The sequence below is a fragment of the Pseudomonas sp. P4795 genome (assembly GCF_048822895.1).
In the GTDB taxonomy this organism is placed as follows: Bacteria; Pseudomonadota; Gammaproteobacteria; order Pseudomonadales; family Pseudomonadaceae; genus Aquipseudomonas.
The window spans coordinates 57,672-516,198 of record NZ_JBMFBT010000003.1; the positions used below are offsets into that span (position 1 = coordinate 57,672).

411 protein-coding genes, 3 tRNA genes, 1 other RNA gene and 4 pseudogenes (2 of these 419 only partly in view) are annotated in these 458,527 nt (G+C 59.0%); 252 read left to right on the forward strand and 167 right to left on the reverse strand.

Annotated elements, in window-relative coordinates; translation table 11 throughout:
• Both ACOI8A_RS08860 and ACOI8A_RS08865 read right to left on the reverse strand, forming a co-directional pair.
• Positions 1 to 811: the 5' portion of an ATP-binding protein gene (locus ACOI8A_RS08860; protein WP_420651557.1), read on the reverse strand. It extends 875 nt beyond the left edge of the window; only the first 811 of its 1,686 coding nucleotides appear in the window; its start codon is at positions 809 to 811; its stop codon lies beyond the left edge, outside the window.
• An 8-nt stretch (positions 812 to 819) separates the two neighbouring features.
• A complete protein-coding gene (locus tag ACOI8A_RS08865; RefSeq protein ID WP_420651558.1) occupies positions 820 to 1,959 on the reverse strand; it encodes a DNA cytosine methyltransferase in 1,140 nt (379 codons plus the stop codon).
• A gap of 397 nt (positions 1,960 to 2,356) precedes the next feature.
• Here ACOI8A_RS08865 and ACOI8A_RS08870 point away from each other — a divergent pair, with 397 nt between their 5' ends.
• Positions 2,357 to 3,703, forward strand: coding sequence for an ATP-binding protein (locus tag ACOI8A_RS08870; protein ID WP_420651559.1), 1,347 nt, complete (start codon positions 2,357 to 2,359; stop codon positions 3,701 to 3,703).
• Positions 3,703 to 4,668 carry an O-methyltransferase gene (locus ACOI8A_RS08875; RefSeq protein ID WP_348748928.1) on the forward strand — a complete coding sequence of 322 codons (966 nt, stop codon included), beginning with the start codon at positions 3,703 to 3,705 and terminating at the stop codon, positions 4,666 to 4,668. The genes ACOI8A_RS08870 and ACOI8A_RS08875 overlap by 1 nt, the downstream gene beginning before the upstream one ends.
• Before the next feature lie 91 nt (positions 4,669 to 4,759).
• Here ACOI8A_RS08875 and ACOI8A_RS08880 read toward each other — a convergent pair whose 3' ends face one another.
• Complete coding sequence (locus tag ACOI8A_RS08880; RefSeq protein ID WP_420651560.1) at positions 4,760 to 5,092, reverse strand: hypothetical protein; 333 nt, start codon at positions 5,090 to 5,092, stop codon at positions 4,760 to 4,762.
• Between the two features lie 528 nt (positions 5,093 to 5,620).
• Here ACOI8A_RS08880 and ACOI8A_RS08885 point away from each other — a divergent pair.
• The 5 genes from ACOI8A_RS08885 to ACOI8A_RS08905 all read left to right on the forward strand — a co-directional run bounded on the left by ACOI8A_RS08885 (position 5,621) and on the right by ACOI8A_RS08905 (position 10,203).
• Positions 5,621 to 6,139 carry a LasR-specific antiactivator QslA gene (locus ACOI8A_RS08885; RefSeq protein ID WP_420651561.1) on the forward strand — a complete coding sequence of 173 codons (519 nt, stop codon included), beginning with the start codon at positions 5,621 to 5,623 and terminating at the stop codon, positions 6,137 to 6,139.
• Between the two features lie 1,084 nt (positions 6,140 to 7,223).
• Positions 7,224 to 8,630 (forward strand): YfjI family protein, encoded by a 1,407-nt coding sequence (locus tag ACOI8A_RS08890; RefSeq protein WP_420651504.1) that lies wholly within the window; start codon positions 7,224 to 7,226, stop codon positions 8,628 to 8,630.
• On the forward strand, positions 8,617 to 8,970 hold the full coding sequence (locus ACOI8A_RS08895) for a hypothetical protein (RefSeq protein ID WP_420651503.1): 354 nt from the start codon (positions 8,617 to 8,619) through the stop codon (positions 8,968 to 8,970). Before ACOI8A_RS08890 ends, ACOI8A_RS08895 begins: the two co-directional genes overlap by 14 nt.
• A complete protein-coding gene (locus ACOI8A_RS08900; RefSeq protein WP_420651502.1) occupies positions 8,954 to 9,934 on the forward strand; it encodes an integrase domain-containing protein in 981 nt (326 codons plus the stop codon). Before ACOI8A_RS08895 ends, ACOI8A_RS08900 begins: the two co-directional genes overlap by 17 nt.
• Complete coding sequence (locus tag ACOI8A_RS08905) at positions 9,931 to 10,203, forward strand: hypothetical protein (protein WP_420651501.1); 273 nt, start codon at positions 9,931 to 9,933, stop codon at positions 10,201 to 10,203. Before ACOI8A_RS08900 ends, ACOI8A_RS08905 begins: the two co-directional genes overlap by 4 nt.
• A 155-nt stretch (positions 10,204 to 10,358) precedes the next feature.
• Here ACOI8A_RS08905 and ACOI8A_RS08910 read toward each other — a convergent pair whose 3' ends face one another.
• From ACOI8A_RS08910 to ACOI8A_RS08955, 10 genes are all read right to left on the reverse strand, one after another.
• The gene (locus ACOI8A_RS08910) at positions 10,359 to 10,676 is read right to left on the reverse strand and encodes a hypothetical protein (RefSeq protein ID WP_420651500.1); all 318 of its coding nucleotides are present in this window, start codon (positions 10,674 to 10,676) and stop codon (positions 10,359 to 10,361) included.
• 104 nt (positions 10,677 to 10,780) lie between these two features.
• On the reverse strand, positions 10,781 to 12,037 hold the full coding sequence (locus tag ACOI8A_RS08915; RefSeq protein ID WP_420651499.1) for an integrase domain-containing protein: 1,257 nt from the start codon (positions 12,035 to 12,037) through the stop codon (positions 10,781 to 10,783).
• Positions 12,038 to 12,223: 186 nt separating this feature from the next.
• Positions 12,224 to 12,620: a transfer-messenger RNA gene (gene ssrA, locus ACOI8A_RS08920) on the reverse strand.
• 97 nt (positions 12,621 to 12,717) lie between these two features.
• Positions 12,718 to 12,993, reverse strand: coding sequence for a hypothetical protein (locus ACOI8A_RS08925; RefSeq protein WP_420647533.1), 276 nt, complete (start codon positions 12,991 to 12,993; stop codon positions 12,718 to 12,720).
• A 204-nt stretch (positions 12,994 to 13,197) separates the two neighbouring features.
• The gene (locus tag ACOI8A_RS08930) at positions 13,198 to 13,479 is read right to left on the reverse strand and encodes a hypothetical protein (RefSeq protein ID WP_420647534.1); all 282 of its coding nucleotides are present in this window, start codon (positions 13,477 to 13,479) and stop codon (positions 13,198 to 13,200) included.
• 129 nt (positions 13,480 to 13,608) lie between these two features.
• The gene (locus ACOI8A_RS08935) at positions 13,609 to 16,419 is read right to left on the reverse strand and encodes an FAD-binding and (Fe-S)-binding domain-containing protein (protein WP_420647535.1); all 2,811 of its coding nucleotides are present in this window, start codon (positions 16,417 to 16,419) and stop codon (positions 13,609 to 13,611) included.
• Positions 16,416 to 17,087 (reverse strand): LutC/YkgG family protein, encoded by a 672-nt coding sequence (locus ACOI8A_RS08940; RefSeq protein ID WP_420647536.1) that lies wholly within the window; start codon positions 17,085 to 17,087, stop codon positions 16,416 to 16,418. The genes ACOI8A_RS08935 and ACOI8A_RS08940 overlap by 4 nt, the downstream gene beginning before the upstream one ends.
• Positions 17,087 to 18,541, reverse strand: a complete 1,455-nt coding sequence (locus ACOI8A_RS08945; RefSeq protein WP_420647537.1) for a LutB/LldF family L-lactate oxidation iron-sulfur protein — start codon at positions 18,539 to 18,541, stop codon at positions 17,087 to 17,089. The genes ACOI8A_RS08940 and ACOI8A_RS08945 overlap by 1 nt, the downstream gene beginning before the upstream one ends.
• On the reverse strand, positions 18,538 to 19,362 hold the full coding sequence (locus ACOI8A_RS08950) for a (Fe-S)-binding protein (RefSeq protein ID WP_420647538.1): 825 nt from the start codon (positions 19,360 to 19,362) through the stop codon (positions 18,538 to 18,540). Before ACOI8A_RS08950 ends, ACOI8A_RS08945 begins: the two co-directional genes overlap by 4 nt.
• A 162-nt stretch (positions 19,363 to 19,524) precedes the next feature.
• The gene (locus tag ACOI8A_RS08955) at positions 19,525 to 21,219 is read right to left on the reverse strand and encodes a lactate permease LctP family transporter (protein WP_420647539.1); all 1,695 of its coding nucleotides are present in this window, start codon (positions 21,217 to 21,219) and stop codon (positions 19,525 to 19,527) included.
• A gap of 261 nt (positions 21,220 to 21,480) precedes the next feature.
• On the opposite strand from ACOI8A_RS08955, the gene ACOI8A_RS08960 reads away from it, so the two are divergent.
• On the forward strand, positions 21,481 to 22,248 hold the full coding sequence (locus ACOI8A_RS08960) for an FCD domain-containing protein (protein ID WP_420647540.1): 768 nt from the start codon (positions 21,481 to 21,483) through the stop codon (positions 22,246 to 22,248).
• Between the two features lie 132 nt (positions 22,249 to 22,380).
• Here the strand turns inward: ACOI8A_RS08960 and smpB are convergent, their stop codons facing one another.
• A complete protein-coding gene (gene smpB, locus ACOI8A_RS08965; protein WP_008088297.1) occupies positions 22,381 to 22,863 on the reverse strand; it encodes an SsrA-binding protein SmpB in 483 nt (160 codons plus the stop codon).
• 119 nt (positions 22,864 to 22,982) lie between these two features.
• Here smpB and ACOI8A_RS08970 point away from each other — a divergent pair, with 119 nt between their 5' ends.
• The 3 genes from ACOI8A_RS08970 to ACOI8A_RS08980 are packed head-to-tail and all read left to right on the forward strand — an operon-like array spanning position 22,983 to position 25,135.
• The gene (locus tag ACOI8A_RS08970; protein ID WP_420647541.1) at positions 22,983 to 24,386 is read left to right on the forward strand and encodes a sodium-dependent transporter; all 1,404 of its coding nucleotides are present in this window, start codon (positions 22,983 to 22,985) and stop codon (positions 24,384 to 24,386) included.
• A 7-nt stretch (positions 24,387 to 24,393) separates the two neighbouring features.
• Positions 24,394 to 24,828 (forward strand): type II toxin-antitoxin system RatA family toxin, encoded by a 435-nt coding sequence (locus ACOI8A_RS08975; protein ID WP_420647542.1) that lies wholly within the window; start codon positions 24,394 to 24,396, stop codon positions 24,826 to 24,828.
• A complete protein-coding gene (locus tag ACOI8A_RS08980) occupies positions 24,821 to 25,135 on the forward strand; it encodes an RnfH family protein (RefSeq protein WP_420647543.1) in 315 nt (104 codons plus the stop codon). Before ACOI8A_RS08975 ends, ACOI8A_RS08980 begins: the two co-directional genes overlap by 8 nt.
• A 60-nt stretch (positions 25,136 to 25,195) precedes the next feature.
• Here the strand turns inward: ACOI8A_RS08980 and ACOI8A_RS08985 are convergent, their stop codons facing one another.
• Entirely contained in the window at positions 25,196 to 25,723 is a 528-nt protein-coding gene (locus tag ACOI8A_RS08985) for an outer membrane protein assembly factor BamE (protein ID WP_420647544.1), read from the reverse strand.
• A 97-nt stretch (positions 25,724 to 25,820) separates the two neighbouring features.
• Here ACOI8A_RS08985 and fur point away from each other — a divergent pair, with 97 nt between their 5' ends.
• Positions 25,821 to 26,225, forward strand: coding sequence for a ferric iron uptake transcriptional regulator (gene fur / locus ACOI8A_RS08990; RefSeq protein ID WP_016771770.1), 405 nt, complete (start codon positions 25,821 to 25,823; stop codon positions 26,223 to 26,225).
• A gap of 75 nt (positions 26,226 to 26,300) precedes the next feature.
• Here fur and recN read toward each other — a convergent pair whose 3' ends face one another.
• Entirely contained in the window at positions 26,301 to 27,974 is a 1,674-nt protein-coding gene (recN, locus tag ACOI8A_RS08995; protein ID WP_420647545.1) for a DNA repair protein RecN, read from the reverse strand.
• 240 nt (positions 27,975 to 28,214) lie between these two features.
• Here recN and grpE point away from each other — a divergent pair, with 240 nt between their 5' ends.
• From grpE to greA, 7 genes are all read left to right on the forward strand, one after another.
• The gene (gene grpE, locus ACOI8A_RS09000) at positions 28,215 to 28,781 is read left to right on the forward strand and encodes a nucleotide exchange factor GrpE (protein ID WP_420647546.1); all 567 of its coding nucleotides are present in this window, start codon (positions 28,215 to 28,217) and stop codon (positions 28,779 to 28,781) included.
• Positions 28,782 to 28,883: 102 nt separating this feature from the next.
• A complete protein-coding gene (gene dnaK / locus ACOI8A_RS09005) occupies positions 28,884 to 30,800 on the forward strand; it encodes a molecular chaperone DnaK (RefSeq protein WP_420647547.1) in 1,917 nt (638 codons plus the stop codon).
• Positions 30,801 to 31,095: 295 nt separating this feature from the next.
• Positions 31,096 to 32,220, forward strand: coding sequence for a molecular chaperone DnaJ (dnaJ, locus tag ACOI8A_RS09010; RefSeq protein ID WP_420647548.1), 1,125 nt, complete (start codon positions 31,096 to 31,098; stop codon positions 32,218 to 32,220).
• A 9-nt stretch (positions 32,221 to 32,229) separates the two neighbouring features.
• On the forward strand, positions 32,230 to 33,036 hold the full coding sequence (gene dapB, locus ACOI8A_RS09015) for a 4-hydroxy-tetrahydrodipicolinate reductase (RefSeq protein ID WP_420647549.1): 807 nt from the start codon (positions 32,230 to 32,232) through the stop codon (positions 33,034 to 33,036).
• Positions 33,037 to 33,294: 258 nt separating this feature from the next.
• Positions 33,295 to 34,431: a glutamine-hydrolyzing carbamoyl-phosphate synthase small subunit gene (gene carA, locus ACOI8A_RS09020; RefSeq protein WP_420647550.1), complete on the forward strand. Its 1,137-nt coding sequence runs from the start codon at positions 33,295 to 33,297 to the stop codon at positions 34,429 to 34,431.
• 123 nt (positions 34,432 to 34,554) lie between these two features.
• Positions 34,555 to 37,776 carry a carbamoyl-phosphate synthase large subunit gene (gene carB, locus ACOI8A_RS09025; protein ID WP_420647551.1) on the forward strand — a complete coding sequence of 1,074 codons (3,222 nt, stop codon included), beginning with the start codon at positions 34,555 to 34,557 and terminating at the stop codon, positions 37,774 to 37,776.
• Positions 37,773 to 38,249, forward strand: a complete 477-nt coding sequence (gene greA / locus ACOI8A_RS09030; RefSeq protein WP_420647552.1) for a transcription elongation factor GreA — start codon at positions 37,773 to 37,775, stop codon at positions 38,247 to 38,249. Before carB ends, greA begins: the two co-directional genes overlap by 4 nt.
• 205 nt (positions 38,250 to 38,454) lie before the next feature.
• Here the strand turns inward: greA and ACOI8A_RS09035 are convergent, their stop codons facing one another.
• Positions 38,455 to 38,763 carry a YhbY family RNA-binding protein gene (locus tag ACOI8A_RS09035; RefSeq protein ID WP_420647553.1) on the reverse strand — a complete coding sequence of 103 codons (309 nt, stop codon included), beginning with the start codon at positions 38,761 to 38,763 and terminating at the stop codon, positions 38,455 to 38,457.
• A gap of 101 nt (positions 38,764 to 38,864) precedes the next feature.
• On the opposite strand from ACOI8A_RS09035, the gene rlmE reads away from it, so the two are divergent.
• The 16 genes from rlmE (at position 38,865) to ACOI8A_RS09115 (ending at position 54,396) form a co-directional block, all read left to right on the forward strand.
• Entirely contained in the window at positions 38,865 to 39,494 is a 630-nt protein-coding gene (gene rlmE / locus ACOI8A_RS09040; protein WP_420647554.1) for a 23S rRNA (uridine(2552)-2'-O)-methyltransferase RlmE, read from the forward strand.
• Between the two features lie 202 nt (positions 39,495 to 39,696).
• The gene (ftsH, locus tag ACOI8A_RS09045; RefSeq protein WP_420647812.1) at positions 39,697 to 41,604 is read left to right on the forward strand and encodes an ATP-dependent zinc metalloprotease FtsH; all 1,908 of its coding nucleotides are present in this window, start codon (positions 39,697 to 39,699) and stop codon (positions 41,602 to 41,604) included.
• An 8-nt stretch (positions 41,605 to 41,612) separates the two neighbouring features.
• The gene (gene folP, locus ACOI8A_RS09050; RefSeq protein WP_420647555.1) at positions 41,613 to 42,464 is read left to right on the forward strand and encodes a dihydropteroate synthase; all 852 of its coding nucleotides are present in this window, start codon (positions 41,613 to 41,615) and stop codon (positions 42,462 to 42,464) included.
• Between the two features lie 16 nt (positions 42,465 to 42,480).
• Positions 42,481 to 43,818 (forward strand): phosphoglucosamine mutase, encoded by a 1,338-nt coding sequence (glmM, locus tag ACOI8A_RS09055; protein ID WP_420647556.1) that lies wholly within the window; start codon positions 42,481 to 42,483, stop codon positions 43,816 to 43,818.
• A gap of 65 nt (positions 43,819 to 43,883) precedes the next feature.
• A complete protein-coding gene (gene tpiA / locus ACOI8A_RS09060; protein ID WP_420647557.1) occupies positions 43,884 to 44,639 on the forward strand; it encodes a triose-phosphate isomerase in 756 nt (251 codons plus the stop codon).
• Between the two features lie 4 nt (positions 44,640 to 44,643).
• Positions 44,644 to 45,027, forward strand: a complete 384-nt coding sequence (gene secG, locus ACOI8A_RS09065) for a preprotein translocase subunit SecG (protein ID WP_420647558.1) — start codon at positions 44,644 to 44,646, stop codon at positions 45,025 to 45,027.
• Positions 45,028 to 45,049: 22 nt separating this feature from the next.
• Positions 45,050 to 45,135: transfer RNA gene (locus ACOI8A_RS09070), tRNA-Leu, on the forward strand.
• A gap of 97 nt (positions 45,136 to 45,232) precedes the next feature.
• A tRNA-Met gene (locus tag ACOI8A_RS09075) sits at positions 45,233 to 45,309 on the forward strand.
• A 139-nt stretch (positions 45,310 to 45,448) separates the two neighbouring features.
• Positions 45,449 to 45,907 carry a ribosome maturation factor RimP gene (gene rimP / locus ACOI8A_RS09080; RefSeq protein ID WP_420647559.1) on the forward strand — a complete coding sequence of 153 codons (459 nt, stop codon included), beginning with the start codon at positions 45,449 to 45,451 and terminating at the stop codon, positions 45,905 to 45,907.
• A gap of 59 nt (positions 45,908 to 45,966) precedes the next feature.
• A complete protein-coding gene (gene nusA / locus ACOI8A_RS09085; RefSeq protein WP_042557594.1) occupies positions 45,967 to 47,448 on the forward strand; it encodes a transcription termination factor NusA in 1,482 nt (493 codons plus the stop codon).
• A 27-nt stretch (positions 47,449 to 47,475) separates the two neighbouring features.
• Complete coding sequence (gene infB / locus ACOI8A_RS09090) at positions 47,476 to 50,001, forward strand: translation initiation factor IF-2 (protein WP_420647560.1); 2,526 nt, start codon at positions 47,476 to 47,478, stop codon at positions 49,999 to 50,001.
• A 160-nt stretch (positions 50,002 to 50,161) separates the two neighbouring features.
• On the forward strand, positions 50,162 to 50,563 hold the full coding sequence (gene rbfA, locus ACOI8A_RS09095) for a 30S ribosome-binding factor RbfA (protein ID WP_008088344.1): 402 nt from the start codon (positions 50,162 to 50,164) through the stop codon (positions 50,561 to 50,563).
• Between the two features lie 4 nt (positions 50,564 to 50,567).
• Positions 50,568 to 51,485 (forward strand): tRNA pseudouridine(55) synthase TruB, encoded by a 918-nt coding sequence (truB, locus tag ACOI8A_RS09100; RefSeq protein WP_420647561.1) that lies wholly within the window; start codon positions 50,568 to 50,570, stop codon positions 51,483 to 51,485.
• Positions 51,486 to 51,628: 143 nt separating this feature from the next.
• Positions 51,629 to 51,898, forward strand: a complete 270-nt coding sequence (gene rpsO / locus ACOI8A_RS09105; protein ID WP_003177875.1) for a 30S ribosomal protein S15 — start codon at positions 51,629 to 51,631, stop codon at positions 51,896 to 51,898.
• Positions 51,899 to 52,091: 193 nt separating this feature from the next.
• On the forward strand, positions 52,092 to 54,197 hold the full coding sequence (gene pnp, locus ACOI8A_RS09110) for a polyribonucleotide nucleotidyltransferase (protein WP_420647562.1): 2,106 nt from the start codon (positions 52,092 to 52,094) through the stop codon (positions 54,195 to 54,197).
• 126 nt (positions 54,198 to 54,323) lie between these two features.
• Positions 54,324 to 54,396: transfer RNA gene (locus ACOI8A_RS09115), tRNA-Thr, on the forward strand.
• A gap of 4 nt (positions 54,397 to 54,400) precedes the next feature.
• Here the strand turns inward: ACOI8A_RS09115 and ACOI8A_RS09120 are convergent.
• Positions 54,401 to 54,895 (reverse strand): hypothetical protein, encoded by a 495-nt coding sequence (locus ACOI8A_RS09120; RefSeq protein WP_420647563.1) that lies wholly within the window; start codon positions 54,893 to 54,895, stop codon positions 54,401 to 54,403.
• Between the two features lie 276 nt (positions 54,896 to 55,171).
• Here ACOI8A_RS09120 and ACOI8A_RS09125 point away from each other — a divergent pair, with 276 nt between their 5' ends.
• Complete coding sequence (locus tag ACOI8A_RS09125; RefSeq protein WP_420647564.1) at positions 55,172 to 55,471, forward strand: DUF6388 family protein; 300 nt, start codon at positions 55,172 to 55,174, stop codon at positions 55,469 to 55,471.
• 51 nt (positions 55,472 to 55,522) lie between these two features.
• Here the strand turns inward: ACOI8A_RS09125 and nadC are convergent, their stop codons facing one another.
• On the reverse strand, positions 55,523 to 56,371 hold the full coding sequence (gene nadC / locus ACOI8A_RS09130; protein ID WP_420647565.1) for a carboxylating nicotinate-nucleotide diphosphorylase: 849 nt from the start codon (positions 56,369 to 56,371) through the stop codon (positions 55,523 to 55,525).
• A gap of 295 nt (positions 56,372 to 56,666) precedes the next feature.
• Here nadC and ACOI8A_RS09135 point away from each other — a divergent pair, with 295 nt between their 5' ends.
• From ACOI8A_RS09135 to ACOI8A_RS09150, 4 genes are all read left to right on the forward strand, one after another.
• Positions 56,667 to 58,856, forward strand: a complete 2,190-nt coding sequence (locus tag ACOI8A_RS09135; protein ID WP_420647566.1) for a DUF1631 domain-containing protein — start codon at positions 56,667 to 56,669, stop codon at positions 58,854 to 58,856.
• 65 nt (positions 58,857 to 58,921) lie between these two features.
• A complete protein-coding gene (gene ampD, locus ACOI8A_RS09140) occupies positions 58,922 to 59,482 on the forward strand; it encodes a 1,6-anhydro-N-acetylmuramyl-L-alanine amidase AmpD (protein ID WP_420647567.1) in 561 nt (186 codons plus the stop codon).
• Positions 59,479 to 60,312, forward strand: a complete 834-nt coding sequence (gene ampE / locus ACOI8A_RS09145; protein ID WP_420651498.1) for a regulatory signaling modulator protein AmpE — start codon at positions 59,479 to 59,481, stop codon at positions 60,310 to 60,312. Before ampD ends, ampE begins: the two co-directional genes overlap by 4 nt.
• Before the next feature lie 156 nt (positions 60,313 to 60,468).
• Entirely contained in the window at positions 60,469 to 62,499 is a 2,031-nt protein-coding gene (locus ACOI8A_RS09150) for a methyl-accepting chemotaxis protein (protein ID WP_420647569.1), read from the forward strand.
• 8 nt (positions 62,500 to 62,507) lie between these two features.
• Here the strand turns inward: ACOI8A_RS09150 and ACOI8A_RS09155 are convergent, their stop codons facing one another.
• Positions 62,508 to 63,284: a TatD family hydrolase gene (locus ACOI8A_RS09155; protein ID WP_420647570.1), complete on the reverse strand. Its 777-nt coding sequence runs from the start codon at positions 63,282 to 63,284 to the stop codon at positions 62,508 to 62,510.
• 3 nt (positions 63,285 to 63,287) lie between these two features.
• Positions 63,288 to 64,402: pseudogene (gene cra / locus ACOI8A_RS09160) on the reverse strand (catabolite repressor/activator).
• Positions 64,403 to 64,582: 180 nt separating this feature from the next.
• Here cra and ptsP (ACOI8A_RS09165) point away from each other — a divergent pair.
• The 4 genes from ptsP (ACOI8A_RS09165) to ACOI8A_RS09180 are packed head-to-tail and all read left to right on the forward strand — an operon-like array spanning position 64,583 to position 71,731.
• The gene (ptsP, locus tag ACOI8A_RS09165; RefSeq protein ID WP_420647572.1) at positions 64,583 to 67,444 is read left to right on the forward strand and encodes a phosphoenolpyruvate--protein phosphotransferase; all 2,862 of its coding nucleotides are present in this window, start codon (positions 64,583 to 64,585) and stop codon (positions 67,442 to 67,444) included.
• A complete protein-coding gene (gene pfkB, locus ACOI8A_RS09170) occupies positions 67,444 to 68,385 on the forward strand; it encodes a 1-phosphofructokinase (protein WP_420647573.1) in 942 nt (313 codons plus the stop codon). Before ptsP (ACOI8A_RS09165) ends, pfkB begins: the two co-directional genes overlap by 1 nt.
• A gap of 11 nt (positions 68,386 to 68,396) precedes the next feature.
• Positions 68,397 to 70,130, forward strand: a complete 1,734-nt coding sequence (locus ACOI8A_RS09175) for a PTS fructose-like transporter subunit IIB (RefSeq protein ID WP_420647574.1) — start codon at positions 68,397 to 68,399, stop codon at positions 70,128 to 70,130.
• 59 nt (positions 70,131 to 70,189) lie between these two features.
• Positions 70,190 to 71,731, forward strand: a complete 1,542-nt coding sequence (locus ACOI8A_RS09180; RefSeq protein ID WP_420647575.1) for an alkaline phosphatase D family protein — start codon at positions 70,190 to 70,192, stop codon at positions 71,729 to 71,731.
• A gap of 229 nt (positions 71,732 to 71,960) precedes the next feature.
• Here ACOI8A_RS09180 and ACOI8A_RS09185 read toward each other — a convergent pair whose 3' ends face one another.
• The 3 genes from ACOI8A_RS09185 to ACOI8A_RS09195 form a co-directional block, all read right to left on the reverse strand.
• Positions 71,961 to 72,326 carry an endonuclease domain-containing protein gene (locus ACOI8A_RS09185; protein WP_420647576.1) on the reverse strand — a complete coding sequence of 122 codons (366 nt, stop codon included), beginning with the start codon at positions 72,324 to 72,326 and terminating at the stop codon, positions 71,961 to 71,963.
• A 309-nt stretch (positions 72,327 to 72,635) separates the two neighbouring features.
• Positions 72,636 to 75,164: a PepSY domain-containing protein gene (locus tag ACOI8A_RS09190; protein ID WP_420647577.1), complete on the reverse strand. Its 2,529-nt coding sequence runs from the start codon at positions 75,162 to 75,164 to the stop codon at positions 72,636 to 72,638.
• 216 nt (positions 75,165 to 75,380) lie between these two features.
• The gene (locus ACOI8A_RS09195; RefSeq protein ID WP_420647578.1) at positions 75,381 to 77,702 is read right to left on the reverse strand and encodes a TonB-dependent receptor; all 2,322 of its coding nucleotides are present in this window, start codon (positions 77,700 to 77,702) and stop codon (positions 75,381 to 75,383) included.
• Positions 77,703 to 77,909: 207 nt separating this feature from the next.
• On the opposite strand from ACOI8A_RS09195, the gene ACOI8A_RS09200 reads away from it, so the two are divergent.
• The 4 genes from ACOI8A_RS09200 (at position 77,910) to ACOI8A_RS09215 (ending at position 82,850) form a co-directional block, all read left to right on the forward strand.
• Positions 77,910 to 78,590 (forward strand): Fe2+-dependent dioxygenase, encoded by a 681-nt coding sequence (locus ACOI8A_RS09200; RefSeq protein ID WP_420647579.1) that lies wholly within the window; start codon positions 77,910 to 77,912, stop codon positions 78,588 to 78,590.
• Entirely contained in the window at positions 78,587 to 79,360 is a 774-nt protein-coding gene (locus tag ACOI8A_RS09205) for a tetratricopeptide repeat protein (protein ID WP_420647580.1), read from the forward strand. Before ACOI8A_RS09200 ends, ACOI8A_RS09205 begins: the two co-directional genes overlap by 4 nt.
• A 211-nt stretch (positions 79,361 to 79,571) precedes the next feature.
• Positions 79,572 to 81,830, forward strand: a complete 2,259-nt coding sequence (locus tag ACOI8A_RS09210) for an alpha-xenorhabdolysin family binary toxin subunit A (protein WP_420647581.1) — start codon at positions 79,572 to 79,574, stop codon at positions 81,828 to 81,830.
• A gap of 123 nt (positions 81,831 to 81,953) precedes the next feature.
• Positions 81,954 to 82,850, forward strand: coding sequence for a hypothetical protein (locus tag ACOI8A_RS09215; protein ID WP_420647582.1), 897 nt, complete (start codon positions 81,954 to 81,956; stop codon positions 82,848 to 82,850).
• 49 nt (positions 82,851 to 82,899) lie between these two features.
• Here the strand turns inward: ACOI8A_RS09215 and ACOI8A_RS09220 are convergent, their stop codons facing one another.
• The 5 genes from ACOI8A_RS09220 to ACOI8A_RS09240 all read right to left on the reverse strand — a co-directional run bounded on the left by ACOI8A_RS09220 (position 82,900) and on the right by ACOI8A_RS09240 (position 87,905).
• Positions 82,900 to 84,063, reverse strand: a complete 1,164-nt coding sequence (locus ACOI8A_RS09220) for a type III PLP-dependent enzyme (RefSeq protein ID WP_420647583.1) — start codon at positions 84,061 to 84,063, stop codon at positions 82,900 to 82,902.
• 390 nt (positions 84,064 to 84,453) lie between these two features.
• The gene (locus tag ACOI8A_RS09225) at positions 84,454 to 85,611 is read right to left on the reverse strand and encodes a betaine/proline/choline family ABC transporter ATP-binding protein (protein ID WP_420647584.1); all 1,158 of its coding nucleotides are present in this window, start codon (positions 85,609 to 85,611) and stop codon (positions 84,454 to 84,456) included.
• Positions 85,608 to 86,261, reverse strand: a complete 654-nt coding sequence (locus ACOI8A_RS09230) for an ABC transporter permease (protein ID WP_420647585.1) — start codon at positions 86,259 to 86,261, stop codon at positions 85,608 to 85,610. Before ACOI8A_RS09230 ends, ACOI8A_RS09225 begins: the two co-directional genes overlap by 4 nt.
• A 13-nt stretch (positions 86,262 to 86,274) precedes the next feature.
• A complete protein-coding gene (locus ACOI8A_RS09235; RefSeq protein WP_420647586.1) occupies positions 86,275 to 87,168 on the reverse strand; it encodes a glycine betaine ABC transporter substrate-binding protein in 894 nt (297 codons plus the stop codon).
• Positions 87,169 to 87,188: 20 nt separating this feature from the next.
• Complete coding sequence (locus ACOI8A_RS09240; RefSeq protein WP_420647587.1) at positions 87,189 to 87,905, reverse strand: ABC transporter permease; 717 nt, start codon at positions 87,903 to 87,905, stop codon at positions 87,189 to 87,191.
• Positions 87,906 to 88,236: 331 nt separating this feature from the next.
• Here ACOI8A_RS09240 and ACOI8A_RS09245 point away from each other — a divergent pair, with 331 nt between their 5' ends.
• From ACOI8A_RS09245 to ACOI8A_RS09255, 3 genes are all read left to right on the forward strand, one after another.
• Positions 88,237 to 89,820, forward strand: a complete 1,584-nt coding sequence (locus ACOI8A_RS09245) for a peptide chain release factor 3 (RefSeq protein ID WP_420647588.1) — start codon at positions 88,237 to 88,239, stop codon at positions 89,818 to 89,820.
• A gap of 226 nt (positions 89,821 to 90,046) precedes the next feature.
• Complete coding sequence (locus tag ACOI8A_RS09250) at positions 90,047 to 91,240, forward strand: MFS transporter (protein ID WP_420647589.1); 1,194 nt, start codon at positions 90,047 to 90,049, stop codon at positions 91,238 to 91,240.
• 156 nt (positions 91,241 to 91,396) lie between these two features.
• On the forward strand, positions 91,397 to 91,642 hold the full coding sequence (locus ACOI8A_RS09255) for a hypothetical protein (RefSeq protein ID WP_420647590.1): 246 nt from the start codon (positions 91,397 to 91,399) through the stop codon (positions 91,640 to 91,642).
• Positions 91,643 to 91,855: 213 nt separating this feature from the next.
• Here the strand turns inward: ACOI8A_RS09255 and ACOI8A_RS09260 are convergent, their stop codons facing one another.
• The 8 genes from ACOI8A_RS09260 to ACOI8A_RS09295 form a co-directional block, all read right to left on the reverse strand.
• On the reverse strand, positions 91,856 to 92,836 hold the full coding sequence (locus ACOI8A_RS09260) for a peptide ABC transporter ATP-binding protein (RefSeq protein ID WP_420647591.1): 981 nt from the start codon (positions 92,834 to 92,836) through the stop codon (positions 91,856 to 91,858).
• On the reverse strand, positions 92,836 to 93,804 hold the full coding sequence (locus ACOI8A_RS09265; RefSeq protein ID WP_420647592.1) for an ABC transporter ATP-binding protein: 969 nt from the start codon (positions 93,802 to 93,804) through the stop codon (positions 92,836 to 92,838). The genes ACOI8A_RS09260 and ACOI8A_RS09265 overlap by 1 nt, the downstream gene beginning before the upstream one ends.
• A gap of 10 nt (positions 93,805 to 93,814) precedes the next feature.
• On the reverse strand, positions 93,815 to 94,726 hold the full coding sequence (locus ACOI8A_RS09270) for an ABC transporter permease subunit (RefSeq protein WP_420647593.1): 912 nt from the start codon (positions 94,724 to 94,726) through the stop codon (positions 93,815 to 93,817).
• Positions 94,727 to 94,736: 10 nt separating this feature from the next.
• Positions 94,737 to 95,747 (reverse strand): ABC transporter permease subunit, encoded by a 1,011-nt coding sequence (locus ACOI8A_RS09275; RefSeq protein WP_042557626.1) that lies wholly within the window; start codon positions 95,745 to 95,747, stop codon positions 94,737 to 94,739.
• A gap of 73 nt (positions 95,748 to 95,820) precedes the next feature.
• Positions 95,821 to 97,416: an ABC transporter substrate-binding protein gene (locus ACOI8A_RS09280; RefSeq protein ID WP_420647594.1), complete on the reverse strand. Its 1,596-nt coding sequence runs from the start codon at positions 97,414 to 97,416 to the stop codon at positions 95,821 to 95,823.
• Positions 97,417 to 97,493: 77 nt separating this feature from the next.
• Positions 97,494 to 98,870 (reverse strand): OprD family porin, encoded by a 1,377-nt coding sequence (locus ACOI8A_RS09285; RefSeq protein WP_420651497.1) that lies wholly within the window; start codon positions 98,868 to 98,870, stop codon positions 97,494 to 97,496.
• 178 nt (positions 98,871 to 99,048) lie between these two features.
• The gene (locus ACOI8A_RS09290) at positions 99,049 to 100,647 is read right to left on the reverse strand and encodes an ABC transporter substrate-binding protein (protein ID WP_420647596.1); all 1,599 of its coding nucleotides are present in this window, start codon (positions 100,645 to 100,647) and stop codon (positions 99,049 to 99,051) included.
• A 297-nt stretch (positions 100,648 to 100,944) separates the two neighbouring features.
• On the reverse strand, positions 100,945 to 102,570 hold the full coding sequence (locus ACOI8A_RS09295) for an ABC transporter substrate-binding protein (protein WP_420647597.1): 1,626 nt from the start codon (positions 102,568 to 102,570) through the stop codon (positions 100,945 to 100,947).
• Between the two features lie 1,095 nt (positions 102,571 to 103,665).
• On the opposite strand from ACOI8A_RS09295, the gene ACOI8A_RS09300 reads away from it, so the two are divergent.
• Positions 103,666 to 104,022 (forward strand): DUF6124 family protein, encoded by a 357-nt coding sequence (locus ACOI8A_RS09300; RefSeq protein WP_420647598.1) that lies wholly within the window; start codon positions 103,666 to 103,668, stop codon positions 104,020 to 104,022.
• Positions 104,023 to 104,222: 200 nt separating this feature from the next.
• On the opposite strand, the gene ACOI8A_RS09305 is transcribed toward ACOI8A_RS09300, so the two are convergent.
• Positions 104,223 to 104,939: an SIMPL domain-containing protein gene (locus ACOI8A_RS09305; RefSeq protein WP_420647599.1), complete on the reverse strand. Its 717-nt coding sequence runs from the start codon at positions 104,937 to 104,939 to the stop codon at positions 104,223 to 104,225.
• Positions 104,940 to 105,382: 443 nt separating this feature from the next.
• Between ACOI8A_RS09305 and ACOI8A_RS09310 the strand changes: the two genes are divergently transcribed.
• The 4 genes from ACOI8A_RS09310 (at position 105,383) to ACOI8A_RS09325 (ending at position 109,980) form a co-directional block, all read left to right on the forward strand.
• Entirely contained in the window at positions 105,383 to 106,651 is a 1,269-nt protein-coding gene (locus ACOI8A_RS09310) for an ATP-binding protein (RefSeq protein WP_420647600.1), read from the forward strand.
• Entirely contained in the window at positions 106,644 to 107,204 is a 561-nt protein-coding gene (locus tag ACOI8A_RS09315) for a response regulator transcription factor (RefSeq protein WP_007901386.1), read from the forward strand. The genes ACOI8A_RS09310 and ACOI8A_RS09315 overlap by 8 nt, the downstream gene beginning before the upstream one ends.
• Positions 107,205 to 107,300: 96 nt before the next feature.
• Entirely contained in the window at positions 107,301 to 109,028 is a 1,728-nt protein-coding gene (locus ACOI8A_RS09320) for an ABC transporter ATP-binding protein/permease (protein ID WP_420647601.1), read from the forward strand.
• A 205-nt stretch (positions 109,029 to 109,233) separates the two neighbouring features.
• Positions 109,234 to 109,980, forward strand: coding sequence for a FadR/GntR family transcriptional regulator (locus tag ACOI8A_RS09325; protein WP_420647602.1), 747 nt, complete (start codon positions 109,234 to 109,236; stop codon positions 109,978 to 109,980).
• Positions 109,981 to 110,036: 56 nt separating this feature from the next.
• Here ACOI8A_RS09325 and ACOI8A_RS09330 read toward each other — a convergent pair whose 3' ends face one another.
• Both ACOI8A_RS09330 and ACOI8A_RS09335 read right to left on the reverse strand, forming a co-directional pair.
• Positions 110,037 to 110,375 (reverse strand): hypothetical protein, encoded by a 339-nt coding sequence (locus ACOI8A_RS09330; protein WP_420647603.1) that lies wholly within the window; start codon positions 110,373 to 110,375, stop codon positions 110,037 to 110,039.
• Between the two features lie 218 nt (positions 110,376 to 110,593).
• Positions 110,594 to 110,968 carry a hypothetical protein gene (locus ACOI8A_RS09335; protein WP_420647604.1) on the reverse strand — a complete coding sequence of 125 codons (375 nt, stop codon included), beginning with the start codon at positions 110,966 to 110,968 and terminating at the stop codon, positions 110,594 to 110,596.
• 248 nt (positions 110,969 to 111,216) lie between these two features.
• Between ACOI8A_RS09335 and kdgD the strand changes: the two genes are divergently transcribed.
• From kdgD to ACOI8A_RS09360, 5 genes are all read left to right on the forward strand, one after another.
• Positions 111,217 to 112,128 carry a 5-dehydro-4-deoxyglucarate dehydratase gene (gene kdgD / locus ACOI8A_RS09340; protein ID WP_420647605.1) on the forward strand — a complete coding sequence of 304 codons (912 nt, stop codon included), beginning with the start codon at positions 111,217 to 111,219 and terminating at the stop codon, positions 112,126 to 112,128.
• Between the two features lie 59 nt (positions 112,129 to 112,187).
• The gene (locus tag ACOI8A_RS09345; protein ID WP_420647606.1) at positions 112,188 to 113,633 is read left to right on the forward strand and encodes an aldehyde dehydrogenase family protein; all 1,446 of its coding nucleotides are present in this window, start codon (positions 112,188 to 112,190) and stop codon (positions 113,631 to 113,633) included.
• 100 nt (positions 113,634 to 113,733) lie between these two features.
• Positions 113,734 to 115,098 carry an MFS transporter gene (locus ACOI8A_RS09350; RefSeq protein WP_420647607.1) on the forward strand — a complete coding sequence of 455 codons (1,365 nt, stop codon included), beginning with the start codon at positions 113,734 to 113,736 and terminating at the stop codon, positions 115,096 to 115,098.
• An 11-nt stretch (positions 115,099 to 115,109) separates the two neighbouring features.
• Complete coding sequence (garD, locus tag ACOI8A_RS09355) at positions 115,110 to 116,663, forward strand: galactarate dehydratase (protein ID WP_420651496.1); 1,554 nt, start codon at positions 115,110 to 115,112, stop codon at positions 116,661 to 116,663.
• Positions 116,664 to 116,925: 262 nt separating this feature from the next.
• Positions 116,926 to 117,867 carry an AEC family transporter gene (locus ACOI8A_RS09360; protein WP_420647609.1) on the forward strand — a complete coding sequence of 314 codons (942 nt, stop codon included), beginning with the start codon at positions 116,926 to 116,928 and terminating at the stop codon, positions 117,865 to 117,867.
• A gap of 131 nt (positions 117,868 to 117,998) precedes the next feature.
• Here the strand turns inward: ACOI8A_RS09360 and ACOI8A_RS09365 are convergent, their stop codons facing one another.
• The 6 genes from ACOI8A_RS09365 to gatC form a co-directional block, all read right to left on the reverse strand.
• Complete coding sequence (locus tag ACOI8A_RS09365) at positions 117,999 to 118,379, reverse strand: carboxymuconolactone decarboxylase family protein (RefSeq protein WP_420647610.1); 381 nt, start codon at positions 118,377 to 118,379, stop codon at positions 117,999 to 118,001.
• The gene (locus tag ACOI8A_RS09370) at positions 118,376 to 119,437 is read right to left on the reverse strand and encodes a calcium/sodium antiporter (protein WP_420647611.1); all 1,062 of its coding nucleotides are present in this window, start codon (positions 119,435 to 119,437) and stop codon (positions 118,376 to 118,378) included. The genes ACOI8A_RS09365 and ACOI8A_RS09370 overlap by 4 nt, the downstream gene beginning before the upstream one ends.
• Positions 119,438 to 119,483: 46 nt before the next feature.
• Positions 119,484 to 119,855: a septal ring lytic transglycosylase RlpA family protein gene (locus ACOI8A_RS09375; protein WP_420647612.1), complete on the reverse strand. Its 372-nt coding sequence runs from the start codon at positions 119,853 to 119,855 to the stop codon at positions 119,484 to 119,486.
• Between the two features lie 227 nt (positions 119,856 to 120,082).
• Complete coding sequence (gatB, locus tag ACOI8A_RS09380; protein WP_420647613.1) at positions 120,083 to 121,528, reverse strand: Asp-tRNA(Asn)/Glu-tRNA(Gln) amidotransferase subunit GatB; 1,446 nt, start codon at positions 121,526 to 121,528, stop codon at positions 120,083 to 120,085.
• A gap of 10 nt (positions 121,529 to 121,538) precedes the next feature.
• Complete coding sequence (gatA, locus tag ACOI8A_RS09385; protein WP_420647614.1) at positions 121,539 to 122,990, reverse strand: Asp-tRNA(Asn)/Glu-tRNA(Gln) amidotransferase subunit GatA; 1,452 nt, start codon at positions 122,988 to 122,990, stop codon at positions 121,539 to 121,541.
• A gap of 16 nt (positions 122,991 to 123,006) precedes the next feature.
• Positions 123,007 to 123,294 (reverse strand): Asp-tRNA(Asn)/Glu-tRNA(Gln) amidotransferase subunit GatC, encoded by a 288-nt coding sequence (gene gatC / locus ACOI8A_RS09390; RefSeq protein ID WP_007976465.1) that lies wholly within the window; start codon positions 123,292 to 123,294, stop codon positions 123,007 to 123,009.
• A 211-nt stretch (positions 123,295 to 123,505) separates the two neighbouring features.
• Here gatC and mreB point away from each other — a divergent pair, with 211 nt between their 5' ends.
• The 8 genes from mreB (at position 123,506) to tldD (ending at position 134,684) form a co-directional block, all read left to right on the forward strand.
• Positions 123,506 to 124,543 carry a rod shape-determining protein MreB gene (gene mreB, locus ACOI8A_RS09395; RefSeq protein ID WP_002555108.1) on the forward strand — a complete coding sequence of 346 codons (1,038 nt, stop codon included), beginning with the start codon at positions 123,506 to 123,508 and terminating at the stop codon, positions 124,541 to 124,543.
• 141 nt (positions 124,544 to 124,684) lie between these two features.
• The gene (gene mreC, locus ACOI8A_RS09400) at positions 124,685 to 125,791 is read left to right on the forward strand and encodes a rod shape-determining protein MreC (protein WP_420647813.1); all 1,107 of its coding nucleotides are present in this window, start codon (positions 124,685 to 124,687) and stop codon (positions 125,789 to 125,791) included.
• Positions 125,791 to 126,282: a rod shape-determining protein MreD gene (gene mreD, locus ACOI8A_RS09405; RefSeq protein WP_420647615.1), complete on the forward strand. Its 492-nt coding sequence runs from the start codon at positions 125,791 to 125,793 to the stop codon at positions 126,280 to 126,282. The genes mreC and mreD overlap by 1 nt, the downstream gene beginning before the upstream one ends.
• Positions 126,283 to 126,325: 43 nt before the next feature.
• Entirely contained in the window at positions 126,326 to 126,922 is a 597-nt protein-coding gene (locus tag ACOI8A_RS09410; RefSeq protein ID WP_420647616.1) for a Maf family protein, read from the forward strand.
• Between the two features lie 58 nt (positions 126,923 to 126,980).
• Positions 126,981 to 128,438 (forward strand): ribonuclease G, encoded by a 1,458-nt coding sequence (gene rng / locus ACOI8A_RS09415; protein WP_420647617.1) that lies wholly within the window; start codon positions 126,981 to 126,983, stop codon positions 128,436 to 128,438.
• A gap of 75 nt (positions 128,439 to 128,513) precedes the next feature.
• Positions 128,514 to 132,317, forward strand: coding sequence for a YhdP family protein (locus tag ACOI8A_RS09420; RefSeq protein WP_420647618.1), 3,804 nt, complete (start codon positions 128,514 to 128,516; stop codon positions 132,315 to 132,317).
• 58 nt (positions 132,318 to 132,375) lie between these two features.
• Positions 132,376 to 133,236, forward strand: a complete 861-nt coding sequence (locus ACOI8A_RS09425) for a carbon-nitrogen hydrolase family protein (protein WP_420647619.1) — start codon at positions 132,376 to 132,378, stop codon at positions 133,234 to 133,236.
• 5 nt (positions 133,237 to 133,241) lie between these two features.
• Entirely contained in the window at positions 133,242 to 134,684 is a 1,443-nt protein-coding gene (tldD, locus tag ACOI8A_RS09430) for a metalloprotease TldD (protein ID WP_420647620.1), read from the forward strand.
• A 95-nt stretch (positions 134,685 to 134,779) separates the two neighbouring features.
• On the opposite strand, the gene yjgA is transcribed toward tldD, so the two are convergent.
• Positions 134,780 to 135,304 carry a ribosome biogenesis factor YjgA gene (yjgA, locus tag ACOI8A_RS09435; RefSeq protein WP_420647621.1) on the reverse strand — a complete coding sequence of 175 codons (525 nt, stop codon included), beginning with the start codon at positions 135,302 to 135,304 and terminating at the stop codon, positions 134,780 to 134,782.
• A 108-nt stretch (positions 135,305 to 135,412) separates the two neighbouring features.
• Between yjgA and pmbA the strand changes: the two genes are divergently transcribed.
• The 4 genes from pmbA to ACOI8A_RS09455 all read left to right on the forward strand — a co-directional run bounded on the left by pmbA (position 135,413) and on the right by ACOI8A_RS09455 (position 138,921).
• Positions 135,413 to 136,759, forward strand: coding sequence for a metalloprotease PmbA (gene pmbA, locus ACOI8A_RS09440; protein WP_420647622.1), 1,347 nt, complete (start codon positions 135,413 to 135,415; stop codon positions 136,757 to 136,759).
• 184 nt (positions 136,760 to 136,943) lie between these two features.
• Positions 136,944 to 137,384 carry a hypothetical protein gene (locus tag ACOI8A_RS09445; RefSeq protein WP_420647623.1) on the forward strand — a complete coding sequence of 147 codons (441 nt, stop codon included), beginning with the start codon at positions 136,944 to 136,946 and terminating at the stop codon, positions 137,382 to 137,384.
• Position 137,385: 1 nt separating this feature from the next.
• On the forward strand, positions 137,386 to 137,997 hold the full coding sequence (locus ACOI8A_RS09450) for a superoxide dismutase (RefSeq protein ID WP_420647624.1): 612 nt from the start codon (positions 137,386 to 137,388) through the stop codon (positions 137,995 to 137,997).
• A gap of 30 nt (positions 137,998 to 138,027) precedes the next feature.
• On the forward strand, positions 138,028 to 138,921 hold the full coding sequence (locus ACOI8A_RS09455) for a ZIP family metal transporter (protein ID WP_420647625.1): 894 nt from the start codon (positions 138,028 to 138,030) through the stop codon (positions 138,919 to 138,921).
• Positions 138,922 to 138,925: 4 nt separating this feature from the next.
• Here ACOI8A_RS09455 and ACOI8A_RS09460 read toward each other — a convergent pair whose 3' ends face one another.
• The 10 genes from ACOI8A_RS09460 to ACOI8A_RS09505 form a co-directional block, all read right to left on the reverse strand.
• Positions 138,926 to 139,201 carry an HPr family phosphocarrier protein gene (locus ACOI8A_RS09460; RefSeq protein WP_420647626.1) on the reverse strand — a complete coding sequence of 92 codons (276 nt, stop codon included), beginning with the start codon at positions 139,199 to 139,201 and terminating at the stop codon, positions 138,926 to 138,928.
• 15 nt (positions 139,202 to 139,216) lie between these two features.
• Positions 139,217 to 140,074, reverse strand: a complete 858-nt coding sequence (gene rapZ / locus ACOI8A_RS09465) for an RNase adapter RapZ (protein WP_420647627.1) — start codon at positions 140,072 to 140,074, stop codon at positions 139,217 to 139,219.
• Positions 140,075 to 140,076: 2 nt separating this feature from the next.
• A complete protein-coding gene (gene ptsN, locus ACOI8A_RS09470; RefSeq protein ID WP_420651495.1) occupies positions 140,077 to 140,541 on the reverse strand; it encodes a PTS IIA-like nitrogen regulatory protein PtsN in 465 nt (154 codons plus the stop codon).
• 11 nt (positions 140,542 to 140,552) lie between these two features.
• Positions 140,553 to 140,861, reverse strand: coding sequence for a ribosome hibernation-promoting factor, HPF/YfiA family (hpf, locus tag ACOI8A_RS09475; protein ID WP_047299778.1), 309 nt, complete (start codon positions 140,859 to 140,861; stop codon positions 140,553 to 140,555).
• 73 nt (positions 140,862 to 140,934) lie between these two features.
• Positions 140,935 to 142,428, reverse strand: a complete 1,494-nt coding sequence (locus tag ACOI8A_RS09480; RefSeq protein WP_420647629.1) for an RNA polymerase factor sigma-54 — start codon at positions 142,426 to 142,428, stop codon at positions 140,935 to 140,937.
• 175 nt (positions 142,429 to 142,603) lie between these two features.
• Positions 142,604 to 143,329 carry an LPS export ABC transporter ATP-binding protein gene (gene lptB, locus ACOI8A_RS09485; RefSeq protein ID WP_007953572.1) on the reverse strand — a complete coding sequence of 242 codons (726 nt, stop codon included), beginning with the start codon at positions 143,327 to 143,329 and terminating at the stop codon, positions 142,604 to 142,606.
• Positions 143,329 to 143,874, reverse strand: coding sequence for a lipopolysaccharide transport periplasmic protein LptA (gene lptA / locus ACOI8A_RS09490; protein ID WP_420651494.1), 546 nt, complete (start codon positions 143,872 to 143,874; stop codon positions 143,329 to 143,331). The genes lptB and lptA overlap by 1 nt, the downstream gene beginning before the upstream one ends.
• Complete coding sequence (gene lptC / locus ACOI8A_RS09495) at positions 143,861 to 144,433, reverse strand: LPS export ABC transporter periplasmic protein LptC (protein ID WP_420647631.1); 573 nt, start codon at positions 144,431 to 144,433, stop codon at positions 143,861 to 143,863. The genes lptA and lptC overlap by 14 nt, the downstream gene beginning before the upstream one ends.
• An 8-nt stretch (positions 144,434 to 144,441) precedes the next feature.
• Positions 144,442 to 144,966, reverse strand: coding sequence for a KdsC family phosphatase (locus ACOI8A_RS09500; protein WP_420647632.1), 525 nt, complete (start codon positions 144,964 to 144,966; stop codon positions 144,442 to 144,444).
• Complete coding sequence (locus tag ACOI8A_RS09505) at positions 144,967 to 145,941, reverse strand: KpsF/GutQ family sugar-phosphate isomerase (protein WP_420647633.1); 975 nt, start codon at positions 145,939 to 145,941, stop codon at positions 144,967 to 144,969.
• Positions 145,942 to 146,216: 275 nt separating this feature from the next.
• Here ACOI8A_RS09505 and ACOI8A_RS09510 point away from each other — a divergent pair, with 275 nt between their 5' ends.
• The 10 genes from ACOI8A_RS09510 to hisC all read left to right on the forward strand — a co-directional run bounded on the left by ACOI8A_RS09510 (position 146,217) and on the right by hisC (position 154,179).
• Positions 146,217 to 147,029, forward strand: a complete 813-nt coding sequence (locus ACOI8A_RS09510) for an ATP-binding cassette domain-containing protein (protein ID WP_420647634.1) — start codon at positions 146,217 to 146,219, stop codon at positions 147,027 to 147,029.
• Complete coding sequence (mlaE, locus tag ACOI8A_RS09515; protein WP_420651493.1) at positions 147,029 to 147,826, forward strand: lipid asymmetry maintenance ABC transporter permease subunit MlaE; 798 nt, start codon at positions 147,029 to 147,031, stop codon at positions 147,824 to 147,826. The genes ACOI8A_RS09510 and mlaE overlap by 1 nt, the downstream gene beginning before the upstream one ends.
• A complete protein-coding gene (mlaD, locus tag ACOI8A_RS09520) occupies positions 147,826 to 148,293 on the forward strand; it encodes an outer membrane lipid asymmetry maintenance protein MlaD (RefSeq protein WP_420647636.1) in 468 nt (155 codons plus the stop codon). Before mlaE ends, mlaD begins: the two co-directional genes overlap by 1 nt.
• Positions 148,294 to 148,304: 11 nt before the next feature.
• Positions 148,305 to 148,958, forward strand: coding sequence for an MlaC/ttg2D family ABC transporter substrate-binding protein (locus ACOI8A_RS09525; protein ID WP_420647637.1), 654 nt, complete (start codon positions 148,305 to 148,307; stop codon positions 148,956 to 148,958).
• Entirely contained in the window at positions 148,955 to 149,260 is a 306-nt protein-coding gene (locus tag ACOI8A_RS09530; protein ID WP_420647638.1) for an STAS domain-containing protein, read from the forward strand. Before ACOI8A_RS09525 ends, ACOI8A_RS09530 begins: the two co-directional genes overlap by 4 nt.
• Before the next feature lie 115 nt (positions 149,261 to 149,375).
• Entirely contained in the window at positions 149,376 to 149,615 is a 240-nt protein-coding gene (locus ACOI8A_RS09535; protein ID WP_420647639.1) for a BolA family protein, read from the forward strand.
• A 22-nt stretch (positions 149,616 to 149,637) separates the two neighbouring features.
• Positions 149,638 to 150,903: a UDP-N-acetylglucosamine 1-carboxyvinyltransferase gene (murA, locus tag ACOI8A_RS09540; protein WP_150595035.1), complete on the forward strand. Its 1,266-nt coding sequence runs from the start codon at positions 149,638 to 149,640 to the stop codon at positions 150,901 to 150,903.
• Between the two features lie 134 nt (positions 150,904 to 151,037).
• Complete coding sequence (gene hisG / locus ACOI8A_RS09545; RefSeq protein ID WP_420647640.1) at positions 151,038 to 151,673, forward strand: ATP phosphoribosyltransferase; 636 nt, start codon at positions 151,038 to 151,040, stop codon at positions 151,671 to 151,673.
• Between the two features lie 125 nt (positions 151,674 to 151,798).
• The gene (gene hisD / locus ACOI8A_RS09550) at positions 151,799 to 153,124 is read left to right on the forward strand and encodes a histidinol dehydrogenase (RefSeq protein WP_420647641.1); all 1,326 of its coding nucleotides are present in this window, start codon (positions 151,799 to 151,801) and stop codon (positions 153,122 to 153,124) included.
• 2 nt (positions 153,125 to 153,126) lie between these two features.
• Positions 153,127 to 154,179: a histidinol-phosphate transaminase gene (hisC, locus tag ACOI8A_RS09555; protein ID WP_420647642.1), complete on the forward strand. Its 1,053-nt coding sequence runs from the start codon at positions 153,127 to 153,129 to the stop codon at positions 154,177 to 154,179.
• Positions 154,180 to 154,389: 210 nt separating this feature from the next.
• On the opposite strand, the gene ACOI8A_RS09560 is transcribed toward hisC, so the two are convergent.
• The 3 genes from ACOI8A_RS09560 to algW form a co-directional block, all read right to left on the reverse strand.
• Positions 154,390 to 155,109, reverse strand: a complete 720-nt coding sequence (locus ACOI8A_RS09560) for a DUF4198 domain-containing protein (protein ID WP_420647643.1) — start codon at positions 155,107 to 155,109, stop codon at positions 154,390 to 154,392.
• Positions 155,110 to 155,119: 10 nt separating this feature from the next.
• A complete protein-coding gene (locus tag ACOI8A_RS09565) occupies positions 155,120 to 157,225 on the reverse strand; it encodes a TonB-dependent siderophore receptor (protein WP_420647644.1) in 2,106 nt (701 codons plus the stop codon).
• A gap of 87 nt (positions 157,226 to 157,312) precedes the next feature.
• The gene (algW, locus tag ACOI8A_RS09570) at positions 157,313 to 158,473 is read right to left on the reverse strand and encodes a Do family serine endopeptidase AlgW (RefSeq protein WP_420647645.1); all 1,161 of its coding nucleotides are present in this window, start codon (positions 158,471 to 158,473) and stop codon (positions 157,313 to 157,315) included.
• Between the two features lie 103 nt (positions 158,474 to 158,576).
• Between algW and ACOI8A_RS09575 the strand changes: the two genes are divergently transcribed.
• The 3 genes from ACOI8A_RS09575 to cysN all read left to right on the forward strand — a co-directional run bounded on the left by ACOI8A_RS09575 (position 158,577) and on the right by cysN (position 162,297).
• Complete coding sequence (locus ACOI8A_RS09575; protein WP_420647646.1) at positions 158,577 to 159,335, forward strand: Nif3-like dinuclear metal center hexameric protein; 759 nt, start codon at positions 158,577 to 158,579, stop codon at positions 159,333 to 159,335.
• A 136-nt stretch (positions 159,336 to 159,471) separates the two neighbouring features.
• Positions 159,472 to 160,389 (forward strand): sulfate adenylyltransferase subunit CysD, encoded by a 918-nt coding sequence (gene cysD / locus ACOI8A_RS09580; RefSeq protein ID WP_007912374.1) that lies wholly within the window; start codon positions 159,472 to 159,474, stop codon positions 160,387 to 160,389.
• A 9-nt stretch (positions 160,390 to 160,398) separates the two neighbouring features.
• Positions 160,399 to 162,297, forward strand: a complete 1,899-nt coding sequence (gene cysN / locus ACOI8A_RS09585; RefSeq protein WP_420647647.1) for a sulfate adenylyltransferase subunit CysN — start codon at positions 160,399 to 160,401, stop codon at positions 162,295 to 162,297.
• A 195-nt stretch (positions 162,298 to 162,492) separates the two neighbouring features.
• Here the strand turns inward: cysN and ACOI8A_RS09590 are convergent, their stop codons facing one another.
• The 3 genes from ACOI8A_RS09590 to ACOI8A_RS09600 form a co-directional block, all read right to left on the reverse strand.
• Entirely contained in the window at positions 162,493 to 163,398 is a 906-nt protein-coding gene (locus tag ACOI8A_RS09590; RefSeq protein ID WP_420647648.1) for an acyltransferase, read from the reverse strand.
• On the reverse strand, positions 163,399 to 165,498 hold the full coding sequence (gene pta, locus ACOI8A_RS09595; RefSeq protein WP_420647649.1) for a phosphate acetyltransferase: 2,100 nt from the start codon (positions 165,496 to 165,498) through the stop codon (positions 163,399 to 163,401).
• A gap of 64 nt (positions 165,499 to 165,562) precedes the next feature.
• Positions 165,563 to 165,901: a DUF3565 domain-containing protein gene (locus tag ACOI8A_RS09600; RefSeq protein ID WP_420647650.1), complete on the reverse strand. Its 339-nt coding sequence runs from the start codon at positions 165,899 to 165,901 to the stop codon at positions 165,563 to 165,565.
• Here ACOI8A_RS09600 and ACOI8A_RS09605 point away from each other — a divergent pair.
• The 3 genes from ACOI8A_RS09605 (at position 165,870) to ACOI8A_RS09615 (ending at position 168,268) form a co-directional block, all read left to right on the forward strand.
• A complete protein-coding gene (locus ACOI8A_RS09605) occupies positions 165,870 to 166,355 on the forward strand; it encodes an FKBP-type peptidyl-prolyl cis-trans isomerase (protein WP_420647651.1) in 486 nt (161 codons plus the stop codon). The genes ACOI8A_RS09600 and ACOI8A_RS09605 overlap by 32 nt on opposite strands.
• A gap of 122 nt (positions 166,356 to 166,477) precedes the next feature.
• Entirely contained in the window at positions 166,478 to 166,960 is a 483-nt protein-coding gene (locus ACOI8A_RS09610) for a glutathione peroxidase (RefSeq protein ID WP_420647652.1), read from the forward strand.
• A 204-nt stretch (positions 166,961 to 167,164) separates the two neighbouring features.
• Entirely contained in the window at positions 167,165 to 168,268 is a 1,104-nt protein-coding gene (locus ACOI8A_RS09615) for an NADH:flavin oxidoreductase (protein WP_420647653.1), read from the forward strand.
• A 64-nt stretch (positions 168,269 to 168,332) separates the two neighbouring features.
• Here the strand turns inward: ACOI8A_RS09615 and ACOI8A_RS09620 are convergent, their stop codons facing one another.
• Entirely contained in the window at positions 168,333 to 169,532 is a 1,200-nt protein-coding gene (locus ACOI8A_RS09620; protein WP_420651460.1) for a glycosyltransferase family 4 protein, read from the reverse strand.
• 40 nt (positions 169,533 to 169,572) lie between these two features.
• Positions 169,573 to 170,325 (reverse strand): sulfate transporter CysZ, encoded by a 753-nt coding sequence (gene cysZ, locus ACOI8A_RS09625; RefSeq protein ID WP_420647655.1) that lies wholly within the window; start codon positions 170,323 to 170,325, stop codon positions 169,573 to 169,575.
• A 311-nt stretch (positions 170,326 to 170,636) separates the two neighbouring features.
• Here cysZ and trxB point away from each other — a divergent pair, with 311 nt between their 5' ends.
• A complete protein-coding gene (trxB, locus tag ACOI8A_RS09630; protein ID WP_420647656.1) occupies positions 170,637 to 171,599 on the forward strand; it encodes a thioredoxin-disulfide reductase in 963 nt (320 codons plus the stop codon).
• 127 nt (positions 171,600 to 171,726) lie between these two features.
• Here the strand turns inward: trxB and ACOI8A_RS09635 are convergent, their stop codons facing one another.
• From ACOI8A_RS09635 to ACOI8A_RS09660, 6 genes are all read right to left on the reverse strand, one after another.
• Positions 171,727 to 172,065 carry a HopJ type III effector protein gene (locus ACOI8A_RS09635; RefSeq protein WP_420647657.1) on the reverse strand — a complete coding sequence of 113 codons (339 nt, stop codon included), beginning with the start codon at positions 172,063 to 172,065 and terminating at the stop codon, positions 171,727 to 171,729.
• Entirely contained in the window at positions 172,062 to 172,355 is a 294-nt protein-coding gene (locus ACOI8A_RS09640; RefSeq protein ID WP_420647658.1) for a DUF1244 domain-containing protein, read from the reverse strand. Before ACOI8A_RS09640 ends, ACOI8A_RS09635 begins: the two co-directional genes overlap by 4 nt.
• Positions 172,356 to 172,423: 68 nt before the next feature.
• Complete coding sequence (gene folX / locus ACOI8A_RS09645) at positions 172,424 to 172,795, reverse strand: dihydroneopterin triphosphate 2'-epimerase (protein WP_016771653.1); 372 nt, start codon at positions 172,793 to 172,795, stop codon at positions 172,424 to 172,426.
• On the reverse strand, positions 172,796 to 173,356 hold the full coding sequence (folE, locus tag ACOI8A_RS09650; RefSeq protein WP_420647659.1) for a GTP cyclohydrolase I FolE: 561 nt from the start codon (positions 173,354 to 173,356) through the stop codon (positions 172,796 to 172,798).
• Between the two features lie 22 nt (positions 173,357 to 173,378).
• Positions 173,379 to 174,089, reverse strand: coding sequence for a dihydromonapterin reductase (gene folM / locus ACOI8A_RS09655; RefSeq protein ID WP_420647660.1), 711 nt, complete (start codon positions 174,087 to 174,089; stop codon positions 173,379 to 173,381).
• A gap of 72 nt (positions 174,090 to 174,161) precedes the next feature.
• Positions 174,162 to 174,731, reverse strand: coding sequence for an antibiotic biosynthesis monooxygenase (locus ACOI8A_RS09660; protein ID WP_420647661.1), 570 nt, complete (start codon positions 174,729 to 174,731; stop codon positions 174,162 to 174,164).
• A 212-nt stretch (positions 174,732 to 174,943) separates the two neighbouring features.
• Between ACOI8A_RS09660 and ACOI8A_RS09665 the strand changes: the two genes are divergently transcribed.
• Positions 174,944 to 175,903, forward strand: coding sequence for a MerR family transcriptional regulator (locus ACOI8A_RS09665; RefSeq protein WP_420651461.1), 960 nt, complete (start codon positions 174,944 to 174,946; stop codon positions 175,901 to 175,903).
• 3 nt (positions 175,904 to 175,906) lie between these two features.
• On the opposite strand, the gene ACOI8A_RS09670 is transcribed toward ACOI8A_RS09665, so the two are convergent.
• Both ACOI8A_RS09670 and ACOI8A_RS09675 read right to left on the reverse strand, forming a co-directional pair.
• Positions 175,907 to 176,512, reverse strand: coding sequence for a hypothetical protein (locus ACOI8A_RS09670; protein ID WP_420647662.1), 606 nt, complete (start codon positions 176,510 to 176,512; stop codon positions 175,907 to 175,909).
• Positions 176,513 to 176,566: 54 nt separating this feature from the next.
• A complete protein-coding gene (locus ACOI8A_RS09675) occupies positions 176,567 to 177,043 on the reverse strand; it encodes a PAS domain-containing protein (protein WP_420647814.1) in 477 nt (158 codons plus the stop codon).
• A 153-nt stretch (positions 177,044 to 177,196) separates the two neighbouring features.
• Here ACOI8A_RS09675 and ACOI8A_RS09680 point away from each other — a divergent pair, with 153 nt between their 5' ends.
• The 4 genes from ACOI8A_RS09680 (at position 177,197) to ACOI8A_RS09695 (ending at position 180,533) form a co-directional block, all read left to right on the forward strand.
• Positions 177,197 to 177,652 (forward strand): flavodoxin, encoded by a 456-nt coding sequence (locus ACOI8A_RS09680; protein ID WP_420647663.1) that lies wholly within the window; start codon positions 177,197 to 177,199, stop codon positions 177,650 to 177,652.
• Positions 177,653 to 177,816: 164 nt separating this feature from the next.
• Complete coding sequence (locus ACOI8A_RS09685; protein ID WP_420647664.1) at positions 177,817 to 178,599, forward strand: class II aldolase/adducin family protein; 783 nt, start codon at positions 177,817 to 177,819, stop codon at positions 178,597 to 178,599.
• Positions 178,599 to 179,501, forward strand: a complete 903-nt coding sequence (locus ACOI8A_RS09690; protein WP_420647665.1) for an alpha/beta fold hydrolase — start codon at positions 178,599 to 178,601, stop codon at positions 179,499 to 179,501. The genes ACOI8A_RS09685 and ACOI8A_RS09690 overlap by 1 nt, the downstream gene beginning before the upstream one ends.
• A 120-nt stretch (positions 179,502 to 179,621) precedes the next feature.
• On the forward strand, positions 179,622 to 180,533 hold the full coding sequence (locus ACOI8A_RS09695; protein ID WP_420647666.1) for an SDR family oxidoreductase: 912 nt from the start codon (positions 179,622 to 179,624) through the stop codon (positions 180,531 to 180,533).
• 44 nt (positions 180,534 to 180,577) lie between these two features.
• Here the strand turns inward: ACOI8A_RS09695 and ACOI8A_RS09700 are convergent, their stop codons facing one another.
• The 3 genes from ACOI8A_RS09700 to ACOI8A_RS09710 are packed head-to-tail and all read right to left on the reverse strand — an operon-like array spanning position 180,578 to position 182,894.
• Entirely contained in the window at positions 180,578 to 180,838 is a 261-nt protein-coding gene (locus ACOI8A_RS09700; protein ID WP_420647667.1) for a hypothetical protein, read from the reverse strand.
• Positions 180,835 to 181,794: an S-type pyocin domain-containing protein gene (locus ACOI8A_RS09705; RefSeq protein WP_420647668.1), complete on the reverse strand. Its 960-nt coding sequence runs from the start codon at positions 181,792 to 181,794 to the stop codon at positions 180,835 to 180,837. The genes ACOI8A_RS09700 and ACOI8A_RS09705 overlap by 4 nt, the downstream gene beginning before the upstream one ends.
• Positions 181,794 to 182,894 (reverse strand): hypothetical protein, encoded by a 1,101-nt coding sequence (locus ACOI8A_RS09710; RefSeq protein WP_420647669.1) that lies wholly within the window; start codon positions 182,892 to 182,894, stop codon positions 181,794 to 181,796. The genes ACOI8A_RS09705 and ACOI8A_RS09710 overlap by 1 nt, the downstream gene beginning before the upstream one ends.
• A gap of 613 nt (positions 182,895 to 183,507) precedes the next feature.
• On the opposite strand from ACOI8A_RS09710, the gene ACOI8A_RS09715 reads away from it, so the two are divergent.
• The 3 genes from ACOI8A_RS09715 (at position 183,508) to ACOI8A_RS09725 (ending at position 189,387) form a co-directional block, all read left to right on the forward strand.
• Positions 183,508 to 185,301 (forward strand): DUF1302 domain-containing protein, encoded by a 1,794-nt coding sequence (locus ACOI8A_RS09715; RefSeq protein ID WP_420647670.1) that lies wholly within the window; start codon positions 183,508 to 183,510, stop codon positions 185,299 to 185,301.
• Between the two features lie 23 nt (positions 185,302 to 185,324).
• Positions 185,325 to 186,692, forward strand: coding sequence for a DUF1329 domain-containing protein (locus ACOI8A_RS09720; protein WP_420647671.1), 1,368 nt, complete (start codon positions 185,325 to 185,327; stop codon positions 186,690 to 186,692).
• 139 nt (positions 186,693 to 186,831) lie between these two features.
• Positions 186,832 to 189,387 carry a LuxR C-terminal-related transcriptional regulator gene (locus ACOI8A_RS09725; protein ID WP_420647672.1) on the forward strand — a complete coding sequence of 852 codons (2,556 nt, stop codon included), beginning with the start codon at positions 186,832 to 186,834 and terminating at the stop codon, positions 189,385 to 189,387.
• Between the two features lie 14 nt (positions 189,388 to 189,401).
• Here the strand turns inward: ACOI8A_RS09725 and ACOI8A_RS09730 are convergent, their stop codons facing one another.
• Positions 189,402 to 190,199: an IclR family transcriptional regulator gene (locus tag ACOI8A_RS09730; protein WP_420647673.1), complete on the reverse strand. Its 798-nt coding sequence runs from the start codon at positions 190,197 to 190,199 to the stop codon at positions 189,402 to 189,404.
• Positions 190,200 to 190,362: 163 nt separating this feature from the next.
• On the opposite strand from ACOI8A_RS09730, the gene hmgA reads away from it, so the two are divergent.
• From hmgA to ACOI8A_RS09750, 4 genes are all read left to right on the forward strand, one after another.
• Positions 190,363 to 191,655, forward strand: coding sequence for a homogentisate 1,2-dioxygenase (gene hmgA / locus ACOI8A_RS09735; protein WP_420647674.1), 1,293 nt, complete (start codon positions 190,363 to 190,365; stop codon positions 191,653 to 191,655).
• 3 nt (positions 191,656 to 191,658) lie between these two features.
• A complete protein-coding gene (gene fahA / locus ACOI8A_RS09740; RefSeq protein WP_420647675.1) occupies positions 191,659 to 192,963 on the forward strand; it encodes a fumarylacetoacetase in 1,305 nt (434 codons plus the stop codon).
• Between the two features lie 12 nt (positions 192,964 to 192,975).
• Entirely contained in the window at positions 192,976 to 193,611 is a 636-nt protein-coding gene (maiA, locus tag ACOI8A_RS09745; RefSeq protein WP_420647676.1) for a maleylacetoacetate isomerase, read from the forward strand.
• Positions 193,612 to 193,700: 89 nt separating this feature from the next.
• Positions 193,701 to 195,098: an MFS transporter gene (locus ACOI8A_RS09750; RefSeq protein WP_420647677.1), complete on the forward strand. Its 1,398-nt coding sequence runs from the start codon at positions 193,701 to 193,703 to the stop codon at positions 195,096 to 195,098.
• Here ACOI8A_RS09750 and ACOI8A_RS09755 read toward each other — a convergent pair.
• Positions 195,022 to 195,825, reverse strand: coding sequence for a SirB1 family protein (locus ACOI8A_RS09755; RefSeq protein ID WP_420647678.1), 804 nt, complete (start codon positions 195,823 to 195,825; stop codon positions 195,022 to 195,024). The genes ACOI8A_RS09750 and ACOI8A_RS09755 overlap by 77 nt on opposite strands.
• A 185-nt stretch (positions 195,826 to 196,010) precedes the next feature.
• On the opposite strand from ACOI8A_RS09755, the gene ACOI8A_RS09760 reads away from it, so the two are divergent.
• Complete coding sequence (locus tag ACOI8A_RS09760; RefSeq protein WP_420647679.1) at positions 196,011 to 197,030, forward strand: Glu/Leu/Phe/Val dehydrogenase dimerization domain-containing protein; 1,020 nt, start codon at positions 196,011 to 196,013, stop codon at positions 197,028 to 197,030.
• 241 nt (positions 197,031 to 197,271) lie between these two features.
• On the opposite strand, the pseudogene ACOI8A_RS09765 reads toward ACOI8A_RS09760, so the two are convergent.
• Positions 197,272 to 197,511, reverse strand: a pseudogene (locus ACOI8A_RS09765) (YebG family protein); the annotation flags it as partial.
• Positions 197,512 to 197,800: 289 nt separating this feature from the next.
• Between ACOI8A_RS09765 and ACOI8A_RS09770 the strand changes: the two are divergent.
• Entirely contained in the window at positions 197,801 to 198,301 is a 501-nt protein-coding gene (locus ACOI8A_RS09770; RefSeq protein ID WP_420647680.1) for a phosphate-starvation-inducible protein PsiE, read from the forward strand.
• Here ACOI8A_RS09770 and ACOI8A_RS09775 read toward each other — a convergent pair.
• A complete protein-coding gene (locus ACOI8A_RS09775) occupies positions 198,298 to 198,615 on the reverse strand; it encodes a DUF3509 domain-containing protein (protein WP_420647681.1) in 318 nt (105 codons plus the stop codon). The two genes, ACOI8A_RS09770 and ACOI8A_RS09775, sit on opposite strands and share 4 nt — an antisense overlap.
• Here ACOI8A_RS09775 and ACOI8A_RS09780 point away from each other — a divergent pair.
• Positions 198,614 to 198,838 carry a hypothetical protein gene (locus ACOI8A_RS09780; RefSeq protein ID WP_420651462.1) on the forward strand — a complete coding sequence of 75 codons (225 nt, stop codon included), beginning with the start codon at positions 198,614 to 198,616 and terminating at the stop codon, positions 198,836 to 198,838. The genes ACOI8A_RS09775 and ACOI8A_RS09780 overlap by 2 nt on opposite strands.
• Here the strand turns inward: ACOI8A_RS09780 and ACOI8A_RS09785 are convergent.
• Positions 198,824 to 200,125, reverse strand: coding sequence for an HAAAP family serine/threonine permease (locus ACOI8A_RS09785; RefSeq protein ID WP_420651463.1), 1,302 nt, complete (start codon positions 200,123 to 200,125; stop codon positions 198,824 to 198,826). The two genes, ACOI8A_RS09780 and ACOI8A_RS09785, sit on opposite strands and share 15 nt — an antisense overlap.
• A 63-nt stretch (positions 200,126 to 200,188) precedes the next feature.
• Positions 200,189 to 201,565 carry an L-serine ammonia-lyase gene (locus ACOI8A_RS09790; RefSeq protein WP_420647683.1) on the reverse strand — a complete coding sequence of 459 codons (1,377 nt, stop codon included), beginning with the start codon at positions 201,563 to 201,565 and terminating at the stop codon, positions 200,189 to 200,191.
• Between the two features lie 135 nt (positions 201,566 to 201,700).
• On the opposite strand from ACOI8A_RS09790, the gene ACOI8A_RS09795 reads away from it, so the two are divergent.
• Positions 201,701 to 202,648: a LysR substrate-binding domain-containing protein gene (locus tag ACOI8A_RS09795; RefSeq protein WP_420647684.1), complete on the forward strand. Its 948-nt coding sequence runs from the start codon at positions 201,701 to 201,703 to the stop codon at positions 202,646 to 202,648.
• 201 nt (positions 202,649 to 202,849) lie between these two features.
• Complete coding sequence (locus ACOI8A_RS09800) at positions 202,850 to 203,257, forward strand: HPF/RaiA family ribosome-associated protein (protein ID WP_420647685.1); 408 nt, start codon at positions 202,850 to 202,852, stop codon at positions 203,255 to 203,257.
• Positions 203,258 to 203,545: 288 nt separating this feature from the next.
• On the opposite strand, the gene fecA is transcribed toward ACOI8A_RS09800, so the two are convergent.
• The 3 genes from fecA to ACOI8A_RS09815 all read right to left on the reverse strand — a co-directional run bounded on the left by fecA (position 203,546) and on the right by ACOI8A_RS09815 (position 207,506).
• Complete coding sequence (gene fecA, locus ACOI8A_RS09805; protein WP_420651464.1) at positions 203,546 to 205,879, reverse strand: TonB-dependent Fe(3+) dicitrate receptor FecA; 2,334 nt, start codon at positions 205,877 to 205,879, stop codon at positions 203,546 to 203,548.
• A 206-nt stretch (positions 205,880 to 206,085) separates the two neighbouring features.
• A complete protein-coding gene (locus ACOI8A_RS09810; RefSeq protein ID WP_420647687.1) occupies positions 206,086 to 207,015 on the reverse strand; it encodes a DUF4880 domain-containing protein in 930 nt (309 codons plus the stop codon).
• Positions 207,012 to 207,506 (reverse strand): sigma-70 family RNA polymerase sigma factor, encoded by a 495-nt coding sequence (locus ACOI8A_RS09815; protein ID WP_420647688.1) that lies wholly within the window; start codon positions 207,504 to 207,506, stop codon positions 207,012 to 207,014. The genes ACOI8A_RS09810 and ACOI8A_RS09815 overlap by 4 nt, the downstream gene beginning before the upstream one ends.
• 171 nt (positions 207,507 to 207,677) lie before the next feature.
• On the opposite strand from ACOI8A_RS09815, the gene ACOI8A_RS09820 reads away from it, so the two are divergent.
• The 6 genes from ACOI8A_RS09820 to ACOI8A_RS09845 all read left to right on the forward strand — a co-directional run bounded on the left by ACOI8A_RS09820 (position 207,678) and on the right by ACOI8A_RS09845 (position 213,980).
• Positions 207,678 to 207,983: a DUF3649 domain-containing protein gene (locus ACOI8A_RS09820; protein ID WP_420647689.1), complete on the forward strand. Its 306-nt coding sequence runs from the start codon at positions 207,678 to 207,680 to the stop codon at positions 207,981 to 207,983.
• Positions 207,980 to 209,566 carry a PepSY-associated TM helix domain-containing protein gene (locus ACOI8A_RS09825; protein ID WP_420647690.1) on the forward strand — a complete coding sequence of 529 codons (1,587 nt, stop codon included), beginning with the start codon at positions 207,980 to 207,982 and terminating at the stop codon, positions 209,564 to 209,566. Before ACOI8A_RS09820 ends, ACOI8A_RS09825 begins: the two co-directional genes overlap by 4 nt.
• Entirely contained in the window at positions 209,566 to 209,892 is a 327-nt protein-coding gene (locus ACOI8A_RS09830; RefSeq protein ID WP_420647691.1) for a DUF3325 domain-containing protein, read from the forward strand. The genes ACOI8A_RS09825 and ACOI8A_RS09830 overlap by 1 nt, the downstream gene beginning before the upstream one ends.
• 1 nt (position 209,893) lies before the next feature.
• A complete protein-coding gene (locus ACOI8A_RS09835; protein ID WP_420647692.1) occupies positions 209,894 to 210,460 on the forward strand; it encodes an RNA polymerase sigma factor in 567 nt (188 codons plus the stop codon).
• Positions 210,457 to 211,446, forward strand: coding sequence for a FecR family protein (locus ACOI8A_RS09840; RefSeq protein WP_420647693.1), 990 nt, complete (start codon positions 210,457 to 210,459; stop codon positions 211,444 to 211,446). Before ACOI8A_RS09835 ends, ACOI8A_RS09840 begins: the two co-directional genes overlap by 4 nt.
• A 104-nt stretch (positions 211,447 to 211,550) precedes the next feature.
• Complete coding sequence (locus ACOI8A_RS09845; protein ID WP_420647694.1) at positions 211,551 to 213,980, forward strand: TonB-dependent siderophore receptor; 2,430 nt, start codon at positions 211,551 to 211,553, stop codon at positions 213,978 to 213,980.
• Positions 213,981 to 214,132: 152 nt separating this feature from the next.
• On the opposite strand, the pseudogene ACOI8A_RS09850 reads toward ACOI8A_RS09845, so the two are convergent.
• Positions 214,133 to 214,999, reverse strand: a pseudogene (locus ACOI8A_RS09850) (helix-turn-helix domain-containing protein); the annotation flags it as partial.
• 138 nt (positions 215,000 to 215,137) lie between these two features.
• On the opposite strand from ACOI8A_RS09850, the gene ACOI8A_RS09855 reads away from it, so the two are divergent.
• Positions 215,138 to 216,040, forward strand: a complete 903-nt coding sequence (locus tag ACOI8A_RS09855) for a DMT family transporter (protein ID WP_420647695.1) — start codon at positions 215,138 to 215,140, stop codon at positions 216,038 to 216,040.
• 28 nt (positions 216,041 to 216,068) lie between these two features.
• Here ACOI8A_RS09855 and ACOI8A_RS09860 read toward each other — a convergent pair whose 3' ends face one another.
• The 4 genes from ACOI8A_RS09860 to ACOI8A_RS09875 form a co-directional block, all read right to left on the reverse strand.
• Entirely contained in the window at positions 216,069 to 216,578 is a 510-nt protein-coding gene (locus ACOI8A_RS09860; protein WP_420647696.1) for a DUF2165 family protein, read from the reverse strand.
• A 150-nt stretch (positions 216,579 to 216,728) separates the two neighbouring features.
• Complete coding sequence (locus tag ACOI8A_RS09865) at positions 216,729 to 217,703, reverse strand: 2-hydroxyacid dehydrogenase (RefSeq protein WP_420647697.1); 975 nt, start codon at positions 217,701 to 217,703, stop codon at positions 216,729 to 216,731.
• A 589-nt stretch (positions 217,704 to 218,292) separates the two neighbouring features.
• Positions 218,293 to 218,742 (reverse strand): hypothetical protein, encoded by a 450-nt coding sequence (locus ACOI8A_RS09870; RefSeq protein ID WP_420647698.1) that lies wholly within the window; start codon positions 218,740 to 218,742, stop codon positions 218,293 to 218,295.
• A 151-nt stretch (positions 218,743 to 218,893) separates the two neighbouring features.
• The gene (locus ACOI8A_RS09875; protein ID WP_420647699.1) at positions 218,894 to 219,862 is read right to left on the reverse strand and encodes a LysR family transcriptional regulator; all 969 of its coding nucleotides are present in this window, start codon (positions 219,860 to 219,862) and stop codon (positions 218,894 to 218,896) included.
• Between the two features lie 181 nt (positions 219,863 to 220,043).
• Here ACOI8A_RS09875 and ACOI8A_RS09880 point away from each other — a divergent pair, with 181 nt between their 5' ends.
• The 4 genes from ACOI8A_RS09880 to ACOI8A_RS09895 all read left to right on the forward strand — a co-directional run bounded on the left by ACOI8A_RS09880 (position 220,044) and on the right by ACOI8A_RS09895 (position 225,014).
• Positions 220,044 to 221,543, forward strand: a complete 1,500-nt coding sequence (locus ACOI8A_RS09880; RefSeq protein WP_420647700.1) for an efflux transporter outer membrane subunit — start codon at positions 220,044 to 220,046, stop codon at positions 221,541 to 221,543.
• 214 nt (positions 221,544 to 221,757) lie between these two features.
• Complete coding sequence (locus ACOI8A_RS09885) at positions 221,758 to 223,950, forward strand: FUSC family protein (RefSeq protein WP_420647701.1); 2,193 nt, start codon at positions 221,758 to 221,760, stop codon at positions 223,948 to 223,950.
• Positions 223,940 to 224,140 (forward strand): DUF1656 domain-containing protein, encoded by a 201-nt coding sequence (locus tag ACOI8A_RS09890; protein ID WP_420647702.1) that lies wholly within the window; start codon positions 223,940 to 223,942, stop codon positions 224,138 to 224,140. Before ACOI8A_RS09885 ends, ACOI8A_RS09890 begins: the two co-directional genes overlap by 11 nt.
• Positions 224,141 to 224,150: 10 nt before the next feature.
• Positions 224,151 to 225,014 carry an efflux RND transporter periplasmic adaptor subunit gene (locus ACOI8A_RS09895; RefSeq protein ID WP_420647703.1) on the forward strand — a complete coding sequence of 288 codons (864 nt, stop codon included), beginning with the start codon at positions 224,151 to 224,153 and terminating at the stop codon, positions 225,012 to 225,014.
• A gap of 148 nt (positions 225,015 to 225,162) precedes the next feature.
• Here ACOI8A_RS09895 and ACOI8A_RS09900 read toward each other — a convergent pair whose 3' ends face one another.
• Together ACOI8A_RS09900 and ACOI8A_RS09905 are read right to left on the reverse strand one after the other, a co-directional pair.
• Positions 225,163 to 225,561, reverse strand: a complete 399-nt coding sequence (locus ACOI8A_RS09900; protein WP_420647704.1) for a DUF4440 domain-containing protein — start codon at positions 225,559 to 225,561, stop codon at positions 225,163 to 225,165.
• On the reverse strand, positions 225,558 to 226,928 hold the full coding sequence (locus ACOI8A_RS09905) for an MFS transporter (RefSeq protein ID WP_420647705.1): 1,371 nt from the start codon (positions 226,926 to 226,928) through the stop codon (positions 225,558 to 225,560). Before ACOI8A_RS09905 ends, ACOI8A_RS09900 begins: the two co-directional genes overlap by 4 nt.
• 109 nt (positions 226,929 to 227,037) lie before the next feature.
• Here ACOI8A_RS09905 and ACOI8A_RS09910 point away from each other — a divergent pair, with 109 nt between their 5' ends.
• Both ACOI8A_RS09910 and ACOI8A_RS09915 read left to right on the forward strand, forming a co-directional pair.
• Positions 227,038 to 227,919 carry a LysR family transcriptional regulator gene (locus ACOI8A_RS09910; RefSeq protein WP_420647706.1) on the forward strand — a complete coding sequence of 294 codons (882 nt, stop codon included), beginning with the start codon at positions 227,038 to 227,040 and terminating at the stop codon, positions 227,917 to 227,919.
• 184 nt (positions 227,920 to 228,103) lie between these two features.
• On the forward strand, positions 228,104 to 229,669 hold the full coding sequence (locus ACOI8A_RS09915) for a hypothetical protein (RefSeq protein WP_420651465.1): 1,566 nt from the start codon (positions 228,104 to 228,106) through the stop codon (positions 229,667 to 229,669).
• An 82-nt stretch (positions 229,670 to 229,751) separates the two neighbouring features.
• Here the strand turns inward: ACOI8A_RS09915 and ACOI8A_RS09920 are convergent, their stop codons facing one another.
• Positions 229,752 to 230,576 carry an SDR family oxidoreductase gene (locus tag ACOI8A_RS09920; RefSeq protein WP_420647708.1) on the reverse strand — a complete coding sequence of 275 codons (825 nt, stop codon included), beginning with the start codon at positions 230,574 to 230,576 and terminating at the stop codon, positions 229,752 to 229,754.
• Positions 230,577 to 230,611: 35 nt separating this feature from the next.
• Entirely contained in the window at positions 230,612 to 231,076 is a 465-nt protein-coding gene (locus ACOI8A_RS09925) for a multidrug transporter (RefSeq protein WP_420647709.1), read from the reverse strand.
• Between the two features lie 169 nt (positions 231,077 to 231,245).
• On the opposite strand from ACOI8A_RS09925, the gene ACOI8A_RS09930 reads away from it, so the two are divergent.
• Positions 231,246 to 233,936: an RHS repeat domain-containing protein gene (locus tag ACOI8A_RS09930; protein ID WP_420647710.1), complete on the forward strand. Its 2,691-nt coding sequence runs from the start codon at positions 231,246 to 231,248 to the stop codon at positions 233,934 to 233,936.
• Between the two features lie 73 nt (positions 233,937 to 234,009).
• On the opposite strand, the gene ACOI8A_RS09935 is transcribed toward ACOI8A_RS09930, so the two are convergent.
• The 13 genes from ACOI8A_RS09935 to yaaA all read right to left on the reverse strand — a co-directional run bounded on the left by ACOI8A_RS09935 (position 234,010) and on the right by yaaA (position 252,194).
• Positions 234,010 to 235,461, reverse strand: a complete 1,452-nt coding sequence (locus ACOI8A_RS09935; RefSeq protein ID WP_420647711.1) for a mannose-1-phosphate guanylyltransferase/mannose-6-phosphate isomerase — start codon at positions 235,459 to 235,461, stop codon at positions 234,010 to 234,012.
• A gap of 211 nt (positions 235,462 to 235,672) precedes the next feature.
• Positions 235,673 to 236,329, reverse strand: a complete 657-nt coding sequence (locus tag ACOI8A_RS09940; RefSeq protein WP_402808027.1) for an alginate O-acetyltransferase AlgF — start codon at positions 236,327 to 236,329, stop codon at positions 235,673 to 235,675.
• Between the two features lie 14 nt (positions 236,330 to 236,343).
• Positions 236,344 to 237,519 carry an alginate O-acetyltransferase gene (locus tag ACOI8A_RS09945; protein ID WP_420647712.1) on the reverse strand — a complete coding sequence of 392 codons (1,176 nt, stop codon included), beginning with the start codon at positions 237,517 to 237,519 and terminating at the stop codon, positions 236,344 to 236,346.
• A gap of 10 nt (positions 237,520 to 237,529) precedes the next feature.
• Positions 237,530 to 239,095, reverse strand: coding sequence for an MBOAT family O-acyltransferase (locus ACOI8A_RS09950; RefSeq protein ID WP_420647713.1), 1,566 nt, complete (start codon positions 239,093 to 239,095; stop codon positions 237,530 to 237,532).
• A gap of 338 nt (positions 239,096 to 239,433) precedes the next feature.
• Positions 239,434 to 240,558 (reverse strand): mannuronate-specific alginate lyase, encoded by a 1,125-nt coding sequence (locus ACOI8A_RS09955; protein ID WP_420647714.1) that lies wholly within the window; start codon positions 240,556 to 240,558, stop codon positions 239,434 to 239,436.
• 8 nt (positions 240,559 to 240,566) lie between these two features.
• Positions 240,567 to 242,018, reverse strand: coding sequence for an alginate O-acetyltransferase (locus ACOI8A_RS09960; RefSeq protein ID WP_420647715.1), 1,452 nt, complete (start codon positions 242,016 to 242,018; stop codon positions 240,567 to 240,569).
• A gap of 10 nt (positions 242,019 to 242,028) precedes the next feature.
• The gene (algG, locus tag ACOI8A_RS09965) at positions 242,029 to 243,600 is read right to left on the reverse strand and encodes a mannuronan 5-epimerase AlgG (protein ID WP_420647716.1); all 1,572 of its coding nucleotides are present in this window, start codon (positions 243,598 to 243,600) and stop codon (positions 242,029 to 242,031) included.
• Positions 243,601 to 243,626: 26 nt separating this feature from the next.
• On the reverse strand, positions 243,627 to 245,114 hold the full coding sequence (locus tag ACOI8A_RS09970; RefSeq protein ID WP_420647717.1) for an alginate export family protein: 1,488 nt from the start codon (positions 245,112 to 245,114) through the stop codon (positions 243,627 to 243,629).
• Positions 245,111 to 246,517 (reverse strand): alginate biosynthesis TPR repeat lipoprotein AlgK, encoded by a 1,407-nt coding sequence (gene algK, locus ACOI8A_RS09975; protein WP_420647718.1) that lies wholly within the window; start codon positions 246,515 to 246,517, stop codon positions 245,111 to 245,113. Before algK ends, ACOI8A_RS09970 begins: the two co-directional genes overlap by 4 nt.
• Positions 246,518 to 246,526: 9 nt before the next feature.
• Complete coding sequence (locus ACOI8A_RS09980) at positions 246,527 to 247,696, reverse strand: PilZ domain-containing protein (protein WP_420647719.1); 1,170 nt, start codon at positions 247,694 to 247,696, stop codon at positions 246,527 to 246,529.
• Between the two features lie 35 nt (positions 247,697 to 247,731).
• Positions 247,732 to 249,216, reverse strand: coding sequence for a mannuronan synthase (gene alg8, locus ACOI8A_RS09985; protein WP_420647720.1), 1,485 nt, complete (start codon positions 249,214 to 249,216; stop codon positions 247,732 to 247,734).
• Positions 249,217 to 249,289: 73 nt separating this feature from the next.
• Positions 249,290 to 250,606 carry a nucleotide sugar dehydrogenase gene (locus ACOI8A_RS09990; RefSeq protein ID WP_420647721.1) on the reverse strand — a complete coding sequence of 439 codons (1,317 nt, stop codon included), beginning with the start codon at positions 250,604 to 250,606 and terminating at the stop codon, positions 249,290 to 249,292.
• 808 nt (positions 250,607 to 251,414) lie between these two features.
• On the reverse strand, positions 251,415 to 252,194 hold the full coding sequence (gene yaaA, locus ACOI8A_RS09995; protein ID WP_420647722.1) for a peroxide stress protein YaaA: 780 nt from the start codon (positions 252,192 to 252,194) through the stop codon (positions 251,415 to 251,417).
• A gap of 327 nt (positions 252,195 to 252,521) precedes the next feature.
• Here yaaA and ACOI8A_RS10000 point away from each other — a divergent pair, with 327 nt between their 5' ends.
• The 6 genes from ACOI8A_RS10000 (at position 252,522) to ACOI8A_RS10025 (ending at position 257,632) form a co-directional block, all read left to right on the forward strand.
• Positions 252,522 to 253,646 carry a polysaccharide deacetylase family protein gene (locus tag ACOI8A_RS10000; RefSeq protein WP_420647723.1) on the forward strand — a complete coding sequence of 375 codons (1,125 nt, stop codon included), beginning with the start codon at positions 252,522 to 252,524 and terminating at the stop codon, positions 253,644 to 253,646.
• Between the two features lie 349 nt (positions 253,647 to 253,995).
• Complete coding sequence (locus ACOI8A_RS10005) at positions 253,996 to 255,387, forward strand: PhoH family protein (RefSeq protein WP_420647724.1); 1,392 nt, start codon at positions 253,996 to 253,998, stop codon at positions 255,385 to 255,387.
• Positions 255,388 to 255,490: 103 nt separating this feature from the next.
• The gene (gene moaC, locus ACOI8A_RS10010; RefSeq protein ID WP_420647725.1) at positions 255,491 to 255,964 is read left to right on the forward strand and encodes a cyclic pyranopterin monophosphate synthase MoaC; all 474 of its coding nucleotides are present in this window, start codon (positions 255,491 to 255,493) and stop codon (positions 255,962 to 255,964) included.
• Entirely contained in the window at positions 255,961 to 256,203 is a 243-nt protein-coding gene (locus tag ACOI8A_RS10015) for a MoaD/ThiS family protein (RefSeq protein WP_420647726.1), read from the forward strand. The genes moaC and ACOI8A_RS10015 overlap by 4 nt, the downstream gene beginning before the upstream one ends.
• 3 nt (positions 256,204 to 256,206) lie before the next feature.
• A complete protein-coding gene (gene moaE / locus ACOI8A_RS10020) occupies positions 256,207 to 256,659 on the forward strand; it encodes a molybdopterin synthase catalytic subunit MoaE (protein WP_420647727.1) in 453 nt (150 codons plus the stop codon).
• 196 nt (positions 256,660 to 256,855) lie between these two features.
• On the forward strand, positions 256,856 to 257,632 hold the full coding sequence (locus tag ACOI8A_RS10025) for an ABC transporter substrate-binding protein (protein WP_420647728.1): 777 nt from the start codon (positions 256,856 to 256,858) through the stop codon (positions 257,630 to 257,632).
• A 108-nt stretch (positions 257,633 to 257,740) separates the two neighbouring features.
• Here ACOI8A_RS10025 and ACOI8A_RS10030 read toward each other — a convergent pair whose 3' ends face one another.
• The 5 genes from ACOI8A_RS10030 to ACOI8A_RS10050 form a co-directional block, all read right to left on the reverse strand.
• Positions 257,741 to 258,382 carry a helix-turn-helix transcriptional regulator gene (locus ACOI8A_RS10030; RefSeq protein ID WP_420647729.1) on the reverse strand — a complete coding sequence of 214 codons (642 nt, stop codon included), beginning with the start codon at positions 258,380 to 258,382 and terminating at the stop codon, positions 257,741 to 257,743.
• Between the two features lie 75 nt (positions 258,383 to 258,457).
• Complete coding sequence (locus ACOI8A_RS10035) at positions 258,458 to 259,588, reverse strand: NAD(P)/FAD-dependent oxidoreductase (protein WP_420647730.1); 1,131 nt, start codon at positions 259,586 to 259,588, stop codon at positions 258,458 to 258,460.
• 14 nt (positions 259,589 to 259,602) lie between these two features.
• Positions 259,603 to 260,547 (reverse strand): ornithine cyclodeaminase family protein, encoded by a 945-nt coding sequence (locus ACOI8A_RS10040; RefSeq protein WP_420647731.1) that lies wholly within the window; start codon positions 260,545 to 260,547, stop codon positions 259,603 to 259,605.
• A 122-nt stretch (positions 260,548 to 260,669) separates the two neighbouring features.
• Entirely contained in the window at positions 260,670 to 262,160 is a 1,491-nt protein-coding gene (rhlB, locus tag ACOI8A_RS10045) for an ATP-dependent RNA helicase RhlB (protein ID WP_420647732.1), read from the reverse strand.
• A gap of 96 nt (positions 262,161 to 262,256) precedes the next feature.
• Positions 262,257 to 262,913, reverse strand: coding sequence for an alpha/beta hydrolase (locus ACOI8A_RS10050; RefSeq protein WP_420647733.1), 657 nt, complete (start codon positions 262,911 to 262,913; stop codon positions 262,257 to 262,259).
• A 466-nt stretch (positions 262,914 to 263,379) separates the two neighbouring features.
• Between ACOI8A_RS10050 and ACOI8A_RS10055 the strand changes: the two genes are divergently transcribed.
• The 4 genes from ACOI8A_RS10055 (at position 263,380) to ACOI8A_RS10070 (ending at position 267,559) form a co-directional block, all read left to right on the forward strand.
• Positions 263,380 to 264,411: an amino acid ABC transporter substrate-binding protein gene (locus ACOI8A_RS10055; RefSeq protein WP_420647734.1), complete on the forward strand. Its 1,032-nt coding sequence runs from the start codon at positions 263,380 to 263,382 to the stop codon at positions 264,409 to 264,411.
• Positions 264,412 to 264,476: 65 nt separating this feature from the next.
• Entirely contained in the window at positions 264,477 to 265,658 is a 1,182-nt protein-coding gene (locus ACOI8A_RS10060; RefSeq protein WP_420647735.1) for an amino acid ABC transporter permease, read from the forward strand.
• Positions 265,659 to 265,668: 10 nt separating this feature from the next.
• Positions 265,669 to 266,766: an amino acid ABC transporter permease gene (locus tag ACOI8A_RS10065; protein WP_420647736.1), complete on the forward strand. Its 1,098-nt coding sequence runs from the start codon at positions 265,669 to 265,671 to the stop codon at positions 266,764 to 266,766.
• A gap of 28 nt (positions 266,767 to 266,794) precedes the next feature.
• Entirely contained in the window at positions 266,795 to 267,559 is a 765-nt protein-coding gene (locus ACOI8A_RS10070; RefSeq protein WP_123358172.1) for an amino acid ABC transporter ATP-binding protein, read from the forward strand.
• 59 nt (positions 267,560 to 267,618) lie between these two features.
• Here the strand turns inward: ACOI8A_RS10070 and ACOI8A_RS10075 are convergent, their stop codons facing one another.
• On the reverse strand, positions 267,619 to 268,107 hold the full coding sequence (locus tag ACOI8A_RS10075) for a type II toxin-antitoxin system MqsA family antitoxin (protein WP_420647737.1): 489 nt from the start codon (positions 268,105 to 268,107) through the stop codon (positions 267,619 to 267,621).
• Positions 268,104 to 268,414: pseudogene (locus ACOI8A_RS10080) on the reverse strand (type II toxin-antitoxin system MqsR family toxin). Before ACOI8A_RS10080 ends, ACOI8A_RS10075 begins: the two are co-directional and overlap by 4 nt.
• 166 nt (positions 268,415 to 268,580) lie before the next feature.
• Here ACOI8A_RS10080 and ACOI8A_RS10085 point away from each other — a divergent pair.
• The 5 genes from ACOI8A_RS10085 (at position 268,581) to ACOI8A_RS10105 (ending at position 272,480) form a co-directional block, all read left to right on the forward strand.
• Positions 268,581 to 269,240 carry a FadR/GntR family transcriptional regulator gene (locus ACOI8A_RS10085; RefSeq protein WP_420647738.1) on the forward strand — a complete coding sequence of 220 codons (660 nt, stop codon included), beginning with the start codon at positions 268,581 to 268,583 and terminating at the stop codon, positions 269,238 to 269,240.
• Positions 269,230 to 270,534 (forward strand): CynX/NimT family MFS transporter, encoded by a 1,305-nt coding sequence (locus ACOI8A_RS10090; RefSeq protein WP_420647739.1) that lies wholly within the window; start codon positions 269,230 to 269,232, stop codon positions 270,532 to 270,534. Before ACOI8A_RS10085 ends, ACOI8A_RS10090 begins: the two co-directional genes overlap by 11 nt.
• Before the next feature lie 113 nt (positions 270,535 to 270,647).
• Entirely contained in the window at positions 270,648 to 271,118 is a 471-nt protein-coding gene (locus tag ACOI8A_RS10095; RefSeq protein WP_420647740.1) for a nuclear transport factor 2 family protein, read from the forward strand.
• Positions 271,119 to 271,157: 39 nt separating this feature from the next.
• Positions 271,158 to 271,460, forward strand: coding sequence for a GIY-YIG nuclease family protein (locus ACOI8A_RS10100; RefSeq protein WP_420647741.1), 303 nt, complete (start codon positions 271,158 to 271,160; stop codon positions 271,458 to 271,460).
• An 84-nt stretch (positions 271,461 to 271,544) separates the two neighbouring features.
• Entirely contained in the window at positions 271,545 to 272,480 is a 936-nt protein-coding gene (locus ACOI8A_RS10105; RefSeq protein WP_420647742.1) for a glutathione S-transferase family protein, read from the forward strand.
• 35 nt (positions 272,481 to 272,515) lie between these two features.
• Here ACOI8A_RS10105 and ACOI8A_RS10110 read toward each other — a convergent pair whose 3' ends face one another.
• Both ACOI8A_RS10110 and yejK read right to left on the reverse strand, forming a co-directional pair.
• A complete protein-coding gene (locus ACOI8A_RS10110) occupies positions 272,516 to 272,866 on the reverse strand; it encodes a glutaredoxin family protein (protein WP_420647743.1) in 351 nt (116 codons plus the stop codon).
• A complete protein-coding gene (gene yejK, locus ACOI8A_RS10115; protein ID WP_420647744.1) occupies positions 272,866 to 273,870 on the reverse strand; it encodes a nucleoid-associated protein YejK in 1,005 nt (334 codons plus the stop codon). Before yejK ends, ACOI8A_RS10110 begins: the two co-directional genes overlap by 1 nt.
• A gap of 395 nt (positions 273,871 to 274,265) precedes the next feature.
• On the opposite strand from yejK, the gene ACOI8A_RS10120 reads away from it, so the two are divergent.
• Positions 274,266 to 274,547: an HU family DNA-binding protein gene (locus ACOI8A_RS10120; protein ID WP_420647745.1), complete on the forward strand. Its 282-nt coding sequence runs from the start codon at positions 274,266 to 274,268 to the stop codon at positions 274,545 to 274,547.
• 189 nt (positions 274,548 to 274,736) lie between these two features.
• On the opposite strand, the gene rlmF is transcribed toward ACOI8A_RS10120, so the two are convergent.
• On the reverse strand, positions 274,737 to 275,762 hold the full coding sequence (rlmF, locus tag ACOI8A_RS10125) for a 23S rRNA (adenine(1618)-N(6))-methyltransferase RlmF (RefSeq protein WP_420647746.1): 1,026 nt from the start codon (positions 275,760 to 275,762) through the stop codon (positions 274,737 to 274,739).
• 217 nt (positions 275,763 to 275,979) lie between these two features.
• Here rlmF and ACOI8A_RS10130 point away from each other — a divergent pair, with 217 nt between their 5' ends.
• Positions 275,980 to 276,387, forward strand: a complete 408-nt coding sequence (locus ACOI8A_RS10130) for a hypothetical protein (RefSeq protein WP_420647747.1) — start codon at positions 275,980 to 275,982, stop codon at positions 276,385 to 276,387.
• A gap of 60 nt (positions 276,388 to 276,447) precedes the next feature.
• Here ACOI8A_RS10130 and ACOI8A_RS10135 read toward each other — a convergent pair whose 3' ends face one another.
• The 4 genes from ACOI8A_RS10135 to ACOI8A_RS10150 form a co-directional block, all read right to left on the reverse strand.
• The gene (locus ACOI8A_RS10135) at positions 276,448 to 279,294 is read right to left on the reverse strand and encodes a valine--tRNA ligase (RefSeq protein ID WP_420647748.1); all 2,847 of its coding nucleotides are present in this window, start codon (positions 279,292 to 279,294) and stop codon (positions 276,448 to 276,450) included.
• A 216-nt stretch (positions 279,295 to 279,510) separates the two neighbouring features.
• On the reverse strand, positions 279,511 to 279,888 hold the full coding sequence (locus tag ACOI8A_RS10140; protein WP_420647749.1) for a DNA polymerase III subunit chi: 378 nt from the start codon (positions 279,886 to 279,888) through the stop codon (positions 279,511 to 279,513).
• An 8-nt stretch (positions 279,889 to 279,896) separates the two neighbouring features.
• Positions 279,897 to 280,325 carry a DNA polymerase III subunit chi gene (locus ACOI8A_RS10145; RefSeq protein ID WP_420647750.1) on the reverse strand — a complete coding sequence of 143 codons (429 nt, stop codon included), beginning with the start codon at positions 280,323 to 280,325 and terminating at the stop codon, positions 279,897 to 279,899.
• A 60-nt stretch (positions 280,326 to 280,385) separates the two neighbouring features.
• Positions 280,386 to 281,876 carry a leucyl aminopeptidase gene (locus tag ACOI8A_RS10150; protein ID WP_420647751.1) on the reverse strand — a complete coding sequence of 497 codons (1,491 nt, stop codon included), beginning with the start codon at positions 281,874 to 281,876 and terminating at the stop codon, positions 280,386 to 280,388.
• A gap of 306 nt (positions 281,877 to 282,182) precedes the next feature.
• On the opposite strand from ACOI8A_RS10150, the gene lptF reads away from it, so the two are divergent.
• The 8 genes from lptF (at position 282,183) to pdxJ (ending at position 290,564) form a co-directional block, all read left to right on the forward strand.
• Complete coding sequence (gene lptF, locus ACOI8A_RS10155) at positions 282,183 to 283,304, forward strand: LPS export ABC transporter permease LptF (protein ID WP_420647752.1); 1,122 nt, start codon at positions 282,183 to 282,185, stop codon at positions 283,302 to 283,304.
• Positions 283,297 to 284,358, forward strand: a complete 1,062-nt coding sequence (gene lptG / locus ACOI8A_RS10160) for an LPS export ABC transporter permease LptG (protein ID WP_420647753.1) — start codon at positions 283,297 to 283,299, stop codon at positions 284,356 to 284,358. The genes lptF and lptG overlap by 8 nt, the downstream gene beginning before the upstream one ends.
• A gap of 173 nt (positions 284,359 to 284,531) precedes the next feature.
• A complete protein-coding gene (lepA, locus tag ACOI8A_RS10165; RefSeq protein ID WP_420647754.1) occupies positions 284,532 to 286,331 on the forward strand; it encodes a translation elongation factor 4 in 1,800 nt (599 codons plus the stop codon).
• Positions 286,332 to 286,336: 5 nt separating this feature from the next.
• Positions 286,337 to 287,191 carry a signal peptidase I gene (gene lepB, locus ACOI8A_RS10170; protein ID WP_420647755.1) on the forward strand — a complete coding sequence of 285 codons (855 nt, stop codon included), beginning with the start codon at positions 286,337 to 286,339 and terminating at the stop codon, positions 287,189 to 287,191.
• Positions 287,192 to 287,373: 182 nt separating this feature from the next.
• Entirely contained in the window at positions 287,374 to 288,063 is a 690-nt protein-coding gene (gene rnc / locus ACOI8A_RS10175; RefSeq protein WP_420647756.1) for a ribonuclease III, read from the forward strand.
• On the forward strand, positions 288,056 to 288,958 hold the full coding sequence (gene era / locus ACOI8A_RS10180; protein ID WP_020799458.1) for a GTPase Era: 903 nt from the start codon (positions 288,056 to 288,058) through the stop codon (positions 288,956 to 288,958). The genes rnc and era overlap by 8 nt, the downstream gene beginning before the upstream one ends.
• Positions 288,959 to 289,080: 122 nt before the next feature.
• Positions 289,081 to 289,770: a DNA repair protein RecO gene (gene recO / locus ACOI8A_RS10185; RefSeq protein ID WP_420647757.1), complete on the forward strand. Its 690-nt coding sequence runs from the start codon at positions 289,081 to 289,083 to the stop codon at positions 289,768 to 289,770.
• A 47-nt stretch (positions 289,771 to 289,817) separates the two neighbouring features.
• Complete coding sequence (gene pdxJ, locus ACOI8A_RS10190; RefSeq protein WP_065118207.1) at positions 289,818 to 290,564, forward strand: pyridoxine 5'-phosphate synthase; 747 nt, start codon at positions 289,818 to 289,820, stop codon at positions 290,562 to 290,564.
• 103 nt (positions 290,565 to 290,667) lie between these two features.
• Here the strand turns inward: pdxJ and mltF are convergent, their stop codons facing one another.
• Positions 290,668 to 292,128: a membrane-bound lytic murein transglycosylase MltF gene (gene mltF / locus ACOI8A_RS10195; RefSeq protein WP_420647758.1), complete on the reverse strand. Its 1,461-nt coding sequence runs from the start codon at positions 292,126 to 292,128 to the stop codon at positions 290,668 to 290,670.
• Between the two features lie 285 nt (positions 292,129 to 292,413).
• Between mltF and purL the strand changes: the two genes are divergently transcribed.
• Positions 292,414 to 296,310, forward strand: a complete 3,897-nt coding sequence (gene purL / locus ACOI8A_RS10200) for a phosphoribosylformylglycinamidine synthase (RefSeq protein WP_420647759.1) — start codon at positions 292,414 to 292,416, stop codon at positions 296,308 to 296,310.
• Between the two features lie 5 nt (positions 296,311 to 296,315).
• On the forward strand, positions 296,316 to 296,627 hold the full coding sequence (locus tag ACOI8A_RS10205) for an NGG1p interacting factor NIF3 (protein WP_420647760.1): 312 nt from the start codon (positions 296,316 to 296,318) through the stop codon (positions 296,625 to 296,627).
• A gap of 672 nt (positions 296,628 to 297,299) precedes the next feature.
• Here the strand turns inward: ACOI8A_RS10205 and nagE are convergent.
• The 7 genes from nagE to ACOI8A_RS10240 form a co-directional block, all read right to left on the reverse strand.
• A complete protein-coding gene (nagE, locus tag ACOI8A_RS10210) occupies positions 297,300 to 299,021 on the reverse strand; it encodes an N-acetylglucosamine-specific PTS transporter subunit IIBC (protein ID WP_420647761.1) in 1,722 nt (573 codons plus the stop codon).
• Between the two features lie 23 nt (positions 299,022 to 299,044).
• Positions 299,045 to 301,561: a phosphoenolpyruvate--protein phosphotransferase gene (gene ptsP / locus ACOI8A_RS10215; protein WP_420647762.1), complete on the reverse strand. Its 2,517-nt coding sequence runs from the start codon at positions 301,559 to 301,561 to the stop codon at positions 299,045 to 299,047.
• Positions 301,562 to 301,702: 141 nt separating this feature from the next.
• Entirely contained in the window at positions 301,703 to 302,725 is a 1,023-nt protein-coding gene (locus ACOI8A_RS10220) for an SIS domain-containing protein (RefSeq protein ID WP_420647763.1), read from the reverse strand.
• Positions 302,706 to 303,812, reverse strand: coding sequence for an N-acetylglucosamine-6-phosphate deacetylase (nagA, locus tag ACOI8A_RS10225; protein WP_420647764.1), 1,107 nt, complete (start codon positions 303,810 to 303,812; stop codon positions 302,706 to 302,708). Before nagA ends, ACOI8A_RS10220 begins: the two co-directional genes overlap by 20 nt.
• 30 nt (positions 303,813 to 303,842) lie before the next feature.
• Entirely contained in the window at positions 303,843 to 304,574 is a 732-nt protein-coding gene (locus tag ACOI8A_RS10230) for a GntR family transcriptional regulator (protein WP_420647765.1), read from the reverse strand.
• A 283-nt stretch (positions 304,575 to 304,857) separates the two neighbouring features.
• Positions 304,858 to 305,373 (reverse strand): L,D-transpeptidase family protein, encoded by a 516-nt coding sequence (locus ACOI8A_RS10235; RefSeq protein WP_420647766.1) that lies wholly within the window; start codon positions 305,371 to 305,373, stop codon positions 304,858 to 304,860.
• A gap of 102 nt (positions 305,374 to 305,475) precedes the next feature.
• Positions 305,476 to 306,027 (reverse strand): NUDIX hydrolase, encoded by a 552-nt coding sequence (locus ACOI8A_RS10240; RefSeq protein WP_420647767.1) that lies wholly within the window; start codon positions 306,025 to 306,027, stop codon positions 305,476 to 305,478.
• Between the two features lie 147 nt (positions 306,028 to 306,174).
• Between ACOI8A_RS10240 and ACOI8A_RS10245 the strand changes: the two genes are divergently transcribed.
• The 5 genes from ACOI8A_RS10245 (at position 306,175) to purT (ending at position 309,516) form a co-directional block, all read left to right on the forward strand.
• The gene (locus ACOI8A_RS10245; protein WP_420647768.1) at positions 306,175 to 306,774 is read left to right on the forward strand and encodes a CoA pyrophosphatase; all 600 of its coding nucleotides are present in this window, start codon (positions 306,175 to 306,177) and stop codon (positions 306,772 to 306,774) included.
• 27 nt (positions 306,775 to 306,801) lie between these two features.
• Positions 306,802 to 307,326 (forward strand): gamma carbonic anhydrase family protein, encoded by a 525-nt coding sequence (locus ACOI8A_RS10250; protein ID WP_420647769.1) that lies wholly within the window; start codon positions 306,802 to 306,804, stop codon positions 307,324 to 307,326.
• Entirely contained in the window at positions 307,323 to 307,532 is a 210-nt protein-coding gene (locus ACOI8A_RS10255) for a DUF1289 domain-containing protein (protein WP_420647770.1), read from the forward strand. The genes ACOI8A_RS10250 and ACOI8A_RS10255 overlap by 4 nt, the downstream gene beginning before the upstream one ends.
• A 233-nt stretch (positions 307,533 to 307,765) precedes the next feature.
• Positions 307,766 to 308,233 carry a preQ0 transporter gene (locus ACOI8A_RS10260; RefSeq protein WP_420647771.1) on the forward strand — a complete coding sequence of 156 codons (468 nt, stop codon included), beginning with the start codon at positions 307,766 to 307,768 and terminating at the stop codon, positions 308,231 to 308,233.
• Between the two features lie 101 nt (positions 308,234 to 308,334).
• Positions 308,335 to 309,516 (forward strand): formate-dependent phosphoribosylglycinamide formyltransferase, encoded by a 1,182-nt coding sequence (purT, locus tag ACOI8A_RS10265; protein ID WP_420647772.1) that lies wholly within the window; start codon positions 308,335 to 308,337, stop codon positions 309,514 to 309,516.
• A 128-nt stretch (positions 309,517 to 309,644) separates the two neighbouring features.
• On the opposite strand, the gene ACOI8A_RS10270 is transcribed toward purT, so the two are convergent.
• From ACOI8A_RS10270 to ACOI8A_RS10280, 3 genes are all read right to left on the reverse strand, one after another.
• Positions 309,645 to 310,961 carry an MFS transporter gene (locus tag ACOI8A_RS10270; RefSeq protein WP_420647773.1) on the reverse strand — a complete coding sequence of 439 codons (1,317 nt, stop codon included), beginning with the start codon at positions 310,959 to 310,961 and terminating at the stop codon, positions 309,645 to 309,647.
• Positions 310,962 to 311,195: 234 nt separating this feature from the next.
• Entirely contained in the window at positions 311,196 to 312,440 is a 1,245-nt protein-coding gene (locus ACOI8A_RS10275; protein WP_420647774.1) for a transporter associated domain-containing protein, read from the reverse strand.
• Positions 312,441 to 312,452: 12 nt separating this feature from the next.
• A complete protein-coding gene (locus ACOI8A_RS10280; RefSeq protein ID WP_420647775.1) occupies positions 312,453 to 313,265 on the reverse strand; it encodes a cytochrome C assembly family protein in 813 nt (270 codons plus the stop codon).
• A gap of 210 nt (positions 313,266 to 313,475) precedes the next feature.
• Here ACOI8A_RS10280 and ffh point away from each other — a divergent pair, with 210 nt between their 5' ends.
• The 12 genes from ffh to ACOI8A_RS10340 all read left to right on the forward strand — a co-directional run bounded on the left by ffh (position 313,476) and on the right by ACOI8A_RS10340 (position 324,291).
• Positions 313,476 to 314,852 (forward strand): signal recognition particle protein, encoded by a 1,377-nt coding sequence (gene ffh, locus ACOI8A_RS10285; RefSeq protein ID WP_420647776.1) that lies wholly within the window; start codon positions 313,476 to 313,478, stop codon positions 314,850 to 314,852.
• Between the two features lie 249 nt (positions 314,853 to 315,101).
• On the forward strand, positions 315,102 to 315,353 hold the full coding sequence (gene rpsP, locus ACOI8A_RS10290) for a 30S ribosomal protein S16 (RefSeq protein WP_010463010.1): 252 nt from the start codon (positions 315,102 to 315,104) through the stop codon (positions 315,351 to 315,353).
• Positions 315,354 to 315,358: 5 nt separating this feature from the next.
• On the forward strand, positions 315,359 to 315,895 hold the full coding sequence (gene rimM / locus ACOI8A_RS10295) for a ribosome maturation factor RimM (RefSeq protein ID WP_420647777.1): 537 nt from the start codon (positions 315,359 to 315,361) through the stop codon (positions 315,893 to 315,895).
• Between the two features lie 2 nt (positions 315,896 to 315,897).
• Entirely contained in the window at positions 315,898 to 316,650 is a 753-nt protein-coding gene (trmD, locus tag ACOI8A_RS10300) for a tRNA (guanosine(37)-N1)-methyltransferase TrmD (protein WP_420647778.1), read from the forward strand.
• Positions 316,651 to 316,695: 45 nt separating this feature from the next.
• A complete protein-coding gene (rplS, locus tag ACOI8A_RS10305; RefSeq protein ID WP_003175895.1) occupies positions 316,696 to 317,046 on the forward strand; it encodes a 50S ribosomal protein L19 in 351 nt (116 codons plus the stop codon).
• A gap of 100 nt (positions 317,047 to 317,146) precedes the next feature.
• Positions 317,147 to 318,043: a site-specific tyrosine recombinase XerD gene (xerD, locus tag ACOI8A_RS10310; protein ID WP_420647779.1), complete on the forward strand. Its 897-nt coding sequence runs from the start codon at positions 317,147 to 317,149 to the stop codon at positions 318,041 to 318,043.
• Positions 318,044 to 318,186: 143 nt separating this feature from the next.
• On the forward strand, positions 318,187 to 318,918 hold the full coding sequence (dsbC, locus tag ACOI8A_RS10315; RefSeq protein WP_420647780.1) for a bifunctional protein-disulfide isomerase/oxidoreductase DsbC: 732 nt from the start codon (positions 318,187 to 318,189) through the stop codon (positions 318,916 to 318,918).
• Between the two features lie 132 nt (positions 318,919 to 319,050).
• A complete protein-coding gene (locus ACOI8A_RS10320; protein ID WP_420647781.1) occupies positions 319,051 to 320,355 on the forward strand; it encodes a homoserine dehydrogenase in 1,305 nt (434 codons plus the stop codon).
• Positions 320,356 to 320,421: 66 nt separating this feature from the next.
• Positions 320,422 to 321,831: a threonine synthase gene (gene thrC, locus ACOI8A_RS10325; protein ID WP_420647782.1), complete on the forward strand. Its 1,410-nt coding sequence runs from the start codon at positions 320,422 to 320,424 to the stop codon at positions 321,829 to 321,831.
• A 120-nt stretch (positions 321,832 to 321,951) separates the two neighbouring features.
• Complete coding sequence (locus ACOI8A_RS10330) at positions 321,952 to 323,325, forward strand: transporter substrate-binding domain-containing protein (protein WP_420647783.1); 1,374 nt, start codon at positions 321,952 to 321,954, stop codon at positions 323,323 to 323,325.
• A gap of 118 nt (positions 323,326 to 323,443) precedes the next feature.
• On the forward strand, positions 323,444 to 323,851 hold the full coding sequence (locus ACOI8A_RS10335; protein WP_420647784.1) for a response regulator: 408 nt from the start codon (positions 323,444 to 323,446) through the stop codon (positions 323,849 to 323,851).
• A gap of 158 nt (positions 323,852 to 324,009) precedes the next feature.
• Positions 324,010 to 324,291 carry a DUF3509 domain-containing protein gene (locus tag ACOI8A_RS10340; protein ID WP_420647785.1) on the forward strand — a complete coding sequence of 94 codons (282 nt, stop codon included), beginning with the start codon at positions 324,010 to 324,012 and terminating at the stop codon, positions 324,289 to 324,291.
• A 174-nt stretch (positions 324,292 to 324,465) separates the two neighbouring features.
• Here the strand turns inward: ACOI8A_RS10340 and ACOI8A_RS10345 are convergent, their stop codons facing one another.
• Positions 324,466 to 325,425 (reverse strand): TIGR02285 family protein, encoded by a 960-nt coding sequence (locus ACOI8A_RS10345; protein ID WP_420647786.1) that lies wholly within the window; start codon positions 325,423 to 325,425, stop codon positions 324,466 to 324,468.
• Entirely contained in the window at positions 325,373 to 326,572 is a 1,200-nt protein-coding gene (locus ACOI8A_RS10350; protein ID WP_420647787.1) for a CaiB/BaiF CoA transferase family protein, read from the reverse strand. The genes ACOI8A_RS10345 and ACOI8A_RS10350 overlap by 53 nt, the downstream gene beginning before the upstream one ends.
• A 146-nt stretch (positions 326,573 to 326,718) precedes the next feature.
• Here ACOI8A_RS10350 and ACOI8A_RS10355 point away from each other — a divergent pair, with 146 nt between their 5' ends.
• From ACOI8A_RS10355 to ACOI8A_RS10365, 3 genes are all read left to right on the forward strand, one after another.
• Complete coding sequence (locus ACOI8A_RS10355) at positions 326,719 to 327,258, forward strand: YaeQ family protein (RefSeq protein WP_420647788.1); 540 nt, start codon at positions 326,719 to 326,721, stop codon at positions 327,256 to 327,258.
• A 54-nt stretch (positions 327,259 to 327,312) separates the two neighbouring features.
• Positions 327,313 to 329,022: a single-stranded-DNA-specific exonuclease RecJ gene (recJ, locus tag ACOI8A_RS10360; protein ID WP_420647789.1), complete on the forward strand. Its 1,710-nt coding sequence runs from the start codon at positions 327,313 to 327,315 to the stop codon at positions 329,020 to 329,022.
• 179 nt (positions 329,023 to 329,201) lie between these two features.
• Complete coding sequence (locus ACOI8A_RS10365; protein ID WP_420647790.1) at positions 329,202 to 330,308, forward strand: NADH:flavin oxidoreductase/NADH oxidase; 1,107 nt, start codon at positions 329,202 to 329,204, stop codon at positions 330,306 to 330,308.
• Between the two features lie 56 nt (positions 330,309 to 330,364).
• Here the strand turns inward: ACOI8A_RS10365 and ACOI8A_RS10370 are convergent, their stop codons facing one another.
• Positions 330,365 to 331,993 (reverse strand): glucan biosynthesis protein D, encoded by a 1,629-nt coding sequence (locus ACOI8A_RS10370; RefSeq protein WP_420647791.1) that lies wholly within the window; start codon positions 331,991 to 331,993, stop codon positions 330,365 to 330,367.
• A 403-nt stretch (positions 331,994 to 332,396) separates the two neighbouring features.
• On the opposite strand from ACOI8A_RS10370, the gene ACOI8A_RS10375 reads away from it, so the two are divergent.
• The 15 genes from ACOI8A_RS10375 (at position 332,397) to ACOI8A_RS10445 (ending at position 345,487) form a co-directional block, all read left to right on the forward strand.
• Positions 332,397 to 332,579, forward strand: coding sequence for a hypothetical protein (locus tag ACOI8A_RS10375; RefSeq protein ID WP_420647792.1), 183 nt, complete (start codon positions 332,397 to 332,399; stop codon positions 332,577 to 332,579).
• A 327-nt stretch (positions 332,580 to 332,906) separates the two neighbouring features.
• Positions 332,907 to 333,902 carry an ATP-grasp domain-containing protein gene (locus ACOI8A_RS10380; RefSeq protein WP_420647793.1) on the forward strand — a complete coding sequence of 332 codons (996 nt, stop codon included), beginning with the start codon at positions 332,907 to 332,909 and terminating at the stop codon, positions 333,900 to 333,902.
• Positions 333,903 to 333,987: 85 nt separating this feature from the next.
• The gene (locus ACOI8A_RS10385; RefSeq protein WP_420647794.1) at positions 333,988 to 335,121 is read left to right on the forward strand and encodes a trypsin-like peptidase domain-containing protein; all 1,134 of its coding nucleotides are present in this window, start codon (positions 333,988 to 333,990) and stop codon (positions 335,119 to 335,121) included.
• A gap of 70 nt (positions 335,122 to 335,191) precedes the next feature.
• The gene (locus ACOI8A_RS10390) at positions 335,192 to 336,319 is read left to right on the forward strand and encodes a phosphoribosyltransferase domain-containing protein (RefSeq protein ID WP_420647795.1); all 1,128 of its coding nucleotides are present in this window, start codon (positions 335,192 to 335,194) and stop codon (positions 336,317 to 336,319) included.
• Positions 336,309 to 337,067, forward strand: a complete 759-nt coding sequence (locus tag ACOI8A_RS10395; RefSeq protein ID WP_420647796.1) for a trehalose phosphatase — start codon at positions 336,309 to 336,311, stop codon at positions 337,065 to 337,067. Before ACOI8A_RS10390 ends, ACOI8A_RS10395 begins: the two co-directional genes overlap by 11 nt.
• Positions 337,060 to 338,154: a cysteine protease StiP family protein gene (locus ACOI8A_RS10400; RefSeq protein ID WP_420647797.1), complete on the forward strand. Its 1,095-nt coding sequence runs from the start codon at positions 337,060 to 337,062 to the stop codon at positions 338,152 to 338,154. Before ACOI8A_RS10395 ends, ACOI8A_RS10400 begins: the two co-directional genes overlap by 8 nt.
• Entirely contained in the window at positions 338,154 to 339,104 is a 951-nt protein-coding gene (locus tag ACOI8A_RS10405) for an HpcH/HpaI aldolase/citrate lyase family protein (RefSeq protein WP_420647798.1), read from the forward strand. The genes ACOI8A_RS10400 and ACOI8A_RS10405 overlap by 1 nt, the downstream gene beginning before the upstream one ends.
• Positions 339,101 to 339,814: an HAD family hydrolase gene (locus tag ACOI8A_RS10410; RefSeq protein ID WP_420647799.1), complete on the forward strand. Its 714-nt coding sequence runs from the start codon at positions 339,101 to 339,103 to the stop codon at positions 339,812 to 339,814. Before ACOI8A_RS10405 ends, ACOI8A_RS10410 begins: the two co-directional genes overlap by 4 nt.
• A gap of 2 nt (positions 339,815 to 339,816) precedes the next feature.
• Entirely contained in the window at positions 339,817 to 340,401 is a 585-nt protein-coding gene (locus tag ACOI8A_RS10415; RefSeq protein ID WP_420647800.1) for a TerD family protein, read from the forward strand.
• The gene (locus ACOI8A_RS10420) at positions 340,401 to 341,579 is read left to right on the forward strand and encodes a TerD family protein (protein ID WP_420647801.1); all 1,179 of its coding nucleotides are present in this window, start codon (positions 340,401 to 340,403) and stop codon (positions 341,577 to 341,579) included. The genes ACOI8A_RS10415 and ACOI8A_RS10420 overlap by 1 nt, the downstream gene beginning before the upstream one ends.
• A gap of 47 nt (positions 341,580 to 341,626) precedes the next feature.
• Positions 341,627 to 342,076: a tellurite resistance TerB family protein gene (locus ACOI8A_RS10425; protein WP_420647802.1), complete on the forward strand. Its 450-nt coding sequence runs from the start codon at positions 341,627 to 341,629 to the stop codon at positions 342,074 to 342,076.
• Between the two features lie 45 nt (positions 342,077 to 342,121).
• Positions 342,122 to 343,120 carry a TerC/Alx family metal homeostasis membrane protein gene (locus ACOI8A_RS10430; RefSeq protein WP_420647815.1) on the forward strand — a complete coding sequence of 333 codons (999 nt, stop codon included), beginning with the start codon at positions 342,122 to 342,124 and terminating at the stop codon, positions 343,118 to 343,120.
• A gap of 31 nt (positions 343,121 to 343,151) precedes the next feature.
• Positions 343,152 to 343,727, forward strand: a complete 576-nt coding sequence (locus ACOI8A_RS10435) for a TerD family protein (protein ID WP_420647803.1) — start codon at positions 343,152 to 343,154, stop codon at positions 343,725 to 343,727.
• A 76-nt stretch (positions 343,728 to 343,803) separates the two neighbouring features.
• A complete protein-coding gene (locus tag ACOI8A_RS10440; RefSeq protein ID WP_420647804.1) occupies positions 343,804 to 344,382 on the forward strand; it encodes a TerD family protein in 579 nt (192 codons plus the stop codon).
• A gap of 178 nt (positions 344,383 to 344,560) precedes the next feature.
• Positions 344,561 to 345,487, forward strand: coding sequence for a hypothetical protein (locus ACOI8A_RS10445; protein WP_420647805.1), 927 nt, complete (start codon positions 344,561 to 344,563; stop codon positions 345,485 to 345,487).
• Positions 345,488 to 345,560: 73 nt separating this feature from the next.
• On the opposite strand, the gene ACOI8A_RS10450 is transcribed toward ACOI8A_RS10445, so the two are convergent.
• Both ACOI8A_RS10450 and ACOI8A_RS10455 read right to left on the reverse strand, forming a co-directional pair.
• The gene (locus tag ACOI8A_RS10450) at positions 345,561 to 346,814 is read right to left on the reverse strand and encodes a TerD family protein (RefSeq protein ID WP_420647806.1); all 1,254 of its coding nucleotides are present in this window, start codon (positions 346,812 to 346,814) and stop codon (positions 345,561 to 345,563) included.
• 69 nt (positions 346,815 to 346,883) lie between these two features.
• Positions 346,884 to 348,122, reverse strand: coding sequence for a VWA domain-containing protein (locus ACOI8A_RS10455; RefSeq protein WP_420647807.1), 1,239 nt, complete (start codon positions 348,120 to 348,122; stop codon positions 346,884 to 346,886).
• A gap of 264 nt (positions 348,123 to 348,386) precedes the next feature.
• On the opposite strand from ACOI8A_RS10455, the gene ACOI8A_RS10460 reads away from it, so the two are divergent.
• Positions 348,387 to 349,109, forward strand: a complete 723-nt coding sequence (locus ACOI8A_RS10460) for a tellurite resistance TerB family protein (RefSeq protein ID WP_420647808.1) — start codon at positions 348,387 to 348,389, stop codon at positions 349,107 to 349,109.
• Positions 349,110 to 349,156: 47 nt separating this feature from the next.
• Here the strand turns inward: ACOI8A_RS10460 and ACOI8A_RS10465 are convergent, their stop codons facing one another.
• From ACOI8A_RS10465 to ACOI8A_RS10490, 6 genes are all read right to left on the reverse strand, one after another.
• Positions 349,157 to 350,098, reverse strand: a complete 942-nt coding sequence (locus ACOI8A_RS10465; protein ID WP_420647809.1) for a hypothetical protein — start codon at positions 350,096 to 350,098, stop codon at positions 349,157 to 349,159.
• Between the two features lie 93 nt (positions 350,099 to 350,191).
• Positions 350,192 to 351,100: a hypothetical protein gene (locus ACOI8A_RS10470; protein WP_420647810.1), complete on the reverse strand. Its 909-nt coding sequence runs from the start codon at positions 351,098 to 351,100 to the stop codon at positions 350,192 to 350,194.
• Entirely contained in the window at positions 351,097 to 354,384 is a 3,288-nt protein-coding gene (locus ACOI8A_RS10475; RefSeq protein ID WP_420651467.1) for a toxin VasX, read from the reverse strand. The genes ACOI8A_RS10470 and ACOI8A_RS10475 overlap by 4 nt, the downstream gene beginning before the upstream one ends.
• On the reverse strand, positions 354,381 to 355,247 hold the full coding sequence (locus tag ACOI8A_RS10480; RefSeq protein ID WP_420648379.1) for a DUF4123 domain-containing protein: 867 nt from the start codon (positions 355,245 to 355,247) through the stop codon (positions 354,381 to 354,383). The genes ACOI8A_RS10475 and ACOI8A_RS10480 overlap by 4 nt, the downstream gene beginning before the upstream one ends.
• Positions 355,244 to 357,289 carry a type VI secretion system tip protein TssI/VgrG gene (gene tssI, locus ACOI8A_RS10485; protein WP_420648378.1) on the reverse strand — a complete coding sequence of 682 codons (2,046 nt, stop codon included), beginning with the start codon at positions 357,287 to 357,289 and terminating at the stop codon, positions 355,244 to 355,246. The genes ACOI8A_RS10480 and tssI overlap by 4 nt, the downstream gene beginning before the upstream one ends.
• Positions 357,290 to 357,420: 131 nt before the next feature.
• Positions 357,421 to 357,936: an Hcp family type VI secretion system effector gene (locus ACOI8A_RS10490; RefSeq protein ID WP_007919523.1), complete on the reverse strand. Its 516-nt coding sequence runs from the start codon at positions 357,934 to 357,936 to the stop codon at positions 357,421 to 357,423.
• Positions 357,937 to 358,360: 424 nt separating this feature from the next.
• On the opposite strand from ACOI8A_RS10490, the gene ACOI8A_RS10495 reads away from it, so the two are divergent.
• From ACOI8A_RS10495 to ACOI8A_RS10555, 13 genes are all read left to right on the forward strand, one after another.
• Positions 358,361 to 359,983, forward strand: a complete 1,623-nt coding sequence (locus tag ACOI8A_RS10495) for a methyl-accepting chemotaxis protein (RefSeq protein WP_420648377.1) — start codon at positions 358,361 to 358,363, stop codon at positions 359,981 to 359,983.
• Positions 359,983 to 360,519 carry a chemotaxis protein CheW gene (locus ACOI8A_RS10500; protein ID WP_420648376.1) on the forward strand — a complete coding sequence of 179 codons (537 nt, stop codon included), beginning with the start codon at positions 359,983 to 359,985 and terminating at the stop codon, positions 360,517 to 360,519. The genes ACOI8A_RS10495 and ACOI8A_RS10500 overlap by 1 nt, the downstream gene beginning before the upstream one ends.
• Positions 360,516 to 361,784: a CheR family methyltransferase gene (locus ACOI8A_RS10505; RefSeq protein WP_420648375.1), complete on the forward strand. Its 1,269-nt coding sequence runs from the start codon at positions 360,516 to 360,518 to the stop codon at positions 361,782 to 361,784. Before ACOI8A_RS10500 ends, ACOI8A_RS10505 begins: the two co-directional genes overlap by 4 nt.
• The gene (locus tag ACOI8A_RS10510) at positions 361,781 to 362,464 is read left to right on the forward strand and encodes a chemotaxis protein CheW (protein WP_420648374.1); all 684 of its coding nucleotides are present in this window, start codon (positions 361,781 to 361,783) and stop codon (positions 362,462 to 362,464) included. Before ACOI8A_RS10505 ends, ACOI8A_RS10510 begins: the two co-directional genes overlap by 4 nt.
• Positions 362,461 to 364,734: a hybrid sensor histidine kinase/response regulator gene (locus ACOI8A_RS10515; RefSeq protein WP_420648373.1), complete on the forward strand. Its 2,274-nt coding sequence runs from the start codon at positions 362,461 to 362,463 to the stop codon at positions 364,732 to 364,734. The genes ACOI8A_RS10510 and ACOI8A_RS10515 overlap by 4 nt, the downstream gene beginning before the upstream one ends.
• On the forward strand, positions 364,731 to 365,741 hold the full coding sequence (locus tag ACOI8A_RS10520; protein WP_420648372.1) for a chemotaxis response regulator protein-glutamate methylesterase: 1,011 nt from the start codon (positions 364,731 to 364,733) through the stop codon (positions 365,739 to 365,741). The genes ACOI8A_RS10515 and ACOI8A_RS10520 overlap by 4 nt, the downstream gene beginning before the upstream one ends.
• Before the next feature lie 48 nt (positions 365,742 to 365,789).
• Positions 365,790 to 366,791 (forward strand): diguanylate cyclase domain-containing protein, encoded by a 1,002-nt coding sequence (locus ACOI8A_RS10525; RefSeq protein WP_420648371.1) that lies wholly within the window; start codon positions 365,790 to 365,792, stop codon positions 366,789 to 366,791.
• A 312-nt stretch (positions 366,792 to 367,103) separates the two neighbouring features.
• Positions 367,104 to 368,199 (forward strand): peptide chain release factor 2 gene (gene prfB, locus ACOI8A_RS10530; protein WP_157214382.1). Its coding sequence is split into 2 segments (ribosomal slippage): positions 367,104 to 367,175 and positions 367,177 to 368,199, totalling 1,095 coding nucleotides; the frame shifts between segments, so codons are not numbered across the junction.
• A gap of 77 nt (positions 368,200 to 368,276) precedes the next feature.
• Positions 368,277 to 369,779: a lysine--tRNA ligase gene (lysS, locus tag ACOI8A_RS10535; protein WP_038357812.1), complete on the forward strand. Its 1,503-nt coding sequence runs from the start codon at positions 368,277 to 368,279 to the stop codon at positions 369,777 to 369,779.
• A gap of 114 nt (positions 369,780 to 369,893) precedes the next feature.
• Complete coding sequence (locus tag ACOI8A_RS10540; RefSeq protein ID WP_420648370.1) at positions 369,894 to 370,598, forward strand: TetR/AcrR family transcriptional regulator; 705 nt, start codon at positions 369,894 to 369,896, stop codon at positions 370,596 to 370,598.
• Positions 370,599 to 370,684: 86 nt separating this feature from the next.
• Positions 370,685 to 371,962: a flavohemoglobin expression-modulating QEGLA motif protein gene (locus tag ACOI8A_RS10545; RefSeq protein WP_420648369.1), complete on the forward strand. Its 1,278-nt coding sequence runs from the start codon at positions 370,685 to 370,687 to the stop codon at positions 371,960 to 371,962.
• A 24-nt stretch (positions 371,963 to 371,986) separates the two neighbouring features.
• Entirely contained in the window at positions 371,987 to 372,892 is a 906-nt protein-coding gene (locus tag ACOI8A_RS10550) for an alpha/beta hydrolase (protein WP_420648368.1), read from the forward strand.
• Positions 372,889 to 373,218: a hypothetical protein gene (locus ACOI8A_RS10555; protein WP_420648367.1), complete on the forward strand. Its 330-nt coding sequence runs from the start codon at positions 372,889 to 372,891 to the stop codon at positions 373,216 to 373,218. Before ACOI8A_RS10550 ends, ACOI8A_RS10555 begins: the two co-directional genes overlap by 4 nt.
• Positions 373,219 to 373,544: 326 nt before the next feature.
• Here ACOI8A_RS10555 and ACOI8A_RS10560 read toward each other — a convergent pair whose 3' ends face one another.
• From ACOI8A_RS10560 to ACOI8A_RS10570, 3 genes are all read right to left on the reverse strand, one after another.
• Entirely contained in the window at positions 373,545 to 374,333 is a 789-nt protein-coding gene (locus tag ACOI8A_RS10560; protein WP_420648366.1) for an OmpA family protein, read from the reverse strand.
• 55 nt (positions 374,334 to 374,388) lie between these two features.
• A complete protein-coding gene (locus ACOI8A_RS10565; RefSeq protein WP_420648365.1) occupies positions 374,389 to 374,793 on the reverse strand; it encodes a DUF4398 domain-containing protein in 405 nt (134 codons plus the stop codon).
• Between the two features lie 275 nt (positions 374,794 to 375,068).
• Positions 375,069 to 375,413, reverse strand: a complete 345-nt coding sequence (locus ACOI8A_RS10570; protein ID WP_420648364.1) for a pilin assembly protein — start codon at positions 375,411 to 375,413, stop codon at positions 375,069 to 375,071.
• 216 nt (positions 375,414 to 375,629) lie between these two features.
• Between ACOI8A_RS10570 and ppc the strand changes: the two genes are divergently transcribed.
• From ppc to ACOI8A_RS10605, 7 genes are all read left to right on the forward strand, one after another.
• Positions 375,630 to 378,260, forward strand: coding sequence for a phosphoenolpyruvate carboxylase (gene ppc, locus ACOI8A_RS10575; RefSeq protein WP_420648363.1), 2,631 nt, complete (start codon positions 375,630 to 375,632; stop codon positions 378,258 to 378,260).
• A gap of 288 nt (positions 378,261 to 378,548) precedes the next feature.
• Positions 378,549 to 379,196, forward strand: a complete 648-nt coding sequence (adk, locus tag ACOI8A_RS10580; protein ID WP_420648362.1) for an adenylate kinase — start codon at positions 378,549 to 378,551, stop codon at positions 379,194 to 379,196.
• A gap of 93 nt (positions 379,197 to 379,289) precedes the next feature.
• Positions 379,290 to 379,964, forward strand: coding sequence for a tRNA (adenosine(37)-N6)-threonylcarbamoyltransferase complex dimerization subunit type 1 TsaB (gene tsaB, locus ACOI8A_RS10585; RefSeq protein ID WP_420648361.1), 675 nt, complete (start codon positions 379,290 to 379,292; stop codon positions 379,962 to 379,964).
• Between the two features lie 296 nt (positions 379,965 to 380,260).
• Complete coding sequence (locus ACOI8A_RS10590) at positions 380,261 to 380,572, forward strand: hypothetical protein (RefSeq protein WP_420648360.1); 312 nt, start codon at positions 380,261 to 380,263, stop codon at positions 380,570 to 380,572.
• The gene (locus ACOI8A_RS10595) at positions 380,572 to 381,432 is read left to right on the forward strand and encodes a DUF72 domain-containing protein (RefSeq protein WP_420648359.1); all 861 of its coding nucleotides are present in this window, start codon (positions 380,572 to 380,574) and stop codon (positions 381,430 to 381,432) included. Before ACOI8A_RS10590 ends, ACOI8A_RS10595 begins: the two co-directional genes overlap by 1 nt.
• A 33-nt stretch (positions 381,433 to 381,465) precedes the next feature.
• A complete protein-coding gene (locus ACOI8A_RS10600) occupies positions 381,466 to 382,317 on the forward strand; it encodes an isocitrate lyase/PEP mutase family protein (RefSeq protein WP_420648358.1) in 852 nt (283 codons plus the stop codon).
• A 10-nt stretch (positions 382,318 to 382,327) separates the two neighbouring features.
• Positions 382,328 to 383,020, forward strand: coding sequence for an extensin family protein (locus tag ACOI8A_RS10605; protein ID WP_420648357.1), 693 nt, complete (start codon positions 382,328 to 382,330; stop codon positions 383,018 to 383,020).
• A 4-nt stretch (positions 383,021 to 383,024) separates the two neighbouring features.
• On the opposite strand, the gene ACOI8A_RS10610 is transcribed toward ACOI8A_RS10605, so the two are convergent.
• A complete protein-coding gene (locus ACOI8A_RS10610) occupies positions 383,025 to 383,645 on the reverse strand; it encodes an energy transducer TonB (protein WP_420648356.1) in 621 nt (206 codons plus the stop codon).
• A gap of 92 nt (positions 383,646 to 383,737) precedes the next feature.
• Between ACOI8A_RS10610 and ACOI8A_RS10615 the strand changes: the two genes are divergently transcribed.
• Complete coding sequence (locus tag ACOI8A_RS10615) at positions 383,738 to 384,520, forward strand: class I SAM-dependent methyltransferase (protein WP_420648355.1); 783 nt, start codon at positions 383,738 to 383,740, stop codon at positions 384,518 to 384,520.
• 133 nt (positions 384,521 to 384,653) lie between these two features.
• Here the strand turns inward: ACOI8A_RS10615 and ACOI8A_RS10620 are convergent, their stop codons facing one another.
• Positions 384,654 to 385,289 (reverse strand): TetR/AcrR family transcriptional regulator, encoded by a 636-nt coding sequence (locus tag ACOI8A_RS10620; RefSeq protein ID WP_420648354.1) that lies wholly within the window; start codon positions 385,287 to 385,289, stop codon positions 384,654 to 384,656.
• A gap of 94 nt (positions 385,290 to 385,383) precedes the next feature.
• Between ACOI8A_RS10620 and ACOI8A_RS10625 the strand changes: the two genes are divergently transcribed.
• Together ACOI8A_RS10625 and ACOI8A_RS10630 are read left to right on the forward strand one after the other, a co-directional pair.
• Positions 385,384 to 386,484: an efflux RND transporter periplasmic adaptor subunit gene (locus tag ACOI8A_RS10625; protein WP_420657749.1), complete on the forward strand. Its 1,101-nt coding sequence runs from the start codon at positions 385,384 to 385,386 to the stop codon at positions 386,482 to 386,484.
• Positions 386,485 to 386,490: 6 nt separating this feature from the next.
• Entirely contained in the window at positions 386,491 to 389,559 is a 3,069-nt protein-coding gene (locus ACOI8A_RS10630) for an efflux RND transporter permease subunit (RefSeq protein ID WP_420648352.1), read from the forward strand.
• Between the two features lie 723 nt (positions 389,560 to 390,282).
• Here ACOI8A_RS10630 and ACOI8A_RS10635 read toward each other — a convergent pair.
• The 4 genes from ACOI8A_RS10635 to plsB form a co-directional block, all read right to left on the reverse strand.
• Positions 390,283 to 390,972: a DUF4197 domain-containing protein gene (locus tag ACOI8A_RS10635; protein ID WP_420648351.1), complete on the reverse strand. Its 690-nt coding sequence runs from the start codon at positions 390,970 to 390,972 to the stop codon at positions 390,283 to 390,285.
• Positions 390,973 to 390,994: 22 nt separating this feature from the next.
• A complete protein-coding gene (locus ACOI8A_RS10640) occupies positions 390,995 to 391,393 on the reverse strand; it encodes a YbaY family lipoprotein (RefSeq protein ID WP_420648350.1) in 399 nt (132 codons plus the stop codon).
• 150 nt (positions 391,394 to 391,543) lie between these two features.
• The gene (locus tag ACOI8A_RS10645; protein ID WP_420648349.1) at positions 391,544 to 391,888 is read right to left on the reverse strand and encodes a hypothetical protein; all 345 of its coding nucleotides are present in this window, start codon (positions 391,886 to 391,888) and stop codon (positions 391,544 to 391,546) included.
• 118 nt (positions 391,889 to 392,006) lie between these two features.
• Positions 392,007 to 394,496, reverse strand: a complete 2,490-nt coding sequence (gene plsB / locus ACOI8A_RS10650; RefSeq protein ID WP_420648348.1) for a glycerol-3-phosphate 1-O-acyltransferase PlsB — start codon at positions 394,494 to 394,496, stop codon at positions 392,007 to 392,009.
• A 237-nt stretch (positions 394,497 to 394,733) separates the two neighbouring features.
• Here plsB and ACOI8A_RS10655 point away from each other — a divergent pair, with 237 nt between their 5' ends.
• The gene (locus ACOI8A_RS10655) at positions 394,734 to 394,943 is read left to right on the forward strand and encodes a cold-shock protein (RefSeq protein ID WP_007908870.1); all 210 of its coding nucleotides are present in this window, start codon (positions 394,734 to 394,736) and stop codon (positions 394,941 to 394,943) included.
• Between the two features lie 94 nt (positions 394,944 to 395,037).
• Here the strand turns inward: ACOI8A_RS10655 and ACOI8A_RS10660 are convergent, their stop codons facing one another.
• The 4 genes from ACOI8A_RS10660 to ACOI8A_RS10675 all read right to left on the reverse strand — a co-directional run bounded on the left by ACOI8A_RS10660 (position 395,038) and on the right by ACOI8A_RS10675 (position 400,140).
• On the reverse strand, positions 395,038 to 395,415 hold the full coding sequence (locus ACOI8A_RS10660) for a hypothetical protein (protein WP_420648347.1): 378 nt from the start codon (positions 395,413 to 395,415) through the stop codon (positions 395,038 to 395,040).
• 75 nt (positions 395,416 to 395,490) lie between these two features.
• Positions 395,491 to 396,300, reverse strand: a complete 810-nt coding sequence (locus ACOI8A_RS10665; RefSeq protein ID WP_420648346.1) for a putative RNA methyltransferase — start codon at positions 396,298 to 396,300, stop codon at positions 395,491 to 395,493.
• Positions 396,300 to 397,451, reverse strand: coding sequence for a succinyl-diaminopimelate desuccinylase (dapE, locus tag ACOI8A_RS10670; RefSeq protein WP_420648345.1), 1,152 nt, complete (start codon positions 397,449 to 397,451; stop codon positions 396,300 to 396,302). Before dapE ends, ACOI8A_RS10665 begins: the two co-directional genes overlap by 1 nt.
• 97 nt (positions 397,452 to 397,548) lie before the next feature.
• Positions 397,549 to 400,140, reverse strand: a complete 2,592-nt coding sequence (locus tag ACOI8A_RS10675; RefSeq protein WP_420648344.1) for a glycosyltransferase — start codon at positions 400,138 to 400,140, stop codon at positions 397,549 to 397,551.
• Positions 400,141 to 400,354: 214 nt separating this feature from the next.
• On the opposite strand from ACOI8A_RS10675, the gene tcdA reads away from it, so the two are divergent.
• Positions 400,355 to 401,179 (forward strand): tRNA cyclic N6-threonylcarbamoyladenosine(37) synthase TcdA, encoded by an 825-nt coding sequence (gene tcdA / locus ACOI8A_RS10680; RefSeq protein WP_420648343.1) that lies wholly within the window; start codon positions 400,355 to 400,357, stop codon positions 401,177 to 401,179.
• A 90-nt stretch (positions 401,180 to 401,269) separates the two neighbouring features.
• Here tcdA and ACOI8A_RS10685 read toward each other — a convergent pair whose 3' ends face one another.
• The 4 genes from ACOI8A_RS10685 to ACOI8A_RS10700 form a co-directional block, all read right to left on the reverse strand.
• A complete protein-coding gene (locus ACOI8A_RS10685) occupies positions 401,270 to 401,677 on the reverse strand; it encodes a SufE family protein (protein WP_420648342.1) in 408 nt (135 codons plus the stop codon).
• Complete coding sequence (locus ACOI8A_RS10690) at positions 401,674 to 402,879, reverse strand: aminotransferase class V-fold PLP-dependent enzyme (RefSeq protein WP_420648341.1); 1,206 nt, start codon at positions 402,877 to 402,879, stop codon at positions 401,674 to 401,676. The genes ACOI8A_RS10685 and ACOI8A_RS10690 overlap by 4 nt, the downstream gene beginning before the upstream one ends.
• A gap of 108 nt (positions 402,880 to 402,987) precedes the next feature.
• Positions 402,988 to 404,022 carry a 2,3,4,5-tetrahydropyridine-2,6-dicarboxylate N-succinyltransferase gene (gene dapD, locus ACOI8A_RS10695; RefSeq protein ID WP_420648340.1) on the reverse strand — a complete coding sequence of 345 codons (1,035 nt, stop codon included), beginning with the start codon at positions 404,020 to 404,022 and terminating at the stop codon, positions 402,988 to 402,990.
• 31 nt (positions 404,023 to 404,053) lie between these two features.
• Positions 404,054 to 404,362 carry an arsenate reductase gene (locus tag ACOI8A_RS10700; protein WP_420648386.1) on the reverse strand — a complete coding sequence of 103 codons (309 nt, stop codon included), beginning with the start codon at positions 404,360 to 404,362 and terminating at the stop codon, positions 404,054 to 404,056.
• 260 nt (positions 404,363 to 404,622) lie between these two features.
• Between ACOI8A_RS10700 and ACOI8A_RS10705 the strand changes: the two genes are divergently transcribed.
• Complete coding sequence (locus ACOI8A_RS10705; RefSeq protein ID WP_420648339.1) at positions 404,623 to 406,224, forward strand: Na+/H+ antiporter; 1,602 nt, start codon at positions 404,623 to 404,625, stop codon at positions 406,222 to 406,224.
• Positions 406,225 to 406,230: 6 nt separating this feature from the next.
• On the opposite strand, the gene ACOI8A_RS10710 is transcribed toward ACOI8A_RS10705, so the two are convergent.
• The 4 genes from ACOI8A_RS10710 to map form a co-directional block, all read right to left on the reverse strand.
• Positions 406,231 to 406,902 carry a M12 family metallopeptidase gene (locus tag ACOI8A_RS10710; protein ID WP_420648338.1) on the reverse strand — a complete coding sequence of 224 codons (672 nt, stop codon included), beginning with the start codon at positions 406,900 to 406,902 and terminating at the stop codon, positions 406,231 to 406,233.
• Positions 406,903 to 407,126: 224 nt separating this feature from the next.
• Positions 407,127 to 408,326, reverse strand: a complete 1,200-nt coding sequence (gene dapC, locus ACOI8A_RS10715; protein ID WP_420648337.1) for a succinyldiaminopimelate transaminase — start codon at positions 408,324 to 408,326, stop codon at positions 407,127 to 407,129.
• Between the two features lie 42 nt (positions 408,327 to 408,368).
• The gene (locus tag ACOI8A_RS10720) at positions 408,369 to 411,071 is read right to left on the reverse strand and encodes a [protein-PII] uridylyltransferase (RefSeq protein WP_420648336.1); all 2,703 of its coding nucleotides are present in this window, start codon (positions 411,069 to 411,071) and stop codon (positions 408,369 to 408,371) included.
• A gap of 40 nt (positions 411,072 to 411,111) precedes the next feature.
• Positions 411,112 to 411,894: a type I methionyl aminopeptidase gene (gene map / locus ACOI8A_RS10725; protein ID WP_420648335.1), complete on the reverse strand. Its 783-nt coding sequence runs from the start codon at positions 411,892 to 411,894 to the stop codon at positions 411,112 to 411,114.
• Positions 411,895 to 412,268: 374 nt separating this feature from the next.
• Between map and rpsB the strand changes: the two genes are divergently transcribed.
• From rpsB to ispD, 23 genes are all read left to right on the forward strand, one after another.
• Positions 412,269 to 413,006, forward strand: a complete 738-nt coding sequence (gene rpsB, locus ACOI8A_RS10730; RefSeq protein ID WP_420648334.1) for a 30S ribosomal protein S2 — start codon at positions 412,269 to 412,271, stop codon at positions 413,004 to 413,006.
• A 191-nt stretch (positions 413,007 to 413,197) separates the two neighbouring features.
• Positions 413,198 to 414,061 carry a translation elongation factor Ts gene (tsf, locus tag ACOI8A_RS10735; protein WP_420648333.1) on the forward strand — a complete coding sequence of 288 codons (864 nt, stop codon included), beginning with the start codon at positions 413,198 to 413,200 and terminating at the stop codon, positions 414,059 to 414,061.
• Positions 414,062 to 414,271: 210 nt separating this feature from the next.
• Positions 414,272 to 415,015 (forward strand): UMP kinase, encoded by a 744-nt coding sequence (gene pyrH, locus ACOI8A_RS10740; RefSeq protein WP_003172271.1) that lies wholly within the window; start codon positions 414,272 to 414,274, stop codon positions 415,013 to 415,015.
• Complete coding sequence (frr, locus tag ACOI8A_RS10745) at positions 415,012 to 415,569, forward strand: ribosome recycling factor (RefSeq protein ID WP_420648332.1); 558 nt, start codon at positions 415,012 to 415,014, stop codon at positions 415,567 to 415,569. The genes pyrH and frr overlap by 4 nt, the downstream gene beginning before the upstream one ends.
• A 14-nt stretch (positions 415,570 to 415,583) precedes the next feature.
• On the forward strand, positions 415,584 to 416,339 hold the full coding sequence (gene uppS / locus ACOI8A_RS10750; RefSeq protein WP_420648331.1) for a polyprenyl diphosphate synthase: 756 nt from the start codon (positions 415,584 to 415,586) through the stop codon (positions 416,337 to 416,339).
• On the forward strand, positions 416,339 to 417,145 hold the full coding sequence (locus tag ACOI8A_RS10755) for a phosphatidate cytidylyltransferase (protein WP_420648330.1): 807 nt from the start codon (positions 416,339 to 416,341) through the stop codon (positions 417,143 to 417,145). The genes uppS and ACOI8A_RS10755 overlap by 1 nt, the downstream gene beginning before the upstream one ends.
• Complete coding sequence (ispC, locus tag ACOI8A_RS10760; protein ID WP_420648329.1) at positions 417,142 to 418,332, forward strand: 1-deoxy-D-xylulose-5-phosphate reductoisomerase; 1,191 nt, start codon at positions 417,142 to 417,144, stop codon at positions 418,330 to 418,332. Before ACOI8A_RS10755 ends, ispC begins: the two co-directional genes overlap by 4 nt.
• 53 nt (positions 418,333 to 418,385) lie before the next feature.
• The gene (gene rseP, locus ACOI8A_RS10765) at positions 418,386 to 419,738 is read left to right on the forward strand and encodes a sigma E protease regulator RseP (RefSeq protein WP_420648328.1); all 1,353 of its coding nucleotides are present in this window, start codon (positions 418,386 to 418,388) and stop codon (positions 419,736 to 419,738) included.
• A 74-nt stretch (positions 419,739 to 419,812) separates the two neighbouring features.
• Positions 419,813 to 422,185, forward strand: coding sequence for an outer membrane protein assembly factor BamA (gene bamA, locus ACOI8A_RS10770; RefSeq protein ID WP_420648327.1), 2,373 nt, complete (start codon positions 419,813 to 419,815; stop codon positions 422,183 to 422,185).
• A 45-nt stretch (positions 422,186 to 422,230) separates the two neighbouring features.
• Positions 422,231 to 422,734, forward strand: coding sequence for an OmpH family outer membrane protein (locus ACOI8A_RS10775; protein ID WP_420648326.1), 504 nt, complete (start codon positions 422,231 to 422,233; stop codon positions 422,732 to 422,734).
• Between the two features lie 3 nt (positions 422,735 to 422,737).
• A complete protein-coding gene (lpxD, locus tag ACOI8A_RS10780; RefSeq protein ID WP_420648325.1) occupies positions 422,738 to 423,793 on the forward strand; it encodes a UDP-3-O-(3-hydroxymyristoyl)glucosamine N-acyltransferase in 1,056 nt (351 codons plus the stop codon).
• A gap of 108 nt (positions 423,794 to 423,901) precedes the next feature.
• Positions 423,902 to 424,342, forward strand: coding sequence for a 3-hydroxyacyl-ACP dehydratase FabZ (gene fabZ / locus ACOI8A_RS10785; protein ID WP_008028982.1), 441 nt, complete (start codon positions 423,902 to 423,904; stop codon positions 424,340 to 424,342).
• Positions 424,339 to 425,115, forward strand: a complete 777-nt coding sequence (gene lpxA, locus ACOI8A_RS10790; RefSeq protein ID WP_420648324.1) for an acyl-ACP--UDP-N-acetylglucosamine O-acyltransferase — start codon at positions 424,339 to 424,341, stop codon at positions 425,113 to 425,115. The genes fabZ and lpxA overlap by 4 nt, the downstream gene beginning before the upstream one ends.
• Positions 425,116 to 425,117: 2 nt before the next feature.
• Complete coding sequence (gene lpxB / locus ACOI8A_RS10795; RefSeq protein WP_420651353.1) at positions 425,118 to 426,248, forward strand: lipid-A-disaccharide synthase; 1,131 nt, start codon at positions 425,118 to 425,120, stop codon at positions 426,246 to 426,248.
• Between the two features lie 11 nt (positions 426,249 to 426,259).
• On the forward strand, positions 426,260 to 426,886 hold the full coding sequence (gene rnhB / locus ACOI8A_RS10800) for a ribonuclease HII (RefSeq protein ID WP_420648385.1): 627 nt from the start codon (positions 426,260 to 426,262) through the stop codon (positions 426,884 to 426,886).
• Positions 426,887 to 426,962: 76 nt separating this feature from the next.
• Complete coding sequence (dnaE, locus tag ACOI8A_RS10805) at positions 426,963 to 430,484, forward strand: DNA polymerase III subunit alpha (protein ID WP_420648322.1); 3,522 nt, start codon at positions 426,963 to 426,965, stop codon at positions 430,482 to 430,484.
• A gap of 140 nt (positions 430,485 to 430,624) precedes the next feature.
• On the forward strand, positions 430,625 to 431,572 hold the full coding sequence (locus ACOI8A_RS10810; RefSeq protein WP_420648321.1) for an acetyl-CoA carboxylase carboxyltransferase subunit alpha: 948 nt from the start codon (positions 430,625 to 430,627) through the stop codon (positions 431,570 to 431,572).
• 125 nt (positions 431,573 to 431,697) lie between these two features.
• Positions 431,698 to 433,026, forward strand: coding sequence for a tRNA lysidine(34) synthetase TilS (gene tilS, locus ACOI8A_RS10815; RefSeq protein WP_420648320.1), 1,329 nt, complete (start codon positions 431,698 to 431,700; stop codon positions 433,024 to 433,026).
• 274 nt (positions 433,027 to 433,300) lie between these two features.
• Positions 433,301 to 434,932, forward strand: coding sequence for a CTP synthase (locus ACOI8A_RS10820; RefSeq protein ID WP_420648319.1), 1,632 nt, complete (start codon positions 433,301 to 433,303; stop codon positions 434,930 to 434,932).
• A 5-nt stretch (positions 434,933 to 434,937) separates the two neighbouring features.
• Positions 434,938 to 435,783: a 3-deoxy-8-phosphooctulonate synthase gene (kdsA, locus tag ACOI8A_RS10825; RefSeq protein WP_420648318.1), complete on the forward strand. Its 846-nt coding sequence runs from the start codon at positions 434,938 to 434,940 to the stop codon at positions 435,781 to 435,783.
• 156 nt (positions 435,784 to 435,939) lie between these two features.
• On the forward strand, positions 435,940 to 437,229 hold the full coding sequence (gene eno / locus ACOI8A_RS10830) for a phosphopyruvate hydratase (protein ID WP_042557893.1): 1,290 nt from the start codon (positions 435,940 to 435,942) through the stop codon (positions 437,227 to 437,229).
• Positions 437,230 to 437,398: 169 nt separating this feature from the next.
• Positions 437,399 to 437,677 carry a cell division protein FtsB gene (gene ftsB / locus ACOI8A_RS10835; RefSeq protein WP_007908838.1) on the forward strand — a complete coding sequence of 93 codons (279 nt, stop codon included), beginning with the start codon at positions 437,399 to 437,401 and terminating at the stop codon, positions 437,675 to 437,677.
• On the forward strand, positions 437,674 to 438,381 hold the full coding sequence (gene ispD / locus ACOI8A_RS10840) for a 2-C-methyl-D-erythritol 4-phosphate cytidylyltransferase (RefSeq protein ID WP_420648317.1): 708 nt from the start codon (positions 437,674 to 437,676) through the stop codon (positions 438,379 to 438,381). The genes ftsB and ispD overlap by 4 nt, the downstream gene beginning before the upstream one ends.
• Here ispD and ACOI8A_RS10845 read toward each other — a convergent pair.
• Positions 438,378 to 439,274, reverse strand: coding sequence for a LysR substrate-binding domain-containing protein (locus ACOI8A_RS10845; protein WP_420648316.1), 897 nt, complete (start codon positions 439,272 to 439,274; stop codon positions 438,378 to 438,380). The two genes, ispD and ACOI8A_RS10845, sit on opposite strands and share 4 nt — an antisense overlap.
• Positions 439,275 to 439,390: 116 nt before the next feature.
• On the opposite strand from ACOI8A_RS10845, the gene ACOI8A_RS10850 reads away from it, so the two are divergent.
• The 8 genes from ACOI8A_RS10850 to rpoS all read left to right on the forward strand — a co-directional run bounded on the left by ACOI8A_RS10850 (position 439,391) and on the right by rpoS (position 446,603).
• Positions 439,391 to 440,503 carry an S-(hydroxymethyl)glutathione dehydrogenase/class III alcohol dehydrogenase gene (locus ACOI8A_RS10850; protein ID WP_420648315.1) on the forward strand — a complete coding sequence of 371 codons (1,113 nt, stop codon included), beginning with the start codon at positions 439,391 to 439,393 and terminating at the stop codon, positions 440,501 to 440,503.
• Positions 440,504 to 440,562: 59 nt separating this feature from the next.
• The gene (gene fghA / locus ACOI8A_RS10855; RefSeq protein WP_420648314.1) at positions 440,563 to 441,408 is read left to right on the forward strand and encodes an S-formylglutathione hydrolase; all 846 of its coding nucleotides are present in this window, start codon (positions 440,563 to 440,565) and stop codon (positions 441,406 to 441,408) included.
• A 44-nt stretch (positions 441,409 to 441,452) separates the two neighbouring features.
• Positions 441,453 to 441,926 (forward strand): 2-C-methyl-D-erythritol 2,4-cyclodiphosphate synthase, encoded by a 474-nt coding sequence (gene ispF / locus ACOI8A_RS10860; RefSeq protein WP_420648313.1) that lies wholly within the window; start codon positions 441,453 to 441,455, stop codon positions 441,924 to 441,926.
• The gene (truD, locus tag ACOI8A_RS10865; protein ID WP_420648312.1) at positions 441,923 to 442,981 is read left to right on the forward strand and encodes a tRNA pseudouridine(13) synthase TruD; all 1,059 of its coding nucleotides are present in this window, start codon (positions 441,923 to 441,925) and stop codon (positions 442,979 to 442,981) included. Before ispF ends, truD begins: the two co-directional genes overlap by 4 nt.
• A complete protein-coding gene (gene surE, locus ACOI8A_RS10870; protein WP_420648311.1) occupies positions 442,969 to 443,718 on the forward strand; it encodes a 5'/3'-nucleotidase SurE in 750 nt (249 codons plus the stop codon). The genes truD and surE overlap by 13 nt, the downstream gene beginning before the upstream one ends.
• A 41-nt stretch (positions 443,719 to 443,759) precedes the next feature.
• Complete coding sequence (locus ACOI8A_RS10875; protein WP_420648384.1) at positions 443,760 to 444,395, forward strand: protein-L-isoaspartate(D-aspartate) O-methyltransferase; 636 nt, start codon at positions 443,760 to 443,762, stop codon at positions 444,393 to 444,395.
• Positions 444,396 to 444,607: 212 nt separating this feature from the next.
• Positions 444,608 to 445,489: a peptidoglycan DD-metalloendopeptidase family protein gene (locus tag ACOI8A_RS10880; RefSeq protein WP_420648310.1), complete on the forward strand. Its 882-nt coding sequence runs from the start codon at positions 444,608 to 444,610 to the stop codon at positions 445,487 to 445,489.
• A 106-nt stretch (positions 445,490 to 445,595) separates the two neighbouring features.
• A complete protein-coding gene (rpoS, locus tag ACOI8A_RS10885) occupies positions 445,596 to 446,603 on the forward strand; it encodes an RNA polymerase sigma factor RpoS (RefSeq protein ID WP_093214972.1) in 1,008 nt (335 codons plus the stop codon).
• A 473-nt stretch (positions 446,604 to 447,076) separates the two neighbouring features.
• Here rpoS and fdxA read toward each other — a convergent pair whose 3' ends face one another.
• Positions 447,077 to 447,415 (reverse strand): ferredoxin FdxA, encoded by a 339-nt coding sequence (gene fdxA, locus ACOI8A_RS10890; RefSeq protein ID WP_420648309.1) that lies wholly within the window; start codon positions 447,413 to 447,415, stop codon positions 447,077 to 447,079.
• A 142-nt stretch (positions 447,416 to 447,557) separates the two neighbouring features.
• Positions 447,558 to 450,137, reverse strand: a complete 2,580-nt coding sequence (mutS, locus tag ACOI8A_RS10895; RefSeq protein WP_420648308.1) for a DNA mismatch repair protein MutS — start codon at positions 450,135 to 450,137, stop codon at positions 447,558 to 447,560.
• Positions 450,138 to 450,347: 210 nt separating this feature from the next.
• On the opposite strand from mutS, the gene ACOI8A_RS10900 reads away from it, so the two are divergent.
• From ACOI8A_RS10900 to ACOI8A_RS10950, 11 genes are all read left to right on the forward strand, one after another.
• On the forward strand, positions 450,348 to 451,082 hold the full coding sequence (locus tag ACOI8A_RS10900; RefSeq protein ID WP_420648307.1) for an XRE family transcriptional regulator: 735 nt from the start codon (positions 450,348 to 450,350) through the stop codon (positions 451,080 to 451,082).
• A 527-nt stretch (positions 451,083 to 451,609) separates the two neighbouring features.
• Positions 451,610 to 451,948, forward strand: coding sequence for a phage holin family protein (locus ACOI8A_RS10905; RefSeq protein WP_420648306.1), 339 nt, complete (start codon positions 451,610 to 451,612; stop codon positions 451,946 to 451,948).
• Between the two features lie 70 nt (positions 451,949 to 452,018).
• Complete coding sequence (locus tag ACOI8A_RS10910) at positions 452,019 to 452,540, forward strand: hypothetical protein (protein WP_420648305.1); 522 nt, start codon at positions 452,019 to 452,021, stop codon at positions 452,538 to 452,540.
• Between the two features lie 3 nt (positions 452,541 to 452,543).
• On the forward strand, positions 452,544 to 453,155 hold the full coding sequence (locus tag ACOI8A_RS10915; RefSeq protein ID WP_420648304.1) for a phage baseplate assembly protein V: 612 nt from the start codon (positions 452,544 to 452,546) through the stop codon (positions 453,153 to 453,155).
• 9 nt (positions 453,156 to 453,164) lie between these two features.
• Positions 453,165 to 453,497, forward strand: coding sequence for a phage baseplate protein (locus ACOI8A_RS10920; RefSeq protein ID WP_420648303.1), 333 nt, complete (start codon positions 453,165 to 453,167; stop codon positions 453,495 to 453,497).
• Entirely contained in the window at positions 453,494 to 454,489 is a 996-nt protein-coding gene (locus ACOI8A_RS10925; RefSeq protein ID WP_420648302.1) for a baseplate J/gp47 family protein, read from the forward strand. The genes ACOI8A_RS10920 and ACOI8A_RS10925 overlap by 4 nt, the downstream gene beginning before the upstream one ends.
• On the forward strand, positions 454,486 to 455,121 hold the full coding sequence (locus tag ACOI8A_RS10930) for a phage tail protein I (protein ID WP_420648301.1): 636 nt from the start codon (positions 454,486 to 454,488) through the stop codon (positions 455,119 to 455,121). The genes ACOI8A_RS10925 and ACOI8A_RS10930 overlap by 4 nt, the downstream gene beginning before the upstream one ends.
• Positions 455,122 to 457,065 carry a phage tail protein gene (locus ACOI8A_RS10935; RefSeq protein WP_420648300.1) on the forward strand — a complete coding sequence of 648 codons (1,944 nt, stop codon included), beginning with the start codon at positions 455,122 to 455,124 and terminating at the stop codon, positions 457,063 to 457,065.
• A gap of 10 nt (positions 457,066 to 457,075) precedes the next feature.
• Positions 457,076 to 457,501, forward strand: coding sequence for a phage tail protein (locus ACOI8A_RS10940; RefSeq protein WP_420648299.1), 426 nt, complete (start codon positions 457,076 to 457,078; stop codon positions 457,499 to 457,501).
• 101 nt (positions 457,502 to 457,602) lie between these two features.
• Complete coding sequence (locus tag ACOI8A_RS10945) at positions 457,603 to 457,788, forward strand: hypothetical protein (protein WP_420648298.1); 186 nt, start codon at positions 457,603 to 457,605, stop codon at positions 457,786 to 457,788.
• Between the two features lie 2 nt (positions 457,789 to 457,790).
• Positions 457,791 to 458,527 carry the 5' portion of a phage tail protein gene (locus ACOI8A_RS10950; protein WP_420648297.1) on the forward strand. Its footprint extends 430 nt past the window's final position, so the window shows 737 of its 1,167 coding nt (coding positions 1–737); it begins with the start codon at positions 457,791 to 457,793; its stop codon lies beyond the right edge, outside the window.

Here is a 458,527-nt window from a genome sequence, read left to right on the forward strand (position 1 = left end):
ACTGAGCATAGTCGCTATCAATTTTGGCAATTCGATAGTTCTCATGAAGCCCTGCCTCTAGATATATTGAGACACCATTTTGCGACATCAAATTCTTGGTTCTTCTTTTCAAAAAACCTGGGTTACGTATTTCGGGACCAAACTCACCACATTTCTTACCATTGACGGTGATCAGAATTCCCTTCTTACAAAAAATGGCATATCTAATTCTGATCTGCTCCCGCAGAGAGTCCTCCCAAGTTTCAGAACCTAGATCACCCAGCACATCTCGCTTAATGCCGCCTATTTCCAGTCGGTAGTAATTACTATTAGCAGTGGGTTGTCTTTGGGCTTTGATGGTCGACTTACTCTCTACCGCTGAACGCACATCGTCTTCTGTAAATTCGAGTGAAAAAGCATGTTTCCCATTGTCGGTCTTAAGCTGGACAGAACTTCCCAGCTTAAAAATTGCTCGATTTAGCCCCACACCATAGTGGCCTATACCAAAAGCGTGCTTCGATTTTTTACCTATAGTAAAAACTTTTTCTGACAATGTGCTCTCTTCTAGGCCTGTGCAATTATCTAGAATAGATACAGCGCTTGCCGAAATTTTTAGATCTATCTTAAACCTCTTATAAGAGGCTGGCAGCCCAAAGGCGTCCTTTTTTGTAGGCTTCGTACCGTTTAGAATTTTAGAGCGAGCTGCATCAATTGAATTATCCACAAGGTCATATATGCATTCAATAGTGCTCACATCAGCAGTTAATCCTTGGATCAAATAGTCGGCATCTGAATTAAAACTAACCTCTATACTTTCCTTAGTAACTGCCATACTTCCTCCTAGGCAACCGCTCTATTTTCTAATTTAGTAGCAAGAATGCTCATCAAATGATAAGACATAAATGGGGAAACGCTGTTTCCTATCATACGGAAGGAGTGCCAGATTGTAGGATGGAATAGGAACCAATCAGGGAAACCCTGCAGCCTGGCTGCTTCCCGAACAGTTATCACCCTAGGTTCCGAAGGATGGATGGGCCTCATAGCCTGAAAGCTACCTTTATCACTACCCGTGCCTGCTCGTAGCGTAGGGCAGTGCCCCCCCCAAGACAGTCTTGGATAACGACTTATCGATTCCACTTCACCAGGGCGAGTTTCACTGAATCGCTCAATAACAGGTTGAGTATGCTTTGTATTTATTACTCCCGATATTTCACCATGTATTAGGTGATCTAACGACAGCTTTGAACCAAGTCCTTTAGGCGGCATAGCACGCATCTTTAAAGCGTAGTCTGAAATATCGCAGGCTGAAGACTTATAGCGGGTCCAACCAAAAAGCTTTGAGGACTTCAGTTCGTCTTCATAAGGAGAAGGGAGATCACTGATAGCATCCCTCACAGTAACAGGGCTCTTAATCAAGCTGGCAATAATTTCTTGCTCGGAAACTCGATCCATAGATGACCGATCAACCCCGATTATCACAACCCTCTTACGAGACGTGGCTGCGCCACAATCAAGGGCGTTAACCTTCAATGGACCGACAACATGGTAATTTTTCGGAATCAAATTAAGTGCGGCCTCTAATACCGGCTTATTTTTCTCGTCTAAAATTCCTTCAACATTTTCCATCAAGAAAAATCTGGGCTTGAGTTCGCGCACTTGTTTAAAATATTGACCAAGCAAAGCATTTCTTGGGTCATCCGTCTTGCGGAGCCCTATGCGACTAAATCCTTGGCAGGGCGGGCCACCAACAATACCGTCAACTTTCCGCCCTTTCAGTATGCTTTTCCACATACTCGGAGTTATGAGCGCCAAATCCATATTGATGGTTTGTGTCAGAGGAAAATTTAGACCGTAAGCAGACTGAAGGTCTTTGTCGATGTCCACCGCCGCCAGTGAATGAAATCCAGCCAACGCGGCGCCCAGTCCGAGCCCCCCACAGCCAGAGAACAAATCAATAATAAGAGGTTTTGAATCTGCCATGGCATGTCCCCTATAGGCGAATTGCGGAGAGGATGTCATGAAATAGATTTTTTGTCGATCGCTGGCTTTTCAGTGCCTTTCTCCTGCCAATCGATATCCTGAAACAGCCCCGATTATGACTACGCTAAATTGACATTTTGCCTGCAGCGAGAAGGCAGATATACCAAGACCTCGTGTTTGTGTTTCAGCAATGTCTAGCTGTGCAGCTATCGGGCGGTCCTTGCCATCCAGCCCCTCCGATCTGAGCATGCTTAGAGATCGCGCAGCGCCGACAAAATGGCCTTTGGATGCACACCTATGCATTCACGATACAGGAAGTGATGACGTTTTGCTGGCCAATGGGGTAGCGTACTGACTACAGACGCTGCATTATCATGATCATTCGAGGGAGAGATCTATGACGGAAGCGGACTCTAAGGTCAGAGACAACATCAGCGCAGAGCCTACAAAGGCGTTCTTCGTGGATATGCTGGTACGAGATATCCCACTCGAGCAAGCAGTGCTTGACCTCGTTGACAACTGTGTCGATGGCGCAAAAAGGCTGGCCACGCAAGCTGAGCGACCCTATGAGGGGTGTTCGGTGGAAATCACTATTGATCAAACGCAATTCCGCATCTTGGATAACTGCGGAGGCTTCGACGTGGAAACAGCACGGGAGTATGCCTTCCGGTTTGGACGCCCGTCCGGTGCGAAAGCGACTTCCCATTCGATTGGACAATTTGGCGTGGGCATGAAGCGTGCGCTATTCAAGTTCGGCCGCCACTTTAATGTTCAATCAGCTACGCCAGCCGAGTCCTGGGCTGTCGATGTCAACGTGGAGGAATGGGAGGCGGAGCAAGGCTGGAGCTTTCCATGGGCCGAATTTAATAGTGAAAAAATATCAACCGAGAAGCCTGGCACAGATATTAAAGTAACTAATTTGAGACCAGAGGTATCCTTAAAGTTTGGCACGGCGTGGTTTGTAAACTCCATAATTGGACTTATAAAATCGAAGCACCGACAATTCATATCGGATGGATTGCAAATAGCGGTAAACGAGACGCGCATCGATGCTACGAATATATATCTTTTGGTGGGAGAAGGTTTTGCACCAGGAACCGACATTATCACGTTTGAAAGTGAAGACTCCGCTCCTGTAGTTGCAAAGATAATCGTTGGTGTTGGCCCATCTACTCCTAAAGAAGCAGGCTGGAATGTTATCTGTAACGGCCGCGTTATCTTAGAGGCTGATAGGCGTAATGTGACAGGTTGGGGATTGCTTGAAGAAGAAGCAGGGAGAACACTGATTCCCAGCTTTCATAATCAATTTGCACGTTTTCGTGGCATTGTATCCTTTGATTCCGATGATTCCTCTAGAATTCCGTGGAACACAACAAAAACTGATGTTGACCAAGACAGCATTGTATGGAGGCAAACATTCCAGAGAATGTTGGAAATGATGCGGCCGGTAATTGACTTCCTCAATGATCTTGATGCAGATATAGATGAAAATACCCGTGAAAAAAGCGCTTTGTTAGACTTCGTGACCAATGCCTCACCTCGCCGCCCAGAGTCTTTTTTGGTAAAAACAAACTTTACCGCTCCGGCACGTGGGTCGATAGTTAAGGGCCCTAAAATGATAAAAATTCAATATTCTCGCACAGTTGATGATGTCGACTTCCTACAAGATGCACTAGGTCTTGGATCGGCTAAAGCTGTCGGTGAAGCTTGTTTTGATATGATTCTGAAGAGGCAGCGCGACTGATGGCAGCTAGTTTTCGAAAAATTGACTATTCTTTGCGTCCCGCCAAATATGCAGAGCGAAAAATGCTTGTTGATGTTTTTCGCCGATTGACACCATTTCAACCGGTTGAAGATTACAACTATGTTGGATTTGGATCGGTATGGTTTTCTGACTTTGTATTATTCCATAAAATACTCGGCATCAAGAACATGGTCTCCATAGAAAAGTCGGAGGCTGCACGTGCAAGGTTTGAGGAAAATAGACCGTTTCAAATTAGGATGGAGTTTTCAACATCGTCAGAGGCTTTACCAAAACTAGACTGGACTCAACGAACCATTGCTTGGTTAGACTACGATGACACCTTAGTGACTTCAATGCTGCAGGATGTGCGATCAGTTGCTTCGCGAGCGTTGTCGGGCTCTATATTAGCGGTGTCTGTGCAGTGTACAAAAGCTAAAGCTCTTATTGAATATCATGAAGAAAATGATCCTTCAAAAGCAAGCGCGATTGAAAGGTTTCGCCAAACTTTTGGTAGGGAGCGCATTCCAGACGAAGCCCGTGATGAAGACTTAGCCGGCTGGCCATACGGTGCGCTGTGCAGAAAAATGTTAGCGACCGAAATAGAGCTGGCTCTATCGGATAGAAACACCGCCCCCGAAACAGCGATGCGCTTTCTACCTATATGTGAAATTGAATATCAAGACGACGCACGTATGACGACCATAGTTGGTGTGTTTGTTACGCCGGAAGACATGCCTCGTTATGAATCGTGCGCTTTTAACAAGTTGGACTTTATACCTCAGGAAAATAAAGCCATTCGTATAGAAATGCCCAAGCTAACAGTTAGAGAGCTTCGCAGAATCGAACAACAATTGCCGAGCGCTGAGGGTGTTGCGCTTTCTCTCGGCTCAATTCCTGCATCTGATGCAGAGAAGTTTAGCAAAATGTATCGGTACTTCCCAAACTTTGCAGTAATGGAAGCTTAGTCAAATACATAGAGCTATTATTAACACTTAGCACATCCACCCAGGTCATTCCTTCCGAAGCGCCGACGTTGCGCATATTACTATCGCCCACTTACGCCGACTTGACCGAAACAACCTTCACAAACCTGAATTTTTTCTTGGCTATCTTTGTAGCTTCCTGCTCTGCAACTAGGGAGCTGAGCGTATCGGCATCATGTACAAACTCGTGCATTTTTCCTTCGAATTCGTTCCCCACCCTCAGTGTAACTCTCAATCTGGGAGTAAAGGTTTTTGATAGTTTCTTTTTCTTCGCTACCTTTGTCGGCTCCGCGATCACGATTTCCGGTGCAGTGTTTTGCACGGTTTTGTCGATTACTGATGCTGGGGGCTCAGGCTCACCGAATAGAGCCCGACGCATTTCTTCTTCAGTCAGATCGGTAGTCATTGCATCTCTCGATTGGGTGCCGTGTATAGATTTACCGATTCTATCACTGTGGATGGCTTCGGAAGTAAGAAGGCGTTGCGTGGTATCTGACCTGCTATAGCCACTAAATTCGACGAACGTAAATTTCACTCGGAGCTCTCGTTCGAATGCGGCGCTTATTGACACTCATGCTTGTGTTGTCGCGGCTTCGCATTTACGCTTTGCTCCGTCGCGGTCAATCCCGCGACCGGGTGTCGCAACCTGAATCGAAACCAAGGCGCGGTATGTGCCATATCGCACAGTCAGCACTTCAAGTGCTAGCTGCTGCTTTTCTATGGCGCACCGTGCAGGGCAGGCTTCGGCCTGGCCGGGTTCCTTGGTTTCCGGTTTGCGACCCCTGTACGGTGTGCCACCCATTCGTGTCGCAACGGTGGATGGCATTCCTTAATCAAACCAAGGAGATAAGGAAAATGGCATGTCCCCCTTTTAAGCCCGGGCGCCACCGTGGCCGTCTGTTTTGCACTGCAAACTATCTCGGAGGATTCCGCGATGTTTGATCTCTCGCTTCTCATAGGTCTCCCCAAGCCCAACAGCATCGATACTTCATCGCTTACCCCTGAAGATGCAGCGGTTAAACTACGGCAGGCTGCCACGCTTCGGCTGAATGGAGCACAGAGTATTCTGCTTCATCTTCCGCAAGACGTTGAGCTGGCAGTAGAGCTGTTGGATGACGCTGCCGTGTTGTACGACAAGGCATTCCGAAATTTAGCTGGCATTCCGGCTCAAAGCATCCATCAACAGCTCCATGAGTATGTCTCTGTCCCGTCCGCTGAAGGGGCTCCCGCGATCCAAACCCCGTGGGGCGATGATTTAGCTCCGGTGATAAAGGAGGGTGTTAGTTGCGCAGAGACTTGGCTTGAAAACTCATCACTACCGTTATGGTGGGCGCTGTCTCAGAACAGAAAGCGTCATCGTCCGGGTGATTCACAAGACGCATTCGAAGCAGGCTTTCTGCTGCGGTTGCAGCAGACGCTGATCATGCGATGTGAGGCAGTCACCTCCCAATAAACCCGCTTTGATACCTGAGTCTGTAATTGACGTTTGAGATTTGCTTTTCCCGCTAAACCCTCCGATCAAGCGATCTTTGATCGCGCCGATCGGAGGGTTCACTCGCTTTTTTTCGAAGCCGCCGCGTTCCATCCTCCATGCTCAAATTTAAGTCACGCCACGCCTGCTTTCACCATCAGTAATTCTCCACGATGTCCAACAAGCGCAACGTTATTCAGTGTGTGTCCGAATCTTTTCGTTGGGCATGGATATAGGTGTGGCGACAGCGGCGACGCCGGCGACAACCCACGTATAACGTAGGCTGGAGCATGGCGACAGAAGTGGCGACAGTCGCCACTTTCTCAGCGCATTGGCTGTGACGCTTGACCGCCTTTTCGAGTGGGTATAAAAATTGGCGCACGGATCGCTGTCGTTGACAGCACCTGCCCAGGTAGCCAGAACCTTTAAGGCTACGCCACTCGCGTGGTGGTTCTTCCCCAAGTGCGATTAGCGTCCGGCGGCTCGCACGGTCACTCCCCAAGAGTGATGGATGCCTACTCGACCAATCTGCCCACTGCGGCAGAAGATGGACCTACCTCGCTGCATTGCAGCAACCTCACCTCTTGGCACACTTCGCTGCGCCAGACTTCGCCCGTCTCTTTCTTCTGGAAAGAGACGGGCGCTCGTACCACTGCTGCACGCCACGTCGTACATGGCAATGCCGCAACTCTCCTCGTGACAATCGGCGTGACAAATCCGATTCGTCGCCATCCGCAACGACACAGGCACTGGTGCCGCAGCCTACGGAAGGACTGCACCTGACTGACAGTCAGGCATGTACCAGGTGTCCAGGTCTTTGCTTTCTCCCACCCAGAATCTTCAGGTGCCGAACTCGTCGGTCGGCGCAGCCTCCACCCGCCCGCATCTTCGGATGCGTCTACGGAGGCCAGATTCATGGGTTCATGCCCTCGCTCCCGGTCGTAAGGAGCCGTTCGTTCCGCGTCAGTGAACACCTCACAGGTCGCAGGGGCCTTGATCCCTGATAACACTCAACACCCGTGGCGGGCTACGTGAGGACAACCAGCAATGAACGAGGAGAGGGCCCATGCAGCAGTTAGATCCGAAGCTTGAACTACCGCGACCACCTCGACCGCTGATTGAGTCGAATCCCGTGGCTGGGCCTTATCCGGTGCAGGCACTGGGTGGGATTCTTGGGCCTGCGGTTGAGCGCATGGCCGAGGTCATCGGCGTGCCCCAAGCATTGGCCGCGCAATCGGTGTTGGCTGCCTCGGCGCTGGCCACCCAATGCCATGCGAGCTTACAGCTCGACGGAAGAAATTATCCCCTGTCGCTGTATCTGATCACGGTGGCGGCGTCAGGGGATCGTAAGACGGCAGCAGATCGATTTGCTTTGCTGCCTGCACGGCAATGGGAGCGTGAACAGTGGCAACGCTATCGTGAACAACTTGCTCGACACCGTGCCGTACAAAAACAGGCTCAGCGTAGTAGTCCTGGCGACCCTGACTCCGCAAGCGGTGTGTTTGTAGAAGAGGAGCCCTCGGCCCCTAGGTTGATCACCACGGACCCGACTATCGAGGCGCTGATCAAGGGACTTTGTCATGACCTGCCCAGCATGGGCCTATTCTGCGACGAAGGCGGGCAATTCCTCGGCAGCAGCACCATGAATCGGGATAACCGTTTGAAAGCGGTCACAACCTTGTCGTCACTTTGGGACGGTAGCCCGATTGATCGCGCCCGCTCCATGGCTGGTGAAAGTCTGCGGGCTTATGACCGGCGTTTGAGCTTGCACTTGATGCTGCAACCGTACTTGGCGATGCAGTTACTCAGTGACCCGTTGCTGCAGGGGCAAGGCATCCTTGGTCGCTGCCTGATGACCTGGCCCACCAGTCTGGCCGGACAACGCAGTTACCAGGCTGTCGACTTGTCCAAAGATCCCGCCCTGAAGCGATATCATCACCGCCTTTCGGCACTATTTCATCAGCCGTGGTCACTTTCGGCTGACGGTGCTCTGTCGCTTTCAACGCTGACCCTCAGTGTGTTAGCTCGCCGTCGCTGGATTGATCTGCATGATGCCATCGAGGCTCAGTTGGGAGAGTTTGGCGAGCTGGCCAATGTGCGGCCCAGTGGATCAAAGGCAGCCGACAACCTGTTGCGCGTCGCCGGCATTTTGGCCGTGGTGGAGGAGAGCAGTGTCGTGGAGGTCGACCATATCCAGCGGGCCTCGACCTTGATGGGCTACTACCTCACCGAAATTCAGCGGCTGACCGAACAGGAGCCGGTGTGCCGGATAAAGGAAGAGGCGGACCGGTTGCTGCGCTGGCTACAGGTGAAGGATTGGAAGCGTTTCAGTGTTCGAGAGCTAAATCGCAACGGGCCCCGCTTTGCCCGTAAGAGCAGTCGTCATGCCGCCAAGCTGCTGGTCGAGTTGATTGATCATCAGTGGTTGGTCACCGATGGCCACACCTTCGAGGTGCGCCATGTTCAATCTTGATGAAGCGCTGCGCAACCATCTGGCACAGCGTCAAAAGGAGCCCAAAGCGCGATTTGTCGCCGCTACTGTCGCCACTTTGTCGCCACGCTCAAAACCAAGCAGGACGAGGGTTGTCGCCGCTGTCGCCAGTGTCGCCACCACCCATAAAGCTATCACCTCTACGACAGCCATTATTCAATGGTTGAAAGAGGAGGGTGCGCATCTTTACGTCACCGACAACACGCTGTGTTTTCGTCCGACTGATTGGGCTCAGTTCGCGATGGTAAGTTCGCACTGGCGAGCCCTTTTGCATGATCTCGCGGCAGTCGATCAGGAACAGAAAAATGGCTCGGGTCGGTAAGCGAGCGGGGCGCAATTTCGGCTTCGGTCGCCAGCTGAGCTACGCCGGACCCCAAGCCCTGAAAGATCTGTTTGGCGACGGCCATTTTGCGACCGTCAAAGCCCATAGTGATCGCTGGCAGGCTTTCGTGCATTGGTGTCGATCCAATGAAGGACCGAAGGTCAACGACGCGCGCCAGATAGACCGCGAGATCCTCATGCGGTACGCCGTCCACGTGCGGGAGCAGGTTGATCAGGGCAACGTCGGCATTGCCACCGCGCAGAACCGACTGTCCAGCGTCAACCGAACGATGGCCGCGCTGCGCGGTGATCAGTACGTCAAAATTCCCAGTCCGAGCAAGGCGTTGGGTCTGCAGCGCTCAGGCCTGCGTAGTGAGGCACCGCACGGACAAGACCGCGCGCAGGTCGAGCAGATCACACAGGCGTTGTCAGAGCGCGGCCAGCAGCGAATAAGCGCAATTGTGCACTTGGCCCGGGAGACCGGCATGCGCTTGCGTGAGGCGATTCTGGCGGACATACCACGACTGCAACGTGAGGCCCGGAAACTGGGCACGATCAACATCCAGGATGGCACCAAAGGCGGTCGATCAGGCGCATCAGCACCGCGTTGGATCGTGGCCACGGATCAAGTTCGCGATGCCCTCTACAGAGCGAGCGAGACCTCACCTAAGGGCAGTCGGAATTTGTTGACGCCCGAGGAAAGCTACAAGGACTTCTTACAGACAGTCGTGCGACCTGCGCGGGACATTCTGCATGAGCATGGATTGAAAGGCTTTCATGAACTGCGTGCCGCTTACGCTTGCGAGCGCTATGAGCAACTGACCGGCTTCCCTGCCCCCGTTAATGGTGGTCAGGGTCATCGAGAAGATCGAGAGCTTGATCAGCGTGCACGACAGCAAATCAGCCACGAGTTGGGACATAACCGCATTGATGTGATGAGTGCCTACATCGGAGGTCGGCGATGACATCCGAGTTCGACGTGGCGTTGTTTCTGAGTCCCGTGCTCAAAGGTGCGCATGTCACGCGGCAGCGGCACATCAGGCAAGCAGAAAGGATGCACGAGGTGATTCGTAAACGCTGGGGTTGCGCGACTCCTTGGTCTTGGAAGGAAAAGCACGTGACATGGTTTTTTGAGCACCATCTGCGTCGCTCAGCTCCAGCTACCGTTTACTACTACGGCTTAACAGCAGGATTGATCCGCCGCACAAAGGCAAAAGTCAGGGCTGCTAGGTAGATCTTTAAGCGTGAGCCCCTGAGTATGGGAATGCGGAGCCTTCCCATACTCAGGGGCTTAGCTGAAGAAACGCAGGCATTCGAAAGATATGGCTACAGTCATTATTACTGTCGCCATGATCCGTGGTACTGATGGCATGAATTGGCGGGGGATGCTTAGAACTTAATCAACTTGAAACGATAGGCTACGACCAGAACCGTTGGCCAGAACAGTGTATTAGCGATGTCATGGAGACTCGCGGCCCACCGCCAGTATCCTAGGCTCGCCTTATCATCAATAAGATCGAGCAGTTCAATGAGGCTCGCCCCCGCCAACACCACCAGCCAACTGCTGAAGGAACCTAAGGATTTTCGAGTGGTGCAGCTGGCAGCGATCAGCAATGCTAGACCTACATAAATATGCAAGGCATCCCTCGAGAGGCCGGTGGCTGAGATGATTTCTAGCTTGAGTGATTGCAGCGTAGAAATGTCCATCGAGTGTTTCCTCGTGTCGCGTGGCTGAAATCTACGATGACTCTCTCCAGGTGTCATGCGATAGATCACGCAGGTTGGCGCCTCTGTCGCCAACCCATCCCCGCCTAGCGTATTGGAAAGACCTTGCGTTCCTTTGTTTGGTTAATCGCGGATGCCGACAGGCTGCCAGTCGCCGCCTTCTGGATGTACTCGCTCCACCACGCCATCATCGGACGCCGGCGTTCGATGTAATCCGTCCGGTTGTAGGCGCTACGAACTTCATCCTTGTCGACATGCGCCAGTGCGACCTCGATCAGCTCCGGATCCCAGCCATGCTCATTCAGGATGGTGCTCGCCATCGAGCGCAAGCCGTGGCTGACTAGACGGTCCTGAAAGCCCATGCGCTTCAACGCCATGTTGGCGGTCTGGCTATTGGCATGGGTGCGGGGATTTCTATCTGAGGGGAACACGTATTCTCTGTTACCGCTGAGGTGCTTGAGCGTCTCCAGTAACGAAAGTGCCTGATCGGTAAGAGGGATTGTGTGCGGGCGACGCTTTTTCATGCGCTCTGGCGGAATGGTCCAAATGCGCTTGACGAAATCGATATCTGCCCATCGTGTGGTGGCTGCTTCGGCAGGGCGAGTCATCGTGTGCAACTGCCACTCGATCAGGCAGCGGGTCGTGCGTTTGATGCTGGCATTCGCGATTTCCATCATGAGCTCGGGAAGCTCCTCGGGTGGTAGCGCAGCCATGTTTTCTTTCTTGGGTTTCTTGAACACCGCCCGAATTCCATTGAGAGGGTTCGCAAATATCAGCCCGGAGTTGACTCCGTAGGTCATGATCTCGTTGAGTCGTTGGCTCAATCGTTTCACGGTTTCGAGGCTCCCTTTGGCCTCGATGGGGCGAAGGATCTTGATAACCATCGGAGCAGTGATTTGAGAGAGCGGTGTTGTCTTCATGCTTGGGAAAACATGGAGCGTCAGCGATCTCCAAATGTCCTCGGCGTAGGCTTTAGTTACGGAGTCTTTCTTCAGCTCGAACCAGGCGGTGGCCACCTTCTCGAAAGTGTGTTCAGTCTCAGCAAGTTTGGCTTGCCTTACCTCATCACGCTGGATTTTAGGATCAATGCCCAAAGCGAGCAGCTCACGTGCCTCTGCGGCTTTCTTCCGGGCGTTGGCTAGCGAGAGGTCAGGGTATGGACCAAGCGCCATGTTGATACGGCTTCTGGTCAACGGCTCGCGGTAATTGAAATTCCACATCATCGAGCCGCTGGCGCGTACTCGAAGCTGCAAGCCATCGCCGTCGCTGAGGACGAAGTCTCTACCAGTTGCCTTGACTGCCTTGAGTTGGCGATCTGAGAGGCGGGTTGCGTTAGTAGGCATGGGGGCTACCTCCAGCACCGTTTTGGTATCCTGAAAATAGCATCTGGTAGTCCGGGATACCACCTGGGATACCAAAACGCCTGGAACTCAAAAAACCTCGAAAGCCCCGAATAGCCCTGAAACCCCCGTATTTACTGGATTTAAGGCACAAAAAAAGACGTCCGTGGACGTCTTTAGATGATCAAATGGTGGAGCCGGGGGGATTTGAACCCCCGTCCGCCAGTACTCCGCTGTCGGTACTACATGCGTAGCCGTTTCTATTAAGTTAACCCTCAGCGACCCGAAGGGCAGGGTGCTTTGGGCGAGTTGTGTAAGTTTTAGCCGCTTCGTCCACAACGTACTGCACGGCGATTCTGTTCTATATGACAATCACTTTGGGTTTACAGACATCCCCTGGTGATTGCTGGACCCGAAGGTACCAGAAGCTCAGGTCTAAGGCTGCTTACGCAGCGATAGAGAATTCCTGGCCGTAGTTTTCGTCATTGGCAACTATAAGTAGTTGCAACAGTGGATTTACGACTTCTGTTACCAAGTCGGCATGCACCTAAAGTTTCGCGACCGGCGTCGAATCCTAAACGGCCCCGTGCCTGTTGCTCGTTGGATCTTGGTGAGCAGCAGACGTGCGCAGTGTACGTCAATCAGTCGTGGAAGGCCAACCCGAAGGTTGGCCTTGTGACGGATCAGTTACGTGTCGGATTGCGAATTTGCATCTTGGTGATCAGGGACGAGGTGACCTCAACGCATTCCTTGTCGTTGCCGGCTGCCTGTGCCGCTACCGCTTGTTCCTGTGCTTCCTTGACGTTGTTCATGGACGTTTCAGGAATGGACGGCTGGCTGGTCACGAAGTCTTTTATGGTTTGAAGATTCCCGGCGCAAAGGTCTTTGTCTGCCGCAAACACCGGCGACGTCAGCAGGGCACCAGCGATGAACAATCCAGCAATTGCAGAAAGCTTCATGGGTCTCTCCTAGAGCAGGTGGTCTCGGTGCTGCCGGACGATCTGGCGGCGATGCCGAGGTCGTAACAGGCCGCGTTCGAATCGGGCCTGTTCAATCGACCGCGATGGCACACAGGAATTCGGTTTTTTTTACGTCTGGTATGAAAATGCCAGCGCAGCAAACCAATCCGACGACGTTGAGCTAAAAGTTGGTCAGCCTCAGGGTCATTTTTTGGTGTCACCCGTGCCTTTCTGGATTTCCAGAAGGGTTTGCTGGGTTTCAATTAGGCATTCGTCGGTCTTGCCTTGTGCCTTGAGGGCCCGGGCTTTACTCACACTGGCTGAAACGCGCGCATTCAGATCGGGCGACGTCTGATATTGCGTCTTGGCACTTTCGATCTGGTTCAAATTGGCATCGCACAGGCTGTCTGGCTTATCAGCGGCGAACGAGGTGGAAGCCATCATCGAGGCAGTAACGAACAGACCCAGCAGTACAGAACGCTTCATGAGTATCTCCTTCAAATTGAGTAATCCACACTTCGCTGACCGTGAGCGGTCCAGCGGAAGCAGGACAAACCCCAACTGTCTGAGGCTTGTTCTATGGACTACCGTCTCCGCCAAGGGTTCTGATTTTCGTCAGGAGGCCTTGGCCTGAGTGACCCGATCCACCAGATAAACCAGACCGTGATAATCGATTCCGCCATGTTGCGTCAGGCCGATTTCGCACGTCCGGCTGGTGGAAATCCCTTCGCTGCAATGCTGCACCGCATTCTTAAGCGTGCGCAGCGAATGACGGTTCAACTCAGGCGTGGTGAAGCCTTTGTCGCCGGCGAATCCGCAGCAATGAATGCCTTCCGGAATCACCACGTTTTTGCTGCACTTGCGCGCCAGATCGATCAACGCCTGGCTCTCGCCAAGATGTTGCGTGCTGCACGTCACATGAACCGCGATCGGCGCGTCTTGCGGCGTGAAGTCCAGCCGATCCAGCAGATGCGTACGGATAAAACGCACCGGGTCGTACAGATCCAGTCGGGTTTCGCCGACATCCTGCACCAGGCGCAATGTGCACGGGCTGGTGTCGCAATAGATTGGATCGAGCCCGCCACGGCTGGCGTGCAACAACGCGCTGATCAGCTCCTGCCGTTTGTGCTCGGCCTGTTCGGCATAGCCCTTGGAGGCGAACGGCTGACCACAACACAGGTTGTCCAGATTGTCGGGGAAGACTACTTGGTAACCAGCCTTTTCCAGCAAGCCACGGGTTTTGTCGTACAGCGAGATCTGCTCGTTGTCGCCCGCCGTCGGCCCCATCACCCGCGACACACACGCCGCCAGATACACCACGCGCGGGCGTTCGTCCGAGACTGTTGGACTGAAACGAATGGCTTTTTCCGGTTGCGGCATCGCGTTGGTCCACTGCGGCACCTGCCCTTTGGAAAGCCGGGACAGGGTCGCCGAAAGCTTCGTCAGACGCGGCGCCCCCAACATCATCCGCGCGCCGTTGGCCACATGCAGGGTGAAGCGCGCACCTTGCAGCGTCCTGGCGAAATTTCCTTCAATCCAGTTGGCCGCTTTCGTATGCGTGGCGGTGCGGGCGCGGAGCTTTTTCACCAGCTCCCCGGTATTGATTCCTACAGGGCAGCGTTGCGCGCACAGACCGGTCGCCGCGCAGGTATCGATGCCTTGGTATTCGTAGGCTTTTTCCAGCTCGGTGGTGTCGACGCCTGCGCGTTTTTTCGCCTGAATATCGCGCCAGATCACAATGCGTTGCCGCGGGCTAAGAGTCAGCCCTTTCGACGGGCACACCGGTTCACAGAAACCGCACTCGATGCACTTGTCGACGATCTCGTCGGCCGCCGGCAGCGGTTTCAGATGCTTGAGATGAATCTGCGGATCTTCGCTGAGCACCACGTTCGGATTGAGAATGCCGTTGGGATCGAGCAGTCGTTTCAGCTGCCACATCAACTGGTAAGCGTCGCTGCCCCACTCCAGCTCGACGAACGGCGCCATGTTGCGCCCGGTGCCGTGTTCAGCCTTGAGCGAACCGCCGAATTCCACCGCGACCAGTTGCGCCACGTCGTCCATGAACGCCTGATAGCGTGAGACTTCTTCCGGGTTGTTGAAGCCTTGAGTGAAGACGAAGTGCAGATTGCCTTCCAATGCGTGTCCGAAAAGGATCGCTTCGTCGTAGGAATGCTTGTCGAACAGCTCGATCAGACGGTTAACACCGATTGCCAGTTGCTCGACCGGGAAGGTCACGTCTTCGATGATCACCGTGGTGCCGGTTTTGCGCACGGCACCGACCGCGGGGAAAGTGTCTTTGCGGATTGCCCAGAGACGGGCGTTTTCCAGCGGGTCCTCGGTGAAGTCGACCTGTTTCTCCACCGGGAAACCGCGCAGTGAAGCCATGATTTGCGCAAGTTGTTCTTGCAGCAAAGTGGAAGACGCCGCGCGGGATTCGATCAGCAGTGCGCAGGCATTGTTCGACAGCTGTTGTACGAAATCCGGCATCCCCGGTTTGTCTTGCACCGAGCGCAGACTGCGTCGATCAAGCAGTTCCACCGCTGACACCGGTTGGCTTTTCAACACCGTGACCGCGTTGCAGCAGGTTTCCACATCCGGGAACACGATCAATGCCGATGCTTTGTTCGGATGATCGATCACCGTGTCGTAAGTCACTGCGCTGATGAAACCGAGGGTGCCTTCGGAGCCGACCAGCAAGTGGCTCAGGATATCCACAGGCTCGTCAAAATCCACCAGGGCGTTGAGTGACAGGCCGGTGGTATTTTTCAGACGATATTTGTGGCGGATTCTCGCGGCCAGTTCGGAATTCGCGCGAGTCTCACGGCCCAACGTCGCCAGACGCTCAAGCAAGTCGCCATGGCTGGCGCGAAACGCCGCAATACTGGCGGCATCTTCGGTATCCAGGCGCGTGCCGTCAGCCAGTACCAGACGCATCCCGGCCAGTGTGTGGTAAGTGTTCTGCGCGGTGCCACAGCACATGCCGCTGGCGTTGTTGGCGACGATGCCGCCGATCTTGCAGGCGTTGATCGAGGCCGGGTCCGGGCCGATCTTGCGCCCGAACGGTGCCAGCCAGGCATTGGCCTGCGCGCCGATCACCCCCGGTTGCAGGCGGATCTGCATGCCTTGGCCGCGAATCTCGCGCGCGTTCCAGTTATCCCCAAGCACGATCAGCACTGAATCGCTGATTGCTTGCCCGGAGAGGCTGGTACCGGCCGCACGAAAGGTCACCGCAACCTGATCGCACTGGGCCAGTTGCAGCAGCGCTACCACTTCATCTTCGGATTCGACGCGGATCACCAGTTTGGGGATCAGCCGATAGAAACTCGCGTCAGTGCCGAAGGCTAAAGTCGACAACGCATCGTCGAAGCGCCGTTCGGCAGGAATCAGGTTTTGCACATCGCGCAGGAAAGCCGCCGGTAATGTCATTGGTCCTCCAGGATCAGAACCACCAAATCTTTCGGGCCGTGGGCGCCGTACGCCAAGACTTGTTCGATGTCAGCGGTTTTCGACGGGCCGGACACCAGCAGCGCGTTGGTCGGCATGCCTTGCGCCCATTCGAATTCCTGCTGCACCTGATAGAAGTTGTCGCGGATCTGGCTGGCCTTGAGCAGGGCAAAATGCACCGGCGGCACGAGACTCATCAGCCGTGGTTCTTCGCGGCTCGGCCAGAGAATCAGGCTGCCGGTTGCGGCGATGGCGCCGAGGGTGCCGGTGAGACTGGCCGGGGTGTCGTTGAACAGCTCGGCTTTCCACTCTTCCATCGGCCGGGCGTAGGATTTCAGTGTCGGCAGCTCGGGATTGTTCGCCCAGTGCTGTGCGATGCGTTGACCGTGGGGCGTAGTCGGGGCGATCAGCAGGCTTGGCAGTTGGCGATCATGTAACAGCTGCGCCAACAGCGCTGGCCACTCCTGATCTGTAGTCAGATGGATCTCGGTGTGCACCGCTTCCATCAGTTTGCGCAGTTGCGGAATGCGTTGTTCGTCGCTGTAGGTGTAGGGCTGGGTCACCAGTTCGACGTCGAAGTTGTCGGCAATCGGCGCGGCGCCGGTCAGACTTTTCCGAAGTTTGCCGAGGATATTTTGCTTGGCGCTCATCAACGATCTCCCTGTTTGGCCAGATGCTCGCGCGCCATGTCGTGCAGTGAGCGGGCGGCGGGTTTCGGTGCGCTGTGGTTCTGCGTCCACGGCCCGACATTGCTCGGTGCGAGGGCGCGCAGACGTGTGGCGCAGAACGCGAACAGTCGATACAGCGTTGGCGAGCTGTTGAGCTTGGCCCAGGCGTTCCAGATGAAACGCTCCTTGCGCGAATACTTGCTGCCCTGACCGCGCATCACCTGATTCGGCGCGTCCGGGGCTTTGACGTTTTCTTCGCGCAAACGCCGCAGTAGCGCCGGAATCGGGATTTTTACCGGACACACTTCACCACAAGCGCCGCACAACGAAGACGCGCTCGGGTGGTCCGGGACTTTCGCCAGGCCGACCATGTGCGGGGTGATGATTTTTCCGATAGGGCCGGGGTAAACCTCGCCATAGGCGTGGCCGCCGATTCGGGTGTAGACCGGGCAATGATTCATGCAGGCGCCGCAGCGGATGCAGTTCAAGGTCTGACGCAGTTCACTGTCGGCGAAAGCCTGGCTGCGACCGTTGTCGAGCAGCACCAGATGCACTTCCTGCGGGCCGTCGAGTTCATGTTCCTTGCGTGGCCCGGAGATCATGTTGACGTAGGTGGTGATCGGAATGCCCAGTGCCGAGCGCGTCAGCAATGACAAGAGCGGCACCACGTCGCGCAGGTTTTCCACGACTTTTTCGATGCCGGTGACGGCGATGTGCACTGGCGGCACGGTGGTGGTCATGCGCCCGTTGCCTTCGTTTTCCACCAGCAACAAAGTGCCGGTTTCGGCCACGGCGAAGTTGACGCCGGAGACGCCGATGTCCGCTTCGAAGAATTTCTGCCGCAGAACCCTGCGACCGATTTGAATGAGTTGGTCAACGTCCTTGGTGTATTCCACGCCAAGTTTGTCGTGGAACAAGGACGCGACCTGACCGGCATTCTTGTGGATCGCCGGCATAATAATGTGTGAAGGCTTCTCGTGGTCGAGCTGGACGATGTACTCGCCCATGTCCGATTCCAGGCATTCAATGCCTTGATCAGCGAGGAAATGATTCATCTCCATTTCTTCGCTGACCATCGATTTGCCTTTGATCACTTGCCGCGCCTCGTGAGCGCGGATGATCGAGAGGACGATGCCATTGGCCTCGTCCACCGTTTCCGCCCAGTGCACTGTCACACCGTTGCGGGTCAGGTTCTGTTCCAGTTGCTCGAGCAGGTCGGGCAACTTGGAGAGCGCGCGGGCACGGATTGCATTGCCCAATTCACGCAAGTGTTCTCTTTCGTGGGCATCGCTGAAAGCTGCTGCCCGCTTGGTCATCAGTGAATCCATCGCAGTACGGAAGTTGTTCCGTAGCTGCGGGTCACCCAAGGCGTTGTGCGCCCGGGTGCGGAAATCTTCTTCTACGGCGACCGTAGGAATAATCGCGGAAGTGCTCATTGCGCACCTCCGGTTCGTTGCCAGAGGAAGCTCGCCAAGTGTTGCCCGCGTAATGCTTCCTTTTGTTTCTCCAGTGAGCCGTTGATATTCATCAAGCAGCCGCAATCGGCACTGAGTACCTGATGCGCGCCGGACTCCTTCAGCGACCGGGTCTTGTCCGCCACCATCGCGCCGGATATGTCTGGCATACGGACGCTGAATGTCCCACCGAAGCCACAGCATTCGCTTTCGTGGTCGTGATTGACCCGCTCCACGTTGCTCAGTTGCGCCAACAACTCGCGACCGTGCAGGTGGGTATTCATTTCCCGTCGCGCCGAACACGAGGTGTGCAGCGCCACTTTTACCGGGGCGCCGCTGTCCTTAAGCTGCACCTTGCACACGAACAACAAAAACTCGGCCAGTTCGTAGGTTCGCGCCGCGAGGGCCTGGACCTGCTTCAACGTCTGCGGCTCGTCCTTGAACAAATCGGCGTAATGCTCACGCAGCATGCCCGCGCAGGAACCGGACGGCACCACCACCGGATAATCCCCGGCAAACAACGCCAGTTGCGAGCGCGCCACTGTCCGCGCCTGCTCGGTGTAGCCCGAGGTGTAGGCCGGTTGTCCGCAGCAGCTTTGCCCTTGCGGGTATTCGACCCGAATGCCTTCGCGCTCCAGCAAGTGGATCGCGTCCATCCCCGCTTCGGGATAGAACAGATCAACCACGCACGTGCCGAACAGATAGACCCGCGACGGTTTCTCGCTGGGGTACTGCCGAGGTTCGGGCAGTGGCGGTGCGACGCGCGTGGCATTGGGCACTGCGTTGTAAAAAAGCTCGCTCATCAGGCGTGTCTCCGGGTGGGCCCGGTTATCCGTCTGCTGCGGCTGCTGAATATAGAGAGAGTTGCTTTCAGCAGCCTTACAGACCGGGTTGTGAATTGCTGACGCCGGAATCACGAACCGGCGTCGGTTTTATCCGTGTTGCTTGTAGTCTTCTTTGTAGACTTAGTGCACCAGCATGCCGGTGAACCAGTAGGCCTGGGCCAGCGTGATCAAACCGACAATCGTTGCAAAGAATAGGCTGTGCTTGAGGGTGAAGCGGAACAGATCCGATTCCTTGCCCACCAGACCGGTAGCGGCGCAAGCCACGGCGATCGACTGTGGCGAAATCATCTTGCCAGTCACGCCACCGCTGGTATTTGCGGCCACCAGTAGCACGTCACTGACGCCGATCTGGTGCGCGGTGGTCGCTTGCAGCGAACTGAACAGTGCGTTGGACGAGGTATCGGAACCGGTGAGGAACACGCCCAGCCAGCCAAGGAACGGCGAGAAGAACGGGAACGCCGCGCCAGTTCCGGCTAGCACCAAAGCCATGGTCGAAGACATGCCGGAATAGTTGGTGACAAAGGCGAAAGCCAGCACCATGCCGATCGACAGAATTGGCCAGCGCAGTTCGTAGAAGGTCTCTTTCAAAGTGGTAAGACCAGTTTTGAAATTGATCTTCAGCACCAGCATCGAAATCAGCGCGGAGAAGAAAATCGCCGTGCCGGTCGCGGAAATCGGGTCGAGTTTGAACACAGCAGAAATCGCGGTTGGCGCGGCGACGATCGGTGCGGTTTTGATCACCAGTTGATCAAGATGCGGGATCGCAAAGTTGAACACCCAGGCGTACATCGAGCCGCCGGCGGCGAACATGGCTTTGAAAGGTTTCAGGGTCCAGATGGTCACCAGTACGGTGAGGATCAGGAACGGCGACCAGGCCTTGAAAATTTCCACAAGGCTGTAAGGCGACGCCACGGTAGTGCGCTTCTGGCCGAAACCGCCGACGCTGGCGGTGACGATTTCGCTGGAAGTCACGCCAGCGATTTGCGCGCCTGCGGTGCGTTTCGGCTGCCAGATTTTCAGAAACAGGGTCAGCGAAATCAGGCTGGCGAGGGCCGAAGTAATGTCCGGCAGTTCCGGGCCGATGAAGTTCGAGGTGAAGTACTGGGTGATCGCGAAGCTCAAGCCTGCGACCAGCGCCGCCGGCCAGGTTTCGCGCACACCGCGCAGACCGTCCATCATGAACACCAGCCAGAACGGCACGAACAGCGACAGCAGCGGCAGTTGCCGGCCAGTCATTGCGCCGATCTTGAACGCGTCGATGCCAGTGACTTGTCCGGCAACAATGATCGGAATCCCCAGTGCACCGAAAGCAACCGGCGCGGTGTTGGCGATCAGGCACAGGCCGGCGGCGTACAGCGGATTGAAGCCCAGTCCTACAAGGAGCGCTGCGGTAATCGCCACCGGCGCACCGAAACCGGCCGCACCTTCGAGGAATGCGCCGAAGCAAAAACCGATCAACAGCACCTGTATGCGTTGGTCGTCAGTGATCGACAGCACCGAGCTGCGGATGACTTCGAACTGACCGCTCTTGACCGTCAGCTTGTACAGGAATACTGCCGCGACAATGATCCACGCGATCGGCCACAAGCCGTAGGCAAAGCCATATCCGGCAGCCGCAAACGCCATGTCGACCGGCATCTGGAACGCAAAAATCGCCACGATGATCGCCAGCGCCAGCGTGATGCTGCCGGCCACATGACCCTTGAGGCGGAACACCGCCAGAGCAAGGAAGAAAAATATGATGGGGATGACGGCCGCGAGTGCGGAAACGCCGAGACTGCCGAGCGGGCTGTAGATCTGTTGCCAGGTTTGCATATGGGGTGGCCCCTAATTGTTGTTGGTCAGGCACTGTCAGCGTTCTTGGTTAATTGGTAAGACCAATTTACAATCGCTGTTGGCTAGGGTAAAAGCCTTGATGTGGGTGTGTCAATTTGCCGCCCCGAAAATTTCGTCGAATGAGCGGTGCAGAGCGCATCTGATCCGCTCGAGCGAGTGCTGTCTGGTAGGTGTCGTGAAGGCGCCGATAGGCCAGAATAGAGAGCCCGGCGAGCGGTCGGGCTCGTGGAGAAGTGAGTTATGGGGTTTGATCAGATACGTCAGCGCCGTTTGTCTGACGATATTGTCGAGCGGCTTGAGGGGATGATCCTTGAAGGCACGCTGAAGTCCGGTGAGCGGCTGCCGGCTGAGCGCACGCTGGCCGAGCAGTTCGGGGTTTCACGCCCATCGTTGCGCGAAGCGATTCAGAAACTGGCGGCCAAAGGTTTGCTGATCAGCAAGCAGGGCGGCGGTAATTATGTGGTGGAGTCGCTGGGTTCAACGTTCAGCGATCCGCTGTTGCAGCTGCTTGAAAGCAACCCTGAGGCCCAGCGCGATCTGCTGGAGTTCCGCCACACGCTGGAGGCATCGTGCGCGTATTACGCCGCGTTGCGCGCCACTGATGTGGATCGCGAGCGTCTGACGGCTGCGTTCGAAGAGTTGCAGGACTGCTACTCGCGGCACGATGAAGTGAGCCGGGCGGAAGAGGGCGCGGCGGATGCGAAGTTTCACCTGGCGATCGCCGAGGCCAGTCACAACGCGGTGTTGCTGCACACCATTCGCGGATTGTTCGATCTGCTCAAGCGCAACGTGGTGACCAACATTGGCGGCATGTACAAACAGCGCACGGAAACCCGCGACATGCTGATCACTCAGCACCGGGAATTGTTTCAAGCGATTATCGAAGGGCATGCCGAGCAGGCGCGCGAAGTCTCCAGCCGACATATTTTGTATGTGCAGGAAGTGCTGGAAGAGGTGCGTCAGGAAGTACAGCGCATGGCTCGGGCCGAGCGGCGCAAAGGGATGTAGGTTTTAAAGCAAAAGATCGTCCGATCGCGGCCCGAGCCTGCGGCAGCTCCTACAGGGAAACGCGAATTCCCATGTAGGAGCTGCCGAAGGCTGCGATCTTTTAGCTGGCGCTGCAAAACTCAGGCAGAAAAATCAGTCTTCCTTGCCCTTGTTGCGCACCGCGCGCTGCAATTCGCGACCGGCATCGCGTTCGCGCTCGGTATCACGCTTGTCGTATTCCTTCTTGCCCTTGCCCAGAGCAATCTCGCACTTGACCATGTGCTTGCTCCAGTACCAGGACAGGCAGACGCAGGCGTAGCCCTTTTGCTGCACCATCGCGGCAAGCTTTTCCAGCTCGCGGCGGTTGAGCAGCAATTTGCGCGTGCGCACCGGGTCAGCGATGACGTGAGTGCTGGCGGTCATCAACGGCGTGATGTGACTACCGAGCAGCCACGCCTCGCCATCTTTGAGCAGCACGTAACTGTCGACCAGTTGCAGCTTGCTCGCCCGCAGACTTTTTACTTCCCAGCCGGCCAGGACCAGACCAGCCTCGAACTTGTGTTCGATGAAGTAATCGTGTCGCGCCTTTTTGTTCTGCGCGATGGTCCCTGTTGGGTGTTTCTTCTGTTTAGCCATAGGGGCGGCATTATATGGAGATAAACGGCTGTCGGCTACGGTGATGCTGCGTGCTTGAGCAGGTTGAGTGAATCCCGGACAATGCGGCCTCTTTTTCTAACGCTTGGGCGTGATAAACGATGTCGACAGACAAGGTTTCTGTCCACGGCAGTTGGGCTAGCCGCTGGGTCTTCATACTCGCCGCGACCGGTTCGGCCGTGGGACTGGGTAGTATCTGGAAGTTTCCCTACATGGTCGGGGTCTACGGCGGCGGCGCCTTTGTGCTGATGTTTCTGGCGTGTATCGCGCTGATCGGCATCCCGGTGATGCTCGCTGAAACCCTGATCGGCCGGCGTGCGCGGCAGAGTCCGGCCAACGCCCTCAAGGTGCTGGCGGTCGAAGCCGGGCACTCGGGAAAATGGTCATGGGGCGCCTTCGCCGGGATGATCACGGCGTTGCTGATCCTGTCTTTCTATAGTGTGGTTGGCGGCTGGTCGCTGGATTACATCATTGACATGGGGCGTGGCGACTTCCAGGGCGCATCGGCCGCTCAGGTCGGTGCCTATTTCGGTAATGTGATCGCCGATCCGTGGCGCCTGACACTTTGGCATACGATTTTTATGCTGCTCTCGGCCTTGGTAATCGCCAAAGGCGTGGTCGCCGGGCTGGAACGCAGCCTGCGCATCATGATGCCGTTGCTGTTCGTGATGATTCTGGTACTGCTCGGTTACAGCATGACCACCGGGCATTTCATGGAAGGCGTGCATTTCATGTTCGATTTCCATCCGGAAAAAGTCCTCGACGGATTGTTACCGGCCATGGGCCACGCGTTTTTCTCTCTGAGCGTGGGCGTAGGTTCGATCATGATTTACGGCGCTTATATGCCGAAGAACTCGTCGCTGTCCGGCACGGTCGTCGGCGTTGCATTGCTCGATACGTTTGTGTCGCTGGTGGCCGGTCTGGCGCTGTTTCCTATCGTATTTGCTGCGGGCCTGAACCCGAGCGAAGGCCCCGGTCTGATGTTCGTCAGTCTGCCATTTGCCTTTGGTAACGTAGCGTTCGGCCAATTGATGGGGGTAGTGTTCTTCGTATTGGTGGCTGTTGCTGCCTGGAGTTCGGCGATTTCACTGCTCGAGCCGATGGTCGCTTACCTCGTTGAACGCACCAAAATCAGCCGCGCCTGGGTGACTTTCTGGCTGGCATTCACCTGCTGGTTCGTCGGTCTGGGCACGGTGTTTTCCTTCAATATCTGGAAGGAAGCCAAATTTTTCGTGAACGAAGGCGGGATGTTCCATCTCTACCAGTGGGGTGCGGCGAGCGGTCTGGACTTCTTCGGCGTGATCGACTTCTTCACCTCGCGGATCATGTTGCCACTCGGTGGTTTGTGTTTCGTATTGTTTGCCGGGTGGGTGATGGGGCGTGAAGCGGTACGCGACGAATTGTCGATCCGCAATCCGGCGCTGTTCGCCCTGTCCCTATTCTTGATGCGCTATGTGGCGCCCATCGGCATTCTTGTAGTGTTTGCCGCTCAGCTCTGGAAGTGACGCTTACATGACGACACATATTCAACGATCGGCATTGCTGCCGTACCCGGCGCAATTTCTCTACGACTTGGTCAACGACGTGGCGCGCTATCCGGAATTTCTGCCTTGGTGTTCGGCGGCCGAAGTGCTGGAAAGCTCCCCGGAGCACATGCGCGCCAGTGTCGGCGTGGCCAAGGGCGGGCTTAGTCAGCATTTCGTCACACGTAATACGCTGGTGCCAGGGCAGTCGATCGAGATGAACCTTGAAGAAGGCCCGTTCAATCAGTTGCATGGCGTCTGGGTGTTCAAGGCGTTGAGCGACAAGGCCTGCAAGATCAGCCTGGATCTGTCCTTCGACTACGCCGGGCCGATTGTGCGCGCCACGCTCGGGCCGTTGTTCAATCAGGCGGCGAACACGCTGGTGGATGCGTTCTGCCAGCGCGCCAAGCAGATGCATGGTTAAAGCAGTGATCGAAATCGAGGTGGTGTACGCCGCAGTTGATCGTCAGGTGCTGCGCACCTTCAGAGTGGTCGATGGCTTGACGGTGCGTGCGGCGCTGATGGCGTCAGGTATTGGTGATGAGTTTCCCGAGCTGGATCTGGCGAGCTGTCCTGTGGGGATCTTCGGCAAGGTGATTGCTGATCCTGACGTTCGCTTGATTCAAGAGGGGGATCGGATCGAGATCTACCGACCGCTGCTGGCCGATCCGAAAGAAGTGCGGCGCTTGCGTGCCGCCAAGGCTGCCGAGGCCAAAGCTCGAAATCTGTAAGCTGGCCAAATGGCAGGCAATAAAAAACCCGGATATCCGGGTTTTTTATTGCCCCGCCAATTACTGCGGCGAGGTGTCCAGCGGTTCTGGTGTCGGGACCGGAACGGTCTCCACACCATCCACGTCCTTCTGGATCTGATCCAGCAAAGAACCTGGTTTGACCGGTTTTTCCGGTGCTGGCTTCTCGGCGTTTTCAGCAGGCGCGGTCACGTTAGTGTCGCTGCCCTTGCCGAGAATGGCTTCGTCACGGCTTACGCCCGGCATGAAGTCACCGGACAGGCTGACAAGCTGGTCGTTCGGGTTGAAGATAACACTCATGCGTTCCTGTTGGCGTTCACCGCCACCAGGTTGCAGGCTATACAGATAATCCCAGCGATCGGCATGGAACGTGTCGGCAAGCAGAGGGTTACCCATGATAAACCGTACTTGCTGGCGGGTCATTCCCGGGCGTAACTGGTCTATCATGTCCTGCGTGACGACATTGCCCTGCTGGATGTCGATTTTGTAAACCCCGGGGAATGAACAACCGGCGAGTGCGAGCAGTCCCACAAAGGTGAAACTGGTTAGCAAGAGCTTGGTGTTTTGCATCGGTGGGCGACTTCCACTATCTTGGCTGGGACAACGTAAACGCCGATCATACCCGCATTAAGAGAAGCTGCGAAGCAGCATCGCGAGAAAGCTGACCATGGTTGAAAATAGCGAACTACGCAAAGCCGGCCTCAAAGTGACCCTGCCACGGGTCAAGATCCTGCAAATGCTCGACTCTACAGAGCAGCGTCACATGAGTGCCGAGGACGTCTACAAGGCGTTGATGGAAGCGGGCGAGGACGTCGGTCTGGCCACGGTTTACCGTGTTCTGACCCAGTTCGAAGCCGCTGGCCTCGTGGTCCGTCACAACTTCGACGGCGGCCACGCAGTGTTTGAATTGGCCGACGGTGGCCACCACGACCATATGGTCAACGTGGAGTCGGGTGAAGTCATCGAATTCTTCGACGAAGAAATCGAAAAACTTCAGAAATCCATCGTCGAGAAGCACGGTTTTGAGATGGTTGATCACAATCTCGTGCTGTACGTACGCAAGAAAAAGTAAGCATGTCGCGCGAATTTCAGGTTCGCGAAACGAGCGAAGGCGACCCAAGGGTCGCCTTCGTGCTTTCTGCTGTGCTTAAACTCTTGCCGTAACAACCATTTTTTTCGCGTGAGCCAAGGATTCCTTGGTCAGATCGATGCCGCCGAGCATCCGCGCGACTTCTTCTATGCGCTCATTTTTGCTCAGCTTCGATACCGCAGTGTGGGTCGCCTGCTCGCCGCGCACCTTGTGCACGAACAAATGCTGATGACCTTGCGCAGCCACTTGCGGCAAGTGCGTCACGGTCAGTACCTGCCCGCGATCCCCGAGGCGCCTCAACAACTGGCCGACAATTTCCGCCGTTGGACCGCCGATCCCCACGTCCACTTCGTCGAATACCAATGTTGGAACGCGGGAGGTCTGCGCGGTGATGACTTGAATCGCCAGGCTGATCCGTGACAGCTCACCGCCGGATGCCACTTTGGCCAATGCCTTCAGCGGCTGACCCGGGTTGGCGCTGACCAGCAATTCAACCTGCTCGAGGCCGTTAGGCAGCAATTCGTCACTGGAGTTGGCGCGCAACTCGATGGTAAAGCGACCGCCCGGCATACCCAGGCGCTGAATCTCTTGCTCCACAGCACTGGCCAGTTTGCCTGCCGCTTGATGGCGCAAGTCGCTCAGCTCGCGGGCCTTCTCTTTATAGTGGCGGGCAAACGAGGCGAGTTCTTCGCCTAGCTGCTCGATGGATTCATCATTCGCGTTGAGGGTCTCGATTTCATCCAGCAGTTTTTGCTGCATGTCGGCGACTTCGGTCGGCTGGATCCGGTGCTTGCGCGCCAAGGTGTAGATGGCGTCGAGGCGTTCTTCCAGGTATTGCAGGCGCGCCGGGTCGGCATCGAAGTTGTCGAGGAAACGGTTGAGCTCGCCGACGGCCTCCTCGACCTGGATCTGCGCACTGGTCAGCAGGCTGCTGGCTTCGCCCAGAGCGCCGACTGAATTATTCACGCTCGACAAGCGATTGAGGCTGGCGGTCAGCGCATTCAGCACATTGCCTGAATCACTTTCGCTGCACTGCTCGACCACTTGCCGGCAAATGCCAAGCAGGGTTTCGGCATTGGTCAGGTTTTTGTGTTCCTGCTCCAGCTGTTCCAGCTCGTTTTCACCGAGGCCGAGGTTTTCCAGCTCTTCAAGCTGATAGCTGAGCAGTTGATGGCGTGCGCGTTGTTCATCGCCGGAATTGGAAAGACGCTCCAGCTCCTGACGGGTCTGGCGCCAACGCTGGGCAGCAAGCTGTACCTGACGGGCCAGATCGGTGGCGCCGGCATATTCGTCGAGCAAGCGGCGATGGGTGTCGGTCTTGAGCAGGGATTGATGCTCATGCTGACTATGAATATCGATCAGCAATTCGCCCAAAGCCTTGAGATCGCCGAGCGGGCAGGGCGTGCCGTTGATGTAGCCACGCGAGCGTCCTTCCGAGGTGATCACGCGGCGCAGGATGCACGGGCCTTCGTTGTCCAGGTCACGCTCGGCCAGCCAGGCGCTGGCTTCTGGAATGTCGACTAGGTCGAAAGTGGCGAGGATATCCGCCTTGTCGGCACCGGGACGAACCACGCCGCTGTCGGCGCGATCGCCGAGGGTCAGACCCAAGGCATCGAGCATGATCGACTTGCCGGCGCCGGTTTCCCCAGTGATCACGCTCATCCCGCGATCGAGTTCGAGATCGAGATGTTCAACGATGGCGTAGTTATGTACGGACAGGTGCACCAGCATGACGGCCGCTCCCAGGCTTTAGGTCTGGTTATTTATACAGTGTTTTGTTTCTGGCTGACAATGCCCTCGCTCAGGTCCATTTGCTTGATCCGACCAAACGCACATCGCGCGAGGAAATGAAAATGCAGCACTTTTTTGTAGGGTTAATGAATCGTCGCCCTTGAAGCCTGATTTTGCGGCCCCATATACCGGGACAGAAGCGCGAGTCGAGCTCGCGGACGTTATTGAAAGGAGAACTCCATGGCTGACGAACAGACGCTAGATCCGCAAAACACGGACGCCAATCAGGCGACCGCCGCGTCAGGTGATGACGCTACTCGTGTGCAATTGCTCGAAGAGCAACTGGCCGCTGCGCAGGATCAATCTCTGCGTGTAGCCGCCGATCTGCAAAACGTCCGCCGCCGTGCCGAGCAGGACGTGGAAAAGGCGCACAAGTTTGCGCTGGAAAAATTTGCCGGCGACCTGCTGCCGATTGTTGACAGTCTGGAGCGCGGCCTCGAGCTGTCGAACGCGGATGATGAAAGCATTCGTCCGATGCGTGAAGGCATCGAGCTGACCCTGAAAATGTTCCACGACACCCTGGCGCGCTACAACCTTGTAGCTGTTGCTCCGCAGGAAGGTGAGCCTTTTAACGCTGTAGAGCATCAGGCAATGGCCATGCAGGAAAGCGCCAACGTTGAGCCAAACAGCGTGTTGAAGGTTTTCCAGAAGGGCTACCAGCTCAACGGTCGTCTGCTGCGTCCAGCGATGGTTGTCGTCAGCAAGGCGCCATCGTCAGTTTCGCCTTCTATTGATGAGAAGGCTTGAAATTAGCCGCAGCGCCCCCATTTAGAAGTCAAGCGTTTAAGTGCTACCGCAGTTAGCCACCACTGCTGCGGCAACCAAATCCAAAGTTTCGGGAGAGTTAACATGGGCAAAATTATCGGTATCGACCTGGGGACTACCAACTCCTGCGTCTCCGTTCTTGAAAACGGCGTAGCCAAAGTTATTGAAAACGCTGAAGGCGCGCGTACCACGCCGTCGATCATCGCTTATGCCAACGATGGCGAGATCCTTGTTGGTCAGTCGGCCAAGCGTCAGGCTGTGACCAATCCGCACAACACCCTGTATGCGGTGAAGCGTCTGATCGGTCGTAAGTTCGACGAAGAAGTCGTACAGAAAGACATCAAGATGGTCCCGTACAAAATCGCCAAGGCTGACAACGGCGACGCCTGGGTAGAAGTAAACGGCCAGAAAATGTCGCCGCCGCAAATCTCGGCTGAAATCTTGAAAAAGATGAAGAAGACTGCCGAAGATTATTTGGGCGAAACCGTAACCGAAGCGGTCATCACCGTTCCGGCCTACTTCAACGACAGCCAGCGTCAAGCCACTAAAGACGCCGGCCGCATCGCTGGTCTGGACGTAAAACGTATCATCAACGAACCAACCGCAGCCGCTCTGGCTTACGGTATGGACAAGGCCAAAGGCGATCACACCGTGATCGTTTATGACCTGGGTGGCGGTACCTTCGACGTTTCCGTGATCGAAATCGCTGAAGTTGACGGCGAGCACCAGTTCGAAGTGTTGGCCACCAACGGTGACACCTTCCTCGGCGGTGAAGATTTCGACATTCGTCTGATCGACTACCTCGTTGACGAATTCAAGAAAGAAAGCGGCATGAACCTCAAAGGTGACCCGCTGGCCATGCAGCGCCTGAAAGAAGCCGCTGAGAAAGCCAAGATCGAGCTGTCTTCCTCGCAGTCGACCGACGTTAACCTGCCGTACATCACTGCAGACGCTACCGGTCCTAAGCACTTGAACGTGAAAATCTCGCGCTCCAAGCTGGAAGCACTGGTTGAAGACCTGGTTCAACGTACCATCGAGCCTTGCCGTATCGCGCTGAAAGATTCCGGTATCGATGTTGGCGCGATCAACGACGTGATCCTAGTCGGCGGTCAGACCCGTATGCCACTGGTTCAGAAGCTGGTGACCGAGTTCTTCGGTAAAGAAGCACGTAAAGACGTGAACCCGGACGAAGCCGTTGCCATGGGTGCTGCTATCCAGGGCGCAGTATTGGCCGGTGACGTAAAAGACGTTCTGCTGCTGGACGTCAGCCCGCTGACCCTGGGTATCGAAACCATGGGCGGCGTGATGACCGCGCTGATCGAGAAAAACACCACGATTCCTACCAAGAAATCCCAAGTGTTCTCGACCGCCGACGACAATCAGGGCGCCGTGACTATTCACGTGCTGCAAGGTGAGCGTAAGCAAGCCGCACAGAACAAGTCCTTGGGCAAGTTCGACCTAGCTGAGATTCCACCAGCACCACGTGGCGTGCCACAAATCGAAGTGACCTTCGACATCGACGCCAACGGCATCCTGCACGTTGGTGCGAAAGACAAGGCTACTGGCAAAGAGCAAAAGATCACCATCAAGGCCAACTCGGGCCTGACTGATGATGAAATTCAACAGATGATCCGTGATGCTGAAACCAATGCTGAAGCGGACAAGAAGTTCGAAGAGTTGGCTGCTGCCCGTAACCAGGGTGACGCGCTGGTTCACTCGACTCGCAAGATGATCGCTGATGCTGGCGACAAAGTGACCGCAGAAGAGAAGACCGCAATCGAAGCTGCTGTGGTTGCCCTGGAAGCTGCCGTTAAAGGCGACGACAAGGCTGCCATCGACGCCAAGGTTGAAGAACTGTCGAAAGTCTCCGCGCCGGTTGCTCAGAAGATGTACGCCGAACAGGCTCAGCCTGCTGAGGGCGCGGCACCGCAGGACGAGAAGGCTGAAAAGGCTGACGACGTTGTCGATGCCGAGTTCGAAGAAGTCAAAGACCACAAGTAAGTCAGTGGTCGTCCGGTTGACTGCCTCACGGCGGTGACTGGTAGGATGTCGCCGCGCGGGAGCTTGCTCCCGCGTTGGCGTATCTGGAATACGCGAATTTTTACAGCATGCGACAACGCTCGGGTGCTGGTGGTATGGCCGAAGATGCTCCTGCTTTTCCGCCGCAAATACCGCATGAATCAAAGACCAGGATCGTTGAATTGACGTGAGTTGGGTCCGGGCCTGTATTGGGGCTCAACGAGTTTGGCGAAGCTCAGGAGGGTTTTGCCGAACGTCCTTAAGAGTGCAAAGACTTATGGCTAAGCGTGACTATTACGAAGTATTGGGTGTTGAGCGTGGCTCAAGCGAAGCAGACCTGAAGAAGGCCTACCGCCGCTTGGCAATGAAGCATCACCCGGACCGTAACCCCGATGACAAAGCATCGGAAGAACTGTTCAAAGAGGCCAACGAGGCCTACGAAGTGCTGTCCGACTCGAGCAAGCGCGCGGCGTACGACCAGTACGGTCATGCTGGCGTTGACCCGAGCATGGGTGGCGGCGGTGCCGGTTTCGGCGGGCAGAATTTCTCCGACATCTTCGGCGATGTGTTCAGTGACTTCTTCGGTGGTGGTCGCGGCGGTTCCCGTGGCGGCGCCCAGCGTGGCAGCGACTTGCGCTACACCCTGGAGCTGAATCTGGAAGAAGCGGTGCGCGGCACGACCGTGAATATCCGCGTTCCGACACTGGTCAACTGCAAGCCGTGCGATGGTTCGGGCGCCAAGAAAGGCTCTTCGCCGTCGACTTGCCCGACTTGCGGCGGTATCGGTCAGGTGCGCATGCAGCAAGGTTTCTTCTCGGTGCAGCAGACCTGCCCGCGCTGCCATGGCCAAGGCAAGATCATTTCCGATCCGTGCGATTCGTGCCACGGTGATGGTCGCATCGAAGAATACAAAACCCTGTCGGTGAAAGTCCCTGCTGGCGTTGACACTGGCGACCGCATTCGTCTGTCCGGCGAAGGCGAAGCGGGTACTCAAGGTGGTCCGACCGGCGACCTGTACGTGGTTATCAACGTGCGCGAGCACTCGATCTTCCAGCGCGACGGCAAGCATCTGTTCTGCGAAGTGCCGATCAGCTTTGTTGACGCAGCATTGGGTGGCGAGCTGGAAATTCCGACCCTTGATGGCCGCGTCAAACTGAAAATCCCTGAAGGCACCCAGACCGGCAAGCAGTTCCGCGTGCGCGGCAAAGGCGTGGCTCCGGTGCGTGGCGGCGGTGCGGGCGACCTGATGTGCCGCGTGGCGGTCGAGACTCCGGTCAATCTGAACCGTCGTCAGCGCGAATTGCTCGAAGAATTCCGCAGCTCACTGGCGGATGACAACAGCCACTCGCCGAAAACCACTGGCTGGTTCGACGGCGTGAAGCGCTTCTTCGGCGATTTGTAAGGAGTCGGCATGCGACGTATTGCAGTGATGGGCGCCGCCGGGCGTATGGGTAAGATTCTGGTTGAGGCCGTGCAGCAGCGCGCGCCGCTGACCGGGCTGACTGCCGCCATCGTTCGTCCTGGCAGCACGCTGATCGGCGTCGATGCCGGTGAGCTGGCGTCACTGGGGCGGATCGGCGTGCCGTTGTCCGGTCATGTTGAAGCGGTAGCGGAAGAGTTCGACGTACTGATCGACTTCACATTGCCGGAAGTCATGCTGAAAAATCTGGCGTTCTGCCGCAAGGCTGGTAAGGCCATGGTCATCGGTACGACCGGGCTGGACGCCGCGCAGAAGCAATTGCTGGCCGACGCGGGCAAGGACATTCCCATCGTGTTCGCTGCCAACTTCAGTGTTGGGGTCAACCTGTCGCTGAAGTTGCTGGATATGGCGGCACGCGTGCTGGGTGATGATGCGGATATCGAAATCATCGAAGCGCATCATCGACACAAGATCGATGCGCCGTCAGGTACGGCTCTGCGCATGGGTGAAGTGATCGCCGGCGCGCTGGATCGTGATCTGCAGAAAGTTGCGATCTACGGTCGAGAAGGTCACACCGGAGTGCGTGAGCGTGAAACCATCGGCTTTGCCACCGTGCGTGGTGGTGATGTGGTCGGTGATCACACGGTGCTGTTCGCCTGTGAAGGTGAGCGTCTCGAGATCACGCACAAGGCTTCCAGTCGCATGACTTTCGCCAAGGGTGCGGTGCGTGCGGCGCTGTGGCTGGATGGCCGCGCGCCGGGTCTTTACGACATGCAAGACGTGCTCGACCTGCATTAACACGCTACGAAAACCGGGTTCAAACTATACGTTTGAGCCCGGTTTGTTCCGCCAGGCGACGTCCTGTCGCATTCTCTGCCCTTTCGGGCTCATTGGCGGTAGACCAAAAAAGCCTTTTTCTGTAAGCTACAGCTTTAGTGTGTCCACTAAAAGCGCGCAGAATAATTCAGTGAACAAGCGGGGTGACGTGTCCATACGTCATTCCGCTTTTTTACAACCTGCGATTGCCCTTTCATGCGTTATTTACGGGAGGTCTTCTTGACTAAGCCAGCCATACTTGCCCTTGCTGATGGCAGCATTTTTCGCGGTGAGGCCATTGGAGCCGACGGCCAGACCGTTGGAGAGGTGGTGTTCAACACCGCAATGACCGGCTATCAGGAAATCCTTACCGATCCTTCCTACGCCCAACAGATCGTTACCCTGACCTACCCGCACATTGGCAACACCGGCACCACGCCGGAAGACGCCGAGTCGGATCGTGTCTGGGCCGCAGGTCTGGTCATTCGTGACCTGCCGCTGGTGGCGAGCAACTGGCGTAACACGATGTCCCTGGACGATTACCTGAAAGCCAACAATGTTGTGGCAATCGCTGGTATCGACACCCGTCGCCTGACGCGCATCCTGCGTGAAAAAGGCGCCCAGAACGGCTGCATCATGGCCGGCGACAACATCTCCGAAGAAGCCGCGATTGCCGCTGCGCAAGGCTTCCCGGGTCTGAAAGGCATGGATCTGGCGAAAGTCGTCAGTACCAAGAAACAATACGAGTGGCGCTCGACTGTCTGGGACCTGAAGACCGACAGCCACGCGACCATCGAAGCTTCCGAGCTGCCATATCACGTGGTCGCTTTCGACTACGGCGTCAAGGTCAACATCCTGCGCATGCTGGTCGAGCGCGGTTGCCGCGTCACTGTGGTGCCGGCACAAACCCCGGCTGCCGATGTACTGGCACTCAAGCCGGACGGCGTGTTCCTGTCCAACGGCCCTGGTGACCCGGAGCCTTGCGACTACGCCATCCAGGCGATCAAGGAAGTGCTGGAGACCGAGATTCCGGTATTTGGTATCTGCCTCGGTCACCAACTGCTGGCTCTGGCCTCCGGCGCCAAGACCCTGAAAATGGGCCATGGCCACCACGGTGCCAACCACCCGGTGCAGGATCTGGACACTGGCGTCGTGATGATCACCAGCCAGAACCACGGTTTTGCGGTAGATGAAGCGACCCTGCCGGCCAACGTTCGCGCGATCCACAAATCGCTGTTCGACGGCACCCTGCAAGGCATCGAGCGCACCGACAAGAGCGCGTTCAGCTTCCAGGGTCACCCTGAAGCCAGCCCGGGCCCGAACGATGTCGCGCCACTGTTCGACCGCTTCATCAACGAGATGGCCAAGCGACGCTAAGCGTTCGCCTTGAGACTGTAGAGAGAAGCCCTCGAGGGCGGCCCCGAATCCGGCGGCCCCTTCGGGACTTCAGAAATCGATCAAGACGGCTTGCCGACTGACCTGCGGATTTGAGTGACAACCATGCCAAAACGTACAGACATTAAAAGCATCCTGATTCTCGGCGCTGGCCCGATCGTTATCGGTCAGGCCTGCGAATTCGACTACTCCGGCGCCCAGGCTTGCAAAGCCCTGCGCGAAGAGGGTTACCGCGTCATCCTGGTGAACTCCAACCCGGCCACCATCATGACCGACCCGGACATGGCCGACGCCACCTACATCGAGCCGATCAAGTGGCAGACCGTTGCCAAGATCATCGAGAAAGAGCGTCCGGACGCGCTGCTGCCGACCATGGGCGGCCAGACTGCTCTGAACTGTGCCCTCGACCTGGAGCGCGAAGGCGTTCTGGAGAAATTCGGCGTGGAAATGATCGGCGCCAATGCCGATACCATCGACAAGGCCGAAGACCGTTCGCGCTTCGACAAGGCGATGAAATCCATTGGCCTCGACTGCCCGCGCTCGGGCATCGCCCACAGCATGGAAGAAGCTAACGCAGTGCTCGAGAAGCTCGGCTTCCCGTGCATCATCCGTCCGTCCTTCACCATGGGCGGCACCGGTGGCGGTATCGCTTACAACCGTGAAGAGTTCGAAGAAATCTGCGCCCGTGGTCTGGACCTGTCGCCGACCAAAGAGCTGCTGATCGACGAATCCCTGATCGGCTGGAAAGAGTACGAGATGGAGGTTGTCCGCGATAAGAAGGACAACTGCATCATCGTCTGCTCCATCGAAAACTTTGACCCGATGGGCGTGCACACCGGTGACTCGATCACTGTAGCGCCGGCACAGACCCTGACGGACAAGGAATACCAGATCATGCGTAACGCCTCCCTGGCGGTACTGCGCGAGATCGGCGTGGAAACCGGCGGCTCCAACGTCCAGTTCGGCATTTGCCCGGACACTGGTCGCATGGTCGTCATCGAGATGAACCCGCGGGTATCCCGTTCCTCGGCCCTGGCCTCGAAAGCCACAGGTTTCCCGATTGCGCGTATCGCTGCCAAGCTGGCGATCGGCTACACCCTGGACGAGCTGCAAAACGAAATCACCGGTGGCGCTACTCCGGCGTCCTTCGAGCCGTCGATCGACTACGTCGTCACCAAGCTGCCACGTTTTGCCTTCGAGAAATTCCCCAAGGCTGACGCGCGTCTGACCACTCAGATGAAGTCGGTTGGCGAGGTCATGGCCATCGGCCGGACTTTCCAGGAATCCCTGCAAAAAGCCCTGCGTGGTCTGGAAGTCGGCGTGTGCGGTCTGGACGAGAAGCTCGACCTGAGCAATCCGGAAAGCATGAGCGTGCTCAAGCGTGAACTGACCGTGCCTGGCGCCGAGCGTATCTGGTACGTGGCGGACGCTTTCCGCGCGGGCCTGAGCGTCGAAGATATCTTCGGCATGAACATGATCGACCCGTGGTTCCTGGTGCAGATCGAAGATCTGATCAAGGAAGAAGAGAAGGTCAAGACCCTCGGTCTGGCCAGCATCGACCGCGACATGATGTTCCGCCTCAAGCGCAAAGGCTTCTCAGACATGCGTCTGGCCAAGCTGCTGGGCGTCACCGAGAAAAACCTGCGGACTCATCGCCACAAGCTGGATATTTTCCCGGTCTACAAGCGCGTTGATACCTGCGCCGCCGAGTTCGCCACCGACACCGCTTACATGTACTCGACTTACGAGGAAGAGTGCGAAGCTGCGCCGTCTGGTCGTGACAAGATCATTATTCTGGGCGGCGGTCCTAACCGTATCGGCCAGGGCATCGAGTTCGACTACTGCTGCGTACACGCCGCCCTCGCTCTGCGCGAAGACGGGTACGAGACCATCATGGTCAACTGCAACCCGGAAACCGTTTCCACCGACTACGACACTTCCGACCGTCTGTACTTCGAGCCGGTAACCCTGGAAGACGTGCTGGAAATCTGCCGCGTCGAGAAACCGAAAGGCGTGATTGTTCAGTATGGCGGCCAGACCCCGTTGAAACTGGCTCGTGCTCTTGAAGCCGCCGGCGTGCCGATCATCGGCACCAGCCCTGACGCCATCGACCGTGCCGAAGACCGTGAGCGCTTCCAGCAAATGGTCGAGCGCCTGAACCTGCGTCAGCCGCCAAACGCCACCGTGCGCAGCGAAGACGAAGCGATTCGTGCCGCGAGCAAGATCGGTTACCCGCTGGTGGTTCGCCCGTCCTACGTGCTGGGCGGTCGTGCGATGGAAATCGTTTACGAAGAAGAAGAGCTCAAGCGCTATCTGCGTGATGCGGTGAAAGTGTCCAATGACAGCCCGGTGCTGCTCGACCACTTCCTCAACTGCGCCATCGAAATGGACGTGGATGCAGTCTGCGACGGCACCGACGTAGTAATCGGCGCAATCATGCAGCACATCGAGCAGGCTGGCGTTCACTCCGGTGACTCCGCGTGCTCGCTGCCGCCGTACTCGCTGCCGGCACACATCCAGGACGAGATGCGCGAACAGGTCAAGAAAATGGCCCTGGAACTGGGCGTTGTCGGCCTGATGAACGTGCAGTTAGCGCTGCAAGGCGAAGACATTTACGTCATCGAAGTCAATCCGCGCGCCTCGCGAACCGTACCGTTCGTATCGAAGTGCATCGGTGTTTCCCTGGCCATGATCGCTGCCCGCGTGATGGCCGGTAAAACCCTGAAGGAAATCGGTTTCACCAAAGAAATCATTCCGAACTTCTACAGCGTGAAAGAGGCGGTATTCCCATTCGCCAAATTCCCTGGCGTTGACCCGATCCTCGGCCCGGAGATGAAGTCGACCGGCGAAGTGATGGGCGTCGGTGACACCTTCGGCGAAGCCTTTGCCAAAGCCCAGATGGGTGCCAGCGAAGTGCTGCCGACCGGCGGTACCGCGTTCATCAGCGTGCGTGACGATGACAAGCCACTGGTTGCAGGCGTGGCGCGTGATCTGATCAACTTGGGCTTCGAAGTAGTCGCCACTGCCGGCACTGCCAAGCTGATTGAAGCCGCAGGCCTGAAAGTGCGTCGCGTGAACAAGGTGACCGAGGGTCGTCCGCACGTGGTCGACATGATCAAGAATGACGAAGTCACCCTGATCATCAACACCACCGAAGGTCGTCAGTCCATCGCCGACTCCTACTCCATTCGCCGCAACGCTCTGCAGCACAAGATCTACTGCACCACCACCATCGCTGCTGGCGAAGCTATCTGTGAAGCGTTGAAATTCGGTCCCGAGAAGACCGTGCGCCGCTTGCAGGATCTACACGCAGGATTGAAGGCATGATCAAGTACCCAATGACCGTCCAAGGCGCGAAAGCCCTGGAAGAAGAACACACTCACCTGACCAAGGTCGTCCGTCCGAAGCTCAGCCAGGACATCGGTACGGCTCGCGAGCTGGGTGACCTCAAGGAAAACGCCGAGTACCACGCCGCCCGCGAACAGCAAGGTATGGTCGAAGCGCGGATCCGTGACATCGAAGGCCGGATTCAGAATCAGGTCATCATTGATGTCACGTCGATTCCGCACACCGGCAAAGTGATTTTCGGCACTACCGTTGAAATCGCCAACGTCGAAACTGATGAGTCGGTGACTTACCACATCGTCGGTGAGGATGAAGCTGATTTCAAACTCGGCAAGATTTCCGTTGGTTCGCCGCTGGCCCGTGCCTTGATCGGCAAGGAAGAAGGCGATGTGGTTGCCGTGAAAACGCCAAGCGGCGTGATCGAGTACGAGATCGTCGAAGTTCGTCACATCTGAAAAAGGGGCGCCCGCTAAATGCGGGCGCCCTGCTTTCGTGGCTATTGGAATGACAGGCACGCCGAACGCGCTGATGGTTTGCGCCACAGCGTCACTGAATAATTCGGGTTTTGGTGCTGGTACAGGCCGAGGGCCTTGTCAGTCTATGGTGCGAGAGGTGGAGCGGAGTGGCAGGGTGCGCGAAGCACACCCTTGACCCTTGCCATCACTTGAAGCGATGGACGTTCGACAGCTGCTTGTTGGCGCTGAAGTTCTTGCGGTAAAGCAGTGCCATCTTGCCGATGACCTGAACCAGGTCCGCCTTGCCGGCCTTGCACAGTTCTGCAATGGACGCCAGGCGCGACTCGCGATCGAGGATGTTGAGCTTGATCTTGATCAGCTCGTGATCCGCCAAAGCGCGTTCAAACTCGGCTAACACACCTTCAGTCAAACCATTGTCAGCCACAGTCAAAACTGGTTTCAGGTGGTGGCCAATGGATTTGTACTGTTTCTTCTGCTCTGGAGTGAGCGGCATAATCTGACCCTTTCGTCTGGATTCTGTAAAATGGCGGCTATTTTACCCGAGGGTTCGTGGATCCGCCCAACTAATCACGACCCTAATCATCGAGGTGCCCAATGGCGCGTTCCAAGACAAGCCTTGGTTGGCTGAAAAGACATGTCAATGACCCCTATGTGAAGCAGGCGCAGAAGGATGGTTATCGCTCGCGTGCGAGTTACAAGCTTCTGGAGGTCCAGGAGAAATACAAGCTGATCCGTCCTGGCATGAGCGTTGTCGACCTGGGTGCGGCGCCTGGTGGCTGGTCGCAGGTGACAAGCCGGCTGATCGGTGGTCAGGGGCGTCTGATCGCTTCGGACATTCTGGAGATGGACAGCATTCCAGACGTGACCTTCATCCAGGGCGACTTCACTGAGGATGCCGTGCTCGCTCAGATCCTTGAGGCTGTGGGTAATTCGCAGGTAGACCTTGTGATTTCCGATATGGCCCCCAATATGAGTGGTACGCCTGAAGTGGATATGCCCAAAGCCATGTTCCTTTGTGAACTGGCGCTTGATCTGGCGGAGCGGATACTCAAGCCGGGCGGTAATTTCGTCATCAAGATTTTTCAGGGTGAAGGGTTTGATGTTTACCTGAAAGACGCTCGTAAGAAATTCGACAAGATCCAGATGATCAAGCCGGATTCTTCCCGTGGCACCTCTCGTGAGCAATACATGCTGGCTTGGGGCTATCGCGGACGTGGTGAGTAAAACGAGGTTTTCTTGCGAGGTGATAGGTTTTTAGTATTTCGCCTCGCACGCTTTAGCGAATATTGTGTGGAAAGTGTTTCACAAAGGGTTACAGACGGCGCCTGCCAGAGTTGTAGGTAATGTAGTAAGTTAGGCCGGTGAATATCATGCGAAGCGCGCGCCAGTAGCGGAGCTTGCTTCAGAGGGTAGTTAATTGAACGATATGGCAAAGAATCTGATCCTGTGGTTGATCATCGCGGCTGTCCTGGTGACGGTGATGAACAACTTCTCCAGCCCTAACGAGCCGCAGACCCTCAACTATTCCGACTTCATCCAGCAGGTCAAGGATGGCAAGGTCGAGCGCGTAGCGGTAGACGGCTATGTGATTACCGGCAAACGCAACGATGGCGACAGCTTCAAGACCATTCGTCCGGCAATTCAGGATAATGGCCTGATCGGTGATCTGGTCGACAATCACGTTGTGGTTGAAGGCAAGCAGCCTGAGCAGCAAAGCATCTGGACCCAGCTTCTGGTGGCCAGCTTCCCGATCCTGGTGATCATCGCGGTGTTCATGTTCTTCATGCGCCAGATGCAGGGCGGTGCTGGTGGCAAGGGCGGGCCGATGAGCTTTGGCAAGAGCAAGGCACGTCTGCTGTCTGAAGATCAGGTTAAAACCACCTTGGGTGACGTTGCCGGTTGCGACGAAGCCAAGGAAGAAGTCGGCGAACTGGTTGAATTTCTGCGCGATCCGGGCAAGTTCCAGCGCCTGGGCGGTCGCATTCCTCGCGGCGTGCTGATGGTCGGTCCTCCGGGTACCGGTAAAACCTTGCTGGCCAAGGCGATTGCCGGCGAAGCCAAGGTGCCGTTCTTCACCATCTCCGGTTCGGACTTCGTCGAAATGTTCGTCGGTGTCGGTGCGAGCCGTGTTCGCGACATGTTCGAGCAGGCCAAGAAACACGCTCCATGCATCATCTTCATCGATGAAATCGACGCCGTCGGTCGCCACCGTGGCGCAGGTATGGGCGGCGGTCATGACGAACGTGAGCAGACTCTCAACCAGTTGCTGGTCGAGATGGATGGTTTCGAAATGAATGACGGCATCATCGTCATCGCCGCAACCAACCGTCCAGACGTACTTGACCCGGCTCTGCTGCGTCCGGGTCGTTTCGACCGTCAGGTTGTGGTTGGTCTGCCGGACATTCGTGGCCGTGAGCAGATCCTCAAGGTTCACATGCGCAAAGTGCCGATGGGTGACGATGTCGCTCCGGCTGTTATCGCTCGTGGTACTCCGGGCTTCTCCGGTGCCGATCTGGCCAACCTGGTCAACGAAGCGTCGCTGTTCGCTGCCCGCGCCGGCAAGCGCATCGTCGAGATGAAAGAGTTCGAACTGGCGAAAGACAAGATCATGATGGGCGCCGAGCGCAAATCCATGGTCATGTCCGAAAAAGAGAAGCGTAATACTGCGTATCACGAAGCAGGCCATGCCATCGTTGGCCGCGTCGTGCCTGAGCATGATCCGGTTTACAAGGTGTCGATCATCCCGCGCGGTCGTGCACTGGGTGTGACCATGTTCCTGCCGGAAGAAGATCGTTACAGTCTGTCCAAGCGCGCGCTGATCAGTCAGATCTGCTCGCTGTATGGCGGCCGTATCGCTGAAGAAATGACCTTGGGTTTCGACGGTGTAACCACCGGTGCCTCCAACGACATCATGCGTGCGAGTCAGATCGCACGGAACATGGTGACCAAGTGGGGGCTTTCGGAAAAACTCGGTCCGCTGATGTATGCCGAAGAAGAGGGTGAAGTATTCCTCGGTCGCGGTGGTGGCGGTCAGGGCGCAAGTTTCTCCGGTGAAACTGCCAAACTGATCGATTCCGAAGTGCGCAGCATCATTGACCAGTGCTACGGCACGGCCAAGCAGATTCTCACGGACAACCGTGACAAGCTCGACGCCATGGCTGATGCCTTGATGAAGTACGAGACGATCGACGCCGAACAGATCGACGACATCATGGCGGGTCGCACGCCTCGTGAGCCTCGCGACTGGTCAGGCGGCACCGGTACGCCTCCGCCTCCAGTGGCTCAGGATCCGCGTCCGGAAACACCGATTGGCGGTCCGGCTGCTGACGTTTAAGGCTTGAAATGACTTTCGTACAGTCCCTGACCCGGTTGCCTTGCGGCAACCGGGTTCTTGATTTGGCCCGGACGCATGTCATGGGTATTCTCAATGTAACCCCTGATTCCTTTTCTGATGGCGGCCGATACAGCCAGCTCGATGCGGCCCTGCGCCACGCTGAAGCAATGGTCACGGCCGGCGCGACGCTGATTGATGTTGGCGGCGAGTCCACCCGGCCCGGCGCTCGTGCGGTTTCTCCGTTGGAGGAGCTGGAGCGCGTGGCGCCAATCGTCGAGTTGATCAATCGCGAGCTGGATGTGGTGATCTCGGTCGATACTTCGACTCCCGCCGTGATGCGCGAAACTGCGCGGCTCGGTGCTGGCCTGATCAACGATGTTCGCTCGTTGCGTCGCGATGGTGCCTTGGATGCCGCTGCGGCTACCGGTTTGCCGGTGTGTCTGATGCACATGCTGGGCGAGCCTGGCGATATGCAGGACAATCCGCACTATCTTGATGTCACTCGCGAGGTGGCCGAGTTTCTCGGCGAGCGTATGGCGCAGTGCGCTGCGGCCGGCATTCCTGCGGAGCGGATCATTCTCGATCCTGGCTTTGGTTTCGCCAAAACCTTGCAGCACAATCTAAGCTTGTTCAAACATATGGAGGCCCTGCATGCGCTGGGGCGTCCGCTGTTGGTCGGTGTTTCGCGAAAGAGCATGATTGGGCAGGCGTTGAATCGCCCTGTAGGCGAGCGACTGCACGGTGGTCTGGCACTCGCTGCGCTGGCGTCGGTCAAAGGTGCGAGAATCTTGCGCGTTCACGATGTCGCGGAAACGGTAGATGTAGTACGGATGATCGCGGCCGTGGAATCAGCCGAATAAGGATGAAGGAGTATTTATGAGCAAAAAATATTTTGGTACCGACGGCATTCGTGGTCGCGTCGGCGAATACCCGATTACTCCTGACTTCATGCTCAAGCTTGGCTGGGCCGCCGGTATGGCGTTCCGCAAGATGGGTGCCTGCAAGGTATTGGTCGGCAAGGACACGCGGATATCCGGCTACATGTTCGAATCCGCGCTTGAGGCAGGTCTTACCTCGGCGGGTGCGGATGTGATGCTGCTCGGGCCGATGCCGACACCGGCTATCGCCTATCTGTCCCGTACGTTCCAGGCCGAGGCCGGGATCGTGATCAGCGCATCGCACAATCCGCACGACGATAACGGCATCAAGTTTTTCTCCGGCAAAGGAACCAAATTGCCGGATGAACTGGAGTTGATGATCGAAGAGTTGCTCGACACGCCGATGACTGTGGTCGAGTCGAGCAAGATCGGCAAAGTATCGCGAATCAATGATGCTTCCGGTCGCTACATCGAATTTTGCAAAAGCAGCGTACCTACCGGCACCAGTTTTGCCGGTTTGAAAATCGTGATTGATTGCGCGCACGGTGCTACCTATAAAGTTGCGCCGAGTGTGTTCCGCGAATTGGGTGCTGACGTAGTGGTTCTGTCAGCTCAGCCGAACGGTTTGAACATCAACGAAAACTGCGGTTCCACCCATATGGGTCAATTGCAGGCAGCAGTTCTGGCTGAGCATGCGGATCTGGGTATTGCCTTCGATGGCGATGGCGATCGGGTGCTGATGGTCGATCACACTGGTGCGATCGTTGATGGCGATGAGCTGATCTTCATTATTGCGCGCGATTTGCATGAGCGTGGCAAGTTGCAGGGCGGCGTGGTCGGTACTTTGATGAGCAACCTTGGTCTGGAGCTGGCTCTGGCGGATCTGGGAATTCCTTTCGTGCGTGCCAATGTTGGCGACCGATATGTGATTGCCGAGTTGCTGGAGCGTGACTGGATTGTGGGTGGTGAGAACTCGGGGCATGTCGTGTGCTTCAATCACACCACCACTGGCGATGCGATCATCGCGGCGCTTCAGGTGCTGATGGCGCTGAAGACTCGCAGTGAGGGTCTTGCCCAAACCCGCCAGGCGTTGCGCAAATGTCCTCAAGTATTGATCAATGTCCGTTTTGGCGGCGGCGACAGCCCGCTTGAGCATCCGGCAGTCAAGGAAGCCAGTGCCCGTGTAACCGAGGCGATGGCGGGTCGCGGTCGCGTGTTGTTGCGCAAGTCCGGCACCGAGCCGCTGGTACGTGTCATGGTCGAAGGTGAGGATGAAACTCAGGTTCGTGGCTATGCCGAAGAACTGGCAAAACTGGTAACTGAAGTTTCTGCCTGATACGGCTTGCAAGCCATGAATGTGTTGGGTAACATCTGCGCCCACTTTGACCGACGAGGTACAGCATGCGTCGCCCTATGGTAGCTGGTAACTGGAAGATGCACGGTACCCGCGCCAGCGTCGCTGAGCTGATCAACGGCCTTCGTCATCTGGCCTTGCCAAGCGGTGTTGATGTCGCGGTTTTCCCGCCTTGCTTGCATATCAATCAAGTGATTGATGGTCTGAAGGGTAAGTCGATTTCGGTCGGCGCGCAGAACTCTGCGGTGGAATCCATGCAAGGTGCATTGACCGGTGAAATTGCACCGAGTCAGTTGGTGGATGCAGGTTGTTCCCTTGTGCTTGTGGGGCATTCCGAACGCCGTCAGATTATGGGCGAGCGAGACGGAATGCTGAATCGCAAGTTCGCAGCGGCACAGGCATGTGGCTTGATTCCGGTGTTGTGTATAGGGGAAACCCTGGAGCAGCGCGAAGCCGGGAAAACTCTTGAGGTTGTCGGGCGTCAGCTGGGCAGCATCATCGAGGAGCTGGGTGTTGGTGCTTTTGCCAATGCAGTTATCGCTTACGAGCCGGTCTGGGCCATTGGTACCGGACTGACTGCAACGCCGCAGCAGGCTCAGGATGTGCATAAAGCAATCCGTGAGCAGTTGGCGGCAGAGAATTCTGAAGTCGCACGAGGTGTGCGGCTTCTATACGGCGGCAGCGTGAAGGCGGCCAATGCGGTCGAACTGTTCGGCATGCCGGATATCGATGGGGGGCTCATTGGTGGAGCTTCCCTGAATGCAGATGAGTTCGGTGCGATCTGTCGCGCCGCGGGAAACTGAAAAAATGCTGGAAACAGTCGTAGTCGTTTTTCATCTGCTGGGTGCATTGGGCGTAGTTGCTCTGGTTTTGCTGCAGCAGGGTAAGGGTGCGGACGCTGGTGCGTCTTTCGGAGCAGGTGCTTCAAATACTGTGTTCGGAAGCCAAGGTTCCTCTACCTTTCTTAGTAAGTTTACTGCTATACTTGCCGCCGGTTTCTTCATAACCAGCTTAGGGTTAGGTTACTTTGCTAAAGAGAAAGCTCACCAGCTGACTCAAGCAGGTTTGCCAAACCCGGCAGTGTTGGAAATGCCTAAGCAACAACCGGCTTCTGATGATGTCCCGGTGCTTCAAGAGCAAAAGTCGGCTACTCCAGCGACTGACGTGCCTCCAGCTCAAGAGCAAAAGTAAGAAGGGTTTCAAACGTAGTATTGCCGAGGTGGTGGAATTGGTAGACACGCAACCTTGAGGTGGTTGTGCCCATAGGGTGTAGGGGTTCGAGTCCCCTTCTCGGTACCAATTAGTCAAGAAAGCCCGCTACAGCGGGCTTTCTTGCAGGTGGAAGGTTACATTGACCCTGTGAAGGATCGGTCGTATACTTCCGCCCCAGCTTTGTCGCGGGGTGGAGCAGCCTGGTAGCTCGTCGGGCTCATAACCCGAAGGTCGTCGGTTCAAATCCGGCCCCCGCAACCAGTTTAAGGAGCCCCTTTTAAGGGGCTTTTTGTTAGCTGGACACTTTCAACGCCGCTGTTCGACGGCGTTTCAAGGATGGGCGTTTCGCCCATTTTTTTATTTTGCACAGCATGCACATACATGCACGAGGGGGTTTCAGGTGTCGAGCAAGCTAGAAGAGTTGCAGGCCTTGCTGGCCCCGGTGGTCGTGGCCCTAGGCTATGAATGCTGGGGTATTGAGTTTTCGGCTCAAGGTCGCCACTCAATGTTGCGCGTTTATATTGATAAAGAAGGCGGCGTGCTGGTGGACGATTGTGCCATCGTCAGTCGCCAGATCAGCGGTGTACTGGACGTTGAAGATCCGATCACCGTTGAATACACCTTTGAAGTTTCCTCGCCTGGCATGGAGCGCCCACTGTTCACTATTGAGCAGTTTGCAAAATTTGCCGGTGACCAAGTGAAGATCAAGCTGCGCTCGCCTTTTGAAGGTCGACGCAACTTTCAGGGCCTTCTGCGCGGTGTAGAAGAGCAGGACGTCGTGGTGCAGGTAGATGACCATGAGTTTCTGTTGCCGATCGATATGATCGACAAGGCCAACATTATTCCCAGTTTTGACTGAGACGTGCCGGATACTGCGGGTACCGCGGATCCAATGGCTTGCGAAAGGCGAGGCGTACGATGAGCAAAGAAGTACTGCTGGTTGTTGAGTCGGTATCCAATGAAAAGGGCGTACCGGCTAGCGTGATTTTTGAAGCGCTGGAGCTGGCTCTGGCCACTGCTACCAAAAAGCGTTTTGAAGACGAAGTTGACCTGCGTGTGGAAATCAACCGCCACACCGGTGCATACGAAACCTTCCGTCGCTGGACGGTGGTCGAAGAGAACGATCTTGATGATCCGGCGATCGAGACCTGGCCGAGCAAGGTTGCTGAAACGCACCCTGGCGCCAATGTCGGTGACGTTGTCGAAGAAAAGATCGACTCCATCGAATTCGGCCGCATCGCTGCGCAGACCGCCAAACAGGTGATCGTGCAGAAAGTTCGCGAAGCCGAGCGTGCTCAGGTCGTCGACGCCTACCGCGAGCGCCTGGGAGAAATCATCTCCGGCACCGTGAAAAAAGTTACCCGCGATAACGTGATCGTCGATCTGGGCAACAACGCTGAGGCGTTGCTGGCTCGTGAAGACATCATTTCTCGCGAAACCTTCCGTGTCGGCGTTCGTCTGCGTGCGCTGCTCAAGGAAATCCGCACCGAGAACCGCGGCCCTCAGTTGATCCTGTCGCGTACCGCGCCGGAAATGCTGATCGAGCTGTTCCGTATCGAAGTGCCGGAAATCGCTGAAGGCTTGATCGAAGTAATGGCAGCGTCCCGTGATCCGGGTTCGCGCGCCAAGATCGCTGTCCGCTCCAAGGACAAACGCATCGACCCGCAAGGCGCGTGCATTGGTATGCGCGGTTCGCGCGTCCAGGCAGTGTCGGGCGAGTTGGGTGGCGAGCGTGTCGATATCGTCCTGTGGGACGATAACCCGGCACAGTTCGTGATCAATGCCATGTCGCCGGCAGAAGTGGCGGCGATTATCGTTGACGAAGATGCCCATGCAATGGACATCGCCGTTGGCGCAGACAATCTGGCTCAGGCCATCGGTCGAGGTGGTCAGAACGTGCGTCTGGCAAGCCAGTTGACTGGCTGGACCCTGAACGTGATGACCGAATCGGACATCCAGGCTAAGCAGCAAGCAGAAACCGGCGACATCCTGCGCAACTTCATCGACGAGCTGGAAGTCGACGAAGACCTTGCACAGGTGCTGGTAGATGAAGGCTTCACCAGCCTGGAAGAGATTGCCTACGTACCGTTGGAAGAAATGCTCAACATCGACGGCTTTGACGAAGATACCGTCAACGAGCTTCGCGCTCGCGCCAAGGATCGTTTGTTGACCAAAGCCATCGCTACTGAGGAAAAGCTGGCAGACGCCCATCCGGCCGAAGACCTGCTCTCGCTTGAGGGTATGGACAAGGATTTGGCGATGGAACTGGCGGTGCGCGGCGTAATTACCCGCGAAGACCTGGCCGAGCAGTCTATTGACGATCTGCTCGACATCGACGGCATCGACGATGATCGTGCCGGCAAGTTGATCATGGCCGCCCGAGCCCACTGGTTCGAGTAATTAGGCGCGGCCTGAGGAGAGAAATGCATGACGCAAGTCACGGTGAAACAACTGGCCGATGAGGTCAAAACACCGGTAGAGCGCCTGTTGCAGCAGATGCGTGAGGCAGGTCTGCCGCACACCGCCGCCGAAGAAAATGTGACTGACAGTGAGAAGCAATCCCTGCTGACTCACTTGAAGAGCAGCCACAAGGCGAAAGTGGAAGAACCACGCAAGATCACGCTGCAGCGTAAAACCACCAGCACCCTGCGTGTGGCTGGTAGCAAAAGCATCAGTGTTGAAGTTCGCAAGAAGAAAGTTTTCGTACAGCGCAGCCCGGAAGAAATCGAAGCCGAGCGCAAGCGTGAACTGGACGAACGTCGCGCAGTAGAAAATGCTGCCCGTCAGAAGGCTGAAGAAGAGTCCAAGCCGCGCGCCGAAGAAGAAGCGCGTCGCCAGCCTGCTACCGCACAAACAGCTAACGACGCCGTTTCGGCGCCGGCCGCTGCTGCCCAGCCAGTACGCGAAAGCGCCCCGGTTGCAGCTGCTCCAGCACCGTCTGCTGACGTTCGCAACAAGCAGAACGAACAGCGTCGTCCTGACAAACCACGTGCCGACGACAACAATCGTCGCAGTGGCGGTGGTGATGGCGAGCGTAAAAACGCTCCACATCGCGCATCGGTCAAGGAAAAAGCACCAGCTCCACGTGTGGCGCCACGCACTACCGACGAAGAGAGCGATAGCTTCCGTCGTGGTGGTCGCGGCAAGGCCAAGCTGAAGAAGCGCAATGCCCACGGTTTCCAGAGCCCAACCGGCCCTGTCGTGCGTGATGTGCAGATCGGCGAGACCATCAGTGTTGGCGATCTCGCCAATCAGATGTCGGTCAAGGCTGCTGAAATCATCAAGTTCATGTTCAAACTGGGTACCCCAGCGACCATCAACCAGGTGCTTGATCAGGAAACTGCTCAACTGGTAGCCGAAGAACTGGGCCACAAAGTGACCCTGGTCAGCGACACCGCTCTGGAAGATTCCCTGGCCGAGTCCCTGAAGTTTGAAGGCGAGTCGTTCTCCCGTGCACCAGTCGTGACCGTAATGGGCCACGTTGACCACGGTAAGACCTCGCTGCTCGACTACATCCGTCGTGCCAAGGTAGCTGCTGGCGAAGCCGGCGGTATCACCCAGCACATCGGTGCATACCACGTTGAAACCGAACGCGGCATGGTCACCTTCCTCGACACCCCTGGTCACGCCGCGTTTACCGCAATGCGTGCCCGTGGTGCCAAGGCGACCGACATCGTGATTCTGGTCGTTGCAGCGGACGACGGCGTGATGCCGCAGACCATTGAAGCTGTTCAGCACGCAGTAGCGGCTGGCGTTCCACTGGTTGTTGCTGTGAACAAGATCGACAAGCCGGGCGCCGATCTCGATCGCATCCGTAGCGAACTGTCGGTTCACGGCGTGACGTCGGAAGAGTGGGGTGGTGAAACGCCGTTCGTATCGGTTTCGGCGAAAGTCGGTACTGGTGTTGACGAGCTGCTCGAAGCTGTCCTGCTGCAAGCCGAAGTTCTCGAACTGAAAGCGACTCCATCGGCTCCTGGTCGTGGCGTTGTAGTTGAATCGCGTCTCGACAAAGGTCGTGGCCCGGTTGCAACCGTTCTGGTTCAAGACGGTACCCTGCGCCAAGGCGACATGGTTCTGGTCGGTTCGAACTATGGCCGTGTACGTGCCATGCTCGACGAGAACGGCAAGCCGATCAAGGAAGCCGGTCCTTCCATCCCGGTCGAGATCCTCGGCCTGGACGGTACCCCGGACGCTGGCGACGAGATGAGCGTTGTTGCAGACGAGAAGAAAGCCCGTGAAGTGGCTCTGTTCCGTCAAGGCAAGTTCCGCGAAGTCAAACTGGCTCGCGCTCACGCTGGCAAGCTGGAAAACATCTTCGAAAACATGGGCCAGGCAGAGAAGAAGACGCTCAACATCGTCCTCAAATCTGACGTCCGTGGCTCGCTGGAAGCGTTGAACGGTGCCTTGAACGGCCTGGGTAACGACGAAGTGCAAGTGCGTGTTGTCGGTGGCGGTGTCGGTGGTATCACCGAGTCCGACGCCAACCTGGCACTGGCCTCCAACGCTGTACTGTTCGGCTTCAACGTGCGTGCCGATGCTGGCGCACGGAAGATCGTCGAGCAGGAAGGTCTGGACATGCGTTACTACAACGTGATCTACGACATCATCGAAGACGTCAAGAAAGCCCTCACCGGTATGCTCGGCAGCGATGTTCGCGAGAACATCCTGGGTATCGCTGAAGTGCGTGACGTGTTCCGTTCGCCGAAGTTTGGCGCGATCGCCGGTTGCATGGTTATCGAAGGTGTTGTTCACCGTAACCGTCCAATCCGTGTACTGCGTGAAGACATCGTTATCTTCGAAGGCGAGCTGGAATCCCTGCGCCGCTTCAAGGATGACGCTTCCGAAGTACGTGCCGGCATGGAATGCGGTATCGGCGTGAAGAGCTACAACGACGTCAAACCTGGCGACAAGATCGAAGTCTACGAGAAGGTTCAGGTTGCTCGCAGCCTCTGACTCGCGCACTTCAAGGGCCACGTCGGGCCGTAGCATGCAAATGCGCGGCACGGCGGCAGGACTCTAAACGCAACGCCCGGTCTGGCATTTAGCCAGGCCGGGCGTTTGCCGCTTTCAGACCCCACGGGTTTCACCGTGAGGCAGTAACAGGTAACAAGACATGGCAAAAGAATACAGCCGTACCCAACGTATCGGCGATCAGATGCAGCGTGAGCTGGCACAGCTGATCCGTCGTGAAGTCAAAGACCCGCGCGTCGGCCTGGTCACCATTACCGCTGTGGAAGTCAGCCGTGACGTCGGTCACGCCAAGATTTTCATTACCGTGATGGGTCAGGACAATGCTGAAGACATCGCGCAAAGCATCAAGGTGCTTAACTCTGCCGCCGGTTTCCTGCGCATGCAGTTGGCGCGTGAAATGAAGTTGCGCAGCGTGCCTCAGCTGCACTTCCACTACGACGAAAGCGTCGTGCGTGGTGCGCACCTCTCGGCCCTGATCGAGCGCGCTGTGGCTGAAGACAATCAGCACCCGGTTGCGGCTGAACCCGAAGACACCAAGGAGTAACTCGGTGGCTCAGGTCAAACGTATCCGCCGTAACGTCAGCGGCATCATCCTGCTCGACAAGCCATTGGGGTTCACCTCCAACGCTGCCCTGCAGAAGGTGCGCTGGTTGCTCAACGCCGAGAAAGCCGGGCACACCGGCAGTCTTGATCCGCTGGCCACCGGCGTGTTGCCGCTGTGCTTCGGTGAGGCCACCAAGTTTTCGCAATACTTGCTCGATTCCGACAAGGCTTATGAAACCCTGGCGCAACTGGGCAAGACCACGACCACGGCGGATGCCGAGGGCGAAGTTTTGCAGGAACGCCCGGTGACCGTTGGTCGCGCCGATGTCGAAGCTGCATTGCCGAAATTTCGCGGGCTTATCAGTCAGATACCGCCGATGTACTCGGCGCTCAAGCGTGATGGCCAGCCCCTGTACAAGCTGGCACGTGCAGGCGAAGTAGTGGAGCGTGAACCGCGTTCTGTTACTATTGCGCGCTTGGAATTGTTGGCCTTCGAGGGTGATACTGCGCGCCTCGCGGTGGATTGCAGCAAGGGCACCTATATTCGCACCCTGGTGGAGGATATTGGTGAGCAACTCGGTTGTGGTGCGTACGTCGCTGAATTGCGCCGTACCCAGGCCGGGCCTTTCACCCTGGCGCAGACCGTAACCCTCGAAGAGCTTGAAGCGGTACATGCCGAAGGCGGCAACGAAGCGGTTGATCGCTTCCTGATGCCATCGGACAGCGGCCTGCAGGATTGGCCGCTGCTGCACTTCTCGGAACACAGCGCGTTTTACTGGCTCAATGGCCAGCCGGTACGTGCTCCAGATGCTCCGAAGTTCGGCATGGTGCGGGTACAGGATCACAACGGTCGTTTCATCGGTATCGGTGAAGTGAGCGAAGACGGGCGCATTGCGCCGCGTCGACTGATTCGGTCGGAATGACCGAAAACCGGTCTGTGTAACAGCAGGCTGGCGAGGGTGGCTGTCAACAGGCACGGTCACTACTCATTTATAGATACAGGGATTTGTCCCTGGCCTGTTGAAACTGTTTTTCTGAAACAGTTTCCTGATAAAAGGATTGCCTCATGGCTCTCGACGTTCAAGAAAAAGCTCAAATCGTTGCTGACTACCAGCAAGCTGTTGGTGACACTGGTTCGCCAGAAGTGCAAGTTGCACTGCTGACCCACAACATCAACAAGCTGCAAGGTCACTTCAAGGCCAACGGTAAAGATCACCACTCCCGTCGTGGTCTGATCCGCATGGTAAACCAGCGTCGCAAGCTGCTGGACTACCTGAAAGGCAAGGATCTGGGTCGTTATCAGACTCTGATCGGTCGCCTGGGTCTGCGTCGCTAATAAGCGATTGCGCTAGAGGTTGGTTGTCTGTCGCGCGTCAGTGGGATTCCCGCTGGCGCCTGGCAGGCTCCCAGCCTCAAGTTTTATCTGGATACACGTTTTACCCTGGACAGGCGTTGGGCCGATTCCCGACATTGCCCAAGAATTCGCAAGAAACCAGTTTCCCCAAGAGCCACAAAGAAGGTAGGACACCGTGAACCCGGTTATCAAAAAATTTCAGTTCGGTCAGTCGACCGTTACCCTCGAGACAGGCCGTATCGCCCGTCAAGCCTCCGGCGCAGTGCTGGTTACCGTTGACGACGACGTTACCGTTCTGGTGACCGTTGTTGGCGCCAAGACCGCTGACCCGAGCAAAGGCTTCTTCCCTCTTTCCGTTCACTACCAGGAAAAAACTTACGCTGCCGGTAAGATCCCTGGCGGTTTCTTCAAGCGTGAAGGCCGTCCTTCCGAGAAAGAAACCCTGACTTCCCGACTGATCGACCGTCCGATCCGTCCGCTGTTCCCAGAAGGTTTCATGAACGAAGTGCAGGTTGTCTGCACCGTCGTTTCCACCAGCAAAAAGACCGATCCGGACATCGCTGCGATGATCGGTACCTCGGCTGCCCTGGCTATCTCGGGCATTCCGTTCGACGGCCCGATCGGCGCCGCCCGCGTTGCTTTCCACGAAAGCACCGGCTACCTGCTGAACCCAACTTACGAACAACAGAAAGCTTCGAGCCTGGACATGGTCGTTGCCGGTACTTCGGAAGCCGTTCTGATGGTTGAATCGGAAGCCAAAGAGCTGACCGAAGACCAGATGCTGGGCGCGGTACTGTTTGCTCACGACGAGTTCCAGGTTGTGATCAACGCCGTTAAAGAACTGGCTGCCGAAGCTGCCAAGCCAACCTGGACCTGGGCTCCACAGCCTGAAGCCACTGCACTGCTGGGCGCTATCCGTGCCGAGTTCGGCGAAGCGATCTCCCAGGCTTACACCATCACCATCAAGGCCGACCGTTACGCTCGCCTGGGTGAGTTGAAGGATCAGGTTGTTGCCAAGCTGTCCGGTGAAGAAGGTCAACCTTCTGCCAGCGAAGTCAAAGCGGCTTTCGGCGAAATCGAATACCGCACCGTTCGCGAAAACATCGTGAACGGCAAGCCACGTATCGACGGTCGCGACACCAAAACCGTACGTCCTTTGAACATCGAAGTCGGTGTTCTGCCAAAGACCCACGGTTCGGCTCTGTTCACCCGTGGCGAAACCCAGGCTCTGGTCGTTGCAACGCTGGGCACCGCCCGTGATGCACAACTGCTGGACACTCTGGAAGGCGAGAAAAAAGACCCGTTCATGCTGCACTACAACTTCCCTCCGTTCTCGGTAGGTGAGTGTGGTCGCATGGGTGGCGCTGGTCGTCGCGAAATCGGTCACGGCCGTCTGGCCCGTCGTTCGATCGCAGCCATGCTGCCTGCCGCCGACGTGTTCCCGTACACCATCCGTGTGGTTTCGGAAATCACCGAATCCAACGGTTCGAGCTCGATGGCTTCCGTTTGCGGCGCTTCCCTGGCCCTGATGGACGCTGGTGTGCCGATGAAGGCGCCGGTTGCCGGTATTGCCATGGGTCTGGTTAAAGAAGGCGGCAAGTTCGCTGTTCTGACCGACATCCTGGGTGACGAAGACCACCTCGGCGACATGGACTTCAAAGTAGCCGGTACCGCCAAAGGTGTTACCGCGCTGCAGATGGACATCAAGATCAAGGGCATCACCGAAGAAATCATGGAAATCGCTCTGGGCCAAGCCCTGGAAGCGCGCCTGAACATCCTCGGCCAGATGAACCAGATCATTGGTCAGTCGCGTACCGAGCTGTCGGAAAATGCTCCGACCATGATCGCGATGAAGATCGACACCGACAAGATCCGTGACGTTATCGGTAAAGGTGGCGCGACCATCCGTGCGATCTGTGAAGAGACCAAGGCTTCGATCGACATCGAAGACGACGGCTCGATCAAGATCTTCGGCGAAACCAAGGAAGCTGCTGAAGCTGCACGTCAGCGCGTTCTGGGCATCACCGCAGAAGCGGAAATCGGCAAGATCTACGTCGGCAAGGTTGAGCGCATCGTCGACTTCGGCGCATTCGTCAACATCCTGCCGGGCAAAGACGGTCTGGTGCACATCTCGATGCTGAGCGACGCTCGCGTAGAGAAAGTCACCGACATTCTGAAAGAAGGTCAGGAAGTTGAAGTACTGGTACTGGACGTGGACAACCGCGGCCGTATCAAGCTGTCGATCAAAGACGTGGCAGCTGCCAAGGCGTCGGGCGTTTAATTACCCCACCGCTTTAGCGCAATAAAAATGCCCCACCGTGAAAACGGTGGGGCATTTTTTTGTCCGCGAAACAACGGTGGCCACAAAGTTGCCGGAGTTCAGCACCGGTGCTAGGTTTAGCCCACCGCCCGTGTAGCTCAGCCGGTAGAGCAGCGCACTCGTAACGCGAAGGTCGCAGGTTCGATTCCTGTCTCGGGCAAAAATTATTTCACCTTGCGGCTCAGCTCCTCAACAGTGCGTTTGAGCTGGTCGACCGCCCGATCCTGATCGCTGACTTTCTGCTTGAGGTTCGACAGTTCACTGGAGCTCGAACTTGAGCTGGAGCCGCTACTGCGCTTGAGCTCTTCTACTTGCCGGCTGAGGTTGTTCAAATCGCGCTCCTGCTCCTTGACCTTGTTCTTCAGGTCGTCGATTTCCTTGCCGCTGGAACTCGAACTGGAGCCGCTGCTGCGTTTGAGTTCTTCGATCTGCCGTGACTGCTCACTGATCGTGTCGCGCATTTTCTTCAGATCATCGATGCTGATCTCGCTCTTGATCACGACCTGCTTGCCGTAATCGTCGTGAATCAGGGAAACCTTGTCACCGAAAGACGGGCTACTGGTGCTCAATTCAACAGCCATTGCACTGCTCGATACAGCCAGAAGTGCAAGCAGAGCGGTAGCGGACTTAACGGAAGAGGTCTTGAAAAAACTGCGCATCACTGGGATTCCTTGTGAACAGCGAATGTGAGTGCCGATGTGGCACAACGCTATGACTGGAAATGCGCATTTATGTTCCCCAGGTCAACTTTTTACGAAAGAGATGTAAAGAGGCGTGTAATTCGTCATGCAAACGTCCTATATTCGGTGCCTGCATGAGCATCGCTTAGCAGTTTTCAGATGATCCCGAATGGTTCCGAAGGCCGGACAATCCGCGTCAGAGAGATCCTTGATGATCCAGATCCATCCTCCATTCTTACGATCAACGAGAACGCCATGACCGAATTAACTCAAGAGCAACGTCACGAATTAGCGCTGGAAAAGTACATTCTGGCCGTGCCGGACCTGAAAGAAGAGATCAAGGACCTGAGTCCTGATGATCAGAAAGACCAGATCCAGTGGGCCTTCGAAGACGAAGCCGAAGCCCAGGGCTTGCAGCCGTGGGAGCTGACGCTCAAGTACACGAGCACGCCGGAGGAGTTCGAGGCTGCGCGCCTGGTCCTGCACAAAGAGGCGGCCGAGGTGCTTGGCGTTGAATGGGACGAGTACTGCGAGATGAATAATCTGGTGGTCTGAAACCAAAACGCCAGCCTCATCCGGGCTGGCGTTTTTTATTGCGCGAGCGTCTCAGAGACTCAGGCGCATCGAAAGATCCACCGCCTTCACATCCTTGGTCATCGCGCCGATCGAGATGTAATCCACGCCAGTCTGGGCAATCGGTAGCAACGTGCTTTCGTTGATCCCGCCGCTGGCCTCCAGTTTCGCCTTGCCGCCGTTCAGGCGCACCGCTTCGCGCATGTCGTCCAGGCTCAGTTCGTCGAGCATGATGATGTCGGCGCCTGCCTCCAGCGCTTCTTTAAGCTCTGCAAGACTTTCGACTTCGACTTCCACCGGTTTGCCCGGCGCGATCTTGTGCGCGGCAGCAATGGCTTGCGCGATGCCTCCACTCGCTGCGATGTGGTTTTCCTTGATCAGGAACGCGTCGTACAGGCCGATGCGATGGTTGTGACAACCGCCGCAAGTCACCGCGTATTTCTGCGCCAGACGCAGGCCGGGCAGGGTCTTGCGCGTGTCGAGCAGCTTCACTTGAGTCTCGCCGACGAAATCCGCCAGGTACTGCGCGCGCGTCGCCACGCCAGAAAGCAGTTGCAGGAAGTTCAGCGCACTGCGTTCGCCAGTCAGCAGCGAGCGAGCGGGGCCTTCCAGATGAAACAACGGCTGATTGGGCTGCACCCGCTCGCCATCGCGCACCTGCCAATGCACGGCGACCCGTGGATCGAGCTGGCGAAACACTGCATCAACCCACGCCGTGCCACTGATGACGGCGGCGTCGCGAGTAATGATGGTGGCTTTGGCCAGACGTTCGGCCGGGATCAGTTGCGCGGTGATGTCGCCGCTGCCGACGTCTTCGAGCAGCGCACGGCGCACGTTGGCTTCGATTTCGGCGGTCAAATCGGCGAGACGTAGATTCGGCATAACGGACTCCACAAACTAAGTGATCCGATTATAGGGGCATGGTGCGAGCCAACCCAAGGCCGGAACCTGTATGCGGCGTGCATCCGGTCGAATCCTTTTGAGCAAACGCCGCTGCGGCGCGGTCAGTTGCATAGATCCGGTACTAGGGGAAACCCTGAGGCTACTGGCACTCGCGACATGTTTTGCACGATAATCCGCCTTGCATTTGACGTCATAGCTTTGACGTGAAAAGAGGCTGCGGCCCGCGCACCGGACGTTTCTGACCCAAGAAGAATTACCGTTCCAGGAGGCTTGGATGCACAACGACGGGAAAGTAGTGCCTTTGCACAAGGCCACTACCGATCAGGCGAATCACTCGCCGCTCGCCCGCCTGCCTGTGATTCTGCTTCAGGTGCGCGACAAGGCTGCCCAGCAACTGCGCCAGGGCTTGCAGGAATTGTTCGATAATGCCGACGACACCCTGTTCGAAATGGCCGACCGCGCGCGCAACGACGTCGAACAGAACATCTTCTTCGAAGCCATGCGCGACCTGCGCCTCAAGCGCAAAAACATCGAGCGTGGCTTTCTCGAGCAATTCTTCGAGGCCTTCGTCGGCCTCACCCAATACGATTTCACTCAGCACGCGTTGCCTGCGGCCCTGATGCCCGAGCAGAACCCGGCGCGCACCGACGACATGGAGCGCGCCGTTGCGATCGAGACCATGGTCGGCCGTGTGCTCAACCGTGACGGCTTCGCTCTCGACCAACTGACAGCGCGCCTGAATGCGTTGCTCGGCAAGACTCTCGACGGCCAGCACAACCCGCTGGGGCCGGCGATGCTCTGCGAATATTTCCTCAAGGCCGGGCGTGATCTGGGTGTGGAGATAAAGGTCAAACTGATCCTGCTCAAGTTGTTCGAGCGCTATGTGCTGACCCACACCGACCAGCTCTACGCCGAAGCCAATCAATTGCTGGTGGCCACAGGCGTGCTGCCGGAATTGAAACCGGCGCCCGCCCGGCGCGTGACTGACCGTGCCGCCGCCAGTGTGCAAACCGAGTCGGACGGCGCCGATCAGCCGCAGTCTGATGCCGGCGTGCAGGAAGTCTTCGCCGCGTTGCAGAAACTGCTGCTGCACGTACGCGGCAGTGTGGCGCCAACGCTTGAACCCAGTGCCCCCGCGCAACCGATTTCCTCCCGCGATTTGCTGCGCCTGCTCTCGCATTTGCAGCAATACGTACCGGCCCTGACTGCGGCGCAGGATGAGTTTGATCTGCGCAATCAGCTTGAACAGTTGCTCACGCGAGTCAGCGTCAAAAGCGGCAAGTCGCGTATCGTCGGGGGCGCCGATGAAGACGTGATCAACCTGGTAGCGATGGTGTTCGAGTGCATTCTCGACGATCACAACCTGCCGGACTCACTCAAAGCGTTAATCGCGCGATTGCAGATCCCGATGCTCAAAGTCGCGGTCATCGACAAAAGCTTCTTCAGCCGCAGCAGCCACCCGGCGCGGCGCCTGCTCAACGAAATCGCCGATGCGGCCATGGGTTGGGCCGATTGTCACGGTAGCAAGCGCGACAGTCTGTATCTGCGCATCGAGCAGGTGGTGCAGCGTCTGTTGACAGATTTTGTCGACGACCCGGCGATATTCTCCGAGCTGCTTGCCGACTTCCTCGCGTTCACCAGCGATGAGCGTCGCCGTAGCGAATTGCTTGAGCAACGTTTGCGGGACGCCGAGGAGGGCCGGGCGAAAACCGAGTTGGCCCGTCAGCGCGTCGAACAGGCGCTGAATCACGCACTGTTGGGCAAACGCTTGCCGGTCTCGGTCGTGAACTTCGTCGAGAACGCCTGGAGCAAGGTCTTGCTGCTGACACGTCTCAAACACGGTGACCAGTCTGCCGAATGGCACGCTGACGTGCAGACCATGCAGCAATTGATCTGGAGCGTACAGCCGCAGGATGACGCCGATTCCAGCCTGCGTCTGCTGGCATTGGTGCCGGGTTTGCTCAAGTCACTGCGTGACGGGCTGAGCAGCTCAGCGTTCGATCCGTTCGCCACCAGCGAATTTTTCAGTGAGCTGGAAGCGTTGCACGTACGTGCGCTGCAAGGCGCCGTCGAGCCGGGTCGAACCGATGCGGCGTTGATCGAGGTATCGCAGAAAATTGTTTTACGTCTGGCCGACGACGGCGCACAGGCACATTCATCCGCACTGCTGGCTCAGGACGACGCAGGGCTGCGTCAGGTGCAGCAATTGCGCCTCGGCAGTTGGGTGGTTTTTCAAGAAGACGAGGATCACACCTTGCGCTGCAAACTGGCGGCGATCATCGAGTCCACCGGCAAATACGTATTTGTCGATCGCACCGGAATGAAAGTGCTCGAACGTAACCGCACCAGCCTCGCCCTGGAATTCCGCCGTGGCGCAGTACGTACGCTGGACGACACCTCGCTATTCGACCGCGCGATGGAGTCGGTGCTGGTCAATCTGCGACGGCTCAATCACGCCAACTGATTCGCGCGCCGGGGGCCGATCACGGCATACTGGGCGCCAACACAGTCGGCGTTGAAGGAATCGGTATGCAGTTGGATCCCGCAAGCGGGTGGTGTCACGGCGTGCAGGCTTGCCCGTCGCCCAACTTCAATGAGCGCCCGGCGGGCGAAGTTTCCCTGTTGGTGATCCACAACATCAGCTTGCCGCCTGCGCAGTTCGCCACCGGCAAGGTGCAGGAATTTTTCCAGAATCGTCTGGATGTCACTGAGCATCCCTACTTTGCAGGGATCGCCGACATGCGCGTCTCAGCGCATTTTCTGATTGAACGTGACGGCAAGGTCACTCAGTTTGTCTCCTGTCTGGAGCGGGCCTGGCATGCCGGCGTGTCGAATTTCGACGGCCGCGAAACCTGTAACGATTTTTCCGTGGGCATCGAGCTCGAAGGTACCGATGATCTGCCGTTCACCGATGCGCAATATCAGGCGTTGACCGTGCTGACCCGTCAGCTGCAAACGGCGTTTCCGGCGATCACTGCCGAACGCATCTGCGGCCACAGCGACATCGCGCCCGGGCGCAAGACCGATCCGGGACCGGCATTCGACTGGGCGCGCTACCGCGCGGCCCTGGCAAAAGAGGAAGGACAATGAGTTTTCTGGTGTTACTGCTGGCGCTGTGGATCGAGAAATTCTCGGCCCTGCGCCATCGGGTTCAACGCGATGGCGGATGGATCCGCGAGCTGCACAAACTTGAAAGCGGCGGCTTGGCGAAGCAACCGTGGCTGGTGCTGACGATTCTGGTGTTGCTGCCGGTGGCGCTGCTCGGCTTGCTGCTGTTGGTGCTGGAGCCGGTGGCCTACGGCCTGCTGGCGTTGCCGGTGCATTTGCTGGTGGTGATTTACAGTCTGGGGCGCGGCGATCTGCTCGGCGGTCTCGGGCCGTTTCGCGATGCCTGGCGCCGTGAGGATCTGCAAGCGGCTGCGCATGTGGCCAAGCGTGATTTGAACATCTGCGCCGAGAGCGGCGAGCAACTGCTGGAGCAGGTGCAACGGCATTTGTTGTGGCAGGCCTATCAGAGCTTTTTCGCGGTGATCTTCTGGTATTTCCTGCTCGGCCCGGTGGCTGCGCTGAGTTATCGCCTGTTGGCGCTGGCCGAAGAGCATGCGCAAAACCCGGCGGTGGCCGAACGTGCAGCGCAGTTGCGCCACGCCTTCGACTGGATTCCGGTGCGATTGCTGGCGGCGAGTCTGGCGCTGGTGGGCAACTTCGTCGCGGTCAGCCGGGTGATGTTGCATGAGCTGCTGAACTGGAACATCAGCGCGGCGCAGTTGATCAACAAGGTCGGGCTGGTGGCCGGAGAAATTCCGCCAGCGGCGGTTGGTCCCGAAGGCATCACCACCCTTGATAGCCTGTGGGAACTGCTGCTGCGTGCGGCGGTGTTGTGGTATGCCGGGTTTGCGCTGTGGACGGTTCTGCCGTAGTTCATCGGTGCCGCGAGGGAGGCAATCTCCCTCGTTAACCTTAAGTTACAAAACCTCCCCCCGATTTGAGCTATACAGAGATAGCGCCCGATAGTGGCTATCTGCTGTCGCCCTGCGCCTGCCAATAAAAACAAGAAAAACCAAGGGAGACTTCCAGTGAAGAGCTTGCTCTATCCCGCCGTCTCGCTGATGAACCGCTTGAGCTTCGGCATGAAGTTCAGCCTGATCAGCGTGCTGTTCCTGATACCGATGCTGGTGACCAATTTCTATCTGGTGCGCGACTCCTATCGCGAGTTCCAGGGCACCCGCGTCGAATTGCAAAGCCTCGATCTGCTCGGCAGCAGCCTGTCCCTGCGCCGCGATCTGGAAACCCTGAACAATCTGGTGCAGATCGACGTCACCCTCGGCCAGTCCGGCAAGGCCGGCAACATCGAAGCCGAGATCAGCAGCCTTGAGCAGAACGTGCTGGCGCGCCTGCAAGGGCTGACGGCGATGACCGATGATGCCGAGCAGATCAAAGTTTTCGACGGCAAGCGCGATGAGATGGTTGCCGCGTTCAAGACCCAGCAAGCGGAAAACTCGCTGCAGAGCAAAAGTGCGCTGATCGGCAAACTGCTGAGCAATGCGCAGATCTTCAGCCAGATCATCGCCAGCCAGGCCGGTCTGAGTCGCGACAACCAGAGCGACATCCGCCAACTCAGCGAACTGGTGACCGCCGTCACCCCGGCCATCACCCAAGCCCTCGGCGAAGGCCGGGCGATGGGTTCGTATTCGTTGGGCCAGGGATTTCTCAACAGCTCATCCAGCACGCGTTTCGACGAGTTGCTGGTGCAAATCGAAAAACTTCAGGCTGAATACGCCCTGAAATTACAGGACGCCCTCGGTTCGAGCACAGCTGCGCGCGAGTCTCTCAGCACTGCGGCCGAAAGCAGCAAGGCGTCGCTGAAACAGGCTGGCACGCTAATCGAAGAGCAAGTGGTCATGGCCGAAACGCTCGATGCGCCGTGGCAGGGGTTTTACGATCAGCTCACCGGGCTGATGGCCCAGACCTATCAACTGAACGACGCGACCCTGAAATTCCTCGACACCCAGCTCCAGCAACGCCTGGCGCAAAACCGCACACACATGATCTTGCAGGCGTCGGCGTTGTCGGTGGTGTTCGTGCTGATTTTCTACCTGTACGGCGGCTTCTACGCTTCGACCCGCGCCACCCTGAAAAACCTCGGCGCGATGATGGACAAAGTCGCTGCGGGCGACATGACGGTGAACTTTCGCGCTACCAGCCGTGATGAACTTGGCGAATTGGGCGAAGTGTTCAACGGTACGGTGAAGAAAATCCATGACCTGATCGAACGCGTCGGCCACACCGTCGGCGAGGTCGAGCGTCAAGCCGGACAAGTGGAAAACGTCTCGGCGCAAAGCAATCAGGCGGTCGCTGGGCAGCGTAGCCAAATCGAGCAAGTGGCCACTGCGATGAACCAGATGTCGGCGACCTCGCAGGAAGTCGCACGCAGCGCGGCAGCGGCAGTCAGCAGCGCCCACAGCGTCAACGACGAAACCATCAACGGTCGCGGGTTGGTGGAGTCGCAGCAGGGCAGCATCGCGGCACTGGCCAGCGAGATCGATCAGTCGGTGCTGGTGATCAACCAGTTGGCCAGCGACAGCCAGTCGATCAGCCGTGTGCTGGAGGTGATCAAGAGCATCGCCGAGCAAACCAATCTGCTGGCGCTCAACGCGGCGATTGAAGCGGCACGGGCCGGTGAGCAGGGGCGTGGGTTTGCTGTAGTGGCGGACGAAGTTCGCACGCTGGCCAAACGCACGCAGCAATCGACCGAAGAAATTGAACAGATGATCGCCAAGCTGCATGGCGGCGTCGGCGCGGCGGTGAAAGCCATGGGCATCAGCCATCAGATGGCCAGTGGCACGGTGGGGCAGTCGGAAAAAGTACAACAGGCTTTGGAAAACATCCTCGGCGCGGTCGGCATGATCGTCGACCAGAACCAGCAGATCGCCGCAGCCGTGGAGCAGCAGACGGCAGTGGCGCATGACATTGATCAGAACATCGTCGAGATCAACCGCGCCGGTGAGCGCACGGCTGAAGGTGCGCATCAGACTGAAAATGCCAGCCGTGCGTTGTCGGCGCAGGTGGTGGAATTGAAACAGTTGATCAGCGCGTTCCGCGTCTGATCATCTGATTACCAGCCGAATACTGCGCAACTGTTGGCGGTGCTGACGGCCGCCAGTTGCTCAGGGCTGATATTCATCAACTCGGCCAGTGCCGTACAAATCGCTGGCAAATGCGCAGGCGTGTTGCGTACGCCGGGAAACATCGCCGGTGCCATGTCCGGCGAGTCGGTTTCCAGCACCACTGACTCCAGCGGCAAATCCACCAGCACCCGATGCATGCGCAATGCCTGCGGCCAGGTCGGGGCGCCGCCGAGACCGAGTTTGAAACCGAGCTTGATGTATTCGCGCGCTTCTTCGCGGCTGCCGGCGAAGGCGTGGATGATCCCGGCCCGTTTGAGTTTGAAGCGCTTGAGCGTGGCAATCACCGCCGCATGACTGCGTCGCACATGGATCAACGCCGGCAAGTCGAAGTCCGCCGCCCATTGCAGCTGCGCTTCGAACAAGGCCTGCTGACGTTCGCGGTCGAGGCTTTCGATGAAGTAATCCAGACCAATCTCGCCCACTGCACACAACTGCCGATGACCACGCAATCGCGTCAGCCAATCGCCCAAAGCATGCAAGTCTTCCGGCCGATGCTGATCGAGATAAACCGGATGCAAGCCAAAAGCCGCATACAGATCGGCATCGCTTTGCACCAGATCCCACACGCGTTGCCAGTTACCTTCATACACGCCCAGCACCACCATCCGCCGCACGCCGAGGGCGCGGCTCTGCGCCAGCAACGCCAAGCGATCGGCGTCGAAGTCGGGGAAATCCAGGTGGGTGTGGCTGTCGATCAGCTCCACGGCTCAGTCCCGGTGAATACGCTGCTTGAAGGTTCGCGCAATGGCCTGCACGCCAGGCTGATAGTCCGACTGCTCGATCGCCGCCAGCGCCAGTTGCAGCGCTTTGTCGGCAATTAACTGATGTTGCTGAGCCATGGCATTGACCGGCAGTGGCAGGAAGTCCAGCAACTGCGTGTCGCCAAACGTGCCGAGGCGCAGCGGGCGGGATTTGAGCGGGAAGTCGTGCAGCGCATCGAACACACCCTGCAACAGCACGTAGGAAGTGGTGACCAAAGCATCCGGCAAATGCCCGAGACGTTGCAGGAGTTCTTCCATCATTTGCTTGCCGCATTCACGGCTGAAGGATTCGGCGTGCTCGATCAGCACTTCGCCTTTGAAATCGACCAGCGCTTGTCTGAACCCGGCGGCACGTTCCTGGCTGATGCTCAACTCCGCTCGGGCACCGAGCAAAACGATTTGCTTGAGCTGCGGGTCGAGCAGACTTTCGGTCAGGTGCAGACTGGCTTCGCGGTCGTCGCTGACCACCGAGCAGAAATGCTCGGCGTCCATCACCCGGTCGATGGCGATCACCGGTAAACCTTTGGCTTGCAACTGGCGGTAACTGTCGTCAGCCGCCGGCAGGCAACTGGCGACGATCAATGCATCGCAGCGCCGCGCGCGGAACAGTTGCAGCAATTGCCGCTCGCTGTCCGGTGCATCGTCGGAGCTGGCAATCAGTAATTGATAGCCGCGCGCGCGGGCGCCTTGTTCCAGCAGCTTGGCAATCCGTGCGTAACTGGGGTTTTCCAGATCCGGCAGGATAAAACCCAAGGTGCGCGTGTGCCGACTGCGTAAACCGGCGGCTTGGGGATTGGGCGTAAAGCCATGTTGCTCGACCACGGCGCGCACGCGCTCGACGGTGGCGCTGCTGATGCGTTGCTGTTCGGCCTTGCCGTTGATGACGTAGCTGGCGGTGGTCACGGACACGCCGGCCAATCGAGCGATATCACTGAGTTTCAACCCGGGATTTCCTTGTGTTTTCGAGCTTGCCGCAACATTTTCGCCAATCCTACCCGATTCAGGCAGGCGACCATTGTCGCAGGCATCCGACAAGTTGGACTTCAAGGATGAGACATTATCGAGTAACTTGCCGATCAATCTAGATTAAACGTTTCAGCAGGCGTATTTTCTACGTTTTAGACGCCTTTGGCCGGTTCTGCCGCGAAACCGCCAAAACTGCCCCTTAACCGGAGGCAGCGCCTAAGCTGCAACCATTCAAAACAATACCTGGCGCCACATGACGCCAAAAAGGAGAACGCATGCTCGAGCTCACTATAGAGCAGATATCCATGGGCCAATCGGCTGTGGATAAACCCGCTGCGCTGCAACTGCTGGCCAACCATCTGGTCGCCGATGGTCTGGTCGCCGATGGTTATCTCGCCGGTTTGCAGGCACGCGAAGCCCAGGGCTCGACCTTTCTCGGCCAAGGTATTGCCATCCCCCACGGCACCCCGGACACCCGCGATCAGGTGTTTGCCACCGGCGTGCGCCTGATGCAGTTCCCCGAAGGTGTGGATTGGGGCGATGGTCAGATCGTCTATCTGGCGATCGGCATTGCGGCCAAGTCCGACGAACATTTGCGTCTGCTGCAACTGCTGACCCGCGCCCTCGGCGAGACCGATCTCGGTCAGGCCCTGCGCCGTGCGAGTTCGCCAGAAGCGCTGTTGAAACTGCTGCAAGGTGCGCCGCAGGAACTGGCCCTGGATGCACAGATGATCGGCCTCGGCGTTTCTGCCGACGATTTCGAAGAACTGGTCTGGCGCGGCGCACGTCTGTTGCGACAGGCCGATTGTGTGAGCAACGGTTTCGCCGCTGTGTTGCAGCAAGTCGAAGCACTGCCGCTGGGCGATGGCCTGTGGTGGCTGCACAGCGAGCAAACCGTGAAACGTCCGGGGCTGGCCTTTGTGACGCCAGACAAACCGATGCGCTACCTCGGCCAGCCGCTCAGCGGTCTGTTCTGCCTCGCCAGTCTGGGCGAAGCGCATCAGGCGCTGCTCGAACGCCTCTGCGCGTTGCTGATCGAAGGCCGAGGCCACGAATTGGGCCGCGCCACCAGCAGCCGCAAAGTCCTCGAAGTGCTCGGCGGCGAATTGCCGGCCGACTGGCCGAGCGCGCGGATTGCGCTGGCCAACGCCCACGGCTTGCATGCACGCCCGGCGAAAATCCTCGCGCAATTGGCGAAAAGTTTTGACGGTGAAATCCGTGTGCGCATCGTCGACGGTCAGGACAGCGCCGTATCGGTGAAAAGCCTGAGCAAACTGCTCAGCCTGGGCGCCCGTCGCGGTCAGGTGCTGGAACTGATTGCCGAACCGAGCATCGCCGCCGACGCCTTACCCGCACTGTTGGCCGCGATTGAAGAAGGCCTCGGTGAAGAAGTCGAGCCGCTGCCGGCCGTGAGCGAACAGCGTGAAGTCATCGCAGATATTGCTGAAGTGCTGATCGCCCCGGCGTCCGGCAGCCTGCTGCAAGCGATTCCCGCCGCACCGGGCATCGCCATTGGCCCGGCGCATATTCAAGTTCAACAAACCATCGATTACCCGTTGCGCGGCGAGTCGGCTGCCATTGAACGCGAGCGTCTCAAGCAAGCGCTGGCCGAGGTCCGCGGCGACATTCAAGGCCTGATCGAACGCAGCAAGGCCAAGGCCATCCGCGAGATCTTCATCACCCACCAGGAAATGCTCGACGACCCGGAACTCACCGACGAAGTCGACACCCGCCTCAAGCAAGGCGAGAGCGCTGAAGCGGCGTGGATGGCGGTGATCGAAGCTGCGGCCAAACAACAGGAATCGTTGCAGGACGCCTTGCTCGCCGAGCGTGCCGCCGACCTGCGCGACATCGGGCGCCGGGTGCTGGCGCAACTGTGCGGCGTGCAGACGCCGAACGAGCCTGAGCAACCGTACATTCTGGTGATGGACGAAGTCGGCCCCTCGGATGTGGCGCGACTTGATCCGGCGCGCGTGGCGGGGATTCTCACCGCACGCGGCGGCGCGACTGCGCACAGCGCGATTGTCGCCCGCGCCTTGGGGATTCCGGCGCTGGTTGGCGCTGGCGCAGCGGTGTTGCTGCTGGCGCCGGGCACGCCGTTGCTGCTCGACGGCCAGCGTGGACGGCTGCATGTAGACGCCGATGCGCCGACGCTGCAACGCGCTATCGTCGAACGCGACACGCGCGAGCAGCGCCTGAAAGCTGCCGCCGAACAACGCCATCAACCGGCGCACACCACCGACGGTCACGCGGTGGAAGTGTTCGCCAACATCGGCGAAAGCGCCGGGGTGATCAGCGCGGTCGAGCAGGGCGCCGAGGGCATTGGCCTGCTGCGCACTGAATTGATTTTCATGGCCCATCCGCAAGCGCCGGACGAGGCGACCCAGGAAGCCGAATACCGCCGCGTGCTCGATGGTCTGGCCGGGCGCCCGCTGGTGGTGCGCACACTCGATGTCGGCGGTGACAAACCGCTGCCGTATTGGCCAATTGCCAAGGAAGAAAACCCGTTCCTCGGCGTGCGCGGCATTCGCCTGACCTTGCAACGTCCGCAAATCATGGAAGCGCAACTGCGCGCCTTGCTGCGTGCTGCTGACAATCGCCCGCTGCGCATCATGTTCCCGATGGTCGGCAGCGTCGAAGAATGGCGTCAGGCCCGCGACATGACCGAGCGTCTGCGTCTGGAAATCCCGGTCGCCGATCTGCAACTGGGGATCATGATCGAAGTGCCGTCCGCCGCGCTGCTGGCGCCGGTGCTGGCCAAAGAGGTGGATTTCTTCAGCGTCGGCACCAACGATTTGACCCAATACACACTGGCCATCGACCGTGGGCATCCGACCCTTTCAGCGCAAGCCGATGGCTTGCACCCGGCGGTGCTGCAACTGATCGACATCACCGTGCGTGCGGCGCATGCCCATGGCAAATGGGTCGGCGTATGCGGCGAACTCGCGGCAGATCCGCTGGCAGTGCCGGTGCTGGTCGGCCTTGGCGTCGATGAGTTGAGCGTGTCCGGCCGCAGCATCGCCGAGGTCAAGGCGCGCATCCGCGAACTCAGCCTGACCCAGTCTCAAACCCTCGCTCAACAGGCCCTGGCCGTGGGCAGCGCCAGCGAAGTGCGCGCATTAGTGGAGGCCCTGTAATGGCCAAGATTCTCACCCTGACCCTCAACCCGGCGCTGGACCTCACGGTCGAGCTGGCGCGGCTTGAACCCGGTCAGGTCAATCGCAGCGACGAGATGCACAGCCACGCCGCCGGCAAAGGCGTGAACGTCGCGCAAGTGCTGGCCGACCTCGGCCATCAACTGACGGTCAGTGGTTTTCTCGGCGAAGACAATCTGCAAGCGTTCGAAAACCTGTTCGCCAAACGCGGATTTGTTGACGCGTTTATCCGCGTGCCCGGCGAGACCCGCAGCAACATCAAAGTTGCCGAACACGACGGGCGTATCACCGACATCAACGGCCCCGGCCCGACAGTCGATGCAGCGGCGCAACAGGCATTGCTTGAGCGTCTGCTGCAAATCGCTCCGGGCCACGATGCAGTGGTTGTCGCCGGCAGTTTGCCGCGCGGCGTCACCGCGCAGTGGCTGCGCGAGTTGATCGAGAAACTCAAAGCGCTGGGCCTCAACGTTGCGCTGGACACCAGCGGCGAAGCATTGCGTGAGGCACTCAAGGCTGGCCCGTGGCTGATCAAGCCGAATACCGAAGAACTCGCTGATGCGCTCGGCTGCGCAGTGGTTTCTCACGCGGCGCAGGCTGAAGCGGCCACTCGGCTGCACGCGCAAGGCATCGAGCATGTGGTGATTTCCCACGGTGCCGATGGCGTGAACTGGTTCAGTGTCGGCTCGGCACTGCATGCGTCGCCGCCCAAGGTCGCAGTCGCCAGCACCGTGGGTGCCGGGGATTCGCTGCTGGCCGGCATGCTCCACGGTTTGCTCAGCGCGGACACGCCCGAGCAGACGCTGCGCACGGCCACTGCAATTGCGGCGCTGGCGGTGACCCAGATTGGTTTCGGCATTCACGATGCAGCGCTGCTGGCGCCGCTCGAACAGGGCGTGCGTGTGCGCCCTCTGACAGAACAATAAGAGGGTTGGTCATGAAGTTAGCCATTGTCACGGCCTGCCCGAACGGCATGGTCACCAGTGTTCTTTGCGCCCGATTGCTTGACGCCGCCGCTCAGCGTCAGGGCTGGAGCACCAGCGTTGAAGTGGTCGATGCCGCGCATCCTGAACGTGAATTGTCGGCGGCCACGATTGCCGCGGCCGAGTGGGTGTTGCTGGTCGCCACTGGCACGGTAGACATGACTCGATTCGTCGGCAAACGCGTGTTCCAGATTGCCCCGGCGCAAGCGCTGCAAGATGTCGAAGCGGTGCTGCGTCGCGGTGCTGAAGAAGCTCAGGTTTACGTCGCTACAGAAGCCGCGCCAGTTGCGGTGGCACAGAACGCTCCGCGTCTGGTCGCGGTCACCGCATGCCCGACCGGTGTTGCTCACACCTTCATGGCCGCCGAAGCTTTGCAGCAAGCGGCCAAGCGTCTGGGCTATGAGTTGCAAGTCGAAACCCAAGGCTCGGTCGGTGCGCGCACTCCGTTGAGTGCGACGGCCATTGCCGAGGCTGACGTGGTGTTGCTGGCGGCGGATATCGACGTCGCCACCGAGCGTTTCGCCGGCAAGAAAATCTACCGCTGCGGCACCGGCATCGCCCTCAAACAGTCCGAAGCCACGCTGAAAAAAGCCTTGGCCGAAGGCGTGCAGGAAAGCGCTGCGAGCGACGGCAAGGCTCTGGTCAAACAAGAGAAAACCGGCGTCTACAAACACCTGCTGACCGGCGTGTCCTACATGCTGCCGATGGTCGTGGCGGGCGGTCTGATGATCGCGTTGTCGTTCGTGTTCGGCATCACCGCGTTCAAGGAAGAGGGCACGCTGGCGGCGGCGCTGATGCAGATCGGCGGCGAGACCGCGTTCAAGTTGATGGTGCCGTTACTCGCCGGTTACATCGCCTACTCGATTGCCGACCGTCCGGGCCTGGCGCCGGGGATGATTGGTGGCTTGCTCGCGAGCACGCTGGGCGCCGGATTCATCGGCGGCATCGTTGCCGGTTTTATCGCCGGTTATGCCGCGAAAGCGATCAGTCGTTATGTGTCGTTGCCGCAAAGTCTCGAAGCGTTGAAACCGATCCTGATCGTCCCGTTGTTCGCCAGCCTGTTTACCGGGCTGGTGATGATTTACGTGGTCGGCAAACCAGTCGCCGGGATGCTCGCGGCGCTCACGCATTTCCTCGACAGCATGGGCACCACCAACGCGATTCTGCTCGGGGTGCTGCTTGGCGGCATGATGTGCGTCGACCTTGGCGGGCCGATCAACAAGGCCGCGTATGCGTTCTCGGTAGGGCTGCTGGCCTCGCAGAGTTACGCGCCGATGGCCGCGACCATGGCCGCCGGCATGGTGCCGCCAATCGGACTCGGTATCGCTACGTTCATCGCGCGGCGCAAGTTCGCGCAGAGCGAGCGCGAGGCAGGTAAAGCGGCGTTTGTGCTGGGGCTGTGTTTTATCTCCGAAGGCGCGATTCCGTTTGCCGCGAAAGATCCGCTGCGGGTGATCCCTGCGAGCATTGCCGGCGGCGCGTTGACCGGGGCGCTGTCGATGTACTTCGGCTGCAAACTGATGGCGCCGCACGGTGGGCTGTTTGTATTGGCGATTCCGAATGCGATCAACCATGCGTTGCTGTATCTGCTGGCGATTGTTGCGGGGAGTTTGCTGACTGCGGTGGTGTATGCGGTGGTGAAACGGCCGGAAGCTGTCGAGTTGGCTCTGGAGCCTGCCAAGGCCTGAGGTGTCATCCGCGTTTCATGATCGCGTGCTTTAGTTCTCCTTTTGTCAGGGAGAACACCATGAGCGATTTCAATCTCGGCCGCCGACGTGTGATGCAAGCCGTCGGTGCCGGGCTGCTCATGCCGGGGCTGGCGCCGGCGGTGATTGCATCGGTCAAGGACCGCCCGCAACTCACCGACGGCGTGCAGTCCGGCGACCTGCTCGGCGATCGCGCGATGATCTGGAGCCGCAGCGACCGCCCCGCGCGCATGGTTGTCGAATGGGACACGCGCAGCCAGTTCGGCAACCCCCGGCGCATTGTCTCGCCACTCGCCGATGCCCGCACTGACTTCACCGCCCGCGTCGAGCTCACCGGTTTACCCGCCGATCAGGCGATTTTCTATCGCGTGTATTTCGAAGATGCGCAAACAGGCGTTGCCAGCGAACCATGGTTCGGCCACCTGCGCAGCGTGCCGACGATCAAGCGCGATATCCGCTTCGTCTGGAGCGGCGACACCGTCGGCCAGGGTTTCGGCATCAACCCGGACATCGGCGGCATGCGCATCTACGAAGCCATGCGTTTGCGGCTGCCGGACTTCTTTATCCACAGCGGCGACACCATCTACGCCGACGGCCCGGTGCCGGCTCAGTTAGTCACCGAAGGTGGTCGCGTGTGGCGCAACATCACCAGCGAAGCCAAGAGCAAAGTCGCGGAAACCCTCGACGACTATCGCGGCAACTACCGCTACAACCTGATGGACGAAAACATCCGCCGCTTCAACGCCGAAGTGCCGCAGATCTGGCAGTGGGACGATCATGAAGTGGTCAACAATTGGTCGCCAGGCAAGCAGCTCGATGAGCGTTATCGCGAGAAAGATATCCAAAAACTGGTGGGGCGTGCGCGTCAGGCCTGGCTCGAATATTCGCCGATGCGTTTGCAGGCTGCCAATGGCGGCGGGCGGATTTATCGCAAGCTGAGCTACGGGCCGCTGCTCGATGTGTTCGTGCTGGATATGCGCAGTTATCGCGAAGCGAATGATGACAATCTCGGCGCGGCGAAACCGTTCCTCGGGCGTGAGCAACTGGACTGGTTGAAGCAGGGGCTCAAGGGTTCCAAGGCGCAGTGGAAAGTCATCGCGGCTGACATGCCGATCGGCCTCGGCGTGCCGGATGGAGAAGTCAGCCCGGGTGTCGCGCGCTGGGAAGCGGTGGCCAACGGCGACCCCGGTCCGGCGCAGGGGCGTGAGCTGGAAATCGCTGAACTGCTGGGATTTCTGCGCGCGCAGCAGGTGCGCAATTTCGTATTTTTGACGGCAGACGTGCATTACTGCGCGGCGCACCACTATCACCCGGAGCGGGCGGCGTTCCAGGATTTCGAGCCGTTCTGGGAGTTTGTCGCGGGGCCGTTGAATGCCGGGAGTTTCGGGCCTAATCCGCTGGATAAGACGTTTGGGCCCGAGGTGGTGTTCGAGAAGGCGCCGTCGGTGCAGAACATGTCGCCGTTTGCCGGGTTTCAGTTTTTTGGCGAGGTGAACATTGAGGGTGTGAGCGGGGAGATGAGTGTGGTGTTGCGGGATCTGGATGGGGTGGCTGTGTTTGAGCAGAAATTGCAGCCGGTTTGATCTGGTTGAAGATCAAAAGCTAAAAGCCCCTCACCCCAGCCCTCTCCCGGAGGGAGAGGGAGCTTACCGAGGTGTCTGGCGTTATACATCGACCTGAAAAACTGAGTTGATTATGGATTCCGCACGAGGCCTTCAGGTCGATGTATTTCTGCAGCATCCCACGGTCGGTCCCCTCTACCTCTGGGCGGTCCGACGTTTCGGGAGGGCTAGGGTGAGGGCAGCCTTTGGATCATGGCTGCGATCTGCGCAGCGCCGCAATCCGCATAATCTGCTCCAACACATCCCCCATCTGCCCAATCGCCTCAAGATTGCTGAACCGCACCACCTCAATTCCCAGCCCCTGAAGAAAAAGCGTACGCCGTCGATCATGAATAACCCCTGCTGTCTCGAAGTGCTGACCGCCATCCAGCTCAACAGCCAGTTTCAATTCAACACAGTAAAAATCCAGCACGTACGGCGGACAGGGAAACTGCCGTCGAAACTTCAGATCGTCGAGTTGTCGTGAGCGCAGTTTTTGCGAGAGCAGGTGTTCGCAGTCGGTTTGGTTGATGCGCAGTTGGCGGGCGAATTGGGCGAGGGTGGGGCGGGGTGGCATGCTTCACGGTCCTTGTGAAGGTGGGTTGAGATTTCACTCTAGACCAGTTCCCCTCACCCCAGCCCTCTCCCGGGGGAGAGGGAGCTGACCGAAGTGTCTCAGGTTGTGTATCGACCTGAAATACCGAGTTGAATATGGAATCCACAAAGCAACATCAAGACGATTTCGGATTCAGTTCAGATCTTTCACGTCGGCGTAGTCCCGCAGCATCCCCCAATCAGTCCCCTCTCCCCCCGGGAGAGGGCTAGGGTGAGGGTAAATTCCGAAACAGGATCACCATCCCAAGTCCTCAGCAGATCCGCTTCAACATCAGTAGACGTCGCGGCGATAGCGGCCTTGTTCGATGAGGCGTTGTACTTCGGCAGAGCCGAGGATGTCATTCAGCACTTGGTCAACACCCGAAGCCATCCCTTGCAGACTCCCGCAGATATAAATAACCGCGCCATCCGCCAACCACTTCTTCAACTCCTCAGCCGACTCGCGCAAGCGATCCTGCACATAAATCTTCTCCACCTGATCCCGCGAAAACGCCAGATCCAGCCGCTCCAGATCGCCATTGATCAGCCACTCTTCCAGCTCCGCTCGGCAGAGGAAGTCCTGCGCCCGATTACGCTCACCGAACAGTAACCAGTGCCGCTGTTGGCCATCGGCTATCCGGGCCTTGAGCAAGCTGCGCAGCCCTGCCAGACCCGTGCCGTTGCCCAGCAAAATCATCGGCAGCGGTTCGTTCGGCAGATGGAATCCGCTGTTGCGCCGTACGCGCAGGCTGATGCTGCCGCCCACCGGCGCATGCTCGGTCAACCAGCCGGAACAGATGCCGAGGTTGCCGTCGGCATGCTGTTCCTGACGCACGATCAATTCGAGGACGCCGTCGGCGGCGATCGAGGCGATCGAGTATTCGCGCATCGTCAGCGGGACCATCGCATCGACCAACGACTGGGCATGCAGCCCGACAAGGTGCGCGCGGTGTTCGGGCAACTGGCGGGTGGCGAGGGCGACTTCCAGCGGTTCTTCGAGGCCGTTGAGCTTGACCAGGGTTTCGCCGCGAATGCCCAGGCCATCGAGGAAATGCTCGACGATCCACGGGCAATTGCGTGGCAACACTTCCACCAGATCACCGGCCAGCCAACTGCTGGTGCTCGGCGCGCTCAAGCCCAGCAGATAGACCGGCGCACCGCTGCTGTCAGGGTTCATCAAGTCGCGACGCACCAGCGTCCAGTTGTCGTAGCTCGGTGCTTGCCAGGTGTCGACCGGTGCTTGCCCGGTGAGAAGGGCGAGTTGGGTTTGCCAGTGACGCAGGGCATACGGATCACCGCTGTCGACCTCGACCGGGGCGAATAAGGTCTTGCCGCCGTGTTCGCCGAGCCATTGATGCAGGCGTCGGGCGAAGCCGCAGAAGTTTTCATACTGACGATCGCCGAGGCCAAGTACTGCGTAATTCAGGCTGTCGAAGGTCGAGGCCTTGCTCAGCACTTTGCGCTCAAAACCACGAGCGCTGTCCGGCGCATCGCCGTCGCCGAAGGTGCTGACTACGAACAGCGCGTTGCTCGAATCACGCAGATCCTGTTCGCTGACATTCGCCAGTGGCTGCACCTTCACCGGCAACCCGGCCGCCTGCAATTGACCGGCGGTCTGCCACGCCAGTTGTTCGGCAAAACCGCTCTGACTGGCGAAACCGATCAGCCATGCAGGCGCATCGCCGGTCGATTGATCGAAGCCTTTGCGCGCGTCTTTGACCTGCTTTTTCTTGCGCCGACGATCCAGATACAGCAGCCAGCCAGTGATGAAAAACAGCGGCATGCACACGGCGGCGAGGGTAATGATGATGCGGCCGACCAGGCCGAAATAGCTGCCGACGTGCAGCGCATAAATGCTGGTCAACAGCTGCGCCTTGAAGCTCTTGTCGGCGTAACGATCCACGCGTTTGACCACGCCGGTGGCCGGGTCGAGAGTGATCTGATTCAGCGCGCGATCATGCGGCGAGCTGTCGAGCAGGTAGAACACGGTCGCCGGTTGCCCGGCCACGGCTGGCATGCGGATGTTGTAGGCCGACAGGCCCGGGCCAGCAGTGCTGTAGATGCTGCTCCACATCGCTGCGTAATCGGCGGTCGGCGCCGGGCCTTCAGGTCCCGGGCCGCGACCACCGCGTACGCGCTCGTTTTGCGGCGCATCGGAAAGCAATTTGGTCAGGCCTTTGTTGTACCACTCGTACGACCAGGACAACCCGGTCAACGCCAGCAGCAGATACACCAGCAGGCACCAGGTACCGGCCACCGAGTGCAGGTCCCAGTTGAAGTTGCGGCCTTTTTTCTTCCAGTCCAGCGTCAGCCACACGCGCCAGCTGTTCCACTGACGCGGCCAGCGCAGGTACAGACCGGACAGGCAGAAGAACAGCAGAATCAGCGTACAGGCGCCGGTGATGTTGCGTCCGGTATCACCCATGGCGAGGAAGCGGTGCAGCTGCAGCATCAGGCCGAAGAAATCCTGGCCGACCGCGTCACCCTTGAACTCGGCGGTGTACGGATCGAAGTAGCGCATCTCGCCACGACGTTCCCCCTTGGGCGGGGTGAAGAATACTTTCGCCGCGTTGCCGCTGTCGGTTTCGACCCAGAGCATCGCGACTTTTTTGCCGGAAGCTGCTTCGATGTGCTCCACCAGCTCAACCGGTGGCAGCACGCCGGCGACCTGCTTCTCGACCTGCAGCACCGAGGGATTCAATGCGCGCAGGATTTCATCCTGAAACGAATAGGCAGCGCCGGTGATGCCCATCAGGGCCAGCACCAGTCCGGCAGTGATGCCAAAAAACCAGTGCAACTGGAACAGGGTTTTCTTCAACACGTCGCTTGCCTTGTTCGTCGAAAGTTGTTTTCACGGCGCGCATTATGCCGTGGGTTGGCGAGAAGCTTATTGATTACGCACAAAAGCCCCGTTCAATTGAATGAACGGGGCCTGCTTGTGTAGGAGCTGCCGAAGGCTGCGATCTTTTGATTTTTGTTTTCAACATCAAAAGCAAGATCAAAAGATCGCAGCCTGCGGCAGCTCCTACAGTTTTCGTTAGAAGTGGAAGTTGGTGCTCAACAGTGCCGTACGGCCCGCCGCCTGGTTGGCGAAGTGGGTCGAGAAGGCTTTGTCGTAATAGTTTTCGTTGGTCAGGTTCTGCACGTTGAGTTGCAGATCGACGTTTTTGGTCAGCTTGTACGCGGCCATCGCGTCGTAGCGAACATACGAATCAACCATCGTGGTGTTGGCCACACTGCCGAACACGTCATCCACATAGAACGCACCGCCACCGATGGTCAGCTTCGGCGTGACCTGGTAAGTGGTCCACAGGCTGGCGCTGTTTTTCGGGGTGTTTGGCAGTTGGTTGCCGTTGTTGGCTTTGTTGGCCGGCAGGTCACCACCATCCACTTGCTCGCTGTCCATGTAGGCGTAACCGGCGAACACCTGCCACTTGTCAGTGATCTTGCCGCTGGCCGACAGTTCGACACCTTGCACGCGGGTCTTGCCGGCGTTCTCGTAGGACGTGGTATCGACTTGCACGCGCGCGTTTTCTTTCTCGGTGCGGAAGATGTCAGCGGTCAGCGACAGGCGATCATTGAGCAGATCCCACTTGGTGCCGATTTCGTAGTTTTTGGTGGTTTCCGGCTCCATGTCGCTCTTGAGCAGGTTGCCACTACGATCCGGCGTGCCGCCCAGCGGGTTGCCTTCCTGACCTTCGCCGAGGGTATTGCCCGGTGGCGTCGCGGAAGTGGCGTAAGAGGCATAGATGCTGCCGTTTTCTGCCGGCTTGTAAACCACGCCGAACTGACCGGTGACGAACTCGCTGGTGTCCGCGCCTTTGGACGTGGTGCGGCCAGCGCCGTTGTAAGTCTTGTAGCCGGTTTCGAAGTGGTCGTAACGCAGACCCATGTTCACCAGCCATTGCTCGGACAGTTCCAGGGTGTTGAACGCATACAGCGCGTAAGTATCGGACTGGGTGTCGGTGCCAGCGTAGTTGCGCGAAATCGCGCCATTCCACGGATCGTTCGGGTTCGGGTTCGACAGCGAGGTGCAGTTGTAGCCGCTGGATGCGCCGATCAATCCCGGGTTGCAATTGGTGGTCACAGCGCTGGTGCGTGGCGTGGTGTCAGTGTTGACGTTGTACGAGGACTTCTGACTTTCCTCACGGGTGTATTCGACACCGGTGGAGAAGCTGTTCTTGAAGCCGGCGACGTAGAAGTTGCCGAACAGGTCAGTCTGATTGGTGGTGGTCTCGGTGTTGCTCACCCGAGTATTCGCCCGCCGCCAGACGCTGCCGTTGTTGACGTTGCCTTTGCTGTCGTCCGGCTGCGTGAGGATGTAATCCTGCATGCTGGTGCCGTGGCGCAGGGTGTTCTTGATCGTCAGCGAGTCGCTCAGATCATGCTCGATGGCAAAGGTCGCGGTGTCGGTGCGACCCTTGCGGAAGTCGCGACCCAGACCATAGAAATTGTCGTGATCGCCACCGGCATTCGGCTTGTCCGGGTTGGACTTGGTGCGTGCCGCCGAGCCAGCCGCTGGAATGCTGTAAGGGATACCCGAATCCGGGGTGTCGTTGCTTTCGAGGTGGTAGTAATCGAGGTTGACGCGGGTGTCGGTGCCGAGGCCGAACGCCAGGGACGGCGCAATGCCCCAACGGTCGTAATCGACCTTGTCACGACCGGCGACGTTGCTCTCGTGGCTCATCAGGTTCAGACGGCCGGCAGCGCTGTCGCTGAACTGATAGTTGCCGTCCATGGTGTAACGCTGGGTCTGGTCGGAACCCCAGGTGAAACCACCGTCGAACGAGTTGCCCAGGTGGGCTTTTTTGCTCACCAGGTTGATGCTGCCGCCAGCCGCGCCGCGACCGCCGATGGCGGAGTTCGGGCCTTTGCTGACTTCGATGTTTTCCACAGCGAAGATCTCGCGGCTCTGCGAACCGGTGTCACGCACGCCATCGAGGTAGGTGTCGCCCTGAGCGTCGAAACCACGAATGAACGGACGGTCGCCCTGTGGATTGCCGCCTTCACCGGCGCCGAAGGTAATGCCCGGCACGGTGCGCAGCGCGTCCTGCATGTTCAGGGCGCCGGTGTCTTTCAAGACTTGTTGCGGAATCACGGTAACCGAGCGCGGCGTGTCGATCAGCGGAGCGGTGTACTTGGGCGAGGAGGCTTTTTCGACCTGGTAGGACGTCGCGTCCTGGGCTTCGCCGGTGATGGCGGTGGCGTCCAGGGCGATGGCATTGCCGGAGGCTTTGCTGTCGGTCTTTTCGGCGGCGAACACCATGTGGCCTGCGGAGCCGGCAGTGATAGCAACACCGATTGCAGAGGCGAGCAGACGTGGTGAACTGACCGGTAATTGTGCTTGTAGACGTGCCATTTTTATTCCCCTCCCCAAGGATTTGAGGCGGCGGAATATAGGTCAAACAAGTATCTGTATCAATTGCGAAATATTGTTATTCGCGACAAATTTACATTCTTTACAATTTAACCTTACGGTTTTTGCCGGTTCATCCGTCTGCCGGGTTTTACACAGACAATAAGAATCAATACCATTGCCGCTCTTTTGCCATCAGGGGTCATCGCCATGCTGCTGCACATTCCCGGTCTGTTCGAAAAAGACGAAGTGCAGCGTATCCGCGAGGCTCTGCAGCAAGCCGACTGGGCCGATGGCAAGATCACCGCCGGCTATCAATCGGCCAAGGCCAAGCACAATCTGCAACTGCCTGAAGGCCACCCGCTGGCCAAGGAAATCGGTGCGGCGATGCTTGAACGTCTGTGGAAAAATCCGCTGTTCATGTCCGCCGCACTGCCGCACAAAGTATTCCCGCCGTTACTCAACTGCTACACGGCGGGCGGTAGTTTCGATTTTCATATCGACAATGCGGTGCGCCAGCCCAAGGGCAGCCCCGAGCGCGTGCGCACCGATCTGTCGGCCACGCTGTTCTTCAGCGAGCCTGAGGATTACGACGGCGGTGAGCTGGAGATTCAGGACACTTTCGGCACTCGACAGGTGAAACTGCCCGCCGGTGACATGGTGTTGTACCCCGGCACCAGCCTGCACAAGGTCAACGCCGTCACCCGTGGCGCGCGGTTTGCCTCGTTCTTCTGGACGCAAAGTCTGGTGCGCGAGGACAGCCAGCGGGCCTTGCTGTTCGAGATGGATGGGGCAATCCAGCAACTGACGCAGGACATGCCAGATCATCCGTCACTGATCCGCCTTACCGGCACTTATCACAACTTGTTGCGCCGCTGGGTCGAGGTATGAGTTTTCAACTGCGCCGCGAGGAAATCCTCGACGGCGAACAGCTCAAAGCCATGCTCGAAGAAAGCCCGGCACGTGCGGCACAGGCGATTTTGATCGCCTCCACAGAAGGTGTGCTGGATGCTCAGGCGCTGCTAGGGCAGATCCTGCTGGACGGGCAAGGCATCGCGCAGGATCAACCGCTGGCCGTGCGTTGGTTCGAGATTGCCGCCAAGCGTGGGCACTTGATGGCGCGCAACATGCTCGGTCGTTGCCATGAGCAGGGCTGGGGTTGCGTCTCTGATGCTTCAATAGCTGCAAGGCATTATCGTCAAGCTGCTGAAGCGGGACTGGATTGGGCGATGTATAACTATGCCAATCTCTTGGCCACTGGTCGTGGAGTGATCAAGGATCAAGTGCAAGCCTTGACTCTCTATCGCCGCGCAGCTGAACTCGGCCATGCCAAATCGATGAACCTCTTGGGGCGGTATCTGGAAGAGGGTCTGGGCTGTTCGGTCGATTCCATAGCTGCGCACGACTGGTATCGCCGTTCCGCTGAAGCAGGGGATTTTCGTGGCCAGTTCAGCTACGCCAGTATCCTGATTGACCAGAAAAGGATCGAGGAGAGTCTGGCATGGTATCGCCGCGCGATGCTTGGCGGAAATCTTGCGTTTCTGAAGGTTGCGACTCAGGCATTGATGAGCGCGACGGACCCTCGTGTTCAGGCATTGGCCGAGGAATATCAACAAAGGTCGAAGTTGTTAAGCAACTCTTTGAACGTTCCTGTTGCATAGTCTCAGCTTGACTGTAAATGCGTTTAAGTCTGATTTTCTACGGTCTGCAGTATTAATTCGCTATTTTTGATTGAACTAATACATTTGGATTTAGGTTGGTGATTTGAGGTTTGTGTTTTCTCGGATAGTCTTTGTTCGAGACTAAAGGTTGTTCTGGTCTTTATTCTTTTCGGTTTTATTTTTTGACTAATTAATGGAGTAGTTATGTCTAATGGTTTTTTGTGGGGGGGATGCGTTAAATAATGCAACGCCCGAAGAAGTAACAAAGTTCGCCGCTGCAGCCCCTAGGCTGTTTACTCAAGGTTCTGTCGGAACACTTGATGGATCCACTCGTGACTCGGGGTTGTTGCTGACTAAAAAACAAGTAATTGATCTGCGCAAATATGAGGCCGCCGGTCTGGCGTTGCCCTATACCCTGGAGGATGTCAGGGACTATCTACGCTTTGGTGCAGGTCAGGATGGTGGCCCAGGACTGAGCCCTGCCGACTTTCTGGCTACTTTTTTGAATACCCGAAATCATGCCAGGCGCTGGTCGCCACTGCGCGAGCGGATCATGATGACGGGGCGTGGTCTTAAGGAGTTTGCCAGTAGCATGGTGAACTATGGCGCTTCGATGAAAGAGGTCTATAGCGAAGTAAAAGCCTCGGGACTCTTGGAAAAGCATAATGTTAGGACGCTGGAGCAGTTGAAACAACTGCAGCTTGAACTGGGTGATAAATTTCCGGGTATTGAACTGGAAGAGGATACCATCAGTACACTCGATTATTACTTGAGGCGTATTTTTGAAAAAATTGATTTCAATCTACAAGAGGTGGGTAGTATCAAGAAAGACCTTGATATGTTTGGCTATGATCTGCGCGAACACATCTTGCCAGGTATAAAGCTGAGAGTCGGTCTGATCGAAAATAGTTCTTTGGCGGAAGACGTTAAACAGCTGAAAGCGGTGATCGATGAGCGTGCAAAAGAAATCGATATCAAAAATACTGAGTACAAGGCCGCTGTTCAAGAAGCCCTGAAAGCTGCTGCGGGAATGAATATTGTCGGGCTGGCGATGGCCATTTATATGGGGGTGGAGGCGGAAAACATTCGCGCCCGGCGCAACGAGCTATACGCCGAACAAGAAAAGGACATTCTGATTCTTACAAACAAGAACCAGACCCTGGGATCGCTGGCGCGGGTCAAGCATGATCTGCAAAGTCTGATGATTGTCGCAATCGACGCCGATGTAGCCACGCAAAATCTGATGTATGTCTGGAGCGTTCTGCATCGGAGCATCATGAACTCTACTGGCGCGGTTGGCCGTATCGAGGACGCATTGGGTCTCAGAATTTTCATGTCTGAATTCGCAGAAGTCGTTGATCCATGGGTGCAGATCAAAACGGATTCGGACCAGTTGATTGAGGTGTTCAAAGAGGCGGACGAAGAATACGAGCGTAATTACGGAAACACATCGCGTTCGATGGCGTTCACTGCATCGTTTCAACACACTTACCCGGAACTCGACTTGGTTGCGCTCAGGGATAGTCATTCACAGATGAGCGAGCATCGCACGCAGGCGCAAGTATGGCGGGTAAAGCTGGATTACCTCCCCGATCTGTTTGATCGCTTCAATCGACTTGTCCAAGGCGTCGGTCAAGGCGCCATTGGACTGCAAACTGCAGCCTTTGAAAGCAGTGATCAATTAGACACTGGCCTGCGACGTCTGGACAGGCTCGAGAAGATGTTCGAAGAGGAAAACGACGCTCAGGAGATCGAAGAGATCAACACTCAACGCCAACGGCTATTGAACGACGTTGCAGACGCGATTGGCCTGCAAGCCACTCAAGTACGCAAGTGCCTGAAAGAAATCAGCGATACGTTCGACATGCGCTTAACGCGGGGTTACATCACCGAATTTGAACGTGATGAAGTGCTGGCAAAAGCGGAAGTCGTCGTCTTGAAAGGAAAATTGGAAATCCTTAAGGAAGAGCGCAAGCTTGTTATCGACGCTATCGAGACTTTGGAAAAGAAAGGTATTGAGGAGCTTGGCAAAGATATCGCATTGACGGTCGATAAGGTGATAGCACTGGGCCTGACACCGCCGCAAGTCGCGGTGGTGATGTTAGCTATCGATCAGCTCAAAAAGACCATTGGTAATATCGGCGAAGGCATTCGTTTTCTGGATATGGTTCGGGAAAGCGACAAGCTGCAAGGCAAAATCGCGGCACTCGACAACGAAATCAATCTTCAAGACGGTGTGGTCAGTGCCTCGGCCGGCAAGATCAGATACCTGCAAGCTCTTCACTCGATTGAAGAACAACGCAAAATCCACGTAGCGAGTTACAGTCCGGCGATTAGCGCTTTTGAACTTTTCCAGACCGCTACCGACAAGAGTTCCTTCACCGATGATGACGTTCGCAGCGCCACGTTCAAGGCGCAAGCGAAATTGTTCATTGCATTCCTTACTCCTGTTTCGGTCCCTAACCGCTAGGTTGGGCTGAGCACTCCATCGATCCGTGTTAATCGAGGTGCAATGGCATATCGGTTAACACGGTTAGCCAAACGAGAGCTGGTCGTTGGCCATTGATGGTTTACCATGTTTGAGGAAACACAGATGCTTGAGTATTTATTGGCAGAAAAGAATTTTGCCACCTTGAAGCAATACGTTGATTTTTTGAATGAGCTGCCCGCTGCGTTGATGGAAATCAATCGATTCTCCGATGCCATCGCCCGAACCGGGCACACCATGTTGCCGCCACCCAATGCTCAGGCATTGAGCCAGGTGGCGTCCGCCAACGAACTATGCTGGCGGGCGATCGGCATCACCGTGCCTTTGTTGGGCAATACATCCGCCCGGATATTGCACGACGTGAGCAGTTTCATCAGCGAGTTTGAAGCTGTTGTCTCCGTCACGCAGAATCGACGATTGCCCATTTCCGTGATTGATCCACAACAGTTCACTGTCGTGAGATCCGCCGATTGGGGAAGTGCCCCTCGTGCAGATGTGATTGATATTCTGCGCGAACTCGATGCTCGGTTGGGTTCTTGCCAACGTGCTGTGTCGGATTTCAAATCGCAAGTGACAAGTCTCGCTGAATCGATCCATGGCATTTTTGTTCGCTTTATCGAATCGCTGACGATGCCACTGTGCAGTTGCGACGGCCCAACCCCTAAGATCGAAGTCTATTACGGTTTGGGTCGAATCGGTCTACCGGGTATGGGCTATGATCCAGGCCAACCGTATTCGGAAGAGCGACGACAGGCGATGGCCAGAGAGCATGTCAGGCGGTTGTTCGATCTTCGTCGGCGTGCCGGTGTGGCAGCAAGCAATCTCGGCGATTTCTGTTATCGATGGGTATACATGCTGGATGAAGCGAAACGAACTTTGCGAACTCACCATCCCCATCAGACGATGGCTCGTGCCAAGGCTTCGCTGCCGCTGGTCATTGGCTCGCTTGATGAAATCAAAGGCATGTCCGAACAATTGGTTCAAATGGCAAAGACGCTCTAAAAAAAAGCCCATGACACGTCATGGGCTTTTTGCATTACCGGTTCAAGAGTTACACGTAGTAGGACTTCAGCGGCGGAAAGCCATTGAACTCAACCGCGCTGTAACTGGTGGTGTAAGCGCCGGTCGACAACCAGTACATACGATCACCGATCGCCAGGTTCAGCGGCAGACCGTACTTGTAGTTCTCGTACATGATGTCGGCGCTGTCGCAGGTCGGGCCGGCGATGACCACTTCTTCCATCTCGCCTTTCTTCTCGGTCCAGATCGGGAACTTGATCGCTTCATCCATGGTTTCGATCAGGCCGGAGAACTTGCCCACATCCGTGTACACCCAACGCTCTACCGCGGTGCGCGATTTACGTGCGACCAATACCACTTCACTGACCAGAATACCGGCGTTGGCAATCAGCGAACGGCCCGGCTCCAGAATGATTTCCGGCAGATCATCACCGAAGTCTTCTTTGAGGAAGCGGATGATTTCTTCAGCGTAGGTTTCCAGGCTGTTGGTGCGGGTGATGTAGTTGGCCGGGAAGCCACCGCCCATGTTGATCAGCTTGAGCACGATGCCGTCTTCTTCTTTCAGGCGTTCGAAGATCACTTTGACCTTGGCAATCGCCGCGTCCCAGACGCTGATGTCACGCTGTTGCGAACCGACGTGGAACGAGATGCCGTAAGGCACCAGACCGAGGTCGCGGGCGAGGATCAGCAGGTCCATGGCCATGTCGGTCTGGCAGCCGAATTTGCGCGACAGTGGCCAGTCAGCAGTGGTCGAGCCTTCGGTCAGGATGCGCACATAGACTTTCGAACCCGGCGCAGCCTTGGCGATGTTGCGCAGGTCGGCTTCGGAGTCGGTGGAGAACAGGCGCACGCCCTTATCGTAAAAGTAGCGGATGTCCTTGGATTTCTTGATCGTGTTGCCGTAGCTGATACGGTCGGCGCTGACGCCGCGATCCATCACTTTGTCCAGCTCGTAGATCGAGGCGATGTCGAAGCTCGAGCCTTTGTCTTTGAGCAGGTCGATGATTTCGACAGCCGGGTTGGCCTTGACGGCGTAGTAAACCTTGGCGAATTCGAAACCGGCGCGCAGGTCATCGTAGGCCTGGCTGATCATCGCGGTATCAATCACCACGAACGGGGTTTCTTGCTTGTCGGCGAACGCCTTCATTTTGTCAAAAGTGGCGCGCGCGAAATAATCTTCGACGTTGATCGACATGCTAGGGAGCTCCTACTGGCAAACGTTAGTAATCAATGGGTGCAAATGAACGTCCTCCGTATCCCCACTTTGGTTCGCCTACTTCCCAAGGCATGTCGCCGAAAGCAAAAAGGCCATGGAAGCGGTGCTGCCCCTGGCCTGCTGTCTCGTCGTCAGTACTTGAGCCGGATGGATCGTTTCCAGCATGGACGTTCGGCGCGAACTTTAGGGTGTGAGGGGGCTGAGATCAACTAAAAATGTCGCGTTTCTGCACGCTTCCGTCGTGCGGTCGGCTCATCTACTGATGTAACCGACCTGCATGACAGTGTGATGTTCCCCGGAAGGGGCTTTTTTGAAATAACGTGCAGGGCCTTTGTGGAGAGGGAGCAAGCTCCCTCTCCACAGGGTCAATCAGGCCAATGCAGTCTCGGCGGGAGAGACGATGCTGGTCTTGCCGCCGCGCGACTTGCCGGAGCTCAGGTACTCGGCAATCGACTCCTGCGTCACTTCCCCAAGGAACACCCGGTCGGCGTCCATCACCGGCAGCCACGAGCGGTTGAACTCGTACATCCGCGACAACAGGATGCGCAAATGCTCGTCATACGCCGCCGTGGCGTTGAACTCGCGCAGATACTGCGCGCAGGTGCCGGTCTGACGGTGCAGGTCGCGACGTCGCACATAACCCAGTGCTTTGTTATCACCGTCGGTGACCACGACATAGCGACGGTCATGTTCGTCCATCAATTCCAGCGCATCGGCCACGGGAGTTTCCGGGCTGACCGATGGCGCGTTGTCCGCCGCGTCTTCAGCCTTGACCAACAGCAGACGTTTGAGGGTGCTGTCCTGGCCGACGAAGTTGCTGACGAACTCGTCCGCCGGGTGAGCGAGCAGGGTGTCCGGATGATCGATCTGCAACAGCTTGCCGCCGCGAAAGATCGCGATCTTGTCACCGAGTTTGATCGCTTCGTCGATGTCGTGGCTGACCATGATCACGGTCTTGTTCAGCGCGCGCTGCATCTCGAAGAATTCGTTCTGGATCATCTCGCGGTTGATCGGGTCGACCGCGCCGAACGGTTCGTCCATCAACAACAGCGGTGCATCTGCCGCCAATGCGCGGATCACGCCGATGCGTTGTTGCTGTCCACCGGACAATTCACGCGGGTAACGATGCAGATATTGCTTGGGCTCAAGCTTGATCATGCTCATCAGTTCGCGGGCGCGGTCGTGGCATTTCTGTTTGTCCCAGCCGAGCAGTTTCGGCACCACGACGATGTTTTCTTCGATGGTCATGTTCGGGAACAGGCCGATCTGCTGGATCACATAGCCGATGTTGCGGCGCAGGGTCACAGCGTCGAGGTCGGTGGTGTCTTCGCCATTGATCAGGATCTTGCCCGAGGTCGGTTTGATCAGGCGGTTGATCATTTTCAGTGTGGTGCTTTTGCCGCAACCCGATGGCCCGAGGAACACACAGATTTCGCCTTCATTGACGGTCAGGCTCACCGAGTCCACGGCTTTGACGTCTTTGCCGTTGCTTTGGAAGGTCTTGCTGAGGTTTTGAAGTTCGATCATTTGAGTAGTCCTTTTGGAGTCAACGAGCGTTGCAGCCATTGCAAAACGAGGTCGGCGAAGATCGCCAGCAGACTGACCAGCAGTGCGCCGACAATCAGCATCGACATGTCACTGCGGCTGATCGCAGCGAGGATCAGCACGCCGAGGCCGCCGGCACCGATGGTTGCGGCGATGGTCATCACGCCGATGTTCATCACTACGGCGGTGCGCACGCCGGCAAGAATCACCGGCACCGCGATTGGCAGTTCAACCATGCGCAGACGCTGGCCGAACGTCATGCCGATACCGCGTGCGGCTTCACGAATGCCTGGCTCGACGCCAGTCAATGCGAGGTAGGTGTTGCGCATGATCGGCAGCAGCGAATAAAGGAACACGGCAGTGATCGCCGGCATCGGGCCGAGGCCCTGGCCGAATTTCGAGTAGAACGGCAGTAGCAGGCCGAACAGTGCAATCGATGGCACGGTCAGCAGCACCGTGGCGCTGGCCTGCAACGGGCCGGCGAGGCTCGGGAAGCGCGTCATCAGAATGCCCAGCGGCACACCGAACAGAATCGCGAGGCTGACGGCGATGCCGACCAGGGTGATGTGCTGCCAGGTCAGGTGTATCACCTGCTGCCAGTCGAGGTGGGAAAAGGCGTTCCAGAATTCCATGACTTTTCCTCCCTTAGTTCAGTGGATGTTGGCGCAGGAAATCAGCGGCAACAGCGGATGGACTTTCGTGATCGACGTCGACCCGCGCGTTGAGTTGGCGCATGGTGGCGTCGTCGAACAGTTCGGCCAGCGGCTTGAGTTGCTCGGCCAGTTGCGGGTGCGCGTCCAGATACGCCTGACGCACGACCGGGGCTGCGGTGTAGTCCGGGAAGTAATGCTTGTCGTCTTCCAGCAACTTGAGCTTGAAGGCGTTCAGGCGACCGTCGGTGGTGTAGACCAGACCGGCAAATACCTGACCGTTGCGCAGCGCGGTGTAAACCAGCCCGGCGTCCATCTGACGGATGTTTTTACGCGTCAGGTTCATGTCGTAGAGCTTGACCATGCCGTCCAGACCATCGGAACGGTTGGCGAATTCGGTATCCAGCGCCACCAGATGCTCGGTCTTGGCTTCGTCGCGCAGCACTTTGTTCAGATCGCTGATGCTGTTGATCTGCGGATAGGCGTCGGCGACGTTTTTCGGCAGGGCGAGGGCGTAGGTGTTGCTGAATTTCGACGGAGTGAGCCAGATCAGGCCTTTTTTCGCGTCGAGTTCTTTCACTCGGGCGTAGGACTGTTGGCTGTCGAGTTTCTCGGTCACATGGTTGTAGGCCACCAGCGACACGCCGGTGTATTCCCAGAGCATGTCCAGCTGCCCGCTTTCGTGAGCGCTGCGGGCAAGGTTGCTACCGAGGCCGCCAGTAACTTGCGTGTCGTAGCCTTTGGCGCGCAGGTATTGCGAAGTGATTTCGGCGAGCAGGGTCTGTTCGGTGAACACCCGCGCGCCGATGCGGATTACCGGTTTTTCGGCGGCTTGGGCAAATCCCGCGAACAGCAGGACGCAGCCTAGAATCAGGGTCAATCGTTTCATAAGTATTCCTTTGCCAAGGCTCAAGACGTGCGTAAACCGCGTTCCAGCCACAGACGGCTGGCAAGGGTGACCACACCATCAAGCAGCAAGGCCAGCAGCGCGGTACACGCGGCGCCGAGCAACAGTTGCGGCTGATTGTTCAGGGCGATGCCAGGGAAGATCAGGCTGCCAAGGCTGTTGGCGCCGATCAGGAACGCCAGCGGCGCAGTACCAACGTTGATCGCCAGCGCCACACGCACACCACCGATGATGATCGGCACGGCGTTGGGCAATTCGACTTTCCACAGCACTTGGCGCGGGGTCATGCCGATGCCGACGGCGGCTTCCTTCAACGAACCCTGAACGTTTTTCAGGCCTTCGTAAGTGTTGCGCACGATGGGCAGGAGCGAGGCGAGGAACAGCGCGAAGATCGCCGGACCACTGCCGATGCCGAGAATCCCCAGGGCAATCGCGAGTACGGCCAGCGGTGGCACGGTGTTGCCGATATTGAAGATCTGCATGAAGCGTTCAGCGCGGCCGACCATGCTCGGGCGACTGAGCAAGATACCGGCGGGGATGCCCACGACAAGGGCGGCCAGCATTGAAGCGAGGACGAGAATCAGATGAGCTTGCAGGTAAAACAACAAATCGTCGCGGTAGTGTTCGATCGTGTTGATGCCGATCCAGTGGACCAGCAGGGCCAGGAGCGCGATAACCACCGCACCTCCAATAAGCCCTTTGCCATAGCGGATAGCCACAGGCGGACTCCTTTTTTATAGTCGGCGAACGCCATCCCGTGTGGCATGCCAAACCTTGGCTGCCGGGACATTAACGTTCGCGAGAAGCAGCTCCCTCAGCACCGGCAACAGCGGTCTGAAAGCGAGCCATGAGCGCAGCCTCGTCAGGCTAACTTGCTGATTTTTCAGCCCCTGACGAAATTTCGTAACAGGGGATGGACGTCTCCGTGCTTCAAAAGGTTCCCACCTGCGGCAGCATTTGGCCACCCTTAATATGCTCAACGGTTCGGTTATTGCATCGACATGGGCTATAATCGGCGCCCTTTTTTAGATCACCGCCAGGCGATTTCCCATGACCAGACAGGCCGCCGAAGTCGCGAAACGCCGCACTTTCGCCATTATTTCCCACCCCGATGCCGGTAAGACGACAATCACCGAAAAGCTCCTGTTGATGGGCAAGGCGATTGCGATTGCGGGCACGGTGAAATCGCGTAAATCCGACCGCCATGCGACATCCGACTGGATGGAGATGGAAAAGCAGCGTGGTATTTCCATCACCACGTCGGTCATGCAGTTCCCGTATCGCGACCACATGGTCAACCTGCTCGACACCCCGGGTCACGAAGACTTCTCCGAAGACACCTACCGCACACTGACGGCGGTCGACTCGGCATTGATGGTTCTCGATGGCGGTAAGGGTGTAGAGCCACGCACCATCGCGCTGATGGATGTCTGCCGTCTGCGTGACACGCCGATTGTCAGCTTCATCAACAAACTCGACCGTGACATCCGCGACCCGATCGAACTGCTCGACGAAATCGAAGCCGTCCTCAAGATCAAGGCTGCGCCGATCACCTGGCCGATTGGTTGCTACCGCGACTTCAAGGGTGTCTATCACCTCGCCGACGACTACATCATTGTCTACACCGCCGGCCACGGTCACGAGCGCACTGAAACCAAGATCATCGAAAAACTCGACTCCGACGAGGCACGCGCGCACCTCGGTGACGAGTACGATCGCTTCGTCGATCAGCTGGAACTGGTGCAGGGCGCCTGCCACGAATTCAACCAGCAGGAATTCCTCGACGGTCAACTGACCCCGGTGTTCTTCGGTACGGCACTGGGCAACTTCGGTGTCGATCACGTGCTCGACGCTGTGGTCGATTGGGCACCGCGTCCGCTGGCCCGTGTGGCCAACGAGCGCACGGTTGAGCCGGTCGAAGAGAAGTTCTCGGGCTTCATCTTCAAGATCCAGGCGAACATGGACCCGAAACACCGTGACCGCATCGCGTTCATGCGTATCTGCTCCGGCAAATACGAGAAAGGCATGAAGATGCGCCATGTGCGCACTGGCAAGGACGTGCGCATCGGCGACGCCCTGACCTTCTTCTCCTCCGAACGTGAACAGCTTGAAGAAGCCTTCGCCGGCGACATCATCGGCCTGCACAACCACGGCACGATCCAGATCGGTGACACCTTCACCGAAGGCGAAGCACTTGGCTTCACCGGTATTCCGCACTTTGCGCCGGAACTGTTCCGTCGCGTGCGTCTGCGCGATCCACTGAAATCCAAGCAGCTGCGTCAGGGTCTGCAACAGCTCGCGGAAGAGGGCGCGACTCAGGTGTTCTTCCCGGAACGCAGCAACGACATCATCCTCGGCGCCGTCGGTGTGCTGCAGTTCGATGTGGTCGCCAGCCGCCTGAAAGAGGAATACAAGGTCGAGTGCTCCTACGAGCCGATCACCGTGTACTCCGCGCGCTGGATCGATTGCAGCGACAAGAAGAAGCTTGAGGAATTCTCCAACAAGGCAGTGGAAAACCTGGCAATCGATGGCGGCGGTCACCTGACCTACCTCGCCCCGACGCGGGTTAACCTGGCATTGATGGAAGAGCGCTGGCCGGATGTGAAATTCCGTGCGACGCGTGAGCATCACTAAGCGCTGATGGATGACGCCGCGAAAGCCCGCTGTGAAAACAGTGGGCTTTTTTTTGCGCGTTGATCAAGTATGAGCGCCCATACGGTTCATTCATGCCATGCACTGAACCTGTGGCGAGGGAGCTTGCTCGCGCTGGACTGCGCAGCAGGCCTCGGTTTTTTGGGGCCGCTTTGCGACCCAGCGGGAGCAAGCTCCCTCGCCACAAGGTTGATCAAGGAGGGATCAAATGATCAGTAGGCTTACTCACCTGCTGCGCTTCAACGGCTATTTCAGCACCATGGCCTGGGGGCTCGCGGCGCTGCTGTTCATCAATCGCTTGAGCAGCATGGTCAAGTTGTTCATGGCGCTATACCTGCGTCAGGAACTCGGCCTGGCGATTGAGACAGTTGGCTGGTTGCTGTCGGCGTACGGCGCCGGTTTGCTGGTCGGGTCGATGCTCGGGGGCTGGCTCAGTGATCATGTGCGCACGGCGCGGCTGACGGCTGCGCTGTTTTTCGTTTCGGTGTGGGTCTTGATTCTGCTGGGGCTGGTGACGCAGGTGCCGTTGCTGGCTGTATTACTGTTGCTCAGCGGGACCATTGATGGCGCCATTCGCACATTGCATCAACGGCTGATCATGGAATATTGCGAGGTGGCGCAGCGCTCGCGTGCGCAGGCGTTGAGCCGGGTGGCGCGCAATCTTGGCATGGCTGCCGCCGGGGTGGCGGGCGGGGTGTTGGCGCAGAGCGATTTCCGCTGGGTGTTTTTCGCCAGTGCGGCGATGACGCTGCTGGCGTTGCTGTGGTTTGTCCGCACCACATGGCGGCGGCCGGTGCTGGTTGTCGAGGAGAAAACCGATAGCGGCGTGACTGGCTCAGGTGCGCCTTTGCGCGACAGACCGTTTCTCTGGCTGTTGGCGGCAACCGCCGTGCTCGGCATCGCGTTCGACACGGTTTACAGCACGCTGGGCAACTATCTGCGTGATTACTATCAGTTAAGTACAGAGGCAATTGGCTGGCAGTTCGGGCTCAATGCGCTGCTGGTGATCGCGCTGCAGATTCCGCTGTCGCACTGGGGCGAGCGCTGGGGCTCGCGGCGGCAAATGGTGGCGGGTAGTGTGCTGCTGGCCTGCGGTCTGGGCATGTTGCCGTTCGGTTCCGGGTTGGCGTTCGTCTGCCTGTCGACGGTGATCTGGACCCTGGGCGAGGCGCTGTTCATGCCGCCACTGAATGTGTTGGCGATGCAGTTCGCCCAGCGTGGCAAGAGCGGCCAGTACTTCGGCCTGTTCTTCATGAGCTGGAGTGCCAGCGCGTTGCTGTCTCCGGTGCTCAGTGGTGAGTTGTACGGCAATTTCGGCGGGCACAGCGTATGGCTGGCCAGTACTGCGCTGCTGTTGATGTCGATCCCTTTGACGTGGCAAGCCACCCGCCCGCTTAGCTGATCCGGTTATTGACGTTATTCGAAAGCAATCTGTCCGCCGACGGCATTTCTGCCCCCTCGTCAGCGTCCTAAGTGGTGAGTCCGGCTGATCGGAACTAAATTTCACACAGCGCCAGTCCGGCACGCATGTCTTACCTGAAAATGGATGGAGTCGGCTATGAAAAGCAGGTTGCTACGAATTTTATTGCTGTTGAAAGTGATGGTCATGCTGTCCCTCGGCACCGCGACGGCTTGGGCCGAGTGCGAGGATCATGATTCCCAGGCATTCAACGGACAGGTCGGGCACAGCGGCTTGATGCTCGCCAAGTCCGAATCCGAGCCGGGTGATCAGGGGCAGGGTGGCAGTGCTGACGATGACGATTCGACTACTGATGATCCGGACGAAGGCGACAGCCAGACGTAGATTGCGGGCAAAAGAAAACCCCTTCTTTCCCGATTGATGCGCAATCGAAACAGAAGGGGTTTGCTCAACACGCCAGCTTTGAATTCAACATCATCCCTGTGGGAGCGGGCTTGCCCGCGATTGCGGTGTGTCAGTCGACAAATCAGGTGACTGGCACGACGTCATCGCTGGCAAGCCCGCTCCCACAGGGTTTTGCATTTCCCCCAGATCTGCTTACGCCACGCCGTCGAGGAACTGCTCGGCGTAGTGGCACGCCACCTGCCGGTTATCGAGCAAGCGCAGGGCCGGCTCTTCAGTGCTGCAACGCTCGGTCGCATACGGGCAGCGCTTGTGGAAAGCGCAGCCCGGCGGCGGGTTCAGCGGGTTGGGCAACTCGCCGACGATCTTGATTTTCGGCTTGTTCGGGTCCGGGTGAATGGTCGGAGTTGCCGACAGCAACGCCTGGGTGTACGGATGCAACGGACGCTCGTAGATGTCGTTTTTCGGACCCATTTCCACTGGGCGACCGAGGTACATCACCATCACGTCATCCGCCACGTGTTGCACCACTGCCAGGTTGTGCGAGATGAATACATAAGCGGTGTTGAACTCCTGCTGCAGATCCATGAACAGGTTCAACACCTGTGCCTGAATCGACACGTCGAGTGCAGAAGTCGGTTCGTCCGCCACCAGCACTTTCGGTTGCAGCATCATCGCCCGCGCCAGCGCAATACGCTGGCGCTGACCGCCAGAGAACATGTGCGGATAACGCTGATAGTGCTCGGGACGCAAGCCGACCTGCTTCATCATCGCCTGGACTTTTTCGCGACGTTCAGCGGCCGACAGGTTGGTGTTGATCAGCAGCGGCTCGCCGAGCTGGTCACCGACTTTCTGCCGTGGGTTCAACGAGGCGTACGGGCTCTGGAACACCATCTGCACGTCTTTGCGCAGTTGCTTGCGCTGAGCCTTGTCGGCGCCGGCGACTTCCTGTCCAGCGATTTTCAAAGAGCCGGAGGACGGCTCTTCGATCAGCGTCAGCGCACGCGCCAGTGTGGATTTGCCGCAACCCGACTCGCCTACAACCGCGAGGGTCTTGCCGGCTTCCAGTTCGAACGACACACCGTTGAGGGCGCGTACGGTCGCATGGCCCTTGAACAAGCCGCGGGACACTTCGTAGTGACGGGTCAGGTCGCGGGCGGTAAGTACGACGGCCATTACGCCACCTCCTGGTTCAGCGGGAAGAAGCAGCGGGCGAGGCTGTGGCTTTTCGGGTCAAGGGTCGGACGTTGCGCGCGGCAGCTGTCCTGCACGTATGGGCAGCGCGGCGACAGCAGGCAACCGTGCGGACGGTCATAACGACCGGGAACGATGCCCGGCAACGTCGCCAGACGCTCGGCGCCCTGGCTGTGCTCCGGAATCGCCTTGAGCAGCGCTTCGCTGTACGGGTGTGCCGGGATGTCGAACAGTTGCGGCACCTGACCGACTTCCACCGCTTGACCGGCGTACATCACGCACACGCGCTGGGCGGTTTCGGCCACGACCGCGAGGTCGTGAGTGATCAGCACCAGGCCCATGTTCTGTTCTTTCTGCAACGCCAGCAGCAGATCCATGATCTGCGCCTGAATCGTTACGTCGAGGGCAGTGGTCGGTTCGTCGGCGATCAGCAGTTTCGGTTCGCCAGCGATGGCCATGGCGATTGCCACGCGCTGACTCATGCCGCCGGACAGCTGATGCGGGTAGGCATCCATACGGCTGGCAGCGCCTGGGATTTCGACTTTTTCCAGCAGCTCGATGGCACGTTTGCGCGCTTGCTTGCCGGACATTTTCAGGTGCAGACGCAGCACTTCTTCGATCTGGAAACCGACGGTGTAGCTCGGGTTCAGCGCAGTCATCGGGTCCTGGAAAACCATCGCCAGATCTTTACCGACGATTTGCCGACGCTGACGGTTGCTCAGCTTGAGCATGTTCTTGCCATCGAAATTCAGCGCGTCGGCGGTGACGATCCCCGGATGCTCGATCAGGCCCATCAGCGCCATCATGGTCACGGATTTACCCGAACCGGATTCGCCAACGATTGCCAGCACTTCGCCCTTGTCGACGCTGATGTCTAGGCCATCGACCACCGGCACGGCGGTTTTGTCGCCGAAACGAACGTTGAGATTCTTGATTTCCAACAGTGACATTTGAATCTCCTCAGGCGGCGTTCTTGAGTTTCGGGTCCAGCGCATCGCGCAGGCCGTCGCCCATCAAGTTGATTGCCAGCACGCTGAGCAAAATGGTCAGACCAGGCAGACTTACCACCCACCAGGCGCGTTCGATGTAGTCGCGGGCCGAAGCCAGCATGGTGCCCCATTCAGGGGTTGGCGGTTGTACGCCGAGGCCGAGGAAGCCCAGTGCGGCGGCATCGAGAATTGCCGAGGAGAAACTCAGGGTCGCTTGCACGATCAGCGGCGCCATGCAGTTCGGCAGCACGGTGATGAACATCAGACGTGGCAGGCCGGCACCGGCGAGGCGCGCGGCGGTCACGTAGTCGCGATTCAGTTCGCCCATCACCGCGGCGCGGGTCAGACGCACATACGACGGCAACGAAACCACGGCGATTGCGATCACGGTGTTGATCAGGCCAGGGCCGAGGATGGCGACAATTGCCACAGCCAACAGCAGCGACGGCAGGGCCAGCATGATGTCCATCAGACGCATGATGGTCGGGCCGATCATTTTCGGGAAGAAACCGGCGAACAGACCGAGCAGAATCCCCGGGATCAGCGACATCACTACCGACGACAAGCCGATCAGCAGCGACAGGCGCGAGCCCTGAATCAAGCGCGACAGCAGGTCGCGCCCCAGTTCATCGGTGCCGAGCAGAAATTGCATCTGCCCACCTTCCAGCCAGGCTGGCGGGGTCAGCAGGAAGTCGCGGTATTGCTCGCTCGGGTTATGCGGTGCAACCCATGGAGCGAACAGCGCGCAAAACACGATCAGCAGCATGAACAGCAGGCCGGCGACGGCACCTTTGTTCTTGGAAAACGCTTGCCAGAATTCTTTGTACGGGGACGGATACAGCAGGCTTTGATCGACTGCTACCGATGGAGTTGGTGTGCTCATAGTCATGATCTCAGCGCTGATGACGGATGCGTGGGTTGGCAAAGCCGTAGAGGATATCCACCACGAAGTTGACCAGAATCACCAGGCAGGCGATTAACAGGATGCCGTTTTGCACGACCGGATAGTCCCGCGCGCCGATGGCTTCGATCAGCCATTTGCCGATGCCGGGCCAGGAGAAAATCGTTTCGGTCAGCACCGCACCCGCGAGCAGGGTGCCGACTTGCAGGCCGACCACGGTCAGTACCGGAATCAGCGCGTTACGCAGGCCGTGTACAAACACTACGCGCGAGGGCGACAGGCCTTTGGCCTTGGCAGTGCGGATGTAATCTTCACGCAGCACTTCGAGCATCGATGAACGGGTCATCCGCGCGATCACCGCCAGCGGAATGGTACCGAGCACGATGGCCGGCAGGATCAGGTGATGCAGCGCATCAAGGAACGCGCCCATGTCATCGGCCAACAAGGTGTCGATCAGCATGAAACCGGTGCGCGGCTCAATGTCATACAGCAGATCGATGCGCCCGGACACCGGCGTCCAGCCGAGACTCACCGAGAAGAACATGATGAGAATCAGGCCCCACCAGAAGATCGGCATCGAATACCCCGCGAGGGAAATGCCCATCACCCCGTGGTCGAACAGGGATCCTCGCTTGAGTGCCGCAATCACCCCGGCCAGAAGCCCGAGAATGCCGGCGAACAGCAGGGCGGCCATGGACAGTTCCAGGGTCGCCGGGAAAAGGGAGGTGAACTCGGTCCATACGCTCTCACGAGTACGCAGGGATTCGCCAAGATCGCCTTGGGCCAGTTTGCCGATGTAATCCAGATACTGGGCATACAGTGGTTTGTTCAGACCTAGGCGTTCCATTGCCTGAGCGTGCATTTCGGGGTCGACCCGACGTTCGCCCATCATCACTTCCACGGGGTCGCCCGGAATCATGCGAATCAACGCGAAAGTCAGCAAGGTGATGCCGAAAAACGTGGGGATCAACAACCCCAGTCGGCGGGCAATAAAACTAAACATCTTGTGTGGTACCTCATCAGCCGGTTAGGCGTGCCCGGCTTCCCTGGGGTCAGGGAGGCCGGGAGTTTCTTATCTACTTCACCTGGGTGGTGGCGAAGTTATTAGTGGTGAGAGGACTGATGTGATAGCCCTCTACGTTGTTGCGCATTGCAGTGAACATACGGGTGTGGGCCATGCTGATCCACGGCTGATCCTGGTTAAAGATCGCCTGGGCTTGTTCATACAGCCTGGCGCGCTCGGTCGGATCTACTTTAGCCCGAGCTTCGTCGATCAGCGTCTGGAATTTCTCGCTGCACCAGCGCGCGTAGTTTTCGCCGTTCTTGGCCGCTTCGCAACTGAGCATAGGCGTCAGGAAGTTATCCGGGTCGCCGTTGTCGCCCGCCCATCCGGCCGACACCATGTCGTGCTCGCCAGCCTTGGCGCGCTTGAGCATTTCGCCCCATTCCATCACGCGGATGTCGATCTTGATCCCGACTTTCGCCAAGTCAGCCTGCATCATCTGCGCACCGAGCATCGGGTTCGGGTTGGTCGGACCGCCGCCGTTACGGGTGAACAATGTGAACGTGGTGCCTTCCGGAACCCCGGCTTCCTTGAGCAAGGCGCGAGCCTTGTCCAGATCACGCGGCGGGTTTTTCAGGTCGTGGTTGTAGCCGAGCAGCGTGTCCGGGTACGGGTTGACCGCGACGGTTGCGTTGCCTTTGCCAAACACTGCGTTGACGTAAGCGGCTTTGTCGAAGGCCATGTCGATCGCCTTGCGCACGCGCACGTCGCTCATATATTTGTGCTGGGTGTTCATGGCGATGTACGAAACGGTCATCGCGTTCAGCTCATCAATCTTGAGGTTGCTGTCTTTCTTGATGCTCGGGATGTCATCCGGCTTCGGATACAGCGCGATCTGGCACTCGTTGGCTTTGAGCTTTTGCAAGCGCACGTTGTTATCAATGGCGATGGCCAGGATCAACGCATCGGCCGGCGGCTTGCCACGGAAGTATTCCGGGTTGGCCTTGAAGCGCACCTGCGCATCCTTGGCGTAACGCTGGAAGATGAACGGGCCGGTGCCGACCGGTTTGTTGTTGAGGTCGCCAGTCTTGTTGGCTTTTAGCAACTGGTCAGCGTATTCGGCGGAGTAGATCGCCGTGAACGGCATCGCCACGTCAGCGAGGAACGGCGCTTCGCGGCGGGTCAGGGTGAACTTGACCGTGTTGTCGTCGACTTTTTCGACGTTCTTCAGCAGTTCTTTGAAGCCCATGCTTTCAAAGTACGGGAAGCCCACGCTCGACAGTTTGTGCCACGGGTGATTCGGGTCCAGCTGACGCTGGAAGCTCCAGAGCACGTCGTCGGCGTTCATGTCGCGGGTCGGCTTGAAGTATTCGGTGGTTTGGAACTTGACGCCTTTGCGCAGGTGGAACGTGTAAGTCAGACCGTCTTCGCTGATGTCCCACGAATCTGCCAGCGCCGGGACGATTTCAGTGGTGCCGGGCTTGAAGTCCACCAGTCGATTGAAGATGGTTTCGGCCACCGCATCGGCTGTGACTGCAGTCGTGTACTGGACCATGTCGAAGCCTTCCGGACTGGCTTCGGTGCAGACCACCAAGGGTTTGGCCGAGACGCCGACAGCGACACTCAGCAACGCGGCAGCAATGGCCGCACGTAGGGGAAGCATTTTCATCAAGAACCCTCTGCAATCGGTTGAAGACAAACAGCCGAACGGCCGACTCATCATGAGTCAGCCGTCGGTTGGCGTTTTTACAGAATGTTGAATGGAACGGTGGTCACCAGACGGAACTCGTTGATGCTGCCGTCAGCCTGGTTTTCGCTGGCGCGGTGCGTGGTGTAAGTCGCGCGTACGGTGGTGGCTTTCAGCGGGCCGCTCTGGACGGCGTAGGAAGTACCGATGCCGTATTCGTAGTGATGTTCGCCGTCCATGCTATTCACGTCGTAAGCAGTGCCGGTGTAGTGAGTACCGTCGATGCCCCAGCCGCGAGCGGTGTAAGCGTTGAACTTCAGGCCCGGCACGCCGTATTCGGCCATGTTGATGCCGTAAGCGACCTGGAAGGACTTCTCGTTCGGGCCGTTGAAGTCCGACAGCAGGGAGTTGGCCAGGTAGATGCCGTTGGTTTCGTGCAGGTAGTCGAAGTACTCGTTACCGTTCACTTCCTGATAGGAGAAAGTCAGCGAGTGTGCCTGGTGCGTCAGGCCGAACGACAGCGAGTAGGTGTCGTTGTCGATGTTGCCCATCAGGCGTTTGCCTTCATCGACAGTCTTGTAGTAGTTCAGGCCGGTGGTCAGGCTCAGCACTGAGCTGTCGCCCAGTTCGTGAGTGGCGCCGAAGTAGTACTGGTTCCAGAAGTCTTCAACCTGAGTCGCGTAGAGGCTGGTTTTCAGGCTCTTCAACGGCTGATAGTTCACGCCGGCGGTGTTGACGTGGTCGGTTTCGGCGCCGTTATTGGTGTATTCCGAGCGGAATTTCGACAGGCTCTGTTCGGTACGTGGCGACACGCGGTCGAAGGTGGCCAGGTCGAATGACAGGTTGTCGAACTCTTCACTGTGGATCGCCACACCTTCGAAGCTCGAAGGCAGCGGACGGTTGCCGATCACATCGACGATCGGGCTGCTGAAGTTCATGCGGCCGGCGGTCAGCGTGGTGTTGGAAACGCGCGCCTTGACGTTGGCCAGACCCAGTTTGCTCCACTGATCGACGGCGTCGCCGTTGGAGTGGGCCAGCGTACGGTTGGAACCGCCCTTGATGTCTTCACGGCTGCGATCCAGCGCGATGGCGTTGTAGGCCGCCACTTCGGTGCTGAAACCGACGGTGCCCTGAGTGAAGCCCGAGGTGTAGTTGAGGATGGTGCCCTGAACCCAGTTGATCCGGCGCGAACCGGTCAGGGTTTCACCGTGGCGCTCGTACTTGAAGTTGTCGCCACGCTTTTTCTCTTCGTTGGCGTACCAGTTACGGGTCGAACCCGACAGGCTCTGGCCATCGATGAAGCCTTTGGCTTCCGACTGGGCGCTGGTGCTGGCCAGTTGGGTCGGCACGAAGTCCTGGCTGACGCTCTCGGCATGGGCCCCGGCGGTGATGCTGCTGATGGCCAGGGCCAGTATCGCAGTGCTGCTCAGTTTCATGGGTGAAGCTCCTTTACTTTCTTTTTATACCGGTCTTTTTTTGGTGTCCGGCTATTTGGTTTAGAACTCGTTCACACACCGCAAACGTTTGCAAAAGGCCTGTTGGGCGAAATTCGGCAAAGCGCTTGCGTGAGGGGCTAGACAGGCCCCTCAGGGTTGCGGCTAATCGGTTTTGTGTTTAATCGATGCTCACGCCCGAGAACACGTTGCGGCCGAAGGGGCTGACTTTGAACCCTTCGACTTTTGCGCTCAGCGGCTGGTTGACCGTCGAGTGAGCGACAGGCGTGATCGGCACTTGCTGTTTAAGCAATTGCTGGGCCTGTTTATAGAGCACGCTGCGCTGGTCGCGGTCGGTGACGACCTTGGCCTGTTTGATCAGCTTGTCGTAAGCCGGATCGCACCACATGGAATAGTTGTTGCCGCCAATGGCGTCGCAGCTGTACAGCGTGCCGAGCCAGTTGTCCGGATCACCATTGTCTCCGGTCCAGCCGATCAGGCTGATGTCGTGTTCGCCGTTCTTGGTGCGCTTGATGTACTCGCCCCATTCGTAGCTGACGATCTTCACTTTCAGACCGATTTTGGCCCAGTCAGCCTGGAGCATTTCGGCCATCAGTTTGGCGTTCGGGTTGTACGGACGCTGCACCGGCATCGCCCACAGAGTGATCTCGGTGCCTTCTTTGACGCCGGCAGCCTTGAGCAGCTCTTTGGCTTTTTCTGGGTTGTAGACGGTGTCTTTGATGGTGTCGTCGTAGGACCACTGAGTCGGCGGCATGGCGTTGACCGCCAACTGCCCGGCGCCCTGGTAAACGGCGTTGAGAATCCCTTTTTTATTCACCGCCATGTCCAGCGCCTGACGTACTTCGAGTTGGTCGAAGGGCTTGTGGCGGGTGTTGTAGGCGATGTAACCGAGGTTGAAACCGGGCTTCTCGATCAGTTGCAGGTTCGGGTCATTCTTCAGCGCTGGCACATCGGCCGGGCGTGGATTAACGGTGACCTGGCATTCGTTCTTTTTCAGTTTCTGAACGCGCACTGACGCGTCGGTGTTGATGGAGAAGATCAGATTCTTCAGCTTCACGCGGCTCGGGTCCCAGTACTGCGGGTTGCCGGTGTAGCGGATGTTCGAATCTTTCTGATAGCTCTTGAACACGAACGGCCCAGTGCCGATCGGCTTCTGGTTGATGTCGCTCGGCTTGCCTTCAGCCAGCAGCTCGTCGGCGTATTCGGCAGAAAGAATCGCGGCGAAGCTCATGGAAACGTTCTGAATGAACGCGGCGTCGACGCTGTTGAGCGTCATGACCACGGTCAGCGGCCCGTTTTTTTCGACCTTGGCAATGTTCTTGTTCAGGCTCATCCCGTTGAAATACGGGAATTCGGTTGGATAAGCCTTACGGAATGGCTGCTGCGGATCGAGCATGCGGTTAAACGTGAACAGCACGTCGTCGGCGTTGAAATCGCGGGTCGGCTTGAAGTACGGGGTTGTATGAAATTTCACGCCTTCACGCAGGTGAAAGGTGTATGTCAGTCCATCCTCGGAAATATCCCAACGGGTCGCCAGGCCCGGGACGACATTGGTCGCGCCTTTTTCGAACTCGGCCAGACGGTTGTAGATCGGCTCGGCGGCGTCGTTATCGGTCGCGGCGGTGTATTGCGCGGTATCAAAACCGGCCGGGCTGCCTTCGGAGCAGAACACCAGGCTGTCGCTGGCGGCGAAACTCGTGGACGTGGCGGCCAACAGGCCGGCGCCCAGCAATGCGGAAAAAACCAAGGTATGGCGCATGACGCTCCCTCTTTTTTAGTGTTTTCAATGCGCCGCGATCCCTTCCTAGGGATGTGGTAGCTGCATCGAGCTCAAACCAATACGTACAACAAACCGATCGCTCACAGAGTCACTGGTCAGTACCCGACGGTAGGGGTCGCGGGCCTGGCAGTAAATGCGCAGAGTCCTAAAGACTCGTAGGAAAAGGCAACACGTCCTGAAGCACCTCAGTAAGACTGGGTGGAAAAGGTTGTAGGCAAATTCCTAACTTCTCGGCAGAAAAAAAGCGGCAACGCTGAAAACGTTGCCGCTTTTTTCTTATTTGCTGACGCTGACGCCGTAGAAGGAGTTCAAGCCGAATGGGCTGATCTTGAAGTCCTGCACGTTGGCGCGCATAGGTTGATACACCGTCGAGTGAGCGATAGGTGTCATCGGCACAGCATCCTTGAGGACGTGTTGTGCCTGTTTGTACAGTTCGGTGCGTTTACCCTGATCGGTAGTGCGCTTGGCTTCCTTGACGAGGCCGTCGAACTTCTTGTCGCACCATTTGGAGAAGTTGTTGCCACTCAGCGAGTCGCAACCAAACAGCACGTTGAGCCAGTTGTCCGGATCACCATTGTCACCGCTCCAGCCGATGATCATCGCCTGGTTCTCGCCACCTTTGGAACGCTTGATGTACTCGCCCCATTCGTAGCTGGTGATCTTCACGTTCAGACCGATTTTCTTCCAGTCGGACTGGAGCATTTCGGCCATCAGTTTGGCGTTCGGGTTATACGGACGCTGCACCGGCATCGCCCACAGGACGATTTCGGTACCTTCCTTGACGCCGGCTTCCTTGAGCAGCTCTTTGGCTTTCTCGGGATCGTACTTGGCGTCTTTGATGGTGGTGTCGTAGGACCACTGGGTCGGCGGCATGGCGTTGACGGCCAGTTGGCCGGCGCCCTGGTAAACCGAATCAATGATCTGCGGCTTGTTCACCGCCATGTCCATCGCCTGGCGCACGCGCAGGTCAGCCAGCGGGTTTTTCTCGTCGCTGCCTTTGACCTTGTCCATCACGTTGTAGGCGATGTAACCGAGGTTGAAACCAGCCTGGTCAGGCATCTTCAGCGCTTTGTCTTCTTTCAGCGCTTTCAGGTCAGCCGGACGCGGGAACAGAGTGACCTGGCACTCGTTCTTTTTCAGCTTCTGAATACGTACCGACGGGTCGGTGGTGATGGCGAAGATCAGGTTGTCGATCTTCACGTCGTCAGGCTTCCAGTAGTCCTTGTTCCCGGTGTAGCGGATGTTGGAGTCTTTCTGGTAGCTCTTGAACACGAACGGGCCAGTGCCGACCGGCTTCTGGTTGATGTCGGCGGCTTTGCCGTCTTTCAACAACTGGGCGGCGTATTCGGCGGACTGCACCGAAGCGAAGCTCATGGCCATGTTCTGGATGAACGCGGCGTCGACTTCTTTAAGAGTGAACTTGACGGTGTGCTCGTCGACTTTGTCGATCTTGGTGATGTTGGTGTCCATCCCCATGTCGGTGAAGTACGGGAATTCGGTCGGGTACGCCTTACGGAACGGGTCATCCTTGTTAATCATGCGATTAAAGGTGAACAGCACGTCGTCGGCGTTGAACTCACGAGTCGGCTTGAAATACGGGGTGGTATGGAACTTGACGCCTTCACGCAGGTGGAAGGTGTAAGTCAGGCCGTCATCCGAGATGTCCCACTTGGTCGCCAGGCCAGGAATCACAGCGGTGCCGCCGCGTTCGAACTGGGTCAGGCGGTTGAACATGGTTTCGGCTGAGGCGTCGAAGTCGGTTCCGGTGGTGTACTGGCCTGGGTCGAAACCGGCCGGGCTCCCTTCGGAGCAGAACACCAGGTTAGTCGCAGCGGATGCGAAAGGTGCGGAGGCTAACAAGCCTGCGCCGACTAAAAACGGAATGACCGCGTGTTTAAGCATGTTGGCCTCATGATTTGTTGTCATTTTTTAGTTTTGAGGTACGACCTCGTGAGTCGTGCCTGCGGATACTTATGCAGGCGCCATACCCAATGCAAGATCCAGAGCGGTCGCGGGCGCCAATCGGTGGCACGTACGTACCTTAATGTCGCATCCGTATAAGTTTTGACGCATTTGACCGTTTGCGGGTGGTTTTTACGGTGCAAATGAAGCCCTGAAACGGTGCGCGGGTCACGATGTGTGCGCTGGATTGGGGCTGGGTGTTACTTATTTATACCTGTGGTATGGATGGGGTTGTACCGGATGGCTGACTTCCCTGCGCAGATCCGTTTCTTCGGGTGCAGCGGCTTGCGGTTTCGCCCTGACGGTCGACTCCCTTTGGCAGAAGCCCCAAAGGAAGCAAAGGTCTTTACCCTGACGTTCGGCCCGCTCGCTTAGGCTCGGGGTTCCTTCGTTCCGGGATTCATCCGGGGGCATCGCCTCCGGTTTGCTGCGCTGCACCTCCTCTCGATGTGTTTGGCTTCGCCAAACGGCGCTACGCGCCAACCCCGGATGAATCCCTCCACTTCGCCTGCCGATGGGCGCTTGAGATCAAGAGCTGCAGCCGAGCTAACGCTCATCCTGTAGAGTGGGGCGGCTGCGCCGCAGGGGGCACACGCATATCAAACTGTAGGAGCTGCCGAAGGCTGCGATCTTTTGACTTTGATCTTCAAAGGCCAAATCAAGATCAAAAGATCGCAGCCTTCGGCAGCTCCTACAGGGTGTTGTTTTTGATGTTGAAGGATGTGTGGGTTTTGTCGAACCTTCCCACAAGGTTTTCAGGTTGTCCGTCGGAAGTGCGGTCTCTAGTCTTTGTCCGTCGCTGCCAATTCAGCGACCGGGCGTGAGATCCCGGCTATTTGTTTGGATACTTGTGCAAGCCCCTTCATAATCGCCGCCAGCTTAACTGTCAGCGATTTTTTATGGCGGCTGTGTGCGGGTGGACGAATGTCCTGCCGGGTTTATCCATACCGGTGATCTCACCCCGTACATAGCTGCCACCTGTTCTTCGAGTGAGATCGGGAACATGTGGCTCCATAACTCTGGAGAAATTGCTACATGGATAAGCTGATACCCGACCCACCCCTCGAAACCCCACTCGAAGAAGCCCTGCGCACCGAAGACCTCGCCAAAAACCGCGAAGCCATCAAACGCGCCCTCGATTTCTATCTCTGCCCCAATCCCGTCAGACCCAGCCCACCGAGTACCATGTTCATGGTTCGCCCCAACGTCGACACCGAAAGCCTGCTCGCCCATGCCTGTGAATCGCTGGCGTCGGCCAGTACGCTGGCGAGCAATTTCGCCAACGAACTGAGCGGCGAGCAGCGGCATTCGGTGTTGGCGATTCAGCAGATCATCATGCTCGCCGAGCTGGCGGTAAATCGGGCGCTGGATCGGGTTGATCCGCAAACTTAAGACCGCGTCATCGTTCATCGCTGGCAAGTCGGATCGCCGCCCGCAGCTCCCACAGGATCAGCGCATATTTCAAAATGGCGCATGACCTTGTGGGAGCTGGCTTGCCAGCGATGACGTCGGATCATTCACCATAAATCCCAGACACAAAAAAACCGGCGATCATTCACTGATCGCCGGTTTTTCATTCAGCCCAGATCAAATCACTGCATCAACACTTCAATCGAGCCATCCGCCGTCATGCTGACCTGGCTGGTGCCCGCTTCAACTTCAGGCGTCACCGGGGCCGAATCCATGCCTGCTGCTTTCATCATCATCGGTGCGCGCATGTACGGTTGTGGGTAGCCGTTGCTGTTGAGGTTCAGGTTGACGATTTTATAACCCTTGCCGCCCAGTGCATCGGTGGCCAGTTGCGCGCGGGCCTTGAAGGCGGTCACGGCTTCTTTGAGCAACGCGTCTTCGCTGGTTTTGCGCGTCGGGTCGGCGATGGCAAAGTCCATGCCGCCCATTTTCAGGTCGGTCAGCAGTTCGCCGGTGAGTTTGGACAGGGCGGCGAAGTCGGCGCTTTCCAGACGCAGTTCGGCGCGCTCACGCCAGCCGGTAATTTTCTGGCCTTTGGTGTCGTAGATCGGGTAGCTGTTGCGGCTGCCCTGGCGCAGGGTGATGTCCTTGACTTGCTTGGCCTGGGCCAGTGCCTTGTTCATGGTGGTGCTGACGTCGGCGGCGAGTTTGGCCGGGTCGGTGTTTTGCTCTTCGGTGTAGAGGGTCACGATCATCAGGTCGCGCGCGACTTCCTGGCTGACTTCGGCGCGCAGGGCAATCTGGTTGTAGTGCAGCTCATCGGCGGCGAACGCCGGAAGGCTGGCGACGCTGCCGACGGTCAGGGCGAGGAGGGCGGCGCTGCGGCGAAATGTGTGCATGAAAGCTCCTTGATGAGGGCGCAGGTGATGGTTCGGGGGCCTGCGTGAACCATCAGACTCTAGCTTTAATGATCCGGTTCGCCCAGTTACAACTTCTATACAGATGACCGAGGCTGCTGCGCAGATCGCCAGCAGGTGAATGCAATCCAGGCCTCAATGGATTCTGTGGCGAGGGAGCTTGCTCCCGCTCGGCTGCGCAGCAGTCGTAAAATCAGCACCTGCGGTGTATCAGTCATACCTTGGTTGTCGGGTTTGGGCCTGCTGCGCAGTCCAGCGGGAGCAAGCTCCCTCGCCACAGTGATCGCGAACAACTTCAGAATCTGGCTGGGCGTAGCCGATTTCGTGGGCAACACCATGTGGTCGTTTGCCGCACTTTCGCCTCTCGAGCCCCCTGCTTGGTTATACTCCGTGCGATCCGCCTGGAGCGCTCATCAGGAGAGCTCATGCTCGCCCCCGTTCAACTGACTTCCGCCACTCGCCAGAACCTCTGGCGGCTGACTTTCATCCGCACGCTGGTGCTCGCCGCGCAGGCCGGGTCGGTGGGCATTGCCTACTGGCTCGAGCTGTTGCCGCTGCCATGGGTACAACTGGCGATGACGCTCGGCTGCTCGACGCTGCTCTGCGTGTTTACCGCCGTGCGCCTGCGCACGTCGTGGCCGGTGACTGAGCTTGAGTACGCGCTGCAACTGGCCTGTGACCTGTTTATCCACAGTGCGCTTTTGTATTTCTCCGGCGGTTCGACCAACCCGTTCGTGTCTTATTATCTGGTGCCGCTGACCATCGCTGCGGTGACGTTGCCATGGCGCTATTCTGTGATTCTGTCCGGGATCGCGCTGGCGCTGTACACCTTGCTGCTGGCGCGCTTCTACCCGTTTCCGCTGGATACTTTCCCCATCGCCCGGGAGAATTTGCAGACCTACGGCATGTGGCTGAGCTTCGCGCTTGCTGCTGCTGTGATCACGTTCTTCGCCGCACGCATGGCCGAAGAGCTGCGCCGTCAGGAAGAATTACGTGCAATCCGTCGTGAAGAAGGCCTGCGCGATCAGCAATTGCTGGCCGTCGCGACCCAGGCCGCCGGCGCCGCGCATGAGCTGGGTACGCCGCTGGCGACCATGAGTGTATTGCTCAGAGAGATGCAGCAGGACCATCACGATCCACTGTTGCAGGATGATCTGAAGGTGCTGCAGGATCAGGTCAAGGCGTGCAAGGAAACCTTGCAGCAACTGGTGCGCGCCGCCGAGGCCAACCGGCGTCTGGCGGTGGACATGCAGGACGTCACCGACTGGCTCGACGAGGCGCTGAACCGCTGGCACTTGATGCGTCCGGAGGCCAGTTACCGCTTCCAGCGTCTCGGCCAGAGCACGGTGCCGCGCATGGCGCCGCCGCCGGATCTGACCCAGGCCCTGCTGAATCTGCTGAACAATGCCGCCGACGCCTGCCCGGAAAACCTGCAAGTGACGCTCGACTGGAACGCCGAAGACCTGACCATCAGCATTCGCGATCACGGCGCCGGTGTGCCGCTGGCCATCGCCGAACAGATTGGCAAACCGTTTTTTACCACGAAGGGCAAAGGTTTCGGCCTGGGCCTGTTTTTGAGCAAGGCCAGCGTGACACGCGCCGGCGGCTCAGTGAAACTCTATAGTCATGAGGAAGGCGGCACGCTCACCGAGCTGCGCCTGCCCCACGGCGCCCGAGGAGACCAACATGAGTGACGAAATCCAAGTCGAAGGCGAAGAACTGCCGCATTTGCTGCTGGTTGACGACGATGCAACTTTCACCCGCGTGATGGCCCGTGCCATGGCTCGCCGTGGCTTTCGCGTGAGCACCGCCGGTTCCGCCGAGGAAGGCCTGACCATCGCTCAGGCCGACATCCCGGATTACGCCGCGCTCGACCTGAAAATGGACGGCGATTCGGGGCTGGTATTACTGCCGAAGTTGCTGGAGCTGGACCCGGAAATGCGCGTGGTGATCCTCACTGGTTATTCGAGCATTGCCACGGCCGTGGAAGCGATCAAGCGCGGCGCCTGCAATTACCTGTGCAAACCGGCGGACGCCGACGACGTACTGGCAGCGCTGCTCTCCGAGCACGCCGACCTCGACACGCTGGTGCCGGAAAACCCGATGTCGGTCGATCGTCTGCAATGGGAACACATCCAGCGCGTGCTGACCGAACACGAAGGCAACATCTCCGCCACTGCCCGCGCTCTGGGCATGCACCGCCGCACCCTGCAGCGCAAACTGCAGAAGCGCCCGGTTCGTCGCTGAACCTGCGCTGAACGACCATCGCCAACCCTCGCGATAAAACGCGCCGATCATTTATGATCGGTGCGTGTCTGTTCTTTTCTTTATCGAGCCTTTTCCATGAATCAGAACGCTGAATATTCCGCGGTCAACGATACGGTGCGCGGCCAGTTTTTTCGCAAAGTGTGGGCGATGATCACGCCGTACTGGCGCAGTGAGGAGAAGGGCAAGGCCTGGGTTTTGCTGATTGCCGTGATTGCGCTGTCGCTGTTCAGCGTCGGCATTTCGGTGTGGATCAACAGTTGGTACAAGGATTTCTACAACGCCCTGCAAAAGAAGGATGAAGCGGCGTTCTGGCAGCTGATTCTGTATTTCTGCGGAATCGCGGCGGTGGGTATTCTCGGCGCGGTGTACCGCTTGTACCTGACGCAGATGCTGACGATCCGTTGGCGGGCGTGGCTCACCGAAAACCACTTCGCCCGCTGGCTCGGGCACAAGAATTATTACCAGATGGAGCAGGGCGGCTACACCGATAACCCTGACCAGCGGATTTCCGAAGACCTCAACAAATTCACGGCCAACACCTTGGGTCTGGGTTTGGGGCTGATCCGCACGGTCGTGAGTCTGGTGTCTTTTTCGATCATCCTCTGGGGCGTTTCGGGCACGATTGAAGTGTTCGGTTTCACCATTCCCGGTTACATGTTCTGGTGCGCATTGTTGTATGCGGCAGTCGGCAGTTGGCTGACGCACCTGATCGGCCGGCGCTTGATCGGTCTGAACAACAATCAGCAACGCTACGAAGCTGACCTGCGTTTCTCCATGGTCCGGGTGCGCGAGAACGCCGAGAGCATTGCGCTGTACAACGGCGAGCCGAATGAAAATCGTCGTTTGAGCAACCGCTTCGGGCTGGTCTGGCACAACTTCTGGGACATCATGCGCGTGTCCAAGCGCCTGACGTTTTTTACTTCCGGTTACTCGCAGATTGCGATCATTTTCCCGTTTATCGTCGCCGGGCCGCGTTACCTGGCTGGCAAGATCGAACTGGGCGAGCTGATGCAAATCAACTCGGCGTTCGGCAATGTGCAGGAGAACTTCAGCTGGTTCATCAGCGCCTATGCGGATCTCGCCGAGTGGCGCGCCACGTGTGATCGACTGTTGAGTTTCCGTCAGGCCATGACCGATAACGAACAGCGCACGCCGGCCATCGACGTGCAGAACCAGGGCAGCGAATTGCAGGTGCACAACCTCGGGCTGGACCTGGCTGACGGTCGGCATTTGCTGACCAACGCCGACCTGACCGTGGAACCCGGTGAGCGGGTGATGCTCAGTGGTCGGTCTGGCAGCGGCAAGTCCACGCTGCTCAGAGCAATGGGGCACTTGTGGCCGGCGGGCCACGGCAATATTCGTCTGCCAGCGGCGCGATATCTGTTCCTGCCGCAAAAACCCTATCTGCCGATCGGTACCCTGCGCGAGGCGTTGAGTTATCCACAGCCGGGCGATACTTACGCGCCAGAACGTTATGCACAAGTGCTGGAAACCTGCCGCTTGCCGCATCTGATTGCGCGTCTGGATGAAGCCAATCACTGGCAACGCATGCTCTCGCCGGGTGAACAACAACGTTTGGCCTTCGCTCGCGCCCTGCTTTATGCGCCACATTGGCTGTATATGGATGAAGCGACTTCGGCGATGGATGAGGAAGATGAAGCGACGTTGTATCAGGCGCTGATCGATGAGTTGCCGGGGCTGAGCATCGTCAGCGTCGGCCATCGCAGTAGCTTGAAGCGCTTCCATCCACGGCATGTGCGGATCGAGAACGGGCACTTGGTAGAACAGACCGTGACTGCCTGATTATCACGCAATACCTGTGGGAGCTGGCTTGCCAGCGATGGCGTCCGAACAGTCGACTTGTTGGTTTACTGATAGGGCCTCATCGCTGGCAAGTCGAATCGTCGCACCGCAGCTCCCACAGGAGGACAAGTACGGCGGAAAGTGATCGTACAACCTGCTTGAGCTATGATGGCAACCAAGCCGAACTTTGAGACAAACGCACACCATGGAAAACCTGATCGACACCCCGCGCCTCCCGCGCAAGCGCCGCAGTCTGGCTCAGGAACTGGTAACGGTGCTGACCGAGCAGATCCGCGACGGCTTGCTCAAGCGTGGCGACAAGTTGCCCACCGAGTCGGCGATCATGGAAGCCCAAGGCGTCAGCCGCACCGTAGTGCGTGAGGCGATCTCGCGTTTGCAGGCGGCGGGCCAAGTGGAAACTCGCCACGGCATCGGCACTTTTGTGCTCGACACGCCGAGCCCAAGCGGCTTTCGCATCGACCCGGCGACCGTGGTGACTCTGCGTGATGTGCTGGCGATTCTCGAATTACGCATCAGCCTTGAGGTCGAGTCCGCAGGTCTTGCCGCACAACGCCGCAGCCCCGAGCAACTGGCAACCATGCGCGCCGCTCTTGATGCGTTGAATGACAGCGTGGCTCATGCGAGCGATGCGGTGGCGTCCGACTTCGCTTTCCACCTGGAAATCGCCCTGTCGACCGGCAATCGTTATTTCACCGACATCATGACCCACCTCGGCACCAGCATCATTCCGCGCACCCGCCTGAACTCCGCGCGCCTGGCGCATGATGATCAGCAGCACTACATGAATCGCCTGAGTCGCGAGCACGAAGAAATCTACGACGCCATCGCCCGGCAGGATTCCGACGCCGCACGCGCGGCCATGCGCCTGCACCTGACCAACAGCCGCGAACGGCTGCGTCAGGCGCATGAAGAGGCGCAGGCGCAGGGTTGACTGAGATTGCTTTAAACGGCTTCCAGCCAAGATGCCACCTCGGCCTTGACCAGGGTTTAATCTCTCAACTCGAATTCCAGATCCAAAGATGTCTCTGATTTGCCGGAACTTTGCGTAATGGTGTATTTCAATTTGGCAGCAGGCCCGGCGACCAGCCCATCGATAAAGTCGGCTTTTGGGATATCGAAAACGGTGGCTGCATTTTGCGCTGCAGGTTGCTGATGACTCCATTCACGAGCCGCAGTTTGAAGAATCAGTTTGACGACGTCCCCTAGTTGGGCGCCAAGGTAGGGGTCAACCCGTACCTGTTCTGGGTCGTTCGCTTTGCCGACAGCGAGAACCCAAACCCCGGTTTCATCTACAAGTGCCGGGAACAATGGTAGGTACAAAGCCATGATCAAAATCCTTTTGGAAATGAATCAAACCTTTTGAATGACACGCGCCTGAGCTCGCGCCAACGGAGCCGGTTCGTTAACTCCTGAGCCATTTATGCTGAGACCGAAGTGCGCGGGATACTGTTAGAAATAACAGTCCCGACGAGCGGTATGCGCGACTCCCATGCATTCAGTGAAAAAAAACGCCTGACCGGTAAACGATCAGGCGCCAACAGATTTCAGGCTTCGATATGCAGGTTCAGAGGCTCTGAACACGGCTCCATGCTCGACTCATCCGCGAATTTGTAACGCAGCTCGACCGTCGCATTCAGGTGGTTTTCCAGCGTAGATTTGGGAATACGCAGTTCGATACCTGTCACGCCGACCATGTCGTCCAGCTCTTCATTCCAGATACCGGTCGGTTCCGACGAGCCTTGCCAATCTGGCTCATCCGGATCTGCACCCAGAATCGGGTAGACCTCCCAGTTCGACGGCGTGTCCTGATCATCCGGGACGCGGACGATCAAATCCTCGCCCAGACTCGAAAGCTGCACCGTGACCACATCAGCTGCGTGGTCGCGAAATTGCGGCAGTAGTGCGATAGCAAACGTCATGTCGAATAACTCTCCTTGATAGCTCTACCGCGATCCTTCGCGGCAGTCGTCGTACGTTACCCGGCGATTTCCCGCGGTGCTCGACGCGATCATGACCGGGTATTTCCCGATTCTTGTCCGACAAAATTCACGCCCAACGATGAAATGCAGTTGACGGTTATTATTTAAGTTGTACGATGACCTACAACCTCGGCGAATAGCTGAACGATCCAATCACAAAAAAACGTTGCTACCAGGGTGTTCGAATAATGAATCCACAAGAACTGAAGTCCATCCTCTCCGCCGGTCTGCTGTCGTTCCCGGTGACCGATTTCAATGCGCAGGGCGATTTCAACCGCGCTGGCTATATCAAACGTCTGGAATGGCTGGCCCCGTACGGTGCTTCGGCGCTGTTCGCTGCCGGTGGTACTGGCGAGTTCTTCTCCCTGGCTGCCAGCGAATATTCGGAAATCATCAAGACTGCGGTCGACACCTGCGAAACCAGCGTGCCGATTCTCGCCGGCGTTGGCGGTTCGACCCGTCAGGCCATCGAGTACGCTCAGGAAGCCGAGCGTCTGGGTGCCAAAGGTCTGTTGCTGCTGCCGCACTACCTGACTGAAGCCAGCCAGGACGGGGTTGCCGCCCACGTTGAAGCCGTGTGCAAATCGGTGAAAATCGGTGTGGTGGTTTACAACCGCAACGTCTGCCGCCTGACCGCGCCGTTGCTGGAACGTCTGGCCGAGCGCTGCCCGAACCTGATCGGTTACAAGGACGGTCTGGGCGATATCGAATTGATGGTGTCGATCCGTCGTCGCCTTGGTGATCGCTTCAGCTACCTCGGCGGCCTGCCGACCGCTGAAGTGTATGCCGCCGCTTACAAGGCATTGGGCGTACCGGTTTACTCGTCGGCGGTATTCAACTTCATCCCGAAAACCGCGATGGATTTCTACCACGCCATCGCCCGCGAAGATCACGCCACCGTTGGCAAGATCATTGACGACTTCTTCCTGCCGTACCTCGACATCCGCAACCGCAAATCCGGCTATGCCGTGAGCATCGTCAAGGCCGGGGCAAAAATTGCCGGCTATGACGCAGGCCCGGTGCGGGCGCCGCTGACCGATCTGACTGGCGAAGAGTACGAAATGCTCGCCGCGCTGATCGACAAGCAAGGTGCGCAATAACAACTCTATAGATGAGGCCGCTGAGCAATCAGCGGCCTTTTGCGTGAGGAGCGATTTCCGTGACTGATTCAAAACGCTACGACAACTACATCAACGGTGAATGGGTCGCCGGCTCCGATTACTCGGCCAACATCAACCCGTCCGAGCTGAGCGACACCATTGGCGATTACGCCAAGGCTGATCTGGCTCAGGTCAACGCGGCCATCGAAGCCGCTCGCGCCGCATTCCCGGCGTGGTCGACTTCGGGCATTCAGGCCCGTCACGATTCGCTGGATAAAGTCGGCACAGAGATCCTCGCCCGCCGCGAAGAACTCGGCACGCTGCTGGCGCGGGAGGAGGGCAAGACCCTGCCCGAGGCCATCGGCGAAGTGACCCGCGCCGGCAATATTTTCAAGTTCTTCGCCGGAGAATGCCTGCGCCTGTCCGGCGATTACGTGCCGTCGGTGCGTCCGGGCGTCAACGTTGAAGTCACCCGCGAAGCCCTCGGCGTAGTCGGTCTGATCACGCCGTGGAATTTCCCGATCGCCATTCCGTCGTGGAAAATCGCCCCGGCTTTGGCTTACGGCAACTGCGTGGTTTTGAAACCCGCCGACCTGGTGCCGGGTTGCGCCTGGGCGCTGGCCGAAATCATCTCGCGCGCAGGCTTCCCGGCCGGCGTGTTCAACCTGGTGATGGGCAGCGGGCGCGTGGTTGGCGAAGCACTGGTCAACAGCCCGAAAGTCGATGGCATCAGCTTTACCGGTTCGGTCGGCGTGGGTCGGCAGATCGCGGTTAATTGCGTGTCGCGTCAGGCCAAGGTTCAGCTGGAAATGGGCGGCAAGAACCCGCAGATCATTCTCGATGACGCCGACCTCAAGCAAGCGGTCGAGCTCTCGGTACAGAGCGCGTTCTACTCCACCGGTCAGCGCTGCACCGCGTCGAGCCGTTTGATCGCCACTGCCGGGATTCACGACAAGTTCGTTGAAGCGATGGCCGAGCGCATGAAGTCGATCAAGGTCGGCCACGCGTTAAAGGCTGGCACCGACATCGGTCCGGTGGTCTCGCAAGCGCAACTTGAACAGGACATGAAGTACATCGACATCGGCCAGTCCGAAGGTGCGCGTCTGGTCAGCGGCGGCGGTCTGGTGACCTGCGACACCGAGGGTTACTACCTCGCGCCAACGCTGTTTGCCGACAGCGAAGCGTCGATGCGCATCAGCCGCGAAGAGATTTTCGGCCCGGTGGCCAACATCGTCCGTGTCGCTGATTACGAAGCCGCACTGGCGATGGCCAACGACACCGAATTCGGTCTGTCGGCCGGCATCGCGACCACGTCGCTGAAGTACGCCAACCACTTCAAACGTCACTCGCAGGCCGGGATGGTGATGGTCAACCTGCCGACCGCTGGCGTCGATTACCACGTTCCATTCGGTGGCCGTAAAGGCTCATCCTATGGCTCCCGCGAGCAGGGCCGCTATGCGCAAGAGTTCTACACCGTGGTGAAAACCGCCTACATCGGCTCCTGATAGAAGCAATACCTGTGGGAGCTGGCAGGCCAGCTCCCACACAAGCAACATCAAAGAAGATTCACCCGCGCATAAAAATAATCAGTGGGAGTACATCTACATGCAACCGACTCAAAAGCCGACTCACGTCCGCTATTTGATCCTGCTCATGCTGTTTCTGGTGACCACGATCAACTACGCCGACCGCGCGACCATCGCGATCGCCGGTTCCAGCCTGCAAAAAGACCTCGGCATCGACGCGGTCACCCTCGGCTATATCTTCTCCGCATTCGGTTGGGCCTACGTGGCCGGGCAAATTCCCGGTGGCTGGCTGCTTGATCGCTTCGGCTCGAAAAAAGTCTATGCCCTGAGCATTTTCACCTGGTCGTTGTTCACCGTGCTGCAAGGCTTCGTCGGTGAATTCGGCATGTCCACGGCGATTGTTGCGCTGTTCATGCTGCGCTTCCTCGTGGGTCTGGCCGAAGCGCCATCCTTCCCTGGCAACGCGCGCATCGTCGCGGCCTGGTTCCCGACTGCTGAACGCGGCACCGCCTCGGCGATCTTCAACTCGGCGCAGTACTTCGCCACCGTGTTGTTCGCACCGCTGATGGGCTGGATCGTGTACTCCTTTGGCTGGGAGCACGTGTTCATCGTCATGGGTATCCTCGGCATCATCTTCTCGCTGATCTGGCTCAAGGTTATCCACAGCCCACGTGAACACCCGCGTATCAACGATGCTGAGTTCAAGCACATCGCCGACAACGGCGGCATGGTCGATATGGATCAGCGCGGGAAAAAGTCCGACGGTCCGAAGTGGGATTACATCCGCCAGTTGCTGACCAATCGCATGATGCTCGGCGTGTATCTGGGCCAGTACTGCATCAACGGCATTACCTACTTCTTCCTGACCTGGTTCCCGGTGTATCTGGTGCAGGAGCGCGGCATGACCATCCTCAAGGCCGGTTTCATTGCTTCGTTGCCGGCGATCTGCGGCTTCATCGGTGGCGTGCTCGGCGGGGTGATTTCCGATTACCTGCTGCGCAAAGGCCATTCGCTGACCTTCGCCCGCAAAGCACCGATCATCGCCGGCCTGCTGGTTTCCAGCAGCATCGTCGCCTGCAACTATGTTGACGTGGAATGGATGGTGGTCGGCTTCATGGCCCTGGCATTCTTCGGCAAAGGCGTTGGCGCGCTCGGTTGGGCAGTGGTTTCCGACACTTCGCCAAAACAGATCGCCGGTCTGAGTGGCGGCCTGTTCAACACCTTCGGCAACATCGCTTCGATCACCACCCCGATCGTGATCGGCTACATCATCAGCTCCACCGGTTCGTTCAAATGGGCCCTGGTGTTTGTCGGTGCCAACGCATTGGTCGCGGTGTTCAGCTATCTGGTGATCGTCGGCCCGATCAAACGTGTGGTACTCAAAGAGCCGCCAACCACTGGCGGTATTGAAGCCAGCGGTAAATTGTCTCAAGCGCATTCCTGAGGAGCGGTGTCATGCAGTTGATTGAACATTCCGACTCGCCGCGCTACATCCGCCTGCACGAGCGGGACAACGTAGTGGTCGTGGTCAACGACCAGGGTGTGCCGGCGGGCACTGAATTCGCCGATGGCCTGGTGACGGTGGATTTCGTCCCGCAGAGCCACAAGGTCACGCTCGTGGATATTCCCGAGGGCGGCACGGTGATTCGCTACGGTCAGGTGATCGGCTATGCATTGCAGCCGATTCCCCGTGGCAGTTGGGTCAAGGAAGATCAACTGCGCATGCCCACCGCGCCGCCGCTGGACAGCTTGCCGCTGTCCACCGAAGTGCCGGCCGCGCCTGAACCACTGGAAGGCTTCACGTTCGAGGGTTACCGCAACGCCGACGGCACCGTCGGCACGCGCAACATTCTCGGGATCACCACCACCGTGCAGTGCGTCACCGGCGTGCTCGATCACGCGGTGAAACGCATCAAGGATGAGCTGCTGCCGAAGTACCCGCACGTCGATGACGTGGTGGCGCTGACCCACAGCTACGGTTGCGGCGTGGCGATTACCGCCACCGATGCTTACATCCCGATCCGCACCGTGCGCAATCTGGCGCGCAACCCGAACCTCGGTGGCGAGGCGCTGGTGATCGGTCTGGGCTGCGAGAAATTGCAGGCCGGGCAGGTGATGCATGAGGACGATGCGTCGGTGGATCTCAGCGATCCGTGGCTGTACCGCCTGCAGGATTCCAGCCACGGTTTCACAGAGATGATCGAGCAGATCATGGCGTTGGCCGAAACGCGCTTGAAGAAACTCGACCAGCGTCGCCGCGAAACCGTGCCGGCCTCCGAGCTGATCCTCGGCATGCAGTGCGGCGGCAGCGATGCGTTTTCCGGGATCACCGCCAACCCCGCGCTGGGTTACGCCTCGGACTTGCTACTGCGCGCGGGGGCAACGGTGATGTTTTCCGAAGTCACCGAAGTGCGCGATGCGATTTACCTGCTGACCTCACGCGCCCAGACCGAAACTGTGGCTAAAGAGCTGGTGCGAGAGATGGACTGGTACGACCGTTACCTGGCCAAGGGCGAAGCCGATCGCAGCGCCAACACCACGCTGGGCAACAAGAAGGGCGGGTTATCGAACATCGTCGAGAAGTCGTTGGGCTCGATTGTGAAATCCGGCAGCAGCGCGATCAACGGCGTGCTCGGCCCCGGCGAGCGTTTCAAGCAGAAGGGGCTGATCTTCTGCGCGACGCCAGCGAGTGATTTTGTCTGCGGCACGCTGCAGTTGGCGGCGGGGATGAATCTGCATGTGTTCACCACCGGGCGTGGTACGCCGTATGGGTTGGCGATGGCGCCGGTGGTGAAGGTATCGACCCGGACTGAATTGGCGCAGCGTTGGCCGGATCTGATCGACATCGATGCCGGGCGGATTGCGACCGGGCGCGCGACTATTGAGGAGTTGGGCTGGGAGTTGTTTCACTACTACCTGGATGTGGCGAGTGGTCGGCAGCAGACTTGGGTGGAGAAGCACAAGTTGTTTAACGACATCACGTTGTTTAATCCAGCGCCGATTACTTGATGGTTTGGGGGTGGGGCAAAAGCTACCCTCACCCCAGCCCTCTCCCGGGGGGAGAGGGGGCCGATCCGGGAATATTTTAGAAGTACATCGACCTGAACTTGCTTGGCTGAATCCATAATCGACTCGCACTTTCAGGTCGACGTATAGCGTAAGACACCGCGGTCAGTCCCCTCTCCCTCCGGGAGAGGGTTAGGGTGAGGGGCTTTTCAAGCTTTTGGCTTATCATTAGCCCACTAACGACGCTCACCCAAGGCTTCCCGGCATGCTGGCAATCTTCCTCGAAACCCTGAACATCACCGCGCCGGTGTTTGCCATGCTGTTTCTCGGTGTGCTGCTCAAGCGCATCGACTGGATCAACGACAACTTCATCCACACCGCCTCGTCGCTGGTGTTCAACGTGACCATGCCGGCACTGCTGTTTCTCGGCATCCTGCATGCTGACCTGCACGCCGCGCTGCAACCGGCGCTGCTGATCTATTTTTCGATCGCGACGCTGGTGAGTTTCGCCTTGGCGTGGGGCTGGGCGATTTTCAAATGCCCGCGTGAAGATCGCGGCATCTACACGCAAGGCGCGTTTCGCGGCAACAACGGCGTGATCGGTCTGGCGCTGGCGGCGAGCATGTACGGCGACTACGGAATTTCGCTGGGGGCGATTCTCGCGGCGTTGGTGATCCTGTTTTACAACACGCTTTCGACCATCGTGCTGGCGGTGTACAGCCCGGTGATCAAGTCCGATCCGTGGAGTATCTGCAAAAGCGTGTTCAGCAACCCGTTGATCATCAGCGTGATTGCGGCGGCACCGTTTGCCTATTTCAAGATCGGTCTGCCGGGGTGGCTGGAAACCTCCGGCCAGTATCTGGCGCAAACCACACTGCCACTGGCGTTGATCTGCATTGGCGGCACGCTGTCACTCGCGGCGCTGCGCAAGAGCGGCAACATGGCGCTCAGCTCGAGTCTGGTGAAGATGATTGGTTTGCCGATATTGGCCACCGCCGGCGCTTGGCTGTGGGGCTTTCGCGGCGCGGAGTTGGGGATTCTGTTTCTGTACTTCGGCAGCCCCACCGCTGCGGCGAGTTTCGTCATGGCGCGGGCGGCGCAGGGTAATCATGAACTGGCGGCGGCGATTATCGTGCTGACCACGTTGATGGCGGCGATTACCACCAACGTCGGGATCTTCATTTTGCAGTGGGGCGGGTGGATCTGAAGGATTTTCGGTGATTTTTCCGGCCTCATCGCGGGCAAGCCCGCTCCCACAGGTTTTTCAGTTGTTAATCAAATTTCATCAACACTGAGATCCCTGTGGGAGCGGGCTTGCCCGCGATGAGGCCCGGAAGGTCACTCAGGTTTCTGGTAAGTGTCGATCACTTCCTGCGCCGCGCGAAACGCATCAATCGCCGCTGGCACGCCGGCATACACTGCGCAATGGAGCAGCGCCTCGCGGATCTCTTCGACCGTGCAGCCATTGTTCAACGCCCCGCGCACGTGGCCTTTCAACTCCTGCGGGCATTTCAGCGCGGTCAGCGCGGCGAGGGTGATCAGACTGCGGGTCTTCAGCGGCAACCCTTCGCGATTCCACACCCCGCCCCACGCGTGTTCGTTGACGAAATCCTGCAACGGCTGGGTGAACTCGGTGGCGTTGCCCAAGGCGCGATCAACGAACACATCGCCCATCACCTGACGACGGACTTCAACGCCGGACTTCTTCGAATCGCTCATGGCACATCCTTCCTGTGGTGTTGACGGCGCCAGGCGCGCACTGACGTGAATAGCAGAAACGCCAGCAGCGGCGGCAGCACATAAAACAGCATCAGCCGTTCGAGTTTGCCGGCCAGCGGCATGCCGGTGGTGAACGACACCACGTGCAGCCCGTAGACCAGATACAAACTGAGCAGCAACAGGCCTTCGGCGCGGGTCACGCGGTAGCTGGCGTAGAACACTGGCAGGCAAAGTATCGCGACACCGAGCATCACCGGCAGGTCGAAATCCAGCGCATTCGGCGACACTGAAAGCGGCATCGGCGCGATCAGTGCGGTGACGCCGAGCACCCCAAGCAGATTGAACAGGTTGGCGCCGATCACGTTGCCCACGGCGATATCGCGCTGCCCGCGCAATGCGGCGATCAGCGAGGTGGCGAGTTCCGGCAGAGACGTGCCGACGGCGACTACGGTCAAGCCGATCACCCGCTCGGAAAAACCCAGATCAGTCGCCACCACCACCGCCGCGCCGAGCAGCAGATGCCCGCCGAACACCAGCATCGCCAGCCCGCCGACGATCATCAGAAGACTGGTGAACCAGGAGGCTTGCGGCTCCCGCGGGCGTTCGGAGTGCGGACGCGTCGAGTGTCGCGACTGGCGCAGCAGTAACCCGAGATACAGCGCCAGTGCACCGAGCAGCAAAACGCCGTCGAGCCGACCGAGTTCCTCGTTCCACGCCAGTATAAATACCAGCAGGCTGGCGCCGATCATCAACGGAATGTCCAGGCGCACTAATTGGCGCGATACGCGCAGCGGAATGATCAGCGCCGACAAGCCGAGAGTGACGAGGATGTTGAAGATACTGCTGCCGACCACGCTGCCGACGGCGATGTCGGGGTTGTGCGCCAGCGCGGCTTGCAGGCTGACCGCCATCTGCGGGGCGCTGCTGCCGAGGGCGACGATGGTCAGGCCGATGATCAGCGGTCGCACATGCAGGCGCGCGGCCAGGCGCACGGCGGCGCGCACCATCAGCTCAGCGCCGGCGATCAGCAACAGCAGGCCGCTGAGCAATTCGATCACGCTGATCAGAGGTAGGTCGGTTAGTCCGAAAATAGTCGGCGCTCCATCAGTCGAGGGCCTGCACACGAACCCGTGCGGTGCCGCTGCGCAGCATGCCGAGTCGGTCGGCCGCCGCGCGCGAAACATCGATCAAGCGGCCACGGGTGTGCGGGCCTCGGTCGTTGATACGCACCACGACCGATTCAGCGTTTTTCAGGTTGGTGATCTTCACCCGCGTGCCGAAGGGTAGCTGGCGGTGGGCGGCGGTCAGGGAATTCTGGTTGAACGCTTCGCCACTGGCGGTGCGTTTACCGTGATGTTTGGCTCCGTAATAGGAGGCGACGCCGGTCTGGTCGTAACCGTGCGGGTCGATGATGCCGGTGCTGGTGCAACCGGCTAGCAGGGAGAGCAGGGCGCAGCTGATAAGCAGACGCTTCATTCAAAGGTTTCCCGGAACAATATGGGAGCGATCTCTAATGGGCCGTGAGATTACTGTGGCGAGGGGATTTATCCCCGTTGGGGCGCGCAGCGGCCCCCTTGACCTGCTGCTTACCGCGCGCATCAGTCTTGGGGGCTGCTTCGCAGCCCAACGGGGATAAATCCCCTCGCCACAGAAGTCTTCTCCACATGAAATGGAGCCAGGTATCGAGTCTGGCTCCATTTTCATCAGCCTTCGAGCTTGCTTTTCAGCAGTTCGTTGACCTGTTGCGGGTTGGCCTTGCCTTTGGAGGCTTTCATGGCCTGGCCGACGAAGAAGCCGAACATCTTGCCGCGTTTGGCTTCGTCTGCCGCGCGGTATTGTTCGACCTGCTCGGCGTTGGCCGCAAGCATTTCGTCCAGCACTGCCGAGATCGCGCCGCTGTCAGTCACTTGCTTCAAGCCGCGTTTGTCGATGATCTCGTCAGCGCTGCCTTCGCCGTTGGCCATCGCTTCGAACACCACTTTGGCGATTTTGCCGGAGATGGTGTTGTCCTTGATGCGTTGCAACATGCCGCCCAGTTGCTCGGCGGAAACCGGCGACTGTTCGATGTCCAGGCCGTGCTTGTTGAGCAGGCTGCCCAACTCGACCATCACCCAGTTCGCCGCCAGTTTGGCGTCGCCGCCAATGCTTGCGACTTTCTCGAAGTAGTCGGCTTGCTCACGGCTGGTGGCCAGCACGTTGGCGTCGTAGGCCGATAGACCGAACTCGCTCTGGAAGCGCTCGCGTTTCTGCGGTGGCAATTCCGGCAGGGTGGCGCGCACCTCGTCGAGGAACGAGTCTTCGATGATCACCGGCAACAGGTCCGGATCGGGGAAGTAGCGGTAGTCGTTGGCTTCCTCTTTCGAACGCATCGGACGGGTTTCGTCCTTGTTCGGATCGTACAGACGCGTCTGCTGGATCACTTTGCCGCCGTCTTCGATCAGGTCGATCTGGCGCTGGATCTCGGAGTTGATCGCCTTCTCGATGAAACGGAACGAGTTGACGTTCTTGATCTCGCAGCGCGTACCGAACTCAACCTGGCCTTTCGGACGGATCGACACGTTGCAGTCGCAACGCAGCGAGCCTTCGGCCATGTTGCCGTCGCAGATGCCCAGATAACGTACCAACGCGTGCATCGCCTTGACGTAAGCCACGGCTTCCTTGGCGCTGCGCATGTCCGGCTCGGAAACGATTTCCAGCAGCGGCGTGCCGGCACGGTTCAGGTCGATGCCGGTGGCACCGTTGAATTCTTCGTGCAGGCTTTTGCCGGCGTCTTCTTCCAGGTGCGCGCGGGTGATGCCGACACGTTTGACCGTGCCGTCTTCCAGCGCGATGTCCATATAGCCCTTGCCGACGATCGGCAATTCCATCTGGCTGATCTGGTAGCCCTTGGGCAGGTCCGGATAGAAGTAGTTTTTACGGGCGAACACGTTGTGCTGACCGATCTCGGCGTCAACCGCCAGACCGAACATCACCGCCATGCGCACTGCTTCCTGGTTAAGCACCGGCAACACGCCGGGCATGCCCAGATCAATCAGGCTGGCCTGAGTGTTCGGCTCGGAACCGAAGGTGGTGGAACTACCGGAAAAGATTTTCGACCGGGTGGTGAGCTGGGTATGAATCTCCAGCCCGATCACGACTTCCCATTGCATGTGTGTCTCCTCAGAAGCCGGTTGGGGTGCGGGTGTGCCAGTCAGTGTTCAACTGATACTGGTGGGCAACGTTCAACAGGCGACCTTCCTGGAAATACGGAGCGAGCAGTTGCACGCCGACCGGCAGACCGTCGACGAAACCGGCCGGCATCGACAGACCCGGCAGGCCCGCGAGGTTGGCGGTGATGGTGTAGACGTCTTCCAGATAGGCCGCGACCGGATCGCTGTTCTTCGCGCCGAGTTTCCACGCCGGGTTCGGCGTGGTCGGGCCGAGGATGATGTCGACTTCATTGAAAGCCGTCATGAAGTCGTTCTTCACCAGGCGACGGATCTTCTGCGCTTTCAGGTAGTAGGCGTCGTAGTAACCGGCGGACAGCGCGTAGGCACCGACCATGATCCGGCGTTGTACTTCAGGCCCGAAGCCTTCGCCGCGCGAACGCTTGTACAGGTCTTCGAGGTTTTTCGGCTGGTCGCAGCGATGGCCGAAACGCACACCGTCGAAACGCGACAGGTTCGAAGAAGCCTCGGCCGGCGCGATCACGTAGTACGCCGGAATGGCGTGCTGCATGTTCGGCAGGCTGATTTCCTTGATCACGGCACCGAGCTTCTGCAGCTCTTTGATGCTGTTCTGGATCAGCTCGGCGATGCGCGGGTCGAGACCGGCGCCGAAGTATTCCTTCGGCACGCCGATGCGCAGGCCTTGCAGCGAGCCATTCAGGCCTGCGGTGTAGTCCGGCACGGGTTCATCGATGCTGGTGGAGTCGTTCTGATCGAAGCCAGCCATACCCTGCAACAAAATTGCGCAGTCTTCGGCAGTGCGCGCCAGAGGGCCACCCTGATCGAGGCTGGAAGCGTAGGCAATCATGCCCCAGCGCGAAACACGACCGTAGGTCGGCTTCAGGCCGGTCAGGTTGGTGAACGCGGCGGGTTGGCGAATCGAACCGCCAGTGTCGGTCGCAGTGGCGGCCGGCAACAGGCGCGCGGCAACCGCTGCCGCCGAACCACCGGACGAACCGCCCGGCACGTGCTCAAGGTTCCACGGGTTTTTCACCGCGCCGTAGTAGCTCGACTCGTTGGCCGAACCCATGGCGAATTCGTCCATGTTGGTCTTGCCGAGCGTCACAGCGCCGGCAGCGGCCAGTTTGGCAACCACGGTGGCGTCATACGGAGCCTTGAAGTTGTCGAGCATCTTCGAGCCGCAACTGGTGCGAATGCCCTTGGTGCAGAACAAGTCCTTGTGGGCGATCGGCGCACCCAGCAGCGCGCCGCTCTCACCGTTGGCCCGGCGCACGTCAGCGGCTTGCGCCTGCTCGAGGGCCAGCTCTTCGGTGAGGCTGATGAAACTATTGAGCTGTGGATCGAGCTGGGTAATACGCGCCAGCAGGACTTTGGTCAGCTCTTCGGAGGAAAACTTTTTATCGGCGAGACCGCGGGCGATCTCGGCCAGAGTCATTTGATGCATTGCAGGCTCTTTCCCTTTAGTCGATGACTTTCGGAACCAGGTACAGGCCGTTTTCGACCGCTGGTGCGATGGACTGATAGGCCTCGCGATTATTCGTCTCGGTCACGACGTCAGCGCGCAAACGCTGACTGGCTTCCAGCGGGTGGGCCAATGGCTCGATACCGTCGGTATTAACAGCCTGCATTTCGTCGACCAGACCGAGAATGCTGTTGAGGGCCGAGGTGATGTGCGGAAGATCGGCATCATTAAGGCCAAGGCAGGCCAAATGCGCGATTTTTTCCACGTCGGAGCGTTCTAGTGCCATCGGGATTCTCCAGTGGAAAACAGAACGGACGGCGTCCGTGTGTTAGATTGTCGGAACACTACCGCACTTCTACGGTCATAAGGCCGCGATTGTGGGGCTTGGTGCACAGAAAAGCGGCCAATTTAACATATTGGCGCCTTGCCCAAAATCCCTGTCGTTGTTAGAGTTTGCCGCACTTTTTTACCCACGCGTTGCCTAGGGTCCCTTTCCCATGTTCAAGAAACTGCGTGGCATGTTTTCCAGCGATCTTTCCATTGACCTGGGCACTGCCAACACCCTTATTTACGTGCGCGAGCGCGGTATCGTCCTGAATGAGCCATCGGTTGTGGCCATTCGGACACACGGTAATCAGAAAAGTGTCGTCGCTGTCGGCACTGAAGCCAAGCGCATGCTCGGACGTACGCCGGGCAACATTGCTGCCATTCGTCCGATGAAGGACGGCGTGATCGCCGACTTCAGCGTCTGCGAAAAGATGCTGCAATACTTTATCAACAAGGTTCACGAAAACAGTTTTCTGCAGCCTAGCCCTCGTGTGCTGATCTGCGTTCCGTGCAAATCCACTCAGGTTGAGCGTCGTGCCATCCGTGAATCGGCCCTTGGTGCCGGTGCGCGTGAAGTGTTCCTGATCGAAGAGCCGATGGCTGCTGCGATCGGTGCCGGCCTGCCGGTTGAAGAAGCACGCGGTTCGATGGTCGTGGATATCGGTGGTGGTACCACTGAAATCGCGCTGATCTCCCTGAACGGTGTGGTCTACGCCGAATCCGTACGCGTTGGCGGCGACCGCTTCGACGAAGCGATCATCACTTATGTGCGTCGCAACTACGGCAGCCTGATCGGCGAATCCACTGCCGAGCGCATCAAGCAGGAAATCGGTACTGCCTACCCGGGCGGCGAAGTTCGCGAAGTCGACGTTCGCGGTCGCAACCTGGCCGAAGGCGTTCCACGCGCATTCACCCTGAACTCCAACGAAGTGCTGGAAGCTCTGCAAGAGTCCTTGGCCACTATCGTTCAGGCCGTGAAAAGCGCGCTGGAGCAATCGCCGCCGGAACTGGCTTCCGACATCGCCGAGCGTGGCCTGGTGCTGACCGGTGGTGGCGCGTTGCTGCGTGACCTCGACAAGCTGCTGGCGCAGGAAACCGGTCTGCCGGTGATCGTTGCCGAAGATCCGCTGACCTGTGTTGCTCGCGGTGGTGGCCGTGCACTGGAAATGATGGATAAGCACACCATGGACCTGCTCTCCAGCGAATAAGTCGCGGATTGCAATACGTGGGTGAGCGCGCAGGCAGCACTTTGCAGTGCTGCCTGTTGGCGTTTATCTTCTGTCAGTCTTCATCCAGGCCGGTTTGATGCCGTATGAATAAACAGAACATTTGCCTGGGAGGAGCGGCTTATTAAACCGCTTTTCGCCAAAGGCCCCTCACTGGGCGTGCGCTTGTTGGTGCTGGCCGTGCTATCGGTCGCATTGATGGTGGTCGATGCCCGCTTCAATCTGCTCAAACCTGCACGCAGCCAAGCGTCGCTGGTGTTGATGGATGCCTACTGGATCACTGATCTGCCCGGTCGTCTCTGGGAAGGTGTGGCCAGTCAGTTCGGCAGTCGCACCGAACTTGTCGCTGACAACGAAAAACTCAAGACCGAAAACTTGCTGTTGCAGGGGCGCTTGCAAAAGCTTGCGGCCCTTACCGAGCAGAACGTTCGGCTGCGTGAGTTGCTCAATTCCTCCGCGCTGGTCAACGAGAAGGTCGAAGTGGCCGAGTTGATCGGCATGGACCCGAATCCGTTCACCCATCGCATCATCATCAACAAAGGTGAGCGCGATGGCGTGGTGCTCGGTCAGCCGGTGCTCGATGCCCGTGGCTTGATGGGGCAGGTGGTCGAGTTGATGCCCTACACCTCGCGTGTATTGCTGCTGACCGACACCACTCACAGCATTCCGGTGCAAGTGAACCGTAACGGTCTGCGTGCGATTGCCAGCGGCACCGGTAACCCGGAACGCCTCGAACTGCGCCACGTTGCCGATACCGCTGACATCAAGGAAGGCGATCTGCTGGTCAGCTCCGGTCTCGGCCAGCGCTTCCCGGCGGGTTACCCGGTGGCGACGGTCAAGGAAGTGATTCACGATTCCGGCCAGCCGTTCGCGATAGTGCGTGCCGTGCCGACTGCCGCATTGAACCGCAGCCGCTACTTGCTCCTGGTATTCAGCGACTCGCGCACTGCCGAAGAGCGCGCCAATGATGCGGCACAGGCGCAAGAAGCGCTGGATGCCCATGGCGGTGGTCCAATGTTGCCGGCGACTGTGCCGAAACCGTTGGTCATGCCGGCGACCGCTGCTGCTCCGGCCGTTCCTGCCGCAGAACCGGCACCCGCCGCCGCACCGGCCAGCACCACGCCAGCCAAACCTGCCGCGAAACCGGCTGCGGCCAAACCACCTGCGGCCAGCAAACCACCGGCCAAACCGCCAGTCACAGCGCCTGCTACTACCGGGGGACGAGAATAATGGTCGGTGTCAAAGCCTCCCGAAACGGCTGGATAGTCTGGCTGACGTTTGCCATCGGCATGCTGCTCAGCGTCTCGCCGCTGCCGCAATTCATGGAAATCCTGCGTCCGCTGTGGCTGGCGTTACTGCTGACCTTCTGGGCGCTGTACATGCCGCACACGGTCGGCATGGTCACAGCGTTTTGTCTGGGGCTGGCCGAAGACGTGCTGTACGGCACGCTGCTTGGGCAGAACGCCTTGATCCTGACGCTGATTACCTTCCTCGTGCTGTCCTTGCAGCAGCGCTTGCGGATGTTCCCGATGTGGCAGCAATGCCTGGTGATCCTGGTGATCTTCGGCCTCGCGCAGTTGGTGCAGTTGTGGCTCAGCGCCTTGACCGGCAACCGTCAGCCAACGCTGGCACTGGTGTTGCCGGCACTGGTCAGCGCCTTGCTCTGGCCGTGGGTCAGCTTCGCTCTGCGTGGATTGCGCCGGCGCTACAAAATCAATTAATTCGGTCAGGCATGTGCCCGCACCTCGACAGGGAGATGTCTTGATGAAGTCGCTGTACCTCGCCTCCGGCTCGCCGCGTCGACGTGAATTGCTCACGCAGATCGGCGTGCCGTTCACCGCCGTCAGCGCGGACATCGATGAAACCCCTTTAGCCAACGAAGCCCCTGCGGCCTATGTCGAGCGTCTGGCGCGCGGCAAGGCCGAGGCCGGACGGCGCACGCTGGTCGCTGATGCAGATTGCGTGGTGTTGGGCGCCGACACCGCCGTGGTGCTCGACGGCAAAATTCTTGGCAAACCGGTGGACGAAGCCGATGCATGCGCCATGCTGATGATGTTGTCCGGCAAGGAGCATGAAGTGCTGACCGCAATCGCCCTGCTCGACGGCGCGCGCTGCGAATCACGAGTGGTACGCAGTCTGGTGCGCTTCCGGCCGATCAGCCGGGATGAAGCCGCCGCCTACTGGGCCAGTGGCGAGCCTCGAGACAAGGCCGGCGGTTATGGCATTCAGGGCCTCGGTGCAGTGTTTGTCGCCGGGCTCAACGGCAGCTATTCGGCGGTGGTGGGTTTGCCGATATGCGAAAGCGCAGAACTGCTCGGCCATTTCGGCATACCCTGTTGGCAACCCCTGAGCGCGCCGTAAGCGGTGCGCGGATCAAGATGCGGCCATTATCGTGAACACGCCTGAACGAGACCCTGCCATGAGTGAAGAGATTCTGATCAACATCACGCCGATGGAATCGCGCGTGGCGGTGGTTGAAAACGGTGTGTTGCAAGAAGTGCACGTCGAGCGCACGCAAAAACGCGGGATCGTCGGCAACATCTATAAAGGCAAAGTGGTACGTGTGCTGCCGGGCATGCAGGCGGCGTTCGTCGATATCGGTCTGGATCGCGCGGCATTTATCCACGCTTCGGAAATCTCCCAGCGCGAAGGCTCGGCTGTCGAGAGCATCAGTGCGCTGGTACACGAAGGCCAGAGCCTGGTGGTGCAGGTCACCAAGGATCCGATCGGTTCCAAAGGCGCGCGGCTGACCACGCAGCTGTCGATCCCGTCGCGTTATCTGGTGTACATGCCGCGCACCGCCCACGTCGGCATTTCCCTGAAAATCGAAGACGAAGCCGAGCGCGAACGCCTCAAGCAGGTGGTCAGCGATTGCGTGGCCAAAGAAGGCATCAAGGAAGTCGGCGGGTTCATTCTGCGCACTGCCGCCGAGGGTGCCGGCGCTGATGAAATCCTCATGGACATTCGCTACCTGCGGCGCCTGTGGGATCAGATCAACGAGCAGATCAAAACCATCGGCGCGCCAAGCGTGATCTACGAAGACCTCGGCCTGGCCCTGCGCACCTTGCGCGATCTGGTCAGCCCGAAGATCGAGAAGATCCGCATCGACTCGCGGGAAACCTTCCAGAAAACCACGCAGTTCGTCGCCGAGCTGATGCCGGAAATTGCCGATCGCCTGGAACACTATCCGGGCGAGCGGCCGATTTTTGACCTGTACGGCGTCGAAGACGAAATCCAGAAAGCCCTTGAGCGCAAAGTCCCGCTCAAATCCGGTGGCTATCTGGTGATCGATCCGGCGGAAGCCATGACCACCATCGACGTCAACACTGGCGCGTTTGTCGGTCATCGCAACCTCGAAGAAACCATTTTCAAGACCAACCTCGAAGCCGCCACTGCCATTGCGCGGCAGATGCGCCTGCGCAATCTGGGCGGGATCATCATCATCGACTTCATCGACATGGAAGATGAAGAACACCGGCGACAGGTGTTGCGCACGCTGGAAAAACAGCTCGAGCGCGATCACGCCAAGACCAACATTATCGGTATCACCGAGCTCGGTCTGGTGCAGATGACCCGCAAGCGCACCCGCGAAAGCCTTGAGCAAGTGCTGTGTGAACCGTGCAGCAGCTGTCAGGGCCGAGGCAAGTTGAAGACGCCGGAAACCGTCTGCTACGAAATCTTCCGCGAGATTCTGCGCGAAGCCCGCGCCTATCAGGCCGAAGGTTATCGCGTGTTGGCGAACCAGAAAGTCGTCGACCGCTTGCTGGATGAGGAGTCGGGCAACGTCGCCGAACTCGAGGTGTTCATCGGCCGCACGATTCGCTTCCAGGTCGAAACCATGTATTCGCAGGAACAATACGACGTGGTGCTGCTCTGAAACGCTGCAGCACATTTTTCCTGAAACGGCTGGCCTCAGCTTTTTGCAGTATTTTTGCCATGGGAGCCACCTGACATGGACCGTCTGACACGCATTTTGGCTGCACTGACCCGCTGGGGTCTGAGCCTGTGCGCGTTGGTTCTGGTGTTGCTGGCGTTGTACGTCAGCCTCGGCCGGGAACTCACGCCACTGGTGGCCGAATATCGTGCCGAGATCGAAGACAAAGCCACCGCGGCCTTGGGCATGCCGCTACAGATTGGTGAACTGGAAGGCAACTGGAGCGGGTTCGCGCCGATCCTGCTGGCGCATGATGTGATGGTCGGCGATGGCGCCAATGCCTTGCGTCTGGATCAGGTCCGCGTGGTGCCGGACCTGTGGGCCAGTCTGCTGGCCCGCGAAGTGCGCATCGCCCATCTCGAACTCAACGGTTTGAAGATCAGCCTCAAGGAAGGCGCGGACGGCCAGTGGGCGCTGGAAGGCTTGCCGGTGCAAAAGGATCAGCCGCTGGATCCCGAGCAGCTGTTGAATCGCATGCAAATGGTCCAGCAACTGTCGGTGCTCGACAGTCAGGTGACGTTGCAGCCGCTGGATCACCCGCCAATGACCCTGACCTACGTCGGCCTCAGCCTCAAGACCGGTGCCAGCCGTCAGCGCCTCGACGCAAGGCTGACCTTGCCCGACGGCCAACCTGTTGCCATGAGCCTGCGTACGCGGATTCGCGCCGATCAGTGGAAGAACGGCGGCGTCGAAGGCTATGTGAGTCTCCCGCAAAGTGACTGGTCGAAATGGCTGCCGGAGCGTCTGACTCAACAATGGAATTTCTCCACCATCAAGGCCGGCGGCGAGGTCTGGGTGGACTGGAACGAAGGCGCGCTGCAAAGCGCGGCGATCCGTCTGAACGCCCCGCAAGTCAAAGGTGCCTACGCCGAGCGCAAACCGATCCAGCTCGATAATCTGGCGCTCAACGGTTATTACCAGCGCGGTACCGAAGGCGCGACCGTCACTCTCGATTCGCTGGCGATGAACTTCGGCGAAAACCGCTGGGAGTCTCGCGTCCAGATCAAGCAGACGCTTGCTACCGATAAAGTCGAAGAGCTCTGGCATCTGCAGGCCGACCGCCTCGACCTGACTCCGATTACACCGTTACTCAATGCCCTCGGGCCACTGCCGCAAGGTGTCGCCACCGCCGTCGAGCGCCTGAAAGTCACCGGTGTTCTGCGCAATGTGTTGCTGGATTTCCGGCCGAATGCCACCGACGACACTAAATTCAGCTTCGCCACCAACCTCGACCGCGTTGGTTTCGACGCCTATCACGGTGCACCGGCGGCGCGGAATGTCAGCGGCAGCCTCACCGGCAACCTCGGTGGCGGCGAGTTGCGCATGGACAGCGACGATTTCGTCCTGCACCTCGACCCGATCTTCGCCAAGCCGTGGCAATACATTCACGCCAACGCGCGGTTGACTTGGAAGCTCGATAAAGAAGGCTTCACTCTGATCGCGCCGTATCTGAAAGTGCTGGGCGAGGAGGGCAAGATTGCCGGCGACTTCCTGATTCGTCTGCATTTCGACCATAGCCAGGAAGACTACATGGACCTGCGCGTCGGCCTGGTCGATGGCGACGGTCGTTACACGGCCAAGTACTTGCCGAAAGTGTTGAGCCCGGCACTCGACGAATGGCTGCGCACCGCGATTTTGAAAGGCGCGGTCGATCAGGGCTTTTTCCAGTATCAAGGCTCGCTGAGCAAAAACGCCGGTGAAGCGGATCGCAGCATCAGTCTGTTCTTCAAGGTGCATGATGCCGAACTGGCGTTCCAGCCGGGCTGGCCGCATATAAGCAAAGTCAGCGGTGACGTGTTTATCGAGGACAGCGGCGTGCGCATTCTTGCCAGCAAAGGTCAGTTGCTCGATACCCTGGTCAGTGATGTGTTCGTCAACATCCCGCATGTGCCGACCGGGCAGAGCGCGCATATGTACCTCGATGGTGCGTTCGTTGGCGGGCTGGGCGATGGCTTGAAGATTCTGCAGGACGCGCCGATCGGCACGGGCGAAACCTTCGCCGGCTGGGAAGGCGCGGGTGATCTGCAAGGCAAGCTCAAGCTGGATATTCCGCTGGCCAAGGGCGAGGAGCCGAAGATCCGCGTCGATTTCAAAACGGCTAACGCGCGGCTGAAACTGGCTGAACCCACGCTTGAGCTGACGCAACTCAAGGGGGACTTCCGCTTTGACAGCGCGAAGGGCTTGAGCGGACAAAACATCAGTGCACGGGCCTTTGATAAACCGGTGACAGCGCAGATTTTCGCCGATGGCAGTCCCGGCAAGCTTAAAACCCGTGTAGCCGCGTCGGGGCAGGTCGAGGTCAAAAAACTCACCGACTGGCTCAACGTGACCCAGCCACTGCCAGTCTCCGGGACGATCCCGTACCAGCTACAAGTGAATCTGGGCGACGCCGACAGCCAGTTGCTGGTCAGCTCCAATCTCAAAGGCGTGGCGGTCGATCTGCCTGCGCCGTTTGGCATGAACGCCGAGACCGGGCGCGACACGACCTTCCGCATGACTCTGCAGGGGCAGGAGCGGCGTTACTGGGTCAACTACGATCAACTGGCCAACTTCACCTTTGCTGCGCCGCCGAGCAATTTCGCCGACGGTCGTGGCGAACTGTTCCTCGGTGCCGGCGAGGCGGTATTACCCGGCGCCAAAGGTCTGCGCGTGCGCGGTGTGCTGTCGGAGCTGGACGTCAAGCCGTGGCAGGATCTGTTCGGAAAATACGCGGGACAGAATCCCGGCGGCAATGCCAAGCAACTGCTGAGTAGCGCCGACTTCAAGATCGGCAAACTCACGGCGTTCGGCACGACTCTGGATCAGGCTGCGGTGCAGTTGAATCGCAAACCGGCCGCGTGGGCACTGGCGCTCGACAGTCAGCAGGCCAAAGGTACGGTCGCAATCCCCGATGCGAAAGCCGCGCCGATTGCGGTCAACCTGCAATACGTGCGCTTGCCGGCGCCGGACCCGACAGTCCAGGCCGACGAAAATGCGCCGGATCCTTTGGCCGATGTCGATCCGACGAAGATCCCGGCGCTGGATATCACCATCAATCAGCTGTTTCAGGCGCAGGATCTGGTCGGTGGCTGGTCGCTGAAGATTCGCCCGACGCCTAAAGGCATTGCGCTGAACAATCTCGATCTCGGTCTCAAGGGCATTTTGTTGCAGGGCAGCGGCGGCTGGGAAGGTGCGCCCGGTGCGACTAACAGTTGGTACAAGGGCCGCATTGGCGGCAAGAATCTCGCCGATGTGCTCAAAGGCTGGGGCTTTGCGCCGAGCGTCACCAGTGAAGAGTTTCATATGGACGTCGACGGCCGCTGGCCAGGATCACCGGCATGGCTGGCGACCAAACGTTTCTCCGGCACCCTCGACGCATCGCTGAACAAGGGTCAGTTCGTTGAAGTGGAGGGCGGGGCGCAGGCGCTGCGGGTGTTCGGTCTGCTCAACTTCAACTCGATTGGCCGTCGTCTGCGTCTGGACTTTTCCGACCTGTTCGGCAAAGGCCTGAGCTACGACCGGGTCAAAGGCCTGCTGCAAGCGACCAACGGTGTGTACGTGACCAAGGAGCCGATCAAGCTGACCGGGCCTTCGAGCAATCTCGAGCTCAACGGCACGCTGGACCTGGTTGGTGACAAGGTCGATGCGAAATTACTGGTGACCTTGCCGGTGACCAACAACCTGCCAATTGCCGCGCTGATCGTCGGTGCACCAGCGGTGGGCGGCGCGCTGTTCCTGATCGACAAGCTGATCGGCGACCGTGTGGCGCGCTTTGCCAGCGTCAAATACACGGTCAAAGGCCCGTGGAAAGAGCCGAAAATCACTTTTGACAAACCTTTTTGATCAGCCAGTCCCCGAACCGATGGAGTAGCATGGCCGCATACCTCTCATGGAGTGCGCCATGTCTTTAGCGGTCATTCAAATGGTCAGCCAGAGCGATGTGCTGGCCAATCTGCGCGATGCCCGGCGCCTGCTTGAACAAGCGGCCGCCGCTGGTGCCAGACTCGCGGTGCTGCCGGAAAACTTTGCCGCCATAGGCCGTCGTGACGTCGCCGCTATCGGCCGCGCCGAAGCGCTCGGCGAAGGACCGATCCTGCCATGGTTGAAACAGACCGCTCGCGACCTCAAGTTATGGATAGTCGCCGGCACTTTGCCGCTGCCGCCGGTCGATCAACCGGACGCCAAGTCGCACGCCTGTTCGTTGCTGGTGAATGATCACGGCGAAATCGTTGCACGCTATGACAAGTTGCACCTGTTCGATGTGGATGTGACGGACAATCGCGGGCGTTATCGTGAATCCGATGACTATGCTTATGGCGGTGGCGTGGTGGTTGCTGATACCCCGGTTGGCCGATTGGGCCTGACGGTGTGTTACGACCTGCGCTTCCCCGAGCTGTACAGCGAATTGCGTGCGGCCGGGGCCGAATTGATTAGCGCGCCGTCGGCATTCACGGCAGTGACCGGCGCGGCGCATTGGGACGTGCTGATTCGCGCACGGGCCATAGAAACACAATGTTATGTGCTGGCAGCGGCCCAGGGCGGGACGCATCCGGGGCCTCGGGAGACCTGGGGCCATGCGGCGATTGTCGACCCGTGGGGTCGCGTGCTGGCGCAGCAGGAACAAGGTGAGGCCGTGCTGCTGGCCGACAGAGACAGCAGCGAACAGGCGTCCATCCGGGCGCGAATGCCGGTGGTGGGCCATCGGCGATTTTTCTCGCAGGGCGCGCAGCGACCTGCTTCAGAACATGAATTTAAGGCGTAGAACCTATGAGCGAGTTGTTGTCCTCAGTCAGTGATCACCTGTTGGCGCCCGGCGGCGTGACCATCGAAAGCCTGCAAGCGGTGCTTGGCGATCTGGCCGGCCCGGGCATCGATGCTGCCGACCTGTATTTCCAGGGGCAGATTTCCGAGTCGTGGGCACTCGAAGACGGGATCGTCAAGGAAGGCAGCTTCAATCTCGACCAAGGCGTTGGCGTACGCGCGCAGTCCGGGGAAAAAACCGGTTTCGCCTACAGCAACGCGATCACCCTCGAAGCGCTCGGAGCTGCGGCCCGCGCTGCTCGCTCGATTTCCCGCGCCGGCCAGAACGGCACGGTGCAAGCGTTCACCACGCAAGACGTCGCCCAGCTGTATGCGCCGGATAACCCGCTGGAAGTGCTGAGCCGCGCCGAGAAAGTCGAGCTGCTCAAGCGCATTGATGTCGCCACCCGCGCACTTGATTCGCGCATCCAGCAAGTCAGCGTGAGCATGGCCGGGGTCTGGGAACGCATTCTGGTGGCGTCCACCGACGGCGGTCTGGCGGCGGATGTTCGGCCTCTGGTGCGCTTCAACGTCAGCGTGATCGTCGAGCAGAACGGCCGTCGCGAACGCGGCGGGCATGGCGGAGGCGGGCGTACTGACTACCGTTATTTCCTCGCTGAAGACCGCGCCATGGGTTACGCCCGTGAAGCGTTGCGTCAGGCATTGGTCAATCTGGAAGCGATCCCGGCGCCGGCCGGTACTTTGCCGGTGGTGCTGGGTTCGGGCTGGTCTGGCGTGCTGTTGCACGAAGCGGTCGGCCACGGCCTGGAAGGCGATTTCAACCGCAAGGGCAGTTCCGCCTACAGCGGGCGCATGGGCGAAATGGTCGCTTCCAAGCTGTGCACCATCGTCGATGACGGCACTTTGAGCGGTCGTCGCGGTTCGCTGAGCGTCGACGACGAAGGCACCCCGACCGAGTGCACCACGCTGATTGAAAACGGCGTGCTCAAGGGCTACATGCAGGACAAGCTCAACGCGCGTCTGATGGGCGTGGCGCGCACCGGCAACGGTCGTCGCGAATCCTACGCGCACCTGCCGATGCCGCGCATGACCAACACCTACATGCTCGGTGGCGAAAGCGATCCGGCAGAAATCATCGCTTCGGTGAAGAAGGGGATCTACTGCGCCAATCTCGGCGGCGGTCAGGTCGATATCACCAGCGGCAAATTCGTGTTCTCCACCAGCGAGGCGTATCTGATCGAGGACGGCAAGATTACCGCTCCGGTCAAAGGCGCGACGTTGATCGGCAACGGCCCTGAGGCGATGAGCCGGGTGTCGATGGTCGGTAACGATCTGGCACTGGACAGCGGCGTGGGGACTTGCGGGAAGGATGGGCAATCGGTGCCGGTGGGCGTGGGTCAGCCGACGCTGAAGATCGACGCAATCACCGTAGGTGGCACGGGCGGCTAAACAAACCTGTAGGAGCTGCCGAAGGCTGCGATCTTTTGATCTTGAAAAGCAAAGTCAAAAGATCGCAGCCTGCGGCAGCTCCTACGGGGCGAACATCAACGCAGACCGCGTTGAGTCTCGTCCAGCTCACGGATGTACTTGAAGATTTTACGGCTTGAGGCAGGCGCTTTGTTTTGCGCAACCTCATGCTGAGCCTGACGGATCAGGGAACGCAGTTGCTGGCGATCGGCATCCGGGTAATCGATGACGAATTTCTCCAGCACGGCGTCATCACCGGCGATCAGGCGGTCACGCCAGCGTTCGAGATTGTGGAAACGCTCGTTGTACTGACGAGTGGAGGCATCGAGTTGATCGAGCAAGATCAGAATTGCGTCAGTGTCCTGATCGCGCATCAGTTTGCCGATGAACTGTAGATGCCGTTTCCGCGCGATATTCGCGGTGTGCTTGGGCGCATCGGCCAAGGCACGACGCATAGCGTCGGTCAAAGGCAGTTTCGCAACCAAGTCAGGCTTGAGTGTTGTAAGGCGCTCGCCAAGGTCAACCAGAGCATGCAGCTCGCGTTTGACCTGAGATTTGCTTTTTTCTCCCGTATCGAGGGAGTCGTCGTAAGAATCAACCATGGTGGCAGTCCGCAAAGAAACGCCGCCATGATAACCAGTCGGGGGCCGCTTGTCCGGCCCGGTCGCTCGATGGCCCCAGCCGAAAGCAGAATTTGAGTGGAGATGAGCATGAGTGCAGTTGAAAGCGTCGGCCCGCAGGCATTGCCGGCACTGCAGGAACAAGTCGAGCAGATCATCGCCGAAGCCAAGCGTCAGGGCGCCAGCGCCTGCGAAGTAGCCGTGTCGCTGGAGCAGGGCCTGTCGACTTCAGTGCGCCAGCGCGAGGTCGAAACGGTCGAGTTCAACCGCGATCAGGGCTTCGGCATCACTCTGTATGTCGGCCAGCGCAAAGGCTCGGCGAGCACGTCCGCCACTGGCCCCGACGCGATTCGCGAAACCGTGGCCGCCGCACTGGCCATCGCCAAGCACACTTCCGAAGACGAAGCCTCGGGCTTGGCGGACGCGGCGCTGATGGCGCGCGAGCAGCAGGATTTCGACCTGTTCCACAAGTGGGATATCACTCCGGAGCAGGCCATCGAGAAGGCTTTGATCTGTGAAGCGGCTGCGTTCGACGCCGATCCACGCATCAAGAATGCCGACGGCACCACACTCAGCACCCATCAGGGCTGCCGCGTGTACGGCAACAGCCACGGCTTTATCGGCGGTTACGCATCGACCAGGCACAGCCTGAGCTGCGTGATGATCGCCGAGGCCGATGGCCAGATGCAGCGCGATTACTGGTACGACGTGAGCCGTCAGGGCGAGTTGCTGGCAGACCCGGTCAGCATCGGCCAGCGCGCTGCGCAACGGGCTGCGAGCCGTCTGGGCGCGCGTCCGGTGCCGACTTGTGAAGTGCCGGTGTTGTTTTCCGCTGAACTGGCGGGCGGGTTGTTCGGCAGTTTTCTGTCGGCAGTTTCCGGAGGCAGTCTGTATCGCAAGTCGTCGTTCCTCGAAGGCACGCTGGGGCAAAAGTTGTTCCCTGAGTGGCTGACCATCGACGAGCGCCCGCACCTGATGCGTGCCATGGGCAGTGCGTCGTACGACGGTGACGGTCTGGCGACCTACGCCAAACCGTTCGTCGAAAAGGGTGAGTTGGTCTCGTACATCCTCGGCACTTACTCCGGTCGCAAACTCGGTATGCCGAGCACGGCCAACGCGGGTGGCGTACATAACCTGTTCGTCACCCACGGTGATGAAGACCAGGCGGCGTTGCTGCGGCGCATGGGGCGTGGCCTGTTGGTCACCGAATTGATGGGGCATGGCTTGAACATGGTCACCGGGGATTATTCGCGTGGTGCGGCGGGTTTCTGGGTCGAGAATGGTGAAATCCAGTTCGCGGTACAGGAAGTGACCATCGCCGGCAACATGCGTGACATGTTCAAGCAGATCGTTGCGGTGGGTAACGACTTGGAGCTGCGCAGCAATATTCGCACGGGCTCGGTGTTGATCGAGAAGATGACTGTCGCGGGCAGCTAAGCCTCCGCAGTTTTAGAAAAAGGCGCGCCATCCGATTGGGTGGTGCGCCTTTTTTATTGCGGATCAAAAAGATCGCAGCCTTGTTTTGCTTCTCATTATCATCTAATAATAAATCTCATTAGCGAGCTGGCTGAAACTCACCGCTGGCGGCGTGTAACCCCCGCAACTGCTTTGGAGGCTCACCATGGAGCACTGGAAACGCACGATCGAACGGGCTAATCGCTGCTTCATGCTGGGCGAGCTGATTGATGCTCGCGAGGCGTATCTGCAAGCACTCGCCTTGGCGCAGGTGCTGTTCGAGCGTTGGGCGGATGCCGACGAAGCAGTGGCGGCTTGCGTCATCTCCCATCACAACCTGGCTGATCTGCACCTGCGCCTGAATCAGCCGGAGGAGAGCGCCGAGTATCTGTGCGCGATCCATCAACGGCTGTTGCAGACCATGCAGGACGAACGTCTGCGCCTCGCACTGCGTGAAGCGGCGCTGCGCCAGAGCAGCAAGACCTACGTCGAACTGCTGAATTTCATCAGCGACCACGGCGAGTACCCGCGCACCCAGCGTCTGCTGCACCCGCACACTGGCAATGCGCGTCGACTGTCCGCCTCTCATCAGCATGGAGTCCATTGAAATGGCTTTTACTCTGCCTGCCTTGCCCTACGCCTACGACGCACTGGAACCACACATCGATGCGCAGACCATGGAGATCCACTACACCAAGCATCACCAGACCTACATCAACAACCTCAATGCTGCGGTCGAGGGCACAGAGTACGCCGAATGGCCGGTGGAAAAACTGGTCGCCAGCGTCCAGCATCTGCCGGAAAAACTGCGCGCAGCGGTGATCAACCAGGGCGGCGGTCACGCCAATCATTCGCTGTTCTGGGAAGTCATGGTGCCCAATGGCGGCGGCAAACCGGACGGCGCGCTGGCCAAAGCCATCGATGAACAACTCGGCGGTCTCGACAGTTTCAAAGACGCCTTCACCAAGGCTGCGCTGACGCGTTTCGGCAGCGGCTGGGCGTGGCTCAGCGTGACCCCGGATAACCAACTGGTGGTGGAAAGCAGCGGTAATCAGGACAGCCCGCTGATGAACGGCAACACGCCGATTCTCGGTCTCGACGTTTGGGAGCACGCCTATTACCTGCGTTACCAGAACCGTCGGCCGGAATACATCAACGCGTTCTACAACGTGATCAATTGGCCGCAAGTCGCTGCGCGCTATCAGGCGGCGCTGGTTTAAGTCTTCTATAAAAACAATCCAAGGCTGACTATGGGCACTGAAACACTGGCGAGCGGAAGTGGGCGTATGTTCCGTTACGCAATCGGTTCGCTGTTGCTGTTGGCGGGCATGACCTTGCTGGTCGCTCACGGACTGCAATGGCTGGATCTGGAGCCGAGGCTGTCACGAGCATTGCAGGGCGGAGCGCTCTGCGCGCTGGGCACCGCGCTTGGTGCGGTGCCAGTGCTGGTGATTCGCAATATGCCGCAGGCGCTGGGCGACACACTGCTCGGTTTCGGCGCCGGGGTGATGCTGGCGGCGACGGCGTTTTCGCTGATCGTGCCGGGAATTGCTGCGGCAGAGAGCCTTGGCATGACGCCTTGGGGCGCCAGTGGCCTGATCTGCTTCGGGATCATGCTCGGTGCATTCGGTCTGTATCTGGTTGATCGCAAGGTGTCGGGTGCATCGCCGGAAATGCTCATTGGCACGCTTGAGCACCCGGTAATTCCGCCAAGGATCTGGCTGTTCGTGTTCGCCATCATCGCGCATAACATCCCGGAAGGCATGGCGGTCGGCGTATCAGCCGGCGGCGGAATGCCGGATGCCGATAGCTTGGCGATGGGCATTGCGTTGCAGGATGTGCCGGAAGGGCTGGTGATTGCGCTGGTGTTGGCCGGGGCAGGGATGTCGCGGGTCAGGGCGTTTTTGATCGGCGCGGCGTCAGGGCTGGTCGAACCGGTGTTCGCTCTGCTGTGCGCCTGGTTGGTCAGTCTGGCGCAGGTGTTGTTGCCGTTGGGATTGGCGCTGGCGGCCGGGGCGATGTTGCTGGTGGTCACGCACGAAGTCATCCCGGAGTCGCGGCGCAATGGTCACGACAAACTGGCAAGCCTCGGCTTGTTGATCGGCTTCTGCCTGATGATGGTGATGGATACGGCGTTGGGTTGAGCGATCAACCGCCTTCATCGAAGTAGTTGTTGATCAGATTCACCAACGCTTGCAGCGCCTCATCTTCCTGATGCCCTTCGGTACTCAGGTAGATTTTCGTGCCCTTGCCGGCAGCGAGCATCATCATCGCCATGATGCTTTTGCCATCCACGGTGGTTTCCGGCGTGCGGCCCACTCTGATGGTGCAATCCGGAAACTGACCGGCCACGCCGACGAACTTCGCCGACGCACGGGCATGCAGGCCCAGTTTGTTGATGATTTCGATTTCCAGAGCAGGCATCGCGATGTGAATCCTTTAGCTGAGGTCGCGGTGGCGAACCTGGACGTTCTTCAAGGTTTTCTGCAGCGCCTGACCCAGACGTTCGGTCAGGTAGACGGAGCGGTGGTGGCCGCCAGTGCAGCCAATGGCAATAGTGACGTAGGCACGATTGCTTGCGGCGAAACGTGGCAGCCATTTGAACAGATAAGCGTAAATATCCTGGTACATCTCTTCGACGTCCGGCTGTGCCGCCAGATATTCGGCCACCGGTGCATCGAGACCCGACTGCGCGCGCAGCTCGGGTTTCCAGTACGGGTTGGGGAGGCAGCGTACATCGAACACCAGATCGGCATCCACCGGCATGCCGCGTTTGAAGCCGAACGACTCGACCAGAAATGCGGTACCCGGCTCAGGCTGGTTCAGCAGGCGCAATTTTATGGTATCGCGCAGCTGGTACAGGTTCAGGTTGGTGGTGTTGACCTTCAGATCGGCCAGGTCGGCGATCGGCCCGAGCAGGGCGGTCTCGTCATCGATGGCTTCGGCCAGCGAGCGGTTGGCATTGCTCAGCGGGTGGCGGCGACGGGTTTCCGAGAAGCGCTTGAGCAGGGTTTCCTCATCGGCATCCAGATACAACACATCGCACTGGATGTGCCGGCCGCGCACTTCTTCAAGCAGCTCGGGAAAGCGTGAGAGATGGCTCGGCAGATTACGCGCGTCGATGGAAACCGCCACCAGTGGCTGTGCCAGCTCGGTGTGAATCAGCGCGCGTTCGGCCAGTTCCGGCAGCAGGCCGGCCGGGAGATTGTCGATGCAGTAGTACCCGTTGTCCTCAAGGACATTCAGAGCGGTACTTTTACCCGAGCCGGAGCGGCCACTGACGATGATCAAGCGCATGATTACTGCCCGTTCTGCTCGTCCAGGACAACCTGATACAAGGCTTGGTTACTGGCGGCGCCATGCAGCTTTTCGCGGACGTCCTTGCGGTCGAGCATGCTGGCAATCTGTCGTAACAGTTCCAGGTGTGCATCGGTGGCAGCTTCGGGGACTAGCAGCACGAACAGCAGGTCAACCGGAGCACCATCGATGGCGTCGAAATCGATCGGAGCTTCCAGGTGTATCAAGGCGCTGATAGGCGATTCGCAGCCCTTGAGGCGGCAATGAGGGATGGCGATGCCGTTGCCAAAACCGGTAGAACCGAGTTTTTCACGGGCAATCAAAGCCTCGAAGACATCTTGCATCTCCAGATCCGGAACTTCCCGGGCGATCAGGTTGGCAATTTGTTCGAGGGCTTTCTTTTTGCTGCCGCCCGGCACGTTCACGAGGGAACGGCCGGGGGTCAGGATACTTTCAAGTCGGATCATGGAATGGGGGGTTATCGACCCGTCGCGCCTTGAAGCAGGCTCTGGGTCTTTTCCTTATGCTTTTTGAGTTGTTTGTCGAGCTTGTCGGTCAATGCGTCGATCGCTGCGTACATATCGGTATGTTCCGCGTTTGCGACGACCTCACTGCCGGGAATATGCAAGGTGGCTTCGATTTTCTGCTTGAGCTTTTCGACACACATCGTGACTTGCACGTTAGTGATCTTGTCGAAATGGCGCTCCAATCGTTGAAGTTTCTCGTTGATGTAGTCGCGCAGAGGTTCGGTCACTTCCAGTTGGTGTCCACTGATGTTGACTTGCATACAGCTTCTCCTTCGTTGCCAGTGCATAAAGCGGCAGGCCGAAAAGCCTGCCACTGGAACGCTGTAACGTGGCTTACATCAACCGCTTGCGTTCGCTCGAAGGCGCGATCCCGAGAGATTCGCGGTACTTGGCGACGGTGCGGCGAGCCACCTGAATGCCTTGTGCCTCCAGTAAACCAGCGATCTTGCTGTCACTCAACGGCTTTTTCTGATTTTCCGCGGCAACCAGTTTTTTGATGATCGCGCGGATCGCCGTGGACGAGCATTCACCGCCTTCGGAGGTGCTGACGTGGCTCGAGAAAAAGTATTTCAGTTCATAAATACCGCGCGGGGTATGCATGAATTTCTGCGTGGTCACGCGGGAAATTGTCGATTCGTGCATGCCGACCGCTTCAGCGATGTCATGCAGCACCAACGGTTTCATAGCCTCGTCGCCGTACTCCAGAAAGCCGCGCTGATGCTCGACGATCTGCGTGGCGACTTTCATCAGGGTTTCGTTGCGGCTTTGCAGGCTCTTGATGAACCAGCGCGCTTCCTGCAACTGATTGCGCATGAAAGTGTTGTCGGCGCTGGTGTCGGCACGGCGGACGAAACCGGCGTACTGCGCGTTGACCCGCAGGCGCGGCACGGATTCCTGGTTCAGTTCGACCAGCCAGCGCTCGTTGTCCTTGCGCACGATGACGTCCGGCACCACGTACTCGGCTTCGGACGATTCGATTTGCGAACCCGGACGCGGATTGAGGCTTTGCACCAGCTCGATGACTTGGCGCAGCTCGTCTTCCTTGAGCTTCATGCGCCGCATCAGCTGACTGTAATCGCGGCTGCCGAGCAGATCGATGTAGTCGCTGACCAGACGCTTGGCTTCAACCAGCCACGGCGTCTTGGCGGGTAGCTGACGCAGTTGCAACAGCAGGCATTCGCTGAGGTTGCGCGCGCCGATGCCGGCTGGCTCGAATTGCTGGATGCGGTGCAGCACGGCTTCGATTTCATCCAGCTCGATATCGAGCTCGGGATCGAAGGCGTCGAGAATTTCTTCGAGAGTTTCGTCGAGGTAGCCCTGATTGTTGATGCAGTCGATCAGGGTCACGGCGATCAGGCGATCGGTGTCGGACATCGGCGCGAGGTTCAACTGCCACAGCAGATGGCTTTGCAGGCTTTCACCGACGGAAGTACGCGTGGTGAAGTCCCACTCGTCATCGTCGTTGCTTGGCAGGCTGCTGGCGCTGGTCTGATAGACGTCTTCCCAGGCAGTATCGACGGGCAATTCGTTGGGGATGCGCTCGTTCCAGTCGCCTTCCTCGAGGTTGTCCACCGTCGGCGCGCTTTCCTGAAAAGAGGGTTCCTGGGTTTCGGTGTTGGGCTTCTGCTCGACGTTGTCGGCGAGGGGATCGGAGTTGTCGAAGTCTTCGCCTTCTTCCTGGCGTTCGAGCATCGGATTGGATTCCAGAGCCTCCTGGATTTCCTGTTGCAGATCCAGGGTCGACAATTGGAGCAGGCGGATGGCCTGTTGCAGCTGCGGTGTCATCGTCAGCTGCTGGCCCATTCTCAAGACTAGCGATGGTTTCATGGCAGGGGCTTAACACCTTATTCGCCGGCGCTATGCGCCATCCACTACAGGGCGCCGGAGCGCCAAACTTAAGCAAATTATATGCCTGAAACTGAAGTGTTTGCCTAGAGCACCGTAACAATTAAACCAAGAAAATCGCAGGGGTGCCCAGGCTCGTGCCAGGACACCCCAATGATCACAGGCGGAACTCGTGACCCAGATACACTTCCTTCACCAGATCGTTGGCGAGGATGGTGGCCGAGTCGCCTTCGGCGATCAGTTGACCGTCGTTGACGATGTAGGCAGTTTCGCAGATGTCCAGCGTCTCACGGACGTTGTGGTCGGTGATCAACACACCGATACCCTTGGCCTTGAGGTGATGGATGATCTGCTTGATGTCGCCGACAGAAATCGGGTCAACACCGGCAAACGGTTCGTCGAGCAGGATGAATTTCGGTGCGGTGGCCAGCGCGCGGGCGATTTCGACCCGGCGACGTTCACCACCCGACAGACTCATGCCGAGGTTGTCGCGGATGTGGCTGATGTGGAATTCCTGCAGCAGGCTTTCCAGCTCTTTGCGACGGCCGGCCTTGTCGAGTTCCTGACGCGTTTCGAGGATGGCCATGATGTTATCGGCCACCGACAGCTTGCGGAAGATCGACGCTTCTTGCGGCAGATAGCCGATACCGGCCTTCGCACGGCCGTGCATTGGCTGGTGGCTGACGTCCAGATCGTCGATCAGGACGCGGCCCTGATCGGCCTGGACCAGGCCGACAATCATGTAGAAACAGGTGGTCTTGCCGGCGCCGTTAGGGCCGAGCAGGCCGACGATCTGCCCGCTGTCGATCGACAGGCTGACGTCGCGCACGACCTGGCGGCTTTTGTAAGCCTTGGCCAGATGCTGAGCTTTCAGAGTTGCCATTACTGGGTTTTCTCTTCGGTTTTCTTCTTCGGCTGGATCACCATGTCGATGCGCGGACGCGACTCGGTGACCTTGTTGCCGGTAGCACGACCAGCGCTGGCCAGCTTCTTCACCGTGTCATAGACGATTTTTTCGCCCTGAGTGGTGTTGTTGTCTTTGTCGACAACCTTGGCCTTGTCGATCAGCACAACGCGGTTTTGTGCAGCGTGGTACTGAATGGTTACGCCCCAACCCTGTACAGGCTTGGAGTCACCAGCAGTTTGCAGTTGCTCGAAGTAGGCGAGGTTGCCCACCGAGGTCACCACATCGATATCGCCGGCAGCGGTACGGGTGATGGTCACGGTGTTGCCTTTAACGATCATCGAACCTTGGGTAATGATCACGTCACCTTTATAGGTGGCGATGCCATTCTTGTCGTCCAGCTGGGCATCGTCGGCCTGAATGCGGATTGGCTGCGATTGATCGTTCGGCAGAGCCCAGGCGCTCACGCTTCCCAGTGCTGCGCCCAGGCTGAGCAAAATAGGGAGGGTTTTAACGAGCCTCATACTGTCCTCTTACGTTCGATAGCAGGTGTATCCTGCTTTCCTTCAAATACGCTTTCATTCCCACGCCAGTCGATACACCGCCAGCGCCGTCGATTCTAACGGGTTGCTGGGTCTGCGCATATTGCTGCTGAGGGAACACCGTCATGCGAGTGCTGGTGATCAGGGTGCTGCGGTTTTTTTCGTCGCTGCGCTGTACGCGTACCGAGTCGATCAGTTCGACTTCGGTACCGCCGGAATTCACTTCGCCGCGCTCACTGGTCACGTGCCACGGAAAATCAGTCCCGCGGAACATGTTCAGATCAGGTTTGGTGACCAGAGTAATGTCGGTCACCTTCACGTGCTCGGCCTTCTCGGACGTCATGTCGTACTGCACTTTGCCGTCTTCGAGGTACTGCACGGTACGGGTGTTGGTCGCATACCAGTCGATCGGGCTCTCTGCTGCCGAGACTACGGGCTTGTCGAGAAAGCGCTCCGGACTGATGTTCCAGTAGCCGACCGCACCGAAGATCGCGGCGATGCAACCGAACACCAGGATGTTGCGAAACTTTTTGCTAAACATGATTCGACTCACAGGTAAGCGTTGTTGGCCGCATCGAGGTGGCCCTGAGCGCTCAGGATCAGTTCGCAGAACTCGCGGGCGGCACCTTCGCCACCACGGGCCTGAGTAACGCCGTGGGCGTGTTCGCGCACGAAGGCCGCGGCGTTGGCTACGGCCATGCCCAGGCCTACGCGGCGGATCACCGGCAAGTCCGGCAGGTCGTCGCCGAGGTAGGCGACCTGTTCATAGCTTAGGCCCAGTTGTTCCAGAAGACCGTCAAGAACCACCAGTTTGTCTTCGCGCCCCTGAAACAGGTGCGGGATGCCCAGATTCTTCGCCCGACGTTCAACCACAGGCGTTTTGCGGCCGCTGATGATTGCGGTCTGCACGCCGGCGTTCATCAGCATTTTGATGCCTTGACCGTCGAGGGTGTTGAAAGTCTTGAATTCGCTGCCGTCTTCGAGGAAATACAGGCGGCCGTCGGTAAGGACGCCGTCGACGTCGAAAACCGCCAGTTTGATCGCTTTGCCGCGTTGCAGCAGATCGTTGCTCATTTACATCACTCCTGCACGCAGCAGATCGGAGAGGTTGAATGCGCCGATCGGGCGATCTTCCTTGTCCACCACTACCAATGCGTTGATCCGGTGGTCTTCCATGATTTTCAGGGCCTCGGCGGCGAGCATGTCGGGGCGGGCGGTCTCGCCGTGTACGGTCATCACCTGATCGATGGTGGCGGTGTGCACGTCGATGCTGCGATCCAGCGTGCGGCGCAAATCGCCGTCAGTGAAGATCCCGGCGAGTTTGCCGTCGGCTTCGAGAATTGCCGTCATGCCCAGACCCTTGCGGGTCATTTCCATCAGCGCGTCCCTCAACAGGGTGCCGCGCTGTACCTGCGGCAGCTCTTGCCCGGCGTGCATGACGTTTTCGACTTTCAGCAGCAGGCGCCGGCCCAATGCACCGCCAGGGTGGGAAAAGGCGAAGTCTTCAGCGGTAAAGCCGCGAGCTTCCAGCAGCGCCACGGCCAGAGCGTCGCCCATCACCAGTGCTGCGGTGGTCGAGGAGGTTGGCGCGAGGTTCAGCGGGCATGCTTCGTGCTCGACGTGAACATTCAGGTTCACTTCGGCGGCCTTGGCCAGCGGCGAGTTCGGGTTGCCGGTCAGGCTGATCAACTGGATGCCCAGGCGTTTGATCAGCGGCAGCAGGGTGACGATTTCATTGGTCGAGCCGGAATTCGACAGGGCGAGGATCACGTCGTCGCGGGTGATCATGCCCATGTCTCCATGGCTGGCTTCGGCCGGATGCACGAAAAACGCCGTGGTGCCGGTGCTGGCCAGGGTGGCGGCAATCTTGTTGCCGATGTGCCCGGATTTGCCCATGCCGACCACGACGACACGGCCCTTGCTGGCCAGAATCATCTCGCAAGCGCGTACGAAATCGGCGTCGATATGGGGCAACAAGCCTTGTACGGCTTCCACTTCGAGGCGAATGGTGCGTTGTGCAGATTGAATCAGGTCGCTGGATTGGCTCATGTCAGAAATCGTATAGCCCGATGAAAAGGCGGCGATTATAGCGGTTATGTTGCAAAGCCTCACGCAAGTTCGTCGTGCTTTGTCATTACTCGTTACCAAAACGCCTGAAAAGCCGGGGCAGACCCCTCATATCGGTGAATGCCTGCCGGTTCAACCCTTGGGCGCTTGGCCTTTGCAGTGATATAGTTCGCCGCCAGTTCGGCCTGCCCGGGATGTAAGTGCTTTCTTCAGAAAGTCTGGCGTCCGAGTGAGAGGCTGCATCGCAAGGAGTTTAGATGAGTGCCGATAACGCCTACGCGGTCGAGCTGAAGGGAGTCTCCTTCAAGCGCGGTGCGCGGAGCATTTTCAATAACGTCGATATCCGCATTCCACGCGGCAAGGTCACCGGCATCATGGGACCTTCCGGGTGCGGCAAGACCACGCTGCTACGGTTGATGGGCGCCCAGTTGCGTCCTTCCCAAGGCGAAGTCTGGGTCAACGGACAGAACCTGCCGACGCTGTCGCGCAGTGATCTGTTCGATGCGCGCAAGCACATGGGTGTGCTGTTTCAGAGCGGCGCGCTGTTCACCGATCTCGATGTGTTCGAGAACGTTGCATTTCCCCTGCGCGTTCATACCGAGTTGCCGGAAGAAATGATCCGCGACATCGTCCTGCTCAAACTGCAGGCGGTGGGGCTGCGCGGGGCCATCGAATTGATGCCCGACGAGTTGTCCGGCGGCATGAAGCGCCGCGTTGCGCTGGCCCGGGCGATTGCGCTCGATCCGCAAATTCTCATGTACGACGAACCCTTTGTCGGTCAGGATCCGATCGCCATGGGCGTGCTGGTGCGCCTGATTCGCCTGCTCAATGATGCGCTGGGGATCACCAGCATCGTGGTCTCCCACGATCTGGCCGAAACCGCGAGTATTGCCGACTATATATATGTAGTCGGTGATGGTCAGGTACTGGGGCAGGGCACGCCGGACGAGTTGATGAACTCGGACGACCCGCGCATCCGTCAGTTCATGACCGGCGACCCTGACGGTCCGGTTCCATATCACTTTCCAGCGACGGATTACCGCGCAGATCTTCTGGGGAAGCGTCGCTGATGCGCAGAATTTCATTAATTGAGCGCGTGCGTCGGTTCGGCCATGCCGTGATCGACGGCATTGCGGTGTTCGGTCGCGCAACCGTGTTCCTGTTTCATGCCTTGCTTGGCCGTGGTGGTATTGGCGGCGGTTTCGGTTTGCTGGTGAAGCAACTGCACTCGGTTGGCGTGATGTCGCTGGTGATCATCGTTGTATCCGGCATCTTCATCGGGATGGTTTTGGCGCTGCAGGGTTTCAGCATTCTGTCGAGCTACGGTTCGGAGCAGGCAGTGGGGCAAATGGTTGCGCTGACGCTGTTGCGTGAACTGGGGCCGGTAGTCACCGCGCTGTTGTTCGCCGGGCGCGCCGGTTCGGCGTTGACCGCCGAAATCGGCAACATGAAGTCCACCGAACAGCTGTCCAGTCTTGAGATGATCGGTGTCGACCCGCTCAAGTACATCATTGCCCCGCGTCTGTGGGCCGGTTTCATTTCCCTGCCAGTGCTGGCAATGATTTTCAGCGTGGTCGGTATCTGGGGCGGTTCGTGGGTGGCTGTGGACTGGCTGGGCGTTTATGAAGGCTCGTACTGGGCGAACATGCAAAACAGCGTGAACTTCGCCGATGATGTGCTTAATGGCGTCATCAAGAGCGCGGTTTTTGCCTTCGTCGTTACCTGGATCGCCGTATTCCAAGGCTATGACTGTGAGCCCACTTCCGAGGGGATCAGTCGTGCCACTACCAAGACCGTGGTATATGCCTCACTGGCAGTGCTCGGTCTGGACTTTATTCTGACCGCTTTGATGTTTGGAGATTTCTGATGCAAAACCGCACCCTGGAAATCGGTGTCGGCCTGTTCCTGCTGGCAGGGATCCTGGCTTTGCTGCTGCTTGCGTTGCGGGTCAGTGGCCTGTCTCCGACGTCGACCACCGATACCTACAAGCTTTACGCCTATTTCGACAATATCGCCGGTTTGACTGTCAGAGCCAAAGTGACCATGGCCGGTGTAACCATCGGCAAGGTCACTGCAATCGATCTGGATCGCGACAGCTTCACCGGTCGGGTTACCCTGCAAGTGAACAAGAGCGTCGACAACCTGCCGACTGACTCCACAGCGTCTATCCTGACCGCTGGCCTGTTGGGCGAGAAATACATCGGTATCAGTGTGGGCGGCGAAGACACCCCGCTCAAGGATGGTGGAACCATTCATGACACGCAGTCGTCTCTGGTACTGGAAGACCTGATTGGTAAATTCCTGCTCAATACCGTTAGCAAAGACGCCAAATGAGGAGCTTTTGAATGATCTCTACCTTGCGACGTGGCCTGTTGGTGTTACTCGCGGCACTGCCGCTGGTGGCTAACGCCGTGGCGGCACCTTCGGCGCACGAACTGGTTCAGGACACGACCAGCCGGTTGCTGGCTGATCTGGCCGCCAACAAAGAAAAGTACAAGCAGGATCCGACTGACTTCTACACGGCGCTGAACACCATCGTCGGGCCAGTCGTGGATGCCGAAGGCATTTCCAAGAGCATCATGACCGTCAAGTACTCGCGCAAGGCCACGCCTGCGCAGATGAAGACGTTCGAAGAGAACTTCAAGCGAGGCCTGTTCCAGTTCTACGGCAACGCTTTGCTCGAGTACAACAACCAGGGCATTACCGTCGATCCTGCCAAGGACGAGTCGGGTGATCGCACCAGCGTCAACATGACCGTCAAGGGCAGCAGTGGCGCGGTGTATCCGGTGCAGTACACGCTGGAGAAGATCAACGGCGAGTGGAAACTGCGCAACGTGATCATCAACGGCATCAACATCGGCAAACTGTTCCGTGATCAGTTCGCTGACGCGATGCAGCGCAATGGCAACGACCTCGACAAGACCATCAACAATTGGGCCGGGGAAGTGGCCAAGGCCAAGCAGACCACCGAACAAGCCGCCGAGAAGCAAGCGCAATGAACGAGGCGGCAGTACGTATGAGTGATGTCGACGAGCTGTCGCTCAGCGGCGTGCTGGACTATCGCACCGGCCCGGCCTTGCGCAAGGAAGGTCAGGCACTGATCAAGTCCAGCAAAGCCGCGTCGTTGGTGATCGATTGCTCGGCAGTGCAGAAGTCCAGCAGCGTCGGTTTGTCGTTGCTGTTGTGCTTCATGCGTGATGCGCAAGCGGCCGGCAAGGCCGTGAGCATCCGCGCGATGCCCGAAGACATGCGTGAAATTGCTCAGGTCAGCGAGCTGACCGAGCTGTTGGCGCAACCCTGAACCCGCATCAGTAAATCAGCCCCCCGTCAGAGTCCTGCCACGCGGGGTTCGCAGGCGCGGGGCTTTTTTGTATGATGTGCGACCCGTGCGCACAGGGCGCCGATTGAGGTTGAGCATGCAGGCCGTAGAAGTGAAGAGCTTCCTTGAAGCAAATCTGCCCGGAATCCAGGTGGAAGTTGAAGGCGAAGGCTGCAACTTTCAGCTGAACGTGATCAGCGATGAACTGGCGGCGTTAAGCCCGGTCAAGCGTCAGCAGAGCATCTATGCCCATTTGAACCCATGGATCGCTGATGGCAGCATCCACGCGGTCACTATGAAATTTTTCAGCAGCGCGGCCTGGGCCGAGCGCACCTGAGCCTAAGGGCGTCGAGATTGTTATGGATAAATTGATTATTACTGGTGGCGCTCGTCTTGATGGCGAGATCCGCATTTCCGGGGCAAAGAACTCTGCCCTGCCGATCCTCGCCGCCACGCTGCTGTGCGATGGCCCGGTGACGGTGGCAAACCTGCCGCACCTGCACGACATCACCACGATGATCGAGCTGTTCGGTCGGATGGGCATCGAGCCGGTGATCGACGAGAAGCTCAGCGTCGAAATCGACCCGCGTACCATCAAGACTTTGATCGCTCCGTACGAACTGGTGAAAACCATGCGTGCATCGATCCTGGTACTGGGCCCGATGGTCGCGCGTTTCGGTGAAGCCGAAGTCGCACTGCCTGGCGGTTGCGCGATCGGTTCGCGTCCGGTTGACCTGCACATCCGTGGCCTCGAAGCCATGGGCGCAGTGATCGACGTCGAAGGCGGCTACATCAAGGCCAAGGCGCCTGAAGGTGGCCTGCGCGGTGCAAGCTTCTTCTTCGATACCGTCAGTGTGACCGGTACCGAAAACATCATGATGGCCGCTGCTCTGGCCAAGGGCCGCAGCGTGCTGCAGAACGCCGCCCGTGAGCCTGAAGTGGTTGACTTGGCGAACTTCCTTAATGCCATGGGCGCCAAGGTCTCCGGCGCCGGTACCGACACCATCACCATCGATGGCGTTGAGCGTCTGGGTTCGGCTTTCTATAAAGTCATGCCTGACCGTATCGAAACCGGCACCTACCTGGTGGCCGCTGCGGTCACCGGTGGCCGCGTGAAGGTCAAGGACACTGATCCGACCATCCTCGAAGCCGTTCTGGAAAAACTTCGTGAAGCCGGCGCAGAAATCACCTGCGGTGAAGACTGGATCGAGTTGAACATGCACGGCAAGCGTCCGAAAGCAGTGAACGTGCGCACTGCGCCGTACCCGGCTTTCCCGACCGACATGCAGGCGCAGTTCATCTCGCTCAACGCCATTGCCGAAGGCACCGGTGCAGTGATCGAGACGATCTTCGAAAACCGTTTCATGCACGTGTACGAACTGCACCGCATGGGCGCGCATATCCAGGTTGAAGGCAACACCGCCATCGTCACCGGCATCGACAAGCTCAAGGGCGCGCCAGTCATGGCCACCGACCTGCGTGCGTCGGCCAGCCTGGTGATCTCGGCACTGGTTGCTGAAGGCGATACCCTGATCGACCGCATCTACCACATCGACCGTGGTTACGAGTGCATCGAAGAGAAACTGCAGATGCTGGGCGCCAAGATCCGTCGCGTTCCGGGTTAATTGCTGCATGTGGACACAGGGACGTGTCCGTTGAATTCGTTCTGAATCGAGGCTGATCTTTTAGACAGCCTCGATGTGTGTCCGGCGCCGATTGCGACCGGACATGAGTACCTTGATAAGGACTGACGTTTCCCATGTTGACCATCGCACTGTCCAAGGGCCGCATCCTTGACGACACCCTGCCGCTGCTTGCTGAAGCGGGCATCGTGCCGACCGAGAATCCGGACAAGAGCCGCAAGCTGATCATCCCCACGACTCAGCCGGACGTACGTCTGTTGATCGTGCGCGCCACTGACGTGCCGACCTATGTCGAGCATGGCGCGGCCGACCTCGGCGTGGCCGGTAAAGACGTGTTGATGGAATACACCGGCCAGGGCCTGTACGAGCCGCTGGATCTGCAGATTGCCCAGTGCAAACTGATGACCGCCGGCAAGATCGGCGCGGTCGAGCCCAAGGGTCGTCTGCGTGTGGCGACCAAGTTCGTCAACGTGGCCAAGCGTTACTACGCAGAACAGGGTCGTCAAGTCGACATCATCAAACTCTACGGTTCGATGGAGCTGGCACCGCTGATCGGTCTGGCCGACAAGATCATCGACGTGGTCGACACCGGCAACACCTTGCGCGCCAATGGCCTGGAACCTCAGGAACTGATCGCCACGATCAGCTCGCGTCTGGTGGTCAACAAGGCTTCGATGAAAATGCAACACGCCCGAATCCAGGCGTTGATCGACACCCTGCGTCAAGCAGTGGAGTCGCGACACCGCGGCTGATTTACCTGCGCGACTTTGAGTCGCGCCCGTCTATCCGCCTCATAGCCAGAAACTCAGGTGCCCAAGCGGAAACGACTGCTAAGTTAGGGCGCCTGAGTTTTTGCCATTCCTATGAGGCTCTCGCTATGACCGCACCGACTGCAATTCGCCGACTCAACGCTGCCGACCCGGATTTCGCACGTCATCTGGATCATCTGCTGAGCTGGGAAAGCGTGTCCGACGACTCGGTCAATCAGCGCGTGCTGGACATCATCAAGGCTGTGCGCGAGCGCGGCGATGCGGCGCTGGTCGAGTTCACCGAGAAGTTCGACGGCCTCAAAGTCAATTCGATGGCCGACCTGATCCTGCCGCGCGAGCGCCTGGAACTGGCGCTGACGCGCATCACCGTGCCGCAACGCGAAGCCTTGGAAAAAGCCGCTGCCCGCGTGCGCAGCTATCACGAAAAACAGAAGCAGGATTCCTGGAGTTACACCGAGGAAGACGGCACCGTGCTTGGCCAGAAGGTCACGCCACTGGATCGCGCCGGTCTGTACGTGCCGGGCGGCAAGGCGTCGTATCCGTCGTCGGTATTGATGAACGCGATTCCGGCCAAGGTTGCCGGCGTGACCGAAGTGGTCATGGTCGTGCCGACTCCGCGTGGTGAAGTCAACGAACTGGTACTGGCGGCGGCATGCATCGCCGGCGTCGACCGCGTGTTCACCATCGGCGGTGCACAAGCGGTTGCCGCGCTGGCCTACGGCACCGAAAGCGTACCTCAGGTGGACAAAGTCGTCGGCCCGGGCAACATCTACGTTGCCACTGCCAAGCGCCACGTGTTCGGGCAGGTCGGCATCGACATGATCGCCGGACCGTCGGAAATCCTCGTGGTGTGCGACGGTCAGACCGATCCGGACTGGATCGCCATGGACCTGTTCTCGCAAGCCGAGCACGACGAAGACGCGCAGGCAATTCTGGTCAGCCCGGACGCCGAGTTCCTCGACAAGGTCGCGGCGAGCATCGACAAGCTGCTGCCGACCATGGATCGCGCGACCATCATCGAAACCTCGATCAATGGCCGTGGTGCACTGATCCACGTGCGCGACATGGCGCAAGCCATCGAAGTCGCCAACCGTATCGCTCCGGAACACCTGGAGCTGTCGGTCGCCGACCCGCAGGCCTGGCTGCCGCAGATCCGCCACGCTGGCGCGATCTTCATGGGTCGCCACACTTCCGAGGCGCTGGGCGATTACTGCGCAGGCCCGAACCACGTATTGCCGACTTCGGGCACAGCGCGCTTCTCCTCGCCGCTGGGCGTGTATGACTTCCAGAAGCGTTCGTCGATCATCTTCTGCTCCGAGGCCGGTGCTTCCGAATTGGGCAAAACCGCTTCGATCCTCGCCCGTGGCGAATCGCTGAGCGCCCACGCGCGCAGTGCCGAATACCGCATTCTTGACGACAAGCAGGGGAACTGAACATGAGTAAATTCTGGAGTCCGTTCGTCAAGAGTCTGGTGCCTTATGTGCCGGGCGAGCAGCCGAAGCTGACCAGACTGGTCAAGCTCAACACCAACGAAAACCCGTACGGTCCGTCGCCCAAAGCTTTGGCCGCGATGCAGACGGAACTGAATGACAACCTGCGCCTGTATCCGGATCCGAACAGCGATCTGCTGAAAAACGCCGTCGCCAAGTACTACGGCGTGCAGAGCAATCAAGTGTTCCTCGGCAACGGTTCGGATGAAGTGCTGGCGCACATTTTCCACGGCTTGCTGCACCACGATCAGCCGATCTTGTTCCCGGATATCAGCTACAGCTTCTATCCGGTCTACTGCGGTCTGTACGGCATCCAGTTCGACGCGGTGCCGCTGGACGCGCAGTTTCAGATCAACCCGGCGGACTACGCCAAGCCGAACGGCGGGATCATTTTCCCCAATCCGAACGCGCCGACCGGTTGCCTGTTGGCACTGGACGCGGTTGAGCAAATCCTCAAGGCCAGCCCGGATTCGGTAGTGGTCGTGGATGAGGCTTACATCGATTTCGGTGGGGAGACTGCGATCAGTCTGGTCGATCGCTATCCGAATCTGCTGGTGACTCAGACGTTGTCCAAATCGCGTTCGCTGGCCGGACTGCGGGTTGGGCTGGCGGTCGGGCATCCTGATCTGATCGAGGCGCTGGAGCGGATCAAGAACAGTTTCAACTCGTATCCGCTGGATCGTCTGGCGAACGTCGGCGCCGCTGCTGCTTTCGAGGATCGCGAGTACTTCGAGAAGACTTGCGCGCTGGTGATCGAGAGCCGCGAGTGGGTGATTGCGCAGTTGCAGGCCAAAGGATTTGAAGTGCTGCCATCGGCGGCGAACTTCATCTTCGCCCGGCATCCGCAGCATGACGCGGCGGGGCTGGCGGCCAGGTTGCGTGAGCAAGGGGTTATCGTGCGGCACTTCAAGCAAGAGCGGATTGCGCAGTTCTTGCGGATTTCGATTGGCACGCCGGAGCAGAATCAGGCGTTGATCGACGGGCTTGGCGACCTTTAAAGGCAAGAGCCTCCTAACCCTCTCCCGGGGGGAGAGGGGACTGATAGGGGGATGCTTCAGAGCTACATCGACCTGAGATACCGAGTCGAACTCAGAATCTGAAAAGCCCCCCGATCTGCTCCCTTTCCCCCTCGCCCCCTTGGGGGGAGAGGGTTGGGGTGAGGGGGGAAGTTCCGGATCAACAGGTAATTCAGACCCCCCCCCCCACCATCACTCGTGATGAGCCTCCCCCAAAAACGTCAACGAACTAAACAGCCCTCGACTATTAACATCAGGGCTGTCCTTCACCGCCACCTCAACCTGCGCCGTGATCACATTCAGCCCTTCATTACGCACCAGCACCTGCGCCCGCCCGTCCTTGTCGGTCTCGGTGCTCAGCGTATTCGGCGCATTGCGATAGTCGCCAATCAACTTGATCCCCGCCGCCGGTTTGCCGTCCAGCAACACCCGCACCGGCAATGAGTTCCCCGGTCCCACGGTGAGCGGATCGACCTCCGGCAGGATCAGCAATTTGATCTGATTCAGCTTGGGCAACTTCGCCCCGGGTTGATAAATCGCCAGGCTGTACTTGAACGTTTCGGTCGCCTCGATTGCACCGGGCACTTTGCTGCGCCCTTGATTGATCCACTTCTTGTCTGCCGTTTGCGACCACATGCCATTGTTCAAGGCTACGGCCAGTACTGCTGGGGGCTTTAGGGGTTGCAGGCGCGCATGATCGGGCAGGCGCTGCACGTTGACCGGAATCATCTTGCCGCTGACGTCATACGCCCACGCGCCGCTGATTTTCTGCGCCTTGAACGCGTTGTCTTCGGCGCCGTGGCCGTAGACCACTTCGATATTGCCGCGCCGTTGTTCGGTCCACAGGCCATGGGCCGATGCTTGAGTAGTGAACAACGCAGCGATGATCAATAAGAGTTTGCCGTGGTGCATGGTGACGTCCTTACAGGTTGAGGGTCAGGCTGACGGTGAAGTTGCGCGGCTCGCCGGGGTTGACCCAGTAATTGCTGTACGAGCGCTCGTAGTATTTTTCGTCGAACAGGTTGTTCAGATTCAGGCCGACGGTGACGTTGTCAGTGGCCTTGTAATGCGCCAGCAGATCGACGGTGTGATACGCCGGCAACTCGAAATCGCTGCCAGCTTCGCCAGAGCGATCACCGACATAAGTGAACGCCGCACCGACATCCGAGCCGCGCAGATGGCCGTCCTGAAATTCGTAAACACCTAACAAACTGCCGCTGCGTTTGGCCACGCCGAGGATGCGGCTGCCGGCAGGAATCGCCGCGTCGCCCTTGGTCACTTCGGCATCGATGTAGGCGAAGGCGCCGATCACTCGCAGCGCATCGGTCACTTGCCCGGTCACTTGCAGATCAAAACCCTGACTGCGCGCCTTGCCCATCGCGCGGCTGGTGTCGGTGCCCGGATCGACCGCGAGCACGTTTTCCTTGTCGATGTGGAAGAAGGCGAGGGTGCTGCTCAGGCGTTCGTCGAACAGTTCGTTATTGATGCCGATCTCGTAGCCGACGCCTTGTTCCGGGTCGAAGGATTTACCGCCGGCGTCGAGGCCATTGTTCGGTTTGAACGAGGTCGAGGCATTGGCGAACACGCCGGTTTGCGGCGTCAGTTGATACAGCAGGCCGGCGCGTTGCGTCAGTGCATCGTGAGTCTGGCGGCTGCGCGCGTCGCGGGTGTGGTCATCGATGCGTTGATCGAAATGCTCGAAGCGCGCACCGACCATCCCGCGCAGTTTGTCGCTGAAGACTATTTGATCCTGCACATTCAAGGCATGGCTTTCGACGTGCTCGAAGAAGTCAGTGCCCGAACGTGCGCCGTTGGGCTTGGGCTGGCCGTAGACCGGGTTGTAGATGTCGATGGCATACGGGCTGCCAGCGATGGTGGTGACGCGTTCGTCCTTGCGGTAGTTCTCGTACTCGCTGCCGATCAACAACTCGTGCTGCCAACTGCCGACGTCGAATAACCCACGCAATTCCAGTTGGGTGATGCTGTCGTGCCAGTTGTTGTCGCGCTCGCGATAGCGGCGATTGACCGTGTGCCCGTCGGCGTTCAGTGGCCGCGATTCGGAGGCGAAACCCCAGAGCTTGCCTTCCTTGTAATGGCTGGCGAGGCGCAGTTTCCAGGTGTCATTGAGCTGATGCTCAAGCGCGGCTTGCAGCATGTTGTTGTGGTTGTCGATGTCGCCGTCATTCGGTTCGCCGAGGAAAGTCGAGCGCGAGACACCGCTCCATTTATTGTTCGGCGCAACGATGCCCCGGTCGAACGTCGAGCTGTGGCGCACTATTTCGCTTTCCACCAACAACGACGTATCCGGGTTCAATTGCCAACTGATCGAGGGCGCGACGAACACGCGCTGACTGTCGACGTGATCGCGAAAACTCTTGTTGTCCTCGACCGCGAGGTTGACCCGCGATAGCACATCACCTTGCTCATCCAGCGGCGTGTTGACGTCGAGTGCCGTGCGATAGCGATCCCAACTGCCGGCGCTGGTTTGCAGGGTGGTGAAGGCCTGAGGCTGTGGCTTCTTACTGACGATGTTTACCGTGCCGCCCGGATCGCCCCGGCCATAGAGGCTGGCGGCAGGGCCTTTGAGCACTTCGATGCGCTCGATGTTGGCCGCGTCCGGCGTGCTCGGGTAACCACGATTGGCGCTGAAACCGTCTTTATAGAACTCGGAAGTGGTGAAGCCGCGAATGCTGTACTCGTACAGCGTCAGGCCGCCGAAGTTGTTCTGCTTGGACACGCCGCCGGCAAAATCCAGTGCGCGTTCGACACTGGTACTGCCGAGATCCTTGAGCACGCTGGCAGGTATTACGCTGATGGCTTGCGGGATGTCGCGGATTGCCGTGTCGGTTTTGGTCGCGCTGGCCGAGCGGGTCGCCCGATAGCCGCTCACCGGGCCGCTCGCGGATTCGTATTCGGAAGTGACGCTGATGGCGTCGAGTTCGAGGGTTTGCGCTTCTTCGGCGAAGGCGGGCTCGCCGAGCAAACCAAGGGTCAGGCCGAGCAGGGAGGCCTTTGTTCGAGACGACATGTTATGTTGTTCCAATTCAGTGATTGAAACAATATAACATGCCTTTTGAGAATGTCTTGTATTCGCGCGCTCGGCGCGAACACAGTCTTACTCGGGTTCTTTTTCCTTCACCGGCGCCGGTGGCGGGCGCAGGCCGATTTCGGCGCTGAGCTTCAGCTCCTTGCCGTTACGCATCACCTGAATCGTCACTTTATCGGTCGGTTTGATCCGCGCCACCTGATTCATCGAGCGCCGACCATCACCGGCCGGCTCGCCATCGATGCTCAGAATCACGTCGCCCAATTGCAGGCCAGCCTTCTGCGCCGGGCCGTCACGGAAGATCCCCGCCACTACAATCCCCGGACGCCCGGACAAGCCGAACGACTCCGCCAGTTCCTGAGTCAGCGGCTGCACCTCAATCCCGAGCCAGCCGCGAATCACCTGGCCATGCTCGATGATCGACTTCATCACTTCCATCGCCAGCTTCACCGGAATCGCAAAACCGATGCCTTGCGAGCCGCCGGACTTGGAGAAGATCGCGGTGTTGATGCCGGTGAGGTTGCCGTTGGCATCCACCAGTGCGCCGCCGGAGTTGCCCGGGTTGATCGCCGCGTCGGTCTGGATGAAGTCTTCGTAGTTGTTCAGGCCCAACTGGTTGCGCCCGGTGGCGCTGATGATGCCCATGGTCACGGTCTGGCCGACCCCGAACGGGTTGCCGATGGCCAGTGCGACGTCGCCGATGCGGATGTTGTCCGAGCGCCCGACAGTGATCGACGGCAGGGTTTTCAAATCGATTTTGAGAACAGCGAGGTCGGTTTCCGGATCGCTGCCGATCACACGGGCGAGGGTTTCGCGGCCATCCTTGAGCGCCACGACGATCTGGTCGGCGCCGCTGGTGACGTGGTTGTTGGTCAGGATGTAGCCTTCCGGGCTCATGATCACGCCGGATCCGAGGCTCGATTCCATGCGCTTCTGCTTCGGCGAATTGTCACCGAAGAACCGGCGGAACTGCGGATCTTCAAACAGCGGATGCGCCGGTTTAGCGATGACCTTGGTGGTGTACAGGTTGACCACCGACGGCGCGGCGATGGTCACCGCGTCCGCATAGGACACCGGCCCCTGCTGCACGCTGGTGGTTTGCGGCGCCTGTTGCAGATTGACGTCAAGGCTCGGCAGCCCCACCCACTGCGGGTATCGCTGAATAATCAACAGAGCGATAAGCACACCGGCCAACAGCGGCCAGCCGAAAAAACGCAGCGCCTTGAACATTAAGCACGTCCTGGAAAGGTTGCAGGCGAAGTCAGACCGCCCATAATGACGCGCATTATACGAGGCCGCGCGTGCCTCTGAACGGGATATTTAGGAGTCTTTCATGGCCGTCGCTTTGAGCACCCTGGTCGAGGAAGCCGACCGTTACCTCGCCAGTGCAAAAATTGCCGATTACTGCCCCAATGGCCTGCAGGTCGAGGGCCGTCCGCAAGTAATGCGCATCGTCAGTGGCGTCACCGCCAGCCAGGCGTTGCTCGATGCTGCCGTCGAGGCGCAAGCCGATCTGGTGCTGGTGCATCACGGTTACTTCTGGAAAGGCGAGAACCCATGCATCACCGGCATGAAGCAGCGCCGCTTGAAGACACTGCTCAAGCACGACATCAGCCTGCTCGCCTATCACCTGCCGCTGGACCTGCATCCGGACGTCGGTAACAACGTGCAGCTCGCGCGTCAGTTGGACATCACCGTCGAAGGGCCGCTGGATCCGGACAATCTCAAAGTGGTCGGTCTGGTTGGCTCATTGAAAGAGCCGATGACCTCAAGGGATTTCGCCCGTCGCGTGCAGGAAGTCATGGGCCGCGAGCCGCTGTTGATTGAAGGCAGCGGGATGATTCGTCGGGTCGGCTGGTGCACCGGTGGTGGTCAGGGTTACATCGATCAGGGCATCGCTGCTGGCGTGGATCTGTTCCTCAGCGGCGAAGCCTCCGAGCAAACCTTCCACAGCGCCCGCGAGAATGACATCAGCTTCATCGCCGCCGGTCATCACGCCACCGAACGCTACGGCGTGCAGGCGCTGGGCGACTATCTGGCCAAGCGTTTCGCCGTCGAGCATATCTTCATCGATTGCCCGAATCCGATCTGAGCAGCCAAACGGGCGGGCATATTGATATACCCTTTCGATCTAGTTCGCGTCCTGATTAGAAGCAGGCCGCTGTGCTAGGATTCCCCGCTCGAACACGGCCCGCTGGCCGTTCATAAGAAAGCTTTCGTGAGTAGCCATGGTCGACAAACTGACGCATCTGAAACAGCTGGAGGCGGAAAGCATCCACATCATCCGCGAGGTGGCAGCCGAGTTCGATAACCCGGTGATGCTGTACTCCATCGGTAAAGACTCCGCCGTGATGCTGCACCTGGCACGCAAGGCGTTCTTCCCGGGCAAACTGCCGTTTCCGGTGATGCACGTCGACACTCGCTGGAAATTCCAGGAGATGTACAAGTTCCGCGACAAGATGGTCGAAGAACTGGGTCTGGACTTGATCACCCACATCAACCCGGACGGCGTCGCGCAGAACATCAATCCGTTCACCCACGGCAGCGCCAAGCACACCGACATCATGAAAACCGAGGGCCTGAAACAGGCGCTCGACAAGCATGGTTTTGACGCAGCGTTCGGCGGTGCCCGTCGCGATGAAGAGAAATCCCGTGCCAAAGAGCGCGTGTACTCGTTCCGCGACAGCAAACACCGCTGGGATCCGAAAAACCAGCGTCCAGAGCTGTGGAACGTCTACAACGGCAAGGTCAACAAGGGCGAATCCATTCGTGTATTCCCGTTGTCGAACTGGACCGAGCTGGACATCTGGCAGTACATCTATCTCGAAGGCATCCCGATTGTGCCGCTGTATTTCGCAGCCGAGCGCGAAGTGATCGAGAAGAACGGCACGCTGATCATGATCGACGACGAGCGCATCCTTGAGCACCTGTCTGATGAAGACAAGGCACGCATCGTCAAAAAGAAAGTGCGTTTCCGTACCCTTGGTTGCTACCCGTTGACGGGCGCAGTGGAGTCCGAGGCCGAAAGCCTGACGGACATCATTCAGGAAATGCTCCTGACGCGAACTTCCGAGCGCCAGGGCCGGGTCATCGACCACGATGGCGCAGGCTCTATGGAAGACAAAAAACGTCAGGGTTATTTCTAAGGGGTTGTCATGTCGCACGTATCTGATTTGATCAGCGAGGACATCCTCGCCTACCTGGGCCAGCACGAACGTAAAGAGCTGCTGCGCTTTTTGACCTGCGGTAACGTCGATGACGGCAAGAGCACCCTGATCGGGCGCCTGCTGCACGACTCGAAGATGATCTACGAAGATCACCTCGAAGCGATTACCCGCGACTCGAAAAAAGTCGGCACCACTGGCGAAGACATCGACCTGGCATTGCTGGTCGATGGCCTGCAGGCCGAGCGTGAGCAGGGCATCACCATCGATGTCGCTTACCGCTATTTCTCCACCGCCAAACGCAAATTCATCATCGCCGACACCCCGGGCCATGAGCAGTACACCCGCAACATGGCCACCGGTGCGTCCACCTGTGACCTGGCGATCATCCTGGTCGACGCGCGTTACGGTGTGCAGACCCAGACCCGTCGCCATAGCTTTATCGCCTCGCTGCTCGGCATCAAACACATCGTGGTCGCCATCAACAAGATGGACCTGAAAGACTTCGACCAAGGTGTGTTCGAGTCGATCAAGGCCGACTACCTGAAATTCGCCGAAGGCTTGAAGCTCAAGCCGACGAGCATGCACTTCGTGCCGATGTCGGCGCTGAAGGGCGACAACGTAGTGAACAAATCCGAGCGCTCGCCGTGGTACACCGGCCAGTCGCTGATGGAAATTCTCGAGACCGTGGAAGTGGCGGGCGATCGCAACTTCACCGATCTGCGTTTCCCGGTGCAGTACGTCAACCGTCCGAACCTGAACTTCCGTGGCTTCGCCGGCACCCTCGCCAGCGGCATCGTCAAGAAGGGGGACGAAGTTGTTGTCCTGCCGTCGGGCAAGAGCAGCCGCGTGAAATCCATCGTCACCTTCGACGGTGAACTGGAACACGCAGGTCCAGGTCAAGCGGTGACGCTGACCATGGAAGACGAGATCGACATCTCCCGTGGCGACCTGTTGGTCCACGCCGACAACGTGCCGCCGGTCACCGACAGCTTTGAAGCGATGCTGGTGTGGATGGCTGAAGAGCCGATGCTGCCGGGCAAGAAATACGACATCAAACGTGCCACCAGTTACGTGCCGGGCTCGATTGCCAGCATCGTCAACAAGGTCGACGTCAACACCCTCGAAGAAGGCCCGGCGAGCGCGTTGCAGCTCAACGAAATCGGCAAGGTCAGGATCGCGCTCGATGCGCCGATCGCCCTCGACGGTTACGAAAGCAACCGCACCACTGGCGCGTTCATCATCATCGATCGTTTGACCAACGGCACCGTCGGCGCCGGCATGATCGTGGCTCAGCCATTGACTCACGGCACCGCGACGCATCACGGCAAACTGGCGCACGTAGCAACTGAGGAGCGCGCTCAGCGCTTTGGCCAGCAGCCGGCGACTGTACTGTTCAGCGGCTTGTCGGGCGCCGGCAAAAGCACGCTGGCCTACGCGGTCGAGCGCAAGTTGTTCGACCTCGGTCGTGCGGTGTTCGTGCTGGATGGCCAGAACTTGCGCCATGACCTGAACAAGGGGCTGCCACAGGATCGCGCCGGTCGTACCGAAAACTGGAGCCGTGCTGCGCACGTGGCGCGTCAGTTCAACGAGGCCGGTCTGTTGACGCTGGCGGCATTCGTTGCACCGAGCGCTGTAGGTCGCGAGCAGGCCAAGGATCTGATCGGCAAGGAGCGTCTGTTGACGGTCTACGTTCAGGCCTCACCAGCCGTTTGCGCCGAGCGTGATCCGCAAGGTCTGTACGCCGCTGGTGGCGACAACATTCCGGGCGAATCCTTCCCGTACGATGTGCCGCTGGACGCCGATCTGGTGATCGACACCCAGTCGCTGTCGCTGGAGGACAGCGTCAAGCAAGTGCTCGATCTGCTGCGCAAGCGTGGCGCGATCTAAGCGTTAGCCGCAAACTGAAAAACCCGCCGATGAGTGATCATCGGCGGGTTTTTTGTTGTCTTGAGATTGCTATCGCTGGCAAGTCGAATCGTCGCACCGCAGCTCCCACAGGTTTCTCGGCAGTACACACTATTTGTGTTCGCTGAAACTTACTGTGGGAGCTGGCTTGCCAGCGATGAGGCCCGGACAGACGCCTCAAGACTTCGCTGGATACTCGCGGTGCATTTGTTCGAGCAACGCATCCTTGTCCTGCCACAGCTGATTGATCCAGCCCTGGAATTGCAGGCGGTATTCGCCGTCCTGATCGTAGTTCTTGCCGATGAACGCAGGCGGAATCTTCAGCTCTTCAAAGTGCACCACCACGTCACGCACATTGCCGCACAGCAAGTCCCAATAACCCGGACGCCCGCCCGGATAATGGATGGTCACATTGACGATCGACTCCAGCTGTTCACCCATGGCATCCAGCACAAACGCAATACCGCCAGCCTTGGGCTTGAGCAAATATTTGAACGGCGACTTCTGCTGCGCATGCTTGCCCTCGGTGAAGCGCGTGCCTTCGACAAAGTTGAAAATGCCCACCGGGTTATTGCGAAATTTCGCGCAAGTCTTGCGCGTGGTTTCGAGGTCTTTGCCTTTCTTCTCCGGGTGCTTTTCCAGGTACGCCTTGGAGTAGCGCTTCATGAACGGAAAGCCCAGCGCCCACCAGGCCAGACCGATTACCGGGACCCAGATCAGCTCTTGCTTGAGAAAAAACTTCAGCGGCTGGATCCGGCGGTTGAGCACGTATTGCAGGACCATGATGTCGACCCAGCTCTGGTGGTTGCTGGTGATCAGGTACGAGTGCTGATAATCCAGACCTTGCAGGCCGCTGAGGTGCCAGCGGGTGCGGCAGACCAGGTTCATCCAGGCTTTGTTGTTGCTGATCCACGCTTCGTGAGTGTGGCCCATCAGCCAGCGCGTGAAGCGCCGGGCCAGGGCGAACGGCAGCACCTTGAACAGCGCCACCAGAAACAGGAACGAGCACAGCAGAATGGTGTTGAGTGCCAACAGCAGTGCGGCGATCACGCCGCGTAACGGGGCAGGGAGAAAGGCCAGCATTTATACATCCATAGGTCGGTTGGCGGCTTGAATCGCGGTCAGGGCGATGGTGTAGACGATGTCATCGACCTGCGCGCCGCGCGGCAGATCGTTCACCGGTTTGCGCAGGCCTTGCAGCATCGGCCCGAGGCTGACGCAGTCGGCGCTGCGCTGCACGGCTTTGTGTGTGGTGTTGCCGGTGTTCAGGTCAGGGAACACGAACACCGTGGCGCGACCGGCCACCTGGCTGTTCGGCGCCAGTTGCCGGGCCACGGTTTCGTTGGCCGCGGCATCGTACTGCAACGGGCCGTCGATCAGCAGCGAGTGCTGTTGTTCGTGAGCGAGCAGGGTCGCCTCGCGGACTTTCTCGACTTCTTCACCACTGGCCGAATCACCGCTGGAATAGCTGATCATCGCCACTCGCGGAGTGATGCCGAACGCGGCGGCCGAGTCGGCGCTTTGCAGGGCAATTTCTGCCAGTTCAATCGCGCTCGGGTGCGGGTTCATCACGCAGTCGCCGTAAACCAGCACTTCTTCGGGAAACAGCATGAAGAACACCGACGACACCAGCGTGCAGCCTGGCGCGGTTTTGATCAGTTGCAAGGCCGGGCGGATGGTGTTGGCGGTGGAGTGAATGACTCCGGACACCAGCCCGTCGACCTCATCAAGTGCGAGCATCATGGTGCCGATCACCACGGTGTCTTCGAGTTGCTGTTCGGCCATCGGCGCGTTGAGGCTTTTGCTCTTGCGCAGCGAGACCATCGGCTCGACGTAGCGCTCGCGGATCAAGTCCGGATCAAGAATCTCCAGGCCTTCCGGCAGCTCAATGCCTTGGGCGCGCGCCACCGCTTGCACGTCTTCCGGTTTCGCCAGCAGCACGCAGCGGGCAATGCCGCGCGCCTGACAGATCGCCGCCGCCTGTACGGTCAACGGCTCGCTGCCCTCCGGCAGAACAATGCGTTTGTTTGCCGCTTGGGCGCGTTGAATCAGTTGATAGCGGAACACCGCCGGCGACAGGCGCATCTCGCGCGGTGTGCCGCAACGCTGGTGCAGCCAGTTGGCGTCGAGGTGGCTGGCGACGAAATCGGTGATGATCTCGGCGCGCTCGCGGTCATCGATCGGGATTTCCTTGTTCAGGCCATTGAGCTGGTTGGCGGTGTCGTAGGAGCCGGTGCTCACCGACAAAACCGGCAAACCGGCCTGCAATGCGCCACGGCACAGATCCATGATGCGCGGATCGGGCAGGGTGTCACTGGTCAGCAGCAGGCCGGCCAACGGCACGCCGTTCATCGCGGCAAGGCTGACGGCAAGGATGATGTCGTCGCGGTCGCCCGGTGTCACCACCAGTACACCGGGCTTGAGTAGCTCGACGGTGTTGCGCATGGTGCGCGCGCAGATGATGATTTTGGTCATGCGCCGGGTTTCGTAGTCGCCCGCATTGAGCACTTGCGCGTTCATTAGATCAGCGACGTCGCGGGTGCGCGGGGCATTCAGTTCCGGCTGAAACGGAATGCAGCCGAGCAAGCGGAAATCACCGCTGCGCAGCAATGGCGAATGCTCTTTCAGGCGTGTGGCGAAGGCCTCCATGCTCTCATCGGTCTTGACCTTGTTGAGAATCACGCCGAGGACCTTCGGATCTTTCGGTCCGCCGAACAGTTGTGCCTGCAACTCGACGCGCCCGGACAGCTCGGTCAGCACCTCGTTTTCCGGCGCCGAGACCAGAATCACCTCGGCATCCAGGCTTTTCGCCAGATGCAGATTGACCCGTGCGGCATAGCTGGCGCTGCGCGTCGGCACCATGCCTTCAACGATCAGCACGTCTTTGCCGATGGCAGCCTGCTGATAAAGGGTGATGATTTCTTCCAGCAACTCGTCGAGCTGACCGTCGCCGAGCATCCGTTCGACGTGGGCCAGCCCCAGCGGCTGCGGCGGCTTCAGGCCGTGGGTGCGTGCCACCAGTTCGGTGGAACGTTCAGGGCCGGTGTCGCCTGGATGCGGCTGGGCAATCGGCTTGAAGAAACCGACTTTCAGCCCGGCCCGCTCAAGCGTGCGTACCAGCCCGAGGCTGATCGAGGTCAGACCCACACCAAAATCGGTGGGCGCGATAAAAAAAGTTTGCATGCGGATTCTCTAAGGGAGCGCAATGGCGATCAGCTTTCTATGACCTATGCCGATCTGCCGAAATTCAGTCGCCAAGGTTAGCGCTAACCGAGCCTTGTGCGCACCAACCGCAAGCAAAGGGTTGGCCTATTTTTTCAATACGCTGCGCCGGGTTGAGCACCCAGGCCCGCGATTGCCACGGTGGCTGGTGGCGCAGGTGTTGTGTGTGGCCGCAAGACAGTTCGACGACCCAGTGGCCATCCTCGTCCTGATGGAAGCCGGTGATCGTCGCAGGCGCCAATCCGCCCCGTTTGTCCGGGTTCTGTTCGCTTTCGGGCAAATCCTTGTTTAGACTTGTCCGTTCTTCATTCTTCTGCAAAAGGTCTCGCCCCATGCTGATCGCCGCCAATAAGGCTGTCTCCATCGACTATACCCTGACCAACGACGCTGGTGAGGTCATCGACAGCTCCGCCGGCGGCGCTCCGCTGGTCTACCTGCATGGCGCAGGCAACATCATTCCAGGTCTGGAAAAAGCCCTGGAAGGCAAAACCGTTGGTGACGAACTGCAAGTTGCCGTCGAGCCGGAAGATGCTTACGGCGAATACGCTGCCGAACTGGTCAGCACTCTGAGCCGCAGCATGTTCGAAGGTGTTGACGAGCTGGAAGTCGGCATGCAGTTCCACGCTTCGGCGCCGGACGGCCAGATGCAGATCGTGACCATCCGCGACCTCGACGGCGACGACGTCACCGTTGACGGCAACCACCCGTTGGCCGGTCAGCGCCTGAACTTCAAAGTGAAGGTCATCGACATCCGTGACGCCAGCCAGGAAGAAGTGGCTCATGGTCACGTGCATGGCGAAGGTGGCCATCAGCACTGATTTCTGCGCTAAGCTCAGAGAACTGGAGAGGCGCCCGAGGGGCGCCTTTTTAGTCCGCGGCTGTCCTTGGTGGCCTCGCCAAGTGGCTGTTTCGAGTAGAAAACGGGAATCTGGAGTTCGTCATGAGTGCTTTTCACGACCTTAAGTTGACAGCCCTGGATGGTCAGGAGCTACCGCTGGCACCCTTCAAGGGCCAAGTCGTGCTGGTGGTCAACGTCGCCTCCAAATGCGGCTTGACCCCACAGTACGCGGCGCTGGAAAACCTTTATCAGCAATACAAAGGCAAAGGCTTCGCCGTGCTGGGCCTGCCGTGCAACCAGTTTGCCGGTCAGGAGCCAGGCTCCGAGAAAGAGATTTCGGAGTTCTGCAGCCTTAACTATGGCGTGAGTTTTCCGTTGTCGAGCAAGCTCGAAGTCAACGGCCACGAGCGTCATCAGCTGTACCGTCTGCTGGCGGGCGAGGGCGCGGAGTTTCCCGGTGACATCACCTGGAACTTCGAAAAGTTTCTGCTCGGCAAGGACGGCCGCGTGTTGGCCCGGTTCTCGCCGCGCACGGCGCCGGATGATCCGACGGTCATCGCGGCTATTGAAAAAGCGCTGAGCTGAAGCTTCAGATCAACATCAAAAGATCGTCCGAACGCGGCCCGAGCCTGCGGCAGCTCCTACAAATATCCATGTAGGAGCTGCCGCAGGCTGCGATCTTTTGCTTTGTGGCTTTTGAATCTAAATCACCCAAATCAATAGTGCTGTTCAACGGTCTCGGGCATCCATATTATCGCCGTCATAAAGCCATCCCTGTGGAGCTTCCCGATGCCCGTTCAAGCCCTGTTCAAACCGTTCCACCTTGGTGCCCTCGAACTGCCGACCCGCGTGGTCATGGCGCCGATGACCCGCTCGTTTTCACCGGGTGGCGTGCCCAATTCCAAAGTCATCGAATACTACCGTCGGCGCGCGGCGGCCGGTGTCGGCCTGATCATCACTGAAGGCACCACCGTCGGCCATCAAGCGTCCAACGGCTATCCGAACGTGCCGCATTTCTACGGTGAAGCCGCGTTGGCTGGCTGGAAGAAAGTCGTCGATGCAGTGCATGCCGAGGGCGGCAAGATCGTTCCGCAGCTGTGGCACGTCGGCAGCGTGCGCCGCATCGGCACCGAGCCGGATGCGAGCGTGCCGGGTTATGGCCCGTCGGAAAAGCTCAAGGACGGCCAGGTCGTTGTGCATGGCATGACCAAACAGGACATCCAGGAAGTGATTGCCGCGTTCGCCCAGGCTGCCAAAGATGCGCAGAGCATTGGCATGGACGGCGTGGAAATCCATGGCGCTCACGGTTATCTGGTCGACCAGTTCTTCTGGGAAGGCAGCAACCAGCGTACCGACGAATATGGCGGCAGCCTGGCCAACCGTTCGCGTTTCGCCATTGAGCTGATTCAAGCCGTGCGTGCGGCAGTTGGTGAAGGTTTCCCGATCATCTTCCGTTTCTCGCAGTGGAAGCAGCAGGACTACACCGCGCGTCTGGTGCAGACCCCGGAAGCACTGGGTGAATTCCTCAAGCCTTTGTCTGACGCAGGCGTGGACATTTTCCACTGCTCGACACGCCGTTTCTGGGAGCCTGAGTTTGAAGGATCCGACCTGAACCTCGCTGGGTGGACGCGCAAACTGACCGGTAAGCCGACTATTACCGTGGGCAGCGTTGGCCTCGACGGCGAGTTCCTGCAATTCATGGTCAACACCGACAAGGTCGCGCAACCGGCCAGTCTGGAAAACCTGCTGACACGTTTGAACAATGACGAGTTCGATCTGGTGGCGGTAGGGCGCGCGCTGCTGGTGGATCCGGACTGGGCGCTGAAAGTCCGCGAAGGCCGCGAGCAGGATATTCTGCCGTTCAGCCGTGAGGCGTTGATGACGCTGGTTTAACCGGCGTCCTCACCGACGTCATCGCTGGCTTGCCAGCGATGACGGCATTCGAGTCAGTCAACATTCAGGGCAATGTTGGAGCATTTGGAACAACCAATTCCCCCTCGTACGCCCCACGCAAATGGCTTTCAAACTGTTCGATGATCGCCGCCCACCCCTGACGACTCGCATGCTGGCGTGCATTCAGCCGCACGCAGCGCAACGTTTCGTGCTTCTCCAGTAACCAGGCTGCGGCATCGCAGAACGCGTCTTCATCTCCGGGCATCGCCAGCACGCCGCTGTAGCCATGACGGATATGCTGCGCCGCCGCGGCCTGATCGTAAGCCACGACGCCTAGCCCGGACGCCAACGCCTCCAGCACTACATTGCCGAAAGTTTCGGTCAGGCTCGGAAACAGAAACACATCCCCCGACGCATAGTGCGCCGCCAGTGCTTCGCCACGCTGCGAGCCGCAGAAAATCGCCTCGGGCAATTCCTTTTCCAGCGCTGCACGTTGCGGCCCGTCGCCGACCACGATCAGTTTCAGATTGCGCTGTGGATAAGTGCTGCGCAGCTTTTCGAAACTGCGTTTGAGCAGGCCAAGATTCTTCTCCGGCGCCAAGCGTCCTACGTGAATCACCGCAATGTCTCGCTCGCTCAGTCCCCACTGCTCACGCAACGCGTCCAGACGTTTGGCCGGATGAAACAACTGGCTGTCGGCACCTCGGGACAACAAGGCCAAGCGCTCGAAATGCCGCCGCTCCAGTTCCAGCCGTTGACTGACGCTTGGCACCAGCGTCAGCGCCGAACGATTGTGGAACCAGCGCAGGTAATGCGTAAGCAAACGCGTCAGCAAACCCAAGCCGTACTGGCTGGTGTACTGCTGAAAATTGGTGTGAAAACCACTGACCACGGCAATCCCCAAACGCCGCGCCGCGCGCAACGCCGACAACCCGAGCGGGCCTTCGGTGGCGATATACAGCACATCCGGGCGCTGGCGTTTCCAGCGTCGCAGCAACTTGTGCATCGACGACTGACCCCATTGCAACCCCGGATAACCCGGCAACGGCCAGCCGCGACAGAGCAGCAACGACTCGTCCTCGCTGCGCAGCGGATCGTCGCCCTGACGCGGGCGCACCAGTTCGACCCGATGCCCGCGCGCGCGCAATCCATCGCACAAGCGGCCAAGGGTATTGGCCACGCCGTTGATTTCCGGAGGGAAGGTTTCGCTGATCAGGGTGATATTTAGAGCTGTCGTCATGACCTCAGTGTCGGCTGAGGCCATGTCGTGCTTGTGACGGTCAGATGATGGATTTGTGACCGGCTCAGCCGTGGGTGACGAGGTTTTCAGCGCCGCGCTCGCGCACCCAGAACAGTGTCGCCCCAGCGACGGCGGCCGGCATCATCAAGATGTTGACCACCGGAATCAGCAGCACCAGATACACAATCCCGCCGAAACTCATGCTCTGCCAGCGCTTCTCGCGCAGCCAGGCGAGCATTTCGTTCCAGCCGAGCTTGTGGTTGTCCGCCGGGTAGTCGATGTACTGGATCGCCATCATCCACACGCCGAACAGCAGCCACAGCGGTGCGGCGACGATGTTCACCACCGGGATGAACGAGAGGATGAACAGGCCGAGCGCCCGTGGCAGGAAATAGCCGAGTTTGCGCATTTCCCGGGACAGGGTACGCGGGACCATGGCGATCAGTTCGCCCCAACTGAAAGCCGGGAAGTCATCGGTGCCGCGCACCACCACTTCGACTTTTTCCGCGAGGAAGCCGTTGAACGGCGCAGCGATCACGTTGGCGAGCATGGTGAAGGTGAAGAACACCATCAAACCCACCAGCACCACGAACAGCGGCCACAGGATGTAGCTGAGAAAACTCAGCCATTCGGGCAGCGACGGCATCAGCGTGTCGACCCAAAGGCTGAACTGGTGGCCGGCGAGATAGATCAATCCGACGAACAGCACCAGGTTGATCGCCAGCGGCAGCAAAACGAACAGGCGCAGGCCGGGACTGAGAACCAGTTTGAGGCCTTCGCGCAGGTATTGCGGGCCGGACAGAACAGGGGCGGGCATAAGGTGCTCCGAGCAAGGGAAAACGCGCCGACCTTACCGACTTTGCCGGGGGGGCGAAAGCGCGGCAGCTGGATCGACATTCACTGTAACAAAGACGTCCATCTCGTCAGTGTGTCGGCATAGAGACCACCTATGAGCTGGATTGTTAAACCGTATTTCCTTAATCTTGCCCCCCTCGATACGCTGCACCCAACTTTTTACAGGACTGTCGAGCTCATGCCTTCCCCAAGGTTATCCACAGTCCTTTTTTATTCCGCCGGCAATCCGGCGTCCGCGCCTGATGTCTTGGCCGGTCAACAGGAGACAGGTTCATGTCTGAAGTCCGTCATTCGCGAGTGATCATCCTCGGTTCCGGCCCTGCCGGTTACAGCGCTGCTGTGTACGCCGCGCGTGCCAACCTCAAGCCGTTGCTGATCACCGGCATGCAGGCTGGCGGTCAATTGACCACCACCACCGAAGTCGACAACTGGCCGGGCGATGTCCACGGTCTGACCGGCCCGGTGCTGATGGAGCGCATGCGTGAACACGCCGAGCGTTTTGAAACCGAGATCGTTTTCGATCACATCAACGCGGTGGACTTCGCTTCCAAGCCTTACAGCCTGACCGGCGACAGCGCCACTTACACCTGCGACGCGCTGATCATCGCCACTGGCGCCAGCGCTCGTTACCTGGGCCTGCCGTCGGAAGAAGCGTTCATTGGCAAAGGCGTTTCGGCCTGCGCCACCTGCGACGGTTTCTTCTACCGCAACAAGCCAGTTGCCGTGGTCGGCGGTGGCAACACTGCCGTTGAAGAGGCGCTGTACCTGGCCAACATCGCCAGCAAAGTCACGCTGATCCACCGTCGCGAAACCTTCCGCGCCGAGAAGATCCTGATCGACAAGCTCAACGCCCGCGTGGCCGAAGGCAAGATCGAGCTGAAACTCAACGCGACCCTCGACGAAGTGTTGGGCGACAACATGGGCGTGACCGGTGCGCGTCTGAAGAACAACGACGGCAGCTTCGACGAAATCACCGTTGACGGCGTGTTCATCGCGATCGGCCACACCCCGAACACTTCGTTGTTCGAAGGTCAGCTGGAGTTGAAGGACGGCTATCTGGTGGTACAGGGCGGGCGTGAAGGCAACGCCACCGCGACCAACGTTGAAGGCATCTTCGCTGCCGGTGACGTGGCCGACCACGTTTACCGTCAGGCCATCACCTCGGCCGGCGCCGGCTGCATGGCGGCACTCGATACCGAGCGCTACCTCGACGGTCTGCAGAACGCTTCGTTCTAAGATCGCAGGCGAAAAAAAACCGGCTTCGGCCGGTTTTTTTATGAGGGTCAAAAGCTCGCAGCCTTCGGCAGCTCCTACAGGAGATCGGTGTAGGAGCTGCCGCAGGCTGCGATCTTTTGATCTTCAATCAGCGGCGCGTCAGCGGCTGGCTGTTGAACTTAACACCCGCCAGACCATGCGCTATCAACGCACGAATATTGCCGTGATCACTGCCCTCAGGCGTTGCAACGACCGAGCGGTAATGCTCGCCGAAAGCCAACAGCGCTTCTGCATCAGTCAAGCCTTCGAGCAGCGCCAGACCCAGCGTCTTGCAAGAACCTTCGTTCTGCCCGGCGGCGTTTTCCACGCCGCCGTTGTTGAACGCCTGAGGCTGGTAGTCGTAGCCGGCAGCAATAAAAGCCAAAGTGTCGGCAAAGGCGTGCTCGCCACTGTTCAGGCTGGCGCGCAAGGTGTTGAGGTCAGTCATTCGGGTTTTCCTTTGGCAAACGCCGCTTGTTGTTCGGCGCTGGCTTCTTGCTGAAATTGGGCTTTCCAGTCGGCGTAGGGCATGCCGTAAACCACTTCGCGGGCGTCGTCGAGGCTGACCTCGATCTGGCGCTCGTCGGCGGCGGCCTTGTACCACTTCGACAGGCAGTTGCGGCAGAACCCGGAGAGGTTCATCAAGTCGATGTTCTGCACATCCTTGCGGCTGTCCAGATGGGCGACCAGTCGGCGGAATGCGGCGGCTTCGAGTTCGAGGCGTTGTTGCTCGGTCATGTTGGGCTCTGTGCAATCAAATCGTGGCGCGGATGATAAAAGTCTGGCGGGCGATGCGCCAGTCACGCTCAGCGGCTGGCGGCCAGGGTAATCGACACCGACTCGGCAAAGCGCAGCGCATGCGGCTTGTCGACTTCAACTTCGGCGTACAACACCGACGCATTGGTCATCACCAGATCCAGCAACTCTTGGGTCAGGCGTTCAAGCAGCGCAAAACGGTTGCCTTCCACATGAGCAATGATCGCCTTGGTGATCGTGCGGTAGTTCAGCGCGTGGTCGATGTCGTTGTCGCGCACGGCTTCTTGGGCTGCATACAGGATGGTCAGGTTGATCAGCACATCCTGTTTGTTGAGGATTTCATCCTCGTTGATTCCGATAAAGGTGCGCAGGCGCAGATCCTTGACCCGAATGCGCGCCATTCCCGGTTGTAGTTGTGGCATTTACTTGCTCCGTCCAATCAATTGCAGGAACTCCTGACGGGTGTTGCTCGACTCGCGAAAGGCGCCGAGCATGACCGAGGTGTTCATGGTCGAATTCTGTTTTTCGACACCGCGCATCATCATGCACATGTGTCTGGCCTCGATGACTACCGCGACGCCAGCGGCATCGGTGACTTGCTGCACCGCGTCGGCGATTTGCCGGGTGAGGTTTTCCTGAATCTGCAGGCGGCGGGCGAACATATCCACCAGCCGCGCGATCTTCGACAGCCCCAACACCTTACCGGTTGGAATATAAGCCACATGGGCCTTGCCGATGAAGGGCAGCAGGTGATGTTCGCACAACGAATACAGTTCGATGTCGGCGACGATGATCATCTCGTCGGAGTCGGAGGCAAACAGCGCACCGTTGACGATCTGTTCCACGCTCTGTTCATAACCGTGACAAAGGTACTGCATGGCCTTGGCCGCACGCTCGGGCGTGTCGAGCAAGCCCTCGCGCTCGGGGTCTTCACCGAGGCCGATGAGGATTTCGCGGTAATTTTCGGGCAGGGAACGGGTCATTGAGCATCCTCGCGGGGCCGTATTATTTAACGTGCCGTCCGCCGTTGACGGTCAGGGTCGTACCCGTCACATAAGGGTTGTCGAGCAGATAGCGCAGGCTCTGATAGATCACTTCGCTGCCGGGCTCAATGCCCAGCGCGGACTTGGCCAGCGCCTTGGCGCGGTACGCCGCGTCGTCGTCGGGATTGAACAATAGCAGGGCCGGCGCGATGCTGTTGACCTTGATGGCTGGTGCATAACGCGCGGCGAAGGACAGGGTCAGGCTGTCGAGCCCGGCCTTGCTTGCGCAATAACCGATGTGTTTGCTGCTGCCCTTGCGAGTCACGTCGTCGCTGATATGGATGATGTCAGCGGGGCTGGAACGCTTGAGCAGATCGGCGCAGTGCAGGTTGATCAGATACGGCGCGAGCATGTGAATGTTGTACATGCGCGTGAAAGCTTCGGCTTCGCTGCCCTCAGTCTCCGCCAGCCATTCCGAGGCGTTGTGCACGACGCCTCGGAGGGTGTCGGTGTGGGTTTTCAGTGATTCGATAAACGCCAGGATCCCGCTTTCACTGGAGAAGTCCGCGTGCAGGCCGATGGCGCCCAGATCGCGCAGAGTCTGTACGCCCTGTCGTTCAGTGCGGTACGTGAAAATGACCTGATGACCGTCTTCGAGCAAGCGCTGCGCACAATGCAGGCCGACGCGCTGGCCGGCACCGGTGATCAGAATGGGGGCTGCGGGAGTGGTCATGAACGGCTCGCGTCTCTGCGTGAGCAAAAACTATAACAGCGACGCGAGCGGTAAGCCTATCGCCGGGCGGCTTCAGCGGTTTAGCGTGGATGGCTCGACGGGCAGTCGGCGCACCGGCGTGCTGTTCAGCCAACTGGCGAGCATCCGGGTCGACAATGGAATAAACAGGTAAACCATCAACGGCGTCAGACACAGCGTGCTGATGAATACCCGCGGCAGCAGGCTCATATCCGCGAGCAACGGGCCGAGCACGAAGTTGAACAGTAACGACACCGGAAAGAACGCCAGCCAGATCGCCACGGCCTGTTTCCAGCGCGGTGGCCGCGTGCCCGCAGCACCAAACCAGCCCTCGATGCCGCTGACCCGATGTTCCTTGGGATGCTCGAACAGTTCGCTGCCACGCGCCAGCCACGCAGTACGCGACACCGAGTGCTCCCAGGCATGCAGGGTCGGTTCGTCGGCGAAGCGGAAAATGATCTGGAATTCGTTATCGCCGGGCGGCGGAGCCAGCACGCCGGAGCCGAGATAACCGGGAAAATCAGTGGCCAGCTGTTCGCCTTCGCGCAACCAGCTCATCAGATCCAGATAGCGACCGTCGGCGACACGGCGCGCAACCATCAACGTGACGGGGGAACTAGACATTGTGTATCTCCGTATTACAAGTGCGTCACTCCGGGTAGGAGTTTCGCCAGACGCAGCACCGGGATAGAGGGCTGCGTTTTTCGACAAGCAAGGATTATTCCTGATTTTCGTGATTAGACCAGCGACTTTCGTCGCATTTAACGGCTTGAACCGTCACCGGGCATCAGGGTTAGAATGGGATCCAAATTTGCCAACAAGGACGTGCACGCAAGATGGCTGTCATTACCGAGGATAATCCTGCTGCGCTGGCATCCGGCACGTTCGAAAGCACAGACCTGTTTCCCATCCGCGAAGTAGCCCGCCTGACCGGCGTCAATCCGGTGACATTGCGCGCCTGGGAGCGCCGTTATGGTCTGATTCAGCCAACGCGCACCGAAAGTGGGCATCGGCTGTATTCAATGACCGATATCGAGCGTGTGCGTAGCATCGTTGATTGGATCGACCGCGGCGTGGCGGTGAGCAAGGTCGGCAAAATCCTCGCCAAGACCGAGCCGTTAAAGGTGCTGGCGCACATCATCCCCGACGATCTGGTGCAGTCCGATTACCGGCAATGGCAGGAGCAGGTCCAGCGTGCAGTCAGTTCTTTCGACGACCAGGCGCTGGATCAGGTCTACGGTCAGATCTTCTCTTCCTATTCGCTGCCAGTGGTGTTCCAGGACATCCTGATGCCGCTGTGGCTGCAATTGCTGCAACGTCAGGACTCGTTCGGCCAGACCAGTGAGTGGCTGTTTTACGACGGGTTTCTGCGGGCGCGAGTGTTGCAGCGTATTGTCACGCTGCGTGGCAACCAGCCGCGCAGAGTGATCGTCAGCGCCTTGGCCGGCCAGTGTCGGGAGCTTGAACTGCTGGTCGCTGCGTTGTTTCTGAGCGGCAATGATGCGGGGGTTCGCGTGTTGACCACCGGCCAGCCGTTCGATGAACTCACCCTGGTTTGCGACAAGGTCAAACCCCAGGCGCTGGTGCTGTTTTCCAATCACGCGCCGACCGCGGAGCTGCCCCGACGGCTAAATCGTCTGGCCATGGGCCTTGATTGTCAGTTGCTGCTGGCAGGTGATGCGGCAGATCTGGCGCAGGAAAACCTGGCGGGATCATCGATTGGATGTCTGGGCAATGAAGGCGCAAGCATGCGTCAGCGCATGACGCAATTTCTCGCCGGTACGCTGGATACTTGAATCTCAGGTGTGCAGGGCAGGGTGGGTCAGGCGGTGTTGTTGCAGGATGAACTGGCGCAGGCGTTCGATCTCATCGGTGTCGGTCTGGCTCAGGTCATAGGCGTAAAAGCCGTTCTCGGTTTCACGCTCGAAAGTCCCGCGCAGGGAAATTCGCTCATAACCTGAAGGGCTGAACCACAGGGCAAAATGCTTCGCCGCTTTGGTCTTGTTGCGGACTTCCACCAGTACGCCTTTATGCGAAACCTCGTGCACCCACAACGTGCCGGGCTGACCCTTGGCATTTTCCAGGGCCACCGGCTCGTCCAGCAGCAGCCGCCAAGGTCGCACCATCGGCCCGTCTTCGAAGATGCTCGGCACACCCAGGCGCAAATGCAGCGCATGGAATTCGTCTTCCACCAAGTGCAGCGGGAAGGTCATCTGTTGGTTTTCGAAGCTGGCCTGGATGGTGACTTGCTCATGGGCCGCGAGGCGGGTGAGCAAATCACGGATCTGCGATCCGCCGTTAACCAGCAGGCTCGACGTCGCATCCCGCACGTTCAGTTGCGGGTTGTGTTGCATGGTCTGGATGAAATCCAGCTCATCCTGGGTCAGGAGTGCGTCGCGTTGCATGGCCAACTCGAAAGAAATAGTTACAAAGTCATTGGTGATTGTAGTTAATGACAATTAGTTCGCAGTTTTGTTTGCGCCGTTCGTCGTTTTCAGTGCCGCAAGTTCCGTCTGGAGCGCGGCGACCTGAGCTTCGAGCTGCGCAACGCGCTGCTGAGCCTTGACCTGAACGGTGACATCTTTCTGCACGCCGACGAAATAGGTATTGCCGTCGTCCGCGTTTTTTACCATCGAAAGCGACAACTCGTTCCAGAAGGGTGTTCCGTCCTTGCGGTAGTTGCGCAAAATCTCGCGGCAGGCGCCGCCGTTTTTCAGGACTTCGCGCAAGACTTTCAGCCCTGGCTGATCTCGATCACCGGCCTGCAGAAACCGGCAGTCCTGATAGAGGATTTCCTCACTGCTGTAGCCGGTGAGGCGCTCGAAGGCCGGGTTCACATAGATCAGAATGGTGTCCTGGTCGCCTTCCTTCTCGGCCACTACGATTCCGTCGTTCGACGCGTCCACCACCATTTGCAGCAAAGTCGCATTAATCATCATTGAATCCATTCAAGGGTATCGACGGCTGGCATTCTAGAAGATCAACCGGCGCTGTCTACTGGCCATTAGCACTGATTGAGAGCCAATCGCAGCTTTGCACACGCGACTGTTACTATCGGCGCTCTTTTTTTCAGTTTCAGGATCAGATTGATGAAAGTCGCCATCCTCTCCGGCTCGGTCTACGGCACGGCCGAAGAAGTCGCTCGCCATGCCCAAAACCTGTTGCAAGCCGCCGGTTTTGAAACCTTCTACAACTCGCGCGCGAGCCTTGCCGATTTGCAGGCGTTTGGCCCGCAAGCGGTCCTCGCCGTGACCTCGACCACTGGCATGGGCGAACTGCCCGATAACCTGCAACCGCTGTACTCGACCATCCGCGATCAATTGCCCGCTGCATGGCGCGGTCTGCCCGGCGCAGTGATCGGCCTCGGCGACGCCAGCTACGGCGACACCTTTTGCGGTGGCGGTGAGCAGATACGTGAACTGTTCGCCGAGCTGGGTGTGCGCGAAGTGCTGGACATGCTGCGCCTCGACGCCAGCGAAAGCGTGACCCCGGAAACCGATGCCGAGCCATGGCTGGAACAGTTGATCGAAGCGCTCAAAGCCTGAGCCGTGCGGCTTTCTTGGCGTCGGCGCGTTGACATGGATCCAGGCTGTTTGCGTAGCTGACTCGTTCAGTCATCAAGCTGGCTGCCAATGCAACTACGCTGAACCTTGGGTCTGACTAGACTGCTGACACGTGTAAAAACAATAAGAACGCAGAGGTGCATACAGTGAGCGTAGCCCCCGTCCAGTCGTCGCTTAATGTCAAAGACCAAGTCAGCGCCGCCGAGTGGCAGACCCGTGTGGATCTCACTGCCTGTTATCGTCTGGTCGCGCAGCACGGCTGGGACGATCTGATCTTCACCCATATTTCCGCGAAGGTGCCCGGCACCGAAGACTTCCTGATCAACCCGTTCGGGCTGATGTTTCATGAGATCACCGCATCGAGCCTGGTCAAGGTCGATCAGGCCGGCAACAAGCTCATGGACAGCCCCTACGAAATCAACCCCGCCGGTTACACCATCCACAGTGCCGTGCATGAAGTACGACATGATGTGGCCTGCGTGCTGCACACTCACACCGCATCGGGTGTCGCAGTCTCGGCGCAGAAACAAGGTGTACTGCCGATCAGTCAGCAGTCGCTGTTCGTGCTCTCCAGCCTCGGTTATCACGCCTACGAAGGTGTGGCGCTGAATCACGAAGAAAAGGCGCGGTTGCAGGCCGATCTCGGTGAAAGCAATTTCCTGATGCTGCACAACCACGGTCTGCTGACCTGTGGCGGCACCATCGCTGACACGTTTCTGATGATGTTCACCTTCCAGCGCGCCTGCGACATTCAGGTCATGGCGCAGACTGGCGGCGCTGAACTGATCGCCATCGAACCGCAGATTCTGGCCGGTGCCAAAGCGATGATCGCCGGCGTGACCAAGAGTGCTCAAGGCATGGGGGGCGCGCTGGCCTGGCCGGCGTTGCTGCGCAAACTCGATCAACAAGACGCGGGTTATAAACTCTAATGCCTCTCGCCGAGATCCCCCTGAGTGTCTGGCGCAAGCGCGGCCAGACGTTTGTCTTCGGCGGTCAGTCGATCCGTTACTGGAGCGCCGGGCAGGGTGAGCCGTTGCTGCTGATCCATGGTTTTCCGACCGCCAGTTGGGATTGGCATTATCTGTGGCAGCCGTTGGCGCAGCGCTATCGGGTCATCGCCTGCGACATGCTCGGTTTCGGCGACTCGGCCAAACCGCTGAACCACGCCTACAGCCTGCTCGAACAGGCGGACCTGCAACAGGCATTGCTCGCGCATTTGCAGATCGAAGAGTCGGTGCACATTCTGGCTCACGACTATGGCGACAGCGTCGCCCAGGAACTGCTCGCCCGGCATTACGAAGGACTGATCGAAGTCGCCAGTTGTGTGTTCCTCAACGGCGGCTTGTTCCCGGAAACCCACCGGCCATTGTTGGCGCAAAAACTGTTGCTTAGCCCGTTGGGCTGGATGATCGGCCGGGCCTTTACTCGCGATGCGCTGGTGAAAAGTTTCCGCCAGATATTCGGCCCGAACACTCGGCCGAGTGAAAGCGAAATGGATGATTTCTGGAGCCTGGTCGAGAGCAATCGCGGGCCGCGGATCATGCACAAGCTGATCGGCTATATTCCCGAACGCCGGGTGCAGCGTGATCGCTGGGTCGCGGCGATGCAGCGGGGCGACGTGCCGTTGCGCGTGATTGATGGCGAAGTCGATCCGATCTCCGGTGCGCACATGGTCGAGCGCTATCGCGAGCTGATTGCCGATGCAGATATCGTGTTGCTGCCGGGAATCGGCCACTATCCGCAAACCGAGGCCCCGGTGCAGGTGCTCAGGCATTACCTGGAGTTCCGCGATCAACTGGTGTTGCCGCCGCGCCGAGTGGCTTGCTCCTGACTGATCATCATCCCTGCGCCTTATCGCGCACCATTCAGCCTTTGCCGTATTCGTTGTGACCCAAAGCATCGTGCCTGACACTCCGGAGCACTGTCCCTCAGGCCTGCTGGAGTTACCCCGATGAATGAGTCTGTACGTTTCGAAGATAAAGTCGTGATCGTCACCGGCGCTGGCGGCGGTCTGGGCCGGGCCCACGCATTGTTGTTCGCCAAACAGGGCGCCAAAGTGCTGGTCAATGACCTCGGTGGTTCGACCCAGGGCGAAGGCGCCAATGCTTCGGCTGCCGATCGGGTCGTTGCAGAGATTCGCGAAGCTGGCGGCATCGCTGAAGCCAACCACGACTCGGTCACCGACGGCGACAAACTCGTACAGAACGCGCTGGACGTTTTCGGCCGTGTCGATGTGGTGGTCAACAACGCCGGAATCTTGCGCGACAAGAGCTTCCACAAGATGGATGACGCGGACTGGGATCTGGTCTACCGCGTTCACGTCGAAGGCGCCTACAAAGTTACCCGCGCCGCGTGGCCGCACATGCGCGAGCAAAATTATGGCCGGGTGATCTTCACGGCTTCCACTTCAGGCATCTACGGCAACTTCGGCCAGTCAAACTACGGCATGGCCAAGCTGGGTCTGTACGGCCTGACCCGTACGCTGGCCATCGAAGGTCGCAAGAACAACATCCTGGTCAACGCCATCGCCCCCACTGGCGGTACACGCATGACCGAAGGCCTGATCCCCCCGCAAGTCTTCGAGCAACTGAAACCGGAACTGGTCAGCCCGCTGGTGGTGTATCTGGCCAGCGAAAACTGCCAGGAAACCTCGGGCCTGTTCGAAGTCGGCGGCGGCTGGATGGGCAAAGTGCGCTGGGAGCGCAGCCTCGGCGCCGGGTTCGACCCACGTGTCGGTTTCAGCCCGGAAGATGTCGCGGCGCACTGGCAGCAAATTTGTGATTTCGAGGGCGCGGCGCATCCGAAAGACAACATTGAAGCGCTGAAGGAAATGATGGCGAATTTGCAGAAGTATTCGTTATAGGTGCGCACGGCCACCAAACGCGGGTTTGGTGGCCGATTGGCCGATCAGGAATATTTGTTTTCGAGCATGAACGATGGAGGCGTCCAGTTCGGTCCTTTAACCGCCAGACCACTCTCACCGATAGCCAGTACGCGTGCGGCGAATAGTCGAGAGTAAGCGTTTTCCAACGTACCGTAGCCTTTGAGCAAGTCCGGGTTATAGCGCCTGATCATCATGTCCAGGAGCGGATTGGGCTTGGTCAATGCGAACACAGCAACGATGTCATCCAGAGATTCGTTTTTGACAATCTGTTCAACCGCGCTCATTTCCACATCTCCTTCAACAGTTGCTGATAATCGCGTTCGTCCTGTTCTGCTTCGGCGGCCAGTGCTTCCGGTGTGTAAAGCAGCGAAGCATCATCCGCCAGTTGAAAGTCTTCCAATGTTGCTGTGTGCACGTTGTTCCACACTGGTGAGTCCGGATCAGGTCGCTCGGTATCTCCGTACCCCAAGGCTCTGAATCTTTCGAACTCCCTCAGCTCATGAGTGTAGAAGCGCTTATCTGTATCCGTCGCTTCAAGCTCGCCACGAACAATTCTTTCAAGGCGATTGATCATTACTTTATTGGCGGCTGATGCCGAGAACTTGGAAATATGCAGTTTCACGATATTTTCCCCTTCTGATGTAGCCAGAGCTGTAGTCCAATTCAGGTTCAGAGTCGGGCCACCCGTTTCATTCGGGTTGAATGCTCGGCCGCTGTGTTCGCCGTCTTCACTCCCTCCTTCATAAGTACCGCTGATTACCACATAAAGCGGCGCAATCCCCGAATCCTCCGGAAAGACAATAATGAATCTGCTCCATTCCTCCTCTAAGCGCGGATGCAGGTCCAGCCTCCCTTCGATGGGCATGATCGGGGCGCCGGTGTAGGCGGGATCGGTTGTGTCGGCAATTGGCAGTTCAGTGGTGCTGCTCCTGGGTGTAAGGGCCGGCGTCCAGGTCAGAATGTCGCTTGACGAGTCGGGCAGGACTGTCCTGTAAACCTCTTTCAGCGAGTCATACATCGCGTGCAATACAGGGACATTGGAGCGAACGTGGAAATCGTCGGCGGTGACGACGAATACCTCGGCGCCTGCGCCCATGCGTCTCGTCCCCAGCCCTACAGGCATCTCCAGCGTGCCCTGCCGATCGGCGATCTCGCGCAATGTTTGCGGTGTGGCGGCTGAGAGTTCGGACAGCGCAACGCTGACGGTAAAGCGATCGCCATTGCCCAAGCGCGAAGGCATCAGCAGCGCCGCGAAACCGACCAGCACTGGCGCAAGCAGCGATGTGCCCAACGCGGTGACGCCGAGCACAATGCGCTGAGGATCGCAGCCGATGTCGCCGGACTCAGGCGAATAGTGCTCGAAGCCAGGGAGAAGACCGGGCCTGAGACCGCGGCGGTGGCCGACGCGGGATAAACATTGTGGATATCCGCCGGCTGCTTCTTTTGCTGTTCCTGCGCGTTGCGTTCGGCTTCGGCTTCGCGTTGCTGCTCAGCCAGAACTTCCAGACGAGCCTGTTCGGCAGCGACCTGCCGTGCCGCGGCTTCGGCGGCAATCCTTGTCTGTTCGGCTGCCAGGCGCTGCGCTTGGGCCAATGCCGCAAGACGTGCCTGTTCGCGAGCCTGAATGTCCCACTGCTCTTGCTGCCGGCGGGCCGCCTCAGCCAGGTCTCGCTGGCGTTGTTGTTCGGCGGCGATTCGAGCCCGCTCAGCCGCCTGACGCGCAGCTTCGGCAGCCTGTGCCTGCGCGTGGTCATTGGCTTGGACCGCAGCGAGCCAGTTGTGCACGTTGACCTGTTGTTGATGCAAGACTGCGAGCGTTTGCGTCAGCAGTCGGGCTTCCAGCGCTGCCCGATAGGATTGTTTCCAGAGGCTCATTGCCGGACCGTCCGGCTTCAGGCGCTTGTCCAGAGCATTGGCGCGAGAAAGGAATTGATCAGCCGATTTGTTGGTGGGGTCGCTTCCGTAAAAGCCGAGTGATAGCTGTGTCTGGTGTTGCAGTTCTGCGCTCTTGCGCTGAATGAGTTTGTTGCGCACTGCGAGTTCGCGAGTTATCGCTGCTGCGGGTGGCAGGGGCTGAGTCGACTCTTCCAGACGTGTTGCCGCCAGTTCGACTTCAATCACTTGAGGGATTTGCGCAGTCTTGGTTTGAAACTCACGCTCCTGAGGAATGATGAAGGTTTGCATGATGGGTTGATAACGAGCCGGGTTGCGCGGCGTGCCGAAGGTGCCGTTAAAGCGATAGTGATCGATAGCGCCGCTATTTACCGGGTTCAAGTGCGGGGGTATTACGCCCTTTGTATGAACGGGTTCGGTCAACTCGAAAGAGGGTGGCCTTTGCATATTCATATCCTTTTGAATGTGCGTTGTTTGTGCACTTTAGTTGTGCAGAGTCAGGTGTTCGATACCAGTCAAAGTTACAGCGGAATCGACAGGGAAGCGTCCGAGATGGCCGTGGGTTGAAGCTGGCGAGAAAGAGTGAAGTTTCTCTGTTCGTGGAGTTGTTTCGGAATGTTCTTACGCGAAATCGGGAATTTCCTGCGCCGGCAAAAAAAACGTTGTAGGTATGCGTGATTTTTTCAGGAAAAAGTTCAGAGACTAAAACGCGCACATAAAAAAGGCCGCTGCAGACGCAGCGGCCAAAATAAGACGTTGGATCAAGGAGCTACAAATCAACGTCAGTGAACACCGGGTGAGAATAAGCGTATGAGTCTGAAGGAAAAACCCCAAATGCGGACATGCACTGTTACGGGGCATGTAACAGTGCGCGCATTGATTATTCATCATCCGCCGCACTGATCATGATTCATCCAGCCGATTCATGGACGGCGCAACGCCCCGTTTCGAGCGGGCATTCATCCTTTCGAGCGACAACGCGAATACCTCCTTGGTGCGCTTATCGTCCCCGGCGCGGGGCAGTAGGGTGAGGTCTTCTGTCACTCACCGGGGAAGACGCATGACAAAAACAACAATGCGCGCCATCTTCACACCGCAGGCGCTGGCCGCCGCGGTAGCTTTGGGTTGCTGCGCCCAGGCGCATGCGGTCGCTTTCAACATTGGCGAAATCGAAGGCACCTTCGATTCGTCGCTGTCGGTCGGCGCGAGTTGGGGCATGCGCGATGCCGACAAGTCTCTGGTGGGCACGGTCAATGGCGGTACCGGGCAATCCTCGACCGGTGATGACGGGCGTCTGAACTTCAAGAAGGGCGAAACCTTCTCCAAGATCTTCAAAGGCATCCACGACCTCGAACTGAAGTACGGCGACACCGGTGTGTTCGTGCGTGGCAAGTATTGGTATGACTTCGAACTCAAGGACGAGGACCGAGAGTTCAAGCAGATCAGCGATCAGGGCCGCAAGGAAGGCGCCAAATCTTCCGGCGCGCAGATTCTCGATGCGTTCGTCTATCACAATTATTCCATCGCCGACCTGCCCGGTACCGTGCGCGCCGGCAAACAAGTGGTGAGCTGGGGCGAAAGTACCTTCATCGGCAACTCGATCAACAGCATCAACCCGATCGACGTCTCGGCGTTCCGCCGGCCCGGTGCCGAAATCAAGGAAGGTCTGATTCCGGTGAACATGCTGTTCGCCTCCCAAGGCCTGACCGATCAACTGACCGTCGAAGGTTTCTACCAACTGGAATGGGATCAGACCGTTCTCGACAACTGCGGGACGTTCTTTGGCGGCGATGTGGCGGCGGACGGCTGCAACAGCGGTTACACCGTCGGTAACCCTGCGATTGCGCCGCTGGTGCCGTTGACCACGGCCTTCGGTCAAGGCATTCAGGTGACTCGCGAAGGCGTGGTGATCCCGCGCGGCGGCGACCGCGATGCGCGGGATTCCGGGCAGTGGGGCACGGCGTTGCGCTGGCTCGGCGATGACACCGAATATGGCCTGTACTTCATGAACTACCACAGCCGCACGCCGACTGTCGGCACCACCACCGCCGGCCTGTCGACACTGGCAGCGTTGCCGGCGATGGTCGGGATTGCCAACGGCCTGGCGCCCGGCAGCGGCTCGGGCCTGGCACAGAGCGTGATGCTCGGACGCGGCCAGTACTACCTCGAATACCCGGAAGACATTCGTCTCTACGGCGCCAGTTTCTCCACCACATTGCCCACCGGCACCGCGTGGACCGGCGAGATCAGCTACCGCCCCAACGCGCCCGTGCAGCTCAGCACCAACGACCTGACCCTGTCGCTGCTCAACCCGATTGCCGGCGGCGCTGCCTCGCCAATCGCCACCACTCCGGGGGCGGACAACAAGGGCTATCGGCGCAAGGAAGTTACGCAGATCCAGAGCACCCTCACGCACTTCTTTGATCAGGTACTCGGCGCTCAGCGTCTGACGCTGGTCGGTGAAGCGGCGGTGGTGCGCGTTGGCGGTCTGGAGTCGCGCAACAAGCTGCGTTACGGCCGGGATTCGGTGTACGGCCAATACGGCTTCGGCGGCGATACCGACGGTTTTGTCACCTCGACTTCGTGGGGCTATCGCGGCCGCGCCATCCTCGACTACGCCAACGTGATCGGCGGGATCAACCTCAAACCCAACCTGTCCTGGTCGCATGACGTCGCCGGTTATGGCCCCAACGGTTTGTTCAACGAAGGCGCCAAGGCAATCAGCGTCGGGGTCGATGCCGATTACCGCAACACCTACACCGCGAGCCTCAGTTACACCGACTTTTTCGGTGGCGATTACAACGTCCTCGAAGATCGTGACTTCGTGGCCCTGAGCTTCGGCGTGAACTTCTGATCTGCCCGAGAAGGATGAAAGCAATGCGCAAATTGATTCTGCAATACGGCGTGCTGGCCCTGAGTCTGCTGGCCGCCAATGTGATGGCGGCGGTGTCGCCGGATGAAGCCAGCAAACTTGGCACCAGCCTCACTCAGCTGGGCGCCGAGAAGGCCGGCAACGCCGACGGTTCGATTCCGGCGTGGACCGGCGGCATCGCGAGAAACGCCGCAGCGGTGGACAGTAAAGGCTTCCTCGGCGACCCGTTCGCCAGCGAAAAACCGTTGTTCACCATCACCGCTGCCAATGTCGACAAGTACAAAAACAAGCTGTCCGAAGGTCAGGTGGCGATGTTCAAACGCTATCCAGAGACCTACAAGATTCCGGTTTACACCACCCATCGAACCGTGGCCGCGCCGGCGGAAATCTACGAATCGGCCAAGCGCAGTGCGCTCAATGTCACGACGATCAACGACGGCAACGGCCTGGCCAATTTCACTGGCAATCGCTACTACGCTTTTCCGATTCCGAAGAACGGCGTCGAGGTGTTGTGGAACCACATCACCCGTTACCACGGCGGCAACGTCAAACGCATCATCACGCAAGTCACCCCGCAGACCAATGGCAGCTACACGCCGATCCGTTTCGAAGAAGAGATTGCTGTGCCGCAACTGATGAAGGATATCGATGCGGAAAAAGCCGCCAACGTGCTGACCTTTTTCAAGCAGTCGGTAACCGCGCCGGCGCGGCTGGCGGGCAACGTGCTGCTGGTGCATGAAACCCTCGATCAGGTGAAAGAACCGCGTCTGGCGTGGATCTACAACGCCGGCCAGCGCCGGGTGCGTCGCGCGCCGCAAGTGGCCTATGACGGGCCGGGCACCGCCGCCGATGGTCTGCGCACTTCGGACAACTTCGACATGTTCTCCGGTGCGCCGGATCGCTACGACTGGAAGTTGATCGGCAAGAAGGAAATGTACATTCCCTACAACAGCTACAAGCTCGATTCGCCGAAGCTCAAGTACGACGACATCGTCAAGGCCGGGCATATCAATCAGGATCTGACTCGTTATGAACTGCACCGCGTCTGGGAAGTAGTCGGTACGGTCAAACCGAACGAACGGCACATCTACGCCAAGCGCCACATGTATATCGATGAAGACAGCTGGCAGGTGGCTCTGGCCGATCATTACGACGGTCGCGGGCAACTCTGGCGCGTCGCAGAAGGTCATGCCCAGTATTACTACGATCAGCAGGCGCAGGCCTACACCCTTGAGGCTCTGTACGACATTATCGCCGGCCGCTACATCGCGCTGGGGATGAAAAACGAAGAGAAGCACAGCTACGAATTCGGTTTCGAAGCCAAGTCTGCCGACTACACCCCGTCGGCCCTGCGCGCCGAAGGCGTTCGGTAAGTTTTGCGATACATACGCAAGGCAGAAGGCGACCGCTAGGTCGCCTTTTTTATGGGCGTCAATCAGCGCGCTGAATACTCGTCAACAAGCGTCCGGCAGAGGACTAGGGTTAGCGCACAACGATAAAAAGGCGCACCCGATGACCGCCATGCAGCCTACTCCGGATCGTCCGGGTTTTTTCCCCAGACTCTCCCCGCATCATTTGCGGCGTGCGCGTTTGAGCACCGCGCTGCTTGAGTCGTCAGCGCGGGTCAAGCTGATTTGCGCCCCGCCGGGCAGCGGTAAAACCGCGCTATTAACCGAGTGCCTGTTGCAGGCACCCCCGGATTGCACGGTGCACTGGATGCCTCTGGCTGGTGCGACAATCAGCGCCAGTGAATTCTCTCGGCAGTTGGCATCTGTGCTGGGTCTGCCCGAGACGGATGAAGCTGGACTGATCGCATCACTGGCGCGCTGGGCGGTGCCAACCTGGTTGTTCCTCGATGATTTTTGTCGCCTGCCAGATGCGCCAGTGGATGCCTTGCTGGATCGCTTGCTGGCGGTCAGTAGTCCGGCACTGACCTGGTGGCTAGGCTCGCGTCGGCGCCCGCAATGCAATTGGCCGCGGTTGCTGCTCGACGATGAGTTGTACGAGTGCGAAGGGGCGGCGCTGGCGCTTACCCGAAGCGAGATCATCCAGGTGCTGCAGCATTTGCCGGCAGAGCAGGCCGACAGCGTGGCGGCGCGGATCATGCAGCGCACGGATGGCTGGTGTGCGGGGGTGCGCATGGCCCTGCTGCAAAAGTGCGACTGGTCGCAAAAAAGCCTGCCGCAACAGCGCGTGGATACGTTGCTCGATTATCTGCATCACGAATTGTTCAGCTCGCTTACGCCTGAACTGGCGGAGGCCTGGCGGGTGCTGGCGCACTTGCCGCGTTTCAATGCCGGGTTATGCGATCACCTGTTCGGCGCCTCGGAGGGCGCGCAATTGCTGCGTACGCTGCAAGCACTTGGCTGTTTCATCGAACCGTGGCGAGACTCGACCGAGTGGCTGCAGATTTTCCCGCCGCTGTCGCGCTTGATGCGCGAAGAGCAGTGGCCAACAGGACGTTCCTGGCATCGCCGGGCGTGTCAGTGGTTTTCTGCTGAGCAGGACTGGAAATCGGCATTCGAACAGGCGCTGCTGGCCGAAGAGTACGAAATGGCGATCAGTCTGTTGCAGCATTTCAGTTTTGAGCAGTTGTTCGAGGAACACACCGTCGTGCTCCTGTTGCGACTGCATGAACAACAGGGCGAAGCGCTGATGCTTGGCTCGCCGCAACTGATCGGCCTGGTGACCGCCGCACTGTTGTTTGCCGGACGATTTGAGCAGGCCGGCATCTGGATCGAGCATTTTGCGCGGTTTCTGCCGCAGCCATCGGCCACCCTTCAACAACAGTTGATTGCCCGCTGGCAGACCCAGCAGGGCTGGTTATTGCATTTGCAGGGCCGCATGCAGTCGGCCGGTGAACATTTTCTGCAAGCCCTGACGGTACTCGCAGCGGATGCCTGGCCCGCACGGTTGCTGTGTCTGTCGGGACAGACCCAGCAGGCGTTGCTTCGCGGTGAGTTGGAACAGGCGCTGGCAATCAATCGCGAAGCCTTGTGCCTGGCTCGCGCCCAGGGCTCCTTGCTGTTCGAGGGCTTGCTGGAACTCGATCATGCGCAATTGCTCGAACAGCGCGGAACACCCGGGCGGGCCGAAGCGTTGTTGGCGAACATCCACGAGCTGCTGTGCCAGCAGGCCGATCCACCGACGCCGTTGCTCGGCCGTATCGCCCTGCGACGCGGACGTCTGGCGTTGACGATGGGCCAGCAGGAACGCGCGGCTGAATTTTTTCAGTCCGGGCTCGACGACTGTCTGCGCAGCCACGATAAGCGCGTGCTGTACGGCTACCTCGGACAGGCGCAACTCGCCGCCAACCGCAGCGATTTTGCCTTGGCTTTCGTGCGGTTGCGCGATGCCGAACGACTGATGCAGCAGCGGCAGATTCCGGACACGGTCTACCGGGGCGTGCTGTTACAGGTCAGCAGTCATTTCTGGTTGCAACAAGGTCGCGCCGGGCTGGCGTGCGAAGCATTGCGACGGGTGCTCAAGCATTATCAGAAGCCCGACGCTCGACAGGCGCCTCCGGCGACACTGGATTTGATTGCCCGACTCGAGTATTTGCTGATTCTCGGCAGCGTTCGCGGCGAAATGTCTGCGAATGAAGGCCTGAGAATGCTTCATTCGCTGATGGAAAAAGCGCAGGCCAGCGGCATGCAGGCGCTGGCCACCGAACTGCAACTGGCCTGCGCCGAAGTGCTCTGGCTCGATGGCCGCAAACAACAGGCGCTGGAGACCCTGAATGAGGGCTGTCGTCGCGCCGAACGTGTGCAGGCGCCGCAACTCTTGCACGAGTTGGGCCTGCGCCAGCCGCGACTGATGGAGGCGGCAAGGCAATCGCCGGGTGTAGAGGATGTTATCGCAACGCCCCAGGTGCATTCGCTCAGTCAACGCGAACTGCAAGTGCTGCGGCTGATCGCCGGCGGCAACTCCAATCAGCAGATTGCCGATACCTTGTTCATCTCGTTGCATACCGTGAAGACCCATGCCCGACGCATTCACGGCAAGCTGGGGGTCGAGCGTCGCACACAAGCTGTGGCGAGAGCCAAGTCGCTCGGCCTGTGTGGATGATCAACCGCTGGCGATCAGTTCTGCTCCTCGCTTGCAGGTTGATAACCCATCCGCCAGCTCACGGCCTGCGTCGCAGCCAATAACCGCTGCGCCGCCGGGCCGTTTTCGTCGGCATGAAACAGCGAAGTCGGGCCAACGATGGTCAACACCGCAGCCACCTGACCGACCGCGTTGAACACTGGCGCCGACAAGGCATCCACCCCCGGCATCAGCAAACCGTGCACATGATGCAGACCGCGTTCGCGGATCTGTTCGCACAAGTTTATGTAGACCTGTTCGTCGGCCAGCGGATGCGCGCCCACGGCGACTTCCCGTTCACGTAGTTCATCGGTTTCCCGATGCGGCAGAAAAGCGCTGAACACCAGACCGGTCGATGAACTGAGCAGCGGCAGCACCGACCCCAGTTGCGTAACGACAGTGACCGCGCGCACCGCCGGTTCGATGTGCACCACGGTCGCACCTTGATTGCCCCACACCGCGAGGAAGCAGGTCTCGTTGAGTTCGTCGCGCAATTCGGACAGGGGCAGGGCGGCGACTTTCAGCACGTCCATACTGTTGAGTGCGGCCAGGCCCACGCGCAAAGCTTCACGACCCAGACCGTAATGGTTGGTAGCGGCGTTCTGTTCGGCGAAACCGCTGGCGATCAACGCCTGTAGATAGCGATGCACTTTGCTCGCGGGCATCTGCACGTGTTCGGCCAGACGCGACAGCGAAGTCGAGGGCGACAACTCGGCCAAAGCCTTGAGGATGTCGGTGCCGACTTCGGCCGAGCGCACTTTCTGTTTGCCGTTGCTGTCGCTGGTTTTTTCCATGGTGCTGGCGTGTCCCGGAACGAATGGGCGTCTTTATAGCTTGACGCTGGATAGCGAGCAAATTACGTTATGCGTAATCGAATTACGATAAAAATAACCCCGGCGTGCCAAGACCTCTGCTCCAGAGCGTTCGGCCATGCCGACTCCCTGTTCAGGAGGCTCCATGAACTCCGATTCAACGGTCTATCAGTCCGGCTTCGGCAACGAATTCAGCTCTGAAGCGCTGCCCGGCGCACTGCCGGTCGGCCAGAACTCTCCGCAAAAAGCCCCGTACGGTCTGTACACCGAACTGTTCTCCGGCACCGCGTTCACCATGCCCCGCAGCGAATCGCGGCGCACCTGGATGTACCGGATTCAGCCATCGGCCAATCACCCGGCATTCGTCAAACTGGAGCGGCAACTGGCCGGCGGGCCGTTGGGTGAAGTGACCCCCAATCGCCTGCGCTGGAATCCGCTGGAGATCCCGGCAGAGCCGACCGATTTCATCGATGGACTGGTCAGCATGGCGGCCAATTCCGGCGCGGATAAGCCGTCCGGCATCAGCATCTACAACTACTGCGCCAACCGTTCGATGGAGCGGGTGTTCTTCAACGCTGACGGCGAAATGCTGCTGGTGCCGCAACTCGGCCGGCTGCGCATCGCCACCGAACTCGGTGTGCTGGAAGTCGAACCGCTGGAAATCGCCGTGCTGCCGCGCGGTCTGAAATTCCGCGTCGAACTGCTGGATGCGCAAGCCCGCGGTTACATCGCCGAGAACCATGGCGCGCCTTTACGCCTGCCGGATCTGGGGCCGATCGGCAGCAACGGTCTGGCCAATCCGCGCGATTTCCTGACCCCGGTCGCCGCTTACGAAAACCTGCAACAGCCTACGACGCTGGTGCAGAAATTCCTCGGCCAGTTGTGGGGCACCGAACTTAATCACTCGCCGTTGAACGTGGTCGCCTGGCACGGTAATAACGTGCCGTACAAATACGATCTGCGCCGTTTCAACACTATCGGCACGGTGAGTTTCGATCACCCGGATCCGTCGATCTTCACCGTACTGACTTCGCCGACCAGCGTGCATGGTCTGGCCAACCTCGACTTCGTGATCTTCCCGCCACGCTGGATGGTCGCCGAGAACACCTTCCGTCCGCCGTGGTTCCACCGCAACCTGATGAACGAATTCATGGGCCTGATCCAGGGCGAATACGACGCCAAGGCCGAAGGTTTTGTGCCCGGCGGTGCTTCGCTGCACAGCTGCATGAGCGCTCACGGCCCGGACGGCGAGACCTGCACCAAAGCGATCAATGCCGAGCTGAAACCCGCCAAGATCGATAACACCATGGCCTTCATGTTCGAGACCAGCCAGGTGCTGCGCCCGAGCCGTTTTGCCCTCGACTGCCCACAACTGCAATCCAGTTACGACGCCTGCTGGGCAACGTTGCCCGCCACGTTCGACCCGACCCGGAGATAACCCATGACTCAGAATTCCATCACCCGCAGCTGGGTTGCTTCGGCCAACGATCACGCCGTTTTCCCTCTGCAAAACCTGCCGCTGGGCGTGTTCAGCATCGATGGCGGCGAGCCGCGCAGCGGTGTGGCCATCGGCGACCAGGTGTTCGATCTGCAAGTGGCACTTGAGGCCGGTTTGTTCGACGGTGCTGCGCGCACTGCAGTCGAAGCCACCCGTGGCGGCCAGTTGAATGCATTCTTCGATCTCGGTCGCGAAGCGCGTGTTGCTCTGCGCGAGCGTCTGCTGGAACTGTTCAGCGAAGGCAGCATCCATCGCGGCACCATCGAAGCCCAAGGCGCAAAACTGCTGCCGCTGGCGGCTGATTGCCAGATGCATCTGCCAGCGCGAATCAGCGATTACACCGACTTTTACGTCGGCATCGAACACGCCCAAAACGTCGGCAAACTGTTCCGCCCTGACAACCCGCTGCTGCCGAACTACAAGCATGTACCGATCGGCTATCACGGTCGCGCTTCCACCGTTCGCCCGTCCGGCACCGAAGTGCGTCGTCCTAAAGGCCAGACCCTGCCGGCCGGTGCGACCGAGCCGGTTTTCGGCCCGTGTGCGCGGCTGGACTATGAGCTGGAGCTGGGGATCTGGATCGGTCAGGGCAACGAGATGGGCGATTCGATTGCCATCGGTGATGCGGCCGAACACATCGCCGGTTTCTGTCTGCTTAACGACTGGTCGGCGCGTGATATCCAGGCCTGGGAATACCAGCCGCTGGGTCCGTTCTTGTCCAAGAGCTTCATCACCAGCGTCTCGCCGTGGGTGGTGACTGCCGAAGCGCTGGAGCCATTCCGCGCGGCACAACCGGCGCGTCCGGAAGGTGATCCGCAGCCGCTGCCCTATCTGTTCGACCAGCGTGATCAGGCTGGCGGCGCGTTCGACATCGAACTGGAAGTGCTGCTGCTCACCGAAACCATGCGTGAACAGAATTTGCCGGCGCATCGCCTGACCCTGAGCAATACGCGCTACATGTACTGGACTGTCGCGCAAATGGTTGCGCACCACAGCGTCAATGGCTGCCAGTTGCAGGCCGGTGATCTGTTCGGTTCGGGCACTTTGTCCGGGCCGCAAAACGGTCAGTTCGGCAGTCTGTTGGAAATCACCGAGGGCGGTAAAAAGCCGATTGAACTGGCTTCCGGCGAAGTGCGTAAATTCCTTGAGGACGGCGACGAAATCATCCTGCGCGCGCGTTGCGCCCGTGACGGATTTGCTTCCATCGGCTTCGGCGAGTGCCGTGGCAAAGTGCTCGCGGCGCGGTAAGGGGAGCGGGTCATGGATCTCTACACTTACTACCGATCAACCTCGTCGTACCGGGTGCGCATCGCGTTGGCGCTCAAGGGCCTGGATTACCAGGCGCTGCCGGTCAACCTGATCGCGCCAACCGGTGGCGAACATCGGCAACCGGCGTATCTGGCGATCAATCCGCAGGGCCGGGTGCCGGCACTGCGCACGGAAGAGGGCGCGTTGCTGATTCAGTCGCCGGCAATCATCGAATACCTGGAAGAACGTTATCCACAGGTGCCGCTGCTGCCGGTCGATCTGGTCGCGCGGGCGCAGGTGCGTGGCGTGGCGGCGGTGATCGGTTGCGATGTGCATCCGCTGCACAACGTCAGCGTGCTCAATCGCCTGCGTCAGTCGGGGCATGACGAACCGCAGGTGGTGGAGTGGATCGGGCATTGGATCAGTCAAGGCTTGGCGACGGTCGAGCAGTTGATCGGTGACAGCGGTTTCTGTTTCGGCGAATGGCCGTGTGTGGCGGATGTGTATCTGATTCCGCAGTTGTATGCGGCGGAGCGTTTCAATATTTCGCTCGAAGCTTATCCACGGATTCGTCGGGTTGCTGCGCTGGCCGCGGAACATCCGGCGTTCATCACGGCCCACCCGGCGAATCAGCCAGATACACCTTAACGTCACACCGCAAAAACCTGTGGGAACCCCCGGCTCCCACAGGATCACCGCCGTACAAAAAATCATAAAAACAAAGCAGGTACCTTGCGATGCATAACCAGATTGCCAGCTTCCGGGCGGCACTCGACGCCCGTCCTGTGTCCCGATATCAGTGGTTACTGTTGATCCTGCTGGCCTTGCTGCTGGTCACCGACGGCTACGACGCACAAGTGCTCGGCTATGTGGTGCCGGCGTTGGCCCAGGATTGGGGGTTGGAGAAGTCGGCATTCGGCCCGGTATTCAGTGCCAACTTATTGGGGCTGACCATTGGTTCTCTGGTTGTCACGCCGCTGGCCGACCGCTTCGGCGTGCGGCGGATTCTGCTCGCTTGTGTGCTGATCTACGCCAGCCTGACCGTGCTCATGGTGTTTGCCGATTCGCTGAATTCGCTGATGATCGCGCGTTTTATCTGCGGGATCGGCATGGGCGGCGCGATGCCCAGCGCCATGGCGTTGATGTCGGAGTATTCACCGCCACGCCTGCGCACACTGATGGTGACGCTGGCTGCCTGCGGTTTCTCCTTCGGCGGCGCGGCGGGTGGTTTTGTCGCGGCTGGATTTATCGACCAGTTCGGCTGGCAAGCGGTGTTCCTCGCTGGCGGCGTCACGCCGTTGCTGTTGTTCCCGTTTCTCTGGTGGATGCTGCCGGAATCCCTGCCGCGCTTGCTGCGCGATGCGCCGCCCTACACTCGACTGCGCAAAGTCACAGCGCACATGCTGCCGGACTGGCAGCCGCCGGTTGCCTCGGTCGAACAGAACGAACGCGAGCAGGGCAGCAAACTGACGGTGGTGGAGTTGTTCCGCAATGGTTATGCGCGGCCGACGTTGCTGATCTGGTCGACGTTCTTTGTCAGCCTGATTCTGCTGTATTTCATGATCAGCTGGTTGCCGTCGCTGCTGCTGGAAAGTGGTTTGAAGCTCAACGAAGCCAATCTGGTGACATCGATGTTTTTGTTCGCCGGCACTTTGGGTGCGATCTGCATGGCTTGGTTCGCCGACCGCTTGAAGCGCAAAGTGCGTTTGCTCTCGGGCGTGCTGGCCGGCGCAGCGCTGTGCACGATTCTGCTCGGACTCAATCACGATAATCCGCGCTATCTGGTGGCCTGCGTGTTCGCCGCCGGGTTCTGCATCATCGGTGGGCAACTGACGCTGAATGCCTTTGCCAGCAACTTTTATTCGGCACACGTGCGCGCTACCGGTACTGGCTGGGCGTTGGGGGTAGGGCGCTTCGGTTCAATTCTCGGGCCGCTGTTTGGCAGCCTGTTGCTGGCGATGCACATTCCGGTCGAGCAGATTTTCTTCTTCTGCGCGATCCCGGCGGTGATTGCGGCGTTGCTGATTATTCAGGTGCGTTCGCCGTCCGAAGAAGCCCTTAGTGCACCACCGAATTTGGCGGCAGATGTCCCAGGCGCTCAGTCAGTCGCAGCCGCTGAATCGGGTCGTCACTGAGCAGCAATGCGTGTTCCAGATCGAAGCGCTCGGCGTTCGGGCAGTCGAGCCGTTGATACAGACTGGCGCGCGCCAGGTAATCGGCAGCGTTGCCGTTGCCCATTTCCAGTACGCGTTCGGCGTCGATCAGCGCCGCGATGTAATCGTCATGGGTCAGATGCAATTGGCGCAGGTTGCGGGACAGACGCTGGAGCATTTGCGACGGCGTCGCAGCCAGCAGATGTTCGGCGTTGAGCTGCAGGTGGTGGCCGTACTGGCGTTGCAACAGTTCCCGGCAATCGTTGGGGTACAAGCGCCGTCCACCGCACGGGTCGAGCAAGTGATCGGCGCCGGGCACCCGCAGCAGAAAATGTCCGGGGAAGTTCACGCCGACCAAGGGGATTTCCAGACCTCGCGCCAGTTCCAGCGCGATCAGCGCCAAGGTCAGCGGCTGACCACGCCGGGTCTGCAACACCTTGTGCAGCAACGCGGCCTGCGGGCGCAGCGGCGTGAAGTCATCCTGGGCAAATCCCAGATCGTTCATGCGCCGTAACAACGGCTGGGCCAGTTCATTGACCGGCAACATCGGCAAGCCATAACTGACCTTTTGCTGCAATTCCTTGAAGTCTTGCAGCAACGCCTCGGGATCAACGTCTCTGGAGTGCTCGGCAGCCAGCCACAGCGCCGCTTCGAACAGCGCGGGCGGTGAACGGTGCAGGCACTCGAAAAAACGTTGGCGCGGACTCATCGAAATCTCCGGGGAATGCCTCGTTTTAGCCCCGTCTCATGCATTCGTCCAGTGCTGCGCGGCACCGCCGACGGGATATGCCGCAACGCTCTGATAGTGGGGGCTGCTTATTCCGGTGCGCTCCAGCAATTTTCAGGCGCAAGCCTATACTGGCGACTTACCAGAAGTGATTCGGGAGCCTGCCGATGTTCGCTCTCATGCAAAGCACTCGCCTGGACTCGCTGCACCTCAGCGTTGACCCGGTTTCCGGGTTGAAGGCGGTCATTGCCATCCATAACAGTCGCCTTGGGCCAGCCCTTGGCGGATGCCGTTACCTTGCCTATCCCAACGATGAGTCCGCAGTCGAGGACGCCATCCGCCTGGCTCAGGGCATGAGCTACAAAGCCGCGTTGGCCGGTCTGGAACAAGGTGGCGGTGTCGCGGTGATCGTGCGTCCGGCACATGTGGAAAACCGCGCCGCGCTGTTCGAAGCGTTCGGGCGCTGCATCGATCAACTCGACGGGCGCTACATCACCGCGATCGACAGCGGCACTTCAGTAGCGGACATGGATTGCATCGCGCAGCAAACTCAACATGTCACCAGCACCACCTCTGCCGGCGACCCCGCTCCGCACGCGGCAATGGGCGTATTCGCCGGCATTCGCGCCACGGCGATGGCGCGCCTTGGCAGTGACAATCTCGAAGGCTTGCGCGTGGCGATTCAGGGTTTGGGCAATGTCGGATTTGCGCTGGCCGAACAGCTGCATGCTGCCGGGGCCGAGTTGCTGGTCAGCGACATCGACCACGGCAAGGTGCAACTGGCGATGGAGCAACTCAACGCGCATCCGATCGCCAATGACGCTTTACTCAGCACACCGTGCGATATCCTCGCGCCCTGCGGTCTGGGCGGCGTACTCAACAGCCACACGGTCACGCAATTGCGCTGCTCGGCAGTGGCCGGTTCGGCGAACAATCAGCTGACGCATCTGGACGTCGCCGATCAACTCGAGCGGCGCGGCATCCTGTATGCGCCGGATTATGTGATCAATGCCGGTGGCTTGATTTACGTTTCGCTCAAACATCGCGGCGAGGAGCTGGGCACCATCACCGCGCACCTGTCGAAGATCAGCTCGCGGCTGACTGAGGTGTTCGCGCATGCGCAGGCGGAAAAACGTTCGCCGGCACGGGTGGCCGATGAGTTGGCGGAGAAGGTTTTGTATCGCTGAAGATCAAAAGATCGCAGCCTCCGGCAGCTCCTACAGGGGTCTACGTGTAGGAGCTGCCGGAGGCTGCGATCTGTTGATCTTTTAATTTTGCAGACATTAAAAAGGCCCTGAGCCTCGCGACTCAGGGCCTGTTCAATTCGGGCATCGATTACTTCGCAGCCTTGGGTGCCTTGGCTGGTTTGCTCGATTCTGCCGGTTCAGCGGCCTCTGCCACTGCAACCGCTTCAACCGGTGCGTTGATCAGCTCCGACAACGCATCGGGCTGGCTCTTGAACGCTCTGGCGAACACATCGCGGTTCTTCGCCATGAAGATCCCGACTTCTTCCACTTGCTGCTCACTCAACGACGGAACGGCTTTTTCCAGCACTTCAGCCAGCAATTCGGCGAGTTCGAGCATTTTGTCATGACGGTCAGCTTCGGCTTTATCCATGAACAAGCGCTCCAGATCTCGGCTGCTGCGGTATACCACTTCGACGGCCATTCACCACCTCACATGCCTTCATTAAGTTGTCTTAGCGACTACTGTATCTATATACAGCGAAAAGGATAAGCGAATCCCTGCGCTTTGGGTAGTGGCTTTTTAATGTAGACCGGATTTGGGCTTTGTCAGCCCGCAATTGCTGGCGAGGTGCGACCAAACGCCACGGCGCAGGTTTTATGGCGGGTCGCCATGATGCGTGGCCTTATTTCTGCATGAACACAATCGCGTGCAGAAAACCGTCACGTCCAACCTGCATCATCCGCTCGCATCGGGCTAAGGAAACATCATCGTGAAAATCAACTGGGCCGAGAGACTGCGGCAAAACGTGCATCAACTTGCGGAGTCGCTGGGCAACCTGTTCGTCGAGACCTTTCACTATCTGGCGCTGTTCGCTATCGGTGCGGTGACCGCCTATGCGGCAGTGGTCGAGTTTCTCGGGATGCTCGAAGAAGGGCACATCAAGATCGATGACATTCTGTTGCTGTTCATCTATCTCGAACTCGGGGCGATGGTCGGGATTTACTTCAAGACCAACCACATGCCCGTGCGCTTCCTGATCTACGTGGCGATCACTGCGCTGACGCGCCTGCTGATCTCCAACGTCTCGCACCACAACCCGCCGGACATGGGCATCCTCTTTCTGTGCGGCGGGATTCTGTTGCTGGCATTCTCGATTCTGGTGGTGCGTTATGCCTCGTCACAATTTCCATCGGTGAAGATCGAACACCCGCAACGCAAGATCGGTACGGGTTCCGGTGAGCATCCGGAAGTGGAAAAAGGCGAGATTTAAAGACCGGCCACCGGGCGTGGCTGACCTTTGATCTGCGGCGGTGGCGGGGCCAGCCCGTCGCCGCTGGTCATGGCTTCAAGAATCGCCATGGCGCTGTGGCCCTGTTCGATGGCGATGCCGAACTGAATGCTTTGCACCAGCATTTTCAGGCGTTTGGGGTCGTTGCGCTGTTCAGCGCTGATCATCCGTTTCGCGACAATCCGACCGCTATTGGACAGGGTCAGCATGATGCTGCCGTCCAGGCCCTGAATGCTCAGGTTGATCTGATAGTCCGGCGCGAAGGCATCGGTAATGATCTGAAAGGGGTTGTCCATGATGCGTCACCGCCTGATTGAACGTGCAGTTGTTGACCGGCCGTGTTCGGGTTGGTTCGCCCATCCAGACCACCGGCCATTCCGTGGCCAAATCGCCAATATCGCGGTTAAGGGCGTAGCAAGGGGCATGCCGGGAAAAATCCCGGACAATAAACCCGGACAAAAACAAGGCGAGCCCAGTGCTCGCCTTGTTCATTTACGGCCGGTTTCAGGGCAGGAATGAGTAGATGATCGCTGACAGTGCAATCAGGCCGATCAACACCACAAACACGTTCGACGCCTGGCCCGAATACTGGCGCAAGGCTGGCACGCGCCGGATGGCGTACATCGGCATCAGGAACAACAGGCAGGCGATCACCGGCCCGCCGAGCGTTTCGATCATGCCGAGGATGCTTGGGTTAAAGGTCGCCACGGCCCAGCAGCTGAGGATCATGAACAGCGCGGTCGCACGATTCAGCCAGCTCGCCGACATGACTCGGCCACGGCCGCGCAGGCTTTTCACGATCAGACCCTGAAAGCCTTCGCTGGCACCGATGTAGTGGCCAAGGAAGGATTTGGTGATCGCCACCAGCGCAATCAACGGCGCGGCATAAGCGATGACCGGCGTCTGGAAGTGGTTGGCGAGGTACGACAGGATCGAGATGTTCTGCGCTTTGGCCGCTGCCAGATCTGCCGGCGACAGTGCGAGTACGCAACTGAAGCAGAAGAACATCACGGTCACGACCATCATGCCGTGGGCCATCGCGAGGATGCCGCTGCTTTTGCGTTCGGCCTGATCGCCATAGCGCTGTTTTTGATCGACGGCGAACGCGGAGATGATCGGCGAGTGGTTGAACGAGAACACCATCACCGGGATCGCCAGCCACAGGGTCTTGAACAGCACCGACATTTGCATCGGCTCCTGAGCGCTGGCGAAGAATGCGCCGTTCCAGTTCGGAATCAGGCTCAGACCCAGCAACAACAGCGCCGCGACGAATGGATAGACCAATACGCTCATGGCTTTGACGATGACCTGCTGACCGCACCGCACGATGGCCGTCAGACCCAGAATCAGCCCCAGCGACAGTACCGCGCGCGGTGGCGGGTCGATGTGCAATTGGTGTTCGAGAAAACTGCTCAGGGTGTTGGTCAGCGCCACGCTGTACACCAGCAGGATCGGGAAGATCGCGAAGAAGTACAGCAACGTGATCAGCTTGCCGGCACCGATACCGAAGTGTTCTTCGACCACTTCAGTGATGTCGCCAGAGCGCCCGGACAGCACGAAACGAGTCAGGCCACGGTGGGCGAAAAACGTCATCGGGAATGCCAGCACCGCCAGAATCAACAACGGCCAGAAGCCGCCGACGCCGGCGTTGATCGGCAGGAACAAGGTGCCTGCACCAATCGCCGTGCCGTACAGGCCAAGCATCCAGGTGGTGTCGAATTTGCTCCAGCCCTTGTGGGCGATTGCGCTTTTGCTGGTGCGGTCTACAGCGGGATTTTCGGCAGCAGGTGTACGTACATCGGTCATCGTTTTGGCCTCGTTATTATTCTTGCTCGGGCTCACGTGTTACGGGCGGTCAGGGAATGCTCCTCAGCACTCCACCCAGCTCACGGCCAGGCCGCCCCGTGAAGTCTCTTTGTATTTGTCATGCATGTCGGCGCCGGTATCGCGCATGGTGCGGATCACCCGGTCGAGGGAAATGAAGTGCTTGCCGTCGCCACGCAGGGCCATTTGTGTGGCGTTGATCGCCTTCACCGCCGCAATCGCGTTGCGCTCGATGCACGGCACTTGCACCAGACCACCGACCGGATCGCAGGTCAGGCCGAGGTTATGTTCAAGGCCGATTTCGGCAGCGTTTTCCAGTTGCTCAGGGGTAGCACCGAGGATCTCGGCCAGACCGGCGGCGGCCATGGCGCAGGCAGAACCCACTTCACCCTGGCAGCCGACCTCGGCGCCAGAGATCGAGGCATTTTTCTTACACAGAATGCCGACAGCGGCCGCAGCCAAAAAGAAGGCGACTACGTCATCGTCTGACGCGTCCGGATTGAATTTCATGTAGTAGTGCAGAACCGCCGGAATGATTCCGGCTGCACCGTTGGTCGGCGCGGTGACCATGCGCCCGCCGGCAGCGTTTTCTTCGTTGACGGCGAGGGCGAACAGGTTGACCCACTCCATCGCCGACAGCGTTGAGCTGATGACATTCGGCTTGCCGATTTCCAGCAGGCTGCGGTGCAATTTCGCCGCACGTCGCGGAACATTCAGACCACCGGGCAAGATGCCTTCGTGGCGCATGCCCTGCTCGACGCACTCGCGCATCACCGACCAGATGTGCAACAGCCCCTGACGGATTTCGGCGTCGCTACGCCAGGACCGTTCATTGGCCATCATCAATTCGGAAACACGCAGGTTGTGTTGGTTGCACAGCGAGAGCAGTTCGGCAGCGCTGGAAAAGTCGTACGGCAGCACCACATCGCCGGCCGGTGCTTCGCCGGATTCGGCTTCAGCCGCTTCGATGATGAAACCGCCGCCAACCGAGTAGTACGTCTGCTCGAACAATTGCGCGGATGCGCCGAAGGCTGTCAGCGACATGGCGTTAGGGTGATAGGGCAGGCTCTCGTCGAGCAGCAGCAGATCAGTGTTCCAGTCGAAGGCAATCGAGCGTTGACCGGCGAGCGACAGCTGACCGCTCTCGCGCAGTTGCTGGATGCGTGGGTCGATGGTCGTCGGATCAATGCTGTCCGGCCATTCGCCCATCAGGCCCATCACACAAGCGCGGTCGGTGGCGTGACCGACGCCAGTGGCGGACAGCGAACCGTACAAACGGATTTCCACACGCTGCACATCGAGCAGCAAATGCTGATCAATCAGGGCTTGGGCGAAGGTCGCGGCGGCGCGCATCGGGCCGACGGTGTGGGAACTGGACGGACCGATGCCGACTTTGAATAGATCGAAAACACTGATAGCCATGCTAAAGCCTTACAAGCAATGGTGTAGGAATCGCTGCCATTTTTTGTAGGACAAGCGCAATGTCGGCGATACTGCCTACCTCGCTACAGCGTGACTAACGAAACTTCCTAAGCAAGCCTTTAGCAGGACTAAACAATGAGTCGTCAATTGCATGCCCAGACTTACGTCTGGCTGCAGGTGTTTTCCTGTGCCGCGCGGCACTTGTCGTTCACCCGTTGTGCCGAGGAGTTGCACATCACACCCGGTGCGGTCAGCCAACAAATCCGACAACTGGAAGAGCGTCTGGGCCTGCGCCTGTTTCATCGCCGTGCGCGCGGTGTCGAGTTGAGCGCCGAGGGCCAGCGACTGGCCATTACCGTCAACGAGGCGTACGGCAGCATCGACGCCGAATTGCGTCGGCTGGATGCGGGCATGATCAGCGGGATTCTGCGCGTGCGCTCGATTCCGTCGTTCCTCAGCAAGTGGCTGACCCCGCGTTTGCCACGTCTGCAGCAGCGCTACCCGGACATTCAATTGCGCCTGGTGGCCGAAGACAGCAGCGTGCCATTACACGAGGGCGATTTTGATTTGGCCATCGATTTGAACGACGGCAGCTATCCGGGACTGTTATCCACAGCCTTGCTCGATGAACAGATTTTTCCGGTGTGCGCGCCGAGTCTGTTGCGTGGGCGCCCGCCGCTGCATGGCCCGGCGGATCTGCTGCACTTTCCGTTGCTGCACGACATCACCGCCTGGCGCGGCAGCTATGAATACGCGGAATGGGAGTTCTATCTGAATGCCATTGGCTTCGAAGGCGCCGACGTACGGCGCGGCCACACGTTCAATCGCAATCACCTGACCATCGAGGCGGCGATCGCCGGCATGGGCGTGGCAATTGCGCGACGCACATTGCTTAACGATGAGTTGGAGCGGGGGACATTGATCGTGCCGTTCGGGCTGTCGGTGCCCAATCACAAACGCTATGTATTGCTTTACGCGCCGGGAGCGCTGAGCCATCCGGGCGTGCGTGCGGTGCATGATTGGCTGGTAGAAGAAGCGGGGATATTTCGCAGCTTGCACCCGTTGGGTGATGGCCAATTGTGACTATTTTTTACTAGATCACCAGGCGACCCAACTCCCGACCTTACCAGCGCTGCGAGTGGTTGTCCGGCTTTTTTTGCGAATGAATATTTTTCTTTTTTCAGGGGTTGAAATGTTTGGTGGTCGGGCCGATTGTTGTAATCAAGAGGTCACGAAAACCATATTCACGGCCTCTCGCGAGCTAGCTGAAATAAGGGATGAACTATGCAAATCCAAGTCAACAGCGATAACCATATTCAAAGTAGTCAACGACTGGAGGAGTGGGTACGCACCACCATTGAGAGCACGCTCGAACGTTACGAAGAAGACCTGACCCGTATCGAAGTCCATCTGAGCGACGAGAACGGTGACAAACCTGGTCCGCATGATTTGCGCTGCCAACTGGAAGCGCGGCCAAAAGGTCATCAACCGATTTCCGTTACCCATAAAGCCGATTCGCTGGAGCTGGCGATCGACGGCGCAGCCGAAAAACTCGAGCACGCGCTGGATCATCTGTTTGGCAAACTGCGCGGCAAGCCACGTGCTGCGACAGTGCCATTCAAGAGCAAAGCCAACGACAAGTTGCTGGAGGAAGAATTTCTGGAGAACGAGCAGGCAGCACTTAACAGTTGATGCGCTGATTCTTTAATTCACCTGATGATGACGGGCCTGCAAATGCAGGCCCGTTTTGGTTTGTGGGGTTGTTGGAATTGCGCAAGGCTCAAGTACGCGACCCTCACCCCAGCCCTCTCCCAGAGGGAGAGGGGGCCGACCGAGGTGTCGTGCGTCTGACGTAGAGCTGAAAGATTTTGGCGATTATGGATTCACAGGAGTCGTTGCTGGTCGATGGATATTTGAAGCATCCCCCGTTCGGTCCCCTCTCCCTCCGGGAGAGGGCTAGGGTGAGGGGCTTTTAAATCCTCAGAACGCCACCGACGTTTGCACGTAGACAGTCCTTGGCTCACCCACATACTTCCCCTTGTTGTTGTCATCAAACGAGCGCGTGAAGTACTGGGTATTGAAAATATTCTTCACCCCCACCGCGACATTCAAATCCGACAACTGCGGGCCGAAGTCATAGCCGGCACGACTGCTGAACAGCATGTAACCCGGGATCTTGCCGGTGCTGCCATCGGCGCTTTCCTTCGAGGTATTGGCGTTGTCGGCAAACTGGTCGCTCTGGAAGCTGCTGTCCAGATTCAGCTTCCATGCGCCCTCGGTATAACCCACGCCCAGCGTACCTTTGTGTTTGGACGAGAACGGCACACGATTGCCCTTGTTCGGCCCGTCTTCGCGGATGGTCGCGTCAACAAAAGCGTAACTGGCGTACACATCAAAACCGGCCAGCGCCGGGCTCAAGTCGTCGAGTGCGTAGTTGACGCTGGTCTCGATGCCTTGATGACGGGTTTCGCCGCGAGCGATCACCGAGTCGTTGGTCTGATTGCTTTCGTACTGATTGTCGAAGTTGATCAGAAACGCGCCGATTTCCGCACGCAGCGCGCCGTTGTCGTAGCGCGTACCGAGTTCCCAGGTGCGCGCCTTCTCCGGTTTCACTTCGCCGCTGCTCACGCGATTGGGCATCTGGCTGTATTGCACGCTGCCGAACGAGCCTTCGGTGTTGGCGTACAGATTCCAGCTGTCGGTCAGGTGATACAGCACGTTGAGCGCCGGCAGCGCGGTGTTGTAGTCGCCTTTGTATTTGACGTTGGTCAGATTGTTGGTCTGCTGCGACTCGATCATTTCGTAGCGCACGCCCGGCGTGATGGTCCACTTGCCGATGTCGATGCGGTCATCAATGAAGAATGCGTTGGCCTCGGTGCCGCCACGGGTGTCGCGGTCGTTGCGGCTGTCGGTGGTCGGGAATTGATTGCTGGCAATCGGCGTGCGATAGCGCAGTTCGTGGCCGGCCTCGTTGATGTAGCGATAGCCAACGCCGACTTCATGGCTGGTCGGGCCGAGGTCGAAACCTTGCGCGAAGCGGGTTTCCAGACCGCGCACCCAATACTCGCGCGGCGACAGTGACAGGAACGAACCCTGATCCAGATAGCCGCTGCGCAGGGTCTTGGTGAAGAAGGTGTTGGCGGTGAATTCGCGGCGATCTTCCTGATAGCGATAGCCGAAATTGAACATTGTGCGGCGGCCCCAGAACTGGTCTTTGTTGCGCGTCGACTGATACGGATCGGCGTCGTAATCGGCGACGTTCAGACCACCCGGCATGTCCGCCTTACCTTCGTAATACTGGGCCATGGCGTTGAAGCTGTTGGCGTCGTCGAGCTGGTATTTGCCCTTGAGGATCAGGTCGTCGATTTCAGTATCGCTGTGCTCACGCCAGTCGCCACCACGAGTGCCGGAGTACAGCAGCGCGCCGCCCAGACCATTTTCATTGGTGCCACCGGCCAGCAGGTTGGCGCTGGTCTTGAAGCCGTCGTGGCTCGACGAAGGGCTGGTTTCAGTCTGGAAACCACCCTTGACCGTCGGCTCATCCGGGATCGCGCGAGTCACGAAGTTGACCACGCCGCCGACGTTCTGCGGGCCATAACGCACCGCGCCGCCACCACGCACCACATCCACCGCGTCCATGTTGCCCATGCTGATCGGCGCGAATGACAGCTGCGGCTGGCCGTACGGCGCGAACGGCACCGGAATGCCGTCCATCAACACCGTGGAACGCGCAGCCAGGCGCGGATTGAGACCGCGAATGCCGAAATTCAGCGCCATGTCGTGGCTGCCGGTGCCGTTGTTTTCTGGCGCATTGACGCCGGGAATGCGGTTGAGCACGTCACGCGCCTGAGTCGCGCCTTGGCGTTCGAACTCTTCGCGACGGATCACGTCACGCGCCCCCGGATGCTCGAAGCCGTTGATCTGCGCCGCATCTCCCAGCCAGTCGCCAACGACTTTCGAGGTGTCCAGCTCCAGCGCCGCATCGTTCGATGATTGCAGGCTGAAAGCATTGCCGCCCTCGGCGCGGGCTTGCAGGCCGGTGCCTTCCAGCAACGCATTCAGACCCTGTTCCGGCGTGTAACTGCCTTCCAGGCCTTGGCTTTGCACGCCAGTGGTCACTTGGGAACCAAAAGAAATCAACACCCCGGCTTCACGGCCGAACTGGTTGAGGGCGTTTTCCAGCGACGACGGGGCGATGTGGTAAGCCTTGCTGTCGGCGGCATGCGCCAGCGGCAGGGCGCTGAAGCTCAGGCTGGCGCCGAGGATGAGATTGCGCAGAGTACGGGCCAGAGGCGTGAGGCGGGTGGGCTGCATGAAGGACGATCCTGAGAAGGTTGAATCAAGGGGGCTTTCCTTCTCTGTCACGCCAGATCTGAAAAACGGCTCATTTATTTTTAAAGTCAAAAGATCGCAGCCTTCGGCAGCTCCTACAGGGGGCTCGGTGTAGCGGTGCCGAAATGTGTATTACATCGAAACCCTATTCCTCTGTAGGAGCTGCCGAAGGCTGCGATCTTTTGATCTTAAACTCGACTTTCGACGTTGACCCAGTAGCGGGTAAATCGCCGCACCTTCACCGGCAAACTGATTTGCAGCAGATCGAGAATCCGCTCGCTGTCGTCCAGTGGGTAACTGCCGGAGATCAGCAGTTCGGCAACTTTCGCATCGCAATTGATCTGCCCGCGACGGTAGCGCCCGAGTTCGTCGAGGAAATCCCCCAAACGCATGTGTGCCGCGATCAGCATGCCGTCAGTCCAGGCGCCGCTGTTGGCATCCAGCGGTTTTGCTTCGCTGACCGTCGTTGTGCTGAAACTCAGTTGCCGGGCGACCGGCAGCAGCAGCGGCGCACGATCGGGCGCAACCAGTTCAACCCGGCCTTCGAACAGCGCGACCTGCGTGCGCTCGGCAAACTGGCGTACGTTGAGGCGCGCGCCCTGAGCCTTCAACAGACCGTGGGCGGTTTGTACGGCGAAGGATTGCGATGCGTTCAGGTGCATTTCGCCTTCGAGCAGACGGATCAGTCCACCATCCCGAACATCGGCGGCACTCGCGGTGTTGAGCTGTAAAAGGCCTCCTGAGCCGAGCGGGATTTTGCGCCGCTGACCCAGCGGGCTGCGGTAATCGGCGAGCAGCGAAGGCAATGGATTGTGCTCGCGCACGCCCCAGGTCACGGCCGAGCCGGCACCGAGAATCAGCAACAGTTTCAGTGCCTGACGTCGGCTGCCGGACTTCGGCGCATTCAACGCCGCATGCGCCAGTGGCGAGTTCAATCCCCGCAACCGTGAGTTGACCCGCTGAATATGCTCCCACGCACGGCGATGTTCACTGTGCGCATCGAGCCATTGCTGCCACGCGAGTTGCTGGCGCGGGCTCAGCTGTCCTTGCTGCATCTCAAGCAACCAATGCACAGCCTGTTCGGCGACCTGCGCAGAAAAATCCATCGGCGGATTCACAGGGCGAAGTAGCAGCGCATTGCCGCTTTGTGCAGATGACGTTTCACCGTGGCCACGGAAATTCCCAACTCAGCGGCGATCTGTGGGTAAGTCAGGCCATCGATCTGCGCCAGTAAAAAAGCGCGTTTGACCGGACGCGGCAAGCCATCGAGCAACTGATCAAGCTCGAGCAGAGTTTGCAGGATGATTGCTTTGTGTTCTTCCGAAGGCGCAAGCATTTCCGGCATCTGCGCGAGCGTGTCGAGGTAGGCGCGCTCCAGGTCCTGGCGGCGGTAGTGATTGCACAGAACACGTTTGGCCAGCGTGGTGAGGAACGCGCGCGGCTCGAGAATCACCGGTGTTTCGCGAGCGGTCAGCACCCGGATAAACGTGTCCTGCGCCAGATCCGCCGCGCGCTCCGGGCAGCCGAGCTTGCGCCGCAACCAGCCGTTGAGCCAGCTGTGGTGGGCCTGATAGAGCGATTCGACAGGATGGGCGGGTGGCAACGGCATTACTCCGGGCGCATTGGGCGTGCGTTAGAGAACAAGAACGGTTCGCATTGTAGGGTGTCGAGGCGACGCGCGGCAATCAAACGCTTTTGCGTATGAGAATATTTATCATTAATATTGCCGTCTGTTGATTCGGCTTCGTTGGCCGGACGTTTTTCGTTTCAGGGTCGAAACATGAAAGCCAAACTCGCCGCACTTCCCATGTCCTATCGTCTGGCTGTCACCTCGCGGGTGCTGGCGGCGGTGTTTGGCGGCTATCTGGTCGCGGCGCTGGCGAGTGTCACGCTGACCCTGTGGCTGCCATTGAGCCGCGCCGAGGCGGTGGTGACCGGCATGACGGTTTCGTTTCTGGTGTATCTGGTGGCGGTGCTCTGGTGTTTCGCCTGCCGCAGCCCGTGGTCGGCGTGGGTTGGTTTACTGGTGCCGAGTGTGATTCTGGCTACGGTTTCCGGCGCGGCGCGCGGATTGGGTTACGCATGAAAGAGGGTTTTCGCCAGTCGATGGCCTGGCTGCATACCTGGACCGGTCTGGTGTTCGGCTGGTTGCTGTTTGCGATTTTCCTGACCGGCACGCTGGCGTATTTCAAGGATGAAACCAGTCACTGGATGCAGCCGGAAATTCCTGCCCGCCCGCTGAATGCCGAAGCCAGCCTGAATCTTGCGCAAAACTATCTGCAACAAAACGCTGCCGGCGCGTCACGCTGGCTGATCGACTTGCCCGACGCCCGCGACCCCGGCCTCACCGTGCGCTGGCAGCAAACGCCAGCCAATCCCGGCGAACGCGGGCGCTTCACCAGCAAGACCCTTGACGCGCAGACCGGCGCCGAAGTGCAGGCCCGTGAAAGCATGGGCGGCGAGTTTTTCTACCGCTTCCACTTCCAGCTCCAAATGCCCTATCCATGGGGCCGCTGGCTCTCGACCATCGCCGCGATGGTGATGTTCGTCGCGCTGATCAGCGGCATCATCACCCACAAGAAAATCTTCAAGGACTTCTTCACCTTCCGCCCGCGCAAAGGTCAGCGCTCATGGCTCGACGGGCATAACGCGGTAGGGGTGCTGGTGTTGCCGTTTCATCTGATGATCACTTACAGCAGCCTGGTGATTTTCATGTCGATGGTCATGCCGGCGAGCATTCTCGCCTCCTATGGCAGCAACGCCCGGGCGTTTTACGACGAGGTTTTCCCGGCATCCAATGTTCCCGAGCGGGCCAATCAACCGGCAGATCTGGCAGCGATTACGCCGCTGTTGATTCAGGCCAGCGAGCTGTGGTCGGGCGGCAATGTCGGGCGCGTTTCCGTGAATAATCCGGGTGATTTGAATGCTTCGGTGGTGGTGTCGCGCGCCGGGTCCGACCGCGTTGTTCACGACTCCGGCAGCGCCGTAACCTTCAACGGCGTGACCGGACAAGTCCTCAGCGCAACGCCGCAGCAACGCGTGCCGATGGCGATCGCCGGCGCTTTCTACGGTTTGCACATGGGCCATTTCGCCGCGCCCGTGCTGCGTTGGCTGTACTTCATCTGCGGTCTGGCCGGCACGGCGATGATCGGCACCGGGCTGGTGATCTGGCTCGGCAAACGCCAGCTCAAACACGCGAAAAGCGCTGTGATGCCGTTCGAATTGCGCCTGGTGGAAGTGCTGAACATCGCCAGCATGTCCGGGCTGGTCGCAGCAGTGGCGGTGTTCTTCTGGGCCAATCGTCTGCTGCCAGTGAGTCTGGCCGGGCGTGCCGATTGGGAGGTCAATGCGTTTTTCATCGCTTGGGGTTTGAGCCTGGTCCATGCGTTGTTGCGACCGGGCCGCAGGGCGTGGGTTGAGCAGCTTCTATTCGGTGGCGCGTTGTTTGCGGCGGTGCCGTTGCTGAGTGTGCTGACGCCTTATCACCTCGGTGTGACCTTGGCGAATGGTGACTGGACGCTCGCCGGTTTCGACCTGACCTGTCTGGCAACCGGGGTATTCCTCGCATGGGCCGCATGGAAAATGCAGCGCGCCGGACAGTCGGTCAGCGTGAAAAAACCACGCCCGCAAAAATCTCGACCGATCACCCTTGAGCAAGGGGTCAACTGATGTTGCTGGCGCTCTTGCTGTGTTACGCCGGCTTCACGGCACTGTGTCTGTCGATGCCCCGTCACCATGATCAATTGCTCGGCAACAAGCCGACTGCGCAGCGTCGTCGCACTCTGCATATCGGTGGATGGTTGCTGCTGGGTTTGTCGCTGTGGGCGGCGATCAGCATCCACGGCTGGAATTTCGGTCTGGTCGACTGGTTCGCCGTATTGATGATCAGCGCTTTGGCGCTGGTGCTGTTGCTGCCGTACTGCCCCCGTCTGGCGCTCGCCTTGGCGGGCGTGAGTCTGCTGGCCAGCCCGGTCGCTGCATGGGCATTCAACTGAGATGCTGATCAGCCATCCCCCGGAATCTCGCGACGATGAGCCGAGCGGGGCGCGTGCGCATTTCCTTCAGGTGTTTCTCTCGCAGCGCCCGCAGATGGAAGCGCTGGTCAGCCGGCGCGTCGGCTGTCGGGCGACAGCGGCGGATCTGGTGCAGGATCTGTTTCTGCGCTTCTGGCGCCGGCCACTGGTGCAGGTCGAAGAACTCAGCACCTATCTTTTGCGTTGTGCCGGCAACATCGCCATCGATCATTTGCGCAGTGAAGGTGCGCGGGTGCGCGTCAATGAAGGCTGGCAACCGGATGAACCTGACAGTAGCGCCAGCGAACCGCAAGCGGCGCTGGAGGCGGGCAACGATTTGCGCCATGTCGAGGCGGCACTGCGCGCATTGCCCGAGCGCACGCGACAGATCTTTTTGCTCAACCGCATCCACGGGCGTAAGTACGCCGAGATCGCCAAAGCCATGGGCCTGTCCCAAAGCGCGGTGGAAAAACATATGATGCGCGCCCTCGAGGCCTGCAAGGCCAGCCTGCGCGAACCCGCGCCGCGCATGCGAAGGAAAGCACCGTGAATCACATGGATCGCGTCACGCCGACGCCCGCGCAGGAAGAGGCCGCTTTGGCCTGGCTGAGCCTGCTGCACGACCGCCCAAGCGCTGGCGATCAACTGACGTTCAGCCATTGGCTGCGCGCCGATCCGGCCCACGCCGAGGCCTACTCCCAGGCGCAAGTGGTCTGGGAACTGAGCGAAGGGCCGGCGCGCACCTTGGCCGATGAAGATTCGCTGGCGTTGCAGTCGTTGCTCAATGCGATGGATCGACCGCGCCGCCCGCAGATTCGGCGTTGGGCTGGAGCGCTGGCAATGGCCGCGTGTCTGTTGCTGATGATCAGCCTCGGCAGCGGTTGGCAGCTGCAACGTTGGGTCGATGATCTGGGCGCCGATTACGTGTCGGCTCCCGGTGAAATCCGCACGGTCACGCTGGCCGATCAATCGCAAGTGACGCTGGATGCCGACAGCGCCATTGCGGTGGATTTCAGTCACGGTGAGCGCCATGTGCAACTGCGCCGTGGCGCCGGATTTTTCACTGTCACCCACACTGGCGAGCCGTTTGTGGTCGAGGCCGAGCAAGGTCAGGCGCGCGTGCTCGGCACGCAATTCGAAGTGCGTCTGCAACCGCAGGGTGCGCAAGTCACGGTGCTGTCCGGGCGCGTCGGCGTGAGCGCAACCCCTGGCGCTCAACAACAGATTCTTACCGCCAACCAACAAGTCGCGTACGGCCAGGGCAATGCGGAAAAATTGCATGCTGTGGACAGCGCCGCGCAACTGGCCTGGCGTCAGGGCTGGCTGACTTACTACAAGACCACGCTGGCCGACGTCGTGCAGGATCTGCGCCGCTATTACCCCGGCCGAATCATGCTGCTCAACGATGAGCTGGCGGCGCGCAAGGTCAGCGGCAGTTTCCCGAGCAAGGATCCGCAGGCGGTTCTGAGTTCGCTGCAAGGGGTGTTGGGATTCGAGCAGCATCAGGTACTCGGAACGCTGATCATCCTGCGCTGAAAATATTTTCACAATTGTAGTGAGGTAAACCCGGAGCTCATCCGTGTAGTGACTGAAACTGCGAGTCATTCGCATCCGCTGCGGTTCTACACAGGTCATGAGCAATGAAGTCCAGGGCAAAATCGGGTTCGGTCAAACAGTGGTTCGGTGCATCAGTGCTGAGCGTTTCGGCGATGGCATTGTTGCCACTGAGCGTGGCGCTCGCCGCGGAAACCGTCAGCAGCCAGCCGCAGAAGCAGTTCAGTTTTTCCCTGAGCGCCAAACCGCTACCGCAGGCCTTGAGCGACTTCAGCCGCGTGACCGGCCAAAGCGTGGTTTACACCGATGAAGCGCCGTACGGCCTCACCGCGCCAGCGGTCACTGGTCAGATGAGTGCCGAGCAAGCGCTGCAACGCCTGCTCAGCGGCTCGGGCCTGAACTTCCGTCGCACCGACAGCCACACCTTCGCCCTCGAACCGCAACCGACTGCCGGTGCGCTGACACTCGGCGCCACCACCATCACTTCGCAGGTCAATTCGTCGATGAGCTATCAGCCGCCGGCGACCACGTCGGTGATGCGCTCTTCGGCTTCGCTGCAGGAAATCCCGCAGACCATCAACGTGATCCCGGCCCAGGTCATCCGCGATCAGGCACCGCGCAATCTCGACGATGCGCTGGCCAACGTCAGCGGCATCACCCAGGGCAACACCCTGGCCAGCACCCAGGACTCGGTGATGACCCGAGGTTTTGGCGACAACCGCAACGGCTCGATCATGCGCGACGGCATGCCGGTGGTGCAGGGACGCGGCATGAACGCCACGGTCGATCGCGTCGAAGTGCTCAAAGGCCCGGCCTCGTTGCTCTACGGAATCCAGGACCCGGGCGGCGTGGTCAACATGGTCAGCAAGAAGCCAGAACTGACCCAATACAACGCGTTGACCTTGCGCGGCTCGACCTATGGCGATGGCAAAAACGGCAGCGGCGGCAGCTTCGACAGCACCGGCGCATTGGGCGATTCCGGCCTTGCCTACCGCATGGTGCTCGATCACGAAGACGAAGATTACTGGCGCAATTTCGGCACCCACCGTGAATCGCTGATCGCGCCGTCGATTGCCTGGTTCGGCGAGCGCACCAAGCTGTTGTTCGCCTACGAACATCGCGAATTCCTCACGCCGTTCGACCGGGGCACGGTGATTGATCCGCGCACCAACCATCCGCTGGACATCTCGCGCAACGAGCGCCTCGACGAGCCGTTCAATGACATGGAAGGGCGTTCGGACCTGTACCATTTCGATGCCGATCACGAACTCAACGACGACTGGAAAGCGCACTTCGGCTACAGCTGGAACCGCGAAACCTACGATGCGAGCCAGGTGCGCGTGACTGCGATCGACACCAAAAAAGGCACGCTGACGCGCAGCATGGATGGCACGCAAAACGCGATCAGCACCGACCGTTTCACCACTGCCAGCCTCGAAGGCAAGGTCAACGTGCTGGGCATGCAGCATGACCTGGTGTTCGGCGTCGACGACGAGTACCGCAAGATCTACCGCGAAGACCTGATCCGCCAGAAAAGCCTGAGCACCTTCAGCTACGTCAACCCGGTCTACGGCCGCGAAGTTGCCGGCAGCACAGTCAGTGCCGCCGACAGCGCACAGACTGATGAGCTGCGTAGCGACTCGATCTTTTTGCAGGACTCGATCCACCTCACCGACAAGTGGATTCTGGTGGCTGGCGGACGTTTCCAGGAGTACGACCAGTACGCCGGCAAAGGCGTGCCATTCAAGGCCAACACCGACAGCAACGGCCAGAAATGGGTGCCACGCGCAGGTCTGGTGTATCGCTACACCGACGCGTTGTCGTTCTACGGCAGCTACACCGAATCGTTCAAACCCAACTCGACCATCGCGCCTTTAAGCGGCAGCAGCACGGTGCTCGACGGCAGCATTGCGCCGGAAGAGGCCAAGTCGTGGGAGCTGGGCGCACGTGTCGACATGCCGGGCAGCATCACTGGCAACATCGCGTTGTTCGACATCAAGAAACGCAACGTGCTGGTGGCCAACTCAGAAGGACCGACGACGATTTACAGCGCTGCCGGTGAAGTGCGTTCGCGCGGTCTGGAAGTTGATCTGAGCGGCCAGCTCAGCGAGCGCTGGAGCATGATCGGCAGCTACGCCTACACCGATGCTGAAGTCACCGAGGATCCGGATTATAAAGGCAAGAGACTGCAAAACGTGGCGAAGAATACCGGCTCGCTGTCGGCGGTGTATGACTTCGGCAGTGTGCTTGGCGGCGATCAATTGCGCATCGGCGCAGGCGCGCGTTATGTCGGTGAACGGGCGGGCAATGCGGTGAATGATTTTGATCTGCCGAGCTACACCGTGGCTGACGCGTTTGCGACCTACGACACCAAAGTCGAAGGGCAGAAGGTCAAGTTTCAGCTGAATGTGAAGAACCTGTTTGACCGGACTTATTACACGTCTTCGGCGAGCCGGTTTTTTGTGTCGATGGGGGATTCGCGGCAGGTTTCGCTCTCCAGCACATTGGAGTTCTGATCCTAAACCGCGTCATCGTTCATCGCTGGCAAGCCAGCTCCCACAGATTTTTCGTCGAGCACAAACTGTTTGGACGACTGAGGACTTTGTGGGAGCTGGCTTGCCAGCGATGAGGCCCTGACAGGCATCAAAAATTTCGCCTCTAACGCAAAAAACGCCTGGCGATACTCGCCGGGCGTCCCGCCCAGAACCTGCCGGAACCGATTGGTAAAGTGACTGGCGCTGGCAAAACCGCAAGCCAGCGCAATCTCCCCCAAGGGCAACCGCGTCCCGCGCAACAACTCCCGCGCCCGGCTCAATCTGCGTGCCAGCACATACTGATGCGGCGGCAAGCCAAAGCTCACGCGAAACATCCGCGCGAAGTGGTACTCCGACAGCGCGCATAAACCGGCCAATTGCCCGAGGCTGATCGGTTCGGCCAATTGACTGTCGATGAACTCCACCAGTTGCCGCCGCTGATGCGCTGCCAGCCCGCCCTTCAAGCGCAAGCCCTGACGAATCCCGACCTGACTGAGCAACGTATGGCTGATCAATTCGTGCGCCAGACTGCTGGTCAGCAGACGCTCGCCCGGCTCATCCCAATTCAGGCTGATCAACTGGCGAAAGCGCTGCGCCTGCTGCGGATCATCCAGAAAAGTCTGCTCCCGCAACTGCAACTCCCGCGGCTCGCGATCGAGCAAGGTCACGCAGCCTAGGGCGAACTGCTCAGCACTGAAATACAGATGCGCGAGGCGGATATCGCCGTTGATCACCCAGCCGGATTCGTGGTCGGCCGGCAGGATGCACAGCTTGTCCGGCCCGCCTTTTTGGCCGGGCTGACCTCGGCGAAACGTGCCGGTACCGCCAGCGATGTAGCAAGAGAGGGTGTGATGACTCGGCGCTTCGTATTCCTGCGCGTCGTGGTGGTTGGTCCACAAAGCGGCAGACAAGCCGTCACCGAGCTCGGCGCTGTGCACAAGGCGAGCGTTCGGCGAGCGGTTGAGGGCTTGAAAGACTTGCAGTGAATCCAGGGCGGCCATATTGGTTCTCTCCATCGCCTTGCATCCTACTCCGTAGGCCCTGCGCTGCCAGCCTGTGCGCCGACAAAAGCGCAAGTTTATGCAAGTGCGATTGAACACCGCGGGCGGACACTGAAAGCCAATCGAGGAGTGTCCACCATGAACCTGTCGTTGTACCTGCTGACCGTGCTGATCTGGGGCACCACCTGGATTGCCTTGAAATGGCAACTGGGCGTGGTGGCGATTCCGGTGTCGATCGTCTATCGCTTCGGGCTCGCCGCGTTGGTGCTGTTCGTTCTGTTGCTGTTGAGCCGGCGCTTGCAACCGATGAACCGTCGCGGGCATGTGATCTGCGTGGCGCAGGGCTTGTGCCTGTTCTGCGTAAATTTCATGTGTTTCCTGACCGCCAGCCAATGGATCCCCAGCGGTCTGGTGGCGGTGGTGTTTTCCACCGCGACCTTGTGGAACGCGCTGAATGCGCGGGTGTTCTTCGGCCAGCGCATCGCACGCAATGTGCTGATGGGCGGCGCGCTGGGGCTGGGCGGTCTCGGTTTGCTGTTCTGGCCGGAACTGGCCGGGCATCAGGCCACCCCGCAAACCTTGCTCGGCCTCGGTTTGGCGCTGTGCGGCACGTTGTGTTTTTCGGCCGGTAACATGCTCTCGAGCCTGCAACAGAAGGCCGGTCTCAAACCGCTGACCACCAACGCCTGGGGCATGGCTTATGGCGCGGCGATGCTCACGGCGTGGTGTCTGGTCAAAGGCATTCCCTTTGACATGGATTGGTCACCGCGTTACGTCGGTGCGCTGCTGTATCTGGTGATCCCGGGATCGGTGATCGGCTTCACTGCGTATCTGACACTGGTCGGCCGGATGGGGCCGGAGCGCGCCGCTTACTGCACCGTGTTGTTCCCGGTGGTGGCGCTGAATGTCTCGGCATATGCCGAAGGCTACCAGTGGACGGCGCCGGCGCTGGGCGGTCTGGTACTGGTGATGCTGGGTAATGTGCTGGTGTTTCGTAAACCACGCCCCCCGGTTGCTTCGAGTCATGGAAAGTTGGCCTGAGATAATCAGGCAATTGAGCGCTGCACGTTCAGCGCTCGGTTTTCAGTGCAATAAAAATCAGCAGCGGCAACATGAAATCGACAATGTGCCGCGCCCAGTCCTTGGCGTTCCAGGTTTTTGAAGTGTCCATGTCGAACCATTCAACACCAACTATTTGCAAGCATACGTAATAAATAAATATCGCGATTAACAGGCCGATAATTGAAAATTTTTTAGCATCGTGGAACATTTCTGCAGAATCATTGCGCTTTCGAAACAGTTGATAGGTGCCTAGCAGCCAAAAGGCCGTATAGGTCACTTCCATGGTGATGATGAACCAGTAGATTCGGTGGTGCATCATCGGTGATTCGATCGCCCGATATCGTATGTTCGGATTAACCAGGGTCGTATCCATGCTCAGGACATGTCCGACATACTCATAGTTGGAAGCGTAGTCGGTGAAGTTGCTGTACATCACCAGCAAGCCGAAGAAGCTGATGTAAGCCATCAGGAGTATTTTGCTATAACGGATTAATTGATCGGTACTCAATGTGTTCACGGATATTGTTCTCCATTGTTTTATCGTGGTTTCGATAAGTCAGGAGAGTTTATAGCGGTAGTCACTATTTCGGTGTCAGGTTGGTTTGCAAGGTATGTATCTGCAAACTTTGAACAGGGCAAGTACAGTGCTGTACTTGCCCTGTTTGATTCAGCCGCGCCAGACTTGCGGATTCACCAAGTCCTGCGGTCGCTCACCCAGCAGGGCACTGCGCAAGTTGGCGAGCGCGCGATTGGCCATCGCTTCGCGGGTTTCATTGGTTGCCGAGCCGATGTGTGGCAGGGTCACAGCGTTTTTCAGCTGGAACAGCGGCGATTCTGCCAGCGGCTCTTTTTCGTACACATCCAGGCCTGCGCCGCGAATGCGATTGTTCTGCAGCGCTTCGATCAATGCCGGTTCATCAACCACCGGGCCTCGGGAGATGTTCACCAGAATCGCGCCCGGCTTCATCAGGCCTAACTCGCGATGGCTGATCAGGTGACGGGTCTTGTCACTGAGCGGCACCACCAGGCAGACGAAGTCGGCTTCGGCGAGCAGTTGATCGAGGCTGCGAAATTGTGCGCCGAGTTCTTGCTCGAGTTCAGTCTTGCGGCTGTTTCCGCTGTAGATGACCGGCATGTTGAAGCCCAGGCGCCCACGGCGGGCGATGGCCGCGCCGATGTTGCCCATGCCGACGATGCCCAGGGTTTTGCCGTGCACGTCACAGCCGAACAATGGTGCGCCGACGCTGGCTTGCCACTGGCCGGCCTTGGTCCAGGCATCCAGTTCGGCGACGCGTCGGGCGCTGCTCATGATCAGCGCAAAGGCCAGGTCGGCGGTGCTTTCGGTGAGCACGTCGGGGGTATTGGTGAGCATGATCCCGCGCTCGTTGAAATAGGCGAGGTCGTAGTTGTCGTAGCCGACCGAGACGCTGGAGACCACTTCGAGTTTTGCGGCGGTTTCAAGTTGTGCGCGGCCGAGTTTGCGCCCGACGCCGATCAGGCCGTGGGCGTGGGGCAGGGCTTCATTGAACTGGGCGTTGATGTCGCCGTTTTTCGGGTTGGGGACGATGACTTCGAATTCCTGTTGCAGGCGTTCGATCATGGGCGGGGTGATGCGGCTGAAGGCCAGGACTGTTTTTTTCATTGCTGAGGGCTCGTCGGGCGTCTGGGTGCCAAGCAAGCTAACATTTCTGTTTTGGGTTGTCTTGGCGGCCTCTGGGCCGACCATGCTCTTGGGGTTTTGGGTGAATATCCATTGCTTCGGGTGCTGGCGCTGGCGGTTTCGCTTTTACAGCGACTCCCTTTGGCAAACGCCCCAAAGGAAGCAAAGGTCTTTGCCCCAACGTTCGGCCCGCTCGCTAAGGCTCGGGGTTCCTTCGCTCCGGGGTTCATCCGGGGCATCGCCTCCGGTTTGCTGCGCTGCACCTCCTCTCGATGTCTCCCCCGGATGAACCCCTCCACTCAGCCGGCCGACGGGGCCTTGAGATCAAGAGCGGTACGCGAGCTAACGCTCATTGTGTTGAGTGGGGCGGCTTCGCCGCTGGGGGGAGATAATGGTGATGGGCTTTTCAAAACTTGAATTCGACTCGGTATTTCACGTCGGCGTATTTCTTGTGGGCACCTCGGTCAGTCCCCTCTACCTTTGGGAGAGGGTTAGGGTGAGGGGGCATTTACCATTGTGAACCTCACTGCCTACTGTGATGACGGCAGTGAGGAATTGATGTTTTCCGCCTTTAAACTTCGCTCCACCTATCGACTTTGATTTTGCCAATTGCTTGGTGGCCTTTGCCTTCATCTAAAACACTGACGTTGAATTCGGCTTCGAGTTCACCTGTCTTTCGATCAAACTTTTTAACGGTGAAATGACCTGAGTTCTTGTCGGTTACGTAGTTTCTGCTGTGAGTTTCACCGTGTTCATCCATCCAGACTTCTCGAAAGTTGGGGGCGATCTTAACGGCAGCGTTGGGTAGCTCATAGCGTATAGCCTGGATGTCCTGAGAAACGACGAAACTGATTTCATTCCATTCGGTTTCACTAAGTGGTTGCTTGGCGATTAGATAAATTCCTATGGAGCTGCCGTCGAAAAAAAACGAGACCTGACCTTGAAAGTCGGGAAATTTGAAACCGTGGATTTTAGCGTCAAGTGTGCCAACGTCTGCACGTGTTTTGATATCAGCGAACATAGGTGATGCTCCTCGAATGAACTATGAAATTACGTCACAAAGTGTCATGTCGAAGAACTATCCTGCCAACTGTCAGAAATGACAGCTGGCTAGACTTGATCGCTATAACCGGGCGCGACTACTGCCAATTTCCAGCACTAGCCGCCAATAATCAATTCGCCACCCGCGCGCCCGCCAGACTCCCGCTCAACTCATACGCCGCCAATTCCGCCTGATGCGCCGCCAGTATTTCCGGCAACGAGCCGCGCATGTATTCCACCCAGGTTTTGATCTTCGCATCCAGATACTGGCGCGATGGGTAGATCGCGTACAGGTTCAGTTCCTGCGAGCGATAGTTGGGCATTACCCGCACCAGGGTGCCGTTGCGCAGGCCTTCTATTGCTGCGTACACCGGCAACACGCCAACACCCATGCCGCTGGTGATCGCGGTTTTCATGGCGTCGGCGGAGTTGACCAGGAACGGTGAGCTGTTGATGGTGACCATTTCCTGGCCTTCGGGGCCGTCGAAGGCCCATTTTTCCAAGGGGATCACCGGGCTGACCAGGCGCAGGCAGGCGTGGTTGAGCAGGTCGCTGGGTTTTTGTGCGCAGCCGTTGGCTTTCACGTAGGCCGGGGAGGCGCAGACGATGCTGTAGGTGATGCCCAGGCGTTGGGAGACGAAACCCGAGTCCGGCAGTTCGCTGGCGAGCACGATGGACACGTCGTAGCCTTCGTCGAGCAGGTCCGGGACGCGGTTGGCCAGGGTCAGGTCGAAGGTCACGTCCGGGTGGGTCTTGCGGTAGCGCGCGATGGCGTCGATCACGAAGTGCTGGCCGATGCCGGTCATGGTGTGCACTTTGAGCTGTCCGGCCGGGCGCGCGTGGGCGTCGCTGGCTTCGGCTTCGGCTTCTTCGACGTAGGCGAGGATCTGTTCGCAGCGCAGCAGGTAGCGTTTGCCAGCCTCGGTCAGGGCGATGCGCCGTGTGGTGCGGTTGAGCAGGCGGGTTTGCAGGTGGGCCTCAAGGTTGGAGACCGCGCGCGAAACGTTGGCGGTGGTGGTGTCGAGTTGCACGGCGGCGGCGGTGAAGCTGCCGGCTTCGGCCACGCAACTGAAGGCGCGCATGTTTTGCAAAGTGTCCATGGGGTGCTCTCAAGGCAGATGGCAAATTGTGACACGAAGTTTCGAGGCTGAGACCCCGACCAAGGGATTATCGCGTTAACGGTAACAAAGATTCACAGGAATCCCAGCTTATCGCCGCAAAGGCGCCCCCCTAGAATTGCGCCCACCTCGAAACATCTCCCCCTCTCAGGAATTCGCAGCAGTGCCGCGTCGCATCAACAGAGCGCTTATGCCGCTCAGTGTTCTGGCTTTTACCCTGTTCATCAGCGGCTGCATCGGTACCCAAGGAATTGCCCCGCAGGGCAAGGCGCTGGAAGCCAATTCACTGGCCACCGACGAGGCCATCGCCCACGCCGCCCGTGATGCAAACTGGCCGACTGCGCAATGGTGGCAAGCCTACGGCGACCCACAACTCAATCGCTGGATCGATCTGGCCATGCAAGGCAACCCGAGCATGGCGATGGCCGCCGCGCGGGTGCGTCAGGCCAGATCCCTGGCCGGCGTTGCCGAGGCCGCCGAGTCGTTGCAGATCAACGGTGAGTCGACGCTCAAACGCCACAACTGGCCGACCGATCAGTTCTACGGCCCGGGTGAGTTGGCCAACACCACCACTTGGGACAATAACGCCGCGCTGGGTTTCAGTTACGCCCTCGACCTCTGGGGCCGGGAAAAGAACAGCAGCGAACGTGCAGTGGATCTGGCGCACATGAGCGCCGCCGAAGCGCGTCTGGCCCAGCTCGAATTGCAGAACAACGTCGTCCGCGCCTACATCGAACTGTCGCTGCATTACGCCCAGCGCGACATCGTTGCCGCGACGCTCAGGCAGCAACAGCAGATTCTCGATCTCGCGCAAAAGCGCTTGGACGGCGGGATCGGCACGCATTTCGAAGTCAGCCAGGCCGAAACGCCGTTGCCGGAAACCCATCGGCAACTGGATGCGCTGGACGAGGAAATCGCCCTGAGCCGCAACCAACTCGCCGCCCTCGCAGGTAAAGGGCCGGGGGAGGGCGCGCACTTGCAACGGCCAACTTTGGTGCTCGGTGCTGCGCTGAAACTGCCGTCGGCGCTGCCGGCCGAACTGCTCGGCCAGCGTCCGGACGTGGTCGCCAGTCGCTGGCAAGTCGCGGCGCAAGCACGCGGAATCGATGTGGCACACGCGGGTTTCTATCCAAACGTTGATCTGGTCGGCAGCCTCGGTTACATGGCCACTGGCGGTGGCGCGCTGGAGTTTTTGACTGGCAATAAGCTCACCTACAACGTCGGTCCGGCGTTCTCGCTGCCGATCTTCGACGGCGGTCGATTGCGCGCTGAACTCGGTGAAGCATCCGCCGGTTACGACTTCGCCGTGGCGCATTACAACCAGACGCTGATCAATGCGCTGAAGAACATCTCCGACCAGTTGATCCGCCGCGAATCGATGGACAAGCAGCAAGCATTCGCCGCCGAGTCCGTGGCCACCGCGCAGAAGACCTACGACATTGCGCTGATCGCTTATCAGCGTGGGCTCACTGATTACCTCAACGTGCTCAACGCCCAGACTTTGCTGTTCAAGCAGCAACAAGTACAGCAGCAAGTGCAGGCGGCGCGGTTGAGTGCGCATGCCGAATTGGTGACGGCGTTGGGTGGTGGCCTCGGTGCTGGCAACGACAGCCCGACCGCCGAACAAACCCAAGCCCCGAAAACCCCGATGCTCTTGCGGTGAACCCAATCCTCAGTCAGATGAATACCTGTGGCGAGGGGATTTATCCCCGTTGGGCTGCGAAGCAGCCCCAAACCCTGCAATCCAGATCTCACAGGGATACCGCATTCGCAGGTTTTGCGGCGGCTTCGCCACCGAACGGGGATAAATCCCCTCGCCACAGGGTTCGTGCGATGTACAAAAAAACTTCCGATAATAGATCACTGAGCCAAATGTCATGACTCCCTTGCCCGCCCCTCTGCGCTGGCTCTATTCGCTCGAATGGCGTCGCGGTTTGTTTGACTGGGCGCGCAGCGATGGCGTTACCTGGGTCTACATCTTCAAGGTGTTGCTCGCCGCTTTCCTCACCCTGTGGCTGGCAATGCGTCTGGAATTGCCGCAGCCGCGCACGGCGATGATCACCGTGTTCATCGTCATGCAGCCGCAGAGCGGTCAGGTGTTCGCCAAGAGTTTCTATCGCTTTCTCGGCACCTTGGCCGGGTCGGCGATGATGGTCACGCTGATCGCCCTGTTCGCGCAGAACACCGAACTGTTCCTCGGTTCGCTGGCGATCTGGGTCGGTGTCTGCACGGCTGGCGCAACCCGCTGCCGCAACTTCCGCGCTTATGGTTTTGTGTTGGCCGGCTACACCGCTGCGATGGTCGGCCTGCCAGCGCTGGCGCATCCCGACGGTGCGTTCATGGCGGCAGTTTGGCGGGTGCTGGAGATCTCGCTGGGGATTCTCTGCGCCACCGTGGTCAGCGCCGCGATCCTGCCGCAAACCGCCAGCGCGGCAATGCGCAACGCCTTGTATCAACGCTTCGGCGTGTTCGCGCTGTTCGTCACCGATGGCCTGCGTGGGCGCAGCCAACCTGATTCGTTCGAAGCCACCAACGTGCGTTTCATCGCCGAAGCCGTCGGCCTCGAAGGCCTGCGCAGCGTGACCGTATTCGAAGACCCGCACATGCGTCGGCGCAACGGTCGGCTCAGTCGCTTGAACAGCGAATTCATGAGCATCACCACGCGCTTCAACGCCTTGCATCAGCTGCTCGAACGCCTGCGGCGCAACGGCGCGGATCTTGTTGAAGCGGCGATCCAACCGGGTTTGCAGGAGCTGGCCGAAGTGCTCGACGGCTTCAGCGGCCGCTCGCTGACCAGCCCCGATGCGGCGCGTCTGGTGACGGCGCTTGCGTCCTACAACGCAGGCTTGCCGGCGCGCGTGCGGGCCTTGCGCGCTGAGTTTCAGCAGAGCGATCCAAGCGACGCCGAGCAGTTGGATTTCCACACCGCTTACGAACTGCTGTATCGCTTCGTCGACGAGCTGCACAGTTATGCACAGACCCACGCCTCTCTGGCCGAACACAGCCACGAGCGCGAGCGCTGGGATGAGCCGTTCTCCCCGCAAACCAACTGGTGGGCCGCAGCGGCATCGGGGCTTCGCGCGTCGTTCATCCTGATTGTGCTCGGCAGTTATTGGGTCGCCACCGCGTGGCCGAGTGGCGCGACCATGACCATGATTGCCGCCGCCACCGTGGGCCTGTCTGCCGCGACCCCGAATCCGAAACGCATGGCGTTTCAGATGGCTTGCGGCACCTTTCTCGGGGCGCTGATCGGCTTCGTCGAGATGTTTTTCATCTTCCCGTGGATCGATGGTTTCCCGCTGCTGTGCGTGATGCTCGCGCCAGTGATCGTGCTCGGTTCGTTCCTGACTTCGCGCGCGCAATACGCCGGAGTCGGTCTCGGCCTGCTGATCTTTTTCAGCACCGGTTCGGTGCCGGACAATCTGACTATCTACAACCCGTACACCTTCATCAACGATTACATCGCCATGGTCATCGGCATGCTGGTGTGCGCCGCTGCCGGCGCGATCATCCTGCCGCCGAACAGTCGCTGGTTGTGGAAACGTCTGGAGCAGGATCTGCGCGGGCAAGTGGTGTATGCGATCAGCGGCAAACTCAAAGGTTTGACTTCGCGTTTTGAAAGCCGCACCCGCGATCTGCTGCATCAGGCTTACGGCTTGGCGGCAGGTGAGCCGAAGGTGCAGCAAAATCTGCTGCGCTGGATGTTCGTGGTGCTTGAAGTCGGTCACGCGGTGATCGAGTTGCGCAAGGAGCAGGCGATCCTGCCGGTGCATCCGGCGTATGCCGAATCGCAGCCGTGGCGCCAGGCGATCCGCGTGATGGGCCGTTCGTTGGTGCGGCTGTTTCTGCAACCGAATACGAGCAATCTCGAACGCGCACTGGTCGCGGTGGACCACGCGATCAGCCGTGTCGCGGCCACCGACGAGCCGTTCGCGCCGCACTTCGACACCTCGGCGTTGCGCCGGGTAAAAAGCTACCTGCACTTCATCCGCACCTCATTGCTCGACCCGCAATCGCCGCTTTCGGCCTACACCGTCGCCAAGCCCGAAGGACTTGCCCATGCCTCGTGAAATTGCCTTCCACGGCGTGTACATGCCGACCATGACCCTGATGTTTTTCATCGCTGCGGCGTTGGCCTGGGCGCTGGATCGTTTTCTGTCCGGGTTCGATCTGTACCGTTTCTTCTGGCACCCGGCGCTGCTGCGGTTGAGCCTTTTTTTCTGTCTGTTCGGCGCGCTGGCGCTGACTGTCTACCGTTGAGAACGATCTGATGAAAAAGTTTTTCAGCCTGCTTGCGACCCTGTTGGTGCTGGCCTTGGCGCTGTGGATCGGCCGCACGTTGTGGGTGCATTACATGGACACGCCGTGGACGCGCGATGGCCGCGTGCGCGCCGACATCATCAACGTTGCCGCCGACGTCACTGGCGAGGTGATCGACGTGCCGGTCCGCGACAACCAGTTGGTGAAGAAGGGCGATTTGCTGATGCAGATTGACCCCGAGCACTACCGCATTGCCGTCAAGCAAGCGCAGTCGCTGGTGGCTTCGCGCAAGGCGACGTGGGAAATGCGCAAGGTCAACGCCCATCGCCGCGCCGACATGGACGCGCTGGTGATCTCCAAAGAAAACCGCGACGACGCCAGCAACATCGCCGACTCGGCGCTGGCCGATTATCAACACGCCCAGGCACAGCTGGAAGCCGCCGAACTCAACCTCAAACGCACGCAAGTGCGCGCGGCAGTCGACGGTTATGTGACCAACCTCAACGTGCATCGCGGCGACTACGCGCGCATCGGTGAAGCGAAAATGGCCGTGGTCGACATGAACTCGTTCTGGGTCTACGGCTTTTTCGAAGAAACCAAACTGCCGCATGTTCGGGTTGGCGATAAAGCCGACATGCAGTTGATGAGCGGTGAAACTCTCAAGGGGCACGTTGAGAGTATTTCGCGCGGCATCTACGACCGCGATAACCCGCAAAGCCGCGAGCTGATCGCCGATGTGAACCCGACCTTCAACTGGGTGCGGCTGGCGCAACGGGTGCCGGTGCGGATTCACATTGATCATGTGCCGGAAGGCGTGCTGCTGGCGGCGGGGATTACTTGCACGGTGGTGGTGAATCAGGGCGTTGTGGAATAACCCCTGTGGCGAGGGAGCTTGCTCCCGCTGGGCTGCGCAGCAGCCCCGAAACCTGCCCACTCATTCTGTCTGGCACACCGCTTGGTCAGGTTTGGCGACTGCTACGCAGCCGAGCGGGAGCAAGCTCCCTCGCCACAATGGGATTGCATCAGCCCTGGCAAAATGTCTCCTGCAAATGCAGCCAGATCACGCGCCCGGAGTCGAGTTTTTCAAATACCACGGTCGAGCGCCGATCCGTATGCAACCCGCTCGCATCGGTCTGCTGCTCGCGGTAACTCACCGTCGCTCCGTGTTCATGGATGGCAATCCCGTGCAGCTCGCTGAGCTCGATCCGGAACCCGCTCTTCTTGCCTCCGGCCATTTGAAACAACGCGCGCAAGGCTTCGAAATCCAGCGCCCGACCCAGCGGCGAGACCATGCAAAAGCGTGGCGAAAAACGCGTCAGCAATCGCTCCAGTTCAGCTTCATCTTGCGCCACGGCAAACCATCGTTCGATGGCCTCGTGCGCCTGAATCACTTCGTCAAAATATTCGGTGTAGTCAGTCATGTGGATTTTTCCGGAAGGGGTGGAGAGGTCAGCAGCGCGAGCACTTTGCTCGCATCGAAACGCAGTACGGCGGCCATTGGCAACAGCGTGAGCAACGCGGCGGCGAGGAAGCAATATTTGAAACCGTTGGCGCCCAAGGCGCCGAGCAGTGAACTGAGCAGCGCCGCGCCGAGGCAGAAACCGAGCTGCCGATTGATGTTCCACAGGGCGCTGGAGTGGCCCATTTTCTCCGGCGCGATGCCGACAAACGCCAAGGTCTGCGCGGTAACGCTGCACAGACTGCCGCCCAGCCCCATCAGCGCGTAGGCAATGATCAGCGGGCCACTTGCGGGTTGTTCAATCTGCATCAGCACAACAATCCCAACGCATTGCAACAGCATGCCGGCGATCAGCAACGGTTTGGGACCGACGCGGTTGAAGCTGCGTTTGCCAAGCATGATCGCCACACCCGAGGCCGCCGCCCAGGACAGCATCAGCGCACCGGTTTGCGCTGCGCCAAAACCGAGCTCGTGCAGGTACAACACGGCAATCATGTTGGTGCCGGTGAAGATGCCGGGCACAAACAGGTAAATCAGCATCGCCAGGCGCAGTGACGGGTTCTTGATCAGTTGCAGATCAAGCACCGCACCGGGTTTGTGCCAGCCATCGCGCAGATATATCCACAGGATCACGCCGCTGAACAGCAGCACACCGCCCGCGAGATTACGAGTTGCGGCTGCGCTCGCCAGGCTCACGGCAACCAACAACAGACTCAGGGCCGACACCGCCAGCAGCAGACCGCGCCCGTCGAGTGTCGGGCGTTCGCCGGTCGGTTGGTCGGGTTGCAACCAGAGCAGGCCGAGCGCGAAAGCCAGTAACGCCATTGGCATGTTCAGGTAAAAAATCCAGCGCCATGACAATGTCTGAACGATCAACCCGCCGGCCGCTGGCGACAGCGCCGGCACCATCAGCGCCACCAGCAAAACCACGCCAGTGAAGTGCGCGCGTTGCGTCGCCGGAAACTCGCGATAGGCCAAGGCCTGACCGACCGGCAGCAGCAATCCACCGCCCAGCCCTTGCAGCAGCCGCCAGCCGATCAGGCTTTCAATCGAACCGGCCTGGGCCACCAGTCCGGACGCTACGCCGAATACCAGCAACGAAGCGAGGATCAGCCGCCGTTCGCCGACCCGCGCGGCCAGCCACACACTCAGCGGAATGATCAGTGTCAGCCCGAGCATGTAAGCGTTGGTGATCCACGCCAGTTGCGTCACCGATGCCTGCAACTGCCGGGCGATGTCCGGGTAGGCAATGCTCGCGGCGAACATGTTCAGCAAGTCGAGAGCGAACCCCAACAGATACACCAACGCGACTTTCGAGCGGTAGGCCATGGCAACTTCCCTGTGATGAGGTGTGCAGGGTAGGGCGCTTCTGATGTTAGGAAAACGCTGGTTTGGCTGTTAGTTTGTCAAAATAATTTTGACAAGGAGCGCTGCGAGCATGGTCAGCCTGGATCGTTTTGACACCTTCAAAGCGGTGGTCGAGGCCGGGTCGTTGACCGCCGCCGCCGATACGTTGGGGCAGACCCGCGCGGTGGTGAGCTTCAACCTCAAGCGGCTGGAGGAAGAGTTGGGCGTGACCTTGCTCACGCGCAACACCCGGCAGCTGGCGCTCACCGATGCCGGCGAGCGCTTCTACCGGCGCTGTTTGCGCACTCTGGACGAAGCGCGACTGGCCATCGAGGAAGCGCGCTCGGAGCACTCACAACTCAAGGGCACGCTGCGCATCACCACCACGGTGGAGTTTGCGCTGGCGCAGGTGGTGCCGGCGCTGGAAGTGTTTCGTCAGCAGCAACCGCAATTGAATATTCACTTGTCCACATCCTCGACCCATGCCGATCTGATCTCCGAACGTTTCGACATGGCGATCCGTCTGGGCCGCATGCACGACTCCAATCTGCGCGCGGTGCAGTTGTCGACGTTCGAGGTGTTTGCGGTGGCGGCGCCGGGGCTGGTCGAGCGTTTCGCGCCGGTCGACACGCTGGCGGCGCTGGAGTCGATGCCTGCGCTGGGCCATGCGCGCGTGCCGGAAATGAGCGTCACCGACCCGGCCGGCACCGAGCATTTCTATCAGCCGAAACCGGGCACCAGCGCAATCGTCGCCGACAACTCGGCAACGTTGCGTGCATTCGCGTTGACCGGGCAAGGCGTGGCGATTTTGCCGCAATGGCTGATTCAGGAGGATCTGGACGCCGGGCGGTTACAGCGCTTGCTGGTGGATTTTCGTTTTGCTCCGCAAGGGGTGTACGCGCTGTACCCGGACACCCGGCACCTGCCGCTGAAGGTGCGCGCGTTTATTGATTTCATGAAGGCTTGGGCTTGAGGTTTTTGCCGGGGCGAGGCTGGTGGCGTGCTCGCCATGACGTCAACTCGTCCTGGAAATTGTTCGCGAACTACACACCGTTTGTCGGGACTGTCAGATCTGACAGTAGGCGAATCTCGCGCTCCTGAGTTGTCATTGCGGCTCTCGCCTTGGCTGAAGCCGGGGCTCGATCAGGAGCACGGCCATGACCGATCCAACCATTCTCGCGGTGAGTTTGCCCTACTTCAAGGCTATGCAAACCACGGTGCCGAGCAGCATCTCGGCGGACTGCGGTGTAACGCTCAACACGATAGTGTCTGATCGGAACTGTGTTGTGGACCCGTTCCCTGGTGGGCGGCTCGGCCATACTCTCCGATTGCTGGTCAATGATAATGAGGTGGCTTCTGTCACATACCAGAATCCAGGTGACGAAAACACGTCTGCCTATTTCACTGTTCCGAAAGACTCGTTACGTGAGGGCTTGAACAGAATTTACTGCCAAGTCACCAGCGGCTCGCAGAATGAAGGTGAATCGGCAGTACTACGGGCATTTTTTCACCGTGTCGGCCCTGCGGAAGATCCTGATACTCAGCCCGGAGATGGCGTCAACTCTAAAATACATTTTGAAGTCGAGGACGCGGCGAAGCATGGGGTGGGACCAGAACTTGCCAAGCGAGGTGTCCTGTTTTACGTTTTTTACCCACGATTGAGACCCTTCGACATCATTTCCTTTTTCCTCGGAAATCATGTTTTCAAATATGAGGTGAGCGAACAGGATGCTGCGCAGGTCCGTCCCGATAACCCATTGGAAATTCGGTTGTCCGAGGCGGATTTTATCGCCGCCGGTGACGGCGTGATCGGATGCTCGTGTGGCCCGAGGGATTGGATAGGTAATACGGCATCGCCTGAGCCTTACTCTCGTGAAATCTCACTGTTCGTCAATCTGCGCGGAGCGTGGCTGGATGCCCCGGTAATCTCACCTCTTACAGCGACAGGCGACGTGGACCTGGGGCAACTTCAGGGACGACCGGTCACTTCCAAAACCCACGCCAGATCGCCGCAATGGACATCGGGCGATACTCAGAAAACTGTTTGCACTTACACGGATGCAGCAGGCGAAGATGTGGTGCTGGTGGTTGATCAAGTAATAAACCAAGTACCTGATTTTCCACAAGAAAATCTGTCCAACAGCTATTTCGCCGGGGCGAAGGATCGTCAGGTTTCGATATATTATAAACAGCTGCGAAATGGCATTGAACTAGCCCGCTCTCTTGCTTCAATTGTAGGGGTTGTTGGGGACTTTCAACCAGTCGAGGATTTTGAAGGCCTGCCTGAAATAAAACTCAGCGGGGTAGGTGACTCTTTTCTCTCAAAGATGTTTAAAGTTACGGTGGTGGCGCTTCCATACGATACCAGTTATTTGCATTTGTTTGCCGCCGAGGGGCATTCGCATGTCCGAGGCAAGCAACTATATTCTTATATTGGATATAACGGTGAGAAGTATTTAATTTACGATTTAGAGCTTCTTCAAGGTGCGGCTAGTAGAGTTGAGTTCTGGATGCGGCTTGGCAATATTACTGATCTCGCTCAGCATATGTACGTGTATTTTATCGGGAGCACTGGTGGAGTACTTCATTCGATACGATACGATGTCAGTACTTCCGACTATGATCGGGAAGTAAAGTTTGATTCTGGGCTGTTGTCTGGAATTCACAGTGTGAGAATTTTAACTAATGGGCAGTTTGTAGTTGATCATTTTGTCCGCAGTTGATTTGCTTGTTCCTTAATTAAAATACTGTGAGGAAATCAAAGCCATCCCCACAAGTCCACTGCCGATGATTCTAATACGTCGATTACAGCGGCTTAACAAGTCCGAACCGCCTCATCAACGCCGACTCCAGCAAGCCTTTGGGCAGCAGCGTCGCCAACAACGGCAACGCCCGGCTGCCGTTACCGATCCGGATCATCCGTGGCGGCTTGTTCTGTTGCACGGCTTTGAGCAACTCGGCAGCAAACTCACGCGTCGGCGTCGGTTTGTCTTGCGACGCCTTGGCCCGTGCCCGAATGCCCTCGCGCAACGGAAACCACGGTGATTGTTCGTTGATCAACTGCTCGGCTTCATGCCCGGCATTCTTGGCGAAACTCGATTCAATCGCCCCCGGCTGCACCTCCATCACGCGAATGCCGAACGGCGCCAGCTCCATGCGCAATGCATCGCTCAGCGCATGCACCGCCGCTTTCGACGCGCAATACGCGCCCGCGAACGGCGTGACCAGAACCCCGGAAACGCTGCCGATATTCACCACTAAACCCTTCGCCCGGCGCAGCACCGGGAACAGCGCGCGCGTCACGCCGACAATCGAGAAAACGTTGGTTTCAAACTGTCGCTGCATCGCCGCAACTCCACCGTCGAGCAGCGGCCCCATCGCGCCATAACCGGCGTTGTTGATCAGTACATCGAGGCCGCCATGCTGCTGATTGATCCGTTCACCCAACAACTCCAGTGCCGTGCCGTCATTGACGTCGAGCTGCACCGCGGTGAATCCCGCTGCATTGAGTGCGGCGACATCTTCAGCCTTGCGTGCACTGGCCCAGACTTCATAACCAGCGGTTTTGAACGCATCGGCCAGGGCACGGCCGATGCCGCTGGAACAACCGGTAATCAACGCAACGGGCATGGCGCATTCCTTGTGCAAACGTGTGAGGAAGGGGATCAGTCGGAGAAACTACCCTGCAAGCGCTCGGCGCGAAACTCCAGGGTTTGCGGGCGATAACCGGGGCGTAGCGGCGGCAGCGGCAAACAGTCTTCCCAATTGCCGCCGGCCTGCAATTCGCCGGGGCCGCGATAGCGCGGGGCAGTGTATTGATTGTCGGCCAGATTGACCGTGTCGCCCGGCGCGTAGGCGGCGATGCGCCAACGCAGTTCAGTCAGCGGCACGTCGTTGCCATTATTCATTTTAAGTTGCAGCGGACGATCCGCCGGGCACTGCTCCGGGGCATAACTGATGCGCAGCTCAAGGCGCGCCAGTTGCTTGACCTCGCGATTGTCCAGCCACACCACCCACATCGCCACCAACCCCAACCCGACGGCGGCCGCCATTGAAACCGGCAAGGCTTTGGCCGGGTAGCGCAGCAACAGGATCAGCCAGGTGATGATCAGCAAGACGCCGATGAACATGTTGGAACGCTCCTTGAACTCGTGACGACCATCCTACCTAAGGGCCGCGGGAATGGACATTCGCAGATATCGAATCACCGTTGGTCGGGACTGTAATTTCTGACAGGCGCCAATTCCCTATCTGCCGGTGTAGAAGCATTGAAGCGAGGAATTTTTCCAGGAAGCGGTGATGCACTTCAACACTCCCAAGCTGACAGTCGTTGACCCGCGCGGCTTGCCGATTCGCTCGGTCGAATACTGGCGTGCGATTGAGGGGGCACCTGTCGAGCCACGGGTCGAACGCACCTGCCACGATGCTGCCGGGCGTCCGGTGCAGCGGTGGGACGCTCGGTTGTGGGCGTTGCAGGCGGGTGATCCCGCCACGCCGCCGAATCAGCAAACGGTGTATTCGTTGGACGCAGCAGCACTGTGCACCGTGAGTGTCGACGCCGGGGCGCAATTCAGTCTGTATGGTCTGGGCGGGGAGCTGCGGTCGGGTTTCGACAGTCGTGAGACGGTGGTGGAAATTCAATATGATCCCTCCCTGCGCCCGGTTGCGGTATTCGAACAAGGCGTCGGGCAGCCTCGTGGCTGTGTCGAGCGGTTTACCTACGGCGCTCCTGGTGTGGGTGATCAGCAGCGCAATCAGTATGGTCAGTTGATCGATCACTACGACACGGCGGGTCAAATGCGTTTCGACGCATTCGCGCTCGGCGGGCAGTGCACTGAAAACACTCGTCGTTTCACAAGCGCTTCGAGTGCACCCGACTGGCCGCAACTGCCAGCCGAACGTGAGCGGCTGTTGGAAGCTCCACCAGGTGCGACGACGCAATGGCGTTACGGCGCCCTGGGCGATGTGCTTGAGCAGACGGATGCCAAGGGCAACCGTCAGTCCTTCTCCCAGACCGTTGATGGTCACTTGCGCGAATCTCGCCTGCAACCGAAGGGCCAACCTGAAAAAACAGTGGTCAGTGCGATCGAGTACAACGCCTATGGCGATGTCGAGCGCGAAACTGCAGGCAACGGCGTGCAGACCAGGCTGAGCTACCGTGCTGCAGACGGGCGTCTGATATCGCGCGAGGACAAGCACAGTGGTGCGGTTCTGCAGCATTTGATCTACGCCTATGACCGCATGGGCAGTGTCTTGAGCATCGAAGACAAGGCGCTGCCCATCCGTTACTTCGCCAGCCAGCGCATTGATCCGGTCAGCCGCTTTGACTACGACAGTCTGTATCAACTGATCCACGCATTCGGCTGGGAAGCGGGGAGCGTCAGTCAGGGGCCGCAATCGATCGGTCGTGCTGATCCGGCGGCCATCGGCAACTATCAGCAGACCTTCGATTACGACGCGGCCGGTAATTTATTGAAGCTGACCCACGTCGGGCCGCAAAGCCACGGGCGCAAGTTGCAGGCCGCGCGCTACAGCAATCGCTGCTTGCCCTGGGAAGGTGATGTGCCGCCAAGCGAAGCGCAAATCGCTGCCGCTTATGACCGCCGGGGCAACTTGCTGGAAATCGATAAAGGTCGCTCGTTACGCTGGAATTTACGCAATCAACTGCAATCGGTCAGCCCGGTGGAGCGCGCCTCCGGCCTCGACGACAGCGAACTCTATGTCTACGACGGCAGTGGCCAGCGCGTGCGCAAGATTCGCTCACTGCACACCAACGCCCGCGCGGTGACAGCTGAAGTGCGCTACCTGCCTGGTGGTCTGGAACTGCGCAGCGACACTGGGACCGGTGAAAGGCTTCAGGTCGTCAATATCGAAGGTGCTCTGAACACTATTCGGGTGTTGGTTTGGGACAGTCCACCGCCAATGGGTAATCATCAATATCGCTACTGTTGCGCTGATCATCTGGGGTCGGTCAGCCTGGAAACGGCCGATGATGGCACGATCATCAACCGGGAAACATTCCACCCATTCGGCACATCAGCCTGGCAGGACGGCGAGCTCAGCTACAAATTCGTGCGCTACTCGGGCAAGGAGCGTGATGCCACCGGGCTTTATTACTACGGTTTTCGTTACTACATCCCATCGCTTCAACGTTGGGCCAGTACGGATCCGGCGGGGTTTGTCGACGGGTACAACTTGTACGCCATGGTGAACAATAATCCGGTGACGTTTCACGATGCCAACGGTCTCCAGATCACTGGCAAATACGAGATTGAAGTTGGCATCAAGAATCGTCTGAAATTCATGGCTGCGACGCTTGCCAGCAGGATTGGCGTCTTCAAGGAAGAAACGGGCAAGTTCAAAGACGTCAGTGATTTCGAAGTGGTGGAGGTGGGCGCTTACAACGATTACCTGGTGGGCGGGGACGAGTTGAAACAGGAGTTGCTTCATTACAAGCAACGCTACAAGCAACTGGCCAGTGAAGAGTCTGTACCGAGACCCGCAGGTGAACCTTCGAACTTCGCGCTGGGGGCAAACATCTCAAGCTATATGTTGCGCAGCGCAAACGACAAATACTTCGACGACACCAGTATCGATCCGGAACAACGACATCCCGATTTCCTGGTCGAACGGCGGTTCTTTGTGGTCATGAACAAAGCCGACAAAAACCGGTTGCCGGGGCAGCGGCAAATTTATGGCATGTCGGAGTTGAATACGTTTACCGAGAAAGGCAAGACCGAAGTGGACGTGGTGCAGGTGGTTGTCCACCCTGAAACCCAGCCGGGAGGAAAACTGACAAATCAGCTTTCCCCCAAACCAGCCGGGGCGCAATTGCCTTTGTTGCGGGGCGTGGGTACGTTTCTCACGGTACATTCCGTCAATGCAATATCGAAGGGCACCCAGGTCAAAAAAATCAAGACCGAGGCGGTGAATCCACGCTCTGCGAGGATCGCGAAGAAGTTCGACGCCAAGCTTGTCAGCAATCGATAAAAAGCCCCCGCCCAACCCGCTGCGGATAGGGAACGCAGCGGGCTGGGCGAGGGCTTGTTGTGTTACTGAACGCTTACTGCGCGATGGTTTTCACCGACACGCCGCGCTCGAGCGGGGTGGAACGACCGTAGATATCTTCAAAACGCTCGATATCGTCTTCGCCCAGGTACGAGCCCGACTGCACTTCGATGATTTCCAGCGGGATCTTGCCCGGGTTGCGCAGGCGGTGCACCGAAGCAATCGGGATGTAGGTCGACTGGTTTTCGCAGAGCAGGAACACGTTGTCATCGCAGGTCACTTCGGCGGTGCCGCTGACCACGATCCAGTGTTCGGCGCGGTGGTGGTGCATTTGCAGCGACAGGCACGCGCCCGGTTTGACCGAGATGTGCTTGACCTGGAAGCGCCCGCCCATGTCTACCGAATCGTAGGAGCCCCACGGACGATAGACTTCGCAGTGGTTCTGGGTTTCGCTGCGGCCCTGCTCGTTGAGCGTGTTGACCATCTGCTTCACGCCTTGGACCGAGTCCTTGTGCGCGATCATCATCGCGTCCTTGGTTTCGACCACCACGATGTTTTCCAGACCGATCACCGACACCAGTTTGCCGTTGCCGTGGATCATGCAGTTCTTGCTGTCCTGGATCACCACATCGCCTTTGCTGACGTTGCCGTTGGCGTCTTTCTCGTTGACCTCCCACAGCGACGCCCAGCAACCGACGTCGCTCCAGCCGGCAGTCAGCGGCACAACACAGGCGCGCTGGGTTTTTTCCATGACGGAGTAGTCGATGGAGTTGTCCGGGCAGCAGGCGAAAGTCGCTTCGTCCAGCGTCACGGTGTCGGCATCTTGCTCGCTGCGTTCCAGGGTCAGCAGGCAGGTGTCGTAGATGTCCGGATCGTGCTTTTTCAGTTCTTCGAGGAAGCGGCTGGCGCGGAACAGGAACATGCCGCTGTTCCAGTAGTAACCGCCGGACTCGACGTATTCGGTGGCGCGTTTGACGTCAGGCTTTTCGACGAAGTGCGAGACGCGGCTGACGCCTTCCGGCAGCAGCGAGTCTGCGGTGGATTTGATGTAACCGTAACCGGTTTCCGGTTTGGTAGCAGGTACGCCGAACAGCACCATCTCGCCGTTTTCGGCGGCGACGGTGGCCAGGGCCAGCGCACGTTGCAGGGCTTTCTGATCTTCCAGCACGTGGTCGGCTGGCAGCACCAGCATCAGTTCATCACGACCTTCGTTGACCAGCATCATCGCGGTCAGCGCCACGGCTGGCGCGGTGTTGCGGCCGAACGGTTCCATCAGGATGCGCTGGGTTTCCAGTTTGCGGCTGGCCAGTTGCTCGTTGACGATGAAGCGGTGGTCCTTGTTGCAGACCACGATCGGCGTATCCATGCCTTCGAACACCAAGCGTTCCAGGGTTTGCTGGAACAGCGTGTGTTCGCCGGTCAGGGCGAGGAATTGCTTAGGGAATTGTTTACGCGAAAGCGGCCAAAGACGTGAGCCGCTACCACCTGACAAAATCACCGGAATCATATTGTTACTCCATAAAATCGATTGGTTAGAGGCACGAACGCTGTGTCGTTTCACTCTTGTTTTTGTCACATATCCGAACTCTCACCTCGGTCCCTGTGGGAGCCTGGCTTGCCAGCGATGGCATCACCTCGATGTATCTGCAGAACCGAGGTGTCTGCATCGCTGGCAAGCCAGCTCCCACAGGAAGCCGGGTCAGTTCTGGAAAAATTGGTTAGCGGGTCGACACCGGGCGTTTCACCCAGACTGGCGACAGGCTGCTGCCGGAGCCGGTGACGTACAGCACTGCTGCCTCACCGCGCTCCAGGGCAACCGGCTTCACGTCGCCGACTTTCTTGTCGCCTTCGTACAGCGCGAGACTGACTTTCACCGGGTTGATTTCACGTTCGCCACGACCCTTGGCCGCCACGGTCTTGACCACTTCAGTCTTGCCGTCGGCAGTCTTCAGGGTCAGCGGTTTATCGGTGAGGTTCTGCACGCGCACCAAAGATTTCTGCTTGTTCTTGAACGGCGGTTCTTCGATCAGTTGTGGCGCGCCGGAAGCGTTGTTGACCAGGGTGTAGTAGTGGTCACCGGCGAGTTTCACCGGCAGCGTCTGGCTGCCGACTTTGGCGCTGTAATCGCCACCCGGCATGAAGCTGAAGTCACTGCTGGCCAATGGCGCAACGTCGCTCAGGTTGGTGCTGCCCACGGTGGCGCTGACTTCAGCGTTGCTGGCGTTGTAGATGCGCACGAAGCTCGAACCTTTTGGCGCGGTCGGGCCGTACAGGGCAGCGTCGCCACCGGCGAATGCGGGTACGGAAAGCACGCTGAGGCCAGCAACCAGTGCGAAGCTTTTAGCGAGACGGCGAGGAGTAGTAGTGAAAGTCATGGTGTACCTCTCTTTCAGTTTTGCGCCCGGTCGGGCGTCTCGGATTTAGTGTTTGCAGCTACGTTTTGTTGGCGTGCGCCGGCTTGTTTAAGCTCTGCGACCCACTGCGGGTCGGCGTCACCGATTTCGTTGTTCACAGGCAGATAACGTTCAGGGAACTCCCAGATCAGCACCTGTGGCGGGCTGTTCTTGAAGTCATCGCTTTTCAGATAGCTGAGCATCGGCAGAATCGGGCCGTGGCCGTCTTCGGCGTAATTGACCACGTCGCTGTGCAGCGCTTGCTTGAGCGCACCGACGAAGTTCCAGTTCGGGTTGGCGCTGTAGCTGGTGCCGATCAGTGCGACCGGTACTTCGCTGTTGGCGAACAGGGCGTCGTCCCCGGCAGGCTGATCGCCGGCCGCCACGGTGTTGCGCTTTTGCAGTGGCTCAGGCGCCGGCATCAGGTTTTCGAACAGCGGATCGAGCGGCAGGAACAGACGCAGGTCGCCCTTGTGCGTGACCTTCTCCGCTGGCGTGGTGACGAAGCGCTGCGGTTCGCCGCTGAGCGGGAATTTTTCAGCGATGGTCTTGGCCAGGGTGTTGGCGGCGATCTCCGCGCCTTCCGGCGTCCAGTGCGTGTCGGTGCGCAGGAACACTTGCTGACCGTTTTCTTTAGCCTGCTGGAATGGCTTGAGCAGATCAGGCGCAAGGATCTTGTCCGCCGCGACCCGGGCGTGGAAATCCTCGTAAAGGTTGGCGTGGATGCTCGCCGGTTTCACCTCACCCAAGTGTTCCGGGTACAGGCGAACCTTGGCCGGCACAATCGCCATCACCAGTTTCACGCCTTTCTCTTTCAGGGTCTGGCGCACACCTTCGACCAGTGCGTAGTTGCCTTGCAGGTTGAGCTCTTCGTTGACGATCGGGTTGAATTCCTCATCGCTGTACAACCACTGATCGCGACCGAGCACGACGCCCGGACGACCTTCGTTGAACAGTTTGAAATCCAGCGCGGCCCAGAGATTGGTGCCCAGACGCTTGATCGGGAATTCGTCGTCGTAATGGGTTTCCACGGCTTTGCTCCAGCGACCGTTAAGCACGGTCGCGTCGGCGGTGGTGCTGAAGCCGAAGAAGCTGCGCACCGACCACACACCGAGCACCAGCAGGGTCACCAGAAACAGCGCGATGTAGAAAATGCGTAATGAGCGGGTCATGTCAGATCCCTCAGAACTGGAAGTAAAGGAACGGCGAGAAGCTTTGCGCCGAGAGTTTGAGAATCGAGGCAATGAACAGCAGCAGAATCGCTGCGCGCATTGCGTAGCGCGACCAGTCCGCCGTCCAGTACGCCGGTTGCACCTGGGCGTCGACGCCAACGATGTAGCCGGGTTCGTGGATGCTCGCCGGGTTGTCGCCGGGCACCGCTTTGATCATTCCAGGGGTCGCAGTCGCAGGGCCATCGGCCGCGACGTTGACGTCTGGCTTGACCTTGGCCGGTGGCTGATTGGTGTACAGATCACGCAGGCCGAAGAACGCCAGCGTCACGTAGGCCACCACCAGCGTCGCGACTTGCAGGCCGGTGAGGCTGGCCTGATTGAGCTCCGACAGCGACCATTCGCCGAAGCTGAACATCGCGCCGTACATGCGACCGGCAACGTGCAGGTTTTCTGCGCGGAAGATCACCCAGCCCATCACCACCAGCAGGAACGTCAGTGCCCAGCGGATCGGGTTGAGGCTGCGCGGTGAGGTGTTCAGGCCCAGCGCTTTTTCAATCGCCAGCCACATGCCGTGCCAAGCGCCCCAGACGATGTAAGTGATGTTCGCGCCGTGCCACAGACCACCAAACAGCATGGTCAGGAACAGGTTGCGATAGGTCATCAACGTGCCTTTGCGGTTACCGCCTAGGGTGATGTACAGGTAGTCACGCAGCCAGGTGGACAGGCTGATGTGCCAGCGCCGCCAGAACTCGGTGATCGACTGGCTGATGTACGGCTGTTTGAAGTTTTCCATGAAGCGGAAACCCATAATCAAGCCCAGACCAATCGCCATGTCGCTGTAGCCGGAGAAGTCGAAATACAGTTGCGCGGTGTACGCCAGCGCGCCCAGCCAGGCATCGCCGGTAGTCGGGTTTTGCAGGGCGAAGCAATGGTCAGCGACCACCGCCAGGGTGTCGGCAATGAACACCTTTTTGATAAAACCCTGCATGAACCGCGTGCAGCCCTCGGAGAACTTGTCGAGGGTGTGCGTGCGGTTGTTGAACTGGTCGGCGAGGTCGCGGAAGCGCAACACCGGGCCGGCGATCAGGTGCGGGAAGATCGCCACGAACGCTGCGAAGTCAATCAGGTTGCGCGTGGCCGGGGTGTCGCCGCGATACACGTCGATGATGTAGCTGATCGATTCGAAGATGTAGAACGAGATACCGATCGGCAACAGCACATGGGTCAGGATGAACGGCGACAGACCGACCGAAGTCATCATCGCGTTGATGCTGTCGACGCCGAAGTTGGCGTACTTGAAGTAGCCGAGGATGCACAGATCCACTGCCACGCCGAGCAACAGCCAGCGCTGGGCCGGTTTGGTTCTGACCCCGGCGGCGCCGACTTTCAGGCCGATCCAGTAGTTCCACAACGTCACAGCGGCGAACAGCGCCAGGAAGTCCACCCGCCACCACGCATAGAACACGTAGCTGGCGAGCAACAGCAGCAGATTGCGATAACGAATCCCGCTCAGGTAGTACATGCCGAGAAAGATCGGCAAGAACAGAAACAGGAACACGTTGGATGAAAATACCATCCCGATCTCTCCAGTTTTAACCAACAGTCAAGGGCCAAAGCCCCCCCAAACCCCCCGTGGTAGTGGAGGGGGTGCAACGGTGTTTCTTCGAAGGTTGCGGGTGGCCTTGCGACCGCGCCCCTCACCCCCCGCCCTCTCCCGGAGGGAGAGGGAGCCTGATCTCCATGGTTTTCAGAAAAGGAGATCGACTCGGTATTTCTGTGCAGCCTGGGGAGCCTGATCTTGGGTGTTTTCAACGCCTGAGATCGGCTCGGTATTTCAGGTTGGCGGATTTCGCACATCCACCTCGGTCAGTCCCCTCTCCCTCCGGGAGAGGGTTAGGGTGAGGGGCTTTTGATTCATGAGCCTTTGTCGCCCTTTTCATGGGACGGGTCGTAGACCTTGGTCAGATCCCCGCCAAGCCGGAAGGTCTTGAACGGCTGCATCTCGCGCTTCTTCTCGATCACATCCGCCGGGCAGGTGTAGAGGGTGCAGAACGGTTCGAGCCAGGCGAATTTGGAGTCAACCTTGAGGTCGTCCATGTCCTGTTTTTTGCCGTTCTTTTCTTCAAAGGCATCAGGATCTTTCACCCCGGCCAACACCCGGTCACCGAGACGTTTCAGCGCGCCATTGTTTTCCTGACGCAGATCCACACCATTGACCTGCGCAAAACTGGCGATCATCGCCAGCGGCGGCAGGGCGTAGTTGTGGTAGGCGAGGGCACGTTGCTGGCGCTTGAGCTCGTTGGGCAGGAAGCCGTCGGCGTCGACTTGATTGACGCCGACCTTGTATTCCTTCACCGACCAGTCGAACAGGTCGCGACGGTTGGTGGCGATAGAAGTTGCCATCACCGACCAGGCGGCCCAGTACGAGTGGTTGTTGGTTTTTTCCAGCGGCAGGTTGTCCCAGTCGCTGACCACTTGATCGGCCATCTTACTGAACCATGCCTCGATCAACTGCGCTTGCTGCTGATGTTGGGCCAGCGGATGCGAGTCGGAGAACTTCAGACGAATGTACGAAGAGGCCATGCTGCCCAGCGCCCATTTGCGCATCGATTTGCCGGTGTGGTTGAAGTCCTTGGACATCAGCGCGTCAGCCTTGGCCCACGCGGTCAGCCAGTTGAGCGTGCATTCGAGCTGCTCCGGGCGACCGTCGCGCATGAACTGCATCACGCGTTTGGCGGTGCCGCGTTCCAGCGTGGTGATGTCTTTGGTGGTGTCGCGGAAGGCTTTTTCCGACTGCACGTTCAGGGTCGAACGGGCCTTGTCCGAACCTTCGTATTTGCTGCGAAATTGCAGCGGGCCGGTGTACGGCGTCGGCAGCGCATCGCAGCCTTCGCTGTGATCGCCAGTCTTGAATTTTTCAACAGGCGCGAAGTAGCCCTGAGGCGGACGCAGTGGCGCGGCGGCCTGCGTGGCCCCGGCGAACATCGCCAGGCTGAGCAGCGTTGGCGCCAACAAGGATTTCAATTTCGGATTTCGCATAGCAGACCTCATTGCCCGGCCTGAGCGGTTTGTTGCCCAGCGCCCGGGAATACGTTGCGTTTGCAGATTTTCGCTTCGACTTTCTGTGGCGCGGCACCCGCTTCCGGGCCCTGGACTTCGACCGCCAGCAGATTTTGCGAGGCCCAGTCTTCGTCCGTGCGCAACTCAAAGGCGAAACGACCGTCGGTATCGGAGGTTTCCGGTTTCTCGATCTTGATGTCCTCGTGGCGACCGTTCATGTACCAGAGGGTGGCTTGCAGGGTTTTCACCGAGGGATCGGCGAAGCGGATGTCGACCTGATGGCTGCTGTTCTGCAGGTTCAGGTTTTTGCTGTTGACCAGCAGTTCTTGTTTGCTGCCCGGCTTGAGCGTGGTGCTGCCGGTCATCTGTGCTTCTTTGCCTTCGCAACCGTTATCCAGCAGCGCCATCATCTGGCGGTAGATGGTTTCCTGGTCGAGGCGATACAGCGGCGAGAATTCCCAGATGAGAATTTTCGGTGGGGTTTTCTGGAATTCGTCGCTGCCCAGATACTGCAACATCGAACCTTCCAGACCACCGCCGGGGAACGCGACGTTGAGGATGTCGGCGCCGATGGCTTCCTCAAGGAAACCGGCGAAGTTGTAGTTCTTGCCGCTGTGCGAGGTGCCGACCAGGGTGATTTGTGGATTGCCGGAATCACCGAACAGGTCGCCGTCGCCCGCTTCGCCTTTCGGTTCGGTGGTGAACTGGTCCATGTACTGGATCGCGTAACTGGTGCCGCACAGTTGCCCGGCCATGTTGTGCAGGGTGCCGGTCTTGCCCATGCGCCCGGAGCGCTTGGTCTCGAATTCACGCTTGGTGATGTCGGCGAAAGCCGGGATCTGCTTGACCTTCTCGGCGACGATTTTCGCCGTGCGCTGGGCGCCGTATGGCGTCCAGTGCTGGTCGCCACGGAAGTAGAAATCGTGGGCGGGCAGGGTGTCCGGCAGCGACTCGTTGGTCAGCGGCGACAGGTCCGGCACCACATAGCCCATCTGCGCGAAACGGCCGAGCATGGTCTTGTAGTTCTTCAGTGCCTTGTCGTAATCGAACGCGGCTTTTTCCTGCGGGTTGAGCTTGTTGCGATTCACCAGACCCCGGGTCGGCTGATACACGATCACCAGCTCGACGCCTTTGCTCTTGAATGCATCGTGCAACTGCTGCAGGCGCTTGTAGCCGGCCGGGGTGGTGTTGAACTCGGTGCGCAAATCTTCCTGCGTCCGGAATAACCAGTCGCCTTGCGCCTGCACCAGCGTGGTGAAGTTCTGCTGATAACGCGTTGTGTAGTTCTTCGCGTCATGCGCTTCAGGACACAGATTGCAGCACGGCTCGGCAGTGAATTGCGGAGCTTTGACTTCGTCCGCGCGGGCGCCGTTGCTGGCCGCCAGAATGCCCACGGTCATGGCCGACAGGCTGAGTAATTTGATCAAGTGTGGGTGCATAAAATTATCCTCAGTCCTGCATTTCGGTCTGGCGTTCGACAGGGTCGATCAGCACGGCTTTCTGCTGGCGCACCAACAGGTCAAGAATTTCATCCTGGCGCTCGCCGAGGATGCCGTTGAAGCTGATGCCGCTGGATTTGGTCGGCGCCAGCATCGATACGCGATACAGCTCGACGCTCAACGGCGAATCGATCGACAGCGGGCCGCTGCCGTTGGCCGCCAGTTCGCCGCCAACCACGATCAGCGACACCTGGGCGTCGAACGGATCGAGCTTGATGTCACGGTCGGTGTCGCTCAGATCCTTGATGTGGCCGTAGACGCCGGTCAGCCCATTGGCCATGGCGATGTTTTCGTACAGGCGAATGTTCACGCTGTTACGAATGCGGATGCCGTGGCGTTTGTTGCTGATGACCTTGTTGCCCCACAGCAGATTGTCGGCAGACTCGTAGAGGGTGATGCCGTCGGTGTGGTTCTGGTAGATCTCGTTGTAGGCGATGATGTTGTTGACGCTGTTACGGTCGATCACCAGGCCCGAGAGTTTGTTGTCGTAGCTTTTGTTGTTGAAGATAAAGCTGTCGTTCACCTCACGGGAAATGATGATCCCGTGTTTTTTCTTGGTGCCGTGGACGGTGTTCTCGGCAATGATCAGCCCGTGCGAGCGGTCGTGCGGGTCGATGCCGTAAACGATGTTGTCTTTGTAGGTATTGCCCTTGACCACGAAGTCGCGGGTCTCGTAGCAGTAGAAGCCGTACCACATGTCCGAGAACTCGGAACCGACGATCCAGCCTGTCGGCTCGGGACGCTTGAGCACCTTGGCCATGTTCGGCGTGTACTGGGAAATACTCACGCCGTAAGACTTACTGTTGGCGTAACCGAAACTGGCCATCTTGCTGTTGACGATGTAAGTCTCGGTGCCGCCCCAGGCCAGCAGGAACGGACGGAATTCTTTCGGCGAACGGAAAGTCGCCGGGCCGTTTTCCTTCTCGCGCCAGCCAGTGATTTTGGTATCACGCACGAACAACTGACCGTCGTTGACCAGGAACGAACCGGCCTCTTGCGACAGGCGCAACTCCTGAGTCTGACCGTCGATTTCGAGGATGCCTTTACGGCCGACCACGATCGGCAGCTTCGACAGATACACGCCCGGCGCAGTTTCGCTGAAGTACTGCTTGGGCAGTTTCTGCGCCAGTTCCTTGAGGTTCATGTAGCCGTCGTCGACGAAGATCGCCTGCGGGATGCCGTGCTGACGCACCACCCATTCGGCCATCTTGTTGTCGCCGCCGATGAAGTCCTTCAGGGCGTCTTCCTGCATCATTCGCCGTACGCTGACCTTGCCCGCTTTGCTGCGGACGATTTTCGCGGCAGCGGCTTCGGCGGTGTAGCCGGAGATGTCCGGCAGTTTCGGTGCGGCCAGATTTAGCGCCTCGGTCGGCGCGCTGCTGACGGTGTAGGTCTTGGCTTGTTGCAGCTCTTTCGCGGTGGTCACCGGTTTCGCCGGCTCCACTGTGGCGAAGGCGCCGGCCGAGGCCAGCAGCATCGCGCCGGCCAGCAGGCTGAGTGAGCCTTTGCGGGCACTGTTCATGTCGGGCACTCCCTTGGCGGTCAGCATCAGAAGCGCCAGATCACGTCGACGAACGCGCGGTGCATGTACGAATCGACTTGCTTGCCGTAGGCATCGCCGGGCTTGAACACGCCGCCACGGAAACGCACCAGCGCCGACGGCTCATCGATCGACTGGCTCAACGCCGCCGGCAACAGGCCTTGCTTGAAGTACTTGGTGACGACCAGATCCATCTCCTGACCCAGATCCTTGTTGCCATCTTCCAGCGGCAACGAAGTGCTGGAGAGGATCGCGCCAGTGCCGTCGTCGGTGTTGTTCTCGACCGCGTTGATGCCGTTGCTGCCGACCGGCTTGTTGCCGTCGACACGCCAGAACTTGTGGTAGATCAGGCTGGCGTCGTACTCGTCGTTGAGCATCCACGAACCGAACAAGGTCGCGGTCTGCATGTTGTTCATTTCGCCACGGAACGCTTCGCCGAAACGGTGTACTCGTGAACGCGTACCGGTGTAGTTCGAGCGGTTGCTTTCCAGACCGGTCTGTTCGTAATCAGCGCTGGCGCGGGCATAGGCTGCGCCGACCTGCCATTGCGGATCGAGGCGCAGACGCACGCCGATGTCGGTGGCCCAGCCGTTGACGTCATCGCTGCGCTTGGCTTGCGCCGGGCGGCTGCCATCGGCATTCAGCGCGTTGACCGTGTCACGGTCGCCACTCATGCCGGTGATGCTGCCCCAGTAGTTGACGGTGTTGGTGTTGCGCCAGTTATAGGCGTCGCTGTCGGCGGTCAGGCCGAGCCAGCTGATGTCGCCATTCTCTTTCTTGTCCAGCGAATCGCCGGCAACGCCCGGTTCCGGATAGTCGAGTTTGCCGTCATCGTGGGTGTGGTGACCGCGAATGCCGACCCAGTTGCCCGGTGTCCACTGGTAAGCCGCATCGGCGTAGGCGTGCAGGCGATCCTTGTCTTTCGGGGCCAGCTCTTTCAAGTCGGTGCGGTATTCGCTGAAGCGTTCGGCGACACCGGCGTTGGCGCGCAGCAGGGTGGTGTCGAAGGTCCAGTTCAGCGCTTCGATGTTGCTGTCGCGCCATTGGCCGTCGTCATTGCGCAGGCGCTGGCGACCGAGCTTGAGCATTTCGCCCGGGTAAGGAGTGAGGCCGCTGTAGCCAACCCAGAATTCGCGCATGGCCAAGTAGTTTTTCTTGGTTTTGCGATCACCGTTGTCGGTGGTCTGGGTGGCGTCGCTGTCGGATTGCTGGAGGGTGTCGGTTTCGATGATGTCGGTCGAGGTCACGGCCTGGCCCATGGCGTAGGCGCTCCACGCACCGCTCTCGCCGTAGACCCATGGACGCAGGTCGAGGCCGACGCCGTTGACGTCGCCGCCGCTGGCAGTACCCAGATCACGGTCGTCTTCGGACTGGCCGGTGACCTTCACTTCGAGGCCGAAGTTTTTGCTTTCAGTCATCGCGGCGAGTGTCGGGCAGGACCAGATCAGCGCGAAAGTCAGGCCAATGCCGGCCTTCACGAATGGATTCAGTTTCATAGTTTTTCCTCGCCGTCTTCTTCTTGCAGGGCGTGCAGTTGCAGCGTGTTCTGGTTCAGCGCGCCACGGCTGGCCTGCTCTTGTTGCAGCAGGCGCCGGGCTTCGGCCAGACGCTCGGGCGGCAGTTGGGCGGCGAGGGTGGTCGCCAGCTCATCCGCCTGCGGAGTGTTTTGCGCTTTGGCCAATTGGCTGAATACATAAGCGTTGAGCGGGTCGGGCTTGGTGCCCTTGCCTTGGGAGAACAACTGGGCGATGGCGAAATCGGCGCTGTTCTGGCCGTTGCGCGCGGCGGTCAGCAGATGGTCGAGCGCCTTCTGCGGATAGACCTTACCCAGGTAACCACGGCGATAGATCTGGCCGAGGTAGTAGTCGGCGGCGACTTCACGGCCGACAGCTTTCTGGAAATGTTCCTCGGCGACCTTGGCATCGGCCGGGACCATTTTGCCTTCGTAGTAGAGCTTGCCGAGCAACAGTTCGGCGCGCGGCTGGTCGGCGGCGCGGCCGTTTTCCAGGTACTTCATCATCTGCTCGACGTCACCCAGTTCCGGGTAGTCGTAAAGCAATTGCGCGAGGGTGACCCAGGATGCCGGGTAGCCCGGAGCGATTGGCTCGAGCAGCGACTGCGCGGTTTTTTCGTCGGTCTTGCCCAGGGTCGAATCGGCCAGGACGCGGGCGACGCTGTCGACGCGCTGAGCACTGACCGTGCCACGGCTGTGACCCGCCTGCATCTGCTTGATCAACTCCGCCTGTTGCTCGGGCTGGGCACGTTTCTGATAGACCGTGGCCAGTTCGACGTAGCAGATGTCAGTGCTGTTGAGCGCGGCTTTGCAGATCTTTTCCACGTCATCCAGATGCTGGTCGTAAGTGCCTTGAGTGCGATACAGCAGCACTTGCGCCAGGCCCGCTTCCGGATAACCGGATTTGCGCCACTGGTCGATCTGCTGCTGGGCATTGATGTTCGGGAAGCTGTGCGGGTATTGCAGATAGAGCATCGCCAGCGGGATCAGCGTGTTGCCTTCGCCGTTAGCGGCAGCTTTCTTCAGCAGGCTCTCAGCTTCCTGATGCTCGGCCTCGGTCGAGCCTGGCTTGGCCACCAGCAAGCGCCCGAGACGCGCCTGAGCACGCGGCGACACGCTGGCCGCCGCGCGGTAGGTGGCTTCGGCCTGTTTCATTTGCGCCGGGTCGCGGCTGTCGACCTGAATGTCGGCCAGACCGACCTGGGCTTCGCTGTAGCCCAGATCCGCCAGTTGCCGATAATTCTGCGCCGCAGTTGCGGTGTCGCCGCGCTTGAGCGCTTCGTTGGCCAGACGCTGGTCGGGCAGGCCGGCGCAACCGGCCAAGGCAATTGCCATGGCCAGGGTCAGCGGAACCGGCAGGATTCTGATTGGGCTAGTCACAGGCATGTCCTCGACTTAAAGACCGGAAGCCATGGCTTTGTCGATCAGCCAGTTCAGGTTCGGGCCACGGTCGCTGTTCACTTCCACCGGGCGGCCGGCGAGGCTGCTGTCGAGCGGCTCGTCAGGCTGGATCTGCACGCGGATATCGGAGGACAGGTCGGCGCTTTTCAGGCTGGTGCTGCTGACGATCTTGCCGGTGCGGGTTTGATCTTCGCCGGCGATCTGGAAACTGACGTGAGTGCCCGGACGCACATCGCTGAACTGGCGATAGGAGAAGCGCGCCTCAACGGTGGCCTGAGTGTTGCGCGGCACCAGTTGGAAAATCACATCACCTTTGCTCGCGTATTGACCGTCAGCCACCAGTTGCTGAGCCACGGTGCAATCGCACGGCGAGGTCAGGGTGCCGGTCATTTGCTTGCCGAACAGCTCTTCAACCTTGGCCGGGGCCAGTTGATCTTCTTCCAGATGGCCCTTGAGTATGTCGAGCATGCTGGTGCTGAAGGTCGCCAGCGGTGCGCCTTTGGCGGCAACGCCGTCAGCCTTGACCAGACTCTGCACAGTGCCGTCGCGCGGCATGGTGATGTTCATCCCCGGCACGCTGACCAGACCGGCCTGCGCATGGCTGACGAAGTACATGCCGTACACCGATTTGGCGATGAAACCGAACGCCACCAGACCGACCACGAAAATACCGGCGCTAAAGGTCACAGCTTTCAGACGCCCGAACGGGGTCATGCCGTGGCCACCGTCCTTGACCTTGCGCGCCTTGGTGAAATTGTCACGCTGCAGGGTCGCGAGCACTTCGCCGATGCTGACGATGTCGCCGGCCAGGTGCGAAGTGATCAGGTGGCGCAGGGTCGAAATATCTTGCTGGTCGAGGTTCTGGAACTGGCAACCGACACGCCCGGTCTGGCGGTCGAAGGAGCGCACTTGCAGCTCGACATCCATGGCCAGGCCGAGGTTGTCGATGACGAATTGCAGGCGTGCCTTGTGCACCTCGCCGATGGTCAGCGGCATCTGCCCGGCGTTGAACGCCAGGCCACCGGCGGACAGATCCAGCACGCGGGTTTCCAACGGCGTCCGGTCAGGTCCGAAGAAACGCAGCTTGGCCGGGATTTTCACGCGGGCGTGTTGGCGCTGGGCTTCGGATTCATGCACTACGTTGGCGTTGACGGCGGTATTCATATTGGCGATTTCCTTGTTAATTCAATAGGGGCGGGTCAGACCATCATCAGCAGCACGGCGACAAAAATGCTGCCGGCGGAGAAGGTCATGGTCCGAGACGACCAAGTGTTGAACCAACGTTGAAAGCTGGCGAGATCACGGGTCAGGGAAGTGGGCTGGCGCGTCCAGGATTGTTGGTCGAGGCGGAAGAACACGTAGATCTTCACCAGTGCGCCGACGATCTGGTTGTAATAGAGAATCACCGGATAAGCCGGGCCGATGCGGTGACCGGAACACGACAGCAGCAAGGTCAGAATCAGGCGGGTAATGCCGATCCACAGCAGGTACACGAGGATGAACGCGCTGCCGTACTTGAAGCTGGCGATGATCGCCACGGTCAGGCCGAGCAGCGAGGTCCACATCGATACGCGCTGGTCGAACAGCACCAGCGAAGTGAAGGCGCCGAGGCGTTTCATACCAAGGCCCAGGGCACGCGAGTTCTGGCGCAGGTTGTTGCCGTACCAGCGGAACATCAGCTTGCGGCTGGCCTTGATGAAGCTCTTTTCCGGCGGATGTTCCACGGTGTGGATCGCCGCGTCCGGCACGTAAAAGGTGTCGTAACCGAGGCGCATCAAGCTGAACCAGCTCGACTTGTCGTCGCCGGTCAAAAACTTGAAGCGGCCCAGACGCCAGTGCTGCAGCGAGTCGCTTTCGACGTCGGCGATGAACTCCGGGTTGGTCACTACGCTGGCGCGAAATACCGACATGCGGCCGGTCATGGTCAGCACGCGTTTGGACAGGGCCATCGAGCACATGTTGATGTGGCGCTGGGCGAAGCGCAGCTTGTGCCACTCGCTCATGATGTAGCCGCCGCGCACTTCGCAGAACTCGTTGGTGGTCAGGCCGCCGACGTTGCCGAACAGCTGGAACCACGGCACGGTCTTGCGCACTACGCCCTCGGCGAGCACGGTGTCGCCGTCGATCACGGCTACCACTGCACGGTCGTCCGGCAAGTGGCGGGAGATCGCGCGGAAGCCGTAAGCCAGGCCGTCCCGTTTGCCGGTGCCGGGAATGCGCACGAAGTCGAGCTTGACCCGATCCGGTGGATTCATCCGCGCCCACAGGCTTTTCACCAGCAGTTCATCGGACATTTCCACGATCGAGCAGACCATGGTTGCGGGCAGGCCGCAGTCGATCGCTTCGCGGATCACCGAGCTGTAAACCTGCGCGGTGGTCAACGCGTCGATACGAAAACTGGTGACCATCAGGTACACGTGCGACGGGTCGGCCGCAGCCCCCAGCTTGCGCACTTTACGGCGCAGGTGCGGGTAGACGATGTACAGAAAGATCATGCCGCGCACAAAGTGCGTGGCACCCATCGAGTAGCGCCAGATACCCACGGCGCCAATCAGAAAAATGAAGTCCTTCGACTCGGAGTCGAACGTGGACGCGGGCAGCATCAAGGCGAGGCCCATCAGCAGGCTTAAAAACAAAAGCCAGCCGGCAGCTTGCAGAAAAAAATGTTTGAGCTTGTTCGACATAACCGTCATCCGAAGGTGATGGAGGCTTCAAGCCGCCTTGTCAGCGGCTTGAAGCTCGAGGCTTGCTGCTGACTTACCAGCAGATGCCTTCGGTGCGGGTGCCGGGATCAGTGGCCTTGGCCATGAAGCCGACCAGGTCGATGACCTGTTTGCCGTGCGGTGCCTGTTGCGCCAGCGCCCGGAACTTCTCGTCACGGTTGCCGAGGATGATCACGTCGGAGTTATTGATCACGTCGTCGAAGTTGGCATTGAGCAGCGACGATACGTGCGGGATCTTCGACTCGATGTAGTCCTTGTTCGCGCCGTGGACACGGGCGTACTCGACGTTGCTGTCGTAGATGCTCAGGTCGTAACCCTTGCCGATGAGCATTTCTGCCAGATCCACCAGCGGACTTTCGCGCAGGTCGTCGGTGCCGGCCTTGAAGCTCAAGCCGAGCAGGGCGACTTTGCGCTTGTCGTGGCTTTCGACGATGTCGAAGGCGTTCTGCACTTGCGACACGTTGCTGCGCATCAGCGAGTTGAGCAGCGGCGCTTCGACGTCCAGCGAACCGGCGCGGTAGGTCAGCGCACGCACGTCTTTTGGCAGGCACGAACCGCCGAAGGCGAAACCTGGGCGCATGTAGTACTGCGACAGGTTGAGGGTCTTGTCCTGGCAGACCACGTCCATCACTTCACGGCCATCGACGCCGACTGCTTTGGCGATGTTGCCGATCTCGTTGGCGAAGGTCACTTTGGTCGCGTGCCAGACGTTGCAGGTGTACTTGATCATCTCGGCGACAGCGATGTCCTTGCGGATGATCGGCGCGTCGAGCTCTTCGTACAGCGATTGCAGAACGTCGCCGGAAGCCTTGTCGAACTCACCGATGACGGTCATCGGTGGCAGGTCGTAGTCGGCAATGGCGGTGGATTCACGCAGGAATTCAGGGTTGACCGCGACGCCAAAATCAACGCCAGCCTTTTTGCCGGAGCAGTCTTCGAGGATCGGGATGACAACGTTTGCCACGGTGCCCGGGAGTACGGTGCTGCGCACCACGATGGTGTGGCGGGTGGTCTTGTCGCGCAGAACAAAACCGATCTCGCGGCATACCGCTTCGATGTAGTTGAGTTCCAGATCGCCGTTCTTCTTGCTTGGCGTGCCGACGCAGATCATCGACAGGTCGGTATCGCGAATCGCTTCGGCGAAGTTGGTAGTACCGCGCAGACGACCGGTCTGAATACCTTGCTGCAGCAGTTCGCCCAAACCTGGTTCAACAATGGGAGATTTGCCAGCGTTGATCATGTCGATCTTGTCTTTGGCAACATCGACGCCAATTACGTCATGGCCCCGTGCAGACAGGCAACCGGCACATACCGCGCCAACGTAACCCAAACCAAATATGCTGATGCGCATCGCAATTACCTCTGTATATATCAGGCCGTTAGATGGCCGGAGTTAATGGTGTTCAGCGGTCATAGTGCACTCGCAAGTGCGCCTTACTGGCGCCGCAATGCCGTGTGCAGGCATACAAAGTTGCGAGTGTCTAAATAAGTGCACTCAAGGTGTGCGCAACCAGGCCTTGTAGTTATGACTTGCCCTGTAATGCAGCCAATCCACATTTTTTGGGTATTGGTGCACCGGTGTTTCACGCTCGATCTCTGGAAAAATGCCAATAGATCAATCGGTTGAGTGCTCGGGCGAGCACGTTGATAGGGGCGCAGTCTTGGCCTCGCAGGGGATAGTAATGCTGCATATCTCCTGTCCTTCGTTCTTCGTTCAGACTAGTGAGTCATCTATTCAAGTAGTCGTGACAACTTGGTTACATGGCTTTCATCTGTGCGTAAGTTATCTCGTACAAACTCGGCGAGAATCGTTACCGGTGGTATGAGCTACGCATTTGGACATAGTTCCTGTCCGCTGATCGCTCAGTCTGAAATTTTTTGAAATATTGAGAAAGATGGCACTGCTCTCATATTGATAGCACTTTCGATTTCGCCCTTTAATACCGGGGTCGTAATCAAGGTCGATATTTTTGTGCCACTACAGAGAAAAAATTTACGTGCCACTACTGAAAAAAATGACAAGTGTCGAGTGAAACTAAAATTAGAAAACAGGGGCGTAGTTTTATGGCGCCAAGAAAACGGCGGAAACTAGCGAGGGTTTTTTGACATCGTGCGAGGTGCACGACTCTTTTATCAAAGAGTCGTGCAATGGGCATGCTTTATTCGGGGGCGTGATCGCGCAGAAACACCAGATTGTCCGGTTTAGACTGTTCGGCACTGAAGCGATAACCTTGGGCATCGAACTGCTTGAGGGCGGCGTGATCGTTGATGCGTTCCTGGATCACGAAACGGCTCATCAATCCTCGGGCTTTTTTGGCGTAGAAACTGATGATTTTGTATTGTCCGTTCTTCATGTCCTTGAACTCGGTGTTGATGATCCGCGCGTTCAGGGCGGTGCGTTTGACCGCCGAGAAGTATTCGTTGGACGCCAGATTCAGCAACACGTCATCGCCCTGATCGGCCAGCGCTTCATTCAGCCATTCGCTGATGCGCGTGCCCCAGAACGCGTACAAATCCTTGCCGCGCGCGTTGGGCAGTTTGGTGCCCATTTCCAGACGATAGGGCTGCATCAGGTCGAGTGGGCGCAGCAGGCCGTACAGCCCGGAGAGCATGCGCAGGTGTTGTTGTGCGTAATCGAAGTCGGCTTCGCTGAATGACTGGGCGTCGAGTCCGGTGTACACGTCGCCCTTGAACGCCAGCAGCGCCTGCTTGGCGTTTTCCGGGGTGAACGCTGGTGTCCAGCTGCCGAAACGCGCGGCATTGAGCCCGCCGATCTTGTCGGAGACGTGCATCAACTCGCTGATCTGCGCCGGCGTCAGCTCGCGCAATTGCTGGATCAGCTCCTGGGAATGGTCGAGGTACTGCGGCTGGGTGAAACGCTGGGTCGCCGGCGGTGTTTGGTAATCGAGGGTCTTGGCGGGGGAAATCACCATCAGCATGAAGTCGTCTCCTTTAATCGTGGGGGCGATTCTAGGGGGTTGGCTGCGTTGACTCCAGCTATGGGGGTTATAGGTATGTGTCAGTGCGGACATTTGCGACGGCTGGGGGATTTTTCCCTCACCCCAGCCCTCTCCCGGAGGGAGAGGGAGCCGATCTTCATTGGTTTCCAAGCCTGAGTTCGGCTCGATAGTTCAGGTCGGCAGACATCGAAAGAGCGACTCGGTCAGCTCCCTCTCCCTCCGGGAGAGGGTTGGGGTGAGGGCAGCGTCCTCGAACCTTGCACATCAGCTATAGTGCCGCGCGGGTTTTGTTATGGAGACGTCCCATTGCGCATTGTTCTTTTATTCACCGCGTGGCTGTTGAGCTGCGGGGCCATTGCGGCACCCGGCGACATCGCGACGCTGGATCGCAACACCTGGCCGGAAAAACTCGACAACCCGACCCTGTTCGACGTCGCCTCGCGCGCCGAAATCCTGATGTTCGCCCGCGGCCTGCTCGGCACCGAGTCGATGACCGAAGCCGCACTGGCCCAGCGTCTGGGCCTGCGCACGATCAATCTGGACGCGATCAACAGCCTGCGTGCGCGTTTGTGGCAGCGTCTGCTTGCCGGCTACAACTTCGCCCAGCAGAGCTGCGATCAGGACGCCTCGTTCTGCTTCCTCGTCGAAGACATGGCCACTTTGCGTGAAGAAGCCGGCAAGTTTCAGCTCGGCGACGACAGCTATTACATCAAATGGGCCGAGCCGAGCCGGATTTTCCATTTGCAGTATCTCGACGAGCTGATGCGCAAAGCCGCGCTGTCACCGCAGACCAGCAGCGAAGTCGATCGTTTTGGCGACTACGAGCGTAGCGGCGATGAAATGCACGACCGACTGTTTCTGCTGACCTTCGACAGCGCCGCCAACGCGCAACCGGACAATGCCAACTGGCTGACCGAATACCTGCGCAAGTCAAACATGAGCGCCACGTTCTTCATGTTGGGCAAGGATATTCAGGCGCGACTCGGCGAGCGTTCGGCCGCCAGCCTGCAAGCGGCATTCTCGCAACAGTGCGTCGGCGTGCAGGGCTGGGAGTTTCGCAGCCACAGTCACTGGCAGGACTGGCAGGATTCGGTGCGACGCAGTGCTGATCTGGTGAAAAACAAATTGCCGGAAAACTACGTGCCGCTGTTCCGTCCGCCGGATGGCCAGCGCCGCAGCGATGCACAGGATTTTTTCAACAGCCAGGGCCTGCAAGTGGCGCTGTGGGACATCGACGCGCAGGACGGCGCCGGCAAACTCAAGGGCACCGCCAGTGCGCAACGCGTACTGACCCTGATGCTGTTGTGGCGTCACGGTGTGATCAATTTCAACATGAAACAGGACGCGGTGAAGACCGCGATGCCGTGGCTGATCACGCAAGCGTCGCAGAGCGGTATCGGCTGGGAAGACTGTCAGGACGCGTTTCGCTGAGAAACGACGAAAGCCCGGAAACATTGGGCTTGGGGTGATTTTTTTGCAGAAATCGATGCAGGCGGACTTCCGACTCTAACGGGGGCCGGGCAGTCCGCCAAGGGCTATTCGTCACTTTGCAAAATAAACTTCAAAAAAGCGTCAAAGTGCTTTTTCCTGTCACAGGTTTTGGAGTATTACGAAGACAGACCGCCGAAACCTGCAACACAGGTGGCGTCTCCCAAGACCCAGTTTGTGTGCAAGTCACCTGCCTCTTTCAATAAAAGCCCGGCAGATGAATCGGCAGTCACTTCGAGGCGCAGCACTGTAGCGGTATTGCGTCGAATGGCTCTGACAAAGGTGACCGAGTATGGATGATCACGGACGTAGCCCTTCCAACCAGCCAATCCTTTATGTACTCGATACCAACGTACTGATTCACGATCCAAACGCCCTGCTGAATTTCGAAGAACACCACGTCGCGATCCCGATGACCGTGCTTGAAGAGCTGGACAAGCTCAAGAGCGGGCATCACAGCGTGGCCGCCGAATGCCGCCAGGCGATCCGGCTGATCGACAAGACCCTGGGCGATGCTTCACCCGAAGACGTCGAACTGGGTGTGCCGATCCAGCGCGGCAAGGGAGGGCCGAAGGGCTTGCTGTCAATTCTGATGAGCAAGCAGGCCGAATCGAACCTGATTCTGCCTGAGCATCTGAACGACAACAAAATCATCAACCAACTGATCGACCTGCACACCCGCGAGCCGAAAAAACCGGTGGTGCTGGTCACCAAAGACATCAACATGCGCCTCAAGGCGCGCGCCTGCGGGATCGCGGCCGAGGATTACAGCACCGACCAGTTGGTTGACGACGTGTCCTTGCTGCCCAACGGCTACCACAACATGACCGGCTCCTTCTGGGATCTGGTGAAAAATGTCGAAACCCGCCAGGACCACGGCCGTACCTGGCACCAGGTGCGGATGATCGACAACCTGCCGGCAGTGCACATCAACGAGTTCATCATCGACGAACAGGGCTTTGTCGGCTGGATCAAGGAGATCGACGAAGACAAGCTGCTGATTCTCGATCTGCATCAGGAACCCCTGTTGCACCAGGAAGCCTGGGGCCTGAAACCGCGTGACATCTACCAGAGTCTGGCGCTGTACGCGCTGCTCGATCCGGATATTCATCTGGTCAACCTGTCCGGCGCCGCCGGCTCGGGTAAAACCATTCTGGCGCTTGCCGCTGCGATCGAGCAGACCATGGTCAGCAAGCGTTATCGCCGCATCATCGCCACCCGCAGCGTGCAAGGCCTGGATCAGGAAATCGGTTTCCTGCCCGGCACCGAAGCGGAAAAAATGGAGCCCTGGCTGGGCGCCATCACCGACAACCTCGAAGCCTTGCACATGGATGATGAAAACACCCATGGCAGCGTCGACTACATCCTCAGCAAAGTCCCGTTGCAGTTCAAATCGCTCAACTACATTCGCGGTCGCAGCTTCCAGCAGAGCCTGATCCTGATCGACGAATGCCAGAACCTCACGCCGCACCAGATGAAAACCATCATCACCCGTGCCGGCGCCGGTTCGAAAGTGGTGTGCCTGGGCAACCTGGCACAGATCGACACTCCTTACCTGTCCGCGACCAGCTCCGGGCTGACTTACCTGACGGAACGCTTCAAGGATTTCCCTAACGGTGTACACATCACCCTGCAAGGGGTGCCACGTTCGATCCTGGCCGAATACGCCGAAACGCATTTGTAACTCGGCACAAAAAACCGGGCGGCCGAAAAAGCCGCCCGGTTTTTTATGTGCGGGAAATTGACCCGCAGGTTTACAATCGGCGCTCCTGATCAGGAGTAATCCCGTGCTGACTCATCTCGATTCCCAAGGTCGCGCCAACATGGTCGACGTCACCGAAAAAGCCGTGACGTTCCGTGAGGCGACGGCTCAAGCGCTGGTGCGCATGCTCCCCGAAACGTTGCAGATGATCGTCAGCGGCGGCCATCCCAAGGGTGACGTATTTGCTGTGGCGCGCATTGCCGGCATTCAAGCGGCGAAGAAAACCAGCGATCTGATTCCGCTGTGCCATCCGCTGATGCTGACCGGCGTCAAAGTCGAGCTCAGCGCCGAAGGTGACGACGCTGTGCGTATCGTCGCCCGTTGCAAACTGTCCGGGCAGACCGGTGTGGAGATGGAAGCACTCACCGCCGCCAGCGTCGCGGCTCTGACCATTTATGACATGTGCAAAGCCGTGGATCGTGGCATGACCATCGAGAGCGTGCGTCTGCTGGAGAAGGTCGGCGGCAAGAGCGGGCACTTCCAGGCGGATCAGGCATGAAGCTGACTGTGAAGTTTTTTGCCCGCTACCGTGAAGCGCTTGGAGTGGACTCGCTGCAGGTTGAAGGCGATTTCGCCAGCGTTGACGACGTGCGCGCGCTCCTGGCCAAACGTGATGGCGCCGAGGTGTTGAGCGAGCAGAACCTGATGTGTGCGCGCAACGAAGACTTGTGTCAGCTCGACGAGCCGCTGGTTGATGGCGACGAAGTAGCGTTTTTCCCTACCGTGACCGGAGGCTGAGCCATGGCGATTCGGGTGCAGTCCGAAGCGTTTGATCCGGGTGCTGAAGTCAACGCGATGCATGCGGCGAATGTCGGTGTTGGCGCGGTAGTGAGTTTTGTCGGCTACGTGCGCGACTTCAATGAAGGGCTGGATGTGGCCGGGATGTTTCTTGAACACTATCCGGGTATGACCGAAAAGGCCTTGGGCAAAATTGCTCTTGAAGCCGAACAGCGCTGGCCGCTGTTGAAACTCGAAGTGCTGCACCGCATTGGCGCGCTGGAGCCGGGCGAACCGATCGTGTTCGTCGCCGCTGCCAGCGCTCATCGCCAGGCTGCGTTCGATGCCTGCGCCTTCGTCATGGACTACCTGAAAACCCGTGCGCCGTTCTGGAAAAAAGAAAACACCAGCGACGGACCGCGTTGGGTCGAGGGGCGTGACAGTGATCATGCAGCGGCGGATCGCTGGAACAAATAAATCAAAAGATCGCAGCCTTCGGCAGCTCCTACAGATGATCGGTGTAGGAGCTGCCGAAGGCTGCGATCTTTTGATTTTGATCCTCGAATTGACGACTTATACATAAAAGTCCAGTATGGATTTATAAGTACAAAATAGTTTGCTGTTGCTCCTCTTTCATCTTGCCAAACCAACAACAACCCGCGAGAGAATGAACATGAAGAAACTCCCCCTTATTGCCGGTCTGGCCCTCAGCCTGCTAGCGTGCAGCAGCGTGTTTGCCGCCGAGAAAACCCTGCGCATTGGCATCGAAGCCGCCTATCCGCCGTTCGCCTCGAAGACTGACAAGGGCGAGATCGTCGGTTTCGACTACGACATCGGCAACGCCTTGTGCGCGCAGATGAAGGCCAAATGCGTGTGGGTCGAGGGCGAGTTCGACGGTCTGATTCCTTCCCTGAAAGTGAAGAAAATCGACCTGGCGCTGTCGTCCATGACCATCAATGAAGACCGCAAGAAGTCGGTGGACTTCACCCACAAGTACTACTTCACCTCTTCGCGGCTGGTGATGAAGGACGGCGCGACGGTCGATGACCAGTACGCCAGCCTCAAGGGCAAGAACGTCGGCGTGCAGCGCGCGACCACTACTGATCGTTATGCAACTGAGGTGTTCGAGCCGAAGGGCATCAACGTCAAGCGCTACAGCAATAACGAAGAGATCTACATGGACCTGGCGGCGGGGCGTCTTGACGCGATTTTTGCCGACACCATTCCGCTCAATGACTTCCTCAACATGCCGCGTGGCAAGGGTTACGCGTTTGTCGGGCCGGAATTGAAAGATCCGAAATATGTGGGCGAGGGTGCTGGGATTGCGGTGCGCAAGGGCAATGCTGAATTGGTGTCCGAGCTGAACAGCGCGATTGATGGCATTCGAGCGAGTGGCGAATATCAGAAGATTTCCGACAAGTATTTCAAGTCCGACATCTACGGCGACTGACAGTCCGCTATCGCTGGCAAGCCAGCTCCCACAGGGGCCGCGTCGAGCACAAAATATGTGATCACCGCTGAAACTGTAGGAGCTGCCGAAGGCTGCGATCTTTTGATCTCAGCCCTTCAGCTCTTTCAAATGCTTGTACACCGTCGCCCGCCCCATGTTCAGCACATTCGCCACGTAGTTCGAGGCACTTTTGCCTTTGAACGCGCCCTCGGCGTGCAACGCCAAAACCAATTCCCGTTTGTGATCACGCGTCAGCACGCTCAGGCTGAGCTGCCGTTCGCGCAGCCAGTTGTGCAGGAAGGTGTTGATGCGCTCCTGCCAGTCATCGCGAAACAGTGAGTCCGGTTGCGGGATCAGTTTGCTCGGCGAGAGAAACAGATCCAGCGCAGCCTTGGCATTCTCGAACAGCGAAATATTCAGATTGATGCACAGCACCGCCAGCGGACGCCCTTCGCTGTCACGCAGCACGCTGCTCAGGCTGCGAATCTTCTGACCGTCCCAGTTGAGCTTTTCGTAGGGGCCGATGTTCCGTTCGCTGACGTCTTCACTGAGCATGTCTTCCAGCGCCGAGTCATCGCCGATGTCGCGCTTCGACAGGTTGTTGGCAATGTAATCGACCTTCTGCGTGCGCAGGTCGTGCAGCACCACTTCAGCGTGGGGATAGAACAGCGTGGCGATGGCGTCGGCGATGGCGCGGAAGTTGTCCAGCGCAGCGTCGTTCAGCTCGGGTTTGGTTTCGGCGGCGGTCATGATTGTGTAGCTCCAGAAAGCGTCAGCGCCTCGTGCACAGGGGCGCTGCGAGTGTGCCGCAATCGGTCGCGCGCGTCATCCGCGCAGGCGGGCAGGGGAAAGCATCGCGGCGCTCAGACCGAATTGCTGCAGGTGTTCGGGCAGTGCTTCACCGCGTACCAATGCCGCACTGGCCTGGCCCATGGCGGGAGACGTCTGAATGCCGTAACCGCCCTGCGCCGCGACCCAGAACAGCCCCGGTACCTGCGGATCGAAACCGCAAAGCAGGTCACCGTCAGCGACGAAGCTGCGCAAACCGGCCCAGGTGCGGGTCGGGCGGCGGATGGTCAGCGTCGTGGCTTCTTCGATCTGGTAGATGCCCATGGCGATGTCCAGTTCTTCAGGCTGCACGTCATGCGGTTCCACCGGATCAGCGTTGGCCGGCGAGCCGAGGAACATGCCCGCGTCGGGCTTCATGTAGAACGATTCATCGAGGCTGACCAGCATCGGCCAGTGATGAATATCCACGCCTTCGGGGCCGGCGAAGATGAACGCGGCGCGGCGCTTCGGTTGCAGGCCCAACGGCTGGGCGCCGGCCAATGCACCGACCTTGTCGGCCCACGCGCCTGCGGCATTTATAACAACCGGGGCGCTGAACGTCTGGCCGTTGGTCTCGACCTGCCATAGGCCTTCGGCATCGCGGCTCAGGCCCAGCACCTGGCAATCGGTGTGCACTTCGCCTTTGTTGCGGCGAATACCGCGCAGATAACCCTGATGCAGCGCGTCGGTGTCGATGTCGCTGGCGGACGGATCGTAGATCGCGCCGTGGACTTTTTCCCGGCGCAGGATCGGCAGCCGTGCGCAGGCTTCATCGGCGCTGAGCAGTTGCATCTCCGGCACCGTGGCTTTGGCGCTCAGGTATTGATTGTTCAGCTCGGCCGGATCGCCGGTGAAATCCACGGTCATCTCGCCGCGTGGGGTCAGCAGTGGATGTTCGCAAAATCCGCTGGGCGGGTTATCGAAAAACGCGCGGCTGGCCTGGGTCAGCGCGCGCACCTGCGGCGTGCCGTACGCGGCAGTGAACAGCGCGGCCGAACGGCCGGTGGAGTGATAGGCCGGATGCGATTCGCGCTCCAGCACGATCACCTTGCCGTGCGGCGACAACCAGAAACCGCTGGAAGCGCCGGCAATCCCGCCGCCGATGATGATGAAATCTGCGTGGCTCATGATGATCTCCGCTGTCAGCGCTGCAATTGGTAAACCGCATTGGCCAGGGCGATGTCTTCCAGGCCCAGGCCGATCGAGCGGAAAAATACGTGGCGGTGATATTCCGGGCGCTGCACTTTTTCGCTGAGCAGGTCCGCGAGGTCACCGAGGATTGAATCGGGATTCCAGTCGTGTTGTTCAGCGGCAATCAACATCTCACCCGCCGAACCCGGGGTGGTCAGACGATAGTCGCAGAACACTTGCATGTCGTTGAGGCTGTGCGGCGGCACTTCATGCGCGCGCGGGGCGTTGGTGCTGATCGAGGTGATCAGCGCCGGTTTGCTCAGCTCTGCCGGGTCGATCACCGGGCCTGCGGCAGACGTGCAAAGCATGATCACGTCCGCATCGGCGATGGCGGCTTTGCGGCTGGCGGCGATGGTCAGACGTGGATCGAGGGATTTGAACAGGTTCGCGGTTTCCGCATCGGAGCTCAGGCTTGGCGAATAGACCGTGATGCTCTGCCAGTCGCGCAATGTTTTGACGTAATGCAGGTGCGCCTGGGCGACCTTGCCGCTGCCAATGATCGTAAGCCGTCGCGCGTTGAGCGGCGCAAGAGCATCGACTGCCACCGCTGTGGTCGCCGCCGTACGTGCGGTGGTCAGCTCACCGGCATCACATAACAGCAGCGGCTGGCCGGTCTTCATCGACATCAACAGCGTCCACGCCGTCACCAGCGGACCTTGCTCGCGGACGATGTACGGCGAAGTCTTGACCCCGTACACGCCGTCCTCGGCCAGCACGCCCAGATAATTGATGAAATCCCCGGCGCCCTGTGGAAATTCCACCAGTTGCTGCGCCGGTTGCACCGCGTGCCCGGCCGCCAGATCACGGAACAGTTTGCGCAGGATCTGCGGCACATCAATCCGCGCCAGCAACGCGCGGGCCTGGGTCTGGTCGATCACGTAAGGCGTACTGGACATGTCGGCTCCGCCGTCTGGATATAAACTAATTTGTCCATTATGGACTTTTAGTCGAGGCGAACAATATCCAGACAAAAAAAAAGCGCAGTCCGTTGCCGGCTGCGCTTTTCTTCATGCGTCGCTTACTCGGGACGCTTGCGCTCAACCGCCCGCAGCAGATGCGTCGGTGGCGTTTCACAGCTGATCTTGCGGCCCAGCTTCTCTTCGATCGAAGGCAACTGATAAGAGTCATCTTCCCCGGCGAAGCTGATCGACACACCATCGGCGCCGGCGCGACCGGTACGGCCGATGCGGTGTACGTAGTCGTCCGGGACTTCCGGCAGGGTGAAGTTGATCACGTGGCTGATGCCGTCGATGTGAATGCCGCGACCGGCGACGTCGGTGGCAACCAGTACGCGAATCTTGCCTTCGCGGAAACCTTCCAGAGTCTTGATGCGCTTGTGCTGTGGCACGTCGCCGGACAGTTGCGCGGCGTTGACGCCATCACGCACCAGACGTTCTTCAATGCGCCGCACTTCATCCTTGCGGTTGGCGAAGACCATCACCCGCTCCCAACCATTGTCGGTGACCAGGTTGTAGAGCAGTTTGTATTTGTCGGCAGCGGCTACGGCGTAGATATGCTGCTCGACGTTTTCGCTGGCCACGTTCTGCGACTCGATCTCGACGATCGACGGGTCGGTGGTCCATTGCTTGGCGAGGTTCATCACGTCTTCGGTGAAGGTCGCGGAGAACAGCAGCGTCTGGCGCTCGTTCTTCGGCGGGGTCTGACGGATGATCTGCCGCACTTGCGGGATGAAGCCCATGTCAAGCATGCGGTCGGCTTCGTCGAGCACCATCACTTCGACCATGTCCAGATGCACGTCGCCGCGCTGGTTGAAGTCGAGCAGACGGCCCGGCGTGGCCACGAGGATGTCGCAGTGGCGCGCCTCGAGGTGCTTGAGCTGCTTGTCGAAGTCCATGCCGCCAACGAACGTCATGACGTTGAGGCCGGTGTACTTGGTCAGGTCAGCGGCGTCTTTGGCAATCTGTACCACCAGCTCGCGGGTTGGCGCGATGATCAGTGCGCGTGGCTCACCCATGTAGCGCTCTTTCGGCGGAGGGGTCTGCAGCAGCTGGGTGATGATCGAGATCAGGAACGCGGCGGTTTTGCCGGTACCGGTCTGGGCGCGGCCGATGGCGTCTTTGCCGGCGAGGGTGAAACCCAGCACCTGCGCCTGGATCGGCGTGCAATACGGGAAGCCCAGGTCCTGGATGGCATGCATCAGTTCCGGGGACAATTTGAAATCGTGGAAACGGGTTTTGCCTTCCTGTGGTTCGACGACGAAGTCTTCGAGCTTCCACGGAATCACCGGCGCCTTGGGCTTCGGTTCGCGACGCGGTCTGGCCGGTTTCGGCGCTTCGCTGTGCGCTGGCTCGGCAACTGGAGCATCAACAACAGGCGTGGCCGGTGCTGGCCGAGGTTCGCGTTTGGGGGCCGCTACCGGAACGTGGCGGTCAGCTTGAGGGGCATCGCTTTGATGACCGGGAGTGCGGGATGGCGCACTGGGAACTGGCGCGAGCTGCTCAGCCTCGCTTTTACCGAACATTTTCTTGAGTGCTTTGAGCACGGTCATCTCATCAATTGGTTAAGGAATGTACGCCGGCCAGTGTAATGCAAGAATCGGGCGCGGCGTAGTGGGATGATCAAAGGGCTTTTGTTGCTGAACTGATCAGCGCAGGCGTTCGTGTAGCCACACGCCGATATCGCGAATTTCCTCGGGTAACACTTCGTGCTCCATTGGGTATTCCTGCCATGTCACGGTGACACCATGGGCCTTCAAATACTCATAGGCCGTGCGGCCCATCGAGTTCTGTACCACGTTGTCGAACTGACCGTGCAGCGCCAGTACCGGAATCCGCTGTTGACTGGCGGACAACTGCAGTTCATCACTGAAAGTCGGCGCATACGTCGACAGCGCTATCACCCCACCCAGCGGTCCCTGCCAGCGCAGAAAAGCAGTGTGATAAACCACCGCGCCACCTTGGGAAAACCCGGCGAGAAAAATCCGCGAGGCGTCTATTCCGCTGGCGCGCTGTTGTTCGATCAATTCGATGACGTGATCGGCGGAAGCTTCCAGCTCATCACGGTCGATTGCCCGCGCCGGACTCATGGCCTTGATGTCGTACCAGCTCGGCATGGCATATCCGCCATTTATGGTCACGGGACGAGTAGGCGCCTGTGGCAATACAAAGCGTGTGCTCAACAGGTTTTCCTGCAGGGCCTCGGCCACCGGCAGGAAGTCGTAACGATCGGCGCCGAGGCCGTGCAGCCAGATCACGCAGGCGTCTGCGGGCTTAACAGGCTGAAGAATCAAGGGCTCGGTCATGGCTGCTCCAAATATGTGCGGGCGCTCTCATTAAGTGCGTGATTGAGGTGCGCGCCGGGGTGATCCGTTAAGAAGATGTCGCAAGGTTACAAGTTTTGCTATTGACCTGTCGCACAGTCGTATCGGCGACCAGTGTGGTACGGGCTTTGCTATGAAGAATTCGCGCAGTTGATCTCGCGCCCGGCGGTAACACTATCAGTGAACGTCGGGCGGGGGGAAAGCAAAGAATCCGGTGATGGATGTTCGCCAATGACCGCTACGGGCTTAGCGAACGTGAAAGGGCTACAGCCCGTTCGGCCGATGGTGAGAAGTGAGTTGTCCATGATGTGGATTGTCTCCTACTAGACTCATAGCGAAGGTTCTGCGTCGGTTGACCCTAAAAAAAGCCAACACGGGTCAGCAACGCCTCAAAAGGGTGCGACGGAACTCAAGCTCCGACACAACAAGAGCAAAACTGGAGGTTTGAATGAAGATGTTGAAATCCACCCTGGCCATCGTGACTGCTGCAGCAGTACTCGGTGTCAGCGGGTTCGCTCAGGCGGGTGCAACCCTGGATGCCGTGCAGAAGAAAGGTTTCGTGCAGTGTGGCGTGAGCGACGGTCTGCCGGGTTTCTCAGTACCGGATTCGACCGGCAAGATCCTCGGGATCGACGCTGACGTCTGCCGTGCTGTGGCCGCAGCGGTTTTCGGCGACGCGACCAAGGTCAAATTCAGTCAGTTGAATGCCAAAGAGCGCTTCACCGCGCTGCAATCGGGCGAGATCGACATCCTGTCGCGCAACACCACCATGACCAGTTCGCGTGACGCGGGCATGGGCCTGAAATTCCCCGGCTTCATCACTTACTACGACGGCGTGGGCTTCCTGGCCAACAGCAAGATGGGCGTGAAAAGTGCCAAGGAACTGGACGGTGCAACCATCTGCATCCAGGCCGGTACCACCACCGAGCTGAACGTGTCCGACTACTTCCGCGCCAATGGCCTGAAGTACACCCCGATCACTTTCGACACCTCCGATGAAAGCGCCAAGTCGCTGGAATCCGGTCGTTGCGACGTGCTGACCTCGGACAAATCGCAACTGTTCGCTCAGCGCAGCAAACTGGCTACGCCGAAGGACTACGTGGTTCTGCCGGAAACCATTTCCAAAGAACCGCTGGGTCCAGTCGTGCGTAACGGCGATGACGAGTGGCTGGCTATCGTGCGCTGGGTCGGCTATGCGCTGCTCAACGCTGAAGAAGCCGGCGTGACGTCGAAAAACGTACTGGAAGAAGCCAAGTCGACCAAAAACCCGGACGTTGCTCGTCTGCTGGGCGGCGACGGTGAGTACGGCAAGGATCTGAAACTGCCGAAGGACTGGGTGGTGAAAATCGTTTCCCAAGTCGGTAACTACGGCGAAATCTTCGAGAAAAACCTCGGCAAGAGCACTCCGCTGGAAATCGACCGTGGCCTGAACGCGCTGTGGAACAACGGCGGCATTCAGTACGCACCACCAGTGCGCTAATGGTTCTATCACCCGGCGGGCCAACCGCCGGGTGATGTTCTGTTCCATTTCTTTCGGGGCACTTCATGCAAAATTCAATCGGCGCACCAAAGCAGAGGTTCAGCCTCAGCGATCCACGAGTGCGTGCGTGGCTATTCCAGATCATCACCATTGTCGCGGTGGTCTCGATGGGCTGGTATCTGTTCGATAACACTCAGACCAACCTGCAACACCGGGGCATCACCTCCGGCTTCGACTTTCTGGAGCGCAGCGCCGGGTTCGGCATCGCTCAACACCTGATCGACTACACCGAATCGGACAGCTATGCCCGGGTGTTCGTGATCGGTCTGCTCAACACCTTGCTGGTGACGTTCATCGGCGTGATCCTGGCAACCTTGCTCGGTTTCATCATCGGTGTGGCGCGTCTCTCGCCGAACTGGATCATCAGCAAACTGGCGACCGTGTATGTGGAAGTTTTCCGCAACATTCCGCCGCTGCTGCAAATCCTGTTCTGGTACTTCGCGGTGTTCCTGACCATGCCGGGGCCGCGCAACAGTCACAACTTCGGCGACACCTTTTTCGTCAGCAGCCGTGGCCTGAACATGCCGGGCGCGCTGGCGGCGGACGGTTTCTGGGCGTTCGTGATCAGCGTCGTGGTAGCTATCGTCGCCATCGTGCTGATGAACCGCTGGGCGACCAAGCGTTTTGAAGAAACCGGTGTCCCGTTTCACAAATTCTGGGTTGGCCTGGCCATCCTGGTGGTGATTCCGGCGCTGTGCGCACTGATCTTCGGCGCGCCGCTGCACTGGGAAATGCCGCAGCTCAAAGGCTTCAACTTCGTGGGCGGCTGGGTGCTGATCCCGGAACTGCTGGCATTGACTCTGGCCCTGACTGTTTATACCGCGGCGTTCATCGCCGAGATCGTACGGTCCGGGATCAAGTCGGTCAGCCACGGCCAGACCGAAGCGGCGCGTTCGCTGGGACTGCGCAACGGCCCGACCTTGCGCAAGGTGATCATTCCGCAAGCTCTGCGCGTAATCATTCCACCGCTGACCAGCCAATACCTGAACCTGGCGAAGAACTCCTCGCTGGCGGCCGGTATCGGTTATCCGGAAATGGTTTCGCTGTTCGCCGGCACCGTGCTCAACCAGACCGGCCAGGCGATCGAAGTGATTGCCATCACCATGAGCGTGTACCTGGCGATCAGTATCAGCATTTCCCTGCTGATGAACTGGTACAACAAGCGCATTGCGCTGATCGAGCGGTAAGGAAAAGCGCATGAGTACTCATACTTTCAAACCCGACATGCCCCCACCTAGCAGCAGCATCGGCGTGGTCGCGTGGATGCGCGCGAACATGTTCTCCAGCTGGCTCAACACGCTGCTGACGCTGTTCGCGTTCTATCTGATTTACCTGATCGTGCCGCCGATTCTCAGCTGGGCGATCCTCGACGCCAACTGGGTCGGCACCACCCGCGCCGACTGCACCAAGGAGGGCGCCTGCTGGGTGTTCATTCAGCAGCGTTTCGGCCAGTTCATGTACGGCTACTACCCGGCCGATCTGCGCTGGCGCGTGGACCTGACCGTGTGGCTGGCGGTGATTGGTGTGGCGCCGTTGTTCATCAAGCGTGTCGCGCACAAAGCGGTGTACGGGCTGAGCTTTCTGGTGATCTACCCGATCGTGGCCTGGTGTCTGCTGCACGGCGGGGTGTTCGGTCTGACTCAGGTGGCGACCAGCCAGTGGGGCGGTCTGATGCTGACCCTGGTGATCGCCACTGTGGGTATCGCCGGTGCGTTGCCGCTGGGCATCGTCCTGGCGCTCGGTCGACGCTCGAACATGCCGGCGATCCGCGTGGTCTGCGTGACCTTCATCGAGTTCTGGCGCGGCGTGCCGTTGATCACTGTGCTGTTCATGTCTTCGGTGATGCTGCCGCTGTTCCTGCCCGAAGGCATGAACTTCGACAAGCTGCTGCGAGCGCTGATCGGCGTGATCCTGTTCCAGTCGGCGTACGTGGCCGAAGTGGTGCGCGGCGGGCTGCAAGCGATCCCCAAAGGTCAATACGAAGCAGCGGCGGCGATGGGCCTGGGCTACTGGCGTTCGATGGGCCTGGTGATTCTGCCGCAAGCCCTGAAGATGGTTATTCCCGGCATCGTCAACACCTTCATTGCGCTGTTCAAGGACACCAGTCTGGTGATCATCATCGGCCTGTTTGACCTGCTCAACAGCGTCAAGCAAGCCGCTGCCGATCCGAAATGGCTGGGCATGGCCACCGAAGGCTACGTGTTCGCCGCCCTGGTGTTCTGGATTTTCTGTTTTGGTATGTCGCGCTATTCCATGCATCTGGAACGCAAGCTCGACACTGGCCACAAGCGCTAAGTCGCTACCTAATTTGGGAAGTTCTGTAATGAGCGAAGCAATCAAAAAGACAGTGAGCCCCGAAGGCATTATTCAGATGCAGGGCGTGAACAAGTGGTACGGCCAGTTCCACGTACTGAAAGACATCAACCTCAACGTCAAACAGGGCGAGCGAATCGTGCTGTGCGGCCCGTCGGGTTCCGGCAAATCCACCACCATCCGCTGCCTGAATCGTCTGGAAGAACACCAGCAGGGCAGGATCGTGGTTGACGGTGTCGAACTGACCAACGACCTCAAGCAGATCGAGGCGATCCGCCGCGAAGTCGGCATGGTGTTCCAGCACTTCAACCTGTTCCCGCACCTGACCATCCTGCAGAACTGCACCCTGGCGCCGATGTGGGTGCGCAAGATGCCCAAGCGCAAGGCCGAGGAAATCGCCATGCATTATCTGGAACGCGTACGCATTCCGGAGCAGGCGCACAAGTTTCCGGGGCAACTGTCCGGCGGTCAGCAACAGCGTGTGGCGATTGCCCGTGCGCTGTGCATGAAACCGAAAATCATGCTGTTCGACGAACCGACTTCGGCGCTCGATCCAGAGATGGTCAAAGAGGTTCTCGACACCATGATCGGTCTGGCTGAAGACGGCATGACCATGCTCTGCGTGACTCATGAAATGGGCTTTGCACGGACAGTGGCCAACCGCGTGATCTTCATGGATAAGGGCGAGATCGTTGAACAGGCAGCGCCGAACGACTTCTTCGATAACCCGCAGAATGAGCGGACGAAGCTGTTCTTGAGCCAGATTCTGCATTGATCGGATGCCGGCAATGAAATAAACCCGGACTGAGTTCCGGGTTTATTTTTGGCTGGAGATCAGGAGGCTAAAACAGGTTCCGATTCGGGGTGGCGAGCTGCCATCAGTTGCTTGAGTTCGCTACCTTCATTGAGCCCTTGTATTTCAGCGAGCAAATGCGGATGACGATCCAGAAGCCTCATTAGTGTGAATAACGGCTGAGGTGGAGGAAGCTCTCCCCGCTCGTAGCGCGAAAATGCATTATGTCCACCTCCCGATAACAACTTCACTGCGTTTCGTTGCGTGAGGTGCAGCTTGCGGCGAATTCGCTTCATCTCGCCTCCTATTATCCTGAAAGAGTCCTCAAGCAGCCGGTCGCCAGCGTCCACATAGCGCTCAGCGCTGTCGGTGTCATCGTCAAAGATGATTTCACCGCAAACCCTGCACTCCCAGCCGGCAATATCATGCACGAGCCGCGAGAACTGTTTGTAATTCACTGTGAGACTGCGACTTTGAAAATGACTCATTCCGTCGTGGGTACCACAGCTCACGCATTGTCTTTCATTCATATGTTTTTCTCCTTGAAGGAGATTACCGGGGCCCACCGCCGGTGCAGTAAGTCACTTTGATGTAAATCTCCAAGTCACGAAACGTTGTGTGGTAGACGTCGTGCCAGTTGCGATGGTTGGCGTATGACGTCATGGATTTGTAAAGCATTCGACGTTCGAGCGAACAGATCACTTGCGTCATTAATTGATGCGACATGCCCATATCCTTGGCGGTTTCGAGCGCCTGCCTTGTGAAGGCCGCTTTGCCTCGTCTTACAACTTCCGTCTTGACTACGGTCAAGTCGTAATGAGGGGTGTTCTTCTCCATAAGCAAACTCGCACCTGTCCCTGAAATTACCCTTAAAGGGTAATTTTGACTAATCGAAAATTCCGCTGCTTTTCCCTCCATCTGACCCTAGGCGGTTGCCGTCCTACACGAAGCTGACTAACATGTCAGAAAATTCATCCGATGATTGGATGAAAAGGCGAATCCCATGTCAGACATTTCTCCACTTATTAAACGATCCCTGGTCGATCAGGCCTTGGATCAGCTACGCCAGCGCATCACCGACGGCATCTGGGCGGTCGGTCAGCGTTTGCCGACCGAGCCTGAGCTCAGCGCAGAGCTGGGCATCAGCCGCAACACCGTGCGCGAAGCCATGCGTGTATTGGCGTTCTCTGGATTGATCGAGATCCGTCAGGGCGACGGCAGTTATCTGCGGGCGGTGGTCGATCCGATGGACACGCTCAAGGCACTGTCGCGCTGCTCGCTGGATCAGGCGCGGGAAACCCGGCACATCCTCGAAGTCGAGGCCATTGGTCTGGCCGCACTGCGCCGCACCGATGAAGATCTGGCGACGTTGCGTGAGGCGCTCGGTACCAGCGGTTGTCACTACCACGGCGATCTCGACACCTACGTCGCTTGCGATCTGGTGTTTCACCAGGGACTGGTGGACGCCGCGCACAACCCGGCACTCAGTGAGTTGTACCGCTATTTCTCCAGCATTGTCGGCGCGCAACTGCGCCAAACCTTGAACATCGTCCCGCGTCGCCAGGAAGTGTTCGATCTGCACATCGAGTTGCTCGATGCGGTCGAACAGCGCGATCCGGAACGGGCAAAAGCCTTATCCAGGCAGTTGATCAATGAACCTTGAAACCGAGAAAACCATGCCCCGCAGTGAGATATCCACAGCCCCCAAACGCACCGCAGAGCTGGAAGAGCTGCTGATCGACGCCGAGGCCGACGACGAGCAAGTGCAGCAAAGTCATCCGCTGGTGCGCCGGCCATGGCTATTGCTGCTGGGTCTTATCCTGGTCGCGTTGAACCTGCGCCCGGCGCTGTCGAGCATGGCGCCGCTGCTCACTGACGTGTCGAAAAGCCTCGGTTTGTCGGCTGCACACGCCGGCCTGCTGACGACTTTGCCGGTGCTGTGCCTTGGTCTGTTCGCGCCGATGGCGCCGATTCTGGCGCGGCGTTTTGGCGCCGAACGCGTTGTACTGGGGATTCTTCTGACGCTGGCTGGCGGGATTATCCTGCGCAGCAATTTCGGGGAAATCGGCCTGTTTGCGGGCAGCGTGTTGGGCGGCGCGAGTATCGGCATCATCGGCGTATTGCTGCCGGGTATCGTCAAACGCGACTTCGCCAAACATGCAGGCACCATGACTGGCGTGTACACCATGGCCCTGTGTCTCGGTGCGGCGATGGCAGCGGGTTCGACCGTACCGTTAAGCGAACACTTCGATCACCGCTGGGCTGTAGGCCTGGGTTTCTGGGTGATTCCGGCGCTGGTTGCGGCGGTGTTCTGGTTGCCGCAAGTCGGGCAGAAACATGGCGCGCACAATGTGGCTTATCGAGTGCGCGGTCTGTTGCGTGATCCGCTGGCCTGGCAGGTCACGCTGTACATGGGCCTGCAATCGTCGCTGGCCTACATCGTATTCGGCTGGTTGCCGTCGATCCTGATCGGTCGCGGACTGACGCCGACCCAGGCGGGTCTGGTGTTGTCCGGTTCGGTGATCGTTCAGCTCGCCAGCTCACTGGCCGCACCCTGGTTGGCGACGCGTGGCAAGGATCAGCGTCTGGCCATCGTGGTGGTGATGGCGATGACCCTCGGCGGTCTGTTCGGTTGCCTGTACGCACCGATTGAAGGCCTGTGGGGCTGGGCGATTCTGCTCGGGTTGGGGCAGGGCGGTGCGTTCAGTCTGGCGTTGACGTTGATCGTGCTGCGCTCACGCGATGCGCATGTCGCGGCCAATCTTTCGAGCATGGCGCAGGGCTTCGGCTACACCCTGGCGTCGATGGGGCCGTTCGCGGTCGGCATCGTGCACGACTGGACCGGCGGCTGGAACGCGGTGGGCTGGATCTTCGGCATCATCGGCCTCGGCGCGATCATTGCCGGACTCGGTGCCGGGCGCTCGCTGTACGTGCAGGTCGAAAGCGAGAAGATCTGAAGCATCCGCACTGTCGGTATTCGGAGCGCGAATGCCGATAGTGTTTCCCGCGTTTGCAGACTATCGTGCTGGCAATCGTCTGCCATCATTTTGCAACCAAAGGTAGTTTGCCCATGAGTGAAGCCCACAGCGCCCTGATCACCCGCTTCTACGAGGCGTTCCAACGTCTCGACGCCGAAGGGATGGCTGCCTGCTACAGCGACGATGTAGTGTTCAGCGACCCGGCTTTCGGTGAACTGCGCGGGCGCGATGCCGGCGATATGTGGCGCATGCTCACCACCCGCGCCAGGGATTTCTCCCTGACCTTCGACAACGTCCGCGCCGACGAGCGCACTGGCGGCGCACATTGGGTGGCGACCTACCTGTTCAGCCAGACCGGCAACACGGTGGTGAATGATATCCAGGCACGCTTCGTGTTCCGCGACGGCAAGATCTGCGAGCACCACGACCACTTCGATCTGTGGCGCTGGTCGCGTCAGGCGTTGGGTTTCAAAGGGCTGCTATTGGGCTGGACGCCAGTAGTGCACAACGCGGTGCGCGCTCAGGCGCTGAAAGGCCTGAAGGCTTTTCAGGCCAGTCGCTGATAAGATCGCGGCCTGTTTCCTCCACGCCTTGATCCTCAAGTGACCAGCCTCAGCGAAAATCCTCTCGAAGCCGACAAACCTGTGAGCAAATCCTGGTTCGTCTACCTCGTGCGCGCGGCCAACGGCTCGTTGTACTGCGGGATCAGCGATGATCCCGTACGCCGTTTCGCCAAACATCAGAGCGGCAAGGGCGCGCGATTCTTCCTGTCGAGTCCGGCGATGGCGTTGGTGTATACCGAGTTGTGTCGCGACAAGAGTGATGCGCTGCGTCAGGAACGCTTGATCAAGAAGCTCAGGAAGAGTGCCAAGGAATGCCTGGTGGCGTCTTATCAATCTGACTGATCGGTTCTCATCAGTCAGATCTGTAGGCTGCTATGTGAATGCGCGTTAAGCTGCGGACTCACTTTTTGTGCGGCGGAGCCGAGCATGTTCGAGTTGATTCTGCATCATTATCCGACCTCTCCATTCGCCGAAAAGGCCCGTCTGCTGCTGGGTTTCAAAGGCTTGTCGTGGCGCTCGGTGCATATCTCGCCGGTCATGCCAAAACCTGATCTGACTGCTCTGACCGGTGGCTATCGCAAGACGCCGGTGTTGCAGATCGGTGCCGATGTCTACTGCGACACCGCGCTGATCGCCCGGCGTCTGGAGCAGGAAAAAGCTTCACCGGCGTTCTTCCCGCAGGGGCAGGAAATGATCACGGCGAGTTTCGCGGCGTGGGCTGATTCGGTGGTGTTTCAGCATGCGGTGAGCCTGGTGTTTCAACCGGAATCGGTGGCGGTGCGCTTCGGCAAGCTGCCGCCGGAAGTGATCAAGGCGTTCATCGCTGATCGTGCCGCACTGTTCTCGGGTGGCAGCGCGACGCGCCTGTCTGCCGAGCAGGCCAAACATCAATGGCCAACGATTATGGCGCGGCTGGAGCAGCAGTTGCAGCGCGAGCAGGGCGACTTCCTGTTTGGTGAGCCGTCGATTGCCGATTTCGCTTTGGCACATCCGATGTGGTTCTTGAAGGCGACGCATGTGACGGCGCCGTTTGTTGATGATTATCCAGCGGTGGCGGCGTGGTTCGGCCGGGTGCAGGGTTTCGGCCATGGCGCGGCGAGTGAGATGACTGCTGATGCCGCGCTGGAGGTTGCGCGTAATGCGACACCAGCGGCTTTACCGGATGAGCAGTTCGTTGATCCGAACGGCTTTGTTGCGGGGCAGCAGGTAGTCATCGCGGCGACCGATTACGGTGTTGATCCGGTTGTCGGGGAGTTGTTGTTCGCTGGGCGTGAGGAATTGATCCTGCGCCGCGAAGACGAACGTGGCGCAGTGGTGCATGTGCACTTCCCGCGTTTCGGTTTCCGCATCGAAAAACACTGAGCAAACTGAATGAGGGAGCCAATTGGCTCCCTCATTCATTTCAGCGCAGCCAGAATTTCATCCGGATCAAACCCGCGAATCAACGTTCCATTCACGTCGATCAACGGAATCCCGCGTCCGCCCAACGCTTCATACGCCTCGCGCGCCTCGGCGTCCTTCTCGATGTCGAATTCCTTGTAGGCAATCCCCTTGGCATCGAGAAAACGCTTGGTCTGCTTGCAGTAGCCGCACCAGTCGGTGGTGTACAGCACGACGTCAGCGTTGGCGCGGACTTGCTCCGAAACCATCTGCGACGGATTGAACACCCGCTCGATCTTGCCCCAGTTCTGATAGACCACCACCACGATCAGTACCAGCAGAACCTTTTTCAGCACATTGCCGAGCATCAGTTGCGGCGCTTCAGCTGATCGGTGAGCGAGGTCGGCAGGCCCTTTATGATCAGAGTGCCAGCTTCTTCGTCGTACTCGATCTTCGAGCCCAGCAGGTGCGCTTCAAAGCTGATCGACAGGCCTTCGGCGCGGCCGGTGAAACGGCGGAACTGGTTGAGGGTGCGTTTGTCCGCCGGGATTTCTGGCGACAAACCGTAATCCTTGTTGCGGATGTGATCGAAGAAGGCTTTCGGGCGTTCCTCGTCGATCAGCTCCGAGAGTTCTTCCAGGCCCATCGGTTCGCCAAGTTTGGCCTGGCTGCTGGCGTAATCGACCAGTGTCTTGGTTTTCTCGCGGGCGGACTCTTCCGGCAGATCTTCGCTCTCGACGAAATCGCTGAAGGCCTTGAGCAGGGTGCGGGTCTCGCCCGGGCCGTCGACGCCTTCCTGGCAGCCGATGAAGTCGCGGAAGTACTCCGAAACCTTTTTGCCGTTCTTGCCCTTGATGAACGAGATGTACTGCTTGGATTGCTTGTTGTTCTGCCACTCGGACACATTGATTCGCGCCGCAAGGTGCAATTGGCCGAGGTCGAGATGCCGCGATGGCGTCACGTCGAGCTGGTCGGTTACCGCCACGCCTTCGCTGTGGTGCAGCAGCGCAATGGCGAGGTAATCAGTCATACCCTGCTGATAGTGGGCGAACAGCACGTGGCCACCGACCGACAGGTTGGATTCTTCCATCAGTTTCTGCAGGTGCTCCACTGCCACGCGGCTGAACGCTGTGAAGTCCTGACCACCTTCAAGGTATTCCTTCAGCCAGCCGCTGAACGGAAACGCGCCAGACTCCGGATGAAACAGGCCCCAGGCTTTGCCTTGTTTGGCGTTATAGCTCTCATTGAGGTCGGCGAGCATGTTCTCGATGGCCGCGGACTCGGCCAGTTCGGAGTCACGAGCGTGCAGAACTGCGGGCGTGCCGTCGGGTTTTTTGTCGATCAAATGGACGATGCAATGACGGATCGGCATGGGCTTCTCGGCTGGTGAATGGGAGGAGGGCAGGCTCCCCCGAAAAAGCGCTCAGTGTACCGCAACCACTGGATTTGGCGCGGGCTGAGGGGCAAATCCGGGTCACTCGGCAGCCCTTATGCATTTATTTAACGATTTAGCGCAATAAACCTGACCATTTGGGTAGCTAGAGGCGGATATTTCCTTGTCGCTGTGCTAGTTTTGCCCGGTCTTACGCGAAGTCACTGCGTTAAGCGTGCATTCAGCATTTGTCAGGTCGAACCAAACCCTGATTTCGGTATCTATAACCCGACTCGTCGCGGTTATCGCCGAGGGTGCCAGATCCAGAAGATCGGGCTCGATGGCTGACACTGCACTCTGCAATCCATATGAATTTGATAGGGAAGGAACACTACATGGCTCTTACTAAAGACCAACTGATCGCCGACATCGCTGAAGCTATCGACGCGCCGAAAACCACCGCGCGTGCCGCTCTGGACCAACTGGGCCAAATCGTTGCCGATCAGCTGGAAAACGGCCACGAAATCACCCTGCCAGGCATCGGCAAGCTGAAAGTGACCGAGCGTCCTGCCCGCACCGGCCGTAACCCTTCGACTGGCGCTGCCATCGAAATCGCTGCCAAGAAAGTGATCAAGCTGGTTGTGGCCAAAGGCCTGACCGACGCTGTGAACAAGTAAGACGCAGCAATAAAAAACCGTGCACCGGAGTGATCCGGGCACGGTTTTTTTGTGCCTGCGATTCGGCGGTATCCCCGAATCCTTGTAGGAGCTGTCGAGTGAAACGAGGCTGCGATCTCTTGATCTTGCTTTCAAGGGTCAAGATCAACAGATCGCAGCGTGCCGCAGCTCCTACACAAACCGCAGCGCTTAGCCCTTGCGAACCCAGCGGTCGCGACGCCAGATCTGCTGTTCGGATTTGGTCTGGAAGGTCCAGGCGACGAAGCGGCTTTGCTTCTGGCCCTGGGACATTTCCACAACCTGGCTTTCCAGCACACCGGCCTTCTTCAGCGCCGTTTCGATCGCAGGCAGGTTCGAAGCTTTCGACACCAGTGTGCTGAACCACAGCACCTTGTGCTGGAAGTTCGCGCTCTCGGCGATCAGTTGCGTCACGAAACGTGCTTCGCCACCTTCACACCACAGTTCAGCCGACTGGCCACCGAAGTTCAGCACCGGCAATTTGCGTTTCGGGTCGGCGCGGCCCAGTGCGCGCCATTTGCGCTCGCTGCCCTTGGTCGCTTCGTCCATCGAAGCGTGGAACGGCGGATTACACATGGTCAGGTCGAAACGCTCGCCCGGCTCCAGCAGGCCGATCAGGATGTGCTTGCGGTTCTCTTGCAGGCGCAGCTGGATGACCTTGTTCAGGTCGTTGGACTGAACGATAGCTTTGGCGGCGGCCACGGCGGTCGGATCGATTTCCGAGCCAAGGAAATGCCAGCGATATTCGCTGTTACCAATCAGCGGGTACACGCAGTTGGCGCCCATGCCGATATCCAGCACGTTGACGATCGCGCCGCGCGGTACCACGCCGTCGTTGACGCTGGCCAGCATGTCAGCCAGGAAGTGTACGTAATCAGCACGGCCCGGGACCGGTGGGCAGAGGTAGTCGGCGGGAATATCCCAATGCTGGATGCCGTAGAACGACTTGAGCAGCGCCCGGTTGAACACGCGCACCGCATCCGGGCTGGCGAAGTCGATGCTTTCCTTGCCGTACGGGTTGATGATCACAAACTTCGCCAGTTCCGGCGTGGTTTTGATCAGCGCCTGGAAGTCGTAACGACCTTGATGGCGATTGCGCGGGTGCAGGCTGGCCTCTTTACGCGGTTCCACGGGCTTGGCCGGGGTGGCGGAATCAGGCTTCTTGCGCGCGGGGCGAGGTGTGCGGGGGGCGTTCATGGGCGTGGTCGATTCGGGTATGGCTGAAATTGGCGGCCATTGTCCCACATCTGAACCGTGGCCGAGCAAACGAGTGCAAATCACTTGCACGGCAAGTTTCTTATTCCGAATAAGTCTTGGATACCTGTCATATATGACAGTTGGAGCAAGCATCATCATTGGGTTTACTGGGAGGGCAAATCTTATTTAACTTAAAGTGTTTTCAGGAGTGATATGCATGAGCGAGTTGCCTCCCGCCAAGTTTTTAGATGCTAACCTGCACAACTATATCAATTGCGCGACTATCCCCAGTCCTGTGGAAGGCATTCGAGTCCGTGCCCAGTTGCCGAACGATGTGATGGCAGGTGCCATCATTACTCTGAGGTCTCAGGCCTGCAAAGGGCTCGATGGCACAAATCCTATTGCGGGAACGGATGCGAAGTTCACCGAAGAGGTAAAGTCACCAATTACGTTCGCGGACTTCAACATTGCTCCATATTCGACCACAATCAAACCGATCGGTGAGTTTGGTTCATTGCTTGTGAGTTGGACCATTACGGACCCCGACGGCAGTATCGTCCAATCCCCACCGTCGCTCGTAAAAGTTGCTATTGGGGTGCCGGGTGGAGGAACGTGTCCGGAGTGATGCAACCGATATAAAAAAGGGAGGCCGTTGCGGGCCTCCCTTTTTCATTGCGGTTTGCCGTTACAGGCTGGCAATCCGCGCGTGTTGCTCGGCCAGCTTGCCCAGAGCCTGTTCGGCTTCGGCCAGTTTGGCGCGTTCCTTGTCGATGACTTCGGCCGGGGCCTTGTCAACGAAACCGGCGTTGGACAGCTTGCCGCCAACCCGCTGGACTTCGCCCTGCAGACGCAGGATTTCCTTGTCCAGACGCGCCAGTTCTGCAGCCTTGTCGATCAGGCCGGCCATTGGCACCAGCACTTCCATTTCGCCAACCAGCGCGGTCGCGGACAGCGGTGCTTCTTCGCCGACCGCCAGCACGGTGATCGATTCCAGACGCGCGAGCTTCTTCAGCAGCGCTTCGTTCTCGGTCAACCGACGCTGATCTTCGGCGCTGACGTTCTTCAGATAGATCGGCAATGGCTTGCCCGGACCGATGTTCATCTCGCCACGGATGTTGCGCGTGCCGAGCATCAGTTCCTTGAGCCACTCGATGTCACTCTCGGCTGCCGGATCAATGCGCTCTTCGTTGGCCACCGGCCAAGGCTGGAGCATGATCGTCTTGCCCTGAATACCGGCCAGCGGCGCGATGCGCTGCCAGATTTCTTCAGTGATGAACGGCATGAACGGATGCGCCAGACGCAGCGCGACTTCCAGTACGCGAACCAGTGTGCGGCGGGTGCCGCGCTGCCGCTCTACCGGTGCGTTTTCGTCCCACAGCACAGGCTTGGACAGTTCCAGGTACCAGTCGCAATACTGGTTCCAGATGAACTCGTACAAGGCTTGCGCCGCGAGGTCGAAACGGAACTGATCCAGTTGGCGGGTCACTTCGGCTTCGGTGCGTTGCAGCTGCGAGATGATCCAGCGATCCGCCAGCGACAGCTCGTAGGCTTCGCCGTTCTGGCCGCAGTCTTCGCCCTTGTCCAGAACGTAACGCGCGGCGTTCCAGATCTTGTTGCAGAAGTTGCGATAGCCTTCGACGCGGCCCATGTCGAACTTGATGTCGCGACCGGTGGACGCCAGCGAGCAGAAGGTGAAGCGCAGGGCGTCGGTGCCATAGCTGGCGATGCCGTCGGCGAACTCGTCGCGGGTCTGCTTCTCGATCTTCTTCGCCAGTTTCGGCTGCATCAGGCCGGAAGTGCGTTTCTGCACAAGGTCTTCCAGCTCGATGCCGTCGATGATGTCCAGCGGGTCAAGGACGTTGCCCTTGGACTTGGACATCTTCTGGCCTTGGCCATCACGCACCAGACCGTGCACGTAGACAGTCTTGAACGGAACTTGCGGCGTGCCGTCTTCATTCTTCACCAGGTGCATGGTCATCATGATCATCCGGGCAACCCAGAAGAAGATGATGTCGAAACCGGTGACCAGCACGTCGGTGGAGTGGAATTTCTTCAGGAATTCGGTCTTTTCCGGCCAGCCGAGGGTGGAGAAGGTCCACAGACCCGAACTGAACCAAGTGTCGAGAACGTCGTTGTCCTGTTGCAGCGTCACGTCGGCGCCGAGGTTGTGCTTGGCACGGACTTCCGCTTCGTCGCGACCGACGTAGACCTTGCCCGATTCGTCGTACCAGGCCGGAATCCGGTGGCCCCACCACAGCTGACGGCTGATGCACCAATCCTGGATGTCACGCATCCACGAGAAATACATGTTTTCGTACTGTTTCGGCACGAACTGGATACGACCGTCTTCAACGGCTGCAATCGCAGGCTCAGCCAAAGGCTTGGTGGACACGTACCACTGGTCGGTCAGCCACGGTTCGATCACAGTGCCGGAACGGTCGCCTTTCGGCACCTTCATGTTGTGATCGTCGATGCTCACCAGCAGGCCGGAGGCGTCGAACGCGGCAACGATCTGCTTGCGTGCTTCGAAACGCTCAAGACCAACATATTCAGCCGGGATCTTGCCGTCGATGCTTTCGTTCAGCGTGCCGTCGAGGTTGAACACCTGACAGGCCTGCAGCACGTGCGCGTTCTTGTCGAAGATGTTCATCAGCGGCAGGTTGTGGCGCTTGCCGACTTCGTAGTCGTTGAAATCGTGGGCCGGGGTGATTTTCACGCAACCGGTGCCGAATTCAGGGTCGCAGTAATCGTCGGCGATGATCGGGATGCGGCGACCGACCAGCGGCAGCTCGACAAACTTGCCGATCAGGGCTTTGTAACGCTCGTCGTTCGGGTTCACCGCGACGGCGGAGTCGCCGAGCATGGTTTCCGGACGCGTGGTCGCGACGATCAGGAAGTCGTTGCCCTCAGCGGTTTTCGCACCATCGGCCAGCGGGTATTTGAGGTTCCACAGGAAACCTTTCTCGTCGTGGTTTTCCACTTCGAGGTCGGAAATCGCCGTGTGCAGCTTGGTGTCCCAGTTGACCAGACGCTTGCCGCGATAGATCAGACCGTCTTCGTGCAGGCGCACGAACGCTTCTTTCACCGCTTCCGAAAGGCCGTCGTCCATGGTGAAGCGCTCGCGGCTCCAGTCTACGGACGAGCCGAGGCGGCGGATCTGCCGGCTGATGTTGCCGCCGGATTCATCTTTCCATTCCCAGATTTTCTCGAGGAATTTCTCGCGACCGAGGTCGTGGCGGCTCTGGCCTTTGGCTTCGAGTTGACGCTCGACCAGCATCTGCGTGGCGATACCGGCGTGGTCGGTACCCGGCTGCCACAGGGTATTGCGACCCTGCATGCGGCGGAAACGGATCAGGGCGTCCATGATCGCGTTGTTGAAACCGTGACCCATGTGCAGGCTGCCGGTGACGTTCGGCGGCGGGATCATGATGGTGTAGGAGTCGCCCGCGCCTTGCGGGGCGAAGTAGTTCTCGGACTCCCAGGTGTTGTACCAGGAAGTTTCAATGGCGTGCGGCTGGTAGGTCTTATCCATGCGCGGCGGGACCCTATTGGCATTTATTCAGGAAAAGCCGGGAAGTATAGCGGGGCATGGGGCCGAGGGCGAGCGGGGGAGGACAATGCTTCGACCAGTCTTATGGCTGGTGGATGTCCCTGTAGGAGCTGCCGAAGGCTGCGATCTTTTGATGTTGCTTTTAAAAAACAAGATCAAAAGATCGCAGCCTTCGGCAGCTCCTACACGGGAGGGGCGTTATTCGTATTGGCTGAGGAGCCGTTCCATCCGCGCATCGAGGCGGCGTTTGATTTCGGTTTCGATGTGCGGGGCAAAATCGTCGATCACGTCTTGCATGATCAATTGTGCAGCGGCGCGCAATTCGCGGTCGAGATGCAGCAGGGCGTCTGGACCTTTGGTCTCGGGCGCGGCCGTTGCAGGGGTAGGAGTCGGCTCGACGGCTGGCGCTTGCGCGCTTACCGAATCGAACAACATCGGAATCTGTTCCTGTTCGCCATCCTCGACCGTATCGGTCAGTAGCGGTGGTTGCAGGTTGTCATCGCCGAGCAACTGACGGATCGATTCAAGATCGTCCAGCAGGTGTGCGGACTTTTGCTGCGGTTTCGGAGTGTCCATTGGAATGCTCAGAGTCGCTGTAAACGGTGGTCTTGCAGAGGATAGCCCTGTTCCCGGTAGAAACGGAAACTGTCCCGGGCCGCCGCGCGGATCGCCGGGTCTTCCACCACCACTTCCGCCACACGAGCGAATTTGTTGGCGAAGGCCGGGACTTTCAGGTCGAGATTGACCAGCAAGTCGTCGTGCTGGCCGCAGTCATTGCCCAATCCCAGCACGATCAAACCGTCCGGTTCGCTCTCGGCAGGGCCGTGCGGCACGAATGTTTCGCCCTTGAACGCCCACAGGCGCGCATCAAGGTCGTCACGCTGAGCGGCATCGCTGCAATGCAGATAGATGCGGTGGCCCATGCGCCAGGCTTTCTCGGTGAGCTTGCAGGCAAAGTCCAGGCGTGCCGAAGGATCGGCGCTGGGCAGGATGTAAAAGTCGACTTTGGTCATTGCGGTTCCTGAGCTGCAAGCGGCGCTTCTATATAGAAACGCCGCCCGCAGTCATCGGTGTCAGGCTTTGGCGCGATCCAGCAGGTATTGGGTCAGCAGTGGCACCGGACGGCCAGTGGCGCCCTTGTCCTTGCCGCCGCTGGTCCATGCAGTGCCCGCGATGTCCAGGTGCGCCCAGTTGAGGTTCTTGGTGAAGCGCGACAGGAAGCACGCGGCGGTGATGGTGCCGGCCTTCGGCCCGCCGATGTTGGCGATGTCGGCAAACGGGCTGTCCAGCTGTTCTTGGTACTCATCGAACAGCGGCAATTGCCAGGCGCGGTCGTCAGCAGTCTTGCCAGCGCTGAGCAGTTGCTCGATCAGTTCGTCGTTGTTACCCAGCAGGCCCGACGTGTGGGCGCCCAGCGCAACCACGCAAGCGCCGGTCAGGGTGGCGATGTCGATCACTGCCTGCGGCTTGAAACGCTCGGAGTAGGTCAGGGCGTCGCACAGCACCAGACGGCCTTCGGCGTCGGTGTTGAGGATTTCCACGGTCTGCCCGCTCATGGTGGTGACGATGTCGCCCGGACGGCTTGCGTTGCCGCTCGGCATGTTTTCCGCGCAAGCGAGAATGCACACCAGATTGATCGGCAGTTTCAACTCAAGCACGGCACGCAGAGTACCGAACACGCTGGCGGCGCCGCCCATGTCGTACTTCATTTCGTCCATGCCGGCGCCCGGTTTCAGGCTGATGCCACCGGTGTCGAAAGTGATGCCTTTGCCAACCAGCGCGTATGGCTTCTCGGATTTCTTGCCACCGTTGTATTGCATGACAATCAGGCGTGGCGGCTGTTCGCTGCCCTGGCCGACGGCGTAGAACGAACCCATGCCCAGCGATTTGATCTTCTTCTCGTCGAGGACTTCGACTTTCAGATCCTTGAATTCTTTACCCAGGTTCTTGGCTTGCTCGCCAAGGAACGTCGGATGGCAGATGTTCGGTGGCAGGTTACCCAAGTCACGGGTGAACGCCATGCCGTTGGCGATCGCGGTGGCGTGGGTCACGGCGCGCTGGACTTCGGCCTGAGCGGCTTTGATGGTCAGCAGGGTGATTTTTTTCAGCGCGCGCGGTTCGGCTTTCTGGCTTTTGAACTGGTCGAACGTGTATTCGCCGTCGACCAGCGTTTCGGCCAGCAGACGGGTTTTGCCGTAGCTGTCGCGATTTTTAACAATGATTTCATCGAGTGCCAGAACTGCATCGCTGCCATTCAGACCCTTCAGCGTGTTGAGGATGCCGGCGATGACTTTGCGGAACGGGCGGTCGCCGAGCTCTTCATCTTTACCTGCACCGACCAGCAAAACGCGCTCGGCTTTGAGGTTCGGCAGGCTGTGCAGCAACAGGCTCTGACCGACCTTGCCGGCCAGATCGCCACGCTTGAGCACGGCGCTGATGGCGCCACCGCTCATTTCGTCGACCAGTCTGGCGGCGGCGCCGAGCTTGCGGCCTTCGCCGACGGCAACTACCAGGGTGGCGGTTTTCAACGTTTCTGGGCTAACGCTTTTTACAACCAGTTCCATGTCCGGATCCCTAATGAATGGTCAACACAGGCGTTCTGCGATGTGCGCAGCCACCTGCTTATAGATAGAAGAAGCGCAGGTCAGTGCCCGCGACAGACGCGGCAGTTTGAACCTCGCTCCCCGCGCCTGACAACCCTCGGTTGTACGATCTGCAAACCGATTGCACGCTTGGATGAGTGTGCGCAGTGACAGGCGACCCCAATCACAGGATAATGCCGCATCTTTTTTCGGCGGCTCTGCGTTGCGGGCCGGCTGATATGTTTGCTTGTTTGGCCGCCTTAGCCTGACAACCCTGGAGTGTCTGGTTTGATCGTCTTCCGTTATCTTTCCCGCGAAGTCCTGTTGACCCTGAGCGCCGTGAGCGCCGTATTGTTGGTCATCATCATGAGCGGTCGCTTCATCAAATACCTGGCGCAGGCCGCTGCCGGCCAGCTCGATCCGGGCTCGCTGTTCCTGATCATGGGCTTTCGTCTGCCGGGTTTCCTGCAACTGATCCTGCCGCTGGGCCTGTTTCTCGGGATCCTGCTGGCGTACGGCCGGTTGTACCTGGAAAGTGAAATGACCGTGCTCTCGGCCACCGGCATGAGCCAGCAGCGTCTGTTTCGCATGACCCTGTTTCCGGCGACCCTGGTCGCACTGGTCGTCGCCTGGCTGAGCCTGAGTCTGGCCCCGCAAGGCGCCAATCAGTTCCAGTTGCTGCTGAACAAGCAGGACGCGCTGACCGAATTCGATACTCTTGAGCCGGGCCGCTTCCAGGCACTGCGCGACGGTACGCGGGTGACTTACACCGAAACCTTGAGTGACGATCGAGTCAATCTGGGCGGTGTGTTCATTTCGCAGAAAAACCTCGGCGCCAATCAGAAGGATCGCGGGATTTCCGTGCTGGTGGCTGAAAAGGGTCGCCAGGAAATTCGTCCCGATGGCAACCGCTACCTGATTCTCGACAACGGTTATCGCTACGACGGTAGCCCGGGGCAGGCCAACTACCGCGTAATCCATTACGAAACCTATGGCGTGCTGCTGCCCAAGCCGGACGTCAGCGAAGAAGTCACCGACCGCGATGCGATGCCGACTTCGTCGCTGATTGGCAGTGATGACATTCGCTCGAAAACCGAACTGCAATGGCGCCTGTCGCTGCCGCTGCTGGTATTTATCGTGACCCTGATGGCGGTGCCGCTCTCGCGAGTCAACCCGCGTCAAGGGCGTTTCCTCAAGTTGCTGCCGGCGATTCTTCTTTATATGGCTTACCTGACCATCCTGATTGCCGCTCGCGGCGCACTCGAGAAGGGCAAGATCCCACCGGCCCTTGGCTTGTGGTGGGTGCATGCGATCTTCCTGGCCATCGGTATCGCCCTGCTGTACTGGGAGCCGCTACGACTGAAAATGGCAAGTCGCCGCAGCGCTGCGCTGGAGGTGGCCCGTGGTTAAACTCGACCGCTACATCGGCAGCAGTGTTTTCATCGCAATCATTGCGGTGCTGGCGATCATTCTTGGTTTGGCGACCCTGTTCGCGTTCATCGACGAGATGGGCGACGTCAGCGATACCTACACCCTGGTCGACGTGCTGAGCTTCGTGCTGTTGACCGCACCGCGGCGCATGTACGACATGCTGCCGATGGCCGCGCTGATCGGTTGCCTGATCGGCCTCGGCAGTCTGGCCAGCAGCAGTGAACTGACCGTGATGCGTGCGGCCGGTGTGTCCATCGGACGCATCGTCTGGGCTGTGATGAAGCCGATGCTGGTGCTGATGCTGGCGGGTGTGCTGATCGGCGAATACGTCGCGCCGGCCACTGAAAGCATGGCCCAGGCCAATCGGTCGCTGGCTCAGGGCAGCGGCGATGCGCAGAGTGCCAAGCACGGCATGTGGCACCGTCAGGGCGAGGAGTTCATCCACATCAACTCCGTGCAGCCGAACGGTCGTCTGTATGGCGTGACTCGCTATCACTTCGACAAAGAGCGTCATTTGCTCAGTTCGAGCTTCGCCAAACGCGCCGAGTTCGATACCGATCACTGGCAGCTGTCCGACGTCACGACTACGGTGTTCCATGAGCGCAGCACCGAAGTGGTCAACACGCCGGTCGAGCGTTGGGACGTGGCGCTCAGCCCGCAACTGCTGAGCACCGTGGTCATGGCGCCGGAGTCGCTGTCGATCACCGGTTTGTGGGGCTACATCCACTATCTGTCCGAGCAAGGCCTGAGCAATGGTCGCTACTGGCTGGCGTTTTGGGTCAAGGTGTTGCAGCCGCTGGTGACCGCCGCGCTGGTACTGATGGCGATCTCGTTCATCTTCGGTCCGCTGCGTTCGGTGACCCTTGGTCAGCGCGTGTTCACTGGTGTGCTGGTAGGTTTTACCTTCCGCATCGTCCAGGATTTGCTCGGCCCATCCAGCCTGGTGTTCGGTTTCTCGCCGCTGTTCGCGGTGCTGGTGCCGGCGGCTGTCTGTGCGCTGGCGGGTGTCTGGCTGTTGCGCCGAGCCGGTTGATGAACAAGGTTTCACCACAGTTGTAGCCAATGAAAACGCCTCGGTCGACAGATCGGGGCGTTTTTGCATGCAATCCGGGTGACAGGCGAACGTGACGCTTGCGCCGTGTATCAGGTACAATTCCCGGCTATTTTTCGGCGGGCCTTGCCTGCAGCCTTTTTGAGTGTTGATCCGTGAGTGATTTGAGTCATATCCGCAATTTCTCCATCATCGCCCACATTGACCATGGCAAGTCGACGCTGGCCGATCGCTTCATCCAGATGTGCGGCGGCCTCGCCGAGCGCGAAATGGAAGCCCAGGTACTGGATTCCATGGATCTGGAGCGTGAACGCGGGATCACCATCAAGGCCCACAGCGTCACCCTGTATTACACGGCCAAAGACGGCATCAAGTATCAGCTGAACTTCATTGATACCCCGGGCCACGTTGACTTCACCTACGAAGTCAGCCGTTCCCTGGCGGCCTGTGAAGGCGCGCTGCTGGTGGTCGACGCCGGTCAAGGTGTTGAAGCCCAGTCCGTAGCCAACTGCTACACCGCCATCGAGCAAGGCCTCGAGGTCATGCCGGTACTGAACAAGATCGACCTGCCGCAGGCCGATCCGGACCGCGTCAAGGACGAGATCGAGAAGATCATCGGCATCGACGCCACCGACGCCGTCACTTGCAGCGCCAAGACCGGCCTGGGTGTCGACGAAGTGCTTGAGCGTCTGGTGCACACCATTCCTGCGCCGACCGGCAATATCGAAGATCCGCTGCAGGCGTTGATCATCGACTCCTGGTTCGACAACTACCTGGGCGTTGTTTCCCTGGTCCGTGTGCGTCACGGCCGGGTGAAGAAGGGCGACAAGATCCTGGTGAAATCCACCGGCAAGATCCATCTGGTCGACAGCGTGGGTGTATTCAACCCGAAACACACTGCCACCGTTGACCTGAAAGCCGGCGAAGTGGGCTTCATCATTGCCGGCATCAAGGACATTCACGGTGCACCGGTCGGTGACACCCTGACCCTGAGCTCGACACCGGACGTTGAAGTGCTGCCCGGCTTCAAACGCATCCAGCCACAGGTTTATGCCGGTCTGTTCCCGGTCAGCTCCGACGACTTCGAGGATTTCCGCGAAGCGTTGCAGAAGCTCACCCTGAACGACTCGTCGCTGCAGTACACCCCGGAAAGCTCCGACGCCCTGGGCTTCGGCTTCCGTTGCGGCTTCCTTGGCATGCTGCACATGGAAATCATCCAGGAGCGCCTCGAGCGCGAGTACGACCTGGACCTGATCACCACGGCGCCGACAGTAATCTTCGAATTGCTGCTGAAAACCGGTGAAACGATTTACGTCGACAACCCGTCGAAGCTTCCGGACATCTCGTCGGTCGAGGACATGCGCGAGCCGATCGTGCGGGCCAACATCCTGGTTCCGCAAGAGCACTTGGGCAACGTTATCACCCTGTGCATCGAGAAGCGCGGTGTGCAGCACGACATGCTGTTCCTCGGCAATCAGGTGCAGGTCACTTACGATATTCCGATGAACGAAGTGGTCCTGGACTTCTTCGACCGTCTGAAGTCGACCAGTCGCGGCTATGCTTCGCTGGACTACCATTTCGATCGTTATCAGTCGGCTAATCTGGTGAAACTGGATGTGCTGATCAACGGTGACAAAGTCGACGCCCTGGCGTTGATCGTGCACAAGGATAACGCGCACTACAAAGGTCGCCAGTTGACCGAGAAGATGAAAGAACTGATTCCTCGTCAGATGTTCGACGTCGCGATCCAGGCCGCCATCGGCGGGCAGATCATTGCGCGAACTTCGGTCAAGGCACTCAGAAAGAACGTATTGGCCAAATGCTACGGCGGTGATGTAAGCCGTAAGAAAAAGCTGCTTGAGAAGCAGAAGGCCGGTAAAAAACGCATGAAACAGGTCGGCAACGTGGAAATTCCACAAGAAGCCTTCCTCGCCGTGCTCAGGTTGGATAGTTAGGTCCTATGTCACTAAATTTCCCGCTGTTGCTGGTCATCGCCGTGTTCGTCTGCGGCCTGTTGGCGTTGCTCGATCTGTTGATCCTGGCGCCGCGTCGGCGTTCGGCCATTGCCTCCTATCAGGGCAGCGTCAGCCAGCCTGATGTGATGGTGGTCGAGAAGCTGAACAAGGAACCGCTGCTGGTCGAATACGGCAAGTCGTTCTTTCCGGTGCTGTTCATCGTGCTGGTGCTGCGTTCGTTCCTGGTGGAACCGTTCCAGATTCCGTCGGGTTCGATGAAACCGACCCTGGACGTTGGCGACTTCATCTTGGTGAACAAGTTTTCTTACGGGATCCGCTTGCCGGTGATCGACAAGAAAATCATCGAAGTCGGTGATCCGCAGCGCGGCGATGTGATGGTGTTCCGCTATCCGAGCGACCCGAACGTCAACTACATCAAGCGTGTAGTCGGCCTGCCGGGCGACACGATTCGCTACACTGCTGACAAGCATCTGTTCGTCAACGGCGAGTCGATTGCCGAGCAACTGGTCGGCTCCGAGCCGGGCACGCTGGGCAGTGCGGAGCTCTACAAGGAAAAACTCGGCGCAGCCGAGCACCTGATCCGCAAGGAAATGAGCCGTTATCGCGCCACCCCGGACCGTTCGTGGACCGTGCCTGCCGGGCACTACTTCATGATGGGCGACAACCGCGACAACTCGAACGACAGTCGTTACTGGGATGACCCGAACATTCCCAAGGATCTGCTGGGCATGGTTCCCGACCAGAATATCGTCGGCAAGGCCTTCGCGGTCTGGATGAGCTGGCCGGAACCGAAACTCAGCCACCTGCCGAATTTCTCGCGGGTCGGCCTGATCAAGTAATCACACACGGCGCTGTTGAACACAGCGCCGAATGCATTTCTGGCGTCGACATAATCGGCTCCAAGGCATGAAGCCACGATATTCAGGACATTATTTTTGAACACAGCGTTAATTGTCCCAGGCCTGCGCCGTATCCCGGCGATGGCGGTGGAATCCAGCCACGAACTCAGCGTGGGTAAACCGTGAGCGTTTCTCTTAGCCGTCTCGAGCGTCAGCTCGGTTACACCTTCAAGGACCAGGAACTGATGGTCCTGGCCCTTACGCATCGCAGCTTTGCCGGACGCAACAACGAGCGTCTGGAATTCCTCGGCGATGCGATTCTCAACTTTGTCGCCGGCGAAGCCTTGTTCGACCGCTTCCCGCTGGCCCGCGAAGGCCAGTTGTCGCGATTGCGTGCGCGCCTGGTGAAAGGTGAGACGCTGGCCGTTCTGGCTCGCGGTTTCGATCTGGGCGAGTACCTGCGTCTGGGGTCCGGCGAATTGAAAAGCGGTGGTTTTCGTCGCGAATCGATTCTGGCCGATGCCCTCGAAGCGTTGATCGGTGCAATCTATCTCGACGCCGGCATGGACATGGCGCGCGAGCGCGTACTGGCCTGGCTGGCCGGCGAGTTCGAAGGCCTGACGCTGGTCGATACCAACAAGGATCCGAAAACCCGCTTGCAGGAATTTCTGCAATCGCGCGGTTGCGACCTGCCACGTTACGAAGTGGTGGATATCCAGGGCGAGCCGCACTGCCGAACCTTCTTCGTCGAGTGCGAAGTTGTCCTATTGAATGAAAAAAGCCGAGGTCAGGGTGTGAGTCGTCGTATTGCCGAACAGGTAGCGGCCGCCGCAGCACTGATTGCCCTGGGTGTGGAGAATGGCAATGACTGATACAAACGCAACTCGCTGTGGCTATGTTGCCATCGTCGGCCGTCCCAACGTGGGCAAGTCCACGCTGCTGAACCATATCCTTGGTCAGAAGCTCGCGATCACTTCGCGCAAGCCGCAGACCACTCGCCACAACATGCTCGGAATCAAGACCGAGGGTGATGTGCAAGCGATCTACGTCGACACACCCGGCATGCACAAGGGTGGCGAAAAGGCGCTGAACCGTTACATGAACAAGACCGCTTCGGCGGCGTTGAAAGACGTCGACGTGGTGATCTTCGTGGTTGATCGCACCAAGTGGACCGACGAAGACCAGATGGTGCTGGAGCGGGTGCAGTACGTGACTGGCCCGCTGATCGTCGCGCTGAACAAGACCGACCGCATCGAAGACAAGGCCGAGTTGATGCCGCACTTGTCGTGGTTGCAGGAACAACTGCCGAACGCGCAGATCATTCCGATTTCGGCACAGCACGGGCACAACCTCGACGCGCTGGAAAAGGTCATCGCCGACCACCTGCCGGAAAACGATCACTTCTTCCCGGAAGACCAGATCACCGACCGCAGCAGCCGTTTCCTCGCCGCCGAACTGGTACGCGAGAAAATCATGCGTCAGTTGGGCGCCGAGCTGCCGTACCAGATCACCGTGGAAATCGAAGAGTTCAAGCAGCAGGGCAAGACGCTGCACATCCACGCGTTGATTCTGGTTGAGCGTGACGGCCAGAAGAAAATCATCATTGGCGACAAGGGCGAGCGCATCAAACGCATCGGCACCGAAGCGCGCAAGGATATGGAGCTGCTGTTCGACTCCAAGATCATGCTCAACCTGTGGGTCAAGGTGAAGGGCGGCTGGTCCGATGACGAGCGCGCACTGCGTTCGCTGGGTTACGGCGACCTGTAAGCGCTTCATAAAAGATCAAAAGATCGCAGCCTTCGGCAGCTCCTACAGGTGTATACCAAACTCTGTAGGAGCTGCCGAAGGCTGCGATCTTTTTTGCAATTCCTGACTGGGAAACAACTCTCATGTCCCAAACCCCACCTCCCGCGCAACTCGCCTACGTCCTCCATTCCCGCGCCTACCGCGAAACCAGCGCCTTGGTGGATTTCCTCACGCCGCAAGGTCGGCTGCGGGCGGTGTTGCGCAGTGCGCGGGGCAAGGCCGGGACGATGGCGCGGCCGTTCGTGCCGCTGGAAGTCGAGTTTCGTGGCAAGGGTGAATTGAAGAATGTCGGGCGCATGGAAGGTGTCGGCACGCCGACCTGGCTGGTCGGCGAAGCACTGTTCAGCGGTCTGTATCTCAACGAACTGCTGATCCGCTTGTTGCCCGCTGAAGATCCGCTGCCGTCGGTATTCGATCACTACGCCGCCACGTTGCTGGCGCTTGCCGAAGGTCGGCCGCTGGAGCCGCTGTTGCGATCCTTCGAATGGCGCCTGTTGGATGACCTCGGTTACGGCTTTGCATTGAGCACCGATATCCACGGCGATCCCATCGCTCCAGACGGGCTCTATCGCTTGCAGGTCGATGCCGGACTCGAACGCGTCTACCTGCTGCAACCGGGCCTGTTCAACGGAACAGAACTGCTGGCCATGGCCGAGGCCGACTGGTCGGCCCCCGGCGCACTGTCCGCCGCCAAGCGCTTGATGCGTCAGGCATTGGCCGTTCACCTGGGCGGTCGTCCGCTCGTCAGTCGCGAGCTGTTTCGCAAGCCCTGATCTCACCGTATGCTGTGCGCCGAATCTCTCAATTCAGGAGCGCATCCGTGACCACCAGCAATCGCATTCTTCTTGGCGTGAACATCGATCACGTCGCCACCCTGCGTCAGGCCCGTGGCACGCGCTACCCGGATCCGGTCAAGGCTGCGCTGGACGCGGAAGAGGCGGGCGCCGACGGTATTACGGTGCACTTGCGTGAAGACCGCCGACACATTCAGGAGCGCGACGTTTTGCTGCTCAAGGATGTACTGCAAACCCGTATGAACTTCGAAATGGGCGTCACCGAAGAAATGATGGCGTTCGCCGAGCGTATCCGTCCGGCGCACATCTGTCTGGTGCCTGAAACTCGTCAGGAACTGACGACAGAAGGTGGTCTGGATGTAGCGGGGCAGGAAGAGCGAATCAGGGCGGCAGTCGAGCGTCTGTCAAAGATCGGCAGCGAAGTGTCGCTGTTCATCGATGCTGACGAGCGTCAGATTGCTGCGTCGAAACGCGTTGGTGCGCCGGCCATCGAACTGCACACCGGGCGTTACGCCGATGCTGAAACGCCGACCGAAGTGGCTGAAGAACTGAAGCGAGTGGCGGACGGTGTGGCGTTTGGTCTGGCGCAGGGGTTGATCGTTAACGCTGGCCACGGTTTGCACTATCACAACGTTGAAGCCGTGGCGGCGATCAAGGGCATCAACGAACTGAACATCGGCCATGCGCTGGTGGCACATGCTTTGTTCGTAGGCTTCAAGTCGGCGGTTTCTGAAATGAAAGCACTGATTCTGGCTGCTGCGTTGAAAGGCTGATATCGGCGGCGCTTCCATGGCGGGAAAGCCACGCTCCAACAGGTTCGGTGATCACTGTGGGAGCGTGGCTTGCCCGAGATGGCGTCATGTGAGACAGCGAAAATCAGAGCGGGGCAGGTTCCTGGGCAGGCTTGGACTTGTCGATCGCCGGTACGTGCAATTTGCCCTCGGCCACCTGATCGCCTTCCAGCTGCGGCTGGGTCACCCAGGTCAGGATGTCGTAGTAGCGACGGATGTTCGCTACGAAATGTACCGGCTCGCCGCCGCGGGCGTAGCCATAACGGGTTTTGCTGTACCACTGCTTCTGCGACAGGCGCGGGAGCATTTTCTTCACGTCCAGCCATTTGTCCGGGTTCAAGCCTTCCTTCGTCGCCAGTTTGCGCGCGTCATCCAGATGACCGCTGCCGACGTTGTAGGCTGCCAACGCGAACCACGTGCGATCCGGTTCCTGAATCGAATCGTCGAGCTGATCCTTCATATAAGCCAGGTACTTGGCGCCGCCCATGATGCTCTGTTTCGGATCAAGCCGATTCGACACGCCCATCGCCTGCGCGGTGTTCTGCGTCAGCATCATCAGCCCGCGCACGCCGGTCTTCGAGGTGACTGCCGGTTGCCACAGTGATTCCTGATAGCCAATAGCGGCGAGCAGACGCCAGTCGACTTTCTCTTTCTTGGCGTAGGCTTTGAAGTGCTGTTCGTACTTGGGCAGGCGCTGCTGCAAATGCTGGGCGAAGGTGGTGGCGCCCATGTAGCCGAGGACATCGACGTGACCGTAATAACGGTCTTTCAGGCGTTGCAGGGTGCCGTTCTTCTGCACCTTGTCCAGATAGCTGTTGATCTCGTTGAGCAGGCTGTTGTCTTCGCCGGGGCCGACGGCCCAGCTTTGGCTGCGCGCGTCGCCAAGGTCGAAGGCCACGCGAATATTGGTGAAGTACACCTGATTCATTGCCACTTCGTTGGAGTCGACCAGCGTCAGATCGATCTGACCTTCATCAACCATGCGCAGCAGATCGACTACTTCAACCGCGTCAGACTCTTCATATTCTATGGCCGGATTTTTCAGTTTCAGCTCGGCCAGTTGCTCGGCGTGGGTACTGCCCTTGAGCACCATGATTTTCTTGCCGACCAGATCGCCGGCATCGGTCGGCCGTGACTGGCCGTTGCGATAGATGATCTGCGGAGTGACTTCAAGGTAGGAGTGGGAAAACCGCACTTGCTTCTTGCGCTGCTCGCTGCTGACCAGTCCGGCGGCGGCCAGTACCGGGCCGTTGGGTTTGCCGATCTGGTTGAACAGATCGTCGAGATTGTCGGCGGTTTCGATCTTCAGCTCGACCCCCAAATCGTCGGCGAAGCGCTTCACCAGCTCGTATTCGAAGCCGGTTTCGCCGCTGCGATCCTGAAAGTAGGTGGCGGGGCTGTTACGGGTAATGACCCGCAGCACGCCATCCTCCTTTACGCGCTCGAGTGTGTTGGGTTTATCAACACAGCCACTGAGCATCAGGAAGAGTCCGGTAGCGATCAGCCATTTGGCGTACCGCGGACGCAAAGCCGTTGGGGAAAACATGTGCGCAGTATACGCAAAGGACAACGGGCGCCATATCTCGACAGCGCAGGGCAGGTCTGCTAGCGATCACAAAACCGGCAAAAAACCCGCGTAAATGGGCCTTCAGGGGGTTTTGTTACAACAAAAATAAGCCGCCCGCACAGGCAGGATAAATCTGACTTGCGAGGCAGAAACACAGATCGACATACGAGTGCAACCGTGCGTAGCGTTTCGGGTGATGTTGAGGGCGGTTTAGGCTAGAATGCACGGCCTCAAAGCACACCCCTTCCCGAGGCTGTCCCGAAGATGTTGATCCTGCGCGGCGCTCCTGCCCTTTCTGCCTTTCGCCACAGCAAACTCCTTGAGCAACTGAGCCAGAAGGTTTCGGCTGTCAGCGGCTTGTATGCTGAATTCGCCCACTTCGCCGAAGTCACCGGCGTCCTGACCGGCGACGAACAGCAGGTGCTTGCGCGCCTTCTGAAGTACGGTCCAAGTGTTCCGGTTCAAGAGCCGACCGGCCGCCTGTTCCTGGTGTTGCCGCGTTTCGGCACCATCTCGCCGTGGTCGAGCAAGGCCAGCGACATCGCTCGCAACTGCGGCCTGAGCAAGATCCAGCGTCTGGAGCGCGGTATCGCGTTCTACGTTGCAGGTCAGTTCAGCGACGCCGAAGCCCAGCAGATTGCCGATGTATTGCATGACCGCATGACGCAAATCGTCCTCGGCAACCTCGAGCAGGCTGCCGGTCTGTTCAGCCACGCCGAGCCGAAGCCGCTGACCGCGATCGACATCCTCGGCGGCGGTCGCGCCGCGCTGGAGAAAGCCAACACCGAACTGGGTCTGGCTTTGGCTGAAGACGAGATCGACTATCTGATCAATGCCTTCACCGGTCTCAAGCGCAACCCGCACGACATCGAACTGATGATGTTCGCCCAGGCCAACTCCGAGCACTGCCGCCACAAGATCTTCAACGCCAGTTGGGATATCGACGGTCAGAGCCAGGAAAAAAGCCTGTTCGGCATGATCAAGAACACCTACGTGATGCACAGCGAAGGCGTTCTGTCGGCTTATAAGGACAACGCTTCGGTGATCGTCGGCAACGTTGCCGGCCGTTTCTTCCCGAATCCTGAGACCCGCCAGTACGGCGCGGTGCAGGAGCCGGTGCACATCCTGATGAAGGTTGAAACCCACAACCACCCGACCGCGATTGCCCCGTTCCCGGGCGCAGCCACCGGTTCCGGCGGCGAGATTCGTGACGAAGGTGCAACCGGTCGCGGCGCCAAGCCGAAGGCTGGCCTGACCGGTTTCACAGTATCCAACCTGCAAATCCCGGGCTTCGAACAGCCGTGGGAAGTGCCGTACGGCAAGCCTGAGCGCATCGTTACCGCGCTGGACATCATGATCGAAGGCCCGCTCGGCGGCGCTGCGTTCAACAACGAATTCGGGCGTCCGGCCCTGACCGGCTACTTCCGTACCTTCGAACAGTCGATCAGCACCCCGCACGGTGACGAAGTTCGCGGTTACCACAAGCCGATCATGTTGGCCGGCGGCATGGGCAACATCCGTGAAGAACACGTCAAGAAGGGCGAGATCGTTGTCGGCTCCAAGCTGATCGTTCTTGGCGGCCCGGCGATGCTGATCGGTCTGGGCGGCGGCGCTGCCTCGTCCATGGCCACCGGCACCAGCTCGGCGGATCTGGACTTCGCTTCCGTCCAGCGTGAAAACCCTGAGATGGAGCGTCGCTGCCAGGAAGTCATCGACCGTTGCTGGCAACTGGGCGACAAGAACCCGATCAGCTTCATCCACGACGTGGGGGCGGGCGGTCTGTCCAACGCCTTCCCGGAACTCGTCAACGACGGCGACCGCGGTGGCCGTTTCGAACTGCGCAACATTCCAAACGACGAGCCGGGCATGGCCCCGCACGAAATCTGGAGCAACGAATCCCAGGAACGTTATGTTCTGGCCGTCGGCCCAGAAGACTTCGAGCGCTTCCAGGCGATCTGCGAACGTGAGCGTTGCCCGTTCGCCGTGGTCGGTGAAGCGACTGCCGAGCCGCAACTGACTGTCACCGACAGCCACTTCGGCAACGACCCGGTGGACATGCCGCTGGAAGTATTGCTGGGCAAGGCGCCGCGCATGCACCGTTCGGTGGTTCGCGAAGCTGAGTTGGGCGATGATTTCGACCCGAGCACCCTCGACATCGGCGAGTGCATCGAGCGCGTTCTGCATCACCCGGCCGTGGCCAGCAAAAGCTTCCTGATCACCATCGGCGACCGCACCATCACCGGCCTCGTGGCCCGTGACCAAATGGTCGGCCCGTGGCAAGTTCCGGTGGCCGACGTTGCCGTGACCGCCACCAGTTTCGACGTTTACACCGGTGAAGCCATGGCCATGGGCGAGCGCACTCCGCTGGCGCTGCTCAACGCTCCGGCGTCGGGCCGCATGGCCATCGGCGAAACCCTGACCAACATTGCCGCGTCGCGCATCAACAAGATCTCCGACATCAAATTGTCGGCGAACTGGATGTCCGCCGCCGGTCACCCGGGTGAAGACGCGCGTCTGTACGACACCGTCAAAGCGGTCGGCATGGAGCTGTGCCCGGAGCTGGGCATCACCATTCCGGTGGGCAAGGACTCGATGTCCATGGCCACACGCTGGAACGACGAAGGCGTCGACAAGACCGTGACTTCGCCGATGTCGCTGATCGTGACCGGTTTCGCGCCAGTGGCTGACATCCGTCAGACCCTGACCCCGGAACTGCGCATGGACAAGGGCACCACGGACCTGATCCTGATCGACCTCGGTCGCGGCCAGAATCGCATGGGCGCTTCGATCCTCGCTCAGGTGCACGGCAAGCTCGGTTCGCAAGCGCCGGATGTCGATGATGCCGAAGACCTCAAAGCGTTCTTCGCCGTGATCCAGGGCCTGAACGCCGACGGTCATCTGCTGGCTTACCACGACCGTTCCGATGGTGGTCTGTTGACCAGCACCGTGGAAATGGCCTTCGCCGGCCACTGCGGTCTGAGCCTGAACCTCGACGGTCTGGCCGAAACGTCTGCCGACATCGCCGCGATCCTGTTCAACGAAGAACTCGGTGCCGTGATTCAGGTTCGTCAGGACGCGACGCCGGATATCCTCGCGCAGTTCAGCGCGGCAGGTCTCGGCGACTGCGTATCGGTGATCGGTCAGCCAATGAACAACGGCCAGATCAACATTACCTTCAATGGCGACACCGTATTCGAAGGTCAGCGTCGTCTGCTGCAACGCACCTGGGCTGAAACCAGCTACCAGATCCAGCGTCTGCGTGACAACGTCGAGTGCGCCGAGCAAGAGTTCGACGTGCTGCTGGAAGAAGACAACCCGGGCCTGAGCGTCAAACTCAGCTTCGACGTCAACCAGGACATCGCCGCGCCTTACATCAAGAAAGGCATCCGCCCACAGGTTGCCGTGCTGCGTGAGCAGGGCGTCAACGGTCAGGTGGAAATGGCCGCAGCGTTCGACCGCGCCGGTTTCAACGCGATCGACGTGCACATGAGCGACATTCTCGCTGGCCGTGTCGACCTGAACGAGTTTAAAGGTCTGGTGGCGTGCGGCGGTTTCTCCTACGGCGACGTACTCGGTGCCGGTGAAGGCTGGGCCAAGTCGGCACTGTTCAACAGCCGTGCCCGTGACGCTTTCCAGGGTTTCTTCGAGCGTAACGACAGCTTCACCCTCGGCGTGTGCAACGGTTGCCAGATGATGTCCAACCTGCACGAGCTGATCCCCGGCAGCGAGTTCTGGCCGCACTTCGTGCGCAACCGCTCCGAGCAGTTCGAAGCGCGCGTGGCGATGGTTCAGGTTCAGGAATCGAACTCGATCTTCCTGCAAGGCATGGCCGGTTCGCGTATGCCGATCGCTATCGCACACGGTGAAGGGCATGCCGAGTTCTCCAGCGAAGAAGCACTGCTGGAAGCCGATCTGTCCGGTTGCGTAGCGATGCGTTTCGTCGACAACCACGGCAAGGTCACCGAAAAGTACCCGGCTAACCCGAACGGCTCGCCGCGCGGGATCACCGGCCTGACCAGCCGCGACGGCCGCGTGACGATCATGATGCCGCACCCGGAGCGTGTGTTCCGCGCAGTGCAGAACTCGTGGCGTTCGGAAGACTGGAACGAAGACGCACCGTGGATGCGTATGTTCCGTAATGCTCGTGTGTGGGTGAACTAAGGCTCGTGTACAAGCTTGCCTTCTTTGTGCCTGACAGCCATGTGGAGACGGTGAAAACCGCCGTCTTCGCTGCCGGCGGCGGGCGCATCGGGGACTACGACAGCTGTGCCTGGCAGGTGCTGGGGCAAGGCCAATTTCGTGCGTTGGACGGGAGTCAGCCGTTTATCGGGGAAGTGGGTCAGGTTGAAGTGGTTGAAGAGTGGAAGGTTGAGCTTGTTGTGGCGGATGAGTTGATTGTGGCTGTTGTGGCTGCGTTGAGGCTTAGTCATCCGTATGAGACGCCGGCTTATGAAGTGTGGCGGCTGGAAGATTTCTAATAGCCGCTTAGTACAAGAAACCCGCTGAGAGTTATGTCAGCGGGTTTTTTGTTGCCCTCGATTTCTAAGGTCAACGCATTTAACTGTGGGAGCTGGCTTGCCAGCGATAGCGCCGTGACAGGCGACCATGTTCTGGTTGATTGAGTGAATATCCGTTTTTTCGGGGGCTGCGGCTGGCGGTTTCGCTCTTACAGCGAGTCACCTTTTCCAAACGCCGAAAAGGTAACCCAAAAGGCTTTTCCCCAACGTTTGGCCCGCTCGCCAGGGCTCGGGGTTCCTTCGCTCCGGGTTTCATCCGGGGGCATCGCCTCCGGTTTGCTACGCTGCACCTCCTCTCGATGTGTTTGGCTTCGCCAAACGGCGCTACGCGCCCACCCCCGGATGAATCCCTCCACTCAGCCGGCCGACGGGGCGTTTTAGATCAAGAGCTGCTGCCGAGCTAACGCTCATCCTGTTGAGTGGGGCGGCTGCGCCGCGGGGCAGGGACACCCACATCCAACTGTGGGAGCTGGCTTGCCAGCGATGGCGGCCTGACAGCCGACCAATTTTTTCTGAAGGAATCATTCCCTCTGTAGGAGCTGCCGAAGGCTGCGATCTTTTGATCTTGATCCATAAAAACATGATCAAAAGATCGCAGCCTTCGTCAGCTCCTAAAGAGATGAGTTCTTTGATTCAGGCTTTGGCGCTGACTGCGCTGCGGTTGACCAGCGCTTCAAGCGCTCCGCTCAAACTTTCAGCCTTGTCACCCACCAACAAATGCCAGACCCCACCTTCCAACTGGCTGACACCCTGACAACCCAGCTCTTTCAACCGAGCCTCAGACAACCCTTTGCCATCCGCCAGCTGCAAGCGAATCCGGCTCATGGCTATGCAATTCAGTTGCAGCACATTCCCGCCGCCACCCAGCGCATTCAGCCATTGCTGTGCTTCTGTCGCTGCCACGGCGGCAGGCTTCGAAGGAGTATTAACGACAGCAGCAACCGGCGCAGCCACCACCGTACGTCCCAGCGCCGGCATCGCCAGGCGAATCTCATCAGCAATGCTGTCCGCCAGCGGCCCGACCACCACCTGCAAACTCCCGCCCTTGCCTGGGCGCACCACCGCCATCGCGCCCAGCGCTTTCAACTCCACATCCGAAGCCTTGTTGCGATCGACCATTTCTAGCCGCAGCCGCGTGGTGCACGCACCCACAGTCATCAGGTTCTCTGCGCCACCCAGTGCCTTGATGTAAGCCCCGGCACGTTCGTTTTCAGCGAACACGACTTTCTCCGCAGTCGCCACATCCTCACGCCCCGGCGTTTTCAGATTGAAACGACGAATGCAGAAATCAAACACCACGTAGTAGATGACGGCGTAAGCCAGCCCGACCGGAATCACCAGCCAACCATTGGTCGAGCGACCCCAACCCAGCACCATGTCGATGAAGCCACCGGAAAAGGTGAAGCCCAAATGGATGTTCAGTGCGTTGGTGATGGCCATCGACAACCCGGTCAGCAGCGCATGCAGCAGATACAGCAGCGGTGCGAGGAACATGAAGGCGAATTCGATTGGCTCGGTCACCCCGGTCAAGAACGAGGTCAACGCCATCGACAGGAAGATCCCGCCCATCACTTTGCGCCGTTCCGGCAGGGCGTTGCGGTACATCGCCAGGCAGGCGGCAGGCAGGCCGAAGATCATCATCGGGAACATGCCGGTCATGAACTGGCCGCCCTTCGGGTCGCCGGCGAAGTAGCGCGACAGATCGCCCGTCACCAAAGCGCCGGTGGTTGGATCGGTGAAGTTGCCGAAGACGAACCACGCCATGTTGTTGAGGATGTGGTGCAGGCCGGTGACGATCAGCAGGCGGTTGAACACGCCGAATACGAACGCGCCAATGCTGCCGCTTTCCATCATCAGGGTGCCGAAGCTGTTGATGGCGTGCTGGATCGGCGGCCAGATATAGCCGAATACTACGCCCAGGCCGACCGCGGCGAACCCGGTGACAATAGGCACAAAACGTCGACCACCGAAGAACGCGAGGTACTCCGGCAACTTGATGTCCTTGAAGCGGTTGTACAGCGCGCCGGCCATCAGGCCGCTGACGATGCCGGCGAGCATGCCCATGTTGATGCTCGCGTCGAGCACCTTCAGGGTCGAGATCATCACCAGATATCCGATCACCCCGGCCAGGCCCGCCGTGCCGTTGTTGTCCTTGGCGAAACCGACGGCGATGCCGATGGCGAAGATCATCGCCAGGTTGGCGAAGATCACTTGGCCGGCGTCGTGGATGATCGCGATATTCAGCAGGTCAGTGTCGCCCAGGCGCAACAGCAGGCCGGCGATGGGCAGGATCGCAATCGGCAGCATCAGCGCGCGGCCGAGGCGTTGCAGGCCTTCGATGAAGAGTTGGTACATGGCGTATGTCCTTGTTGTTTTTGTTAGCGCAGAGGCCAATGTTGATGACAGGCGTGCCGCACCGCAGCGGCGCTGCTCAGCTTGAGCAAGTCGTGGCTGAGGCGTTGGCATTCGGCTTGGTGCAACTGACGCACGCGATCCTTGATCTCGCCGATCTGCACCGGGCTCACCGACAATTCGCTGACGCCGAGGCCGATCAGCACCGGCGTTGCCAGCGGATCCGAGGCCAATGCGCCACAAACGCCAACCCAGCGCTTGTGCACCGCCGCGCCTGCGCAGGTCATGGCGATCAGGCGCAGCAACGCCGGGTGCAACGCATCGACCCGCGCGGCCAAACCGGCGTGGTCGCGATCCATCGCCAGGGTGTATTGCGACAAATCGTTGGTGCCGATCGACAGAAAGTCTGCGTATTCGGCCAGTTGCTCGGCCTGCAACGCGGCGGCCGGAACTTCGATCATCACGCCGATTTCCGGGTGTTGGCTGATGCCCAGTTCAACGCACAACTGATCGACGCGCTGGCGGATGTGCAGCAGTTCGTCGACTTCAGTGACCATCGGCAACAGGATCCGGCAACGCTGCAGCGGGCTGACTTGCAGCAGCGCGCGCAGTTGCTGATCGAGGATTTCCGGACGCGCCTGAGCCAGACGAATGCCACGCAGGCCGAGCACCGGGTTGGCTTCGACCGGCAGCGGCAGGTAGTCGAGTTGTTTGTCGCCGCCGACGTCGATGGTGCGGATGATCACTGACTTGTCGCCCATCGCATCGAGCACGGCTTGATAAGCGGCGCGTTGCTCGTTTTCGTCGGGCGCGGTCTGGCGGTCGACAAACAGAAACTCGGTGCGCAGCAGGCCGACGCCATCGGCGCCATTGGCGAAGGCGTCCGCTGCTTCATGGCTGGAGGCGACATTCGCCACGACTTCGATGTGCACGCCGTTGCGCGTTTCTGCTGGCAGATGTGCTTGAGTCTGTTGTGCGGCGCGGCGTTGTTGCCGGTCGATTTGCGCTTGCTGGACTTCGGCAAGACGCTCGGCACTTGGGGCCAATTCGAGGCGTCCGCCATCGGCGTCGAGTACCACCGATTGGCCTTGTGCCTGATCGAGCAGCGACGAACCCAGAGCGACCATGCACGGCAGGCCTTTGCCGCGAGCGAGGATCGCCACATGCGAGGTTGCGCCGCCCTCGGCCATGCACAACCCGGCGACGCCTTGCGCGCTGAGTTGCAGCAAATCCGACGGGGTCAGTTCGTGCGCGGCGACGATGGCGCCGGCCGGGACTTCGTAATGCCAGGCTTCGCCGAGCAGGGCGCGTAGCACGCGTTGCTTGAGGTCGCGCAGGTCGTTGGCGCGTTCTGCCAGCAGTGCGCTGCCGGTGTTCAGCAGCACCTCGCATTGCACGTCGATGGATTGGCTCCAGGCGTGAGTCGCGGCGCTGCCCTGTTCGATGGACTGGAATGCGGCGTCGAGCAGTGCGGGGTCTTCCAGCAGTGCCAGATGCGCGGCGAAGATCGCTTCTTCGTCGGTGTTTCTGTGTTTCTGTGCCTGGTTCAGGGTTGCGTCGATATCGCTGCGCACTTGCTTCAGTGCGAGGTCGAGCGCTTGCTTTTGTTGCACCGGATCATTGCCACCGGCATCGCTCGGAAGTTTGATCGCGTGCAAGCGAAACAGCGGCCCGCCGACCAATCCCGGCGCGGCGCACACGCCGTGCAGCACACCCGCTTCGGCTGGACGTTTGTTCGTAGCGACACTGACCGGAGCATCGGCGTGATGATCGTCGGGCAGGGCGGTCGCCAGTGCCGAGAGCAACGCCTGCAACGCCGCCTCGGCATCCGGCCCCTGACAGCTGACCTGCACTTCGTCCTGCTCACCAATCGCCAGCCCCATCAAGCCGATCAGACTGTTGCACGGCGCCGACTTACCGGCAAAGTGCAGATGCGACTGGCTGCTGAAACCTTGTGCGGTCTGACGGATCAGCGCCGCCGGACGCGCATGCAGACCGCCGCGATGGGCGACGCGCACTTGTCCTTTCACCTCTGGCCCATCCGATACTTCGGCATTTACTGATGTGTTTTCTCGCGACACGATGTGCAGCAACGGCTCGCCGACTTTCACCGCTTTCAACGTGATCGGCCGCGCCTGAAAAAGCTCGCCGTTAGTCAGTATCAACAAGCTGATCAGGCTTTTGCACTGCTGACCGACCTTGTCCAGGTCATAGCGCAACAACGGCTGGCCATTGCTCACCCGCGCGCCTTCCTTGACCAGTACGGTGAAACCTTCGCCCTGCAACTCGACAGTATCGAGGCCCAGATGCAGGAGGATTTCCGCGCCGTTGTCGGCGCGTACGGTCAGCGCATGGCCGGTGCGGGCGACGTGAATCACCACGCCGGCGCAGGGTGCATGCAGCGTGTCATTCAGCGGGTCGATGGCAATGCCGTCGCCCATCGCGCCACTGGCGAACACCGCGTCCGGGACTTTGCCCAGCGTCAGCACCGGGCCGCTGAGCGGGGCGCTGAGGGTCAGCTCTTTATTGTTGTTGTTTTGCATGGCTCGGTCTCATCAGGAAATTCGCTGGCCCCTGTAGGAGCTGCCGAAGGCTGCGATCTTTTGATCTTGTTTTTGGGTACATCAAAGTCAAAAGATCGCAGCCTTCGGCAGCTCCTACAGGGATACATCGATCAACAGTTGTCAGTGCGTACGCGTGACTTTGCTCAGGTGCCGTGGCTGATCCGGGTCCATGCCACGGGCTACTGCGAGACCTGCGGCCATCACGTAGAAGCTCTGGATTGCCAGAATCGGATCAAGGGCCGGGTGTTCGGCACGAGTCAGGGTCAGGTCGCGTTCGAGTACGTCATCCGGTGCCGCGAGCAACACGCGTGCGCCGCGTTGGCGCATCTCGGCCGCCAGACTGAGCAGACCGGCCTGTTCGGCACCGCGTGGCGCGAACACCAGCAGCGGGTAGTGTTCGTCGATCAGGGCCATCGGGCCGTGGCGGACTTCGGCGCTGCTAAAGGCTTCGGCCTGGATTGCCGAGGTTTCCTTGAACTTCAACGCCGCTTCCTGGGCGATGGCAAAACCAGCGCCACGGCCGATCACCATCAAGCGTTCGCAATCACGCAGCGCTTCAATCGCCACGCTCCAGTCCTGTTGCGCCGCATCGCGCAGGCCTTCGGGCAGTGCGTTATGCGCCTCCAGCAGTTCGCTGTCCTCTTTCCAGTGCGCGATCAAACGGGCACTGGCGCTGAGGGTGGCGATAAAACTCTTGGTCGCGGCGACGCTGCTTTCAACACCTGCGAGCAGCGGCACGCTGAATTCACACGCGGCTTCCAGGGGCGAAGCGTCGGCGTTGACCATGGCAATGCTCAGCGCGCCACGCTTGCGCAGCAGGCGCAGACTGTTGACCAGATCCGGGCTTTGCCCCGACTGCGAAAAGGCAAACACTGCCTGACCGCTGACCTTCAGCGGCGCCTGCTGCATGGTCACCACCGACATCGGCAACGACGCGACCGGCACGCCGAGTTGCTGCATGGTCAGGTAGGCGAAGTAGCTCGCCGCATGGTCGGAGCTGCCACGGGCGACGGTCATTGCCACTTGCGGTGGCTGGCGGCGCAGGCGTCCGGCGATCTCGATCAGTTGCGGGTCGAGCTGTTGCAGTTGGGCTTGCACGGCCTCGAACGAGGACAGCGCCTCTTCAAGCATTTTTGAAGTCAATGTCTTCTCCTTCGACCATGACGGCGGTCAGTGTGAGTGAGCGATCCAGCCGCACGCAGTCGGCCCAGGCACCCGGTTCGAGGCGCCCGCGTTCGGTGATGCCGAGGTAGTCGGCGGGGAATTGCGAAAGACGTTGCGAAGCCTCGGCAATCGGCAAGCCGATCTTCACCAGATTGCGCAGTGCCTGATCCATGGTCAGGGTGCTACCGGCCAGCGTGCCGTCCGGCAGGCGTACGCCGCCCAGGCATTTGGTCACGGTGTGGCTGCCGAGCTTGTACTCGCCATCGGGCATTCCGGCGGCGGCGGTCGAATCGGTCACGCAATACAGGCACGGGATTGAGCGCAGGGCCACGCGGATGGCGCCGGGGTGCACGTGCAGCAAGTCCGGAATCAGCTCGGCAAACTTGGCGTGCGCCAGCGCAGCGCCGACAATTCCCGGCTCGCGGTGATGCAGCGGGCTCATGGCGTTGTACAAATGGGTGAAGCTGGTGGCGCCTGCTTCCAGCGCGGCAACGCCCTCCTCGTAACTGCCGAGGGTGTGGCCGATCTGCATGCGGATGCCACGGCTGCTCAGTTCGCGAATCAACGCGTCATGCCCGGCAATTTCCGGGGCGATGGTGATCACCCGGATCGGCGCCAGCGCCAGATATTCTTCGACTTCGGCCATCAGCGCGGTGTGCGCGAAATTCGGTTGCGCCCCGAGTTTGCCGGGGTTGATGTAGGGGCCTTCCAAGTGCACGCCGAGCACGCGGGCACTGCCTTTCGGGCGTTGTTCGCAGAACTCGCCGACCTCTTTCAGGACGCTGGAAATCTCCGCGCTCGGTGCGGTCATGGTGGTGGCCAGCAGCGAAGTGGTGCCAAAACGCACGTGGGTCCTGGTGATGGTCTCGAACGCGCTGGCGCCTTCCATGATGTCTTTGCCGCCACCGCCGTGGACGTGCAGATCGATGAAGCCCGGCAGCAGATACGGCAGGTCGTTATCCGCCGGATCGCAGGGCACGCCTTCGATCGACACGACTTTGCCGTGTGCGTGAATCAGCCGGCCGCGAACCCAGCCATGGGCGGTGAGGATGTTGTCTTCGGACATGATCGGTTCTCGCTGTTATCTGCGCAGCGCTTATCGGCGCAGCTCTGCAACAAAGTCGTAGTAATCGTTGCGGCAATAGGTGTCGGTGACTTCGATGGGCGTGTTGTCTTCGAGGTAGCCGACCCGGGTCATCAGCAACATGGCGGTGCCGGGGGCGATGCCGACCAGCGCTGCGAATTCGTCCGAGGCGTTGATCGCCTGAATGTGCTGCAAGGCGCGCACGATCGGTTTGCCGATGCTGTCGAGGTATTCGTAGAGGGAGTCGCCGACCACTTGCGGCTTGGGCATGATCGAGGCGGGCAGGGTACTCATCTCGATGGCCATGACGGTGTCGTCGGCTTTGCGCAGGCGTTTCATGCGCGCCACTTTGTCGTTCGGCGACAGGCTCAGGCGGATCAATTCTTCGTGGGTCGGCAGGGTGATTTCGCGCTCCAGCCACTGCGAACTTGGCACGAAGCCCTTGAGCCGCAGCATCTCGCTGAATCCCGAGAGGCGCGACAGCGGTTGCTCCAGACGTGGGGTGATGAAGGTACCGGAACCTTGCAGGCGACGGATCAGGCCCTGATCGAGCAAGACTTCCAGTGCCTTGCGTGCAGTCACTCGGGAGATACCAAGTTGCTCGCTGAGATTGCGCTCGGACGGCATGGCCTGTTCGGATTTCCACTGACCGGCATGGATCGCCGCTTCCAGATTGCGCGCCAGTTGCAGGTACAGCGGCGTCGGCTGAGAGTCGTCGGGGCGTAGGGCGTGGAAGTCGTTCATGGAGGGCTTTTCCGTCGCGAGTATTGGATTGTTGTGGCTCGCTTGTGGGGCGGAAATTAATACCACTTGAATACCATGTCAACGTGGGGAATTTGCCTGTAGCCCAATGAAGTGGCGGGTTTTAAAGTGATTGGTCTTAAGTGGTATTAGAGGTGGGCTTGAAAAAGCAAAAGATCGCAGCCTTCGGCAGCTCCTACAGTTGAGAGTGGTATCACCCCTGTAGAAGCTGCCGAAGGCTGCGATCTTTTGATTTATTTTTTTGCGGGTGACCAGTGGTCGGTATTTATGGGCGAATCTCGATCATCGTGCCGTCCGGCACCAGATTCCACACTTCACGCATGTCGACGTTGCGCATGGCGATGCAGCCGTCGGTCCAGTCGAGGGTATGGAACAGATCCTCGGGATTCTCTTCGGAATCCGGTGTGCCGTGGATCATGATCATCCCGCCAGGCTCGACTCCCTCACGCCGGGCGCGGGCCGAGTCGCTGATGTTGGGGTAAGAAATGTGCATCGACAGGTTGAATTTTTCGCTGGTCTTGCGCCAGTCGATCCAATAGAAACCTTCCGGTGTGCGTTTATCGCCTTCAATCAGTTTCGGACCTTTTTTCGCACCCTTGCCGAGGGAAATGCGATAGGTCTTCAGCGGCTTGCCGTCGGTAATCAACTGCAGTTGATGCGCCGATTTGAGGACCAGGACTTTCTCGATGAAAGGGGTATTCGAAGGCGTCACAGTGGTCACGAATGACGCTTGGGAGACGTTGACGAACGACAGGCAGAACAGGGCAAGCAACCAGCGCATTGAAACGATTCCCAAGAGTGACGCAGATAAATGTTTTTGTAGGAGCTGCCGCAGGCTCGGGCCGCGTTCGGACGATCTTTTGATCTCCTAGCCCACATCAAATCAAGTGATGGCTGGCTGCGCGAGCGGCGGGATCGACTCCGAACGTACCGGATACTCCTCGGCACGCCGATCCGCGAAGAAGCATTCTAAGGTACGACCCACCGTGCGGAAAGCCAGCTCGTCCCAGGGAATGTCCGCTTCGTCGAACAGTTGCACTTCAAGGCTCTCCGGGCCGGCGGAAAAGTCCGGATCTGCCAGTTCGGCGCGGAAGAACACATGCACCTGACTTATGTGTGGCACGTCGATCAGCGTGTAAATGCTCAGATTGCGCACCCGGGCGCAGGCTTCCTCGGCGGTTTCGCGGACGGCGGCCTGTTCGATGGTCTCACCGTTCTCCATGAAACCGGCCGGCAGCGTCCAGTAACCGAGGCGCGGCTCGATGGCGCGCCGGCACAACAATACTTTTGTGCCCCAAGTGGCGACGCAACCGGCGACGATGTTGGGGTTCTGATAGTGAATGGTCTGACAGCTGTCACAGACAAAGCGCAGCCGCGAATCGCCTTCGGGAATGCGCTGGGTCACCGGGTTGCCGCACTGGCTGCAAAATTTCATGCTGGGGTTCCTGAATGCTCGGCCTATCTTGGCGTGCAGCGGTGGCAGTCGGCAAGTTGCCATTTAGCGACATGCCCTCCGCTCGGGGCTTGGGCGCTCGCAATGATTGGTGCATGATGCCGGGTAAGGCACAGATCGAGAACACTTATGCTGGACGAGCTACTGCACCGGGTAAGCAATCACACGCCGCGCACGCTGGAGACCGACAAACGTTTCCCCGAGGCCGCCGTCCTGTTGCCGATTACTCGCAGTGACGAACCGGAACTGGTGCTCACCCTGCGCGCCAGCGGGCTCTCGACCCATGGCGGTGAAGTGGCTTTTCCGGGCGGACGCCGCGACCCCGAAGACCCCGATCTGATCTTCACCGCGCTGCGCGAAGCCGAAGAAGAAATCGGCCTGCCGCCGGGGCTGGTGGAAGTGATCGGCCCGCTGAGTCCGCTGATCTCTTTGCATGGGATCAAGGTCACGCCTTACGTCGGGGTGATTCCTGATTTTGTCGAGTACCGACCGAACGATGCCGAGATCGCTGCAGTGTTCAGCGTGCCGCTGGAGTTCTTTCGCAAGGACCCGCGCGAACACACCCATCGCATCGATTATCAGGGGCGCAGTTGGTATGTCCCGAGTTACCGCTATGGCGAATACAAGATCTGGGGACTGACGGCGATCATGATCGTCGAATTGATCAACCTGCTCTATGACGCGAAGATCAGCCTGCATCAGCCGCCTAAAACCTTCATCAACAGTTGAAACCCCCGTGAGCCTGAGGAAAACCAGATGAAATACCGCTTGGGCGACGCCCGTGTCGAGACCCACCCGCAGAGCTGGGTTGCGCCCAACGCCGTGCTGGTGGGCAAGGTCAAACTGGAAGAGGGCGCCAACGTCTGGTTCAACGCGGTACTGCGTGGCGACAACGAACTGATCCTGATCGGCAAGAACAGCAACGTTCAGGACGGCACGGTGATGCACACCGACATGGGCTACCCGCTGACCATTGGCACCGGCGTGACCATCGGCCACAACGCCATGCTCCATGGCTGCACGGTTGGCGACTACAGCCTGATCGGCATCAACGCGGTGATTCTCAACGGCGCAAAGATCGGCGAGAACTGCATCATCGGCGCCAACTCGCTGATCGGCGAAGGCAAGGAAATTCCTGATGGCTCGCTGGTCATGGGTTCGCCGGGCAAGGTTGTTCGCGAACTGACCGAGCAGCAGAAGAAGATGCTCGAGGCTAGCGCCGCGCACTATGTGCATAACTCGCAGCGCTATGCGCGCGATCTGGTTGAGCAGGAAGAGTGAATACGGTTGAACGGCCGGTGGCCTCGCCCTGCGTGAATATTTGTGCGCTGGACGATGACGATATCTGCACGGGCTGTCAGCGTTCGGTTGAAGAGATCACGCGCTGGAGCCGGATGAGTAATGATGAACGCCGGGTGGTGCTGGGGTTGTGTCATGAGCGGGCGAAGGCGAGTGGGTTGGTCTGGATGTTGCCTTCGAAGTTGTGATCGGCTCTGGAGTGGCCCCTCACCCTAACCCTCTCCCGGGGGAGAGGGAACTGACCGAGTAGTACTTTTGAGCTACATCGACCTGAAAGACTTGAGTCGAGCTCAGGCCTTGAAAACTGCGCAAATCTGCTCCCTTTCCCCCCTCGCCCCCTTGGGGGAGAGGGCTGGGGTGAGGGGGTAGCTCTTGATCTACCGCTCCAGTAACCTGTGCGCCAAATTCAAAGGCCACCCCCATGATTTTTCTCCTCGCCTACATCAGCAGCGTCGTGCTGATCAACTTCGCTTTCTCCACCGCGCCCCACCTGGACATCATCTGGTCGGCCTGGGGCGGTCTGGTGTTCGTGCTGCGCGACATGGTGCAAACCCGCTTTGGCCACGGCGCAATCATTGCCATGTTGGCGGCATTGGTGCTGTCTTACATCACGTCCGACCCGTCTATTGCCTTGGCCAGCGCCACCGCTTTCGCGGTTTCCGAGTGCATCGACTGGCTGGTGTTCAGCATCACTAAACGGCCTCTGCGTGATCGCTTGTGGATAAGTTCGGCACTGAGCATCCCTCTCGACACTTTCATCTTCTTCGGCATGATCGACTTGCTGACCCCGCCGGTGATCATCACCGCGCTGGTCTCGAAATTTGCCGGCGTCACCGCCGTCTGGCTGATCATGGCCTGGCGCGAGCGCAAACAGGCTGTCGCTGGCTGAAGCCAAACCCTGCGGTTCATGTAAAATGCCGCGCTTTCTCCCTCTGGAAAGCGCGCATGGCGTCGCTTTCCTCGATGATCCGCTTCCTTGAGGACCTTCAGATGACCCGTATCGGAACTCCATTGTCGCCGACCGCGACCCGCGTATTGCTGTGTGGCTGTGGTGAGTTGGGCAAGGAAGTGGTAATCGAACTGCAGCGCCTGGGCGTGGAAGTGATTGCCGTTGACCGTTACGCCAATGCGCCGGCCATGCAAGTCGCGCATCGCAGTCATGTGATCAACATGCTCGACGGCGCCGCCCTGCGTGCTGTGATCGAAACCGAGAAACCGCACTTCATCGTGCCGGAAATCGAAGCCATCGCCACCGCGACCCTGGTCGAACTGGAAGCTGAAGGCTTCACCGTGATCCCGACCGCGCGCGCTGCACAACTGACCATGAACCGCGAAGGCATCCGTCGTCTGGCCGCGGAAGAGCTGGACCTGCCAACCTCGCCGTACCACTTCGCCGACACCTTCGAGGACTACAGCAAAGCCGTTGCAGACCTGGGTTTCCCGTGCGTGGTCAAACCGGTAATGAGCTCCTCGGGTAAAGGCCAGAGCCTGCTGCGCAGCACCGATGACGTGCAGAAAGCCTGGGATTACGCGCAAGAGGGCGGGCGCGCCGGCAAAGGTCGGGTAATCATCGAAGGCTTCATCGACTTTGATTACGAAATCACCCTGCTGACCGTACGCCACATTGGTGGCACCACGTTCTGTGCGCCGGTCGGCCACCGTCAGGAGAAGGGTGACTATCAAGAATCCTGGCAGCCACAGGCCATGAGCCCGGTGGCGCTGGCCGAGTCCGAGCGTGTTGCCAAAGCGGTCACCGAAGCCTTGGGCGGTCGCGGTCTGTTCGGCGTCGAGCTGTTCATCAAAGGCGATCAGGTGTGGTTCAGCGAAGTTTCGCCGCGTCCGCACGACACCGGTCTGGTGACTTTGATTTCTCAGGATCTGTCGCAATTCGCCCTGCATGCGCGGGCGATTCTCGGTCTGCCGGTGCCGCTGATCCGTCAGTTCGGCCCCTCGGCTTCGGCGGTGATTCTGGTGGAAGGGCAGTCGACTCAGACGGCTTTCGCCAATCTTGGTGCCGCCCTGAGTGAGCCGGACACGGCGCTGCGTCTGTTTGGCAAGCCGGAAGTGAATGGCCAGCGCCGGATGGGTGTGGCGCTGGCGCGGGATGAGTCGATTGAGTTGGCTCGTGCCAAGGCAACTCGTGCTGCTCAGGCTGTTGTCGTAGAGCTGTAAACCGAGGCGCGCCCATCGCGGGCAAGCCCGCTCCCACAGGTTTTTTTGTCGTACACAAAATTTGTGACCAACAGAAATTCCTGTGGGAGCGGGCTTGGTCCGGGCGGCGATCCGACGATGGCGGTCTGTCAGGCAACCCGATTCAGGTCGTTATCCCGTGTCTCTTTCAGGCACAGCACAGCAATCAGGCTGAGCACCGCTGCCACCGACACATACCCGCCGACGTAACTCAAACCACCCATCGCCACCAGTTTCTGCGCAAAGAACGGCGCCGCCGAGGCTCCGACAATGCCGCCGAGGTTGTAGGCCGCTGATGCGCCGGTGTAACGCACGTGCGTGGGGAACAACTCCGGCAGCAGCGCGCCCATCGGGGCAAATGTCACGCCCATCAGAAACAGCTCGATGCACAGGAACAGCGCCACGCCCCAGGTCGATCCCTGAGTCAGCAACGGTTCCATCAGAAACCCCGACAGAATCGCCAGCACGCCACCGACGATCAGTACCGGTTTGCGTCCATAGCGGTCGCTGGCCCAAGCCGACAGCGGTGTGGCAGCCGCCATGAACAACACAGCGAAGCACAGCAAACCGAGAAAGGTTTCGCGGCTGTAGCCCAGCGTGGAAACGCCGTAACTCAGGGAAAACACCGTCGAGATGTAGAACAGCGCATAGCACACCACCATTGCCGCAGCGCCGAGCAGGGTCGGGGCCCAATACTGAGTGAACAGCTCGACCAACGGCACTTTCACTCGTTCCTGACGCGCGATGGCGTTGGCGAACACTGGCGTTTCATGCAGCTTCAAGCGCACGTACAGGCCAACCATTACCAAGGCTGCGCTGAGCAGGAATGGAATGCGCCAGCCCCAACTGCGGAACTGCTCGTCGTCCAAGGTCATGGCCAGGGTCAGGAACAGGCCATTGGCAGCGAGGAAGCCAATCGAAGGGCCGAGCTGCGGGAACATGCCGAACCATGCGCGTTTGCCCTTGGGTGCGTTCTCGGTAGCCAATAAAGCAGCACCGCCCCATTCACCGCCAAGTCCCAACCCTTGGCCGAATCGCAGCACACAGAGCAGGATCGGCGCCCAGGCCCCAATGGTCGCGTAGCCCGGCAACACGCCAATCAGCGTCGTACACACCCCCATCAGCAGCAAAGAAGCCACCAGCGTCGATTTGCGCCCGATGCGGTCACCGAAATGACCGAACAGCGCCGAACCCAAGGGGCGGGCGAGGAAGGCGATGCCGAAAGTGAGAAACGCCGAGAGCATCTGCGCCGTGCCGGACGTCTGCGGAAAGAACACCGGCCCGATCACCAGCGCAGCAGCGGTGGCGTAAACGTAGAAGTCGTAGAACTCGATGGCCGTGCCGATAAAACTCGCCGTGGCCACGCGAGTTGCGGAGTTGGCCGGTTGGGCAGGCGCGTTGTCGCTGTAAGCGGTACTGGTCGTCATGCGGTGATCCCTGACAGTCATGAGCTCCGTTGGAGCGAATTATTATGGTCGAGCACCCAGGGATGTGGGATCAGACGCGAGCGCTGTATCCGGTAGGAACAGTCGTCGCAGTGCAGCGGAAATCTTCGATGGTCTTGCCGGAACCTGTCGGGTGCAGGGTAAACACGCGGTTCGGCGGCGCTTGGGTAAGCATCGCGATTATAGGAAGGAGCCTAACGATCAAACAAGGGCGATCTAGCGTGTCGGCGCGAGTGCCTGAGCAGACGAGGTATGCCAGATCAAAACCTTGCTTACCCGGTTGTCCTCGGTCTCGAGAATCTCCAGCCGATAACGGCCGATCTTCACGCACACCGCACTGGCCGGAATGGTTTCCAGCGCTTCGGTCACCAGCCCGTTGAGGGTCTTCGGGCCGTCGCTCGGCAGGTGCCAGCCGAGGCATTTATTCAACTCGCGGATCGAAGCAGCGCCGTCGATGATCATGCGCCCGTCGTCTTGCGGATTGATGTGCGGATTGTCGAGGCTGTGCTCGCTTTCGAATTCGCCGACGATTTCTTCGAGAATGTCTTCGAGAGTGACGATACCCAGCACTTCGCCGTATTCATCGACCACCATGCCCAGGCGCCGTTGCTGCTTGTGGAAGTTGAGCAATTGCAGTTGCAGCGGGGTGCTTTCCGGCACGAAATACGGCTCGTGACTGGCCGCCAGCAGCGCTTCGCGGGTCAGGCTCGCATCTGCCAGCAAGTGGCGGATCTGCCGGGTATTGAGCACCGCTTCGACCTGATTGATGTCGCTGTGAAACACCGGCAGGCGCGTGCGGCGGTTGCCGCGCAGTTGTTCGATGATTTCTTCGATCGGGTCGTCGAGATTGATTCCGTCGACTTCACTGCGGGGCACCAGAATGTCGTTGACTGTGATGTTTTCCAACGCATGAATGCCCGATACCGGGTGTGGGCGGCTGGCTGGGTGCTCAGAGTCGTCATGGCGATCCGCGTGCTCTTCGTCTTCGCTCTGCTGCACCACTGCGACCTTGCGCGAGAACGGCTTGAGCAACAAACGACTGACAGCGTTCAACAGCCAGGCAGCGGGGTAGACGATTTTCAGCGGCACCGCGAGCAGGCTGTTGCCGAACGACAACACCGCATCCGGGTACCGCTGGGCGAGGGCGCGCGGGAAGTAATCGGCGAACACCAATAGCACCGCGCCGGCACCGAGGCAGGCTGCCCACGGGCCATTTTCTTCGCAGAGAAAGATTGCCAGCAGCGTCGCCAGGATTACGGCAAGCGCGCGGCACAGAGTGTTGCAGAAGATCAGGCTGGCGAGCGGAAAGCTCAACCTGGCCAGCGGTTTGTCGCTGGCGCGCGAGGCGGTGCGCTGCGCCAGCAAATGCTGTTGCGCACTTTCAACTGCGGTAAACAGTGCTGACCAGAGAATCAGCAGTGCGAATACTGCGAGCATCGGCCCTATGGGCAAACCGTCCATTAATCTCGCTCGTCAGATATGCAGGATGTATTCACGAACCAGTTTGCTGCCGAAATACGCAAGCATCAGCAGGCAGAAACCGGCGAGGGTCCAGCGAATCGCTTTGTGGCCGCGCCAACCGAGGCGGTTGCGGCCCCACAGCAGCACGCTGAACACGATCCAGGCCAGGCATGCCAGCAGAGTCTTGTGCACCAGATGCTGGGCAAACAGGTTCTCGACGAACAGCCAGCCGGAGATCAACGACAGCGACAGCAGCGTCCAGCCGGCCCAGAGGAAACCGAACAGCAGGCTTTCCATGGTTTGCAGCGGCGGGAAATTCTTGATCAACCCGGACGGGTGCTTGTGCTTGAGCTGGTGATCCTGCACCAGCACCAGCAAGGCCTGGAACACCGCGATGGTGAACATGCCATAGGCGAGGATCGACAACAGAATGTGCGCGAGGATGCCCGGCTCTTCATCGATGATCTGCACCGTGCCGGCCGGCGCGAACTGCGCCAGCAACACCGTTACCGCACCCAGTGGGAACAGCAATATCAGCAGGTTTTCCACCGGTATCCGCGAGCAGGCCAACAGGGTCAAGGCAATGACCGCGGCGGCGATCAGGCTTGAGGCGCTGAAAAAGTCCAGGCCCAGACCAATCGGCGTCAGCAGGTGAGTCAGCAGGCTGGCACTGTGGGCCACGATGGCGAACACGCCGAGCGCAACCAGCAGGCGCTTGTTCGCCTTGGCGCCAGTGGCCAGGCGGGTGCCCTGATAGAGAGTCGCAGCGGCGTATAGAAGGGCGGCGGCGAGGGTGGTCAATAAGCTGGGTGACAAGGGGAGCATAAATCCTGTTAGGCAAGCCCGAAAGGCGTTGAGTTTGGCATAGAACCGCCACGGCACGAAAGACTACATCAACTGACGGCGAGGTGTCCGCCAGCCGCAGTCTTCGCTATAATCCGCGACCTGCCCACGCCGCAGGCTCGCCGAGCACATGTTGATTCCGGTCTGGGCCGCCATTATCCCGGTCTACACAGGGCCTGAAAGGATCGCGCAATGTTTGAAAACTTAACCGACCGTCTCTCGCAGACGCTGCGCCATGTCACCGGCAAGGCCAAGCTGACCGAGGACAATATCAAAGACACCCTGCGCGAAGTGCGCATGGCGTTGCTCGAAGCCGACGTCGCCCTGCCGGTGGTCAAGGACTTCGTCAATTCGGTCAAGGAACGCGCAGTCGGCACCGAGGTGTCTCGCAGCCTGACACCGGGCCAGGCGTTCGTGAAAATCGTCCAGGCCGAACTCGAAAGCCTGATGGGCGCGGCCAACGAAGACTTGAATCTGAGCGCCGTGCCGCCAGCCGTCGTATTGATGGCCGGTTTGCAGGGTGCTGGTAAAACCACTACCGCCGGCAAACTTGCGCGCTTCCTTAAAGAGCGCAAAAAGAAGTCGGTGATGGTTGTGTCGGCGGACGTTTATCGTCCTGCGGCAATCAAACAGCTGGAAATGCTGGCTGGTGAAGTTGGTGTCACCTTCTTCCCGTCCGACCTGAGCCAGAAGCCGGTCGACATCGCCAACGCGGCTATTAAAGAAGCAAAACTCAAATTCATCGACGTGGTCATCGTCGATACCGCCGGTCGCCTGCACATCGACGAAGAGATGATGGGCGAGATCAAGGCGTTGCACGCCGCGATCAACCCGGTCGAAACCCTGTTCGTGGTTGACGCCATGACCGGTCAGGACGCCGCCAACACGGCCAAGGCCTTCGGCGATGCGCTGCCGCTGACCGGTGTGATCCTGACCAAGGTCGACGGCGACGCGCGTGGCGGTGCCGCGCTGTCGGTACGCGCCATCACCGGCAAGCCGATCAAGTTCATCGGTATGGGCGAGAAGAGCGAAGCGCTCGAGCCGTTCCACCCTGAGCGGATCGCCTCGCGGATCCTCGGCATGGGCGACGTGCTCAGCCTGATCGAACAGGCTGAAGCGACCCTCGATAAAGACAAGGCCGACAAACTGGCCAAAAAGCTGAAGAAAGGTAAAGGCTTCGACCTCGAAGACTTCCGCGATCAGCTGCAACAGATGAAGAACATGGGTGGCCTCGGCGGGCTCATGGACAAACTGCCGAGCATCGGCGGCGTCAATCTGTCGCAAATGGGCAATGCCCAGACTGCGGCGGAGAAGCAATTCAAGCAGATGGAAGCCATCATCAACTCGATGACCCCGGCCGAGCGCCGTGACCCTGAGCTGATCAGTGGTTCGCGCAAACGCCGGATCGCCATCGGTTCCGGCACTCAGGTGCAGGACATCGGTCGCTTGATCAAGCAGCACAAACAGATGCAAAAGATGATGAAGAAGTTCTCCGCAAAAGGCGGAATGGCCAAAATGATGCGCGGCATGGGCGGAATGTTGCCCGGCGGCGGCATGCCAAAGATGTAAAAGAACTCGCCGGTCGTCGCACCGGCGCAGTCCCGCATGGAAGCGGGATCTACAGCAAACCCGCACTCGGCGGGAGCTGACCGGCCGTTTTAAACGACGGCTCTATAGCAAATCCGGATGGCGTTCGATAGGGCGCCGGAAAAAGGCATTTGCAAAAGTCCGGATATTCCTTAGAATATGCGGCCTTTCGGGCACCCATGCCCGCTGTGCCTTTAGATTTGCAGCACCGACTACAGGAACGATGTTCACATGCTAACAATCCGTCTTGCCCTTGGCGGCTCCAAAAAGCGCCCGTTTTACCACTTGACCGTAACCGACAGCCGCAACCCGCGCGACGGTTCGCACAAGGAACAGGTTGGTTTCTTCAACCCTGTTGCTCGTGGTCAAGAAGTTCGTCTGTCCGTGAACCAAGAGCGCGTAGCCTACTGGCTGAGCGTTGGTGCACAACCTTCTGAGCGTGTAGCTCAGTTGTTGAAGGATGCATCTAAGGCTGCGGCCTGAGCAATATGAACGCGACGCCAGCTGTTGCTGATGATTTGATCGTTATCGGCAAAATCTATTCTGTTCATGGCGTTCGCGGCGAAGTGAAGGTGTATTCCTTTACTGATCCAACTGAAAACCTGTTGCAGTACAAAACCTGGACGCTCAAGCGTGACGGTAATGTGAAACAGGTAGAGCTGGTCAGCGGACGCGGGAATGACAAATTCCTGGTCGCAAAGCTCAAGGGTCTTGATGATCGTGAAGAAGCTCGTCTTCTGGCCGGTTATGAGATCTGCGTGCCGCGCAATCTGTTCCCTGATCTGACCGACGGCGAGTACTACTGGTACCAGCTCGAAGGTCTGAAGGTCATCGACACACTCGGGCAATTGCTCGGGAAAATCGATCACCTGCTCGAAACCGGCTCCAACGATGTCATGGTAGTCAAGCCTTGCGCTGGCAGCCTGGATGATCGCGAGCGCCTGTTGCCCTATACGGAGCAATGCGTGTTGGCCATCGACCTGGCAGCGGGCGAGATGAAGGTGGATTGGGACGCGGACTTCTAAACGTGGCTAATTTGCGCGTAGAAGTGATCAGTTTGTTTCCCGAGATGTTTTCCGCCATCGGCGACTACGGCATCACCAGTCGAGCGGTCAAACAGGGGCTCTTGCAGCTGACCTGTTGGAATCCGCGGGATTACACGACGGATCGGCATCACACTGTGGACGATCGCCCGTTTGGTGGTGGTCCGGGCATGGTGATGAAGATCAAGCCCATGGAAGATGCTCTGGCTCAGGCCAAGGCAGCAGCCGGGGAGGCGGCGAAGGTGATTTACCTGTCCCCCCAAGGCCGTCAACTGAATCAGTCGGCGGTACGCGAACTGGCAAAAGAGGATGCATTGATCCTGATTGCCGGCCGCTATGAAGGCATTGACGAGCGTTTTATTGATGCTCATGTCGATGAAGAGTGGTCGATTGGCGACTATGTACTGTCTGGCGGCGAGCTGCCGGCGATGGTCCTGATCGATGCGGTTACACGGCTGCTGCCTGGAGCTTTAGGGCATGCGGACTCCGCCGAGGAAGATTCCTTTACGGATGGTTTGCTGGATTGCCCGCACTACACCCGACCTGAGGTGTATGCGGATCAGCGTGTTCCCGACGTGTTGCTAAGTGGCAATCACGCGCACATCCGGCGTTGGCGTTTACAGCAGTCCCTTGGTCGGACCTATGAACGACGCGCCGATCTTCTGGAAAGCCGCTCGCTTTCTGGAGAAGAGAAGAAGCTGCTCGAGGAATACATCCGCGAGCGGGACGATAGTTAACAACGTATCGATGGTAAGTCCGACGACTTACCTTAGGAGCACAGCATGACTAACAAAATCATCCTTGCACTCGAAGCAGAGCAGATGACCAAAGAAATCCCTACCTTTGCCCCGGGCGACACCATTGTCGTTCAGGTTAAAGTGAAGGAAGGCGACCGTTCCCGTCTGCAAGCGTTCGAAGGCGTTGTAATCGCCAAGCGTAACCGCGGCGTGAACAGTGCATTCACCGTTCGTAAAATCTCCAACGGTGTTGGCGTAGAACGTACGTTCCAGACCTACTCGCCGCAAATCGACAGCATGGCTGTCAAACGTCGCGGTGACGTACGTAAAGCCAAGCTGTACTACCTGCGTGACCTGTCGGGTAAAGCAGCTCGCATCAAGGAAAAACTGGCTTAAGTCCAGCTTCCGATGCAGAAAAAAGCAGCCTACGGGCTGCTTTTTTGTTGCCCGCGATTTATCTTCCGTAGCCGTAATTGCCGGTTTGCCTGAGTTTCCGATGCCCGCTATCGACCATCCGCTGATTGACCAGTTTCTCGACGCCCTGTGGCTGGAGAAGGGTCTCTCCGACAACACGCGCGGCGCCTATCGCAGCGATCTCGCTTTATTCAACGGCTGGTTGCAGGGGAAAAATCTTGAACTGGTCAACGCTGGACGTGAGCTGATCCTCGATCACCTGGCGTGGCGTCTGGAGCAGAACTACAAACCGCGCTCCACCGCGCGATTTCTCTCCGGTGTGCGTGGCTTTTATCGCTATCTGCTGCGGGAAAAGTTGATCGCGGTCGATCCGACCTTGCGCGTCGATATGCCTCAGTTGGGTAGGCCGTTGCCCAAATCGCTGTCGGAAGCGGATGTCGAGGCGTTGTTGAAAGCGCCGGATCTAAGCGAAGCCATTGGTCAGCGTGACCGCGCCATGCTCGAGGTTTTGTATGCCTGCGGCTTGCGCGTCACCGAGCTGATCAGCCTGACACTAGAACAAGTCAATCTGCGCCAGGGTGTGTTGCGAGTGATGGGCAAGGGCAGCAAGGAACGGCTGGTGCCGATGGGCGAGGAAGCGATTGTGTGGGTCGAGCGTTACTTGCGCGATGGCCGCGCCGAGCTGCTTGGCGGGCGCCCGAGCGATGTGATGTTTCCCAGCCTGCGCGGCGAGCAGATGACGCGGCAGACCTTCTGGCATCGCATCAAGCATCAGGCCAAGGTCGCCGGGATCGGCAAGTCGCTGTCGCCGCACACCTTGCGCCACGCGTTTGCCACACATTTGCTCAACCACGGCGCCGATTTACGGGTGGTGCAGATGCTGCTGGGGCACAGCGATCTGTCGACCACACAGATTTACACGCATGTCGCCCGGGCGCGGTTGCAGGATCTGCACGCCAAACATCACCCGCGCGGCTGATACAGAAATGTCTTACAACCGGCGCATTCGGCCCTGCCAGCCTTCTGTGGTAGGCTTTGCCGGTTTGCACGATGGGCGGTTATGACCCGGTGTTCCGGCACGGGCGTTCTGACTGTTCCATTTGTCCGCCTTCAGGAGTTCACATGCGTCTGACCCAGATTTTCGCCGCCGCAGCCATTGCGTTGGTCAGCACCTTTGCCGTCGCCGATGATGCGGCCGACAAAGCCATCCGTAAAAGCCTGGAAAACCTCCAGCTCGAAGTCCCGGTAGAAAGCATTTCTGCCAGCCCGTTGTCGGGTCTGTACGAAGTCAGACTCCAAGGCAGTCGCGTGCTTTATGCCAGCGCCGATGGCCAGTACATCGTCCAGGGCAACATGTTTCAGCTCAAGGACGGTAAACCGGTCAACCTGACCGAGAAAACCGAGCGTCTGGGCGTGTCGAAACTGGTCAACGCAATTCCGGTTGCCGAAACCGTGGTTTACCCGGCTGTAGGCGAAACCAAATCGCACATCACCGTGTTCACCGACACCACCTGCCCGTACTGCCACAAGCTGCACGCCGAAGTGCCGGAGCTGAACAAGCGCGGCATCGAAGTGCGCTATGTAGCATTCCCGCGTCAGGGCCTGGGTTCGCCGGGTGACGAGCAGCTGCAAGCCGTGTGGTGCTCGAAAGACAAGAAAGCTGCCATGGACAAAATGGTCGATGGCAAGGAAATCAAGGCCGCCAAGTGCGAGAACCCGGTTTCCAAACAGTTTGCTCTTGGTCAGTCGATCGGCGTGAACGGCACACCGGCCATCGTTTTGGCTGACGGACAAGTGATTCCGGGCTACCAGCCTGCGCCACAAGTCGCCAAACTGGCGCTGGGCGCGAAGTAAATTCGCATCGTCACGCTCAGCCGTGACGAGCGTGGTCCGGCAGCAACCTTGCCGGGCCATCAATAGAGAGCCGCGAACCTGCGGCTGTTTTCACGGCCGGCCTTGCGTCGGCCGTTTTATGGGGAGTTCACAGTGAAACCGGTCAAAGTAGGCATCTGTGGGTTAGGGACCGTCGGTGGCGGAACCTTCAACGTACTTCAGCGCAACGCCGAGGAAATCGCTCGTCGTGCCGGGCGTGGAATCGAAGTGGCACAAATTGCCACGCGCACGCCAAAGCCTCAGTTCCAGACGACCGGTATTGCGATTACCAACGATGTCTTCGAAGTGGCCACGAACCCTGAGATCGACATCGTCATAGAGCTGGTCGGCGGCTACACCGTCGCCCGCGAGCTGGTACTCAAGGCCATCGAGAATGGCAAGCATGTGGTCACCGCGAACAAGGCTCTGATTGCCGTTCACGGTAATGAAATTTTCGCCAAGGCACGCGAGAAAGGCGTGATCGTGGCATTCGAAGCGGCCGTGGCCGGTGGCATTCCGGTGATCAAGGCGATCCGTGAAGGCCTGTCCGCCAACCGCATCAACTGGGTCGCCGGCATCATCAACGGCACCGGCAACTTCATCCTCACCGAGATGCGCGAGAAGGGTCGCACCTTCGAAGACGTGCTGGCCGAGGCGCAAGCGCTGGGTTACGCCGAAGCCGATCCGACCTTCGACGTTGAAGGCATCGACGCGGCGCACAAGCTGACGATTCTGGCTTCGATCGCGTTCGGCATTCCGCTGCAATTCGACAAGGCTTACACCGAAGGCATCACCAAGCTGACCACCGCTGACGTCAACTACGCCGAAGCGCTGGGCTACCGCATCAAGCACCTCGGCGTGGCGCGCAGCACCGCCACCGGTATCGAGTTGCGCGTACACCCGACTCTGATCCCGGCCGATCGTCTGATCGCCAACGTCAACGGCGTGATGAACGCAGTGATGGTCAACGGTGACGCTGCCGGTTCGACGCTGTTCTACGGTGCCGGCGCCGGCATGGAGCCAACGGCTTCGTCGGTAATCGCCGACCTGGTGGACGTGGTTCGCGCCATGACCTCCGACCCGGAAAACCGCGTACCGCACCTGGCCTTCCAGCCGGACTCGCTGTCGGCGCATCCGATCCTGCCAATCGAAGCCTGCGAAAGCGCCTACTACCTGCGCATTCAGGCCAAGGACCATCCGGGCGTACTGGCTCAGGTGGCGAGCATTCTCTCGGAGCGCGGTATCAACATCGAGTCGATCATGCAGAAGGAAGTCGAAGAACACGACGGCCTGGTGCCAATGATCCTGCTGACCCATCGCGTGCTCGAGCAGCACATCAACGATGCGATCGCAGCGCTCGAAGCGTTGGCCGGCGTGGTCGGTCCGGTTGTGCGGATCCGCGTCGAGCACCTGAACTAAGCCGATATCGTTCACCGGGCCTGCGCGCAGGCCCGGCACAACGGACACTGTCCATTGGAGTCAGTCATGCGTTACATCAGTACCCGCGGCCAGGCACCGGCCCTGAATTTCGAAGATGTCCTGCTGGCCGGTCTTGCCACCGACGGCGGTCTGTACGTCCCGGAAGTCCTGCCACGTTTTACTCAGGAAGAAATCGCTTCCTGGGCCGGCCTGCCGTATCACGAGCTGGCCTTTCGCGTTATGCGCCCGTTCGTCACCGGCAGCATTCCAGACGCCGACTTCAAAAAGATTCTCGAAGAAACCTACGGTGTGTTCTCGCACAGCGCCGTTGCACCGCTGCGTCAGCTGAATGGCAACGAATGGGTGCTCGAGCTGTTCCACGGCCCGACCCTGGCGTTCAAGGACTTCGCCCTGCAACTGCTCGGTCGTTTGCTCGACTACGTGCTGGAAAAGCGCGGTGAGCACGTGGTGATCGTCGGTGCCACCTCCGGTGATACCGGTTCGGCCGCCATCGAAGGCTGCAAGCACTGCGAAAACGTCGACATCTTCATCCTGCACCCGCACAACCGTGTCTCGGAAGTGCAGCGTCGGCAGATGACCACGATTTTCGGCGAGAACATCCACAACATCGCCATCGAAGGCAACTTCGATGACTGCCAGGAAATGGTCAAGAACAGCTTCGCCGACCAGAGTTTCCTCAAGGGCACGCGTCTGGTGGCGGTGAACTCGATCAACTGGGCGCGGATCATGGCCCAGATCGTTTACTACTTCCACGCGTCGCTGCAACTCGGCGGCCCGGCTCGTTCGGTATCGTTCTCGGTGCCGACCGGCAATTTCGGCGACATCTTCGCCGGTTACCTGGCGCGCAACATGGGCCTGCCGATCAACCAGTTGATCGTCGCCACCAATCGCAACGACATCCTGCACCGCTTCATGAGCGGCAATCAGTATGTGAAGGAAACCCTGCACGCCACGCTGTCGCCGTCGATGGACATCATGGTTTCGTCGAACTTCGAACGCCTGCTGTTCGACCTGCACGGTCGCAACGGCGCGGCGATTGCCGGGCTGATGGATTCGTTCAAGCAGGGCGGCGGTTTCAGCGTCGAACAGGAACGCTGGACCGAAGCGCGCAAGCTGTTCGATTCGCTGGCAGTAGACGACGCGCAAACCTGCGAAACCATTGCCGAAGTTTACGAGCAGACCGGTGAAGTGCTGGATCCGCACACTGCTATCGGCGTCAGGGCCGCGCGCGAATGCCGTCGCAGTCTGGATATCCCGATGGTGATCCTCGGCACCGCGCATCCGGTCAAATTCCCGGACGCAGTGGAGAAAGCCGGCGTAGGAAAAGCTCTCGAACTACCTGCACATCTTTCTGATTTGTTTGAGAGACAAGAGCGCTGCACCGTCCTGCCAAACGAGCTGAAAGCCGTGCAGGCCTTTGTCAGTCAGCATGGCAACCGCGGCAAGCCACTTTAAGCCCGCAAAGCTGTCACATTTTGAAGCCCGTCTCCTGACGGGCTTTGTTGTTTTTGCATGCCACACTGCTCGCGTTTTCGCCCACGAAGGACGGGTGAGTCGATCACGAAGGAAGTGGCAATGCGGTTTTATTCAGGATTGAAGCCAGCGCTGGTCTGGTTGTTTTTGTTGGGCCTGTGGGCATGTATGCAAGGCGCGCAGGCAGCGCAATTGTCGATGCGTGCCGATGATGTGGAGCTGAATATCCAGCCCATTGAACTGGATGCTCAGGAGCGTCAGTGGATTCGCGACAATCCCCGCGTGACGGTGGCCTCGCTGCAATATCCGCTGTATCTGTTTCAGGATGAACGCGGTCAGTGGAGTGGTTTGAACGATGATCTGCTCAAGCGCATCAGCGCCATGACCGGGCTGCAGTTTGTGCATCAAGAGTCGTTTTCCACCCATCACATGCTCGAACAGTTGCAAAGCGGCCAGGCTGACATCAGCACCACGCTGGCGGTGAACGATGAGCGCAAGGCGTTTCTGGATTTCAGCCATGCGTTCGGCGGCGCGGGCTGGGTGTTTGTCTGGCGAGCGGGCGAGCCGGCGGTGCACTCGCTGGCAGAGCTGGCCAAGCGTGTGCTGGTGTTGCCGGCCAGGCACGCGCTCGAGCCTTTCATCCGTCGCGACTACCCGTCGATTCAGATTCTCTTGGTCAAGACGCATGCCGAAGCCAGGGCGCTGGTCGAGAGCGGTGATGCTTACGCCACCATCGAAAACGAGATCGGGGCGCAGCTGTTTCCTTCTGGCCTGCTCAAGGTCGGTGGTCTGGTGGAGGGCAAGTGGGAGGCCGACCATCTCTCGGTGCGCAAGGGCATGCCCGAGCTGTTGAGCATTCTCAACAAAGCGCTGGGGGCTTTTTCTGCGGCCGAACTGCGCGCCATTCGCCTGAAATGGCTGGACGGTGTTTCACCGGTGCCGAGCCCTTCGATCTGGGAGCGGGTAATCAAATTGGGATGCTGGGCGATGGGCGTGCTTGGGGTATTCGGGCTGCTGTCTCTGCTGTGGAACCGTCGCCTGGCAGCTGAGATAAAGCACCGCCGCGAGGCGGAAAAGGGCCTGGGCGATCAGTTGGCTTTCCAGAGCGCACTGATCGACGCGATGCCCGATCCGGTGTTTGTGCGTGATTTGCAAGGCCGATTGGTCATGTGCAATCGCAGCTATGAAGAGGCGCTCTCGGTTCGCCTGGAACAAGTGCAGGGACGAATGCTGTTTGAGATCGATGCAATGCCCAAAGCCACAGCCTTGATGTTGCATGATGAATTCATGGCGCAGCTGCACACGCGCAAAACCCGTTTCAGTCAGCGTCAGTTGCTGTTCAAGAGCGGCCCGCGGCACATCTACCAGTGGACGGTGCCGTTTTACAGCGCTGATGGAAAATTGCGCGGTTTACTTGGCGGCTGGACAGACATCAGCCAGCGCCGCGCCGATAGCGGGTGCAAATGTCCGCATTGAAGATAGGAAAAGTCCTATAAGGCGCGGCTACTTTTCTGATGGGAGGCTGAAGACGACTGCCCTAGAGTGATTGGCAAGTGCGCAGAGATTGCGCAATTGTCGTTCCAGGGGCCGTCCAATGCGTTCGCTCAAAATCCTGATTCTTGAACCCAACCCGTTTCAGTTGATGGCGTTGCATCAGATGCTCAATGCCATCGGTATCTACAACGTACTGACCGCGCCGTCGCTGACCTCGGCCAAACGCGCGCTGGCACGTCGCGGAACCGTCGATATCGCGATCTGCAATCCACAGATCAAGGGTGGTGACGGATTGGCCCTGATCCAGCACCTGAGCGCGCAACACCAGGCGTTGGCGTTGATTCTGTTGGGTCCGGTGGCCCCGAGCCTGATCGCGGATCTGGAGCTGTTCGTGCGCGAGCACCGAATCAGCCTTCTCGGGCGCCTGCACACTCCGGTCTCCGCGGTGTTGATGAGAGATCTGCTGGACGACTACCTGGCGTCCACCCGAGATCCGCTCGAAGTCTGAGAGCATTGGTTATTTCTCTGTCATGTTCACCATGCATGCTCTGACAGACCGGTGACTCTTCACGCAGAGGCAGGCAGAACTTTCTTCTCCGGCCGGTGGTCATTTACTGTGGACACGCCCATGGCACTGTGTTTTCGGACTATTGAGTGGAGATCGAGATGGAAAGTATCAATCTATTGCTCGGTGAGGCTCTGAGCCCGTATCAGGTGACGTTGACCCCGCGCGGTCTGCAAGGCGAATGCCTGGTGACCCTGAAGAACGGGAGCGGCGCCATCGTGGTGGAACGCGAATTCAACCAGGCGCAGTTGAGCGACAAACGCCAGTTGACCGATGTGGTCGACGGACTGCACCGCGACGTGCTGATCGCCGAAGGACGGCTGGAGCCCTGTGTGATCGCGGCGTTGCGTAATGCGGCCGCGGACAAGCGTCCGGTGCTCTGAAACCGATTTGTTTTTTGTGGGAACCTTCCTGCACCAAGGTCAGTCAGAATTCGTAACAGCAGGATCAAGCATTGTGCTCCGGTGCTTGTCGCTTGCTGTTACGGGTCTTTGATATAGGCCACGTTTAACCCCGAGTCGTCTCCCCACTTCTCGGGGTTTCTTTTTGCCCGGATTTCACTGTTCGGCTTGTTGCTGGAAGAAAATCCGCGCCTGCTCCAGATAATCCGCGCGCATCTTGGGGTCGAGCCAGTCGGCGTAAAGCTGATTCAGATGTTCATGGGGCAGGGTGCGCAGCAGTTGATTGATCTCATTGATCGCCTGCCGGCCCTGGGCAGTGTCGGAACAACCGACATGTCCCGACTGATATTTGGCCGTGCCGCGAATCGGAAAGAATTCCAGCTCGTTTTCGGCGATTTCTGCCTGATGCGCCTGATAGCGGATTTCCGACCAGTACCCCAGAACCATTTGCAAGCGGCCGAGGCGTTGCATGGACAGCAAGTTGCTCAGCGCATCATTGCCGTAATGCCTGGTCAGCGCATCAGCCGGTGCCTGGCGTAGCAAATTGTCGATGACCTCTCCGTAACTGCGCTCGGCGACCACTCCGATTTTTTTCTCGCCATCAGCTAGATATGCCGCGAGATTCACTTCTCCATCAACCAGAAAAGGACTGAGCACAGCGCTGTCCTTCTTGCGAATCACCACGCCATTGGTGACGGCGCGAAACGCCGGAATCGAGAAGGCAATCCATTGTGCGCGTTCTTGGCTGTACATCAGCGACGGGTCGCAAGTGAAAGAGGCTTCGTGGAGCATTTGCAGACCGCGGGCGCGATTGACCCGCATCAGGCTGTGTTCGTACTGCGGCATGCCGGCAATCAGCATCGGCATCAATTGATCGATTACGCCCTGACCTTTTTTCGGGCCTTCGAAAATCGTCAATGGCGGCAGGTCGCGCAACAACCAGATCAAGGTCGGTTTCGCCTGCGCCCAACTCGGTAGCGTCAACAGGAAAAGCAGGCCGAACAAGCGCCACGTCCACCAGTGGTGAGCGCGGTTGTTGGCCGATGGCTGCGGGGAGGTCAGCTTAAATGGCTCCGTCTTGGCGCAATTTGGCGATCTGCTGTTCGTCGTAGCCAAGATCGTGAAGTACCTGCGCGTTGTGCTCACCCAATTGCGGTCCGACCCATTCGGAGGTGCCGGGTGTATCAGAGAGTTTCGGCACGATTCCCGGCATCTTGAAGGGTTTGCCGTCCGGCAGCTTGGCCTGTAAAAACATTTCCCGGGCCAGATACTGCGGATCGTTGAACATGTCCTCGGCGCTGAAGATCCGGCTGGCCGGCACCTCGGCTTGATTCAGCAGGTCCAGCACGTTTTGCAGCGGCAGTGAATTGACCCAGCGATCGATCACCCCGTACAACTCGTCGCGGCGCAGATCACGTCCATCGTTGCTGGCCAGCGTCGGATCATTGGCCAGATCTTCGCGGCCGATGATCAGCATGAAGCGTTTGAATATCGCATCACCGTTGGCGCCGATCTGCACATGCTTGCCGTCGGCACTGGTGTGAATCGACGACGGCGTAATGCCCGGCATGATATTGCCCGTACGCTCGCGGATAAAACCGAACACATCGAACTCCGGAACCATGCTTTCCATCATTGCGAAGATCGCTTCGTACAATGCCACGTCAACCACCTGGCCAAGGCCACCGTTGACCTCGCGATGACGCAGCGCCATCAACGCACCAATCACGCCCCACAACGCCGCAATCGAATCGCCGATGGAAATCCCGGTGCGCACCGGCGGGCGATCTTCGAAGCCCGTGATGTAGCGCAGGCCGCCCATGGATTCGCCGACCGCGCCGAACCCCGGTTGATCCTTCATCGGCCCGGTCTGGCCGAAGCCGGACAGGCGCACCATGACCAGTTTCGGATTCAGCGCGTGCAGGGTTTCCCAACTCAGGCCGAGTTTTTCCAGGACGCCGGGGCGAAAGTTCTCGATCAGGATGTCGGCATCGGCGAGCAGTTGTTTGAGGATCGCCAGCCCGTCCGGGTGCTTGAGGTTGAGGGTCAGCGACTTCTTGTTGCGCGCCTGAACAAACCACCACAACGAGGTGCCTTCATACAACTTGCGCCATTTGCGCAGCGGGTCGCCGCCGTCCGGCGATTCGATCTTGATCACTTCGGCGCCGAATTCGCCGCAGATGCGCGAGGCAAACGGGCCGGCAATCAAGGTGCCCAATTCAATGACTTTCAGACCGCTGAGCGGTTTGTTGGCGAACGGCATGCGAAATCCTGTAGGACAAGGCTGAGCGGATACAGGGTTTTAACATAGCCGGCTGTCAGGCGTGCAAGGTTGATCGCCATCAATTCGTGGATTGCCTACGGCATCGGTTAGACTTGCCGACTTTCCCCGTATCAAGAAGCCCGTTCATGGCCCAGCCGTCCACCACCTACAAATTCGAATTGAACCTCACCGACCTCGACCGTAGCGTCTACGAGAGCGTCAAACAGACCATCGCCCGTCACCCTTCGGAGACCGAAGAACGCATGACTGTGCGCCTGTTGGCCTACGCGCTCTGGTACAACGAGCAACTGTCGTTCGGTCGCGGTCTGTCGGACGTGGATGAACCTGCGCTGTGGGAAAAGAGCCTGGACGACCGCGTTCTGCACTGGATCGAAGTCGGCCAGCCTGATTCTGATCGTCTAACCTGGTGCTCGCGTCGCACCGAACGCACGAGCCTGCTGGCTTACGGCAGCCTGCGCGTGTGGGAAACCAAGGTGATTCCGGCGATCAAGAATCTGAAGAACGTCAACATTGCATCCGTGCCGCAGGAAGTGCTGGAAACCCTGGCCAAGGACATGCCCCGCGTTATCAAGTGGGACGTGATGATCAGCGAAGGAACGATTTTCGTCACCGACGACCGTGGTCAGCACGAAGTCCAGCTCAACTGGCTGCAAGGCGAGCGCTGAGTCCGCAGCACCGCCGATTTATCCCACGTATTCAAGAGAAGCCTCTGTCACCCCATGCGTATTGATCCTCGTCCGTTACCCGCCACATTGCCGTTTCTTGGCGACCTGCCGCCACTGCTGACCCGCCTGTACGCGGCGCGCGGCGTGCAGTCCGAAGCGGAACTGGACAAGAGCCTCAAGCAGTTGATCCCGTTCACCCAGCTCAAGGGCATCGATGCGGCGGTGGATCTGCTGGTGACCGCGCTGGAGCAGCGCCAACGCATTCTGATTGTCGGCGACTTCGACGCTGACGGTGCGACTGCCAGTACCGTTGGCGTACTCGGCCTGCGCTTGCTGGGCGCGGCGCATGTCGATTATCTGGTGCCTAATCGCTTTGAGTTTGGTTATGGCCTGACCCCGGAAATCGTCGAAGTTGCGCTGACTCGCGAGCCGCAATTGCTGATCACCGTCGACAACGGCATCTCCAGCGTCGAAGGTGTGGCAGCGGCGAAACGTCATGGCCTGAAGGTATTGATCACCGACCACCATTTGCCCGGCGACGAACTGCCGCTGGCCGATGCACTGGTCAACCCGAACCAGCCTGGCTGCGAATTTCCGAGCAAGTCGCTGGCCGGGGTCGGGGTGATTTTCTATGTGTTGATGGCGTTGCGCGCCCGCCTGCGCAGCCTTGGCTGGTATGAGAGCCAGCCGCAGCCGAACATCGGCGAGCTGTTGGATCTGGTCGCACTGGGCAGTGTTGCCGACGTAGTACCGCTGGACGCCAATAACCGGATTCTGGTGCATCAAGGTCTGGAGCGGATTCGCGCCGGGCGGGCACGGCCGGGGATCAAGGCCATTCTCGAAGTGGCCAAGCGCGAAGCTTCGCGCATCACTTCTACCGATCTGGGCTTCATTGTCGGCCCGCGCCTCAACGCGGCAGGGCGGCTGGACGACATGAGTCTGGGCATCGAATGTCTGCTGACTTCCGATGCCGCGCTGGCGCGGGAAATGGCCGCGCAACTGGACGGCATGAATCAGGATCGCAAATCCATCGAGCAGGGCATGCAGCGTGAAGCGCTGGCCCAGCTCAAGGACTTGCCGGTCGAGTCGATGCCGTTCGGGCTGTGCCTGTTCGATCCGGAGTGGCACCAAGGTGTGATCGGTATCCTCGCGTCACGCATGAAGGAGCGCTATTTCCGTCCGACCATCGCCTTTGCCGATGCCGGCGACGGCTTGCTCAAAGGCTCGGGACGTTCGGTGCAGGGCTTTCATATTCGCGATGCGCTGAGCGTGGTCGCCGCGCAGCATCCGGACCTGATCGCCAAGTACGGTGGTCACGCGATGGCGGCCGGTCTGACCTTGCCGCAGGAGAATTTTCCGCTGTTTGCGCAGGCCTTCGACGCCGAAGTGCGTAGGCAGCTTCGCGAAGAAGATCTGACCGGGCGCCTGCTGTCGGACGGCACCCTGGCGGTCGAAGAATTTCACCTTGAACTGGCGCGTGCGCTGCGCAATGCCGGGCCTTGGGGTCAGCACTTCCCGGAGCCGCTGTTCCACGGCGTATTCCAGTTGGTCGAGCAACGGGTGGTCGGCGAGCGGCATCTGAAAGTGGTGCTGAAAACCGAATGTGGCTCGGTGAAGCTGGATGGGATCGCGTTTGGTATCGACCGTGAAATCTGGCCGAATCCAACGATCAAATGGGTTGAATTGGCTTACAAGCTCGATCTGAACGAGTTTCGCGGCAATGAAACCGTGCAATTGATGATTGCTCACATCGAACCGCGCTGAAACACTCTGAACCCTCCCGCATCCCCGGTTGTCGACTAGGCTCTAAGCACTGCTTGATTGGCCTTGTGACGTCTTGTCGAATTTTTTGCCCGCGGGGGCGGGTGCTGCACCTCTTTCCTGTCACTCGTCGACTTTTCAAACAGAACCTGGAGCCTGCCCACTGATTCGAGAGGTGCCCCATGAGTCTGCTGCTTGAACCCTATACCCTGCGCCAACTGACCTTACCCAACCGCATCGCCGTGTCGCCGATGTGCCAATACTCCAGCGTCGATGGCCTGGCCAATGATTGGCATCTGGTGCACCTCGGTAGCCGTGCGATTGGCGGCGCCGGACTGGTCTTTACCGAGGCAACGGCGATCACCGCCGATGGACGGATTACCGCCGAAGACCTTGGCCTGTGGAACGACGAACAGATCGCACCACTGCAACGCATTACGCGTTTCATCACCGCCCAAGGCGCCGTCGCCGGTATTCAACTGGCGCATGCCGGGCGCAAGGCCAGCACCCATCGGCCATGGCTCGGCAAGCATGGCAGCGTCAAACCGGATGATGGCGGCTGGACCCCGGTCGGGCCTTCGCCGATTGCTTTTGATCCGCAACACACACAACCGAAAGCGCTGGATGAAGGGCAAATCGCCGAGGTGATTCAGGCTTTTGTCGACGCCGCAAAACGTTCTTTGACTGCCGGTTTCTCCGTGGTCGAAGTGCACGCTGCGCATGGTTATCTGCTGCATCAGTTCCTTTCCCCATTGAGCAATCAACGCCGTGATCAATACGGTGGTTCGTTTGAAAACCGCATTCGTCTGGTGCTGCAAGTCACCGAAGCAGTGCGGGCAGTGTGGCCGGAAGAATTGCCGGTATTCGTCCGCGTGTCGGCCACCGACTGGGTCGAGGACGGATGGAATCCGGACGAAACCGTTGAGCTGGCGCGACGCTTGAAAGCGCTGGGCGTGGATCTGATCGACGTGTCGTCGGGCGGGACGGCGGCGAATGCCGAGATTCCGGTCGGCCCGGGCTATCAAACGCGTTTCGCCGAACGTGTGCGCAAGGAGTCAGGCATTGCCACCGGCACTGTGGGCATGATTACCGAACCGGCGCAGGCCGAGCACATTCTGCGCACTTGTCAGGCGGACATCATCTTCCTCGCCCGTGAGCTACTGCGCGATCCCTACTGGCCGCTGCATGCCGATGATGATCTGGGTGGACGCAAAGCAATCTGGCCGGCGCAATACCAGCGTGCGACGCATCGGGATCAGCCGATCCATGAGTCTGATCTGCGTGACTGATTGAAGCGCTGAAAAGCAAAAGCCCCGACCAGTGATGGTCGGGGCTTTCGTTTGTGTTACGGGTATTTGCGCTTGTCCGGCGCTGGCGGGAAGTACTGATACAGCCAGGTCTCGCTCAACGTGCGGTCATTGGTGCGGATGAACAACCGCAGCTCTACCGGCTCGACGCTGTCGCTGGTCGGGTACCAGTCGAACAGAATCCGGTAACCCTTGATGTCATCCAGTACCAGCACGCTGAAGTCCTGCACCTTGCCGTTCGAGCAGGTGACTACCGGCTCAATCCCGGTGCCCTGTGGCAGACGCTCCAGACCGCCGCCAGTGAAGTCCACGGCAAAACGGCGAGCCCAGACTTTCGGGTAATGCTCCCCGGGTGCCCAGCCTTCAGTGAAGCCGCCCATGCCGGAGCGAGTAGCCTGCACCCGAGCCAGTGGTGTACTGACCGGCGGCAGGGCGCTCCAGTAGAGCTTGTAGCCGTAATTCAGCGAATCGCCGGCCGCCACCGGTTTCTTCGGTGTCCAGAACGCGACGATGTTGTCGAGGGTTTCGCCGGTGGTAGGAATTTCCAGCAGATCGATCGAGCCTTCGCCCCACTCGGTGGTCGGTTCTACCCACAGGCTCGGGCGCTTGCTGTACCAGTCGACCGTGTCCTGATAGTTGGCGAACTCGTGATCGTTTTGTACCAGACCGAAACCCTTCGGGTTGGTGTCGGCGAAGGCGTTGAACTGCAGGGTCGCCGGGTTGTTCAGCGGGCGGCAGATCCATTCGCCGTTGCCGCGCCACATGGCCAGACGATCCGAGTCGTGGATCTGCGGGTGAATGGTGTCGCACATGCGCCGTTCGTGGTTGCCACAGCTGAACATGCTGGTCATCGGCGCGATGCCCAGTTGTTCAATGGCAGTACGCGCGTTGATGTGCGCGTCGATGTCCATCACCACGCGCTCGGCCTGGCAATCGATGTCGAAACGATAGGCACCGGTGGCGCTCGGCGAGTCGAGCAGGGCGTAGACCACGAAGCGTGTGGCGTTCTGATCCGGTGTCTCGAACCAGAACTTGGTGAAGTCAGGGAATTCTTCGCGCTTCTTGGCGTAGGTGTCGACTGCCAGACCGCGTGCCGACAGGCCATATTGGCCAGAGGCATCGACGGCGCGGAAGTAGCTGGCGCCGAGGAACGAGACTACGTCGTGGCGATCCAGCTCCGGCGCCTTGAACAACTTGAACCCGGCAAAACCCAAGTCACCCTTGAGCTGCTGGGTATCGACCGAGGTGTTCTCATAGTTGAACAACTGAGGGCGGAAATGCACTTCGCGCGCCATCCGCGTTTTCGGATCGACGCTGTACATGCGCACCGGCTGGCGGAACCCCATGCCGACGTGGAAGAACTGCACATCCAGCTGACCCTTGTTTTCCTTCCACAACGAATGTTCACCGTCGTAGCGGATCGCGTTGAAGTTCTGCGGGGTCATGGTCGCCAGCGTCGGCGGCAGGACTTGCTTGGTGTCCTGATAGGCGCTGCCCGCAAGCTGCTTCGCCTGACGCTTGAGTGCGTCGAAATCGAACGCCTGTGCTTCGCCGTCGGCGGCGCCACCATTGGCGGCCCAGGCGCGGGCGGCGAGCAGTCCGGACGCGGACAGACCGGTGTAAGCCGCAATGGCCATGGATGCTTTGAGCAAATTCCTGCGATGCATAAGTACAACCTGTCGTGAGCAATCCCGCGCCGTTCCTGGCACGTGCTGGATCAGAATTTACGGTTCGGACATGCCTTCGGCCAAACGCAACGGACTATTAACAGATGCCCGATAGCTTAAACCGTTCGCGCCGATTGCAAAATTCGTTGATTGCAGGTGCCAGCGTCTCAATGAAACAAGACATTACGGTTAATTTATCCGACAGGCTTTTCTGATTTATAGGGCATTTCTGCTTTTTTCGACTAATTACTCTAAAAACTGCTTTTCAGCGCCGATTAACTTTCTATTCTATAGGCATCGCCGGTCACAACCCTTTCAACCGGCAGGGCTCAAATCGCTGCTTAAAGGAGCAGGGCGATGCGGTTTTCGAAAAATTCTGAAGTATTTGAAAAGGACATCGTCCATGGCAAAAGTGCAATGCATCACCGAAATGTTGGGAATTTTTCCGTGCCTGGGTGGCCGGCGCAGGAAGCGACTGAATTCTGAAGAGCGGAAACTGGTTGAACGCTATCGCGAGTTGTCGGAGAGCGACCGGATCGCGATGAGGTATCTGGTGGATGCGATGCGGAGTGTTTCGCGGTTCTGATGGTGTGACGCAAAAAGGGGGGCAGACATTGAGTCAGCCCCCCTTTTTTTGTTTGCGTGTCCGGGCGGACGAGCGTTGCCTCGGCGGGGAGTGGCGGCGAATTTTCACATGCAGAAATGTATTGCTGGTGGACGCTCCGTTTGGCTCGCCACCAGAATATCAAGAGATAGCAGCCCACTTGATGCGAAGCCCTGTGCAGAAACTCCACAACCGAACCGTTTCACAAAGCCTTCGTGCACTGATCTTGCGGCCCGATGACGCGAATCTGGCGTCAGTTGATATTCATCCAGTTACTATTGCGCGGGCGCATCAATCAGCGAGTATCAAATGATCTGGTTTCTAGAAGGGCAATCGAGTCAGCGTGACGTCATTATCGGCGCGCGCGAGGCACTCCCGGCAGATGTAAAAATCTTTGCCTCTCATCGTCAGGATCGCACTGAAATCACGTCGCTTGCCGACGTCAGTTTCATGGAGCCGACCGATAACGCAGAGCGTATCGACTGGGTTATCGCCACCGCAGTAGAGCACAACATCAAAGTGATTCTGGCCGGCCGCGTCGGCCATGTCTTCGAGATCGAACGGGCGCGCTTCGAGCGGGCGGGTCTTGAACTGGTGACGGGCGGCACGTCCATGGCGACCTTCGACATGGTCGACGACAAGAGCCGATTCACCGCTGAAGCAGAACGTGTCGGCCTGGCTTGTGTGCCGGCAATCACTGCGGTGAACGCCGAAGAAATGTTCGCCGCTTATAAAACCCTCTCCGCCAGCGGTGAGGTCTGTGTCAAACCTGCGGTCGGTATATATGGTCAGGGTTTCTGGCGATTCAAGGCAGATACCGATCCGTTCCGTTGTTTTGCCAATCCGGATGCCCGTGAAGCCAATTTTGAAACGTACATGCGTGCTTACTGCGAAGCCGAAGCTCCGGCACCGATGCTGATGATGCCTTATATGGCAGGCAGCGAGTGTTCGGTGGACATGGTCTGCGAAGGCGGCCGCCCGGTAGCGTTCGTCAGCCGTCGAAAGGCGGGTGTGCATCAGACCTTCGAGCGCGAGGGCGCCGCTGTCGAGCTGGCGCTCAAGGCTGCCGAGCATTTCGGTTGTGACGGAATCGTCAATGTGCAGACTCGTGATGACGCCGATGGCCAACCGCATCTGCTGGAAATCAACCCGCGCGCCTCGGGTGGCATAGGTTACACGCGGGCGACCGGGACCAACCTGCCGGGCATTTTCGCGGCTCGCCGCCTCGGCTTGCCGGAGCCTGCGACCGTCTGGCGACCGAATGTCCGGGTAAAAGGCGTGACTGTGGCGGCTGTGGCATCCTGATATTAAAGCGATATTGATTTTTGATACAATTTGCCGCGCTGCACATGAGGCAGCAAGTCGTTAGCAGTCAAGGAGAGATCAGGGAATGATGGTGCTGGCGCCTGGCGCAAATGCCGCAATATCGAGCGCACGGAGTCAATGGACTCTGGAGTGCGGCAAGTCCTCGGCCTTCGGGGATTATGCAGCAGTCGCTATATTGCCGGTGGACGAGAAACGCCGCCCGACAGGTGATCCCGCCCTGTTCCAGACCTCCCATGGCTGGATGGAATGGAAAGGCGATCAGGAAAACGTCGGTTGTGCGTTGAATCTCGCTGAATTGCCGGCGGGTAGCGATCGCGTGCTGATCATCGTCTACACCTTCTCGGCGGCAGGCCCGGTCAGCGACCTCAAAACCCTGCGTTTTCAGGTTGATGGCCAGCTCGACTACAGCCTCGATCTGCGCGACAACGGCGAATCGGCAATCATCATCGGCGAGTTCTACACGCGCAATCAGCAATGGAAATTCCGCGCTCTGGCTGAAGGTTCTGCCTATGGTCTGGCGGCTTTCGGCCGGCGAATCGGCCTCGAAATCAACGATGCTCATCCGAAGGGACGCTCGAGTCCCTCCGAGTCCGGCCGCAGCAGTGCTACCGGCACCGGATTTGCCGTCTCGAACAATCACGTTCTGACTTGTGCCCACGTCATCGAAGACATGCAGGAAATTCACATTTCCTCCTTCGAGGGGCGTTACCGTGTCGAACCCGTGGTGGTCGATCGGCGCAACGACATCGCTTTGCTCCGAGTGCTGGACTGCCCGCCGCTGAAGCCGGTGGCGTTCAAGGAAGGCTTCGGCTGCGATCTCGGCGATAATGTCGTGGCGTTGGGCTTTCCCCTCGCCGGTTTTGCCGGGGGCGGCGTGCAAGTGACGCAAGGCGGGGTGTCAGGTCTGTTTGGGCTGCACAACGATTCGAGCCTGCTGCAGTTCACTGCCCCGATTCAACCCGGCTCCAGTGGCAGCCCACTGTTTGACTCTTCAGGAGCGGTGGTCGGTCTGGTGACCTCGAGCCTGCCGGATGCGCAAAACATGAATTTTGCGGTCAAGGCGCCACTGCTCCTCTCATTCCTTGGCGCTTGCCGCGTCGAGGCCAGCAAGACATCTGTCGGCAAGACTTTCACAACAGCGGAACTGGCGCGTGAAGCCCAGGCTTCAATGTGGCGTGTCGAAGCGCGGAATTTCTGACTTCTCTTGATTTGAAACATTTGGTACCGGCGTGCGGTTGAACATCCGGCGCTGATTTAGGAATTTGCTCATGGAAAGTAACGCAGTTACACAAACGCTCAGCGCGCAACTGATGCGCGGGCGACTCGATGTCAAAGTAGATGATTCGCTCATCGCTCCGAACGCCTTGTTCGGCTTTGCCGAGCGCCGTAATCCCAAGCGTGCGTTCCTGTTCGTGTCCAAAGTGTTGGGCCGCCATATTCCGGTGCGCCCCTCTGCAATGAATACAAGTTTCGCAAACCTCGCGGCGCAGATTCCAGCGGATCTGCCCGGCCCGGTGTTGGTGATCGGCATGGCCGAGACCGCAGTCGGCCTCGGTGCAGGCGTGCATCGCGCGTTCAGTGCGACCCGCCCCGATACGGTGTACATGGTCAGCACGCGGCACCCCACTGGCACTGAACTGTTCACTCGTTTCGAAGAAGAGCACAGCCACGCCAGCGCCCATTTGATCCATTTGCCGGTCGATCCCGACGTGCGCGAAATGATGCTGAATGCCCGCTCACTGGTGCTGGTCGATGACGAAGCCTCCACCGGCAAGACCTTCATCAATCTGCACCGCGCCTTGGTTGACTCGGGTCTGACCCAGGTCGAGCGTGTCGTGACCTGCGTGCTGACCGACTGGTCGCGCAACGCGGTGTGCGACACGATTGGCGAATCTGCGCATCAAGTGTCGTTGCTGCAAGGCTCGTACGACTTCCATGAAGACCTCGAAGCGCCGTTGCCGGAGATGCCGGCCGTCGGCACCGTCGCCGCCGGTGAGTGGCCGTTGTCGGCACGCAACGATTGGGGCCGTCTCGGTGTGCGCAAGGTGGAAGACACCTTGGCCCCCGATCTGCAAGTCAAGGCTGGCGAGCGGGTTCTGGTGGTCGGCACCAGCGAATTCGTCTGGCGCCCATTCCTGCTCGCCGAGCGCCTGGAACGTGCCGGCGCCGACGTGCACTTCAGCTCGACCAGCCGTTCGCCGATCGCGCTGGGTCATGCCATCGGTCACGCATTGTCGTTCTCGGACAACTACGGACTGGGCATTCCCAACTTTCTCTACAACGTGCGCCCGGGCGAGTTTGATCGCGTGCTGATCTGCTCGGAAACTCCGGCGCAGGCAGTCCCTGCCGAACTGGTTGCCGCCCTGAACGCCGAGGTGATTGTCGATGCTCAGTAATCGCCCACTGGCCTTGGTCGACCTCGACGACACGCTGTTTCAGACCGCGCGCAAAATGCCCGAGGGCACGCCACGCCATCCAGCGACCTTCGACATCGAAGGCCAACCGAATGGCTACATGACCCCGGTGCAGAAAACCCTGGTGGAATGGCTGCTGTCCTCGACTGACGTGGTGCCCGTGACTGCGCGCAGCGTCGAAGCTTTCAGTCGGGTCAAACTGCCTTTCGACAAGGGCGCTGTCTGCTCCCACGGCGGAGTGATTCTCGGCGCCGACGGCAAGATCGATGAGCAATGGCAGGCGCACATGACTGTCATTCTGGCCGACTTCCAGAGCCGTCTGCCGGATCTGAGCGCCGCGACCCTGGCCATTGGTAAAGAGCTGGGCATTTCGCTGCGCGGATGGGTGGTTGAAGAAGAAAACCTGCGCCACTACGTGGTGACCAAGCACAACGAATCCAACGACGAAGTCCTGCAAACCGTGCTGGCTGAAGTCCAGGCGCGCGGCTTGCTGGAGGGGATGCACATCCACGGCAACAGCAACAATCTGGCCTTCCTGCCTGCCGGTCTGTCGAAGCGCGTGGCCGTTGAAGAACTGTTGCGCCGTGACCGTGAAATCAACGGTGAACGACCGGTGCTGGGTTTTGGCGACAGTATTACCGACCTCGGCTTCATGGATGCCTGCCATATGTGGGCAACTCCATCGCGTAGCCAACTGGCGCAGTTTGTGGGGCATGCGCTCAATGACTGAGTCTATCGCTGAGCTCAAGACTGTCGGTAGCGGCAGCTATTTGCAGGACGACGTGCACTTTCTGCTCCAGCCGGTGCAGATGGAAGTCACCGACGTCGCAGAGAAAGAGCGGCTGATTCAGACGAAGCAGAAGCACTATTCGGAGATGATCAGCTTCGAGAGCGCGCCGACGGATGTGCACAAGGCGCTGTACCAGCGCGCGCTCGCGCAAAACGGCGTGCGCATGGCCAGCGACGTTCAGGCGCTGGCGCTGGCGTTGAATGAGGCTTGCACAGGGCCCTCGATTGTTCTGGTGTCCTTCGTTCGCGCCGGCCTGCCGCTGGGCGTGCTGCTGCGCCGGGCGCTGATCGACATGGGCCGCGAGGCTCATCATTACGGGATCAGCATTGTGCGTGATCGCGGCATCGACATCGTAGCGCTGGAAGCAATCATTCAGGCCTACGGCGCAGGCAACATCGTGTTCGTTGACGGCTGGACCGGCAAAGGCGCGATCTCCGGTGAAATCCAGCACAGCCTCAAGGGTGACGCGCGATTCCCTGAAGAACCGCGGCTGGTGGTGCTGGCCGACCCGTGCGGGCGAGCCTGGCTGTCCGCCTCGGCAGAAGACTGGGTGATCCCGTCGGGCATCTTGGGCGCCACCGTCTCGGGACTGGTTTCCCGCTCGATCTGGCCAGCCAATGGCGGACTGCATGGCTGCGTGGTCTATGACCACCTGACCGAGCACGATGTGACGCGTGACTTCATCGAGCACATCGACCAGCAGCGCGAAGCGCTTGGCCCGGTGCCTCCGGCCAAGCCGTGGACGGCCACCGAGCGCAGCGAATTGCAAGCCGCAGCCACGCAAGTCGTGGAGTCGCTGGCCGCACGTTTCGATATCAGCAATCTGAACCGGGTCAAACCGGGCATCGCCGAGGCGACTCGCGCGGTGCTGCGCCGGGTGCCGGATCATGTGCTGGTGCGGGATCGCAATGACAGCGACGTGCAATTGCTTTTGCACCTCACCGAAGGCGCTGGAGTCTGCGTTGAAGAAGTCGGCGCCGCACTCGGCCCGTACCGAGCCGTGACCATCATCCGGAGCGTGCGCTGATGAAGAAGCTTTCTCCGTATGCCCTGGGCGCCACGTTGTACATGCCGGCCACGCGCGCTGATCTGCTGGACGTGGTGTTCGCCACCAAACTGCCGGAACTGCGTTCGCTGGTGGTATGCCTCGAAGACGCAGTTGCCGACATCGATGTCAGCACCGCACTGAGCAACTTGCATCGCCTGTTGTCGACCATTGATGAGCGCGGCGGGCGGCCTGCCGAGGGGCCGGTGCTGTTCGTGCGTCCGCGCGATTCGGCGATGGCGGCGGTACTCAATGACTGGCCGTTGATGAAGCACGTCGACGGCTTTGTGGTGCCAAAACTGACGCTGCGCAACCTCGATGCCTGGGAGCAGGCGGTGACCAGTCCCGAGCTGTTTCTGATGCCGACTCTGGAAACCGTCGACGTGTTCAATCCGGTGGCGATGGTCGAACTGGGCCAGGCGCTCAAGGCCAATCTCAATCACCGGATCATTGCTCTGCGTATCGGCGGCAACGATCTGATGGGCAGCCTCGGTCTGCGGCGCAATCCGGCCACCACGCTGTACAGCACGCCGATGGGCTACGTGATTCCGATGCTGGCCGGGGTCATGGGCTCGCAAGGTTTTGCGCTGACCGCGCCGGTGTTCGAACAACTCGCCACGCCGAATTTGCTGGGTGAAGAGCTCGAACTGGACATCGCCCACGGTCTGGTGGGCAAGACCGCGATTCACCCGAGTCAGATCAGCATCATTCAGGATGCGCTGCGCGTCAGCCTCGAAGACCTCAACAGTGCAAAGTTGATCGTCAGCGACGTGGCCCCGGCCGTGTTCAAGCACAACGATGTGATGTGCGAGCCGGCGACCCATTACCAGTGGGCGATGAAAATCCTCGAACGCGCCGAGTGGCATGGCGTGCGCCAACCCGATGCTGCCCACGGTGAAACACCCATCCGACTAGCCGAGGCCATTCGATGACCCAGCCAAATACCGGGCCTGACCGGCCGGGGAAAAAAGTGCTCTGCGTCTTTGACTTCGACGGCACCCTGACCCGCCATGACAGCTTCGTACCGTTCCTGAAGTTTGCATTCGGCAAACGCGAGTTCGCCCGACGGGTGCTGACGCTTGCGCTGCCGAGCATTCGATTCCTCGCGCGACGCATGAGCCGTGACGAGCTCAAGGCGCAGTTGATCAGCCGTTTTCTCAGCGGCGTTGACCCGGAGTGGGTGAGCCAGCGAGCGGCGAAGTACTGCGAGGCATTCTGGACCAAGCTGATGCGCCCGACAGGCTTGATGGCGATTGCCAGCGAGATCGCCGCCGGTTCGCAAGTCACCTTGTGCTCGGCCTCGCCGGCACTGGTGCTGCAACCCTTCGCCGATCGCCTGGGTATCAAGCTGATCGGTACCGAACTCGAAGTGATCGACGGCAAGTTGACCGGACGTATCTCCGGCAACAACTGCCGTTGCGAGAACAAGGTTCTGCGGTTGGAGGAGGTCTACGGGCCGCTGACCGAATACCGGCTCAAAGCCTGGGGCGACACCCGTGGCGATCACGAATTGCTTGCTGCGGCGCAAGACGCGCACTGGCGACACTTTCATCCAGCATGGCGTCGTGGACGTCTGCGGACAGCAAAAAGCGCGGTCAAACCTGATCGCGACGTGAACACTGACGATCAACAAGGAGCGTAACGATGGCACTTACCCTGAGCAAACAGCAAAGTATTTCTCTGGAAAAAACGGCCGGCAGCGCGTTGACCCGCATCAGCCTTGGCCTCGGTTGGGACCCGGTGAAAGCAGGCTTTCTCGGCAAATTGATGGGCGGCGGCGGGGAAGTCGACCTCGACGCTTCGTGCATCCTGCTCGATAGCAGCCTGCAAGTAATCGACCTGGTCTGGTTCCGTCAGTTGAAGTCGCAGGACGGCTCGATCCAGCACTCCGGCGACAACCGTACCGGTGAAGGCGATGGCGATGACGAAACCATCCACGTTGATCTGTCGCGTCTGCCAGCCAGCGTCGAGCATCTGATTTTCACCGTGAACAGCTTCACCGGGCAGACCTTCGAAAAAGTCGAAAAAGCCTACTGCCGCGTCGTCAACGCCGACAAAAAATCGGAATTGGCCCGTTTCAACCTGTCCGAGAAGGGCGGTCACACCGGCATCGTGATGGCGAGCCTGTCGCGCAAAGGTTCCGATTGGGACTTCAAGGCCATCGGCGAAACCACTCGCGGGCGCACCGCTGACGACCTGGTCAATCTGGCCGTACAGGCGCTGCGCTGATGGCCACTCTCGTGCCTGGTGGTAATGCGCCGGTTGCCAGCGGCCAGCTTCGCGTTGATATCAACTACACGCCGATTCCGGGCGTCGACATTGATGTGTCAGCGTTCGTTCTGAACGCTTCGGGCAAAGTCCGTGGCGATGGCGACATGTGCTTCTACGGCCAGACCAGCGTGCTCGGTGGCGTGTTGCAGATGACCGAGGCGGCAGCCGGGCGCGCGGTGTTCACCGTCGATCTGAGTCGTCTTGAAGCAGCGGTCGAGAAAGTCGCGCTGTCGGCGACCATCCACGAGAACAAGGCCAGTTTCGAGCGTGTCTCGCAATTGTCCGTGGCGGTCTCGGGCGGCATCGAAGCTCAGTTGCCGACTGCCGGCATGAAGGAAACTGCGTTGATCCTTGGCGAGTTTTATCGTCGTCAGGGCGAGTGGAAATTCCGCTGCGTTGCGCAAGGTTTCAACGGCGGTCTGGAACCCTTGGCCAAGCATTTCGGTGTTGAAGTAGCGGCTCCGGCCGCTGCGCCGACGCCTGCGCCAGTTCAGTCAGCGCCAACACCTGCACCTGCACCTCCGGCAGCGAAATCGACGATCAGTCTGAGCAAGATCACGCTCGACAAGACTCGCTCGTCGATCAGCCTGGAGAAAACCGCCGGTGGTTTCGGCGAGATCAAGGTCAACCTGAACTGGAACAAGGGCAGTGGCGGCGGCTTCTTCAGCCGCAACAAATCCGTCGACCTGGACGTTGGCTGCCTGTTCGAACTGCAGGACGGCGACAAAGGCGTGGTGCAAGCCTTGGGCAACTGCTTCGGCAGCCTCAGTGGCCGGCCTTACATCCAGCTCAAGGGCGATGACCGCACCGGCTCGGTGGCCGGCGGGGAATGGATGCACATCAACGGCGCGAAGTGGGGCGAGGTCAAACGCATTCTGATTTTCGCCTTCATCTATGAAGGCGCGCCGAACTGGAAAGAGACTGACGGCATTGTGACCATCTACATTCCCGGCCAGCCGGACATCGAGGTACGCCTCAATGAAGAAGGTGGCCGCGAAGGCATGTGTGCGATTGCCATGCTCGAGAACGTTGACGGTGCGGTGAAGGTTTCACGCCGCGTCGACTTCCATCGTGGGCATGCGGCAGTCGACAAGGCTTACGGCTGGGGCATGAACTGGCGCGCCGGTTCGAAATAATACGGATGGCGGGGCTTTTCGGCCCCGCCCCTTGAGGAGATTTGCAAATGCTTGCATGGCTTAAAGAAAACGCGGCAGCGGCTCGCGACAAACTGACAACTGAAGTCGGTAAATTCAAGAACCAGAAGTTCATGGAAGCGATGACGGCCAGTTGCGCCATCGTCGCTGCGGCGGACGGCGATATTTCTTCGGCTGAAAAGCAGAAGATGATCGGCTTCATCAACATCTCGCCTGAATTGAAAGTGTTCAATACGGCTGATGTGATCAAGTCCTTCTCGACGCATTGCGAGAAGTTCGAGTTCGACTTCCAGATCGGTCAGGCCGAAGCACTGAAAGTCATCGGCAAGATCAAGAACGACCCGGGTGCTGCGCGCCTGCTGGTTCGCGTTGCCTGCTCCATTGGCGCATCGGACGGCTCATTCGATGACAAAGAAAAAGCGGCGTGCCGTTTGATCTGCGCCGAGCTGGGTCTGAACCCGGCTGACTTCGATCTTTAAGGAGCGGTACCTGTGGAAACGCAAATCGGATTTCCCCCGCTGACCATGGCGGTGTTTGTAGGGCTGGCGGTTGGCGCCCTGCTGCTGGACATGGTCACGCACCGTGGAGACAAGCCCATTTCGCTGATGAAGGCCTCGATCTGGTCGATCTTCTGGATCGCGATTTCGCTGGCGTTCGCAGGTTTCCTGTACGTGCAGCACGGCGCTGAAGTGGCCAGCCTGTTCGTCACCGGTTATGCGCTGGAAAAAGTCCTGAGTGTCGACAACCTGTTTGTCTTCATGGCGATCTTTGCCTGGTTCAAAGTGCCGGATGGCCTGCGTCACCGCGTTCTGTACTGGGGCATCATCGGCGCCATCGTATTCCGTGGCGTGTTCGTGGCGATCGGCACCGGCCTGCTGGCTTTCGGTCCGTGGGTGGAAATTGTCTTCGCGGTGATCGTTGCCTGGACGGCCGTGATGATGTTGCGCGCCGGTGGGGACGATGACGAGGAAGAAGACTACTCCAAGCACATGGCGTATCGCTTCGCACAGAAGCTGTTCCCGGTGTGGCCAAAACTGTACGGCCATAACTTCTTCGTGACCCGCAAGGTGCTCGAAGGTGAGCTGCAGAAACCGGAAAACCAGGGCATGACCCTGGCGGCCAAAGGCACGTTGTTCGCCACGCCGCTGTTCCTGTGCCTGGTGGTCGCGGAAGTGTCGGATATCCTCTTCGCGTTCGACTCGGTGCCGGCAGTGATCGCGGTCAGCCGTGAACCGCTGATCGTTTACTCGGCCATGCTGTTCGCGATTCTTGGCCTGCGGACCATGTACTTCGTGCTCGAAGCGCTGAAACGCTACCTGGTGCATCTGGAAAAATCGGTCATTGCGCTGTTGTTCTTCATCGCAGTCAAACTTGGCCTGAACGCCACCGACCACATGTTCCACCACGGCTACACCATTGACGCCAACACCAGTCTGTTGATTGTTATGGTTGTCCTGGCAATCGGCGTAGTGGCGAGCCTGATCTTCCCGGGTCAGGAAGAAACCCAAACCGAAAACAATTGAGTAGCAGCATCAACCACAAGGAGATGTACCGATGGCTTTGACACTTCAAAAAGGTGGCAACCTGTCCCTGACCAAAACCGACCCTAGCCTGACCAAAATTCTGGTTGGCCTGGGCTGGGACCCGCGCGCTACCGACGGTGCCGAGTTTGACCTGGACGCCAGCGCGTTTCTGGTAAGCGCAAGCGGCAAGGTTCGCAGCGACGCAGACTTCATCTTCTACAACCAGTTGAAGAGCGCCGACGGTTCGGTTGAGCACACCGGTGACAACCGTACCGGCGCTGGCGACGGCGACGACGAAGTACTGAAGGTTGACCTGAGCCGTGTCCCGGCCGACGTCGAAAAAGTCGTGTTTGTCGTGACCATCCATGACGCCGAAGCCCGCAAGCAGAGCTTTGGCCAGGTCGGCGGATCGTTCATTCGTGTCGTGAACGAAGTATCTGGTGCTGAAGTCGTACGCTATGACCTGGCTGAAGACGCTTCCACCGAAACAGCTATGATGTTTGCCGAGCTGTATCGCAACAACGGCGAGTGGAAATTCCGCGCTGTGGGCCAGGGTTATGCTGGTGGCCTGAAGGCTGTCGCTAATTCTTTCGGTCTGAACTTCTAAGATCCGGCATTTTGCCAATTGATTTGCAAGGCCCTGAATTCAGGGCCTGACTCACACAACCAAGAGGAATCTGAACATGGCGGTATCACTGAGCAAGGGTGGCAATGTCAGCCTGTCCAAAGAAGCTCCAGGCCTGTCTGAAGTCATCGTTGGCCTGGGCTGGGACCCACGCGTCACCGACGGCACCGAATTCGACCTCGACGCTTCGATCTTCATCGTTGGCGAAGACGGCAAAGTGCTCGACGACAACAGCTTCATTTTCTACAACAACAAGAAGTCTGCTGATGGCTCGGTCGAGCACATGGGCGACAACAAGTCGGGCGCGGGCGAAGGCGATGACGAACAAGTCACTGTCAAACTGACCGGCCTGGCGCCTGCAGTGAAGAAACTGGTTTTCGCTGTGACCATCCACGATTCGGACGCGCGCAAGCAGAGCTTCGGTCAGGTGCAAAATGCCTACATCCGCGTCCTGAACAAGGCTGACGGCAAAGAGCTGGCACGCTTCGACCTGAGCGAAGACGCTTCGACCGAAACCGCAATGATCTTCGGCGAGCTGTACCGCAACGGCGAAGAGTTCAAGTTCAAGGCCATCGGCCAAGGCTTTGCCGGCGGCTTGGCGCCACTGGCTAAAGAACACGGCGTGAACATCGGCTAACCCGAAAGGGTTGCTAGAGCCCCCTGCGTTTGCCGGGGGCTTTTTCTTGCCTGCAGAATTTTCACGGGCCAGCAATTCGCTGGTCATTAAACTTATACACAAACATTTTCGCCAAGCGCGACTGCGTCGGATCACACGGGCAGTTCAGCAGGATGCGGCACGGATAAGGATTTTTTCAATGGGAACGCTTCGCGGGGTCATGACGGTTGGTGTGTTGGCAGTTTTGTCTGGCTGTGGCGCTTACGACGACTTCAAAGCCAATAACGCTGTTCAGGAATACCGGCAGAATTGCCTAGGCAACTACACCAACGAATGCGAAAGCAGATTGGTCGACACCAACATCGTCATGCTCGAACTGGCCCGCAGCAACCTTGCCCGCGAGAAGGACACGTTGATCAAAGCCGTGGGCGAGGATGGCTATGAACGCTTCGCCAAAGCGGCCAACGAAGTCATCGACGACCTGATAGATCGCCAGGAAAAGAAGCGTCCGGGGATTTTCGCGCGCTGGGTGCTGGGCGAGGCTCAGCCGTTCGGCGATACGCGAAACCAACTGTTTCTCGAATCAGACATGCTGGCACTCAGGGCTGCTGTACTGAAGAAGATCAGCGATTCCAATCCGGTTGCGCAACGCCCGGCAATCAGCGAACCATCAGCCGCTGCAGCTCCTGTAGAAACTCCGCCAGCAGCGCCTGCTGTTGCCGTTGTCACCGGGTTGCTTGAAGCGGCGATTGACCGTGAGATTGCCAGCGAAATCGCACAGGACGGCGGTGATGAGTACAAGGACGCCCGCCAAATCATTTTGACGGATCTGAACGGTGACGGGACCAACGACGCGGTGGTGCTTTACACCCTTGAGGGGCAGGGTGGTGGCAATGGCTACTTCCAGTCGCTGGCGACGTTTTACTCGACACCTCAGGGTTGGGTCCACCGCGCAAAACTGGTCGTGGGATCAGGCGTGCAAACCGTTGAAGTCATCGCGCCGCAAACCCTTGCAGTGAAAATGCTCAGCGTCGGCCCGGACGATGCCAACTGCTGCCCAAGTGTCGAAAGCACGCAAAAATTCACCTGGAACGGCACTACCTTCCTGCAATCGCCTGGCACCTGAGGCGAGCGCTTTCGCCGCCCCGACTCAGAGGTACAGTTCAAAGTCCTGGGTCGGGGCATTCGGAGTGGCTGGCTCAGACGTAGCGTTTCGAACCGCTGTTTTGCAGTGGCTCGCCTTTGAACACTTCCGGGCCGTCCATCGTCAGCTTGAGTTTGTCGCCATTGCGGGACAGCCATGGCGTGGCTTCGCTGCAAGATTCGGAGGTGGCGCCGGACGGGCTGAGTACGATGTGATCCTGGTCGATTTCGATCAGACCGATGACGTAGGTGTAGATCATGTCGCTGAAGTCATCATCGTCATCAGCATGATCCTGGGGAAACTCGAAAGCGCACTCGACGATCTGGTTGCCGTATTCCATGCGCATTTTCGGTTTCAGCGAGGCCACTGACACCGCACCGTTGTCGACCGCTGAGTACACGCTGCACACCAGCGCCACTTTGCCGCCCATCAGTTGCGAGATCGCCGGATTGATGTCGACGGTTTCCACCGCCGGTTCGTTGGCACTGGCGCTGACCACATCGCCGGTATGGAACACGTAAGGGTCGAGGTCAAACTCGCCGCGCTTGTCCGGTGCCTGGATGATCGACATCCGCCCGTCCGGGCGCAGGATGCCGATGCGCAAATCGAGGTCGTCGTTGTCGCAGTCGTCACCGTTATCCACCCAGGTGGCGCTGACACGGATGGCTTTCGGCGCAGACGGGCCTTTTTCCAGCGAGACCTTGTGGCTGCTGCCGACCTTGTCCAAGGTGATCAGCGACTTCTGCATGCTGACGGGTTTGGCTGGTGGCGGAGGTGGCGCTTCTTCTTCGACTTCAACTCCGTACAACCCACACAGACCAGCCAAGCCCGAAGCGAAACCTTGCCATACCGAGCGCGCCTTGAACTGGCCATTGCGCACGTACAGATCGAGCACGATGATCCCGGTCTCTTTGGAGAATGGCTCGGGTGCCAATTCCAGCACCTGAGCACCGGCAATCACTGTGGCTTGCAGCTCCTTGACCACCTCGAACCCGCCAGCACTGCCGTCCTGCGTCAGGGTGATGGCGACTTTGGTGATGTTGGCCGGCAGGCGCGCGAGATCGAAGCTGATGCTGTGACTGATCACGCTGCCCTGAACGACCGGCGCGGCGAAAGTCGCCGCGCCGGACGGATGTTCAGGAACGTTGAAGAACACCATGCCGCTGTCATCCAGCACCTTGCCGGTGTCGGTGAGCAGAAACGCGGTCAGGTTGACATCCAGATTGGCGCCTGCCGCGTGCGTGACCACGACACGCCCCTGCGCGCTGTTCAGATTGGTGTTTTCGCCGGGCTTGAGTGACTGATTCAATTGAGATCCCTATTCCATGGATAAAGTGCAGTACACCGCGTTCGCGATGTGCCCTGAGCGTTTCGCGGGTCAGCGAATGATGTTTTTCGACTTGGCTTCCTTGAGCCAAGACGGGAATTCAGCCATCAACTTGTCGTACAGCTGTTCCTCGCTGATGTCATGCAAGTCATCCAGCGCGAAGAAACCGCAGTTGTCGACTACGCGTCCGGACAGGGTGTCGAGCTTTTCCAGGACACCGTAATTGGAGCCGCCAATGCCGACGAACTGCCAGAAAATCCCCAGGTTGGCCGCGTCCACCATCAGCTTGGTGATCTCACGATTCTTCGAAACGCCGCCGTCGCTGATGAAGATCACAAACATGGGCGTCTGGTCATTGGACTGCTGGAACGACGCCAACACCTTTTCAATGACTCGCGGTTCATCGTTGAAGCGACCGCCGACATTCCACTTCTTCCAGCCCTGGCTGTCGGTGTCGATGAAACGCTCATAGTTGCGGAGTGTGACGGGGGAGAGTTGCAGTGGTTTCTCGGCAAATGCCCAGCATTCCAGTTCGCCGTCTTCATCGAACGAAACGGCGAGCGGGATCACCCGGTCGAGCACTTCCTGTACCCGGCCACGGGAATACTGGCCGTTCATGGAACCGGTTGCGTCGAGCACCAGCACCACGCGGGCCTTGGTTTCAGTGAGATTGGCTTTTTCGAGGCTGACTTGAGCTTTCTTCGCCAGGCTGACCAATTTCGGCGCGGCGTCGCCAACACGTTTCTCCAGAGAGACTTTCACCGGTATGGGTGACGCTTCCTCGGCAACTTCGCCACCGAAGTGCTTGACCAGCGCATCCAGTCCCTCGGCATAGCCCTGAAGGTTGGCCGCGAGGCGCCACTCACCGTCCTTGCGATACAGATCGGCGACCATGATCGCTTTTTCGCCGGTGAAATCGGCCCCCGAGAACGGGCAAGATACAAGCGTGTCGCCGGCCGGGCTGAGCACTTCGAAGCTGCTGGCGCGGATGTCCTTCATCGCTCCAGCGCCGTCGATCGAGGCGGTGAACACCAGGCGCTCGATCGATGCCGGAAGCGAATCGAGGTTGATGGCGAAGCGGCCGCCGTCGGTGATCTTGATGCTGGCGCAGGGCGTGCTCGGCTGATTGAAAAAGACCATGTAGCGGTCATCCGAAAGCTTGCCTTGCGCATCGACGCCGAAGCAGACGAAGTCGATCACTTGCGCGGCGTCGATCCTGATCGAGAGCGTCAGTGCGCGTCCCTGAAGGATCTTTGATAACGGCAACCGTTGCCCCTGGCTGATCTGCATGTGTGACTTCCTTGAAAGTTTGAATTCGGTGCCTTTCGACGCGACGGGTAATCTGGCCGAAAAGCACGTCGAAATCAAATTGACTACCCCCTCCCGCGAGCATCAGTGCTTGAGCATCAGATGCCGCCAGTGATCGATTTGCGGTTGTGCGAGTAAGTGCAGCTCTAGCAACATCTGGAAGCACACTCGCCCTGAGGTGTGCGGCACTTTCGAACTAGTCTGACGGCCTTATTGATCCGGATTATCCCTGTTTGGAGGCGGAACATGAACACCCGTGGATTGCTCGATCAACTGCTCAAGTCCGGCCAGGACATGTTGCAGAACAAGACTGGCGGCACTCAGAACAAATCCTCTGCCGGTGGCCTCGGCGGCTTGCTTGGCGGGTCTTCCGGCAGCGGCGGCTTGGGTGGCCTGCTCTCCGGCGCCGGTGGCGGCGCATTGGCAGCCGGGGCCATGGGCCTGCTGCTCGGCAACAAGAAAGTGCGCAAGGTCGGCGGCAAAGTCGCGATCTATGGCGGCCTCGCCGCGCTGGGCGTCATCGCCTACAAAGCCTACGGCAACTGGAACGCCCAACAGGGCAAGGCCCCGCAGTCAGAACCACAGACTCTCGACCGCCTACCACCCGCGCAAGTCGAACAACACAGCCAGGCCATCCTCAAGGCACTGGTCGCCGCCGCCAAAGCCGACGGCCACATCGACGACCGCGAACGTCAACTGATCGAAGGCGAATTCACCAAACTCGACAACGACGCAGAACTCAAGAACTGGCTACACGCCGAACTCAACAAACCCCTTGACCCGACCGACGTCGCCCGTGCGGCAAGCACCCCGGAAATGGCGGCTGAGATGTACGTTGCGAGCGTGATGTTGGTGGATGAGGAGAACTTCATGGAGAAGAGCTATCTGGATGAACTGGCGCGGCAGTTGAAGCTGGAGCCGGGGTTGAAGGTGGAGTTGGAGAAGCAGGTGCGGCAGGCTCTGACTTAAATCTTGCGGGTTGCTGGGGGCGTCGGTGGTTTGGACGCCTCCATCAGTCATGCGGCTTGTGCGTTGGCCTGCAGTTCCGCGTTTCGTTTGGCGATGGCCGCCTCCAACTCCGGGGAGCGCTTGGCCCACTGCTCGGGGGGCAATGGTTTGGACCATTCGACGATGGCGGGGTAGATGAGGTCGGGTGGTGGATTCAATTTCCAGCGTTCAAGTACATCTATCAGTAGCGTGTTGAAGATGAAAAACCCGCAGAAGCCTTCCCAAAGGACGGTTATAAACCAGCCTCTCAACTTTGCGGCCTTGATGAGGTCGTCCAGATACGTTGCCCATATTCCTTTGGATCTGTCGAAGCGAGCGGTCTGATCTTGAACAGCTTGCGGCCCGATCTCCATATAGCTACGAATGCACTCCCACAACGCCATGGCAGTGGTCCCGCCCCCACAGTTAAAGCTTAACGAATAATGCTTATTATCTTCTTTAGCCTGCGGGTCAGGGTTCTCAAAACCGATAATCAATAGGCCCATGGTGGCTTTACCGGCTTGGCTCACCGACGAGTGCTGGGTTGCCGCTGCTGTTACGCTTTCCCACGGGACTATCCAGTATTTTCCGCCTTCTTGCGGGATACATACCTCACGGCGCTGGCGATTGAACCGCACCGGTAAAGGTACTGGGCGTAACAAACTCTGCACCAAAATCAATGAAGGAATTCCGATAATGATCCCACCACCAACAAGAATAAAAACACTGAGGTCGGGTGCAATATTTCTTAAACCAAAGGCCAGAGATAAAAACAGCATTAGTGTTGGCCACAAGACCATTACTGTGGAACCCACGCTGTAAATACCAATATCTAGAAACGCCTCGTTCTTACGCCAGATAGCGTTGAGTACATCTGAGGGCTTCTCGCCGGTAGGGATTGGCAGTGGCGCCAAATAGTCATCGCGCGAAAATATGCGTTTTTTTGTCGTGCCTGCCGGTGGCGCGCTCATGCGTTGTCCTTGGTTTCCTAATAACCGAATTCCATACATCGGTTGCACGGCGGTACAGACTTTCATCCAGTCAACTTGCTTGCTGCTGAGCAGTCATGCGGCTTGCTCGTTGCGCTCCAGTTCCGCCTCCCGCTTGGCGATGGCCGCCTCCAACTCCGGGGAACGCTTGGCCCACTGCTCGGGGGGCAACGGTTTGGACCATTCGACGATGGTGGGATCGGTGAGCTCGGGCGGATGCGACAGCTTCAAATCCTGCAGTTTCTCTGCGAGATAGGTTCCCAGAATCGTGATGCAGAATATCCCCCATAAAGCATTCAAAAGATCTCCCTTGCGCAAATCGGTAATGATTGAACCGATCTGTGTTTCTTCATAGGGTGCAATGCCCACTCGGCTATCAGGCACAGCGTCCGGCCCGATTTCCATATAGCTGCGGGTGCACTCCCACAACGCCATAGCCGTCGTACCGCCGCCACAGTTGAAACCGAGCGAAAAATGTTTGTTTTCTTCTTTTGCCTGCTGATCAGGGTTCTCAAAACCAATGATCAGCAAACCCATGGTGGCTTTGCCGGCCTGACTTACTGAGGATTGTTGCGTTGCTGCTGCGGTTACGCTTTCCCAAGGGACGATCCAGTAGTCGCCGCCCTCTCGCGGGACGCACACCTCACGGCGCTGGCGGTTGAAGCGAATTGGTAAAGGCACATCGCGAAATAACCCTTGAATCAAGATCAGGATCGGGATCCCCACAATGATTAATCCTCCCCCCCAAATTAGAGGGTCAGGCGTGATGTAACTCAAAAGGGCGAACAGCAGCGCGGTGGGCCAGATCACCATAACTGCTGAGCCGATGCTGTAACTACCTATGTCTAAAAAAACGTCATTCTTACTCCAAATGGTATTAAGTACGTCCTGCGGTTTTACTCCAGTGGGAATTGGCAGAGGTGCTAAGTAATCGTTTTGCGAAAATATCCGTTTATTTGTGGTGCCTGCCGGTGGCGTGCTCATGCTTTGTCCTTGGGTTGCAAGTAAAGGGCGCCGGGCTTGCCATCGCCGAGCGTATAGCTTGGCACACGATCCAACTCGGGTGTCGGATCGTCCCGTAGGCTAATGACGCCAGAGTAGTGATTCAAGGTAAAGGCTATGCCCCGCTCACCACCGATAAAGTTGCTTGCGCCTAGCATTGCGATCAAGGGAGTGCGATACCGCAGGCGTAGGGAAACTGTGCGGGGCTTTGAGCCAAAAACACCAGGGACGGTTTTGAAGGCGCCAGTCATACGCAAGCCTTGGCCTTCATTGACGGGTATCCAATTACAAGTGCTGCCGGCCAGCCAGTCAGATGCCATGTCTCGCAATGGGCTAGGTGGTTTGTAATTGTTGGAAGGGCTGTTTTTTATCAGATCGCGATGGCGCTGAGTATCTATGGGGTCTCCAGTCAGGCTTAGTTCCAAATAGGCGCTATTCGGCTCTGCTCCTGGCAAGTCAATGGTTAGACTATCGATGGAACTGACATAGATCATTCCAGATGGAGCGCTTGACGGGGCCGTCACCGAACTACTCTCCATGCTGACGCGAGGTGTGTACAGGATCGCATAAAGCTGATTTAGTTCATCTTGTTGGACTTTGGCCGCAATAGGATCAAGATTCTTCGCGCGAGCTTTTGACCAGCAGCAGAAGTTGAGAAAGTTTTGCAGCGGTGTTTGCTGAAAGATCCAACTGATGAGATACAGCGCACCCAGCACGGCAATAACCCAGTTCAACGGCCCCATGCGCAGCGAGTAACGCATAATAGCGGTTTCGCCTTCAATCAATCCTGCCAAGGCTTTGCCCGTTTGACTCATTCCAAGTAACGCCTGAGTACCATAAGCGGCCGCTTGTCCCGCGACCACTGACTGGCGCATCTCGAGCCATGGGTCGATATGAGCTTGTGCGCTCTCCAGTTGTTTTTGCAGAGATCTGTATTCATTTACTGCTGCGCCAAATGACAACCCACCAATCACCCCCCCAAATAAGGTCAGGGTCGGAGCCATGGATCGCCCTCTACCAATTTCTTTAATTCCCAACCCATTGCGCACCTGACTATCAATCACCGCCGTCAACGCCGCAGCGGCATACAAAGACGCAGATGCTGTGTCGTTGACACGCTGGGCGTCCATGCCCTCCACCGTGCCGGCCTGACTCAGGTAATTGCTGGCATTTAGCGTGTTCAGCAGGAGTGCTGCGAGGGGGACGACTCCACCGCTGTCGGCGACGAGGGGGGAGTTGGTGATGCCTGACAGGCGCCCGAGGCCGATGGCTTTGCCCGTGCTGCTGGCCCATTGCGTCAATCCTTCGGCACCTCTACCCAACAGCTTCCATACTTGTCGGCCACTTTCGCTTACCGCTTGTAAACCCGTGTCGCTGCCCAAGCGAGCGGCGATTAAAACGCCTAGCCAAGAGCTGCTGAAAGTTTTTCCGCCTTTGAGCAGTAGCAACGCAGCCGCCATACGGTTGACCAGCACGCTCCAGGAGCTTTTGGCATCTCGAGCCATCTCTGCGATGTGGTCCAGAACCACCGCGGTCAGTGGCGCAAGCGCCTGGTGGGTCGCTGCAATATTTTTCGACTCCAATGCCGCGATCCACTCTCCGTAGCGAGTGACGTTGTTAATGCCCGCATCGATCGAGGGCGTCCAGGCACGGAACAATTGCGTCAGTGCACCGCCGTCCGCTGCCCGTACATAGTCGGCGTATTGCTCGGCCCCTTGGGCGCGGATGCATTGGGCGGTCAGACAACCAGTGGCCAATTCGGTCAGCCAGTTTCGTGCGTCGAGGTCGTCGTAATCGACAAACCAGGTACCGTTGAAGGAACGCTTCAGGTACACCTCTCGATCACTGAACAGCACTTGATGGCGTTTTTCGATCTGCTGGAAATGACCGGGTGCAGTTGTATCCAGCCAAGTGTTCATCGCCTCCAGATCGATGTATTTGCTCACCTTGGCGCTGAGGAAATCATCGTCGAGGTTAGCTTGTTTCTCGGCACGGTATTCGCGAACCACGAATTCCGCTTCGTTGTACAGATCTGCCGGGATGAAGGCCCGCACAGGCGCGACGATTTCGGCAATGCGTGCGTCTCGAACGGCTGCTTCAGTCGTGCTCGGTTGCCCACCGTAGCGGCGCGCCTGGGTTTCTGCCTTGAGCTGATCATCCAACTGATGTTGGGCGTTGAGTATGACCTTGCCCTGAGCAGGCGTGAGGGTGATATCTCGATCCTTGTAGCGATAGTTGAGGGTGCTGGCCAACTCGGCTCCGTCTTCGCTGACAAGGCTGCGAACGAACCCACCGATGCTCAAGCGCAGGTTGTTATCACCCACCCATTGTTCATGGCCGGCCTCAACCGACTCCTGCTCGAAGTTGATATCCCGCAACACCCCCAAATCATCATCCAGCGCAGCAAACACCGCATACAACGGTGGCGACTCGCTCTTGGCTTTATCCAGCCAGGCTTGCGTGGGGGCCAGTTCCCATGGGCTGGCGCTCCAGCTTCCGGGTTCTACCACCGGTTCGCCCGGTGGCTGGGCTGCAGCGGCCTGTTCGCGTTCGTGTAGAGATTGCGAGCTGGCAGAGTAGGCTTTGATGTTGTCTTGGGTCGGTGCGGCTTGCGCGGTTTTGCGTTGTTCTTTCACGCCTTCGCGGGCGGTTGCACCGTTCTTCTGATGGTCATGTGCGAGGGTTTTCTCGCGCACTTTCGGCATGAGTTCGGCCACCAGTGTCGGGGCTTTTTCGAGCGGTGGGCAGTGTTTGGCTGACAGGCGCTTGGCGACGTCGGTGAGGGCGATCTGACGCATGCGCTTACGTCGTTCGCCGCTCTTTTTCAGGCGTTCGCAGGCTTCTTTGCCCAGAGGCACTTCGCTGTAGAGCATCCACGCGTCGGTGCTTTTGTTCAAAGCGATCCCGGCCTTTTCGCCGGTCGTGAGAGCGGCGTGGGGCTGCGTCAGCGATTGTTCTACCAGCAAACCATCAGCCGCTACTGCGTAGCGTTTGAGTGGTCCTTCGGCATGCCACAGATAGACATAACCCGCGCGTAAGCGGCGCAAAGCCATAGGGTGACTTTTGGTCGGGCTGGTGGGTGCGAAATCGGCGTGTTCGGCGGCCTGCTCGGCCATTGCGTAGCGGCTGGGAACCACGAATATTTCGGGTTGTTGCGCAGGGCAAGTGGTGGCCGGGCTGGACAAGTCTTCGTCGCCGAACTGGCATTGTGCGGCGTGGTCGGCAGCTGCCAGGTTGCGGTTTTTATCGAGTGCTGCGGTGGTCATGCAATTGACTCCTTGTCAGTCAGCAACCAATGGCGGTGCAGTTCTACCAACAAGGCATCCAGGCGTTGTGTGGCGTTGAGCGTTGGCTGTTGCAGAATCTCACGGTAGGCCTGATGTTCAGGCGCTTGGGGGAATGTGGTGCCGTGTTCGGCAACCAGCGCCGACCAGCGCACCACTTCCTTGGGCGCAGAGTAGCCGTGGCGGGCGGCACCTTCGCGACACAGCACAGCCCACTCCTGCTGGTCGGCAGTCGAGCGTTGGGCCAGACAGTCGGGAAAGTAGGTGTGGACGTGTTCCAGCAGCTGCTGATCGAAAGTTTCCAGCTTGCCTTGGTTGAGCTGTTGCAGCTGCTGATCGTCCAGATACAGCCATGGACGTACGGCATATTGCTCGGCGTTTTGTTGGCGTTGTTCACGCACGATCCATTGTTCCGCTTGGCCACCGCGCGCGGGCAGACGCACGCGGCTGACCGGCCCCATTATGCGATCTTTTTCGCCCGGGATCAGGGCGGGCAGCCAATGGCGCATGACGCGCGGATCGTAATAGCGAAACAGCAACGCTACGTCACCCGTTACCCGCGCGTGAATCATGCTGCGCAGGTGTTCAGCCAGTTGCGGCAGGGGTGCGTCGCTTTCAATCATCAGGCCGGCATCGTGTTGCCAGTGCTCCGTGAAGGCTTGTTCAAGGGCGCCGTTGTTGCGCAGGAGTACCAGTGCTGGACCGACATCAAACACTTCTTTGTACGGCGTGGCGTGATAAAGCCATTCGATAGTCGGGTTCTCATCGAGGCTGTACAAACGGGACGGCAGGTTTTCGATCTTTGCTCCATCCAGAAGCAGATAGCGGGCGACGTTTTGGGTCATTTCGCGGCTCTCAACTTTTGGCAAATTTCACAGACTGGCTGCGCGGTAACGGCTGCTCGTTGCAGGGTTTGCCGCAAGGCTGGCAGGAGTAACAAACCTGCCTTATCCGCATCCGCCTGCTTCAACGGCCCCGGCAACAACGGTGCCGCGCCAGTCCCGCTTCCCGGTCCACCACCGGAGTTGATGTTGATCACCGGCCCGCTCATGGTCACGCCGCCGCTGTCGATCTTGATGAAGCTCCCCCCGCCAATCAGCGTCAGCTCCGCGCCGGCCTCCATCACCACTTTCATGCCGCTGCTGAGATGGATTTCCTGACCCGCGTCGATGAACTGTCCGGTACCGATTTTCACGTGCTGATTCACACCCACCGTCAGGTGATCATTGGCCTGCGCCTCGACCTTGCGATCGGCATAAACCGTGTGATGTTCTTCGGCTTTGAATTCCGTGTAGCTGTTCTTTTCGACGGTGTCGTGGCGCTCGTTGCCGACACGGATTTTCTGGTCGTGCTCGATGTTTTCGTCCCAGTCGCGCTGGGCGTGCAGGAAGATTTGTTCCTGGCCTTTTTTGTCTTCGATGCGCAGTTCGTTGAAGCCGCCGCCGCCCATCGAGCTGAGGGTCTTGAAGGTGCTGCGCGTCTTGTTCGCCGGCAGGGCGTAGGGGACGGTGTTTTCCTTGTGGTACAGGCAGCCGTTGATCAGCGGTTGGTCGGGGTCGCCTTCGAGGAAGGTGACGAGGACTTCCATGCCGATGCGCGGGATGGCGATGCCGCCGTATTGCGCGCCGGCCCAGGCGCTGGAGACGCGCAGCCAGCAGCTGGTTTTGTCGTCGGCCTGGCCTTCGCGGTCCCAGTGGAATTGCACTTTGACGCGGCCGTATTGGTCGCAGTGAATTTCTTCACCTTTGGGACCGGTGACCACGGCGCTCTGGCTGCCGAGGATGCGCGGTTTCGGGTGCTTCAGCGGCGGGCGATTCGGCACGTCCCACGGCGTGGCCTGGAAGCGGTTGCGGTAGCCCTGATGGAAATCGTCTTTCAGCGCGGTGGTGTCGCTGGTCACCGACTCTTCCAGCACTTGCGGCTGTTTGCCTTCGTGCAGGATTTCGGTGAGCAGCCACAGGTCGTTCCACTTGGCTTTTGGGTGTTCGGTCAGCGCGAGAAAGTGGCCGCTGACCAGCAGTGGCTGATCGCTTTTGCCTTCGGCCAATTGGAAGTCACTGCGATGACGTTCGAGGGCGCGCTTGGCAAGGTGTTTGCCGCGCTCACGATCGATGAAACGGCCCGGATAGTCGTAGTCTTCGAGGTCGGGCAGGGCGTCGCCACGGTTTTCGCTTTCGAGGGTGATGCGCGGTTTTTCGAAGTCGTAATCGCGGCGCGTGGTGCGGCTGGTGCGGGTTTCCAGGCGCAGGTCAAAACGCTTGATCACCGGGTCGCTGGCGACCATGCCCGAATCTTGCTGATAGGCCACTGGTTTGAGTTTCGGGAACACCGTCTGGTCATCGCCGAAAATCAGTTTGTGCGCCGTGGCGCTGTGCTGAAAGTGGTAATGAATACCTTCTTCTTCGCACAGGCGCTGGATGAAATGCAGATCCGATTCGTCGTACTGCACGCAGTAGATGCGCTCGGGGTAGATCGAACCGGTCTGGAAGGCGTAGGCGTTGCTTTGAATGCCGTGTTCTTCCAGCACCATGCCGATGATTTTCGGCACTGTGAGGTTCTGGAAGATCCGTTGATTGACGCGGTGCGCCAAGTACGAAAGCTGCGGGCGCAGGGTCACGGCGTAGCGCGTCAGGCGTTTGCCGGAATCGCCTTGCGCGGCGCGGTAGATCTGGCCGTGAATGCCGCTGCCGTCGGGCGACAGTTGCAGAAAGGCCGGTTTGTGCAGCAGGGTTTCGAGGTCCAGCGACGGCTGCTCACTGACCAGCTCCACCTCGAACACAAAAGGCTGGCTGATGGCTTCCCGGCCTTGCAGGGAAAACACCTGAAAGTCGACGGAAAGACCTTCAATGGTCAGAGCAAAATGGGTTTCATTGGCCGGCGCGAACATCCCTTGTTCCTCGTGCTGTACAGCGGCGCTCGTCGATGACCGCCAGGCGGATCAACGCGCGCGAAATTCTGGGGGGTGCAAACAACATCGACCAGCAGAGCTGGCCGATGTTTTGTAGCGATCAGCCGTAATTAAACGACTGGAGCACGCCAGTCATCGGAACCCGAAGTACCGGATACTTCGTGGGTCCAGGTGATTTTGCGGTAGGTGAACTGCACTTCTTCCAGGTGGGTGAAGTGCGAGTTGCCTGGATCCTGGCAGTTGTGCATTTTGTTGTTGATGGCGACGATGATCGCGTCTTCCAGTTTGGTGGTGTAGTAGTGCTCTTGAGTACCTTGAGCCGAAGTACGGAACCACTGGATAACGATTTCGCTCATGCGCTCGCCGGAAGTCAGAGCGGCTTGCAGCAGTGGCGAAGCCTTGTCGTAGACCTTGGTGATCACAACTGGCTTGTGCACGCGCTGACCGGTTGGCTGACCGGATTGCGGGTCACGCGGGATGATTACGTCGTGGCTGAACGCCTGAACCATGACCTGGTCTTCGTGACCTTCCTGGTAGGTGTTGCCAACGGAGTCAGCGGTGAACGCGCCGGCAGTGATCAGGCCTTGTTTTTCGCCGGTAACCGACATGTACGCTGGTGTAGCCATGGGTGTGCTCCTTGCTGAAATTGAGAGTGCCCGGAGGCGAAAATCGCCCGGTGGGTGGCTGAACTGTTATCAAGAGTCGTGCCACTTTTTGGTGCGGCCCCGGGAGCCGTGGACTAGAGCGTTCTGGCTCAATAAATTGAGTGTTTTTTGATCAGTCGCGAGGTTGAAAGTGCGCAACTTCTTGCGCAGTACTGCGCAAGAAGTTGCGCACTCGTCTGTAGGCGACGGGCTACCAACCCTTCAGCAATGTATCCACACGGTTATCCACATTTGAGTGCGCAAGAAGTTGCGCACAATGGCCGGATGACATCATTGCTGATGATTCACGAGATGACGTTACAGAATTCGGCAAAAGCGTCTTATAAATGAAACACGGCCCTCAGCTATACTCCCCGCATTTCGACCGCCCGCACGAGGAATTACTGTGAAGAACTGGACGTTGCGCCAACGCATTTTGGCGAGCTTTGCGGTCATTATCGCCATCATGTTGCTGATGGTGGTCGTCTCGTATTCACGGCTGTTGAAGATCGAAGCCAGTGAGAGCAGCGTGCGTGACGACGCGATTCCGGGGGTCTACTACAGCTCTATGATTCGTGGCGCGTGGGTCGACAGTTATCTGCAGACTCAGGAATTGCTCGGCCTCAAGGAAGGTCAGGGCGTCAGCACCGAAGACGCTGCCGAATACAAGGTGTTCGAGACTCGTCTGCAAGAACACATGGCCAGTTACCGCACGACCATGTTCACGGATAAGGATCGCAGCGAATTCGCGGTGTTCGAGAAGTACCACGATGCCTACATGCAAATTCAGGATTCGGTGCTGGATTTGCACAAACGCAATCTGGAAGCCGATGCAATCAAGCTGTTCAACGAAAAGCTGACGCCGGCGTGGTACAGCGGGCGGATGAAGCTCAACGACATCATCGGTGAGAACAAGAGAATCTCCGACCAGGCCATGGCCAATATCGACGAGGCGGTGGCAGCGGCCAAAGTCAGCATGTTCGTCTCGTTGCTGATCGCGATAGTCGCGGCCGGCCTCTGCGGTTTGCTGTTGATGCGCGCGATCATGGCGCCGATGAATCGCATCGTGCAGATTCTCGACATCATGCGCACCGGCGACTTGAGCAGCCGATTGAATCTCGACCGCAAGGACGAATTCGGCGCGGTGGAAACCGGCTTCAACGACATGATGGCCGAGCTCACTTCGCTGGTGTCCCAGGCGCAGCGTTCGTCGGTGCAGGTCACCACCTCGGTGACCGAGATCGCCGCGACATCCAAACAGCAGCAGGCCACCGCCACTGAAACCGCAGCCACCACCACTGAAATCGGCGCCACCTCGCGGGAAATCGCCGCGACCTCGCGCGACCTCGTTCGTACCATGACCGAAGTCTCCACCGCTGCCGATCAGGCTTCGGTGCTGGCCGGTTCCGGGCAGCAAGGCCTGGCGCGCATGGAAGACACCATGCATTCGGTGATGGGTGCGGCGGATCTGGTCAACGCCAAACTGGCGATCCTCAATGAGAAGGCCGGCAACATCAACCAAGTGGTGGTGACCATCGTCAAGGTCGCCGACCAGACCAATCTGCTGTCGCTGAACGCGGCGATTGAAGCCGAGAAGGCCGGTGAATACGGCCGTGGTTTTGCCGTGGTTGCCACCGAAGTTCGACGTCTGGCGGATCAGACTGCCGTCGCTACTTACGACATTGAACAGATGGTGCGCGAGATCCAGTCGGCGGTGTCTGCCGGTGTGATGGGCATGGACAAGTTCTCCGAAGAAGTGCGCCGTGGAATGTCCGAGGTGCAGCAGGTTGGCGAGCAGTTGTCGCAGATCATTCATCAGGTCCAGGCGCTGGCGCCACGGGTGCTGATGGTCAACGAAGGCATGCAGGCCCAGGCCACCGGTGCCGAGCAGATCAACCATGCGCTGGTGCAGTTGGGCGATGCCAGCAGCCAGACCGTCGACTCATTGCGCCAGGCCAGTTTCGCCATCGACGAACTGAGCCAGGTCGCCGTCGGCCTGCGCAGCGGCGTTTCGCGATTTAAAGTCTGATGAGCGACATCATCGCCAAACGCAGCGCCGCTCCGGTGGCGCGGCAGGCGTTGTTCCTGCTGTTTCGCATCGGCAGCGAGCGCTACGCCTTGCGCGCCACCGAAGTCGCGGAAGTGCTGCCGCGCCTGCCGTTGAAGCCGATTGCGCGGGCGCCAGCCTGGGTTGCCGGGGTGTTCGCTTACCGTGGCACGGTGGTGCCGGTTATCGATCTCAGCGCGCTGACTTTCGGCCAACCCGCCGAGGCGCGTACCAGCACGCGACTGGTGCTGGTGAACTATCGCGGCGACGGTTCGCAACCGGCGCAATGGCTCGGATTGATCCTCGAACAGGCCACCGACACCCTGCGTTGCAGCCCGGAAGATTTCCGCCCGTACGGCCTCGACAATCGTCAGGCGCCGTACCTCGGCCCGGTGCGCGAAGACGCTCAAGGGCTGGTGCAATGGGTGCGCGTCAACGACTTGCTGGATCAGTCGGTGCGCACGCTGTTGTTCCCCGATCCGCCGCGCGATCCGGCGCAGCTCGAGGAGCAACCATGAGCAGCGATCAGCGCTTTTTCGATTTCCTCAAAGAGCGCATCGGCCTCGACGTCGCCTCGGTCGGCCCGGCGATCATCGAGCGCGCCGTGCGTCAGCGCATCACTCTTTCGCAATCAGCGACAGCCGATGAGTATTGGATAAACCTGCAAGGTTCGCGCGATGAACAGCAGGCACTGATCGAAGCGGTGATCGTCCCCGAAACCTGGTTTTTCCGGTATCCGGAATCCTTTGCGACCCTCGGCAAACTCGCACGTAAACGTCTGGATGAGCTGAACAATATGCGCGCGCTGCGCATCCTCAGCCTGCCGTGCTCCACCGGCGAAGAACCCTATTCGATTGCCATGGCGTTGCTTGATGCCGGCCTCAAGCCGCATCAGTTCAAGGTCGATGGCATGGACGTCAGCCCCCTCTCGGTGGACAAGGCCAAGCGTGCGCAGTACGGCAAGAACTCGTTTCGCGGCGATGATCTGGCCTACCGCGATCGGCATTTCATGCCGGAAAACGACGGCTATCACCTGAATGAATACGTGCGTGAACAGGTGCGTTTGCAGTCTGGCAACGTGCTCGATCCGACGCTGCTGGCGAATGAACCGCCGTTCGATTTCGTGTTCTGCCGCAACCTGCTGATCTACTTCGATCAGCCGACCCAGAAGCAAGTGTTCGAAGTGCTCAAGCGCTTCACCCACGATGACGGCGTACTGTTTATCGGACCGGCCGAGGGCAGTTTGCTTGGACGTCTGGGCATGCGTTCGATCGGCATCCCGCAGTCGTTCGCCTTCAGTCGGCACATCGAACCGCAACCCGAACCGTTGCCGACACTGGTGCCGGCACCGTTGCCAATGCGTCAGCCGATTCGCAGTGCGCCACCGCCGCCAGTGCGCAGTCGCCCGTTCGCCTCTGTGGCGCCATTGCCGACTACCGGCAAAGCGCAAAACCCGGATGCTGCAACGCTGCTGGCGAACATCGCCGCACTGGCCAATGAAGGTAAAAGCGCCGAGGCCCGCGCCGCGTGTGAACAGTATCTGCGCAGCCACGAACCGGTCGCGCAGGTGTTCTATTGGCTCGGTCTGCTCAGCGATGTGGCCGGCGGAGCCCTCGAAGCGCAGGGCTTTTATCGCAAAGCGTTGTACCTCGAACCGCAACACCCCGAAGCGTTGATGCATCTGGCGGCGTTGCTGCAAGCCCAGGGCGACACAGCGGGCGCCAGACGATTGCAGGAGCGTGCCGCCCGCAGCGGCCGCACCGCTGACAGTGAGCGTAAATGATGATCGCCGACACCTTGAACGTCACCCACGAAGACGCCCGCGCGATCGACGACTGCTGGAACCGCATCGGTATCCACGGCGACAAATCCTGCCCGTTACTCGAAGAACATATTCATTGCCGTAACTGCGCGGTGTATTCCGCTGCCGCCACACGCCTGCTCGACCGTTATGCGTTGCAACAGGACGAGCGCGATCCGGTGGCGACGGCGGTTGAAGTCGACCTGAAAACCCGTTCGCTGCTGATGTTCCGGCTCGGCGAAGAATGGTTGGGGCTGGCGACGCGCAGTCTGGTGGAAGTCGCGCCGTTGCAAGCGATTCACTCGCTGCCGCATCAGCGCTCGCGGGCCTTGCTCGGCGTGGCCAATGTGCGCGGTGCGTTGGTGGCGTGCCTGTCGCTGGTCGAACTGCTCGACCTCGACAGCAACGTCGCCCCGGCCACTGGCGCGCGGATCATGCCGCGCATGCTGATCATCGCAGCGCAAGGAGGGCCGGTGGTGGTGCCGGTGGATGAAGTCGACGGCATTCACGCCATCGACGAGCGAATTCTTGAGACCGCTTCAAGCTCAGGCACTCAGGCCAGCGCCAAATACACGCGCGGGGTTTTGCCCTTCAAAGGGCGCAGCCTGCGCTGGCTCGATGAAGAACAGTTGTTATCCGCCGTGTCCCGGAGCCTCACATGACCCCCGAGCAAATGCGCGACGCCTCGTTGCTCGAACTGTTCAGCCTTGAAGCCGAAGCTCAGACCCAGGTGCTCAGCGCAGGATTGCTGGCACTGGAGCGCAATCCGACCCAAGCCGATCAACTCGAGTCGTGTATGCGTGCAGCGCACTCGCTCAAGGGCGCGGCGCGGATCGTCGGCATCGACAGCGGCGTCAGCGTCGCGCATGTGATGGAAGATTGTCTGGTCAGCGCGCAGGAAGGGCGGCTGTTTCTGCGTCCGGAGCATATTGATGCGTTGTTGCAGGGCACTGATCTGTTGATGCGCATCGCCACGCCGGCCAATGGTCCGCAGCCAGCCGACATCGAAGCTTACGTAGCGTTGATGGGGCGTTTGCTGGATCCATCGGTTCCCTTCGCCGCGCCACCGATGGCTGAATTGCAGCTTGAAGCGCCTGCTGTGCTCGAAGCTGCGCCGCTGGTTGAGCTACCTGCGGAAGTCTCCGAACCGACGCTACGGCAGAACCGCCGCACCACCGAAGGTGGCGAGCGCGTGCTGCGCGTCACCGCCGAGCGCCTCAACAGCCTGCTCGATCTGTCGAGCAAATCGCTGGTGGAAACCCAGCGCCTCAAGCCGCATCTGGCAACCATGCAACGCCTCAAACGCATGCAGAACAACGGTCTGCGTGCCCTTGAAAGCCTCAACGTCCATCTGAAAGAACACGCCCTGAGTCTTGAGGCTCAGGAGGCGCTGGAGGATGCGCGGCGTCTGCTTTCCGAATCTCAGCACTTGCTCGCCGAGAAAAACGCCGAGCTCGACGAATTCGCCTGGCAAGCCAGCCAGCGCGCACAAGTCCTCTACGACACCGCACTGGCCTGCCGCATGCGCCCGTTCGCCGACGTGCTGTCGGGCCAGGCGCGGATGGTCCGTGACCTCGGTCGCAGCCTCGGCAAACAGGTGCGCCTGGAGATTGAAGGCGAGAAGACTCAGGTCGATCGCGATGTATTGGAAAAACTCGAAGCGCCGCTCACACACTTGCTGCGCAACGCGGTCGATCATGGCATCGAATCGCCGGAACAGCGGCTGCTCAAAGGCAAATCCGAAGAAGGCCTGATCCGCCTGCGCGCCTCGCATCAGGCTGGATTGCTGGTGCTGGAACTCAGCGATGACGGCAACGGCGTCGATCTGGAAAAAGTCCGCCGCAGCATCGTCGAACGGCAGTTATCCCCAGCCGAAACCGCCGCGCAGTTGAGCGAAGAAGAACTGCTGACCTTCCTGTTTCTGCCGGGTTTCAGTCTGCGCGACAAGGTCACCGAAGTGTCAGGGCGTGGCGTCGGTCTCGACGCGGTGCAGCACATGGTGCGGCAGTTGCGCGGCGCCGTGGTGCTGGAGCAGACGGCGGGCGAGGGCAGTCGTTTCCATCTGGAAGTGCCGCTGACCCTGTCGGTGGTGCGCAGTCTGGTGGTCGAGGTCGGCGATGAGGCTTACGCGTTTCCGCTGGCGCACATCGAACGCATGTGCGATCTGGCGCCGGACGACATTGTTCAGCTTGAAGGTCGCCAGCATTTTTGGCACGAAGGGCGGCACGTCGGGCTGGTCGCGGCCAGTCAGTTGTTGCAACGTCCGGCCAGTCAGAACAGCGGTGACACCCTGAAAGTGGTGGTGATTCGCGAGCGTGACGCGATTTATGGCGTGGCGGTCGAACGCTTCATCGGTGAGCGCACGCTGGTGGTGCTGCCACTGGATGAACGGCTGGGCAAGGTTCAGGACATTTCCGCTGGCGCCTTGCTCGACGACGGCTCGGTGGTGCTGATCGTCGATGTCGAGGACATGCTGCGCTCGGTGGACAAATTGCTCAACACCGGGCGTCTGGAGCGTATTGCCAGAACCGGTAATCACGCAGCAGAAGCAGCGCGCAAACGGATTCTGGTGGTCGACGACTCGCTGACCGTGCGCGAACTGCAACGCAAACTGCTGCTCAATCGCGGTTACGACGTGGCCGTCGCGGTCGACGGCATGGACGGCTGGAACGCGCTGCGTTCGGAGGATTTCGATCTGCTGATTACCGACATCGACATGCCGCGGATGGATGGCATCGAACTGGTCTCGTTGCTGCGCCGCGACAACCGTCTGCAATCGCTGCCAGTGATGGTGGTTTCCTACAAAGATCGCGAGGAAGACCGCCGGCGTGGACTGGACGCCGGGGCCGACTATTATCTAGCCAAAGCCAGTTTTCATGACGACGCCCTGCTCGACGCGGTGGTTGAGCTTATCGGAGGAGCGCGGGCATGAAGATCGCAATCGTCAACGACATGCCGATGGCTGTGGAGGCGCTGCGCCGGGCGCTGGCGTTCGAGCCGGCGCATCAGGTGGTGTGGGTCGCCTACAACGGCGCCGAGGCCGTGCGTCTGTGTGCGGAAAATACCCCGGATCTGATCCTCATGGATCTGATCATGCCGGTGATGGATGGCGTCGAAGCCACGCGGCGAATCATGGCCGAGAGCCCGTGCGCGATCGTCATCGTCACCGTCGATCGCCAGCAGAACGTGCACCGGGTGTTCGAAGCCATGGGCCACGGCGCACTGGATGTGGTCGATACCCCGGCCATCGGTGCTGGTGATGCTCAGCAAGCCGCGGCGCCACTGTTGCGCAAGATTCTGAATATCGGCTGGCTGATCGGCGAGAAGCCTGCGCGCTCCCGACAGGCGCCCGCTGCACCACGCAGTTCCGGTTCATGTCAGCGGCTGGTGGCGATTGGTTCTTCGGCGGGCGGGCCAGCGGCGCTGGAAGTACTGCTCAAAGGCCTGCCGCGCAATTTCACCCCGGCAATCGTGCTGGTGCAGCATGTCGATCAGGTGTTTGCCGCCGGCATGGCTGAATGGCTGGCCAGTGCCAGCGGCCTTGACGTGCGTCTGGCCCGCGAGGGCGAGCCGCCGCAGAGTGGCGCAGTGCTGCTGGCCGGCACCAATCACCATATCCGTTTGTTGAAAAACGGCACGTTGGCCTACACCGCCGAACCGGTCAACGAGATCTACCGACCCTCCATCGACGTGTTTTTCGAAAGCGTCGCCAGCTATTGGAACGGTGATGCAGTCGGGGTTTTATTGACCGGGATGGGACGCGATGGCGCGCAAGGGCTTAAGCTCATGCGCCAACAGGGGTATATGACCATCGCGCAGGATCAGCACAGCAGTGCGGTGTACGGCATGCCTAAGGCCGCTGCGGCGATCGATGCGGCCGTAGAAATCCGTCCACTGGAAAAGATAGCGCCACGTTTGCTGGAGATTTTCCCCAAATGAACCGATCCCTCCACAACCCTGGCCCCCGCAGCACTCAGGTGACCGCCCATGAATGACTTACAGATCGATGGCATCAAGACCGACGAAAACGCCGCCATGGTGTTGTTGGTGGACGATCAGGCGATGATCGGCGAAGCGGTGCGCCGTGGGCTGGCCAATCAAGAGAACATCGACTTCCATTTCTGCTCCGACCCGCATCAGGCCATCGCCAATGCGGTGCGGATCAAGCCAACGGTGATCCTGCAGGATCTGGTGATGCCCGGCCTCGATGGCCTGAGCCTGGTGCGCGAGTATCGCAATCATCCGGCGACCAAGGACATCCCGATCATCGTTCTGTCGACCAAGGAAGACCCGCTGATCAAGAGCGCGGCGTTTTCCGCAGGCGCCAACGACTATCTGGTGAAGCTGCCGGACAACATCGAGCTGGTGGCGCGCATACGCTATCACTCGCGCTCCTACATGACGCTGCTGCAACGTGACGCGGCGTATCGCGCGCTGCGCGTCAGCCAGCAGCAGTTGCTCGACACCAATCTGGTGCTGCAACGCCTGATGAACTCCGACGGCTTGACCGGGCTGTCCAATCGCCGCCACTTCGACGAATACCTGGAGCTGGAGTGGCGCCGTTCGTTGCGTGATCAGACTCAGTTGTCGCTGTTGATGATCGACGTCGATTACTTCAAGTCGTACAACGATACCTTCGGCCACGTTGAAGGTGACGAAGCTCTGCGCAAGGTCGCCACCGCCATCCGCGACGCCAGCGCCCGGCCTTCGGACTTGCCTGCGCGCTACGGTGGCGAGGAGTTTGCGCTGGTGCTGCCGAATACTTCACCGGGCGGCGCACGCCTGGTGGCCGAGAAGCTGCGCCAGACCGTGGCCGCGCTGAAGATTCCGCATCATTCGCCGGATGATGGCGCGATCCTGACCATCAGCATCGGACTGGCGACCATGGTGCCGGAGGCGGGCAGTGATTGCCGGTTGCTGATTTCGGCGGCGGATCGCGGGTTGTATCTGGCCAAGAACAATGGACGCAATCAGGTTGGGATTGAGTAACGGCCTTCCCCCTCACCCCAGCCCTCTCCCGGGGGAGAGGGAGCCGACCGGGGGATATTTGCGAGATACATCGACCTGAAACAGCTTTGCTGAATCCATAATCGACCCGGAGTTTCAGGTCGATGCATGACGAAAGACATCTCGGTCGGTCCCCTCTACCTCTGGGAGAGGGCTAGGGTGAGGGCAGGCAATCTCAAGCCAGACACCAACCCGCAAGGCATTCCCCCAAGACCCGCCAGACGGGCTGCCGTCCCAGCCCGATTACGTTATACTCGCCGGCTTTCAAAAGTTCGCCAACGAGTGCTGCCTGCCATGGAAATCAACCCGATCCTGAACACCATCAAGGACCTGTCCGAACGCTCCGAAACTATTCGGGGGTATCTTTGACTACGATCAAAAGCATGAGCGTCTGACCGAAGTCAATCGCGAGCTTGAAGATCCGAGTGTCTGGAACAAACCTGAATACGCCCAGGAGCTGGGCCGCGAGCGCTCTGCGCTGGCACAGATCGTCGATACCCTCGACGAACTGAACACCGGTCTGGCCGATTGCCGCGACCTGCTGGACATGGCCGTCGAAGAGAACGACGAAGGCGCAGTGGGCGATGTTGTCGCCGAGCTGGCCCGTCTCGAGGAAAACCTCGCCAAGCTCGAATTCCGCCGCATGTTCAGCCACGAGATGGACCCGAACAACGCCTACCTGGATATCCAGGCCGGTTCCGGCGGCACCGAGGCTCAAGACTGGGCCAACATCCTGCTGCGCATGTACCTGCGCTGGGCCGACAAACGCGGTTTCGACGCGACCATCATGGAGCTGTCGGCCGGTGAAGTCGCCGGGATCAAAGGCGCCACCGTGCACATCAAGGGCGAATACGCCTTTGGCTGGTTGCGTACCGAGATCGGCGTGCACCGTCTGGTGCGCAAGAGCCCGTTCGACTCCGGCAACCGTCGCCACACCTCGTTCTCCGCTGTTTTCGTCTCGCCAGAGATCGATGACAAGGTGGAAATCGAAATCAACCCGGCAGACCTGCGCATCGACACCTATCGTTCCTCGGGTGCCGGTGGTCAGCACGTAAACACCACCGACTCGGCCGTACGTATCACGCACGTACCGACCAACACCGTGGTCAGCTGCCAGAACGAACGTTCCCAGCACGCCAACAAGGACACCGCCATGAAAATGCTGCGGGCCAAGTTGTACGAGCAGGAAATGCAGAAGCGCAACGCCGCTTCCCAGGCCCTGGAAGACACCAAGTCGGACATCGGCTGGGGTCATCAGATTCGCTCTTACGTGCTCGACGCGTCGCGAATCAAGGACCTGCGCACCAACATCGAACGCAGTGACTGCGACAAGGTGCTCGACGGCGATATTGACGAATACCTGGAAGCCAGCCTGAAATCCGGGCTGTAAAAAATTGTGGGAGCCGGCTAGCCGGTGATCCTCAGCCGCAGGCTGAGGGCAATGAACCTGATGGAATATTTAAAGACATGAGCGACCAACAACTCGATCCGCAAGCCCTGCAACAGGAAGAAAACTCCCTGATCGCCCTGCGCAAGGAAAAGCTTGCTGCCGAGCGCGCCAAGGGTAACGCCTTCCCGAACGACTTCCGCCGCGAAAACTACTGCGATGCACTGCAGAAACAATACGCGGACAAGACCAAGGAAGAGCTGGCAGAAGCTGCGATTCCGGTCAAGGTTGCGGGTCGCATCATGCTCAACCGTGGCTCGTTCATGGTGATTCAGGACATGACCGGCCGGATTCAGGTTTACGTCAACCGTAAAACCCTGTCCGAAGACACCCTGGCCGCGGTGAAAACCTGGGACATGGGCGACATCATTGCGGCTGAAGGCACCCTGGCCCGTTCCGGCAAAGGCGACCTGTACGTTGAAATGACCAGCGTGCGCCTGCTGACCAAATCCCTGCGCCCACTGCCGGACAAGCACCACGGCCTGACCGACACCGAACAGCGTTATCGCCAGCGCTACGTTGACCTGATCGTCAACGAAGACGTGCGTCAGACCTTCCGTGTACGTTCGCAAGTGATTGCGCACATCCGCAGCTTCCTGATGAAGCGTGACTTCCTCGAAGTCGAAACGCCGATGCTGCAGACCATTCCTGGCGGCGCGGCAGCCAAGCCGTTCGAAACCCACCACAACGCGCTGGACATGGAAATGTTCCTGCGTATCGCGCCTGAGCTGTATCTGAAGCGCTTGGTTGTCGGCGGTTTCGAGAAAGTGTTCGAGATCAACCGCAACTTCCGTAACGAAGGCGTTTCGACTCGTCACAACCCTGAATTCACCATGTTGGAGTTCTACCAGGCGTATGCCGACTACGAAGACAACATGGACCTGACCGAAGAGCTGTTCCGCGAACTGGCGCAGCTGGTTCTGGGCAGCACTGACGTGCCGTACGGCGACAAAGTCTTCCACTTCGGCGAGCCGTTCGTGCGTCTGTCGGTATTCGACTCGATCCTCAAGTACAACCCTGAACTGACTGCCGATGATCTGAACGACATCGACAAGGCCCGCGCCATCGCCAAGAAGGCCGGCGCCAAGGTGCTGGGCTTCGAAGGTCTGGGCAAGCTGCAAGTGATGATTTTCGAAGAACTGGTCGAGCACAAACTCGAGCAGCCGCACTTCATTACTCAATACCCGTTCGAAGTGTCGCCACTGGCCCGTCGCAACGATGACAACCCGAACGTCACCGACCGCTTCGAGCTGTTCATCGGTGGCCGTGAAATCGCCAACGCCTACTCCGAGTTGAACGACGCGGAAGACCAGGCCGAGCGCTTCATGGCGCAGGTGGCCGACAAGGACGCCGGCGATGACGAAGCCATGCACTACGACGCCGACTTCGTGCGTGCGCTGGAGTACGGCATGCCGCCAACGGCGGGTGAAGGTATCGGCATCGACCGTCTGGTGATGTTGCTGACCAACTCACCGTCGATCCGCGATGTGATCCTGTTCCCGCACATGCGACCGCAAGCGTAAACGTTTCAGTAAAAAAGCCGCCTAAAACAGGCGGCTTTTTATTGCCTGTCTGGTACAAACGTATCAAATGGTTACTTTTGAAATAACAGAGGAATGCCTGTCGTGATTGGTGCAATGGCTCAAGAAGGTGCAGCGGGGATCGCTACGGCGGTTGCCGAAAGTGTTCAGTACCAAGGCCGCAAGGCCAGCCGGCAGGGCAGCGAGCAGCGTCGACAGGATATTCTCGACGCAGCGATGCGCATTGTCGTGCGCGATGGCGTGCGGGCCGTGCGCCATCGAGCGGTGGCGGCCGAGGCTGCGGTGCCGCTGTCGGCGACCACTTATTACTTCAAGGACATCGATGACCTGCTCACCGATACCTTCGCCCAATACGTGGAACGCAGTGCCGAGTACATGGCCAAGTTGTGGAACAACAACGAAGGCCTGCTGCGTGACATGGTGGTCAGCGCCGATGGCAGCCCGGAGTCGCGCTCGCAACTGGCGGACGACATCGCGCGGCTGATGGCGGACTATGTGCACCGGCAACTGGTCAACCGACGTGAGCATCTGATGGCGGAGCAGGCGTTCCGTCAGGAAGCGCTGCTCAATCCAAGGCTGGCGCTGCTGGTGCGTTCGCATCAGCAGATTCTGTTGCAGGGCACTTGCCAGTTGTTCCAGGTATTGGGCTCGCGTGAGCCGCAGCAGGATGCCAAGGTGTTGACGGCGATTATCGGTCGGATGGAATATCAGGGCCTGCTCAACGACGCCGAGCCTTTGGCCGAAGCGGAAATGCTCGGCATTCTGACGCGCTACATGCATCTGGTGCTCGCGTCGGCGTGATCCCCAGCGGGGAAAGCGTGTGCATAGGGCGTTTTGCATGAAAGCCAATCAGGCTATGTACATCAGGTTTTCTACAGGAGTTTCGGGTGGACGATTACCAGCAGACGATACGCATTTTGTCCGATCGCATAGTGCTGGCGCAGACGCCGATCCGTGTCCTTGACGCGGTCAAGTGGGACGAGAGCATCCGCAAGGGGTTCCTCAAGGCCAAGGGCAAGGAAATGCCCGCGGTGGATCGCGACTACTACCTCAATCGGCCGCTGGCGTTCGATTCGAGCAAGGTCAAACTGGAATTCCAGAACATCGAGCGCGACATCACCCGCCAGCTCGGCCAGTTCAACCCGGTTGGCCAGATCATGCGCCGGATGTGCAAGGAATACCGGATGGTGGTGCGCATGCTCGAAGCGCGCGGCACCGAGGATTTCGGCCTGATCTCCCAGGAACTGTATGGCGCGGCGTCCGATGCGTTCCACGCCGGCGACCCGACCCTGGCCGACCTCGGCCTGATGATGTCCGACTACCTGAATAACATCGACGGCCGTGGCGACCTCAAGGACGAACCGAAAATCCTCACCGCCAAGGATGCCGTACACCTGCTGCAGACCCGCCTGAACAAGGTCTTCGGCGAGGCCGAGGAAACCATCCGCGTATTCGAGTCCGACGGCATTGTTGCCGACGCGGCGGCGGGTGCCGACTACATCAAGATCCGCACCGACGCGATGTTCAACGACCGCGACGTGCGTGCGCTGGAAGTTCACGAAGGCCTGGTGCACGTCGGCACCACGCTCAACGGCCTCAACCAGCCAATCTGTACCTTCCTGTCCAAAGGCCCGCCGTCGTCGACAGTGACCCAGGAAGGTCTGGCGATCCTGATGGAAATCATCACCTTCGCCTCCTACCCGAGCCGTCTGCGCAAACTGACCAACCGTACCCGCGCGATTCATATGGTCGAGGAGGGCGCGGACTTCTTGCAGGTGTTCGAGTTCTTCCGCGAGCAAGGCTTTGAAATGGCCGAGAGCTACGGCAATGCCAGTCGGGTGTTCCGTGGATCGGTGCCGAACGGCCTGCCATTTACCAAAGACTTGTCCTATCTCAAGGGCTTTATCATGGTTTACAACTACATTCAGTTGGCCGTGCGTAAGGGCAAGCTTGAGCAGATCCCGCTGTTGTTTTGCGGCAAGACCACGCTGGAAGACATGCGCACCTTGCGGCAATTGGTGGATGAAGGACTGGTGGTGGCGCCGAAGTATCTGCCGGACCAGTTCCGCGATCTGAACGCGTTGTCAGCGTGGATGTGCTTCTCCAACTTCCTCAATCACCTGAGCCTGGACCGGATCGAAGCGGACTACTCGAACATCCTCTGAGCAATCACTGCGAGGTTTCACCGGATGAGAATCCTCGGCATGCTTTGCCTGCTCCTGACGCTTGGCGGTTGCAGCTCGCTGCTGTTCTACCCCGAGCCGGGCCAGTTGTTCACCCCGGAAAAGGCCAAGCTCGAATATCGCGCCGTAACCCTCACCACCGCCGACGGCCTCAAGCTGAATGCCTGGTGGTTGCCGGTCAAACCCGGCGTTGAAGTCAAAGGCACCGTGCTGCATCTGCACGGCAATGGCGGCAATTTGCCGATGCATCTGGGCGGGAGCTGGTGGTTGCCAGAACAGGGTTATCAGGTGCTGCTGGTGGACTATCGCGGTTATGGTCTGTCCGAGGGCGAACCGAGTCTGCCGGCGATCTATCAGGACATCGACGCCGCATTCGCCTGGCTGGACAAGGCGCCAGAAGTCAAAGGCAAACCGCTGGTGTTGCTCGGGCAAAGCCTCGGCGGCGCGATGGCGGTACATTGGCTGGTGCAACATCCTGAGCGGCAAAAGCAGCTCAAGGCCTTGGTGCTCGACGGTGTGCCAGCAAGTTACCGCAGCGTCGGCCAATATGCGTTGAGCACTTCATGGTTGACCTGGCCATTGCAGGTGCCGCTGTCATGGCTGGTGCCGGATGCCGACAGCCCGATCAACTCGATCGCGCAGCTCAACGGCGTGCCGAAACTGATCTTCCATAGTCTCGACGATCCGCTCGTGCCCCTTTCCAACGCGATCCGTCTGTATCAAGCTGCGCCGCCACCACGCGTGCTGCAACTGACCCGTGGCGGCCATGTGCAGACCTTCGGCGATCCGGTCTGGCGTCAGGTGATGCTGCGTTACCTCGACGACCCCGAGCATTTCAACGGCCTGCGCCGCCTCGGTGAGATCCCCAATTACCCGCGCCCCCCGAATTCTGAAGATGAGAGTCCGCAATGAGTGAAGAACGTAACGCCATCCCCCTGATCATCACCGGTATCGGCACCATCCTCGGCACCGTCGGTGCGCTGTGGTTCTACGGCTACCTGCACTTCGCCAAGCCTGAAGATGCACTGCTGCTGAGCGATTTCACCATGCTCAAGACCGTTCCGGGCGAAGACTACAAAATCTCCCTGGCCCCGGCACCGCAAGTCGCGCAGTGCATTGACGGGGTGTTGGTATTGTTTGATACCGAACAGAAAGGGTTGACCGGAGTCTTGGTCAACGCCCAGAAAAAGGCTGTGCGCTGCATGGGGGAAGAGACCCCGCAGAAACTCGAGCAGTAGTTCGCGGGAGTTGTGATTCTGCAGGCTCAGCCCTCACCCTAGCCCTCCCGAAACGTCGGACCGCCCACAGGGAGAGGGGACTGACCGAAGTGTCTGACGCTATCCATCGACCTGAAAGATTATGGCGATTATGGATTCGGCGAAGCACTCTAAGATCGACGTATGCCTGAAGCATCCCCCGATCGGCTCCCTCTCCCTCGGGAGAGGGCTGGGGTGAGGGGCTACGGTCTCAAGCACGCCACACCCCGTAAGCCGAGCACCCTGAAGCAAATGCAAAAAGCCCCGCCTGATCACTCAGGCGGGGCTTTCACATTCCAGCGTAAAGCTTAGTTCGAGCTAATAGCCGAACGCGGCATCACTGGCTGGTTGTCGTTGGAAATGGTCACTTCCACACGACGGTTCATCGCACGACCAGAGACGCTGCCGTTCTCGGCAACCGGGTATTCCTTGCCATAACCCTGAGCGACGATGCGCGCTGGATCAACGCCCATTTTCACCAGTGCAGTACGCACGGAGTTGGCGCGACGCTCGGACAGGCTCTGGTTGTAACTAGCGGCACCGGTGCTGTCGGTGTAACCCTCGACGATCACTTTGCGATCCGGGTTTTCCTGAAGGAACTGCGCCAGTTTGTTGATGTTCACCAGACCGCTGGATTTCAGGTCAGCCTTGTTGGTGGCGAACAGCACGTCACCGAAAGTCACCAGCGTACCGCGATCGGTCTGCTTGGCGTTCAGGCTATCCTGCAGCTGCTTGATCTGCTGATCACGAGCGTCCAGACGCGCTTGAGCACGGGCGGCAGCGGCGTTCTTCAGGTTGTTCTCAGCGGTGCGCAGGGCGATGGTCTGCTTGGCCACTTCAACACGCTGGTTGGTCAGGTAAGCCAGTTGGTCAACCTTGGCCGCGTCCTGCTTGTCCATGTAAGCCTTGTCGGCCTTGTCCAGGTAGTCGCTGGCGTCTTTGGTTTCCAGTGCCGCGACTTTGCTCGCCTGCGGGTTGGCTTGCAGGCCGGAGTAGTTGGTGCGAGCGTTTTCCAGGTTCGGATTTGGCGGCGTGGAGCAGGCAGCCAGTGCAACGCTTGCAGCCAGCAGAGCAGGAATCATCAGTTGTTTACGCATAATCGTTCGTCCTTTCTATCGATAAGAGTTTCAGCGTTGCGATCGGGATGCGCGCTTACTTCACAGTGCGCTGACTTTCCTGACGCAGTTCTTGAACACCTTTCTGGGAATCCTTCACAGCCAGTTCAGCCTTGGCCGCCTGAGCTTTGCGTTCTGCTACACGAGCGTCCCACTCAGCCTGCTCGGCCAAGGTACGAGCTTCTTCGTACTTCTTGTCGTGCATGGCGATTTCGGCTTGTTTGAGTTTGTCCTGCGCCTGCTTCATCTCGACAGCAGCGAACTCGGTACCACCGGCGCTGACCGCGCTGTTGACTGCAGATTGAGTCACGGCGTACTGCTCGGTCGGTGGATTGCCGGCACAACCGGCCAGCACGAAGCCGGTGCCGATGGCGAGAGCGGCCAGTTTCAGACCGCGCAGGTGTGAGAACGAGGTTTGGGTCTTCATGGTCTTCAACTCCATTGGTTAACTCCTTAAGAACTGCGAATTCCATCCTGGTAGCGGAGCCGCAACCGTCATGTAGCTAGTGCGTTTTGAAACGCTCGTCCCAGGCGTGGTTAATGCTTCCGACCGGTGGCGTTTTTCAAAAGTTCAGAAAAGATGGCTAATCGCCAAAAAAAATTCTGATCGAACGGACAAGGCTCTAACACGGGAACTTTCGCGGTTTGCAGGGGTATGCCCGAGCTATTTTCGGCTCGGGCAGAGGGTTTTTCGGTGCAGAAAAGGAGCGGGGCAAATCAGTGTTTTTGCTTGTCGCTGCTGCTGGCCAGCTCATGCAGATGACGCCGCGACAGCGCCAGAAAACGTGGGGTAGGGCCGACATCTTCGTACAACGGATCGCCTTCCTCATCGGTCGCAACCACGGTCGAACCTTTGATATACGGCAGGCTTGCTTCGAACTCTTCGAGGGCGGCGCCGATCAGTTCGCCGAGCAGTTCTTCCGGGTGGCGTTTGGGGTACATCTCGGCAATCGCCGCAAGACGTGCCGCGGCTTCCACATCCAGATGAATCGTGTAGCCAGTGTCGGTCAGGCGACCCTTGGCGTTTTCTTCCCAATGCTGGGCGAGTTCACGAATTTTCATAAAAACCTCATGGCGTACCTGCTCGTGGCAAGTCCTGGTGAGTGTCCGGCGTGGGCCGGCGGCAAGCCGTTGTAGGGCTTGGTATTGAGACTAGCTGCAACGCGCAAGGTTTAAAGTCCCTTCGTCGCGTGCTTGTAAGAACTGGTTTGGAGCGGCACTCTCTGGGTTCGAGACGCTACTGTCCATGCAACCGGGATAACTGCTGGAGCTCTGCTGATGACCGATATTGATGCACGCTTGCGCGAGGACGTTCACCTGCTCGGTGAGCTGTTGGGCAACACCATCCGTGACCAGTACGGCGAAGAATTTCTCGCCAAGATCGAGCAGATCCGCAAGGGCGCCAAGGCTGACCGGCGCGGTTCGATGGACGCCGAACTCAGTGCCAGCCTCAATCAGCTGAGCGAAGACGAACTGCTGCCGGTGGCGCGGGCGTTCAACCAGTTTCTCAACCTGGCGAACATCGCCGAGCAGTACCAGTTGATCCATCGTCGCGAAGAGACTCAGGTTGCACCGTTCGAATCCCGTGTGTTGCCGGAACTGCTCGCGCGGTTGCGCAGCGAAGGGCACAGTGCCGACGCCCTCGCCCGGCAGTTATCGCGGCTGGAAATCGAGCTTGTTCTCACTGCACATCCGACCGAAGTCGCACGGCGCACCCTGATCCAGAAGTACGACGCGATTGCCGCGCAACTGGCCGCACAGGATCATCGCGACCTGACCAGCGCCGAGCGCGAACAGATCCACACCACCTTGCAACGCCTGATCGCCGAAGCCTGGCACACCGAAGAAATTCGCCGCACTCGCCCCACCCCGGTCGATGAAGCCAAATGGGGTTTTGCGGTAATCGAGCATTCGCTGTGGCAGGCGATTCCGCACCACATGCGCAAGGCCGATCAGGCACTGCATGCCGCGACTGGCATGCGTTTGCCGCTGGAAGCTGCGCCGATTCGCTTCGCTTCGTGGATGGGCGGCGACCGCGATGGCAACCCGAATGTCACGGCTGCAGTGACCCGCGAAGTGTTGCTGCTGGCGCGCTGGATGGCTGCCGATCTGTACCTGCGTGACGTCGATCACCTCGCCGCCGAATTGTCGATGCAACAGGCCAGCGATGCGCTCAAGGCCAAGGCTGGCGACAGCGCTGAACCCTATCGCGCAGTGCTCAAGCAATTGCGCGAACGCCTGCGTGCTACGCGCAACTGGGCGCATGCGTCCTTGACCGCAACGACCACGGCACCGGCCGATGTCCTGCACGACAACCGCGATCTGCTCGATCCGCTGGAGCTGTGTTTCAACTCGCTGCACGAATGCGGCATGGGCGTAATCGCCGACGGACCGTTGCTGGATTGCCTGCGTCGGGCGGTGACGTTCGGCCTGTTTCTGGTGCGCCTCGATGTGCGTCAGGATTCTTCGCGGCACTGCGCCGCCATGACCGAAATCACTGATTATCTCGGTCTGGGTAAATATGAAGACTGGGACGAAGAAGCCCGCATCAACTTCCTGATACGTGAATTGGCCAATCGCCGGCCATTGCTGCCGGCGCATTTCAAACCTTCTGCAGACACCGCCGAAGTACTCGCGACCTGCAAGGAAGTCGCGGCGGCGCCGGCTGCTTCGCTGGGTTCCTACGTCATCTCGATGGCGGGTGCGGCGTCCGATGTTCTGGCCGTGCAACTGCTGCTCAAAGAATCCGGCGTGCTGCGGCCGATGCGCGTGGTGCCGCTGTTCGAAACCCTCGCCGATTTGGACAACGCCGGTCCGGTGATCGAACGTCTGTTGCTGCTGCCGGGTTACCGCGCACGCCTGCACGGCCCCCAGGAAGTGATGATCGGTTATTCCGATTCGGCCAAGGACGCGGGCACTACCGCGGCGGCCTGGGCGCAGTACCGGGCGCAGGAACGTCTGGTGGAAATCTGCCGTGAGCAACAAGTCGAACTGCTGTTGTTCCACGGTCGCGGTGGCACCGTGGGCCGTGGCGGTGGTCCGGCGCACGCGGCGATTCTGTCGCAGCCACCGGGCTCAGTGGCCGGACGTTTCCGCACTACCGAGCAAGGGGAAATGATTCGTTTCAAATTTGGCCTGCCGGACATCGCCGAGCAGAACCTCAATCTGTACCTCGCGGCAGTGCTCGAAGCGACGCTGTTACCACCGCCGCCGCCGACGCCGGAATGGCGCCATCTGATGGACGAATTGGCCGCAGACGGTGTCAGCGCCTACCGCGCCGTGGTGCGCGAGAATCCGCAGTTCGTCGAGTATTTCCGCCAGTCGACGCCGGAGCAGGAGCTGGGTCGTTTGCCGCTCGGCAGTCGCCCGGCCAAGCGTCGTGCCGGTGGTATCGAAAGCCTGCGCGCGATCCCGTGGATCTTCGGCTGGACGCAGACGCGGCTGATGCTGCCGGCGTGGCTCGGCTGGGAATCGGCGCTGAGTAAAGCGCTGGAGCGCGGCGAAGGTGAACTGCTGGGGCAGATGCGCGAGCAGTGGCCGTTCTTCCGCACGCGCATCGACATGCTGGAAATGGTCCTGGCCAAGGCTGACGCGGATATCGCGCAGTCCTACGACGATCGTCTGGTCGAGTCGGACTTGTTACCTTTAGGTGTGCATTTACGCGACCTATTGTCGCAGGCATGTTCCGTGGTACTTGGCCTGACTGGCCAGTCGCAGCTGCTGGCACATAGCCCGGACACCCTGGAATTCATTCGTCTGCGCAACACTTATCTCGATCCGCTACATCTATTGCAGGCTGAGCTGTTGGCACGCTCGCGGCAGCAGGAAGTGGAGCAGGGCAGCCCGGTGGAACAGGCGCTGCTGGTGTCTGTAGCGGGGATCGCCGCCGGTTTGCGAAATACCGGCTAAGGTTTCCTGCACGGGCGGGGCACCCGAGGGGAGACTCGGGCGCCGCTTGATCTGCACCGATTACGTGCGGGCAGGCGACAGTTAATGATGGGGTTGCGACCAGGGCAACCGCGTCGCAAGGTCGCGGCGGGCGTCGGTTTCTCCGACTTTTGGCGTCTTGTGTGGGCGCAGCCTGCTGTGTATCTTGATCAGCCTTTGGCCGTTTGGGCGGCCACGACCCTATTTTTCAAGATTCGCCCCACGAGGCAAGTCTGTTGTTTTTTATATAAAAAATTGAGGAGCACATCGATGCGCGTCATTCTGCTGGGAGCTCCCGGGGCCGGTAAAGGTACTCAGGCTAAGTTCATCACCGAGAAATTCGGCATTCCGCAAATTTCCACCGGCGACATGCTGCGTGCTGCGGTCAAGGCCGGCACCCCGCTGGGCGTTCAAGCCAAGGGCATCATGGATGCTGGCGGCCTGGTGTCGGATGACCTGATCATCGCGCTGGTCAAAGACCGCATCGCTCAAGCTGACTGCGCCAACGGTTTCCTGTTCGACGGTTTCCCGCGCACCATTCCGCAGGCTGAAGCCTTGGTCACTGCCGGTGTTGAACTGGATGCCGTGGTCGAAATCGCCGTTGAAGACGAAGAAATCGTTCAGCGTATCGCTGGTCGTCGCGTTCACGAAGCCAGCGGCCGCGTGTACCACATCGTCTACAACCCGCCGAAAATTGCCGGTAAAGACGACATCACCGGTGACGAGCTGGTGCAGCGCAAGGACGACACTGAAGAAACCGTGCGTCATCGCCTGTCGGTCTACCACTCGCAGACCAAGCCGCTGGTGGATTTCTACCAGAAGCTGTCGACTGCCAACGGCAAGCCGAAGTACAGCCACATTCCTGGCGTCGGTTCGGTAGAAGCAATCACCGCCAAGGTACTTGAAGCACTGAGCTGAAAAACCTGGTTTGCTGCATCATCCACGGCCCGCTTGCGGGCCGTAGTTGTTTATACTGGCGCACTTTTCCCTTCCTGATTTACGGACACATCGATGAGCACCTTGCTGGCCCTGGACACCGCGACTGAAGCTTGCTCCGTTGCTTTGCTGCATGACGGCAAGGTCACGAGCCATTACGAGGTGATCCCGCGCCTGCACGCGCAAAAATTGCTGCCGATGATCCAGCAACTGCTGGCCGATGCGGGCACCACGCTGCAAGCGGTCGATGCCATCGCGTTTGGTCGCGGGCCGGGTGCGTTTACCGGTGTACGGATTGCCATCGGTGTGGTGCAAGGCTTGGCGTTTGCGCTGGATCGTCCGGTATTGCCGGTGTCGAACCTGGCGGTGCTGGCGCAACGTGCCCTTCGCGAACATGGCGTCAGTCAAGTTGCAGCGGCCATCGATGCGCGCATGGATGAAGTGTATTGGGGCTGCTATCGCGAAACGGCGGGGGAGATGCGTCTGGTGGGTGTCGAGGCTGTGCTGCCGCCGGAAGTGGCGGCGTTGCCGGTTGATGCCAGTGGCGAATGGTTCGGCGCGGGGACAGGTTGGGGTTATGCAGAGCGCATCGCTGTGGAACTGGCGGGTTCCGACGCGGGCATGCTGCCCCACGCTGAAGACTTGCTGACGCTGGCGCGCTTCGCCTGGGAACGCGGTGAGTCGGTTCCGGCCGACGATGCTCAGCCTGTCTACCTGCGCGACAAAGTGGCCACCCCCAAAGCCCGCTGAATATTCCCCTGTGGCGAGGGAGCTTGCTCCCGCTCGGCTGCGCAGCAGTCGTCAAACCTGAATTCCCGATGTGCCTGACTGACTGAGGGGGCCGCTTCGCAGCCCAGCGGGAGCAAGCTCCCTCGCCACAAAAACCTGCCCCGACGACTTAATATCGTGCGCTTCGCTGCCAACCGTCACTTTCTAACCCCACGCTTTAAACCTTTTGCGCTTTATGTGTTCTAGTTATCACTCGGCAGTTTGCTAAGTCGGTCAAGTGCCGCTAAATTGCCATCATTGATTCCGAGCATGACTTTATGCGTATAGACGGCGTTTCCTCTCATTCCTACCCCATCAAGCGCAAGCCTCGCAAAGGCAATCCGGCGCTGGATGAGTCCGTCGACGATATCGACGGCGAACTGGAATTTCCCACCGAAGAGCAACTCGCTGCCCGTCGTACCGCTAAAGAAACAGCGCAACGCCTGAGCAATCTGCCTGCCCGTCAACAAGACATGATTTATCACCGCGCAATGAAGCGCAGCGTGGCCATGGCTCTGGCCAGCTACCTGAGCACTGCCGGTTTTGTCGATTGGGATGCAGACGTGCTGGGCCTCGATCTGTATATCTGATGGATCTGCCTTACTACCTCGGTTGCCCGTCCTGGAGCGAAAATGCCTGGCGCGAGTATCTGTATCCGGTAGATGCCAAGACTTCCGATTTTCTCGGCCTCTATTCGCAAGTGTTCAACGCCGTGGAAGGCAACACGACCTTCTACGCCAGCCCCTCGCCGGCCACCGTGCAGCGTTGGGCCGAGGTCATGCCCGCGCACTTTCGCTTCACCGCCAAGTTCCCTGGTGACATCAGTCACGGCGGGGACTTGCGCGATCAACTGACCGCCGCCGAAACCTTCACCCAATTGATCAGCCCGCTCGGCGAGCGTGTGGCTCCGCTGTGGCTGCAACTGTCGAAAAGCTTCACTCCGCAACGCTTGCCCGAGTTGACCGCGTTCATCGATGCGCTGGACCGGCCGCTCGCGGTGGAAGTGCGGCATGAGCAGTTCTTCGCCAAAGGTGAAAGCGAACGCCTGCTCAATCGGCTGTTGCTGGATCGCGGTGTCGAGCGCATCTGCCTCGATCCGCGCGCATTGTTCAGTTGCCTGTCGACCGAGTCCTCAGTGATCCACGCCCAGTCGAAGAAGCCGCGAGTGCCAACCCGCCCGGCGGCGTTCACGCAGTTTCCGCAGGTGCGTTTCATTGGCCATCCCGAGCTTGAAGCCAACGATCCGTTTCTGCTGCCGTGGGTGGCGAAAATCGCCGAGTGGATCGAAGAGGGCCGCACGCCGTATATCTTCCTGCACACCGCCGACAATCTGCTGGCGGCGAAGCTGGCGCAACGTTTCCACGCACAACTGATGCAACGTTTGCCTGGCTTGCCACCTCTGCCTGAGCTATATAGAGAACCCGCCGCCGAGCAACTTGGCCTGCTCTGAGGCGGATTCTTTTTCCTGCCCAGGAGCCTGCCGATGGACGCCCAAGCCCGTCAACAACAAGCCCTTCAACAACAAGTGCGTAAAGCCGAAGCCTTCAAAGCTCTGCATGAGCGTCCGGGGATTTTCGTCATTCCCAATCCGTGGGATGCCGGTTCGGCGAAGATGCTCGCCAGTCTGGGCTACGCGGCATTGGCCACCACCAGCGCTGGATATGCGTTTTCCCAAGGCAGGGCGGATGGCGGGTTGGGCCTTGAGGATACGTTGGCCAATGTCCGTGCGATTGTTACGGCGAGCGAACTGCCAGTGGCGGTGGATCTGGAAAACGGCTTTGCCGACGCTCCGGCAGAATCCGCGCTCAGTCTGATTCGCGCAGCCGAGGCGGGCGCGGTTGGCGGTTCCATCGAAGACGCCACTGGCCGTGCTGATTCGCCGATCTACTGTTTCGACCACGCCGTCGCGCGCATCGAAGCTGCAGTCGCCGCCGCGCGCACGCTACCATTTCCGTTCATCCTGACCGCCCGCGCTGAAAATTACCTGCACGGCAATCCCGATCTCGATGACACCATTCACCGCTTGCAGGCCTTCGCCGAGGCTGGCGCCGACGTGCTTTACGCACCGGGCCTGCGTAGCGCTGAAGAAGTGCTGGCGGTGGTGCGCGCGGTGGCGCCGAAACCGGTCAATGTGTTGATGTCCGGCGGCTTGAAGCTGAGCGTGCAGCAACTGGAGGAAATGGGTGTGAAGCGCATCAGCACCGGTTCGGCACTGGCGTTGGCGGCGTATGGCGAGTTTTTCCGCGCGGCTGAAGAAATCCAGCAATCGGGCACGTTCGCTTTCACCGGACATTCGATGCCGTACGCCAAGGCCAACGCTTTTTTCAAAACATGAGCTTTAAGGCATGAGGCGCTGGTTTCTACCGCTGCTGTTGCTGAGCATCGCATGTGCGGTCGTCGCTGTCTGGCGCGGTTGGCTCGACGTGCCGCCCGAGTGGAATCCCTGGGCGCCGCTCGACGTCAAGGCAACGCCTAACTGGCTGACCGGCTACAAACTGATGCGCCTGCGCAGCGATGCGCAGTTGTGTGAACAGGCGCTGAGCAGTTCCGAGCTGCGCGTTGCGCCTCAGGCCAACAGCCCTGACGCCAAGTGTCCTTTGATCGGCGCTTTGCGCGTGCAGGGCGGCGAGGTGGCGCTGAGCAGCAGTTTCCTCGCCAGTTGCCCTCTGGCGGTCGCCTACGCGATGTTCGAACGCCACAGCCTGCAACCGGCGGCGCAAGCCACTTACGGCCAGAAAGTAACGCGCGTCGATCATCTCGGAAGCTTTGCCTGTCGCAATATGTACAACCGTGAGAATGGCGCGCTCAGCCAGCACGCGAGCGCCAATGCGCTGGATATCGCCGGGTTTCGTCTGGCCGATGGTCGAACCGTTAATGTGCTCAGAGACTGGCCGAAGCAAAATCAGGACGCACAGTTTCTGCGCAGAGTACGTGACGGCGCCTGCGCGGTGTTCAGTGTGGTGTTGAGTCCGGACTACAACACAGCGCATCGCAATCACTTTCATGTTGATGTCGGGCGCTGGAGCGTGTGTCGCTAAGGGATCAGGCGGCGATGCGCAGGTTCTGCAGCACGATCGGGCGTGCCCAGCCGTTATCGAAATCCAGGGCTTTTTGTTGCTCAGTGATTTCTTCTGGCGTGAACGGCGGGAAGGGCTTGTCGAGCAAGTCGAGATCGAATTCGGCAATCGGCAGGTACAGCGGACGTTTTTGCGGCGCGACGCCAGGTTCCGGCAGCGGCTGACCGTTATTGACCACAATCGGGCGAACCCAACTGCTGTCGAAATCCTGAGCCTTTTGCTGGGCCTGGATTTCTTCTGGCGGGAACGGTGGGAACGGCTTGTCAGCCAGCTCCATTTCGAATTCTGCGATCGGCAGGAACAGCGGCTCCGGGGGACGCACCTGAGTTTCGACCACATCGCATTCGCGCTGGCTGATGATGTGCGCGTGCAATTCGCTGCCGACGGTCGGCTCTTCAGCACTGGCCAGATCAACCGGTGGGAACGTGCCGCAGGCGGGCACCACATCACTCGACTGCTCGGCCAGCGCCTGGGCAAAGAAATCCTGCCACAGATGACTGACGCCGCTCAGTGCTTGAGTATTGTGACGGCTGAAATCGCCATGGGGCGAAATGTAGCCAATCGATGTGGGAAGAATGCCTGACATTTTTTTCGGATGCCGCTCAGCTCTGGCAAAATGCGCGTTGAATGAGTTATCGGCCGTTTTTGCCGATCCTTAACTTTTTGAGCGTGTTTTCCATGATTGAGCAACCCGCGGCCTGCCGCATCCATGTCGAGGCCCTTGGCCCGACGTATGCAGCGCAGGCCGAACAATGGGCCGAACGCCTGAATCTGCCGTTGCAGATCGCCGACGCCGAGTTCGCCGTGCAGATCGGCGAGCAGGGTTTGCAACTGCAACAGCTGGGGCCGGACGCACCGGGGCCGGTGCGCGTGGACTTCGTCGAGGGCGGCGCGGCGCATCGCCGGTTGTACGGTGGCGGCAGCGGCCAGATGATCGCCAAGGCTGTCGGCGTCGCGCAAGGCGTGCGTCCACGAGTGCTGGATGCCACGGCGGGGCTGGGCAAGGATGCGTTCGTGCTGGCGAGCCTTGGTTGCGAGATGAGCCTGATCGAGCGTCAGCCGCTGATCGGCGCGTTGCTTGAGGATGGCCTGGCGCGTGGCGCGGAAGATTTCGAGGTGGCGCCGATTGTCGCGCGGATGAAGCTGCTCAACGGCAACTCGATCGAGGTGATGCGCAACTGGGAAGGCGAGGCGCCACAGGTGATCTATCTCGATCCGATGTTCCCGCACCGGGAGAAAACCGCGCTGGTGAAAAAGGAAATGCGCCTGTTCCGGCCGCTGGTCGGTGATGATCCGGATGCGCCGGCATTGCTCGCGGCCGCGTTGGCGCTGGCGACGCACCGCGTGGTGGTCAAGCGCCCGCGCAAGGCGCCGTGCATTGAAGGGCCGAAGCCGAGTCATGCGCTGGATGGAAAGTCGAGCCGCTATGACATCTATCCGAAGAAAGCGTTGAAGTCCTGAGACCGAGTTGACCCGATCGCTGGCAAGCCAGCTCCCACAGGGATTTGCAGTGTGTTCACAACTTGTGTGCACACCGCTAAAACCTGTGGGAGCTGGCTTGCCAGCGATGGCATCAACCCTGACACCAAAGAACTCAGGGTCGATACGCGCGCATAAACAACTCAACCACTTCCTGCACATGACTCTGCGCCGCCTCGGCATCCAGTGGCTCACCGCAGCCATACAGCAAGCGAAAATTCCCCGCCCCTTTGATCAGACAGAAAAAGTGCTCGGCCGCATTACGCGGTTTGTCGATGCTCAGCACGCCCGTCTCGTGAACCTTCGTCAGCAGACGCGACATTCCGTCCACCATGCGCTGCGGACCCGCTTCGAAGAAGATCAGCGACAGCTTCGGATCCTGACTGCCAAGCGCCATGATCAAGCGATGCAGATTCACCGATTCATCACTGTTGATCAGCTGATGAAAGCCCCGGGCAATGTTCAGCAACACCTTTTCCACGGCGATACCTTCCGGCAGCTCGAAGAACAGCGGCGGTAATTGCTCCTCGCATTTGGCCATTACGGCAGCGGAGAACAGCGTCTCCTTGTCGTTGAAATGGCTGTAGACCGTCAGCTTGGACACGCCGGCTTCCGCGGCCACCGCGTCCATGCTGGTGTTGGCATAGCCATTACTCAGAAACAGAATTTTCGCCGCCTCGAGGATCGCCTGACGTTTTGCCAGATCCTTGGGACGGCCCGGGCCGTTTGAAGTGGAAAGATTGTTCGACATTCTTCGCTTTTAATACTGGACTGGTGAGTTTGCTATTAATAACATACCGGCCAGTATAATTATTCCAAGCACCATTAGCGAAAGGTCCGTCACCATGTTCCGCCATGCGTTGTCCTTTGCGTTGTCAGTCAGTCTGGCGTTGTTGTTATCGGCGTGTGGCAAGGAAGAGGTGACGCCAGTCGCCGTGCGACCGGCCATGGTGGTGCAGCCAGAGCCTTCAGCACAGGCGATGGAGAGTTATCCGGGCGAGGTACGCGCCCGCTTCGAGCCGGATCTGGCGTTCCGCATCGGCGGCAAAGTCAGCCGACGACTGGTCGAGGAAGGCCAGCGCGTCAAGGCCGATCAACCTCTGGCCGAACTCGACCCGCAGGACGTGCGCCTGCAACTCGAAGCCACCCGCGCGCAGGTCAGCGCCGCCGAAGCCAATCTGAATCTGGTACGTGCCGAGCGCGATCGCTACAAGACCCTGATGGATCGGCAAATGGTCAGCCGTTCGGCTTACGACAATGCCGAGAACCTCTACCGCTCCGGCGAAGCGCGTCTTAAACAGATCAAAGCCGAATTCAACGTCTCGACCAATCAGGCCAGCTACGCGGTGCTGCGTGCGCCACAGGACAGCGTGGTGGCCAAGCGTTCGGTGGAAGTCGGGCAAGTGGTCGCTGCCGGGCAAACGGTGTTTACCCTCGCCACCGATGGCGAGCGCGAGGTGTTGATCAGCCTGCCGGAACAGAGTTTCGGCCGCTTCAAGGTCGGCCAACCAGTTTCGGTTGAGTTATGGACGCAGCCGAACCAGCGCTTCGCCGGGCAGATCCGTGAACTGTCGCCAGCCGCCGACCCCAAATCCCGCACCTTCGCAGCACGCATCTCTTTCACCGCCGGCAAAGTCCCGGCCGAACTCGGTCAAAGCGCTCGGGTGTTTGTGCAGACGGCCGGGGTCATCCCTTTGTCAGTGCCGCTCTCGGCGCTGACCGCCGAAAACGGCGCGACCTACGTCTGGGTTGTGAACGCCAATAACACTCTGAAGAAAACCCCGGTGCGCGTTGGCGCGTTTGGCGAAAAAACCGTTCCGGTGCTTGAAGGCCTGAATGCCAGCGATTGGGTGGTCGCCGCCGGCGTGCATGTGCTGCTCGACGGGCAACAGGTACGCCCGGTGGATCGCTCCAACCGCGTAGTCAATCTGGCGGACAAGGAGTAGGTTCCGATGGATTTCAATCTTTCCGCCTGGGCGCTGCGCAATCGCCAGATCGTACTGTTTCTGATGCTTTTGCTGGCGATCGTCGGCGCGTTGTCCTACACCAAACTCGGCCAGAGTGAAGATCCGCCGTTCACCTTCAAGGCCATGGTGATTCAGACCCGCTGGCCGGGTGCAACGGCCGAGGAAGTCTCGCGCCAAGTCACCGAACGCATCGAAAAGAAGCTGATGGAAACCGGCGAGTACGAGCGCATCGTGTCGTTCTCGCGCCCCGGCGAATCGCAAGTCACGTTCATTGCCCGCGACTCGATGCATTCGGTGGAAATCCCCGATCTCTGGTATCAGGTGCGCAAGAAGGTCGGCGACATTCGCCAGACCTTGCCACCGGGGATTCAGGGGCCGTTCTTCAACGATGAGTTCGGCACCACTTTCGGCAATATCTACGCGCTGACCGGCGACGGTTTCGACTACGCAGTGCTCAAGGATTATGCCGACCGCATCCAGATCCAGCTGCAACGGGTCAAGGACGTGGGCAAGGTCGAGTTGCTGGGACTGCAGGACGAGAAAATCTGGGTCGAACTGTCCAACGTCAAACTCGCTACCCTCGGCTTGCCGCTCGCAGCCGTGCAGCAGGCACTTGAAGAGCAGAACGCGGTGTCCACCGCAGGATTTTTCGAAACCGGTAGCGAGCGCTTGCAGCTACGGGTCTCGGGGAATTTTCAGACAGTAGATGAGATAAAAAACTTCCCGATCCGGGTCGGTGATCGTACGTTCCGTATCTCCGATGTCGCCGACGTGCGGCGTGGTTTCAACGATCCACCGGCGCCGCGCATGCGCTTTATGGCCGAAGACGCGATTGGTCTGGCGGTGGCGATGAAGGGCGGCGGCGACATTCTGGTGTTGGGCAAGGCGCTGGAAATCGAGTTCGACCGCATCCAGAAAAACCTGCCGGCCGGCATGCAGTTGCGCAAGGTTTCCGACCAGCCGGCTGCGGTGAAAACCGGGGTCGGCGAGTTCGTTCAGGTGTTGGTCGAAGCGCTGGCGATTGTGTTGCTGGTGAGCTTCTTCTCCCTCGGCGTGCGCACCGGCATGGTGGTGGCGTTGACCATTCCGTTGGTGTTGGCGATGACCTTCGCCTGCATGTACTACTTCAACATCGGCCTGCACAAAATCTCGCTCGGCGCGTTGGTGCTGGCGCTGGGGTTGCTGGTGGACGACGCGATCATCGCGGTGGAGATGATGGCGATCAAAATGGAGCAGGGCTTCGACCGGATCAAAGCCGCAAGCTACGCCTGGACCAGCACCGCGTTCCCGATGCTCACCGGTACGTTGATCACTGCCGCAGGCTTCCTGCCGATTGCTACCGCTCAGTCCGGCACCGGCGAATACACCCGCTCGATCTTCCAGGTAGTGACCATCGCCTTGCTCGCCTCGTGGGTGGCAGCGGTGGTGTTTGTGCCTTATCTGGGGGAAAAACTCCTGCCGGATCTGGCGAAAATTCACGCAGCCAAACACGGCACGGCTGACGGGCAGACTGACCCGTATGGCACGCCGTTCTACCAGCGGGTGCGGCGTCTGGTCGGTTGGTGCGTGCGTCGGCGTAAAACCGTGATCGTGCTGACGGTGCTGCTGTTTATGGGCTCGGTGGCGTTGTTCCGGTTTGTGCCGCAGCAGTTCTTCCCGGCTTCCGGACGGCTGGAGTTGATGGTCGATCTGAAACTTGCCGAAGGCGCGTCGCTGAGCAACACCGCTGGCGAGGTCAAACGTCTCGAAGCGCTGCTCAAGGATCACGCCGGTATCGACAATTACGTGGCTTACGTTGGCACCGGTTCCCCGCGTTTCTACCTGCCGCTGGATCAGCAGTTGCCGGCGGCGAGCTTCGCGCAGTTTGTGGTATTGGCGAAGACCATCGAGGAGCGCGAAACCTTGCGCACCTGGCTGATCGACACGCTCAACGAACAATTCCCGGCGCTGCGCTCGCGTGTCACGCGGCTGGAGAACGGCCCGCCGGTTGGCTATCCGGTGCAGTTCCGCGTGACTGGCGAACACATCGAAGAAGTCCGCGCGCTGGCACGCAAAGTCGCGGCCAAGGTTCGCGAGAATCCGCATGTGGTCAACGTGCATCTGGACTGGGAAGAGCCGAGCAAGGTCGTATACCTGAACGTCGATCAGGATCGCGCTCGGGCCTTGGGTGTGAGTACCGCTAATCTGGCGAAATTCCTGCAGAGTTCGCTGACCGGTTCCAGCGTCAGCCAGTACCGCGAAGACAACGAATTGATCGAGATCCTGCTGCGCGGCACCGTGCATGAGCGTACTGAATTGTCGTTGCTGCCGAGTCTGGCGGTGCCGACCGATAACGGCCGCAGCGTGGCGCTGTCGCAGATTGCCACGTTGGAATATGGCTTTGAGGAAGGCATCATCTGGCACCGTAATCGCCTGCCGACTGTGACCGTACGTGCGGACATCTATGGCAAGGAGCAGCCGGCGTCGCTGGTGAAACAGATCATGCCGACGCTTGATCCGATTCGCGCTGAATTGCCCGACGGCTATTTGCTCGATGTCGGCGGCACGGTTGAGGATTCCGAGCGTGGGCAGAAGTCGGTGAATGCCGGCGTGCCGATGTTTATCGTGGTGGTGCTGACGTTGCTGATGGTGCAACTGCGCAGTTTTTCGCGTACGGCGATGGTGTTTCTGACGGCGCCACTGGGGCTGATCGGGGTGACGCTGTTTTTGCTGGTGTTCCGTCAGCCGTTCGGGTTTGTGGCGATGCTTGGGACGATTGCGCTGTCGGGGATGATCATGCGTAATTCGGTGATTCTGGTGGATCAGATCGAGCAGGATATTGCGGCTGGGCTGAAGCCTTGGGATGCGATTATCGAGGCGACCGTGCGGCGCTTTCGGCCGATTGTGTTGACTGCGCTGGCGGCGGTTTTGGCGATGATTCCTTTGTCTCGTAGCGTTTTCTTTGGGCCGATGGCGGTGGCGATCATGGGGGGGTTGATTGTGGCTACGGCTTTGACGCTTTTGTTTTTGCCGGCGTTGTATGCGGGGTGGTTTCGGGTGCGTAAGGATTCTTGATCTTTTAAGGCGTGGCGGCCTTTGGGCCGACCAGGCTCTTGGGGTTTTGGGTTTATATCCGTTGCTTCGGGTGTTGCGGCTGGCGGTTTCGCTTTTACAGCGACTTCCTTTGGCAAACGCCCCAAAGGAAGCAAAGGTCTGGGCCCCGGCGTTCGGCCCCTCGCTGGGGCTCGGGGTTCCTTCGCTCCGGAATTCATCCGGGGGCATCGCCTCCGGTTTGCTGCGCTGCACCTCCTCTCGATGTGTTCGACTGCGTCGAACGGCGCTGCGCGCCAGCCCCGGATGAATCCCTCCACTCAGCCTGCCGAAGGGGCCGGTACGTCAAAAGCGGTACTCGAGCTAACGCTCATTGTGTTGAGTGGGGCGGCTGCGCCGCTGTTGGGAGTTGGTGGTGGGTTATCTGATCTGGATTTTGTGTTGGACTCGCCCCTCACCCCAGCCCTCTCCCGAGGGAGAGGGAGCCGACCGAGATGTCTCCGGACTTACATCGACCTGAATTTGTGTATCGATTATGGATTCACAAGAGCTCTTTCAGGTCGGCGTATTTCCCAAGCATCTCACGGTCGATCCCCTCTACCTCTGGGAGAGGGCTAGGGTGAGGGCCGGGTGGTCAGGGGGAGAACAACGATCTCCCCAAGCACCTGATCCATAGCAATGGATCTACAAATACAAAAAAGCCCGCTGAACCTCTAAGGTCAGCGGGCTTTTCATCAAACGGTGAAATTAAAGCGTCCCAAACACCTTCTTCGCCAGACTCGTGGCCGCAGCAGCCGGGTTCTGACGAATGGTTTCTTCCTGCTTGCCAATCATCTCGAACAAGCCGTTCAACGCTTGTTCAGTCACGTAGCTCTCAATGTTGGCGCTCTTCGCGTCGACCACGCCCAAAGTTGCAGCCTGGCCGGCGAACGAGTTGTACTTTTGCGCCACGCCAACTTTGTCGGTCGCCTGTTTGACGATCGGCATGAACTTGGCGCGGATCTGTTCACGGCTGGATTTGTCGAGGTATTGGGTGGCCGAATCCTTGCCGCCGCTGAGGATGCCTTTGGCGTCGGCCACGCTCATTTTCTTCACGGCATCGACGAGGATTGGCTGGGCCTGGGTCACGGCGCTTTCTGCCGCTTTGTTCATGGCGGTTTCCAGTTCATCGACCTGGGCGCCCATGCCGAAGGCTTTCATTTTGCTCGCGACTTTGCCGAGTTTGCCCGGCAGTTCGATTTTCACTTCCGGGTTGTTGCTGAAGCCGCCCGGAGTGCCGAGCTGTTTGACGGCCAGTTGTGCGCCTTGGGTCAGGGCGTCCTTGAGGCCGCCGGTGGCGTCTTGTTGCGAGAGGTCACTGAGCGACAGGGCCAGAGCGCTGGCGGAGATCATCAAGCCGGCGCACAGGGCGGAGAAGCGAAGGGTGGGGCGGAGCATGGCAGCTTCCTTGTTCGAAAAATTAGCGGGCGGCGTCGACGCGGATTTTCAGCGGCTGCGGATCGTTGCCGTCGAGTTGTACGGCGTGATGCTCGGTGGTGATGAACATCAGTTCGCCGTTGACTTCGATGCGTGCGCTGACCGAGTAGCGGTGGCCGGGTTTGACCTGAGCCGGATCGTAGCTCAAGTGGAACGGCAGCGGCACCTGGTCTTTGACCGGGCCTTTCTGTTCGTCGAGTATCACGGCAGGCGCGTCGGCCAGTGAGACGTCTTGCAGGCTCACGCTCAGGGTCGCGCTCGGCGGCAAAGCGATGCGTTGCAGGTAGAACACTTCGCCATCGAGGCTGACTTTGCCGGCTGGTGAAGTTGATTGGCAGGCGCTGAGCAGGGTGGCCGCGGCCAGTAGAGTAATTCTTTTCATGCATTGAATCCTTGTCATCGGCGCCTGAAGAAGGCCAGCGCCAATGACAATCTAGCGGATTTCACCAGCAATTTCGTCTGCGAATTTTTAGCCCGTGCCTGCTGAGGGGGGGGGCAGTCGGTCAAAGCCAATCGCGTGGCTGGACTGGACTCAAATAATCAGAACCGGTTCCAGATAAAGATCCTCGTGGTGCCGACTACCGTAATTGAAGTCGACTTTGATGATGGTTTTTGCACTGGCAAGAAGTTCGCCCTGCTCGATAAATACCTCGGCAACAATCTGGTATTGGTGTTGTGAAGCTTCGCCAGGCGCTTGTTCGATCAAAAATTCGAACTCCCACCAATCATGAACAAGTGAGTTTTGCGAGTTGGTTTTTACCAGTTCGTACTCGGCAGAGTTAACGAGTTTGTAAAGGCTGGTACTTGTTTTGAAGCTCTTGCTAACTACGTAAGGCGTGTTGCTGAAAAGAACTTTCCCTGAGATATATTTGTTCATGTTGATCTCCTTTTATATGGGCCTGTTATCAGGCCCGGAGATACTAGCGTTGTTTGAAAGTGTGTTCGCCGCAGAAATACATCCGTTTATTTCTGCGTGGAAAACTTTCGCGTAGTTGTTAACTTGCGGCTGTCTCTGCGGCCTGTTCGTTTCCATGTAACGCTACTTGTCGGATCGACAAACGTATATCCGCCGGCAACACGCGTTTCGCCGCGCCTTCAGCCAGTTCACCGAGCAGTTCGTGATAACTCAACTTGCCCGCTTCGTCGCGACGCAGTACGCCCAGATCGAGCATGGTCTGGATGAAGTGGCGGAACAGGCTCTTGTCGAAAAACTCTGGGGCGTTCAGACCATGCAGGATCGACAGACGCTGGGCCATGACTGTGCACAGGTCTTCCAGTTCTTCGGCGCTGATGCTGTTCTGGCCGCTGTTGAGCAGCAGGGAAACGGTCATGTAGAAGCGTTGCAGCGTCTGCGCGATGCTCTTCGACAATAGGGTCAGCAGCACGAAGTGCCGTGAGCTCGGCGCCGGGCGCAGGTACACGTCTTTTTCGAAACGCAGCAGGCCTTGTTCGACGAATGCTTCCAGCCACTGATCGACCACGGCGTCGAGTTCTTCGGTTTTCCAGCGAATGAACAGTTCCGATTGCAGGTACGGATACAGCGCGTGGGTGTAGCGCAGGATCTGTTCGCGGCTCATGCGCGAGGTACTCTGGAAGAAACTTGCCAGCAGCGAAGGCAGCGCAAATATATGCAGCACGTTGTTGCGGTAGTAGGTCATCAGGACGGCGTTCTGCTCGTCCAGATAGAGGATCTTCCCCAGCGCGTCGTTCTGCTCGGCGAGCAAGTCCATGTCCTTCACATGCTCGATCAGCGCACGGCCATCGCCTTCCGGCAAGGTGGTGTGCGGCGAGTATGGGACTTTGCGCAGCAGTGCCAGGTACAGATCCAGCACTCGCGCCATAGCTCGATCATCCAGCGCCAGGCGCGTGGTCGACAGTAGTGCCAGTGCTACGAGATTGACCGGGTTGATTGCCGCCGCTTCGTTCAGATGCTGCGCGACTTTCTCGCCCAGACGGTTGGTGGTCTCATTCAGCCACGCCGGTTTGAACTGCGGGCCGTGTTCCTGTTGACGCCAGTCGGGCTGCTCGCTGTCGAGGAATTCCGCGAGTTTGATCGGTTCGCCGAAGTTCACCGCCACTTGGCCGAAGCGTTGTTTGAGCGCGCCGATGACTTTGAAGATGTCGAAGATCGATTCTTTCTTCTTGCTCGCGCCGCGCAGTTCGCCGAGGTAAGTACGACCCTCGAGAACGCGCTCGTAGCCGATGTACACCGGCACAAATACGATCGGCATCCGCGATGAACGCAGGAAGCTGCGCAGGGTGATTGCGAGCATCCCGGTTTTCGGTTGCAGCATACGCCCGGTGCGCGAGCGGCCGCCCTCGACGAAGTATTCGACCGGGAAACCTTTGGTGAACAGCGTGTGCAGGTATTCGTTGAACACCGAGGTGTACAGCGGATTGCCCTTGAACGTGCGGCGCATGAAGAACGCGCCGCCCCGGCGCAGCAGGCTGCCGATCACCGGCATGTTCAAGTTGATCCCGGCGGCAATGTGCGGCGGGGTCAGGCCGTTGCGGAACAGCAGATACGACAACAGCAGATAGTCGATGTGGCTGCGGTGGCACGGCACGTAGATCACTTCGTGACCCTGCGCGACCTTCTGCACGCCTTCGATGTGGTTGACCTTGACCCCGTCGTAGATCTTGTTCCAGAACCAGCTCAGCACCACTTCCAGAAAGCGGATCGCGGTGTAGGTGTAGTCCGAGGCGATCTCGTTGCCGTAGCGCAAGGCTTGAGCCTTGGCTTTTTCCGGGGAGATATTTTCGCGTTCGGCTTCGTCGAGGATCGCTTGCTTGACCAGCGGCTGGTTGAGCAGGCCTTTGACCAGATTCCGGCGGTGGGAAATGTCCGGGCCGATCACGGCAGCTTTGAGGTTGCGAAAGTGCACGCGCAGGATGCGCTGGGCCATACGCACGGTGCGTTCGTGGCCTTTGTTGTGTTCGATCAGCTCGCGCAGATGAATCGGCGCGGAGAATTGCACGCGGGTTTTGCGCCCGAGAATCATGATGCTCAACAGGCGACGCAGACGCCCGGTGACCGCCCAGCTGTCGGCGAACAACAGTTTCCACGGGCTCGATTCGCTATCCGGCGACTGGCCCCAGAACACGCTGACCGGAATGATCTGCGCGTCTTCGGCAGCATTCTGGCTCAGGGCGCTGACGAGGCGGGTCAGCGCCGGCGGTGCGCCGCGTTTGTCCTGGCGCCCGAGCCAGTCCGGCTCCGGCGTCAAGTAAAAGAACGCAGCCGGTTCCATCAGATTACCCACTGATACCGGCAGCACTGGTCGTGGCAATCCGGCCTTGGTGCACTCGGTGTCGAGTACTGCCAGATCAGTCAGCGACGGGTTTTGCAGGACGTAGAACACCGGACGGCTGCGGTCGAGGTTGAGAGTGAACGACGACTGGTTGATCGTCTCCGAGCGAACCCAGAGGTACAACAATCGGCGCAAGGTGCCAAACACAAGACGACGGAACGGTGAGCGGGTCATACGGCTTCTGCGTGAGTGGATAAAACCGAGCAGATGCTCGGGCGGTCGGTAGTGTGCCGGATTAGCGGAAAATCGGCAAAAAAGCCGCGAACCAAACTCCTGTTGAGAGTTTTCGCGCCTGTCATATACTCGGCGCTCTGTCGCCGGGGCCCTTTATGGACGTCGGATGCAGGCTGACGTTCCTCAAAGGCTTTCCTGCGAAAAGCCTGTTCAATAATAAAAAAGGAGTATGAACAGATGGCAACACGTGAAACCGGCAACGTGAAGTGGTTCAACGACGCCAAGGGCTACGGCTTCATTCAGCGCGAGGACGGGGTGGACGTGTTCGTGCATTACCGCGCGATTCGTGGCGAAGGCCATCGGTCGCTGACGGAAGGGCAGCAGGTTGAGTACGCCGTGATCACCGGCGAGAAGGGGTTGCAGGCTGAGGATGTTGTTGGTTTGTAATCTTTAAGATCAAAAGATCGCAGCCTTCGGCAGCTCCTACAGGGAGATGCATTCCAAAACTGTAGGAGCTGCCGCAGGCTGCGATCTTTTGCTTTTAGGCAGTTTTCCAGGTGATTTCTTCTTCACCGTCTTCGCTGATGCGCATCCAGCGGTCCGCCGTTTCTTCACCTTCTTCTTCGACCCACGTGCCCGGCGCGCAGCGCACTTCGACGTTGAGCGCGGCAAACGCGGCGCGGGCGCAGGCAATGTCGTCGTCCCATGGCGTCTGGTCGCTTTCCAGGAACAAGCTGTTCCACTTGCCCACGGCTTTCGGCAGCCAGGTCACCGGCACGTTGCCGGCCTTGCACTTGTAGGTCTGGCCTCTCTGTACCCATTCACTGCACGGGCCCAGTGCTGCGCCGAGCCAGGCCGCAATGGCCTTGTGGTCGACGTCGGCGTCTTTCAGGTAAATCTCGATGTCCGGTTGGCGCATGGATGTCCTCACTGCGGGTCTGAAAAATCCATTCGCGGATTTAGCCGGCCCCGGGCATTGGCCCGAGACCAAAAGTTATTGAAGAACGAAATAATCGTAGCGCATCGAGACCGTGGTCTCGAACGGCTCGGCCTGCTCGATCACTGCCGCGCGACGTTCGGCACTCGCGCGCCAGCCGTGCGGGGTCATGGCCAACAGGTTGGCGCGATCCTGAGGTTTATCCAGCGTCAGCTTGAACTCCAGTGTTTCACTGTGCGCCAGCGCCATGCCTTGCGGTACCAAGGCCAAGTGCTTGTCGTCGGTGTACTCGCGCACTTCGTCGTACAGGCGTTCGCGCAGTTCCATCAGGTGGCCGCTGGTCGGGCCGACTTTCATCAGACCGCCGCCGACGCTGAGCAAGCGCTTGGCTTCCTCCCAATCCAGTGGACTGAAAACACTCGCCAGAAACTGGCAACTGCCGGACGCCAACGGCACGCGGGCCATGCTGGCGATCAACCACGTCAGGGCCGGATTACGTTTGCACGCGCGCTTGACCGCTTCGCGCGAAATGTCCAAAGCGTAACCATCGGCATTTGGCAGTGCATCGGCGATTTGCGCAGTGTAATAACCCTCGCCACAACCGATGTCGAGCCAGCGTTGCGGCGTATAACTCGCGGCCAACTCGGCCAGACGCTTGGCCACCGGCGCGTAATGGCCGGCGTTGAGGAAGTCGCGGCGCGCCTCGACCATCGCCTGATTGTCGCCAGGGTCGCGGCTGTTCTTGTGCTGCACCGGCAGCAGATTCAGGTAACCCTGACGCGCACGGTCGAAGCGATGTCCGGCGGGGCAGGCCACGCCGTTGTCCACCGCGCTCAGCGGCGCACTGCAAATCGGGCACGCGAGCATCAGGCGAGCAACTTGATCAGGGTCTGGTAGTAGATTTCGGTCAGCACGTCGAGATCGGCGGCCAGCACGCGTTCATTGACCTGGTGAATGGTCGCGTTGACCGGCCCCAGCTCAACCACCTGCGTACCCATGGTTGCGATGAAGCGCCCGTCGGAAGTGCCGCCGCTGGTGGACGCCTTGGTCTCGCGACCGGTGATGTCCTTGATGCTCGATGCCACGGCATCGAGCAACGCGCCTGGCTCGGTGAGGAACGGCAGACCGGACAATGCCCAGTCGATGTGCCAGTCCAGACCGTGCTTGTCGAGGATGTCGGCCACGCGCTTTTGCAGGCCTTCGACGGTGGATTCGGTGGAGAAACGGAAGTTGAACACCGCCACCAGATCACCCGGAATCACGTTGGTCGCGCCGGTGCCGGAATTGACGTTGGAAATCTGGAAACTGGTCGGCGGGAAGAAATCGTTGCCGTGATCCCAATGCTCGGCGGCCAGTTCGGCCAGAGCCGGGGCGGCGAGGTGGATCGGGTTCTTCGCGAGATGCGGGTAGGCGACGTGGCCCTGAATGCCTTTGACGGTGAGCTTGGCGCCCAGCGAACCGCGACGGCCGTTTTTCACAACGTCACCAACCAGCGTGGTGCTCGACGGTTCGCCGACGATGCACCAGTCCAGACGCTCGTTACGCGCGGCGAGGCGTTCGACCACAGCCTTGGTGCCGTGATGCGCCGGGCCTTCTTCGTCGCTGGTGATCAGGAACGCGACCTTGCCCTTGTGGTTCGGGTAGTCGGCGACAAAACGCTCAGCGGCGACAGTCATCGACGCCAGGCTGCCTTTCATGTCCGCCGCACCACGGCCGCAGAGCATGCCGTGTTCATCGATCAACGCGTTGAACGGGTCGATCTGCCACGCGGTGACCGGGCCGGTGGGTACCACGTCGGTGTGGCCGGCGAAGCACAGCACCGGGCCGTCGTTGTTGCCGTGAGTGGCCCAGAAGTTATCCACATCCTCGATGCGCATTGGTTCGAGGGTAAAACCGGCATCGCCCAGGCGCTGCATCATCTGCTTCTGGCAATCGGCGTCGACCGGCGTCACGGACGGACGGCGGATCAGGTCGATGGCGAGTTGAAGTGTCGGCGAAAGGTCGGCGTGGGCCGTCATGGAAAACTCCGAAAGCTGGGGGCAAGGCGCGCAAAATGGCGGTTATCTTAAAGCAAAACGGCGACCATTGGCCGCCGTTTAGTGCATCGGTGAGGATTTAGACCGCCGGGACTGGCTGAGGCGCCGGCGCCGGTTTTGGCAGCGACGACAGGAACGCCATGATCAGCGCCGCCAGGTACGGCAGCGACTGCACCAGCAACATCGTTACCCAGAAGCGCATGTCATTGCTCGGCAGGCCCTGCACGAGGAAGATCCCCAGCGCCGCGCCCCACAACAGCAGCATGATGAACATCTCTTCGCGCGCCTCGGAAATCGCTACCCAGAAACCATGATTGTCAGCGTTTTTCGGCGTGCGGAAGAACGGAATGCTGCTGGTGAAGAAGCCGTACAGCACCGCTTTGGCGATGGTGTGCGACAACGCCAGGCCGGCCAGTGCCGCGCAGAACGCATCCTTCAGATTCACGCCAACCGCGCGACGATAAAGGAAGATGATCTTGCCCACCTTGAACACGAACAGCGCCAGTGGCGGTATCGCGAAAATCAGCAACGGCGGATCGACCCGTTGCGGCACGATGATCATCGCCGCCGACCACAACAGGGCGCCGACGGTGAAGAAGATGTTCATGCCATCCGCGACCCACGGCAACCAGCCCGCGAGGAAGTGATAACGCTGGCCGCGCGTCAGTTCGGTGTCCTGGCCGCGCAGCAGGCTGCGGGTGTGACGCTTGATGATCTGGATCGCACCGTAAGCCCAGCGGAAACGCTGTTTCTTGAAGTCGATGAAGGTATCCGGCATCAGGCCCTTGCCGTAGCTGTCGGGGTAGTACGCCGCCGACAGGCCTTTTTCGAAAATGCGCAGACCGAGTTCAGCGTCTTCACAGATGCACCAGTCAGCCCAGCCAAGTTCCTCAAGCACCGAACGACGGGTCATGGTCATGGTGCCGTGCTGAATGATCGCGTCGCGGTCGTTGCGGGTGACCATGCCGATGTGGAAGAAACCTTTGTACTCGGCATAGCACAGCTTTTTGAAGGTACTTTCGTTCTGGTCGCGATAATCCTGCGGCGACTGCACCACAGCGATTTTCGGGTCGGCGAAGTGCGGCACCATGTGCTTGAGCCAGTTCGGGTGCACGCAGTAATCGGAGTCGATCACCGCGATCACTTCGGCATCCTTGGCGGTGTGCGGAATCAGGTAATTCAGCGCGCCGCCCTTGAACCCGGCCAATGGCGCAACGTGGAAGAACTTGAAGCGTGGACCGAGGGTTTCGCAGTAATCGCGCACCGGCTCCCACACTGCCGGGTCCTTGGTGTTGTTGTCGATGATCAGGACTTCGTAGTCCGGGTAATCGAGGGCGGCCAGGGCATCGAGAGTCTGTTTGACCATCTCCGGCGGCTCGTTGTAGCACGGCACGTGGATCGAGACTTTCGGGCGATAGTCCGAGTCGCCGAGCACCGGTAGAAACTCGCGGCGGCGCTTGTGCGTCCACACCGCTTCGGCCAGTTCATGCGCTTCGGTGAGCAACACGATGAACACCCCGAGCGCCCCGAGCGCCAGCAAAAAGCCGACGGTCAAACTGAACCACGTGCTGTATTGCTGGCTGTAGTCGTAACCGATCCACACCAGCACCGAACCGCAGAGGAACGCGGTAAAGGTCAGGAATGTGCGACCGCGCTGACGCAGGGCCGAGCCGTCGATCATCAGCAGGGTCAGCGACAACAGCGCCAATACCACCGAACCGACCGCCAGCACGCGCCATTGCGGAATCGCTACGACCGGGCCTTCGAAGTTGAATTTCTGCTGACGCGCGGCGTTGAACACGCCCCAGTAGGCGCCCACCGAACCTTCGTCGCTGGCCTTCCACGGCTGGTCAAACGCTTCGATCACGAAGTAGTTGAAGCCTTGGCGGTTGAGCTTGTTGACCAGCGTGCGCAGGTAGATCGCCTGATCTGCCGGCGACGCATCGGCGCCACCGCGCATGCGCCCGTTGCTCGGCCAGCCGACCTCGGACAGCAGCAGCGGTTTTTTCGGGAACATTTTTTTCAGATCGCGGGCGCGGTCGAGGACGAACTGCCCGGCCTTGTCCACCGGGATGAATTCCCAGTAAGGCAGAACGTGGGCGGCGATCAGGTCGACGTGCTTGGCCAGTTCCGGGTGTTCTTCCCAGACGTGCCACTGCTCGGAAGTGGTCACCGGCACTTTGACTGCTGCGCGCACGCGGTCGAGGATCATCGCCAGTTCGGTGGCGGTGATTTCCTTGCGGAAGATCGCCTCGTTACCGACCACTACGCGCACTACGCTGCGCGAGGTGTTGGCCAGTTCGATGGCGCGTACGATCTCGCGTTCGTTGCGCTCCTGGTCCGGACTGATCCAGATCCCCAGGGTCACGCGCAGGCCGAATTCTTCAGCGAGCTTGGGGATGTCCTGCAGTGAGCCGTCGACCGAGTAAGTACGGATGTTGTCCGTGAGCTTGCTCATGATTTCCAGATCGCGGCGCATTTCCTCGTCAGAAGGAAACTGATCCTTCTGTGGGAATTGGCCCTGCTGAAACGGCGAATAAGAGAAACCGGATATCTGCTCCGGCCAGTTGGGCGCGGAGACCGGGCGGTTGATCAGCGCCCAGAAACCGGTGAACAGGGCGGCGATTGCCAGAACCACCACCAGGTTGAGTCCAAATTTACGCGATGACATAGCTGTATCAGGTTCCAAAGGCTGTGGAACGAAGGATCGGCTGGATGACGCCAAGAGGGCGCGCATCCTACACCGGCACTTCCCAGAGTCATACAACACGCAGGGAAATGCCTGACGTTGGGCAATCCACTTTGACTTAAGTTCTTACACTTTTAACGTGAAGCTTAATACTTGTCGCTGTGTAGCCCTATAATGCGCGCCGGTTTTTGGGGTAATGGTCATGAGTACAGAAGATCCACGGTTTGCAGGCATCGCCCGTTTGTATGGCATCGAGGGCCTGGCGCGCCTGCGTGCGGCCCATGTGGCGATCGTCGGCGTCGGTGGCGTCGGTTCCTGGGCGGCGGAAGCCATGGCCCGCTGCGGCGTGGGCGAGATTTCGCTGTTCGACCTCGACGACGTTTGCGTGAGCAACGCCAACCGTCAGTTGCACGCACTCGACAGCACGGTCGGCAAACCCAAGGTCGAAGTGATGGCCGAGCGCCTGCGCGGGATCAACCCGGATTGCACGGTGCACGCAGTGGCGGACTTCGTTACCCGCGAGACCATGGCCGAATACATCACGCCGAACATCGACTGCGTGATCGATTGCATCGACGCCGTCAACGCCAAGGCTGCGCTGATCGCCTGGTGTAAGCGGCGCAAGATCCAGATCATCACCACTGGTGGCGCGGGCGGGCAGATTGATCCGACGCTGATTCAGGTCTGCGATCTGAACCGCACGTTCAACGATCCGCTGGCTTCGAAAGTCCGTTCCACGTTGCGTCGCGACTATGGCTTTTCGCGCACCATGACCCGGCATTACAGCGTGCCGTGCGTGTTCTCCACCGAACAACTGCGCTACCCGAAACCGGATGGCAGCATCTGTTTGCAAAAGAGTTTTGTCGGCGACGGGGTGAAGCTCGACTGCGCCGGCGGGTTTGGTGCGGTGATGATGGTCACGGCGACGTTTGGTATGGTCGCGGCGACCAAGGCTGTGGATAAGATTGTGGCGGGTGTGCGGCGCCCGGCAGAGCGGGTTAAACCTGAAGCCAAAGCCTAACTCCCTGTAGGAGCTGCCGGAGGCTGCGATCTTTTGATTTTTAATTCTCAAGACCGCCGAAAATCAAAAGATCGCAGCCTCCGGCAGCTCCTACACGTCGCTCAGAGTCCGCATTCTTTGTAGAACGGCATTTAATCCATTACTGCGCGACGGCGATAACTGGCGCGAAAGGCCGAGGTGATTGAACCACTCCGGCAAATCCACCTGCTGCAACTCATGGGCGGTCAACCCGTTGACCCGCAATAGCAACAACGCCACCAACCCGCGAATCATCCGCGCATCACTGCTGGCGCTGAATTGCCACTGCCCGTCGCGCAACTCACCGACCAGCCACACTTGACTCTCACAGCCATGCACACGGTTGGCCTCAACCTTGTCTGCATCGCTCAACGCTGGCAGACGATCACCAAACTGCATCAGCAGTCGCGCGCGTTGTTCCCAGCCGGCGGCGTTTTGAAAAGTCTGTAATGCTTCTGCGGCCTCGACCGGCAAACTCATCGCAACAACTCCAGCGCCTGATCCAACGCCTCGAAAAAGCGCTCCAGATCCTCGGAATCGTTGTACAGCGCCAGCGAAACCCGAATCGCCCCGGCCAATTCAAAACTTTTCAGCAGCGGCATCGCGCAGTGATGCCCGGCGCGCACGGCGATGCCTTGCTCGGTCAGCAAATGCGCGAGATCGGCGTTATGCACACCCTCGACGACAAAACTCGCCAGCGCCAGTTGCGGTTTGCCCAGCAGACGAATGCCGTTACGCGCAGCGAGGCCACGCAACAAGTAGTCATGCAGCGCCGCCTCGTGGGCCGACACCGCGTCCTGATCCAGGCCCGTCAGATAATCCAGGGTCGCACCGAGGCCGATCACGCTGGCAATCGGCGGCGTCCCGGCCTCGAAACCCAGCGGTGCCGCACGGAAACGCGCGTCGTGATAGTTGGCTTCCAGCACCATCTCGCCGCCGAATTGCCACGGGCGCAGTCGCTCCAGCGCAGCGTTGCGCCCGAACAGCACGCCGACGCCATCAGGGCCATACAACTTGTGGCTGGAAAACACGTAAAAGTCGCAACCCAGCGCCTGCACGTCATGCCGCCCGTGTACCACGCCTTGCGCACCATCGACCACAGTCAGAGCGTTCTGCGCCTTGGCCATCGCCAGCAAGGCCGGCAGTGGTTGCCAGGCGCCGAGCACATTGGACAGCTGACTGACCGCAAGCAAGCGCGTCCGCGGGGTGATCAGGCGCAGCGCTGCGCCAAGGTCGATCACGCCGTCAGCGTCCAGCGGCAGGATCACCAGTTTCAGGTCACGACGTTGTGCCAGTTGCTGCCACGGCAGCAGATTGGCGTGATGCTCCAGAGCGCTGATGACAATTTCATCGCCCGGATGGAATAGATGTTCCAGGCCATAGGCCAGGAGATTCAGCGCACTGGTGGCGCCGTGGGTGAAGATGATCTGCCCGCTGTCTCCAGCATTCAGCCATTGCGCAACCTTGAGCCGACTGTCCTCGAAGGCCTGCGTGGCGTGGGCGCCGGGCAGGTGCTGCGCGCGATGCACATTGGCCGCGCCGTTGGCGTAGTAATGCGTCAACGCATCGAGCAGGGCTTGAGGTTTTTGCGTGGTGGCGGCGTTGTCCAGATAGGTCTGGTCTTGCCGTTGCAGAGCGGCGATGGCCGGGAAATCGGCGCGCCAGGGAGAAGAAATCATCATGGGTTATACGCCTGACCCTGTGGGAGCGAGCTTGCTCGCGAAGGCGTCCTTGAGGACGCCAAAAAGCTTCGCGAGCAAGCTCGCTCCCACAGGTTATCAATGTGCTGCTTAGTTGTGAGCGTGCAGCGCTTCGTTCAGCTCGATTGCCGATTTGTGGGTTTTGCATTCCACAGCACCGGTTTCCGAGTTGCGACGGAATAGCAGGTCAGTCTGACCAGCCAGATCACGCGCCTTCACCACTTTGACCAGATTGTTGTTCTCGTCCAGCAGCGCGACTTTGGTGCCGGCGGTCACGTACAGGCCCGACTCGACGGTGTTGCGGTCGCCCAATGGAATACCGATACCGGCGTTCGCGCCGATCAGGCAGCCTTCGCCAACCTTGATCACGATGTTGCCGCCGCCCGACAGGGTGCCCATGGTCGAGCAGCCGCCGCCCAGGTCCGAACCCTTGCCGACGAATACGCCGGCGGAGACGCGGCCTTCGATCATGCCAGGGCCTTCGGTGCCGGCGTTGAAGTTGATGAAACCTTCGTGCATCACGGTGGTGCCTTCACCGACATAGGCGCCCAGGCGCAGACGCGCGGCGTCAGCGATACGCACGCCGGCCGGAACCACGTAGTCGGTCATTTTCGGGAATTTGTCCACCGAGAACACTTCCAGCAGCTCGCCGCGCAGACGCGCTTCGAGTTGCATTTCAGCCAGTTCGGCCAGGTCGATCGCGCCCTGGCTGGTCCACGCTACGTTCGGCAACAACGGGAAGATCCCGGCCAGGCTTACGCCGTGCGGCTTGACCAGACGATGCGACAGCAGGTGCAGCTTCAGGTAGGCCTCAGGCGTCGAGGTCAGCTGTGCATCTTCAGCCAGCAGGGTGGCGACCAACGGCTTGTGGCTTTCAGCCAGGCGGGTCAGCAGTTTGCCTTGTACTGCGTCGATGCCCTTCACCGCTTCAGCCAGTTGCGCAGCCTGCGCGGTGGTGAAGGTGATGGCCTGGTTGCCTTCGGTGTAACCGAGGATCGGCGCAACAGCCGCAACCAGCTCGGCCGACGGATTCAACAGCGGCTGTGCGTAAAACACTTCCAGCCACGCGCCTTGACGATTCTGGGTGCCGACGCCGAAAGCGATACTGAATAGGGAATTGGACATGTGAATACCTCTACAAAGAATGACGGGCTGCTTACTTGAGGGCGGCCGCGTAGATATCTGGCTTGAAGCCAATCAGGGTTCGGTCACCGAGATCTAGCACCGGGCGCTTGATCATCGAGGGTTGAGCGAGCATCAGTTCGATGGCTTTGGCTTGGTCGAGATCGGCTTTGCGTTCGTCTTCGAGTTTGCGAAAGGTCGTGCCTGCGCGGTTCAACACCGTTTGCCAGCCATGTTCGTCACACCATTGGGTCAGGTGCTCACGGTCAATGCCGGCGGTCTTGTAATCATGGAAATCGTAGCTGACAGCATTCTCATCGAGCCAGGTGCGCGCCTTTTTCATGGTGTCGCAGGCTTTGATGCCGAAAAGGTGCAACGTTTTGCTTGAAACGGTCAAGGAATTGCCCCCTTTACAGGTTGTCGGAAAGAAAAGGTGACGGATTATGCCATGACCAAACGGTTTCGGCGTCGCCGCTGGCCGGGGTTTGTCCCGTTGTTGCCGGCCTGATCTCGCGATTGTGCGACCTAGGTGCAACGGCCAGCCACAGCCTAAGCCGCTAATATGGCAGTTCAACGCTGTCGATTGTCTGAGATCTGCGCTTTATGCAAACCGCTTATACCGTCCTGATCCTGTTGATGCTGGTCAGCGTCTCGCGGCTCGTCGGACGCGTTATCCCGCTGCCGCTGCCATTGGTGCAAATCGCCGCTGGCGCTTTGCTCGCCTGGCCGACCCTCGGCTTGCACGTGGCCCTCGATCCCGAATTGTTCCTGTTTCTGTTCCTACCGCCGTTGCTATTCTCCGACGGTTGGCGCATGCCCAAACGCGAGTTGTGGAAGCTGCGTGGGCCGATTCTGACGCTGGCGGTGGGGCTGGTGTTGTTCACGGTGGTTGGCGCCGGGTACTTCATTCATTGGTTACTGCCGACAATTCCGCTGCCAGTGGCGTTCGCTTTGGCCGCCGTGCTTTCGCCAACGGATGCCGTGGCAGTTTCCGCCATCGCGCAAAACCGCTTGCCGACGCCGCTGATGCACATGCTGCAAGGCGAGGCGCTGATGAACGACGCGTCGGGCCTGGTGACGTTCAAGTTCGCTTTGGCGGCGGCGATCACTGGCGCCTTCTCGCTGGCCAATGCCAGCCTGACTTTTGTGCTGGTCGCGGTCGGCGGCCTGGCGGTCGGCGTGGCCCTGAGCTGGCTGGTCGGGCGTCTGCGCGCATGGATGATCGCCCGTGGCTGGGACGACCCGGCGACACACGTGGTGTTCATGTTGTTGCTGCCGTTCGCCGCGTATGTGCTGGCCGAACGGCTCGGCGCATCGGGGATTCTCTCGGCGGTGGCGGCGGGGATGATGCAGAGCTGGCTCGATCTGCTGCCACGGCAGACCAGTACCCGACTGCTCAACCGTAGCGTGTGGTCGCTGCTGGAATTTGCCTTCAACGACTTATTAGTGTTCTTGAAGATTCCCTGTAAACCACAACACAAATGGCCGACGTTGTTCTATCGCTGCCTCGATGTGGTGGCGATTTTTCTCGCGCTGGTACTACTGCGGTTCATCTGGGTGCAGAGCATCTGGCGTTTGTCGGTTCTGCTGCGACGCTTGCGCGGCAAAGGTGAGCTGACACAAGTGCCGACTGCGCGCTCCTGCTGGTTGCTGACCGTTGGCGGCGTGCGCGGCGCGGTGACGCTGGCCGGTGTTATGTCGGTGCCGATGCTGATGGGCACCGATGCATTTCCCGAGCGTGACCTGCTGATCTTCATCGCCGCCGGGGTGATTCTGCTGTCGCTGGTGGCGGCCTGCATCGCACTGCCGCTGTTGCTGCGCGGCATCGAAAAAAGCCCGGACGACAAACGCCACCAGGAAGTGCGTGACGCCTGGCGCAAGACTGCCGAAGCGGCTATTCATGCGCTGGAAGTCGAAGAAGCCAAGCCGGCAGATGCGGCTGAGGCGGCGCTGGCGGCTGAACTCAAGGCGCGGATCATGTCCGAATATCGTCATCAGCTTGAAGTCTTCAATGATTCCGCCGAAGCACAGGCGCTGGCGTTTCAAATGGATCTGCTGGAACGGCGCTTGCGGCTCAAGGCGCTGCGGGCACAGCGCCTTGAGTTGTACAGCCTGAGCCGTCAGCACCAGATTGGTGATGACGTATTGCGGGAGGTTTTGGGGGAACTGGATCTGAGCGAGGCCAACTTGGGACAGGTCAAATAGCGGCTGTTATTTCGGGTAGAGCAACTTCATCAGGCGCTTGTCTTTCTTGCTGATCTTGCGGTTGATCGGCACTTCCCAGTCCCCGAGTGTCAATGTATTCGCCACTGGGTGGTGCATGATCGACCTGCGATCATAAGAAGTGTAGATCGCGTCCAGTGTGTCGAAAGAGGCAAACAGATTTCTGTCGACTTGCTCCGGCGTCAGTGGATTCATCTCGCGATTCTGATAGAACTCGTAAACTTTGGGCTTATCCCATGGAATGTTCGCCTGCGGGTGCTGGTGCTCATGCATCGCGCCCAGTGCATGACCAAACTCATGGATCACGATGACTTCAAAGTCTGCGTGCTCCGGTTTTACACCAAGGTTCATGGTTGGGTAGTCTGGGTGAATCAGCAGTGCGTCAGTGCCGAGCATCGAACTGTTGTCGTTGTTTTGGGTGGCAATCCGAATATCGCCCCTCAGATCGTCGACGAACTCGAATTTCAAGTTGATATATGGCAACCATTGACTCGCGGCGGCAATGATCTGGTTTTTAAGATCTGCTGCCGGCTCGTCCATGAAGGCAATCTTCAAAGTTCGGCCGTTGGCCCAGAGTTTTGAGTAATTGAACACTGAGCGTTTGCGCCGAGTGCCAGTAGTTGTGCCGGCATTGGCCGGGTTTTCATTGATCGCGGCCATGTAAGCCGCTTGATCGTCGGGCCATTGAATGAGTTGGCAGTCAGTAAGTTCGTGCATGTAGCTTCATCCTTGAAGTTGAAAGTAAGTAGTTGTTCAGACGCAGCACACTGCGCGGCTCAAGACTAACGTCTGGCCGACAGGGAAGTGCAATGCAAAGTTGTGTGAACTGTTACGTCATATTTGAACATCCCGTGCCGGATTGTCCGGCACGGGATTTAAGCGGATTACTTGCGACGCAGAACGAAATCGCGGATGCGCTCGGCCGCTTCAACGCACTCGGCCAGCGGCGCTACCAGTGCCATGCGCACGCGCCCGGCGCCCGGATTGACGCCATCGACATCGCGCGACAGGTACGAGCCCGGCACCACGGTCACGTGTTCTTGCTCGAACAGGTCGCGGCAGAAAGCTGCGTCATCACCTTGTACGTTCGGCCACAGATAGAAACTGCCATCCGGACGCTGCACATCCAGCACCGGACTGAGAATTGCCAGCACTGCGTCGAATTTCTCGCGATACAACGAACGGTTGGCACGCACGTGGGCTTCGTCATTCCACGCAGCAACGCTGGCCAGTTGCGTTTGCACCGGCATCGCGCAGCCGTGGTAAGTGCGGTACAGCAGGAAACCCTTGAGGATGTCGGCATCACCGGCAACGAAACCCGAACGCAGGCCCGGCAGGTTCGAGCGCTTGGACAGGCTGTGGAACACCACACAACGCTTGAAGTCCTTGCGACCCAGTTCAACGCACGCGGTGAGCAGGCCCGGCGGCGGCGTTTGCTCGTCGAAGTACAGTTCGCTGTAGCACTCGTCGGCGGCGATCACGAAGTCGTATTCGTCAGCCAGCGCGATGAGTTTCTTCAGCACATCGACCGGAATCAGCGCGCCGGTCGGGTTGCCCGGCGAGCACAGGAACAGGATCTGGCAGCGTTTCCAGATGTCTGGCGCAACCGCGTCGAAATCCGGGTTGAAGCCGTTTTCATCCAGGCACGGCAGGTAATGCGGCTTGGCCCCGGCGAGGAACGCAGCACCTTCGTAGATCTGATAGAACGGGTTCGGGCTGACCACCAGCGCGTCGTCGCCACGGTTGACCACGGTCTGGGTGAAGGCGAACAGCGCTTCACGGGTGCCGTTGACCGGCAGTACATTGCGCGCCGGGTCGAGCCAGCCATCCGGCACGTTGAAGCGACGTTCGCACCAGCCGGCGATGGCTTCGCGCAGGGCTGGAACGCCCAGCGTGGTCGGGTACACGGCCATCTGATCCAGATTGCTCGCCAGCGCCTCGGCGACAAAGCTTGGCGAGCGGTGTTTCGGCTCACCGATGGACAGCGCGATCGGGCGCTGGTCCGGGTTTGGCGTGACGGTACCGAGCAGGGCGCGGAGCTTTTCGAACGGGTAGGGCTGCAACTGGTTCAGAGCGTTGTTCATCGGTGCGGGGTCTCGTGCAAAGCGGTTAATCCGGGCGCGCAGTCAGATACTGATGCGCGACAGTTTGATATCGGGTTCCTGATTGACGCTCAACTGTTCGACGATCGCATCTTGCAAACGACTGCACAGCAGTGGGTCGGACAGCGGCTGGTTGTGCGCGTCGGTGATGAAGAACACGTCTTCCACCCGTTCGCCCAGCGTGGCGATCTTGGCGTTTTGCAGCGACAGATCGAACTCAAGGAAAATCCCGCCGATCCGCGCCAACAGGCCAGGACGATCAGGCGCAGTCAGTTCCAGAACTGTCACTGGGCGTTGCGCGTCGTTGTGGATTGTCACCTGCGGTGCGAACGCGAAATGCTTGAGCTGGCGCGGCACGCGGCGCTGGATGATTGTCGGGTAGTCATCCGGATTGCGCAGCGCTTCGGTCAGACCTTCGCGGATCTGTTTGACCCGCGTCGGGTTGTCGCCGATCGATTCGCCCTCGGTGTCGAGCACGATGTAGGTGTCGAGGGTGAACTTGCTGCTGGAGGTGATTACCCGCGCGTCATGAATGTTCAGGTTGAGCTGATCCATCGCCGCCACGGTCACGGCGAAGAAGTCGTGCTGATCCGGGGCATAGATGAAGATCTGCGTGCCGCCCTCGAATTCGCGCTGGGTCGTCTCTTTGATCAGCACCAGCGGTCCACCGTCGGCCGGCTGCTGCAGGATCGCGTCACTATGCCAAGCCACGTCGCCAGCGGTGTGGCGCAAGAAGTAGTCATCGCCCAGTTGCGACCACAACTGCTCGACGTCGTCCGGATCGGTACCGCCGCGCACCAGAATATCCAGCGCTGCGCTCTGGGTCTGGCGGATCTGCTCTTCGCGATCCACCGGGTTCTCCAGACCGCGACGCAAGGCACGCTTGGTCTCGGTGTAGAGCTGGCGCAACAGGCTGGCGCGCCACGAGTTCCACAGCGTCGGGTTGGTCGCGTTGATGTCGGCGACGGTCAGCACGTACAGGTAGTCGAGGCGCGTTTCGTCGCCCACCGCCAGTGCGAAATCGTGAATCACCTGCGGATCGGACAGGTCCTTGCGCTGAGCGGTGGTCGACATCACCAGATGGTTTTGCACCAGCCACACAATCAGGCGGCTGTCCCACAACGGCAACTGATGGCGCTGGCAGAACGCCTCGGCATCGACTGCGCCGATTTCCGAGTGATCACCATGCCGGCCCTTGCCGATGTCGTGATACAGGCCGGCCAGATAGATCAGCTCGGGTTTCGGCAGTTTGCCCATAAGCTTGCTGGCCAGCGGGAATTTCTCCGAGACCTGGGTGTACTGCAACTTGCGCAGGTGTTTGATCAGATTCAGCGTATGCGCATCGACCGTATAAATGTGGAACAGGTCGTGCTGCATCTGCCCGACAATAAAGCCGAACTCCGGCAGGTAGCGCCCGAGAATGCCGTAGCGGTTCATCCGCCGCAGATTGCGGTGAATGCCGATCTTGCATTTGAACAGTTCGATAAACAGGCTGGTATTGCGGATATCGTTGCGGAAATCGTCGTCGATCAGATGGCGGTTTTCCCGCAGCAAACGGATGGTGTCGGCGCGCACGCCTTTGATTTCCGGTTGCTGCGCCATCAGCACGAAGATCTCGAGCATGGCGAACGGGGTGCGGCGGAACACGTAGTCGTTGCGCGCCTCGATGTAACCGTCATGCAGCTGGAAACGCGAGTTGATTGGCTGCGGCGGCGCTTCGTCTTCCGGCGCGAGAATGACTTCCTCGAAATGCTGGATGATCAGGTCGCTGAGCTGGGCGATGCTCATCACCACCCGGTAGTACTGCTGCATGAAGTTTTCGATGGCTTGTTTGGCGTCGTCGCCCTCGAAGCCCAACAGCGTGGCGATCGAGCGCTGATGATCGAACAGCAGTCGGTCTTCCGAGCGGCCTGCGAGCATGTGCAGGGCATAGCGAACCTTCCACAGAAACTCTTGGGAGGAGGCGAGGAGGGCGTTTTCGCTCTCGACCAGAAAGCCTTCGCCGGCCAGTGCGCGCAGGTTCAAGGTTCCGTACTGACGCCGCGCGACCCAGAGAATCGTCTGAATATCGCGTAGTCCACCGGGCGAGCCTTTGACGTTGGGTTCGAGGTTGTATTCGGTGTCGTTGTACTTGTGGTGGCGGGCTTTCTGCTCGGCGCGTTTGGCCAGGAAGAATTCCTTGGCCGGCCACATATGTGCGGTGCTGGTGACATCGAGCATGCGCTGACGCAAGCGCTCGGGGCCGCAGATGGTGCGGCTTTCCATCAGGTTGGTGACCACCGTCAGGTCGGCGCGGGCCTCAACGGCACATTCATCTACCGAACGAACGCTCTGACCGACTTCCAGGCCGATGTCCCACAGCAGCGTCAGAAAACGCTCGATGGAATCACGAAAAACTTCGTGGTCGGCACTGTCCAGCAGGATCAGCAGATCGATGTCGGAATACGGGTGCAACTCGCCGCGGCCATAGCCGCCGACCGCGACCAGCGCGATGTCGGCGTCTTCGCTCCAGTCGAATTGGCTCCAGGCCTTTTGCAGGATGTTATCGACGAACCACGCGCGGTCTTCGATCAACCGGCGAATGTCACGGCCGCTGCGAAAACGTGCGTCGAGCACTTCGCGAGCCTGGCGGATAGCTTTCTTGAATGCCGCGATGGGGCTCGCTTTCAGGGCCAGTTCAGCCTGGAACTGGCCGCGGTCGAAGAGTTCGGGATCCACCTGCGGCATCGATTGGCTTTCCTTCTATAGGCTGGGAGCGGTGTGTGGATCAGGCCGATACGCGCGGGATGGTGTCATCGCTGCGCAAGGTGAAGATCTCGTAGCCGGTGTCAGTTACCACCAGGGTGTGTTCCCACTGCGCCGACAGCTTGCGATCCTTGGTGATCGCGGTCCAGCCGTCGCCCAGCACTTTGGTGTCGGCCTTGCCCTGGTTGATCATCGGCTCGATGGTGAAGGTCATGCCGGCCTTCAGTTCCATGCCGGTGCCGGCGCGGCCGTAGTGGAGGATCTGCGGTTCTTCGTGAAACACCTTGCCGATGCCGTGGCCGCAGAACTCGCGTACTACCGAGAAACCGTTCTTTTCCGCGTGTTTCTGGATTACTTCACCGATGTCGCCGAGGCGGCAGCCGGGTTTGACGATTTCGATCGCCTTGTACATGCATTCCTGAGTCACTTGCGACAGACGCTCGGCCCACACCGGGACAGTGCCGACGTGGAACATGCGGCTGGTGTCACCGTGGTAGCCGTCCTTGATCACGGTCACGTCGATGTTCAACGTGTCGCCGTTTTTCAGCGGTTTGTCATTCGGAATGCCGTGGCAGACCACGTGGTTGATCGAAGTGCAAATGGACTTCGGATAACCCTTGTAGTTGAGCGGGGCAGGGATGGCCTGCTGCACATTGACAATGTAGTCGTGGCAGATCTGGTTCAACTCATCGGTGGTAATGCCCGGTTTTACGTGTTCGGCAATCATTTCCAGCACATCGGCGGCCAGTTTGCCGGCGACACGCATGGCGGCGATGTCCTCGGGGGTTTTGAGGGTGACGGTCATACAGGCTCTCTCTGCGCTCGGCGGCGCTTGCTGATACGGATAGGGCGCGGGTGTACATTTTGCGACCCTGAAAAACGCGATTCTAACAGACCAAAGGGGCAAATCCGCCCCTGCGTGCATCGCTTCTCTCTATACAATGGTGCGCCTTGAGCCGATTCCAAGGGGGCTGGCGCGCATGTGCCTGGCGCGATTGCAGATTCCGTATTCCGTTTGCGTCATCTCTGTGGTATAAAATGCGCCGCTTTCCGGGGATACCTCCGAGAGCACTAACCCACACACGTGTCGACACGATGGCCTGGGTGCCTTTGATCTTCGGATCACTGGTTGGTCATTGGGATGCGTGGAGGCCCAACCCGACTTATCAAGGAACTATCATGTCCCAAGTCAATATGCGCGATATGCTGAAGGCCGGTGTGCACTTCGGTCACCAAACCCGTTACTGGAATCCGAAAATGGGTAAATACATTTTCGGCGCGCGTAACAAGATTCACATCATCAACCTTGAAAAAACCCTGCCAATGTTCAACGAAGCTCTGACTTTCGTAGAGCGTCTGGCCCAGGGCAAAAACAAGATTCTGTTCGTCGGCACCAAGCGTTCCGCTGGCAAGATCGTTGCTGAAGAAGCAGCACGTTGCGGTTCGCCGTACGTCGATCACCGCTGGTTGGGCGGCATGCTGACCAACTTCAAAACCATTCGTGCTTCCATCAAGCGTCTGCGTGACCTTGAAGTGCAAGCCGAAGACGGTACTTTCACCAAGCTGACCAAGAAAGAAGCGCTGATGCGCACTCGTGATCTTGAGAAGCTGGATCGTTCGCTGGGCGGCATCAAGGACATGGGCGGTCTGCCAGACGCACTGTTCGTGATCGACGTTGACCACGAGCGCATCGCTATCACCGAAGCCAACAAGCTGGGCATCCCTGTTATCGGCGTAGTCGATACCAACAGCAGCCCGGAAGGCGTTGACTACATCATCCCAGGCAACGATGACGCAATCCGCGCTATCCAGCTGTACATGGGTTCGATGGCTGACGCTGTAATCCGCGGTCGCAACCACGTTGCTGGTGGCGCCGAGCAGTTCGTCGAAGAAGCTCCGGCAGCTGCAGCTGAGTAATTGACGCCCTGGCGTTGACTCAGTAAGCAAAAAGGGGGCTTGGCCCCCTTTTTGCCACCTCGAAAACCAATTGTCGGCAGCGCAGTTGCAGTATTTGTAACCTGCAGCGGCTACAAGATGGGGTCGAGAAGAATTGAACGCCCGATAGATCGGGTGGAATGGTTGAAAACCTATCCAAGAGGAATTTGAAAATGGCAGCAATTACTGCAGCGCTGGTCAAAGAACTGCGTGAGCGTACCGGCGAAGGCATGATGGATTGCAAGAAAGCCCTGGAAAAGGCTGACGGCGACATCGAAAAAGCCATCGACGACATGCGTGCTTCGGGCGCCATCAAGGCTGCCAAGAAAGCTGGCAACGTAGCTGCTGAAGGCGCTATCGCTCTGAAAGAAGACGGCAAATCCGCCGTTCTGCTGGAAGTGAACTCGCAGACCGACTTCCTGGCTCTGCAGGACGACTTCAAGGCCTTTGTTGCTGCAAGCGTTGAAAAAGCGTTCGCCGACAAACTGACTGACGTTGCTCCGCTGATCGAAGCTCAAGAAGCTGCTCGCCTGGTACTGGTCGGCAAGGTTGGCGAAAACGTCAACATCCGTCGTCTGGCACGCGTTGAAGGTGATGTTGTCGGTGGCTACCTGCACGGCAACAAAATCGGTGTTGCAGTTGTCCTGAAAGGCGGCGACGTTGAGCTGGCCAAGGACATCGCTATGCACGTAGCGGCGACCAACCCTGAATTCCTGCTGCCATCGGAAGTTTCCGCTGAAGCGGTCGAGCGTGAGAAAGGCGTGTTCCTGAGCCTGAACGCTGACAAGATCGCCGGCAAGCCGGAAAACATCGTTGAAAACATGGTCAAAGGTCGTATCGCCAAGTTCCTGGCTGAAGCGAGCCTGGTTGAGCAGGCGTTCGTCAAGAACCCTGAAATCAAGGTCGGCGACCTGGCCAAGAAAGCCGGTGCTGAAATCGTTTCCTTCACCTACTTCAAAGTAGGCGACGGCATCGAGAAGCCGGTCGACAACTTCGCTGAAGAAGTTGCTGCCCAGCTGGCTGCCGCCAAGCAATAAGACAGTTTTCAACTGTCGCCCTGAAGAGGCTGCCCGCTCACGCGCGCAGCCTCTTTTCAGATACGCTTGCCAATTTTTAATTGGTTTGCGCTTGGAACTGACTTACAAAGCCATGTTCCGATGGCGCTGAAGCAGCGCCAAGCTAGAGTGAACGCCAGCTGTAAACAGCTCGCAAAGAATTTTTAAAATACGCCGCAGGAGAGATTCGCAATGGCTCAGCAGGGCAGTGGTTATCAGGCTCGCTATAAACGCATTCTACTCAAGCTTAGCGGCGAGGCCCTCATGGGCTCGGAAGAGTTCGGGATCGATCCGAAAGTTCTCGATCGCATGGCGCTGGAAGTCGGCCAACTGGTCGGCATCGGTGTTCAGGTCGGTCTGGTGATCGGTGGTGGCAACCTGTTCCGCGGTGCAGCACTCAGCGCTGCCGGCATGGACCGGGTAACCGGCGACCACATGGGCATGCTGGCCACTGTGATGAACGCCCTGGCCATGCGCGACGCGCTGGAACGTGCCAATATCTCGGCCATCGTGATGTCGGCGATTTCCATGGTCGGTGTGACTGATCACTACGATCGTCGCAAAGCCATGCGCCACCTGAATGCCAAGGAAGTGGTGATTTTCGCCGCCGGTACCGGCAACCCGTTCTTCACCACGGATTCGGCAGCCTGCCTGCGTGCCATTGAAATCGACGCTGACGTCGTGCTCAAGGCAACCAAGGTTGACGGCGTGTACACCGCTGACCCGTTCAAAGACCCGCATGCCGAGAAGTTCGATCATCTGACCTACGATGAAGTACTGGATCGCAAGCTGGGTGTAATGGACCTGACGGCTATCTGCCTGTGCCGCGACCACAAGATGCCGCTGCGCGTATTTAACATGAACAAGCCCGGCGCCCTGCTGAACATCGTGCATGGCGGCGCTGAAGGCACTCTGATCGAGGAAGGTCAACAATGATCAACGACATCAAGAAAGACGCTCAAGAGCGTATGCAGAAATCCCTTGAATCTCTAAGCCACGCATTTGGCCAGATTCGTACTGGCAAGGCGCACCCAAGCATTCTGGGTAGCGTCATGGTGCCTTACTATGGTGCTGACACACCGCTAAGCGGCGTGGCCAACGTCACTGTAAAAGACTCGCGCACCCTGCAAGTCGTGGCTTTCGAGCGCAACATGCTCGCGGCTGTCGACAAGGCAATCCAGAGCGCTGGCCTGAACCTCAACCCGACCAACCTCGGTGAGTTGTTGCTGATCTCCATGCCTGCCCTGACTGAAGAAACCCGCAAGGGCTTCACCAAGCAGGCGCGCAGTGCCGCTGAAGACGCTCGTGTTGCTGTGCGCAACATTCGTCGTGATGCCCTGGGCGATCTGAAAAAACTGGTCAAAGACAAAGAAATCAGCGAAGACGAAGAGCGTCGTGCTGTCGCTGATATCGACAAGCTGACCAAGGAGTCCGAGGCCCAGATCACCAAGGCCACGGAAGAGAAAGAAAAAGACCTGATGGCCGTATAAGGGTCGAGTTTTTAATGGACAAGACCAAGCAGGCTACGCCATCCGCGGTGCCGCGCCATGTCGCGATCATCATGGATGGCAACAATCGCTGGGCGAAAAAACGCTTTATGCCGGGTGTTGCCGGGCATAAAGCGGGTGTGGATGCTGTTCGGGCGGTGATCGAAGTATGTGCCGAGGCCAAGGTCGAGGTATTGACGCTGTTCGCTTTCTCCAGTGAAAACTGGCAGCGTCCGGCGGATGAAGTCAGCGCTTTGATGGACCTGTTCTTCAAGGCGTTGCGTCGTGAGGCCAAGCGCCTCAACGACAACAACATCAGCTTGCGCATCATCGGTGATCGCTCGCGGTTCCATCCGGAGCTGCAAGCCGCGATGCGCGAAGCGGAAGCCATGACTGTCGGTGCCAATCGCTTTGTCCTGCAGATTGCCGCCAACTACGGTGGCCAGTGGGATATCGCGCAAGCTGCGCAGCGCCTGGCTCGCGAAGTTCAGGCCGGTCATCTGCGCCCCGAAGACATTACTCCGGATCTGTTGCAAACCTGTCTGGCGACCGGCGATCTGCCGTTGCCGGATTTGTGCATCCGGACCGGTGGCGAGCACCGCATCAGCAACTTCCTGCTGTGGCAACTGGCTTACGCCGAGTTGTACTTCTCCGACCTGTTCTGGCCGGACTTCAAACACGATGCCATGCGCAATGCGCTGGCCGATTACGCTTCGCGTCAGCGCCGCTTCGGTAAAACGAGCGAGCAGATCGAAGCGGGAGCCCGGGTTTAATGCTTAAGCAACGAATCATTACTGCACTGATCCTGCTGCCAATCGCCCTGTGCGGGTTTTTCCTGCTCGAAGGCGCAAATTTTGCGCTGTTCATCGGGCTGGTGGTCAGCCTGGGTGCCTGGGAGTGGGCGCGTCTGGCTGGCTTTGCTGCACAAGCTTTCCGCGTGGGCTACGCCGTAGTGGTCGCACTGATGCTGTTCGTCATGTACATCTTGCCGGGATTGGCGCCATGGGTATTGGGCGCTGCTGTTCTCTGGTGGATCGTGGCGACATGGCTGGTGCTGACCTATCCGCGCTCGGCCGCACATTGGTCCAGCGCCGCCTGCAAGCTGGTGATCGGTTTGTTGATCCTGTTGCCAGCCTGGCAAGGTCTGGTGCAGATCAAACAGTATCCGCTGGGTAACTGGTTGATCATGGCGGTAATGGTTCTGGTCTGGGGTGCTGATATTGGTGCCTACTTTTCCGGCCGTGCCTTCGGCAAGCGCAAACTGGCGCCGCAGGTCAGTCCCGGCAAGAGCTGGGAAGGCGTATATGGTGGTCTGGCGTTGAGCCTGGTCATCACGGCGGTGGTAGGTCTGGTGCGTGACTGGACGCTGGTCGAATTGCTCAAGGGGTTGATTGGCGCTGCGGTGATCGTATTCATCTCGGTAGTCGGTGACCTGACCGAAAGCATGTTCAAGCGTCAGTCCGGCATCAAGGACAGCAGCAATCTGCTGCCTGGGCATGGTGGCGTGCTCGATCGCATTGATAGCCTGACAGCGGCGATTCCAGTTTTTGCCGCACTCCTGTGGATGGCAGCAGCGTGAGCCGTCCACAACAGATTACCGTTCTTGGAGCGACCGGTTCGATTGGTCTGAGCACTCTCGACGTCATTGCTCGCCATCCTGAGCGTTACCAGGTTTTTGCCTTGAGCGGTTTCACTCGCTTGAGTGAGTTGCTCGCTCTATGCGTGCGCCATGTGCCACAGTTTGCAGTGGTGCCCGAGGTGGGCGTCGCGCGCGGTCTGCAGGACGACTTGCGTGCCGCTGGCCTGCCAACTCGCGTATTGGTGGGGGAGGAGGGCTTGTGCGAAGTGGCCTCCGCGCCTGAAGTCGATGCGGTGATGGCGGCTATCGTTGGCGCTGCCGGGTTGCGTCCGACCCTGGCAGCCGTCGAGGCTGGCAAGAAAATCCTCCTGGCGAATAAAGAAGCGCTGGTGATGTCCGGCGCACTGTTCATGCAGGCGGTGCGTAAAAGTGGCTCAGTGCTACTGCCGATCGACAGCGAGCACAACGCGATCTTTCAGTGCATGCCAACGGATTTCGCCCGTGGCTTGGGTAATGTCGGTGTACGTCGGATTTTACTTACAGCTTCTGGCGGCCCCTTCCGGCAGACGCCGATGGCTGAACTGATGCATGTTTCACCGGATCAGGCCTGTGCGCATCCGAACTGGTCGATGGGTCGCAAGATTTCGGTGGATTCGGCCAGCATGATGAACAAGGGGCTTGAGTTGATCGAGGCCTGCTGGCTGTTCGACGCCAAGCCTGCGCAGGTCGAAGTGGTGATCCATCCGCAGAGCGTCATTCACTCGCTGGTCGATTATGTCGACGGCTCGGTGCTGGCGCAGTTGGGTAACCCCGACATGCGTACGCCGATTGCCAATGCGCTGGCCTGGCCTGAGCGTATTGATTCAGGTGTAGCGCCGCTGGATTTGTTCGCAATTGCGCGCCTGGATTTTGAGGCGCCCGACGAAGAGCGTTTCCCGTGTCTGCGACTGGCGCGCCAGGCTGCCGAGGCTGGCAACAGTGCGCCGGCGATGCTCAATGCGGCGAATGAAGTGGCGGTGGCAGCGTTTCTCGACGGGCGGGTTCGCTACCCGGAAATCGCGAGTATCATCGAGGAGGTCTTGAACCTTGAGCCGGTGGTTGCACTGGATGATCTCGATGCGGTGTTTACGGCGGACGCAGCAGCGCGAAACCTCGCTGGACAATGGCTGAATCGTCACGCTCGATAGATTTTGAAATACATGGCTTCACGCGGCACTGAACGGGATTGCGGAGAAAGTAGATGAGCGCGCTCTATATGATTGCCGGCACCCTGATCGCTTTGGGTGTGCTGGTCACCTTTCACGAATTCGGCCACTTCTGGGTCGCGCGTCGCTGTGGCGTCAAGGTTCTGCGTTTTTCCGTAGGCTTCGGCATGCCGCTGCTATGCTGGCACGACAAGCAAGGCACCGAGTTCGTCGTCGCAGCGATCCCGCTGGGCGGCTACGTCAAGATGCTTGATGAGCGCGAAGGCGAAGTGCCCGTTGATCAGCTCGACCAATCGTTCAATCGCAAATCCGTTCGTCAGCGCATTGCGATTGTCGCTGCCGGCCCGATTGCCAACTTTCTGCTGGCCTTGGTGTTCTTCTGGGTCCTGGCGATGCTCGGCAGCGAGCAGATCCGTCCGGTCATCGGTGCGGTTGAGTCCGGCAGCATCGCGGCCAAGGCCGGTTTGAATGCCGGTCAGGAAATTATCGCGATCGACGGCGAGCCGGTTTCCGGTTGGGCTGCGGTCAATCTTCAGTTGGTTCGCCGGTTGGGTGAAAGTGGTGCTCTGCAGTTGCTGGTCCGCGAGCAAGGCTCGACTGCTGACACGCCGCACGAACTGGCGCTGGATCAATGGCTTAAAGGCGCTGACGAGCCCGACCCGATTCGCTCTCTCGGCATTCGTCCATGGCGACCGGCGTTGCCGCCGGTACTGGCTGAGCTTGATCCAAAAGGCCCGGCCCAGGCGGCCGGTCTGAAAACCGGTGACCGTCTGCTGACGCTTGATGGCCAGGCGCTGGGCGACTGGCAGCAAGTTGTAGATACCGTTCGTACGCGTCCTGATACCAAAATCATGCTGCGGATCGAGCGCGATGGTGCTCAAATCGACGTCCCGGTGACGCTGGCCGCTCGCGGCGAAAGCAAAGCGCCGAGCGGTTATCTGGGCGCTGGTGTGAAGGCTGTCGACTGGCCACCGGAGATGATCCGCGAGGTCAGTTACGGTCCTTTGGCGGCAATTGGCGAGGGCGCCAAGCGCACCTGGACCATGAGTGTACTGACTCTCGATTCACTCAAGAAAATGCTGTTCGGCGAGCTCTCGGTAAAAAACTTGAGTGGACCGATAACCATTGCTAAAGTGGCGGGCGCTTCTGCCCAGTCGGGCGTCGCTGATTTCCTGAATTTCCTTGCTTATCTGAGTATTAGCCTGGGCGTTCTGAATTTGCTGCCCATTCCGGTACTGGATGGGGGGCATTTGTTGTTTTATCTGATCGAGTGGGTGCGTGGTCGCCCCTTGTCAGATCGGGTGCAGGGTTGGGGGATACAGATCGGTATCAGTTTGGTGGTTGGAGTGATGTTGCTTGCTCTGGTCAACGATCTGGGTCGACTGTAACGCTTCGCTGAATTGCGAATCTGCCGCATTTTGCGGCAGTTTGTTTATTGCCAGTTGGAATAAGAAAGGACTTCATGAAACGTCTGCTGCTAACTGCGGTTCTCACCGTATTGATGATCGCCGAAGTTCACGCCGAGTCCTTCACTATCTCTGATATCCGCGTCAATGGCCTCCAGCGGGTCTCTGCGGGTAGCGTCTTTGGTGCCTTGCCGTTGAACGTCGGCGAGCAGGCGGACGATCGTCGCCTGGTGGAATCCACTCGTGCGTTGTTCAAAACCGGTTTCTTTCAAGATATCCAGCTGGGCCGCGAAGGCAACGTACTGGTAATCACGGTCGTTGAACGTCCGTCGGTTGCCAGTATCGAGATCGAAGGCAACAAGGCGATCTCGACTGAAGACCTGATGAAAGGCCTGAAGCAATCCGGTCTGTCCGAAGGTGAAATCTTCCAGCGCGCCACCCTTGAAGGTGTGCGTAACGAGCTGCAACGTCAATACGTTGCTCAAGGCCGTTACTCGGCGACCGTTGATACCGAAGTGGTATCGCAGCCGCGCAACCGTGTTGGTCTGAAAGTGAAGATCAACGAAGGCACCGTCGCTGCCATTCAGCACATCAACGTGGTAGGCAACACGGTCTTCCCTGAAGAAGACCTGACCGACCTGTTCGAACTGAAGACCACCAACTGGCTGTCGTTCTTCAAGAACGACGACAAGTACGCCCGTGAAAAACTTTCCGGTGACCTGGAGCGTCTGCGCTCCTACTATCTGGATCGTGGCTATATCAACATGGATATCGCTTCGACCCAGGTGTCGATCACCCCGGACAAGAAGCACGTCTACATCACCGTCAACGTGACTGAAGGCGAGAAGTACACCGTTCGTGACGTCAAGCTCAGCGGTGACCTGAAGGTGCCTGAAGACCAGGTCAAATCCCTGCTGCTGGTGCAGAAAGGCCAGGTGTTCTCGCGCAAGCTGATGACCACCACCTCCGAACTGATCACCCGTCGTCTGGGTAACGAGGGTTACACCTTCGCCAACGTCAACGGCGTTCCTCAGCCGCATGACGATGATCACACTGTAGATATCCTGTTTGCCGTCGATCCGGGCAAGCGCGCTTACGTCAACCGCATCAACTTCCGTGGCAACACCAAGTCGGAAGACGAAGTGCTGCGTCGTGAAATGCGTCAGATGGAAGGTGGCTGGGCTTCGACTTACCTGATCGACCAATCCAAGACCCGTCTTGAGCGTCTGGGCTTCTTCAAAGAAGTCAACGTTGAAACCCCGGCCGTTCCAGGTGTCGACGACCAGGTTGACGTCAACTACAGCGTAGAAGAGCAGGCTTCCGGTTCGATTACCGCCAGCGTCGGTTTCGCCCAGAGTGCCGGTCTGATCCTCGGTGGTTCGATCACCCAGAACAACTTCCTCGGTACCGGTAACCGCGTAAGCGTCGGCCTGACCCGCAGTGAATACCAGAGCCGCTACAACTTCGGCTATGTTGATCCGTACTGGACTGCTGATGGCGTGAGCCTGGGTTACAACGCTTTCTATCGCACCACTGACTACGATGACCTCGATGTCGACGTAGCAAGCTACGCGGTGGACAGCCTGGGCGCTGGCGTCAACGTCGGCTACCCGATCAGCGAGACGTCGCGCCTGACCTTCGGTGCGTCGGTGCAACAGGACAAGATCAAGACCGGTCAGTACACCGTCGACGAGATTTTCGACTTCGTTAACCGCGAAGGCGACAACTACCTGAACTTCAAGGCGTCCGCCGGCTGGTCCGAGTCGACGCTGAACAAGGGTGTTCTGCCGACTCGTGGCCGTTCCCAGAGCCTGACGCTGGAAAGCACGATTCCAGGCAGCGATCTGTCGTTCTTCAAACTCGACTATCGTGGCCAGTTGTTCCAGCCGCTGAGCGAAAACTACACCATGCGCCTGCACACCGAGCTGGGCTACGGCGATGGTTATGGTTCGACCGAAGGCTTGCCGTTCTATGAAAACTACTATGCTGGTGGTTTCAACTCGGTTCGTGGCTTCAAGGACAGCACTCTGGGTCCTCGTAGTACCCCGAGTACCGGTGCCAATGGTACTTTGCGAGACCCGGATCAGGATCCGCTGCCATTCGGTGGTAACGTTTTGATCCAGGGCGGTGTTGAAGTGCTGTTCCCGCTGCCGTTTGTGAAGGATCAGCGTTCCCTGCGTACCTCGGTATTCTGGGACGTCGGTAACGTGTTCGATTCCCAGTGCAAAGACACCAAAAATACCGATGGCTCGAAATCCAACACGCAGTGCAACGACATCAGCCTCAGCAACATGGCCAGCTCTGTCGGTGTAGGCGTGACCTGGGTCACCGCACTGGGTCCTCTGAGTTTCGCACTGGCGATGCCGATCAAGAAACCGGATGACGCTGAAACTCAAGTGTTCCAATTCTCCCTCGGCCAGACGTTCTAAGCGTCTGACCCAAGATAACGACAATGGATTTTGTAGGAGTGCATCGTGCGTAAGTTGACTCAATTGGTTCTCCTGGCCTCCGTACTGGTGGCAGGCCCGGCATTTGCCGACATGAAAATCGCCGTTCTGAACTATCAGATGGCTCTGCTGGAATCCGATGCGGCAAAGAAATATGCCGTGGACGCCGAGAAGAAGTTCGGTCCGCAACTGACCAAACTGAAGACTCTGGAAAGCAGCGCCAAAGGCATTCAGGATCGTCTGATGGCCGGCGGCGACAAGATGCAGCAAGGCGAGCGTGAGCGTCTGGAGCTTGAATTCAAGCAAAAGGCCCGTGATTTCCAGTTCCAGTCCAAGGAATTGAACGAAGCCAAAGCCGTTGCTGACCGTGAAATGCTCAAGCAACTGAAGCCGAAACTGGATGGCGCAGTGGAAGAAGTCATCAAGAAAGGTGCTTTCGACCTGGTCTTCGAGCGTGGTGCAGTCATCGATGTCAAACCTCAGTACGACATCACGCGCCAGGTTATCGAGCGCATGAATCAGCTGAAGTAACCCATGACCGTGACTATCAAACTCGGCCGGTTGGCCGAGTTCCTCGGGGCCACCCTGCGTGGCGACGCGGAAAAGCAAATTACTGGGCTAGCCACTTTGCAAGAGGCTGGCCCAGCTCAGTTGAGCTTTCTGGCAAATCCCCAATACCGTAAATACCTGGCTGACTCACAGGCTGCAGCACTGTTGCTCAAAGCTGCTGATGCCGAAGGTTATGCCGGTGATGCGTTGGTGGTGCCGGATCCTTATCTGGCTTACGCACGTATCTCCCATCTGTTCGATCCAAAACCGAAAGCCGCTGCGGGTATCCATCCCACTGCAGTGATCGCGGCGGACGCGGTAGTTGATCCTGACGCCAGCATCGGTCCCTTTGTGGTGATTGAAGCCGGCGCGCGGATTGCTGCGGGCGTGACACTCGGTGCGCATTGCTTCATTGGCGCTCGCAGCGAGATCGGTGAAGGTGGCTGGCTCGCTCCACGGGTGACGCTGTACCACGACGTGCGCATCGGCAAACGTGTGGTCATTCAGTCCGGCGCCGTGCTCGGCGGTGAAGGCTTCGGCTTTGCCAACGAGAAAGGCATCTGGCAGAAAATCGCCCAGATTGGTGGCGTGACCATCGGTGACGATGTGGAGATTGGCGTGAATACCGCCATCGACCGTGGTGCGTTGGCCGATACCGTGATCGGCAATGGCGTGAAGCTCGACAACCAGATTCAGATCGCCCACAACGTTCAGGTCGGTGATCACACCGCCATGGCCGCTTGCGTGGGGATCTCCGGTAGCACCAAAATCGGCAAGCATTGCATGCTCGCCGGTGGTGTCGGCCTGGTCGGACACATCGATATTTGCGACAACGTTTTCCTGACCGGGATGACCATGGTGACCCACTCGATTACCGAGCCGGGCGCTTATTCATCCGGTACAGCCATGCAACCGGCGGCCGAGTGGCGCAAAAGCGCGGCCCGCATTCGTCAGCTGGACGACATCGCGCGACGATTGCGCCAGTTGGAAAAGCGCTCCGGGGAAGTGACCCCTGACGGTAATGCTTCATCTGAAGGCTGATACCATTTCCATATCAAGAGTGCACAGCCTCTGGACTGCCTCCTTGATTTGCTAGAGGAGCGCGCGTCAGTCGCGCGTTCCCAATCTTTACATAGGCTTCCTCCCGAAATGATGGACATCAACGAGATTCGCGAATACCTGCCTCACCGTTACCCGTTCCTGCTGGTGGACCGGGTCGTGGATCTGGATGTGGAAGGCAAGCGCATTCGCGCCTACAAGAATGTCAGCATCAACGAACCGTTCTTCAATGGTCACTTCCCGGCGCATCCAATCATGCCCGGCGTACTGATCATCGAAGCCATGGCTCAGGCTGCGGGGATTCTGGGCTTCAAGATGCTGGACGTGAAGCCGGCTGATGGCACCCTGTACTACTTCGTCGGCTCCGACAAGCTGCGCTTCCGCCAGCCCGTCAAGCCAGGTGATCAGTTGATCCTCGAGGCAACGTTCATCAGCTGCAAGCGCAAGATCTGGAAGTTTGAATGCCAGGCTTCGGTCGATGGCAAGCCGGTCTGCTCCGCTGAAATCATCTGCGCGGAACAAAAAGTATGAGTTTGATTGACCCTCGCGCAATCATCGATCCGTCTGCCGTCCTGGCTGACGGCGTCGAGGTCGGCCCGTGGTCGATCGTCGGCGCAGGTGTGGAAATCGGCGAGGGTACAGTGATCGGGCCACACGTGATCCTCAAGGGGCCGACCCGCATCGGCAAACACAATCGCATCTACCAGTTTTCCTCGGTAGGCGAAGACACGCCTGACTTGAAGTACAAGGGTGAAGAAACCCGTCTGGTGATCGGTGACCATAACGTCATCCGTGAAGGCGTGACGATTCACCGTGGCACCGTGCAGGATCGTTCCGAAACGACGCTGGGCGATCACAACCTGATCATGGCCTACGCGCACATCGGTCATGACAGCGTTATCGGCAACCACTGCATTCTGGTCAACAACACCGCGTTGGCCGGGCACGTTCACGTCGATGACTGGGCGATCCTCTCCGGTTTCACCCTCGTGCATCAGTATTGCCATATCGGCGCCCACAGCTTTTCCGGCATGGGTACGGCGATCGGCAAGGATGTGCCAGCGTTCGTTACCGTGTTTGGCAACCCGGCCGAAGCGCGCAGCATGAACTTCGAAGGCATGCGCCGTCGTGGTTTCAGCGAAGACGCGATCCACGCTTTGCGCCGCGCCTACAAAACGGTTTACCGTCAAGGCTTGACCGTTGAGCAAGCGCTGGGCGAACTGGCTGAGCCCGCTGCGCAGTTCCCGGAAGTCGCCATTTTCCGTGACTCGATCCAGTCGTCGACTCGCGGCATCACTCGCTGATCATGGCCAATCTGCGTATTGCGCTGGTAGCGGGTGAGGCTTCCGGTGACATTCTCGGCGCCGGTCTGATGCGTGCTCTCAAGGCTCAGCACCCGACGGTCGAGTTCATCGGCGTCGGCGGCCCGCTGATGGAAGCCGAAGGCCTGACCTCGCATTTTCCAATGGAACGTCTGTCGGTGATGGGCCTGGTGGAAGTTCTCGGGCGCTTGCGTGAGTTGCTCAAGCGCCGCAAGGACTTGATCGCGATGCTGATCGCGCAGAAACCGGAGGTGTTCATCGGTATCGATGCCCCGGATTTCAACCTCAATATCGAACTCAAGCTGCGTCAGGCCGGGATCAAGACCGTGCATTACGTCAGCCCGTCGGTGTGGGCATGGCGCCAGAAACGCGTGCTGAAGATTCGCGAAGGCTGCGATCTGATGCTCACGCTGTTCCCGTTTGAAGCCAAATTCTACGAAGAGAAGGGCGTACCGGTAAGGTTCGTCGGCCATTCGCTGGCCGATGCCATTCCCCTGCAGGCCGATCGCGAAGCCGCGCGTGCCGAGTTGGGCTTGCCTGACGGGCCGCTGGTGGCATTGATGCCCGGCAGCCGTGGCGGCGAAGTTGGTCGTCTCGGCGCGTTGTTCCTCGATACCGCCGAACGTCTGCGCGCGATGCGCCCCGGTGTGCGTTTCGTCATGCCTTGCGCCAGCCCGCAGCGTCGGGTGCAACTTGAAGAATTGCTCGCCGGGCGTGATCTGCCGGTAACCCTGCTCGATGGCAAGTCGCATCTGGCACTGGCGGCGTGCAACGCGGTGTTGATCGCCTCCGGTACTGCCACGCTTGAAGCGCTGCTGTACAAGCGGCCGATGGTGGTTGCCTATCGTCTTGCACCGCTGACGTTCTGGATTCTCAAACGCATGGTCAAGAGCCCTTATGTGTCCTTGCCAAACCTCTTGGCTCAGCGCCTGCTGGTGCCGGAATTGCTGCAAGACGATGCGACGGTCGAAGCGCTGGCGCAGACTCTTTCGCCACTGATCGAAGGCGGGGAAGAGCAGACGCGCGGTTTCGACGAGATTCACCGCACCCTGCGTCTGGACGCGTCCAATCAAGCGGCGCAAGCCGTGCTGAACCTGATCGGTCAAACACGATGAGCAAGACAACGATGCAGATGGGCCTCGATTTCACCCTGGTCGCCGAAGTCGAAGAGCTGGTGGCCGGTGTCGATGAAGTCGGACGCGGTCCGTTGTGCGGCGCGGTGGTTACCGCTGCGGTGATCCTTGATCCGAACCGGCCGATCCTCGGCCTCAACGATTCGAAGAAGCTCACCGAAGCCAGGCGCGAAAAGCTCTACGACGAAATCTGCGAGAAAGCCCTGAGCTGGTGTATCGCCCGCGCCGAAGTCGAAGAAATCGACGAGCTGAACATCTTGCACGCCACCATGCTGGCGATGCAGCGCGCGATTGCCGGGCTGCACATTCAGCCGAAACTGGCGATGATCGACGGCAACCGCTGCCCGCATTTGCCGATGCGAGCTGAGGCCGTGGTCAAGGGCGACAGCAAGGTTCCGGCCATTGCCGCGGCGTCAATTCTGGCCAAGGTCAGTCGTGATCGCGAGATGTCGGCGTTCGAGCTGATCTATCCGGGTTACGGCATCGGCGGGCACAAAGGCTATCCGACGCCCGTTCATCTGGAAGCCCTCGCACGGCTGGGCCCGACGCCGATTCATCGTCGCTCGTTCGCCCCGGTACGTCTGGCGTACGAGGCGCTGGAAGGCCTGACGCAGGTTTAAGTGCAAGGCTGATGTTTTCGCCAAGGCCCGGTACAATCCGGGCCTTGTTGTTTTCATGACTAAATGCAGGATCACTATGCCGGCTTCATTCGTTCATCTACGCCTGCACACTGAATACTCCCTGGTCGACGGGCTGGTGCGGATCAAGCCGTTGGTCAAGGCCCTGAACAGCCTGAACATGCCGGCCGTTGCGGTCACCGACCAGAACAACATGTGTTCTCTGGTCAAATTCTATAAAAACGCCATGGGTGCCGGGATCAAGCCGATCTGCGGCGCCGACCTGTGGCTGTCGAACAAGGATCCGGACGCGCCGCTGAGCCGGATCAGCCTGCTGGCGATGGACGCTCAGGGCTATCGCAACCTGACCGAACTGATTTCCCGTGGTTTCATCGACGGCCAGCGCAACGGCTCGGTGATCATCGAGCGCGAGTGGGTGGCCGAGGCCAGCGCCGGGTTGATCATGCTCTCGGCGGCGAAAGAGGGCGAAATCGGCATGGCCCTGATCAGCGGCAACATCGCTGAAGCCGAGGCCCTGACGCGCGAATGGATGAGTGTCTTCCCGGATCGTTTCTATCTGGAAATCCAGCGCACCAATCGCCCCAACGATGAAGAACAACTGCACGGCGCCGTGGCCCTGGCCGACAAGCTCGGCGCGCCGCTGGTGGCGAGCAACGATGTACGCTTTATCAAGCAGGAAGATTTTGCTGCCCACGAAACCCGCGTTTGCATCGGTGAGGGCCGCGCCCTCGACGATCCGCGGCGATCGAAGAATTACAGCGATCAGCAGTACCTGAAAAGCGCGGAAGAAATGGCTGAGCTGTTCAGCGATATTCCCGAGGCGCTGGAAAACACCGTCGAGATCGCCAAGCGCTGCAACATCGAAGTGAAGCTGGGCACGCACTTTCTGCCTAACTTCCCGATTCCCGATGGCATGACCATCGATGAATATTTCCGCAAGGTATCGTTCGAAGGTCTGGAAGATCGCTTGTCGGTCCTGCTGCCCAAGGACACCACCGAGGACTACGAGGCCAAGCGTCAGGTCTACGTTGACCGGTTGAATTTCGAGCTGGATATCATCATCCAGATGGGCTTCCCCGGTTACTTCCTGATCGTTATGGACTTCATCCAGTGGGCCAAGAGCAACGGCGTGCCGGTCGGCCCGGGTCGTGGATCGGGTGCCGGTTCGCTGGTGGCCTATGTGCAGAAGATCACCGACCTCGATCCGCTGGAATATGACCTGCTGTTCGAACGGTTCCTCAACCCGGAACGGGTATCCATGCCCGACTTCGACGTCGACTTCTGCATGGACGGGCGTGACCGGGTAATCGATTACGTGGCCGAGAAATACGGTCGCAACGCGGTAAGCCAGATCATCACCTTCGGTTCCATGGCCGCCAAGGCTGTGGTGCGTGACGTGGCGCGGGTGCAGGGCAAGTCCTACGGTCTGGCGGATCGTCTGTCGAAGATGATTCCGTTCGAAGTCGGCATGACTCTCGAGAAAGCGTACGAGCAGGAAGAGATTCTGCGCGACTTCATCAAGGTCGATGAAGAAGCGGCTGAAATCTGGGAGATGGCGCGCAAGCTTGAAGGCGTGGTGCGTAACGTCGGTAAGCACGCCGGTGGTGTGGTTATCGCGCCGACCAAACTGACTGACTTCTCGCCGATCTATTGCGACGAGGCTGGCGACGGTCTGGTGACCCAGTTCGACAAGGACGACGTCGAGGCCGCCGGTCTGGTGAAGTTCGACTTCCTCGGCCTGCGCACCCTGACGGTTATCGACTGGGCGCTGAAGACCATCAACCGCGACCGCGCCAAGGTCGATCAGCCGCCGCTGGACATCGCCTTCATCCCGCTGGACGACAAGCCGACTTATCAACTGCTGCAAAAAGCCGAAACCACAGCGGTATTCCAACTCGAGTCGCGCGGCATGAAAGAGCTGATCAAAAAGCTCAAGCCCGACTGCCTGGAAGACTTGATCGCACTGGTGGCGCTGTTCCGTCCGGGCCCGCTGCAATCGGGCATGGTTGACGACTTCATCAACCGTAAGCACGGTCGCGCCGAACTGGCTTACCCGCACTCGGACTACCAGTACGAAGGCCTCAAGCCAGTTCTGGCACCGACCTACGGCATCATCCTGTATCAGGAACAGGTGATGCAGATTGCCCAGGTCATGGCCGGTTACACCCTCGGCGGTGCGGACATGCTGCGTCGGGCCATGGGTAAGAAAAAGCCCGAAGAAATGGCCAAGCAGCGCGGCGGTTTCATCGAAGGTTGCAAGACCAACAATATTGACGCTGACCTCGCCGGTAACATTTTCGACCTGGTGGAAAAATTCGCCGGTTACGGCTTCAACAAGTCTCACTCCGCCGCCTATGGTCTGGTGTCTTACCAGACTGCCTGGCTGAAAACCCATTACCCGGCGCCGTTCATGGCTGCGGTACTGTCGGCGGACATGCACAACACCGACAAGGTCGTGACCTTGATCGAAGAAATTCGCACCATGAAGCTGCGTCTCGACGCGCCGGATGTGAACACTTCGGAATTCAAGTTCACGGTAAATGACGAAGGCCGGATCATTTATGGCCTCGGCGCGATCAAGGGTGTGGGCGAGGGGCCGGTCGAGGCGATCACCGAGGCGCGTCAGGACGGGCCGTTCAAGGATTTGTTCGATTTCTGCGCCCGGGTCGACCTCAAGCGCATCAACAAGCGCACCCTCGATGGCCTGATCCGCAGCGGCGCGCTGGATCGTCTCGGTCCGTACTTCCATGAAGAGCAGAAGGCGTATCAGGCCAACATCGATCGCAATCGCGCGGTACTGCTGGCGGCGATGGAAGGGGCGATCAAGGCTGCCGAGCAAACCGCGCGCACCCATGACAGCGGTCACGCCGACCTGTTTGGCGGACTGTTCGTCGAGGCCGATGCCGATGTTTACGCGACCCATCGCAAGGCCAAGGAGCTGACGCTAAAGGAGCGGCTCAAAGGTGAGAAAGACACCTTGGGTCTGTACCTGACCGGTCACCCGATCGACGAATACGAAGGCGAAATCCGCCGTTTCGCCCGCCAGCGCATCATCGACCTGAAACCGGCCCGCGACACCCAGACTGTGGCCGGGATGATCATCGCCCTGCGGGTAATGAAGAACAAAAAGGGCGACAAGATGGGCTTCATCACCCTCGACGACCGCTCCGGACGGATCGAGGCGTCGCTGTTTGCCGAAGCGTTCCACTCCGCGCAATCGCTGTTGCAGACCGACGCGATGGTGGTGGTCGAGGGCGAAGTCAGCAACGACGACTTCTCCGGTGGCCTGCGCCTGCGGGTCAAGCGCGTGATGAGCATGGAAGATGCGCGCACCAATCTGGCTGAAAGCTTGCGTCTGAAGCTGCAGACTCAGGATCTGAAGGGCGATCAGCTACGCTGGTTGGGTGACCTGCTCAAGCGTCATCGCGGCGCGTGCCCGATCACCATGGAGTACACCAGCCCCGACGCGAAGACCTTGCTGACGTTCGGCGAGACCTGGCGAATCGATCCGGCGGATGCGTTGATTCAAGCCCTGCGTGACCAGTTCGGGCGAGACAACGTCTTCCTCCAATACCGTTGACCGGCAGGGTGCCACCAAGCGCCTTGCCCGCGACCTGAATTTTTAATCTCGACCTTAGCGCGCCTTTTCCTTAAGGTAGGGCGCGAATAGACAACCGGCCGGCCCAAGCTCATTTGGGACACGACCCAAGACGGACGCCTATGAACCCGAATTTTCTAGATTTCGAACAGCCGATCGCCGACCTGCAAGCCAAGATCGAAGAGTTGCGCTTGGTCGGTAATGACAATTCGCTGAATATCGGCGATGAGATCTCCCGCCTGCAGGACAAGAGCAAAACGCTCACCGAAGACATCTTCGGCAAACTGACCAGCTGGCAGATCGCACGTCTGGCGCGTCACCCGAAGCGTCCATACACCCTGGACTACATTGAACATATCTTCACCGAGTTCGACGAACTGCACGGCGACCGTCACTTCTCTGACGACGCGGCAATCGTTGGCGGTATCGCTCGCCTCGACGAGCAGCCGGTGATGATCATCGGTCACCAGAAAGGCCGCGAAGTGCGCGAGAAAGTTCGTCGCAACTTTGGCATGCCGCGTCCGGAAGGCTACCGCAAGGCCTGCCGTCTGATGGAGATGGCCGAGCGTTTCAAAATGCCGATTCTGACCTTCATCGACACGCCGGGCGCTTACCCTGGGATCGACGCTGAAGAGCGCAACCAGAGCGAAGCCATCGCCTGGAACCTGCGTGTCATGGCACGCCTGAAAACTCCGATCATCGCGACTGTTATCGGTGAAGGTGGTTCCGGCGGCGCACTGGCGATTGGCGTCTGCGACCAACTGAACATGCTGCAATATTCGACCTACGCGGTGATCTCGCCGGAAGGTTGCGCTTCGATTCTGTGGAAAACCGCCGAAAAAGCACCGGATGCCGCAGAAGCAATGGGCATCACTGCCGAGCGCCTGAAAGGTCTGGGCATTGTGGACAAGGTGATTGGCGAACCTCTGGGCGGCGCCCACCGTGATCCGGCTGCGGCTGCTGCATCGATCCGTGCCGAGCTGAGTTCGCAACTGGCGATGTTGCAGAAGTTCGATAACGAAGCGCTGCTCAAGCGCCGTTATGATCGACTGATGAGCTACGGTCTCTAAGTCGACCGCAGTAACCCTGTAGGATCTGCCGCAGGCTGCGATCTTTTGACCTTGTTTGTTTTAAGATCAAAAGATCGCAGCCTGCGGCAGCTCCTACAGGTTTTTATGAGAAGTGATCAATCTCCATGAATACTTCGAAAAGTGATCTGCTCTCCCGGCTTCTGCTGAATCTCGAGCCTTGGCGCAACGCCCCTCACTGGCGCATCGCCTTCTCCGGTGGTCTCGACTCCACCGTCCTTTTGCACATCCTCGCCCATCTCGCAAAATTTGGCCCCATGCCGGCGCTCAGCGCTATCCACATCCATCATGGCCTCCAGCCTGCGGCCGACGCGTGGCCAGCACATTGCCAGGCGTTCTGTGATGCGCTAGGCGTCCCATTACAGGTGGTTCGCGTGCAGGTGCAAGCGGGTGCAAGCCTGGAGCGCGCCGCGCGGGATGCTCGCTACGTGGCGTTCAGTTCCATAACGCAAGCCGATGATGTCCTGCTGACCGCGCAGCACCGTGACGACCAGGCGGAAACTCTGCTGTTCCGGCTGCTGCGTGGCGCCGGCGTGCGTGGTTTGTCCGGCATGCCGGCCGAGCGTCCGCTGGGGCAGGGCAGGCTGATAAGGCCGTTGCTCGACGTTACCCGCGCGGAGCTGGAAGCCTATGCGCAGGCCAATCAGCTGAAGTGGATCGAAGATCCGTCCAATCAGGATCAGCAGTTTTCGCGTAATTATCTGCGGCATCAGGCAATGCCGGTGCTTACCGCGCGCTGGCCGCGAGCACAGGCGAGCATGGCGCGCAGTGCCGCGCATCTGCGTGAGGCGCAGGGATTGCTCGACGAGCTGGCGCAGATCGATCTGGCTGGCGCCAACACTTCGCATGAATTCGAATGGCTGCGAATTCCTTCTTTGCAAATGACCGCACTGACGACGCTGTCACCCGCGCGTCAGCGCAATGCGCTCGGTCATTGGCTGCAAGCGCTGACGCGACTGCCAGACACTGACCATTGGTCGGGTTGGACGGATCTGTGCAACGCCACCGGCGACGCCTCGCCGATCTGGCGTTTGGCGGATGGCGAACTGCACAGAAGCGCAGGCCGTGTGTGGTGGCTGAGCAATCAATGGCTGCGCACACCGGTGGTCAGTGGGCTCTGGCATGACCCGATGCAGGCACTACGCTTGGCCGATAACGGTCATGTGATGTTCAGCGGTCCGGCTCCCGCAGGCCCGCTGCACATTCGCTATCGGCAGGGCGGTGAGGTGCTGCATCTGGCCGAGCGTGGCCATCGTGACCTCAAACGCCTGCTTAATGAGCGCGCGGTGCCGGGCTTCGTGCGTGGCAGATTGCCGCTGCTGTTTCGTGGCGAAGAATTGCTCGCGGTGGCGAACCTGCCGGGACTCGACGGCAATCCGCAGCAAGGCTGGCGATTGCATTGGGGTCCCTCGGATGAAGATCAAGGTTTGAGATGAAAGGGGCATTCCGGTAGACTACGCTCCCTTCTTGATACAACTTCTGTGGATTCGCCTGAATTGCAGGAGTTGCCGATTACCAAGCAGTCTTTGCTGGGCGATTCCAAAAAATGTGTAGCGAGCAACGTACCGGTGTTTCACCTGCCGGTCTGTCCCAACGCGGCGGTTTTTTTGAAAGGTGCACTGTGATTAATGCAGGTGATCGGGGGCTTCGGCCTTCCTTCGCTTTCCCCGGCGGCTCGTACCGCTTTAACGCAGACTTCTAGGGTTTTTCATGACGCGCTACATATTCGTCACGGGCGGTGTTGTTTCTTCTTTGGGGAAAGGCATTGCATCGGCTTCATTGGCGGCGATCCTGGAGGCGCGGGGGCTTAAGGTCACCATGCTCAAACTGGATCCGTACATCAACGTCGATCCGGGCACCATGAGCCCGTTCCAGCACGGTGAGGTGTTCGTCACCCACGACGGCGCCGAGACTGACCTGGACCTGGGCCACTACGAGCGGTTCATCCGCACGACCATGACCCAGAACAACAACTTCACCACCGGCCGTGTCTACGAGCACGTGCTGCGCAAAGAGCGTCGTGGCGACTACCTGGGTGCAACCATCCAGGTAATTCCGCACATTACCGACGAGATCAAGCGCCGCATCATCAAAGGCGCGGGCGATGCTGACGTGGCAATGGTCGAGATCGGTGGCACCGTGGGTGACATCGAGTCGCAACCGTTCCTCGAAGCCATCCGTCAACTGCGCTTCGAAGTCGGCGCCAAGCGCGCGATGCTGATGCACCTGACGCTGGTGCCGTACATCGCCACCGCTGGCGAGACCAAAACCAAGCCGACTCAGCATTCCGTCAAGGAACTGCGTTCGATCGGCCTGCAGCCAGACGTACTGGTCTGCCGTTCAGATCACCCGATCGACATTTCGTCGCGTCGCAAGATCGCCCAGTTCACCAACGTTGAAGAACGTGCGGTGATTGCGCTGGAAGACGCCGACACTATCTACAAGATCCCGGGCATTCTGCATTCGCAGGGACTGGATGATTTCGTGGTTGAGCGTTTCGGCCTGCAATGCGGCAGCGCTGACCTGTCCGAGTGGGAAGCAGTGGTTGACGCCAAGCTGAACCCGGAACACGAAGTGACCATCGCGATGGTCGGCAAGTACATGGAGCTGCTGGATGCCTACAAGTCGCTGATTGAAGCGATGAGTCACGCCGGCATCAGCAACCGCACCAAGGTCAACCTGCGCTACATCGATTCCGAAGACATCGAGAACCAGGGCACTGCCTTGCTCGAAGGTGTTGACGCGATCCTCGTACCGGGCGGCTTCGGTCTGCGCGGCGTGGAAGGCAAGATCACTGCCGTTCAGTTCGCTCGCGAAAACAAGATTCCATACCTCGGCATCTGCCTGGGTATGCAAGTGGCGGTCATCGAGTTCGCACGTAACGTGATGGGCTGGAAAGACGCCAACTCCACCGAGTTCGACAGCAAGAGCGGCCACCCGGTCGTGGGTCTGATCACCGAGTGGGAAGATGCTACCGGCGCGGTCGAAACCCGTACCGAAGCGTCCGATCTGGGCGGCACCATGCGTCTCGGCGCTCAGGAATGCCTGCTTGAAGCCGGCTCCAAAGTGCACGATTGCTACGCCAAGGATGTGATTGTCGAGCGTCACCGTCATCGCTACGAAGTGAACAACAACCTGCTGCCACAGATGATGGAAGCCGGCCTGAAAATTTCCGGCCGTTCCGCTGACGCAGCGCTGGTTGAAGTGGTCGAAGCTGCGGATCACCCATGGTTCGTCGCTTGCCAGTTCCACCCGGAGTTCACCTCGACACCACGTGACGGTCATCCGCTGTTCAGTGGCTTCGTCAAGGCAGCATTGGCTCAACACCAGAAGAAGGCGTAACCCCGATGGCACAGAAGATCATCCGCGTCGGCGACATCGAGATTGCCAACGACAAACCCATGGTGCTGTTCGGCGGCATGAACGTGCTGGAAAGCCGTGACATGGCCATGCAGGTTTGCGAAGAGTACGTGAAGGTTACCGAAAAACTCGGTATCCCTTACGTGTTCAAGGCCAGCTTCGACAAGGCCAATCGGTCTTCTGTGACCTCCTATCGCGGTCCTGGCCTGGAAGAAGGCATGCGCATCTTCCAGGACATCAAGGAAGCCTTCGGCGTGCCGATCATCACCGACGTCCACGAGCCTGAACAGGCTGCAGTGGTCGCCGAGGTCTGCGACATCATTCAGTTGCCGGCCTTCCTGTCGCGCCAGACCGACCTTGTGGTTGCAATGGCCAAGACCGGCGCCGTAATCAACATCAAAAAAGCCCAGTTCCTTGCACCGCACGAGATGAAACACATCCTCAGCAAGTGCGTGGAAGCGGGTAACGATCAGTTGATTCTGTGCGAGCGTGGTTCGAGCTTCGGCTACAACAACCTCGTGGTCGACATGCTCGGCTTCGGCATCATGAAGCAGTTCGAATACCCGGTGTTCTTCGACGTGACCCACTCGCTGCAAATGCCTGGCGGTCGTTCCGACTCCGCTGGCGGCCGTCGCGCCCAGGTCACCGACCTCGCCAAGGCTGGCATCAGCCAGTCGCTGGCCGGTCTGTTCCTCGAAGCTCACCCGGATCCGGACAACGCCAAATGCGACGGCCCTTGTGCCTTGCGCCTGGACAAACTGGAGCCATTCCTGGCCCAGCTCAAAGCTCTGGACGAACTGGTGAAGAGTTTTCCGACGGTAGAAACCGCGTAACACTCGAATCTCCGGTAAAGTACCGCACGATTTGTCGCTCATGCCCTCGGGCATGAGCGATGTCGTCTGCAAGTCTGCCCGCTGTACCTCGCTTGCCGACGATTGAAGATTTCCTCTAGCTGCGTCGTTTTCGTCAACTTTGGAGTGTTTACAACAATGGCAAAAATCGTCGACATCAAAGGTCGTGAAGTTCTCGACTCCCGTGGCAATCCCACCGTGGAAGCGGACGTGCTTCTCGACAACGGCATCATCGGCAGCGCTTGCGCGCCGTCCGGTGCATCCACTGGCTCGCGTGAAGCACTCGAGCTGCGTGATGGCGACAAGAGCCGTTACCTGGGCAAGGGCGTGCTCAAGGCAGTAGCCAACATCAACGGTCCGATCCGCGATCTGCTGCTGGGCACTGACCCAAGCGACCAGAAAGCGCTGGATCACGCGATGATCAAGCTCGACGGTACCGAAAACAAAGCAACCCTGGGCGCCAACGCCATCCTCGCGGTTTCCCTGGCTGCGGCCAAGGCGGCTGCACAGGATCAGGACCTGCCGCTGTACGCACACATTGCCAACCTGAACGGCACGCCGGGTGTTTACTCGATGCCGGTGCCGATGATGAACATCATCAATGGTGGCGAGCACGCTGATAACAACGTCGACATCCAGGAATTCATGGTGCAGCCGGTTGGCGCCAAGTCTTTCTCGGAAGGTCTGCGCATGGGCACCGAGATTTTCCATCACCTCAAAGCTGTGTTGAAGGCCCGTGGCCTCAGCACCGCTGTTGGTGATGAAGGCGGTTTCGCACCGAACCTGGCGTCCAACGAAGACGCTTTGAAAGTGATCTCCGAAGCCGTGGCCAACGCCGGTTACAAGCTGGGCACCGACGTGACCCTGGCGCTGGACTGCGCGGCCAGCGAGTTCTATGAAGACGGCAAATACAACCTGTCCGGCGAAGGCCAGGTGTTCACTGCTGAAGGTTTCGCCGACTACCTCAAAGGTCTGACCGAGCGTTACCCGATCATCTCCATCGAAGACGGTCTGGACGAGTCCGACTGGGCTGGCTGGAAGATCCTCACCGACAAAATCGGCGAGAAAGTGCAGCTGGTTGGCGACGACTTGTTCGTGACCAACACCAAGATCCTGAAAGAAGGCATCGATAAAAAGATCGCCAACTCGATCCTGATCAAGTTCAACCAGATCGGCACCCTGACCGAAACGCTGGAAGCCATCCAGATGGCCAAGGCTGCCGGTTACACTGCAGTGATCTCGCACCGTTCGGGCGAAACCGAAGATTCGACCATTGCCGACCTGGCCGTGGGCACCTCGGCTGGCCAGATCAAGACTGGTTCGCTGTGCCGTTCCGACCGCGTTTCCAAGTACAACCAACTGCTGCGTATCGAAGAGCAGTTGAATGGCAAAGCCAAGTACAACGGTCGCTCCGAGTTCCGCGGTTAAGCGATTGCTGGTAAAAAGACAGCGGATTGTGTCGAAAAACTCGCGACAGCGATGAATTTGCCACTAATCTGATGCCTTATATGCACAAGCCTGGATCTTCCAGGCTTCGTGCTATCAGATGCTTCAAGTTTTGCACGGCTGTCTTTTTTCACTGGATACCTGATATTCGATGCGCAGTCCCTATTGGTTGTTTCTCGTCTTGCTCTTGCTCCTGGCCGGTTTGCAGTACCGCCTGTGGGTGGGCAATGGCAGCCTCGCGCAAGTGGCCGAATTGAATCAGCAGATTGCCGATCAACACGCCGAGAACGAAGGCTTGCTGGAACGCAACCGGGTGATGGACGCCGAAGTCAGTGAACTGAAGAAAGGCATGGAGACCGTTGAAGAACGAGCTCGCCATGAACTGGGCATGGTCAAGGACGGCGAAACTCTTTACCAGTTGGCCCAATGATCGATTCCCTGCCGGCCTTCTGGGCCGTGATTCCTGCCGCGGGCGTCGGTGCCCGAATGGCCGCCGACCGTCCCAAGCAATACTTGCAACTGGGTGGGCGCACAATTCTCGAACACAGCCTCGGCTGTTTCCTCGATCACCCGAGCCTCAAGGGGTTGGTGGTCAGTCTTGCTTCTGATGATCCGTATTGGCCGAACCTGGCCTGCGCCAGCGACTCGCGTATTCAGCGTGTCGAGGGTGGCAGCGAGCGTTCCGGTTCAGTGCTCAACGCTTTGCTGCACCTGCATGCGCAAGGTGCCGACGATGAGGACTGGGTGTTGGTGCACGATGCGGCACGGCCCAATCTGAGCCGCGACGATCTCGACAAACTGCTGAGTGAACTGGCGGACGATCCGGTTGGCGGTCTGCTGGCGGTGCCTGCGAAAGACACGCTCAAGCGGGTCGACAAGCACGGTCGCGTGGTTGAAACCGTGGATCGCAGTGTGATCTGGCAGGCGTATACGCCGCAGATGTTCCGTCTCGGCGCATTGCACCGCGCGCTCGCGGACAGTCTGGTAGCGGACGCAGTGATTACCGATGAAGCCTCGGCAATGGAATGGGCCGGTTTGGCACCGCGTCTGATCGAAGGTCGCGCGGACAACCTCAAAGTCACCCGTCCTGAAGACCTTGAATCGCTGCGCCAGCGCTGGGCCAACCGCCGCTAGAGCCGATACTCCGGCCGTTCGGCCAAGCCTTCCTTGAGAAAATCCACCAGTTTGCGCACCTTCGGCGACAAGTGTCGCTGTTGCGGATACAGTGCCCACACGGCTGTGTTCGGCGGTTGATGCGCTTCCAGCAGGGAAATCAACGCGCCGCTGTGCAGATGCTCCAGCACGTAGTAATCCGGTAACTGACACAACCCCACCCCTTGCAGCGCCGCATCGAGCACCGCTTGCCCACTGTTGCAACGCCAGTTGCCCTGCACCCGCTGGGAAAACTCCCGCCCATTCTGTTCAAGCTGCCATTGGTCGGAGCTGCCGATCAGGCAATTGTGCCGACTGAGTTCCGACAAACTGTGTGGGCGACCGTAGCGTTCGACGTAGGAAGGTGACGCGCAGAGATACATGCGGCGCGGCGCCAAGCGTGTCGCCACCAGCCGCGAATCCTGCAAACGGCCGAGCCGGATCGCCAGATCGAGACCTTCATGCACGAGGTCGAGTTGGCGGTTGCTCAACTCGATGTCGATGCGCAATTGCGGATACAGACCCATGAACCGCGTCACCAGCGGCACGATGAATCGTTCGCCGTAAGCCACGGCGCAGGTCATGCGCAGCATGCCTTTGGGTTCGCTGGTCAGATCACCAACCGCGCGCAAAGCCTCTTCGCGTCCATCCTGCAGGCGTTGGCAATGTTGCAGAAAGGTCTGTCCGGCCTCGGTCAGCGTCACGCGGCGGGTACTGCGATACAGCAGGCGCGTCTGTAAACGCTCTTCCAGTCGTACGATTTGTCGACTGACGTGTGAGGAAGAAACCCCCAGGCGTTCAGCGGCAGCGGTGAACTGGCTGCATTCGGCAACGGCAACAAACTCGTCAATGCCTTCCCAGCGGTTTTCGGACATCAGGATTATCCCTGTATGGCAATAATGTTTTGCTTTTGTCCAGATTATTCATCGTAGAGCTGTGTATTACACTCTCTGCCTGCTTTTTTATTTAATGGATTCACTGGAGAGTCAGCATGATCAAGTCACGCGCCGCCGTTGCCTTCGAGGCCAAGAAACCGCTGGAAATCGTAGAAGTCGATGTTGCCATGCCCAAGGCCGGTGAAGTGTTGCTGCGCGTGGTGGCTTCCGGGGTTTGCCACACTGACGCCTACACTTTGTCCGGCGCCGATCCGGAAGGCATCTTCCCGTCGATCCTCGGCCACGAAGGTGGTGCGATCGTTGAGGCAATCGGCGAGGGCGTGACCTCGGTTGCCGTCGGCGACCATGTGATTCCGCTGTACACCCCGGAATGCGGCCAGTGCAAATTCTGTAAGTCGGGCAAGACCAACCTGTGTCAGGCGATTCGCGCGACTCAGGGCAAAGGCTTGATGCCGGACGGCACTTCGCGTTTTTCCTACAAGGGTCAGACGATTTTCCACTACATGGGTACTTCGACGTTTTCCGAATACACCGTGCTGCCGGAAATCTCCGTGGCCAAAATCGCCAAGGACGCGCCGCTGGAGAAGGTCTGCCTGCTCGGTTGCGGCGTCACCACCGGCATCGGCGCCGTGCTCAACACCGCCAAGGTCAAGCCGGGTGACACCGTGGCCATTTTCGGTCTCGGCGGGATCGGCCTGTCGGCAGTCATCGGCGCAGTGAAAGCCAAGGCTGCGCGAATCATTGCCATCGATATCAACCCGGCCAAGTTCGAAATCGCCAAGCAGCTTGGTGCTACTGATTGCGTCAATCCGAAGGATTTTGATCGCCCGATTCAGGAAGTGATCGTCGACATGACTGACGGCGGCGTCGACTTCTCCTTCGAATGCATTGGCAACGTGCAATTGATGCGCGCAGCGCTTGAGTGCTGCCACAAAGGCTGGGGCGAATCGGTGATCATCGGCGTGGCCGGTGCCGGTCAGGAAATTTCCACTCGTCCATTCCAGTTGGTGACCGGTCGTGTCTGGCGCGGTTCGGCGTTCGGCGGCGTACGTGGCCGTACCGAACTGCCAAGCTACGTCGAGATGGCCCAGAGCGGTGAAATCCCGCTGGATACTTTCATCACCCACACCATGGGCCTGGAAGATATCAACAAGGCATTCGACCTGATGCACGAAGGCAAGAGCATCCGTACCGTCATTCATTTCTGATCATTCGCGACAGCTACGGTTGCGTAGGTAAGCAGCCGTAGTCGCGTAGGAGTCTTTACATGAACCTGGAAAACATCTCCTGTCAGAAAAGTTTTGGCGGCTGGCACAAACGCTATCGACATCGCTCGGATGTGCTCGGTTGCGACATGGTGTTTGCCGTGTACCTGCCTCCGCAGGCAGAGCAGGGCGGCAAGTTGCCGGTGCTGTACTGGCTGTCGGGCCTGACCTGCACCGACGAAAACTTCATGCATAAGGCCGGCGCGCTGCGCATGGCCGCCGAGCTCGGGCTGATCATCGTTGCGCCGGACACCAGTCCGCGCGGCCCGGATGTGCCGGGTGATCCGGATGGCGCGTGGGATTTCGGCCTTGGTGCCGGGTTTTATCTGAATGCCACGCAGGAACCCTGGTCGCGGCACTATCGGATGCATGACTATGTCGTGCAGGAATTGCCTGCACTGGTCGAAGCGCATTTCCCGGCGTCGGACAAACGCAGCATCAGCGGCCACTCAATGGGCGGTCACGGTGCGCTGGTCTGTGCCTTGCGCAATCCGGGGCGTTACCAATCGGTGTCGGCGTTCTCGCCAATCAACAACCCGATGGATTGCCCGTGGGGCCAGAAGGCTTTCTCGCGTTATCTGGGTGAAGACCGGTCGAAGTGGAAGGAATGGGATGCCTGTGCGCTGATCGCCGAAGCTGATGAAAAGCTGCCGTTGTTGGTCGATCAAGGTGATCGCGATGACTTCCTCGAGAATCAGCTCAAGCCCGAAGCCCTGCAACAAGCGGCAAAACAAGCGGGTCATCCGCTGACGTTGCGCCTGCAACCGGGCTACGACCACAGCTATTTCTTCATCGCCAGCTTCATAGACGACCACTTGCAGCATCATGCACGCGCCCTCAAGGGCTAATGCAGGTAGAATCACGCCCTGACAAAAATCGGGGCGTTTTTTTTATGCGTATTGGCCACGGCTATGATGTGCACCGTTTCGCTGAAGGCGATTTCATTACTCTGGGCGGCGTGCGCATTGCACACAGCTTCGGGCTGCTCGCTCATTCCGACGGTGACGTCCTGCTGCACGCCTTGAGCGATGCCTTGCTCGGTGCCGCGGCGCTGGGTGATATCGGCAAACACTTCCCGGATACCGACCCGCAATTCAAGGGCGCCGACAGCCGTGTTCTGCTGCGGCATGTGGTCGCGTTGATCCACGCCGAAGGCTGGAAAGTCGGCAACGTTGACAACACCATCGTTGCCCAGGCGCCGAAAATGGCCCCGCATATCGAATCGATGCGCGCGCTGATTGCCGCGGATCTTCAAGTAGAACTGGATCAAGTCAACGTGAAAGCCACCACCACTGAAAAACTCGGCTTCGTCGGTCGCGAAGAAGGCATTGCCGTGCATTCCGTTGCCCTGTTGCTGCGCGCATGAACGAACTGCAATTGCTTGGCCCGCGCGCCTATGGTGACGCCCTCGGCACCGCGGTACTGAAAGCCATCGCCGAAGATTTTCAGGTCGATGAAGTGCTCGACATCCCGTTCAGCGGTGATGGCGAGCACTTGTGGATCTGGGTGGAAAAACGCGGCTTGAACACTGAAGAAGCCGCGCGGCGGATCGCCAAGGCTGACGGCGTACCATTGCGCACGGTCAGCTACGCCGGGCTGAAAGATCGCCAGGCGCTGACCCGTCAGTGGTTCAGCGTGCAGTTGCCGGGCAAGGCTGATCCGGATCTGTCGGCGGCGGAAAACGACACGCTGAAGATCCTCAAGACCACGCGCCACAAGCGCAAGCTGCAACGCGGGGCGCACTCGGCTAACGGTTTCACTCTGCGCCTGACCCAGTTCACTGGCGACAAGGCTGCGATCGAAGAACGGCTGCAACTGATCCTTAAACAAGGTATTCCGAATTATTTCGGCGCTCAGCGTTTCGGCTTTGATGGCGGCAATGTGGTCGATGCTCGAGACTGGGCAGCGCGCAAGGCCTTGCCGGAGCAGCGCAACGTGCGCTCGCGCCTGCTCTCGACCGCGCGCAGTTTTCTGTTCAATCAGGTGTTGGCGGCGCGGGTTGCCGATGGCACCTGGCAGCGTGCTCTGGTCGGTGATCTGCTGGCGTTTACCGACAGCCGCAGCTTTTTTCCGGCCGGTGAGGCCGAGTGCAGCGACCCGCGTCTGGCGATTCTCGATCTGCATCCGACCGGCCCGCAGTGGGGCGAAGGTGACTCACCAGCCGCTGGCGCTGTCCATGATCTGGAGCAGAAAATTGCCGCCCGTGAAGCGGATCTGCGCGATTGGTTGATAAACGCCGGTATGAGCCACGAACGTCGCATCCTTCGACTGCCCATTGGCGGGTTGACGTGGCATTATCCCGAGCCTGACATTCTGCAACTGGAATTCGTCCTCCCGGCCGGATGCTTTGCCACCGTATTGGTGCGCGAGCTCGTTGATCTGGTGCCGGTGGGGCAGACGGACAGCCCATGCGTATTCTGATTTCGAACGACGATGGGGTAACCGCACCCGGTCTCGCCGCGCTTTATGCTGCGCTGGCGGATTACACCGAGTGCGTGGTTATCGCCCCGGAGCAGGACAAGAGTGGCGCCAGCAGTTCGCTGACGCTCGACCGTCCGTTGCATCCGCAATATCTGGCCAACGGCTTTATCAGCCTCAATGGCACACCGACCGATTGCGTGCACCTGGGGCTTAACAGCTTGCTGGAGCGGCAACCGGACATGGTGGTTTCGGGCATCAATCTCGGCGCCAACCTGGGCGATGACGTGCTGTATTCCGGCACCGTGGCGGCCGCTCTTGAGGGGCGTTTCCTTGAGCGTCCGTCCTTCGCCTTCTCGCTGGTGTCGCGCCAGGTCGACAACCTCGCCACAGCCGCCCACTTTGCGCGCAAACTGGTCGAGGCCCATGCCGGTCTCGATCTGCCACCGCGTACGGTGTTGAACGTGAACATTCCCAATCTGCCCATCGATCACATTCGCGGGATTCAGCTGACCCGTCTGGGCCATCGCGCCCGCGCGGCGGCGCCGATGAAAGTGGTCGACCCGCGCGGCAAGGCTGGCTACTGGATTGCCGCTGCCGGTGACGCTGAAGACGGCGGCCCGGGCACCGATTTTCATGCTGTGATGCAAGGCTATGTTTCGATCACGCCGTTGCAGCTTGATCGCACTTTTAATGATGCCTTCAGAAGTCTCGACGGCTGGCTGGAGGGACTCGGCTGATGGCTCGTGAACAGGACGACAGACTGCGCAGCGGTATCGGCATGACCTCCCAGCGCACTCGCGAACGGCTGATCCAGCGTCTGTATGAAGAAGGCGTATCGAACGCCAAGGTGCTGGAAGTCATCCGCCGCACGCCGCGTCATCTGTTTGTCGATGAAGCGCTGGCGCACCGCGCTTATGAAGACACCGCGCTGCCAATCGGCCACAACCAGACCATCTCCCAGCCTTATATGGTGGCGCGCATGAGCGAGCTGCTGCTTGAGGCCGGGCCGCTGGACAAGGTCATGGAGATCGGCACCGGTTCGGGTTATCAGACCGCTGTACTGTCGCAACTGGTCGAGCGGGTGTTCTCGGTTGAACGCATCAAGGTCTTGCAGGACCGCGCCAAGGAGCGTCTGGTCGAACTGAACCTGCGCAACGTGGTATTCCGTTGGGGCGATGGTTGGGAAGGCTGGCCGGCACTGGCGCCGTATAACGGCATTATTGTCACAGCTGTGGCCACTGATGTGCCGCAGGCGTTGCTCGATCAATTGGCACCGGGCGGGCGGTTGGTGATCCCGGTCGGCTCTGGAGAAGTGCAGCAACTGATGCTGATCGTGCGTGAAGAACACGGTTTTTCCCGACGCATTCTCGGCTCTGTGCGTTTCGTGCCATTGCTCAATGGGCCGCTGGCCTGAGCATTTGTTTAACGGCGCTGAATTCCTTCGCCGCGCCTCTGTCTTACAGCGGCAGTGATCGCTTAAACAGGATTGATTGTCGGCAGGCAAACGTGTGCGCCGAGCGTTATCGCTACATTAAAGGTGAAGGCCGTTCGGCCCGTTATACTTGCGACGCTACATGCCGGAATTCGGCATTCCATATTTTTCAGCCACCACAAAGGGAGCGGCGGGTGAGTCTCACTGTCATTGCGCAGCGTATGGGTAACACGAGCTTTCAGCGCCTGGTGACTGGCCTTGTCTTGAGCACCTTGCTGGTCGGTTGCTCCAGCACCAAATCGAGCAACGTGCGGGTAGTCGATCGCAACAATTCGGCGGCTCAGCGTCCTACAGTGACGACCGGACAGTATGTAGTCCGTCCGGGCGATACGATGTTCTCGATCGCGTTTCGCTACGGCTGGGACTACAAAGCCCTCGCTGCCCGGAACAATATTCCTACGCCGTATACGATCCATCCGGGTCAGACAATTCGCTTCGACGGACGCACCGGTTCAACACCGAGAGCGGTGGTCAGCAACTCCAGTTCCTCACCGTTCTCGTCGAGCAAAACCACGGTAATCCGGCGTCAGGCGAATGGCACGACCACCACCACAACCACCGGTACTGCGGCTGGTTCTGCGGTGGTCGTACCGTCCGTCGGCAACAAGTCCGCACCCGCTCCACTGCCTCCGGCAGGCCCGGCCCCGACCGGCTGGGGATGGCCATCTAATGGCATTCTCATCGGCAAATTCTCCTCAAACGGTAGTTTGAATAAAGGAATTGATATCGCCGGAGATTTGGGACAGCCTGTTTTAGCTGCGTCTGATGGGACGGTGGTATACGCCGGGAGTGGCTTAAGGGGCTACGGCGAATTAGTCATCATCAAACACAGTGAAACCTACGTCAGTGCTTACGGACACAACCGTCGGCTGTTGGTACGGGAGGGGCAGCAGGTCAAGGTCGGACAGACAATTGCCGAAATGGGGTCAACGGGTACAGACCGGGTGAAACTGCATTTTGAGATTCGCCGACAAGGTAAACCTGTAGATCCGCTGCAGTTCCTGCCAAGACGTTGATTTGTAGACCAGCCTGTTTCTTCACGTAGAGGGGACAGGCTCCAGCGTTGCCAAGGATAGAGGCGTCGCTTGAGCTTGGGGTCGAACTCACCAAAGGACTATAACAATGGCTCTCAGTAAAGAAGTGCCGGAGTTTGACATCGACGATGAGGTTCTCCTGATGGAGACCGGCATCGATTCGGATTCGATGTCGAATGATGAAGGGGCTGCTCCACCTTCTGTTCGCGCCAAATCCAAACACTCCGCTTCACTTAAACAACATAAGTACATCGACTACACGCGGGCACTTGATGCCACGCAGTTGTATCTCAACGAAATCGGCTTTTCCCCATTGCTCTCACCGGAAGAAGAAGTTCATTTTGCGCGTTTGTCGCAAAGTGGCGACCCTGCCGGGCGTAAGCGCATGATTGAAAGTAACTTGCGGCTGGTGGTGAAAATCGCCCGGCGTTACGTCAATCGGGGGCTGTCGCTGCTGGATCTGATTGAAGAGGGCAACCTCGGATTGATCCGCGCGGTAGAAAAGTTCGATCCCGAGCGCGGCTTCCGCTTCTCGACCTACGCAACCTGGTGGATTCGTCAAACCATCGAGCGCGCGATCATGAATCAGACCCGGACCATCCGGTTGCCGATCCATGTGGTCAAGGAACTCAACGTGTACCTGCGGGCTGCACGCGAGCTGACACAAAAGCTCGATCACGAACCCTCACCCGAAGAGATCGCCAACCTGCTGGAAAAACCGGTGGGTGAGGTCAAGCGCATGCTTGGCCTGAACGAGCGGGTTTCTTCGGTCGACGTCTCGCTGGGTCCGGATTCGGATAAAACCCTGCTGGACACCCTCACGGATGATCGCCCAACCGACCCATGCGAACTGCTGCAGGATGACGATCTGTCGCAGAGCATCGATCAGTGGCTCTCTGAGCTGACCGACAAGCAGCGCGAGGTGGTGATTCGCCGCTTCGGCCTGCGCGGGCACGAGAGCAGCACGCTGGAAGATGTTGGCCTGGAGATCGGCCTGACCCGGGAACGGGTGCGGCAGATCCAGGTGGAAGGCCTCAAACGCCTGCGCGAGATCCTGGAGAAAAATGGCCTGTCGAGCGAGTCGCTGTTCCAATAAGCGTCTTGCATGACCGCCCGCAAAATACCCCGACTGGTTCGGGGTTTTTTGTAGCCGAAAAGAAAGCATGGCTGTTGCCGATATTTGTAGTCTCGCGTTGTAAGCCTTTGCTGACTGTCCCGTAAGTGTTCGTTATTTTTACACCGGGGTAGACGTCTATCGCTTCAAATGAATAGGTCTAACACTCTGATTTAGATCGTTATTATTTTAAATGAACAGCTTATTGCAACAATTTCCAGCATTCAGGAGCGGTTGCTCCTGACGGCGAATTCTCTAGTATCTGAACTGTGTCGACGGACAGACACGCCCTTCAAGGACGAGGGGAATGGACATCGCAGGAAGCGATTCATCAGGACGATGAAAAGGAATACAGGGAATAGGGAAAAAATGTGGGCGGGTCAAACCGCCCCTTTTTTTGCCTGCAGAAAAGCGAAAAGGCCCGCATGGGGCCTTTTTGCAGAGCGCTCGGTGAATCAGCGTTCGAGGTCTTTCAGCTTGCTGCCGACGGACTTGTTGATCACGCGATCGAACTCCTCGGCATTCGGCATCGAGTCTTTCTTCTCGGTGATATTCGGCCAGATCTCCGCCAACTCGACGTTCAACTGAATGAACTCTTGCATGTCTTCCGGGACTTCGTCCTCGGAGAAAATCGCAACGGCCGGGCATTCTGGTTCGCACAGGGCGCAGTCGATGCACTCATCCGGGTGAATCACCAGGAAGTTCGGGCCTTCGTAAAAGCAGTCCACCGGACACACTTCTACGCAGTCGGTGTACTTGCACTTGATGCAGTTGTCGGTGACGACGAAGGTCATTTCTAATTTTCTCCTCAGGCGGCGGCAGCGTTGCCCCTTCACGGTTGGGGTCGCCAGGTTCGGGAGCGATGCCTGCTGGCCAGGCTATTAGCCAGCAGCATCCCAAACCGCGCGAGATTCTAACAGCTTGAAGCCGTTTGCGTTATATCCGGTTCTTCAGTGCATAGAGCATTTCGAGAGCACGACGCGGAGTGAGGTCGTCGAGGTCCAGTTTAGCCAGCTCATCCAGCACCGGGTGCGGCAGCGCGGCAAACATGTCGCTTTGCATCGGCGCGGCCGGTTTGCCTTTGACGGGCGCCGGTTGCTCGTGCGGCAGAGCGGTATCTTCCAGGCGGCTCAGGTGTTCGCGAGCACGCAGGATCACTTCATTTGGCACGCCCGCCAGTTGCGCCACCGCCAGGCCGTAGCTCTGACTCGCAGGCCCTGGCAGCACATGGTGCAGGAATACGATGCGCTCGTTGTGCTCGGTGGCGTTGAGGTGCACGTTGGCCACCAGCGGCTGGGCTTCCGGCAACACTGTCAGTTCGAAGTAGTGCGTGGCGAACAGCGTGTAGGCGCGCAGATCCGCCAGACGCTCAGCCGCAGCCCAAGCCAGCGACAGACCGTCGAAGGTGCTGGTGCCGCGACCGACTTCGTCCATCAACACCAGGCTGCGCTCGGTGGCGTTGTGCAGGATGTTGGCGGTCTCGCTCATTTCCACCATGAAGGTCGAACGCCCGCCGGCGAGGTCATCGCTGGAGCCGATCCGGGTGAAGATGCGGTCCACCAGCGACAGTTCGCAACTGGCGGCCGGCACAAAGCTGCCGATGTGCGCCAGCAGCACGATCAGTGCGGTCTGACGCATATAGGTGGATTTACCGCCCATGTTCGGGCCCGTGATCACCAGCATGCGCGTACTGTCGTCCAGGCTCAGGTCGTTGGCCACGAACGGCGTGGTCAACACTTGCTCGACCACCGGATGGCGACCCTGGGTGATGCGCATGCACGGTTCGCTGACGAACTGCGGGCAGTTCAGGTCCAGATTCAGCGCACGCTCGGCGAGGTTGCTCAGCACGTCGAGTTCGGCCAGTGCTGCAGCGGTGTCCTGCAATGGCGGCAACTGGCTGATCAGGTCTTCCAGCAGCGCCTCATAGAGCATCTTCTCGCGAGCGAGGGCGCGGCTCTTGGCCGACAGTGCCTTGTCTTCGAATTCTTTAAGTTCCGGCGTGATGAAGCGCTCGGCTCCCTTGAGGGTCTGACGGCGAATGTAGTCAGCGGGCGCCGACTCGGCCTGCTTGCTCGGCAACTCGATGAAGTAACCGTGAATGCGGTTGTAGCCGACTTTCAGATGGGACAGACCGGTGCGAGCCTTTTCCCGGGCTTCCAGATCGATCAGGAACTGACCGGCGTTTTCGCTCAGCGATTGCAGCTCATCGAGTTCGCTGTCGTAACCGGTTTTCAACACGCCGCCGTCACGGATGACGGCGGGCGGGTTGTCGATAATGGCTTTGGCCAACAGTGCTGCCAGTTCCGGGTAGGTGCTGGTGATGGTCGCCAGTTGATTCAGGTGCGGCGCTTCCAGATCGGCCATCGCCGCTTGCAGCTCAGGCAACGCGCCGAGGGCGTCACGCAGGCGCGCGAGGTCACGAGGACGCGCATTGCGCAGGCCGATCCGCGCGAGAATCCGCTCGATGTCGCCGATTTCCTTGAGCTGCGGTTGCAGGTTTTCGAAACGGTAGCGGTCGAGCAGGCAAGTGATCGAGGTCTGGCGTGCGAGCAATACCTTCAAATCGCGCAACGGACGGTTCAGCCAGCGCGTCAGCAAACGACTGCCCATCGCGGTCTGGCAGCGATCCACTACAGATTGCAGCGTGTTGTCGCGACCGCCAGCGAGGTTGGTATCCAATTCCAGATTGCGACGGCTGGCGCCGTCCAGCACCACAGTGTCGTCAAGCCGCTCGTGACGCAGGCTGCGCAAGTGGGGCAGGGCGGTGCGCTGGGTTTCCTTGGCGTAGGCCAGCAGGCAACCGGCAGCGCCGATGGCCAGGGTCAGGTTCTCACAGCCAAAGCCTTTCAGATCCTGGGTGGAAAACTGCTGGCAGAGACTTTTCAACGCCGTATCACGCTCGAAATCCCACGGCGCTCGACGACGAACGCCACGGCGTTTTTCTGCCGGCAGATCCTTCGGCCAGTCGTCCGGGATCAATAGCTCCACCGGGTTGACCCGCTCCAGTTCCGCCAGCAGGTTTTCCCAACCTTTGATCTCCAGCACGCTGAAGTTGCCGCTGGTGATGTCCAAGACCGCCAGACCAAACAGACGCTCGTCGCCCAATACCGCCGCGATCAGGTTGTCACGACGCTCATCCAGCAACGCCTCGTCACTGACCGTACCCGGCGTGATGATCCGCACTACCTGACGGTCGACCGGACCTTTACTGGTGGCCGGATCACCGACTTGCTCGCAAATCACCACCGATTCGCCGAGCTTGACCAGTTTCGCCAGATAACCTTCCGCCGCGTGGTAAGGAATCCCGCACATCGGAATCGCCTGACCTGCCGACTGCCCACGAGCGGTCAGAGTGATGTCCAACAACTTGGCCGCTTTCTTCGCATCTTCATAGAAGATCTCGTAGAAATCGCCCATGCGATAGAACATCAGCTGATCCGGGTGCTGATTTTTCAGGCGCCAGTATTGCTGCATCATCGGAGTGTGGGAGGACAGGTCGGAGACGGCTTTATTCATCGGATTGTCAGAAAACTCGTTCGAAGGTGTAGGGCAAGAGCGGGGCACAGGCGCGGCTTTTGCGCGATGGGCGCAAGATTACCATGGGCGGTCTGGTGGGCGCAGGGATGACGGTCGGGTGACGTCTTTCTACCGTGAAAAGTTTCTATATGCAGGATTTATGCAAATCAGCATTTGTCATCCCGAAAAACTTCAAGCACTATGCGCGTTATGCAAAAACGCAACGTATCTACCGTATTAAGAGCATTGCTCGATCAGCACGGGATCTCCCCTACGGAGCTTCACCGGCGTACCGGCGTGCCTCAATCCACGCTCTCGCGGATTCTCAGCGGGAAGATTGTCGATCCTTCGGATAAACATATCTCGAAGATCGCTGAGTACTTCGCCGTGAGCACCGATCAGTTGCGCGGGCGCGCGGATGTTGCGCCGAGCGCGGCAGCCGGGCGCGATGAGGTGCATTTTGAACTCAAGGACATAAGCCTGTGGGACGACGACACGCCGGTCGATGATGACGAGGTGTCTGTACCCTTTTTGCGCGAGGTTGAATTGGCTGCTGGATCAGGAAGATTCGTCGTGGAAGAGAGCGAGCGCTCTAGTCTACGCTTCGGCAAACGGAGCTTGCGTCATAACGGTGTGCAATTCGACCAGGCCAAATGCGTGACCGTGCGCGGCAATAGTATGTTGCCGGTGCTGCGCGATGGCGCAACGGTCGGCGTCAACGCAGGCAAGTGCGGCATCGGCGACATCATCGATGGCGACCTGTATGCGATCAATCACAATGGTCAGTTGCGGGTGAAGCAGCTCTATCGTCTGCCTACCGGCATCCGCTTGCGCAGCTTCAATCGCGATGAGCATCCGGATGAAGATTACAGCTTCCAGGAAATCCAGGAAGAGCAGATCGTCATCATTGGCCACGTCTTCTGGTGGGGCATGTACGCCCGCTAACCGCACCTTTTCCAAATGAAACCCGCCATCCGGCGGGTTTTTTTTCGCCCGCGAAAAATGACCAACCCCCCGACCTGCGCGGCTCTCATGCACAAATGCATGCCAGATGCATAAATAAATGCATTTGCGCATTGACTGTATATGCATCCATGCATATCATGACCACCAAGCCGCTCGACAAAGCGGCTGGAAACGAAAGCTCTTTAGTTCCACAAGAACAGGCAGCGATGAATCGGCCTCAACGATTCAGAGGGTTGGCAACTGACCCGGGTGTGCAGCGTAAAGCACCAAAAGCAGTTATCCGGCGGGCAGGGACCGCGGTCGGAAAAACAATCTGAATGGACTCGTACCGCGCCAGTAGCGCCGAAAAGTCAGCTTCCTTCTCGAACACAGGATTGAAGGAAGGCGAAGGAGCGCATTACTGAAAAGCCCGGGGATCAAATCCCGGGCTTTTTGGAATGCCTGCCTCAAGAGAAAAAGTTTGAATCCAACACACACCACTCACCCATCATCCTCGGAGGCGTGACATGACAAACGAGCAACAAGCGTTGGCGGACATGCCGATCTGGCTGGTCATTTTCCTCGCCGTCATCGGCGGGGTGTCCGGCGAAATGTGGCGCGCCGACAAGGAGGGCGCTCGCGGCTGGTCACTGATGCGGCGTCTGGCCCTGCGCTCCGGCGCCTGCATGATCTGCGGTGTCTCGGCCATCATGCTGCTGTATGCCGCCGGGCTGTCGATTTGGGCCGCCGGCGCTTTTGGCTGCCTGACCGCCATGGCCGGTGCCGATGTTGCTATCGGCTTGTACGAACGCTGGGCCGCAAAACGCATCGGCGTCTGTGAAGTTCCGCCACGCGATCAACCTTAAACACTGATCTCTCCGTGCCGCCATTTTTGGCGGCAGGGGTGCGCGTGGACGATTGAAAAGGAGGTCACCTATGCCCACACCGATCCAGCAGCCGTCGCAACTGTTCGCGGCTATCGCGACAACCCTGCGCAATACCGCCGGTTTCAATCTGCAGGTCGGCAATCATCAGGATTTCGATGCGCCCGGCGCTCAGGCCTGGGTGCTGATCGATATCGAACGCAACGGGCCGGGCGAACGTGCCGCTGATGGGCGCATCGCTCATGTGCTGACGTTGTCTCTGCAAGTCATACCGGCGGTTTCTGCCACAGCATTCGCCGCCTGCGATCTGATCGCGGCACTGAAGAACCTGGCCACCGACAACCGCTGGGGCCTGCCTGGCGATCAATGCGATCTGCCGATCAACCTCGATGGATTGCCTTCACTGCTCATCGTTGCAGACCGCCAATACAAGGCCTGGACACTCTCATTCAGCCAGACCCTGTACCTCGGACCAACTCTGCTCGACGACCCATTGGGCACGCCGAAATTTGCCCGCACCTGGGAAGTCAGCGACATCGACAATCCGGACAACTACACCACGATGGAGGCCTGACCGATGTTCGACGCATTACTGCGCATGCAGCTCGGCCCGATCATCGAACGGCTGGCCGAAATGGAAACCGAGATCGAAGACCTGCACCGCCGCGCCGAGAGTTTCTGTCGCATCGGCGTTTGCCAGGAGGTCGACGCCGCAAGCAACACCTGCAAGGTCAGTCACGGTGGATTGCTCACGCCGTTGATCAAGTTCTTCAACCCGAGCGCCGGTGCCCAGAGCGAATCGCGCATTCCGTCGCTGGGCGAGCAGTGTCTGCTACTCAACTACGGCAGCGGCGAAAGCGGCGCGCAGGCCGTGGCGTTGTTCGGTCTCAACAGCGAGCGCTTTCCACCGACCTCAACTGTGCCCACGCTGACCCGGCGCATCCATCAGGACGGCAGTGAAAGCGCTTACGACGATGCGACTCACGTCCTGCACTGGCAAAACGGCCCGGCTACGTTCAAAGGCTCTCGCGAAACGCTGGAACTGAGTATCGGCCCGGCGCGATTGGCCATGACGCCACAGTCGATTGACCTGCAACTCGGCGCCGTCGGCCTGTCGATCAACAACGCCGGCGTGCACTTCAGCGGCCCGTTGGTGGATCACCAGGGACGCGTCATCAGCACCGCATAAGAGCCTTCCATGATCGGAATCGATAGAGACAGCGGGGCCACGGTCGACGACTGGCTGCAATTTGTGCAGCGCGCGACCCGTGCCCTGACCACGCCGCTCGGCACTCGGCAAAAGCGCCCGCTATATGGCTCGCTGATCCCGACGTTGCTCGGGCAGAACCTCGGCGACGATGTGCTGCTTCTGGCGCAGAGCCACGCAGCGCAAACGTTCTACAACGCACAAAACGGCATCAGCGATTTTCAGCCGCAAGTGATCGTCGCCACACGTCAGGGTGCTGGTCTGTTGCTGCGGTTCGCCGGTACCTGGAAAAACCGTCAACAGACCTTCGAGGTAGTGATATGAGCATGTTGATCCCCGGCCAGAACCAGTTGGCCGAACCGGCGCTGATCACCGTCGAAGCGTTTGAAGACTTGCTCGCCGAGTTCAAGACCTTCGTCATCGAATACGTCGGCGCACGCTCGCCGGACAGCGCGGTAAAACTCAAGACCAGTCTGGACAACGAAAGCGAATTGCTGACCTTGGCGCTTGAAGCTTTCTGCGTGCGACTGCAAACCCACGAACGCAAATACAACGCCCGGATCAAGCAGATGTTGGCGTGGTGGGCGACTGGCAGCAATCTTGATGCGCGGCTGGCAGACATGGGCCTGGAGCGGCAATTGCTCGATCCGGGCGACCCGGCGGCCTTCCCGCCGATTGCCCCGATTTACGAAAGCGACGATGACGCCCGGCTGCGTTATTACCTGGCGCCGCATGCGCCGGCAGCGGGCTCACGCATGCAGTATCGCCGCGAAATTTTCACCCTTGGCGAACGTCCAACGGTGAAGGTCGAATCCACCGACGCGGGTGTGGTCAACGTCACTTACACCTTCGACCCGGACGGTCTCGCGGCTCAGGTCAAGGATGGTAACGGCCGTCGCACCGCGCCCGGCGAAGTGCGCGTCACCGTGCTTTCTCGCGACGGCGACGGCACGGCGCCCGAAGCTTTGCTCAGCGGAGTGCGCCAACACTTTGCCCGCCCTGACGTGCGACCGGAAACCGACCTCGTCACCGTGCAAGGCGCCGAGATCAAGCGCTACAAAATCCGCGTCGTGGCGAAGATCAATTCGGGTCCGGATTCGGGCCTGACCAAAGTCGCTGCGCAGCAACAGTTGCAGGCGTATGCCGACAGTTGTCATCGCCTCGAAGGCCGGGTCGATCCGAGCTGGATCGACTACACGCTGCACAGCGCCGGTGCCGTGCAACTGGAGATTCTTGAACCGCTGGATCCGGTCATTGCCAGCGCATTTCAGGCGCCGTACTGCACGGCGGTCGAGGTCGAGGTGTTGACGATATGAGTGACCAATCGCCACGCCCGACGTTACTGCCGGCCAACAGCTCGGCGCTGGAACGCGCGCTCGATATCGGCTTCGGCGCTTTGCTCGATCGCATCGCGCCGCCGTTTCCCGACCTGATGAATCCGCAACACACCCCGGTGGCGTTTCTGCCGTATCTCGCGGCAGATCGCGGCGTCGCCGAATGGAGCACCAATGCGCCGGAAGCGGAGAAACGCCTGACCGTCGAACTGGCCTGGCCCACCGCGCGCCAGGCTGGCACCCGCAAGGCGTTGGAAAACGCTGCCAAGGGTTTGCAACTGCGCCCGCAAATCCGCGCCTGGTACGAGCAGACGCCACCTGGTGCGCCCTACAGTTTTTCCGTGCGCGCCTTCAGCGATCAACCCTACAGCGCAGCCATCGACGCGCGCCTCGACCGACGCTTGGCCGATGCCAAAAGCGAACGCGACATTCTCTCGGTCTCGGTCGGCTTGAGCGCTTTCGGCAGCCATTACATCGGCGCCGCCACTGTCTGCGGCGAGCTGAGCACGATTTATCCGGTATTCATCGAAGGGCTTGAGGCGTCAGGCGAAGCCTTCATGGCCGCTGCTTTGTACACCGTCGAAACATCCACTATTTATCCTCAGGGGGCCTGAATGGCTGACTATTACACCCTGCTCACCAACGCAGGGATTGCCTACGAAACTGCCTGCAAGGCAGCGGGCACGCCGATCAAGTTGACGCAGATTTCCGTCGGCGACGGCGGCGAGGGCGGGGTCTACAACCCGGCCGCCACCGCCACCGAGCTCAGACGCGAAGTCTGGCGCGGGCCGCTGAATGCACTGTTCCAGGACGAGAAAAACCCGAGCTGGCTGCTCGCCGAAGTGACCATTCCGCCGGATGTTGGCGGCTGGTATGTGCGCGAAGCCGGGCTGTGGACTGACACTGGCGTGCTGTACGCAATCGTCAAGTATCCGGAGTCGTTCAAACCGGTTCTGGCTACGTCGGGTTCGGGCAAAGAGTTCTACATTCGCTCGATTTTCGAGACGAGCAATGCGTCGCTGGTGACGTTGTTGATTGATGACACCGTGGTCAAGGCTACTCGTGCGTGGGTCGCTGGATACGTCGCAGACGAGTTGGCCAAGCTTGATGCCAAACAATCAGTACGAGTCGCCACTACGACGAACATTGTTCTGACCGCAGCGCAAACGATTGATGGAGTCGCGGTCGTTGCAGGTGACCGGGTGCTGGCGAAGAATCAGACGCTCGCCAAAGACAATGGCATCTATGTGGTGGCCAATACTGGCTGGACCCGTGCGAAAGATGCGGACACCAGTCTCAAAGTCACTTCGGGCCTGCTGGTTTCGGTCGAGCAGGGCGCGACGCAGGCTGACACGATCTGGCAGTTGATCACTGATGGGGCTGTTGTGCTGGACGCTACCGCGCTCACATTCCAGAACATTACCTTCGGCTTCGCCCCTCTGAAATCCCCGACGTTTCTGGATAGTCCCGCTGCGCCCACACAGGCTCAATTCAACAACAGCAAGTTGCTGGCAACCACCGAATTTGTGCAGCGGGCGTTAGGTAGTTATGCCGATCTGACGACTTATCCAGGCAGCGTTGATTTGACGGCGGGCGATGTCGGGAAGTTGATTGCACCTGGTGGGTCCGCTTCGATTGTCACACTGCCTGACGCTGGCTCCGTTCCTCAAGGATCGATCGTCACCGTTCTGGCGGGTCTGAATGGGGCAACGTTCAAAGCCAAAGGCGGACAGACGTTGATCGCGATCAACGGCGCTATTGGCCCCTTTACTCAGCCGCAATCGACGGTCTCGGCCTTTCGTCGCTTGAGTAATGGCTTGGGCTGGACAATGGAGGGGGGCGACGGCGCTTTGAAGTACTCGCCGATCATGTCCGGAGCGCATTGGATAACAGCACCACAATTTGATAACGGCAAGACGTTCGCGACCACGGAGTTTGTGCAGCGTGCTCAAGGGAGTTTCAGCGGTCAGACCACTATCCAGACCCTTCCCGCCACACTGACCCCGGCCATGGCCGGGCGCCGGATCGTGGTGAGCGGTCCAGGTGTGCTGACCCTGCCGCTATTGGCGGCGAGCCCCGTCGGGTCAAAATTCTACATTTTCAACATGGGAGCGGCGGATATCACTGTCGTTCGTCAAGGTACAGACTCCATCTCCGTACTGGCCAAAACGCTAACGAGTTTCACCATACAAAGCTCTTCCAACGCCGTTGTCACTTGTGGGGACGTGAACCATGTTGTTGAAGAAGGCTGTTCTGCGCTGAAGTACTCCAATGAGTTTGCGGCTCTGTTTTCGCTCAATGGATATCAGAAAAATCCATCTGGATTGATTGAGCAATGGGGGGTTGTGCCGTCCATACCGGCCAATGGTTCGGTAGTGCTTACTTATCCGATTGCATTTCCCGGTGGGGCATTGGGATTCGCATTGGCAGGTGGTGCCTCCGGTCCGGGAATACCCGGGATTAACGTCTACAGCCTCTCTACCACTCAAGCCCGGTTCTGGAATCAGTCGACAACGGTTGCCACGCAGGCGGGTGGTTATCGAGTGGTCGGTTATTAAGGAGAATTGCATGCTTGCTTCAAGATCCACACAAGGCTTTTACAATCCGGATATTCATCCACAGATCCCGGATGACGCTGTTGCAATATCTGCAGAGCTGCACGCGCATTTGCTGGCCGGTCAAGCCTCAGGACAGATGATTGCCTGGGGGGAAGATGGCAAGCCCGCGCTGATAGATGCACCGCCTCTTCCCCTCGCGGAGCTCGAAACCGTCGAGCGGATATGGCGAAATTCTCGACTCGCCGCGACTGACGGTGTAGTTACTCGCCACCGTGACGAGTTGGAGGAGGGAATGCCGACCACGCTGACTCAAGCGCAATACATTGAGGTGCAGGCTTATCGTCGCTTGCTTCGTGGCTGGCCAGAGGCAGGCGAATTTCCCTTTAGCGAGCAACGTCCGCTGATGCCGCAGTGGCTGTTCATCCTCATTCAATAACCGCCCCGCACCCCGGGGCGTTTTCTTATCCGCCCAAAAACACTCATCACCCGCCAAGCCCCTCCCTTCGAGGGGCTTTCCCGTTTATGGAGAAACGAAAAATGGCCAACCGCCAAACCTACACCGTGCTCGTTCCATTCCCCACCGGGGGTGGTCACTGGTCGAGCATCGGCCAGGAACTCGATCTGCTCGACGTCGAGGCCAGTGCACTGCGCTTCGCCGGTCGCCTCGAGCTGAAAACATCTACCACCAAGGCCGTGAAGGCCGCTGCCAAGAAGGCTGACTGAATATGGCTGAGGTTCTGAACTTCGAGCACAACGGCATTACCGTAAATGCCACCGAATCCCCCGAGGCCATGGGTGGTCTGGGTGACAACGTGATCGGTCTGGTCGGCACCGCGCCGAAAGCCGATCCGCTGATTCCGCGTAACGCGCCGTTTCGCATCAACAGCTTCACCACCCATGCATTGCTCGACCCGACCGGTTCGGAAGAAGGCACGCTGTACCACGCGGTCTACCAGATCCTCAAAGTGGTCAAGGTGCCGGTGTATGTAGTGATCGTCGAAGCAGGCGCAACCCCGGCCGACACCGTCAACGCGGTGATTGGTGGCGTTGAGCCGCTGACCGGTCGCAAGCTCGGTCTGGCTGCGCTGGGCAGTGTCCCGGAAGACCTGACCATCATTGGCGCGCCGGGCTTCACCGGCACCAAAGCGGTGGCCAGCGAGTTCGCTTCGTTCGGCAAACGCATCAAGGCTCGCGTGGTGCTGGACGGCAAAGACGCTGCGGTCGCTGACCAAGTGCTTTACAGCCAGGAACTGGGCGGCGCCGACCTCGGTTTCGACCGTTGCCTGGTGGTGCACAACATGCCCGCCGTGTACTCGAAAGCGGCGAAGAAAAACGTCTTCCTCTCGCCTTCCAGCCTGGCGATTGCCGCGCTGGCCAAGGTCAAGCAGTGGGAAAGCCCGGGCAACCAGGTGACCTACGCCGAAGACGTGTCGCGGGTGGTGGAATACAACATCCTCGACAC

Bases quoted from the DNA above. Each gene is read 5' to 3' on its own strand.
- ACOI8A_RS08865 (WP_420651558.1), bottom strand. From the start codon at position 1,959: ATGGCAGATTCAAAACCTCTTATTATTGATTTGTTCTCTGGCTGTGGG.
- ACOI8A_RS08870 (WP_420651559.1), top strand. From the start codon at position 2,357: ATGACGGAAGCGGACTCTAAGGTCAGAGACAACATCAGCGCAGAGCCT.
- ACOI8A_RS08875 (WP_348748928.1), top strand. From the start codon at position 3,703: ATGGCAGCTAGTTTTCGAAAAATTGACTATTCTTTGCGTCCCGCCAAA.
- ACOI8A_RS08880 (WP_420651560.1), bottom strand. From the start codon at position 5,092: ATGACTACCGATCTGACTGAAGAAGAAATGCGTCGGGCTCTATTCGGT.
- ACOI8A_RS08885 (WP_420651561.1), top strand. From the start codon at position 5,621: ATGTTTGATCTCTCGCTTCTCATAGGTCTCCCCAAGCCCAACAGCATC.
- ACOI8A_RS08890 (WP_420651504.1), top strand. From the start codon at position 7,224: ATGCAGCAGTTAGATCCGAAGCTTGAACTACCGCGACCACCTCGACCG.
- ACOI8A_RS08895 (WP_420651503.1), top strand. From the start codon at position 8,617: ATGTTCAATCTTGATGAAGCGCTGCGCAACCATCTGGCACAGCGTCAA.
- ACOI8A_RS08900 (WP_420651502.1), top strand. From the start codon at position 8,954: ATGGCTCGGGTCGGTAAGCGAGCGGGGCGCAATTTCGGCTTCGGTCGC.
- ACOI8A_RS08905 (WP_420651501.1), top strand. From the start codon at position 9,931: ATGACATCCGAGTTCGACGTGGCGTTGTTTCTGAGTCCCGTGCTCAAA.
- ACOI8A_RS08910 (WP_420651500.1), bottom strand. From the start codon at position 10,676: ATGGACATTTCTACGCTGCAATCACTCAAGCTAGAAATCATCTCAGCC.
- ACOI8A_RS08915 (WP_420651499.1), bottom strand. From the start codon at position 12,037: ATGCCTACTAACGCAACCCGCCTCTCAGATCGCCAACTCAAGGCAGTC.
- ACOI8A_RS08925 (WP_420647533.1), bottom strand. From the start codon at position 12,993: ATGAAGCTTTCTGCAATTGCTGGATTGTTCATCGCTGGTGCCCTGCTG.
- ACOI8A_RS08930 (WP_420647534.1), bottom strand. From the start codon at position 13,479: ATGAAGCGTTCTGTACTGCTGGGTCTGTTCGTTACTGCCTCGATGATG.
- ACOI8A_RS08935 (WP_420647535.1), bottom strand. From the start codon at position 16,419: ATGACATTACCGGCGGCTTTCCTGCGCGATGTGCAAAACCTGATTCCT.
- ACOI8A_RS08940 (WP_420647536.1), bottom strand. From the start codon at position 17,087: ATGAGCGCCAAGCAAAATATCCTCGGCAAACTTCGGAAAAGTCTGACC.
- ACOI8A_RS08945 (WP_420647537.1), bottom strand. From the start codon at position 18,541: ATGAGCACTTCCGCGATTATTCCTACGGTCGCCGTAGAAGAAGATTTC.
- ACOI8A_RS08950 (WP_420647538.1), bottom strand. From the start codon at position 19,362: ATGAGCGAGCTTTTTTACAACGCAGTGCCCAATGCCACGCGCGTCGCA.
- ACOI8A_RS08955 (WP_420647539.1), bottom strand. From the start codon at position 21,219: ATGCAAACCTGGCAACAGATCTACAGCCCGCTCGGCAGTCTCGGCGTT.
- ACOI8A_RS08960 (WP_420647540.1), top strand. From the start codon at position 21,481: ATGGGGTTTGATCAGATACGTCAGCGCCGTTTGTCTGACGATATTGTC.
- smpB (WP_008088297.1), bottom strand. From the start codon at position 22,863: ATGGCTAAACAGAAGAAACACCCAACAGGGACCATCGCGCAGAACAAA.
- ACOI8A_RS08970 (WP_420647541.1), top strand. From the start codon at position 22,983: ATGTCGACAGACAAGGTTTCTGTCCACGGCAGTTGGGCTAGCCGCTGG.
- ACOI8A_RS08975 (WP_420647542.1), top strand. From the start codon at position 24,394: ATGACGACACATATTCAACGATCGGCATTGCTGCCGTACCCGGCGCAA.
- ACOI8A_RS08980 (WP_420647543.1), top strand. From the start codon at position 24,821: ATGGTTAAAGCAGTGATCGAAATCGAGGTGGTGTACGCCGCAGTTGAT.
- ACOI8A_RS08985 (WP_420647544.1), bottom strand. From the start codon at position 25,723: ATGCAAAACACCAAGCTCTTGCTAACCAGTTTCACCTTTGTGGGACTG.
- fur (WP_016771770.1), top strand. From the start codon at position 25,821: ATGGTTGAAAATAGCGAACTACGCAAAGCCGGCCTCAAAGTGACCCTG.
- recN (WP_420647545.1), bottom strand. From the start codon at position 27,974: ATGCTGGTGCACCTGTCCGTACATAACTACGCCATCGTTGAACATCTC.
- grpE (WP_420647546.1), top strand. From the start codon at position 28,215: ATGGCTGACGAACAGACGCTAGATCCGCAAAACACGGACGCCAATCAG.
- dnaK (WP_420647547.1), top strand. From the start codon at position 28,884: ATGGGCAAAATTATCGGTATCGACCTGGGGACTACCAACTCCTGCGTC.
- dnaJ (WP_420647548.1), top strand. From the start codon at position 31,096: ATGGCTAAGCGTGACTATTACGAAGTATTGGGTGTTGAGCGTGGCTCA.
- dapB (WP_420647549.1), top strand. From the start codon at position 32,230: ATGCGACGTATTGCAGTGATGGGCGCCGCCGGGCGTATGGGTAAGATT.
- carB (WP_420647551.1), top strand. From the start codon at position 34,555: ATGCCAAAACGTACAGACATTAAAAGCATCCTGATTCTCGGCGCTGGC.
- greA (WP_420647552.1), top strand. From the start codon at position 37,773: ATGATCAAGTACCCAATGACCGTCCAAGGCGCGAAAGCCCTGGAAGAA.
- ACOI8A_RS09035 (WP_420647553.1), bottom strand. From the start codon at position 38,763: ATGCCGCTCACTCCAGAGCAGAAGAAACAGTACAAATCCATTGGCCAC.
- rlmE (WP_420647554.1), top strand. From the start codon at position 38,865: ATGGCGCGTTCCAAGACAAGCCTTGGTTGGCTGAAAAGACATGTCAAT.
- ftsH (WP_420647812.1), top strand. From the start codon at position 39,697: ATGGCAAAGAATCTGATCCTGTGGTTGATCATCGCGGCTGTCCTGGTG.
- folP (WP_420647555.1), top strand. From the start codon at position 41,613: ATGACTTTCGTACAGTCCCTGACCCGGTTGCCTTGCGGCAACCGGGTT.
- glmM (WP_420647556.1), top strand. From the start codon at position 42,481: ATGAGCAAAAAATATTTTGGTACCGACGGCATTCGTGGTCGCGTCGGC.
- tpiA (WP_420647557.1), top strand. From the start codon at position 43,884: ATGCGTCGCCCTATGGTAGCTGGTAACTGGAAGATGCACGGTACCCGC.
- secG (WP_420647558.1), top strand. From the start codon at position 44,644: ATGCTGGAAACAGTCGTAGTCGTTTTTCATCTGCTGGGTGCATTGGGC.
- nusA (WP_042557594.1), top strand. From the start codon at position 45,967: ATGAGCAAAGAAGTACTGCTGGTTGTTGAGTCGGTATCCAATGAAAAG.
- infB (WP_420647560.1), top strand. From the start codon at position 47,476: ATGACGCAAGTCACGGTGAAACAACTGGCCGATGAGGTCAAAACACCG.
- rbfA (WP_008088344.1), top strand. From the start codon at position 50,162: ATGGCAAAAGAATACAGCCGTACCCAACGTATCGGCGATCAGATGCAG.
- rpsO (WP_003177875.1), top strand. From the start codon at position 51,629: ATGGCTCTCGACGTTCAAGAAAAAGCTCAAATCGTTGCTGACTACCAG.
- ACOI8A_RS09120 (WP_420647563.1), bottom strand. From the start codon at position 54,895: ATGCGCAGTTTTTTCAAGACCTCTTCCGTTAAGTCCGCTACCGCTCTG.
- ACOI8A_RS09125 (WP_420647564.1), top strand. From the start codon at position 55,172: ATGACCGAATTAACTCAAGAGCAACGTCACGAATTAGCGCTGGAAAAG.
- nadC (WP_420647565.1), bottom strand. From the start codon at position 56,371: ATGCCGAATCTACGTCTCGCCGATTTGACCGCCGAAATCGAAGCCAAC.
- ACOI8A_RS09135 (WP_420647566.1), top strand. From the start codon at position 56,667: ATGCACAACGACGGGAAAGTAGTGCCTTTGCACAAGGCCACTACCGAT.
- ampD (WP_420647567.1), top strand. From the start codon at position 58,922: ATGCAGTTGGATCCCGCAAGCGGGTGGTGTCACGGCGTGCAGGCTTGC.
- ampE (WP_420651498.1), top strand. From the start codon at position 59,479: ATGAGTTTTCTGGTGTTACTGCTGGCGCTGTGGATCGAGAAATTCTCG.
- ptsP (WP_420647572.1), top strand. From the start codon at position 64,583: ATGCTCGAGCTCACTATAGAGCAGATATCCATGGGCCAATCGGCTGTG.
- pfkB (WP_420647573.1), top strand. From the start codon at position 67,444: ATGGCCAAGATTCTCACCCTGACCCTCAACCCGGCGCTGGACCTCACG.
- ACOI8A_RS09175 (WP_420647574.1), top strand. From the start codon at position 68,397: ATGAAGTTAGCCATTGTCACGGCCTGCCCGAACGGCATGGTCACCAGT.
- ACOI8A_RS09180 (WP_420647575.1), top strand. From the start codon at position 70,190: ATGAGCGATTTCAATCTCGGCCGCCGACGTGTGATGCAAGCCGTCGGT.
- ACOI8A_RS09185 (WP_420647576.1), bottom strand. From the start codon at position 72,326: ATGCCACCCCGCCCCACCCTCGCCCAATTCGCCCGCCAACTGCGCATC.
- ACOI8A_RS09195 (WP_420647578.1), bottom strand. From the start codon at position 77,702: ATGGCACGTCTACAAGCACAATTACCGGTCAGTTCACCACGTCTGCTC.
- ACOI8A_RS09200 (WP_420647579.1), top strand. From the start codon at position 77,910: ATGCTGCTGCACATTCCCGGTCTGTTCGAAAAAGACGAAGTGCAGCGT.
- ACOI8A_RS09205 (WP_420647580.1), top strand. From the start codon at position 78,587: ATGAGTTTTCAACTGCGCCGCGAGGAAATCCTCGACGGCGAACAGCTC.
- ACOI8A_RS09210 (WP_420647581.1), top strand. From the start codon at position 79,572: ATGGTTTTTTGTGGGGGGGATGCGTTAAATAATGCAACGCCCGAAGAA.
- ACOI8A_RS09215 (WP_420647582.1), top strand. From the start codon at position 81,954: ATGCTTGAGTATTTATTGGCAGAAAAGAATTTTGCCACCTTGAAGCAA.
- ACOI8A_RS09220 (WP_420647583.1), bottom strand. From the start codon at position 84,063: ATGTCGATCAACGTCGAAGATTATTTCGCGCGCGCCACTTTTGACAAA.
- ACOI8A_RS09225 (WP_420647584.1), bottom strand. From the start codon at position 85,611: ATGATCGAACTTCAAAACCTCAGCAAGACCTTCCAAAGCAACGGCAAA.
- ACOI8A_RS09230 (WP_420647585.1), bottom strand. From the start codon at position 86,261: ATGGAATTCTGGAACGCCTTTTCCCACCTCGACTGGCAGCAGGTGATA.
- ACOI8A_RS09235 (WP_420647586.1), bottom strand. From the start codon at position 87,168: ATGAAACGATTGACCCTGATTCTAGGCTGCGTCCTGCTGTTCGCGGGA.
- ACOI8A_RS09245 (WP_420647588.1), top strand. From the start codon at position 88,237: ATGACCAGACAGGCCGCCGAAGTCGCGAAACGCCGCACTTTCGCCATT.
- ACOI8A_RS09250 (WP_420647589.1), top strand. From the start codon at position 90,047: ATGATCAGTAGGCTTACTCACCTGCTGCGCTTCAACGGCTATTTCAGC.
- ACOI8A_RS09255 (WP_420647590.1), top strand. From the start codon at position 91,397: ATGAAAAGCAGGTTGCTACGAATTTTATTGCTGTTGAAAGTGATGGTC.
- ACOI8A_RS09260 (WP_420647591.1), bottom strand. From the start codon at position 92,836: ATGGCCGTCGTACTTACCGCCCGCGACCTGACCCGTCACTACGAAGTG.
- ACOI8A_RS09265 (WP_420647592.1), bottom strand. From the start codon at position 93,804: ATGTCACTGTTGGAAATCAAGAATCTCAACGTTCGTTTCGGCGACAAA.
- ACOI8A_RS09270 (WP_420647593.1), bottom strand. From the start codon at position 94,726: ATGAGCACACCAACTCCATCGGTAGCAGTCGATCAAAGCCTGCTGTAT.
- ACOI8A_RS09275 (WP_042557626.1), bottom strand. From the start codon at position 95,747: ATGTTTAGTTTTATTGCCCGCCGACTGGGGTTGTTGATCCCCACGTTT.
- ACOI8A_RS09280 (WP_420647594.1), bottom strand. From the start codon at position 97,416: ATGAAAATGCTTCCCCTACGTGCGGCCATTGCTGCCGCGTTGCTGAGT.
- ACOI8A_RS09285 (WP_420651497.1), bottom strand. From the start codon at position 98,870: ATGAAACTGAGCAGCACTGCGATACTGGCCCTGGCCATCAGCAGCATC.
- ACOI8A_RS09290 (WP_420647596.1), bottom strand. From the start codon at position 100,647: ATGCGCCATACCTTGGTTTTTTCCGCATTGCTGGGCGCCGGCCTGTTG.
- ACOI8A_RS09295 (WP_420647597.1), bottom strand. From the start codon at position 102,570: ATGCTTAAACACGCGGTCATTCCGTTTTTAGTCGGCGCAGGCTTGTTA.
- ACOI8A_RS09300 (WP_420647598.1), top strand. From the start codon at position 103,666: ATGGATAAGCTGATACCCGACCCACCCCTCGAAACCCCACTCGAAGAA.
- ACOI8A_RS09305 (WP_420647599.1), bottom strand. From the start codon at position 104,939: ATGCACACATTTCGCCGCAGCGCCGCCCTCCTCGCCCTGACCGTCGGC.
- ACOI8A_RS09310 (WP_420647600.1), top strand. From the start codon at position 105,383: ATGCTCGCCCCCGTTCAACTGACTTCCGCCACTCGCCAGAACCTCTGG.
- ACOI8A_RS09315 (WP_007901386.1), top strand. From the start codon at position 106,644: ATGAGTGACGAAATCCAAGTCGAAGGCGAAGAACTGCCGCATTTGCTG.
- ACOI8A_RS09320 (WP_420647601.1), top strand. From the start codon at position 107,301: ATGAATCAGAACGCTGAATATTCCGCGGTCAACGATACGGTGCGCGGC.
- ACOI8A_RS09325 (WP_420647602.1), top strand. From the start codon at position 109,234: ATGGAAAACCTGATCGACACCCCGCGCCTCCCGCGCAAGCGCCGCAGT.
- ACOI8A_RS09330 (WP_420647603.1), bottom strand. From the start codon at position 110,375: ATGGCTTTGTACCTACCATTGTTCCCGGCACTTGTAGATGAAACCGGG.
- ACOI8A_RS09335 (WP_420647604.1), bottom strand. From the start codon at position 110,968: ATGACGTTTGCTATCGCACTACTGCCGCAATTTCGCGACCACGCAGCT.
- kdgD (WP_420647605.1), top strand. From the start codon at position 111,217: ATGAATCCACAAGAACTGAAGTCCATCCTCTCCGCCGGTCTGCTGTCG.
- ACOI8A_RS09350 (WP_420647607.1), top strand. From the start codon at position 113,734: ATGCAACCGACTCAAAAGCCGACTCACGTCCGCTATTTGATCCTGCTC.
- garD (WP_420651496.1), top strand. From the start codon at position 115,110: ATGCAGTTGATTGAACATTCCGACTCGCCGCGCTACATCCGCCTGCAC.
- ACOI8A_RS09360 (WP_420647609.1), top strand. From the start codon at position 116,926: ATGCTGGCAATCTTCCTCGAAACCCTGAACATCACCGCGCCGGTGTTT.
- ACOI8A_RS09365 (WP_420647610.1), bottom strand. From the start codon at position 118,379: ATGAGCGATTCGAAGAAGTCCGGCGTTGAAGTCCGTCGTCAGGTGATG.
- ACOI8A_RS09375 (WP_420647612.1), bottom strand. From the start codon at position 119,855: ATGAAGCGTCTGCTTATCAGCTGCGCCCTGCTCTCCCTGCTAGCCGGT.
- gatB (WP_420647613.1), bottom strand. From the start codon at position 121,528: ATGCAATGGGAAGTCGTGATCGGGCTGGAGATTCATACCCAGCTCACC.
- gatA (WP_420647614.1), bottom strand. From the start codon at position 122,990: ATGCATCAAATGACTCTGGCCGAGATCGCCCGCGGTCTCGCCGATAAA.
- gatC (WP_007976465.1), bottom strand. From the start codon at position 123,294: ATGGCACTAGAACGCTCCGACGTGGAAAAAATCGCGCATTTGGCCTGC.
- mreB (WP_002555108.1), top strand. From the start codon at position 123,506: ATGTTCAAGAAACTGCGTGGCATGTTTTCCAGCGATCTTTCCATTGAC.
- mreD (WP_420647615.1), top strand. From the start codon at position 125,791: ATGGTCGGTGTCAAAGCCTCCCGAAACGGCTGGATAGTCTGGCTGACG.
- ACOI8A_RS09410 (WP_420647616.1), top strand. From the start codon at position 126,326: ATGAAGTCGCTGTACCTCGCCTCCGGCTCGCCGCGTCGACGTGAATTG.
- rng (WP_420647617.1), top strand. From the start codon at position 126,981: ATGAGTGAAGAGATTCTGATCAACATCACGCCGATGGAATCGCGCGTG.
- ACOI8A_RS09420 (WP_420647618.1), top strand. From the start codon at position 128,514: ATGGACCGTCTGACACGCATTTTGGCTGCACTGACCCGCTGGGGTCTG.
- ACOI8A_RS09425 (WP_420647619.1), top strand. From the start codon at position 132,376: ATGTCTTTAGCGGTCATTCAAATGGTCAGCCAGAGCGATGTGCTGGCC.
- tldD (WP_420647620.1), top strand. From the start codon at position 133,242: ATGAGCGAGTTGTTGTCCTCAGTCAGTGATCACCTGTTGGCGCCCGGC.
- yjgA (WP_420647621.1), bottom strand. From the start codon at position 135,304: ATGGTTGATTCTTACGACGACTCCCTCGATACGGGAGAAAAAAGCAAA.
- pmbA (WP_420647622.1), top strand. From the start codon at position 135,413: ATGAGTGCAGTTGAAAGCGTCGGCCCGCAGGCATTGCCGGCACTGCAG.
- ACOI8A_RS09445 (WP_420647623.1), top strand. From the start codon at position 136,944: ATGGAGCACTGGAAACGCACGATCGAACGGGCTAATCGCTGCTTCATG.
- ACOI8A_RS09450 (WP_420647624.1), top strand. From the start codon at position 137,386: ATGGCTTTTACTCTGCCTGCCTTGCCCTACGCCTACGACGCACTGGAA.
- ACOI8A_RS09455 (WP_420647625.1), top strand. From the start codon at position 138,028: ATGGGCACTGAAACACTGGCGAGCGGAAGTGGGCGTATGTTCCGTTAC.
- ACOI8A_RS09460 (WP_420647626.1), bottom strand. From the start codon at position 139,201: ATGCCTGCTCTGGAAATCGAAATCATCAACAAACTGGGCCTGCATGCC.
- rapZ (WP_420647627.1), bottom strand. From the start codon at position 140,074: ATGCGCTTGATCATCGTCAGTGGCCGCTCCGGCTCGGGTAAAAGTACC.
- ptsN (WP_420651495.1), bottom strand. From the start codon at position 140,541: ATGATCCGACTTGAAAGTATCCTGACCCCCGGCCGTTCCCTCGTGAAC.
- hpf (WP_047299778.1), bottom strand. From the start codon at position 140,861: ATGCAAGTCAACATCAGTGGACACCAACTGGAAGTGACCGAACCTCTG.
- ACOI8A_RS09480 (WP_420647629.1), bottom strand. From the start codon at position 142,428: ATGAAACCATCGCTAGTCTTGAGAATGGGCCAGCAGCTGACGATGACA.
- lptB (WP_007953572.1), bottom strand. From the start codon at position 143,329: ATGGCAACTCTGAAAGCTCAGCATCTGGCCAAGGCTTACAAAAGCCGC.
- lptA (WP_420651494.1), bottom strand. From the start codon at position 143,874: ATGAGGCTCGTTAAAACCCTCCCTATTTTGCTCAGCCTGGGCGCAGCA.
- lptC (WP_420647631.1), bottom strand. From the start codon at position 144,433: ATGTTTAGCAAAAAGTTTCGCAACATCCTGGTGTTCGGTTGCATCGCC.
- ACOI8A_RS09500 (WP_420647632.1), bottom strand. From the start codon at position 144,966: ATGAGCAACGATCTGCTGCAACGCGGCAAAGCGATCAAACTGGCGGTT.
- ACOI8A_RS09505 (WP_420647633.1), bottom strand. From the start codon at position 145,941: ATGAGCCAATCCAGCGACCTGATTCAATCTGCACAACGCACCATTCGC.
- ACOI8A_RS09510 (WP_420647634.1), top strand. From the start codon at position 146,217: ATGAGTGCCGATAACGCCTACGCGGTCGAGCTGAAGGGAGTCTCCTTC.
- mlaE (WP_420651493.1), top strand. From the start codon at position 147,029: ATGCGCAGAATTTCATTAATTGAGCGCGTGCGTCGGTTCGGCCATGCC.
- mlaD (WP_420647636.1), top strand. From the start codon at position 147,826: ATGCAAAACCGCACCCTGGAAATCGGTGTCGGCCTGTTCCTGCTGGCA.
- ACOI8A_RS09525 (WP_420647637.1), top strand. From the start codon at position 148,305: ATGATCTCTACCTTGCGACGTGGCCTGTTGGTGTTACTCGCGGCACTG.
- ACOI8A_RS09530 (WP_420647638.1), top strand. From the start codon at position 148,955: ATGAACGAGGCGGCAGTACGTATGAGTGATGTCGACGAGCTGTCGCTC.
- ACOI8A_RS09535 (WP_420647639.1), top strand. From the start codon at position 149,376: ATGCAGGCCGTAGAAGTGAAGAGCTTCCTTGAAGCAAATCTGCCCGGA.
- murA (WP_150595035.1), top strand. From the start codon at position 149,638: ATGGATAAATTGATTATTACTGGTGGCGCTCGTCTTGATGGCGAGATC.
- hisG (WP_420647640.1), top strand. From the start codon at position 151,038: ATGTTGACCATCGCACTGTCCAAGGGCCGCATCCTTGACGACACCCTG.
- hisD (WP_420647641.1), top strand. From the start codon at position 151,799: ATGACCGCACCGACTGCAATTCGCCGACTCAACGCTGCCGACCCGGAT.
- hisC (WP_420647642.1), top strand. From the start codon at position 153,127: ATGAGTAAATTCTGGAGTCCGTTCGTCAAGAGTCTGGTGCCTTATGTG.
- ACOI8A_RS09560 (WP_420647643.1), bottom strand. From the start codon at position 155,109: ATGCACCACGGCAAACTCTTATTGATCATCGCTGCGTTGTTCACTACT.
- ACOI8A_RS09565 (WP_420647644.1), bottom strand. From the start codon at position 157,225: ATGTCGTCTCGAACAAAGGCCTCCCTGCTCGGCCTGACCCTTGGTTTG.
- algW (WP_420647645.1), bottom strand. From the start codon at position 158,473: ATGTTCAAGGCGCTGCGTTTTTTCGGCTGGCCGCTGTTGGCCGGTGTG.
- ACOI8A_RS09575 (WP_420647646.1), top strand. From the start codon at position 158,577: ATGGCCGTCGCTTTGAGCACCCTGGTCGAGGAAGCCGACCGTTACCTC.
- cysD (WP_007912374.1), top strand. From the start codon at position 159,472: ATGGTCGACAAACTGACGCATCTGAAACAGCTGGAGGCGGAAAGCATC.
- cysN (WP_420647647.1), top strand. From the start codon at position 160,399: ATGTCGCACGTATCTGATTTGATCAGCGAGGACATCCTCGCCTACCTG.
- ACOI8A_RS09590 (WP_420647648.1), bottom strand. From the start codon at position 163,398: ATGCTGGCCTTTCTCCCTGCCCCGTTACGCGGCGTGATCGCCGCACTG.
- pta (WP_420647649.1), bottom strand. From the start codon at position 165,498: ATGCAAACTTTTTTTATCGCGCCCACCGATTTTGGTGTGGGTCTGACC.
- ACOI8A_RS09605 (WP_420647651.1), top strand. From the start codon at position 165,870: ATGCTGATCGCCGCCAATAAGGCTGTCTCCATCGACTATACCCTGACC.
- ACOI8A_RS09600 (WP_420647650.1), bottom strand. From the start codon at position 165,901: ATGGAGACAGCCTTATTGGCGGCGATCAGCATGGGGCGAGACCTTTTG.
- ACOI8A_RS09610 (WP_420647652.1), top strand. From the start codon at position 166,478: ATGAGTGCTTTTCACGACCTTAAGTTGACAGCCCTGGATGGTCAGGAG.
- ACOI8A_RS09615 (WP_420647653.1), top strand. From the start codon at position 167,165: ATGCCCGTTCAAGCCCTGTTCAAACCGTTCCACCTTGGTGCCCTCGAA.
- ACOI8A_RS09620 (WP_420651460.1), bottom strand. From the start codon at position 169,532: ATGGCCTCAGCCGACACTGAGGTCATGACGACAGCTCTAAATATCACC.
- cysZ (WP_420647655.1), bottom strand. From the start codon at position 170,325: ATGCCCGCCCCTGTTCTGTCCGGCCCGCAATACCTGCGCGAAGGCCTC.
- trxB (WP_420647656.1), top strand. From the start codon at position 170,637: ATGTCTGAAGTCCGTCATTCGCGAGTGATCATCCTCGGTTCCGGCCCT.
- ACOI8A_RS09635 (WP_420647657.1), bottom strand. From the start codon at position 172,065: ATGACTGACCTCAACACCTTGCGCGCCAGCCTGAACAGTGGCGAGCAC.
- ACOI8A_RS09640 (WP_420647658.1), bottom strand. From the start codon at position 172,355: ATGACCGAGCAACAACGCCTCGAACTCGAAGCCGCCGCATTCCGCCGA.
- folX (WP_016771653.1), bottom strand. From the start codon at position 172,795: ATGCCACAACTACAACCGGGAATGGCGCGCATTCGGGTCAAGGATCTG.
- folE (WP_420647659.1), bottom strand. From the start codon at position 173,356: ATGACCCGTTCCCTGCCCGAAAATTACCGCGAAATCCTCATCGGCCTC.
- folM (WP_420647660.1), bottom strand. From the start codon at position 174,089: ATGACCACTCCCGCAGCCCCCATTCTGATCACCGGTGCCGGCCAGCGC.
- ACOI8A_RS09660 (WP_420647661.1), bottom strand. From the start codon at position 174,731: ATGTCTAGTTCCCCCGTCACGTTGATGGTTGCGCGCCGTGTCGCCGAC.
- ACOI8A_RS09665 (WP_420651461.1), top strand. From the start codon at position 174,944: ATGGCTGTCATTACCGAGGATAATCCTGCTGCGCTGGCATCCGGCACG.
- ACOI8A_RS09670 (WP_420647662.1), bottom strand. From the start codon at position 176,512: ATGCAACGCGACGCACTCCTGACCCAGGATGAGCTGGATTTCATCCAG.
- ACOI8A_RS09675 (WP_420647814.1), bottom strand. From the start codon at position 177,043: ATGATTAATGCGACTTTGCTGCAAATGGTGGTGGACGCGTCGAACGAC.
- ACOI8A_RS09680 (WP_420647663.1), top strand. From the start codon at position 177,197: ATGAAAGTCGCCATCCTCTCCGGCTCGGTCTACGGCACGGCCGAAGAA.
- ACOI8A_RS09690 (WP_420647665.1), top strand. From the start codon at position 178,599: ATGCCTCTCGCCGAGATCCCCCTGAGTGTCTGGCGCAAGCGCGGCCAG.
- ACOI8A_RS09695 (WP_420647666.1), top strand. From the start codon at position 179,622: ATGAATGAGTCTGTACGTTTCGAAGATAAAGTCGTGATCGTCACCGGC.
- ACOI8A_RS09700 (WP_420647667.1), bottom strand. From the start codon at position 180,838: ATGAGCGCGGTTGAACAGATTGTCAAAAACGAATCTCTGGATGACATC.
- ACOI8A_RS09705 (WP_420647668.1), bottom strand. From the start codon at position 181,794: ATGCCTTCGCGCTTGGGCAATGGCGATCGCTTTACCGTCAGCGTTGCG.
- ACOI8A_RS09710 (WP_420647669.1), bottom strand. From the start codon at position 182,894: ATGCAAAGGCCACCCTCTTTCGAGTTGACCGAACCCGTTCATACAAAG.
- ACOI8A_RS09715 (WP_420647670.1), top strand. From the start codon at position 183,508: ATGACAAAAACAACAATGCGCGCCATCTTCACACCGCAGGCGCTGGCC.
- ACOI8A_RS09720 (WP_420647671.1), top strand. From the start codon at position 185,325: ATGCGCAAATTGATTCTGCAATACGGCGTGCTGGCCCTGAGTCTGCTG.
- ACOI8A_RS09725 (WP_420647672.1), top strand. From the start codon at position 186,832: ATGACCGCCATGCAGCCTACTCCGGATCGTCCGGGTTTTTTCCCCAGA.
- ACOI8A_RS09730 (WP_420647673.1), bottom strand. From the start codon at position 190,199: ATGGAAAAAACCAGCGACAGCAACGGCAAACAGAAAGTGCGCTCGGCC.
- hmgA (WP_420647674.1), top strand. From the start codon at position 190,363: ATGAACTCCGATTCAACGGTCTATCAGTCCGGCTTCGGCAACGAATTC.
- fahA (WP_420647675.1), top strand. From the start codon at position 191,659: ATGACTCAGAATTCCATCACCCGCAGCTGGGTTGCTTCGGCCAACGAT.
- maiA (WP_420647676.1), top strand. From the start codon at position 192,976: ATGGATCTCTACACTTACTACCGATCAACCTCGTCGTACCGGGTGCGC.
- ACOI8A_RS09750 (WP_420647677.1), top strand. From the start codon at position 193,701: ATGCATAACCAGATTGCCAGCTTCCGGGCGGCACTCGACGCCCGTCCT.
- ACOI8A_RS09755 (WP_420647678.1), bottom strand. From the start codon at position 195,825: ATGAGTCCGCGCCAACGTTTTTTCGAGTGCCTGCACCGTTCACCGCCC.
- ACOI8A_RS09760 (WP_420647679.1), top strand. From the start codon at position 196,011: ATGTTCGCTCTCATGCAAAGCACTCGCCTGGACTCGCTGCACCTCAGC.
- ACOI8A_RS09780 (WP_420651462.1), top strand. From the start codon at position 198,614: ATGATGCGTCACCGCCTGATTGAACGTGCAGTTGTTGACCGGCCGTGT.
- ACOI8A_RS09775 (WP_420647681.1), bottom strand. From the start codon at position 198,615: ATGGACAACCCCTTTCAGATCATTACCGATGCCTTCGCGCCGGACTAT.
- ACOI8A_RS09785 (WP_420651463.1), bottom strand. From the start codon at position 200,125: ATGACCGATGTACGTACACCTGCTGCCGAAAATCCCGCTGTAGACCGC.
- ACOI8A_RS09790 (WP_420647683.1), bottom strand. From the start codon at position 201,565: ATGGCTATCAGTGTTTTCGATCTATTCAAAGTCGGCATCGGTCCGTCC.
- ACOI8A_RS09795 (WP_420647684.1), top strand. From the start codon at position 201,701: ATGAGTCGTCAATTGCATGCCCAGACTTACGTCTGGCTGCAGGTGTTT.
- ACOI8A_RS09800 (WP_420647685.1), top strand. From the start codon at position 202,850: ATGCAAATCCAAGTCAACAGCGATAACCATATTCAAAGTAGTCAACGA.
- fecA (WP_420651464.1), bottom strand. From the start codon at position 205,879: ATGCAGCCCACCCGCCTCACGCCTCTGGCCCGTACTCTGCGCAATCTC.
- ACOI8A_RS09815 (WP_420647688.1), bottom strand. From the start codon at position 207,506: ATGCCGTTGCCACCCGCCCATCCTGTCGAATCGCTCTATCAGGCCCAC.
- ACOI8A_RS09820 (WP_420647689.1), top strand. From the start codon at position 207,678: ATGAAAGCCAAACTCGCCGCACTTCCCATGTCCTATCGTCTGGCTGTC.
- ACOI8A_RS09825 (WP_420647690.1), top strand. From the start codon at position 207,980: ATGAAAGAGGGTTTTCGCCAGTCGATGGCCTGGCTGCATACCTGGACC.
- ACOI8A_RS09830 (WP_420647691.1), top strand. From the start codon at position 209,566: ATGTTGCTGGCGCTCTTGCTGTGTTACGCCGGCTTCACGGCACTGTGT.
- ACOI8A_RS09835 (WP_420647692.1), top strand. From the start codon at position 209,894: ATGCTGATCAGCCATCCCCCGGAATCTCGCGACGATGAGCCGAGCGGG.
- ACOI8A_RS09845 (WP_420647694.1), top strand. From the start codon at position 211,551: ATGAAGTCCAGGGCAAAATCGGGTTCGGTCAAACAGTGGTTCGGTGCA.
- ACOI8A_RS09855 (WP_420647695.1), top strand. From the start codon at position 215,138: ATGAACCTGTCGTTGTACCTGCTGACCGTGCTGATCTGGGGCACCACC.
- ACOI8A_RS09865 (WP_420647697.1), bottom strand. From the start codon at position 217,703: ATGAAAAAAACAGTCCTGGCCTTCAGCCGCATCACCCCGCCCATGATC.
- ACOI8A_RS09870 (WP_420647698.1), bottom strand. From the start codon at position 218,742: ATGTTCGCTGATATCAAAACACGTGCAGACGTTGGCACACTTGACGCT.
- ACOI8A_RS09875 (WP_420647699.1), bottom strand. From the start codon at position 219,862: ATGGACACTTTGCAAAACATGCGCGCCTTCAGTTGCGTGGCCGAAGCC.
- ACOI8A_RS09885 (WP_420647701.1), top strand. From the start codon at position 221,758: ATGACTCCCTTGCCCGCCCCTCTGCGCTGGCTCTATTCGCTCGAATGG.
- ACOI8A_RS09890 (WP_420647702.1), top strand. From the start codon at position 223,940: ATGCCTCGTGAAATTGCCTTCCACGGCGTGTACATGCCGACCATGACC.
- ACOI8A_RS09895 (WP_420647703.1), top strand. From the start codon at position 224,151: ATGAAAAAGTTTTTCAGCCTGCTTGCGACCCTGTTGGTGCTGGCCTTG.
- ACOI8A_RS09900 (WP_420647704.1), bottom strand. From the start codon at position 225,561: ATGACTGACTACACCGAATATTTTGACGAAGTGATTCAGGCGCACGAG.
- ACOI8A_RS09905 (WP_420647705.1), bottom strand. From the start codon at position 226,928: ATGGCCTACCGCTCGAAAGTCGCGTTGGTGTATCTGTTGGGGTTCGCT.
- ACOI8A_RS09910 (WP_420647706.1), top strand. From the start codon at position 227,038: ATGGTCAGCCTGGATCGTTTTGACACCTTCAAAGCGGTGGTCGAGGCC.
- ACOI8A_RS09915 (WP_420651465.1), top strand. From the start codon at position 228,104: ATGACCGATCCAACCATTCTCGCGGTGAGTTTGCCCTACTTCAAGGCT.
- ACOI8A_RS09920 (WP_420647708.1), bottom strand. From the start codon at position 230,576: ATGCCCGTTGCGTTGATTACCGGTTGTTCCAGCGGCATCGGCCGTGCC.
- ACOI8A_RS09925 (WP_420647709.1), bottom strand. From the start codon at position 231,076: ATGTTCATCGGCGTCTTGCTGATCATCACCTGGCTGATCCTGTTGCTG.
- ACOI8A_RS09930 (WP_420647710.1), top strand. From the start codon at position 231,246: ATGCACTTCAACACTCCCAAGCTGACAGTCGTTGACCCGCGCGGCTTG.
- ACOI8A_RS09935 (WP_420647711.1), bottom strand. From the start codon at position 235,461: ATGATTCCGGTGATTTTGTCAGGTGGTAGCGGCTCACGTCTTTGGCCG.
- ACOI8A_RS09940 (WP_402808027.1), bottom strand. From the start codon at position 236,329: ATGACTTTCACTACTACTCCTCGCCGTCTCGCTAAAAGCTTCGCACTG.
- ACOI8A_RS09945 (WP_420647712.1), bottom strand. From the start codon at position 237,519: ATGACCCGCTCATTACGCATTTTCTACATCGCGCTGTTTCTGGTGACC.
- ACOI8A_RS09950 (WP_420647713.1), bottom strand. From the start codon at position 239,095: ATGGTATTTTCATCCAACGTGTTCCTGTTTCTGTTCTTGCCGATCTTT.
- ACOI8A_RS09955 (WP_420647714.1), bottom strand. From the start codon at position 240,558: ATGCGAAATCCGAAATTGAAATCCTTGTTGGCGCCAACGCTGCTCAGC.
- ACOI8A_RS09960 (WP_420647715.1), bottom strand. From the start codon at position 242,018: ATGCACCCACACTTGATCAAATTACTCAGCCTGTCGGCCATGACCGTG.
- algG (WP_420647716.1), bottom strand. From the start codon at position 243,600: ATGAACAGTGCCCGCAAAGGCTCACTCAGCCTGCTGGCCGGCGCGATG.
- ACOI8A_RS09970 (WP_420647717.1), bottom strand. From the start codon at position 245,114: ATGAAACTGAATCCATTCGTGAAGGCCGGCATTGGCCTGACTTTCGCG.
- algK (WP_420647718.1), bottom strand. From the start codon at position 246,517: ATGCCTGTGACTAGCCCAATCAGAATCCTGCCGGTTCCGCTGACCCTG.
- ACOI8A_RS09980 (WP_420647719.1), bottom strand. From the start codon at position 247,696: ATGAATACCGCCGTCAACGCCAACGTAGTGCATGAATCCGAAGCCCAG.
- alg8 (WP_420647720.1), bottom strand. From the start codon at position 249,216: ATGTCGAACAAGCTCAAACATTTTTTTCTGCAAGCTGCCGGCTGGCTT.
- ACOI8A_RS09990 (WP_420647721.1), bottom strand. From the start codon at position 250,606: ATGCGCATCAGCATATTTGGTTTGGGTTACGTTGGCGCGGTATGTGCC.
- yaaA (WP_420647722.1), bottom strand. From the start codon at position 252,194: ATGCTGATGGTGATTTCCCCCGCCAAGACCCTCGATTACCAAACACCG.
- ACOI8A_RS10005 (WP_420647724.1), top strand. From the start codon at position 253,996: ATGGATGATCACGGACGTAGCCCTTCCAACCAGCCAATCCTTTATGTA.
- ACOI8A_RS10015 (WP_420647726.1), top strand. From the start codon at position 255,961: ATGAAGCTGACTGTGAAGTTTTTTGCCCGCTACCGTGAAGCGCTTGGA.
- moaE (WP_420647727.1), top strand. From the start codon at position 256,207: ATGGCGATTCGGGTGCAGTCCGAAGCGTTTGATCCGGGTGCTGAAGTC.
- ACOI8A_RS10025 (WP_420647728.1), top strand. From the start codon at position 256,856: ATGAAGAAACTCCCCCTTATTGCCGGTCTGGCCCTCAGCCTGCTAGCG.
- ACOI8A_RS10030 (WP_420647729.1), bottom strand. From the start codon at position 258,382: ATGACCGCCGCCGAAACCAAACCCGAGCTGAACGACGCTGCGCTGGAC.
- ACOI8A_RS10035 (WP_420647730.1), bottom strand. From the start codon at position 259,588: ATGAGCCACGCAGATTTCATCATCATCGGCGGCGGGATTGCCGGCGCT.
- ACOI8A_RS10040 (WP_420647731.1), bottom strand. From the start codon at position 260,547: ATGTCCAGTACGCCTTACGTGATCGACCAGACCCAGGCCCGCGCGTTG.
- rhlB (WP_420647732.1), bottom strand. From the start codon at position 262,160: ATGACCGTGCTCAAAGCACTCAAGAAAATGTTCGGTAAAAGCGAGGCT.
- ACOI8A_RS10050 (WP_420647733.1), bottom strand. From the start codon at position 262,913: ATGACCGAGCCCTTGATTCTTCAGCCTGTTAAGCCCGCAGACGCCTGC.
- ACOI8A_RS10055 (WP_420647734.1), top strand. From the start codon at position 263,380: ATGAAGATGTTGAAATCCACCCTGGCCATCGTGACTGCTGCAGCAGTA.
- ACOI8A_RS10060 (WP_420647735.1), top strand. From the start codon at position 264,477: ATGCAAAATTCAATCGGCGCACCAAAGCAGAGGTTCAGCCTCAGCGAT.
- ACOI8A_RS10065 (WP_420647736.1), top strand. From the start codon at position 265,669: ATGAGTACTCATACTTTCAAACCCGACATGCCCCCACCTAGCAGCAGC.
- ACOI8A_RS10070 (WP_123358172.1), top strand. From the start codon at position 266,795: ATGAGCGAAGCAATCAAAAAGACAGTGAGCCCCGAAGGCATTATTCAG.
- ACOI8A_RS10075 (WP_420647737.1), bottom strand. From the start codon at position 268,107: ATGAATGAAAGACAATGCGTGAGCTGTGGTACCCACGACGGAATGAGT.
- ACOI8A_RS10085 (WP_420647738.1), top strand. From the start codon at position 268,581: ATGTCAGACATTTCTCCACTTATTAAACGATCCCTGGTCGATCAGGCC.
- ACOI8A_RS10090 (WP_420647739.1), top strand. From the start codon at position 269,230: ATGAACCTTGAAACCGAGAAAACCATGCCCCGCAGTGAGATATCCACA.
- ACOI8A_RS10095 (WP_420647740.1), top strand. From the start codon at position 270,648: ATGAGTGAAGCCCACAGCGCCCTGATCACCCGCTTCTACGAGGCGTTC.
- ACOI8A_RS10105 (WP_420647742.1), top strand. From the start codon at position 271,545: ATGTTCGAGTTGATTCTGCATCATTATCCGACCTCTCCATTCGCCGAA.
- ACOI8A_RS10110 (WP_420647743.1), bottom strand. From the start codon at position 272,866: ATGCTCGGCAATGTGCTGAAAAAGGTTCTGCTGGTACTGATCGTGGTG.
- yejK (WP_420647744.1), bottom strand. From the start codon at position 273,870: ATGCCGATCCGTCATTGCATCGTCCATTTGATCGACAAAAAACCCGAC.
- ACOI8A_RS10120 (WP_420647745.1), top strand. From the start codon at position 274,266: ATGGCTCTTACTAAAGACCAACTGATCGCCGACATCGCTGAAGCTATC.
- rlmF (WP_420647746.1), bottom strand. From the start codon at position 275,762: ATGAACGCCCCCCGCACACCTCGCCCCGCGCGCAAGAAGCCTGATTCC.
- ACOI8A_RS10130 (WP_420647747.1), top strand. From the start codon at position 275,980: ATGAGCGAGTTGCCTCCCGCCAAGTTTTTAGATGCTAACCTGCACAAC.
- ACOI8A_RS10135 (WP_420647748.1), bottom strand. From the start codon at position 279,294: ATGGATAAGACCTACCAGCCGCACGCCATTGAAACTTCCTGGTACAAC.
- ACOI8A_RS10140 (WP_420647749.1), bottom strand. From the start codon at position 279,888: ATGGACACTCCGAAACCGCAGCAAAAGTCCGCACACCTGCTGGACGAT.
- ACOI8A_RS10145 (WP_420647750.1), bottom strand. From the start codon at position 280,325: ATGACCAAAGTCGACTTTTACATCCTGCCCAGCGCCGATCCTTCGGCA.
- ACOI8A_RS10150 (WP_420647751.1), bottom strand. From the start codon at position 281,876: ATGGAACTGGTTGTAAAAAGCGTTAGCCCAGAAACGTTGAAAACCGCC.
- lepB (WP_420647755.1), top strand. From the start codon at position 286,337: ATGTCACTAAATTTCCCGCTGTTGCTGGTCATCGCCGTGTTCGTCTGC.
- era (WP_020799458.1), top strand. From the start codon at position 288,056: ATGACTGATACAAACGCAACTCGCTGTGGCTATGTTGCCATCGTCGGC.
- recO (WP_420647757.1), top strand. From the start codon at position 289,081: ATGTCCCAAACCCCACCTCCCGCGCAACTCGCCTACGTCCTCCATTCC.
- mltF (WP_420647758.1), bottom strand. From the start codon at position 292,128: ATGTTTTCCCCAACGGCTTTGCGTCCGCGGTACGCCAAATGGCTGATC.
- purL (WP_420647759.1), top strand. From the start codon at position 292,414: ATGTTGATCCTGCGCGGCGCTCCTGCCCTTTCTGCCTTTCGCCACAGC.
- nagE (WP_420647761.1), bottom strand. From the start codon at position 299,021: ATGTACCAACTCTTCATCGAAGGCCTGCAACGCCTCGGCCGCGCGCTG.
- ptsP (WP_420647762.1), bottom strand. From the start codon at position 301,561: ATGCAAAACAACAACAATAAAGAGCTGACCCTCAGCGCCCCGCTCAGC.
- nagA (WP_420647764.1), bottom strand. From the start codon at position 303,812: ATGTCCGAAGACAACATCCTCACCGCCCATGGCTGGGTTCGCGGCCGG.
- ACOI8A_RS10230 (WP_420647765.1), bottom strand. From the start codon at position 304,574: ATGAACGACTTCCACGCCCTACGCCCCGACGACTCTCAGCCGACGCCG.
- ACOI8A_RS10235 (WP_420647766.1), bottom strand. From the start codon at position 305,373: ATGCGCTGGTTGCTTGCCCTGTTCTGCCTGTCGTTCGTCAACGTCTCC.
- ACOI8A_RS10240 (WP_420647767.1), bottom strand. From the start codon at position 306,027: ATGAAATTTTGCAGCCAGTGCGGCAACCCGGTGACCCAGCGCATTCCC.
- ACOI8A_RS10245 (WP_420647768.1), top strand. From the start codon at position 306,175: ATGCTGGACGAGCTACTGCACCGGGTAAGCAATCACACGCCGCGCACG.
- ACOI8A_RS10250 (WP_420647769.1), top strand. From the start codon at position 306,802: ATGAAATACCGCTTGGGCGACGCCCGTGTCGAGACCCACCCGCAGAGC.
- ACOI8A_RS10260 (WP_420647771.1), top strand. From the start codon at position 307,766: ATGATTTTTCTCCTCGCCTACATCAGCAGCGTCGTGCTGATCAACTTC.
- purT (WP_420647772.1), top strand. From the start codon at position 308,335: ATGACCCGTATCGGAACTCCATTGTCGCCGACCGCGACCCGCGTATTG.
- ACOI8A_RS10270 (WP_420647773.1), bottom strand. From the start codon at position 310,961: ATGACGACCAGTACCGCTTACAGCGACAACGCGCCTGCCCAACCGGCC.
- ACOI8A_RS10275 (WP_420647774.1), bottom strand. From the start codon at position 312,440: ATGGACGGTTTGCCCATAGGGCCGATGCTCGCAGTATTCGCACTGCTG.
- ACOI8A_RS10280 (WP_420647775.1), bottom strand. From the start codon at position 313,265: ATGCTCCCCTTGTCACCCAGCTTATTGACCACCCTCGCCGCCGCCCTT.
- ffh (WP_420647776.1), top strand. From the start codon at position 313,476: ATGTTTGAAAACTTAACCGACCGTCTCTCGCAGACGCTGCGCCATGTC.
- rpsP (WP_010463010.1), top strand. From the start codon at position 315,102: ATGCTAACAATCCGTCTTGCCCTTGGCGGCTCCAAAAAGCGCCCGTTT.
- rimM (WP_420647777.1), top strand. From the start codon at position 315,359: ATGAACGCGACGCCAGCTGTTGCTGATGATTTGATCGTTATCGGCAAA.
- rplS (WP_003175895.1), top strand. From the start codon at position 316,696: ATGACTAACAAAATCATCCTTGCACTCGAAGCAGAGCAGATGACCAAA.
- xerD (WP_420647779.1), top strand. From the start codon at position 317,147: ATGCCCGCTATCGACCATCCGCTGATTGACCAGTTTCTCGACGCCCTG.
- dsbC (WP_420647780.1), top strand. From the start codon at position 318,187: ATGCGTCTGACCCAGATTTTCGCCGCCGCAGCCATTGCGTTGGTCAGC.
- thrC (WP_420647782.1), top strand. From the start codon at position 320,422: ATGCGTTACATCAGTACCCGCGGCCAGGCACCGGCCCTGAATTTCGAA.
- ACOI8A_RS10330 (WP_420647783.1), top strand. From the start codon at position 321,952: ATGCGGTTTTATTCAGGATTGAAGCCAGCGCTGGTCTGGTTGTTTTTG.
- ACOI8A_RS10335 (WP_420647784.1), top strand. From the start codon at position 323,444: ATGCGTTCGCTCAAAATCCTGATTCTTGAACCCAACCCGTTTCAGTTG.
- ACOI8A_RS10340 (WP_420647785.1), top strand. From the start codon at position 324,010: ATGGAAAGTATCAATCTATTGCTCGGTGAGGCTCTGAGCCCGTATCAG.
- ACOI8A_RS10350 (WP_420647787.1), bottom strand. From the start codon at position 326,572: ATGCCGTTCGCCAACAAACCGCTCAGCGGTCTGAAAGTCATTGAATTG.
- ACOI8A_RS10355 (WP_420647788.1), top strand. From the start codon at position 326,719: ATGGCCCAGCCGTCCACCACCTACAAATTCGAATTGAACCTCACCGAC.
- recJ (WP_420647789.1), top strand. From the start codon at position 327,313: ATGCGTATTGATCCTCGTCCGTTACCCGCCACATTGCCGTTTCTTGGC.
- ACOI8A_RS10365 (WP_420647790.1), top strand. From the start codon at position 329,202: ATGAGTCTGCTGCTTGAACCCTATACCCTGCGCCAACTGACCTTACCC.
- ACOI8A_RS10370 (WP_420647791.1), bottom strand. From the start codon at position 331,993: ATGCATCGCAGGAATTTGCTCAAAGCATCCATGGCCATTGCGGCTTAC.
- ACOI8A_RS10375 (WP_420647792.1), top strand. From the start codon at position 332,397: ATGGCAAAAGTGCAATGCATCACCGAAATGTTGGGAATTTTTCCGTGC.
- ACOI8A_RS10380 (WP_420647793.1), top strand. From the start codon at position 332,907: ATGATCTGGTTTCTAGAAGGGCAATCGAGTCAGCGTGACGTCATTATC.
- ACOI8A_RS10385 (WP_420647794.1), top strand. From the start codon at position 333,988: ATGATGGTGCTGGCGCCTGGCGCAAATGCCGCAATATCGAGCGCACGG.
- ACOI8A_RS10390 (WP_420647795.1), top strand. From the start codon at position 335,192: ATGGAAAGTAACGCAGTTACACAAACGCTCAGCGCGCAACTGATGCGC.
- ACOI8A_RS10395 (WP_420647796.1), top strand. From the start codon at position 336,309: ATGCTCAGTAATCGCCCACTGGCCTTGGTCGACCTCGACGACACGCTG.
- ACOI8A_RS10400 (WP_420647797.1), top strand. From the start codon at position 337,060: ATGACTGAGTCTATCGCTGAGCTCAAGACTGTCGGTAGCGGCAGCTAT.
- ACOI8A_RS10405 (WP_420647798.1), top strand. From the start codon at position 338,154: ATGAAGAAGCTTTCTCCGTATGCCCTGGGCGCCACGTTGTACATGCCG.
- ACOI8A_RS10410 (WP_420647799.1), top strand. From the start codon at position 339,101: ATGACCCAGCCAAATACCGGGCCTGACCGGCCGGGGAAAAAAGTGCTC.
- ACOI8A_RS10415 (WP_420647800.1), top strand. From the start codon at position 339,817: ATGGCACTTACCCTGAGCAAACAGCAAAGTATTTCTCTGGAAAAAACG.
- ACOI8A_RS10420 (WP_420647801.1), top strand. From the start codon at position 340,401: ATGGCCACTCTCGTGCCTGGTGGTAATGCGCCGGTTGCCAGCGGCCAG.
- ACOI8A_RS10425 (WP_420647802.1), top strand. From the start codon at position 341,627: ATGCTTGCATGGCTTAAAGAAAACGCGGCAGCGGCTCGCGACAAACTG.
- ACOI8A_RS10430 (WP_420647815.1), top strand. From the start codon at position 342,122: ATGGCGGTGTTTGTAGGGCTGGCGGTTGGCGCCCTGCTGCTGGACATG.
- ACOI8A_RS10435 (WP_420647803.1), top strand. From the start codon at position 343,152: ATGGCTTTGACACTTCAAAAAGGTGGCAACCTGTCCCTGACCAAAACC.
- ACOI8A_RS10440 (WP_420647804.1), top strand. From the start codon at position 343,804: ATGGCGGTATCACTGAGCAAGGGTGGCAATGTCAGCCTGTCCAAAGAA.
- ACOI8A_RS10445 (WP_420647805.1), top strand. From the start codon at position 344,561: ATGGGAACGCTTCGCGGGGTCATGACGGTTGGTGTGTTGGCAGTTTTG.
- ACOI8A_RS10455 (WP_420647807.1), bottom strand. From the start codon at position 348,122: ATGCAGATCAGCCAGGGGCAACGGTTGCCGTTATCAAAGATCCTTCAG.
- ACOI8A_RS10460 (WP_420647808.1), top strand. From the start codon at position 348,387: ATGAACACCCGTGGATTGCTCGATCAACTGCTCAAGTCCGGCCAGGAC.
- ACOI8A_RS10465 (WP_420647809.1), bottom strand. From the start codon at position 350,098: ATGAGCGCGCCACCGGCAGGCACGACAAAAAAACGCATATTTTCGCGC.
- ACOI8A_RS10470 (WP_420647810.1), bottom strand. From the start codon at position 351,100: ATGAGCACGCCACCGGCAGGCACCACAAATAAACGGATATTTTCGCAA.
- ACOI8A_RS10475 (WP_420651467.1), bottom strand. From the start codon at position 354,384: ATGACCACCGCAGCACTCGATAAAAACCGCAACCTGGCAGCTGCCGAC.
- ACOI8A_RS10480 (WP_420648379.1), bottom strand. From the start codon at position 355,247: ATGACCCAAAACGTCGCCCGCTATCTGCTTCTGGATGGAGCAAAGATC.
- tssI (WP_420648378.1), bottom strand. From the start codon at position 357,289: ATGTTCGCGCCGGCCAATGAAACCCATTTTGCTCTGACCATTGAAGGT.
- ACOI8A_RS10490 (WP_007919523.1), bottom strand. From the start codon at position 357,936: ATGGCTACACCAGCGTACATGTCGGTTACCGGCGAAAAACAAGGCCTG.
- ACOI8A_RS10500 (WP_420648376.1), top strand. From the start codon at position 359,983: ATGAGCGACATCATCGCCAAACGCAGCGCCGCTCCGGTGGCGCGGCAG.
- ACOI8A_RS10505 (WP_420648375.1), top strand. From the start codon at position 360,516: ATGAGCAGCGATCAGCGCTTTTTCGATTTCCTCAAAGAGCGCATCGGC.
- ACOI8A_RS10510 (WP_420648374.1), top strand. From the start codon at position 361,781: ATGATGATCGCCGACACCTTGAACGTCACCCACGAAGACGCCCGCGCG.
- ACOI8A_RS10515 (WP_420648373.1), top strand. From the start codon at position 362,461: ATGACCCCCGAGCAAATGCGCGACGCCTCGTTGCTCGAACTGTTCAGC.
- ACOI8A_RS10520 (WP_420648372.1), top strand. From the start codon at position 364,731: ATGAAGATCGCAATCGTCAACGACATGCCGATGGCTGTGGAGGCGCTG.
- ACOI8A_RS10525 (WP_420648371.1), top strand. From the start codon at position 365,790: ATGAATGACTTACAGATCGATGGCATCAAGACCGACGAAAACGCCGCC.
- lysS (WP_038357812.1), top strand. From the start codon at position 368,277: ATGAGCGACCAACAACTCGATCCGCAAGCCCTGCAACAGGAAGAAAAC.
- ACOI8A_RS10540 (WP_420648370.1), top strand. From the start codon at position 369,894: ATGGCTCAAGAAGGTGCAGCGGGGATCGCTACGGCGGTTGCCGAAAGT.
- ACOI8A_RS10550 (WP_420648368.1), top strand. From the start codon at position 371,987: ATGAGAATCCTCGGCATGCTTTGCCTGCTCCTGACGCTTGGCGGTTGC.
- ACOI8A_RS10555 (WP_420648367.1), top strand. From the start codon at position 372,889: ATGAGTGAAGAACGTAACGCCATCCCCCTGATCATCACCGGTATCGGC.
- ACOI8A_RS10560 (WP_420648366.1), bottom strand. From the start codon at position 374,333: ATGCGTAAACAACTGATGATTCCTGCTCTGCTGGCTGCAAGCGTTGCA.
- ACOI8A_RS10565 (WP_420648365.1), bottom strand. From the start codon at position 374,793: ATGGAGTTGAAGACCATGAAGACCCAAACCTCGTTCTCACACCTGCGC.
- ACOI8A_RS10570 (WP_420648364.1), bottom strand. From the start codon at position 375,413: ATGAAAATTCGTGAACTCGCCCAGCATTGGGAAGAAAACGCCAAGGGT.
- ppc (WP_420648363.1), top strand. From the start codon at position 375,630: ATGACCGATATTGATGCACGCTTGCGCGAGGACGTTCACCTGCTCGGT.
- adk (WP_420648362.1), top strand. From the start codon at position 378,549: ATGCGCGTCATTCTGCTGGGAGCTCCCGGGGCCGGTAAAGGTACTCAG.
- tsaB (WP_420648361.1), top strand. From the start codon at position 379,290: ATGAGCACCTTGCTGGCCCTGGACACCGCGACTGAAGCTTGCTCCGTT.
- ACOI8A_RS10590 (WP_420648360.1), top strand. From the start codon at position 380,261: ATGCGTATAGACGGCGTTTCCTCTCATTCCTACCCCATCAAGCGCAAG.
- ACOI8A_RS10595 (WP_420648359.1), top strand. From the start codon at position 380,572: ATGGATCTGCCTTACTACCTCGGTTGCCCGTCCTGGAGCGAAAATGCC.
- ACOI8A_RS10600 (WP_420648358.1), top strand. From the start codon at position 381,466: ATGGACGCCCAAGCCCGTCAACAACAAGCCCTTCAACAACAAGTGCGT.
- ACOI8A_RS10605 (WP_420648357.1), top strand. From the start codon at position 382,328: ATGAGGCGCTGGTTTCTACCGCTGCTGTTGCTGAGCATCGCATGTGCG.
- ACOI8A_RS10610 (WP_420648356.1), bottom strand. From the start codon at position 383,645: ATGTCAGGCATTCTTCCCACATCGATTGGCTACATTTCGCCCCATGGC.
- ACOI8A_RS10615 (WP_420648355.1), top strand. From the start codon at position 383,738: ATGATTGAGCAACCCGCGGCCTGCCGCATCCATGTCGAGGCCCTTGGC.
- ACOI8A_RS10620 (WP_420648354.1), bottom strand. From the start codon at position 385,289: ATGTCGAACAATCTTTCCACTTCAAACGGCCCGGGCCGTCCCAAGGAT.
- ACOI8A_RS10625 (WP_420657749.1), top strand. From the start codon at position 385,384: ATGTTCCGCCATGCGTTGTCCTTTGCGTTGTCAGTCAGTCTGGCGTTG.
- ACOI8A_RS10630 (WP_420648352.1), top strand. From the start codon at position 386,491: ATGGATTTCAATCTTTCCGCCTGGGCGCTGCGCAATCGCCAGATCGTA.
- ACOI8A_RS10635 (WP_420648351.1), bottom strand. From the start codon at position 390,972: ATGCTCCGCCCCACCCTTCGCTTCTCCGCCCTGTGCGCCGGCTTGATG.
- ACOI8A_RS10640 (WP_420648350.1), bottom strand. From the start codon at position 391,393: ATGAAAAGAATTACTCTACTGGCCGCGGCCACCCTGCTCAGCGCCTGC.
- ACOI8A_RS10645 (WP_420648349.1), bottom strand. From the start codon at position 391,888: ATGAACAAATATATCTCAGGGAAAGTTCTTTTCAGCAACACGCCTTAC.
- plsB (WP_420648348.1), bottom strand. From the start codon at position 394,496: ATGACCCGCTCACCGTTCCGTCGTCTTGTGTTTGGCACCTTGCGCCGA.
- ACOI8A_RS10655 (WP_007908870.1), top strand. From the start codon at position 394,734: ATGGCAACACGTGAAACCGGCAACGTGAAGTGGTTCAACGACGCCAAG.
- ACOI8A_RS10660 (WP_420648347.1), bottom strand. From the start codon at position 395,415: ATGCGCCAACCGGACATCGAGATTTACCTGAAAGACGCCGACGTCGAC.
- ACOI8A_RS10665 (WP_420648346.1), bottom strand. From the start codon at position 396,300: ATGCTCGCGTGCCCGATTTGCAGTGCGCCGCTGAGCGCGGTGGACAAC.
- dapE (WP_420648345.1), bottom strand. From the start codon at position 397,451: ATGACGGCCCACGCCGACCTTTCGCCGACACTTCAACTCGCCATCGAC.
- ACOI8A_RS10675 (WP_420648344.1), bottom strand. From the start codon at position 400,140: ATGTCATCGCGTAAATTTGGACTCAACCTGGTGGTGGTTCTGGCAATC.
- tcdA (WP_420648343.1), top strand. From the start codon at position 400,355: ATGGTCATGAGTACAGAAGATCCACGGTTTGCAGGCATCGCCCGTTTG.
- ACOI8A_RS10685 (WP_420648342.1), bottom strand. From the start codon at position 401,677: ATGAGTTTGCCGGTCGAGGCCGCAGAAGCATTACAGACTTTTCAAAAC.
- ACOI8A_RS10690 (WP_420648341.1), bottom strand. From the start codon at position 402,879: ATGATGATTTCTTCTCCCTGGCGCGCCGATTTCCCGGCCATCGCCGCT.
- dapD (WP_420648340.1), bottom strand. From the start codon at position 404,022: ATGTCCAATTCCCTATTCAGTATCGCTTTCGGCGTCGGCACCCAGAAT.
- ACOI8A_RS10700 (WP_420648386.1), bottom strand. From the start codon at position 404,362: ATGAAAAAGGCGCGCACCTGGCTCGATGAGAATGCTGTCAGCTACGAT.
- ACOI8A_RS10705 (WP_420648339.1), top strand. From the start codon at position 404,623: ATGCAAACCGCTTATACCGTCCTGATCCTGTTGATGCTGGTCAGCGTC.
- ACOI8A_RS10710 (WP_420648338.1), bottom strand. From the start codon at position 406,902: ATGGCCGCGATCAATGAAAACCCGGCCAATGCCGGCACAACTACTGGC.
- dapC (WP_420648337.1), bottom strand. From the start codon at position 408,326: ATGAACAACGCTCTGAACCAGTTGCAGCCCTACCCGTTCGAAAAGCTC.
- ACOI8A_RS10720 (WP_420648336.1), bottom strand. From the start codon at position 411,071: ATGCCGCAGGTGGATCCCGAACTCTTCGACCGCGGCCAGTTCCAGGCT.
- map (WP_420648335.1), bottom strand. From the start codon at position 411,894: ATGACCGTCACCCTCAAAACCCCCGAGGACATCGCCGCCATGCGTGTC.
- rpsB (WP_420648334.1), top strand. From the start codon at position 412,269: ATGTCCCAAGTCAATATGCGCGATATGCTGAAGGCCGGTGTGCACTTC.
- tsf (WP_420648333.1), top strand. From the start codon at position 413,198: ATGGCAGCAATTACTGCAGCGCTGGTCAAAGAACTGCGTGAGCGTACC.
- pyrH (WP_003172271.1), top strand. From the start codon at position 414,272: ATGGCTCAGCAGGGCAGTGGTTATCAGGCTCGCTATAAACGCATTCTA.
- frr (WP_420648332.1), top strand. From the start codon at position 415,012: ATGATCAACGACATCAAGAAAGACGCTCAAGAGCGTATGCAGAAATCC.
- uppS (WP_420648331.1), top strand. From the start codon at position 415,584: ATGGACAAGACCAAGCAGGCTACGCCATCCGCGGTGCCGCGCCATGTC.
- ACOI8A_RS10755 (WP_420648330.1), top strand. From the start codon at position 416,339: ATGCTTAAGCAACGAATCATTACTGCACTGATCCTGCTGCCAATCGCC.
- rseP (WP_420648328.1), top strand. From the start codon at position 418,386: ATGAGCGCGCTCTATATGATTGCCGGCACCCTGATCGCTTTGGGTGTG.
- bamA (WP_420648327.1), top strand. From the start codon at position 419,813: ATGAAACGTCTGCTGCTAACTGCGGTTCTCACCGTATTGATGATCGCC.
- lpxD (WP_420648325.1), top strand. From the start codon at position 422,738: ATGACCGTGACTATCAAACTCGGCCGGTTGGCCGAGTTCCTCGGGGCC.
- fabZ (WP_008028982.1), top strand. From the start codon at position 423,902: ATGATGGACATCAACGAGATTCGCGAATACCTGCCTCACCGTTACCCG.
- lpxA (WP_420648324.1), top strand. From the start codon at position 424,339: ATGAGTTTGATTGACCCTCGCGCAATCATCGATCCGTCTGCCGTCCTG.
- lpxB (WP_420651353.1), top strand. From the start codon at position 425,118: ATGGCCAATCTGCGTATTGCGCTGGTAGCGGGTGAGGCTTCCGGTGAC.
- rnhB (WP_420648385.1), top strand. From the start codon at position 426,260: ATGCAGATGGGCCTCGATTTCACCCTGGTCGCCGAAGTCGAAGAGCTG.
- dnaE (WP_420648322.1), top strand. From the start codon at position 426,963: ATGCCGGCTTCATTCGTTCATCTACGCCTGCACACTGAATACTCCCTG.
- ACOI8A_RS10810 (WP_420648321.1), top strand. From the start codon at position 430,625: ATGAACCCGAATTTTCTAGATTTCGAACAGCCGATCGCCGACCTGCAA.
- tilS (WP_420648320.1), top strand. From the start codon at position 431,698: ATGAATACTTCGAAAAGTGATCTGCTCTCCCGGCTTCTGCTGAATCTC.
- ACOI8A_RS10820 (WP_420648319.1), top strand. From the start codon at position 433,301: ATGACGCGCTACATATTCGTCACGGGCGGTGTTGTTTCTTCTTTGGGG.
- kdsA (WP_420648318.1), top strand. From the start codon at position 434,938: ATGGCACAGAAGATCATCCGCGTCGGCGACATCGAGATTGCCAACGAC.
- eno (WP_042557893.1), top strand. From the start codon at position 435,940: ATGGCAAAAATCGTCGACATCAAAGGTCGTGAAGTTCTCGACTCCCGT.
- ftsB (WP_007908838.1), top strand. From the start codon at position 437,399: ATGCGCAGTCCCTATTGGTTGTTTCTCGTCTTGCTCTTGCTCCTGGCC.
- ispD (WP_420648317.1), top strand. From the start codon at position 437,674: ATGATCGATTCCCTGCCGGCCTTCTGGGCCGTGATTCCTGCCGCGGGC.
- ACOI8A_RS10845 (WP_420648316.1), bottom strand. From the start codon at position 439,274: ATGTCCGAAAACCGCTGGGAAGGCATTGACGAGTTTGTTGCCGTTGCC.
- ACOI8A_RS10850 (WP_420648315.1), top strand. From the start codon at position 439,391: ATGATCAAGTCACGCGCCGCCGTTGCCTTCGAGGCCAAGAAACCGCTG.
- fghA (WP_420648314.1), top strand. From the start codon at position 440,563: ATGAACCTGGAAAACATCTCCTGTCAGAAAAGTTTTGGCGGCTGGCAC.
- ispF (WP_420648313.1), top strand. From the start codon at position 441,453: ATGCGTATTGGCCACGGCTATGATGTGCACCGTTTCGCTGAAGGCGAT.
- truD (WP_420648312.1), top strand. From the start codon at position 441,923: ATGAACGAACTGCAATTGCTTGGCCCGCGCGCCTATGGTGACGCCCTC.
- surE (WP_420648311.1), top strand. From the start codon at position 442,969: ATGCGTATTCTGATTTCGAACGACGATGGGGTAACCGCACCCGGTCTC.
- ACOI8A_RS10875 (WP_420648384.1), top strand. From the start codon at position 443,760: ATGACCTCCCAGCGCACTCGCGAACGGCTGATCCAGCGTCTGTATGAA.
- rpoS (WP_093214972.1), top strand. From the start codon at position 445,596: ATGGCTCTCAGTAAAGAAGTGCCGGAGTTTGACATCGACGATGAGGTT.
- fdxA (WP_420648309.1), bottom strand. From the start codon at position 447,415: ATGACCTTCGTCGTCACCGACAACTGCATCAAGTGCAAGTACACCGAC.
- mutS (WP_420648308.1), bottom strand. From the start codon at position 450,137: ATGAATAAAGCCGTCTCCGACCTGTCCTCCCACACTCCGATGATGCAG.
- ACOI8A_RS10900 (WP_420648307.1), top strand. From the start codon at position 450,348: ATGCAAAAACGCAACGTATCTACCGTATTAAGAGCATTGCTCGATCAG.
- ACOI8A_RS10905 (WP_420648306.1), top strand. From the start codon at position 451,610: ATGACAAACGAGCAACAAGCGTTGGCGGACATGCCGATCTGGCTGGTC.
- ACOI8A_RS10910 (WP_420648305.1), top strand. From the start codon at position 452,019: ATGCCCACACCGATCCAGCAGCCGTCGCAACTGTTCGCGGCTATCGCG.
- ACOI8A_RS10915 (WP_420648304.1), top strand. From the start codon at position 452,544: ATGTTCGACGCATTACTGCGCATGCAGCTCGGCCCGATCATCGAACGG.
- ACOI8A_RS10920 (WP_420648303.1), top strand. From the start codon at position 453,165: ATGATCGGAATCGATAGAGACAGCGGGGCCACGGTCGACGACTGGCTG.
- ACOI8A_RS10925 (WP_420648302.1), top strand. From the start codon at position 453,494: ATGAGCATGTTGATCCCCGGCCAGAACCAGTTGGCCGAACCGGCGCTG.
- ACOI8A_RS10930 (WP_420648301.1), top strand. From the start codon at position 454,486: ATGAGTGACCAATCGCCACGCCCGACGTTACTGCCGGCCAACAGCTCG.
- ACOI8A_RS10935 (WP_420648300.1), top strand. From the start codon at position 455,122: ATGGCTGACTATTACACCCTGCTCACCAACGCAGGGATTGCCTACGAA.
- ACOI8A_RS10940 (WP_420648299.1), top strand. From the start codon at position 457,076: ATGCTTGCTTCAAGATCCACACAAGGCTTTTACAATCCGGATATTCAT.
- ACOI8A_RS10945 (WP_420648298.1), top strand. From the start codon at position 457,603: ATGGCCAACCGCCAAACCTACACCGTGCTCGTTCCATTCCCCACCGGG.